Source organism: Lonepinella sp. BR2271 (genome assembly GCF_051851515.1).
In the GTDB taxonomy this organism is placed as follows: Bacteria; Pseudomonadota; Gammaproteobacteria; order Enterobacterales; family Pasteurellaceae; genus Lonepinella.
Window position 1 is genome coordinate 57,672 of the sequence record NZ_JBPDVF010000001.1, and the last position, 355,870, is coordinate 413,541.

The 355,870-nt window shown below is 41.0% G+C and carries 320 protein-coding genes, 5 tRNA genes, 1 rRNA gene, 1 other RNA gene and 3 pseudogenes (1 of these 330 running past the window's edge); 205 read left to right on the forward strand and 125 right to left on the reverse strand.

Going from position 1 to position 355,870, the window contains the following annotated elements; all coding sequences use genetic code 11:
* The 6 genes from purM to infA form a co-directional block, all read right to left on the reverse strand.
* Positions 1-926: the 5' portion of a phosphoribosylformylglycinamidine cyclo-ligase gene (gene purM / locus ACTG7X_RS00320; protein ID WP_439256580.1), read on the reverse strand. Its footprint begins 112 nt before the window's first position; 926 of the gene's 1,038 nt are visible here — the first part of the coding sequence; it begins with the start codon at positions 924-926; the stop codon falls past the left edge of the window.
* Between the two features lie 92 nt (positions 927-1,018).
* Entirely contained in the window at positions 1,019-2,554 is a 1,536-nt protein-coding gene (gene lnt, locus ACTG7X_RS00325) for an apolipoprotein N-acyltransferase (protein ID WP_439256581.1), read from the reverse strand.
* A 2-nt stretch (positions 2,555-2,556) separates the two neighbouring features.
* The gene (corC, locus tag ACTG7X_RS00330) at positions 2,557-3,459 is read right to left on the reverse strand and encodes a CNNM family magnesium/cobalt transport protein CorC (RefSeq protein ID WP_439256583.1); all 903 of its coding nucleotides are present in this window, start codon (positions 3,457-3,459) and stop codon (positions 2,557-2,559) included.
* Positions 3,460-3,471: 12 nt separating this feature from the next.
* Complete coding sequence (locus tag ACTG7X_RS00335) at positions 3,472-3,717, reverse strand: type II toxin-antitoxin system HicA family toxin (RefSeq protein WP_439256584.1); 246 nt, start codon at positions 3,715-3,717, stop codon at positions 3,472-3,474.
* Complete coding sequence (locus tag ACTG7X_RS00340; RefSeq protein WP_439256585.1) at positions 3,717-4,022, reverse strand: hypothetical protein; 306 nt, start codon at positions 4,020-4,022, stop codon at positions 3,717-3,719. The genes ACTG7X_RS00335 and ACTG7X_RS00340 overlap by 1 nt, the downstream gene beginning before the upstream one ends.
* Before the next feature lie 118 nt (positions 4,023-4,140).
* Positions 4,141-4,359: a translation initiation factor IF-1 gene (gene infA / locus ACTG7X_RS00345; RefSeq protein ID WP_132301427.1), complete on the reverse strand. Its 219-nt coding sequence runs from the start codon at positions 4,357-4,359 to the stop codon at positions 4,141-4,143.
* A gap of 154 nt (positions 4,360-4,513) precedes the next feature.
* Between infA and miaB the strand changes: the two genes are divergently transcribed.
* The 20 genes from miaB to ACTG7X_RS00445 all read left to right on the forward strand — a co-directional run bounded on the left by miaB (position 4,514) and on the right by ACTG7X_RS00445 (position 26,824).
* The gene (miaB, locus tag ACTG7X_RS00350) at positions 4,514-5,938 is read left to right on the forward strand and encodes a tRNA (N6-isopentenyl adenosine(37)-C2)-methylthiotransferase MiaB (protein ID WP_439256586.1); all 1,425 of its coding nucleotides are present in this window, start codon (positions 4,514-4,516) and stop codon (positions 5,936-5,938) included.
* Positions 5,939-6,157: 219 nt separating this feature from the next.
* A complete protein-coding gene (gene mraZ / locus ACTG7X_RS00355; RefSeq protein WP_439256587.1) occupies positions 6,158-6,616 on the forward strand; it encodes a division/cell wall cluster transcriptional repressor MraZ in 459 nt (152 codons plus the stop codon).
* A gap of 141 nt (positions 6,617-6,757) precedes the next feature.
* Entirely contained in the window at positions 6,758-7,720 is a 963-nt protein-coding gene (gene rsmH, locus ACTG7X_RS00360; protein WP_439256588.1) for a 16S rRNA (cytosine(1402)-N(4))-methyltransferase RsmH, read from the forward strand.
* The gene (gene ftsL / locus ACTG7X_RS00365) at positions 7,721-8,050 is read left to right on the forward strand and encodes a cell division protein FtsL (RefSeq protein ID WP_439256589.1); all 330 of its coding nucleotides are present in this window, start codon (positions 7,721-7,723) and stop codon (positions 8,048-8,050) included.
* Positions 8,047-9,882, forward strand: a complete 1,836-nt coding sequence (locus tag ACTG7X_RS00370; RefSeq protein ID WP_439256590.1) for a penicillin-binding transpeptidase domain-containing protein — start codon at positions 8,047-8,049, stop codon at positions 9,880-9,882. Before ftsL ends, ACTG7X_RS00370 begins: the two co-directional genes overlap by 4 nt.
* Positions 9,883-9,893: 11 nt before the next feature.
* On the forward strand, positions 9,894-11,381 hold the full coding sequence (gene murE, locus ACTG7X_RS00375) for a UDP-N-acetylmuramoyl-L-alanyl-D-glutamate--2,6-diaminopimelate ligase (protein WP_439256861.1): 1,488 nt from the start codon (positions 9,894-9,896) through the stop codon (positions 11,379-11,381).
* A gap of 280 nt (positions 11,382-11,661) precedes the next feature.
* Positions 11,662-13,056 (forward strand): UDP-N-acetylmuramoyl-tripeptide--D-alanyl-D-alanine ligase, encoded by a 1,395-nt coding sequence (gene murF, locus ACTG7X_RS00380; RefSeq protein WP_439256591.1) that lies wholly within the window; start codon positions 11,662-11,664, stop codon positions 13,054-13,056.
* A 5-nt stretch (positions 13,057-13,061) separates the two neighbouring features.
* Positions 13,062-14,144 (forward strand): phospho-N-acetylmuramoyl-pentapeptide-transferase, encoded by a 1,083-nt coding sequence (gene mraY, locus ACTG7X_RS00385; RefSeq protein ID WP_439241346.1) that lies wholly within the window; start codon positions 13,062-13,064, stop codon positions 14,142-14,144.
* A 142-nt stretch (positions 14,145-14,286) separates the two neighbouring features.
* Positions 14,287-15,603 carry a UDP-N-acetylmuramoyl-L-alanine--D-glutamate ligase gene (gene murD, locus ACTG7X_RS00390; protein ID WP_439256592.1) on the forward strand — a complete coding sequence of 439 codons (1,317 nt, stop codon included), beginning with the start codon at positions 14,287-14,289 and terminating at the stop codon, positions 15,601-15,603.
* An 8-nt stretch (positions 15,604-15,611) separates the two neighbouring features.
* Positions 15,612-16,802 carry a putative lipid II flippase FtsW gene (ftsW, locus tag ACTG7X_RS00395; RefSeq protein ID WP_439256593.1) on the forward strand — a complete coding sequence of 397 codons (1,191 nt, stop codon included), beginning with the start codon at positions 15,612-15,614 and terminating at the stop codon, positions 16,800-16,802.
* A gap of 33 nt (positions 16,803-16,835) precedes the next feature.
* A complete protein-coding gene (gene murG / locus ACTG7X_RS00400) occupies positions 16,836-17,918 on the forward strand; it encodes an undecaprenyldiphospho-muramoylpentapeptide beta-N-acetylglucosaminyltransferase (RefSeq protein WP_439256595.1) in 1,083 nt (360 codons plus the stop codon).
* 94 nt (positions 17,919-18,012) lie between these two features.
* Complete coding sequence (gene murC, locus ACTG7X_RS00405; RefSeq protein WP_439256596.1) at positions 18,013-19,440, forward strand: UDP-N-acetylmuramate--L-alanine ligase; 1,428 nt, start codon at positions 18,013-18,015, stop codon at positions 19,438-19,440.
* 29 nt (positions 19,441-19,469) lie between these two features.
* Entirely contained in the window at positions 19,470-20,432 is a 963-nt protein-coding gene (locus ACTG7X_RS00410; RefSeq protein ID WP_439256597.1) for a D-alanine--D-alanine ligase, read from the forward strand.
* An 18-nt stretch (positions 20,433-20,450) separates the two neighbouring features.
* Entirely contained in the window at positions 20,451-21,221 is a 771-nt protein-coding gene (locus ACTG7X_RS00415; protein ID WP_439256599.1) for a cell division protein FtsQ/DivIB, read from the forward strand.
* Positions 21,222-21,242: 21 nt separating this feature from the next.
* Positions 21,243-22,535, forward strand: a complete 1,293-nt coding sequence (gene ftsA, locus ACTG7X_RS00420; protein ID WP_439256600.1) for a cell division protein FtsA — start codon at positions 21,243-21,245, stop codon at positions 22,533-22,535.
* Positions 22,536-22,622: 87 nt separating this feature from the next.
* Complete coding sequence (gene ftsZ / locus ACTG7X_RS00425; RefSeq protein WP_439256862.1) at positions 22,623-23,819, forward strand: cell division protein FtsZ; 1,197 nt, start codon at positions 22,623-22,625, stop codon at positions 23,817-23,819.
* Between the two features lie 39 nt (positions 23,820-23,858).
* Complete coding sequence (gene lpxC / locus ACTG7X_RS00430) at positions 23,859-24,776, forward strand: UDP-3-O-acyl-N-acetylglucosamine deacetylase (protein ID WP_439256601.1); 918 nt, start codon at positions 23,859-23,861, stop codon at positions 24,774-24,776.
* Positions 24,777-24,924: 148 nt separating this feature from the next.
* A complete protein-coding gene (gene pheA / locus ACTG7X_RS00435; protein ID WP_439256602.1) occupies positions 24,925-26,082 on the forward strand; it encodes a prephenate dehydratase in 1,158 nt (385 codons plus the stop codon).
* Positions 26,083-26,257: 175 nt separating this feature from the next.
* Positions 26,258-26,536 carry a hypothetical protein gene (locus ACTG7X_RS00440; protein ID WP_439256603.1) on the forward strand — a complete coding sequence of 93 codons (279 nt, stop codon included), beginning with the start codon at positions 26,258-26,260 and terminating at the stop codon, positions 26,534-26,536.
* A 15-nt stretch (positions 26,537-26,551) separates the two neighbouring features.
* Positions 26,552-26,824, forward strand: a complete 273-nt coding sequence (locus tag ACTG7X_RS00445; RefSeq protein WP_439256604.1) for an NGK_0946 family protein — start codon at positions 26,552-26,554, stop codon at positions 26,822-26,824.
* A gap of 74 nt (positions 26,825-26,898) precedes the next feature.
* On the opposite strand, the gene rnb is transcribed toward ACTG7X_RS00445, so the two are convergent.
* On the reverse strand, positions 26,899-28,881 hold the full coding sequence (gene rnb / locus ACTG7X_RS00450) for an exoribonuclease II (RefSeq protein WP_439256605.1): 1,983 nt from the start codon (positions 28,879-28,881) through the stop codon (positions 26,899-26,901).
* A gap of 175 nt (positions 28,882-29,056) precedes the next feature.
* Positions 29,057-29,845, reverse strand: coding sequence for an enoyl-ACP reductase FabI (locus ACTG7X_RS00455; RefSeq protein ID WP_439241320.1), 789 nt, complete (start codon positions 29,843-29,845; stop codon positions 29,057-29,059).
* Between the two features lie 463 nt (positions 29,846-30,308).
* Between ACTG7X_RS00455 and ACTG7X_RS00460 the strand changes: the two genes are divergently transcribed.
* Positions 30,309-30,533, forward strand: coding sequence for a BrnT family toxin (locus ACTG7X_RS00460; RefSeq protein ID WP_439256863.1), 225 nt, complete (start codon positions 30,309-30,311; stop codon positions 30,531-30,533).
* Entirely contained in the window at positions 30,493-30,738 is a 246-nt protein-coding gene (locus ACTG7X_RS00465; RefSeq protein WP_439241312.1) for a BrnA antitoxin family protein, read from the forward strand. The genes ACTG7X_RS00460 and ACTG7X_RS00465 overlap by 41 nt, the downstream gene beginning before the upstream one ends.
* Before the next feature lie 15 nt (positions 30,739-30,753).
* Here the strand turns inward: ACTG7X_RS00465 and ACTG7X_RS00470 are convergent, their stop codons facing one another.
* The 10 genes from ACTG7X_RS00470 to ACTG7X_RS00515 form a co-directional block, all read right to left on the reverse strand.
* On the reverse strand, positions 30,754-31,368 hold the full coding sequence (locus ACTG7X_RS00470) for a histidine phosphatase family protein (RefSeq protein ID WP_439256606.1): 615 nt from the start codon (positions 31,366-31,368) through the stop codon (positions 30,754-30,756).
* Positions 31,365-32,135, reverse strand: coding sequence for a Nif3-like dinuclear metal center hexameric protein (locus tag ACTG7X_RS00475; RefSeq protein ID WP_439256607.1), 771 nt, complete (start codon positions 32,133-32,135; stop codon positions 31,365-31,367). Before ACTG7X_RS00475 ends, ACTG7X_RS00470 begins: the two co-directional genes overlap by 4 nt.
* 2 nt (positions 32,136-32,137) lie before the next feature.
* Complete coding sequence (locus ACTG7X_RS00480) at positions 32,138-32,989, reverse strand: metal ABC transporter permease (protein WP_439256608.1); 852 nt, start codon at positions 32,987-32,989, stop codon at positions 32,138-32,140.
* Positions 32,989-33,843 (reverse strand): metal ABC transporter permease, encoded by an 855-nt coding sequence (locus tag ACTG7X_RS00485; protein WP_439241304.1) that lies wholly within the window; start codon positions 33,841-33,843, stop codon positions 32,989-32,991. The genes ACTG7X_RS00480 and ACTG7X_RS00485 overlap by 1 nt, the downstream gene beginning before the upstream one ends.
* Complete coding sequence (locus tag ACTG7X_RS00490) at positions 33,843-34,730, reverse strand: ATP-binding cassette domain-containing protein (protein ID WP_439256609.1); 888 nt, start codon at positions 34,728-34,730, stop codon at positions 33,843-33,845. Before ACTG7X_RS00490 ends, ACTG7X_RS00485 begins: the two co-directional genes overlap by 1 nt.
* The gene (locus ACTG7X_RS00495; RefSeq protein ID WP_439256610.1) at positions 34,730-35,611 is read right to left on the reverse strand and encodes a metal ABC transporter substrate-binding protein; all 882 of its coding nucleotides are present in this window, start codon (positions 35,609-35,611) and stop codon (positions 34,730-34,732) included. Before ACTG7X_RS00495 ends, ACTG7X_RS00490 begins: the two co-directional genes overlap by 1 nt.
* Positions 35,612-35,771: 160 nt before the next feature.
* Positions 35,772-36,101 carry a TusE/DsrC/DsvC family sulfur relay protein gene (locus ACTG7X_RS00500; RefSeq protein ID WP_439256611.1) on the reverse strand — a complete coding sequence of 110 codons (330 nt, stop codon included), beginning with the start codon at positions 36,099-36,101 and terminating at the stop codon, positions 35,772-35,774.
* Between the two features lie 85 nt (positions 36,102-36,186).
* A complete protein-coding gene (locus ACTG7X_RS00505) occupies positions 36,187-36,861 on the reverse strand; it encodes a Bax inhibitor-1 family protein (RefSeq protein ID WP_439256612.1) in 675 nt (224 codons plus the stop codon).
* Between the two features lie 118 nt (positions 36,862-36,979).
* Positions 36,980-37,522, reverse strand: coding sequence for a KdsC family phosphatase (locus ACTG7X_RS00510; protein ID WP_439256613.1), 543 nt, complete (start codon positions 37,520-37,522; stop codon positions 36,980-36,982).
* An 11-nt stretch (positions 37,523-37,533) separates the two neighbouring features.
* The gene (locus tag ACTG7X_RS00515) at positions 37,534-38,469 is read right to left on the reverse strand and encodes a KpsF/GutQ family sugar isomerase (RefSeq protein WP_439256614.1); all 936 of its coding nucleotides are present in this window, start codon (positions 38,467-38,469) and stop codon (positions 37,534-37,536) included.
* A gap of 117 nt (positions 38,470-38,586) precedes the next feature.
* Here ACTG7X_RS00515 and rnpB point away from each other — a divergent pair.
* An RNA gene (gene rnpB / locus ACTG7X_RS00520) (RNase P RNA component class A) lies at positions 38,587-38,989 on the forward strand.
* A 45-nt stretch (positions 38,990-39,034) separates the two neighbouring features.
* On the opposite strand, the gene ACTG7X_RS00525 is transcribed toward rnpB, so the two are convergent.
* Positions 39,035-40,216 carry an MFS transporter gene (locus ACTG7X_RS00525; protein WP_439256615.1) on the reverse strand — a complete coding sequence of 394 codons (1,182 nt, stop codon included), beginning with the start codon at positions 40,214-40,216 and terminating at the stop codon, positions 39,035-39,037.
* Between the two features lie 91 nt (positions 40,217-40,307).
* On the opposite strand from ACTG7X_RS00525, the gene ACTG7X_RS00530 reads away from it, so the two are divergent.
* Together ACTG7X_RS00530 and ACTG7X_RS00535 are read left to right on the forward strand one after the other, a co-directional pair.
* The gene (locus ACTG7X_RS00530) at positions 40,308-40,715 is read left to right on the forward strand and encodes a type II toxin-antitoxin system HigB family toxin (protein WP_439256616.1); all 408 of its coding nucleotides are present in this window, start codon (positions 40,308-40,310) and stop codon (positions 40,713-40,715) included.
* Between the two features lie 2 nt (positions 40,716-40,717).
* A complete protein-coding gene (locus ACTG7X_RS00535) occupies positions 40,718-41,140 on the forward strand; it encodes a helix-turn-helix domain-containing protein (protein ID WP_439256617.1) in 423 nt (140 codons plus the stop codon).
* Between the two features lie 79 nt (positions 41,141-41,219).
* Here ACTG7X_RS00535 and ACTG7X_RS00540 read toward each other — a convergent pair whose 3' ends face one another.
* The 6 genes from ACTG7X_RS00540 to ACTG7X_RS00565 all read right to left on the reverse strand — a co-directional run bounded on the left by ACTG7X_RS00540 (position 41,220) and on the right by ACTG7X_RS00565 (position 47,126).
* The gene (locus ACTG7X_RS00540) at positions 41,220-41,990 is read right to left on the reverse strand and encodes a hypothetical protein (protein ID WP_439256618.1); all 771 of its coding nucleotides are present in this window, start codon (positions 41,988-41,990) and stop codon (positions 41,220-41,222) included.
* Between the two features lie 271 nt (positions 41,991-42,261).
* Complete coding sequence (locus ACTG7X_RS00545) at positions 42,262-42,603, reverse strand: helix-turn-helix domain-containing protein (protein ID WP_439256619.1); 342 nt, start codon at positions 42,601-42,603, stop codon at positions 42,262-42,264.
* A gap of 93 nt (positions 42,604-42,696) precedes the next feature.
* Positions 42,697-43,830, reverse strand: coding sequence for a molecular chaperone DnaJ (gene dnaJ / locus ACTG7X_RS00550; protein WP_439256620.1), 1,134 nt, complete (start codon positions 43,828-43,830; stop codon positions 42,697-42,699).
* 20 nt (positions 43,831-43,850) lie between these two features.
* A complete protein-coding gene (locus ACTG7X_RS00555) occupies positions 43,851-44,081 on the reverse strand; it encodes a DUF2798 domain-containing protein (RefSeq protein ID WP_439256621.1) in 231 nt (76 codons plus the stop codon).
* A gap of 190 nt (positions 44,082-44,271) precedes the next feature.
* Positions 44,272-46,170, reverse strand: a complete 1,899-nt coding sequence (dnaK, locus tag ACTG7X_RS00560; RefSeq protein WP_439256622.1) for a molecular chaperone DnaK — start codon at positions 46,168-46,170, stop codon at positions 44,272-44,274.
* Between the two features lie 320 nt (positions 46,171-46,490).
* Positions 46,491-47,126 (reverse strand): YczE/YyaS/YitT family protein, encoded by a 636-nt coding sequence (locus ACTG7X_RS00565; protein ID WP_439256623.1) that lies wholly within the window; start codon positions 47,124-47,126, stop codon positions 46,491-46,493.
* A gap of 137 nt (positions 47,127-47,263) precedes the next feature.
* Here ACTG7X_RS00565 and ACTG7X_RS00570 point away from each other — a divergent pair, with 137 nt between their 5' ends.
* The 3 genes from ACTG7X_RS00570 (at position 47,264) to deoD (ending at position 50,616) form a co-directional block, all read left to right on the forward strand.
* The gene (locus ACTG7X_RS00570; protein ID WP_439241273.1) at positions 47,264-48,529 is read left to right on the forward strand and encodes a NupC/NupG family nucleoside CNT transporter; all 1,266 of its coding nucleotides are present in this window, start codon (positions 47,264-47,266) and stop codon (positions 48,527-48,529) included.
* 112 nt (positions 48,530-48,641) lie between these two features.
* Entirely contained in the window at positions 48,642-49,871 is a 1,230-nt protein-coding gene (locus tag ACTG7X_RS00575; protein WP_439256624.1) for a phosphopentomutase, read from the forward strand.
* Between the two features lie 25 nt (positions 49,872-49,896).
* On the forward strand, positions 49,897-50,616 hold the full coding sequence (gene deoD, locus ACTG7X_RS00580; protein ID WP_439241268.1) for a purine-nucleoside phosphorylase: 720 nt from the start codon (positions 49,897-49,899) through the stop codon (positions 50,614-50,616).
* Between the two features lie 75 nt (positions 50,617-50,691).
* Here deoD and ACTG7X_RS00585 read toward each other — a convergent pair whose 3' ends face one another.
* Positions 50,692-51,027: a zinc ribbon domain-containing protein YjdM gene (locus tag ACTG7X_RS00585; RefSeq protein WP_439256625.1), complete on the reverse strand. Its 336-nt coding sequence runs from the start codon at positions 51,025-51,027 to the stop codon at positions 50,692-50,694.
* A 154-nt stretch (positions 51,028-51,181) separates the two neighbouring features.
* On the opposite strand from ACTG7X_RS00585, the gene ACTG7X_RS00590 reads away from it, so the two are divergent.
* Positions 51,182-51,742 carry a YtfJ family protein gene (locus ACTG7X_RS00590; protein ID WP_439256626.1) on the forward strand — a complete coding sequence of 187 codons (561 nt, stop codon included), beginning with the start codon at positions 51,182-51,184 and terminating at the stop codon, positions 51,740-51,742.
* A 56-nt stretch (positions 51,743-51,798) separates the two neighbouring features.
* On the opposite strand, the gene ACTG7X_RS00595 is transcribed toward ACTG7X_RS00590, so the two are convergent.
* From ACTG7X_RS00595 to ACTG7X_RS00615, 5 genes are all read right to left on the reverse strand, one after another.
* A complete protein-coding gene (locus tag ACTG7X_RS00595; RefSeq protein ID WP_439256627.1) occupies positions 51,799-53,118 on the reverse strand; it encodes a nucleobase:cation symporter-2 family protein in 1,320 nt (439 codons plus the stop codon).
* 203 nt (positions 53,119-53,321) lie between these two features.
* Positions 53,322-54,701, reverse strand: a complete 1,380-nt coding sequence (locus ACTG7X_RS00600; protein ID WP_439256628.1) for an efflux transporter outer membrane subunit — start codon at positions 54,699-54,701, stop codon at positions 53,322-53,324.
* A 15-nt stretch (positions 54,702-54,716) separates the two neighbouring features.
* On the reverse strand, positions 54,717-55,835 hold the full coding sequence (locus ACTG7X_RS00605) for an ABC transporter permease (RefSeq protein ID WP_439242911.1): 1,119 nt from the start codon (positions 55,833-55,835) through the stop codon (positions 54,717-54,719).
* Positions 55,835-58,552 (reverse strand): ribosome-associated ATPase/putative transporter RbbA, encoded by a 2,718-nt coding sequence (gene rbbA / locus ACTG7X_RS00610; protein ID WP_439256629.1) that lies wholly within the window; start codon positions 58,550-58,552, stop codon positions 55,835-55,837. The genes ACTG7X_RS00605 and rbbA overlap by 1 nt, the downstream gene beginning before the upstream one ends.
* A gap of 4 nt (positions 58,553-58,556) precedes the next feature.
* Complete coding sequence (locus ACTG7X_RS00615) at positions 58,557-59,528, reverse strand: HlyD family secretion protein (RefSeq protein ID WP_439256630.1); 972 nt, start codon at positions 59,526-59,528, stop codon at positions 58,557-58,559.
* 153 nt (positions 59,529-59,681) lie between these two features.
* On the opposite strand from ACTG7X_RS00615, the gene ACTG7X_RS00620 reads away from it, so the two are divergent.
* A complete protein-coding gene (locus ACTG7X_RS00620) occupies positions 59,682-60,233 on the forward strand; it encodes a TetR/AcrR family transcriptional regulator (RefSeq protein ID WP_439256631.1) in 552 nt (183 codons plus the stop codon).
* A gap of 69 nt (positions 60,234-60,302) precedes the next feature.
* Here ACTG7X_RS00620 and ACTG7X_RS00625 read toward each other — a convergent pair whose 3' ends face one another.
* Positions 60,303-61,667 carry a patatin-like phospholipase family protein gene (locus tag ACTG7X_RS00625; RefSeq protein ID WP_439256632.1) on the reverse strand — a complete coding sequence of 455 codons (1,365 nt, stop codon included), beginning with the start codon at positions 61,665-61,667 and terminating at the stop codon, positions 60,303-60,305.
* Positions 61,668-62,036: 369 nt separating this feature from the next.
* Between ACTG7X_RS00625 and ACTG7X_RS00630 the strand changes: the two are divergent.
* Positions 62,037-62,588: pseudogene (locus ACTG7X_RS00630) on the forward strand (sulfite reductase subunit alpha); the annotation flags it as partial.
* A gap of 78 nt (positions 62,589-62,666) precedes the next feature.
* On the opposite strand, the gene ACTG7X_RS00635 reads toward ACTG7X_RS00630, so the two are convergent.
* From ACTG7X_RS00635 to apbC, 7 genes are all read right to left on the reverse strand, one after another.
* Positions 62,667-63,590 carry a DMT family transporter gene (locus tag ACTG7X_RS00635; protein ID WP_439256633.1) on the reverse strand — a complete coding sequence of 308 codons (924 nt, stop codon included), beginning with the start codon at positions 63,588-63,590 and terminating at the stop codon, positions 62,667-62,669.
* A gap of 114 nt (positions 63,591-63,704) precedes the next feature.
* Positions 63,705-64,700 (reverse strand): amidohydrolase family protein, encoded by a 996-nt coding sequence (locus ACTG7X_RS00640; RefSeq protein WP_439242899.1) that lies wholly within the window; start codon positions 64,698-64,700, stop codon positions 63,705-63,707.
* Positions 64,701-64,981: 281 nt separating this feature from the next.
* The gene (leuD, locus tag ACTG7X_RS00645) at positions 64,982-65,584 is read right to left on the reverse strand and encodes a 3-isopropylmalate dehydratase small subunit (RefSeq protein WP_439242897.1); all 603 of its coding nucleotides are present in this window, start codon (positions 65,582-65,584) and stop codon (positions 64,982-64,984) included.
* An 18-nt stretch (positions 65,585-65,602) separates the two neighbouring features.
* Complete coding sequence (leuC, locus tag ACTG7X_RS00650; protein ID WP_439256634.1) at positions 65,603-67,012, reverse strand: 3-isopropylmalate dehydratase large subunit; 1,410 nt, start codon at positions 67,010-67,012, stop codon at positions 65,603-65,605.
* Between the two features lie 166 nt (positions 67,013-67,178).
* Positions 67,179-68,258 (reverse strand): 3-isopropylmalate dehydrogenase, encoded by a 1,080-nt coding sequence (gene leuB / locus ACTG7X_RS00655; RefSeq protein ID WP_439256635.1) that lies wholly within the window; start codon positions 68,256-68,258, stop codon positions 67,179-67,181.
* Positions 68,259-68,323: 65 nt separating this feature from the next.
* Positions 68,324-69,877 (reverse strand): 2-isopropylmalate synthase, encoded by a 1,554-nt coding sequence (gene leuA / locus ACTG7X_RS00660; protein ID WP_439256637.1) that lies wholly within the window; start codon positions 69,875-69,877, stop codon positions 68,324-68,326.
* A gap of 483 nt (positions 69,878-70,360) precedes the next feature.
* Positions 70,361-71,473 carry an iron-sulfur cluster carrier protein ApbC gene (gene apbC / locus ACTG7X_RS00665; protein WP_439256638.1) on the reverse strand — a complete coding sequence of 371 codons (1,113 nt, stop codon included), beginning with the start codon at positions 71,471-71,473 and terminating at the stop codon, positions 70,361-70,363.
* A 176-nt stretch (positions 71,474-71,649) separates the two neighbouring features.
* Here apbC and metG point away from each other — a divergent pair, with 176 nt between their 5' ends.
* The 5 genes from metG (at position 71,650) to pilW (ending at position 78,923) form a co-directional block, all read left to right on the forward strand.
* Positions 71,650-73,710, forward strand: a complete 2,061-nt coding sequence (metG, locus tag ACTG7X_RS00670; protein WP_439256639.1) for a methionine--tRNA ligase — start codon at positions 71,650-71,652, stop codon at positions 73,708-73,710.
* Between the two features lie 77 nt (positions 73,711-73,787).
* Positions 73,788-76,376 carry a DEAD/DEAH box helicase gene (locus ACTG7X_RS00675; RefSeq protein WP_439256640.1) on the forward strand — a complete coding sequence of 863 codons (2,589 nt, stop codon included), beginning with the start codon at positions 73,788-73,790 and terminating at the stop codon, positions 76,374-76,376.
* Between the two features lie 181 nt (positions 76,377-76,557).
* On the forward strand, positions 76,558-76,878 hold the full coding sequence (gene raiA, locus ACTG7X_RS00680) for a ribosome-associated translation inhibitor RaiA (RefSeq protein WP_439242885.1): 321 nt from the start codon (positions 76,558-76,560) through the stop codon (positions 76,876-76,878).
* A gap of 237 nt (positions 76,879-77,115) precedes the next feature.
* On the forward strand, positions 77,116-78,240 hold the full coding sequence (locus ACTG7X_RS00685; RefSeq protein WP_439256641.1) for a bifunctional tRNA (adenosine(37)-C2)-methyltransferase TrmG/ribosomal RNA large subunit methyltransferase RlmN: 1,125 nt from the start codon (positions 77,116-77,118) through the stop codon (positions 78,238-78,240).
* 149 nt (positions 78,241-78,389) lie between these two features.
* A complete protein-coding gene (gene pilW, locus ACTG7X_RS00690) occupies positions 78,390-78,923 on the forward strand; it encodes a type IV pilus biogenesis/stability protein PilW (RefSeq protein WP_439256642.1) in 534 nt (177 codons plus the stop codon).
* Positions 78,924-78,966: 43 nt separating this feature from the next.
* Here the strand turns inward: pilW and cysZ are convergent, their stop codons facing one another.
* Positions 78,967-79,824: a sulfate transporter CysZ gene (cysZ, locus tag ACTG7X_RS00695; protein WP_439256643.1), complete on the reverse strand. Its 858-nt coding sequence runs from the start codon at positions 79,822-79,824 to the stop codon at positions 78,967-78,969.
* 146 nt (positions 79,825-79,970) lie between these two features.
* On the opposite strand from cysZ, the gene zipA reads away from it, so the two are divergent.
* Complete coding sequence (gene zipA / locus ACTG7X_RS00700) at positions 79,971-80,990, forward strand: cell division protein ZipA (protein ID WP_439256644.1); 1,020 nt, start codon at positions 79,971-79,973, stop codon at positions 80,988-80,990.
* A gap of 83 nt (positions 80,991-81,073) precedes the next feature.
* Complete coding sequence (ligA, locus tag ACTG7X_RS00705) at positions 81,074-83,092, forward strand: NAD-dependent DNA ligase LigA (RefSeq protein WP_439256645.1); 2,019 nt, start codon at positions 81,074-81,076, stop codon at positions 83,090-83,092.
* Between the two features lie 31 nt (positions 83,093-83,123).
* On the opposite strand, the gene ACTG7X_RS00710 is transcribed toward ligA, so the two are convergent.
* Both ACTG7X_RS00710 and ACTG7X_RS00715 read right to left on the reverse strand, forming a co-directional pair.
* A complete protein-coding gene (locus ACTG7X_RS00710; RefSeq protein WP_439256646.1) occupies positions 83,124-83,474 on the reverse strand; it encodes a type II toxin-antitoxin system PemK/MazF family toxin in 351 nt (116 codons plus the stop codon).
* Complete coding sequence (locus ACTG7X_RS00715; protein ID WP_439256647.1) at positions 83,471-83,722, reverse strand: AbrB/MazE/SpoVT family DNA-binding domain-containing protein; 252 nt, start codon at positions 83,720-83,722, stop codon at positions 83,471-83,473. The genes ACTG7X_RS00710 and ACTG7X_RS00715 overlap by 4 nt, the downstream gene beginning before the upstream one ends.
* Positions 83,723-83,863: 141 nt before the next feature.
* Here ACTG7X_RS00715 and ACTG7X_RS00720 point away from each other — a divergent pair, with 141 nt between their 5' ends.
* Complete coding sequence (locus tag ACTG7X_RS00720; RefSeq protein ID WP_439256648.1) at positions 83,864-85,174, forward strand: hemolysin family protein; 1,311 nt, start codon at positions 83,864-83,866, stop codon at positions 85,172-85,174.
* Between the two features lie 34 nt (positions 85,175-85,208).
* On the opposite strand, the gene yjgA is transcribed toward ACTG7X_RS00720, so the two are convergent.
* Entirely contained in the window at positions 85,209-85,742 is a 534-nt protein-coding gene (gene yjgA / locus ACTG7X_RS00725) for a ribosome biogenesis factor YjgA (protein ID WP_439256649.1), read from the reverse strand.
* An 88-nt stretch (positions 85,743-85,830) separates the two neighbouring features.
* Here yjgA and pmbA point away from each other — a divergent pair, with 88 nt between their 5' ends.
* From pmbA to argG, 13 genes are all read left to right on the forward strand, one after another.
* On the forward strand, positions 85,831-87,192 hold the full coding sequence (pmbA, locus tag ACTG7X_RS00730; RefSeq protein ID WP_439256650.1) for a metalloprotease PmbA: 1,362 nt from the start codon (positions 85,831-85,833) through the stop codon (positions 87,190-87,192).
* A 218-nt stretch (positions 87,193-87,410) separates the two neighbouring features.
* Positions 87,411-87,950 (forward strand): hypoxanthine phosphoribosyltransferase, encoded by a 540-nt coding sequence (hpt, locus tag ACTG7X_RS00735; protein WP_386697127.1) that lies wholly within the window; start codon positions 87,411-87,413, stop codon positions 87,948-87,950.
* Positions 87,951-88,013: 63 nt separating this feature from the next.
* The gene (locus ACTG7X_RS00740; protein WP_439256651.1) at positions 88,014-89,162 is read left to right on the forward strand and encodes a 5-methyltetrahydropteroyltriglutamate--homocysteine S-methyltransferase; all 1,149 of its coding nucleotides are present in this window, start codon (positions 88,014-88,016) and stop codon (positions 89,160-89,162) included.
* Positions 89,163-89,179: 17 nt separating this feature from the next.
* Complete coding sequence (locus tag ACTG7X_RS00745) at positions 89,180-89,749, forward strand: GTP pyrophosphokinase (protein WP_439256652.1); 570 nt, start codon at positions 89,180-89,182, stop codon at positions 89,747-89,749.
* Between the two features lie 75 nt (positions 89,750-89,824).
* Complete coding sequence (pepB, locus tag ACTG7X_RS00750; protein WP_439256653.1) at positions 89,825-91,126, forward strand: aminopeptidase PepB; 1,302 nt, start codon at positions 89,825-89,827, stop codon at positions 91,124-91,126.
* A gap of 1 nt (position 91,127) precedes the next feature.
* Positions 91,128-91,553, forward strand: coding sequence for a nucleoside-diphosphate kinase (gene ndk / locus ACTG7X_RS00755; RefSeq protein ID WP_439256654.1), 426 nt, complete (start codon positions 91,128-91,130; stop codon positions 91,551-91,553).
* A 235-nt stretch (positions 91,554-91,788) separates the two neighbouring features.
* Positions 91,789-93,117 (forward strand): glutamyl-tRNA reductase, encoded by a 1,329-nt coding sequence (gene hemA / locus ACTG7X_RS00760; RefSeq protein WP_439256655.1) that lies wholly within the window; start codon positions 91,789-91,791, stop codon positions 93,115-93,117.
* A 387-nt stretch (positions 93,118-93,504) separates the two neighbouring features.
* Positions 93,505-94,368 (forward strand): hypothetical protein, encoded by an 864-nt coding sequence (locus ACTG7X_RS00765; protein ID WP_439256656.1) that lies wholly within the window; start codon positions 93,505-93,507, stop codon positions 94,366-94,368.
* A 9-nt stretch (positions 94,369-94,377) separates the two neighbouring features.
* On the forward strand, positions 94,378-94,983 hold the full coding sequence (locus ACTG7X_RS00770) for a hypothetical protein (RefSeq protein ID WP_439256657.1): 606 nt from the start codon (positions 94,378-94,380) through the stop codon (positions 94,981-94,983).
* Positions 94,984-95,053: 70 nt separating this feature from the next.
* Positions 95,054-96,139: a hypothetical protein gene (locus ACTG7X_RS00775; protein ID WP_439256658.1), complete on the forward strand. Its 1,086-nt coding sequence runs from the start codon at positions 95,054-95,056 to the stop codon at positions 96,137-96,139.
* A gap of 287 nt (positions 96,140-96,426) precedes the next feature.
* Complete coding sequence (locus ACTG7X_RS00780) at positions 96,427-97,287, forward strand: phosphoribosylaminoimidazolesuccinocarboxamide synthase (RefSeq protein WP_439256659.1); 861 nt, start codon at positions 96,427-96,429, stop codon at positions 97,285-97,287.
* Between the two features lie 64 nt (positions 97,288-97,351).
* Entirely contained in the window at positions 97,352-98,149 is a 798-nt protein-coding gene (locus tag ACTG7X_RS00785; protein ID WP_439256660.1) for an SDR family NAD(P)-dependent oxidoreductase, read from the forward strand.
* A gap of 86 nt (positions 98,150-98,235) precedes the next feature.
* Entirely contained in the window at positions 98,236-99,567 is a 1,332-nt protein-coding gene (argG, locus tag ACTG7X_RS00790; RefSeq protein WP_439256661.1) for an argininosuccinate synthase, read from the forward strand.
* Positions 99,568-99,653: 86 nt separating this feature from the next.
* On the opposite strand, the gene znuA is transcribed toward argG, so the two are convergent.
* From znuA to mltA, 3 genes are all read right to left on the reverse strand, one after another.
* Positions 99,654-100,622: a zinc ABC transporter substrate-binding protein ZnuA gene (gene znuA / locus ACTG7X_RS00795; RefSeq protein ID WP_439256662.1), complete on the reverse strand. Its 969-nt coding sequence runs from the start codon at positions 100,620-100,622 to the stop codon at positions 99,654-99,656.
* A gap of 89 nt (positions 100,623-100,711) precedes the next feature.
* Positions 100,712-101,485, reverse strand: coding sequence for a tRNA cyclic N6-threonylcarbamoyladenosine(37) synthase TcdA (gene tcdA, locus ACTG7X_RS00800; RefSeq protein WP_439256663.1), 774 nt, complete (start codon positions 101,483-101,485; stop codon positions 100,712-100,714).
* Positions 101,486-101,489: 4 nt separating this feature from the next.
* Entirely contained in the window at positions 101,490-102,599 is a 1,110-nt protein-coding gene (gene mltA / locus ACTG7X_RS00805; protein ID WP_439256664.1) for a murein transglycosylase A, read from the reverse strand.
* 174 nt (positions 102,600-102,773) lie between these two features.
* Here mltA and ACTG7X_RS00810 point away from each other — a divergent pair.
* Positions 102,774-102,850, forward strand: a tRNA-Met gene (locus tag ACTG7X_RS00810).
* Between the two features lie 50 nt (positions 102,851-102,900).
* On the opposite strand, the gene ACTG7X_RS00815 is transcribed toward ACTG7X_RS00810, so the two are convergent.
* The 3 genes from ACTG7X_RS00815 to rng form a co-directional block, all read right to left on the reverse strand.
* Positions 102,901-104,103: an aspartate aminotransferase family protein gene (locus ACTG7X_RS00815; protein WP_439256665.1), complete on the reverse strand. Its 1,203-nt coding sequence runs from the start codon at positions 104,101-104,103 to the stop codon at positions 102,901-102,903.
* 716 nt (positions 104,104-104,819) lie between these two features.
* Positions 104,820-106,268, reverse strand: a complete 1,449-nt coding sequence (gene tldD, locus ACTG7X_RS00820; RefSeq protein ID WP_439256666.1) for a metalloprotease TldD — start codon at positions 106,266-106,268, stop codon at positions 104,820-104,822.
* Between the two features lie 643 nt (positions 106,269-106,911).
* Positions 106,912-108,387: a ribonuclease G gene (rng, locus tag ACTG7X_RS00825; RefSeq protein WP_439256667.1), complete on the reverse strand. Its 1,476-nt coding sequence runs from the start codon at positions 108,385-108,387 to the stop codon at positions 106,912-106,914.
* A 114-nt stretch (positions 108,388-108,501) separates the two neighbouring features.
* On the opposite strand from rng, the gene cmoB reads away from it, so the two are divergent.
* Positions 108,502-109,467: a tRNA 5-methoxyuridine(34)/uridine 5-oxyacetic acid(34) synthase CmoB gene (gene cmoB, locus ACTG7X_RS00830; RefSeq protein ID WP_439256668.1), complete on the forward strand. Its 966-nt coding sequence runs from the start codon at positions 108,502-108,504 to the stop codon at positions 109,465-109,467.
* A gap of 34 nt (positions 109,468-109,501) precedes the next feature.
* Here the strand turns inward: cmoB and ACTG7X_RS00835 are convergent, their stop codons facing one another.
* Positions 109,502-110,959 carry a leucyl aminopeptidase gene (locus ACTG7X_RS00835; RefSeq protein ID WP_439256669.1) on the reverse strand — a complete coding sequence of 486 codons (1,458 nt, stop codon included), beginning with the start codon at positions 110,957-110,959 and terminating at the stop codon, positions 109,502-109,504.
* Between the two features lie 149 nt (positions 110,960-111,108).
* On the opposite strand from ACTG7X_RS00835, the gene lptF reads away from it, so the two are divergent.
* Positions 111,109-112,212: an LPS export ABC transporter permease LptF gene (gene lptF / locus ACTG7X_RS00840; protein ID WP_439256864.1), complete on the forward strand. Its 1,104-nt coding sequence runs from the start codon at positions 111,109-111,111 to the stop codon at positions 112,210-112,212.
* A 7-nt stretch (positions 112,213-112,219) separates the two neighbouring features.
* Positions 112,220-113,290 (forward strand): LPS export ABC transporter permease LptG, encoded by a 1,071-nt coding sequence (gene lptG, locus ACTG7X_RS00845; protein ID WP_439241122.1) that lies wholly within the window; start codon positions 112,220-112,222, stop codon positions 113,288-113,290.
* 64 nt (positions 113,291-113,354) lie between these two features.
* Here the strand turns inward: lptG and lysC are convergent, their stop codons facing one another.
* A complete protein-coding gene (gene lysC, locus ACTG7X_RS00850; protein ID WP_439241120.1) occupies positions 113,355-114,707 on the reverse strand; it encodes a lysine-sensitive aspartokinase 3 in 1,353 nt (450 codons plus the stop codon).
* A 190-nt stretch (positions 114,708-114,897) separates the two neighbouring features.
* On the opposite strand from lysC, the gene proQ reads away from it, so the two are divergent.
* The 5 genes from proQ to ACTG7X_RS00875 all read left to right on the forward strand — a co-directional run bounded on the left by proQ (position 114,898) and on the right by ACTG7X_RS00875 (position 120,727).
* Entirely contained in the window at positions 114,898-115,638 is a 741-nt protein-coding gene (proQ, locus tag ACTG7X_RS00855; protein WP_439256670.1) for an RNA chaperone ProQ, read from the forward strand.
* A gap of 99 nt (positions 115,639-115,737) precedes the next feature.
* The gene (gene prc, locus ACTG7X_RS00860; protein WP_439256671.1) at positions 115,738-117,810 is read left to right on the forward strand and encodes a carboxy terminal-processing peptidase; all 2,073 of its coding nucleotides are present in this window, start codon (positions 115,738-115,740) and stop codon (positions 117,808-117,810) included.
* 78 nt (positions 117,811-117,888) lie between these two features.
* Positions 117,889-119,361, forward strand: coding sequence for a L,D-transpeptidase family protein (locus tag ACTG7X_RS00865; protein ID WP_439256672.1), 1,473 nt, complete (start codon positions 117,889-117,891; stop codon positions 119,359-119,361).
* Positions 119,362-119,459: 98 nt separating this feature from the next.
* Positions 119,460-120,023 carry a DUF882 domain-containing protein gene (locus ACTG7X_RS00870; RefSeq protein ID WP_439256673.1) on the forward strand — a complete coding sequence of 188 codons (564 nt, stop codon included), beginning with the start codon at positions 119,460-119,462 and terminating at the stop codon, positions 120,021-120,023.
* A gap of 74 nt (positions 120,024-120,097) precedes the next feature.
* Positions 120,098-120,727 carry an MBL fold metallo-hydrolase gene (locus tag ACTG7X_RS00875; protein WP_439256674.1) on the forward strand — a complete coding sequence of 210 codons (630 nt, stop codon included), beginning with the start codon at positions 120,098-120,100 and terminating at the stop codon, positions 120,725-120,727.
* A 46-nt stretch (positions 120,728-120,773) separates the two neighbouring features.
* Here the strand turns inward: ACTG7X_RS00875 and ACTG7X_RS00880 are convergent, their stop codons facing one another.
* Positions 120,774-121,139, reverse strand: coding sequence for a YacL family protein (locus ACTG7X_RS00880; protein ID WP_439256675.1), 366 nt, complete (start codon positions 121,137-121,139; stop codon positions 120,774-120,776).
* Positions 121,140-121,154: 15 nt separating this feature from the next.
* On the reverse strand, positions 121,155-121,496 hold the full coding sequence (erpA, locus tag ACTG7X_RS00885) for an iron-sulfur cluster insertion protein ErpA (protein ID WP_439241107.1): 342 nt from the start codon (positions 121,494-121,496) through the stop codon (positions 121,155-121,157).
* Between the two features lie 127 nt (positions 121,497-121,623).
* On the opposite strand from erpA, the gene map reads away from it, so the two are divergent.
* Positions 121,624-122,427: a type I methionyl aminopeptidase gene (gene map / locus ACTG7X_RS00890; RefSeq protein ID WP_439256865.1), complete on the forward strand. Its 804-nt coding sequence runs from the start codon at positions 121,624-121,626 to the stop codon at positions 122,425-122,427.
* A 112-nt stretch (positions 122,428-122,539) separates the two neighbouring features.
* Positions 122,540-125,137: a bifunctional uridylyltransferase/uridylyl-removing protein GlnD gene (gene glnD, locus ACTG7X_RS00895; RefSeq protein WP_439256676.1), complete on the forward strand. Its 2,598-nt coding sequence runs from the start codon at positions 122,540-122,542 to the stop codon at positions 125,135-125,137.
* Between the two features lie 33 nt (positions 125,138-125,170).
* On the opposite strand, the gene ACTG7X_RS00900 is transcribed toward glnD, so the two are convergent.
* Positions 125,171-126,130, reverse strand: a complete 960-nt coding sequence (locus ACTG7X_RS00900; RefSeq protein ID WP_439256677.1) for a calcium/sodium antiporter — start codon at positions 126,128-126,130, stop codon at positions 125,171-125,173.
* A gap of 160 nt (positions 126,131-126,290) precedes the next feature.
* A tRNA-Asn gene (locus ACTG7X_RS00905) sits at positions 126,291-126,366 on the reverse strand.
* 462 nt (positions 126,367-126,828) lie between these two features.
* On the opposite strand from ACTG7X_RS00905, the gene uvrB reads away from it, so the two are divergent.
* Together uvrB and ACTG7X_RS00915 are read left to right on the forward strand one after the other, a co-directional pair.
* On the forward strand, positions 126,829-128,859 hold the full coding sequence (uvrB, locus tag ACTG7X_RS00910; RefSeq protein WP_439256678.1) for an excinuclease ABC subunit UvrB: 2,031 nt from the start codon (positions 126,829-126,831) through the stop codon (positions 128,857-128,859).
* 3 nt (positions 128,860-128,862) lie between these two features.
* Positions 128,863-130,548 carry a protein-disulfide reductase DsbD gene (locus ACTG7X_RS00915; RefSeq protein ID WP_439256679.1) on the forward strand — a complete coding sequence of 562 codons (1,686 nt, stop codon included), beginning with the start codon at positions 128,863-128,865 and terminating at the stop codon, positions 130,546-130,548.
* A 41-nt stretch (positions 130,549-130,589) separates the two neighbouring features.
* Here ACTG7X_RS00915 and ACTG7X_RS00920 read toward each other — a convergent pair whose 3' ends face one another.
* Positions 130,590-130,907: a helix-turn-helix domain-containing protein gene (locus ACTG7X_RS00920; RefSeq protein WP_439256680.1), complete on the reverse strand. Its 318-nt coding sequence runs from the start codon at positions 130,905-130,907 to the stop codon at positions 130,590-130,592.
* Positions 130,908-131,075: 168 nt separating this feature from the next.
* Between ACTG7X_RS00920 and ACTG7X_RS00925 the strand changes: the two genes are divergently transcribed.
* From ACTG7X_RS00925 to ACTG7X_RS00980, 12 genes are all read left to right on the forward strand, one after another.
* Positions 131,076-131,483 (forward strand): DoxX family protein, encoded by a 408-nt coding sequence (locus tag ACTG7X_RS00925; RefSeq protein WP_439256681.1) that lies wholly within the window; start codon positions 131,076-131,078, stop codon positions 131,481-131,483.
* 131 nt (positions 131,484-131,614) lie between these two features.
* A complete protein-coding gene (gene purH, locus ACTG7X_RS00930; protein ID WP_439256682.1) occupies positions 131,615-133,216 on the forward strand; it encodes a bifunctional phosphoribosylaminoimidazolecarboxamide formyltransferase/IMP cyclohydrolase in 1,602 nt (533 codons plus the stop codon).
* Positions 133,217-133,903: 687 nt separating this feature from the next.
* The gene (gene purD, locus ACTG7X_RS00935; protein ID WP_439256683.1) at positions 133,904-135,193 is read left to right on the forward strand and encodes a phosphoribosylamine--glycine ligase; all 1,290 of its coding nucleotides are present in this window, start codon (positions 133,904-133,906) and stop codon (positions 135,191-135,193) included.
* A gap of 11 nt (positions 135,194-135,204) precedes the next feature.
* Positions 135,205-135,612, forward strand: coding sequence for a hypothetical protein (locus ACTG7X_RS00940; RefSeq protein ID WP_439256684.1), 408 nt, complete (start codon positions 135,205-135,207; stop codon positions 135,610-135,612).
* Positions 135,613-135,719: 107 nt separating this feature from the next.
* A complete protein-coding gene (gene glyA, locus ACTG7X_RS00945; RefSeq protein WP_439256685.1) occupies positions 135,720-136,985 on the forward strand; it encodes a serine hydroxymethyltransferase in 1,266 nt (421 codons plus the stop codon).
* Positions 136,986-137,092: 107 nt separating this feature from the next.
* Positions 137,093-137,422: a type II toxin-antitoxin system RelE/ParE family toxin gene (locus ACTG7X_RS00950; RefSeq protein WP_439256686.1), complete on the forward strand. Its 330-nt coding sequence runs from the start codon at positions 137,093-137,095 to the stop codon at positions 137,420-137,422.
* Positions 137,415-137,711 carry a helix-turn-helix domain-containing protein gene (locus ACTG7X_RS00955; protein ID WP_439256687.1) on the forward strand — a complete coding sequence of 99 codons (297 nt, stop codon included), beginning with the start codon at positions 137,415-137,417 and terminating at the stop codon, positions 137,709-137,711. The genes ACTG7X_RS00950 and ACTG7X_RS00955 overlap by 8 nt, the downstream gene beginning before the upstream one ends.
* Positions 137,712-137,713: 2 nt before the next feature.
* Positions 137,714-137,992, forward strand: coding sequence for a DUF1294 domain-containing protein (locus ACTG7X_RS00960; protein ID WP_439256688.1), 279 nt, complete (start codon positions 137,714-137,716; stop codon positions 137,990-137,992).
* A 117-nt stretch (positions 137,993-138,109) separates the two neighbouring features.
* Complete coding sequence (locus tag ACTG7X_RS00965) at positions 138,110-138,658, forward strand: YgiW/YdeI family stress tolerance OB fold protein (protein WP_439256689.1); 549 nt, start codon at positions 138,110-138,112, stop codon at positions 138,656-138,658.
* A 211-nt stretch (positions 138,659-138,869) separates the two neighbouring features.
* Complete coding sequence (locus tag ACTG7X_RS00970) at positions 138,870-139,550, forward strand: response regulator (RefSeq protein WP_439241079.1); 681 nt, start codon at positions 138,870-138,872, stop codon at positions 139,548-139,550.
* Positions 139,528-140,895, forward strand: coding sequence for a quorum sensing histidine kinase QseC (gene qseC / locus ACTG7X_RS00975; RefSeq protein WP_439256690.1), 1,368 nt, complete (start codon positions 139,528-139,530; stop codon positions 140,893-140,895). Before ACTG7X_RS00970 ends, qseC begins: the two co-directional genes overlap by 23 nt.
* Positions 140,896-141,174: 279 nt before the next feature.
* Entirely contained in the window at positions 141,175-142,344 is a 1,170-nt protein-coding gene (locus tag ACTG7X_RS00980) for a porin (protein WP_439256691.1), read from the forward strand.
* A gap of 319 nt (positions 142,345-142,663) precedes the next feature.
* Here ACTG7X_RS00980 and ACTG7X_RS00985 read toward each other — a convergent pair whose 3' ends face one another.
* The 5 genes from ACTG7X_RS00985 to ACTG7X_RS01005 are packed head-to-tail and all read right to left on the reverse strand — an operon-like array spanning position 142,664 to position 148,102.
* The gene (locus ACTG7X_RS00985) at positions 142,664-143,470 is read right to left on the reverse strand and encodes a peptide ABC transporter ATP-binding protein (protein ID WP_439256692.1); all 807 of its coding nucleotides are present in this window, start codon (positions 143,468-143,470) and stop codon (positions 142,664-142,666) included.
* A gap of 13 nt (positions 143,471-143,483) precedes the next feature.
* A complete protein-coding gene (locus ACTG7X_RS00990; protein ID WP_439256693.1) occupies positions 143,484-144,542 on the reverse strand; it encodes a peptide ABC transporter ATP-binding protein in 1,059 nt (352 codons plus the stop codon).
* A gap of 8 nt (positions 144,543-144,550) precedes the next feature.
* On the reverse strand, positions 144,551-145,438 hold the full coding sequence (locus ACTG7X_RS00995; protein ID WP_439256694.1) for an ABC transporter permease subunit: 888 nt from the start codon (positions 145,436-145,438) through the stop codon (positions 144,551-144,553).
* A complete protein-coding gene (locus tag ACTG7X_RS01000; RefSeq protein WP_439256695.1) occupies positions 145,428-146,399 on the reverse strand; it encodes an ABC transporter permease in 972 nt (323 codons plus the stop codon). Before ACTG7X_RS01000 ends, ACTG7X_RS00995 begins: the two co-directional genes overlap by 11 nt.
* Entirely contained in the window at positions 146,396-148,102 is a 1,707-nt protein-coding gene (locus tag ACTG7X_RS01005; protein WP_439256696.1) for an ABC transporter substrate-binding protein, read from the reverse strand. Before ACTG7X_RS01005 ends, ACTG7X_RS01000 begins: the two co-directional genes overlap by 4 nt.
* Positions 148,103-148,166: 64 nt before the next feature.
* Here ACTG7X_RS01005 and ACTG7X_RS01010 point away from each other — a divergent pair, with 64 nt between their 5' ends.
* The 3 genes from ACTG7X_RS01010 (at position 148,167) to ACTG7X_RS01020 (ending at position 151,708) form a co-directional block, all read left to right on the forward strand.
* Positions 148,167-149,576, forward strand: coding sequence for a YcjX family protein (locus ACTG7X_RS01010; protein WP_439256697.1), 1,410 nt, complete (start codon positions 148,167-148,169; stop codon positions 149,574-149,576).
* A gap of 8 nt (positions 149,577-149,584) precedes the next feature.
* Entirely contained in the window at positions 149,585-150,664 is a 1,080-nt protein-coding gene (locus ACTG7X_RS01015) for a YcjF family protein (RefSeq protein ID WP_439256698.1), read from the forward strand.
* 69 nt (positions 150,665-150,733) lie between these two features.
* Complete coding sequence (locus tag ACTG7X_RS01020) at positions 150,734-151,708, forward strand: sigma 54-interacting transcriptional regulator (protein ID WP_439256699.1); 975 nt, start codon at positions 150,734-150,736, stop codon at positions 151,706-151,708.
* 310 nt (positions 151,709-152,018) lie between these two features.
* Here the strand turns inward: ACTG7X_RS01020 and hflX are convergent, their stop codons facing one another.
* The 7 genes from hflX to ACTG7X_RS01055 form a co-directional block, all read right to left on the reverse strand.
* Complete coding sequence (gene hflX / locus ACTG7X_RS01025; protein ID WP_439256866.1) at positions 152,019-153,335, reverse strand: ribosome rescue GTPase HflX; 1,317 nt, start codon at positions 153,333-153,335, stop codon at positions 152,019-152,021.
* 47 nt (positions 153,336-153,382) lie between these two features.
* A complete protein-coding gene (gene hfq / locus ACTG7X_RS01030) occupies positions 153,383-153,649 on the reverse strand; it encodes an RNA chaperone Hfq (RefSeq protein WP_439256700.1) in 267 nt (88 codons plus the stop codon).
* A 59-nt stretch (positions 153,650-153,708) separates the two neighbouring features.
* A complete protein-coding gene (gene miaA / locus ACTG7X_RS01035) occupies positions 153,709-154,650 on the reverse strand; it encodes a tRNA (adenosine(37)-N6)-dimethylallyltransferase MiaA (RefSeq protein WP_439256701.1) in 942 nt (313 codons plus the stop codon).
* A gap of 15 nt (positions 154,651-154,665) precedes the next feature.
* Entirely contained in the window at positions 154,666-156,486 is a 1,821-nt protein-coding gene (gene mutL / locus ACTG7X_RS01040; RefSeq protein ID WP_439256702.1) for a DNA mismatch repair endonuclease MutL, read from the reverse strand.
* Positions 156,487-156,503: 17 nt separating this feature from the next.
* Positions 156,504-158,117 carry an N-acetylmuramoyl-L-alanine amidase gene (locus ACTG7X_RS01045; RefSeq protein WP_439256703.1) on the reverse strand — a complete coding sequence of 538 codons (1,614 nt, stop codon included), beginning with the start codon at positions 158,115-158,117 and terminating at the stop codon, positions 156,504-156,506.
* A 4-nt stretch (positions 158,118-158,121) separates the two neighbouring features.
* The gene (gene tsaE, locus ACTG7X_RS01050; protein ID WP_439256704.1) at positions 158,122-158,607 is read right to left on the reverse strand and encodes a tRNA (adenosine(37)-N6)-threonylcarbamoyltransferase complex ATPase subunit type 1 TsaE; all 486 of its coding nucleotides are present in this window, start codon (positions 158,605-158,607) and stop codon (positions 158,122-158,124) included.
* Between the two features lie 149 nt (positions 158,608-158,756).
* A complete protein-coding gene (locus ACTG7X_RS01055) occupies positions 158,757-159,227 on the reverse strand; it encodes a LexA family protein (protein ID WP_439256705.1) in 471 nt (156 codons plus the stop codon).
* A gap of 251 nt (positions 159,228-159,478) precedes the next feature.
* Between ACTG7X_RS01055 and sstT the strand changes: the two genes are divergently transcribed.
* Complete coding sequence (gene sstT, locus ACTG7X_RS01060; RefSeq protein ID WP_439256706.1) at positions 159,479-160,705, forward strand: serine/threonine transporter SstT; 1,227 nt, start codon at positions 159,479-159,481, stop codon at positions 160,703-160,705.
* A 158-nt stretch (positions 160,706-160,863) separates the two neighbouring features.
* On the forward strand, positions 160,864-161,352 hold the full coding sequence (locus tag ACTG7X_RS01065) for a ComEA family DNA-binding protein (RefSeq protein WP_439256707.1): 489 nt from the start codon (positions 160,864-160,866) through the stop codon (positions 161,350-161,352).
* 139 nt (positions 161,353-161,491) lie between these two features.
* Here the strand turns inward: ACTG7X_RS01065 and lysS are convergent, their stop codons facing one another.
* Entirely contained in the window at positions 161,492-163,003 is a 1,512-nt protein-coding gene (lysS, locus tag ACTG7X_RS01070; RefSeq protein ID WP_439256708.1) for a lysine--tRNA ligase, read from the reverse strand.
* A 74-nt stretch (positions 163,004-163,077) separates the two neighbouring features.
* Positions 163,078-164,176 (reverse strand): peptide chain release factor 2 gene (gene prfB, locus ACTG7X_RS01075; protein WP_439256709.1). Its coding sequence is split into 2 segments (ribosomal slippage): positions 163,078-164,100 and positions 164,102-164,176, totalling 1,098 coding nucleotides; the frame shifts between segments, so codons are not numbered across the junction.
* A 159-nt stretch (positions 164,177-164,335) separates the two neighbouring features.
* On the opposite strand from prfB, the gene dsbC reads away from it, so the two are divergent.
* From dsbC to ACTG7X_RS01150, 15 genes are all read left to right on the forward strand, one after another.
* On the forward strand, positions 164,336-165,025 hold the full coding sequence (gene dsbC / locus ACTG7X_RS01080; RefSeq protein ID WP_439256710.1) for a bifunctional protein-disulfide isomerase/oxidoreductase DsbC: 690 nt from the start codon (positions 164,336-164,338) through the stop codon (positions 165,023-165,025).
* A 66-nt stretch (positions 165,026-165,091) separates the two neighbouring features.
* A complete protein-coding gene (gene recJ, locus ACTG7X_RS01085) occupies positions 165,092-166,816 on the forward strand; it encodes a single-stranded-DNA-specific exonuclease RecJ (protein ID WP_439256711.1) in 1,725 nt (574 codons plus the stop codon).
* 4 nt (positions 166,817-166,820) lie between these two features.
* Positions 166,821-167,534, forward strand: coding sequence for a thiol:disulfide interchange protein DsbA/DsbL (locus ACTG7X_RS01090; RefSeq protein WP_439256712.1), 714 nt, complete (start codon positions 166,821-166,823; stop codon positions 167,532-167,534).
* Positions 167,535-168,236 carry a 5'-methylthioadenosine/adenosylhomocysteine nucleosidase gene (locus tag ACTG7X_RS01095; protein ID WP_439256713.1) on the forward strand — a complete coding sequence of 234 codons (702 nt, stop codon included), beginning with the start codon at positions 167,535-167,537 and terminating at the stop codon, positions 168,234-168,236.
* A 135-nt stretch (positions 168,237-168,371) separates the two neighbouring features.
* Complete coding sequence (gene metC, locus ACTG7X_RS01100; RefSeq protein ID WP_439256714.1) at positions 168,372-169,568, forward strand: cystathionine beta-lyase; 1,197 nt, start codon at positions 168,372-168,374, stop codon at positions 169,566-169,568.
* Between the two features lie 183 nt (positions 169,569-169,751).
* Positions 169,752-170,009, forward strand: coding sequence for a phosphocarrier protein Hpr (gene ptsH / locus ACTG7X_RS01105; RefSeq protein WP_439256715.1), 258 nt, complete (start codon positions 169,752-169,754; stop codon positions 170,007-170,009).
* A gap of 112 nt (positions 170,010-170,121) precedes the next feature.
* Entirely contained in the window at positions 170,122-171,849 is a 1,728-nt protein-coding gene (gene ptsI / locus ACTG7X_RS01110) for a phosphoenolpyruvate-protein phosphotransferase PtsI (RefSeq protein ID WP_439242032.1), read from the forward strand.
* Positions 171,850-171,918: 69 nt separating this feature from the next.
* Complete coding sequence (gene crr, locus ACTG7X_RS01115) at positions 171,919-172,419, forward strand: PTS glucose transporter subunit IIA (protein WP_439242030.1); 501 nt, start codon at positions 171,919-171,921, stop codon at positions 172,417-172,419.
* Between the two features lie 212 nt (positions 172,420-172,631).
* Entirely contained in the window at positions 172,632-174,227 is a 1,596-nt protein-coding gene (locus tag ACTG7X_RS01120; RefSeq protein WP_439242028.1) for an L-lactate permease, read from the forward strand.
* A gap of 32 nt (positions 174,228-174,259) precedes the next feature.
* Positions 174,260-175,423 (forward strand): FMN-dependent L-lactate dehydrogenase LldD, encoded by a 1,164-nt coding sequence (gene lldD / locus ACTG7X_RS01125; RefSeq protein ID WP_439256716.1) that lies wholly within the window; start codon positions 174,260-174,262, stop codon positions 175,421-175,423.
* A gap of 298 nt (positions 175,424-175,721) precedes the next feature.
* Positions 175,722-178,379, forward strand: coding sequence for a pyruvate dehydrogenase (acetyl-transferring), homodimeric type (gene aceE, locus ACTG7X_RS01130; protein WP_439256717.1), 2,658 nt, complete (start codon positions 175,722-175,724; stop codon positions 178,377-178,379).
* 129 nt (positions 178,380-178,508) lie between these two features.
* Entirely contained in the window at positions 178,509-180,383 is a 1,875-nt protein-coding gene (gene aceF, locus ACTG7X_RS01135; RefSeq protein ID WP_439256718.1) for a pyruvate dehydrogenase complex dihydrolipoyllysine-residue acetyltransferase, read from the forward strand.
* A 57-nt stretch (positions 180,384-180,440) separates the two neighbouring features.
* Positions 180,441-181,865 (forward strand): dihydrolipoyl dehydrogenase, encoded by a 1,425-nt coding sequence (gene lpdA, locus ACTG7X_RS01140; protein ID WP_439242020.1) that lies wholly within the window; start codon positions 180,441-180,443, stop codon positions 181,863-181,865.
* Between the two features lie 209 nt (positions 181,866-182,074).
* A complete protein-coding gene (locus ACTG7X_RS01145) occupies positions 182,075-182,611 on the forward strand; it encodes an NlpC/P60 family protein (RefSeq protein ID WP_439256719.1) in 537 nt (178 codons plus the stop codon).
* 163 nt (positions 182,612-182,774) lie between these two features.
* Entirely contained in the window at positions 182,775-183,332 is a 558-nt protein-coding gene (locus ACTG7X_RS01150; RefSeq protein ID WP_439256720.1) for a hypothetical protein, read from the forward strand.
* A gap of 22 nt (positions 183,333-183,354) precedes the next feature.
* Here ACTG7X_RS01150 and ACTG7X_RS01155 read toward each other — a convergent pair whose 3' ends face one another.
* The 19 genes and pseudogenes from ACTG7X_RS01155 to ACTG7X_RS01245 form a co-directional block, all read right to left on the reverse strand.
* Positions 183,355-183,555: a hypothetical protein gene (locus ACTG7X_RS01155; RefSeq protein ID WP_439256721.1), complete on the reverse strand. Its 201-nt coding sequence runs from the start codon at positions 183,553-183,555 to the stop codon at positions 183,355-183,357.
* A gap of 43 nt (positions 183,556-183,598) precedes the next feature.
* Entirely contained in the window at positions 183,599-184,570 is a 972-nt protein-coding gene (gene hemH, locus ACTG7X_RS01160) for a ferrochelatase (RefSeq protein ID WP_439256722.1), read from the reverse strand.
* Complete coding sequence (locus tag ACTG7X_RS01165) at positions 184,563-184,988, reverse strand: hotdog fold thioesterase (protein WP_439242010.1); 426 nt, start codon at positions 184,986-184,988, stop codon at positions 184,563-184,565. The genes hemH and ACTG7X_RS01165 overlap by 8 nt, the downstream gene beginning before the upstream one ends.
* A 7-nt stretch (positions 184,989-184,995) precedes the next feature.
* Positions 184,996-188,094, reverse strand: a complete 3,099-nt coding sequence (gene ydiJ / locus ACTG7X_RS01170; protein ID WP_439256723.1) for a D-2-hydroxyglutarate dehydrogenase YdiJ — start codon at positions 188,092-188,094, stop codon at positions 184,996-184,998.
* A 119-nt stretch (positions 188,095-188,213) separates the two neighbouring features.
* The gene (locus ACTG7X_RS01175; protein WP_439242006.1) at positions 188,214-189,029 is read right to left on the reverse strand and encodes a pyridoxal phosphatase; all 816 of its coding nucleotides are present in this window, start codon (positions 189,027-189,029) and stop codon (positions 188,214-188,216) included.
* Between the two features lie 29 nt (positions 189,030-189,058).
* A complete protein-coding gene (gene fdhE / locus ACTG7X_RS01180) occupies positions 189,059-189,958 on the reverse strand; it encodes a formate dehydrogenase accessory protein FdhE (RefSeq protein ID WP_439256724.1) in 900 nt (299 codons plus the stop codon).
* Positions 189,959-190,155: 197 nt separating this feature from the next.
* Positions 190,156-190,857, reverse strand: coding sequence for a formate dehydrogenase subunit gamma (locus ACTG7X_RS01185; RefSeq protein WP_439256725.1), 702 nt, complete (start codon positions 190,855-190,857; stop codon positions 190,156-190,158).
* Between the two features lie 107 nt (positions 190,858-190,964).
* Positions 190,965-191,858: pseudogene (gene fdxH / locus ACTG7X_RS01190) on the reverse strand (formate dehydrogenase subunit beta); the annotation flags it as partial.
* Entirely contained in the window at positions 191,858-194,920 is a 3,063-nt protein-coding gene (fdnG, locus tag ACTG7X_RS01195) for a formate dehydrogenase-N subunit alpha (RefSeq protein ID WP_439256726.1), read from the reverse strand. The gene fdnG and the pseudogene fdxH, both read right to left, overlap by 1 nt.
* A gap of 366 nt (positions 194,921-195,286) precedes the next feature.
* Positions 195,287-195,604, reverse strand: a complete 318-nt coding sequence (locus ACTG7X_RS01200) for a CHY zinc finger protein (protein WP_439256867.1) — start codon at positions 195,602-195,604, stop codon at positions 195,287-195,289.
* Positions 195,601-196,461 carry an SAM-dependent methyltransferase TehB gene (gene tehB, locus ACTG7X_RS01205; protein ID WP_439256727.1) on the reverse strand — a complete coding sequence of 287 codons (861 nt, stop codon included), beginning with the start codon at positions 196,459-196,461 and terminating at the stop codon, positions 195,601-195,603. Before tehB ends, ACTG7X_RS01200 begins: the two co-directional genes overlap by 4 nt.
* A 114-nt stretch (positions 196,462-196,575) precedes the next feature.
* Positions 196,576-197,973 carry a class II fumarate hydratase gene (gene fumC / locus ACTG7X_RS01210; protein ID WP_439256728.1) on the reverse strand — a complete coding sequence of 466 codons (1,398 nt, stop codon included), beginning with the start codon at positions 197,971-197,973 and terminating at the stop codon, positions 196,576-196,578.
* 95 nt (positions 197,974-198,068) lie between these two features.
* The gene (locus ACTG7X_RS01215; RefSeq protein ID WP_439256729.1) at positions 198,069-198,917 is read right to left on the reverse strand and encodes a glycosyltransferase family 25 protein; all 849 of its coding nucleotides are present in this window, start codon (positions 198,915-198,917) and stop codon (positions 198,069-198,071) included.
* 139 nt (positions 198,918-199,056) lie between these two features.
* Entirely contained in the window at positions 199,057-201,708 is a 2,652-nt protein-coding gene (gene gyrA / locus ACTG7X_RS01220; RefSeq protein WP_439256730.1) for a DNA topoisomerase (ATP-hydrolyzing) subunit A, read from the reverse strand.
* Between the two features lie 148 nt (positions 201,709-201,856).
* A complete protein-coding gene (locus ACTG7X_RS01225) occupies positions 201,857-204,220 on the reverse strand; it encodes a hypothetical protein (protein WP_439256731.1) in 2,364 nt (787 codons plus the stop codon).
* Positions 204,221-204,596: 376 nt separating this feature from the next.
* On the reverse strand, positions 204,597-205,025 hold the full coding sequence (gene fur, locus ACTG7X_RS01230; RefSeq protein WP_439240797.1) for a ferric iron uptake transcriptional regulator: 429 nt from the start codon (positions 205,023-205,025) through the stop codon (positions 204,597-204,599).
* Between the two features lie 11 nt (positions 205,026-205,036).
* Complete coding sequence (gene fldA, locus ACTG7X_RS01235) at positions 205,037-205,561, reverse strand: flavodoxin FldA (protein WP_439256732.1); 525 nt, start codon at positions 205,559-205,561, stop codon at positions 205,037-205,039.
* A 7-nt stretch (positions 205,562-205,568) separates the two neighbouring features.
* Positions 205,569-205,853, reverse strand: a complete 285-nt coding sequence (ybfE, locus tag ACTG7X_RS01240) for a LexA regulated protein (RefSeq protein ID WP_439256733.1) — start codon at positions 205,851-205,853, stop codon at positions 205,569-205,571.
* A 125-nt stretch (positions 205,854-205,978) separates the two neighbouring features.
* Positions 205,979-206,764: an alpha/beta fold hydrolase gene (locus ACTG7X_RS01245; RefSeq protein WP_439256734.1), complete on the reverse strand. Its 786-nt coding sequence runs from the start codon at positions 206,762-206,764 to the stop codon at positions 205,979-205,981.
* Positions 206,765-206,858: 94 nt separating this feature from the next.
* On the opposite strand from ACTG7X_RS01245, the gene seqA reads away from it, so the two are divergent.
* The 11 genes from seqA (at position 206,859) to dnaX (ending at position 219,542) form a co-directional block, all read left to right on the forward strand.
* Positions 206,859-207,524: a replication initiation negative regulator SeqA gene (gene seqA / locus ACTG7X_RS01250; RefSeq protein WP_439256735.1), complete on the forward strand. Its 666-nt coding sequence runs from the start codon at positions 206,859-206,861 to the stop codon at positions 207,522-207,524.
* 22 nt (positions 207,525-207,546) lie between these two features.
* Positions 207,547-208,911 carry an o-succinylbenzoate--CoA ligase gene (gene menE, locus ACTG7X_RS01255; protein ID WP_439256736.1) on the forward strand — a complete coding sequence of 455 codons (1,365 nt, stop codon included), beginning with the start codon at positions 207,547-207,549 and terminating at the stop codon, positions 208,909-208,911.
* A gap of 9 nt (positions 208,912-208,920) precedes the next feature.
* Positions 208,921-212,253, forward strand: a complete 3,333-nt coding sequence (gene mscK, locus ACTG7X_RS01260) for a mechanosensitive channel MscK (RefSeq protein ID WP_439256868.1) — start codon at positions 208,921-208,923, stop codon at positions 212,251-212,253.
* 9 nt (positions 212,254-212,262) lie between these two features.
* Positions 212,263-213,345: a chorismate synthase gene (gene aroC / locus ACTG7X_RS01265; protein WP_439240785.1), complete on the forward strand. Its 1,083-nt coding sequence runs from the start codon at positions 212,263-212,265 to the stop codon at positions 213,343-213,345.
* Positions 213,346-213,371: 26 nt separating this feature from the next.
* Positions 213,372-213,824 carry a nucleotidyltransferase substrate binding protein gene (locus ACTG7X_RS01270; protein ID WP_439256737.1) on the forward strand — a complete coding sequence of 151 codons (453 nt, stop codon included), beginning with the start codon at positions 213,372-213,374 and terminating at the stop codon, positions 213,822-213,824.
* Entirely contained in the window at positions 213,821-214,123 is a 303-nt protein-coding gene (locus ACTG7X_RS01275; protein ID WP_439256738.1) for a nucleotidyltransferase family protein, read from the forward strand. Before ACTG7X_RS01270 ends, ACTG7X_RS01275 begins: the two co-directional genes overlap by 4 nt.
* A gap of 26 nt (positions 214,124-214,149) precedes the next feature.
* Positions 214,150-215,013: a penicillin-insensitive murein endopeptidase gene (gene mepA / locus ACTG7X_RS01280; protein ID WP_439256739.1), complete on the forward strand. Its 864-nt coding sequence runs from the start codon at positions 214,150-214,152 to the stop codon at positions 215,011-215,013.
* Between the two features lie 15 nt (positions 215,014-215,028).
* Complete coding sequence (locus ACTG7X_RS01285) at positions 215,029-215,793, forward strand: TSUP family transporter (RefSeq protein ID WP_439256740.1); 765 nt, start codon at positions 215,029-215,031, stop codon at positions 215,791-215,793.
* On the forward strand, positions 215,793-216,752 hold the full coding sequence (gene lpxM / locus ACTG7X_RS01290; RefSeq protein WP_439256741.1) for a lauroyl-Kdo(2)-lipid IV(A) myristoyltransferase: 960 nt from the start codon (positions 215,793-215,795) through the stop codon (positions 216,750-216,752). The genes ACTG7X_RS01285 and lpxM overlap by 1 nt, the downstream gene beginning before the upstream one ends.
* Positions 216,753-216,857: 105 nt before the next feature.
* Entirely contained in the window at positions 216,858-217,400 is a 543-nt protein-coding gene (apt, locus tag ACTG7X_RS01295) for an adenine phosphoribosyltransferase (protein ID WP_439256742.1), read from the forward strand.
* A gap of 72 nt (positions 217,401-217,472) precedes the next feature.
* A complete protein-coding gene (gene dnaX, locus ACTG7X_RS01300; protein ID WP_439256743.1) occupies positions 217,473-219,542 on the forward strand; it encodes a DNA polymerase III subunit gamma/tau in 2,070 nt (689 codons plus the stop codon).
* Here the strand turns inward: dnaX and tilS are convergent.
* The 10 genes from tilS to ACTG7X_RS01350 all read right to left on the reverse strand — a co-directional run bounded on the left by tilS (position 219,539) and on the right by ACTG7X_RS01350 (position 229,555).
* Entirely contained in the window at positions 219,539-220,822 is a 1,284-nt protein-coding gene (gene tilS, locus ACTG7X_RS01305) for a tRNA lysidine(34) synthetase TilS (protein WP_439256744.1), read from the reverse strand. The two genes, dnaX and tilS, sit on opposite strands and share 4 nt — an antisense overlap.
* A 55-nt stretch (positions 220,823-220,877) precedes the next feature.
* Positions 220,878-221,738: a pyridoxal kinase PdxY gene (gene pdxY, locus ACTG7X_RS01310; protein WP_439256745.1), complete on the reverse strand. Its 861-nt coding sequence runs from the start codon at positions 221,736-221,738 to the stop codon at positions 220,878-220,880.
* Between the two features lie 109 nt (positions 221,739-221,847).
* Entirely contained in the window at positions 221,848-222,801 is a 954-nt protein-coding gene (gene accA, locus ACTG7X_RS01315; RefSeq protein WP_439256746.1) for an acetyl-CoA carboxylase carboxyl transferase subunit alpha, read from the reverse strand.
* 184 nt (positions 222,802-222,985) lie between these two features.
* Positions 222,986-223,933 (reverse strand): ribose-phosphate pyrophosphokinase, encoded by a 948-nt coding sequence (locus ACTG7X_RS01320; RefSeq protein ID WP_439240765.1) that lies wholly within the window; start codon positions 223,931-223,933, stop codon positions 222,986-222,988.
* 38 nt (positions 223,934-223,971) lie between these two features.
* Entirely contained in the window at positions 223,972-224,880 is a 909-nt protein-coding gene (gene ispE, locus ACTG7X_RS01325; protein WP_439256747.1) for a 4-(cytidine 5'-diphospho)-2-C-methyl-D-erythritol kinase, read from the reverse strand.
* Positions 224,880-225,509, reverse strand: coding sequence for a lipoprotein insertase outer membrane protein LolB (gene lolB / locus ACTG7X_RS01330; protein WP_439256869.1), 630 nt, complete (start codon positions 225,507-225,509; stop codon positions 224,880-224,882). The genes ispE and lolB overlap by 1 nt, the downstream gene beginning before the upstream one ends.
* A gap of 114 nt (positions 225,510-225,623) precedes the next feature.
* On the reverse strand, positions 225,624-226,868 hold the full coding sequence (locus tag ACTG7X_RS01335) for a multifunctional CCA addition/repair protein (RefSeq protein WP_439256748.1): 1,245 nt from the start codon (positions 226,866-226,868) through the stop codon (positions 225,624-225,626).
* Positions 226,869-226,918: 50 nt separating this feature from the next.
* Positions 226,919-227,527, reverse strand: a complete 609-nt coding sequence (locus ACTG7X_RS01340; RefSeq protein ID WP_439256749.1) for a TIGR04211 family SH3 domain-containing protein — start codon at positions 227,525-227,527, stop codon at positions 226,919-226,921.
* A 63-nt stretch (positions 227,528-227,590) separates the two neighbouring features.
* Positions 227,591-228,853 (reverse strand): inorganic phosphate transporter, encoded by a 1,263-nt coding sequence (locus tag ACTG7X_RS01345; protein ID WP_439256750.1) that lies wholly within the window; start codon positions 228,851-228,853, stop codon positions 227,591-227,593.
* A 21-nt stretch (positions 228,854-228,874) separates the two neighbouring features.
* Positions 228,875-229,555 (reverse strand): TIGR00153 family protein, encoded by a 681-nt coding sequence (locus ACTG7X_RS01350; RefSeq protein WP_439240754.1) that lies wholly within the window; start codon positions 229,553-229,555, stop codon positions 228,875-228,877.
* Between the two features lie 122 nt (positions 229,556-229,677).
* Here ACTG7X_RS01350 and ACTG7X_RS01355 point away from each other — a divergent pair, with 122 nt between their 5' ends.
* Together ACTG7X_RS01355 and radA are read left to right on the forward strand one after the other, a co-directional pair.
* Positions 229,678-230,727 (forward strand): CYTH domain-containing protein, encoded by a 1,050-nt coding sequence (locus tag ACTG7X_RS01355; protein ID WP_439256751.1) that lies wholly within the window; start codon positions 229,678-229,680, stop codon positions 230,725-230,727.
* Between the two features lies 1 nt (position 230,728).
* On the forward strand, positions 230,729-232,108 hold the full coding sequence (radA, locus tag ACTG7X_RS01360; protein ID WP_439256752.1) for a DNA repair protein RadA: 1,380 nt from the start codon (positions 230,729-230,731) through the stop codon (positions 232,106-232,108).
* 68 nt (positions 232,109-232,176) lie between these two features.
* On the opposite strand, the gene secF is transcribed toward radA, so the two are convergent.
* The 8 genes from secF to queA all read right to left on the reverse strand — a co-directional run bounded on the left by secF (position 232,177) and on the right by queA (position 241,269).
* Positions 232,177-233,136: a protein translocase subunit SecF gene (gene secF, locus ACTG7X_RS01365; RefSeq protein WP_439256753.1), complete on the reverse strand. Its 960-nt coding sequence runs from the start codon at positions 233,134-233,136 to the stop codon at positions 232,177-232,179.
* Between the two features lie 15 nt (positions 233,137-233,151).
* The gene (secD, locus tag ACTG7X_RS01370) at positions 233,152-235,002 is read right to left on the reverse strand and encodes a protein translocase subunit SecD (RefSeq protein ID WP_439256754.1); all 1,851 of its coding nucleotides are present in this window, start codon (positions 235,000-235,002) and stop codon (positions 233,152-233,154) included.
* A gap of 23 nt (positions 235,003-235,025) precedes the next feature.
* Entirely contained in the window at positions 235,026-235,325 is a 300-nt protein-coding gene (gene yajC, locus ACTG7X_RS01375; RefSeq protein WP_439256755.1) for a preprotein translocase subunit YajC, read from the reverse strand.
* 228 nt (positions 235,326-235,553) lie between these two features.
* Positions 235,554-237,326 (reverse strand): hypothetical protein, encoded by a 1,773-nt coding sequence (locus tag ACTG7X_RS01380; RefSeq protein WP_439256756.1) that lies wholly within the window; start codon positions 237,324-237,326, stop codon positions 235,554-235,556.
* A gap of 325 nt (positions 237,327-237,651) precedes the next feature.
* Positions 237,652-237,891 (reverse strand): sulfurtransferase TusA family protein, encoded by a 240-nt coding sequence (locus ACTG7X_RS01385; protein WP_439256757.1) that lies wholly within the window; start codon positions 237,889-237,891, stop codon positions 237,652-237,654.
* Positions 237,892-238,404, reverse strand: a complete 513-nt coding sequence (locus ACTG7X_RS01390) for a hemerythrin domain-containing protein (RefSeq protein ID WP_439256758.1) — start codon at positions 238,402-238,404, stop codon at positions 237,892-237,894.
* The gene (gene tgt, locus ACTG7X_RS01395; RefSeq protein ID WP_439256759.1) at positions 238,397-239,548 is read right to left on the reverse strand and encodes a tRNA guanosine(34) transglycosylase Tgt; all 1,152 of its coding nucleotides are present in this window, start codon (positions 239,546-239,548) and stop codon (positions 238,397-238,399) included. Before tgt ends, ACTG7X_RS01390 begins: the two co-directional genes overlap by 8 nt.
* Positions 239,549-240,177: 629 nt before the next feature.
* Positions 240,178-241,269 carry a tRNA preQ1(34) S-adenosylmethionine ribosyltransferase-isomerase QueA gene (gene queA, locus ACTG7X_RS01400; protein WP_439256760.1) on the reverse strand — a complete coding sequence of 364 codons (1,092 nt, stop codon included), beginning with the start codon at positions 241,267-241,269 and terminating at the stop codon, positions 240,178-240,180.
* Between the two features lie 135 nt (positions 241,270-241,404).
* On the opposite strand from queA, the gene ACTG7X_RS01405 reads away from it, so the two are divergent.
* From ACTG7X_RS01405 to ACTG7X_RS01465, 13 genes are all read left to right on the forward strand, one after another.
* Positions 241,405-241,845, forward strand: a complete 441-nt coding sequence (locus ACTG7X_RS01405; protein WP_439256761.1) for a DNA polymerase III subunit chi — start codon at positions 241,405-241,407, stop codon at positions 241,843-241,845.
* A gap of 1 nt (position 241,846) precedes the next feature.
* The gene (locus ACTG7X_RS01410) at positions 241,847-242,320 is read left to right on the forward strand and encodes a DUF3990 domain-containing protein (protein ID WP_439256762.1); all 474 of its coding nucleotides are present in this window, start codon (positions 241,847-241,849) and stop codon (positions 242,318-242,320) included.
* Positions 242,321-242,563 (forward strand): hypothetical protein, encoded by a 243-nt coding sequence (locus ACTG7X_RS01415; protein WP_439256763.1) that lies wholly within the window; start codon positions 242,321-242,323, stop codon positions 242,561-242,563.
* 1 nt (position 242,564) lies between these two features.
* The gene (locus tag ACTG7X_RS01420) at positions 242,565-242,792 is read left to right on the forward strand and encodes a DUF3791 domain-containing protein (RefSeq protein WP_439256764.1); all 228 of its coding nucleotides are present in this window, start codon (positions 242,565-242,567) and stop codon (positions 242,790-242,792) included.
* A complete protein-coding gene (locus ACTG7X_RS01425) occupies positions 242,789-245,653 on the forward strand; it encodes a valine--tRNA ligase (RefSeq protein WP_439256765.1) in 2,865 nt (954 codons plus the stop codon). The genes ACTG7X_RS01420 and ACTG7X_RS01425 overlap by 4 nt, the downstream gene beginning before the upstream one ends.
* 53 nt (positions 245,654-245,706) lie before the next feature.
* Positions 245,707-246,585, forward strand: a complete 879-nt coding sequence (locus tag ACTG7X_RS01430; RefSeq protein WP_439256766.1) for a hypothetical protein — start codon at positions 245,707-245,709, stop codon at positions 246,583-246,585.
* Positions 246,586-246,746: 161 nt separating this feature from the next.
* Positions 246,747-248,408, forward strand: coding sequence for a bifunctional metallophosphatase/5'-nucleotidase (locus tag ACTG7X_RS01435; protein ID WP_439256767.1), 1,662 nt, complete (start codon positions 246,747-246,749; stop codon positions 248,406-248,408).
* A gap of 187 nt (positions 248,409-248,595) precedes the next feature.
* Positions 248,596-249,537, forward strand: a complete 942-nt coding sequence (locus tag ACTG7X_RS01440) for a 2-hydroxyacid dehydrogenase (protein WP_439256768.1) — start codon at positions 248,596-248,598, stop codon at positions 249,535-249,537.
* Positions 249,537-250,742 (forward strand): lipoprotein-releasing ABC transporter permease subunit, encoded by a 1,206-nt coding sequence (locus ACTG7X_RS01445; RefSeq protein ID WP_439256769.1) that lies wholly within the window; start codon positions 249,537-249,539, stop codon positions 250,740-250,742. The genes ACTG7X_RS01440 and ACTG7X_RS01445 overlap by 1 nt, the downstream gene beginning before the upstream one ends.
* A gap of 551 nt (positions 250,743-251,293) precedes the next feature.
* Positions 251,294-251,974 carry a lipoprotein-releasing ABC transporter ATP-binding protein LolD gene (lolD, locus tag ACTG7X_RS01450; RefSeq protein ID WP_439256770.1) on the forward strand — a complete coding sequence of 227 codons (681 nt, stop codon included), beginning with the start codon at positions 251,294-251,296 and terminating at the stop codon, positions 251,972-251,974.
* Between the two features lie 3 nt (positions 251,975-251,977).
* Complete coding sequence (gene lolE / locus ACTG7X_RS01455) at positions 251,978-253,216, forward strand: lipoprotein-releasing ABC transporter permease subunit LolE (protein WP_439256771.1); 1,239 nt, start codon at positions 251,978-251,980, stop codon at positions 253,214-253,216.
* A gap of 101 nt (positions 253,217-253,317) precedes the next feature.
* Positions 253,318-254,397 (forward strand): 3-deoxy-7-phosphoheptulonate synthase AroG, encoded by a 1,080-nt coding sequence (aroG, locus tag ACTG7X_RS01460; protein WP_439256772.1) that lies wholly within the window; start codon positions 253,318-253,320, stop codon positions 254,395-254,397.
* A 95-nt stretch (positions 254,398-254,492) separates the two neighbouring features.
* A complete protein-coding gene (locus ACTG7X_RS01465) occupies positions 254,493-255,737 on the forward strand; it encodes a restriction endonuclease subunit S (protein ID WP_439256773.1) in 1,245 nt (414 codons plus the stop codon).
* Between the two features lie 78 nt (positions 255,738-255,815).
* On the opposite strand, the gene ACTG7X_RS01470 is transcribed toward ACTG7X_RS01465, so the two are convergent.
* The gene (locus ACTG7X_RS01470; RefSeq protein WP_439256774.1) at positions 255,816-256,619 is read right to left on the reverse strand and encodes a tyrosine-type recombinase/integrase; all 804 of its coding nucleotides are present in this window, start codon (positions 256,617-256,619) and stop codon (positions 255,816-255,818) included.
* Between the two features lie 104 nt (positions 256,620-256,723).
* On the opposite strand from ACTG7X_RS01470, the gene ACTG7X_RS01475 reads away from it, so the two are divergent.
* Positions 256,724-257,281, forward strand: coding sequence for a hypothetical protein (locus tag ACTG7X_RS01475; RefSeq protein ID WP_439256775.1), 558 nt, complete (start codon positions 256,724-256,726; stop codon positions 257,279-257,281).
* A 209-nt stretch (positions 257,282-257,490) separates the two neighbouring features.
* Here ACTG7X_RS01475 and ACTG7X_RS01480 read toward each other — a convergent pair whose 3' ends face one another.
* The 3 genes from ACTG7X_RS01480 to hsdR form a co-directional block, all read right to left on the reverse strand.
* Positions 257,491-258,972, reverse strand: coding sequence for a restriction endonuclease subunit S (locus tag ACTG7X_RS01480; RefSeq protein ID WP_439256776.1), 1,482 nt, complete (start codon positions 258,970-258,972; stop codon positions 257,491-257,493).
* A gap of 132 nt (positions 258,973-259,104) precedes the next feature.
* Positions 259,105-260,574 carry an N-6 DNA methylase gene (locus ACTG7X_RS01485; RefSeq protein WP_439256777.1) on the reverse strand — a complete coding sequence of 490 codons (1,470 nt, stop codon included), beginning with the start codon at positions 260,572-260,574 and terminating at the stop codon, positions 259,105-259,107.
* A gap of 50 nt (positions 260,575-260,624) precedes the next feature.
* On the reverse strand, positions 260,625-262,988 hold the full coding sequence (hsdR, locus tag ACTG7X_RS01490) for an EcoAI/FtnUII family type I restriction enzme subunit R (protein ID WP_439256778.1): 2,364 nt from the start codon (positions 262,986-262,988) through the stop codon (positions 260,625-260,627).
* Between the two features lie 175 nt (positions 262,989-263,163).
* Between hsdR and ACTG7X_RS01495 the strand changes: the two genes are divergently transcribed.
* From ACTG7X_RS01495 to rlmKL, 45 genes and pseudogenes are all read left to right on the forward strand, one after another.
* Positions 263,164-264,558 (forward strand): replicative DNA helicase, encoded by a 1,395-nt coding sequence (locus ACTG7X_RS01495; protein WP_439256779.1) that lies wholly within the window; start codon positions 263,164-263,166, stop codon positions 264,556-264,558.
* 9 nt (positions 264,559-264,567) lie between these two features.
* Entirely contained in the window at positions 264,568-265,644 is a 1,077-nt protein-coding gene (gene alr / locus ACTG7X_RS01500) for an alanine racemase (protein ID WP_439256780.1), read from the forward strand.
* 138 nt (positions 265,645-265,782) lie between these two features.
* Entirely contained in the window at positions 265,783-267,432 is a 1,650-nt protein-coding gene (gene pgi / locus ACTG7X_RS01505; protein ID WP_439256781.1) for a glucose-6-phosphate isomerase, read from the forward strand.
* Positions 267,433-267,556: 124 nt separating this feature from the next.
* The gene (locus ACTG7X_RS01510; protein ID WP_439256782.1) at positions 267,557-268,102 is read left to right on the forward strand and encodes a hypothetical protein; all 546 of its coding nucleotides are present in this window, start codon (positions 267,557-267,559) and stop codon (positions 268,100-268,102) included.
* Complete coding sequence (locus tag ACTG7X_RS01515) at positions 268,095-269,327, forward strand: beta-ketoacyl-ACP synthase (protein WP_439256783.1); 1,233 nt, start codon at positions 268,095-268,097, stop codon at positions 269,325-269,327. Before ACTG7X_RS01510 ends, ACTG7X_RS01515 begins: the two co-directional genes overlap by 8 nt.
* Complete coding sequence (locus tag ACTG7X_RS01520; RefSeq protein WP_439256784.1) at positions 269,320-269,757, forward strand: ApeP family dehydratase; 438 nt, start codon at positions 269,320-269,322, stop codon at positions 269,755-269,757. Before ACTG7X_RS01515 ends, ACTG7X_RS01520 begins: the two co-directional genes overlap by 8 nt.
* Positions 269,758-269,769: 12 nt before the next feature.
* Complete coding sequence (gene fabG, locus ACTG7X_RS01525; protein ID WP_439256785.1) at positions 269,770-270,498, forward strand: 3-oxoacyl-ACP reductase FabG; 729 nt, start codon at positions 269,770-269,772, stop codon at positions 270,496-270,498.
* Positions 270,499-270,524: 26 nt separating this feature from the next.
* On the forward strand, positions 270,525-271,769 hold the full coding sequence (locus ACTG7X_RS01530; protein ID WP_439256786.1) for a beta-ketoacyl-ACP synthase: 1,245 nt from the start codon (positions 270,525-270,527) through the stop codon (positions 271,767-271,769).
* Between the two features lie 55 nt (positions 271,770-271,824).
* A complete protein-coding gene (locus ACTG7X_RS01535; protein ID WP_439256787.1) occupies positions 271,825-272,256 on the forward strand; it encodes a hypothetical protein in 432 nt (143 codons plus the stop codon).
* 31 nt (positions 272,257-272,287) lie between these two features.
* Positions 272,288-273,037, forward strand: coding sequence for a beta-ketoacyl synthase chain length factor (locus ACTG7X_RS01540; RefSeq protein WP_439256788.1), 750 nt, complete (start codon positions 272,288-272,290; stop codon positions 273,035-273,037).
* Positions 273,022-273,819 (forward strand): lysophospholipid acyltransferase family protein, encoded by a 798-nt coding sequence (locus tag ACTG7X_RS01545; protein WP_439256789.1) that lies wholly within the window; start codon positions 273,022-273,024, stop codon positions 273,817-273,819. Before ACTG7X_RS01540 ends, ACTG7X_RS01545 begins: the two co-directional genes overlap by 16 nt.
* Complete coding sequence (locus tag ACTG7X_RS01550; protein WP_439256790.1) at positions 273,797-274,057, forward strand: phosphopantetheine-binding protein; 261 nt, start codon at positions 273,797-273,799, stop codon at positions 274,055-274,057. Before ACTG7X_RS01545 ends, ACTG7X_RS01550 begins: the two co-directional genes overlap by 23 nt.
* A 4-nt stretch (positions 274,058-274,061) precedes the next feature.
* Positions 274,062-274,316 (forward strand): acyl carrier protein, encoded by a 255-nt coding sequence (locus ACTG7X_RS01555; protein WP_439256791.1) that lies wholly within the window; start codon positions 274,062-274,064, stop codon positions 274,314-274,316.
* A complete protein-coding gene (locus ACTG7X_RS01560; RefSeq protein ID WP_439256792.1) occupies positions 274,300-274,692 on the forward strand; it encodes an ApeI family dehydratase in 393 nt (130 codons plus the stop codon). Before ACTG7X_RS01555 ends, ACTG7X_RS01560 begins: the two co-directional genes overlap by 17 nt.
* On the forward strand, positions 274,664-275,233 hold the full coding sequence (locus ACTG7X_RS01565; RefSeq protein ID WP_439256793.1) for a hypothetical protein: 570 nt from the start codon (positions 274,664-274,666) through the stop codon (positions 275,231-275,233). Before ACTG7X_RS01560 ends, ACTG7X_RS01565 begins: the two co-directional genes overlap by 29 nt.
* Positions 275,214-276,497 (forward strand): AMP-binding protein, encoded by a 1,284-nt coding sequence (locus ACTG7X_RS01570; RefSeq protein ID WP_439256794.1) that lies wholly within the window; start codon positions 275,214-275,216, stop codon positions 276,495-276,497. The genes ACTG7X_RS01565 and ACTG7X_RS01570 overlap by 20 nt, the downstream gene beginning before the upstream one ends.
* A complete protein-coding gene (locus ACTG7X_RS01575) occupies positions 276,490-277,212 on the forward strand; it encodes a glycosyltransferase family 2 protein (protein WP_439256795.1) in 723 nt (240 codons plus the stop codon). Before ACTG7X_RS01570 ends, ACTG7X_RS01575 begins: the two co-directional genes overlap by 8 nt.
* The gene (locus tag ACTG7X_RS01580) at positions 277,209-278,159 is read left to right on the forward strand and encodes an LpxL/LpxP family acyltransferase (protein ID WP_439256796.1); all 951 of its coding nucleotides are present in this window, start codon (positions 277,209-277,211) and stop codon (positions 278,157-278,159) included. The genes ACTG7X_RS01575 and ACTG7X_RS01580 overlap by 4 nt, the downstream gene beginning before the upstream one ends.
* A 1-nt stretch (position 278,160) precedes the next feature.
* Positions 278,161-279,423: an AMP-binding protein gene (locus ACTG7X_RS01585; RefSeq protein WP_439256797.1), complete on the forward strand. Its 1,263-nt coding sequence runs from the start codon at positions 278,161-278,163 to the stop codon at positions 279,421-279,423.
* A 71-nt stretch (positions 279,424-279,494) separates the two neighbouring features.
* Complete coding sequence (locus ACTG7X_RS01590) at positions 279,495-279,917, forward strand: excinuclease ABC subunit A (protein WP_439256798.1); 423 nt, start codon at positions 279,495-279,497, stop codon at positions 279,915-279,917.
* Positions 279,918-279,938: 21 nt separating this feature from the next.
* A complete protein-coding gene (locus ACTG7X_RS01595; protein WP_439256799.1) occupies positions 279,939-280,385 on the forward strand; it encodes an acyl-CoA thioesterase in 447 nt (148 codons plus the stop codon).
* Between the two features lie 19 nt (positions 280,386-280,404).
* Complete coding sequence (locus tag ACTG7X_RS01600; protein WP_439256800.1) at positions 280,405-280,992, forward strand: outer membrane lipoprotein carrier protein LolA; 588 nt, start codon at positions 280,405-280,407, stop codon at positions 280,990-280,992.
* Positions 280,993-281,009: 17 nt separating this feature from the next.
* Complete coding sequence (locus tag ACTG7X_RS01605) at positions 281,010-283,343, forward strand: MMPL family transporter (protein ID WP_439256801.1); 2,334 nt, start codon at positions 281,010-281,012, stop codon at positions 283,341-283,343.
* Positions 283,344-283,355: 12 nt separating this feature from the next.
* Entirely contained in the window at positions 283,356-284,594 is a 1,239-nt protein-coding gene (locus tag ACTG7X_RS01610) for an NAD(P)/FAD-dependent oxidoreductase (protein WP_439256802.1), read from the forward strand.
* 174 nt (positions 284,595-284,768) lie between these two features.
* The gene (locus ACTG7X_RS01615) at positions 284,769-285,935 is read left to right on the forward strand and encodes an LPS O-antigen chain length determinant protein WzzB (RefSeq protein WP_439256803.1); all 1,167 of its coding nucleotides are present in this window, start codon (positions 284,769-284,771) and stop codon (positions 285,933-285,935) included.
* 15 nt (positions 285,936-285,950) lie between these two features.
* A complete protein-coding gene (tviB, locus tag ACTG7X_RS01620) occupies positions 285,951-287,234 on the forward strand; it encodes a Vi polysaccharide biosynthesis UDP-N-acetylglucosamine C-6 dehydrogenase TviB (protein WP_439256804.1) in 1,284 nt (427 codons plus the stop codon).
* A 30-nt stretch (positions 287,235-287,264) separates the two neighbouring features.
* Positions 287,265-288,212 (forward strand): Gfo/Idh/MocA family protein, encoded by a 948-nt coding sequence (locus ACTG7X_RS01625; RefSeq protein WP_439256805.1) that lies wholly within the window; start codon positions 287,265-287,267, stop codon positions 288,210-288,212.
* Positions 288,212-289,111: a UDP-3-O-(3-hydroxymyristoyl)glucosamine N-acyltransferase gene (locus ACTG7X_RS01630; protein WP_439256806.1), complete on the forward strand. Its 900-nt coding sequence runs from the start codon at positions 288,212-288,214 to the stop codon at positions 289,109-289,111. The genes ACTG7X_RS01625 and ACTG7X_RS01630 overlap by 1 nt, the downstream gene beginning before the upstream one ends.
* Positions 289,104-290,186, forward strand: coding sequence for a DegT/DnrJ/EryC1/StrS family aminotransferase (locus tag ACTG7X_RS01635; RefSeq protein WP_439256807.1), 1,083 nt, complete (start codon positions 289,104-289,106; stop codon positions 290,184-290,186). The genes ACTG7X_RS01630 and ACTG7X_RS01635 overlap by 8 nt, the downstream gene beginning before the upstream one ends.
* 12 nt (positions 290,187-290,198) lie before the next feature.
* Positions 290,199-291,608, forward strand: coding sequence for a lipopolysaccharide biosynthesis protein (locus ACTG7X_RS01640; protein ID WP_439256808.1), 1,410 nt, complete (start codon positions 290,199-290,201; stop codon positions 291,606-291,608).
* Positions 291,598-293,238: an asparagine synthase-related protein gene (locus ACTG7X_RS01645; protein WP_439256809.1), complete on the forward strand. Its 1,641-nt coding sequence runs from the start codon at positions 291,598-291,600 to the stop codon at positions 293,236-293,238. The genes ACTG7X_RS01640 and ACTG7X_RS01645 overlap by 11 nt, the downstream gene beginning before the upstream one ends.
* 44 nt (positions 293,239-293,282) lie before the next feature.
* A complete protein-coding gene (locus ACTG7X_RS01650) occupies positions 293,283-293,849 on the forward strand; it encodes an acyltransferase (RefSeq protein ID WP_439256810.1) in 567 nt (188 codons plus the stop codon).
* Positions 293,846-294,898 carry a non-hydrolyzing UDP-N-acetylglucosamine 2-epimerase gene (gene wecB, locus ACTG7X_RS01655; RefSeq protein ID WP_439256811.1) on the forward strand — a complete coding sequence of 351 codons (1,053 nt, stop codon included), beginning with the start codon at positions 293,846-293,848 and terminating at the stop codon, positions 294,896-294,898. The genes ACTG7X_RS01650 and wecB (ACTG7X_RS01655) overlap by 4 nt, the downstream gene beginning before the upstream one ends.
* A 9-nt stretch (positions 294,899-294,907) precedes the next feature.
* Positions 294,908-296,008, forward strand: coding sequence for a hypothetical protein (locus ACTG7X_RS01660; RefSeq protein WP_439256812.1), 1,101 nt, complete (start codon positions 294,908-294,910; stop codon positions 296,006-296,008).
* A 56-nt stretch (positions 296,009-296,064) separates the two neighbouring features.
* Positions 296,065-297,123 (forward strand): EpsG family protein, encoded by a 1,059-nt coding sequence (locus ACTG7X_RS01665; RefSeq protein ID WP_439256813.1) that lies wholly within the window; start codon positions 296,065-296,067, stop codon positions 297,121-297,123.
* 1 nt (position 297,124) lies between these two features.
* Positions 297,125-298,159 (forward strand): glycosyltransferase family 4 protein, encoded by a 1,035-nt coding sequence (locus ACTG7X_RS01670; protein WP_439256814.1) that lies wholly within the window; start codon positions 297,125-297,127, stop codon positions 298,157-298,159.
* Between the two features lies 1 nt (position 298,160).
* On the forward strand, positions 298,161-298,976 hold the full coding sequence (locus ACTG7X_RS01675) for a glycosyltransferase family 2 protein (protein ID WP_439256815.1): 816 nt from the start codon (positions 298,161-298,163) through the stop codon (positions 298,974-298,976).
* Positions 298,977-299,037: 61 nt separating this feature from the next.
* Positions 299,038-300,594 (forward strand): RNA-binding domain-containing protein, encoded by a 1,557-nt coding sequence (locus ACTG7X_RS01680; protein WP_439256816.1) that lies wholly within the window; start codon positions 299,038-299,040, stop codon positions 300,592-300,594.
* Positions 300,591-300,812 (forward strand): annotated as a pseudogene (locus ACTG7X_RS01685) (hydroxyacid dehydrogenase); the annotation flags it as partial. The gene ACTG7X_RS01680 and the pseudogene ACTG7X_RS01685, both read left to right, overlap by 4 nt.
* Positions 300,813-300,908: 96 nt before the next feature.
* Positions 300,909-302,189 (forward strand): sugar transferase, encoded by a 1,281-nt coding sequence (locus ACTG7X_RS01690; protein WP_439256817.1) that lies wholly within the window; start codon positions 300,909-300,911, stop codon positions 302,187-302,189.
* Between the two features lie 257 nt (positions 302,190-302,446).
* The gene (locus ACTG7X_RS01695) at positions 302,447-303,700 is read left to right on the forward strand and encodes an AAA family ATPase (RefSeq protein ID WP_439256818.1); all 1,254 of its coding nucleotides are present in this window, start codon (positions 302,447-302,449) and stop codon (positions 303,698-303,700) included.
* A gap of 4 nt (positions 303,701-303,704) precedes the next feature.
* On the forward strand, positions 303,705-304,157 hold the full coding sequence (locus tag ACTG7X_RS01700; RefSeq protein ID WP_439256819.1) for a hypothetical protein: 453 nt from the start codon (positions 303,705-303,707) through the stop codon (positions 304,155-304,157).
* A gap of 369 nt (positions 304,158-304,526) precedes the next feature.
* A complete protein-coding gene (locus ACTG7X_RS01705; protein WP_439256820.1) occupies positions 304,527-305,249 on the forward strand; it encodes a Fic family protein in 723 nt (240 codons plus the stop codon).
* Between the two features lie 20 nt (positions 305,250-305,269).
* Positions 305,270-306,349 carry a dTDP-glucose 4,6-dehydratase gene (gene rfbB / locus ACTG7X_RS01710; RefSeq protein WP_439256821.1) on the forward strand — a complete coding sequence of 360 codons (1,080 nt, stop codon included), beginning with the start codon at positions 305,270-305,272 and terminating at the stop codon, positions 306,347-306,349.
* A gap of 119 nt (positions 306,350-306,468) precedes the next feature.
* Positions 306,469-308,619: a bifunctional 23S rRNA (guanine(2069)-N(7))-methyltransferase RlmK/23S rRNA (guanine(2445)-N(2))-methyltransferase RlmL gene (rlmKL, locus tag ACTG7X_RS01715; protein WP_439256822.1), complete on the forward strand. Its 2,151-nt coding sequence runs from the start codon at positions 306,469-306,471 to the stop codon at positions 308,617-308,619.
* 61 nt (positions 308,620-308,680) lie between these two features.
* Here rlmKL and ACTG7X_RS01720 read toward each other — a convergent pair whose 3' ends face one another.
* From ACTG7X_RS01720 to ACTG7X_RS01740, 5 genes are all read right to left on the reverse strand, one after another.
* Positions 308,681-309,595 (reverse strand): DUF3298 domain-containing protein, encoded by a 915-nt coding sequence (locus ACTG7X_RS01720; protein WP_439256823.1) that lies wholly within the window; start codon positions 309,593-309,595, stop codon positions 308,681-308,683.
* 64 nt (positions 309,596-309,659) lie between these two features.
* The gene (gene argS, locus ACTG7X_RS01725) at positions 309,660-311,390 is read right to left on the reverse strand and encodes an arginine--tRNA ligase (RefSeq protein WP_439256824.1); all 1,731 of its coding nucleotides are present in this window, start codon (positions 311,388-311,390) and stop codon (positions 309,660-309,662) included.
* 75 nt (positions 311,391-311,465) lie between these two features.
* Positions 311,466-312,740, reverse strand: a complete 1,275-nt coding sequence (locus ACTG7X_RS01730; protein ID WP_439256825.1) for a type II toxin-antitoxin system HipA family toxin — start codon at positions 312,738-312,740, stop codon at positions 311,466-311,468.
* Positions 312,740-313,054, reverse strand: a complete 315-nt coding sequence (locus ACTG7X_RS01735; RefSeq protein ID WP_439256826.1) for a helix-turn-helix domain-containing protein — start codon at positions 313,052-313,054, stop codon at positions 312,740-312,742. The genes ACTG7X_RS01730 and ACTG7X_RS01735 overlap by 1 nt, the downstream gene beginning before the upstream one ends.
* Positions 313,055-313,174: 120 nt before the next feature.
* Positions 313,175-314,446, reverse strand: coding sequence for an AmpG family muropeptide MFS transporter (locus tag ACTG7X_RS01740; protein WP_439256827.1), 1,272 nt, complete (start codon positions 314,444-314,446; stop codon positions 313,175-313,177).
* 308 nt (positions 314,447-314,754) lie between these two features.
* On the opposite strand from ACTG7X_RS01740, the gene ACTG7X_RS01745 reads away from it, so the two are divergent.
* Positions 314,755-315,183, forward strand: coding sequence for a hypothetical protein (locus ACTG7X_RS01745; protein WP_439256828.1), 429 nt, complete (start codon positions 314,755-314,757; stop codon positions 315,181-315,183).
* Positions 315,184-315,251: 68 nt separating this feature from the next.
* A complete protein-coding gene (locus tag ACTG7X_RS01750) occupies positions 315,252-315,806 on the forward strand; it encodes a hypothetical protein (RefSeq protein WP_439241027.1) in 555 nt (184 codons plus the stop codon).
* Between the two features lie 77 nt (positions 315,807-315,883).
* Here the strand turns inward: ACTG7X_RS01750 and galE are convergent, their stop codons facing one another.
* From galE to trhP, 5 genes are all read right to left on the reverse strand, one after another.
* A complete protein-coding gene (gene galE / locus ACTG7X_RS01755) occupies positions 315,884-316,900 on the reverse strand; it encodes a UDP-glucose 4-epimerase GalE (protein ID WP_439256829.1) in 1,017 nt (338 codons plus the stop codon).
* Positions 316,901-316,969: 69 nt separating this feature from the next.
* The gene (locus ACTG7X_RS01760; protein ID WP_439256830.1) at positions 316,970-317,149 is read right to left on the reverse strand and encodes a zf-HC2 domain-containing protein; all 180 of its coding nucleotides are present in this window, start codon (positions 317,147-317,149) and stop codon (positions 316,970-316,972) included.
* Positions 317,150-317,165: 16 nt separating this feature from the next.
* Positions 317,166-317,699: a sigma-70 family RNA polymerase sigma factor gene (locus tag ACTG7X_RS01765; RefSeq protein WP_439256870.1), complete on the reverse strand. Its 534-nt coding sequence runs from the start codon at positions 317,697-317,699 to the stop codon at positions 317,166-317,168.
* A gap of 19 nt (positions 317,700-317,718) precedes the next feature.
* The gene (gene prfC / locus ACTG7X_RS01770) at positions 317,719-319,299 is read right to left on the reverse strand and encodes a peptide chain release factor 3 (RefSeq protein ID WP_439256831.1); all 1,581 of its coding nucleotides are present in this window, start codon (positions 319,297-319,299) and stop codon (positions 317,719-317,721) included.
* A gap of 213 nt (positions 319,300-319,512) precedes the next feature.
* Positions 319,513-320,892 (reverse strand): prephenate-dependent tRNA uridine(34) hydroxylase TrhP, encoded by a 1,380-nt coding sequence (gene trhP, locus ACTG7X_RS01775; protein WP_386694258.1) that lies wholly within the window; start codon positions 320,890-320,892, stop codon positions 319,513-319,515.
* A gap of 117 nt (positions 320,893-321,009) precedes the next feature.
* Between trhP and ACTG7X_RS01780 the strand changes: the two genes are divergently transcribed.
* The 4 genes from ACTG7X_RS01780 to ACTG7X_RS01795 all read left to right on the forward strand — a co-directional run bounded on the left by ACTG7X_RS01780 (position 321,010) and on the right by ACTG7X_RS01795 (position 323,981).
* Positions 321,010-321,555, forward strand: coding sequence for a TorD/DmsD family molecular chaperone (locus ACTG7X_RS01780; protein ID WP_439256832.1), 546 nt, complete (start codon positions 321,010-321,012; stop codon positions 321,553-321,555).
* A gap of 353 nt (positions 321,556-321,908) precedes the next feature.
* Positions 321,909-322,538, forward strand: a complete 630-nt coding sequence (gene thiQ, locus ACTG7X_RS01785; protein WP_439256833.1) for a thiamine ABC transporter ATP-binding protein — start codon at positions 321,909-321,911, stop codon at positions 322,536-322,538.
* Positions 322,535-323,536 carry a biotin synthase BioB gene (bioB, locus tag ACTG7X_RS01790; protein ID WP_439256834.1) on the forward strand — a complete coding sequence of 334 codons (1,002 nt, stop codon included), beginning with the start codon at positions 322,535-322,537 and terminating at the stop codon, positions 323,534-323,536. Before thiQ ends, bioB begins: the two co-directional genes overlap by 4 nt.
* Before the next feature lie 109 nt (positions 323,537-323,645).
* Complete coding sequence (locus ACTG7X_RS01795; RefSeq protein ID WP_439240716.1) at positions 323,646-323,981, forward strand: hypothetical protein; 336 nt, start codon at positions 323,646-323,648, stop codon at positions 323,979-323,981.
* Between the two features lie 56 nt (positions 323,982-324,037).
* Here the strand turns inward: ACTG7X_RS01795 and ACTG7X_RS01800 are convergent, their stop codons facing one another.
* Complete coding sequence (locus ACTG7X_RS01800; protein ID WP_439256835.1) at positions 324,038-325,042, reverse strand: ornithine carbamoyltransferase; 1,005 nt, start codon at positions 325,040-325,042, stop codon at positions 324,038-324,040.
* A gap of 238 nt (positions 325,043-325,280) precedes the next feature.
* Between ACTG7X_RS01800 and ACTG7X_RS01805 the strand changes: the two genes are divergently transcribed.
* The 10 genes from ACTG7X_RS01805 (at position 325,281) to yciH (ending at position 333,966) form a co-directional block, all read left to right on the forward strand.
* Complete coding sequence (locus tag ACTG7X_RS01805) at positions 325,281-326,552, forward strand: hypothetical protein (RefSeq protein ID WP_439256836.1); 1,272 nt, start codon at positions 325,281-325,283, stop codon at positions 326,550-326,552.
* A gap of 27 nt (positions 326,553-326,579) precedes the next feature.
* A complete protein-coding gene (locus ACTG7X_RS01810) occupies positions 326,580-327,752 on the forward strand; it encodes a hypothetical protein (protein ID WP_439256837.1) in 1,173 nt (390 codons plus the stop codon).
* 8 nt (positions 327,753-327,760) lie between these two features.
* The gene (locus ACTG7X_RS01815; protein WP_439256838.1) at positions 327,761-328,300 is read left to right on the forward strand and encodes a hypothetical protein; all 540 of its coding nucleotides are present in this window, start codon (positions 327,761-327,763) and stop codon (positions 328,298-328,300) included.
* A 114-nt stretch (positions 328,301-328,414) separates the two neighbouring features.
* Positions 328,415-329,092, forward strand: coding sequence for a (d)CMP kinase (gene cmk, locus ACTG7X_RS01820; protein ID WP_439256839.1), 678 nt, complete (start codon positions 328,415-328,417; stop codon positions 329,090-329,092).
* 108 nt (positions 329,093-329,200) lie between these two features.
* A complete protein-coding gene (rpsA, locus tag ACTG7X_RS01825; RefSeq protein ID WP_439256840.1) occupies positions 329,201-330,850 on the forward strand; it encodes a 30S ribosomal protein S1 in 1,650 nt (549 codons plus the stop codon).
* 174 nt (positions 330,851-331,024) lie between these two features.
* Complete coding sequence (locus ACTG7X_RS01830) at positions 331,025-331,306, forward strand: integration host factor subunit beta (protein ID WP_439240707.1); 282 nt, start codon at positions 331,025-331,027, stop codon at positions 331,304-331,306.
* Positions 331,307-331,429: 123 nt separating this feature from the next.
* Positions 331,430-331,723: a LapA family protein gene (locus ACTG7X_RS01835; RefSeq protein ID WP_439256841.1), complete on the forward strand. Its 294-nt coding sequence runs from the start codon at positions 331,430-331,432 to the stop codon at positions 331,721-331,723.
* Positions 331,724-331,725: 2 nt separating this feature from the next.
* Entirely contained in the window at positions 331,726-332,919 is a 1,194-nt protein-coding gene (lapB, locus tag ACTG7X_RS01840) for a lipopolysaccharide assembly protein LapB (RefSeq protein ID WP_439240701.1), read from the forward strand.
* Positions 332,920-332,953: 34 nt separating this feature from the next.
* Complete coding sequence (pyrF, locus tag ACTG7X_RS01845) at positions 332,954-333,652, forward strand: orotidine-5'-phosphate decarboxylase (protein ID WP_439240699.1); 699 nt, start codon at positions 332,954-332,956, stop codon at positions 333,650-333,652.
* Positions 333,652-333,966 carry a stress response translation initiation inhibitor YciH gene (gene yciH / locus ACTG7X_RS01850; RefSeq protein WP_439256842.1) on the forward strand — a complete coding sequence of 105 codons (315 nt, stop codon included), beginning with the start codon at positions 333,652-333,654 and terminating at the stop codon, positions 333,964-333,966. The genes pyrF and yciH overlap by 1 nt, the downstream gene beginning before the upstream one ends.
* Before the next feature lie 62 nt (positions 333,967-334,028).
* On the opposite strand, the gene ACTG7X_RS01855 is transcribed toward yciH, so the two are convergent.
* Positions 334,029-334,373, reverse strand: coding sequence for a SirB2 family protein (locus tag ACTG7X_RS01855; protein ID WP_439256843.1), 345 nt, complete (start codon positions 334,371-334,373; stop codon positions 334,029-334,031).
* A 203-nt stretch (positions 334,374-334,576) separates the two neighbouring features.
* Here ACTG7X_RS01855 and lrp point away from each other — a divergent pair, with 203 nt between their 5' ends.
* The 9 genes from lrp (at position 334,577) to ACTG7X_RS01900 (ending at position 345,454) form a co-directional block, all read left to right on the forward strand.
* Complete coding sequence (gene lrp / locus ACTG7X_RS01860; RefSeq protein WP_386686649.1) at positions 334,577-335,056, forward strand: leucine-responsive transcriptional regulator Lrp; 480 nt, start codon at positions 334,577-334,579, stop codon at positions 335,054-335,056.
* 1 nt (position 335,057) lies between these two features.
* Complete coding sequence (locus tag ACTG7X_RS01865) at positions 335,058-337,817, forward strand: DNA translocase FtsK (RefSeq protein ID WP_439256844.1); 2,760 nt, start codon at positions 335,058-335,060, stop codon at positions 337,815-337,817.
* Between the two features lie 13 nt (positions 337,818-337,830).
* A complete protein-coding gene (gene lolA / locus ACTG7X_RS01870) occupies positions 337,831-338,460 on the forward strand; it encodes an outer membrane lipoprotein chaperone LolA (RefSeq protein WP_439256845.1) in 630 nt (209 codons plus the stop codon).
* Positions 338,461-338,534: 74 nt separating this feature from the next.
* On the forward strand, positions 338,535-339,878 hold the full coding sequence (locus ACTG7X_RS01875) for a replication-associated recombination protein A (protein WP_439256846.1): 1,344 nt from the start codon (positions 338,535-338,537) through the stop codon (positions 339,876-339,878).
* Between the two features lie 67 nt (positions 339,879-339,945).
* The gene (serS, locus tag ACTG7X_RS01880; RefSeq protein WP_439240683.1) at positions 339,946-341,238 is read left to right on the forward strand and encodes a serine--tRNA ligase; all 1,293 of its coding nucleotides are present in this window, start codon (positions 339,946-339,948) and stop codon (positions 341,236-341,238) included.
* A 144-nt stretch (positions 341,239-341,382) separates the two neighbouring features.
* A complete protein-coding gene (ettA, locus tag ACTG7X_RS01885) occupies positions 341,383-343,053 on the forward strand; it encodes an energy-dependent translational throttle protein EttA (protein ID WP_439256847.1) in 1,671 nt (556 codons plus the stop codon).
* A gap of 156 nt (positions 343,054-343,209) precedes the next feature.
* Complete coding sequence (gene msrB / locus ACTG7X_RS01890; protein WP_439240679.1) at positions 343,210-344,283, forward strand: peptide-methionine (R)-S-oxide reductase MsrB; 1,074 nt, start codon at positions 343,210-343,212, stop codon at positions 344,281-344,283.
* A gap of 1 nt (position 344,284) precedes the next feature.
* A complete protein-coding gene (locus ACTG7X_RS01895; RefSeq protein ID WP_439240677.1) occupies positions 344,285-344,935 on the forward strand; it encodes a cytochrome c biogenesis protein CcdA in 651 nt (216 codons plus the stop codon).
* Positions 344,936-344,959: 24 nt separating this feature from the next.
* Positions 344,960-345,454 carry a redoxin family protein gene (locus ACTG7X_RS01900; protein WP_439256848.1) on the forward strand — a complete coding sequence of 165 codons (495 nt, stop codon included), beginning with the start codon at positions 344,960-344,962 and terminating at the stop codon, positions 345,452-345,454.
* Positions 345,455-345,500: 46 nt separating this feature from the next.
* On the opposite strand, the gene ACTG7X_RS01905 is transcribed toward ACTG7X_RS01900, so the two are convergent.
* On the reverse strand, positions 345,501-345,920 hold the full coding sequence (locus ACTG7X_RS01905; protein WP_439256849.1) for a DoxX family protein: 420 nt from the start codon (positions 345,918-345,920) through the stop codon (positions 345,501-345,503).
* 29 nt (positions 345,921-345,949) lie between these two features.
* Positions 345,950-347,236: a glutamate-1-semialdehyde 2,1-aminomutase gene (gene hemL, locus ACTG7X_RS01910; protein WP_439256850.1), complete on the reverse strand. Its 1,287-nt coding sequence runs from the start codon at positions 347,234-347,236 to the stop codon at positions 345,950-345,952.
* Between the two features lie 153 nt (positions 347,237-347,389).
* Between hemL and wecA the strand changes: the two genes are divergently transcribed.
* The 11 genes from wecA to ACTG7X_RS01965 all read left to right on the forward strand — a co-directional run.
* Entirely contained in the window at positions 347,390-348,463 is a 1,074-nt protein-coding gene (gene wecA / locus ACTG7X_RS01915) for a UDP-N-acetylglucosamine--undecaprenyl-phosphate N-acetylglucosaminephosphotransferase (RefSeq protein ID WP_439256851.1), read from the forward strand.
* 12 nt (positions 348,464-348,475) lie between these two features.
* The gene (wecB, locus tag ACTG7X_RS01920) at positions 348,476-349,585 is read left to right on the forward strand and encodes a non-hydrolyzing UDP-N-acetylglucosamine 2-epimerase (RefSeq protein ID WP_439256852.1); all 1,110 of its coding nucleotides are present in this window, start codon (positions 348,476-348,478) and stop codon (positions 349,583-349,585) included.
* Entirely contained in the window at positions 349,578-350,831 is a 1,254-nt protein-coding gene (gene wecC, locus ACTG7X_RS01925; RefSeq protein ID WP_439256853.1) for a UDP-N-acetyl-D-mannosamine dehydrogenase, read from the forward strand. The genes wecB (ACTG7X_RS01920) and wecC overlap by 8 nt, the downstream gene beginning before the upstream one ends.
* Before the next feature lie 29 nt (positions 350,832-350,860).
* Positions 350,861-352,129, forward strand: coding sequence for a lipid III flippase WzxE (gene wzxE, locus ACTG7X_RS01930; protein WP_439256854.1), 1,269 nt, complete (start codon positions 350,861-350,863; stop codon positions 352,127-352,129).
* The gene (locus ACTG7X_RS01935) at positions 352,126-353,208 is read left to right on the forward strand and encodes a TDP-N-acetylfucosamine:lipid II N-acetylfucosaminyltransferase (protein ID WP_439256855.1); all 1,083 of its coding nucleotides are present in this window, start codon (positions 352,126-352,128) and stop codon (positions 353,206-353,208) included. Before wzxE ends, ACTG7X_RS01935 begins: the two co-directional genes overlap by 4 nt.
* Positions 353,201-354,493 (forward strand): WzyE family oligosaccharide polymerase, encoded by a 1,293-nt coding sequence (locus ACTG7X_RS01940; protein ID WP_439256856.1) that lies wholly within the window; start codon positions 353,201-353,203, stop codon positions 354,491-354,493. Before ACTG7X_RS01935 ends, ACTG7X_RS01940 begins: the two co-directional genes overlap by 8 nt.
* A complete protein-coding gene (wecG, locus tag ACTG7X_RS01945) occupies positions 354,466-355,188 on the forward strand; it encodes a lipopolysaccharide N-acetylmannosaminouronosyltransferase (RefSeq protein WP_439256857.1) in 723 nt (240 codons plus the stop codon). The genes ACTG7X_RS01940 and wecG overlap by 28 nt, the downstream gene beginning before the upstream one ends.
* 142 nt (positions 355,189-355,330) lie before the next feature.
* Positions 355,331-355,407 (forward strand) — tRNA-Arg (locus ACTG7X_RS01950).
* Between the two features lie 30 nt (positions 355,408-355,437).
* A tRNA-His gene (locus ACTG7X_RS01955) sits at positions 355,438-355,513 on the forward strand.
* A gap of 20 nt (positions 355,514-355,533) precedes the next feature.
* Positions 355,534-355,610: transfer RNA gene (locus ACTG7X_RS01960), tRNA-Pro, on the forward strand.
* A 195-nt stretch (positions 355,611-355,805) separates the two neighbouring features.
* Positions 355,806-355,870 (forward strand): 16S ribosomal RNA (locus tag ACTG7X_RS01965); the annotation flags it as partial.

A 355,870-nucleotide genomic window follows, 5' to 3' on the forward strand; every position in this document is an offset into this window, starting at 1 on the left:
TGTGGCAAGGCAATCACCATGCCCACACCGCAGTTAAAGGTGCGGTACATTTCATAGGTTTCAATATTGCCTTTTTCTTGCAACCAGTTAAACACAGGCTGCCATTGCCAGCTTTTTTCATGAATAACCGCTTTCAAGTTCTCAGGCAATACCCGTGGAATATTTTCCCAGAAACCGCCACCGGTTAAATGCGCAATCGCATGCACATCCACATTTTCAATCAATGCTAACACCGATTTGACATAAATTTTGGTCGGTGCAAGCACTTGTTCGCTTAACGGACGACCTGCCAACTGCTCTGTGGCAGGGTTGACGCCGGAGACTTCAATCACCTTACGCACTAAAGAATAACCATTGGAATGTGGACCACTTGACGCTAATGCAATTAACGCATCGCCCGCTTGTACTTGCGAACCGTCAATAATTTTAGATTTTTCCACCACACCGACACAGAAGCCCGCTAAATCGTAATCACCAGCGTGATACATACCCGGCATTTCCGCGGTTTCACCGCCGACCAAAGCACAACCTGATTGTACACAACCTTCCGCAATGCCTTTCACCACATCAGAGGCCACCTCTACGTCCAATTTTCCGGTGGCATAATAATCCAAGAAGAACAAGGGTTCTGCACCTTGCACCACTAAATCATTGACGCACATTGCCACCAAGTCAATCCCAATCGTATCGTGTTTTTTCAAATCAATGGCTAAACGTAATTTGGTGCCAACACCGTCTGTACCTGAAACTAAAATCGGTTCTTTATATTTGCTTGGCAACGCACATAACGCACCGAAACCACCTAAACCGCCAATCACTTCAGGGCGAGTAGTGCGTTTTACGTGCGGTTTAATCCGTTCAACTAATTCATTGCCCGCGTTAATATCCACGCCAGCGTCTTTATAACTTAATGAGGGTTTGCTCACGATATTGTCCTTTTGTTCGAAATTTTGCCGTATTATACCGAATTCACAGATTTACGTAAACGTTTGCGTAATGGTATTTAAAAGAAAAAGGGTTACGAGGCGTTAGGTGACGACGGGGTCGCTAACCTTTTTTTCATTAACCGCGTTATACCACGGAATGATACCAAGACGAAGAGTAACAGATACAACGGTTTATTGCCTAACACCGCATAAGGCGTCTTGCCTTGGGTTGGGGCGATTTTTTGGGTTAACGCGCTTTCCACAAACTGCGGTGCTTTTTGGATGACATTGCCTTGTGCGTCAATAAAGGCGGTGACACCGGTGTTGGTGGCCCGAATGACCGGCTTGCCTAATTCTAAGGCTCGCATTCTGGCCATTTGGAAATGTTGCCAAGGACCGTAGCTGTCACCAAACCAAGCATCATTGGAAACGGTTAAAATAAAATCGGTATCGGATTTTAAATTGGCTTGTAATTGGCTGCCTTCAATAATTTCATAGCAAATTGCGCCCATAAAATGACGACCTTGGCTGACGAGATCAGGTTGGATAGCGTGACCACGTTGGAAAGCAGACATGGGGAGATTAAAGACCGATCCAAGAGGACGCAATAAACTTTCTAAGGGGACATATTCCCCGAATGGTACGAGATGATGTTTATTGTAACGTTGTGCCGTATCAGAACGGTACTGGCCGTCAACTAAGGCAATGGAATTAAATAATTTTCCGCTGTTGTTATCATGATGAACGGTGCCGATCATAATATCCGTATGGGTGGTTTGACTGGCTTGATTTAATTCCGCAAAAAATGGCTGGATACGTTCTTCTAAGGCGGGTAGGGCGCTTTCGGGTAGAATAATCAGATCGGATTTGCCAAGATGTTGGCTAATTAACTTGGCGTAAATTTGTAAGGTGGATTGTAAATAGTCGGGATCCCATTTTAGCGATTGGGCAATATTGCCTTGCGCTAACGTGATGGTAATGGCTTTTTCTTCCACGGGTTTGGTGTAATCTCTTTTGGCTAAGGTCGCAACGATACTAACCACAACAGCAAGAGCGATATTTGCGATTGCAAGGTTGAATTTTCGAGGGCGGGAAGTGAAAGCAAAAACAGCATTAAAAATCACCGCACTTAACCAAACCACAAAGAACGTTAAACCAGAGACCCCGAAAATAGGCGCAATGCCCGCAAAAGGGCTGTCAATTTGGGTATAGCCAAATTGGAGCCACGGAAAACCGGTAAATAACCAACCTCGTAAAAATTCGGTCAATGTCCAAATTGCGCCAAAGATAACAGGGCTTGATACTTTAAAGCGTTGGACTAAATAACTGAAGAATAAAGGGAAAAGCGCTAAATAACAGGCAAGAAGTAATACCAATCCATAGCTTAACCAGAGGGGAGAACCACCGAATTGGTGAATACTGACATGTAGCCAACTGGTGCCAATGCTAAAAAAACTCACGCCCCATAAAAAACTGGCCCGAAGTGCGGTGCTTTTTGGGGGAATTTTAGCCACATAAAGCAAACCAAACACAGAAAGGTAGGCAATGCCCCAATAATCAAAGGGAGAAAAGGCAAAGACGCCCACGCCACCTGAGATTAACGCAATAAGATAGGGTAAGCCTCGCATGATTATTCTTCCGTGTTGTTTTCAATATGGCTGATGGTTTCTAATTGCTCATCCGTCACGGTAATACGTAACTGAATAATCCGGCGGCTGTCGGCGGAAGTGACTTTAAAATGGATGCCGTCTAGCTCAATTTCTTCGCTTCGTTTGGGTAAATAACCAAAGGCTTGCATAATCACGCCACCGATAGTATCCACTTCTTCATCGGCAAAATGGGTGCCAAATTTCTCATTAAAATCATCAATATCCGTTAACGCAAGCACCGCATAAGTATGGCGAGAAAGTTGGCGGATATTGGCAATCACTTCTTCTTCATCAAATTCATCTTCAATATCGCCGACAATTTGCTCTAAAATATCTTCAATGGTCACCAAACCTGAAATGGCGCCAAATTCGTCCACCACGATTGCCATGTGAAAGCGTTCAGTACGGAAATCTTTCAGCATGCGATCCACCCGTTTACTTTCTGGCACAATTACCGCAGGGCGTAAGATCGCTTGGATAGTAAATTCGTCTGGCTGTTCTCGCAGAAATTGCAACAGATCTTTGGCGTGTAAAATCCCAAGTACGTTATCTCGTTCATCCGTAATCACGGGAAAACGGGAGTGTGCGGTGTCAATAATGGTATCAAGGCAACTTTCGAGATCAAGATCGTTTTCAATAAAGACGATTTGCGCACGTGGGATCATAATATCCCGAACGCGCAGTTCAGCGATTTCCATGACGCCCTCGATCATTTCTCGGGTGTCTTGGTCAATGAGATCATTTTGTTCAGAATCCCGAATGACTTCCACTAATTCTTCACGGTTTTTCAGTTCGCCCTGAAAAAAGCGACCAAATAAAGATTGAAAGAACGATTTTTTTTGATAAGTATCGGTTTGAGTTGGGTTATTCGAGTGTTCGTCCATAGTTTTTTTCGTTTATTTTCTTTTACATTCCAAGAAAAATGCTTTGCTAGATAAGCCGGCTTGCCTTGCCATTGATTTAATTAATGCTTTATCAAAGGGGGAAATGTGTTTATCTACGGTGACCAGAAATTTTCCTTGATTATCAAGCCTCACCCATTGTTCATGGGCAGTCCCTGTTTTGGGTTTCATGGTAAAACCAAGGCGTTTTAATGCCGTGGTGACTTCTTTATAGGTTAATGGCGTAATTCGCGTGAACATTATGCGTAGCAATCTTCTTCAAAAAATGCTACTTGTTTTTTATTGCCATTTTTCGCCGATAAAAATTTAAACCAATAATATTTGATCCACAAAGAAAGCGGTGCGGAACGATTAAGCAATTGTATGGCGTATTCAGGTTCGGCATTGATTTCTTCAATAAAATCTTGAATTTGCATATCCAATTTTTGAATGGCTTCATCCATACTATCGGCTTGAGCAGCAAGAGAAAGGTCAAGACATACCGCAATAAATAAATTATTTTCTCGGTATGCCATACAACGAATGAGTTTACGATATTTTTTCATAATCTTACCTTTTTATCCTTGTTGCTATCTTAGTGTTCGTTGTTTGTTCTGTCAACAGTTTGAACCGCGCCAAAAAACAAAAGCTCGATATATTCGAGCTTTGTTGGTCAATATTGAATTATCTCGCACGGAAAATAATGCGCCCTTTGCTTAAATCATAAGGGGTCATTTCCACGGTCACTTTGTCACCGGTTAAAATACGAATATAGTTTTTACGCATTTTACCTGAAATATGCGCCGTCACCACGTGACCATTTTCTAATTCCACACGGAACATTGTGTTTGGCAAGGTTTCCAAAATGGTGCCTTGCATTTCAATGCAATCTTCTTTAGACATTAATTGATTAATCCTTTTTTCTTTAACATAAATATAAAAAACGGGCGAATTATACTATTTTGTCGCCTGTTCTGAAAGCATTAATTTGATAAAATGTGATTAAAACTGTACAATAGCCAACCGATTTTATGACCCGATTAACAAATTAATTAACATGACGCAAAAATTACATATTAAAACCTGGGGCTGTCAAATGAATGAGTATGACAGCTCAAAAATGGCAGATTTATTATTAAGCACCCATGGCTTAGAACTTACTGAAGAAGCCGAAGAAGCGGACGTATTGTTGTTAAATACTTGTTCCATTCGTGAAAAAGCCCAAGAAAAAGTATTCCACCAGCTCGGGCGTTGGAAACAGCTAAAAAAACATAATCCAAATTTAGTGATTGGCGTGGGCGGTTGTGTGGCCTCACAAGAGGGGGCGCATATTCGTGATCGTGCACCATTCGTGGATATTATTTTTGGCCCACAAACCTTGCACCGTTTGCCCGAAATGATTAATCAAATTCGGGGCGGAAAACGTGCTGTGGTGGACGTGAGTTTCCCTGAAATTGAGAAATTTGACCGTTTGCCTGAACCAAGAGCCGAGGGGCCAACGGCGTTTGTGTCGATTATGGAAGGCTGTAATAAATACTGCTCATTCTGCGTAGTGCCTTATACTCGTGGTGAAGAAGTGAGTCGTCCTGTGGATGATATTTTATTTGAAATCGCCCAACTTGCCGAGCAAGGCGTGCGTGAAGTGAACCTGTTAGGGCAAAATGTGAATGCCTATCGTGGCGCAACCTTTGATGGCGAAATTTGTTCTTTTGCGGAATTGTTGCGTTTGGTGGCGGCCATTGACGGTATTGACCGCTTACGTTTCACCACTAGCCACCCAATTGAATTTACTGACGATATTATTGAAGTTTACAGCGATACGCCAGAACTCGTGAGTTTCTTGCATTTGCCGGTACAAAGTGGGTCAGATCGGGTATTAACCATGATGAAACGTAATCACACGGCGTTGGAATATAAAGCGATTATTCGTAAATTGCGTAAGGTTCGTCCGAATATTCAAATCAGTTCGGATTTCATTGTGGGTTTCCCGGGGGAAACGGATCAGGATTTTGAAGATACCATGAATCTGATTGCGCAAGTGAATTTTGATATGAGCTTTAGCTTTATTTACTCGGCTCGCCCAGGGACACCTGCGGCAGATTTGCCTGATGATGTGAGCGAAGAGGAGAAAAAACAACGTTTGTATCTGCTGCAACAACGTATTAATAACCAAGCGGCGCAATTTAGCCGTGCTATGTTGGGGACAGAACAGCGTGTTTTGGTAGAGGGGCCGTCTAAAAAAGACATTATGGAACTCACTGGTAGAACCGAAACCAACCGTATTGTGAATTTCAAAGGCACACCAGATATGATCGGCAAATTTGTGGACATTAAGATTACTGACGTGTACACCAATTCCTTGCGTGGTGATGTGGTGCGTACCGAAGATCAAATGGGCTTACGTGTGATTCAATCACCACAAGCCGTGATTAATCGAACGCGTAAAGAAGATGAATTAGGGGTTGGCAAATATGCCGCTTAATTAAAAAATTCTGGTTATTTTCACCGCAGTTTTTGTTCTCAAATAAAAACTGCGGTTTTTTTTCACCAAAAAATGCTTTTTACTGTATAAACTGCTTGTCAATTAAACGATCTAAGTATAGAATTGAACAAAATGTGGGAAAAAGTGGAGTTTTGTGTCGAATGACCTCGCTTAACACGCATTTTCAAGTAAATAACGGACTGAATAAGGCAAATAACAATGTTTCGTGGTGCAACAGCGGTGAATTTAGATACAAAGGGACGTCTTGCGATCCCGACCCGCTATCGCCCAGAAATTCTTGAACAAAATCAAGGGCAAATGGTCTGCACTGTGGATATTCGCCAATCTTGTTTATTGTTATACCCCTTGAGTGAATGGGAAACCATTGAGCAAAAATTGTTAGCCTTATCGAATTTTGACCCCGCGCAACGCAGTTTACAACGTGTCATGTTAGGGTATGCCACGGAATGTGAATTAGATAGCGCCGGTAGAATTTTAGTCAGCGCGCCATTACGTCAACATGCGAAATTAGAAAAAAATATCATGTTAGTCGGTCAGCTCAATAAATTTGAGATTTGGTCTGAAGCGGAATGGCACGCACAAATTGAACAAGACATGGCACTCGGTTCAAGTGGCCAATTTGCCTTGTCAGACGCATTAAAAACGCTCTCTTTATAAAGAGGGCAGCACTAGCAAACTCACTTAAGGGACAAAGATCCTCCGGTGAGATAATAAAAAAGGTGGCGAGCTAGAATTTTCTAGCTCCGCTCAACCTGATGAATACCTTTCTTGGATTAATTTTAGTTTTGGGATAATTTTATGAATGCGCCAAATACCTTATGTCAAACGCATATCACTGTGTTACTTCATGAAGCAGTGGATGGCTTGGCGTTGAAAGAAAAAGGTATTTATATTGACGGCACTTTTGGCCGTGGCGGGCATTCTCGTTTAATCCTTTCTCAACTGGCGGAAAATGGGCGCTTGATTGCCATTGACCGTGATCCGCAAGCTATTGCGGAAGCCAACACTATTCAAGATCCCCGTTTTCAGATTGAACATAACAGCTTTTCAGCCATGCCAGAGATTTGTGAAAAATTAGGTTTAGTCGGCAAAATTGATGGTATTTTGCTTGATCTTGGTGTTTCCTCTCCGCAACTGGATGATGCTGAACGTGGCTTTAGTTTTATGAAAGATGGCCCGTTGGATATGCGCATGGATACCAGCAAAGGGCAATCGGCGGCGGAATGGTTGGCGAAGGTATCGGAAAGTGATTTAGCTTGGGTGTTGAAAACCTTTGGCGAAGAACGTTTTGCTAAACGTATTGCGACGGCGATTGTGAATTATAATAAAAATGCCATGCAAAATAATCAGCCCATTTTACACCGCACGTTGCAATTAGCAGAATTGATTGCCAATGCGGTGCCGTTTAAAGATAAGCATAAACATCCGGCTACACGCAGTTTTCAGGCGATTCGTATTTTTATCAACTCAGAATTAGACGAATTAGAAACCGTGTTAAATTCAGCAGTGAAATTGTTAGCCCCACAAGGTCGTCTATCCATTATTAGTTTCCATTCGTTGGAAGATCGCATGGTCAAACAGTTTATGCGTAAGCAAAGCAAAGGCGAAGATATCCCGAAAGGATTACCTTTGCGTGAAGATCAAATTCAGCGTAATCAAACTTTAAAAACCGTCGGCAAAGCCATTCAGGCCAGTGAACAAGAAATTGCACTTAATCCTCGTTCACGCAGTGCGGTATTACGTATAGCGGAGAAATTGTAAATGAGCGAACCTCTTTTAGATAGCCAACGCTATCCTTTACAACAGATTTTAATTCAGGATATTTTTTCTGCCAACAAACTGGCCTTGTGTTTATTATTGGCTATTGTGGTGACCGCGGTGGGGACGATATGGATTACTTATCAAACCCGTGCGTTAATTTCGCAAAAAGGGATGTTGATTTATGAAGAAGAAAATCTTGAAAATAAATTTTTGAATTTAACCTTAGAAGAAGATTCTTTAAGCGATACCCATCGTATAGAATCTATGGCGATTGATGGGTTAGGCATGAACCGTGTTAAACCCGAACAAGAGGTGGTGATTGTAGAATGAAAGTGAAATTTAACTCAACACGTCATCAGACGAAAACAAAAGGCGCGGTGAAAAAATCCGTCAGTTCATCCAGTGTTAAGCCGAATAAACCGACCAAGATCTATGACAATAGTTTCTTAAAAGGTCGTTATCGTTGGGCCCTTGGTTTTGTGTGTTTTGGTTTATTTACCTTAGTGGCACGTGCCACCTTTGTGCAAGCCATTGATGTGGATAGCTTAAATAATGAGGCGGATAAACGTTCTTTACGTGAACAAAAAATCTTATCACCGCGTGGTTCGATTTTAGATCGTAACGGCCAATTATTATCGGTGAGTGTGCCGATGTATAATATTAAAGCGGATCCTAAATTTATTTTAGAGGGCAACTATTTAGCCGATAAAGAACGTTGGAAAGCCTTAGCCGATTCTCTTGAAATCAATTATAAGGATCTTGTGGCTAAAATTGAAAGTAAGCCAAAGGCGAGAGATATTATTTTAGGCCGTCAAGTCACCAAAACTGTGGTGGATTATGTACATCAATTAAAAATCCCAGGGATTGTATTCGAAAATGATTTCCGTCGTTTTTATCCAAAAGCAGAAGAAACCGCCCATTTAATTGGATTTACGGATATTGATAATAATGGGATTGAGGGCATTGAGAGAAGTTTAAACAATGAGTTAACCGGAAAAGCGGGATTACGTTCTTATCGTAAAGATAAAAAAGGCAATATCGTTGAAGAAATTGCGGATGTGAAAAAATATGCCGCCCACAATGTGGTGTTGAGTATTGATGCTAAATTGCAATCCATGGTGTATCGCGAAATTGCCAAAGCAGTGTCCGAAAATAAAGCCGATTCAGGGACTGCGGTGTTAGTGGACGTACGTACTGGCGAAGTGTTAGCCATGGCAAATGCCCCTTCTTATAATCCGAATAAACGTACTGGGGTGTCGGAAGAATTAATGCGTAACCGCGCCGTCACCGATACCTTTGAGCCGGGTTCTACGGTGAAACCTTTTGTGGTATTAACCGCACTTCAACGTGGCGCGGTTCGCCGTAATGAAATTATTAATACCGGACCCTTGGTCTTATCCGGTAAAGAAATCAAGGACGTTGCGCCACGTGATCAACAAACCTTAGATGAGATCCTCGAAAATTCCTCTAACCGTGGTGTGAGCCGTTTGGCCTTGCGCATGCCGCCTACGGCCTTAATGGAAACCTATCAAAATGCAGGGTTAGGGAAATTAACTAACTTGGGTTTAGGGGGCGAGCAAGTGGGGATGTTAGGCGCGAATCGTGCGTCTTGGTCAGATATTGAGCGGGCTAACGTGGCATTCGGTTACGGTATTAATGCCACACCATTGCAAATTGCACGGGCTTATATCACCCTCGGCAGTTTTGGTATTTATCGTCCATTGTCAGTGACCAAAGTCGATCCACCGGTGATTGGTAACCGTGTTTTTTCTGAAAAAATCACCAAAGATGTGGTGCATATGATGGAAAAAGTGGCGATAAAAAATAAACGAGCCATGGTAGAAGGTTATCGGGTCGCGATTAAAACGGGTACGGCCAAAAAATTAGAAAAAGGACGTTATGTAGATAAATATATGGCTTATACTGCTGGCCTTGCACCGGTGACCGATCCACGTTTTGCTTTAGTCATTTTAATTGATAATCCAAAAGCCGGTCAATATTATGGTGGCGCGATTTCTGCCCCTGTCTTTTCCAGCATTATGGGCTATACCTTACGGACTTATAACATTACCCCAGATGCAGAAGGCAGTGCGACTAATATCCGTAATATCAAACGTGTCGTCCGTTTAAATGACCAAAGCAACGGAAAACAAACAAATTAAGTGAGAAAATGATGATAAAACTGACCGCACTTTTCGGGGGAAACAGATTATTCGGGGAAAATCTCGCGCAACTTGAGCGCATTTTCCCCCATCACATGACCTTAGACAGTCGTGCCGTAAAGGCAGGCTGTCTTTTCGTTGCGATTAAAGGGCATGCGGTGGATGGTCGCCAATTTATTCCACAAGCTATTGCGAGTGGCGCGGTTGCCGTATTGGCGGAGGCCGACCAACCAAATGAACATTTAACCGTTCATGTTGAAAACAATGTCCCTGTGATTGCGTATTTTAATTTATCTGCGCACCTGTCTGAAATTGCTGATATTTTTTATGATCATCCCTCACAAAAATTAACCTTAGTCGGGGTGACTGGCACCAATGGTAAAACCACGATAGCGCAATTAATTGCGCAATGGACGCAGATTTTAGGTCATAAACCCGCCGTTATGGGGACTATTGGCAACGGCTTATTTGGTCAAGTAAAACCTGCCGAAAATACCACAGGTTCGCCGATTGAAGTACAATCGTCTTTGGCTGAATTCGTGGCACAAGGGGCAGATATTGCTGCCATTGAAGTGTCTTCACACGGTTTAGTGCAAAAACGTATTGAGGCTTTACATTTCGCCGTCGCCATTTTTACCAATTTAAGCCGTGATCATTTAGATTATCACGGCACCATGCAAGCCTATGCTGACGCTAAAAAACGGTTATTTACGGAATTAGTAACACAACAACAAATTATTAATGCAGATGATCCTATTGGTGCCACTTGGTTAACTGAATTACCTCATGGGATTGCGGTCAGTTGCCAACCGGATTTTCAACCGAATCAAAAAAATTGGTTAAAATGCACCGCAGTATCTTTTCATCACAAAGGCGCAAGCATTGCATTCCAATCAAGTTGGGGCAATGGCACATTAGACAGCCGTTTAATCGGTGCCTTTAATGTCAGCAATTTATTGCTTGTGGTGGCAACCTTATTGGCTTTAGGCTACCCATTGGCGGATTTAATCAAAACAGTATCGCAATTAACCGGCGTTTGCGGTCGAATGGAAATGTTGCACGCACCACATAAACCCACAGCGATTGTGGATTACGCACACACACCAGATGCCTTAGAAAAAGCCTTACAAGCCGCACGAATTCATTGCCAAGGAAAACTTTGGTGTATTTTTGGTTGTGGCGGTGATCGGGATAATGGTAAGCGTCCACTGATGGCAAAAGTCGCTGAACAGTTTGCAGATGTGGTGATTGCCACGGATGATAATCCACGTACGGAAGATCCAAGCAAAATTATGGCCGATATTGTGGCCGGATTTGAACATCTTCAAGCGGTGCAAATTATCCATGACCGCCAGCAAGCGATTAAAACGGCTATGCAAAGTGCGGTGGAAAATGATGTGGTTTTAATTGCGGGTAAAGGACATGAGGATTACCAGATTATTGGGAAAGTGAAACAGCATTTTTCGGATCAGGAAGTGGTAAGGAAATATATTAATTAATTTAAGTCGGGTTTCGCCCGATGGGCGACCATGCTTTCTTTTGCTTGCTAGGTTCAGACGGGGCCCCGTCTTTGCCGCCTGAAAATAGTTAAATTTGTAGAAAAAGTTGTACTGTTTGAGCGAAGCGAGTTTACAACTTTTTCGTTAAGCAAATTTAACTATTTTCAGGAAACAAGGCAAAATCGGGGTGTGTTTCTTTTGTTACTTTTCTTTGCACAAGCAAAGAAAAGTAAAGAACGTGGCAAAATACAATAATAACAATTTGAAATGAAAAACCAAAATGATAAAACTAACAACCAAAAAACTCACTGAAATCCTAAACGGCACCCTTATCGGAAACGCTGACACGCAAATTGAAAACATCAGCACCGATACCCGCCAACAAACCCAAAACGGTTTATTTTTTGCCCTAAAAGGTGAACGTTTTGATGCGCACCAATATCTTGAACAAGCCATGACACAGGGTAATGTGGCCGTGATTGTTGATCATCAATGTGATGTCAATGTGCCACAAATTATTGTCACCGATACCCGTTTAGCTCTAGGACAATTAGCCCAATGGCTAAAAGCCGAATTAAATCCGTTGACCGTAGCAATGACAGGATCTTCTGGCAAAACTACTGTCAAAGAAATGACCGCCGCCATTTTAGCTCAAACGGCAAGCAAAAGTGCGGTAGAAAAAAATCAAGTTTTATTTACCCATGGTAATTTTAATAATGATATTGGCGTGCCATTGACCTTGTTACGGTTGAACGAAAAACATCAATTTGCTGTCATAGAATTAGGGGCAAATCATCAAGGTGAAATTGATTACACCACGCATTTAACCCAGCCAGATGTGGCGTTAGTCAATAACGTAGCCTCCGCCCATTTAGAGGGATTTGGTTCCATTGAGGGCGTGGCACAAGCGAAAGGTGAGATTTTTCGTGGTTTGAGCGAAAAGGGTGTCGCTATTGTGAATTTAGATTGTCATTATTTAGATATGTGGAAAAAAGAAATTGGGACACATAAAATCCAGTCTTTTTCTGCCCATCATGAGCAAGCGGATTTTTATGCGAGCAATGTCAAGGCCACAGCAACGGGTTCAACCTTTATGTTGCATAGTCCACAAGGACAAATTGAGATTAGCTTGCCTTATTTAGGTGAACATAATGTCAGCAATGCCTTGGCTGCAACGGCGTTAGCCATGAACGTGGGCGCCAGTTTACAAGACGTGCAAGCTGGTTTAGAACAAAAATCCCAAGTGAAAGGACGTTTGTTCCCGATTCAGCCTTGTGAAAACTTGCTTTTATTAGACGACACCTATAATGCCAATGTGGGTTCATTAACCTCTGCTATTGACGTTTTGAAAAAATATCCCGCATTTCGCATTTTTGTTGTTGGAGATATGGCAGAATTAGGCGAAAATACGCCGTTCTGTCATCAACAAATTGCCGATTATGCGGCACAAGCAAAATTAGAATGTGTGGCGAGCTTTGGTGTGCATAGTGCCGTTATTTCGCAACAATCACAAGGTCAGCATTTTACTGATAAAACCGTGATGGCAGATTATTTAACGCAAATAATTAAACAAAAATTAGCCAATAATCAATCAGTTGTATTATTGGCAAAAGGATCGCGTAGTCAAAAAATGGAAAACGTGATCGACATTTTAAAAGAAAATTTTAAAGGGTAATTTTAATGTTAGTTTGGCTTGCATCTTATTTACAGCAATATTTTAGTGATTTTCACGTGGTGTCTTACCTCACCGTGCGTTCGGTTTTTGCACTCTTAACGGCATTGTTATTGTCTTTATGGATTGGACCGAAAATGATTCGTCGCTTGCAGATTTTCAAATTTGGTCAAGAAGTGCGCAATGATGGGCCAGAAAGCCACTTCCAAAAACGGGGTACGCCAACCATGGGCGGGATTATGATTTTATTTACCATTACGGTGAGTACGCTGTTATGGAGCGACCTGTCTAATCCCTATATCTGGTTCAGTTTATTTGTGTTATTGGGTTACGGCGCTGTTGGGTTTGTGGATGATTACCGCAAAATTAAATACAAGAATACGGATGGCTTAATTGCCCGTTGGAAATATTTTTGGTTGTCTGCGATTGCCTTGATTGCGGTGGTGGGGATGTATCTGATTGGAAAAGACACAGATGCCACCCGTTTGGTGGTGCCATTCTTTAAAAATATCATGCCTCAGCTCGGCTTTTTCTATATTATCCTGTCTTATTTTGTGATTGTCGGCACCAGTAATGCGGTGAATTTAACCGACGGTTTAGATGGTTTAGCCATTATGCCAACGGTGTTTGTCGCCGGTGCTTTTGCCTTAATTGCGTGGGCCACAGGTAACATTGAAATTTCCAAATATTTGTATATTCCTTATGTGAAATACAGCTCTGAATTAGTGATTTTCTGTACCGCTATTGTCGGTGCGGGATTAGGTTTCCTTTGGTTCAACACTTATCCAGCACAGGTCTTTATGGGGGATGTGGGTTCATTAGCCTTAGGTGGTGCCTTAGGCGTGATTGCGGTGTTAGTGCGTCAAGAATTTTTATTGGTGATTATGGGCGGTGTGTTTGTGATGGAGACCATTTCGGTGATTTTACAAGTGGGTTCTTACAAATTACGTAAAAAACGCATTTTCCGCATGGCACCGATTCATCACCATTATGAGCTCAAAGGTTGGCCCGAACCCCGAGTCATTATCCGCTTTTGGATTATTTCATTGATGTTGGTGTTGATGGGATTAGTGACCTTGAAATTGCGTTAGGACCCTCACCCTAGCCCTCTCCCAAAGGGAGAGGGGACGATTTAGGGAGAGATTAAAATAAATTATGCCTCATACTGTTCCCTCTCCCTTTGGGAGAGGGCTAGGGTGAGGGTAAAAACAGTGATGACAGAGAAAAGAAGAAATGAATAACCTATATAAAAACAAAAAAGTCGCCGTCATTGGCTTAGGCAAAACGGGTTTATCTTGTGTGAATTTTTTCGTCAAAAAACAAGCGAACGTGCGAGTTATTGACACAAGACCTTTACCGGCAGGCATCAATGAATTAGATGAAGATATTGATGTGCATACGGGATCGTTGAAATTGGATTGGTTATTAGACAGCGATTTAATTGTGATTAGCCCCGGATTAGCGGTAAAAACCCCTGAAATTCAGACCGCACTTTCAGCCGGTGTCGAAGTGGTTGGGGATATTGAATTATTCTGCCGTGAAGCCACCAAACCGATTATTGCCATTACCGGTTCAAACGGCAAAAGTACCGTGACGACGCTGGTCGCCGAAATGGCAAAAGCGGACGGGTTACGTGTGGGCATGGGTGGCAATATCGGTATTCCAGCCTTGTCCCTGTTAGAGGATGATTATGATCTTTATGTGTTGGAACTGTCCAGTTTCCAATTAGAAACCACGTACAGCCTAAAAGCGGCGGCAGCGACCGTGTTAAATGTCACCGAGGATCACATGAACCGTTATGTGGACTTAGAAGATTATCGCCAAGCAAAATTGAAGATTTATGTGAATGCGGAAACGGCGGTGATTAACGGCGAAGATCCGTTGACCAAACAAGACGGTCAGCAAAGTGCGAAACAGCAAGTCAGCTTTGCGGAACACCATGCGGATTATTGGCTAAAAACCGAAAACGGTAAACAATATTTAATGGCGGGTGATGACGTGATATTGCCTTGTGATGACGTGAAAATCAGCGGTCGTCATAATTATATGAATGCCTTGGCATCGATTGCTTTGGCTCGGGCGGTAGGCGTAAAAAATAAGGGAATTTGCACCGCACTTCGTACTTTCACTGGACTCGATCACCGTTTCCAATTAGCCCATTTTGCCAATGGTGTGCGTTGGATTAATGATAGCAAAGCGACCAATGTCGGTAGTACGGTGGCGGCGTTAACGGGATTACATTTAAATGGTAAATTGCATTTATTATTAGGTGGTGACGGCAAAGGGGCGGATTTTAGCGAGTTAGAAAAGCTGATTAATAAGCCTGAAATTTTATGTTATTGCTTTGGTCAAGACGGTGCCGAATTAGCCAAATTATCGGCTCAAAGCCAATTATTTGATACCATGGAACAAGCTATTCAAGCCTTGCGTCCATTGTTAAAATCAGGTGATATGGTGTTATTATCACCGGCTTGTGCGAGCTTGGATCAATTTAGTTGTTTTGAACAACGGGGTGAGGAATTTACCCGTTTAGCACAACTGGCAGAATAGGATGACAGATGGGATTTTGGAATAATGTGAAACAGGGCTGCCAACGTTGGACCACAATTACGCCAGCCAATGCGCTTTATGACCGCACATTGCTGTGGTTATTTGTGATCTTGCTATTTATTGGTTTTATTATGGTGACCTCGGCCTCCATTCCCGTTGGCTCAAAAAATGAGCTAGATCCTTTTTATTATGCGAAACGTGATGCCATTTATATTTGTTTTTCTATTATCACGTGCTATATTTTTCTTAAAATTCCAATGGAAAAATGGGAAAAACATTATGTATGGATATTTTTTATTGCCGTGTTGTTACTGCTTGCGGTGGCGATTCCCGGCGTAGGGAAATCAGTCAATGGGGCAAGACGTTGGTTGCCATTTCCATTATTTAATTTCCAACCCGCGGAATTTGCTAAATTAGCATTAATTTGTTTTTTATCTAGCTATTTTACGCGCCGTTATGATGAAGTACGTAGCCGTAAATTGAGTTCCGTAAAGCCATTTTTGGTAGTAGGTTTAATGGGGGGACTTTTATTGTTGCAACCCGATCTTGGAAGTAGCATTGTGCTATTTGTGATAACGGTCGGGGTATTGTTTATTGTCGGTGCGCATTTTTGGCAGTTTATCGGTTTGGTTTTGTTAGGTGTGGCATTATTTTTCTGGTTGGTACTGACATCTTCCTATCGTTTAAGACGTTTTTCGGGGTTTATTGATCCTTTTAAAGATCCGTATGGCTCAGGGTTTCAGCTGTCTAATTCTTTAATGGCATTTGGTCGTGGCGAATGGTTTGGTGAGGGATTAGGTAATTCTATTCAAAAATTAGAGTATCTTCCAGAAGCACACACTGACTTTGTGATGGCGATCATGGGGGAAGAATTTGGTTTTGTCGGTATTCTTTTGATGATTTTCTTGCTAGCCGCGTTGGTCTTTCGTGCCATGAAAATTGGTAAAGAATCGCTTTTATTAGAACAACGGTTTAAGGGTTTTTTTGCTTTTGGTATTAGTTTTTGGATGATGTTCCAAGGTTTTGTGAATTTAGGTATGGCATTGGGCTTAATTCCGACCAAAGGGTTGACATTTCCTTTGGTCAGTTATGGGGGATCAAGTTTAATTATTATGTCCATCAGTATTGCGATTTTATTACGCATAGACCACGAAAACAGACTGATGTATGGCGGTCATGCTCGATTACGAGATGATTAGACAATAAAAATAGTCAGGGGTAAATTAGGTTATATGGAACAACAAAACGAAAAAAAACGATTATTGGTGATGGCCGGTGGTACGGGCGGTCATGTGTTTCCTGCCATTGCCGTGGCACAATATTTACAGCAACAAGGTTGGGAAATTTGTTGGTTAGGTACCGCTGACCGCATGGAGGCCCAACTTGTCCCGAAACATGGTATTCCGATTAAATTTATTCAAATTTCTGGTTTACGTGGCAAAGGCATTGGGGCATTGTTAAAAGCACCTTTTGCGATCACCAAAGCGGTGTTACAAGCGAAAAAAATTATTCAGGATTATCAACCGCATGCTGTGTTAGGCATGGGTGGTTATGTGTCAGGCCCAGGTGGCATTGCGGCTAAACTTTGTGGTGTACCCGTGATTTTACATGAACAAAATGCCGTGGCAGGACTGACCAATAAATGGTTAGCGAAGATGGCGAAAGCCGTATTACAAGCCTTTCCAACCGCATTTCCTGATGCCGAAGTGGTCGGCAACCCTGTTCGTGCCGATCTATTTCAAATGCCCTCACCGGAACAGCATTTTGTAGACCGTTGGAATGAACATGACGGCAAATTGCGTGTGTTAGTGGTCGGCGGTAGCCAAGGGGCGAGAGTGTTAAATCAAACGCTACCACAAGTAGTCGCTCAGTTGGCGGATAAATTAGAGGTTCGTCATCAAGTGGGGGCGGGTTCGGTGGAAAATGTGACCGCACTTTATCCAGAAAATGTGCGAAGTGCGGTGAAAATTACAGAATTTATTGATAATATGGCAGAGGCCTATGCGTGGGCGGATTTGGTGATTTGTCGCTCGGGTGCCTTGACCGTGTGTGAATTAGCTGCGGTGGGTACGCCAGCGATTTTTGTGCCATTCCAACATAAGGATCGTCAACAATATTTAAATGCAAAATATTTAGCAGATGCAAATGCGGCTTATATTATTGAGCAAGTAGATTTGACGGCCGATAAATTAGTTGACTTAATCAATCAGTTAGATTTGCCTAAATTAAAAGAAATGGGTATTCAAGCCAAATCTAAAGCGACGCCGTTGTCTGCTCAGAGAGTAGCAGAAGTGATTATGCAAAATGCGAATTAGTTTACCCTCACCCTAGCCCTCTCCCAGAGGGAGAGGGGATGGCTCAGTGGGTAATAATGAACAGCGTAAAAGTAGAATAAAAGCGAGAAAATAAATGACATTACGACAAGAAAAAATTAGACAAACGGTGCCAAGTATGCGGCGAGTAAAACAAATTCATTTTGTTGGCATTGGTGGCGCCGGTATGGGCGGTATTGCGGAAGTATTGTTAAACGAGGGCTATGCTGTCACAGGATCGGATATTGCCGAAAGTGCGGTGACAAATCGTTTAATTTCTTTAGGGGCAAAAATTTATTTTTCTCATCAAGCAGAAAATGTGCAAGATGCCAGCGTAGTGGTGGTATCTAGTGCGATTAAAGCGGATAATGTGGAAGTCGTGGCCGCACGTGAAAAACGAATCCCCGTGATTCAACGCGCGCAAATGTTGGCGGAAATTATGCGTTTCCGTCATGGTATTGCCATTGCCGGAACACACGGAAAAACCACCACAACAGCCATGGTATCAATGATTTATACCCAAGCCGGATTAGACCCGACTTTCGTTAATGGCGGTTTGGTCAAATCTGCGGGAACCAATGCTTATTTGGGCGCCAGCCGTTATTTAATTGCCGAAGCCGATGAAAGTGATGCGTCGTTCTTGCATTTGCAACCTATGGTATCGGTGGTGACCAATATTGAACCAGACCACATGGAAACCTATAACGGTGACTTTGAAGAAATGAAACGCACTTATGTGAATTTTTTACATAATTTGCCGTTTTATGGTTTATCGGTGATGTGTGCAGATGATTCGGTACTGATGGAATTGGTGCCACAAGTGGGGCGTCAAGTGATTACCTACGGTTTTAGTGAGAGTGCCGATTACCGTATTGAAAATTATGAACAAACCGGTTTCCAAGGCCATTATGATGTGATTACCCCAACGGGTGAGCGGATTAATGTATTGCTCAATGTGCCGGGAAAACATAATGCCTTAAATGCCACGGCCGCCTTAGTGGTTGCCAAAGAAGAAGGCATTAGCAATGAGGCGATTTTAGCCGCATTGGCGGATTTCCAAGGGGCGGGACGTCGTTTTGACCAACTCGGTGAGTTTATTCGTCCGAATGGTAAAGTGATGTTAGTGGATGATTACGGTCATCACCCAACAGAAGTGGGCGTGACCATTCAAGCGGCTCGTTCGGGTTGGGAGAATAAACGGGTGGTGATGATTTTCCAACCGCACCGCTATTCTCGTACCCGTGATTTATTTGATGACTTTGTGCAAGTGTTGTCGCAAGTGGACGTGTTGGTATTGCTTGATGTGTATGCCGCCGGCGAACAACCGATTGCAGGGGCAGATAGTCGATCATTGGCGCGCTCCATTCGCAATTTAGGTAAAGTAGACCCGATTTTTGTGGCCGATCATAGCCAATTACCGGAAATCATGGATCAAATTATCCAAGACGGTGATTTAATTTTAGCTCAAGGGGCGGGCAATGTAAGCAAGCTCTCTCGTCAGCTTGTTGAATTATGGACAAAATAAGAAAAAGATAAAAGAAAAGGAAAAAGAAGATGATACCAGCACCACATGAAATCAGAATTGCCGTCTTAATGGGCGGTACCTCCGCCGAACGAGATGTGTCGTTAAACTCAGGGGCAGCGGTGTTGCAAGCCTTACGCAATCTAGGCTATGACGCTCACCCTGTTGATCCGAAAACCGATGACGTGGCTAATTTAAAAAAACAGGGCTTTGCTTGTGCGTTCAATATTTTGCATGGTCGAGGCGGGGAAGATGGCGTGATTCAAGGTGTATTGGAACAAATCGGCTTGCGTTATACCGGTTGTGGTGTGATGACTTCCGCTTTAACCATGGATAAAATGCGGACCAAAATGTTGTGGAAAGGCTTTGGCTTACCCATTGCGGATATGGAAATTGTCACAAAAAATACCGCGGTTTCGCTTAATCCGCAAGCCGTGGTAGATCGTCTTGGCTTGCCATTAATGGTAAAACCTTCACGTGAAGGATCCAGCGTCGGCTTGACTAAAGTTAAAGAGGTGGAAGAGTTAAAAGCTGCAGTAGAATTAGCACTACAACATGATGATACGGTATTAATTGAAGAATGGCTGTCTGGTGATGAATTGACCGTGCCGGTGTTAGACGGCGAAGTCTTACCAGCGGTGCAAATTATCCCAGACGGTGAATTTTACGATTATAATGCCAAATATATTTCCGATAACACCCAATATATTTGCCCAATGCCAATGTCAGATGAACGTTGGGAAGCATTGCGTAGCTTGGTGAAACGAGCTTATGACGCCGTGGGCTGTCAGGGTTGGAGCCGTATTGATGTGATGACTGATAGCCAAGGTAATTTCCGCTTGGTGGAAGTCAATACCACCCCCGGCATGACAAGCCATAGCTTGTTCCCGAAATCAGCAGCGAGTGTAGGCTATTCTTTTGAAGATTTAGTAGGTAAGATTTTGCATACAGCATTATGGGCGGATTTATCTCAAGATCCAATGGTGATGTATTAATTTGAATTGGAATGAAGTATGTCTGTCATTAGATACAAACAAAAGCAGAAAACAGCCAAATTGCCAGCGTTTGATCTGAAAAATTTAATTCAGATTAAGCCAATGCTTTTGCTATTGTGCTTAGGTTTGCTATATTATACGTATACGAACTGGCAGTCTTGGTTAGAAAAATTAGATGATAAGCCAATCAGTGCGTTTGCATTGCTGGGAACGCCACAATATACGACGAATTCGGATATTCGTGATCAAATTCTGCAAATGGGACAACTGAAAGGTTTTTTTGGCCAAGATGTCAATGCGGTACGTGAAAAAATTCAGTCTATGCCTTGGATTAAAGGGGCGTTGGTGCGGAAAATTTGGCCAGATCGTTTAAGTATTTTGGTCACGGAATATATTCCCGTCGCATACTGGAATGAAAATCAATTTTTGACCGCGGATGGTACCGTGTTTAGTTTACCGGTGGATAAACTGAAAAATACGGATATGCCCCAGTTATTTGGGCTGGATTATCAAGGCCCCGAAGTGCTAGCGGCTTGGCATAAAATCTATAAGGATTTAAAAGCAAAAAATTTAAACATAAAAACCTTAGCGGTCAATGAACGCGGGGCTTGGGAAGTGATGTTAGATAATGACATTATCTTAAAATTAGGGCGTGGAGAGTGGAAAAGTAAGATTGATCGTTTTGTGACAATTTACCCACAAATTGACGTGCCTGAACATAAAAAAATTAATTATGTCGATTTAAGATATAACGTAGGTGCAGCAGTGAACTTTACTGATGTCAATTAAACAAACAGCGAAGTGATGAAAATGGCAAAAATGGTAGAATCAAAAACGATTGTAGGATTAGAGGTTGGCACGTCTAAAGTGGTTGCTGTGGTCGGCGAAGTATTACCTGATGGCGTGGTGAATGTATTAGGTTATGGCAGTTGTCCGTCGAAAGGCATTGACAAAGGCAGTATCACGGATCTTTCTGCGGTAGTGAAGTCTATTCAACGCGCGATTGAAAATGCCGAAGCCGTGGCAGATTGTCGAATTATGTCGGTGACCTTAGCCATTACGGGTAAGCATATTCAAAGTCTGAATGATAGTGGGCTGGAGCCGATTGCGAATAATGAAGTCACGCAAGAAGAAATTGATTCTGCCATGCACACGGCCAGTTCGGTTAAGCTACCTGAGGGCCTGTCTTTATTACATGTCATTCCACAAGAATATGCCGTGGATCAACAACAAAATATAAAAAATCCACTTGGCTTGCAAGGCATGCGATTAAAAGCACAAGCGCATTTAATTGGCTGTCATCAGGCTTGGTTAAGTAATTTGCAAAAAGCCGTGGAACAATGTGGTTTAAAAGTGGATCAAGTGGTGTTTTCTGGTTTGGCCTCAAGTTATTCGGTGCTGACGGAAGATGAAAAAGACTTGGGCGTTTGCTTGATTGATTTCGGTGCGGGTTCCATGGATATCATGGTGTATACTAATGGGGCATTACGTTATAGCAAAGTGGTGCCGTATGGCGGTAATGATATTACTGATTTTGTCGCGCAAAGCCTTACGACTTCACGCCACGAGGCGGAAAATATTAAGATCAACTACGGAAGTGCGGTCAATCCGAGCGAAGATTTAGTGGAACATTTTGCCAAGAAAAAGGTCGAAGTAGCAGGATTAGGCGGAACGCCTGCGCGTACCTTTACTAAAGCGCAAATCGTTGATGTGACAGCAAAATGCTATCGTGATTTGTTGTTAGTGGTAAAAAATGAATTAGATAATTTGCGTCAAGACCTCATAAGAAAAGACGTCAAAGCAGATTTGATTGCTGGTATTGTATTAACTGGAGGCGGGGCCAATATGGAAGATGTGGCAAAATGTGCCACCGAGATTTTTGGTTTCCACGTGCGCGTGGGTCATCCATTAAATATTACCGGATTAACGGATTATGTGAATAAACCACAATATGCCACCGTGATCGGTTTATTACAATATAGTCACCATAATGATGATGAAACCATGCCATTAATGAGTGGTTTAGCCTCTGAAGGGAGCATTTTAGGCTCAATTTGGGGTGGAATGAAAAAAATTGTCAAGAAAGTGGGCTCGGAGTTTTGATAATTCAGCCATTTTCGGCTACAATAGAAGGAATTTTAGAATATTATGTGCTATACCTCTTTAGCACCCTCGGAGAATATAATGGAAATGTATGCACCTGTACAATATGATTTTGATGATGAAATCGGTCGCACACTGATTAAAGTAGTTGGTGTGGGTGGCGGTGGCGGTAATGCCGTGAATCACATGGTAGATTGTCTACTGAATAATGGTTCAGATGCCAGCCTTGTTGGACAAGAAACGCTCGCAAGCAATAGTAATGGTGATATTATTTTCTATTCTGTGAATACGGATGCACAGGCTTTGCGTAAAAGTAAAGTTCAGCAGACTATTCAGATTGGTGCTCAAACTACCCGTGGTTTAGGTGCAGGTGCGAACCCAAATGTGGGTCGTAAAGCCGCAGAAGATGACCAAGAAGCCATTCGTGCTATGTTAGAAGGGGCAGATATGGTCTTTATCGCTGCTGGTATGGGTGGTGGTACTGGGACAGGTGCAGCTCCAGTCGTGGCTCAGGTGGCAAAAGAATTAGGTATTTTGACGGTCGCTGTGGTGACAAAACCTTTCCCTTTTGAAGGCAAAAAACGAATGACATTTGCGGAATTAGGGATTAAAGAATTATCTAAATATGTAGATTCTTTGATTACGATTCCGAATGAAAAATTAATTAAAGTATTGGGTAAAAACATTTCTTTGTTAAATGCCTTTGCCGAAGTAAATGATATTTTACGCAATGCGGTAACAGGTATTTCAGATATGATTACCACCCCAGGTTTTATTAACGTGGACTTCGCCGATGTGCGTACAGTTATGTCGGAAATGGGACGTGCGATGATGGGATCTGCGACTGTTCGTGGTGCCCCAGATGAAGGCCGTGCGGAAGAGGCCGCTAAAAAAGCCATTGCGAGTCCATTATTAGAAGATGTTAATTTAGTGGGAGCTAAAGGTATTTTGGTTAACGTTGCAGCTGGTATGGATTTAGGCTTAACTGAATTTGATGCGGTAGGTAACGTGATTGATGAATTTGCTTCACCAGATGCAACAAGGGTAATTGGTACAAGTTTTATTCCAGAAATGGCAGATGAAATCAGAGTGACTATTGTGGCTACGGGAATTGGCAGTGATGACGATGTTGCTCCGTTGTCACCAGTGGTTCAACCTAAAGTGGCAGTAGAGCCTGCGATTGCAAGCGAAGTTGCTCCACAAGTTGCACCAGAACCAGCTCGTCCAACGCAATTGAATGGTAATGCTTTTGTTCCAGCATTTTTACGCGGTACAAATAACTAAAACAAATGCGAAGGCAATTTGTAACAGCTTGAGAAAAATATGATTAAACAAAGAACATTAAAACAAAGTATCAAGGTAACGGGTGTAGGATTACACAGCGGTAATAAAGTGACTTTGCATTTACGTCCAGCGACGGTAAATACAGGGGTGATTTATTGTCGTACCGATCTAAATCCACCTGTCAGTTTCCCTGCTGATGCAAAAGCGGTAAAAGATACCATGCTTTGTACGTGTTTAGTAAATGATCAAGGTGTGCGTATTTCCACCGTTGAACATCTTAATGCCGCATTGGCGGGATTAGGGCTTGATAATGTGATTATTGAAGTGGACGCGCCTGAAATTCCAATTATGGATGGCAGTGCCAGTCCGTTCATCTATTTATTATTAGACGCTGGCATTGAAGAACAAAATGCAGCGAAAAAATTTATTCGTGTGAAGAAAACCGTACGAGTAGAGGAGGGTGATAAATGGGCAGAAATCAAACCTTATCGTGGGTTCCATTTAGATTTCACCATTGATTTTAATCATCCAGCGATTCCGAAAAGATTAAGCCATTATCAGCTAGATTTTTCTGCACAAAATTTTGTGCATCAAATTAGCCGAGCCAGAACCTTTGCTTTTATGAAAGATATTGAGTATCTCCAATCTCAAGGGTTAGCCTTAGGTGGTAGTTTGGATAACGCCATTGTGCTAGATAATTACCGTGTATTAAACGAAGATGGGTTACGTTTTCAAGATGAATTAGTGCGTCATAAAATGTTGGACTCTATCGGTGATTTATATATGTGCGGTCACAACCTGATTGGGGCATTTAGTGCCTATAAATCTGGTCACGGTTTAAATAATAAATTATTACGTGCCTTATTAGATGATCAAGAGGCTTGGGAGTTTGTGACTTTTGAGGATAAACAAACGGTGCCGCAAGGTTATATGGCCACCCAGCAAGTGCTGATTTAATTCAGGTTATCAAAAAGCCATACTTTATAAGTATGGTTTTTTTGTCTCTATCATTTAGATTTTAGCAAAAATATCTTAGCCCTATGCTATAATCGGGTCTGTTGAAATTCATCAGACCCTTATTTTTCTTACAGGATATTGTTATTTTATGGCACAGGATTTAACCGAAATTCGTCAGCAAATTACCCAAATTGACCGTAGTTTACTAAAATTGTTATCGGAACGTCATCGTTTGGCGTTTGATGTGGTGCGGAGCAAAGAAATTACCCAAAAGCCCTTACGTGATGAAGAACGTGAGCAAATCTTATTACAAGAATTAGTCAAATTTGCCGAAAGCCAAAATTATCAGTTGGAATCACAGTACATTATGCAAATTTTTCAACGGATTATTGAAGATTCGGTAGTAACACAACAGGTTTATTTACAGAAAAAACTCAACCAACAACGTGAGCAGAGTATTCATATTGCGTTTTTAGGTAAGCGAGGATCTTATTCCCATTTGGCCGCTCGCAATTATGCCACACGTTATCAAGAGCAGCTAGTTGAATTAAGTTGTAGCACCTTTGAACAGGTGTTTGACAAAGTCAAAGCGGGCGAGGCAGATCTCGGCGTATTGCCGTTAGAAAACACCACATCAGGATCCATTAATGATGTGTATGATTTATTACAACACACTGATCTTTCTTTGGTGGGCGAACTTGCTTATCCGATTAAACATTGTGTGTTGGTGAATGAACAGCAAGATCTTAGCCAAATTGACACGCTATATAGTCACCCGCAAGTCATTCAACAATGTAGCCAATTCATTCGTAGTTTGGATCGTGTGCATATTGAATACTGTGAAAGTAGCTCGCATGCCATGGAATTAGTCGCTAGTTTGAATAAACCGAATATTGCCGCCTTGGGCAATGAAGATGGTGGTCATTTATATGGTTTGCGAGTATTAAAAACGGATATTGCCAATCAACCCAATAATATCACCCGTTTTATTGTACTAGCGAAAGAACCTTTATCGGTTTCACCACAAATTGCCAGTAAAACCCTGTTATTAATGACCACCGGCCAACAAGCGGGGGCGTTGGTGGACGCCTTGTATGTGTTTAAGAAACACCAAATTAATATGACCAAACTTGAATCTCGCCCGATTTATGGTACACCTTGGGAAGAAATGTTTTATTTGGAAATTGAGGCCAATATTCATCATCCGAATACTCAGCAAGTGTTGGAAGAATTAAAACAATACAGCACCTTTTTAAAAGTATTGGGCTGTTATCCAAGTGAGATTGTGAAACCTGTTTCAGCCTAGATCTTTTCTCCTTTTTACTTAATTGAAGAAACTGTGGTGATTTTCACCGCAGTTTTTTTATATCTTCATCCTATTTTGATTAAAATTTTTCAAAAAAATCTTTTTTTACTTGCTTGACATTATTTTTTTTTTTTTACAATAGGGAAGATTTAAGTTCAATCTAATAAGGAGTGTTATGAATAAGAAATGCGTTATAGTCAGCTTAGGATTATTGCTGTGTGGCTGTTCTTCCTTAAGCTCAATGTATTTACCTCAACAAAGCGCTGAAAGTGACGCGGCAATTGCACAGCGACGGGCAGAAATCCGCGCCATGGAGCAACAAGATTATAAAGATACACGTCAAAAACGTAAGGACAGTATTCAAGATCTTGGTGAAATGCAAATGAATGAGGCAAAAGCCATTAATAAGGCTTATGAAAATCGTAGTAAACAATCTATCCAAATTCTTTATTAACAAAAGGGACATTCTATGAAAAAAGTATTGGTATTAGTTAGTTCAATTACTTTATTAACGGCCTGTGCAGGGAGCGGTGAGATTAATGCCTCAAGAGGAGTGAATTCCTCTCGTGTAACACAAGCCGAAATAGATCAATATCACAAACAACGAGCGAATGAAGTAGAAGAAGCACAAGCTCAAGCCGCAAAAGCGCAGGGCTATTCGGAAACGATTCGCCAAGGTTCTTCTGCAGTACAATCTGCGGTGGGTGCGATTAATTCTATTCGTGGTGTATTTGGTTTTTAGTTATTATTTTTTGATAGCCTCCGCCCCCTAAAAAACGGAAGACTTTCCGATAGCTTAGGAGGCGGATTTTTTATTTAGAGAATCAGTTCCCCGATCAAACTTCGTGTTTCCTCTTTCACTTCGTTTAATTGCATATTGACGATATCGCCAATTTTATAACGACGTTCCCCGTTAATATATAAGGCAATTTCATCAGAATTGACTTCCATTTCCTCTTTATTCGGGTGAATGGTCGAGGCTGGAATAAACACGCTTGCCCCATTTTCTAACAGTTGCACACGTAAACCGCCACGCATGACATCTTGCACTTCTGCCTCAAATTGTGGTTTTTCTGCTACTTTTTCATTAAGATAACGGCAATATAACCAATCGGCAATATCTCGTTCGACTAAGCGATTTTGACGGCGTGCTTCTTGTAGGCGTGCCAAAATTTCATCAGACGGTTTTTGATAGTTGCCTTGTTTGGCTATCGCCGCTTTGATTAAACGGTGGTTGACCATGTCGGAATATTTACGAATCGGTGATGTCCATGTTGCGTAACCGCTTAATCCTAAGCCAAAGTGCGGTGCTAATTCGGCTTTAAATTCGGCAAAGGTTAAGAAACGGCGTAAGCGGAATTCGTAATAATCACCGTCAAAGGGTTCAATGTCGTGTCGCATTTGGCAATAGCCACTGAGCGTACTTAAATTTTCTGGTGAATAACGTTGTTCCAATTCCGCACGATTTTCATCATTGGCAAAATTTGCCATCAAGAAATGATGGGCATTGGCAAGGAATTTCGTATCAAAGCCTTTATGCACATTGAAAATCCCTGTTTGAGTTTGTTCATCAAGATAATGTGCCGCACAAATATTGGCAATAATCATGGATTCTTCCACGATTTGATTAGCAATACGGCGGTGTTCAGCTTTAATTTCCAGAACATGACCATTATCGGCTAATACAAAGCTGTAATCAGGTTTTTCTTTAAATAATAAACCGTGCGTTTTACGCCATTGCATACGAGCCAACGCAAATTGGTGTAAATTGTTGACTTGTTCGGCGATTTGGGTGGTTTCAGGTTGCCACGCATTAGGCTGTTGTTCCAAATAATCGGACACCTTATTATAAGCCAGTTTTGCTTTAGATTGGATATAAGCAGAAACAAAATAAGGTTGATTGGTGATTTCTCCCTTAAGATCGGTTTCAATATAACAAACTAAAGCTGGGCGAGTTTCATTGGGCATTAACGAACAAAGATCGTCGGACAATTCACGTGGCAACATAGGAATGTTAAAGCCTGGTAAATAGTTAGTGAAACAGCGTTGTTTGGCATCTTTTTCAATTTGTGAATTGACATCAATATAGGCCGTTGGATCGGCAATAGCGACCACTAAACGCCAACCTGTTTGTGCATTATTTTGTTCGATTTTTTCGATATATAAGGCATCATCCATATCCTGCGTGCTTTCGCTGTCAATGGTGACAAAATGAAGTACGGTCAAATCTTCACGAGTTTGTTGATCAAGCATTTCATACTGATCTTGCCCTTGCACCGGATGTCGTGATTGTTGATGACGTGCCAACGTCACCCACCATGGGGCAAATTCATCTTCTGCACGGCAAATAAATTCGCTGATCTGAGCAAATAAAAAACGATCATCACGTAAGGGGTGGGTTTTAAGGGTTGCTACCACCCAGTCGCCCTCTTTTAATTGTTCGGGTACAGTTTTTAATTGAACGGCACCGATCGGCTGATTAATATTCGGGTGATCTACTAATACTTGTAATTTATTGTCTTTATTAAACCGCACTTTAGCAATAAATCGGGTGAGCATGGTTTCCACTAATTCTTCGGGAACCGCTTGCTTTTTGTCGCCCACTTCTTCGATCACAGCTTTAATTTTGTCGCCGTGTACGACTTTTTTCATCTCGGGTGGTGCGATAAAAAAGGTTTCTTTATCGGTTTCGAGAAAGCCATAGGCTTTATCCGTACCTTTTACCGTGCCTTCCACACGTACTTTGCTATCGTGAAGTTGTTGTTTGAGTTGGGAGAGTAGGGGGTTGTTTTGGAACATTTTTTTCTTCTTATAGATAAAAATCCTCTCACTTAGGGAGAGGATAACCTTTACAGCCTCTCCCTGTGGGAGAGGACGGAGAAAATTTCGTAGAAATTTTCGGGAGGTGAGGGTTGAATGACGCTGATTTACCCTCACCCTAGCCCTCTCCCAGAGGGAGAGGGGATTTGGTGAATTATTCTTCGCCTAATTCGCCCATGGCGGTGATACTAAAGCCAGCGTCAACATGCAAAATTTCGCCTGTGACACCAGAGGCTAAGTCAGAACATAAGAATGCGGCTGAATTACCCACATCATCAATGGTTACGGTACGACGTAATGCGGCCGTATTTTCGAAAGCGGATAACATTTTTTTGAAGTTCTTAATGCCTGATGCCGCAAGGGTACGGATTGGACCGGCGGAAATGGCGTTAACACGAATCCCTTGTTTACCTAAATCGGCTGCCATCACACGAGTTGCCGCTTCTAATGAGGCTTTGGCTAAACACATCACATTGTAGTTTGGAATAGCACGTTCTGCCCCTAAATAAGATAGGGTTAATAAGGCAGCATTTTCAGTTAAGAACGGACGAGCCGCTTGTGCCATAGCGACAAAACTGTATGCACTAATATCATGTGCAATGCGATAACCATCACGAGTCGCTGCATTGACATAGTCACCGTCTAATTGATCACCTGGTGCGAATGCAATAGCATGCACAAAACCGTCAAATTTTTCCCATGTTTTGCTTAATTCAGCAAAGCAATGTTGAATACTTTCATCTGTGGCAACATCTAATGGCAGAACAATATTTGAACCAAATTCTTTGGCAAATTCTTCTACACGAGGTTGTAATTTATCGTTTAAATACGTGAATGCTAATTCAGCACCTTGTGCTTTCATGGCCTTAGCAATACCGTAAGCAATAGAACGATTGCTAGCAAGACCAGTGACTAAAATTCGTTTACCTGTTAAGAAACCCATTTTGAAATCCTATAATTGTTGATTAGTAAAAATTGTGCTTAGTATAAGGCAAAAAGGCCATAACGCAAAGCTGACCTGAGAATTATTTATTTTTATTATTTAACAGATAAATGGCACCTAATCCTAAGGCGGAATAAGTTAATCCTTTTACTGAAAGCAATTTTCGATTGAGCAAGGAAAGAAATAAAGCTCGCATTGCGGGTTGAGCAAGAAAACTAATCGTATGATTTATCAACTTTTTTGGTTTACATTATGTGTTAAATCTGCCCTAATTTTCTTTGTTTTTGTGATCTTGATTCCAAAAACTGCGGTGAAAAGTGGCGTTGTTTTTACTCTTTTGCTAGGATTAAAATATCTATTAATTATTGTATATACATAAATTGTGAGTTATAATCAATTGAAAATTGAATTTGATCCCAAAAAACGAGAGATAACGCTACTCGAAAGAGAGCTTGACTTTGCTATGGCAAATGAAATCTTTGCAGGACAGCACTTTACCTTGGAAGATACAAGGCAAGATTACGGTGAAACACGTTATATCTCTATTGGGAGATTAAAGTCAGCGAAAATGGTGGTGGTTGTATGGACATATCGTCCAAATTCAATTCGTCCTACCCATAGACGCATTATTTCAATGAGGAAAGCCAATGAGCGAGAAATTAGAAAATATGAACAGCATCTTAGATGAGGCACCAGAATTGGATGATGCGTATTTTGAGCAAGCGGATTTATACCAAGGTGACAAACTGATTCGCCGTGGTCGCCCAAAATCAGCCCAAACTAAAGTGGCTATATCAATTCGTTTAGATAAAGAAGTTGTCGATTATCTTAAAAACTCGGGGGCAGGTTGGCAGACCAGAGTCAATCATATTTTGCGGAGCAGTTTGTTGTAGCTTATCACAACATGATTACGTAAATGAGCTGATTTGCCAAGTTTGTTCCGTACTCAAATTCAATCGCCAAATAGCTGTATTCGGCATTGGTAAGTGCGGTTGGAATTGGCGGAATTTTTGCATATCTTCGCTCGTATTGGCTGAAAAACCTAGCAGTCGCCAGACCAATAAGGCGATCCAAATACCGTGTGTAAAACACAAACTTTGATCGGGTAATGTCTTGGCTTTATGCAGAAAATGCTCAATACGTTGATTAAATTCGGCAAAACTATCCGTATTTTCACCGCACTTTTCTAAGGGATTGGCTCGTTGCCAGTAGGCTTGGCTAATGGGGCGACGTTGTTCGCCATTGAGTCCGTCAATTAAGCTCAAAGGCAAGTAAGAAAATTCGTTCAGATCGGGCAGAATTTGTGCGGTTAATTGATAATGTTGTAAATAGGGCTGTGCCGTTTGTTGGGTGCGTACAAATTCAGAAGTAAACACATGTTGGCTCAGTGGTAAATGTGGAATGACTCTCTGAGCCTGTCTTTGTCCTTGTTCGCTTAATGGAATGTCCCGATCGGGTAAACTTTTGGCTCCTGAATTGGCAAGACTTTCCGCATGACGAATTAAATAAATGGTTTTCATCATGCTGGATTATCAATATCCACAAATTCTACATCCAAACTATATTCAGACGCTAACCATTCGCCTAAGGCTTGGATTCCGCAACGTTCCGTGGCGTGATGTCCGCAGGCGAAATAATGAATGCCTTGTTCTCTTGCAGAATGGGTGGTTTGTTCGGAAATTTCACCGCTGATAAAGGCATCACAGCCTTGTGCGTAAGCCAAATCAATGTAGCCTTGACCGCCACCCGTACAAATACCGATTTTTTGGATAAAGTGCGGTGCATTTGGGTTAAATTTTTCCACATCACAGGTGATCGGTTTTTTACCTAATACTTCAGCAATACGTTGTTGAAAATCTTGTACGGAAACCGGTTCATGCAACATGCCCCACATTGGAATACTGGTTGAACCTTGTTCCAACGGTTGTAAATTGTCAATGCCGAGCGATTTAGCTAATAAGGCGTTATTGCCCAATTCAGGGTGAATATCCAACGGTAAATGATAGCCATATAAATTGATGTCATTGACTAACAAGCGTTTAATCCGTTCGCCTTTCATGCCCCGAATACAAGGATTTTCGCTTTTCCAAAAATAGCCATGATGCACCAAAATGGCACCGGCTTGTTGTTGAATGGCATAATCAATTAAGGCAAGGCTAGCGGTGACGCCTGTGATGATTTTTTTGATTTCCGCTTTGCCTTCCACTTGTAATCCATTCGGGGCATAGTCATTAATGGCTTGTGCATTTAATTTTTGGTTAATCCATTGTTCTAATTGAATATTATTCATTTTTACACCGCACTTTTTACAGGATGAATAGAGGATATTTTAAATTTTGAATACAGCAATGCGAAGATAAACAGCATTGCTTGTAACAGAATGATACAAGGGCCAATATCCGCATTGAGATGAAAGCTAATGAGCGTCCCTAAGAAACTCGACAAGACGGAACTTACCATGGCAATGGCAATCATATAGTCAAATTTTTTGGTCAGCATAAAAGCGGTGATGCCCGGTGATATTAACATGGCAACCACCAAAATAACCCCCACCACTTGCATAGCTTCTACAATGGTCAGGGCTAACAGGGCAAGTAAGCCATAGTGTAAGATCCTTGGGGATAAGCCAGCCACTCTAGCGTGACTTGGGTCAAAACAGAACAGTAAAAAATCACGGCGTTTTAATAACATGGTGAAGAAAATCAACACTGAAATGATTAAAATTTGCAGAAAGTCGTTTAACCCCACGCCGAGTAAATTACCAAATAACACATGAGTTAAGTGCTGATCGCTTTCCACTTTGACAAACAATACCAAGCCAAAGGCAAACATACCTGAAAACACAATGCCCATCACGGTGTCCTCTTTGATTCGGCTATTTTCTTTTAAATAACCAATGGCTAAGGAGCAAAATAAGCCCGACAGAAAAGCACCCAACATCAAGGGGAGACCACATACATAAGCCAGCACGATACCGGGTAACACTGCATGGGAAATGGCGTCCCCCATTAATGACCAGCCTTTTAATACCAAATAGCAGGATAACACCGCACACACAATCGCCACCACCACGGCTGTGGCTAATGCCATTTGCATAAAAGGGTAAGAAAGCGGTTCAATAAACCAATTCATTAAGGTTTCCATTAGCGATTCTCCCCTGTGACGAGCGGTTTGTTTCGCATAAATAGGCCATATTTAGGCGAGAAAAAGAACGCCAACAAAAATAATAAGGTTTGTAAGCAGATGATTAATCCACCGGTGGCACCGTCTAGGAAATAGCTGACATACGCCCCAATAATGCTGGTGCTAATGCCTAAACATACCGCAATAATAATCAGTTTATGGAATTTATCGGTGAGCAAATAGGCGGTTGCCCCCGGTGTCACCACCATGGCAATGACTAAAATTGCTCCAACGGTTTGTAACGCAGCCACAATACAGGCACTTAACAAACTGAAAAATAACACTTTATAACGATAAGGGGATAACCCGACCGAAATGGCTTGAATTTCATCAAAGAACACTAGCAATAAGTTTTTCCAAAAGAGTAAAAGCAACAGGGTTGCCACACTGATAATGATCGCAATTTGTACCACATCTTCATCAGAAATGCCCAAAATATTGCCGAGTACAATGCTTTGTACATCCACAGCGGTTGGATTTAGCGACACAATTAACAATCCAATGGCAAAAAAAGTGGTAAAAATAAAGCCAATAATGGCATCTTCTTTGAGTTTGGTCATGGATTTGACCCAAAGAATAGAAAGTGCGGCTAAAATGCCAGAAAAAAATGCACCAACGGAATAAGGCAAAGCGAGTGAATAGGCAATGGCCACACCGGGGACGACGGAATGCGAAAGGGCATCACCAATCAGTGACCAGCCTTTTAGCATTAAATAAGCGGATAAAAACGCACAAATTCCCCCCACGCCAGCACTGACCCAAATGGCTTTGACCATATAATTGTAATGAAAGGGTTCAAGTAAAATGTCTAACATTATGGCTGTTCCTGTACATCTTTTTTGCGGATAGGGGCAGGTGGATCGATTTTGGTTTGCCCATAGAACACTGCTGGGCGTTCATCATCAGTTAATACCGTGACGGCACGTTCATCTTCATCATCATGCAAATCTCGATTGGCCAATTTAACATGGCGTAAAACTCCACCAAATAATTTCTCTAAATTATGTTGGTTAAAGGTGCTTTCAGTGGAACCGGCGGCAATCACGGTACGATTAATCATCACCACTTGATCACAAAAATCCGGTACGGAGCCTAAATTGTGGGTCGAAACCAAGATCAAATGTCCTTCTTGACGTAGTTGACCGAGTAAATCCACAATGGCATTTTCGGTTTTTACATCCACGCCGGTAAAGGGTTCATCAAGCAAAATCACTTTACTTTGTTGAGCTAACGCACGAGCCAAGAATACACGTTTTTTTTGACCGCCGGAAAGTTCACCAATTTGGCGATCCGCCAAATGTTGAATATCCACACGTTCCATGGCTTGCTGGACTTTTTGCTTATCAAGTGTGGTGGGAATGCGTAGAAAATTCATATAACCATAACGCCCTTGCATTACCACGTCATACACAGACACAGGAAATTGCCAGTCCACATCTTCACTTTGTGGCACATAGGAAATCAGATTTTGTTTCAGGGCCTTTTCCACCGGCAAATGGCAAAGCTGAATATTGCCTTGTTGATAGCGGATCAGGCCCATAATACTTTTAAATAAGGTTGATTTACCGCCACCATTGACACCAAGCAAGGCACAGATCGTTCCACCTTCTAGTTGGAACGAGACATTTTGAATGGCAATATGCCCATTATTATAACGAACAGTGACATTTTCAATATCAATAGCAGCAGTAATATTTTGCATTATTTTTCAAATCCTTGTGCAACGGTTGACACCGTGGTTTTTAATAAATCAATATAGGTTGGAACAGGGCCATCCGCCGTGGAAAGTGAATCCACATAAAGCACGCCGCCGTATTTTGCCCCCGTTTCTTTGGCCACTTGTTTCATGGCCTTATCCGAAATGGTACTTTCGCTAAACACCACTGGAATATTATGTTTGCGGACTTCATCAATCACTTTACGCACTTGTTTTGGCGTGCCTTGTTGTTCCGCATTCACTGCCCAAAGATAAAGCTCATGATAACCATAATCTTTCGCCAAGTAACTAAAGGCCCCTTCACTGGTGACTAACCAACGTTTTTGTTCGGGGACTTGCATTAATTTTTCACGTAACGGTGCATCTAATGCCTTAATTTTTTCCGCATAAACAGCGGCATTTTTATTATAAATTTCCGCATTCGCAGGGTCATATTTGCTCAACGCATTTTTAATGTTTTCAATATAAATTAACGCATTGGAAGTGGACATCCAAGAATGGGGATTCGGTTTACCTTGATATTCCCCTTCATAAATAGAAAGTGGAGTAATCCCTTCTGTCACCACCACCGCAGGCACATTTTTCATATTTTGGAAAAATTTCTCAAACCAGCGTTCTAGATTTAATCCATTCCATAGAATCAAATCTGCCGATTGAGCCTGAGCCAGATCTTTTGGCGTTGGCTGATATTCATGAATTTCTGCCCCTGGCTTAGTGATAGAATATACATCCGCAGCCTCTCCAGCCACATTTTGTGCAATATCTTGAATCACCGTAAAGGTAGTGGCCACTTTAAATTTCGCATAACTGCTGGTGGCAGCGGCGGCAAGTAGGGTGACTAACATCAGTTTAGCAAGTTTTTTCATAGCTTCTCCTTAATAAATGAATGTAAACTTTAACATGATTTCTCTACAATGCGGTTCCATAGAACCGAATTGCCCTACGAATTATAAGTATATATTTTACCAAGTCAAGCGATAATCATTCTCATTATCATATTGATTATCATTTAGCTATGCCGCTAGCTTATAAGCATTTTGCCGGTTTGGGTAATCCGGCCAATTTAGTGGCTTGTTTAGCCGGTCCATCAGGAAATAAACGTTGTAAATAGCGACTGTTGCCTTTGTCAGCCCCCAATTTTTCCGCCATAGCTTTCACCAACATGCGAATGGCTGGCGACGTTTTATATTCTTGATAAAATGACCGCACAAAGTAAATCACTTCCCAATGGGCATCCGTCAGTGACAGATTTTCCCGATTGGCAATCGCCATAGCCACATCTTCATTCCACTGATTTAAATCCAACAGATAACCTGCAGAATCGGTTTCAATTTGTATTTGGTTCACTTCAAGCATGCCATACCCTTACTTTTTGGGTGATTATAACAAAAAAACGCCCCACAATAGGGACGTTTCATTATTATTTTATCAATTGGTTAAACTAATCATCACCACGGAAAATACCGAGTAAATTTAATAGGCTGATGAATAAGTTATAAATTGAAACGAATAGACTCACTGTGGCACGAATATAGTTGGTTTCGCCACCGTGAATAATATTGCTGGTTTCAAATAAAATCCCACCGGCAGAGAACAAGACAAATAATGCACTCATGGCCACATGCAAGGCTGGCATGTTTAAGAAAATATTCGCTACCATGCCGATTAACAACACGATAAATAAGGCAAACATCATGCCAGATAAGAAAGACATATCTTTCTTGGTGGTTAATACATAAGCTGAACAAGCAAAGAATGTCGCTGCGGTACCGCCTAACGCAAGCACGATAGCGTCACTTAAACCTGCACCCACATAGGCGTTTAAAATCGGCCCAATGGTGTAACCTAAAAAGCCAGTAAAGGCAAAAACAGCGAAAATTCCCGCCGCACTATTGGCTAACGCATTGGTTAAGAACAATAAGCCATAGAAACCCACTAACATCACAATGATACCTGGACGAGGTAAATTCAGTGACATAGAAATATAAGCCACGATAGCTGAAAAGGCTAAGGTGAGGCTTAATAAAAAGTAAGTGTTGCGTAACACTTTATGCGTTTGAAGAAGTGATTCGCTTTGCTCACGACCACCTAAAACAATACGAGATTGTTGTTGCATAGATTTTCCTTTTAAGTAGTAAAAATAACTTCCGTTAAATTAATGTTAAATGAATGAAAAGTCAACGTATTTTGAACTTATCATGATTTATATGGGGGCTTTGTTTAAAATTTCAACGTTACTGCGCCATATTCTTAACGGATTTCAAAAAGCCAACGGCTGAATTGTAGACTTCAGCTTTATTTTGTGCGGCTAAAATCATATCCGACATTTCACGAAATGCCCCTTTGCCACCGCCTAAGGTGAGAACATAATCCGCTTGATCTTTCACGTAATCGGCTGAATCCGCCACCGCAAAAGCCAAACCACAGACCGCAAAAGCAGGCAGATCCACGCTGTCATCACCAATATAAGCCGTTTGTTCTGGCGTAACATTGGCTTGCCGCATTAATTCAAAGCAAGCGGTTTCTTTTTCTAGTTTACCTAATATGGATAACCTAATGCCCAGATCCGCCATACGTTTTTGTAAAATCGGGGAGGCGCGTCCAGACAATACTGCTACTTGAATACCTTGTTCCATCAGCATGCGAATGCCTAAACCATCACGTACGTGGAAACTTTTAATGGCCTCACCGTTGGCATTATAATGCAACAAGCCATCCGTTAACACACCGTCAATATCGGTGATCACGAATTTGATTTTTTGTAATTTTTCTAACATATTGGCCTTTTTTAGCTTGAGAATTCAATTAGTCCCACCACTTCACGCTGATCATTCACTACCACTAAAGAGTGAATTTTATTTTCTTTCATAAAGATTTCAGCGGAGGATAAAAATTCATCTTGGTGAATGGTTTTCGGGTTGCGGGTCATTAGATCTTGTGCGGTTTGTGTTAGCGTTGTCGCCCCATTGGTGGTTAACGCACGGCGCACATCACCGTCGGTAATAATGCCTTGTAATTGATTATTTTCCATCACTAAGGCCACGCCCATTCTGCCCTCGTTCATAATCATCAAGCAGTCGGTAAAACTGGTGCTTGGCAAGGTGAGAGGCAAGCGAGTTTGCATTTGATCTTTCACACGACAAAGTAAACGACGACCAAGAGAACCGCCTGGGTGGAATTTGGCAAAATCAATGGGTTTAAAATCTCGAGCATAGATTAATGCCACGGTTAAAGCATCACCCAACGCCAAGGTGACTAACGCAGAAGTGGTCGGTGCGAGATTATTCGGGCAGGCCTCCCGTTCGATACTAATATCCAACACATAATCCGCATGTTTGCCCAAGGTGGAATGCGGATTGCTGGTTAATGCCACAATTTTATTGCCAAAATTTTTCAAGCTCGGAATGAGTTTATTGACTTCGTCGCTTTCACCGCTATAAGAAATCAAAATCACCACATCAATGGGTTTTAACATACCTAAATCGCCGTGAAAGGCCTCGGTGGGGTGTAAAAAAAAGCTCGGCGTGCCAGTGGACGCAAGACTGGCCACAATTTTCTGCCCGATCAGGCCTGATTTCCCCACGCCACTGACGGCAATTCGCCCGTCACATTGTAGAATAAGGTCAATCACTTGATTAAAGGTATTGTCTAAATTCTGACTTAATTTTATTAAAGCCTGTTCCGCCATAGTAATGGTTTCACGGGCATTGTGTAGATGATCCATTTTATCCCCAGCAAAAGTGCGGTGAAAAAAACTGCTGTTTATTCACCTAAAATTGTTGTTGGTATTTTAGCGCAAGTTTTGATTTCACTCTAGCAAAAATTCCGTTATACTACCGCTCGAGTTGGTTAGACAATCGCTGGTTTATTGAAGCCCTAACGTGTTCGCAAGAACGATCTAGTGGGACAAATAGACGAGAGGAAAGTCCGAGCTACACAGGGCAGAGTGCTAGGTAACGCCTAGGGGGAGCGATCCCACGACCAGTGCAACAGAGAGCAGACCGCCCCTCACCTAGATTGTTTACAATGTAAGTGAGGGGTAAGGGTGAAAGGGTGCGGTAAGAGCGCACCGCATGGCGGGTAACCGTTCATGGCATGGTAAACTCCACTCGTAGCAAGACCAAATAGGAACTCAATGGATGGCCCGTCCAGAGTTCGGGTAGGTTGCTTGAGCGTGCGTGCGAACGTACGCCTAGAGGAATGATTGTCCACGACAGAACTCGGCTTATCGATCAACTCATGTTATTCCAATCCCCTCTCCCTCAGGGAGAGGGCTAGGGTGAGGGGAGCTAATTCACTGCTTTCACTTTCACCAAACACACCGCCCCAATCACAATCATCAAAAACGATACATAAAACACCGAGCTATAATGCCAATATTGTGCCAATAAACCTGCGATAGGGCCAGATACCACCCAACTTAATTTGGCGGCGTTACTAAACAACGTGGTGGCAGCACCTGCTTGGTTTGGCATTAAATCTTGAAAATATACCATGCCGAGGGTGGCGATAATGCCGATAAAAATCGCATTAAAAAATTGCAGTAACACCAACTGCCACGTTTCTTGAAAAAATAACAAGCCAAAATAAAACAAAAATCCGGCAAAAAGTGCGGTGAAAATTAAGGCTTTTTTGCTGAAATATTGGGTTAAATAACCGCCTAATAACATGATCGGGATTTCTAATCCTGCGGCGGTTCCCATTAATGTTCCCGCTAATTCAGCGGATAAATGTAATTCGTGGATCACATATAACGGCATATTAATCAAATACATGCCGTTACAATTAAAGATCATAAACACGGTGATAAACAAATACAGTACACTTTTTCGATTATTGGCGGGGGCTTGTCGTGGCGTATTGGTTTCCGTTTTTTTGCGTGGCACTTTGGGTAATAGCGTGATCGAAATCAACCCACAAAAAACAAATGCCAAGCCTGCAATGGAATACATCCAATCAAATCCCCAATTTAATGCAATGCTAAAAGACAAGGGAGGACCGACAATCCACGCTAGCGAAATTTGGGTTCGCATAATGGTGGAAAACATCACGGTTTCTTTGCCTGTGCTGTCGGCATATTCTCGTGCCAACGCAAAAGATTGTGGATTAGCAGAGGATCCCAAACCAAGCAAGGTGGTACCGAAAATTACCAACAGCCAGTAATCTCGGATAAACGCAAACACCAAACAACCGCCCACCGCTAATATACAGCAATACATCATTACTTTACGGCGGTCGTCCATTTTATCGGAATATTTGGCTAATACCTGACTTAATCCAATGCCAATAATGGCATTAATCGCATAGAAATAGCCCACCATGGCAGGGGAAACCTGAATTTCTTGCGATAAAAACAGGCTCAATGTGGGTAATTGAAAAGAGGAGGCAATGCCGGTTAAAAAGGCAATTAACAAAAACGCAAAGGCCACTAAATTGGCCGGTTTTTCAATGGATTGGGTTGGGGTGAGCATAATCGATCTCTGAAAAGCAAAAAGTGCGGTAGATTTTACCGCACTTTGGGGAATTTGATAAGATGATTGCTGTTTTTGATTGGTGAAGTTAATGTTTTGTCAAAATCAATGTATTTTGTTGGGGAAAACCAATATTCCCATTTTGGGAATTTGGTGTTATAATATGTTCCATATTCAAGCAAAGGATGAATTAATGGATATTATCGGTAAAGAACGATTAGAAGATTATGCTCAACTGCACCCTAATGCGCGTTCGTCTATTGAAGATTGGATTGTAGCCATGGAAACAAGCGATTTTAAAACACCACAAGATATTAAAAATCGGTTTAGTTCAGTTGATATTCTGCCGAAAAACCATTGTATTTTTAATATTAGTGGCAATCATCACCGTTTATTTGTGAAGGTGGTGTATGTGGCGAACAGTATGATCGTGAAATGGATTGGGACGCACGCAGAATATGATAAAAAAGATTTTAATAAGCTCTCAAAAGGGAAATAGTCATGTGGACAATCATTAAAAATAAAACACAATATAACGAGGCAATGGAACGTATTGTTGATCTTGCTGACATGGATTTACTCGAGGGGTCGCCTGAATTAGCAGAATTTGAGTTGCTTTCCTTGTTGATTAAACATTATGAAACAGAGAAATATCCCACAGTGAAAACCGATCCTGTGAGAGCAATTAAGTTTGTGATGGAACAAAATCATTTAACACCGAAAGATATGAGTTTGTATCTTGGTTCGACTTCTCGAGTGTCAGAGATTTTAAATTATAAACGAAAATTAACCTTGGATATGATTAGAAAACTCAATCAGGGCTTACATATTCCGCTTGATTTGTTGGTGGATGATTATCCTATTGCTACTGCGAAATTTAAGCAACCTGTTTTTGATGTATCATCCACACCCAATTTTGCTTAATGTTTGCGGATGTTCAGTTTTTATGTTGATAAAAGACAATCAACACAAAAACTGAACAAAACGGGATAATTACTACTTTTTAGTACCTATAATTTTTATCTTTGGGTGATGTTCTTGGTGAATTACAGGTAGGTTTACTATCATAAATATCTGTATCGTGACACTGACCTTTATAATGGGTACAAACTCCCGTCCAATAATCACAATAAGACTTACCTGGTTCGCAGATGGTAGCTGTTTTTATATATTTAACATGACACTGGTTTTCTTTAAATACAGATTGACACCCTCTGATATTCCAACCGGCAAGACAATCATTAAAAAAGCGTGAATACGATATGTACTCAGGGGCAAGTCCAAATCTATAAAGTAGCTTTCTAAAATCTTCGGAATCTTTGGCACTTGGATCTTTCTTCACATGCCCTTCAATAATATTTTTAGCAGCTTGTATATCATGCTTAAAAATTTCAATATAGTAAACGAGAGCCATAAGCTCACTCAAATTAAAAGTGGAGCCCTTTATAGCTAACTTATCGTAACTATCTAAACTGTTTATATAGCGATAGGCTTGTTCTTGTACTTCAGTACTCACCGCTTTTGTCTTGAAATCGTCCTTTCTTAGAACCGGTTTATCGAAAAGAAGCTCGCCAATAGCGGATCCGACTATGGTTCCTACACTGGGATGATTGTCTTTTCCAATATGGAAATACTTATCTTTCAGACGAAATACTTCTGGCCAATTATTTGAATTGATAGCATTAATCACCTCGTCGTCATGTTTTGGGGTCTCGATAGTACAACTACCTAATCCTAAACAGACAACAATGAGCATTTTCAACCAATTTCGCATACTAAATTCCTTTTAAAATCGATCCCAACAGTCATAGAAACACCTAAAATAAAGGGGTAAAATGTGTTGAGAAAGTTTGTTAATTAAAATATAAACTTCCCCATTCTAAAAAAAAAAAATTAAAGTCAATCCCTAAAAATAAAAAAATTTGAAAAAAATACCCCGCACTTTCGTACGGGGTTAAGTATGGTGACGATGCTTCGCATCTAAATAGAGCAGCCATGGCGTGGTGTTATTATGCGTAACCCCGTACGAGAGTGCGGGGGCGGGATTAAAAATCTAATTGAATGGGGGCGAGTTTTAACGCTTTTGCCACTTTTTCTTTAATTGCAGACTTTAATTGCTCCGCTTTTTCGTATTTTGCATAGGCAGGCTGAGAAATGCCCAAACGTCGTGCTACTTCGCTTTGTGTGATATTGAGATATTTTCGCCAAGCCTGTAAAGGAGAAAGTCCATCTACAACGACCAGTCCTACCACTTCGTGTGGAACCGTTGGTTCAGGCTTTTTGTTTTCTTGCAATAAGTCAACATAGTCTGTATAAGGCAAAATCGCTACAAGGGGATTGCCCATGGTATCATTGACAATTTGCACATTATGCGTATGTACGTTCATCTCTTTTCTCCACTTGGTTAATGGTGATAATAATCGGATTGCCTTGCAAGCGAGTGAATGAAAAAATCCCCAAGCTGTCGCATGGGGATGATTTTATTTCCCCAAATTATCAAAAAACTTCTTCACGCCATCAAAGAAACTGGAATGTTTTGGTCTTTGGGTGTCATGGCCCTCCAAACTTTCTTCCAATTGACGTAACAAGGTTTTTTGTTCTTCGTTGAGGGAAACCGGGGTTTCTACGACGATTTTGCAAATTAAATCGCCCGCATAACCACTTCGCATGGCGGTAATCCCTTTGCCACGCATACGGAACATTTTACCGGTTTGGGTGCCCTCTGGAATTTTTAATTTTGCACGTCCCTCTAAGGTCGGTACTTCAATTTCGCCCCCAAGAGCGGCTTGGGTAAAGCTAATCGGGACCTCGCAGTATAAATTATTGCCGTCACGTTCAAAAATATGATGATCCTGTACATGAATAACCACATATAAATCCCCTGCCGGCGCACCATTTTCACCGGCAGCACCTTTGCCCGTTAAGCGTAATTGGTTGCCCGTATCCACACCCGCTGGGATTTTAACCGACAGACTTTCGGTTTTATGTACACGTCCGTCGCCGTGGCATTGTTTACATGGTTTCTCAATTTTCTTACCTGTACCATGACAATGCGGACAAGCGGTTTCGGTGACAAAGAAACCTTGTTGACGGCGAACCCGACCCTGTCCGTGACAGGTTGAACAGGTTTCTACTTTGGAACCTTTTTCTGCCCCTGTGCCGTTACATTCATCACAATGCACCAAGGTGCGAATTTGAATGTCTTTGGTGACACCACGCACGGCCTCTTCCAAGGTAATTTCAATGTCGTAACGTAAATCGTCACCCCGTACCACACGTTGACGACCGCCGCCGCCCCCGCCGAACATTTCGCTGAAAATATCTTCAAAGCCACCGAATCCCCCAAAGCCACCGCCAAATCCGCCGGCACCGCCACCGAATCCGCCTTGTTCAAAGGCGGCGTGACCGTATTGATCGTAAGCCGCTCGTTTTTCTTTATCATTTAAGATTTCGTAGGCTTCGTTGATTTCTTTAAATTTTTCTTCACTGTCTTTATCACCCTTGGTTCTATCGGGGTGATATTTCATCGCTAGGCGTTTATAGGCACGTTTGATTTCTTTTTCATCCGCCCCTTTTTGAATGCCTAGTATGTCGTAATAATCTCGTTTTGCCATAATCTGTTACTCGAAATAAGTTAATCTGTAAATTTAATATTATGTACCCATTTAGCAATCAATGGCTGTAAAAACCAAATGGTTGGAAAGGCCACACAAAAGGCGACAAGCCAGTTTTTAGGCCAGTTCATAATAAAATCAAGGGTGAAACCATTATTAAATAAGGACATCCCAAATGAAATAAACATTGAATAAATAAATACCGATACGCTGACCATAATCGGACGAAACCATCTTCTTTTAATTGCCATTTTTGATTCTCTAAATTCGTTCCCTCTCCCTCTGGGAGAGGGCAAGGGTGAGGGTAATCAGTGTTAGGGTAAAACATCACCCTCACCTCCCGAAAATCCTACGGATTTTCTCCTTCCTCTCCCAAAGGGAGAGGCTGTAAATACACCAAAAGGGCGTAAACTTACGCCCTTAATTAATGGATAATAAAGATTATTTATTATCTTTCACTTCTTCAAACTCCGCATCTACCACATCATCTTGTGGTTTTCCGCTTTGAGCTTGTTGAGCGTCTGGTTGTGGTTGAGCGGCTTGCATTAATTTTTCAGATACTTGAATTAACGCTTGCAATTTCGCATCAATTTCCGCTTTATTTTCACCTTTGGCTGCGGTTTCAAGCTCGCCTAAGGCTTTTTCAATCGGAGCTTTGTCATCAGCAGAAAGTTTGTCGCCTACTTCGCTTAATTGTTTGCGAGTAGAGTGAACAATTGCATCTGCTTGATTGCGAGCTTGCACTAATTCTTCAAATTTACGGTCTGCTTCGGCGTTGGCCTCTGCGTCACGTACCATTTGTTGAATTTCTTCATCACTTAAACCAGATGAGGCTTTGATCGTGATTTGTTGCTCTTTACCTGTGCCTTTATCTTTCGCTGAAACGTGGATAATACCGTCTGCGTCAATGTCAAAGGTGACTTCAATTTGTGGCATACCACGTGGTGCTGGGTTAATGCCTTCAAGGTTGAATTGACCCAAAGATTTATTGGCTGACGCTTGTTTACGTTCACCTTGTAACACATGAATCGTTACCGCACTTTGGTTGTCTTCCGCCGTTGAGAACACTTGCGATTTTTTGGTTGGAATCGTGGTGTTTTTCTCAATCAGGCTTGTCATCACACCGCCCATGGTTTCGATACCCAATGATAACGGGGTCACGTCTAACAATAATACATCAGTCACGTTGCCAGACAACACGCCACCTTGTACCGCTGCACCCACTGCCACCGCTTCATCTGGGTTCACGTCTTTACGTGGTTCTTTACCAAAGAACTCGGCGACTTTTTGTTGTACTAATGGCATACGAGTTTGACCGCCGACCAAAATCACATCATCAATTTGTGAAATGCTCAAGCCAGCGTCGTTTAATGCCACTTTAACAGGCTCAATAGAGCGCGCCACTAAATCTTCCACTAAAGCCTCTAATTTGGCACGGGTCAATTTAATATTCAAGTGTTTAGGACCTGTTGCATCTGCGGTGATATATGGCAAGTTCACATCTGTTTGTTGTGCAGAAGAAAGTTCGATTTTCGCTTTCTCGCCTGCCTCTTTTAGTCGTTGCATAGCTAATGGATCGTTGCGTAAATCCACGCCTTGTTCTTTTTTGAACTCGTCAACCAAGTAGTTAATCACACGGTTATCAAAGTCCTCACCCCCTAAGTGGGTATCCCCGTTGGTGGCTAATACTTCAAAGGTTTTTTCGCCGCCCACTTCATCAATTTCGATGATGGACAAGTCGAATGTACCGCCACCTAAGTCGTAAACCGCAATGGTTTGGTTGCCTTTGCCTTTGTCTAAACCGTAGGCAAGAGCCGCCGCCGTTGGTTCATTGATAATACGTTTTACATCTAACCCTGCAATACGACCTGCGTCCTTAGTGGCTTGACGTTGGGCGTCGTTAAAGTAAGCCGGTACTGTGATGACGGCCTCGGTGACGGTTTCGCCCAAGAAATCTTCGGCGGTTTTTTTCATTTTTTTCAACACTTCGGCTGAAATTTGTGGTGGCGCTAATTTGTCGCCTTTCACATCTACCCATGCGTCGCCGTTGTCGGCTTTCACAATGCTGAATGGCATAATGTTCACATCACGTTGTACTTCTTGGTCTTCAAAACGGCGACCAATTAAACGTTTGATCGCAAATAACGTATTTTTCGGATTGGTCACCGCTTGACGTTTCGCCGGTTGACCCACTAAGGTTTCATTGTCATTGGTATAGGCAATGATTGACGGGGTGGTGCGATCGCCCTCGGCGTTTTCAATCACACGTGGTTTGTCGCCATCCATGACAGCCACACAAGAGTTGGTTGTCCCTAAGTCAATACCGATAATTTTTCCCATAATTTGTTTTCCTTCTAGTTAAATCTGTTTATTTCGCAATGCTTTTCTTGTTGATATTCAGAATAAGCTCGCTTGCTTGTTACTTAAAATGTGGTTGGCTTTTCCTTTTTCAAGGGCTGTTTTAAAATTTTTTTGATATTTTAAAATAGCAGGACAACATCACATTTTTTGATTGTGTTGATAAAGTAAGGTTGGTTTTGCGTATTTCAAGTGGGGAGAAAGAAAATAGGGGAAGAAAGAGAATAGGGGGAGATAGCTTAAAATCAAGGTGAAACTGCGGTGTAAAAAAGTGAAGATTTTCCACCGCACTTTGTTGCAAATTAATGATGTCGGATTAAGCTCAGTGTGCCTTGAATAATCCAACCTACCGCCAGCGCATAGACTAATGTGCCGATACCGACCGTGCCACCGAGCCAATATCCTAAGGCGCAAGCGGTCACTTCAATGATGGTTCGGACCACCGCAATGCGCCAATGAAATTTTTGGCATATCCCCACCATTAAACCATCACGTGGGCCAGCGCCAAGATGGCAAGTAAGATAAAAGGCGGTGCCAACGCCAAGTAGTAACATACCCATTAAAAAGTAGCCAATTTGTCCTGTTAAATCCGTTGGGAAAGGGAGATAGGCAACGGTGAGACCGAGTAATATGGCGATCACAATGACATTTAACAGGGTGCCAATACCCAGTCGCATTTTGAGGGGGATCCACAGCAGCATAACGATTCCGCTGATTAGAAAAGACGCCCAACCCACACTAAAATTACCCTGTAAAGCAATGCCTTGTGAAAGTACCGTCCATGGGGCTGAACCGAGATCAGACAGCAAAATCAAGCCCTCACCGATCCCCATAATCATGAGGGTTGGCAATAGCACAAACAAAGACTTGGTTTCCAGTGACCAAATATGTTTAGCGGTCCAAATCGTGTCGGGTAACGTGGCGGGTTTTAGTTTCATTCAATCGTTCCAAAGCAGTTGAGTCTATAATAATGAAAAAATGACGAGAAAAAAACAAAATTAAACGCATAACTTATAGCAGAAAAATATAAAAGCGGTTAGAATGGGGCAATTTTTACTTTCAGGAGAAATACATCATGGGGTCATTAATTAGTATCTTAGGGATTGTGGTATTATTGGGTATCGCATTCTTATGTTCAAACAATCGTAAAGCCATTAATTTCAGAACCGTGTTCGGGGCGTTACTTATCCAAATCATTTTTGGCGCACTGATTCTTTATGTGCCTGCGGGACGAGATGCCTTGCTCTGGTTATCCAATGGCGTGCAAAAAGTGATTGGTTATGGCTTTCAGGGGATTGAATTTGTTTTTGGTGGTTTAGCCAGTAATAAAATTTTTGAAGTAATGGGCGGTGATGGCTTTATTTTTGCCGTGCGTGTTCTCCCAAGTATTATTTTCTTCTCTGCGTTAATTTCCGTGCTGTATTATATCGGTGTCATGCAATGGGTGATTAAAATTATCGGCGGTGGCTTGCAAAAATTATTAGGCACCTCCAAAGCGGAGTCCATGTCTGCGGCGGGGAATATTTTCGTTGGACAAACCGAGGCACCATTACTGGTGAGACCTTACATCAGCAAAATGACCAACTCTGAACTTTTTGCCATTATGTGTGGTGGTTTGGCGTCAATTTCAGGCTCTATGTTAGCCGGTTATTCAAGCATGGGCGTGCCATTACCTTATCTGATTGCCGCCTCCTTTATGGCCGCACCGGCGGGGTTATTGTTCGCTAAAATGTTATATCCACAAACCGAAAAATTTGATGATAGTATTGAACATGTTGAATTGGAAAAACCCTCTAATATTTTAGACGCCGCAGCAGGTGGCGCCTCTTCTGGTTTACAACTGGCGTTAAATGTGGGCGCAATGTTAGTGGCCTTTATCGCTTTAATTGCCTTGATTAATGGTATTTTAGGCGGTGTCGGTGGCTGGTTTGGCTATGACGAATTATCTCTTGGCGTGATTTTCGCTTGGATTTTCAAACCATTAGCTTGGTTGATCGGGGTACCTTGGGAAGACGCAGGTGTTGCAGGCCAAATGATTGGTACAAAATTAGCGATTAACGAATTTGTCGGCTATTCAGATTTTGCCAAATATTTAAGCCCAGAAAGTGCGGTGCAATTAGCGGACAAAACGAAAGCGATCATCACCTTTGCCTTGTGTGGTTTTGCGAACTTTGGTTCGATTGCGATTCTGATCGGTGGTTTAGGTGCCATGGCACCAAATCGCCGTGGTGATATTGCTCGTTTAGGCTTGAAAGCGCTGGTTGCGGGGACATTATCAAACTTAATGAGTGCCACTATTGCGGGCTTATTTATTGGTTTAAGCGGTGTTGCTTTAGCCTAAACCACGGTATAATGAATGACCGATTTAAGGAGTACACCACAGCATTGTCTGTGGTGTTGTTATTTTTAACCCTGTTAAACGTTTGCGTGAACGGAAATAAGGAAAGAAAAGGATGAAACGTGTATTCATCATCATGCTTGATTCGCTCGGCATTGGTAGTGCAAGGGACGCGGATAAATTTGGCGATCAAGGGGCCAATACATTGGGGCATATTGCACAATATTGTGCGGCCAATCAAGCAAATAGTACGGATTTATCCATTCGTCAAGGGCGCTTGAAATTACCTCATTTGGAAACCCTCGGCTTGGGGCTTGCCGCCGAAAAATCTTGTGGCGTGTTACCTGACGGCTTTCAAGCCGCACCCGAATTAATCGGTGGTTATGCCTTTGCACAGCAAATTTCATCCAGTAAAGATACGATTTCAGGGCATTGGGAAATAGCGGGAGTCCCCGTCTTTTTGAAGTGGAATGTTTTTCCGCAAGCAGAACAGAGTTTTCCTGAGGATTTGCTTGAACGCATTGTACAAAAAGCGGGCTTGGCGGGGTATTTAGGAAATTGCCACGGCACCAGTGCGACAATTTTAGATACCTTTGGCGAGGAGCATATCAAAACCGGTTATCCGATTTTTTATACCTCGGAAGAATCCGTGTTTCAAATTGCTTGCCATGAACAACATTATGGCTTAGAGAAACTGTATGAACTTTGCCAAATTGTGCGAGAAGAATTAGCACTCGACAATATTGGGCGAGTGATTGCACGTCCTTTTGTGGGGGAAAAAACAGGAGAATTCCAACGCACCACGAATCGTCGAGATTTCACCGTAGAGCCACCAACCAAAACCCTGTTACAAAAATTGATTGACGAAAAACAAGGGATTGTGGTTGCTGTGGGCAATGTGGCGGATATTTATGCACATACGGGGATTAGCAAAAAAATCAAAGCGACGGGGCTAGAAGAATTATTTGATAAAACCTTGCAAGAAATGCGAAGTGCGGGGGAAAACACCCTCGTTTTTGCCAATTTTGTGAATTTTGATGCCACGGTGGGTTATCACCGAGATGTCACAGATTATGCCATAGGCTTAGAATATTTTGATCGCCGTTTGCCGGAATTATTGGAATTAGTCAACAACGAGGATCTATTAATTCTGACCACCGATCATGGTTGTGATCCAACATGGCAAGAGTCCATTCATACCCGTGAACATATCCCCGTGTTACTGTATGGTTCAAGCATACCCAAAGCCTTTCTTGGTCAACGAGAAACCTTTGCGGATATCGCACAAACCGTAGCACAATATTTTGATTTATCGCCGATGGATTACGGTAAATCGATCCTTTAATTGATTAAACAGAGAGGAAAACATTATGACTCCACATATTAACGCACCAGCAGGCGCATTTGCAGATGCCGTATTAATGCCGGGTGATCCACTTCGTGCTAAATACATTGCAGAAACATTTTTAGAAAACGTTCAAGAAGTAACCAATGTTCGTAATATGCTTGGTTATACGGGGACTTACAAAGGCCGCCGAATTTCCGTGATGGGACATGGCATGGGGATTCCCTCTTGCTCGATTTACAGTAAAGAACTGATTACCGAATATGGCGTGAAAAAAATTATTCGTGTTGGTTCTTGCGGTGCCGTCCGTCAGGATGTGAAAGTCCGTGATGTGGTGATTGGCCTCGGCGCTTGTACTGATAGCAAAGTCAATCGTATTCGTTTTAAAGATAACGATTTTGCCGCCATTGCAGATTTTGAGATGACACAAGCTGCCGTACAAGCAGCGAAAAACAAAGGCGTCAAGGTTCGAGTTGGGAATTTATTCTCTGCGGATCTTTTCTATACACCGGATGTGGAAATGTTTGATGTGATGGAAAAATATGGCATTCTTGGGGTTGAAATGGAGGCTGCAGGGATTTATGCTGTGGCGGCGGAATACGGGGCGAAAGCCTTATGTATCTGTACGGTTTCCGATCATATTCGGACAGGCGAACAAACCAGTTCAGAAGAACGCCAATTCACCTTTAATGAGATGATTGAGATTGCGTTAGACAGTATCTTAATCGGTGATTCTGCCGAATAAGGCGCATAAAAAGTGCGGTGATTTTATTCAATAATTTGATTGAATTTGCACCGCACTTTATGCTTGAGAAAAGGGTTAAGCCTTTTTCAGAAATGCCGATTTTAATGAAAAAGGTTGGCCCTCAATTTTACAATCCACATCATGATCGCTGTCGACTAAGCGAATATTCTTCGCTTTGGTGCCTTTTTTCAACACAATAGATGACCCTTTTACTTTGAGATCTTTAATTAAAATGACGTCATCGCCATCTTGTAATAGATTACCATTGCTGTCTTTCCACACTTTTTGTTGGTTTTCTTCGCTTATTTCTTCATCTGACCATTCATAAGCACAGTCAGGGCAAACAAAATTCACGCTATCGTGATAAACATAGTCACCCTGACATTTTGGGCAAGTCGGCATTTGATCCATTTTCTTTTCCTTACGTATAAAATTGGGCGCCAGTATAGCAGAGAATTGGCGATTTATCCAAAATTCGCCCTTGTGCGAATTTCTTTTATGCTCGGATTTCTTTTATACTCACTTTTCAGTAGAATAGAGCGCAACATTTAATTAAGAGGTGAGTATGAAAACAAAACAACTGATTATTGCATTATCCACAGCATTATTTTCGAATGTGTTATTGGCGCATAATATTCAAGTAAACCACCCATTACCGGCAGTCAGCGTACAAAAAGACGGTGAGATAAATCTCAACGGTGACAAGGTTCAATATCAAGGTTGGCATTCTGCCCAGTTAGTCGGCAAAGTTAGAGTGGTACAGCATTTTGCCGGCAGAACCGCGGCCAAAGAAAAAAATGAGGCATTAATTCAAGCCATTAAACAGGCCGGATTTGACCGTAACAAATATCAAACCACCAGCATTATTAATGCGGATGACGCCGTGATAGGTACAGGGATTTTTGTCAAAAACAGCGCAGAAAAAGGCAAAAAGGAAAATGCCCACAGTCAGGTGATTTTAGATCAACAAAGTGCGGTGAAAAATGCGTGGCAATTACGTGAAAAAGATAGCGCCGTGATTGTGTTAGATAAAACTGGTAAAGTCCAATTTGTGGCAGAGGGCAAATTATCGGCGGAACATGTAAAAGAGGTAATTGATTTAGTTGGAAAATTACTCAAACAATAAGCCTTAAACATTTGCCCCATACTTCACATTCAGGAAGATGGGGCATTTTTTATCGCTTATTGTGCATTAGCTTTCGTTTTAGTGGGTTTATCTTCTGGTAAGATTAAATTTAAGATCAAAGCAAGCAAAGAGCCGACGGTAATGCCTGAACCAAAAATTTCTTTGAAGAACGTTGGCAATTTATCCAATAATTCTGGACGTGTGGTGACCGCTAATCCGCAACCGATAGAAATCGCAATAATTAAACCGTTGCGTTTGCTACGTTCAATGTTGTCCAACATTTGAATACCGGCCGCAATAATCATAGCGAACATCATTAAGCCCGCCCCACCTAAAACAGGCAATGGAATAGAAACGATTAACGCCCCAAACACAGGGAATAAGCCCGCTAATACCAATAAACCGCCCGTCAGTGCAACAACATAACGACTTGCTACGCCCGTCAAGGTGATCACGCCGATATTTTGTGAGAAAGAAGAAAATGGCGTGGTCGACATCACGGCCGCTAAAGCAGAACCTAACCCATCACACAGAATACCACCACGTAAATGTTTGCCCGTGATTTCCGTTTGGGTCGCATTGCCTAAAGCAAGGAAGTTACCGCTACTTTCTACGATAGTGACTAAATAAGCAATCGCCATACCGATAATGCCGGTAATGGGGAAAGATAAGCCAAAATGGAGTGGTTGTGGCAACGCAAAGGCTTGTGCCTCTTTTACGCCAGTGAAATCAATCCATCCGAGGGCAAGACAAAGGATATAACCGGTCATCATACCGATCACAATCGCAGCCGCAGAGAAAATGCCGGTTCCCCATTGCACTAATGCCACTACAATAACGAGTACAAACGTCGCCATCATCAGATTTTCAGGGGCAGCATAATTGGCATCAGAACGCTGACCACCCGCAAACCAGTCCACCGCCACAGAAATCAAACTTAATCCGATCATCATGACGACCGTGCCAGTGACCACCGGTGGAAATAATTTACGAATACTCGGCATAAAGAAACTGCCGATAATCATCACTAAGGCACCGACTAAGGACGATCCGAGAATACCTGCCACCCCATGTTCACTAAAACCAACGGCAAGGGCGGCTGACACGAATGTAAAGCTGGTTCCCATTACGCTAGGTAATCGAATCCCAACTGGCCCCAACCCACGGCATTGAATGATCGTCACGATCCCCGATACTAACAAGGCAGCGTTGACTAAAATAATGGTGTCGGGAGTAGGTAATTTTAATACGTTACCAATCACTAATGGCACGGCAATAATACCGCCGAGCGCAGCGAGTAAATGTTGTGCCGCTAATAATAAACTTAACCCAAAAGGCGGTTTATCTTCTACGGTATAAAGTAGGTTGTTATTCATAATGGTTCCTCAATTAAAAAATAGGCACGCATTATACAGCAAACGTTTGCGTTTTGTTAGAAAAAAGTGCGGTGGGAAATTCCGAAGGAATTTCAACGTTGCTTTGAGCAACGGGGGCAATGCCCCGAACAATCCTGTAAGGGATTGTGAGTAAAAAACAAAAACATTTTTCACCGCACTGTTGTTTTGACAGGAATGGCGTATTACCAACCGCCCCCAAGTGCCTTATACAAACTCACCAAACTCAATGCTTGTTGGCGTTGTGATTGAATCAACTGATTTTGTACATTGATCGCATTAATACGTGCATTAATCGTACTATCTAAGGTTTTATTACCATTTTGGAACAATTTCACCGCATCATTAGCTTGTTTATTGGCTTGCGTTAAAGATTGAGCAAATAATTGGCTTTGGCGAGCTTGGGTATATTGTTGATGATAGGCATTATCCACTTCGGCTAAACCATTTAATAAGGTTCTGTCGTATTCTAATAGAGCAGATTGAAGTGCCGCATCTGCTTTATCAATATTAGCTTGAATACGTCCATTGGTGAAAAGTGGTACATTAATGCCCACACTGACCATGGACATCCAGCCTTTCAGTACCGTGTCACCATCCGCTTGCATTTTTCCGCCGTCCGCCATAAAGCTGAGAGAAAAACGTGGGTAGAGATCCGCTTTGGCACTGGCGACTTTCGCTGCTGCGGCCTGCACCGAATAACGTTGAGCTTGTAAATCAGGGCGACGTTCTAACCAACCTTCTGGCGTGCTGCCTACCGGTGCTTTGGGTAAATTGGCTAAAATATTACGGCTATCTGGTAGCGTAAAACCTTGTGGTACTTCGCCTAATAACACGGCAATAGCTCGCACTTCCGTGGTATATTGCGAGTTGAGCGTAGTTTGTTGTGCTTTAGCTTGTGTGATTTGGGTTTCAATTTCGCTCACTTCGTAAGCGGTTGCTTGCCCCGCATTAAAACGGCCTTTCACATAGCGAGCCAGCTTGTTTAATTCTGCAATTTGTTGATTGCTCGTCACTTGTTGCTGTTGAATCGCACGTGCATTGATATAATGTTGAGCAATATTGCTAGAAATTAACATTTTGGCGGAATAGGCTTGTTGTTGCACTGCGTCACGTTGAAAACGAGCCGCGTCGCTGTCACTGGATTTTTTACCGAAAAAATCCGCTTCCCAACTTGCACTTAAGCCACCGTAACCATTAAGGCCTTTACTTTCACGGTCTGTGCCATACATATTCATATCGCTATAAGAACCGCCACCGCTGACACTCCCAGATACATTAATGCCTTTATCAGCTTCTGAATAGTCAGCTCCTGCTTGGGCTTCATTTAAACGGCTTAAGGCTAATTTATAGTCTAGGTTTTGGGCTAATCCTTTATTAATTAAATTGCTTAATACCGGATCATTCCAACTGTTCCACCATTGGCTTAAGTCTATTTGAGCGGTGCCTTGTTGGCTGAAATTTACCGGTAAATTCACCGCACTTTCAGTGGATACTTGGGTTTGTTGGCAAGCGGTTAAACCTAATAACACGGCTGCAACGAGAGTAATTTTAAATTTATTCATTGTGTTTCCTTTTTGTTAGCCTTGTCTTTCTAACATTTTCTTAAAGCGTAATAGGGCGAAGATTAAACAAATTAATGCGACCACTGAAACAGTGAGTAACTTCGTCCATAAAATATCAATACCTGCCCCACGGAAGAGGACATCTTGTGAGAAGTCAGCGAATACGGTGGTTGGCCAGTATTTACTGATTTCTTGTGCGACCACTGGCATGTTGATTCTTGGTGCTGCCGAGCCAGAGAAGAGTAATAACACCATATACGTTGGCACCACGAGTAAGCTAAATTGTGCCATGGTGGGTGCAATCGTGGCTAACATTACCCCTAAGGAGGAAATCGCAAAGAGAAAGAGTGCTAACCCCACGCCATATAACCACAATTCACCGTTGATCGGCACGTCTAAATACCAGTTCACCACTAATCGCATGGAAATCATGGCCGCTACCCAGTTAACTAAACCGTTGGCGAGAATTTTAGCTAACAGAATTTCTGACGCATTCACTGGCATCACTAACAGATGTTCCATGGTACCACGCTCACGCTCACGAATCACCGCCGAGCCAACTAACACCATCACCATTAACGCCAACATATCCCCAATTTTCATGGTCGGTACAAATCGCACACTTTCTGCATTGGGGTTATACAATGAGTTAACCACTGCAACCGCTGGTGCATTACTTGATTTCGCTCCCAGAAATTCGCTGATTTCTTGCGTAATATAACCTGTTAACATGGTTGAACCAGCTCCGGCTTGCGTCATCATGGTGGCATCTACTTGCAGATAAAGCTCAGGATGACGTCCCATTAACAAATCTTTCTCAAAATTCTCTGGAATTTCTAGGGCAAAAATAATTTTATTTTTATCCATTAAGTGATGGGCTTCATCACGTGTCATTTCTACCGGTTTGGTGAAATAAGGTTCTTTAATGGCGTCTTGTAAACGATAGCTTAACGCTGATTTATCATGATCAATAATCGCAATGGGTGCGGATTTTACATCATAGGTAATCGCATTGGCTAACATCCCAATCATTACGGTAAACACCATTAAAATGGCAATTAATAACGCCGGTTCGCTAAATAAACTTTTCAGTTCTTTGACGGTGAGCGTAAAGAGAGATTTTAATGCACGCATTACGGCTCCTGTTTTTTCAATTTAATACTGGCAACCATCAGATAAACCAAAGGGAAAATAAGCAACACTAAAAAGTTATTATGCAAATCTTCAAATGGAATACCTTTGGTAAAGGTGCCTGCACTGATACTTTGGAACCATGACGCAGGGAAGAAATTACTCAGAATTTGAGCCCACCAAGCCATACTAGAAACGGGGTACATCATCCCCGAGAAGTTCATGGTTGGAATCATGGTCGCAATCGCCACAATAAACAATGCGGCCGCTTGTGATTTCATTAAACTGGAAATTAATAAACCAAAGCTAGTGGATGCCCAAATGAAGATCATGGCACCTAAACTTAATACCGCTAAGGAACCTTTTACAGGGACACCAAACCAGAAAATCGCCATGCCCACTAGGATAATATAGTTCACGCCCCCCATTAAAATATAGGGGAGCTGTTTACCTAGTAGGAATTGAATCACTTTGGCTGGTGATGAGTAAAGGTTCATAATGGAGCCGATTTCACGTTCACGCACTACGCCGAGTGCGGTCATCATGGCAGGGATCATCATCATGATCATCATCATCAAACTTGGCACCATGGCGTTAACACTTTTGGATTCAGGGTTATACATCATGCGTGGCACGATATTGATCCCGCCACTGTTGGTGGATGTAGCATATTGTGCATTAAATTGCGACATAATACTGGTGACATAGCCTTGCACCGTAGAAGTATTAGCAGGCAATGAGCCATCAATAAAGAATCCTACTTCTGGCGAACGACCATTTAATAAATCACGCCCAAAGCCAGATGGAATTTCAACCACGACTTCCACGCCAGCACGTTTTAACACTAAGTTTAAATCATCACGTGAATGAATGGTGGCTTGTAAATCAAAATAGCCAGATCCTGTAAAGGTTTGAATTAATGCTCGGCTTTCTGGGCTTTGATCTTGATCGTACACCCCAAAACGCATTTCACCCACGTCGAAAGAAATCGCCCAACCCGTAGCCATGAGTAAAACAATCGGGCCAAAAATGGCGAACATTAAACGGATTTTATCTCGGGCTAATTCTTTTGCCTCACGCACCGCAAAGGCCCAAGTCATCAGGAAGAAATACATTAACGCATTTTGTTTTTTCACTGGCTTGGTTTCCGTTACGACATTATTTGCCTTACCGTCCGCTTTTTCAATGGTATTTTCCGGTTCCGCAATGAGTAAATATTGAATAAAAGCCTCTTCTAAACTGTTAGAATGATGTTCATCAATCAGTTCTTGTGGCGTACCGAGAGCCAGTACGTTGCCTTTGTGCATCAGCGACAAACGGTCACAATACATGGCCTCATTCATAAAGTGCGTGGTCACGAAAATGGTGATTTTATCTTCACGAGACAATTTAATCAGCATTTCCCAGAACATATCCCGAGCTGCAGGATCCACCCCCGAGGTCGGTTCATCCAAAATTAACACTTCAGGACTATGCAAACAGGCACAGGCTAATTGTAAACGTTGGCGAATGCCCAAAGGTAACGCAGAGGGGAGCGTGTCCGCCATTTCTGTTAATTGGAAATATTCGAGTGTTTGTTTAATCGCACTTTCGCTTTTACGACCAAGTTCGTATAATTTTGCGTGTAATTCGAGATTATCTCTGACGGTTAATTCTTCGTACAATGAAAAAGCCTGCGACATGTAGCCGACTCGTTTTTTAATCGCATTTGAGCCAGCCTCAATGGATTCGCCTAATAATTGTGCGGTGCCACTAGTGGGTTCAATCAGACCAGTGAGCATTTTCATGGTGGTGGATTTGCCACAGCCATTGGAACCTAAGAAACCAAAGATTTCGCCTTTTTCGATTTCAAAAGACACCTTATTCACCGAGGTGAAATCCCCAAATTTTTTGGTTAAATCCGAGGCTTGCATGGCTAACGGTGAATTAGGATCGGATTCAAATGGTGGCAAGACCAAGCCATTTTCGCTACCTCGTTTATCTTCTGGCAACATTTTTACATAGGCCACTTCAAGGGAATCTGTCTTGTAGCGATCCAGTACGGCCTGGGTTTTATCGTTTTCCAGAATTTTGCCGTCGTCCATAGCAATCAGATACTCAAAACCTTGTGCCTCGTCAATATAAGCGGTGGCGACGATCACGGTCATTTCGCTCATTTCGGCACGTAGATTATCTACTAACGCCCAGAATTGACGGCGAGATAATGGGTCAACGCCGGTGGTGGGTTCATCTAAAATAAGTAAATCAGGGCTATGCACTAACGCACAGCAAAGACTGAGCTTTTGTTTCATACCGCCAGAAAGTTTACCCGCTGCACGGTCGCCAAAGGGAGCTAATCCCGTAGCCTGCAATAAACGTTGGGTGCGATCACCCAGTTCTTTTTTGCTTAAACCAAACAGATCCGCATGAAACTCAATATTTTCTTTAATGGTGAGCGTTGGATAGAGGTTTTTCCCCAACCCTTGTGGCATAAACGCAATGCGAGGTAACGCACTTTCTCGTGGCGCCGTTTTTGCCATATCGCAGTCCAGTACTTGCACCGAACCTTGTTGAATAATTTTCACCCCTGCAATAATCGAAAGCAAGGTAGATTTTCCCACCCCGTCAGGCCCGACAAGCCCAACGGTTGACCCCTTGGTGATTTCTAAGGAAACGTCTTTTAACGCTTCATTATCACCATAGCAGTGCGTGAGATGTTGAATAGAAACAGCGACGGTCATTGAATTACTCCTGTGGTAATTTAACCGCTAAATGACTTGCCCAATCACTGTTATCTAAACGTACATAACCATTACCGGCCATCCCACCTTTCAGTAAGCCTTGATATTTGGTGGCCACATCGGCAGGGACTTTAAGTTTAATTTTAAACATAAATTTGGTCCGTTCCGCTAAGGTTTCCACGGATTTCGGGGTAAATTGTGATTGTGTCGCAATTTGGCTCACCACCGCAGGGAATACCGCCTCCACGCCGTCTAACACAATACGAGCCTCATCACCGACTTTGACTTTCGCCATATCCGTCGCAGGGACAAAAATATACATTGAGACATCCGTCGGATCGAGCAAACTCGCCACTCGGCTACCCGCAGCAACCACGTTACCTTCATCCACAAAACGGTACTCAATGACACCCGCATAAGGCGTACGAATAATCATATCATCAGTCACCGAGGTCGCTTGGGCGATTTGGGTTTCCGCCACTTCAACGTTACGTTGAATTTCGGCCAAACTGGCAGTGGCAGATTTCACTTTTGCCACCGCTGCATCACGATCCGCTTGACGGCGAGCCACTTCTGAGGCAGACACTAAGCCATCTTTACGCAATTTCAACGCATTGTCTAATTCTAATTGTGCTACTTTTTGTTGTTGTTGCGCAGCTTGAATATCTGCTTGCGCACGGGCAATGGTTTCTTGTGCTTTTTGTTTGTTTGCTTTCGCTTGATCCACTTGGCTTGTTGAGGTTTCAGAGGCAAGTTCAGCGATTAAGTCATTGACATGCACATATTGCCCTTCTTCCACCGCCACGGTTTTCACCCGACCCGCATATAAACTTTGCAAGTCGATACGTTTCAATTCCAAACGCCCATTACTGGCCGCCAGATTTGACACTTCGACTTTGGATTGTTGAGATTGATAATAGTAATAACCACCGCCAGCAAGGGCAAGTAAGATAATTAATATAAGGATTTTTTTCATTCGTGTTACCTATCATTTATGGTCTAAAAAATTGCGGAAATTATAACCTATCCTCTTTTTTATACAATCAACAATATTTTAACAAAAGTTATGTTATGATAACAAAATTGATAATATGTGTGCATAACGCAGAAAAAGACAAAGGTAATTGGTATGACAGAACAAGCAGATTTACGTGTACAGCGTTCTCAATATTATATTCAACAAGCCCTTGTGACTTTATTAAAAGACAAATCCTTTACTGATATTTCCGTTCAAGATATTTTAGACAAAGCCATGGTTAACCGGAGTACGTTTTATCGTCATTATTCAGGCAAAACGGATTTAGCCGCTAAAATGATCGCCGAATTTAAACAACTCTTAGCCGAAAGAATGGAACAGCGTTTAGAGAGTAAAAATCTCAATTTATTTTACTTACAGCTGATCCCGCAAATTTGGGACAAACGAGAATTAATTTTAGCCCTTTGGAAAATCGACACGCCAAAATTACATCTTTATGCAGATATGCAACAAATGATGAAAGGCTTTTTGCTCGTCCTATTGGAACAAAAAAAAGTGGATCCAGACTTTATGGATTATCAAAGCACCATTTTTGCCAAAATGATGTTAGCCAGTGTTCGTTATCACTTTGAACGCAATATTAAACCCGATTTGAAAATGGCATTAATGAAAATACGAGAAGTGATTGATATTATGGATTTTTAGTATGAAAGAGTGCGGTGAAAAAACATGATTTTTTCACCGCACTTTAATTAGCGTGCGTTCATTGAACCATTATTGGCTTTCTCTACGCAAACGCTGATATTCCTTGGATTGATTAAGTAAAATCCGAGCGGCCTTTTTCAAATCATTAATATCCTCATTCGGTAAATAAAACGTGGTCGGCAAATTCAGCATACGTTGACGAAATTCTGCTTGATCATCAGGCAAATCTCGTAAATTCAAGCTAATAAAATAGATGCCCGCTTTATTACCTTTCACTTTAGCTAATTCCTCGTTTCGTGCATCCACCACAGCTCGAAAACGGTTTAAACTGGCTTGTGAAGTTTGTTCAATCGGCACATCAATGACCGCCGTGGCTTGGTCGGAAAAGCTCGGTATCTCCGCTTTTTTATCAATTTCTGTACTAATCTGGTTTTGGGCATTCACGCTAATCACAATAATTCGCTTGATATTGCTGCTTTTTAACCGTTCACGAATGGCACTTTCAGGCGACACTTCTTGGGTTTCTAGCAAACTTTTAATGCCTAAATTATCGGTTAATCCGCCGTCTAATAAATGAATATATGGTCGATCTTCGCTGTTACCGTATTGTTGTAATTGACGAATATATTGCTGACGGGATTCATTTTGCAAACTGTCAGGCTCGGCATTTAAGGTGGCCTGTAATTCTTTTGGTAATTGGTAATGACAGTTTCCGCCATTATTATTCAAGGTCAATGGCGAAAATACCAGTGGCACCGCACTAGAGGCCGCCACCGCTCGAGCAAGCGGTAATTTCGCTAAATCCAGACACATGGTATCAAATTGTTCTTGGGTAAAATCCAAGCGTCGACCAATCGACATATCCGTTGCACTGATCACGGCAAACGGGCCTTTGCGTGCGGTGGCTAAATCCCCAAAGGTTTTATTTCCAAAGAGGGTATTTTCAAATTGCTCTTGCAATAAATCGCCCCGTCCGAATTCGGGCGAAAATAAACGTGGCATATTGGCAAAAGACAGGGTTTGGTTCACCATTAATTTTTGGAAATTTTGCTTTAAGAATTTTTTCTCAAAATTCGGAATGGTTTCTTTGCCGTAAAGCGAATAATAAATCGCTAAGACGGAACCACCAGACACGCCGTATACCATATCCACATGCTCAATTAAGTTTGTGTTTTTACCGTCTAAGGTGATGGGGTGACTATTTAATTCTTCTAGCACGCCATAACCAAAGGCTGCCGCACGGGTTCCGCCGCCAGAAAACATAATCGCCACAATGGTTTGATCATTGAATTTATCTTGCATCACTTTTTGAATGCGATAGCCTTTGCTCATATCCACTTGGTCAATGGTGGCTAACGGTTGATATTGCACTGCATTACAGGCGGTGAGAAAAAGGAGTGAGCTGATAAAAGCCAGTTTATGGGGTAATGTCATTGAGTATGTTCCTAAAATATTTTGAGGGCAGTATAGCAGAAAGCAAACCCACTGATAATAGACTTTTCACATTCACCTTGAAAACCCTCACCCCCTCCACCGGCAGTTATGCGAGCATTTTTATAACTTTTTTATATAACTAACAGCAAAAGATTATTTCTGTTGTTATATGGCTTTCTTATATGATTTAACCTGATTTCTATTTTTCCAATATCATGGTGTGCTGAAAACGAATATCAAGTCTATGCACCGGTGGTTACATTAATTAGGCTTAGATTCTATTGCTACCGCAACGGACGTAAACCGTAATGTACTTTGTACTTCCAATCCTGTGGAAAGTAAATACGTTATCAAGATGAAGATCACGAGCGGCAAGGTTGTGCTTCCCATTATCTGGCGGAACGTGCCGAAGAAGATGGAGCAGTCGGGATTTTCGTGGAGCAGAATAATAATTTTAGATTGCCAGAAAATAGTGAAACCCCGATTATTATGATTGGTGCGGGTACGGGCATTGCACCGTTCCGAGCCTTTGTACAACAGCGTGCAGCCGATGAAGCCACGGGGAAAAACTGGTTAATCTTTGGTAATCCGCATTTTAGTGAAGATTTCTTATATCAAACCGAATGGCAAACCTTTGCTAAAGACGGTTATTTACATAAATACAGCTTTGCTTGGTCAAGAGATCAAGACGAGAAAATTTATGTACAAGATAAAATTCGTGAAAATGCTGCGGATATTTGGCAATGGTTGCAAAATGGCTCACATATTTATGTGTGCGGTGATGCCAATAAAATGGCGAAAGATGTCGAAAAAGCCTTGCTTGATGTGATTGCCGAACAAGGCAAATTAAGTGTTGAAGATGCAGATGAATATTTAGATGAATTGCGTCAGAATAAACGCTATCAGCGAGATGTTTATTAATCATCATAAAAAGCAATAAAAAAACACCGCACTTTTTTAGTTGGTTTACCCCCATTCAATAAAGTGCGGTGATTTTTTTTAATATAATCGAATAATGGCAATGCCAGTGAGTAACAGCACTAATCCAATAAATTGCATAAGCTGTAATGGCTTTTTCACTGCGCCTAATATACCGAAGTGGTCAATACATTGGCTACCAATAATCATACCGGCTAAGGCAAAGATCACCGTTTGACCGGTGCCCAACTCTGGCACTAACAACACGTTACCAAACACAAACAATGCCCCCAGCGAACCGCCAAACCACACCCAAGTTGGGAGTTTGGCTTTTGCCGCTTGATGTAAGGCAGGCAAAATGGGTTGACGTTGTGCGTTAATAAATAGGAATAAACAAAGCGTTCCCACAGCAAAAGAGATCAGGGCGGAGAGTAGGGGGGAATGCAATTCATGGCCTAAGGCACCATTGATAGCGGTTTGCATGGCGCCCATGCCACCTGCCACAATCCCGATAATTCGCCATAACCAAAGGGAAGATGTTGTTTGCGGTGTGTGAGACATTTTAGGGCGACGCACGACCAGAAAAATACCGCTTAACAATAAAATTGCCCCCAGTAAACGGCTTAAACTAAAGGCATATTGTGGGGTATGAAATAAACTAAAGTGATCGATAATCAGGCCCATGGACACTTGCCCGAGAATCACCATAATCACCGTTTGCACACCGCCTAAATGCGGAAATAACAGAATATTGGTGGTCAATGCGATGGTGCCTAGAAAACCACCAAGCCACATCCAAAAGGGCGTATTGGCGAGGCTTTGGGTATCAACGAGAAAAGATTGAGCACTCAGCAAGCCAAAACAAAACAAGCAAAGGGTACCCACTAAAAAGGAAATATTGGAGGCAATAAAAGGCGAACTCACCGCAAGGCGTAATTTGGCATTGATCGCCGTTTGTAATGCAATGCCTGCCCCAATGAATAAGGCAAAACTAATCCACAACATGATGTCATCCTGATCTTGGTTAAATGAAATGATAAGATTATTTTACTGCGAAAAAGAAAAAAATTCAGGGGATTTTATGAAAAAGATCCCCTGAATAAAAAGGATAAACGGCGATTATTTAATCGGATCTAAACCTAATACTTTACGCCCATTAATACTGGCAATATTGACCATTTCTTCTAAATTGGGGAAACGGCAACCGGCGGCTAACAAGCTAAGTTCCTGCCACATATCCCCCTCACATAACGGCACCATGTAGTCACAAATATTATCCGTACCAATGGCAACCGTGATCCCCTCTGGAATCATTTCATCAGCGGGCGTTAAGGCATTATGGAATGGCATCAATTCTTCTTTGCGGTTACTATCAATCCATGCCATCGGACAAGCGATCATCATCATTTGTGCCTCACGCATTTTTTGATACAAATTGTAGCGGTAAGTTTTGGAGTGGGCGCCAATCGAAATCCCATGAATGGCGACGACACGTCCTTGCATACCATGCTCAATGGTTTTATCACAAAGTTGCTCGGTTTCTTTTTCTTTTGGGGTATTAAATTGATCCACGTGAACATGACACATAATCCCCAAAGATTTGGCTTTATCGAGTAAAATATCCATGGCCTCTAAACCACGACCATAATCTAATTCATCACGATAGGGCAAGCCACCGATCATATCCACCATGTCTGAACCAATATCAAACCATTTTCTTGCGGTTGGCTCAATCACCCCTTTTAAGGTTTGGTTGGCAAATTTTAATACAATGTCGCTTTTATACACTTCTCGAGCTTTATGTGCCGCAATAATCGCCCGATCTTCACAGACAGGATCAATATCCACGAATGTGCCAAACGCCGTGACCCCTTGTGAAATCATCAGCTCAATGGCTTGACTAAAACGTGCATAATAATGTTCCACTGTGGAGGTGCGTTTAACTTCATCCACCAGATCCCATTTTTGTTGCAGATTACAGTTATGATAAATACTGATTTTTTCCGGTGTCATGGTAAAAGCACGGTCGGCATGTGCATGGGCGTTGACCCAACCGCCTTTTTTGATAATTTCATCTCTTATATAGGTTTTAAAGCTACGAACATGATTTTTCATAAGGATTCCATAATGATAGATGTGAAGTGAGCGGATAGGAAATGCGTATTAATAGAAAATAAACCGCTTATCAATGAGCATGTATTGATAAATAGGGTGGGAATGTTATAAAAAATTCGCTGATTTTTCATTAATAACATACTGTTCTAGTCCGAGTTGATACTAGAAAAGTAGTATAAAACTTTATGGGGAAAAAGGCTAGTATTAATCAGAAAATTACCTGAAAAAACACCGCAGTTTTTGGATTTTTCCATTAAACTGCGGTGTTTTTTTCGTTATTTTTAACGTAAAAATGCGGGAATTTTACTTTCGTATTCCGCAATTTTATCTTCGTGTTGCAAGGTTAACCCGATATTATCTAAGCCATTTAATAAGCAATGACGGCGAAATTCGTCCAGTTCAAAATGATAGACTTTATCGCCCGTGGTTACTGTCATGGCTTCCAAATCAATTTGAATTTCTTTGCCTGTATTCGCCCATACCCATTGAAAAATTTCTTCTACTTCTTGTTCGCTTAAACGCACGGGTAGCATGTGATTGTTTAAGCTGTTGTTATAGAAAATATCCGCAAAGCTCGGGGCGATCATCGCTTTAAAACCATAATCTGCTAATGCCCATGGGGCGTGTTCACGTGAAGATCCACAACCTAAATTTTTGCGAGCCAATAAAATGGTGGCTCCTTGATATTGTGGATAGTTCAACACAAATTCAGGGTTGGCTTGAGTGCCATCGGCGTCCAAATAACGCCATTCGTGAAATAAATGTTTGCCAAACCCAACACGAGTAATGGCTTGTAAAAATTGTTTTGGAATAATTGCATCCGTATCTACGTTCGCCGCATCAAGTGGCACAACCAGACCAGAAAGTTGTTTAAATCCTGCCATGTTTTGCTCCTTATTGGCTTAGTTTAATGCGATATTACGAATATCAACGAATTTACCAAACACCGCTGCCGCTGCCGCCATAGCAGGGCTAACTAAGTGGGTACGACCGTTTCGACCTTGACGACCCTCAAAGTTACGGTTAGATGTAGATGCACAACGTTCCCATTCACCTAAACGGTCATCATTCATACCTAAACACATGGAGCAACCAGGGTTACGCCATTCTGCACCAGCGGCAATAAAGATTTTGTCTAATCCCTCTTTTTCCGCTTGTTCTTTGACTAAACCCGAACCCGGAACGACTAATACACGTTTTACGTTGTCCGCTTTTTTGCGTCCTTTCATCACCGCCGCTGCCGCACGTAAATCTTCAATACGTGAGTTCGTGCAAGATCCAATAAAGACTTGATCCACTTCAACTTTAGTTAAATCGGTATTAGCGTCTAATCCGATGTAGTTTAAGGCTTTTTCTGCGGATGCTCGAGCCACTGGATCCGCCATTTCTTCAGGATTTGGCACCCGTTGATCAATACCAATCACTTGCCCTGGGTTGGTTCCCCAAGTCACTTGTGGTGCAATATCTTTCGCCTCTAAGGTGACTACTGCATCAAATTCGGCATCATCATCGGTTTTTAAGGTTTTCCAATAGGCAATTGCGTCGTCCCAATCTTTGCCTTTCGGTGCGTGTTGGCGATCTTTTAAATAGGCAAAGGTGGTTTCATCGGGTGCAACAAGTCCTGCTTTGGCACCTAATTCAATAGCCATGTTGCATACTGTCATACGCCCCTCCATGGAAAGATCACGAATGGCCTCACCACAGAATTCGACTACATAACCTGTTCCGCCTGCCATGGTGGTTTTGCCAATAATGGCTAACACAATATCTTTCGCCGTAATCCCTGGGTTGACTTTGCCACGGACTTCAATTTTCATACTTTTGGCACGTGCTTGTTTTAGGGTTTGGGTGGCGAGGACATGTTCGACTTCAGATGTCCCGATCCCAAATGCCAAAGCACCGAATGCACCGTGAGTAGCGGTATGCGAATCACCGCAAACAATGGTCATACCCGGTAAAGTTAAGCCTTGCTCAGGCCCCATAACATGCACGATCCCTTGTTGTTTGGTATTCATATCAAATAATTGAATACCGGTATTTTTGCAGTTTTTGTCTAGCTCAAGCACTTGAATTTTTGCTTGACCTTCAAGTTTATTCACATCACGTACTTGGGTAGAAATACTGTGATCCATGGTGCCAAAGGTTTTATTGACTTGGCGAACTTGACGATTGGCCACACGTAAGCCGTCAAAGGCTTGTGGACTGGTGACTTCATGGATCAAATGGCGGTTAATATACAGAATCGGCGTTTCGCCGTCTGCTTCATACACCACATGGCTGTCGAATAATTTTTGGTAGAGTGTTTTTCCCATTTTTATTTCTCGTTAGGTTTTAATTCGTTATTCGTTGGAGGTAATTTACAAAAATCCCCTCTCCCTCTGGGAGAGGGCTAGGGTGAGGGTAAAATGTAATTAACCCTCACCTCCCGAAAATCCTTGCGGATTTTCTCCGTCCTCTCCCAAAGGGAGAGGCTGTTATTTATTCAATCGCATTCGCAATCAACGTCCCCATTTCACTAGTAGAAACAGGTTGGCTGTCATCTGCTAAATCGGCAGTACGGTGTCCTAAAGCTAACACTTTTTTCACCGCACTTTCAATGGCTGTGGCGGCTTCGTTTTGGTTAAAACTATGACGTAACATCATCGCTGCCGATAAAATCTGAGCAATCGGGTTGGCAATGCCTTTGCCCGCAATATCAGGAGCAGAACCGCCAGCAGGTTCGTATAAGCCAAAGCCTTGTTCATTTAAGCTAGCAGACGGCAACATGCCCATTGAACCTGTGATCATGGCACATTCATCAGAAATAATATCACCAAAAATATTAGAGCAGAGTAGCACGTCAAAGAAAGACGGCTGTTTAATCAACTGCATGGTGGCGTTATCAATATAAATATGATCTAATTTGACCTCTGGATATTGTTTTGCCACTTCATTCACTGTTTCACGCCATAAAATTGAGCTGATTAATACATTGGCTTTATCCACTGATGTTACGTGTTTGCTACGCTTCATGGCGGTTTCAAAGGCAACTTTGGCAATACGTTCAATTTCATATTTATGATACACTTCGGTGTCAAAGGCTTTTTCATCTTTGCCCTCGCCCTCACGCCCTTTGGGTTGACCGAAATAAATACCGCCCGTTAATTCACGCACGGTGACCATATCAAAGCCTGTTTCGGCAATATCCGCACGCAATGGACAGAATTTTTCTAAGCCTTTGTACAGCGTAGCTGGGCGTAAATTACTGAATAATTTAAAATGTTTACGTAACGGCAATAATGCTCCACGTTCAGGTTGTTGATCTGGCGGTAAGTTTTCCCATTTTGGACCACCCACTGAACCAAATAAAATCGCGTCCGCTGATTCACAGCCTTGTAAGGTGTTTTCAGGCAATGGACAACCTTGTTTATCAATGGCAATACCGCCTACGTTGAAATGGTGGTAATTTAATGTAAAACCGTATTTTTGTTGTACCACATCTAACACTTTAATGGCCTCTGCCATAATTTCAGGACCGATACCGTCGCCGGATAAAACTGCTACATTGTATGTTGTCATTGTTTATTTCCTATTTTTTATCAATATGTTGAGTTTTTGGGCGTATGCAATACGCCCCTACAAGATTAATGTTTTAAATTTCTGGTCAAATTCGCCACTTTTTGCGAACGATAAATAGCATTAATCGCATGAATTAACGCCAGTGCGGAAGATTCCACAATATCTGTGGCAAGACCGACCCCATGGAAACGGCGACCCTCATATTCCACTACAATATCCACTTGACCAAGCGCTTCCGCTCCCTCACCTTTGGCGGTTAAATTATAATGGGACATTTTCAAATCCATACCCACAATTTGCATAATCGCATTATACACCGCATCCACAGGACCATTACCGCCATTAGAAACTTGATTAATACGATAACCGTCTAACGCCACTTGTACAAAGGCTGAAGCAGGTAAACCACTTAATGTTTGTGAAGTGATCACGTCTAAAGTTAAACGATCTTCATCGCCCTGTTGCATATCAATAAATGCCAACGCCTCTAAATCGTAATCAAACACCTGACCTTTCTTATCCGCCAATTTCAAGAACGCTTCATATAATTTATCCAAATCGTAATCTGCTTCAGTATAACCCATATCCGCCATGTGACCTTTCACCGCCGCACGACCAGAACGAGCAGTCAAATTCAATTTTTCTTTTTTCAAACCGATACTTTCAGGCGACATAATTTCGTAGGTGTTTTTATTTTTCAACATACCGTCTTGGTGAATACCCGATGAATGAGCAAAAGCATTATCGCCCACAATGGCTTTATTCGGTTGAATTGGCATATTACAAAGTTGGCTCACCATTTGGCTGACACGGTGAATTTCTTGGGTATTAATACGGGTATCTAAGCCGTTAAACATATCCTGACGAGTTTTAATCGCCATCACCACTTCTTCAAGTGCGGTATTGCCTGCCCGTTCACCAATACCATTAATGGTACATTCAATTTGTCTTGCCCCATTTAACACCGCCGTTAACGAGTTGGCGGTTGCCATACCCAAATCGTTATGGCAATGCACGGAGATAATCGCTTTATCAATGTTTGGCACACGATTTAACACATCTGCCATAATGCCACCATATTGGGTTGGTAAGCAGAAACCTACTGTATCAGGAATATTGACTGTTGTCGCTCCAGCGGAAATGGCAGCTTCCACAATGCGACAGATGTTGTCAATCCCTGTACGACCCGCATCTTCACAAGAAAATTCTACATCATCGGTATAATTTCTCGCACGTTTTACTGCTGCCACAGCCATACCCACCACATCATCAAAAGAACGTTTTAATTTGGCTTCTACGTGTAATGCTGAACTGGCAATAAAGGTATGAATCCGATAAGCATCAGCCACTTTCAAGGCTTCATAAGCCGCATCAATATCTTTATCTACGGCACGAGATAAGGCACAAACACGGCTGTTTTTAATATTTTCGGCAATCGTACGTACTGACAGAAAATCGCCCTCTGATGAAACAGGAAATCCGACTTCCATGACATCCACCCCTAATCGTTCTAAAGCAAGGGCAATTTGTAATTTTTCTTTTACGGTAAGACTTGCTTTTAATGCCTGTTCGCCATCACGTAGAGTGGTATCAAAAATAATAATGTTGTTTGCTGCCATAATGTCGTCCTTTTCTTCGTTAGATCGTTTCGTTAGGGTTTTACTTTGAAAGTGCGGTGTTTTTTTATGTTATTTTTAATAAAAAACCCCGAACTTTTTATCAAAGTGCGGGGTTGTAAATTCGTGTTTTATGCTATTTTTCTATCGTCCACAACTTAACCGCACAAAGAATGTGATAATCGTAAGTTGAGTAGCAGAGCATGAAAGATAAACATAAAATTCCTAAAATTTGTTAAATTAGCGTCTATATTACTGATTTAGCGCATTCTGTCAAAGGTTTTTTAGTAAAAAATATCAAAAAATGTAATGATATAAAAATATTGTTTATATAAAAATCTATGAATTGGAAAATATTTAGTGTTTTATCTTAATTTTATTTTCTTTTAAGGTAGGTTTGTGCTGAAAATATTTAACCTTTAGATAAGGATTTTTTCTAAACATCAGTCTGTTGAGCTTTTATTTGATCAACAGACTGATTAGCGTCTATTTTACTTCTTTAAACATAATTTCACCCGGAATAACCGAGCCTTGCCAATATAATTCACTGGCGACTTTTTCGGCAAGTTGCAAATAAGCCTGCTTAATGTCAGGGTTAGATTCAGCAATCACAGTTGGGGTGCCTTTATCTAAATCTTCCCGCAAGCAAATATGTAACGGTAATTGCCCTAGCACATTGACTTGATATTTTTCCGCAATTTTTTCTGCGCCGCCCGTACCAAAGATGGCCTCATGATGACCGCAGTTTGCGCAAATGTGCATAGACATATTTTCTACAATGCCTAACACGGGTACCGATACTTTATTAAACATGGCAATGCCTTTGATTGCGTCAAGTAATGCAATATCTTGCGGTGTCGTGACCACAACGGCGCCTGTGACGGGGATTTGTTGTGATAGGGTAAGTTGAATATCCCCCGTGCCTGGAGGCATATCAATTACCAAATAATCTAGCTCATTCCACAGGGTTTCATTTAGCAGTTGATTTAACGCACTGCTTGCCATGGGGCCGCGCCAAATGGTGGCATTGTCCTCCGCCATTAAATAACCGATAGAGTTAGTCTGCAAATCATAAGCCTGAATCGGTTGCATATGTTTGTTATCGGGTGAGGTCGGGCGTTGATGTGGCACGCCAAGCATGTGCGGAATGGAGGGACCGTAAATATCCGCATCTAAAATCCCCACCTTTGCGCCTTGCGCTTGTAACGCTAACGCTAAATTGACCGTCGTAGTGGATTTTCCCACCCCGCCTTTGCCAGAACTAATGGCAATAATGTTTTTAACCCCTTTGACTGCGGGGTGATTATTGGCACGTTTTAATGTGGCAATTTGATAATGTAATTGCCATTTCATTTGTTGGGCTTCTGCTATGCCTAACAAATTTTGGCTAAGCGTGGTTTTTAACTGCTCAAATGCCGTGTTCCAAGCAAAAGGCATTTGAATTTCGATCCGCAACACATCTTGCATTTTTTCGATTTTTTTCACCGCACTTAGGGCAATTAAATCTTTTTGCAAGGTTGGGTGAGTAAACTGTTTAAACAGTTGAATGAACTCTGTTTGTTGTTTTTCAGTAAAATGAGGGGAAAATTGGATATTCATTATCTTTCCTAAAATGAAGTCGCTTAAATACCCGACTATTTAACCACGATATTTAGGTGATGTTAAGCAAAGAATGGTTTTATTGCGGATGAACTGGATAAAATACCCCAAATCAGGTAAAATCACCGCAATTTTCACAGTGTTCTGTGCCAGTCAATTTTCTAAAAGGTATTTTTATGTCTACTCAACCAAAACGTCAAATTCTTGTTACCTGTGCGCTGCCTTACGCCAATGGCCCCATTCATTTAGGCCACATGTTAGAACATATCCAAGCGGATATTTGGGTGCGTTTCCAACGTATGCGGGGCAATGACATTCATTTTGTCTGTGCCGATGATGCCCACGGCACGCCGATTATGTTGAAAGCAGATCAAATGGGGATCACGCCTGAACAGCTGATCGATGAGGTGCATACTGCCCATTATGCGGATTTTTCGGGCTTTAATATCAGTTTCGATAATTATCATTCCACGCATAGCGAAGAAAACCGTGAATTATCGGAAATGATTTATACCAAATTGAAAGAAAACGGTTTTATTAAAAACCGCACCATTTCCCAATTATTCGATCCTGAAAAAGCCATGTTCTTGCCCGACCGTTTTGTGAAAGGCACTTGCCCGAAATGTAAAGCACCCGATCAATATGGTGATAACTGCGAAGTCTGTTCGGCGACTTATAGCCCAACAGAATTAATTAATGCCCGTTCCACCGTATCAGGTGCCACGCCAGTGTTGAAAGAAAGTGAGCATTATTTCTTCGATTTGCCAAGTTTTGAAAAAATGTTGCAAGAATGGAACCGCTCAGGAGCGTTGCAATCGGAAGTGGCGAATAAAATGCAAGAATGGTTTGATGCGGGCTTGCAACAATGGGATATTTCCCGTGATGCGCCGTATTTTGGTTTCAAAATTCCAAACACCGAAAACAAATATTTCTATGTGTGGTTGGATGCCCCGATTGGCTATATGGCATCGTTCAAAAATCTCTGTGATCGTGAACAGATTGATTTTGATACTTTTTGGAAGAAAGACAGTTCAGCAGAACTTTATCATTTTATCGGTAAAGATATTATGTATTTCCACAGCCTATTCTGGCCTGCAATGCTAGAAGGGGCAAACTTACGCAAGCCAAGCAATATTTTCGTCCACGGTTATGTGACGGTGAATGGCGAAAAAATGTCAAAATCTCGTGGTACTTTTATTCAAGCGGCTACCTATTTAAAACATCTCGATCCTGAATGTTTGCGTTATTACTATGCGGCAAAATTAAGCAGTCGGATTGATGATTTAGACTTAAATTTAGAGGATTTTGTACAACGGGTGAACGCCGATTTAGTCAATAAATTAGTGAATTTGGCCTCTCGTAATGCAGGCTTTATTCAAAAACGTTTTGATGGCAAATTAGCAGCAAAATTGGAAGATCAAAGCCTATTTGACGAATTTACCGTACAATCTGAGCAAATTGCTGAATTTTATGAAAGCCGTGAATATGGCAAGGCGATTCGATCGATTATGGCATTGGCGGATAAAGCCAATAAATATGTGGACGACAAAGCCCCGTGGGTGATTGCTAAACAAGAGGGTAAAGATCAGGAATTGCACGAAGTTTGTTCCATGGGGATTCAATTATTCCGCATGCTAATGGGCTATTTAAAACCCGTACTACCAAAATTAGCCGAACGGGCGGAGCAATTCTTGCAAGCGGAATTAACGTGGGACAATTTGAGTCAACCGTTATTGGCACATCAAATCGCCCCATTCAAAGCCTTATTTAACCGTTTGGATATGAAACAAATTGATGAAATGATTGAGGCCTCCAAAGCAGAAAATGCGGCGGTGAATAATTCTGCAAATAGTGCAAAAAGTGCGGAGAAAAACACCGCAGTTTCGAGCGAATTTGAACCCGTAGAACCTGAAATCAGTATTGATGATTTTGCTAAAATTGACCTACGTGTGGCCACCGTTTTACATTGTGAAGCCGTACCAGAAAGCAATAAATTATTGAAATTCCAATTGGATTTAGGCTTTGAACAACGCCAAGTGTTGTCGGGTATTAAAGGGGCGTATAGTCAACCTCAAGACTTAATCGGTCGCCAAGTGATTATGGTCGCTAACCTTGCCCCACGCAAAATGAAATTCGGTATCTCCCAAGGCATGATTTTATCGGCCGGTACAGGCGGAGCGGATTTATTCTTGTTGGATGTGGATAACGGGGCAAAAGCGGGCAGTCGGGTGAAATAATTTATGACAGATAGTCATGGGTAGACGTGAAAGTCTGCCTATGATAAGTGGGTAAGGTTAAAATAGAGGGAAATACGATGCAAAATATATTACATTTTTGGAAAGATATTGAGATTTTTAATCTGCCTGATTTTAATATCAGAAAGGAAAATGCCTATCCGATAAAGAGTGATGAAGATCTGCCTTGGTTGAAAGAAAAAAGACCAATAAGCAATAATAAAAAATGGTCTTATATTCTTGTTTTTGGCAAAATTTCTCAGCAAGCGGTGATAGAACATATTAATGGTTTATTACCATGTCAGGAAAAAAATGATTGGGATGAGCAAGTCAATGGTGACACATGTCTTGCGACCTTGACGTTAAATGAAAATGGGATTACAACGGAGAAAAGTTTTACTTTTGCTAGTTATTTGGCGGGGCTTAATTGTCTTGAAAAAGAGCTGGGTTTGTCGACGATTCCAAATTATTTAACGGCAATGAAAGAGCGTTTTCAAGAGCGTTTGAATAAAACGCTAGATAATAAAATGACATGGACTGAAATTCAACGGGAAGTGGATTTTTTGAAGCAAGAATTACCTTGGCTTCCTTGGGATATTGATGTCTATGTGATAGAAAAACAAATTTCTAAAACTAATGATGAAGACGAAGCTTATTTTATGAATAGCTTTTTCTTGCATGATTTAAATTACATCACCGACCATCCTGCACAATGTAGCCCTACTTTAGCCCAATACCTGTCATTATCCACGCAAGATGATAAAAGAAAAGACTTGCTTGCAAGGAAGTCTGAGCTTTTTGCAACGATTAATCCCGCTAAAATGACGGCTGGAAGATGGCCATCTAAACTCTGTTATGGATTGAGTACGGCGCAACAGGGAGCCGTCAATACTATTTTTTCAGAATTAAGAAATAACGTGGGCTTGCAAGGGGTGAATGGCCCACCAGGAACGGGGAAAACCACATTATTGCTTGATGTCATTGCTGAAATTGTTGTGGATCGAGCCAGAGTTATTGCTGAGCTAGGATATGATAAGTTATTTGGCAAATGGGAAAAACTGAAGAGAGAAAAATTTGGTGGTTTTTATCATTTAGATCCTCAATTACGTCAGAATTTTGGCATTGTGGTGGCCAGTAATAATAATTCTGCCGTGGAGAATATTAGTAAAGAGTTGCCATTAAAATCAAAAATAGACAGTGAAGCTTTCCCGCAAGCAGACTATTTTGCCGATTACTCAACAGGGTTAATTGATAAAGAAAGTTGGGGGATTTTAGCGGCTGCATTAGGTAATGCGATAAATCGAAATAAATTTCAAAATAATTTTTGGAGCCCATCTCGTTTTGAGGGGCTTCTAGAACAAGAAAAGACTAAGCAAGAAAGTGAGCAAGCAACAAACAAAATCATTTTTGATGAGAAACGTCGGCAATTCAATAAACTGTTAGCGGATTTTGAAGAATTTAAAAAATGGGCGACATTATTTCATGAACATGGTGATGAAAACGCTCGAAAAGTATTGCTTGAAAGAGAACAAATTAAGCCGGAATATCTATGTGATGAAACTTTTCGTCAAAAAAGTTTCGATGAAATTCATCTGTTAACCCCTTATCATTCTGAAAAAATTGCCCGATTACGCAGTGAAATTTTTCTCACTGCCTTAGAACTGCATAAATATGCTATTTTAAGCAATGCTAAACAATTCTATTGGAACTTAGAAACCTTTTTTGAAATGATGACGGGACAAGCGAAAGTGAGCGACACTATTGCGGGGCATTTATGGGACAGTCTGTTCTTTTGTGTACCCGTGGTTTCAACCTCTTTAGCCTCGGTGAGTAAATTATTGCCTAATTTAGACCGTAATCAGATTGGTTGGTTATTAATTGATGAAGCGGGACAGGCTACGCCACAATCTGCAGCGGGAATTATTCAACGAGCAAAACGCTGTGTTATTGTGGGGGATCCTTTACAAGTTGAACCCGTTGTGACAATCCCTAAAGGGTTGGTGACGAAATTACGGGCTAATCGACATGTTGATTTAGTGTGGTCGCCTTATGTGGCCTCCGTACAAAACCTAGCAGATCGTATTTCGGCATACGGTACCTATATGGGGGAAGATGATCAGAAAATCTGGACTGGTTTTCCATTAAGAACCCATAGACGTTGTGAAAATCCTATGTTTGATATTGCCAACGCGATTGCTTACGATAATCAAATGGTGAAAGCCGAAGAAGATAAACCTAGAGTGGGATTTATTGGTGAATCTTGTTGGTTTGATGTACAAGGTAGCAATGTCATCAATCGACACGTTGTATTAGAAGAAATAGCATTATTAAAGCAAAAAATAGATCAATTAAAAGAAAATTATCAGGATGAGATTTATATTATTTCACCGTTTAAATCTGTGGCGCAGCATTGTAGCGAGAAATTTAGACAGGATAAGCAAGTTTCAGCCGGTACTATCCATCGTTTTCAAGGGAAAGAAGCTGATGTGGTATTTATCGTGTTAGGTAGTGATCCTAAATCTTCAGGGGCGAGAAAGTGGGCATCAAGTAAGCCAAACATGTTGAATGTGGCATTAACAAGAGCTAAGAAAAGATGCTATGTTATCGGAAATCAATCCCTTTGGGGAGCTTGTCCTTATTACGACACCATGTTGGCAATGCTGAAATAGGGAATGTGAGTGAAAGTGTTGATATTTTAGTCAACTGATTTTCTTTTTTGTGGGCTATACCACAAAATTTGCATAAATCACTTGAAAAATGTTGCTAAACAACATACCTTGTAGTTATCGCAGTAGGTTATTGCAAGGCGAAATAATTCCATTCATCAAGAAGTAAAAAGAGGTGATTATTATGACACTTAATATTGCAAGTAAACAAATGGACATCACACCAGCCATTCGAGCTCATATTGAAGATCGATTAACCAAATTGGAAAAATGGCAAACCCAGTTGATTAATCCGCATTTTGTATTAAGCAAAGTGCCGCAAGGTTTTTCAGTGGAGGCAACCATTGGTACTGCACATGGTAATTTATTTGCCAGTGCAACTTCTGATGATATGTATAAAGCCATCAATGAAGTGGAAGAAAAATTGGAAAGACAATTAAATAAACTGCAACACAAAGGTGAGGCTCGTCGAGCTGATGAACGGTTGAAAGATTCTTTTCAATAAACGTTAAATTTTTAAGCCGACCGATGAAAAATGTACTTTTCATCGGTTTTTTGTTGCACTTAGTAGGGGGTAAAACACAATTTTTGTGATCTCGATTCCAAATTTAACAATGCAAAGTCGCATTATTTTGTAAAATCGCATAGATTAATAGGGCGGAAATCGGTAGAATAACGCCCTTTTATATTGTTTAAAATACAAACAATGTCGTAAGTGTAGCAACGTGACAATAGGGTAAATATGTCAGATAAAATTAATTTAATGAATTTAACTCGCCAACAAATGCGTGAGTTTTTTAAAGAAATCGGTGAAAAGCCGTTTCGTGCCGATCAGTTGGTCAAGTGGATTTATCATTTTGGTGAAGATGATTTTGATAAGATGACCAATATTAACAAGCAGTTGCGTGAGAAATTAAAAGCGGTGGCGGAAATTAAAGCCCCTGAGGTTGCGGTGGAGCAACGTTCTTCTGATGGCACGATTAAATGGGCAATGCAAGTAGGCGATCAACAGGTGGAAACCGTGTATATTCCCGAAAACGATCGGGCGACATTGTGTGTGTCCTCGCAAGTGGGTTGTGCTTTGGCTTGTACGTTCTGTTCTACTGCACAGCAAGGGTTTAACCGCAATTTGACGGTGGCGGAGATTATTGGACAAGTGTGGCGAGCATCTAAAATTATCGGTAATTTTGGTGTCACAGGGATCCGTCCGATTACTAACGTGGTAATGATGGGCATGGGTGAGCCATTGTTAAATGTCGCCAATGTAGTGCCGGCTATGGAAATTATGTTAGATGATTTTGCTTATGGGTTATCTAAACGCCGAGTCACCTTATCTACGTCAGGCGTGGTGCCTGCACTGGACAAACTCAGCGAGATGATTGACGTGGCATTGGCAATTTCTTTGCACGCCCCCAATGATGAATTGCGTGATGTGTTGGTGCCGATTAATAAAAAATACAACATCAAAATGTTGATGGACAGCGTGCATCGTTATCTTGAGGTATCCAACGCCAACCATGGCAAAGTCACCATTGAATATGTGCTGTTAAATCAAGTCAATGATGGGGTGGAACATGCTCATCAGTTGGCGGGTGTGTTGAAAAATACGCCGTGTAAAATTAATTTAATTCCGTGGAATCCGTTCCCTGAAGCGCCTTATGCGAAAAGCTCGAATACTCGCATTGACCGTTTCCAAAAAACGTTGATGGAATATGGGTTCACCGTGATTGTACGCAAAACCCGTGGTGATGATATTGATGCAGCGTGCGGGCAGTTGGCAGGGGATGTGATTGACCGCACTAAACGCACGGCAACCATTGCCATGAAAAAACAATTCGGGCAAGGGATTGAGGTGAAAACACATTAAGCCTGTTATTACAGCCTCTCCCTTTGGGAGAGGATGGAGAAAATTTTGAAAAAATTTTCGGGAGGTGAGGGTTAATGATGTTCACTGTGGTTTATGACCCTCACCCTAGCCCTCTCCCAGAGGGAGAGGGGATTATAAAGGAGATTTTTATGAAATTTATACCGCACTTTTTTATGTTCTGTTCGCTTATTTCACTGACGGCATGCGTGTCACAGCCCGCCGAAGAAGTGGATTTTGATCAACAATCTGCCGCCAAAGCCCGAGTGGAATTAGCGCTAGGTTATTTATCCCAACAAAATTTAGATGCGACCAAACAAAATCTGGATAAAGCCATGAGCTATGCCCCTGATTATTATTTGGTGCATTCCGCTTTTGCTTATTTCTATCAGCAACAGGGCAATGTCGCTCAGGCTCGAGAGGCCTATTTAAAGGCGATTAAATTAGATGATAAGCAAGGTGATGTACACAATAATTACGGCACCTTTCTTTGTTCGCAAGGGGAATTTCAAACGGCTTACGAACAGTTTGATCTTGCGATGACCAGTCCCAATTATTATCGTCAAGCGGATAGCTTAGAAAACAAAGCCTTGTGTGCCTTGTCGGAAAACAATCAAACGGTTTATCAACAAAGCAAACAAGCCTTAGAAAAAATGGATGCAGAACGGGCGAAGAAATTGAAATAATGTAGGGTAGCGGAGCCATAAAAATTCAGCTACCCAAGACGCATTATTTGGAAACAATATCTTGATTATTACGTAAGTCTATATTTTTGCTTTGAGCGGTACGCACACCTGTTGAAACTGCGGTGGAATTGCCTGAATTTTTTGTGGATGGCTGACCATATAAGGCTTTGCGGTAGGTTTCTACCCACATGGCAGTGGCACCGCAAACCGCCACAGGAATCACCACTAAATTTACCAGTGGTACAAACATACACAGGCTAATCAACCCACCGAAGATTAGACTTTGCGTGCGATTTTCTTTGAGTTTTACTCGCATAGTATGGAATGAAATTTTATGATTATCAAAGGGATAGTCGCAATATTGGATAGCCATCATCCAAGCCGCAAATATAAACGTTAAAACTGGCACCACAGATTGTCCAAGCATAGGGATAAAACCGAGTAAAAACAAGGCGATATAAATCGGTAAACTATACACCAATTTTTGCCATTCCCGCACTAACATGCGTGGAATATCTTTGATAAAATCAATCATCGTCATGTCAGCGAGGCTTTCACCGGTCAGCATGTTTTCTACTTTTTCCGCCAATAAGCCGTTAAATGGCGCAGCGATAAAACCTGATAACATGGTAAAGGAAAAATAAAATCCCATCAGGATCAGCACCAAGGACATAATAAACATCACCGAACTGAGCCAATCGAGCCAACTGGGTAAAAAGCCCATTACCCAGTCGATCATGCCACTAATTTGACTGATAAACAGCCAACTCAAGCCGATCATTAACACGATATTGAGTAAAATCGGCATCACCACAAAACGGCGCAAGCCTCGTTGGGTAATTAAATGCCAACCCATAACAAAGTAATGAAAACCCGATTTGACTTCTTTTTCTTCAATCATGCTTTTTCCTATCTTATCCATTTTTATGTAAAACCTTGTACAGGATACAAAGTGCGGTCAAAAAATGCAAATTTCAAGATCCATAATGGCAATAAATATGGTAAGCTAACAATTATTTCTGCTGGTTTGGAATAGGACATATTGCAATGGATCTCAATACAGTTTTAATTATCTTAGGTATTCTGGCCTTAATTGGTTTAGTGGCGCATGGTATTTGGTCAAATCGTCGTGAAAAATCGCAATATTTTGAGCATGCGAATAACTTTGGGCGAGCTCAACACCACCAATCGGTTAACCCCTCAGAACAAAACGAAACAGCGGTGCCAAATTTTGCCCAACCTACCACTGCCTCACCTTTGAATGTGTCGCCACAATCAGCGGTATCGCAACAGACTGTTCAGCCACAAGCCATACAGCCAGTTGTTCCGGCAAACGAGGTACCTGTGGCTGCGCCAAGCGTATCGGTTGGACAAGCGCATTCTGTGGATCAAATTAAAATCACGTTGCCGAATGCTGATTTTAATCAATCCGCCGACGAACCCGTGCATTATGAATATCACCCTGAACCAAAACAGCCGAAAGCTAATATGGCGGACTATACTTTAGCGGATGCCGTGGACTTTGCGGAAACCCAAGCGCAAGTGGATATGACATCACCAGAATTGCGTGTGCAGTTGCAACAGGCCAGTTCACCAATTTCTGAACCCACATTACAGCAACCGATTGATAATCCAAAAACCAGTGAGCCAGTGGCGCAAGCGCAACCTGCAGCGACTGATTTTATGCTATTGTATGTCGTTGCTCCCGAGAATCGTCAATTTTTAGGGCTTTCTATTGCTCAATCGTTGGATAATTTAGGGTTTATTTTAGGCAAAGATAATTTGTATCATCGCCATGTTGATACGGTGGCAAGTCCAGTGATGTTTAGTGTAGCCAATATTGAACAACCCGGTACATTTAACCCCTATGCCATGAATGAATTTTCTACACTGGGTCTTGCCCTATTTATGCAAGTACCGTCACAGGTTGGAAATAACAAAGCCAATTTAAAAATGATGATCCAAGCCGCAAAAAATTTAGCCGAAGAATTAAATGGTTTTGTGTTGACCGATCAACAAGCTATTTTTGATGACAAACAAGAACAAGATTATTTAGATCGCATGTAGCGAAAATTGTCGATTGAAAACCGCACTGTTGAGCGTTCAAAGTGCGGTTTATTTTGTTAATAATTTTAGAAAAGAAAAATAAAATGACGGATATAGCCAAACAAATGAATCAGTTGCGTGAAACATTGCGTTATCACGAATATCAATATCACGTGCTTGATGAACCAAAAATTCCAGACAGCGAATATGATCGTTTATTTCATCAATTAAAAACCTTAGAACAACAATATCCCGAATTCATCACCGCCAATTCGCCAACCCAGCGTGTCGGGGCAAAACCATTATCAGGCTTTAGCCAAATTACCCATGAAATTCCCATGTTATCCCTAGATAATGCGTTTTCCGATGAAGAATTTTATGCTTTTGTAAAACGTATTCAAGATCGTTTGGTGCTATTGCCAGAAACCCTTGAATTTTGTTGTGAACCAAAATTAGACGGTTTGGCTGTGAGTATTTTGTATGTCGATGGTGTCCTTACGCAAGCGGCAACAAGGGGCGATGGCAGCACGGGAGAAGATATTACTGCCAATATTCGTACCATTCGCAATATTCCCTTACAATTATTAACTGACCATCCGCCTGCTCGTTTAGAAGTGCGTGGTGAAGTGTTTATGCCACAAGCAGGCTTTGAAAAATTAAATGAATTAGCTTTAGCCAAAGGGGAGAAAACCTTTGCTAATCCACGTAATGCTGCCGCTGGCTCGTTGCGTCAACTCGATCCGAAAATTACTAGCCAACGTCCATTAATGCTGAATGCTTATAGTATTGGGATTGCCGAAGGGGTGGATTTACCCGAAACCCATTATGGACGTTTGCAATGGCTTAAATCTATTGGTATTCCAGTGAATGCAGAAATTCAGCTTTGTGATGGGGTAGAAAATGTGTTGAATTTCTACCGCACTATTCAACAAAAACGTCCAACTTTAGGCTATGACATTGATGGCACAGTGTTAAAAATTAACGATATTGCGTTACAGCAGGAACTTGGCTTTATTTCTAAAGCACCACGTTGGGCGATTGCGTATAAATTTCCTGCACAGGAAGAAATGACGATACTAAAAGATGTGGAATTTCAGGTAGGACGAACAGGTGCAATTACGCCTGTGGCAAAATTGCAACCTGTTTTCGTGGCTGGCGTAACGGTGAGTAATGCGACCTTGCATAATGGCGATGAAATTGCACGTCTTGATATTGCCATTGGTGATACCGTGATTATCCGCCGTGCAGGTGATGTGATTCCACAGATTATTGGTGTGGTACATGATCGCCGTCCAGCCAATGCAGAATCAATTATTTTTCCAACACAATGCCCCGTGTGTGGTTCGCAAGTGGTGCGAATTGAGGGCGAAGCAGTCGCTCGTTGTACTGGTGGCTTATTTTGTGATGCACAACGTAAGGAATCTTTGAAACATTTTGTTTCTCGCAAAGCCATGGATATTGACGGCGTGGGAGCAAAGCTGATTGAGCAGTTAGTGGATCGAGAGTTTATTCATACGCCAGCAGATTTATTTAAATTGGATCTTTTCACCTTAATGCGATTAGAACGTATGGGACAAAAATCCGCTCAAAATGCGTTGGATAGCCTAGAAAAAGCCAAGTCAACCACCTTGGCACGCTTTATTTTTGCCCTAGGTATTCGGGACGTGGGCGAAGCCACCGCATTGAATTTAGCCAAATATTTCAAAAATCTCACCGCACTTCAACAAGCAGATTTAGAACAATTACAAGCCGTACCAGATGTGGGCATCGTTGTGGCAAATCGGATTTATGTGTTCTGGCGTGAACAACATAATTTAGACGTAGTGAATGATTTAATTGCACAAGGTGTCCATTGGGACGATGTGGAAGAAAAAGACATTGGTGAAAATCCGTTAAACGGTAAAACCGTGGTATTAACGGGAACCTTAACTCAAATGGGACGCAATGATGCCAAAGCGTTATTGCAATCTTTCGGAGCGAAAGTGAGTGGCAGTGTGTCAGCAAAAACCGATATTGTGATTGCAGGCGATTCAGCAGGATCAAAACTGACCAAAGCCCAACAATTAGGTGTCCAAATTTGGGACGAACAGCGGTTTTTGGATTTTGTCGCAGAATATCAGTAAATGTGCGGTTGGATTAGGGGAATAATTCTCCCTAATCCACATCATCAAACATTGCATCCAGTCTAGCTTGTACATCATCCATAATAAAATCGGGTACACTTTCTTTACGTTTGGCTTGTCGTGCTTTCCAATCAAGGGATTTGATTTGATGACAATGGATAGCTCCTTGGGTATGCGTTCCTGTTCCCATTAGGCTTACCAATGTACCATGAGAACGGGCGAAATCGGCACTGCCTTGTGAAATAGGGCAAACCACGGCTAAACCTTGTTGGTTAAAATAATGGTTGCTAATCACTAACGCATAATGTTTACCTTGCATTTCTCGACCTGTGGCTGGGTCAAATTGCAAGTGAATAATATCGCCACGTTTTGGAATAGTCATTCTAATTCTTTACCTACAGCGGGCATTTCTTCCCAACCCTCAATCATTGGCAAATTGCCATTCATTTCTGCCATTAGAGTACGAATATCGTAACGTATTTTTTGGGGGGGAATAGGGCGAAGTACAAGACGATTATTTTGCATTTCTACATCAAAACAATCATTCTCATTCAGATGAAATTGGGCTAATATCGCCTGTGGTAAACGCACAGCAGCACTGTTTCCCCATTTACGAATTTGTAGTTGCATTTCTTTCTCCATGATGAAGTTAAGTATCTACATTATAGATACTTACGCAATTATTGCAATATGCAAAAGTAAAAGAGCTTGCTGAACAAGGGTAATCGCAATAGAATACTCGGTTTAACGTTAAATACAGAATAGAATTTTATGGAATTATTTGAAGCAATTTTAATCATTTTATTGTTGATTATAATCAGTGCGGTGATTTCTTCGGCAGAAATTTCTCTTGCTGGGGCGAGAAAAGTGAAGTTACAAGTGCTTGCCAATGAGGGTGATTTAAGAGCCATGCAAGTATTACAACTGCAAGAAAAACCGGGGCGTTTTATTACTGTCGTGCAAATTGGCTTAAATATGGTGGCAATTTTAGGCGGTATGGTCGGGGAGAGTTCTCTTAATCCTTATTTTGTGAAAGTCCTTAGCCTATATACACAGGCTGAATGGGTCGAAAGCGTTTCTTCTTGGATTGCATTTATTGTAGTGACCATCGCTTTTATTTTAGTCGCAGATCTGATACCCAAACGGCTTGCCATGAGTTATCCAGAACAAATTGCCATGAAAACCGTTGGGGTGATGCGAGTTTGTATTTTTATTTTTAAACCTCTCGTCTTGATTTTTGATGCCTTAGCGAATGCCATTTTTCGTTTGTTACGAATTTCTACCGTGCGTGAAGATAATATGACTTCTGAAGATATTGTGGCTTTGGTGGAAGCGGGAGCTGAATCAGGGGTGTTAAAAGCACAAGAGCAATATTTAATTGAAAATATTTTCGATATGCAAGCTCGCACGGTAACATCAACCATGACAACCCGTGAAAATATTGTTTTTTTAGACCGCAGTTTTAATCAAAAAGAGGTATTAAATACCCTTAGCCAAAATGCCCATTCCAAATTACTGATTTGTGATGGTGGATTAGATAAAATTTTAGGCTATGTGGAATCGCATACTTTGCTGACGTTGTATTTAACTGATCATCAGGTTTCTTTAACGGATCCTAAATTATTACGTAAAGCCTTATTTGTACCTGATACATTGTCCCTGTATGAAGTGTTAGAATTGTTTAAATCAATGGGCGAAGATTTTGCAATTATTGTTAATGAATATGCTTTAGTGGTTGGAATTGTTACCTTAAATGATGTGATGAGCATTGTTATGGGGGAATTGGTCTCTAACGAAGAAGAACAGATCGTACAACGTGATGAACATTCATGGCTTATTGATGGTATTACCCCATTAGAAGATGTCATGCGATATTTAGATATTCCAGCGTTTCCCGCAGATGAAAATTATGAAACCATTGGCGGATTTATGATGTATATGTTGCGGAAAATTCCGAAGAAAACGGATTCTGTATTATATGACAAATATAAATTTGAAATTATTGATACGGAAAACTTTAAAATCGATCAGTTGTTAGTGTCGTTGCGTAAGGATTTGCAAGAGAGTTCTGCTACGAATTAGCGATGAAAGGCACTGGATTAAGTGCCTTGTTTTTTTAATTTTCCAACATCAATTCTTTCAAATACTGATAAATTTCCCGATACGCTTTCGGTGGTTTATTTTGTTCTTTTTCTTTTTGAGCGGAACGGATAAGATTGCGTAAATGTTGACGATCAGCATCGGGGTGTCGGTCAAAGAATTGTGCCAGTTCATCATCACCTTTTTCTACTAAATCATCACGTAAATGTTCTATTTTATGTAGCATGGCTTGCTGTTGATTATGTTTATTCTCGATTTTATCTAAGGCTTCCTGAATAGGATCTATGTCCATTGAGCGTAATAATTTGCCGATAAATTGTAATTGACGGCGTTTAGCTTCCTTGACTGAACGGCGAGCCAAATAAATAGCGTCTAACAAGGTTTCATCAAGTGGCACTTTGGCTAAATTAGCAGGGGTTAATTCCACTAATTTTGAGCCTAATTTTTTTAAATCTTCCGCATCACGTTTAATTTCACTTTTGCTGACCCAGATAATTTCTTCTTGCTCGTCTGTCCAATCTAATTCTGGCTTTTTGCCCCGTTTTTTCATTTTCTATCCTTTCTCATTGATATTTTGCTACATTGTAGCAAATAAGCTAAAATGCGACAAATTTATAAATAATAAGGAAAAGCGCAGCATGCCAGAAAAAAATACGGAAAATTCCACCGCACTTTTAAAACAGCAAGAACAAGAATTACGTGCGGCGGTGAGTTATGCGGTCGAGTTGGCTCAAAAAGCAGGGGCAACGGCAGAAGTGGCTGTGACCAAAGTCAGTGGGCTTTCGGTTTCTACTCGGTTGCAAGAAGTCGAAAACGTAGAATTTAATAATGACGGAGCTTTAGGCATTTCGGTGTACTTGGGGCAACAAAAAGGCAACGCATCCACATCGGATTTAAGCCAGCCAGCAATTAAATCCGCCGTTGATGCGGCATTAGCGATTGCTAAATATACGTCTCCCGATGATTGTGCGGGTTTAGCCGATAAAGCCTTAATGGCATTTCATGCACCTGATTTAGATTTATATCACCCCACTGATATTGATGTAGATCGGGCAGTGGAATTAGCCTTACAAGCGGAAACCGCCGCTTTGCAATATGATCGGCGGATTGTCAACAGTAATGGTGCGGCTTTTAATTCCCATACGGGAGTTCGGGTGTATGGGAATAGCCATGGTATGTTGCAAAGTCATTTATCAAGCCGTTATTCGTTGTCTTGCTCAGTATTGGGTGGTGTTGATGATTTATTAGAAAGTGATTACGAATACACAATTTCCCGTAAAGCTCATGCGTTAGCTGCACCTGAATGGGTAGGGCAAAATTCAGCGAAGAAAGCCATTGCTCGTTTACGACCGCAAAAAATTGCCACCCAAACGGCACCAGTGATTTTTCTTAATGATGTCGCAACAGGGTTAATTGGGCATTTAGCGACGGCGATTAGTGGTGGCAGTCTATATCGCAAAAACAGCTTTTTGTTAGATAAACTTGGACAAAAAGTGTTGCCTGATTGGTTTCAAATTAGCGAACGTCCGCATTTGTTAAGTGGTTTAGCTTCTACACCGTTTGATAGCGAGGGCGTGAGAACGCAAGATTTGGAGATTATTCAAGACGGTATTTTGCAAACTTATTTATTAACCAGTTACAGCGGTAAAAAATTAGCTATGCAAAGCACGGGACATGCAGGCGGTATTCATAATTGGTTGGTTAAACCAAATTCTCAAGGAAATTTAACCGCACTTTTAAACCAAATGGGAACAGGCTTGTTAGTGACTGATTTAATGGGGCAGAGTGTGAATATGGTCACCGGTGATTATTCTCGTGGTGCATCGGGCTTTTGGGTGGAAAAGGGTGAAATTCAATATCCCGTTTCAGAAATCACCATTGCGGGCAATTTAAAACAGATGTTTGAGCATTTGGTGGCGGTGGGTGATGACATTGAAACCCGTTCCAATATTCAAACTGGCTCAATTTTATTGGAAGAAATGAAAATTTCTGGAAATTAATTAAAAATGATAATAATTCTTATTGACAGAGGTTATTTTATATATTAATATACACACATCTGTTAAGACATAGGTAGCTAAACAGGTAGAGTAGAAAGTAAATTCGTTAGGGTTTAAGACCGAGGTGTTATCACTTCGGTCTTTTTTTTGATTTTTTTATTTTCTCTTTATACCGTTGTGATATAGTAGTTCGTAGATTTTTATATAGAGAGACCCTTATGAAAAAACATCATGTTGAAGTCCTGATTTCAGAGCAAGATGTGCTTGCTAAAATTGATCAGCTCGGTGCGGAAATTACCGCTTTTTATCAACAAAAGAAAGTGGATAAATTGATTGTCGTCGGTTTATTACGTGGCTCATTTATGTTTATGGCAGATTTAGTGCGTAAAATTGACTTACCGCTCGAAGTAGAATTTATGACCACATCAAGTTATGGTATCGGCATGAGTACCAATCATGATGTAAAAATTACCCAAGATTTAAATGGTGATATTAAGGGTGAACATGTGTTAATTGTGGAAGATATTATTGATTCAGGTTACACGCTCGAAAAAGTCCGCAAAATCCTAGAACTCCGCGATCCAGCCAGTCTTGCCATTTGCACCTTATTAGATAAACCATCACGCCGTGAAGTCGACGTGCCAGTAGAATGGGTGGGATTTGCCATTCCGAATGAGTTTGTTATCGGTTATGGTATTGACTATGCTCAACGTTATCGTAATTTAAGTTTTATCGGTAAAGTGATATTAGAAGAATAAGCCAGCAAAAGTGCGGTGTATTTTTTGTTAGATTTAATAATCATAAAAAAGAAAGGAAACAAGATGAGTAAATTATTCCCAACAGCCACCTTACGTAGCAAAGCCCCTTATCGTTTTGACATTGTCGGCAGTTTTTTACGTTCTGATGAAATTAAGCAAGCTCGCCAACAATGTAGTTGTGGTGATATTTCTTGTGCGGAGTTAACTAAGGTTGAAGATAAAGAAATTGCTAAATTGGTGGAACATCAAAAAAGCGTGGGATTACATGCAGTAACAGACGGAGAATTTCGCCGTACTTTCTGGCATTTAGATTTTTTAGCAGGTTTAGACGGTGTGGAAGAAGTGGAGGCTGAAAAATTTTCGGTACAATTTAAACATGATAATGTTCGCCCGAAAACCTTAAAAATTGTGGATAAAGTCGATTTTTCTGAAAGCCACCCTTTTGTCGAACATTTCCGTTCTGTTAATCAAATTGCTAACGGTCAAGAAGTGAAATTTACCATTCCATCACCGTCAATGCTGCATTTAATCACCAATGTACGAGCGACCGATTATGTGGCAATTCCACGTTATGAGAATAACAACCAACTTTTACTAGACGATATTGCTAATGCTTATATTAAAGCTATGCAGATTTTCTACAAATTAGGTTGCCGCAATTTACAATTAGATGACACGAGCTGGGGCGAATTTTGTGCGGAAGATAAACGAGCCGCCTATAAACAGCGTGGTTTTGATTTAGACCAAATTGCCAAAGATTATGTCTATATGATAAATAAAATTGTGGATGCGAAACCTGCTGATGATATTGCAATTACCATGCACATTTGTCGTGGCAATTTCCGTTCCACTTGGTTCTCGGCTGGTGGTTATGAACCTGTCGCAGAAACCTTGTTTGGTACTTGCCGTGTAGATGGTTTCTTCCTTGAGTATGATAGCGATCGTGCGGGAGATTTCAAACCATTACGCTTTATCAAAGATCAACAAGTGGTGTTAGGGTTAATTACGTCTAAAGACGGTACACTTGAAAATCGTGATGATATTATTGCTCGCATCAAAGAAGCCACTCAATATGTGGACATCAATCAACTATGTTTAAGTCCGCAATGTGGTTTTGCATCAACGGAAGAAGGCAATATTCTGACCGAACAGCAACAATGGGCGAAGTTAGCATTTATTCGTGATATTGTGCAAGAAGTTTGGGGCGAGTAGTTAGGTAGGGAAAATATATGCTCGAAAAAATAGAACGCTTAATTGATGAAATTAATAAGGTACATTTAGCCTTTTCACAAGACTATTTTGAAACAGGGAAAATTCAAAAGGTGAATTTAAAACATACACTTGCGAAAATGTCTGTGGAGCATATATTAGCCTATCGTTTAAATCTGCACGAAGCCATTAATGATTATTTGTATCGTGCTGATTTAACGGATATTTCCTATTTTTATCGTGTCAAAACATCGGAATCTATTTTACATAAAATTGAACGGTTTCAACAACGTAGCGAAGGCTTTCCAGTCAATAGTATTATGAATGATATTTTTGGGGCAAGAATGATTGTCAGTACGGAAGATATTACCCAAGTCATGAATAAATTAGATGAATGGAAAGAAAAATATGGATTAAAAAACTGGTACTTACGAGATAAAGATGAGTATGTGGGGATTCATATTTATTTCAAAAATTCGAGTAATTTTTATTATCCATGGGAACTGCAGATTTGGGATCGTAAAGATGCGGAACGTAATATTCAAAGCCATCGTAAATATAAACGAAATTTTGTGAATTTGTTTCACTAATTTATCACATTTTCCAAAAAAACTGGTATATTGTTTATATCAGTTTTTTATTTTATATAACAAGGATAATAAGCGATGCAAATTTTACTTTCTTCTCAAGCCCCCGATAATGTATGGGGCAAAAATACCTTTTTAACCTTTCAACAAAATCAAGCCATTATTCATTTCTCTGAAAATTTTGACCGCACTTTAATCCAAAAAGCTGCACGTAAATTACGTGGTCAAGGCATAAATCAAGCGGAATTAATCGGCGAAAATTGGAATGCGGATAGTTGTTGGGCGTTTTATCAAGGGTTCTATACCGCTAAACAAGATTTTGAGGTAGATTTTCCTGAGTTAGATGAAACGGAAAATGAAAAATTACTTGAGCTAATTGAAAGTGGTGATTTTGTTCGTGAAATCATTAATTTACCATCAGATGTATTAACTCCAGAAGTGTTGGCCAATCGAGCGGTACAATTTATTCAACAGCAAGCGGAAGATTGGCAAGCGGGCGAGTTAAGTTATAAAATTATTAAAGGCAAAGATTTACATGAACAAGGCTATCATGGTATTTGGACGGTCGGTAAAGGATCCGCCAATGCACCTGTGATGTTGCAATTAGATTTCAACCCAACGGGTGATGTTAACGCCCCTGTGTTGGCCTGTTTAGTGGGCAAAGGCATTACCTTTGATACCGGTGGTTATAGTTTAAAACCAAGCAATAGCATGGAAAGTATGAAAGCCGATATGGGCGGTGCGGCCTTATTAACGGGCGCATTGGGCTTGGCCATTGCACAAGGATTAAATGCTCGGGTGAAATTGTATTTATGTTGCGCAGAAAACATGATTAGCAGCAACGCCTTTAAATTAAACGATATTATTCATTATCGTAATGGCGTGACAGTGGAAGTGACTAACACCGACGCCGAGGGGCGTTTAGTGTTGGCGGATGGCTTAATTGAGGCCGATTCACAGCAACCACAATTTATCATTGACGCCGCAACGTTAACCGGTGCGGCGAAAGTGGCGGTGGGCAATGACTACCATTCTGTGCTTTCCATGGATGACCAATTAGTCGCCGATTTATTACAATCCGCCGATCAAGCGCAAGAACCATTCTGGCGTTTACCTTTTGCAGAATTACACCGTGGACAAATCTCCACAGCCTTTGCGGATATTGCTAACTCTGGCTCCTTGGCCGTGAGTGCGGGAGCCAGTACGGCGACGGCATTTTTATCTTACTTCGTAAAAAATTATCAACAACATTGGTTACACCTTGATTGTTCCGCCACCTATCGCAAATCACCGAGTGATCTATGGGCAGTGGGCGCAACCGGCATTGGTGTACAAACCTTGGCAAATTTACTTTTAACTAAAGCAAAACAGGGAGTGTAAAATGACAATAGAACGTACATTATCGATTATTAAACCTGACGCCGTGGAGCGTAATTTGGTTGGCAAAATTTTAATGCGTTTTGAAGAGGCGGGTTTTCAAATTTTGGCCGCCAAAATGTTGCATTTAACCCAAGCGCAAGCCGAGGGATTTTATGCCGAACACCAAGGCAAAGATTTTTTTGCTGGCCTTGTGGACTATATGATGTCTGGTCCCGTGGTGGTGTCGGTGTTAGAAAAGGAAAATGCTATTCAGGATTATCGCACCCTGATTGGCGCCACGGATCCCGCTAAACAAGCCGAGGGCACTATTCGACGTGACTTTGCTCAAAGTAAAACACGCAATTCTGTCCACGGCTCCGACAGTTCCGACAGCGCTGCTCGTGAAATTGCCTATTTCTTTGTGGAAAGTGAAATCTGCCCACGATAAAAAGGACGAAAAAAACACCGCATTTTGCCTAAAGTGCGGTGTCAATTCTGTTAATTTCTCTTTTCTGCACTATTCACTAGGTTCGTAATTTTTGCCCTAAATTTATAGAAATACAAACGATTCTGATTAAAAACAATTATTGTATATTTTATGATTTTTTTCCGTTAAAATACGCATTATATTCGGTTTTCGCTATGAAAATCAGATAGTTCTACCGCTTTTTAGGTATTTTTCAATGACAATTTTGGTTCTCGGCATTAATCACAAAACCGCAAGCGTGGGATTGCGGGAAAAAGTGGCGTTTTCGCAGGAAAAACGTCAGCTTGCCTTGCAACAAATTCAGCAATTGGGTTTGGCACAAAGTGCAGTGATTTTATCCACTTGTAATCGAACTGAAATTTATCTTCATAATAAACATCTTTCTCCCGTCGAAACCCAACAGATGCAAGATTTTCTTGAACAGGTGGTGGCGTGGTTTGCCCAAATTCATCAAATTGATTTAGCCGAACTCAAAACCTGTTTATATTTGCATCAAGATAAAAACGCCGTAAAACACCTGATGTCGGTGGCTTGTGGGTTGGATTCCTTGATTTTAGGTGAACCACAAATTCTCGGGCAAGTGAAACAAGCCTATCAATTAGCGGAAGAATATTATCAAGCACAATCTGATAATACGTTAACCAGTGAATTTTCTCGTTTATTCCAAAAAACCTTTGCTGTCGCAAAACGTGTTCGCAGTGAAACCAATATCGGTGAAAGTGCAGTTTCCGTGGCCTATGCGGCTTGTAGCTTGGCTCGCCAAATTTTTGAACAACTAAAAACTTTAACCGTATTGCTTGTGGGAGCAGGGGAAACCATTGAATTGGTTAGTCGTCACCTGTTACGTCATGGCGTCAAAAAAATCATTATTGCCAACCGCACGTTATCTCGAGCTGAAGCATTGGTGAGCCGTTTAGATCAGGGTGAACAAATTCAAATCATGAGTTTGGCACAACTGCAAGATGGCTTGAATCAAGCGGATATTGTGATTTCATCCACGGCCTCTGAGCAAATTTTGATTACCAAACAGATGGTCAAAATGGCTCAAAAACAACGCCGAAATACCCCTATGTTGGTGGTGGATATTGCGGTGCCAAGGGATGTGGAAGAAAGCGTAAGCGATCTGGATAGTGTTTACCATTACAGCGTAGATGATCTGCAAAATATCATTCAACACAATATGGGCCAACGTGAAAAAGCCGCCGCACAAGCCAATCAGATTATCGAACAAGAATGTGCGGATTTCTTTGAGTGGTTGAAAGTACATCAGTTTTCTAATCTTATTCGTCATTATCGTGACACAGCGGAACAAACCAGACAAGGCTTGTTAGAAAAAGCCTTAAACGCCTTACAGCAAGGGGAAAACGCCGAATTAGTGTTGCAAGAATTAAGTTATAAATTAATGAATAAACTCATTCACTCCCCAACCCAAGCCATGTCTAGCATGGTAAAAGCAGGTGACTCCACTGGATTGCGGAGTTTTTCGCAAGCGTTGGGTGTGGCAAGCGAAGATTCCTCAGAATAAAGTGATTAAACATTTATGATGAAATATACTTGTAAAAAGAAAAATAAAAGTATATATTCAAAAAAGTATTTCTCTATGTAGATTAATCGGGGTTAAATATGCAAAATCAAGAAATCAAGAAATCAAGAAATCAAGAAATCAAGAAATCAAGAAATCAAGAAATCAAGAAATCAAGAAATCAAGAAATCCATTTTAACTAAAATAGTTACATTTCTCTTATTTTTCCTACCTATAATAGCTAATGCTAAAATTTTTGAAGCCTCAGGTGTTGGTGAAACTGCAGAACTTGCTAAAAAAGACGCAGTAACTAATGCTATCAAATTTAGTGTAGGGGAGTTTGTTGTCAACAAAGAAGAACTCACCAATGATGACTTTAATCAAAAAGTCGTGGGCTATTCCAACGCCTATGTCAAACGAATCGAAGTCAAATCTCAAAACCAATTAGCCAATGGCGATTATGAAGTTGCTGTAGCTGTTGATATTGAAAGTCAAAAATTAATTGAGCAATTAAAAGAACTGCAAATCGTGGTTATCGAAAATGCAGTAGATCAAGATATTCTGTCGGAAGTTGAAAACCATTTTGATAAAGAAGCTCAAAATCAACAAACAAAGCAGAATTTTAAAGATCTTGTGGAAGAATTGCTCATTTCCCCAATCAAAGAACACAAAACCGTTGTTCACATTGATATAACAGGCAAATTACAGCCTATTAAAGATGAAAAAAATGAATTAGTTATCAATACAGATACTGATGAAATTCAATTTACATTACCAGTTTCATTCTATATGGATAATGAATATATCAAAGCTTACCGCCGAGTGTTACAAGAAGCCAAACCAACAAAAGATGAATACCGTGACAGAATAATAGAAGGTACTCTTAAGCAAAAAATAGATGGATGTAAAAATTGTAATATCTTTGAAATAAGAAGTGAGTCAACGGAACATCTAAGGAAAGTCATTAATCTTATTCAACAAAATTTTGTTACCATCGAAATAAAATTTAAAGATAAGGATGGAATAAGTTTCAAACAATATACAACAGAAGAAATAAATATTGAGGATGAATCTTACTCTCCCTATAGAATATCAAGTACAGATCAAGTGTTACCCGATTTAAATCCTCACACCGAATACGATGGAGCATTTACTGCTGATAAGGCAGTAGGTGTTTTAGAATTAGGTTTAACAAGGGATGAGTTAAAAAAATTAAAAGATATTGAATTAGGTTTTAAACAACGTGATTATTAGGAGAAAACAATGAAAAAAACATTATTAACACTCGCCCTTGCTTCCTTATTAGCCACTCCGTTCGCCTTAGCAGAAGCAGTGGAAGATAGTGTCACGGGCGTGACATATGAATTAAATGAAGATGGCTCATTCGCTCGTTTACGTTCCATTGGCGAAGCTGAACTTGAAATTGGTGATGCGAAAGATATTCGTACCGCAAAAATTAAAGCTCAAATGCGAGGAAAAGCCAAAATTGCTCAATTCTTAAAAGAAGGGATTAGCAGTGAAGAATCCATGGATAATATTGAGAAAATGTTAACCGAAGCCAATGGACAAACGAAAACCGTGAATCGTGAAACCGTTGAAGATTTTGTAGAAAAAATCAAAGTGAATGCTGAAGCCACGTTAAAAGGCGTGGTAACCTTAAAAACCGATGTCAACAAAGACAATAAAACCGTTCTTGTTGAAGTGGGTTATAGTCCAAGAACACAAAAAGTTGCCGATGAAATCAATAATAATCTAAACACGGATTTAACGGGCGGAAAAACCAGTAACGGCACAGCCGCTGGCGGATTATCTGGTGAACAACAAGGTGGCAGAGAAATTCGCAAAGCGAAAAACTACGATAATTTCTAAAAACTAAATATATTAAAGACTAACTATTCCTTTCGTTAGTCTTTTTTATAGGGAAATAAGGATAAAAATCATGTTAAATCAATCATTAAAAACACACAAAATTGCCTTTCTTCTTTCATTATTCTTGCCTGCTTTATCCCATGCTCAAGTTTTTGAAGCCACAGGAACTGGTGCAACAGCAGAGCAAGCGAAACAAGATGCCGTGACTAACGCCATAAAATTCAGTGTGGGCGAATATATTGTCAATAAAGAAGAATTAACCAATGATGATTTTAGTCAGAAAGTGGTTGGCTATTCCAATGCTTATGTGAAAAAAATCGCCGTAAAATCACAAAATCAACTCACCAATGGCGACTATGAAGCCACCGTTGCTGTCGATATTGAAAGCCAGAAGCTGATTGAACAATTAAAAGAAATGCAAGTTGCTGTTGCAGCTGATGTGGTCAATGATGATTTGCTTTCTGATATTCAAAATCAAGTGGACAAAATAGAAAAAAATAAACAAACCGCCCAAAATTTCGAAGATTTGGTTGAAGAACTATTAGTAACACCTATCAAAGAAAACAAAGCCATTTTGCATATTGATATTGCAGGAAAACTACGATTAGTCGAAAACAATCAAAAAAATGCCAAAAGTGACCAAGTTGAACTTGAACTACCTGTTAATATTTATCCCGATGAAAATTATGTGAAAGCGGTTAAACGAATATTAAAAGAAGCTAAAGATCCTAATGATTCAAGATATAGAATTTGGAACGAAAACTTTTTAAATAAAGAAAATGGATTTATCAAAGAAAAATATAAAATCTCTTTTGATAAACATAATGTGATATTTAAAAAAGTAGTCAATATCTGGCGAGAAACATATAACTATATAAAATTGGAACTTATTGATAAAGATTTAGAATCCATGGCAACATTCTATGGAGGAGATGAATATAACAACCACGGCCTCATACCGATAGTTAAGGTTCTTGATTCAAAAAGTAAAAATAGCTATTACATATTATGGATGTACAATATTAAGTTTAAACCAGAATATTTTCCTACAAATTCAGAGCAAAAACTCAAAGCCTATTTAAGATTTAAATTAAAAACGGAACAAATAAAAGCATTAAAAGATATTAAGGTGAGTTTTGCGGATTCACGAGATTAATCAGTAATGGTTTGTTAGTTCTTTTTGTAGGGATAGATAGGGAAAATATAATAACTCGTATTAATATCTGGGCATAGTAGACGACAATAGTAGGTAAAATAGTGTGTTACTTGCATTTAAATCGTTACAAGGCTGGTTACAAACTTTAATTAAATCAACATAATAAACGTGATTCACAAAAATTTCCCACCAAAATGCAAACGTTTGCTTTTTTTGCTTGAAAACTGCGGTATAATTTACCGCAGTTTTTTATTTCACCTTTTATTTTCTCAAACAAGGGTAATCCAATGGCAGAATTAAGTCTTAAAAAAATCTATTCGGGCAAAGTGCGTGATCTTTATGAAATTGATGATAAACGGATGTTAATGGTGGCGACGGATCGGCTGTCGGCATTTGATGTGATTTTGGATGATCCGATTCCACGTAAGGGCGAGATTCTGACCCAAATTTCTAATTTTTGGTTTAACAAATTAGCTCATATTATGCCGAATCATTTTACTGGCGATACGGTGTATGATGTGTTACCAAAAGCCGAGGCGGATTTAGTGAAAGATCGGGCGGTGGTGTGTAAACGTTTAACGCCGATTAAAATTGAAAGCATTGTGCGTGGTTATTTAACGGGTTCTGGCTTAAAAGATTATAAACAAACTGGCACGATTTGTGGCTTGGAACTGCCGAAAGGGTTAGTGGAGGCAAGCAAATTGCCCGAACCGATTTTTACGCCGTCTAGCAAAGAAGAGGTGGGCGATCACGATATTAATATTAGTTATGCAGAATGTGAACGTCAAATTGGGGCGGAGTTAGCGGCGCAAGTGCGTGATTCTGCGATTGCCTTATATAAAGCGGCGGCAAATTATGCCTTGACGAAAGGGATTATTATTTGCGACACTAAATTTGAATTTGGTTTAGATGAAAACGGGACATTGACCTTGATGGACGAGGTGTTAACGCCAGATTCTAGCCGTTTTTGGTCGGTGGACACTTATCAAGAAGGCACCAATCCGCCGTCCTTTGATAAGCAATTTGTGCGTGACTGGTTGGAGCAAAGTGGTTGGAATAAGCAACCGCCTGCGCCAAAAGTGCCAGCGGATGTGATTGAGAAAACCGTGGCAAAATATCAAGAGGCCTTGGATTTATTGACGCAATAGTTGGCTGACTTTTGGTCATTTTCTTCACCCGTAGGGGAATGAAAGGGGGACATAAAGGAATATTATGCGAACGGTAGCCATTGTTGGGCTAGGTTGGTTTGGTTTGCCACTGGCTTGCGATTTACGCAATTTGGGCTGGAAAGTGAAAGGCAGTAAGCGTACTCACGAGGGTGTGGAGGAAATGCGTCTATGGCGGTTGGAAACTTACCAACTGCGATTGGAACCAGAAATTAATGCCGATCCTGACGAGTTAACAGCCTTGTTGTCGGTGGATAGTTTGGTGATTAATATTCCGCCTAGCGACTATTTTTTTGATGCGGAAAGTTATACGCAAGGCATTGAAAATCTGGTGAATGAGGCCCTGTTATGTGGAGTAAATCATATTATTTTTATCAGTTCTACTTCGGTTTTACCCATGCAAAGTGGGCGGTTTGATGAACAATGTCAAGCGCCATTTTCGCCTTTGCATGAGATTGAACAAGTCTTGTTTACTTTGCAGGATATTGATGTAGACGTGGTGCGTTTCGGTGGATTGATTGGCAAAGATCGCCATCCAGTGCATGCGATGGCGGGCAAGCATTATTCACAAGGCAACAGCCCAGTCAATTTGGTGCATTTAGAGGATTGTTCAAGGGCGGTGCAGAGTTTGCTAGAAACCCATGGTGGCCATCGTTTATATCATTTGGTTGCACCGCAACACCCTAAAAAAGGGGAATATTACCCCGTGATGGCAAAGAAATTTGCCGAGAATCCACCTCACTTTGAATGTTCAGAGCAGGATCCACAACGGATTATTGTGGCGGATAAAATTTGTCAGGAATTAGATTTTGTGTACCAGTATCCAGATCCGTATTTGATGTAGCATGGTGAAAGTGCGGTTGATAAATCCAATTTTTTGGCACATAATGAATTGAATAAAACCTTAATTAACTATATATAGGACGAGTTATGTCAAACACAATTTTACAAAATCTTCCCTTAGGTCAGAAAGTCGGTATCGCCTTTTCAGGCGGTTTAGATACCAGTGCAGCGTTATTATGGATGCGTCAGAAAGGCGCCGTGCCTTACGCCTATACGGCGAATTTAGGCCAGCCAGATGAAGAGGATTACAACGCTATTCCGAAAAAGGCCATGGAATATGGGGCGGAAAATGCTCGCTTAATCGACTGCCGCAGCCAACTCGCACATGAGGGGATTGCGGCGATTCAAGCCGGGGCGTTCCATGTATCTACGGGCGGAATTGCTTATTTTAACACCACGCCATTGGGCCGTGCGGTGACAGGTACCATGTTAGTTTCAGCCATGAAAGAAGATGACGTGAATATCTGGGGCGACGGTTCTACGTTCAAAGGTAACGATATTGAGCGTTTTTATCGTTATGGCTTGTTAACTAATCCGAATTTAAAAATCTATAAACCTTGGTTAGACGATCTATTTATCCACGAATTGGGCGGTCGTCATGAGATGTCTGAATTCTTGATTGCCAACGGTTTTGATTACAAAATGTCGGTGGAAAAAGCCTATTCAACGGATTCCAATATGTTGGGGGCCACTCACGAGGCGAAAGATTTGGAATTTTTAAGCCGTGGCATTCGTATTGTGAATCCAATTATGGGTGTCCCTTTCTGGCGTGAAGATGTGGAAATCAAAGCAGAAGAAGTCACCGTACGTTTTGAAGAAGGGGTGCCAGTGGCATTAAATGGCAAAACCTTTAGCAATATCGTCGAGCTTTTCTTAGAGGCTAATCGTATCGGTGGTCGCCATGGTTTGGGTATGTCGGATCAAATTGAAAACCGAATTATTGAAGCTAAATCCCGTGGTATTTACGAGGCACCGGGGATGGCCTTATTCCACATTGCTTATGAACGTTTAGTCACAGCGATTCATAACGAGGACACCATTGAGCAATATCGTATTAACGGTTTGCGTTTAGGTCGCTTATTGTATCAAGGTCGCTGGTTCGATCCGCAAGCCTTAATGTTGCGTGAAACCGCCCAACGTTGGGTGGCGAAAGCGGTAACGGGTGAAGTGGTGTTAGAATTACGTCGTGGTAATGACTATTCGATTTTGAATACTTCATCACCAAATATGACCTATCACCCTGAACGTTTAAGTATGGAAAAAGTCGAAAATGCGCCGTTTGATCCGGTGGATCGTATCGGTCAATTAACCATGCGTAATCTTGATATTTTAGATACTCGTGATAAGTTAGGCATCTATTCAAACACTGGCTTGTTAGCGGTGTCAAAAGAAATTGCGTTACCGCAGTTGAAGAAATAAATCTTGTCGACATAATTTGCCCCCTGATGGTAACCATAAGGGGGCATTTTTATCGGCGACGTTCCTTGTCGCTTTGGGTTTTCCTGTTATTTTAAGCAGCTCGCATAGCTGTCAGCGGTAAATTGTAAGAATTGGCTATACGCATTTTTGCCTAATTTCACGCTGTCGCCCATTGGGTCTAAACGACCGACTTTCACGCCCGTGCTTTTCGCCAAGCTATTAATCACTTTCGGGGTAAATTGCGGTTCCGCAAATAAGCAGTTGACTTTGTGTTCTTCAATTTCTTCTTTGATATGCGCAATGGTTTTGGCGCCCGGAGCCACTAAAGGATTGATAGTAAATGCACCGGTTTGGTTTAATCCATAGGCACTGTTGAAGTAACCGTAAGCGTCATGGAATACAAAGAACCCTTTGTCTTTAAATGCACTTAATTGTTGGGTAATTTCGCTATTTTTCTCTTGCAAAGTGCGGTTGAAATTCGCCAAGTTTTCTGCAATTAAGGCTTTTTTCGCCGGGAATTGAGCGGTTAATTTTTCCGCTAATTGATTGGCCACTAATTGGCTGATTTTTGGTGAATACCAAATATGCCAGTTTACGGTTAAGCCATTTTCATCCACTTCATGGTGATGACCGTCGTGATCGGCGTGGTCATGATCGTGATCATCATGGTCGTGATCATGATCATCATCTCCGTCATCATGATGATGGTGATGGGCGGATTTTTCTAATAAGGCCGTGACGCCCTCGATATCAGCAATGGTGACGACTTTTTTACTGTCCGCTTGGGCAATAGGTTTGGTTAAAAAACTATCGACGTCTTTACCGATCCACAACACTAAATCTGCCGATTTGATTTTTTGAATATCGGTAGGCTTTAAATTATAGTCATGAGGAGAGGCGCCTGCAGGCACGATAATTTGGGTATCCAACACACCGTCAGCAATGGAAGAGGCAATAAAACCGAGCGGTTTGACTGAGGTGACAATATCGGCTTGAACACTGAATGCAGCGGCTAAAATGGCGCTAGCAATGGCTGTTTTTGTTAATTTTGACATAATAATTTCCTTACTTAATAACCAAAAGTGCGGATAGATTACGCTAAATTTGACAAAAAAGCCATCTTTTTTTTTGTTAAAAAATAAGATTATTGCGTGGTATGAAGTAATTTATCAATGACCCGAGAAACCGCAAAAAAACCAAAGGTTGCCGTAATCATGGTTGCCGCACCGAAACCATTGGCACAATTCATGCTCGCAGAGATCTCACAATTTTCACGCATTTGGGGAAAAATTAATGGCTGTGTGGAGAAAACTGCCTCAACGCCAAATTTTCGTTTAGGATTTTGGCTAAAATGGTAGTCTTTACGTAAGGTGGAGCGTACTTTTGCCAACAGCGGATCTTGAATGGTTTTGCTTAAATCAGCAATTTGAATTTGGGTTGGATCGGTTTGTCCACCTGCGCCACCAATGGTAATCACCTTGATTTTGTTCCGTTTACAATAAGCGATTAACGCAGATTTGGTTTTCACGCTATCAATGGCGTCAATCACATAATCATAGTTTGGGGTCAAATAGTCGGCTAAATTTTCACTAGAAAGAAAGTCATCAATAATATTAACTTGGCATTCAGGGTTGATTAAGTTAATCCGTTCCGCCATCACCTCAGTTTTCAACTTACCAATAGTTCCCGTTAAGGCGGGTAGTTGGCGATTAATATTGGTTACACAAATGTCGTCCATATCAATCATGGTAATTTTACCGATACCTGAACGAGCCAATGCCTCGACCACCCAAGACCCCACGCCACCAATGCCGATCACACAAATATGGCTTTGGCGTAGTTGCGCTAAGCCATTGGGCGTATACAACCGCCCAATGCCTCCGAAACGCTGTTCAAAATTATCGATTTTTTCTGTCATGGAATTAACGTAATACCCAAACTCGGCCGTAATGTTTGGTCAAGCCAGCAAAATGGCCCGCTTGATCGCCAATGCCATAATATAAATCAAAGTGTTGGCCATTGACTGCACCACCGACATCAAGGGCAACCATGAGATGTAATTTGTGTGCGCCAGTCCAATTACCATTGCGGTCAATTTCTGGTACTTCGACTAATAAAACGGTACCTGATGGCACGATGTTGCGATCGGAGGCGACGGAGGCCATGGAAACTAAAGGCACGCCTGCGGAGCCTTTTACTTGTCCCGTTGGATCATTTTTGAAGAACACATAAGACGGATTGCGTTCTAGCAAGCCTCGCACACGAGATGGGTTGCGTTGTCCCCATTCACGAATGGCTTTAATTGACATTTGTTCTTTCGGCACTTCGCCATCTTCTACCAGCAAACGGCCAACAGAGGTATATTTAAAGCCATTTTGGCCCGCATAAGCGAGGTAATTTAAGCGACCATCCCCGAAATCCACGTAACCACTGCCTTGCACGCCCAGCAAGAAATTGTCTAACATAGAATCGCTGTAAGCCAATTCTAAGCCTTTCCCCGCCAAGGCGCCCGCATAAATTTGGGCTCGTGAGAAACGCTTATTGGCTGGCATGGCGTAAATCGGCTGATTATATTTGCCTTGTGGCGTGCGGCGTGCGTGAATTACAGGCGAATAGTAACCTGTCATCAACACATTCTGATAGTTATCCATGCCTGACATCACTTGGGAATGAATACCATATTTGGCAAGATCGCTCACTTTGGCGCCGGCATTTACCCATTGTTGGATTTTGCTATAATTATTGGCGAAACGATTGGTGATACTGCTTGAATAATTACGCACATTATTTAATTGATTAATAAAGTTTTTTGAGTTCACAATGGCGCTGTTATTATCAATTTTTGATACGGGGGTAAATACGGCGGTGGAATAGGTTCGGCCACTGTATTTTGCCCCCAGTTTTTGCATGTCCGTATTGCCTACATTGGCTTTTACGGCTTGTTGAGGTTGTGTTTTTTGGGAAGAACAAGCGACCAATAAGGCAGAAAGTGTTAGAATTGCCAGTTTGTATGAGGTGCGTTTTGATATCATGGGGTGAAATCCTAAATTAAACAAATCCGAAAATAAGACCCAATATGCTATCAAAATTTAACCACTAACCCTAGTTTTTTTTATCCTTTTTGTTGGTTTTTACGGCAAACAAACGGATTTCAGGGATTTTTGCTTGCATTGCGGATTTTTCAGTGTATATTACACCGCATCAGACGCGGGGTGGAGCAGCTTGGTAGCTCGTCGGGCTCATAACCCGAAGGTCGTTGGTTCAAATCCGGCCCCCGCAACCAAATTCAAAAAAAGCGTTAATCACAAGGTTAACGCTTTTTTACATTTTATTTTAGGCGAAACATTTTAAGGTTTTGGTTAATCGCTCAATCCCTTGTAAGAGATCTTGTTCATTGATATTTAATGCGGGTGCAAAACGTAACACATTCGGTCCAGCCACTAAAATCATTAAGCCGTTTTCTGCCGCCACGTTGACGAAATCACTTGCTTTGCCTTGGTATTTTTCAACTAATTCTGCACCAATTAATAACCCCTCGCCTCTAATTTCCTTAAATAAATGAAATTGCTGGTTTAATTTGGCTAATTCGGCTTTAAATAGGGCAGAAGTGCGGTTAACTTGAGCCAAGAATTTATCATTAGCAATGGTATCAATCACTTTTTCGGCTATGGCACAAGCCAATGGATTTCCCCCAAAGGTGGTGCCATGTACCCCTGGTGCAAAACTTTTAGCAATTTCTGTGGTGGTCAGCATAGCACTAATTGGAAAGCCATTACCTAAGGCTTTGGCCGTGGTGAGAATATCAGGGATGACACCATATTTTTGATACGCATACAGATAGCCAGTACGCCCCACGCCTGTTTGTACTTCGTCAAAAATCAACAAGGCGTTATTTTCATCACAAAGTTGACGTAAGCCTTGTAAAAATTCTGTGGTAGCAGGAATAATCCCACTTTCACCTTGGATAGGTTCGACAATCACCGCACAGCAACGATCATCAATCACCGCTTTTACGCTGGCTAAATCATTAAATTTAACATGAATAATATCTGCTGGTTTTGGACCAAAGCCATCAGAATATTTCGGTTGTCCTGCAACGCTGACGGTAAATAGCGTACGACCGTGGAAACTTTGTTTAAAGGAGATAATGGTCGATTTTTGATAACCGTAGTTATCTACTGCATAACGGCGAGCTAATTTTAATGCCGCCTCATTGGCTTCTGCACCTGAATTGGCGAACATGACACGCTCTGCAAAAGTATGTTGCACCATTTTACTGGCAAGAGCAAGCGTAGGTTCGCTGGTAAACCAGTTGCTTGAATGCCATAATTTTTCGCTTTGGGCTTTGAGTACCTCCACAATTTCATCAGGGCAGTGACCGAGTGAATTAACGGCAATGCCACTGGTGAAGTCAATATATTCTTTGCCGTTTTGATCCCAGACGTAGCTGCCTTTTCCTTTGATTGGGATGAAGTTGGCGGGGGTGTAGTTTTGGATCATGACTTGATCGAATGTTTGTCTGTTGTATTGGGGCATTTTGATCTTCCTTTATTTTTTTAGATAGGATAAAAGGATTTGATTTTTTATGCAATAGTTTTGAATAAAAATTCAGTTTTTTTAATTGGAATCGGTTTCGCCGATGGCGACCGTACTTTTCTTTGCTTGTGCAAAGAAAAGTAGGCAAAAGAAAGCACACCCCAACTTTGCCTTGTTTCCTGAAAATGATTAAATTTGCTTAACGGAAAAGTTGTCAACTCGCTTCGCTCAAACAGCACAACTTTTCCTACAAATTTAATCATTTTCAGGCGGCAAACATGGGGACCCCATGGGTGGTGGAATAAAAAGTAGTGGTATATTTGAGATACCTAGCACTGGCGTACTAGGTTAAGCATGGTGACGCTACTCCGTAGCTTAAAAAATATTTATTTTTTTAACCGCACTTTTGTTACGCTCGATCGAAACTTGGGGCCCCGTCTGAACCGCCTGAGCGTTTTGGTATTTTTAGCTAAATTTTGCCTGTCTGAGCGTAGCGAGTTCAAAATTTAGCGTGAAGAAAATACCAAATAAGCTCAGAAAAGCGGTGAAGTCGGGGTGTGCTTTTCTTTGCCTACTTTCTTTTGCACAAGCAAAAGAAAGTATGGTCGCCCATCGGGCGAAACCCGAACTTGCCACAAGCAAAAAAAAGTAAGTCACCATCAGCGAAACCCGATCTAGCCATAAACAAAAAGGTTAAGGACAAATTAAATAAAAATCTAATTTGTTCCCCCAACCGTTATCTTCTCAATCTTACAAGCTGGTTGCCCCACTCCCACTGGTACACTTTGCCCGTCCTTACCACACACCCCAATGCCGTGATCGATTTCTAAATTATCCGCCACCATAGACACCTGTTGCATGACTTCAATCCCATTGCCGATCATCGTTGCCCCTTTAATTGGCTTAGTGATTTTGCCTTTTTCAATTAAATAGGCTTCTGACATGGAGAAAGTAAATTTACCCGACGTAATATCCACCTGACCGCCACCAAAGTGCGGTGCAAAAATACCCTGATCTACACTGGTAATTAAATCATCAAATTTACTCGAACCTGCCAACATGTAAGTATTCGTCATGCGTGGCATCGGCAAATGTGCATAGCTTTCACGGCGACCGTTGCCAGTCGGGGCAACACCCATTAAACGGGCATTCATTTTGTCTTGCATATAGCCTTGTAAAATACCGTCTTTAATCAATACATTACATTGACTTGGAACACCCTCATCGTCCACGGTGATGGAGCCACGGCGATGTTGTAACGTACCGTCATCGACAATCGTACATAAAGGGGAAGTGACTAACTCACCAATTTTGCCGGTAAATAATGAACTTTCTTTACGGTTGAAGTCCCCCTCTAAACCATGACCAACTGCTTCATGTAATAGCACCCCAGGCCAACCCGCACCCAAAATGACAGGCATTAAACCAGACGGAGCAGATACTGCATTCACATTGACTAAGGCTTGGCGAACGGCTTCTTTAGCAAAATAAACGGCTCTCTGTTCCCCTAAATAGGATTCAAAAAACCAGTCTAAGCCCACTCTTGCCCCCACACCAGCACTACCACGTTCACGTTTACCGTCTTTTTCTACCATAACGGAAATGGACAAGCGAATTAATGGACGAATATCAGTTGCCAAGGTGCCATCAGTGGCAGCTACTAACATTTCTTCATAAAGTGCGGTGAGATTTGCCGTGACTTTCGTCACATAGGGGCTTTCTGCACGGGCAGTGCGATCCACCAAATGCAATAGTTCAATTTTCTGTTCTTTGCTTAAGGTATTTAAAGGGTTAATCGCCGCATAACGAGCAATAGCGTTCACTTCATTAAAACGTAATGGTTTGATAATATTGCCATGATTAGGTAGTGCAATACCTTTTACCGCATTCGCACACTGCTGTAAATTGGCTAAATTAATCTGGTCAGAATAGGCAAACCCCGTTTTTTCACCACTGACTGCACGTACGCCCACACCACGATCAATATGAAAACCGCCCTCTTTGATAATGCTGTCTTCTAACACCCAACTTTCATCTTGACTAAGTTGGAAATAGAGATCAGCGTAGTCGATTTGGCGGTGCGACATGATGTCGAAGATGTTTTGGAGATCGGGTAGGGATAGGTTGCTTGGGGTGAGTAGGGATTGTTGGACGTTATTTAGCATTTTGTTTTTTGTTTTTGTTAATGAATGTTGTGGTGGATTTTAACATAGAATTTGTTTTTTGTATAAATCGGTTTCGCCGATGGCGACTTACTTTTTCTTTGCTTGTGCAAAGAAAAAGTAAGCAAAAAGAAAGCACCCCCCAACTTTGCCTTGTTTCCTGAAAAGGATTAAATTTGCTTAACGGAAAAGTTGTCAACTCGCTTCGCTCAAACAGCACAACTTTTCCTACAAATTTAATCCTTTTCAGGCGGCAAACATGGGGACCCCATTGGTGGTAGAATAAAATAAGGTGGAAAAACACCTAGCACTAGCGTACTAGGTTAAGCATAGTAACGCTACTCCGTAGCTTAGTAGATTTTTCAACCGCACTTTTATTTACGCTCGAGCAAAACTTGGGGCCCCGTCTGAACCGCCTGAGCGTTTTGGTATTTTTAGCTAAATTTTGCCTGTCTGAGCGTAGCGAGTTCAAAATTTAGCGTGAAGAAAATACCAAATAAGCGAAGAAAAGCGGTGAAGTCGGGGTGTGCTTTTCTTTGCCTACTTTCTTTTGCACAAGCAAAAGAAAGTATGGTCGCCCATCGGGCGAAATCCGAACTTACCACAAGCAAAGAAAAAGTAAGTCGCCCTGTGGGCGAAATCCCACTTACATCACCACTACATCAAACTGTTCCTGATGATAAAACACCTCAGGACGCACTTGAACCTGTTTCCCAATAAACATCTCCACCTCCGCCAACAAGCCATGACTTTCTTCTTTAATCAAATAGTCAGCCACCGCAGGTGAGGCATAAATGGTAAATTGTTCACTGGAAAATAAATGATGTACCCGAATCACTTCACGCATAATTTCATAACACACGGTTTCCACTGTTTTACTGTGTCCCCGTCCTTGGCAAGCAGGGCAATCGTCACACAAAATATGTTCTAAACTTTCACGTGTACGCTTACGGGTCATTTCCACTAAACCCAGTTGAGTAAAGCCATTGACGTTAGTTTTCACCGGATCTTTACTTAACGCCTCCTGTAAGGATTGTAAGACACGTTGACGATGATCTTCGGTTTGCATATCGATAAAATCAATAATAATGATACCGCCTAAATTACGTAATTGTAATTGTTGTGCAATGGCTTGAGTAGCTTCAATATTGGTGTTAAAAATGGTTTCTTCCAAATTGCGATGACCGACAAATGCCCCCGTATTAATATCAATGGTGGTCATGGCTTCGGTTTGCTCAATAATTAAATAACCGCCAGATTTTAAATTAACTCGTTTATTTAATGCGATATTAATAGCACTTTCCACCCCATACACATCAAATAGCGGCTGATCACCAGAATATAACACTAATTTATCGGTCAGTTCAGGCATAAATTCTTCGGTAAATTCTTTCACTTCCGCAAAGCAGAGCTTGGAATCAATACGGATTTTTTCAATGCCTTGCCCAATGAAATCACGTAATACTCGTTGCGTCAGGGCTAATTCACCATAGATTTTTGTTTTCGTTTTATATTTAGCTCGGCGTTCCATGACTTTTCGCCAAACACGTTTTAAGAAATCCGCATCTTGTTTTAATTCTTCTTCACTCACGCCCTCTGCTGCGGTACGCACAATATAACCGCCAAGTTCATCACAATAGGGTTCGGCAAGGGCTTTTAATCTCGCTCTTTCTTCTTCGCTTTCAATACGTTGTGATACGCCTACATGGCTATTTTCTGGCATAAAGACTAAATAGCGAGAGGGGAGCGTAATATCGGTTGTCAATCTTGCCCCTTTGGTGCTGATCGGGTCTTTGACGACTTGTACCACAATGTCTTGTCCCTCGTGAACTAATTGAGCAATGTCTTTCACCACAAATTGCTTTTGTTCATCTTCATCCACACATTCGGTATGTGAAACAATATCGGAGGCGTGTAGGAAAGCGGCTTTTTCTAAACCAATATCCACAAAAGCGGATTGCATACCAGGTAAAACACGTGTTACACGACCTTTATAAATATTCCCGACAATACCACGTTTGGCTTGGCGTTCAATATGGACTTCTTTTAAAATCCCCGAGTCCATCAAGGCAATTCTGGTTTCGTTCGGGGTAATATTGACTAATAATTCAACGGAATTCATTTGAGTTCCAACTTCCTAAATTTAAAAATGATGAACTAGGATAGCGAAAAGTAAAATAGAAATACAAGCACAAATCAGGTAAAATGTGACCTTTCTCAAATTTATGTGAATTTTATGATTGATTTTCGTCCTTTTTATCAACAAATTGCGACCACTAATTTATCGGCGTGGTTGGAAACATTGCCCTTGCAACTCAAACAATGGGAAAAACAAACCCATGGTGATTATGCTAAATGGGCAAAAGTAGTAGATTTTTTACCGCACTTAACGGCTGATCAGATTGATTTAAAAACCGCGGTGAAATCGGTGCGAGATTTGCCGTTATCAGACGGTGAACAACAGCGTTTGGTTTATCATCTCAAACAGCTTATGCCGTGGCGAAAAGGTCCTTATCATCTGTATGGCGTACATATTGATTGTGAATGGCGGTCAGATTTTAAATGGGATCGGGTATTACCGCATTTAGCCCCATTGCAAGATCGTACCATTTTAGATGTGGGCTGTGGCAGTGGTTATCACATGTGGCGAATGGTCGGCGAGGGGGCTAAAATGGTGGTCGGTATTGATCCGACAGAATTATTTTTATGCCAATTTGAGGCTGTTCGTAAACTGCTCAATCATGACCGCCGAGCGAATTTAATTCCTTTAGGCATTGAACAAATGCAACCGTTGGGTGTGTTTGATACGGTGTTTTCGATGGGCGTGTTATATCATCGCAAATCACCTTTAGATCACCTAAGCCAGCTGAAAGATCAACTCCGCAAAGGGGGCGAGTTAGTGCTAGAAACCTTGGTGATTGATGGTGATGTGAATACAGTACTGGTGCCAACAGATCGTTATGCCAAAATGAAAAATGTGTATTTTATTCCCTCTGTTGCCTGTTTGATTAACTGGTTACAAAAAGTCGGTTTTCGTCATGTGCGTTGTGTGGATCAAGCCATGACGACATTGGAAGAACAGCGTAAAACAGATTGGTTAGACAATGAAAGCCTGATTGATTTTTTAGATCCAGAAGATCACAGTAAAACTATTGAGGGCTACCCCGCACCGAAAAGGGCGGTGATTATTGCCAATAAATAAAATTAAGGTGCGAATAAACGCACCTTGTGCTTTATTATTTCACTTGATTAATCAAAAACTGGGTGAGCAGCCCAACAGGTCGTCCTGTCGCACCTTTATTCGCCCCTTGTAACCAAGCTGTACCCGCAATATCTAAATGCGCCCAAGGGTATTTGGTCGCAAAATTGGCTAAAAACGCCCCCGCCGTAATCGCACCACCAAAACGTCCGCCAATATTGGCTAAATCGGCAAAATTCGATTTAAGCTGCTCTTGATATTCTTCGCTTAACGGTAAACGCCATGCCTTATCTTGGCTTTGTTGTGAGGCTTGCAATAATTGGGCAGAAAGATCATCATTAGTCGAAACTAAACCACTGTTATGCAGACCTAATGCGATCATACAAGCGCCCGTTAAGGTGGCAATATCAATCACACATTCCGGATCAAAACGTTCAACGTAAGTCAAGGTATCACACAATACTAAACGTCCCTCTGCGTCCGTATTGAGTACTTCTACAGTTAATCCATTCATGGTGGTCAGAATATCACCAGGGCGATACGCATTGCCGTCAGGTAAGTTTTCACAACCTGCTAACACGCCAATCACATTGAGGGGTAATTGCAATTCAACTAAAGCGTTCATCACACCCAAGACACTCGCTGCACCGCACATATCGTATTTCATTTCGTCCATCTCCGCAGCGGGTTTCAGGGAAATACCGCCGGCGTCAAAGGTGAGTCCTTTTCCTACTAACACGATAGGTTTGGCATTGGGATTCGGGTGATTTTTATAGTCTAAAATACTCAGTTTAGCTTCATTGTGTGAACCCCGTGAAACGGCTAAATAAGCGTTCATGCCTAATTTCGCCATGTCTTTTTCGTCTAACACGGTGCTGGTTAAAAGTGCGGTGCGTTTTTCAAGATTTTTTGCTTGTTCACTTAAATAGCTTGGTGTACACACATTCGGTGGGCAATTAGCCACATCTTTGGCTATTTTTACTCCTAAAGCAATGGCTTTCGCATGCTGAATCGCTTGTTCTGCTTGTGGCACATCCGTATGGAAAATAATTTCGCTTAATTTGTGTTGAACGTCGCTTTTCTTGCTTTTAAATTGATCGAAAATATACTCTTCAGAGACAAAGGTTTCGAGAGCAAAACGAACATTCCAATATAAATCACGATCTTTAATGTTGACATCCGTTAAGCCATTCACCAAGGTTTTGCTGGCGGTTTGTTTGACGAATTGAATGGCTTTTTGAGCAATCTGTTTAAATTCACGTTCACTGATTTCACCTTGTTTGCCTGCGCCGACTAAAATTAAACGTTGCCCATGTTGGCGTAATAAGCTGATTTGCCCGATTTTTCCTGAAATTTCACCGCACTTGATAAGCGCACTTATTTCCCCTGTGTTATCAAATTGTTTGGCCGTATTTGACAGTTCGCCTTGTTCAAAAATAGCGAGTAAAATGGCATCTGCACTGGAAAGTGCGGTGGTGTTTGCTGAATATTTCATCTGTTTTCCTACTGTTTTTATCGTTAAAAATAGGGTATCATAGCCGACTAGCTTTATACCGACAAAGTGCGGTTTAAATTACCCCAATTTTTATAAATTGCAAGTAAAATCTTGTGATGAAAGACTTGCAATACAAGAACAGGCATAACGTGATTTTAAATAGATATTTATTCAAGGAAGTATTCAAAAGCCAAGTGGCTATTTTGTTTATTTTACTTCTGATTTTCTTTTGTCAACAATTAGTTAGGGTGTTAGGTTCAGCGGCAAATGGTAAAGTGCCTGCGGATTTAGTGGTGTCTTTGCTTGGGCTAGGTATGCCAACCATGGCGCAATTAATGTTGCCATTGTCCTTATTTATTGCGATCTTACTCACGTTAGGGCGATTATACGCAGAAAGTGAAATTACCGTCATGCGAGCTTGTGGCGTGGGTTCTCGCCTATTGGTGAAAGTGGTGTTGATTTTATCGGTGTTTACCGCAGGATTAGCCGCTTACAATGCGCTCTGGCTTTCACCTTGGGCGATCAAAAAACAAACCGAAATTGTGGAAGATGCCAAAGCCAATCCACGTATGGCTGCCTTAAGTTCGGGTCAGTTTATGTCCTCCGATAATGGCGATTTTGTTTTATTTATCAATGAGATTAGCCAGAATAAAATTCATGATGTGTATATTTTCCAAATGAAACCGAAGAAAAACTTTAAACCGGCGGTGGTGACGGCGGAAACGGGCGAGTTAACCTCCTTGCCCAATGGTGACCAGTTGTTAAGTTTGGAAAATAGCCAACGCATTGAGGGAACAGCGGTATTACCGGATTTTCGAGTGACCAATTTTGCACAATATCATGCTTATTTAGGCCATCAAATCGCGGATGCCAAAGAGTCTGACGAGGCCGCCGTGCTAAATTTTGCCGAGTTAACGCAAGCCAAATCCAATGCCGCAAAAGCCGAACTCCATTGGCGACTTACCTTAGTGTTGGCGGTGCCATTAATGGCCTTATTGGCGGTGCCGTTAAGCCGTGTGAATCCACGTCAAGGCAGATTTGCGAAAATTTTACCCGCACTTTTATTATATTTAATCTATTTCTTAGCACAAAGTTCCTTGAAATCCTCGGGTGGCGCAGGGAAACTTGACGCAAGTTTATGGATGCCGTTGGTGAATGTGATTTTCTTTGTGTTGGGGATCGTGTTAAATAGTTGGGAAACGGCATTTATGTATAAAATGCGTAATTTGCTCAATAAACCAAAGGCGGCATAGAAAAATGATGATGAATACCTTAGAACGTTATATTGGCAAAAGTATTTTAGGCACCATTTTTGCGACCTTGCTCACCTTAGTAGGGTTATCGGCGATTATTAAATTTGTGGAACAATTTCGTAGCGTCGGAAAAGGCTCTTACGACAGTCTGCAAGCGATTGTATATACGCTGTTGACCATGCCAAAAGATGTGGAAACTTTTTTCCCGATGGCCGCCTTATTGGGCGCTTTAATTGCCTTGGGCAATTTGGCCAGCCGTAGTGAACTGATCGTCATGCAATCTGCCGGTTTTTCACGTTTAAAAATTGGTTTGGCCGTGATGAAAACCGCTTTACCCTTGGTGATCTTAACCATGATCATTGGTGAATGGGGCATTCCACAAACAGAACAATATGCACGTGATATGCGAGCCAAGGCTATTTCAGGTGGTTCTATTATGTCCGTAAAAAATGGCGTGTGGGCGAAAGATGGCAATGATTTTATTTTTGTGCGAACCATTAATGAAGGGGCGCAATTAAATGATATTTATATTTATCATTTTAATGAGCAACGTAAACTTGAGCAAATGACCCATGCCAATCAGGGGATGTATGAAGAGGGTGAATGGGTTCTCAAGAATATTAATACGTCGCAAATTAGTGAAGAACAGGTGACGACCAAAAATAAATTAATGGATAAATGGAAAACCAATCTGACACCAGATAAATTAGGCATTGTATCGTTAAGACCCACATCATTGTCTATTTCCGGCTTATCCGATTACATCAGCTTTTTAAAGCAAACTGGCCAAGATAGCAAAAAATTTGAGTTAACCTATTGGCGGAAATTATTCCAACCGATTTCCGTTGGCGTGATGATGTTGCTCGCTTTATCCTTTATTTTCGGCCCTCTACGTAGCGTGACCGCCGGCGCCAGAATTGTGGCGGGGATTTGTTTTGGTTTCTTGTTCTATGTGGTGAATGAGATTTTTGGTCCATTAAGTTTAGTCTATAACGTTCCACCTTTAGCGGGCGCCTTAATGCCTAGTTTACTGTTTTTGATCATTACTTGGTGGCTGTTGAGTCGAAAACGGGATTAATTCACAACAAAAAAGAGTTGATGGGAATCAACTCTTTTTGTTTATGTTCAATCTGTTTTTTCTATTATTCAAACAGTTCTTTATGCAATGCACGCACCACATCATCAGCCTGATGGCTTGGGACTAAGGTGCAAATATTATTGGTACTTGCACCGTAGCTGATCATACGGATATGGTATTGTTCAAGTGCGCCGAATACACGTTTGGCGACGCCTGAGGCAATATGTAAATCATTGCCAATTAAGGCCACTAAGGATAATCCCGTATCCACTTTTACTGTACAAACTTCGCTTAATTCCGCTAACAATTCACTGGAAAGCAGATCCGCACCAGAGGAGGCGGAACCCGTTTTATCAAGGGTTAATGCCACGCTAACTTCGGAAGTGGTGATGGTATCTACGGAAATTTTATGTTTAGCTAAGATACCGAAAACGTTGGCTAAAAAACCTTGTGCATGCAGCATGTTTAGGCTTGATAAGGTGAGTAGGGTTTGATCACGACGTAAAGCAATAGCACGGAAAGTCGGACGTGGTTGCGGATCACGAGTCACCCAAGTGCCGCCGTCTTGCGGAGCTTTGCTTGACCCTACATAAACAGGGATATTACTGCGCACGGCAGGAAGTAATGTGGCAGGGTGCAAGACTTTGGCGCCAAAGGTCGCCATTTCAGCGGCTTCCGCAAAGCTCATGGTATCAATACGTTGTGCATTTGGCACAATGCGAGGGTCAGTGGTGTAAATGCCAGCAACATCCGTCCAAATTAACACATCTTTGGCATTTAACACTTCCGCAATTAAGGCGGCAGAGTAGTCAGAACCGCCACGGCCTAAGGTGGTGGTTTTGCCCTCTGCATCACGTCCGATAAAGCCTTGTGTAATTACCAATTCTCCCCGATTAATCAGCGGTTTTAAAATCAGATCACTGTTTTTCTGGGTTAATTCATCATCGGGTGCCGCTTTGCCGAAATGGCTATTGGTGGCCACAATGGTACGGACATCCACCCAAGTGGCTTGTGCATTTAATTCACGCAACACTTCAATGAAAATATGGGTTGACATCATTTCACCGTGACTGATTAATTCATCAGTTAGAGCGGGAGAGGTGGCTAAGCTAGCGGCCTCAGAAAGTGATTCAATATTATTTAATAAACGCTCAATTTCTGGACGGACGAGCGTATCATTTTTTAATTCAAGCAAAATATTTTCTTGAATTTGACGGATTTCACCAATTAATTTTTTCCGTTGTGCGCCGTCTACGCCGTTGGCTAAGGCCACTAACAGGTTGGTGACGCCCGCCGAGGCCGATAAAACGACCACTCGGGTATTGGGATCTGCGATCACGATATTGGCACAGGCGACCATGGCGGCATGGTTGGCCACACTGGTGCCACCGAATTTAGCGATAGATAAATGCGACATAAAATGTTCTCCAAAAAATAAAACAAATAACGAAAAGTATAGAAATATCGGTTTAATGAAATCTTGTCAATATTTTTATGTGAATTTCAGGGGAAAAAATAAAAGCGCCTGAAATTTTATCCATAAATGATTGCGTCTGGCGGATAAAGTGCGGTAAAATGTGGCATATTTTTTATTCTAAGATTTTAATATGACAACAGAACAAGCAACAGCACAAACAGAAGTACAAGCGGACACACAAACAGCACAAGTGGCGCCACAAGCTCAGCAGGAAAACGCCAACACAGAGAACGTAAGACATTCCAATAAAGAAGTAATTGCGTATTTGGCGGAAAAATTCCCCCTTTGTTTTAGTGTCGAGGGTGAGGCGAAACCGTTAAAAATTGGCTTATTCCAAGATTTAGCCGAGGCGTTAGCAGGTGATGAATTTGTTAGCAAAACCCAGTTACGTTATGCGTTACGTCAGTACACGTCTAATTGGCGTTATTTACATGGTTGTCGTTTAGGTGCAGAGCGCGTGGATTTACAAGGTAATCCTGTTGGTGTGCTTGAGCAAGAGCATGTTGAACATGCACAACAACAATTGGCCGAGGCGAAAGCAAAATTGGCGGAAAAACGTGCGGCAGAAAAAGCAGCCGCAAAAGAAAAAATGAAAAAACGCCCTGCTCGTAAGCCACAGCACAATAAACCGTATAATAAAGCTAACAGCAAGCCAGTAAATGCGCATGCGGCCAGTGCGAATTCCGCAGAAAAACCACAAAAATTGACCGCAGTTTCTTTGGCGAGCTTAAAGCAAAATGCACGGATTAAAGTCAAAGTAGGCGAAAGTGTGAAAAGTGCGGTGATTTTAGAAATAGTTAAAGATACGGCACGTGTGCAATTAGATAATGGTTTGGTGATGAATGTCACCGCAGATCGTTTATTTGCATAATACGCTTTTCATGCCGTCACCTCAATCCAGAGGCATGACGGCATTTGAACATCTTATAGGCGACCTAGCGGATGTTTTTCTTTTATTAGGAAAGTCAAAATGAAGTTGATGAAAACACAATATATTTCAGTTTTATTGGCAACCCTCTTTTTCTCGGGCGCCATCAATGCGGTAGCGCCGACATTGAAAGCGAGTGATATTAAACTACCACAAGCGAGCGAAGAAAATACCTTGGCGACGAAACGTGTGACAACCCGTTTAACCCAATCACATTATCGCAAGTTTCAATTAGATGATGCGTTTTCTAGCAAGATTTTCGATCGTTATGTGGACTTATTAGATTATAGCCATAACTTGTTTATTCAATCGGATATTGATGATTTACGTACAAAATATGCAACACAATTAGATGATGAGCTAAACGAGGGTAAGTTGGATATTGCCTTTGCAATGTATGAGTTGATGACACAACGTCGTTATGAACGTTATGTTTATGCACTTTCTTTATTGGATAATGAACCGAATTTAACCAGCAATGATCAAATTGAAATTGATCGTAAGAAAGCGCCTTTTGCCAAAAATGCAGAAGAGGCGAATAAATTGTGGGAACAGCGGGTTAAAAATGACGTTATTGAGCTGAAATTAAAAGACAAAAAATGGCCAGAGATTAAAAAGACCCTGACCAAACGTTATAATTTAGCGATTCGTCGTTTAACCCAAACCAAAGCCGATGATATTACGCAGCTTTATTTAAATGCGTTTGCTCGTGAAATCGATCCGCACACCAGTTATTTGTCACCTCGTGCAGCGAAAAACTTTAATGAAAGTATGAACTTATCTTTAGAGGGGATCGGTGCGACATTACGTCAAGAAGATGATATGACGATTATTCAATCTTTGGTGCCAGGTGCCCCTGCTGCTCGTAGCAAAAAACTGAAAGCGGGTGATAAAATTGTCGGTGTCGGTCAAGCCAAAGGCGAAATTGAAGATGTGGTTGGTTGGCGTTTAGAAGATGTTGTCGACAAAATCAAAGGTAAAAAAGGCAGTCAAGTTCGCTTAGAAATTGAACCAGAAAAAGGCGGTAAAAATACAATTATCACCTTAATCCGAGATAAAGTGCGTATTGAGGACAGTGCGGCCAAATTAACTGTTGAAAAAGTGAACGGTGAAAATGTTGCAGTGATTAAAATTCCGACCTTTTACATTGGGTTAACTGCGGATGTGCGTAAATTATTAGCGGACATGAAAAAGAAAAAAGCCACCTCACTGATTATTGATTTACGTGAAAATGGTGGTGGCGCCTTAACCGAAGCGGTTGAATTGAGCGGTTTGTTTATTTCTGATGGCCCAGTGGTGCAAGTTCGAGATGCCTATAACCGTATTCGTGTGCATGAAGATCCAGACAACGCCCAAGTGTATTCAGGGCCATTATTGGTGATGATTAACCGTTATAGTGCCTCGGCCTCTGAGATTTTCTCGGCTGCTATGCAAGATTATAACCGTGGCATTATTGTGGGCCAAAATACCTTTGGTAAAGGTACGGTACAACAAAGTCGTTCGTTAAATTTTGTGTATGATTTGAGTCAAGAACCGTTAGGTTTTATTCAATATACGATTCAGAAATTTTATCGTATTGATGGTGGCAGTACGCAGTTAAAGGGCGTGTCGGCAGATATTAACTATCCTGAAATTATTGATGCCAAAGAAAGTGGCGAAGAAAAAGAAGATAATGCGTTGCCTTGGGATAAAATTCCTGCGGCAACCTATTCTGAAGTAGATAAAGCTCGTCAGGCAGTGGATGTGTTAAATGAAAAACATGTACAACGTATTGCTAAAGATCCGGAATTTGTGGCGTTAAAAGAAGAGCTCAAAATTCGTGATGAACGTCGTGAGCGTCAATTCTTGTCGTTGAATTATCAAATCCGTAAGGCGGAGCATGATAAAGACGACGCTCGACGCTTGAAAGATTTGAATGCACGCTTTGCCAGAGAAGGTAAAAAAGCCTTAAAAAATCTGGACGATTTAGCCAAAGACTATGAAGCGCCAGATTTCTTCTTAAAAGAGACGGAAAAAATGGCGGCTGATTTTGTTAAATTTAAGGCTGAACAGGCTAAGGCTAACATGACAAAATCCACCGAAGGCCATTCCTTAACGACGGAAACAAAACAGTAATAATTTTGACCGCGCTTTATTCCATTTGGGGTGTCGAGGAAGAATAAGTGCGGTGTAATTTAAATTAAAGGATATTTAATGAAAGCGAAAACGCGACCATTTAAATTTGCATCATTGGTGATCTTGATTTCAGGGCTATGTACGAGTTGTACGGTGTCGGATTACTTTAATGCAAGCACCAGTGTCGATCCGAAAGAAAGTATTAATGTCGAGCAAGCGAATCAGCAAATAGCCGAAGCGAAAGCGGCGGAACAAGCGCGTATTGCGTTGGAGAAACAGCAACAAGCTGAAGCAAAATTGCTTGAATTAATGGTCAATCAGCCGGTGCAGTTTAATTCAGCTGTTGCGAAGATCTATGCGGCCAGAGATTTTGCGCCAATCTGGCAAGACGACGTGGCTAAAAAGCAATTTTTACACGAATATGCCGCATTCGTGGCAAGTGGTATTTCTCGATCTGCTGCTACTGAATTGGAAGCAATCAGTTCCACACCAGTAGAAGAAATTCAGCACGATATTTTATTAACGGATGCTTTTCTTGGCTATATTCATTACACTCAAAAAGTACCCGACGCAGCACAAAGTTGGTTGTATTCTCAAAACAGTTATAAAGCCGAGAAACCGTCAGATGAAATTATTGATAGCTGGTTAAGTGCGGTGGAAAATAATCAACAATCTGAGTTTGTGAATAGCTTATCGTCGCAGAATCATTTATATCGTGAAACGTTACAACGTATTTCGAGTAATCTGGCTACGGGGAACACAAAGTCCAATACGGAATTGTATAAATTAGCGTTGAATGCCCAACGTTTGCGGATTATTCCAAGTTTTGATAATGGAATTTTTGTGAATATCCCAAGCTATCAGCTTAACTATTATCGTGATGGCAATTTAGTGCTTAATTCCCGTGTGATTGTGGGTAAACCAGCACGTAAAACGCCCGTCATGTACAGTAAACTCAGCAACGTGGTGGTCAATCCGCCTTGGAGTGTGCCGTCCACCATTTTAAGTAAAGATCTTGTGCCAAAATTAGCCGCAGATCCAAGTTATGCCGATAGAGCGAGTTTAGATATTTTTGATGGCAGCGGGAATAAAGTCAGTGCGTATAGCGTGAATTGGTCACAATATGTGAACAAAAAATCTGTGCCTTACCGTATTCGCCAACAAGCGGGTGACAACAGTGCTTTGGGCCGTTTTAAATTTAATATGCCAAGTTCTGACGCAATTTATTTGCACGATACACCAAACCATAGCCTGTTTAATAAAACAGACCGTGCATTAAGTTCCGGTTGTGTTCGGGTGTCCAAGTCAGATGAATTGGCGAGTATCTTGTTAAAAGAAGCCGGTTGGACAATGGAGAAAAAACAACGTGTTTTAGCCAGCAAGAAAACCACGTCGGTACCGATTCAATCCAGTAACCCTGTGTATTTATATTATGTCACGAGTTGGGTTGAAAACGGCAAAGTGCAAAGCGCACCAGATATTTATGGTTACGACAGTAAACTTACCGCACCAAGTTATATTAATTGGACGACGGTACAAAAATATCTTTAATAGTGAAGATAATATAAAATTATCGGATAATAATTTGAACTAAATCGAATATCGTTGTTCTAAGTAAGAATGATATTCATCAATATAGAGAAGAAAAAATGACAGAAATTAACCATAGTCGCCGCAAGTGGTTATCTTTAGGGGGAATAGTGTTGGGTGTCGCCACATTGTCACCTAACTCCGTGTTAGCGGCTGTTTCCACACCAAAACCACGAATTTTGCGTTTAAGAAGTATTAACACCGGAGAAACATTTAGCTCTGAATTTCCTGCAGGAAAAGGTTTTTCTAGCGCCACCATGCAGAAATTAAATTGGTTTATGCGTGATTGGCATGTGAATCGTTCACGGGCCATGGATCCAAATTTATTTACCAAATTGTATAATATTCAATCTGGTTTAGGCTTACGCAATACAGAAATCTTAGTGATTTCAGGGTATCGCACCCAAGCGACCAATAACCGTATGCACCGTCGTTCACGTGGTGTGGCCTCAAATAGTTATCACATAAAAGGCCAAGCCGTGGATTTCCGTATTGAGGGCGTGCCATTGGCGAAAATCAAAGCTACTGCTGAACGTCTGCATAATGGTGGTGTGGGTTATTATCCAAGAAGTAACTTTGTACACGTAGACACTGGGCCAGTACGCACTTGGCGTGGTTCATGAGATAAAAATACCGAGAAACAAGACCGCACTTTTGCGGTTTTGTTGTTTTATACTGGTTTATGTGAGGGAAAAACATGAATATTGACATCATTCCCGTTACGCCATTTCAGCAAAACTGTTCGCTGATTTGGAATGACGAAAAAAAAGCAGCGATTATCGATCCCGGTGGCGACGCCCCGAAATTAATTAAACGGATTGAACAACATGGCCTTGATTTACAAGCTATTTTGTTGACCCATGGTCATTTAGATCATGTGGGGGCGGCGGAAAAATTAAAACAGCATTTTCAAGTCGACATTTTAGGTTCTCATTCTTTGGATAAGATCTTATTTGACAGCTTACCACAACAATCTCGTCAATTTGGTCTGTTTGAAATTTCGGCTTTTGTACCTGATCGTTGGTTAGATACCGAGGGCGAAATCTTAAATATTGCGGGTTTTAGCTTTGAAATTCTGCATTTACCCGGTCACGCCCCCGGTCATATTGGTTTTATTGAACATCAAGAGGGCATTGCGTTTACGGGAGATGTGTTGTTTAAACAAGGCATTGGGCGAACCGATTTATTGGGTGGCAACCATGCTCAATTAATTGATACTATTAAACAAAAAATGTTTAAATTACCTGATGATATGGTGGTGCTACCCGGTCATGGCCCACACACCACGATTGGTCAAGAGAAATTAAATAATCCTTTTGTGAAATAGCTTTTTGAAATATGGGCGTAGGCTATACGCCCTGATCTCGGTGAAATTAGCCGACAAATTCCAAATAAGATCGCAAAAACCGCTCAAAATCTTCCAAGCCGAGAAAGGCGATACTTTCTTCATCGTAATAATGAAAATCCGGTTCTAATTCCGTGGTATCTTGATGAATAGCCAAATTATTGGCACGAATCATTACTTCATCCGCATTAATAAATAGGCTATATTCTTTACCAAACAGTTGGCTTTCTTGCTCTGGCGTGAAAGATTTGGCTATCTGTAATTGTGCAAGTGCGGTGGAAATTAATTGAGAATTTGAGGGGACTTCCGTATTAAACCAGTTGGCAACAGCAAAATGCTCCATGGAACATTTTGCTATGACCTGACCTTGTAACAGGGTAAATTGGAAATCCATGAATTGAAAAGAAAATTAGATACTAAACGACGATCCACAACCACAAGTGCTGGAGGCATTTGGATTTTGCACCACAAAACGGGAACCCTCTAAGCCCTCAACATAATCAATGGTCCCGCCGATTAAATATTGCAAACTCATGGGATCCACCACCAGTTGGACGCCTGAATTTTCCACAGTTAAATCGCCATCATTGACTTTTTCATCAAAGGTGAAACCATATTGGAACCCACTACAACCGCCACCGGTAATATAAACACGTAATTTAAGGGCTAAATTTTCTTCATCGGTAATCAATGCTTTCACCTTGTTAGCGGCCGCATCGGTAAAATTAATTGGTACTGAAATCTCTGACATCACATTTTCCCACAATAAAAATTTCTGCCATTATCTAATAACCGACTAATTCATTCAAGGATATTTTTATTTCAATCGGGTTTAGTGCTATTATATAGGCAATATTTTTAGATCAAGAGATAAGATGATGTCCATTCCATTAAGAACAGAACAAGAAATTGAGAAATTGCGAGTCGCATGCAAATTAGCGGCGGATGTGTTAGTGATGATTGAACCGCATATTAAAGCGGGCGTGAGTACGGGCGAATTGGATCGTATCTGCCATGATTATATGGTGAACGAACAAAAAGTGATTCCCGCCTGTTTGAATTATCACGGGTTTCCGAAAGCCACCTGTATTTCCCTTAACGAAGTCGTCTGTCATGGTATTCCAAGTGATGATAAGATTTTGAAAAATGGGGATATTTTAAATATTGATGTGACCGTGATTAAAGACGGCTATTATGGCGATAATTCCAAAATGTATATTGTGGGCGACACCAATATTCGTAGCCAAAAACTGGTTGAGGCCGCACAAGAGGCGTTATATGTGGGGTTGCGAGCCGTGAAACCGGGGATTCGTTTAAAAGAAATTGGCCGAGCGGTGCAAAAATATACGGAATCACAAACCTTTAGCGTGGTGCGTGAATACTGTGGCCATGGTATTGGCGATCAGTTCCACAGCGAACCGCAAGTGTTGCATTATTATGCCGATGACGGTGGCGTTGTGTTACAAAAAGGCATGGTGTTTACCATTGAACCTATGATTAACGCCGGCAAAAAAGAAGTCCGCTTAATGGGCGACGGTTGGACCGTCAAAACCAAAGATCGTAGCCATTCCGCCCAATATGAACACCAAATTGTGGTGACGGAAAACGGCTGTGAAGTGATGACTATTCGTGAAGAAGAAGAAAAAACAGGGCGCATTACACGCTTTATGGTGAACGAGTAAAAAGATCCCCTCTCCCTTTGGGAGAGGGTTAGGGTGAGGGAAAAACACAACTCTCACCTCCCGAAAATCCTACGGATTTTCGCCGTCCTCTCCCAATGGGAGAGGCTGTAAAATGTCCAATAGAAACAACCTTATGCAAACACTCACCCCAACCCACATCAAACAACAGCGAGAATTGCTGAAACAGCAAGAGTTAAATAATTTTGCGCAAACGGACGTAAATGCCCTGATTTTACACCGCACTTTATTTTGCGATCAGCTCCTTTGTCAGCTTTGGCAACAGTTCCAATTAGATCATGCGCCCTTAACTTTGATTGCGGTCGGGGGGTATGGGCGACAAGAAATGTTTCCTTTGTCCGATTTGGATTTTTTGATTTTATCTGAACAACCAAATTCCCCAGAGGTCGAGCAAAAGCTCAGGGATTTTATTCAATGCTTATGGGATTGCGGTTTTGATGTGGGGGCCAGTGTACGTACTTTAAGTGAATGCGACGAACAGGGCCGTGCGGATATTAGCATTGCCACCAACTTATTGGAAAGCCGCTATCTTTGCGGCAACGCAGAAAATTTTGAAAAATTAACCGCACTCTTAAGCCAACCCGATTTTTGGCCAAGAGAAACGTTTTTTAAGGCGAAAGTCGAGGAAAAACAACAACGTTATCAACGCTATAACAATACGAGCTATAACCTAGAACCCGATATCAAATACAGCCCCGGTGGCTTGCGTGATTTGCACCTGATTTACTGGATTGCCTTACGCCATTCCCACGCCATCACCTTACAAGAAATTTTACAAGCGGGCTTGCTGTACCCCGAAGAATATGAGTTATTGCAAAATCATCAGCAATTTTTATTCAAAGTGCGCTTTGCTTTACACTTAATTTTAAAACGCTATGACAACCGCTTATTGTTTGATCGCCAAGTGAAAATAGCCGAATTATTAGGCTATCAAGGCAACGGCAATCAAGGCGTTGAGCAGATGATGAAACGCTTTTTTCAAGCCTTACAAACCATTTCGGGGCTAAGTGATGTGTTAACCAAACATTATCGAGAGCATTTTCTGGTCGGGCGTTTTGTGTTAAATAAAAGTGCGGTGCAGAATTCACGTATTTTTTTAGACCGCCATTTTCTGTTGCAAAATAATTTGATTTGTTTAATTCAAGAAAATGGCTTTATTACTGAACCCGACACCATACTGGATTTATTCTATCATCTCACCGTCCAACCACAGGCTGAGATTCATTCCTCTGTGCTACGCCAGTTGCATATTGCCTTAAAGCAACAACGCAAACCGCTTAGTGAATTGCCGCTTGCTCGAGAAAAATTTTTACGTGTCTTAGCACAGCCCAACGCCATTGCACGGGCGATTATCCCCATGCACCAATATGGCGTTTTCAGCGCCTATCTTCCCCAATGGCAAGGCATTGAGGGCTTAATGCAATTTGATTTATTTCATGTGTACACCGTAGACGAGCATACCATGCGAGTGTTGCTCACTTTAGAGCGTTTTTTACAGCCAGAAAGTGAATCAGATTACCCCATTTGTCATCAAGTGTTTCCCACTATTGCTGACCGCACGTTGCTTTATATCAGTGCCTTATTTCATGATATTGCCAAAGGGCGAGGTGGTGATCATGCGGAACTTGGGGCGGAGGACGTGCGGAAATTTGCTCAACAGCATGGCTTTGACGCCCGAGAAACGGCTTGCATGGAATGGTTAGTCAAACAGCATTTATTGATGTCAACGGTGGCACAACGGCGTGATATTTACGATCCTGAAGTGGTGATGGCCTTTGCGGAAGAGGTGCAAAATAAAGTTCGCTTAGATTTATTGCTTTGTTTAACCGTCGCTGATATTTGCGCCACCAATCAGACGCTGTGGAACAGTTGGAAATTGGCCTTATTCACCACTTTGTATCAATCCACCTTGAAACAATTTGCCCAAGGTATGGATCAGCTTTTGGATAATCAGAAAACCATTGATGAAAATCGTCATCAGGCGCTGAGTATGCTCAACCCATCTCAGCAACAACCTATTCAAACCTTATGGCAACGTTGCCCTGATGATTATTTCTTACGCAATACGCCAAAAGAATTGGTCTGGCATTTTGAATTGCTTGAAAAGATGACCCAACAACCCCTGGTCAAAATCAGTAACCGTTTTTCCGACGGTGGTACGGAAGTCTTTGTGTATTGCCAAGATCAACCTAATTTATTTTACAAAGTCGTGGCCACCATTGGGGCGAAAAAAATCAGTATTCATAATGCTAAAATCAGCACGAGCCTAGATGGTTATGTGTTAGATACCTTTATTGTCACGGAATTGAACGGCGACTTATTGCCCTTTGATCGCCGCCGTGATTTAGAAAAAAGCCTCACCACCGCCTTAACCCAAGAAAAGCTGCCCATTTTGTCCAGTTCAAGCAATCCTAAATTGGCGCATTTTCAGGTTAAAACGGACGTGCGTTTTCTCGACACCAAAAAAGCCGAACACACCGAAATGGAACTGTTTGCTTTAGACAAAGCGGGCTTATTGGCAGCTGTCAGCCAAGTTTTCAGCGAGCTACATCTGAATATTATTAACGCCAAAATCACCACCGTCGGTGCCAGAGCGGAAGACTTTTTTATGCTGACGAATGCACAGAATAAGGCATTAAATGAAACCGAGCGACATCAGTTGGAGGTGTTTTTGTTGGAGCGGTTGGGATAAAAAATTCCCCTGTTGAACAGGGGAATGAAAACATTAAACTGCGGTATAAAACAGATAACTATTATACCCAACATAACAAAGTAACAATAACAATCCTTTAAACCGCCCAATTTGTCCATTGGCTTGTTTAAAGGCATAGCCGAATACGAATAAGAGGATAGTTAAAGCGGACATAATTAAAACATCACGAGAAAGCACCGCACTTTCCACGTCCATTGGGTGAATTACGCCCGCAATTCCCACCACAGCGAGGGTGTTAAATAAGTTAGAACCAATAATATTGCCCACTGCTAAATCTGCCTCGCCTTTCCGAGCGGCGGCAATGGAGGAGGCTAATTCGGGTAATGAGGTGCCGATTGCCACAATAGTCAAGCCAATCACTAAATCACTGACGCCAAAATAATGGGCAATTTCCACCGCACCCCATACCAATAGTTGCGAGCTAGCCATCAGCAACACCAAGCCAATAACCAGCCAAAATAGCGCTTTGCTTAACGGCATGTATTTTTGATGTTGCAATTCTTCTGGCAATTCAACATTTTTCTGGCGAAACCCTTGCCAGATTGTCCACGCCATATACCCTGCGAGAATGGCGATTAAAATCACGGCATCAAGGCGAGAAATTTGCATATCATAGAGTAAATAGGCAGACAGTGCGGTGACGATAAGCAAGATCGGGAGATCCTGTTTTATCACTTGTGAATGCACTAAAATCGGTTTCACTAACGCAGTGAACCCTAAAATCAGGGCGATATTGGTAATATTTGAGCCATAAGCATTGCCCAAGGCAATACCGGGGTTGCCACGAAAAGCCGAGATGGCTGACACCACCATTTCAGGGGCAGAGGTGCCAAAGCCAATAATCACGATACCAATTAACAACGGAGGCATGCCAAAATGGCGAGCGGTGGCGGCGGCACCATCTACAAAACGGTCGGCCGACCAGACCAATAACAATAATCCGACAATAAGCGCTAAACTAGGTAAAAGCATAAATAATCATTCAATCTAAAATAAAGGTGGGCATTATAGCGGATTCAGGAAAAGAGAGATAGTGCAGAAAAAATAAAAGCCCAAAAAAATTTGGGCTAAAACTTCTGGCTTAATAGGAACTTTTATCAAAGGAGATAAATAAAAGTTCACCAAAAGGAAATGGCTCCTCCTGCGGGACTCGAACCTGCGACATATGGATTAACAGTCCACCGTTCTACCGACTGAACTAAGGAGGAATAATTCTGAATCAATCAAGATAGGTGGCGAATGATAATGATCTCTGCATGAATTGTCAAGTCTAAAAATCAATAAAATGTGTTGTTTTTTCTATCCACACAAGCTGTGGATAACTCTGTGAGTTAAATTTAAAAAAATTCGGTCATGCTAGGCCATATCTAGCTTGATGGCGGTTCTGTGAGGGATTGTTCGTAAAATAACATTGATATGTAAATCAATAAGTTAACTAAAATCTAGTGAAATTTTACAAAATTTTTAATGAAAATGTTTTTTATTCAGCTTGACAACGATAAGTCTGTGTAAAACTTGAATTTTTTCAACCTGATTTTAAGCTAAAAATATGATAAAATACTCACAATCCTTTTTAGGATTGTTCGGGGCTTTTGCCCCCGTTGCAAGCAACGTTCAAAATTCCTGTCGGAATTTTGTACACCGCACTTTACAAATGATCAGTAGCAAACATGGCCACCAAAATTAACAGTAAACCTTTTATTTTACATTCCGAATTCCAACCCTCTGGCGATCAACCCACCGCTATTGCCAAATTAGCGGAAAATTTAAACGACGGTTTAGCCCATCAAACATTATTGGGGGTAACGGGATCGGGCAAAACCTTTACCATTGCCAATGTGATTGCACAACTTAACCGCCCCGCTATGGTGCTTGCCCCGAATAAAACGCTCGCCGCCCAACTTTATGCGGAAATGAAAGCCTTTTTCCCTGAAAATGCGGTGGAATATTTTGTGTCTTACTATGATTATTATCAGCCTGAGGCCTATGTACCGAGCAGCGACACCTTTATTGAAAAAGATGCGTCGATTAATGATCAAATTGAACAAATGCGATTGTCTGCCACCAAATCTTTTCTGGAACGGCGAGATACCATTGTGGTGGCCTCGGTGTCTGCGATTTATGGTTTGGGCGATCCCGACAGCTATTTGAAAATGATGTTACATTTACAAAGCGGTGCCATTATCGATCAACGGCAAATATTGGCGAAGTTGGCTGAATTGCAATACACTCGCAATGATCAGGCGTTTCAGCGTGGTACCTTTAGAGTGCGGGGGGAAATCATTGATATTTTCCCTGCCGAATCGGACGATAAAGCGGTTCGTATTGAATTATTTGATGATGAAATTGAACGCTTGAGCTTGTTTGATCCGCTCACTGGCACGAGCTTTGGCGCCGTGCCACGTTTTACCATTTACCCGAAAACTCACTATGTGACGCCAAGAGAACGGATTTTAGAGGCGATTGAGAAAATCAAAGTAGAATTAGTGCAACGCCGTGAACAGTTTATTCAAGAAAACAAATTACTGGAAGAACAACGAATTACGCAACGCACCCAATTTGATATTGAAATGATGAATGAACTGGGTTATTGCTCGGGCATTGAAAACTACTCTCGCTATTTGTCTGGTCGAAAAGAGGGCGAACCGCCACCGACCTTGTTTGATTATATGCCCTCTGACGCTTTGTTGGTGATTGATGAAAGCCATGTCACGGTGCCACAAATTGGGGGCATGTATCGGGGCGACCGTTCACGTAAAGAAACCTTGGTGGAATACGGTTTCCGTTTGCCATCGGCGTTGGATAATCGTCCGTTGCGTTTTGAAGAATTTGAGCGATTGGCGCCGCAGACCATTTATGTGTCGGCAACCCCAGGCCCTTATGAATTAGACAAATCAGGAGATGAAATTATCGATCAGGTCGTGCGCCCAACCGGCTTGTTGGATCCTGAAATTGAAATTCGTCCCGTGGCGATTCAGGTGGATGATTTGCTTTCCGAGGCCCGTATTCGAGCGGATCTCAATGAACGTGTATTAGTCACTACCTTAACCAAACGCATGGCGGAAGATTTGACCGATTATTTGGAAGAACATGGCGTCCGTGTGCGTTATTTACACTCCGATATTGATACGGTGGAACGGGTGGAAATTCTGCGAGATTTACGCTTGGGTGAATTTGATGTGTTGGTGGGAATTAACTTATTGCGAGAGGGATTGGATATTCCGGAAGTGTCTTTGGTCGCGATTTTAGACGCAGATAAAGAGGGCTTTTTGCGTTCCGAACGCTCCTTAATTCAAACCATTGGCCGTGCGGCTCGAAACCTGAAAGGCAAAGCGATTTTATATGCGGATCGCATTACCAACTCCATGGAAAAAGCCATCAGCGAAACCAACCGCCGTCGTGAAAAACAAATGAAATATAACGAAGAACGAGGCATTGTCCCGCAAGCGTTAAACAAAAAAGTGGGCGAATTGTTAGATATTGGGCAAGGCGCAATGAACAAAGCTAAAGGCAGGGGCAAAGGTGGTCGCATTGAAGAACCGCAAGCCACTTATCGGGTGACCGATCCAAAAGCCTTGCAAAAAGAAATCAAGAAATTGGAACAGCAAATGTATCAATTTGCCCAGAATTTGGAGTTTGAACAAGCGGCTGCGGTGCGAGATCAGTTACATCAGCTTAGAGAACGATTTATTACGGAATAGAGCATGAAAAAATTTTTTGTATTTTGCACCGCACTTTGGCTAGCATTTTCTGCACAAGCGGGATTATTTGACGGTAAAAAGACATTTTTACCCGCAGATCAGGCGTTTCAGTTCTCCGTTCAGCCAAATCAACAACAAGTTGCATTACATTGGCAGATTGCCGAGGGCTATTATTTATATAAAAATGAATTGAGCGTCACGGCAGAAAATGGTCATGTGGGGACGTTACAATTTCCAACGGGGGAAATTCATCAAGATGAATTTTTTGGTGAAACAGAGATCTTTCGCCATGAATTAAGCGTTTTAATGCCAGAATTGCAAGCCAATGCGCAAACTAAATTAAAGGTGAATTATCAAGGTTGTACTCAAGGATTATGTTACCCGCCCGAGGAAAAAATCATAGATTTAGCTCATTTTTCAGGTTTGCTTAAACCAAGTGCGGTGGAAAAGACGAGGGTTTTTGCCACGGAGAGTGAACAAGATCAACTGGCTAATCGATTATTCCAATCGCACTATGCCGTATTTTGGTTTTTCTTACTCGGCTTAGGCTTGGCGTTTACACCTTGCGTATTGCCCATGCTCCCTTTACTGTCTGCGATTGTGATTGGTCAAGGTGAGCGCCCAAGTACAGGGCGAGCCTTGGCGTTAAGTGTGATTTATGTGCAAGGCATGGCGTTAACTTATACCTTACTCGGGTTAATCGTGGCTGCTATTGGCTTGCCCTTTCAACAAGCCTTACAAAGCCCGCCCGTTTTAATCGGCTTGTCGTTGTTATTTGTGTTATTAGCCTTATCCATGTTTGGTCTGTTTACCTTACAATTACCGACAGGGTTACAAACCAAAATCACCCAATTAAGCCAAAAACAACAATCAGGCGCTTATATTGGCGTATTTATTATGGGGGCATTGGCGGGGTTAGTGGCGTCCCCTTGTACATCCGCACCGCTTTCAGGTGCGTTGTTGTATGTGGCACAAAGTGGAGATCTCTTTATTGGGGCAATTACCCTATATTTATTGGCCTTAGGTATGGGGATACCCTTAATTTTAGTGACCGTATTTGGCAATCAAATTTTACCTAAATCGGGAAATTGGCTGAATATCGTGAAACAGTTGTTTGGTTTTATCCTTTTGTTATTGCCAGTTATTTTATTGGAACGAGTATTCGTGCAATGGTCGTTAGAACTTTGGGCGGTATGGTTAATCTTATTTTGTGCTTGGATTGCCAGTCAGCGTTATTGGTTGGGTGTTGTTGTCGCTTTATCGGCATTTTTCACATTGCAATATTCAGGTATGTTTGCTCAGACCGCACAAAGTGCGGTGCAAAAACAGGGCGATTTTGCACCGCACTTTCAACGTATTCATAGCCTTACGGAATTAGAACAAGCCTTGGTCAATAGCCCAAAATCGGTTGCTATGGTGGATTTGTATGCGGATTGGTGCGTAGCTTGTAAAGAATTTGAGAAATATACTTTTGTAGATCAACAAGTACAACAGGACTTTGAACAGATTTTATTATTGCAAGTGGATGTAACCAAAAATACGCCAGAAAATCAAGAGATTATGGAGAAATTCAAGGTGTTGGGTTTACCGACGATTTTGTTTTTTGATCAGCAGGGAAAGGAAATCAGCGGTTTAAGAGTCACAGGTTTTTTGAATGCTACCGATTTTCATCAGCATATTACCAAATAATCAGGATGTTATGGCGTTAAGAAATCTCACGCCATAAGCTCCTAGGCAATGGCATTAAGCCCTTTCTGTTGCACAATATTTAATAATTTCAAGGCTGCCCCAGAGGGTTTTTTTACACCACGCTCCCATGCAGACACAAGGCTTTTACTGACGTTTAAATGATGTGCAAAAGTGCCTTGTGAAATGCCTTCTTTTTCACGGATTTCGCAAATTTCGTTGCTAGTGAGAATTTTCGGTTGTGGTGGTTCTAGGCAAAGTCCGTCGTATTCTCGATAAGTTTTTTCATCAAAAATACCGAGTTCATATAATTCTGTCACGTGTTCGTGGATTTGTTGATCAATGATGTTTCTGTATTTCATTGTGATCTCCAGTATGTTTTGTCATTTCAATTAAAAATTTTTTCTTGATATGTAATTCTATAAAATTATTCACTAAAAATAAAAAGTTCTTTCACTCATTTAGGCTTTATTAACCAAAAGAAATTCGTATAATGAAAACTCATTTTTTATTTTATTAAGGAAAGTAGTATGAATTCATTAAATAAATATTCCCCTTATGCGTTAGCCTTGTTGCGTATTATGGCGGCTTATATGTTCTTGTTACATGGCACGGCGAAGTATTTTGAATTTCCTATGTCCATGACTGGCGGAAATGGTGCAGTGCCTGTATTTTCTATGTATGGTATTGGCGGTATTTTAGAAATTACAGGCGGTATCTTATTGATCTTGGGTTTATTCACTCGCCCTGTGGCATTTTTGCTTTCAGGCATGATGGCGGTGGCGTATTTCCAAGTGCATGCGATTCCTGCGGATAATTTATTCTTACCTTTGACCAACAAAGGGGAATTGGCGGCGTTATATTGCTTTGCCTTTTTCTATATTTTCTTCCAAGGTGGCGGTGCCTTTGCGTTAGACAATAAACGCAATCAAAAATAACCGCACTTTATGTCATACCAGAAGCCTGTATTTTAAGAGATATAGGCTTTTTTTATTTATCCAGTACATAAACGCAACCGTTTGCGTTATAATGCAAACCGATTTTTATTTATTCTCAAAGGAACATGTCAATGCAATCAAATCGTCCTATTCGTCAGGCGTTATTAAGCGTTTCAGACAAAAGTGGTATCGTGGAATTTGCACAGGGTCTAGTGCAACGTGGGGTGAAATTATTATCAACAGGCGGTACGGCTAAATTGTTGGCCGATAGCGGTTTAGCCGTAACGGAAGTATCAGATTATACTGGCTTTCCCGAAATGATGGACGGGCGAGTGAAAACCCTACATCCGAAAGTCCATGGTGGCATTTTAGGTCGTCGTGGCATAGATGATGGTATCATGCAACAGCATGGCATTGATCCTATTGATATGGTGGTGGTGAATCTTTATCCTTTTGCGGCAACGGTGGCGAAACCTGATTGTAGTCTTGCCGATGCGGTGGAAAATATTGATATTGGCGGACCAACTATGGTGCGATCTGCAGCGAAAAACCATAAAGATGTGGCGATTGTGGTAAATAATCAAGATTTTAATGCCATTCTTGCCGAAATGGATAAAAATCAAAATAGTTTAACCTTAGAAACCCGTTTTGATTTGGCGATTAAAGCCTTTGAACATACCGCCCAATATGACAGCATGATTGCCAATTATTTTGGTAAATTGGTAAAACCTTATTTTAAAGCAGACGAAGAAGATGAAAATGCGGTTTGTGGTCAATTTCCACGCACTTTAAATCTAAATTTCATTCGCAAACAAACCATGCGTTATGGTGAAAACAGCCATCAAAATGCCGCATTTTATGTGGAACAAGATGTCAAAGAAGCCAGCGTTTCCACCGCCAGACAATTACAAGGCAAAGCCCTTTCTTATAACAATATTGCAGATACAGACGCAGCGTTGGAATGTGTTAAATCTTTTGCCGAACCTGCTTGTGTGATCGTAAAACACGCTAACCCTTGTGGTGTGGCATTGGGTGAGAATATTTTGACAGCCTACGATCGTGCTTATCAAACAGATCCGACTTCTGCCTTTGGGGGAATTATTGCCTTTAACCGTGAGTTAGATGAACAAACTGCGAAAGCGATTGTAGAGCGTCAATTTGTGGAAGTGATTATTGCACCGAAAGTGTCGCAAGGTGCGGTTGATGTGGTTAAGACGAAGAAAAACGTGCGTTTATTGGCATGTGGCGAATTTAGCCAAACACAGCAACGTTTAGATTTTAAACGGGTGAACGGCGGTTTGTTGGTGCAAGACGCAGATTTAGGTATGGTGGGCATTGATGATTTGAGAGTTGTCAGCAAACGTAAACCGACAGAAAAAGAATTACAGGATTTATTGTTCTGCTGGAAAGTAGCGAAATTCGTCAAATCTAACGCCATTGTGTATGCCAAAGATAACCAAACTATCGGTATCGGTGCAGGGCAAATGAGCCGAGTTTATTCTGCCAAAATTGCAGGCATTAAAGCACAAGATGAAGGGTTGGATGTAAAAGGTTGCGTAATGGCATCTGATGCGTTCTTTCCATTCCGTGATGGAATTGATGCGGCAGCAAAAGTGGGGATTGAATGTGTGATTCACCCTGGTGGTTCAATGCGGGATCAGGAGGTGATTGATGCGGCGGATGAACATGGGATGGTGATGGTGTTAACGAGAATGCGGCATTTCCGCCATTAATTGCGGGTGTCGCCCGCAGGGCGACCTACTTTTCTTTGCTCGTGCAAAGAAAAGTAGGCAAAAGAAAGCACGCCCCGACTTCACCGCTTTTCTGAGCTTATTTGGTATTTTCTTCACGCTAAATTTTGAACTCGCTACGCTCAAACATGCAAAATTTAGCTAAAAATACCAAAACGCTCAGGCGGTTCAGACGGGGCCCCAATTTTTGATCGAGCGTTAAAAAAAGTGCGGTGAAAAAATTCCGTAGAAATTATCAACGTTGCGTAGCAACGGGAGCAAAGCTCCGAATAATCCTATCAAGGATTGTGAGTAAAAAATTGAGATTTTATCCTAAGCTACGAAGTAGCGTTACCATGCTTAACCTAGTACGCCAGTGCTAGGTATTGGAAACCCATGGGGCCCCATGTTTGCCGCCTGAAAATGTTTTAATTTGTAGGAAAATGGCGTCTGTCTGAGCGTAGCGAGTTCAGCCATTTTCCGTTAAGCAAATTAAAACATTTTCAGGAAACAAGGCAAAGTTGGGGTGTGCTTTCTTTTTGCTTACTTTTGCTTTGCACAAGCAAAGAAAAAGTAAGTCGCCATCGGCGAAATTCGATCTTGCCACAAGCAAAAGAAAGTATGGTCGCCCATTGGGCGAAACCCATTATTAAAAAACAAACATATTGTAATTAAAATAAAGGAAACAAAATGAATATATTAATTATTGGAAATGGCGGTCGTGAACACGCCCTCGCTTGGAAAGCTGCCCAATCTCCCCTCGCCACCAAAGTCTTTGTTGCCCCTGGAAACGCAGGAACAGCCAGAGAAAGTGCGGTGCAAAACGTACCCATTTCTGCGACCGACGTACCTGCTTTAGTCAAATTTGCGCAAGATAACCAAATCGGATTAACTATCGTGGGTCCTGAAGCCCCGTTAGTCGTTGGTGTGGTCGATGCCTTTGAACAAGCAGGGTTAACTATTTTCGGACCTCGTCAATCTGCCGCTCAACTGGAAGGCTCAAAAGCCTTTACCAAAGATTTTTTAGCCCGTCACAAGATCCCAACGGCGGAATATCAAAACTTCACGGAAATTGAGCCAGCCCTTGCCTATATTCGTGCAAAAGGTGCACCGATTGTGATTAAAGCTGATGGTTTAGCGGCAGGCAAAGGTGTAATTGTGGCAATGACGTTGGCAGAAGCGGAAGATGCAGTACGTGATATGTTAGCAGGCAATGCCTTTGGTGAAGCGGGTAGCCGAGTAGTGGTGGAAGAATTTCTGGACGGTGAAGAAGCCAGTTTTATTGTCATGGTGGACGGTGAACACGTTGAACCCATGGCGACCAGTCAAGACCATAAACGTGTCGGTGAAAATGATCAAGGGCTGAACACGGGCGGAATGGGAGCATATTCACCAGCACCGGTGGTTACACCAGAAATTCATCAGCGTGTGATGGAACAAATTATTTATCCAACCGTACGTGGTATGGCAGCGGAAAATAATGTGTATAAAGGCTTTTTATATGCGGGTTTAATGATTGATAAAAACGGTCAGCCGAAAGTGATCGAATTTAACTGCCGTTTTGGCGACCCTGAAACTCAACCGATTATGATGCGTTTGAAATCAGATTTAGTTGAGCTTTGTTTGAAAGCCTGTCAAGGCGAGTTAGATCAGGTGAAATCCCAATGGGCAGAACAGCCTGCATTAGGTATCGTGTTGGCAGCAGAAGGCTACCCCGCAGATTACCGTAAACATGATGAAATTCACGGTTTGCCAACAGAAAACAAAACAGATGAAAAAGTCTTTTTAGCAGGTGTGGCAGAACAAGACGGAAAATTAGTCACCAATGGCGGACGAGTGCTTTGTGTAACAGCCTTAGGTAATTCTGTATTTGACGCTCAACAAAAAGCCTTGAAATTAGCCGAACAAGTGAATTGGACAGGCCGTTTTTATCGCCGTGATATTGGCTATCGGGCAGTGGCGAGAGAGCAAAATAAATAAGGAAGAGAGTTATGAATAAAGTCGTTTATGTTAAAGCCCATTTTAAACCCATGGGAAAATATGTAGAAGTTAAAGTCCCAACAGGTGAAACGAAAAAAGGTTTGTTTGGTGGGGAAAAAGAGATTATGACCACAGAAAAACGTTGGGAGCAAACAGGTTGGTCTGATTGTGAAATTGATGGTGAGCGTCTTTCTAAAGATATTGAAGAAACCGTGGTTAGTTTGAATAATGATGGTTATGAAATCGTATCTATTTTACCTATTGTTTCAGGAAATTATAATTATCATTACCAAGCTCAAGGTATAAAAAGTGAAAGAAGATTATTGAGCGAAACAGAAAAAGTGACGGGAGGGGCTAGTTTTGGTTATGGCTATGGTTATAGCTTTACCGAAGGGGTAACTATTATCGCTAAAAAATAAAGATGAAAATTATTCATTTAGAATTGGAATAATTAACAATTAAATTTTAGTCAAAAACAGGGTAAACTATCAAAAAATTTACCCACCAACTTTAAAAGGACAAATCTATGTTTAAAAAATCTGTCACCATTGAAAATTACGATCCTATTTTATGGCAAGCCATTCAAGATGAAAACCGTCGTCAAGAAGAACATATTGAATTAATTGCCTCTGAGAACTACGCCAGCCCATTGGTCATGGCAGCGCAAGGCTCACAATTTACCAATAAATATGCGGAAGGTTATCCAAGCAAACGTTATTACGGTGGTTGTGAATATGCGGATATTGTTGAACAATTAGCCATTGATCGTGCCAAACAATTATTTGGGGCAGATTATGTCAATGTGCAACCGCATTCAGGTTCACAAGCCAATGCAGCCGTCTATATGGCGTTAATTAAACCAGGTGATACGATTTTAGGCATGGACTTAGCCCATGGTGGTCACTTAACCCATGGTGCGAAAGTGAGCTTTTCGGGCAAGATCTACAATTCCGTGTTATACGGTATCACCGCAGACGGTTTAATCGATTATGCAGATGTGCGTCAAAAAGCCTTAGAATGTAAACCAAAAATGATCGTCGCCGGTTTCTCTGCCTATAGCCAAGTAGTGGACTGGGCGAAAATGCGTGAAATTGCCGACGAAGTGGGGGCGTATTTATTTGTCGATATGGCACACGTAGCAGGCTTAATTGCCGCCGGCGTTTATCCAAATCCATTACCACACGCACATGTTGTGACTACAACCACCCACAAAACCTTAGGCGGTCCACGTGGTGGTTTAATCCTTTCTTCTTCTGGTGATGAAGAAATGTACAAAAAATTCCAATCTGCCGTGTTCCCAGCAGGTCAAGGTGGTCCATTAGTGCATATCATTGCAGCAAAAGCCGTCTGTTTTAAAGAGGCTCTTGAACCAGAATACAAAGTCTATCAACAAAATGTGGTAAAAAACGCTAAGGCCATGGTGGAAGTGTTTAAATCTCGTGGTTATGATGTCGTGTCTAACGGAACCGAAAACCATTTATTCTTGGTGAGCTTTGTAAAACAAGGGTTAACCGGTAAAGCAGCGGATGCGGCATTAGGTCGTGCCAATATTACGGTCAACAAAAATGCCGTGCCAAATGATCCACAAAAACCGTTTGTGACTTCTGGTATTCGTGTAGGTACACCATCTGTGACTCGTCGTGGTTTCAATGAGCAAGATGTCACCGCATTAGCCGGTTGGATGTGTGATGTATTAGATGCGTTAGGCAAAGACAATGAAGAAGCCGTCATTGCAGCGACCAAAGCGAAAGTGTTGGAAATTTGTAAACGTTTACCGGTTTATGAAAAATAATTGGTGAATTTGTGAGTAAAAAGCGGTGGTGGTAAATCACCGCTTTTTTGCTTGAATAATTTTTTGAAAAGAGTAAACTCATCAAAGTTGATGATAATGAGGATGCTATGTTTGATTTAGTAATCACAAAATTGGCATTAAAGGAATTAAAAAAACTGCCACCTAATTTACAAGCAGCAACGTTTAAAGCAATAGAAGAATTATCATTGAAAGGATTTGAACTCAAAGAACCCAAAGTTCGCCATATAAAAGACGGCTTGAAAGAATTAAGGGTGACAAGTTTAGAAGGCATTTCTCGTAGTTTTTTCTTTTTTGAAAAACGTCAACAAATTTACGTAGTTCACGTTTTACATAAGAAAACACAAAAAACACCACAACAGAGTATTGAACTCTCACTTTCTCGTATGAATGAAATTAAGGAGAAATTAAATGGATAAGAATGAAAATTTAGAATTTGTCACTTTAGAAGAATTACGTCATAAATTAATGCAAGATCCTGAATTTGTAGCTGAATACAAACGGCTAGAAGAACAAGAGCAGCTTATGGCGAGCTTAAAAGCACAACGAGAGGCTCAAAATCTCACGCAAAAAGATATTGCTGAAAAAACGGGGATGAAAATGCAAAACGTGAGCCGTTTAGAGCGTGGCTTAGTTCACCCAACGTTGGACACACTTTCTCGTTATGCTAATGCGTTGGGTGGTCGGATTGAGTTTGTGTTGAATTAAGTATGCTTTATTTCTTTATAACCTATCTAGCGGTGGTGAATATCACCGCTTATTTTTTAATGCGAGAAGATAAAAAACGTGCTGAAAATAAACAATGGCGAATTGAAGAATTGGTGTTCTTTACCCTTTGTTTTATTGGTGGGTTTATTGGTGTGCATTTGGGTATGCAACATTTTCGGCATAAGACCCAACATTGGCAATTTAAATGGGCGGTCGGTTTAAGTGCGGTGCTTTTTTTAGTGATTTTGCCTTTATTATTCTGGTGGCGAATGGGATTTTAATTTTTTAATCCTTTCTTCATTTTTTCTTAATACTTATCTGTTTTAATCTCTCTCAACAAAGTGATGTCATGGCGCAACGCTTTGGATGATTAACGTTATTTTACAAAGGAAATGATGATGAAAAAAAATGTAATGAAAAAAACGAGTTTAGCTGCCTTATTGGGTTTATCTATTTTAGCGGGAGCAACGCTTGTACAAGCAGAAACCGCACCTGAATCACAAGCCACCTTAGATCCCGTGGTGGTGCAAGCAAAAGCAAGATCGCCAGAGAATCGTGGGCAAGGGGCTGAACGTGGCAATAGAATGGCGGAAAATCGTCCTCATGATGAACGTCCTGAACCTTTTATGTTCGGTGGATTTATGCCGACCAAAACTACACAAGTGGCGGACGCAGAAAAGTGGCAAGATGATCAACCGATTATTTTAATCGGTCATATTGTGAAACAAGTGGGTAAAAACGACTTCGTATTTAAAGATAGCTCCGGTGAATTAACCTTAGAGATTAATCGTAAAGCCATGCGTGGATTGATTACGCCAGAAGATAATGTCAAGATCGTGGCCGAAGTGGAAAAATCTTGGGGTAAAACTGAAGTGGAGGCGGTTGTGGTGGAGAAAGTTCGTGCTGTACGTCCACAACAAGGTGAAAGAGTAGGAAAAGGGGAGTAGAATTACAGGAACCCTCACCCTAGCCCTCTCCCATAGGGAGAGGGGACAAGATAGCAAAGGAAGTATTTTTTATCCCCAAAAAACATTCCCTCTCCCTATGGGAGAGGGGACGAGATAGCAAAGGAAGTATTTTTTTATCCCCAAAAAACATTCCCTCTCCCTATGGGAGAGGGCTAGGGAGAGGGTAAAACAACAAACTGCGGTGTAATTTATGCGAATTTTAGTGATTGAAGATGATCCCTTAATTGGTAATGGGTTAAATATTGGCTTAACCAAATCGGGCTTTTTGGTGGATTGGTTTACTGACGGCAAAACGGGTTTTGAGGCGATTAAATCTGCAGATTATGATGCCGTCGTGTTAGATTTAACTTTGCCCAAAATGGATGGATTGGCTATTTTGCAACAATGGCGAGCGGATAATCAAGATGTGCCGATTTTGATTTTAACCGCTCGTGATACCTTAGATGAACGTATCCATGGCTTGCAACGTGGGGCGGATGATTATTTGTGTAAGCCTTTTGCTTTAGCCGAAGTGGTGGCACGTTTGCAGGCGTTAATTCGTCGCCGTCATGGGCAAACGAACCCGATTATTGAATACGGCGCCGTGAAATTTGATCCAAATAATCATAAAGTGTGGCTTGAAGATCAAGATATTTCGCTCACCACAAGAGAATATAAGTTACTTGAATTGTTTATGCTCAATCAAAAACGGGTGCTAAGTCGCACGTTTATTGAAGAAAAATTATACAGTTGGGAGGATGATGTGAGCAGTAATGCCCTTGAAGTTCACATGTATAATTTACGTAAAAAATTAGGCAAACAATTTATTCGTACCGTGCATGGCGTCGGTTACGCCTTAGGAAAACAGGATGAAATTACGGCAAAAGAATAGCTTACGCTTACGTTTAATTTCCATTTTGTCGTTAACTGCCTTAATTATATGGGGCATTTCGACGGCGATTGCGTGGTTTGAGGTGCGTAAGGAAGTGGATGAACTGTTTGATGCGCAACAGGTGTTATTAGCCAAACGATTAGCCACCTCGAACTTACATCAAATTCTGTTGGAACGCCAAAAACGTGGCGGATTTCGTCCGTTTCATAAACGGAAATCTCATTATGATGATGACGCCTTAGCCTTTGCTGTATTTACACGTGACGGTCAATTATTATTGGGCGATGACGCAAAAGGGGAAAACTTTATTTTTGCCCCAACACGAGGATTTTCGGTGACGACCTTGGCGGGCGAAGATAAGGATAAATGGCGCATTTTTTGGTTACCCTCCGAAGATCGTAGCTTAATTGTGGCAGTGGGTCAGCAGCTTAAATATCGGGGTAGCCTGATTAATGATATGGTGTTTAAGCAAATGTGGGTGTGGATTGCGGGCTTACCCTTACTCATTGGCTTGATGATTTTACTGATTGGGCGAGAATTAAAAGCCATTAATCAAGTGGGGCGGGAAATGCGGCGCCGTTCGCCAGATAATCATCAACATATTACCACAGAAAATTTACCGGATGAAATTTTGCCGTTAGTGCAAGGATTAAACGGCTTTTTTGACCGCACTTCCAGCATGTTAGCCCGAGAGCGTCGCTTTACGTCCGACGCTGCGCATGAGTTACGTAGTCCGTTAGCGGGCTTACGGATTCAAGCGGAAATTGCGCAAATGGTCGGTGATGATGTGGCATTAAGAGAAGAAGCCTTAACAAATCTCACGCAAGGCATTGATCGTGCGACACAGGTGATCGAACAATTATTAACCCTCTCTCGCTTAGATAATCTGCAACAATTAGAGGAATTGGAAAATATTGATTGGCAAACGCTGATTAGCTCGGTGATTGGCGAGCTGTATTTTTCCGCCCAACGCAAACAGATTGAACTGCATTTTGACGTTATCAGCGTTCCCGAACCACGTCAAGGGCAAACCGTCTTGTTGTCTTTAATGTTGCGCAACGTCATGGATAACGCCATTAAATATTGCCCAACCCATAGCCAAGTCAAGGTGCGGTTAGAAAAAACGGCGATTTATATTGAGGATAATGGTGGCGGGGTGAATCAAGCCGATTTAGATAAATTGGGTCAGCGTTTTTATCGTCCCGCCGGGCAAAATGAAAAGGGCAGTGGGTTAGGTTTATCCATTGTGAAACGCATTGCCGAATTACATCATATTCAAGTGCGGTTAGAAAATAGGCAGAATAATCCGCAAAATATCGGCTTGCGGGTGATTTTTCAGCTGTAATTTTTACTTACTCACTCCACTTTATGCGATTTTTTGCCTTGTTTTCCCTCATAATGGAGTGAGAGATAGCGTGAGTTGTCTATAAAATAGACTAAAATGCAAGAAAAATGTGATCTTCATCACATTTTTTTGGAAAATTTGTTTTTTATGGTTGACCTTGATTTTATTCTTTGGCAATATGACTAGGCTTTAAAAAAGCGAGGTTTGACCGCATTCTTTTTGAAAAGTTCAAATCTTAATTGTATATAACAATAATCCTGATACAAGAAGGAATCTATTATGAAAAAAACATTAGTAGCATTAGCAGTGGCTGCAACAGCCGCAACAGCAGTAAGCACAGCCAACGCCGCAACAGTTTATGAACAAGACGGTACTAAACTTGAATTAAGCGGTTCATTACGTTTATTCTTAGGTCGTTTAGGTGATCATGAGCGTGGCGATTTAAGAAATGATGGTTCTCGTTTATTCGTTAAAGGAAGCCATGACTTAGGCAACGGTTTATCTGCTTTCGCCACTTTACAATTACGTTTTGATGACAGAAACGGTGCTGAAAAAACATCAAATACTTTCGGCAACCCAACAACCAAACACTTATTCGCTGGTTTAAAACATAAAGATATCGGTGCAGTAAGTTTCGGTCGTCAAGCAACTAACGCGGATGACGTAGTAGCTGATAACGGTTATATCAACTCAGGTGCATTAAACCCATTAATGACTGACGCAGATAAAAGCGTGAAATTCCGTTCAGAAGAATTTGCAGGATTTAGCTTTGGTGCGGATTACTTCTTTGGCGGAAGTAGCAAAGGACGTGTTGCAGCTTTAGCAGCAGTCCCAGAGCCTGACCAAGATGATACCACAGCTTATCCGCAAGGTGCTAATGATCCTGCATACAAATTAGCTAAAGATGCTTATGATAAATATGCAGCAAATATTGCTCCTTCACTTAAAAATGGTTATTCTGCTAGCTTATTCTACAATGTAAAAGTGGCTGAACAACAAAAACTTGATTTTGCTGTGGTTTACTCACAAGAAAACTATGATGCAGCTTACACGACAAATAGCGTTTACAAAGATAAAACTTGGGTTGCTCACTTAGGTTATACCTTAGGTGATGAAGACCAACAAGGCGAATTCAATGTTAACGGTTCTTACGGTCAATACAAAAAAGAAAGCGAAGGTGTGAAAGGTCGTTACTCTATCCTTCAAGCTAGCTACCAAGTACTTGAACCATCAAAAGTTTATGTTCAATGGGAACGTACTGGCGAAAAAGATATCACTTCTGGTGACCGCACTAAAACTCACAATCGTTACTTAGGTGGTGTGGATTATAAATTACACACAAACGTGTTGACTTATTTTGAATATGCTCACGACCGTGTTAAAGACCACGCTAAAAACGAAACCAAAAAAGACAACGTATTCGGTGTAGGTTTACGTGTATTCTTCTAATTGAAAAATTAGTGTGAGAGATTTGAAAACCCGAGCTTGGCTCGGGTTTTTTTGTTGCTTTCTCCCTCTCCCTTTGGGAGAGGGCAGGGGTGAGGGTAAATTTACGCTCAACAGATATTAAACCCTCACCCTAACCCTCTCCCAGAGGGAGAGGGGACGGTTAGTGGGGCGTGCCGACTTCTTTACTCGTTTTTTGTTGTGTTTGATATTTTTAGTGTAGAATGAATTTGTCGTAAAAATAAGAAGCGGATAAAATTATTGATCAATTAGGAAAACCGAACAATGAAAAAGTTTACGGTAGTTTGGCTTTCAATATCAATCACCCCCAATCCCGCTCCCACGCCCGATCATCCAATTCCTGTTCAAAATAGCTTTCTACCAATCGTTTGGTAATATCGCTTTTCGGGTGGCTGAACAGGTTTCTTGTATTGCCATATTCCACCACCATGCCTTTATCCAGCACAAGCACTTTGTCGGCAATGTGTTTCACAAAGCCTAAATGTTGGCTCACATAAATATAAGACACACTGCGGCGTTCTTGCACATTTAACATTAAATTGGTTAATTGGGTTTTCACCGAGGCGTCGAGAGTGCCGATAGTGTCATCTGCAATAATGATTTGCGGTTCTAAAATCAGCGCTTGTGCGAAGGCGATACGTTGTTTTTGGCTGGCAGAAAGCGTCTTGATTTTGACGTTGGTATGGTCTGGATAAAGACCCACTAAACGCAAGGTCTCAAAGATTTTCTCATTGCGTTGGGCTTCATCTAGTTCGGTCGCAAGGCGTAATGGGGTATCCAGAATTTGCCCAATATTTAAACGAGGATTAAAGGCAAAATTAGGATCTTGCATAAGCATGCGAATACGTTTGGAACGGTATTGATAATCCCCAAATGTCAGCGGTTGACCCTCTAGCAAGATACTGCCAGAGGTGGGGCGAGTAATGCCCACAATCATTTTGGCGAGGGTGGATTTTCCCGAACCATTATTGCCAATAATGGCTAAGGTTTCTTTGCGTTCAAGGCTAAAACTCACATCTTGCACGGCGTGAAAAGTATCGGGGCCAAATAAACCTTGGTGTTCTTTAAAGGTTTTGGATAAATCATTAACGTCTAAAAGTGCGGTCATTTTTTCTTCCATTTTATTCAGTCATCGGCGGCGTTGGCTCAACATTTAATAATAATGGGCTTGCGGTTTCTTTCATGCCGTTATTTTCACGTAAATTAAGGGGGTGATGGCAGGCAAATTCACGCTGTCTGATACGCCGTAATGGCGGTTTGTTGACACAATCTTTTTGGGCAAATGGACAACGAGGCCCCAAGCGACAGCCCATTGGCATGTGTTCTAATAATGGCACACTGCCACGTAAGGTGCTTAAGCGACTTTTGAGTGGCAAGGGTTGGCTAAAATCCGGTGTGGCATGGAGCAATGAGGCCGTATAGGGGTGGAGTGGGCTTTCTAGCACACTTTCTTTTGGCCCCATTTCGGTGTTTTGGCCACAATACAGTACGCTGAAACTGTCGCACCATTCGCTAATTTCGGCGATATCGTTACTGGCCAATAAAATGGTCATGCCGTTATTTTTGTTCATGCTAGATAACAGCCGAAAAATTTGTAATTGCGTGGTTGGTTCAAGGGAATTGGTCGGTTCGTCCGCAATTAATAAACGCGGCTGATTGGCGACGGCAATGGCAATCATCACTTTTTGCCCTTCTCCCTCGGTAATTTCTTTCGGATAGCTGTTCATGATATCTTGATGTTCTTTGATCCCGACACGATGTAACAATTCAATGGCACGGCGTTTTTTCCAGCCAAACCATTTCCACCAACGACCTTTAAAGGTCCATGAAGGAATGTTTTGAATAATTTGTTTGCCGATTTTTCGGCTTGGATCCAAATAAGTGAGCGGCTCTTGATAAATCATGGAAATGGCTTTCCCCACTAATTTACGGCGTTTATAAGGACTGAGTTTGAGCAATTCCACATCATCAAAGCGGAAACGATCCGCGGTAATAATCCAATTTTCTTTAAAGGCATTGCAAATGACTTTGGCAATTAAACTTTTTCCGGACCCCGTTTCTCCCACTAAACCGCAAATTTCGCCCTCATCAAGGGTTAAATTGACGTTGTCGACTAATCTAATTCGCCCTTGTGGGGTTTGGGTGTCGATACAAAGATTACGAATATCTAATAAAGCCATGTGTTCTCCTATTCATAATATTTGTCGATTGTTTTACATAAGCCATTGCCAAAGATGACCACCACAAGTAAGGAAAGAATAATGGCAATACCGGGTAAAATCACGGTCCATGGTGCCAGATAAAGTAGTTCCAGACTATCTCGAATCATGGCCCCCCATTCTGGCGTCGGGCGTTGCGCGCCTAATGAAATAAAACTTAAGGCACTGATTTCCATTAAGGTGACGGAAAAAGAACGAATAATTTCACGAATATAGCGAACACTGATATTGGGTAAAATGGTTTCTTTTAACAGCATACTATTGGAGACGCCCTCTAATTTTAGCACGAGGACATATTCTTTGCGTAGCTCTTGATGGACAGCTTGATAAATTTCGTGAATAAAGTGCGGTAATAAAGCGAGTAAAATGGCTAACATGGCATTGGGCAAGCTCGGTTCCATCAAGGTCGCAATCACAATACTGATTAACAAAATCGGAATGGATAAAAACGCGTCTAAAAAATGACCGAGCATACGAGATTTAAGGCCTTTTGACATGCCAGCCACAATGCCTAAAAAACCACCAATAATGGCAACGAGAATGACCACGATAACACTGCTACCAAAGGTGTAGGTGATTCCGTTGAGTAATCGGCTGAACATATCTCGTCCCAAATCATCCGTGCCGAAGAAATAAATGACCTTACCTGCACTGTTCCAAGAAGGCGGGGTCAATTCTTCGCCCACAAATTGCATATCGCTGCTGTAAGGTGCCAATACTGGCGCCAAAATGGCGATCAACAACAGGGCAAGGGTCGCATAAAAGCTAAATAAGGCGATACGATTTTTGCGGAATAATAACCAAATTTGGCTAAAGGTATCGCTTTCACGAAATTCGTTAGGTTCTTTATCTAGCATTATTTAACCATCCTTTTTTGCCAAATGGATCGAGTAAAAATAAACCGAATTCGGCCATAATATTGACCGTAATAATAAATAGACCAATGATAATCACGCCCACGGCAATGCTGTTATAGTCTTGTTGGGACATGGCTAAAATTAACCAACGGCCAATGCCCGGCCACGCGAATGTGGTTTCTATTAACATGGATAAGGCCAATGTGAAGGTGATCAATCTTGGTATTTCGGGAATTAACACGGGGAATGTATTGCGAAACACATAACGGCGTAAAATGGAGAAATTTGACCAGCCTCTGGTGATGGAAAATTTGACATAATTTTGCGCCAAAATCCATTCGGTACGTTGTTGCACTAATTTGGTAATTTCCATGGTGGGGGAAATGGCTAATACCAATGTGGGCAAGGCTAAATGTTGATAGACATTTTGAATGACTTTCAAGCGGTAGGGAACATCAATAAACCACACATCAATGGCCGCGAAACCGGTGATAGAGGGAATGTTATATAACACGTTGTATTGCCCCACCGAGGAAATTTCCCAATGATAGACCGCGGAAATATAAAGCAAAATCGGGGCGATCCAAAAGACCGGCACGGAGACGCCAAAAGAGGACAGGGCGCTGATGGTTTTGCCACATAATCGATTTTTATTCATGGCACCAAGAATGCCTAAGGGAACGCCAAACAGAAATGCCAGAAAAATGGCGAAAAAACACAGTTCTAAGGTGGCGGGGAAAACCGTGAAAATCACCGAATTAAGGGAATCTCCGCCATTGTAGGTAATGCCTAAATCGCCCTCCAGTAAACTGCTGACATAGCTAACATAGCCCGAAAAGAAATAGGGTTCAGAAAAAGAACGATTAGAGGGATCGCGCATAAAAATATTGTAGCAGACCACGGACAATAAAAATAAATTGATAAAGGTCAGAAAAATTCGGCGACAGAAAGCGTAAATCATTGTTTATTACCCTTAATAGATAATTTTTCAAAATGGATATTCCCAAAAGGCGTCACTTGAATGCCTTGTACTTTGGTATTGGAAATTAATAACCGTTTAATGTTGGCAATGGGAAATATCGGCAACTCCGCTAACACTTCTTGTTGCGCAGAATAATAATCGGCAGTGCGTAATGCAATGTCATTATTCATCAAGGCTAAATCCAATAAATTATCAAATTTTGGTGAACACCAGTTCGATAAATTGGTGATTTCATTGGTGGTATTACAGCTTAAAATCGGGCGTAAAAAACTATCGGGATCTAAACTGCTGGTGAGCCAACCGCTTAAAATTAAGTCATAGTCCTCGGTTTTATTATTCAGGTTGCGCATTAAAAAGTTACGCGAAACGGACCGCACTTTGACTTTCACGCCGACTTTGGCTAAATCTGATTTAATCATTTCCGCCATTTTTATCGGGGACGGATTATACACTTGCTCTTGATCCACCACCCACATCTCTAGCACCAGATTTTTATCTTGCAACACCGATTTGGCGAGCAGCGGTTTATAGCCGTCATCAAAACCACGTCGATTATCTCGCGACGCCCAAGACACCGGCGGGATAATCCGATTGGCAATGGTGGCCGTATCATAATAAATATGGTCAATGATACGTTGGCGATTAATGGCCTGTGCAATGGCGTGGCGAATCTGGCTGTTTTGCATGGCAGGACGCAGGAAATTAAAGGCCAGATAAGATAAATTCATACCCTCGGTCATGGTCATTTGAAAACGTTCCCCGTTGTTTTTGAGCAAGCCTAATTGGCTTGGTTCAGGGAAACTGGCGATTTGACATTCGTTATTGAAGAATTTTGCTAAACGCCCGATTCTGTCCGTGGACAGGTCGATCACAATATGCGGGATTGTTGGTTTTTTTCCCCAATAATGGGCGTTGCGTTGCAGACGGATATATTGACTACGGAAATAGTCTTGCACTTGATAAGGCCCTGTGCCAACGGGTAATTCATCCAGTTGGCTGAGATTGTCGTCAGCATTGAGTTGCAACGCATATTCTTGCGATAAAATCACCGCGTATTGACTGGCTAAATGGGATAAAATTGAGGCGTCAGGGGCAAATAATTCAATTTTCACCGTATAAGGATCGACGCTTTCCACTTGTTTAATTTTTTGGTTCAATTTCACACTTTCAAAATAAGGAAAGCGCGATTTTTTGGCTAATTCATGGAAAATTTGATATTGGCGATTGACCTTGTCTTTGTTATCGGTGGCAAATTCAGGTAATGAGGTATTATGCCCTAGCACGCGGTTGAGGGAAAAAACCACATCATCTGCATTCAAGGGGCGGGTTGGCGTGAACCACGCGGTATGCTGAAATTGTACACCTTTACGTAAGGTAATGGTGATGGTCTTGCCATCTGGCGAGATACGATAAGATTGCGCCAAGGAGGGCTCCACTTTTGCACTGTGATGATGGGGTTCGAATAATTTATTATAGATTTGCTCCGTCACCACGTTCATGCTGGTGCCGGCGTCGGCGGTTTGTGGATTAAAGGAAAATCCACTGGCATTGGTACAGTAAATTAAGCCATTATCTGATATAATTTGTGGCACTTTAGGAGCAGCCAATGCCCATTCTGCCGTGCTAAGAAGCAAGCACCAGAGTAGAAAATGGCATGGACGGAAAGCAAAAATATTAAGCATAATGTCAGTTATTCATGATAAATTAGCTTAATTTTATAGGATTTACGCCGAGATTAAAAATAAAATGTTCAATACCTTACAAAAAGAAATTAATCAGTTTATGGACCGCGGTTTAGATCGCAGCTTGCGGATTGCGGTGACAGGATTAAGCCGTAGCGGAAAAACCGCGTTTATTACCAGTTTAATCAATCAGTTATTACATATTAACCGTGTGGATAATAGCCATTTACCGCTGTTTAATGCAGCACGCAATCATGGTATTTTAGGCGTAAAACGTATTGCGCAACAGGATTTGAGCGTGCCACGTTTTGACTATGAGCGAAATTTGGCGGAACTCATGCAAAATCCACCGCACTTTCCGCAATCCACCCGTGGCGTGAGCGAAACTCGTTTGGCCATTCGTTATCAACGTCAGAGCGGGCTAATGCGTTATTTAAAAGAAACGGGTACGCTGTATCTGGATATTTTTGATTACCCCGGTGAATGGTTGCTCGATTTGCCGTTGTTAGAACGCAATTATCAACAATGGTCACAGGAATTATCCGGATTATTTCATGCGGGACGTCAGCAGTTAGCCGAAAACTGGTTAAAAAAAGTGGCGAAGTTAGAATTAACTGCGGTGGCAAATGAAGATGTTTTAGCGGATATTGCACAAGAGTACACCGCGTATTTACAGGCCTGCAAAGCACAGGGCTTGCAGTTTATTCAACCGGGGCGATTTGTGTTACCGGCGGAATTAGAAGGGGCGCCGGCGTTGCAGTTTTTCCCATTATTACAGCTCACAGAGGAACAATGGAAACAGTTAAAAAATACCGCCAGTTCAAACAGTTATTTTTCCGTGCTAGAAAAACGTTATGAATATTATCGTAATAAAATTGTGAAAAAGTTCTATCAGGATTATTTTGCGCATTTTGATCGCCAAGTGATTTTAGCCGATTGCTTGACACCGCTCAATCATAGCCGTCAAGCCTTTGAGGATATGCAAGAGGGCTTAACCCAACTGTTCAAAAATTTTCATTATGGTAAACGCCATTTGTTAAGCCGATTATTTTCCCCTCGCATTGATAAATTAATGTTTATTGCGACCAAAGCCGATCACATCACCACGGATCAGTTGCCAAATTTAATGAGTTTAATGCGTCACTTGGTGCAAAAAGGCGGGAGCTATGTGGAATTTGAGGGCATTGAAACGGAATACAGTGCGATTGCCGCCATTCGGGCCACCCAACAGGTGAACGTCACGCAAAATGGACAGAAATTCAAAGCCATTCAAGGCGTGCGTTCCAATGATTTACAACGGGTAACGCTGTTCCCCGGTTCAGTGCCAATGAATATTCCCAACGAGGCTTTTTGGCAACAGAATAAATTTGAGTTTGATCAGTTTGAGCCACAACGGCTAGAACAAGGCGAAATCATACCGCACTTGCGTATGGATACCGTATTACAATTTTTACTCGGTGATAAGTTAGATTAGGACAAGATATGAACGATAAAATGATTTTTGATGAAACCCAAGCAACGGAAAATGACAATGTTTTTCAATCGAAACAAGAGTTTAGCGAAACCGAGGCGGAGATTGAACTGGACAATTCACCTTTAGAGGGGGAATTATTAGAGGAACAATTTGAACAGGCCATTGGGGCAACATCCAACTGGTGGGTGAGAGGATTGATGATCGCCTTTGGATTATTGTTAGTGGCTACGGTGGCGCAATCTGTTCAATGGTTAGTGGATACGTGGCAGCAACATCAATGGATTTATTTTGTCTTTGCCTTGGTGAGTTTTTTTGTGGTGGTGTTGGGGATAAGCGCCGTCGGAAAAGAATTCTTACGTTTACGCCATTTACGTCAACATCTTCTCATGCAGCAACAAAGCACCCATTGGCAAACCAATGTGGCACAAACCGCGGTGCAATTTGAGGTAGATTTTTCCAATGAACAAGCTCAATCCTTTTGCTTAAAGGTGGCCGATGCAATGCAGATCGATCCACAACAACCGAGCATTGTGCAATGGCAAAAACAAATTTCCGAAAGTCATAACGCACAAGAAGTGGGCTTTTTATTTAGTCAAACCGTGATGCACCCCTTTGATAAAAAAGCCAAACAACTGATTACGAAAAACGCCTTAGAAAGCGCGGTAGTGATTGCTATTAGTCCCTTGGCCGTGGTGGATACCTTTTTTATGGCGTGGCGCAATATTCGCTTAATCAATCAAATTGCCCGCTTATATGGTATTGAACTGGGCTATTTCAGCCGTTTGCGTTTGATGAAATTAGTGTTGATGAACATGGCGTTAACCGGTGCTTCGGAGTTAATTCAAGAGGTGGGGATGGATTGGCTGTCGCAAGATATGCTGGCCAAATTATCCGCGCGTGTCGGGCAAGGTATTGGGGCGGGCTTATTGACGGCACGTTTAGGCATTAAAACCATGGAATTTTGTCGTCCATTAGCCTTCCAAAAAGGGGAAAAACCGCGTTTGAGCCAGATTCATCAGGAAGTGTTAAGCCATTTAAAAGCCACGGTGTTGAATGCCAGTAAATTGAAACAATCAGAAAAATTGTAAAGATTAATTGACGGATTTGTTATTTTGGTTTACATTTTAGTCATCTGACGTGGTAAAGAGAACCCAAAAATGACAGAAAATGCACCGCACTTTATGCCAACCTTTGCGGATATTGTGGCTTATAGCGATAAAATGCACGCGTTGTTAGACACCGCACAAAAATTTGCGTTGTTGAATGCGCCGTTGTTAATTCAAGGAGAAACGGGGACGGGCAAAGATTTATTAGCCAAAGCCTGTCATCAACACAGCGAACGTCGCGCTCATAAATTTATTGCGGTGAATTGTGCCGGCTTGCCAAGCGAAGATGCGGAAAGTGAGATGTTCGGTCAAGCCAAAGGGGATAAAACCAGTATTGGCTTTTTTGAATATGCCGAGGGTGGCACCGTGTTATTAGACGGTGTGGCGGAGTTATCTTTGCCACTACAAGCCAAATTATTACGCTTTTTAACCGATGGCACCTTTCGACGCGTGGGTGAAGAACAGGAACATTACGCAGATGTGCGCGTGATTTGTACGACGCAGCAATCTTTGCAATACGCGGTGCAACAAGGCAAATTCCGTGATGACTTATTTCATCGTTTGAATGTGTTAACCTTGGATATGCCCCCTTTACGAGAACGTCAACCAGACATTCAGCCGTTAACCGAACTTTTTATTCGACAAATTAGCCAAAAACTGGCGATTTTGCCACCGCAGTTTACCCCAGAATTGATGGCTTATTTGCAGCATTACCCTTGGCCGGGCAATGTGCGAGAATTATATAATGCCCTGTATCGGGCTTGCTCATTGGCAGAACATCAGCAATTGACTATTCAAGGTTTAAACCTTGTGGAAAATAGCGCACCGCTTTCTATGGAACGCCAGTCTTTTTCTCTTGATCTCTTTGCTCAGAAAACCCTTGAGCAAATTATGGCAGATTACGAACAGCAAGTCTTAAGTGCATTTTATAAAAAATACCCAAGTACGCGAAAACTCGCACAGCGTTTAGGTGTGTCGCACACGGCCATTGCGAATAAGTTGAAAGCCTATGGGATAGGGAAGTAATTAATACTTGATAATTTTGTTTGAGCTTTTATAATATAAGAAAGCGGTAAGGAGATCCCTACCGCCTTTGGCTAGTTACAAGTGTTACCAAGCTGGGGAGCTAAATAGTAACACGAGTAACGCAATAATAATCAAAAGTATGATTTTCATCGGTCTGATCTCCTATCAGTTAATGTGAAAACAAACTGATCGAGATGTGCCACTACCTGACCCGCCAGTCAGGTAATGATAACACCTGACCAGCCGACAAAGATTATAACATAGGCCGCTCAATATTGAGCGGCTTTTTTTGTATATTAATACAGTTTTATTACGGATGAAACACCGCTAATTCTTCAAACCTTTTCACTAGTTTTAACCATGCTATTTGATCGATTTCCAATTGTAATTGATATTCGCCGAGGTCGCTGATGTGTTCTTGACGTACGCAATCGAGCTGATAAAAAGCATGGCGAATGTTGCCCTGTTGTGGCTTTAACTGGATAGTGAGGGAGAGAATGGTCTTGCTTAGACGTTGACGAATGGCCTCAAGCAGCAATTCCATGCCAAGGCCAGATTGTGCGCAGAGATAGACCGCAACAGGTTGATTTTCATCATTATATTCAATATGTGGCGGTATATTCTCGAGTTGATCGATTTTGTTATACACCAATAATGTGGGGACTTGATCGGCTTTAATTTCTTGTAACACCGTATTGACCGCCGCAATATTTTCCGCTTGACGGGGATCGGCGACATCTACCACGTGCAATAATAAACTGGCCTCGGTGGTTTCTTGCAAGGTGGATTTAAAGGCAGACACTAAATCATGAGGCAGTTCACGAATAAAGCCCACGGTATCCGCCACAATGGTGGTGCCGACATCTTGAATGGCTAAACGGCGTAGCGTGGGATCTAAGGTAGCAAACAGCTGATCCGCTGCATACACATTGGCTTGGGTGAGCTGGTTAAATAAAGTGGATTTTCCCGCATTGGTATAACCCACTAAGGAGAGAGTGGGAATATCGGCCTTTTGTCGCGTTTGGCGATTTTGTTGGCGTTGTTTCGCCACTTTTTCGAGGCGATGTTGTAATTGGGTAATGCGAACTTTAATTAAACGGCGATCGGTTTCCAGTTGGGTTTCACCTGGACCGCGCAAACCCACGGCGCCTTTTTGTTGATCTAAGCCTGTTTTTCTGCGTACTAATCGGGTAGCCAGATGTTTCAGTTGGGCCAGTTCAACTTGCAATTTCCCCTCATGGGAGCGAGCGCGTTGCGCAAAAATATCTAAAATTAATCCGGTGCGATCCACTACGCGACATTGGCACAAACTTTCTAAATTACGTGCTTGGGCGGGTGTGAGCGAGTGGTTAACTAAAATCACGTCCGCTTGATGCTTTTCCACGGCTTGTGCAATTTCTTCCGCTTTGCCTTGACCAACAAAATATTTGGCTTGTGGTGTTGAGCGAGTGGTGGTGAGTACTTGGGCAATGTCCACTTGGGCAGATTTGGCTAATAATTGAAATTCATTCAAATCGTCCACATTTTTATCTTGTGAGAAAAAAACGTGAACAACAATAGCACGGTCTAATTGGCGCAAGTCAGAGACTGCGGTAGAAATTGATGAATTTTCTACCGCACTTTTCAGGTTATCAGTACAACATTGTGTCTGAACGGGATCGAAATCAGTCAATCTTATTCTGTGGCAGTTTCGATTTCAGCGGGTGCGTGTTGCTGTCCGTTATTATTATGATGTGATACCGAACGAGCAGGGACAACCGTTGAAATTGCGTGTTTGTACACCATTTGATTGACGGTATTTTTCAATAAAATTACAAATTGATCGAAAGATTCGATTTGACCTTGTAATTTGATACCATTGACTAAATAAATGGATACTGGAATACGCTCACGACGGAGTGCATTTAAGTAAGGATCTTGTAATGATTGTCCTTTTGCCATATTGTTTTCCTTCTTATTGTTATTATGCGTTAGTCGTTTTAACTAACTGTTTCACTATATCAATTTTGCATAGCAAGATCAAAGGCTTGTTGAACCTTTTTGAGATTTTTTTCATTTTGTAAGCTATCTAGCCACTGAATTGGCGTTTTCCAGCCTCGTAACCAAGTAATTTGTCGCTTGGCGAGCTGTCGGGTGGCGCAAATGCCACGATAAATGGCTTCATCCAGATCGTAATCGCCGCGTAAATGTTCCCACATTTGGCGATAGCCGACACAACGCATGGCGGGCAAATTAATATGTAAATCAGGGCGTGCGTAAAGTTTTTCCACTTCCGCTTGAAAGCCTTGTGCGATCATTTTCTCAAAACGCAATGCAATGCGTTGGTGTAATACCGCACGATCTTCTGGCGCAATGGCAAATTGCAGGAGATTATAGGGCAGCGTTTCGCCTTTTTGCGCGGTTAATTCTGTCAGGGATTTTCCGGTTAAATAAAATACTTCTAATGCCCGATTAATGCGTTGGCTGTCGTTGGGATTAATTCGTTGTGCGGAAATCGGATCGACTTGCGCTAATTCTTGGTGCAAGGCCGCCCAACCCAGTTTTTCCGCCTTATTTTCAATCTCTGAACGTACACCTTCATCTGCATTGGGGAGCGGGGAAAGTCCTTCTAATAAGGCTTTGTAGTACAGCATTGTGCCACCCACCAATAAGGGAATTTTGCCCTTGGCGGTAATGTCTGCCATTTCTCGCAAGGCATCTGCCCGAAAATTCATAGCAGAGTAGCTTTCCGCCGGATCCAAAATATCAATTAGACGGTGTGGGGCTTGTGCTAATTCTTCGGCGCTAGGTTTGGCGGTGCCAATATCCATCCCTCGGTAAATCAAGGCACTGTCAACGCTAATAATTTCCACCGGTAAAGATTGATATAAACGGATGGCTAAATCCGTTTTACCCGAGGCGGTGGGGCCCATGAGAAAAATAGCAAGGGGTTTGTTTGGCATGGTGGTGATTTTCCCTTAATTAAGATAATTGGAGAAATCGACCTGAATCAATAACGACGTTAATAAGCTCGTATTCGGGGTCAATTGCTCCACTTCTTGTAATAAATTCACGGCACTGGCGAAGGTGTGGGTGTCTTGATACTCCACCATGGCGAAAAGTGCGGTGCGAAAATCGTCGATTTTTTCATTGGTGGTGTGGAGTAATGACAGCACGATTTTTTGCAAATTTTGCTGACGTAAGCAGGTTGGCACGCTGTTTAAGGTGATTCGTTGTTGCGCCAAATTCTCAATAAATTCAAAACCACAGTCTGCAAAATAGCCTTTTTGCTGTTGCCAGCAGGTCAATTGTTCTGGAGTTAAACGAAATACCACAGGGATTAATAAAGGTTGCTTGTTTCCTTGTGGGCTGAGCGCTAAAACCATGCGTTGCTTTTGCAAGCGTGCCAGCGGTAATAAATAAAAATGTTGCTGTTGTTGTAATAACAGCGCTTTGTTTTCCACTAAGGCTAACGCACGTAACACCGACGTGGCTACGGGGTTATCCAGTGCCATAATCGGTGTGCTAGGGGGATTTTCCGGCGTTTGCAGTAAATCCGTATATACCCGTTGTTCCGTTTTCGTTGGGGTTTGATGTTCAACTCGTGGCGAAAATACCGGTGTTACGCCCTGAGATTTTGTTTGGGTTGTCGTTTCTGAACTGACCGTAGCATGGAATATATTGGTCCCCGCCGCTTGGCGGTTTGGTTTAATACTTGGGCGATATTCTGCACTCGGTTCTCGCACCTGATGGGTAGGGAATGTGTTGTGTTCAGCGGGTTCTGCTTGGAAATCTAACGGGTTTTCAGCCAACAGCGCATGGCTGACGCCTTGATAAATAAAATCATGAATTAAGCGAGCTTGTTGAAAACGGACTTCGTGTTTAGTCGGGTGGACGTTGACATCCACGTCATTGGGGTTGAGATCCAAAAATAGAACAAAAGCAGGATATTGATCGGCGCCTAAATATTCCGCATAGGCTTGACGAATCGCGTGTGTCACCACCTTATCTTTTACCATGCGACCATTGATATAACAATAACTCAGGTCATTTTGCGTGCGTGTAAATTGAGGTGTCGCGACCCAACCGGATAAATGCAAATCCTCGTGTTTCCAGTCAATATGGAGAGCTTGTTTGACAAAATCCTCACCACAAATGGCGGCCACACGTTTCAAAATTTGTGTTTTTTCCACCGCACTTTTATATTGACGCACGATTTTGCCATTGTGCGTGAGCGTAAAGGCGATCTGTGATTTGGCTAGGGCAATACGCCGAATTACCTCATCAATATGGGCAAATTCGGTTTTATCTGTGCGTAAAAATTTGCGTCTGGCCGGTGTGTTAAAAAATAAATTGGCCACTTCAACGGTGGTTCCCACAGGGTGAGAGGCGGGGGTAATCGTACTTTGTTGATCTCGGCCTTGCACATACACTTGCCATGCCTCATTTTGTTCGGCGGTGCGAGAAGTGAGGGTCAAACGTGAAACCGAGCTAATACTCGCCAACGCCTCGCCGCGAAAGCCAAGACTTAAAATAGCTTCTAAATCTTCTAAGCAGGTGATTTTACTGGTGGCATGACGAGCCAATGCTAACGCCAGTTCATCTTTGGCAATGCCAATACCATTATCTCGGATACGAATCAGGCTCGCGCCACCGTTTTCAATATCAATTTGAATTTGACTGGCGCCGGCATCTAAGCTGTTTTCGACTAATTCTTTCACCACCGAGGCAGGGCGCTCCACCACCTCGCCGGCAGCGATTTGGTTAGCCAATTGGGGAGGAAGAATATGAATTGCCATGGTGTTTATGTTTTCCTTTATTCTCGAATTTGGATTTTTTGTCCAACAGTGACTTTCCCGTTTTTAAGTTTCGGGTTTAATTTTAAAATTTTATCCGGTGAAATACCATACAAACGTCCCACCGCATAGATCGTTTGATCTTTCTCAATGGTATGATATTTAGGTATTTCCTGACTTTTTTCTTTTTTATCCGATTTATCCGATTTCTCTTGTGTTGTTTTTGGTTCGACTTTTTTAGTCGTTTCTTTGCTGTTGATGGTATTTTTTTCGCTATTCTTTTGTGTGCTCGCAGGGATTTTTAATTTGTCACCGATACGCAATGTTTGGCTTTTGAGTGAATTTAAAGCCACGATATCTTCTATGCTCACTGCATATTGTTTGGCAATTTTGTCTAAACGTTCACCAGATTTTACCTGATGTACGACACCACTGTCTTTTATTTTATGCGGTGGGCTATCGGCTTTGTTTTTTTCGCTCGCATGCTCTGTTTTTTTCGTGTCAGTTTTGTCAGTCGATGGCGCGCCTTTTTTATTATTATCGGGAATTTTGATGGTTTCGCCGATCCATAATTCTTGACGTTTGAGGTGATTTAACGCCAAAATATCTGCGGATTTCACCGCATATTTTTGCGCTAATCCACTGAGGGTTTCGCCCGATTTGACTTTATGTCGAACACCACTGTCCGTCACTTGATTGGTGGCCGCTTTATTGTCAGTCACTTGGTTTGTATTGACTTCATTGGCTGTGTTTTTCTTGTTGTCTTTTTCTGCGGATTTGCTGTCTTGTTTCGCACTGTCTTGTTTTGCGCTTTCTTTACTCTTTTCTTTCACGCTATCTTTCGTGGTATCTTTGTAAGCCACCGTTGTATTCACATCCAATCCACCATTTTTCCGGCGATAATCGACCAAACCTTGATAAATAATATAGGCAATGCGACGACGATAAAAGAGTGTACTGAGTTTAGCTTCTTCTTCTCTATTGGAGAGAAAACCGGTTTCCACTAATACGGAAGGAATATCCGGTGAACGTAATACGCCTAAACTGGCGTGTTGTGGTCGGCTACGGCTAAGTTGGGTAATGCGAGAAAAATTTTGTAAAATCGTGTTGCCTAACTCATAACCCACCCGTTGACTATGCCCAAATTGTAAGTCAAGCACTGTTTGATTCAAATAGACTTCATTGCTGTGGGATAAGACTTTTCCGGCACCACCGAGTAATTCGGATTGCTTTTCGTGATCTTCTAACCATTGCCCCATTTCATCATTGGCACGACGATTGGATAACACCCAGACGGAAGCCCCGCGCATGGTGGGTTTTTGTGAAGAATCGGCATGAATGGAAATCAAGTAATTGGCTTTATTACGGCGTGCGATTTCAGAACGTGATGGCACGGTAATATAATAATCACCATTGCGGGTCAGCACACCGCGAAAATTAGGATCTTTGTCAAGCAAGGCCTTGAGTTCACGTGCAATAGAAAGGGTTACGTTTTTCTCATAAATATGTAAGTTACGGCCAATGGCACCGGGATCTTTCCCGCCATGACCGGGGTCAATAGCAATCGTCCAAACTTCTGCCAAACTCGCAGAAGAAAAAAGCGCGGTCAAAATGAACAATAAAATACGTTTCATAAAGTTATTCGGTTATGTGTTGTAATTGGGCAATAATGTCTGCACCACGTGAGCTGTTTGCGATTAATTCAATCCGGCGTGCATTTTCATCATAGGCAAGATTAATCAATAAATCCGCTGAATGTAATGTTCCATTGCCTTTTTCTGCCCATTCAATGAGGCAAATCGTGTTGGCGGTGAAATAGTCACGAATGCCCATAAATTCTAATTCTTCAGGATCGTTTAAACGGTATAAATCAAAATGATAAATATGTCGATCCGCTAAATGATATTCTTCCACTAAGGTATAGGTTGGACTTTTAACATTGCCTGAATGCCCTAGACCTTGGATCATGCCACGACTTAAGGTAGTTTTGCCAGCGCCTAACTCACCATTCAAATAAATAATAAAGCCGTTGTCACCGGTGATATTGTAAATTAATTTCACTAATGTTGCACCGAATTGGCAAGTGGCTTGTTCATCAGCAAGGTGTTGGTAGTAAGTTATCATGAATATGGTTTGATTATTTGTTACAAAATTACCAAAATTATACCGCACTTTCCGTATTTTAACAGTAAAAAAACCTTGCTACTGCGTTAAAATAGTCAAGGTTTTTCAAAATCAGGTAAATGACTTTATTAGATTTCTATTATGTTTCACTAAGCCGCGAATTTCATTGTGTTTTTGCGCGGTTTAATTTGATGTATGGTATTGGTGACCGTTCCCACAATGGGTAATTCGCCCCAGTTCTGGGTTTTTATATGCTGTGCTTTTGAACTCAATGGGAAGAAAATAAACTCACCGTTATTGTGGCTGACAAATTCATAGATTTCCATTTGTTGATCCTTGTCGATCACAATAAGATCACCTAAGGATAAGCTATCACTTTTTTCCACCACTAACATATCATCTTGCTCAATTCCCCAAGCTAACATATCAGGATTGGTGACCCGAATAATACAAGTTTGTTGCGGGCGTTTAATACAATATAAATTGAGATCCAGTTTACGCGTATAATTTTTCGTCATAAATTGGCGATCCTCAAAATAAGGAATAGGGTGGTAAGAAAAATCATTGGCGATCATCGCATTGGTATCAGCATAGTGAGCGTGGTTGATTGCATTATTCATAATAATTACCCTGTAAAAAATTTAACTTGTTTGTTTGAACAGTTGTATCTTACTGTATCTTGGAACAGTTGGTCAAGTAAAATTTAGATTTTTTTTAATTCTTTTTATAAATTTTTGCAAAAAAACAGAAAATTATAGGTTGGGTATTTCTTTTGTTTTAAATTTCCGCTATCTTTGATTTCGCTTATTGGATCATAAGATCTGTGTGATTAACCGCAGGCAAACGCTTGCATTATTGAGTGGATTGACTTATGAATAGTTCACGTTTATTTTCATTTTTATTCCAAGGAAGTTTGGTAAAACGCATTTCCATTGGCTTAGTTCTCGGTATTTTGCTTGCTATTATTTCACCAGAGTTAGCGGCTAAATTCGAGGTGTTGGGTAGCATTTTCGTTAAAGCATTACGTGCGGTTGCCCCTATTCTTGTGTTTGTATTAGTGGTTTCCGCCATTGCAACACGTGAAGTGGGTGCCAAAAGCAATATGAAATCAATCGTATGGCTTTATATTTGTGGTACTTTCTTAGCGGCGTTAACCTCGGTAATTGCGAGTTTTATGTTTCCTGTCACGATTCCGTTACAAGCAGCAGAAAATTCATTAACACCGCCAGGATCGATTAGCGAAGTGTTAACCACAGTTGTCTTTAATATTTTTGATAACCCAATCAAAGCCATTGCAGAGGCGAATTTTATTGGTATTCTTGCGTGGGCGATTGCTTTAGGGTTAGTCTTGCGTCATGCTGCTGATAGCACGAAAAATGTGTTTAACGACATTTCTGAAGCCGTGTCTAAAATTGTGCATTTAGTAATTAGTTTGGCACCATTCGGGGTGTTTGGCTTGGTTTCCGCCACTTTAGCCGATAAAGGGCTAGGTGCATTGGTCGATTATGCTTATTTATTGAGCGTATTACTTGGCTCCATGTTCTTCGTGGCCTTTGTGATGAACCCTGCCATTGTGTATTGGAAAATCCGTCGTAATCCGTACCCATTAGTTTGGGAATGTATTCGTGTGAGTGGCTTAACCGCATTCTTTACACGCAGTTCCGCGGCGAATATTCCAGTGAATATGGAATTAGCGAAACGCTTGAATTTAAGTGAAGAAACTTATTCCGTTTCGATTCCGTTGGGTGCCACCATCAATATGGCCGGCGCAGCGATTACCATTACCGTATTAACTTTAGCCGCCGTCAATACCTTAGGCATTGAAGTTTCATTTCCTACGGCGATTTTATTAAGTGTCGTGGCCAGTGTTTGTGCTTGCGGTGCTTCTGGCGTGGCAGGTGGCTCCTTGTTGTTAATTCCATTAGCTTGTAGCTTATTTGGTATTTCAGCGGATGTGGCCGTGCAAGTGATTGCCGTCGGTTTTGTGATCGGTGTATTGCAAGATTCCACCGAAACCGCGTTAAATTCCTCCACAGACGTTCTGTTTACTGCGGCCGTGTGCTTAGCAGAGGAGAAAACAGCGGAGAAAAATGCTTAATTGCATTTGATTTATGTGATAAAAGAGCGACCTGCGTGGTCGCTTTTTTGTTTTTTTCAAACAGAATAAAATAAATTCGACATGATAATGAACTTATTGTCTCTTTTGCACTCTTATAAGGCGAGTATAATCACTCGGTTATTTATTAAGGAATTTAAATGAAAGCATTAACATCTATTTTAGCATTAGGTCTCGGTTTAGCGATTTCTTCCACATCATTTGCCAGTAGCGTGACGGATACGGTGGTATCGGCAGCAAAAGACAAGGCAAAATCTGCGTTGACTGAGAAAGTCACCTCAACCGCCAGTTCGTCCAGTAATACCGTTAGCTCGGCAAAAAGTGCGGTGAGTGATAAAGTCACTTCAGTCAAAAGCGCGGTCACTGATAAAGCAACATCCGCCAAAACTTCTGTTACAGACAAAGTCACATCAGCGAAAAACGCGGTGTCATCTAGCACAAAAGTGAATATTAATACGGCAGATGCCACTACCTTACAATCTTTAAGTGGTATCGGTGAAACCAAAGCGAAAGCCATTATTGAATATCGTAATAAAGTGGGTAAATTTACTTCCGCCTCTGATTTATCTAATGTATCGGGTTTAGGTAGCACCACTATTGAGAAAATCACCCCGTATTTGAGTTTTTAATTTGAAATAGGTTTATCATCCTAGCATAACGACAAAACCGAGCTTAAACGCTCGGCTTTTTATGTATCAGATAAATGAAAAAACGCACTTTGAATACAACGGTATCAAAGTGCGGTGAATTTTCTAGGTTTTTTGGTTTTTATGCTTTGTTCTTCATCGCTGGGAACAAAATCACATCACGAATTGACGCAGCGTTAGCAAATAACATCGCCAAACGGTCAATGCCTAATCCCTCACCTGCTGTTGGTGGTAAACCGTGTTCAAGGGCAACCACGAAGTCATCATCTTTAAACATCGCTTCATCATCACCTGCATCTTTCGCTGCAACTTGCGCATCAAAGCGTTCCGCTTGATCTTCCGCATCGTTAAGTTCGGAGAAGCCATTACCAATTTCACGACCACCAATAAAGAGTTCAAAACGATCGGTCACTTCAGGATTGTCATCATTACGGCGTGCCAATGGTGAGATTTCCGCTGGGTGAGCCATTAAGAATGTTGGCTGAATTAAGTGATGTTCTGCCACTTCTTCAAAAATCGCATTAACGATAGAACCTAAGCCCCAAGATTTTTGTACTTCAATACCTAGTTTTTTGGCAACAGCTTTAGCACGATCGAAATCATAAAGATCGTCTTTTACAATGCCTTTATCTGCACCGTATTTAAGCACTGCATCGTGCATGGTAATACGCTCAAATGGCTTGCCGAAATCAAATTCGTATTCGCCGTAAGGCACAATCGTGGTACCCAGAATATCAAGGGCTAATTTGCGTAGCAATTCTTCGGTGTTATCCATTAAATCGTGATAGTCTGCGTATGCTTGATAATATTCTATCATGGTAAATTCAGGATTATGGCGTACGGAAACGCCCTCATTACGGAAGTTACGGTTTAATTCGAATACTCGTTCAAAACCGCCCACGACTAAGCGTTTTAAATAAAGCTCAGGGGCAATACGTAAGTACATATCAATGTCTAAGGCATTGTGATGGGTGACAAATGGACGTGCTGCCGCACCACCAGGAATCACCTGCAACATGGGGGTTTCCACTTCAATAAAGCCTTTACTCAGGAAAAATTCACGCATGCCTGAAATGACTTTAGAACGAATAATAAACGTGCGGCGAGAATCTTCGTTCGCAATTAAATCTAAATAACGTTGACGATAGCGGATTTCTTGATCGTTTAAACCGTGGAATTTATCCGGTAATGGGCGTAATGCCTTGGTTAATAAATGTACTTCTTTAGCTTTAACCGTGAGTTCATTGGTTTTGGTTTTAAACAATGTGCCTTTGACACCAACGATATCGCCTAAATCCCACTGTCCTACGTCCTCTTTGTAAACGCCCTCAGGTAAATTATCACGTGAGATATAAAGCTGAATTTTGCCACTCATATCTTGGAGCGTAATGAATGTCGCTTTGCCCATGGCTCGGCGAGTCATGATACGGCCTGCCACAGCTACTTCAATATCCTGAATTTTTAAAATTTCGCCATCTTTGTAGTCGTGCCAATTGTGTAGCTCTTCTGCTAACGCATTACGGCGGAATGTGTTAGGGAACGCATTGCCTTTTGCTCGTAATGCTTTTAATTTTTCACGGCGGACGGCCATTTCACCATGAAAATCCAGTTCTGTTGTTTGTTGTTCTGACATATTGGTTACCTTTTAAATATTGATTATGTTTTTTGGGCGTATGCAATACGCCCCTACAATTTTTATAAAATAGATTACAATCCCGCCTTTAGGCTTGCTTCAATAAAACGATCTAAATCGCCGTCAAGCACCGCTTGGGTATTGCGATTTTCCACGCCAGTGCGTAAATCTTTAATCCGACTATCATCTAATACATAGGAACGAATCTGACTGCCCCAGCCAATGTCGGATTTGCTTTCTTCCAAGGCTTGTTTATCAGCATTTTTCTTCATCATTTCCATTTCATACAGCTTGGCTTTGAGCTGTTTCATACATTGATCTTTGTTTTTGTGTTGCGAACGGTCGTTTTGACATTGCACCACAATACCGCTTGGAATATGGGTAATTCGCACCGCACTTTCGGTTTTATTCACGTGCTGACCACCTGCTCCCGAGGCACGATACACATCAATGCGTAAATCCGCTAGATTGATGTCAATATCAATATCATCATCAATTTCAGGGTAGATAAACGCCGCCGCAAAAGAGGTATGACGGCGATTATTACTATCAAACGGGCTTTTGCGCACTAAACGGTGAATGCCAGTTTCTGTACGTAACCAGCCGAAAGCATATTCGCCAGACACCTTAATCGTGGCTGATTTTAGCCCTGCCACATCACCATCAGACACTTCCATTAATTCGGTCTTAAAGCCTTTCGATTCGGCCCAACGTAAATACATACGTAATAACATTTCTGTCCAGTCTTGTGCTTCTGTCCCGCCTGAACCTGCTTGTAAATCTACATAACAATCGCAACTGTCGTGTTGACCGCTGAACATACGTTGAAATTCTAATTTGGCTAACTGCTGTTCTAATTCATCAAGTTCTGCAACGGCCTCGTTAAAGGTTTGTTCATCTTCGCCCTCAATAGCTAATTCTAACAATCCGTCAACATCTTCCAAACCTTGATCAAGTTTTTTTATCGTGTTTACGACTAATTCAAGGGCAGAACGTTCTTTGCCTAAGGCTTGGGCTTTTTCAGGTTCATTCCAGACTTCAGGCTGTTCCAATTCGGCATTGACTTCTTCTAGCCGTTCGACTTTAACATCAAAGTCAAAGATACCCCCTCAGCACCTGAGTGCGTTCGGCGAGATCGGCGATTTTGTTTTTTACTGGGTTAATTTCAAACATAATAGGATTTCTTTCATATCGTAAACCCTGAATTATAGCCTATTTAGGGGCGATTGTGTAGTAGTTGAAACAGTCTGTTATCGGTTAAATAGTTAAATTCAATAGAAAGTTGTGATAAACTAGGCGACGAATTTTAATGATAACCATGGAAAGTCAAAAATGTACAAAATTTTCACCGCCGTTTTGCTCTCATCTGTCGCAGTATATGCAGCAGCCGATAATAACGCAATTATTGCCAAGTTGAACAAAATGGGCGTGCAACAAGTTGAAGTTAAAGATTCGCCGATTTCAGGTCTAAAAATCGTGAATACGGAAGAAGGTATTTTATACGTGAGTGAAGATGCCAATTATGTGTTACATGGTAAATTGTATGAACTCACCGATAAAGGCCCCGTAGACGTGTCAGCCAAAGCCTTAATGGGTACTTTAGAAAGTTATAAACAAGATATGATCATTTACCCCGCCAAAAATGAAAAACACGTGGTGACGGTATTTATGGATATTAGTTGTTATTATTGCCATAAACTCCATGAACAAATTAAGGCTTACAATGAGTTAGGCATTACCATTCGTTATTTGGCGTTCCCCCGTCGTGGTGTGGCGTCAAACGATCAAGTGGCACAACAAATGGAGGCGATTTTCACCGCCAAAGATCGGGTTCAAGCATTAAATGATGCGGAACAAGGCAAGTTGCCAACGCAGTTGAAAACACCGAATATGGTGGCTAAACATTATAAATTGGGCGTGGCATTGGGCGTACAAGGTACACCGGCGATTGTCACTGAAAATGGTGAAGTGATCGGTGGTTATTTAGAACCGAAAGCATTGTTAGCTGAATTAACTAAATAAGCCATAACCTAGGGTGCAGCGCATGAATGCACCCTACAATGATTAATTAATAATAACAATATTCCCGTGAATAAAATCATTCAAAGAAGAACTGTACCAACAGGTTCGCCTGTTTGTGATAATCCCTTATTAGATCGTTTATATCGCTCCCGTCATATTCAAAACGCACAACAATTAGATCGCACGTTGCAATCAATGTTGTCGCCACATTTACTATCAGGCATGCAAACTGCGGTGCAATTATTGGCAGATTCTCGTGATAAAAAAATCGTGATTGTGGGGGATTTTGATGCGGACGGGGCGACCAGTACGGCCTTAGCGGTATTGGCGTTGCGTCAACTGGGTTTTACGGATGTCAACTATTTAATCCCCGATCGTTTTGAACAAGGCTACGGCTTAAGCGTGGCGGTGGCGGACATGGCATGCCAACAAGGTGTGGAGGTGTTGATCACGGTGGATAATGGCGTGGCCTCTTTAGAGGGCGTGGCCTATTTAAAACAACGTGGCGTGAGCGTGGTGATTACCGATCACCATTTGCCGGCGGAACAACTGCCTTGTGCTGATGCCATTGTTAACCCAAATTTAGTGGGCTGTGATTTTCCCTCTAAGTCATTAGCGGGTGTGGGCGTGACCTTTTATGTGATGTTGGCGTTGCGTGCCAAATTACGTGAAATGGGCGTATTTGACAGTAAAACCCAACCGAATTTCACTGAATTATTGGATTTAGTCGCTTTAGGCACCATTGCGGACGTGGTGCCGTTAGATCAAAATAACCGCATTTTGGCTTATCAAGGCTTGTTGCGAATTCGGGCTGAACATTGCTGTTATGGCATTCGTGCTTTAGCGGAAGTGGCGAATAAAAATATTCATCAACTCACCGCCAGTGATTTAGGTTTTTCCATTGCGCCTCGTTTAAATGCGGCAGGGCGATTGGATAATATGTCCATTGGGGTGGAATTGCTGTTAAGTGACAACATGGAACAGGCGAGATCCTTGGCGTTGGAATTGGATGAATTAAACCAAACCCGCAAAGAAATCGAGCAAGGCATGAAATTAGAGGCGTTAGAAATTTGCCGAAAATTAACCGCACTTAACCGTGAAAAACAACTGCCTTTGGGCGTGGCACTGTATCAATCGGATTGGCACCAAGGCGTGTTAGGCATTGTGGCCTCACGTATTAAAGATCAATTTCATCGCCCCATTATTGCCTTTGCACAAGATGGTGATGACGTGTTAAAAGGTTCCGCCCGTTCGGTGGAGGGCTTGCATATGCGTGATTTATTAGAACGGGTTCATCAACGCCACCCAGAGATGATTTTAAAATTTGGCGGTCATGCCATGGCGGCGGGGTTAAGTATTCGAGCAGAATTATTTGAGCAATTTCAACGCAGTTTTAATGAGGTGGTCACCGAATGGTTAGGTGATGAAGAATTACAAGGTACCTTGTGGACGGATGGCGAATTGCCCTCCTCTTTGTTCAATCTGCAAACGGCCGAAACCCTCAAACAAGCCGGCCCTTGGGGACAAGCCTTTCCGGAGCCGGTGTTTGATGGCGAATTTAAGATTTTACAACAGCGCTTAGTGGGTGAACGTCATTTAAAAATGTTATTAGAACCGAAACAGGGCGGACAACTGATTGATGCCATTGCTTTTAATGTGGATACTCGTTATTATCCTGATCAGTCGATTAAATGCGCAAAATTAGTCTATAAATTGGATATTAATGAATTCCGAGGCAATCGGGATATTCAATTATTAGTGGATTATATTGAACCGGTCATGTTAGTGTAACATTATGAAATATATTGCTTTGTTATTTTTATTATGTTGGAATGCGACGGCGTGGGCGGAAGAAAACCCCGTGCCATTGGCGTCCCATAGTGAAGATCAGGCGACGGAGATGGCCGTTGAGCAAGCCGATAACAATGCGGAACCTTTTCAAGACGGCAAGGATTATTTTTCTTATAGTACGCCAGTGAATGTTCAGTTAGAAAAAGATCGTGTGAGAATTCAATCTTTTTTTGCTTATGATTGTCGAACTTGTGTGAATGTGCAAGATATTCTTACCCTCTATAAAGAGCTGAATGCGGATAAGGTGAATTATGAAGAATATCCGATTGCGACAGATGATGTCCTTTATAGCGCCCAAGTTTTTTATAGTTTACATCAATTAAAACGTGATGATGTGTCCGATCTCTTATTATTTGAAACCACGGACGCAACACGTTATACCGAATTGGCGAAATGGGATAATTTGTTAGCTTGGTTACAACAAAATAATATTGATCCTCAGCAATTTGACGAGATTTTTTATGCGAATCCAACCATTAAGTTAGTCAATTCAGCGATTGCTCGTACGGAAAAATATGGCGTATTCACCTATCCTTTTGTGGTGTTGGATGGCAAATATGTTTTAACCATTAGCACACTTTATAATGATGATTACACCTTTGCGGTGCTTGATTATTTGGTGAATAAATTAATGAACAACAAACAAAACGAGAAATAAATGAAGATAGGTATTGTTGGTGCCATGGCACAAGAAGTGGAAATCCTGTTAGGGTTAATGACCGAAAAAACAGAAACCAAGGTCGCAAGTGCGGTGATTTTTGAGGGCAAAATTGCGGGCAAATCCGTGGCGTTAGTCCAATCGGGCATTGGTAAAGTGGCGGCAGCGATTGGCACAACAGCTTTATTGCAAATGGCTAAACCTGATGTGGTGATTAACACAGGATCGGCCGGTGGCGTGGCCACAGGGCTAAACGTCGGGGATATTATTCTTTCCAGCGAAACCGCTTATCATGATGTAGATGTGACGGCCTTTGGCTACGTAAAAGGGCAGTTGCCCGCTTGTCCACCTCGTTTTATTTCTGATGAAAAATTGACCGCACTTGCAGAACGTATTGCACAACGTATTTCACAACAACAAGGCCATTCAGTACAACGTGGCTTGATTTGTTCGGGCGATAGCTTTATTGCAGGTGGCACAGTGTTAGCGCAAATAAAAGCGGATTTTCCAGCGGTTTGTGCGGTGGAAATGGAGGCGGCGGCTATTGCGCAAGTCTGTCATAGTTTTGCCGTGCCATTTGTGGTGGTGCGTGCCATTTCTGATGCGGGGGACGGTGAGGCCAGTATGTCTTTTGACGAATTTTTACCTTTGGCCGCAAAAATGTCCTCACAAATCGTATTAGGCATGTTGGCAGAGTTATAAATCAAGTAAATCGTCCCCTCTCCCTTTGGGAGAGGGCTAGGGTAAGGGTAAAATTGTGGTTAAATAACGCTTATCCAAACCCTCATCCCAACCCTCTCCCTGAGGGAGAGGGGGTAAGTAAAAGGAAACAATAACATGAGCAAAAAACATTCATTAGCAACCGCCTTAGTGCATACAGGGCGAACTAAACGATTTACACAAGGCGCAGTTAATCCAGTGATTCAACGGGCGTCTTCTTTGGTTTTCGACAGTTTGGCCGACAAAAAACAAGCCACGATTAACCGAGCCAAACAAGCCTTATTTTACGGACGTCGTGGCACCCTTACCCATTTTGCATTGCAAGATTTGATGTGTGAAATGGAGGGCGGGGCGGGCTGTTATTTGTATCCTTGTGGCGCCGCAGCCATTACTAACAGTATTTTAGCTTTCGTAAAAAGCGGTGATCATATTTTAATGTCTGGCGCGGCCTATGAGCCTACGCAAGATTTTTGTCATCAAATGTTGAAAAAAATAGGGGTGGAAACCACCTTTTATGATCCCATGTGCGGTGCAAAAATTGCCGATTTTATGCGTCCGAATACGACGGTTGTATTCCTTGAAACCCCAAGCTCATTAACCATGGAAGTGCCGGATGTACCTGCGATTGTGCAAGCGGTGAGAGCGGTGAATCCGGATGTGGTGATGATGGCGGATAATACGTGGGGCGGTGGTATTTTGTTTAAAGCCCTTGAACATGGCATTGATATTTCCATTCAAGCAGGCACCAAATATTTGGTTGGCCATTCGGATGCCATGATTGGTACAGCGGTATCGAATGCGCGTTGTTGGGATCAGTTGCGTGAACATTCCTATTTAATGGGGCAAATGGTGGATGCTGATACGGCTTATATGACAGCTCGAGGCATTCGTTCGTTAGTCGTCCGTTTTAAACAGCATGAAGAAAGCAGTGTGAAAGTCGCCATGTGGTTGGCGGAGCAACCTGAAGTAAAAGCGGTTTATCACCCCGCCTTGCCAAGTTGCCTAGGTCATGAATTTTTTGCTCGTGATTTTGTGGGTTCATCTGGCTTGTTTTCTTTTGAGTTAAAACAAAAATTAACGCCACAGCAACTTTCTGATTTTATGGATCATTTTGAATTATTTAGCATGGCCTATTCTTGGGGCGGCTTTGAAAGTTTAATTTTATATAACCAACCCGAAGACATTGCCAAAATTCGCCCAAATATTGACCGCACTTTAAGCGGGACGTTGATTCGTGTGCATATTGGTTTTGAGTCCGTGGATGAGTTGATCTCAGACTTAAAAGCAGGGCTGAAACGATTAAACTTGGGCTAAATATTAATAATTCGTTAACATTTGGCGGTTATTTATACTATCTCACTGTTATTTTTCGATTTTCATCAATTTTAGCGTGATTCCATCGCATTAATCGCTTAGAATAAGACAATTTACTATGAAACCTAATATATCGGGTTAAATAGTGTTCTTTTTTATTATCATCAAAAAGAGGGAAACATCATGTACTCAAAAGACGTTGAAATTACCGCAGCAAGCGGTTTACACACTCGCCCAGCCGCTCAGTTCGTAAAAGAAGCGAAAGGATTTAGTTCAGATATTACGGTGACTTCTGCGGGTAAAAGTGCAAGCGCAAAAAGTTTGTTTAAATTACAAACTTTAGGTTTAACCCAAGGTACAGTGATTACCATTTCTGCGGAAGGTGAAGATGCACAAGCCGCTGTGGATCATTTAGTGGCATTAGTCCCTACTTTAGAATAATTTTAGTTTAGCCATATACATTTTCTTCTCTTCATGGATTTATTGCATTAAGAGAAGTGGGATGTTGTGGCTTTTATTTTATTACCCTTTCATTTTAGTCAGAAGGTAAATTATGATTTCAGGAATTCCAGCCTCTCCAGGTATTGTTTTCGGTAACGCACTCGTCCTTAAAGAAGAAAAAATTGTGCTTGATATGCACAAAATTACAGATGATAAAATTGATGAAGAAATTGCTCGTTTTTATCAAGGACGCACGGACGCCGTTGAACAACTTAGTTCTATTCGTGATCGTGCATTTAAATCCTTAGGGGAAGATAAAGCCGCCATCTTTGAAGGTCATTTGATGATCTTAGAAGACGAGGAATTGGAAGAAGAAATCATTGATTATTTACGTTCAAATAAAGTCAATGCCGCCGTGGCAGCGAGCAAGATTATCGATCAGCAAGTGACCATGTTGTCTGAAATTGATGATGAATATTTGAAAGAACGTGCGGGCGATATCCGTGATATTGGTAATCGTTTGATTAAAAATATTCTCGGCATGAAAATTGTGGATTTAGGCGATATTAATGAAGAAGTGATCTTGGTCGCTTATGATTTAACGCCATCTGAAACAGCACAATTAAATTTAGATAAAGTGTTAGGTTTTATTACGGATATTGGTGGTCGTACTTCGCACACGTCCATTATGGCACGTTCTTTGGAATTACCGGCGATTGTCGGGACAAATAATGTCACTGAATTAGTTAATACAGGTGATTTTTTAGTATTAGATGCGGTGAATAACCAAGTATTAGTTAATCCAACGCAAGCTGAAATTGACTCGTTAAAAGCGGCACAAGAAAAATTAGCCGCCGAAAAAGCCGAACTGGCTAAATTAAAAGATTTACCGGCCATGACATTAGACGGTCATCGTGTGGATGTGGTGGCCAATATTGGAACCATTCGTGATTGTGATGGTGCGGATCGTAATGGCGCAGAGGGTGTTGGTTTATACCGTACCGAGTTCCTATTTATGGATCGTGATCAGTTACCAAGCGAAGAAGAACAATTTATCGCTTATAAAGAAGTGGTTGAAGCCATGAATGGTCGTCTTGTGGTATTGCGTACCATGGACATTGGTGGTGATAAAGAATTACCGTATTTAAATTTACCTAAAGAAATGAATCCATTCTTAGGTTGGCGTGCGATTCGTATTGCGTTAGATCGTCGTGAAATTTTAACCGCACAATTACGTGCCGTGTTACGAGCCTCCGCCTTTGGTAAATTAGCGGTGATGTTCCCAATGATTATTTCGGTGGAAGAAATTCGTGAGCTGAAATCTGTTATTGAAACCTTGAAACAAGCATTACGCAACGAGGGCAAAGCCTTTGATGAAAATATTCAAATTGGTGTGATGGTGGAAACCCCATCAGCAGCGGTGAATGCCAAATTCTTAGCCAAAGAAGTGGATTTCTTTAGTATTGGTACCAATGACTTAACCCAATATACCTTAGCGGTTGACCGTGGTAATGAAATGATTTCTCACTTATACAATCCATTAGCACCGTCGGTGTTAGGCCTCATCAAACAAGTGATTGACGCCTCTCATGCGGAAGGCAAATGGACGGGCATGTGTGGTGAATTAGCCGGTGATGAGCGAGCGACTGTCTTATTGTTAGGTATGGGCTTAGACGAATTCAGTATGAGTGCCATTTCTGTGCCAGCCATTAAGAAAATTATTCGTAACGTCAATTATCAAGATGCCAAAGCATTAGCAGAGCAAGCGTTACAACAACCAACTGCGGTGGAAATTGAGAAATTAGTAGACGATTTCTTAAAAGAAAACGCATTTAACTAGATACAAAGCAAAGATTTTGGGTTAAAATACGCAAAATCTTTGTTCATATAGCAAGCAGGAGAGTAAAAAATGGGATTTTTTGATAAATTATTTGGTGCAAAAGAAAGTCACGCTGTTGAAGTGGAAATCTATGCGCCACTTTCAGGTGAAATTGTGAATATTGAAGATGTACCAGATGTCGTTTTCTCTGAGAAAATTGTTGGTGACGGTATTGCAATTCGCCCAAACAGTAACAAAATTGTAGCACCCGTTGATGGTGTGATTGGTAAAATCTTTGAAACCAACCATGCGTTTTCAATGGAATCTAAAGAGGGCGTTGAATTATTCGTTCACTTTGGTATTGATACCGTGGAATTAAAAGGTGAGGGCTTTACCCGTGTGGCTAAAGAGGGTCAAACCGTTAAACGTGGTGATACGGTGATTGAATTTGATCTTGCTTCATTAGAACAAAGAGCAAAATCTGTGTTAACCCCAGTGGTGATTTCTAATATGGATGAAATCAGCCATATTAGTAAAAAAGTGGGTGATGTGGTTGCCGGTGAATCGGTGGTTTTAGTATTGAAAAAATAATACGATATTATTTATTTAAAGGCTCGTCATTGGCGAGCTTTTCTATTTTTAACGCCGTAAAAATCAATGTATAGCGATAGATTGAATGTAAAATAAGCGATTGTGTTGTAAAAATGTAACGTAGATCACAAATTTGTAACTTTCTTCTGTTTTTATTTTGAGATTCTTATAGAATACCTGACCTATTTGCCGTGTTTTTTAGAGAGGTTTCTATGGCGTTATTTTTAAGTATTTTTCCTATTGCATTGCTCATTTATTTAATGGTTAAACGCAATCCTGTTCCGTCCTATATTGCGTTGCCAATGATTGCAATATTGGTTTATTTAATTAAGGTTTTTTATTTTGATGCTGATTTAGTGTTGGTTAACGCCAATGTAGTATCGGGCTATCTTTCCACCTTAGTGCCGATTACGGTGATTTTCGGTGCGATCTTATTCCACAGAACCTTGGAAGATTCTGGTGCTATTAATACCTTGCGTAAATGGTTAGCCACCATCAATCCAAATCCAGTGGCACAATTAATGATTATTGCATGGGCCTTTGCTTTTATGCTTGAGGGCGCCAGTGGTTGGGGTACACCGCCTGCTATTGCAGCGCCGATCTTAATTGGTTTAGGGTTTAAACCGTTCCGTGTGGCTTGTTTAGCGTTAGCCATGAACTCCATTCCTGTGTCTTTTGGTGCGGTAGGTACGCCAACGTGGTTTGGCCTTTCGCCACTCAATTTGCCTGCTGAACAAATTCTTGAAATCGGTGGCATGACAGCGTTAATCCATGCCGTAGCCGCTTTAGTGATTCCTGTGATTGCGTTATTATTTGTGGTAGAGTGGAAAGACGTTAAACGTAACATTATTTTCGTTTACATCAGTATTCTTTCTTGTGTGGTTCCCTATGTATTACTGGCACAATTTAACTATGAATTCCCCTCATTGGTGGGTGGGGCAATCGGTTTATTAATTTCCATTGCCGTGGCTAATTTTGGCATTGGCTTAGTGAAAACGGAGGCTTCTGAGTATGCAGCAGCCGTGACGAAAGGTGAAGTATTTAAAGCATTATCGCCAACCTTATTGCTTATTACGTTGTTAATTTTAACTCGTTTACCGCAATTACCTTTTAACGCCATGATTCAAGATAAAACACCATGGATCAATGCGTCATGGGGCTATTTAGGTGATTTTGCGATTACCAAAGGTTTAGTGTTTTCATTAAGTAATATTTTTGAAACCGGTGTATCGGATAACTACCGTTTACTTTATGTACCGGCGTTAATTCCGTTTGGTGTGGTATCATTACTGACTTTCTTCATTTATCGTTTAAGTGTAAAATCCGTACACCAAATTGCCATGCGCAGTATTAAACAAGGTATTCGACCATTCTGGGCCATGTTTGGTGCTTTGGTGATGGTGAAATTAATGACCATGGGTGGTGACAGTTCAATGGTGAAAATTATCGGTACAGGTTTTGCCAATGTTGCCGGTGAATCTTGGACCTATTTCTCTGCTTACTTAGGGGCTATTGGCGCATTCTTCTCTGGTTCAAATACCGTATCTAACTTGACCTTTGGTGGTGTACAAATTTCAACCGCAGAATTAGCCGGCTTAAATGTTTCGCTTATTTTGGCTTTGCAATCTGTGGGCGGTGCCATGGGGAATATGATCTGCGTAAATAACATTATTGCGGTAAGCACCATTGTGAATTTACCGAACCAAGAGGGTGAGATCTTGAAGAAAACAGCGATCCCAATGTTTATTTATGGCATCATTGCGGCACTGGCAGCGACCTTTATTGTGCCAATGTTCTATTCGATTTAACAAAATAATAATTTATAAGAGAGGTATAAAATATGATTATTTCATCAGCCAATGACTACCGTGAAGCAGCCAGACGCAAAGTTCCGCCATTTATGTTCCATTATGCGGATGGCGGTTCTTATGCAGAACGTACCTTAGAACGCAATGTGACGGATTTAGCCGATATTGCGTTAAGACAACGTGTATTAAAAGATATGTCACAATTAGACACGGAAATTGAGCTATTTGGCGAAAAATTATCGATGCCTGTGGCATTAGCGCCTGTCGGTGCATTAGGTATGAATGCTCGTCGTGGAGAAGTGCAAGCGGCACAAGCGGCGGATAATAAAGGCATTCCATTTACGCTATCTACCGTGTCGATTTGCCCGATTGAAGAAGTGGCGCCGGCCATTAAACGCCCAATGTGGTTCCAACTTTATGTGTTGAAAGATCGTGGCTTTATGAAAAATGCCTTGGAACGTGCGAAAGCCGCCGGTTGTTCTACCTTGGTGTTTACCGTGGATATGCCAACCCCTGGCGCTCGTTATCGTGATATGCACTCAGGCATGAGTGGCCCATATAAAGAAATTCGCCGTGTATTACAAGGCATGACTCACCCATTCTGGGCGTGGGATGTGGGCATTAAAGGCAAACCGCACACCTTAGGCAATGTGTCTACCTATATGGGGAAACCAATTAATCTTGATGACTATATCGGTTGGTTAACCCAAAACTTCGATCCGTCTATTTCTTGGAAAGATTTGGAGTGGATCCGTGAGTTCTGGGACGGCCCAATGGTGATCAAAGGCATTTTGGATCCCGAAGATGCGAAAGATGCGGTGCGTTTTGGTGCTGATGGTATTGTGGTATCAAACCACGGTGGACGCCAACTTGATGGTGTGCTTTCTTCAGCCCGTGCCTTGCCACCGATTGCGGATGCGGTGAAAGGGGATATTAAAATCCTTGCCGATTCGGGCATTCGTAACGGATTAGATGTCGTACGTATGATCGCATTAGGGGCAGATGCCACCATGCTTGGTCGTTCATTTGTTTATGCCCTTGGTGCGGCGGGCCGTGCTGGGGTGGAAAATATGTTGGATATTTTCAAAAAAGAAATGCGTGTCGCCATGACCTTAACCAGTAATCAACGAATTAGCGACATTACGTCTAGTGCGCTTGTGGATTACGAAAAGTTATTGACTGACGCAACAAAATAACCCTGAAAAAATCACCGCACTTTCTGCGGTGATTTTTCTTTTAGGGGCGATTCAACGGGAGGAACGGTTAAAGTGCGGTCAAAATTTTACTTATTTCGTGATATTTCAAAAAAATAATGTTAAAATTTAGTGAAATATCGCTATGCTTGATTAAAAAAATCTAATAAAATTTAAAAAATTTTTTAAATGGATGAGAAAAGCGCATTCACTAATCAAGAGAGTAGCAATTTAGTTATCCACCCGTCGTTTGGCAACAGGCTAAACATAATTTTATTAACATCAAAATAAGGAAAAGACTATGTCAGAAATCGTGAAGAATGACGTAGATCCAATCGAAACTCAAGATTGGCTATTGGCGATTGATTCAATTATTCGTGAAGAAGGCACAGAACGAGCTCAGTTTATTGTTGAGCAAATCATGAAACATGCTCGTAGCCAAGCCGTTCCTCTCCCAGCCGGTGCAACCACCGCTTATGTAAATACTATTCCTGCCTCAGAACAACCTCCTTACCCAGGTAACAAAGATATTGAACGTCGAGTTCGTTCTGCGGTGCGTTGGAATGCGATTGCCATGGTATTACGTAGTCAGAAAAAAGATTTGGATTTAGGTGGCCATATTTCTACCTATCAATCTGCGGCCTCTATGTATGAAGTGTGTTATAACCATTTCTTTAAAGCCGCAACGGAAAAAGACGGCGGCGATTTAATTTTCTCTCAAGGCCATGCAGCACCTGGTATTTATGCCCGTGCCTTTGTAGAGGGACGTTTAACCGAAGAACAATTAGATAATTTCCGTCAAGAGGCCTTTGTGGATGGATTATCTTCTTACCCACACCCGAAATTAATGCCTGAATTCTGGCAATTTTCTACCGTATCCATGGGGTTAGGCCCAGTGAATGCGATTTATAGCGCCCGTTTCTTAAAATATTTACATAACCGTAAGCTAAAAGATACCTCTAACCAAAAAGTCTATGCGTTCTTAGGCGACGGTGAAATGGACGAAATCGAATCTAAAGGGGCGATTACGGTTGCTGCACGTGAAAAATTAGATAACTTAATTTTTGTGATTAGCTGTAACTTACAACGTTTAGATGGCCCAGTACATGGTAACGGTAAAATCGTTCAAGAATTAGAGGGCTTATTCAGCGGTGCAGGTTGGGAAGTCATTAAAGTATTATGGGGCAGCAGTTGGGATAAATTATTTGCCAAAGATACCTCTGGTAAATTAGCGCAATTAATGATGGAAGTGGTTGATGGTGACTACTTAACATTCAAGTCCAAAAACGGTGCTTATGTGCGTGAACACTTCTTCGGTCGTTATCCAGAAACTGCAGCGTTAGTGGCTGACTGGACAGATGATGAAATTTGGGCATTACGCCGTGGTGGTCATGACAGTGAAAAAATGTATGCAGCCTTTGCTAAAGCGCAAAAAGCCGACAAACCGGTGGTGATTTTATCACACATGGTAAAAGGTTATAAAATCCCTGAGGCGGAAAGTAAAAACACCGCTCACCAATCGAAAAAAATGTCATTGGATAGCTTAAAAGGTTTCCGTGATCATTTCCATTTGCCATTAACTGATGAGCAAGTTGAAAAATTAGAATACATCAAATTTGCAGAGGGTTCAGAAGAATATGAATATCTGCACAACCACCGTAAAGCCTTAAATGGTTATGTGCCGGCACGTCGTAAAGCCTTTGATGTGGAATATAAAGTACCTGCCTTGTCAGAATTCCAAGCCTTGTTAGAAGAACAGCCACGTGGTATTTCTACTACGATGGCATTCAGCCGTGTATTAAACACCTTATTAAAAGACAAAAATATCGGTAAAACTATCGTCCCAATTATTGCGGACGAAGCTCGTACTTTTGGTATGGAAGGTTTATTCCGTCAAATCGGTATTTACAGCCCAGCAGGTCAAAACTATGTTCCATCTGACCGTGAATTAGTGGCTTACTATCGTGAGGCAACAGATGGCCAAGTATTGCAAGAGGGTATCAACGAATTAGGGGCCACCGCCTCTTGGGTCGCCGCAGCAACCTCTTACTCTGTCAATAACTTACCGATGATTCCATTCTTCGTGTATTACTCTATGTTTGGTTTCCAACGTGTAGGCGATATGATGTGGTTAGCCGGTGACCAATTAGCTCGTGGTTTCATGATCGGCGGTACATCAGGCCGTACAACCTTAAACGGTGAGGGTTTACAACATGAAGATGGTCACAGCCATATTCAAGCGGGCGTGATTCCAAACTGTATCACTTACGATCCAGCCTTTGCCTTTGAAGTGGCCGTCATTATCCAAGACGGTATCAACCGTATGTACGGTGAAAAACAAGAAAACGTGTTCTATTACATCACCACCTTAAACGAAGTGACTGAACAACCTGCTATGCCAGCCGGTGCAGAGGAAGGTATTCGTAAAGGCTTGTATAAATTTGAAACTGTACAAGGTAAAGGCAAAGGCCACGTTCAATTATTAAGTTCTGGTGCCATTATGCGTCATGTGCGTACGGCGGCTCAAATCTTAGCTAATGACTACGGTGTGACAGCCGATGTATTCAGTGCGCCATCATTCAATGAATTAGGCCGTGAGGGAGCAGACGCAGTACGTTGGAACTTATTACACCCAACCGAAACACAACGTGTACCTTATGTGGCACAAGTTTTAGCGGATTTACCAACAGTCGCATCAACCGACTATATGAAACTTTATGCGGAACAAATCCGTGCTTATGTACCAAGCAAACATTATCATGTGTTAGGGACAGACGGTTTCGGTCGTTCAGATGGTCGTGAAAACTTACGTGAACACTTTGAAGTGAATGAGTATTATGTGGTTGTGGCTGCATTATCTCAATTAGCGAAAGAAGGCACCATTGAGGCGAAAGTGGTTGAACAAGCCATTGAAAAATACGGTTTAAAAACGGAACGTGTTAATCCGTTATACGCTTAATAAAATCATTGCATAACGTGGGAGAGATTTTCTCTCCACGTTATAATAATTCATGAGAATGGTTTTAAAGTGCGGTGAAAAAACAGCTATTTTGTCTGTTAGCCGCAAGCACAGAGAAGGAAGATAAAAATGTCAAAACAAATTCAAGTGCCAGATATTGGTAGTGATGAAGTCACCGTAACGGAAGTGATGGTGAATGTGGGCGATACCATTGCAGTGGATCAATCCATTATTAATGTTGAGGGGGATAAAGCCTCAATGGAAGTCCCTGCCCCTGAGGCCGGTGTCGTAAAAGCGGTTTTAGTGAAAGTGGGCGACAAAGTGTCAACAGGCACCCCAATGCTCGAATTAGAGGCGGCCGGTGCAGCACCTGCTGCTGAAGCACCAAAAGCCGAAACCGCACCTGCGGCAGCGCCAACTGCCTCCGCAGTGGTTGAAGTGAATGTGCCAGATATTGGATCTGACGAAGTTAACGTGACCGAAATCATGGTTAAAGTGGGTGATAAAGTCGAGGTGGATCAATCTATCATTAACGTTGAGGGTGACAAGGCCTCTATGGAAGTGCCAGCCCCAATCGCAGGCGTGGTGAAAGAAATCTTAATCAATGTTGGTGATAAAGTGGCCACCGGTAAATTGATTATGAAATTTGAAACTGGCTCTGCCCCTGCAGCGGCTGCACCTGTTGCACAAGCGCCTGCGGCGGCTCCTACACAATCTGCCGTGAAAGAGGTTAATGTCCCAGATATCGGTTCTGATGAAGTTAACGTGACTGAAATTATGGTCAACGTCGGCGACAGTATCAGCGAAGAACAATCTTTAATTACCGTTGAGGGCGATAAAGCCTCAATGGAAGTGCCTGCGCCATTTGCCGGTGTGGTGAAAGAAATTTTAGTGAAATCAGGCGATAAAGTCTCGACGGGTTCATTAATTATGAAATTTGAAGTGGCGGGTGCCGCACCTGCACCGGTTGCACAAGCTGCAGCGCCAGCACCAAGTGCGCCACAATCTGCGCCAGCCGCCCCTGCACAATCTCTTGCACCGGTCAATCAAGATAGCGTGACAGCAAGTAGCACCTTTGCGCATGCAACACCAGTGGTTCGTCGTTTAGCCCGTGAATTTGGCGTGAACCTTGATAAAGTGAAAGGTACAGGGCGTAAAGGTCGTATCTTAAAAGAGGATGTACAAGCCTACGTGAAAGCAGCGATTGCTGCCCTTGAAAGTGGTGCGTCAGCAAATTCAGGTGCCGCTAATGGTGCCGGTTTAGGCTTGTTACCATGGCCGAAAGTAGATTTCAGCAAATTTGGTGAAGTGGAAGAAGTTGAGTTAACACGTATCAACAAGATTTCTGGTGCGAACTTACACCGTAACTGGGTGATGATTCCACATGTGACGCACTTCGACCGTGCGGATATTACGGATTTAGAAGATTTCCGTAAAGAACAAAACAAATTAGCGGAAAAACAAAAACTTGACGTGAAGATCACCCCTGTGGTGTTCATCATGAAAGCCGCTGCCAAAGCCTTGGAGGCATTCCCTCGCTTTAACAGCTCCATTTCTGAAGATGGCCAACGCTTAACCTTGAAAAAATATGTCAATATCGGTGTGGCCGTGGATACACCAAACGGCTTAGTGGTGCCTGTGTTCAAAGATGTGAACAAAAAAGGCATTATCGAGCTTTCCCGTGAATTGATGGAAGTGTCCAAAAAAGCCCGTGCAGGTAAATTAACCGCCTCTGATATGCAAGGTGGCTGTTTCACCATTTCCAGTATCGGTGGCTTGGGTACCACTCACTTTGCACCGATTGTCAATGCGCCTGAAGTGGCGATTTTAGGGGTATCTAAATCTGAAATGGCACCAGTGTGGAATGGTAAAGAATTTGCCCCACGCTTGATGTTACCTTTATCCTTATCTTTCGATCACCGTGTGATTGATGGTGCCGATGGAGCAAGATTTATTAGCTTTATTGGTGGTGTATTAGCAGACTTACGCCGTTTGGCAATGTAATTAACGGTATACAAAAGTGCGGTATTTTTTCACCGCACTTTTATACAAGGAGAACACATGAGTAAAGAAATTAAAACACAAGTCGTCGTATTAGGTGCGGGTCCTGCGGGTTATTCAGCGGCTTTCCGTTGTGCGGACTTAGGTTTAGAAACCGTGCTTGTTGAACGTTATTCCACTTTAGGTGGGGTTTGTTTGAACGTGGGTTGTATTCCATCTAAAGCCTTATTACACGTAGCCAAAGTGATCGAAGATGCCAAACATGTTGAACATCATGGGGTTTCTTTTGGCGAACCGACCATTGATTTAGACCAAGTCCGTGCCGGTAAAGACGGTGTGGTTAGCCGCTTAACGGGCGGTTTAGCGGGCATGGCCAAAATGCGTAAAGTGAACGTGGTTGAGGGTTGGGCGAGATTTGTCGATAGCCACACTTTAGAGGCGAAAGACCGTGAGGGTAACCCAACCACAATCAAATTTGATAATGCGATTATTGCCGTGGGTTCACGCCCAATTCAATTACCCTTTATTCCACATGAAGATCCACGTGTTTGGGATTCCACCGATGCCCTTGCATTACGTGAAGTGCCAAAACGTTTGCTTGTCATGGGTGGTGGTATTATCGGTTTAGAAATGGGGACCGTGTACAGTTCGTTAGGTTCACAAATTGATGTGGTGGAAATGTTTGATCAAGTGATCCCTGCTGCGGATAAAGACATTGTGAAAATCTACACCAAACGCATTGAGAAAAAATTCAACCTGTTGCTTGAAACCAAAGTGACGGCCGTGGAAGCCAAAGCAGATGGTATTCACGTTTCCATGGAGGGCAAAGGCGCCAATGAAACTCGTGTGTATGATGCGGTGTTAGTGGCGATTGGTCGTACGCCAAACGGTAAATTAATCGAGGCCGAAAAAGCAGGTATTGAAGTAGATGAACGTGGTTTCATTCGCACCGATAAACAAATGCGTACTAACGTGCCACATATTTATGCGATTGGTGACGTCGTGGGTCAACCAATGTTAGCGCATAAAGGTGTTCACGAAGGTCATGTGGCCGCCGAAGTGATTGCAGGCAAAAAACATTACTTCGATCCGAAAGTGATCCCATCTATTGCTTATACTGAGCCAGAAGTGGCTTGGGTCGGTAAAACAGAAAAAGAATGTAAAGCGGAAAATCTGAACTACGAAGTGGCCAACTTCCCATGGGCGGCGTCTGGTCGTGCGATTGCCTCTGACTGTGCAGATGGTATGACCAAGTTGATTTTCGATAAAGACAGCCACCGTATTTTAGGGGGCGCCATTGTCGGCACCAACGCCGGTGAATTGTTAGGTGAAATCGGTTTAGCCATTGAAATGGGTTGTGATGCGGAAGACATTGCGTTAACCATTCATGCTCACCCAACTTTACATGAATCTGTTGGTTTAGCGGCGGAAGTCTTTGAGGGATCTATTACTGACTTACCAAATGCAAAAGCCAAGAAAAAATAATGTTTTGCGCTAAAAAATAATAAAATAGGCACCGCACTTTTTTAAAGTGCGGTGATTTTTTTTAGATTTTTCTTTTTTGTTTAGGCCATAAATTGAATAAAAATGAGAAATTTACCGTAAAATTTGCATAAATCATGAATAAAGTCTGGCTATTATGAATATAATCGGGTAGTATTCAAGCTGTTTTTGATTTTAAATAGATAATAATCATGTTAAAGAAGATATTAATGTTAGTCAGCTTGCTGATGTTGACGGCTTGCTCAACGAGTTCGAGGCCACAGGCCAAGGCGGTCAGTCAATCAGACGACGCAGAATTGACCCATTTAATTGCGGGCTTGAAAACCAATAAACCCAATTTGAATGTGTCGGCGAGTTCATCTCATTCGCCCGCACAATATAAAAATCTAGAATCCGTTTACAACCAATGGGCGGGTACTCGCTATCGTTTAGGTGGTACGGGATCACGTGGTATCGATTGTTCTGCGTTTATGCAAAAAACCTTTGCCATAGCCTTTGGTATGACGTTGCCACGCTCAACTTCTGAACAGCAATATTTAGGCAAGCGAATTCAAAAGAACGAATTAAAGAAAGGGGATTTAGTGTTCTTCCGTAAAAATCGTCATGTGGGGGTTTATATGGGAAATGGGCGCTTTATGCACGCCAGTACCAGTCAGGGGGTCATCATAAGTTCATTAAGTGAAAATTATTGGGCCAGAACCTACACCCAATCTCGCCGTATTCTGTAAAAGAACGGTTATCGCTATTTTACCAATGTGTTGATAACCTTGATGATTATTTAAATATAAACCTATTTAAAAATCATCAACTATTTTCTAAAAAACTATTGTATTTATTTTTATCTACGGTAACATCAGAATAAAAAATAAATATAATAAAAAGGAGTTTAATATGCTCAAAAATAAAATTAAATTAGGTTTAATTTGTGGTTCTTTATTTTTAATTTCACAAAATGTTTTTTCTGCTGGTTGTCAAGATTTTGCAATAGGTAAAAATATGTATTGCACTCCAGATGGTTCAGGATTATATAAATATACTGAAATCACCCAAGAAATGAAAAAAATTAAAAGCACTTTTAGGGGAAAAACTTATACCTACAAAGATTTAATTAAACCTTTAAACCCTACTGAATTAGTGGGTTTTAAAAAATTTGAAAAAGATTTTGATAGCTTTTATAGAGAGTTAAAATCAAAATTAAATAATTTAACAGAGTCTCAATTTATGCAAGTGCTTAAAATTCGTGGAGACTACTTAGAAAAAATACTAAACCATAAATTTTATGATGATAATATCATTACAACCTTAATAGGAATAGATAAGATGATAATGTCATTATTTAATAAATTTAATGTAAATCAGGAAAATCAGAATTTATTTAAAACAGGTTCATCTGAAAAACATAAAACATTAAGAACTATGGACAAATATATCACATACCAATCTTTCTAACATTAAAAAGCAATAATAGAGCCTATAACAAAATTTGTGTTTCTACATCAACTTTCTTCCATTCACTAGGCTCTGTTAAATGCTGAATTACATATTGAACTAATTCAAACCCTTTCAACATATTCAACTGTTGCAAATTAAACTGCTGACCAGTTTTAATTTCTTGCTGTTGCTTTTTAGCCTGTTCCTTTTTTTCTTCCAAATTCTGCATCAAATTTGCCATTACATTCATCACATTAAATAAATTTTCAATATCTTTCTCATCATTAATCATGCGCTAAACGACGGATAACCAAATTTGCCATCATTTCAATATGTGCCTTGCTCGCATTTAAGGCGGGAATATATTGATAGCGTTTGCCCCCGTTTTCCAAGAAATAGCCTCGGTTTTCTTGGTCAATTTCTTCTAAGGTTTCTAAACAATCTGCTGAAAAACCGGGGCAAATAACAGCCAGTTTTTCAATGCCCTTTTTAGCTGCGGTTTGCATAAATTCGTCCGTGTAGGGCTGCAACCATTCTTCTTTACCAAAACGAGATTGGAACGTCATGTTCCATTGGGTTTCCACCAGTCCCAATTTATCCACCACGGCCAAGGTGGTTTGGCGACAATGTTCAGGGTAATAATCACCTAGCTGTTCATAGCGAACGGGAATGCCATGATAAGAGAACAGCAAAAAGTCATCTTCTTGCATTTGTGCTCGAATACTGTTGGCGAGCGCATTGATATAATGTTCATCTAAATGATAAGAGTGAATAAATTCAAACGGCACAATATGGCGTTGGCTTTTTAGGGCTTGCGCAAAGGCGTCCAATACAGAGGCCGTGGTGGTGCTGCTGTATTGCGGATAGAGTGGAAGTACAATGATCTTTTCCACTTTTAAATCAGTTAATTTTTGCACCGCACTTTGCATGCTTGGATTGCCGTAAGTCATGCCAAGTTCAACGATAATATTTTGATTTTTGTCCGTAAAATAATCTTGCAACGCCTGTTTTTGTTGTAAGCTAGTAGCCAGTAGGGGAGAACCTTGCGCTGTCCATACGGCTTGATAGTTTTTGGCAACACGCTTAGATCGTTTCGGGAGAATGAGGCCATTTAAAATAGGCCACCAACGCCATTTGGGTAAATCCACTACACGAGGATCACTTAAGAACTGGCGTAAATAGGGCTTGATCGCTTGCGCTGTGGGGGCGTCAGGCGTGCCGAGATTGGCGATTAATACACCGACTTTTTTATTCATTATGGATCACCGAAAGGGTTAAACGAGAAACACAACAGAGTTTATGTTCTTCATTGCGAATATCAATTTGCCAAATCTGTAAGGTGCGGCCAATTTTTACTGCGGTAGCCCGTGCCGTAACAGTTTCGCCTTTATACACAGGGCGTAAATGGCTCGCATTGATTTCTGCCCCCACCACCGCTTGTTGGTTTTCCGTGCAACAATGTCCTGCCGCCGATCCCACGGTTTCCGCCAGTGCAGCGGAAATCCCGCCATGTAAAATTCCGACGGGTTGCATGGTTTTCTCATTGACGGGCATACGGGCTTCAAGCCAATCTTCGCCTTTAGCACTAAATTCAATGCCTAAATGTTGAACAGCACAGTTGATACAGGCTTGATTGAGATCATCAAGGGTAAATTCACGTTTCCAAATACTCATAATTTTCCTAATTAAATAACGTTAATAATGCTTGAACGGGGTGTTTTGGCTTAAAATGGTCAAAACGATTCACTTGGCTACGGCAAGAATAACCCGTGGCTAAACAGCGTTCTGGATTTTTGCCTTGTAATTTCGTTTGCCAAGATTGCTGATAAATAGCTTTTGACATGGTTTGATTATTTACATCATGGCCGAATACGCCAGCCATGCCACAACAACCGACATTTTGCACTTGCAAGTTTTCACCAAAGGCGGCAAATATTTGTTGCCATTGTTGCGGACTGGTTGGCATTAACGTGGATTCGGTACAATGCGCAAATAATTGCCAGCTTTCTTTTGCGGTTTCTGGCTTTAAACTGCGGTGGAAATCTTGCAATTTTTTCACCGCACTTTCAATCTGGGTGGAATGTAATTGTGACATCAGCCACTCGTGAGCCGTGATAACTTGAAATTCACCTCGATCTTTGCCTAAGGTTTCCTTATATTCGTCCCGATAGGACAATACAATGGCGGGATCCACGCCCACCAACGGCACGCCTAATTTTGCCACACGATTTAAAAAGTCGGCTTGATGTTTGGCAGTGCGAGCAAATTGCCCTAAAAAGCCTTTGATGTGTTGCGCTTTGCCGTTCGGTTTAAAAGGTAACAAAATTGCCTGATAGCCAAGTTTTTGGCATAACGCCACAAAATCACGTACCACTTTGGCATCATAATAAGAGGTATAAGGATCCTGTACGATCAACAACATATTGGATTTGGCAAGGTCGGATAGGTTTTCCAACTGTTCCAAGGTTTGCCCTTGATAGCCAATTTCCACTAATTGTTGTTGTAAATTCGGTTGTGATAACAGTGGTAAATCCACCATGCCTAAGGTTTTTTCCACCATTTTTTGCACCGGTTTTAATTGGGTGAAAAAATTAAAAAATTGCGGCGCTTTCGCCATATAAGGGGCGGCAATTTCTAAATTCGCCACCACATAATCTTTAGCGGGGCGCAAATAGCGTTGATGATAAAAATAGAAGAATTTGGCACGGAAACTTGGCACGTCAATTTTAATTGGGCATTGGCTAGCGCAGGCTTTGCACGCCAAACAGGTATCCATGGCAAATTTGACTTCGTGGGAAAAATCATATTCCTGTTTTTGCTTGAAAGAATGGCGGATTTTTTGCACAAATTCGGCCAGTTTAATGGACGATTTTTTGAATTCTAATTGCTCTGGTTGCACTTGTTCATTTGCCATTAAGCGCAACCATTCACGCACCATTGCCGCCCGCCCTTTCGGCGAAAAGACCCGATTTTTGCTCACTTTCATGGACGGACACATGACGCTATGCACATCAAAATTAAAGCACAATCCGTTACCGTTACAATTCATGGCGCCTTTAAATTCTTCCCGCATTTTAATTGGAATTTGTCGATCTTGATCGGCACGCATTGGCGAAAGCAAACCATACAGCTCGTCCGTACAGTCTAACGGCATGCAAATTTTACCGGGATTTAACCGATTTTGGGGGTCAAATAAGGTTTTCACATAACGCAATTCTTGCCATAATTCAGGGGTAAAAAATTTCTCGCCATAATAAGAACGAATGCCCTTGCCGTGTTCGCCCCAAATTAACCCGCCGTATTTTCGGGTCATGTCGGCCACTTGATCGGAAATTTGTTTGAACAATTTCACTTGCTCAATATCCGTTAAATCCAAGGCGGGACGCACATGTAAAACGCCCGCATCCACATGACCAAACATGCCATATTGTAAATTGTGGCTATCAAGCAACGCACGAAATTCTAAAATATAATCGGCTAAATTTTCCGGTGGCACACAGGTATCTTCCACAAAAGGAATGGGTTTAGCCCAACCTTTGGCATTGCCAAGCAAGCCCACCGCTTTTTTGCGCATAGCATAAATGCGCCCAATGGAGGTCAAATCATGGGTGACTTGATAGCCGATAATATCGTCTTGTTGATGGGCGATTTTGTGGTCTAATTGTTCACAAAGTGCGGTGACAAATTGCTGAATTTTTGCCTGATTATTGCCCGCATATTCCACGATATTCAAACCTAAAATTGGATTATCTTCCTCTTCCTTGAGCAAATCTTTAACCGAATGCCACACAATATCTTCTTTTGCCAAGCCTAATACTTTGCTGTCCACGGTTTCCACCGACAACGCATTGGCTTGCACCATAAACGGGGCGTTACGTAAGGCGGAATTAAAGGAACGGTATTTCACATTAATCAGGGTGCGATATTGGGGAATTGGCGTGAGATCTAACACCGCCTCACAAATAAACGCCAAGGATCCCTCGGAGCCGGTTAAAATTCGGGTTAAATTAAATTCGCTTTCGTCATCATTAAAGACATTTTTCAGATCGTAACCGGTTAAAAAACGGTTTAATTGCGGCAAATCATGCAAAATAGCTTGCCGTTTGGCTTGGCAACGGGTAAAAATTTCTTGATGTAAATGACGACCTTGGGCCGACAAGGTGTCAGGCAAATGATCAGAAAATCCCTCAGTTTTCACCGCAGTTGTGTCTAAAATTTCACCATTCATCAACACCGCACGTAAGCCCAACACATGATCGGAGGTTTTGCCATATTGCAAGGATCCTTGCCCAGAGGCGTCGGTGTTAATCATACCGCCGAGCGTGGCTCGGTTACTGGTGGAGAGTTCAGGGGCGAAAAATAAGCCATGCGGTTTAAGATATTGGTTAAGCTGATCTTTCACCACACCCGCTTGCACTCGCACCCAACGTTGCTCCACGTTGAGTTCTAAAATCCCCGTCATGTGGCGAGAAAGATCTACAATGATATTGTTATTCAGTGATTGCCCGTTGGTTCCCGTCCCGCCACCACGAGGCGTGAATGTCAGCGTTTGGTATTTTTCTTGTTGTGCTAACTTGGTTAAACGCACCACATCTGCCACGGATTTCGGAAATAAAATGGCTTGCGGTAACAGTTGATAAACACTGTTATCGGTGGCAAGGCTTAAACGATCCGCATAATGAGAGGCCACATCTCCCTCAAAGGCTTGTCGCCGTAAATCATTCAAATAGTCGACGACAAGGGGATTGATCTGAGGAATATCTTTCAAACGGGGTAGCATAAAATCACTCGAGTAAAATAAAAAGTAAACAATGCGGATTTTAGCATATTAGACGGAATAGAAAAGGACAAGTTTTATTTGTATGGCACAAGTTTTGGTTTGTGCCATACGCAGTGAGATTACAGTAATTTTGCCAACAGGTCGGCAATACCATTTTCATCGTTCGCCGTCGTCACAAATTTGGCTTGATCTTTGACTTCTTGCTCGGCATTACCCATGGCCACGCCATAACCCACAGCGGTGAGCATACTGGTGTCATTGTGGTTATCACCAAAGGCAATCACTTCTTGCGGATCCACTTGCCATTGTTTGAGTAAATCTAACAATTTACCGCCTTTGCTATTGCCATTGTTAGCAATATCCACACGGTCAATCCAAGACCATTCGCAACTAAATTCAGAAACCGGCAAATTTTGCACCGCACTTTCCATATCCGCACGATTTGGCGAGCTGATCACAAATTTCCAGATTTGTTCTTTTGGATGATGGAAAATTTCCGCAAAATCGCTCACTTGACGCACATTTGGACGCACATGCTCAGGACAGCTTGCCGCCCATTGGGTGAATTTGGTCATGTGGTCATTCAATTTTTCGTAATTCATGGCATCACGGCTGTACATCAATAAATCCAAATGATGTTGCTCCGCAATTTTTAACACAGTTTCACATTGGCGAGCAGAAAGCGGATTAGCCAGTTCCACTTCGTCTGTGGCGGGGTGATAAATGTAAGTCCCGTTACAACACACAATCGGGGTATCTAATTGCAATTCATGGTAATAAGGTTTGACGGCGGTATGATGGCGACCCGTCACAATCACCACTTTTACGCCCTTGGCTCGAGCCGCCGCAATGGCTTGTTTGCTACTGTCTAAAATTTGCCCTTTGGTATTGAGCAAGGTGCCGTCTAAATCAAAGGCGATTACTTTGTATGTCATATTATTATCCTTAAAGTGTAAAATTAAATCTATTCTGCGGGGAACATAAACGCATTTACCCCACTGCGGGCAAAGCCTTTTTCTTCCATTTCAATATCCAAGAAAATGCTAGCGAGATCGTCGGCGACGGCTTCCACATAAGGGTCTTTTTCTTGATACAGAATTTTCAAATAGCTATGGCAATCACCGCAACTTTCAGTGCGTATCGCAGATTGATCTTTGTCGATCATCCAATATTCCAATTCTTTGGATTGGTCGCAGTTGGTGCATTTGGCTCGCACCACATTCCATTCACTTTCACAGAGTGAACAGTGTAAATAGCGTAAGGCTTGTTCGGTGCCGAAGTGAATAATGCTAGACACGGGGGCAGATTGACAAACTGGGCAGTAGTGCAAGCCCTCGCCACTTTCTTGTTGTGTATTGTGTGACAGATATTGGGTGAGCTGTAACCAATACAGCGACAAGGCAGCCCAAATAAACACGGCTTTATCGCTACTGACTTGGGCATAATCTTGAGCCAGTAATTTATCGGCCAACTGTTCAATTTCCTCGGTAGAGGCTTTTTCTAGGCTGTCGATAGTGCCAAGCATTTGTTCGTTGGCCTCTGGTTTGATTTCGCTTAATAGTGCGGTTAAATAATCACGCCATTGTGGACTACGTTGCCAAGTTTTCACATTTAATGGCTGAATATCAGTAGTGATTTCAGTGGGTTTGGTGAGAGGATTTTCTTGTAAAATTAATAGTTGTGCGTCCACAATTTTGGCCGCAAATTCAAGATAATCAGCGAACGGATGATCTTGAGCTAAATCACGTAAGCGTTTAGCTCGGCGTTCGTAGAGGTTTTTAGTGTTAGCAAAAAGCAAAGGTGGCTGTTGAAAGGAACTTGCTATTTGTTTAATTTCATTTTCAGGGAGTATTCGGATTGCCATAATGTTCTCGTTAATCGGGTTTCTTTTTATGTAAAAAAGTGCGGTTAATTCTACCGCACTTTTGAAGTAATTTATACCCCCTCTCCCTCTGGGAGAGGGCTGGGGTGAGGGTTATCTTAATCTTCGGTTTTGTTTTACCCTCACCCTAACCCTCTCCCAGAGGGAGAGGGGACTTTTTGGGGGGAGAAGTAATCGGCTTACTCAGCCACTTGAGCAGCTTTTTTATTCTCCGCCACTTCTTTTTCAAGCTCTGGTAACACTTCTTCTTTAAACCATTTCGGGTGGTGTTTTTTGGCCCAGCGTACGGTGACCCAACCCTCGACCATGCCTCGAATAGATCCTTTCACCCAAAACGCCATATACATGTGTACCATAATCCCTGTAAACAAGGCAAAGGCACTGGCAGAGTGGAGCAGAATCGCAATACGAATTACCGGAATCGAGAAGTTATGACTGAAGTATTGACGCCACATAATAATCCCTGTTGCAAGCAAGGTAAACATGGCTAAAATCAAGGTCCAGAATAACATTTTTTGGCCGAGATTGTATTTGCCGTTGTAAGCCACATCGTGTTCGTTGCCGAGTAACACCTGTTTGGTGCCTTTTAACCAGCGAATATCATTTTTCTCTGGAATATTATGATGCCAATAAGTCAGCACCATAATAATAAAGGCGACAAACATTAAAATTCCCGTAAATGGGTGTACCGCACGAGCAATGGCAGGCGTACCGAGAATGTAAGTTAGCCACGCAAAATCAGGGAAGAAAAAGGCCAAACCTGATAAGCCGGTGGTGAAAAAGCAAATCACCAACAGCCAATGTGCTACACGAGCAGGGGCTTTGTGACGAATAATACGGGTATCTTGCGTAATTTCCGTCAGTTTTTCATGTTCACTCATTATTTATCCCCCTTGTTGGCTTTTTTCGCCAGTTTTTCTTGCTGTTTCTTGGCTTTCTGTTCTTCTTTTTCTCGTTTTTTCTGGGCCTTACGTTCGGCGATTTCACGATCTTCTTGTTCAAATTTTTCAAAATGATCATGAACATCTTCTTCCACGTTTGGTCCAACGCTTACATAGTGAGCCACTTCGGCCAACAACAAGCCACCCATGGCCACAGCAGCAGCAGGTTTGAGCAAGTCTTTCCAGATTTCCACAGAAAGATCCACGCTTGGATTTTTTGGCAAGCCAGAATAAAGCTCAGGTTTATCCGCATGATGTAAAACATAAATAACATGCGTGCCACCCACGCCCTCAGGATCGTAAATGCCGGCATTTTCGTAGCCACGTGTTTTGAGTTCTTTCACACGTTCTTCGCCATAATGCAACATGTCTTCTTTCGAACCAAAACGAATTGCACCGGTTGGGCAGGTTTTTACGCAAGCGGGTTCTTGTCCCACATTGACTCGATCCACACAAAGGGTGCATTTATAAACACGATTGTCTTTTGGATTCATCCGTGGAATGTTGAACGGACAGCCTGCAATACAATAACCACAACCAATACATTTATCTGATTGGAAATCCACAATACCGTTAGCGTATTTAATAATCGCCCCCGGTGATGGACAGGCTTTTAAACAACCCGGTTCGGTACAGTGCATACAACCGTCTTTGCGGATCAACCATTCTAGACGATCATTTTCCTCCACTTCTTGGAATCGCATTACCGTCCATTGTTCCGCATCCAGATCGATTGGGTTGTCGTAAATCCCGACACATTCTTGTGGTGCAGTACGAATATCGTTCCATTCTGAACAACCCACCTGACAGGCCTTACAGCCAATACAGGTGGTGACATCAATCAGTTTTGCTACTTCTACCACATGCGAACGTGCATGCGGTGGGGGAGTCACAAAAGAAGTCGCTGAGCTTTTAACAATGCTTTGTTCTTGTACTGTCATTATGCGGCCTCCGATACTTTTTCAATGTTAACCAAGAATGTTTTATATTCTGGTGTTTGGGTGTTGGCATCACCGACACGGCTCGTTAATGTGTTCACCAAGAACGATTTTTTACCCACGGTGGAGAATCCGCCATGAATTGGAATCCCCACGGTATGGATTTTTTTGCCATCTACATCAAGGGATTTCACCCGTTTAGTGACTACCACTTTGGTTTTGATAAAACCACGTTTCGAGCTTACTTTCACGGTGTCGCCTTGTTTCAAGCCTTTTTCAGCCGCCAAGTCTTCACTGATTTCCACAAACGGCTCTGGTTGAGCAATCATATTTAACATGGATTGTTTGGTCCAGAAGTGGAAATGTTCGGTTAAGCGATAAGTGGTGCCCACATAAGGGAATTCATCAGAATGACCGAAACTGGCTTTATCATTTTCCAAAATCCGTGCCACAGGGTTTGACACCACATTTGGATGCAGTGGATTGGTGCCGATCGGCGTTTCAATCGGTTCATAATGCTCAGGGAATGGTCCTTCTACAATTTTATCCAAGGAGAATAAACGGCTCACACCCTCTGGTTGCATAATAAATGGCGTCACATTGCTATTTGGCGGTGCGGTACCGAAGTCGGCAATATCCACATAGTTCCAGTTTTTGCCGTTCCATTTCACTAATTGACGTTTTGGATTCCATGGATTACCTGCTAAGTCAGCCGACGCACGGTTATACACAATACGACGGTTCAACGGCCAAGCAAACGCCCAACCTAGGGTATTACCTAAACCAGATGGATCGCTATTATCCCGATTCGCCATCATATTGCCTTTTGGTGTCCATTGACCGGTATAAATCCAAATTACGGACGACGTTGAACCGTCATCACGTAATTGGGCAAAACTGGATAATAGATCGCCTTTTTTCGCAATCAAATTACCTTGTGCGTCATACAGATCTTCCAACGCATAACCATTGTTTTCTTTGGCCAGTTCGTCGGCTTTTGGTTCAAGCGGATTAGCGTAGTCCCATGTCATGGCCTCAATGGTTTCCACGGATGGGCCACCCTCTTTATGATACATTTCCAACATCACTTCACGGATTTCAGATAAAATATCCACATCCGGTTTAGCCTCTTTTGGTGGCTCGGCGGCTTTCCAGTGCCATTGTAACCAACGGCCAGAGTTAGCAATGGAGCCATCTTCTTCGGCGAAACAAATGGTTGGTAAACGAATCACTTCCGTTTGAATATCCGCTGGATTCACATCATTAAATTCACCATGGAAATTCCAGAATTCAGAGGTGTCTGTCGCCAATGGGTCACAAATAATCAAAAATTTCAATTTTCGCAACGCACTTGAAATCTTATTCTTATCTGGATAAGAGGCCAATGGGTTATAACCTTGACAGATATAGCCGTTGATCTTGCCTTGATCCATTAAATCAATAAATTGCAAGTGATCCAGTTTCTTTTTGTACTGTTTCGGCAAATTGTGATAACCAAATTCATTGTCTTTGGTGGCGTTATCCCCATAGAACGCTTTCAGCATACTCACCATAAATTTCGGTGTGTTTTGCCAGTAGTTCATCTGCCCCTCTACGGTGGCTTTTGGGGTAATCCGTTTCAAGAACGCATCAAGGCTCACATCATTCTCTGTTGGCAACGGAATATAACCCGGCAACATGGTTGGGAACAAGCCCATATCCGTAGAGCCTTGTACGTTAGAGTGTCCACGTAACGCATTGACACCACCTCCAGACACGCCAATATTTCCTAGCAATAATTGGATCATTGCCATCGAACGAATATTTTGTGTGCCGACGGTGTGTTGTGTCCAACCTAAAGCATACAAGAATGACGCAGCACGATCAGGGGCAGCGGTGGAGGCAATGGTTTCAGCAAATTCATAGAACGCTTTTTGTTTGGTACCACAAATACGTTCTACCATTTCAGGGGTGTAACGTTGCACGTGTTGTTTCAATAGATTGATGACACAACGTGGATGTTGTAAGGTCATATCCCGTTTTGGCTGACCGTTTTCATCCAGTTGGTATGACCACGTAGATTTATCATAGCTACGTTTTTCTGCGTCATAGCCAGTGAATAGACCATCTTCAAAGCCAAAACCGTCGTTAATCAAGAAACTGGCGTTGGTATAATGTTTTACGTATTCGTGTTGAATTTTATCGTTGTCTAACAAATACTTAATGACACCTAATAAGAGTGTAATATCCGTACCTGAACGAATAGGGGAGTAGAAATCCGCTACCGCTGCTGTACGGTTAAAGCGGGGATCCACCACCATTAATTTGGCTTTATTATGTTTTTTGGCTTCAATGACCCAGCGGAAACCCACAGGGTGAGCCTCAGCGGCATTACCGCCCATCACGATAACGACATCTGCATTTTTAATGTCAACCCAGTGATTTGTCATGGCACCGCGACCAAATGTTGGAGCAAGACTTGCTACCGTTGGTCCGTGTCAGGTACTCGCTTGGTTGTCTAAAACTAACATTCCCAATGCACGCCCGAATTTGTGGGTTAGCATACAGGTTTCGTTACTGGCCGCTGAGGCGGCTAATAGTCCCGTGGTCGTCCAACGATTGACTGGCGTCCCTTCTTCGTTGACAGATTGCCAGTTGGCATCACGGTCATCTTTGAGTAAACGAGCGACTTTATGAATGGCCTCGTGCCAAGAAATGCGTTCCCATTTATCAGAACCCGGTGCACGATATTCAGGGTATTGCAAGCGGTTTGGACTGTTGACATAGTCGAGTACGCCCGCCCCTTTCGGACATAACGCCCCACGGCTCACTGGATGATCAGGGTCGCCCTCGACGTGAGTGAGCTTACCACGGGCATTCATTGCACCGTCACCAAGACTGTACATCAGCATCCCACAGCCGACCGCACAGTAAGTACAGGATTGGCGTGTTTCTTTTGCTCGTAAAAGTTTATATTCACGAGGTGCTGCTAACGCTGTTGCTGGCATTAAACCTAACGCTGCTACAGACGTTCCCGCCATACCACCTGCACAGACTTTAAAGAACTTACGTCTTGATATCTGCATAGATAATCCTTATCCAACAAAGTTGGAAATAGAGGTAGAAAATTTTAAGTTAAAGTAGTCTCAAATAACTCAGGTTATTTTGAGCTTTTGTTGTTAATAAAAGGTTAAAAATCACTTTATAGCATACAATAAATGTGGGTCAAAATCTATATTTAGCACAGGGATAATTTTGATTCAGATCATAAATAAAGAAATTAAATTATGACTGAAATCAACGTAATAGGAATAATTATCAGTTATTAATAAAGGTGATAAAAAGGATATAGGACGTTTGAATTAGCCTCGTGAAAGCCGTGATATTCTCGTACGAAAATGACGGCTTAATGTGATAAAAGTTGGCGAAATCAGGGGCGCTTAATTCGCGGTTTATGCTATCTCAAAATAAATCCCATAATGCTTTTTACACCCTGCATTAAATTGTGCTTGGCAATAAGGGCAATGGGTGACCTGCATATATTGTTGAATTGACAGTGTGCATTGGCAATGACCACATAAAATCGCTTGTTGCTCAAATTCGTTAGGTTGCCAACGTTCAATGGGGTGATTTTCGCACGCATTGTGGCATTGATAACAAGGGTAAAATTTTCCACAACATTTGAATTGAATGGCAATAATATCTACCTCGCTGTGATAATGCTCACAGCGAGTTTGATCATCCACTAATAAACCATAAATTTGCATTATTTTTTCTTCGCCAACATGGTAACAAATTTCATTTTAATTCGATTGCCATTGGCATCGGTTTTATGCAATTCACCTAATTCTTCGTTATATTTTAACAATTCCCAGTCCGCATAATAATGGCGCAATTCATTTTCTTTAAAGGTGAAAGAAAATGGCACAGGGCAAGGATAATCGGCAGTGTCCATGGCCGCAACGATTAAATTATAACCGCCAACATTGGTGTGGCTTTGCATATTTTCAATAATCGCTGGCACAGCTTCACGATTAAGGAACATAAATACCACGGTCGAAAGGATAAAATCATAATTTTCTTGAATATTGGCTGAATTAATATCATAAACTGCGGTGGAAATCGGTAGATTTTCTTTAGTTTTGGTTTCATTTAAAAAAGCCAAACTGGTTTCATTGTGATCCCAAGACGTCACATCATAGCCAAGTAAACTTAAGAACAGTGAATTTCGTCCCTGTCCACAACCTAAATCTAACACTTTGCATGGCTTAATTTGTTCAACCGCCGCTTTGACTTCGGAGTGAGTGGGGGTCATATTATATTTTTTGCTGAAGTAATCTTCTTTTTTGCAATGAAATTCAAGGAAACATTCCAAATCATCAGACAGGGGTTCGACTTTATGCCAAACTTGCGGTTCCACTAACGGAATCTCGCTTTCCGGTGTGAAAATATGTTGGCTTAATTCCGTGCCGTTTTCATCTAACACATAAAATTTCAGTTGGCCTTTCAGCACGGTTAATTTTCCCCATGTGCCGACTTTGGTGTTGTGCTTTTCTTGGAACATTTTCGGTAAACTGTCTTTTGTCCAAACTGGCATACGTTTATAGCAAATTAATTCATTTTTCATGTAGGATGATCCTTTGATGTTATAAAGTTGAGTGTAATAGTAGGGTATTTGACAGGCTTGTGCAATAAAAAACGGCTCAAAAAATTGAGCCGTATCAAGTTTTGGTGGATTAAATTATTTTAATGAGCCAACCATATCTTCTGGACGCACCCATTTATCAAAATCGTCCGCTGCCACTAAGCCAAGGTTAATGGCCTCTTCACGTAATGTGGTACCATTTTTGTGAGCCGTTTTGGCGATTTTTGCTGCATTTTCATAGCCAATATGGGTGTTTAAGGCCGTCACCAACATTAAAGATTGTTCTAACAATTGTTTAATGCGTGGGTGATTTGGTTGAATACCGCTCGCACAGTGTTCATCAAAAGAAATACAAGCGTCAGCTAATAATTGTGCAGATTGTAAGAAGTTATACGCCATTACGGGTTTGAACACGTTTAATTCAAAATGGCCTTGGCTACCTGCAAAGGAGATCGTGGTGTCGTTACCTAACACTTGGGCACACACCATGGTTAAGGCCTCGCATTGGGTTGGATTGACTTTACCTGGCATAATAGATGAACCGGGTTCATTTTCAGGAATTAAGATTTCACCGATACCGGAACGTGGGCCAGAGGCTAATAAACGTACATCTTGTGCAATTTTGAACAATGACATGGCTAATTGTTTTAATGCACCATGAGTTTCCACTACTGCATCATGCGTCGCTAAGGCTTCAAATTTATTTTCAGCGGTAATAAATGGAAGTGCGGTGAATTTTGCAATATATTCTGCTACTTTCACATCATAGCCTTTTGGTGTATTCAAGCCAGTACCCACTGCGGTACCCCCTAACGCCAATTGACCTAAATGCGGTAAGGTATTTTTAAGGGCTTTTAATCCAAAAGAAAGTTGAGCAGCATAGCCACTAAATTCTTGACCTAATGTGAGTGGAGTTGCGTCCATTAAGTGAGTACGGCCGATTTTCACTACATCTTTAAATTCTTCCGCTTTTTTAGCTAAGGTTTTTTGTAAACGTTCTACCGCTGGAATAGTATGTTCCACGACTTTTTTGTACGCCGCAATGTGCATGGCAGTTGGGTAAGTATCGTTGGAAGATTGGGATTTATTTACATCGTCATTTGGGTGAATATAAGATTTTTCGCCTAATTTACCGCCATGTAACACATGAGCACGGTTCGCAATCACTTCGTTTAAGTTCATATTAGATTGCGTACCAGAACCGGTTTGCCAGATGACAAGTGGAAATTGGTCATCTAATTTACGTGCTAAAATTTCATCGCAAGCCTGTGCAATTAAGTCACGTTTATCAACAGGTAACACGCCTAAATCATGGTTAGCAAAGGCTGCTGCTTTTTTCAAATAACCAAAGGCTTCAATAATTTCATGTGGCATAGAGGCTTCAGGCCCGATTTTAAAATTATTGCGAGAGCGTTCAGTTTGTGCCGCCCAGTATTTATCCGCCGGTACTTGCACTTCGCCCATTGTGTCTTTTTCAATACGATAAGTTGTCATAAAAATCACCTTTTAAAGTTAAAATCAAATTCTGATAGAGTGTAGCACTTTATGCTGTCTTTGTTAAAAGGGAAATGTTGGTTTTGTGACGTAGATCATATTTTTTGATGACGCAAATCATATAACCATTTGTGTAAATTACTTTGTATTTTATAGTATTCTCGTCTAATTTTAGTCCACAAACTTCTACGTTGAATGATAGCGTGTGGGGCAATATTGGAATCCTGACTGAAATCAGGTTTAACACAAGGTGGCGTTAATCCTAGAAATTGAACTTGATTTTCCCAATAACGATCCATGGTAATATCTACGTTATACACCCATTCTTGGCATTGACTGAGAAATTTTTGTGCGGCTTTGGGCGTAATATAATAGCCTGTCGTATTGCCCCAACCCTTAAAATATTGGCGAAGTTCCCCCACCTCTGGCGAAATGCGGAGGTAATTTTTAGATTTGTGTGGTTTATTTTTGCCAGTCCAATATGCTGACCAACCCGCAGGACAAAGCCAGAAAAATTCGGCTATATTTTGTGGTGTAGCGGTAAAATCGTATGTGGCTAAGAAATTTTCTTGTAGTATGGCATCATCTTCCAACACAATAATCGGCTGATTTAATTCCACGCATTTTTCCCATAATAAATAATGACTGGCAAAACAGCCGAGTTGCCCTATGTTCATGGCGTAACCTTTACGAGCAATGCGTTTTTGTTCATTGTATTTTTTGAAAAGATAAAAATCGGGGTTTTCTTTGCCGTAAACTGCGGTGAAAAATTGGTAATTTATTTGGCGTTGGGATTGGGTTTGTAGTTGTTCAAATTGGTCAGAAATAAATTTTTTGCGTTCGGTTGACTTGGCTAAATTAATCACGAAAATCGCTGTTGGTTGGTTGGTTGGTTGGTTGGTTGGTTGGTTGGTTGGTTGGTTGGTTGGTTGGTTGGTTGTCATAATGTTATCCTCAAATTCCCCGCACTGGCGTACGGGGTTAGACAAGTAACGATGCTCCGCATCTTTTTTATGAAATAGCCACAGCGTGGCGTTATATAATTAGCCCCGTACGTGAGTGCGGGGCTTTTGTGGTATTTTTCTATTCTTCTGAATTTTCGATTTCACCCTCAAATTCATCATCTTCCGTTTCGGCTAAACGTTCTAAGCTGACGACTTGCTCGGTTTCAGTGGTACGAATCAAACGTACACCTTGAGTGTTACGGCCCACAATGCTGACTTCGCTGACGCGGGTACGCACCAGTGTGCCTGCGTCAGTGATTAACATAATTTGGTCAGTATCAATTACTTGCGTAGCCGCCACAACTTTACCATTACGCTCACTCACTTTAATGGAGATCACGCCTTTGGTGTTACGTGATTTGGTTGGATATTCTTCCAATTTCGTCCGTTTACCGTAACCGTTTTGCGTAGCGGTTAAGATTTCGCCATCATTTTTTGGCACCACCAAAGACACCACTTTATCAATGTTAAGATCTAAGGTGTCTTCGCTGTTATCATCAGAAACGTCTTCTATTTCTACCGCACTTTCATCATCAGAAAGATCGTTGGTTAAAGCAAGTTTAATGCCTCGAACGCCCGTCGCAGTTCGTCCCATGGCTCGCACGGCCGTTTCGGCAAAGCGGACCACACGACCTTGTGAGGAGAACAACATAATTTCACTGGAACCGTCGGTAATATCTACGCCGATTAATTCATCTTCATCACGTAAGTTGATCGCAATAATGCCGTTGGCACGTGGGCGACTAAATTCGGTGAGAGCAGTTTTCTTCACGATACCGCCTGCGGTGGCCATGAGGACAAATTTATTTTCATCATAGCTCGCCACTGGGAGAATCGCTGTAATACGTTCGTTTTCTTCCAACGGTAAAATATTCACGATTGGACGTCCACGTGCGCCACGACTAGCTTGTGGTAATTGATAGACTTTCAACCAATATAAACGGCCACGACTTGAGAAACAGAGAATCGTATCATGGGTATTGGCGACCAATAATTTTTCAATGAAATCTTCTTCTTTCATTTTGGTGGCCGATTTACCTTTGCCACCCCGTTTTTGCGCCTCATAATCGGTGACGGGTTGATATTTCACATAGCCCTCGTGAGAAAGGGTCACCACCACATCTTCTTGGGCAATTAAATCTTCTAAATTAATGTCACCAGAGGCAGCGGTAATTTCGGTGCGACGGGCATCATTAAAGTTGGTTTTAACTAATTCTAATTCTTCACGAATTACTTCACGCAAGCGTTCGGCACTGGTGAGAATATGCAATAATTCGCCAATTTCGACTAAAATATCGTGATATTCTTCCACGATCTTTTCGTGTTCTAAACCGGTTAAACGGTGTAAACGTAATTCTAAAATGGCACGAGCTTGTGCATCTGAAAGGAAATATTGACCATCATGCACGCCAAATTCAGCCGCTAAATCATCAGGGCGAGAGGCATCTACGCCCGCCGCCTCTAACATAGGCGCCACATTGCCTAAAGCCCAAGGTTGCGCAAGTAATCCCTCACGGGCTTCTTCGGCCGTTTTTGAGGCACGGATTAAATTAATCACGGGATCAATATTGGCTAAGGCAATGGCTAACCCCTCTAAAATATGCGCTCTTTCTCGGGCTTTGCGAAGTTCGTACACGGTACGGCGAGTGACCACTTCACGGCGGTGTTTGACAAAGGCGGCAATGATTTGTTTTAAATTGAATAATTTCGGTTGACCGTGATCCAAGGCGACCATGTTAATCCCAAAGGTCACTTGCATTTGGGTTAAGGCGTAGAGGTGGTTTAATACCACTTCACCTACGGCATCACGTTTAATGTCAATTTCGAGGCAGATCCCCTCTTTGTTGGAAAGATCGAGAATGCCCGCAATGCCTTCAATTTTCTTTTCACGAATCAGTTCAGCGATTTTATCGACCAATTTGGCTTTATTTACTTGATAAGGAATTTCCGTGATAATGATTTTTTCACGGCCCTTGTCATTGGTTTCTACGCTCGCTTTGGCTCGTACGTAAACTTTGCCACGCCCTGTTTTATAGGCTTCTTCAATGCCTCGGCGACCGTTAATTAAGGCGGCAGTCGGGAAGTCTGGGCCAGGGATAAACTGCATTAATTCATCAATGCTGATGTCCTCATTATCGATATAGGCTAAACAGCCATCCATCACTTCGCCAAGATTATGGGGCGGAATATTGGTGGCCATACCGACCGCAATACCCGAAGAACCATTGACTAACAAGGACGGGATTTTGGTTGGCAAGACGTCAGGAATCATTTCTTTACCGTCATAGTTCGGCGAGAAATCCACGGTTTCTTTATCTAAATCCGTTAATAATTCCTGTGTAATTTTCTGCATGCGAACTTCGGTATAACGCATAGCCGCAGGTGCGTCACCATCAATGGAACCAAAGTTTCCCTGACCATCTACCAACATATAACGCAACGAGAACGGTTGTGCCATACGCACAATGGTGTCGTACACGGCACTGTCACCATGCGGGTGATATTTACCGATCACATCACCGACCACACGAGCGGATTTCACATAAGATTTATTGTAGGTGTTACCACTTTGATCCATGGAGAATAACACACGGCGGTGAACGGGTTTCAAGCCGTCACGCACATCTGGCAAAGCACGGCCAACAATGACCGACATGGCATAATCGAGATAAGAAGATTTCAGTTCTTCTTCAATACTAATCGGGGTGATATCTTGGGTTAATTCAGACATTGCGTTTTCCTAAGTCTTAGAGAAAAATTGGCGTTATTATAGCATAAACCGCGGTGTTTTTGCTAAAGGAAATTTTTAGGCTTGTTGGGAGGGAATACGCTCCCCATATAAAGAAACAAAGGGCGGATTTTTATGTCCGCCCAATGGGTTAGAGGGTTTCTACACTGATATCCGTCTCAATTTTCAGCGTATAGGTGCCGTTAGAATAAGTGTAATAGCCGTTATCTTTGCTGCCTTGGGTAAAGCTGCTGTCTAGTTTGACTTTATTGCCCGTGCCATTGTCATTGATAATGAGGTTTGAACCGTTGTCGGTGAGATCGCTTAAGCTTAGGGTTAAGGTGTTGCCAGAACCCATAATTTTAATATTTTCAGCAGATTGAATGTTATTTAAACTGAAATTACCGTTGTCCGCCGCGAAAATCACGGTGTCATTACCATTGCCAAGATTGATCGTTTGGCTGGCTGTGGTGCTGAGAGCAACAATATCGTCAGCATCTGTACCATTGTAGCTTTGGGTACTTAAATCTTCAGCGACAGGAATGGTCACAATGTTTTTTGAACCGTCACGATAACTCACTTCCACTTTTGCTACTGTGCCATTTTCCCCTGTTTCCACGTTAATAAAGGAATATTGGAACCCATAACCGTCAGATTCTTGTCCTAGGTAATAAGTGATGGGCTCTGCTTTGGGATTATTAATTGCTTTGGCTAAGTTCAGAATTTCTGTTTGTTCTGTGATGTCAATATTGTTAATATCTTGCACAAAAACAAGGGTGTCATCTACTTGGCTATCACCGACACGATAACCTGTAGATTGTAATTTCAAACTAGTAGCTTCCTGCTTTTCTTGATAGGCTACATCAGCATTAGATCTACTAACATTGTTGTAAGTAGCTGATATGGTGTCATTATTCTTATTGTAATCATCATTTTCAAGTATGAATACCCCTGTTTCTGGATCATAGGTATAGCCATTATTTAGTGTTTTGGATGTTAGCTCCCATTTTGAATTGTTATATGTAAATGTAAAGTAAAATCCGCGACTATATTCTGTTTGTCCATTAAGCGTAATTATGTCACCGTTTTCTATTTTGTAAGTATCAGTACTTTCCATTGGTAATATCATTCTCACCCGACCATCAGATATTTCGTGGTTATTTGGATCAACAGCCGTACCATCAGATTTTAATTCTTCTAAAATAACATTAGGCATGGCAAAGGCGGTGGCATGAGTTTTATCTGAAACTAATTGAGTTTTATCTGCTACGTTAATACTTATTTCCGAACCGTCTTGCACTTCCTTTTCCGTAAGTGTCAATGTCCCTTTTGTATTGATTTCTTCCAGTTGTTCTGGGGTTAATTTACTGCTGGTATCTTCCCATTTTTCAGTATTTGCATTGTAAGTTAAAATGACGGTGGTTTCTGCTTCATTCGGTTTAGTAAACACCAAAGTCGCCACATCCCCATCTCCATGTGGATTGCTCTCCTTATCACCCAAATAAAAAGTGACCGTACCATTATCATCTTTCACACTCGGTTGCGCAGGCGGTAAATCTTGCACAAATTGCTTCGCTTCCACGGTTTCTTTTGAGTTATCACCATAAACAATGGTGATATCGCCAGTTTTGTTGTTGACGCTGACTTCCGTAATTTTTCGGTTACTGTCATTGGTTTCGGCATTGACTTTTTCTTTATAAGCATTGGCGGCCGTTTCAAGGTTGTTAATATCGTAGTCACGCAAATGTGCTGGATTGGTCACCGCCACGGTTTCAATTTCAGGCTCAGTGCGGGCAGCGGAATTGAGTTCTACGGTATTTTGTGGGGAAATGGTGCGGGTTTGCCCATTTGGATAAGATAAAATCACAAAACCTTGCTCGTCCACAATCACCGTTGTCGCGGTTGGATTGAGTTTTTTCACCTCGGCTTGTAGTGCTGCTTGTTCTTCTTGATTAAGTTTGTTGATGTCATATACCCGTAACACAGGATTTGGCGTAGTGACAGTGATCGTTTCTTCGCTAGACGTCGTGTAATGATTGTGCGTATCGCCTTTATCGCTTAAGGCAAACAGCAATGCTGTTGCAGACAAGACGCCAACGCCAATCCAGCCCCAAGGTAATTCACTGCCCAAGGCAATGGCCTCACCGCCTAATACGTGGGTAGCAAGAACGCTTTGATTAAGGGCTGCAATGGCATGGGTTGGCTCACCGTTGGCTGGCACATAAGTGTAATATTGTCCATTTTCAGCTAACCCCGTGATCACCGCAGGGTCACGATAATATTGTTCAATCACCAGATCCGTATCAGCAGAGCCATTAAAACGAATATGTAAATCATCACCAACCCGTTCGGATTGAATGCTTTTCGGGGCAAGATAGGTATCTTGTTCAAGCAGCTCATAGACCACTTTATTGCCCGCATGTTTGATTTTAACAGCGTGATTGGCAGCGTTAGTCGGAACATAAATAGTTTGTGCTGCGACTGAAGGGGATTTTATGATTAATTGGATTGTCATGGTTTGTGTCCTAATTTAAAAAAGTTAGAGAATAAAAATGAACAATAACGCCACATTAACAAGATTTAATGCAGTGTTATGCGTATACGATTGGTTAACGAAAACGTGATAAGATGATGTTGTCGGAGAAAAAAATGTTGTCGGCGTAGGAAATGAAAAAAGCCTTGACAAGCAAGTGCAAAAATTTTGAAAATTATTTGCTTGCTTGCTTGCTTGCTTGCTTGCTTGCTTGCTTGATTATGTGATTTTGCCCGCTTTTTCTCATAAATTCATTCGTGTTTGGATGATGTGACGAAATTTTGGGCGAATATTAGCGGATATTGGGTAAATAGTCAAATATTTACCCGCATGACAGGCTTTATTTTATGAGATGGCATTATTTCTCACATTTCTCAATATCCGTACATTTTCCATACAGATATAAGCTGTGATTTTCTAATTGAATACCATGTTCTTTACTGATTTGTTTTTGGCGTTCTTCAATCACGGTGTCGTTAAATTCAAACACTTTGCCACAATCTACACAAATAATGTGGTCGTGATGAACGGTTGGGGCAAGTTCAAACACCGATTTATTGCCCTCAAAATTGTGACGGGTTAAAATTTTGGCCTCATGGAACTGATTTAATACACGATAGACCGTGGCTAAACCGATTTCTTCGCCTTGTTCAAGTAACAGTTTGTACACATCTTCCGCAGAAAAGTGTTCCATTTTGTGGGCTTGCATAAGTGCCAAAATGGTTAAACGTGGTTCAGTGATTTTGAGGCCCACTTTTTTGAGTAATTTGATATTTTCTTCTGACATAGTGATTTTCCTTATGCGAGTTCTGCTAAACACATTTCATCATAAACTTGTTTCACCCAAGTTTCGACACGTTCAGCGGTTAATTCTGGTTGGCGATCTTCATCAATACAAAGCCCAACAAACGTATTGTCGTCAATTAAGGCTTGTGAAGATTCAAAATTGTATCCTTCCGTTGACCAGTTTCCGACAATGATCGCCCCATTTGGTTCAATAATATTGCGTACGGTACCCATGGCATCACAAAAATAATCGGCATAATCTTCTTGATCGCCACAGCCAAAAATGGCCACTAATTTGTCCGTAAAATCAATTTTTTCTAAGGTTGGGAAGAAATCGTCCCAGTCACATTGTGCCTCGCCGTAATACCAAGTGGGAATGCCGATCATGAGAAAATCGTAGCTTTCAATATCTTCTTTGGTGCTTTTGGCAATGTCACGAATATCCACTAATTCGTTGCCAAGTTGTTTTTGAATCATTTTGGCAATGTTTTCTGTGTTGCCTGTGTCACTACCGTAAAATAAACCAACAATAGCCATTTTTTATTTACCTATTTCCTTGAATATTAAAATAATTTTGTAATATGTTTTCGATTACATCGGCTCGACTGAGTTTGCTCAGTTGGGCCAGTTCTTCTAATTGTTGCACCAACTGGTGATGTAATTTTAATTCTATTCGTTTTAATCCGCTAGATTTGTCACGCCGTAGTTGGTTGCGTTTATTTATGCGGATTTGTTGTTCTCTGCTTAACGGATTGGTTTTCGGACGTCCGACACGTCTTTCATCAGCAAAAAGATCCAACGTAATGCAATCTGCGTCTTGTTTTGCCATTTTTTATTACCGTTCATTATCGCCTTTATTAACAATCATTCGTATGATGATAATGATTAGCTGAAGTGAGAATAATGGCGGAACTATATCATAAATTCCCTATAATTTAAATGCCTAAATTAAGATTAATGTGATTGAAGAAACCGTTCAATGGCTCTGACCACAAAATCTGGCTTTTCCGCATGGATCCAGTGGCCTGCACCGTTGACGGTAAAGGAGGTGGCTTGCGGAAATTGGGCCAAAATTCGTTGGCTATCGTCGGGATGAATATAATCCGATAAACCGCCTTTGATGAACAGTGTCGGTATCTGGCATGGCGATTGCGCTTGCCAATCCATAATATCCGTATAATGTTGATAAAGTGCGGTGGTATTAAAACGAAATTTTTCAGGGGCCTGAGGATCGAAAGATTTCAACATAAATTGTTGAATGCTTTCCTCTTTGATATGTTCAGCTAACAGCGGTTTGGCCTGTTGTCGACTGTCAACCTTGGCTTGTTTCACTGCCAACAGCCCCATAAACACATCATTATGCCAGTTGTGCTGATAACGCACGGGGGCAATATCAATCACAATTAATTTGTCGAGTAAGTCAGGGCGTAAATGTGCCACTCGCATGGCGGTTTTGCCGCCCATGGAATGACCCACTAAAATTACGTGGTTGAGTTGGAGATGATTTAACACCGCAATCACATCTTGTGCCATCAGATCGTAGTTCATTTCATCAGAATGGAAACTCTGGCCGTGATTGCGTAAATCAAGGCGTAAAATGTGGTATTTTTCACTGAATGCACGGGCGATAATCCCGAGGTTATTCATGTCACCAAAAAGGCCGTGAATAAAGACAATAGTTTTCGCCTGATCCTGTTGACAGGCGCTAAATTGATAATTGAGTAATTGTTGAGCTGACATGGCTTTTTTAATCGTTTTTTACATAGAGAATTTGATCAGAAGTAGGTATAATGCGAAAAAATGGATTGTTAATCAAGTTTTGAGAGCAGAATAAATGAAAATAATTGAAGTAGATGAAGAACTCTATCAATATATTGCCAGCCATACGCAGTCTATTGGCGAAAGTGCGTCGGATATTTTACGCCGTTTATTAGCTTTGCCTTGTTTAAGTATTAGCTCGGTGGCGTTGGATTTATCGGAAAAAGCGGAAACGGAAACCGAACAGACCGCCTTACCGCAAGCGTCGTCACCCGAGGAAGATATTCCGTCGACCCAGTCTGAAGTCGAGGTGAGTGTTGGCGAATCAGAGAATACACCAGAACCGCCCGTTCAAACAGCGCCAACAGAGGTAAAACAAGGTGATAGTCGTGCGTTAGTCGCCTTATTGGACGCACCTGAATTTAAACAAGAAACCAAAGCGGTGGTACGTTTTTTAACGATTTTAAGTGGGTTGTATCAATCGAATCCAGCGGATTTTTCCGCTGCCATTCGGAGCGAAAATGTACAAGGTCGAACCCGAGTCTATTTTGCACAAGATGAACAAACCTTATTGGGGGCGGGTAATCACACCAAACCAAAACAAATTCCAAACAGTCCACATTGGGTAATTACCAATAATAACAGTGGCCGTAAAATGATTATGTTTGAGGGCGTGATGCGTGAAATGGGCTTTGATGAGAAAACCATTGATTATGTGAAAAACGCTTTTGTGGCCGATTAAGCATTCAGGCAAGATTATCGTTATGCAACTATTGCCTTGGCAAATTTATGCGAATCAGCCGCAGAAACAAGCGCAAATCGCCTTGCGAGATCACTCGCAGGGCGTTGCTTTTAGTTGGTTTGAACTGGCGCAGCAGATTTCAGCCAAATTGGCTTGGTTAACGGCATTAGGATTAAGCACAGGCAGTGGCGTGGCCTTGTCGGGGAAAAATAGCCTTGAATTATTGCTCTGTTATTTGGCGGGATTGCAAGGTAATATGCGGGTTTTGGGCATTAATCCCGCTTTCCCTCGTGAAAAAATACATCAACTTTGTGTGACCCATCAAATTCAATATTGGATTGATTGTACCCATACAGAAAAACCAATGGCCATATCGCCTATGGCAGATCGGGTTGAACACCATGAGGGATTGACGTTAACCTTAACCTCGGGTTCAACAGGGCAACCAAAAGCGATAGTGCATAATGTACAAGCTCATTTAGCCAATGCGGCGGGCGTTTGTGCTTTAATGGCCTTTACGCCAGACAAATCTTGGTTACTGTCATTACCCTTGTATCATGTGTCAGGTCAAGGCATTGTGTGGCGTTGGTTAGCGCAAGGGGCGGAATTGCATGTGCCGAGTGCGGATTTTTATGCAGATGTTTTGCAAGCTAGTCATGTATCGTTGGTGCCAACACAGGCATTACGGTTACTTGATGATGTGGCCACAAAGCCGAAAAGTGCGGTGCAAACGCAAGCGATTTTATTAGGGGGCGCGAATATTCCCCTCGAAATAACCCAAAAATTAACCGCACTTGGTATCCAAACCTACGCGGGTTATGGCATGACAGAAATGGCCTCAACGGTTTTTGCCAAACGTTGTGATGGCCAATCGGGCGTGGGGCAACCTTTGTTGGGGCGTGAATTTCAGATCGTCAAAGATGAAATTTGGCTCAAAGGCGCAGGATTGGCTTTAGGCTATTGGCAACAAGGTCATCTTCAGCCGGTGACCAATTCACAAGGTTGGTTAGCCACCAAAGACAAAGCCGTTTGGGACGGTGAACAGTTGCATATTTTAGGACGCTTGGATAATCAATTTATTTCGGGCGGTGAAAATATTCAGCCAGAAGAAATTGAGCAAATTATTCAACAACATCCCAGTGTAGAACAGGTTTTTGTCCTCCCTGTGGCAGATCAAGAATTTGGTCAACGTCCTGTGGCAATGGTGACATTTCAACAGGATTTTTGTCAAACTGCGGTGCAAAATCTGCAAGATTGGTTACAAGATAAAATTGAACGATTTAAACAGCCAGTGCGTTATTTTCCGTTAACGGTGAAATCGCAAGGTAATATTAAAATTTCACGGGCTAGCCTTAAACAGGCATTGGCCGACTTAATCAGAGCGTAATTTATGAGTATGTTTTACAAGGCGTTGAGCCACCTTTTTTTCGCCATATTATTCACCCTGAGCTTGCCTGCGTCGGCGAATTTACCCACGGCGAAAGAGATTCAAACCCAATTAGCCAGTCTGCAAAAAGACAATCAAGCGGAAGATAACCAAGCGGATATTAAGAATTTAGAAGAAACCTTGGCATTACTGACGCAATTAGATAAGCAGAAACAGGATAATGAGAATTTAACCAAGCAAATTCAAGATTCCGCAGAGGCGTTACAACATAGCCAGCAAAATATTCGTCATCTGAAATCGAAAGCGCGGAGTGCGGAACAGATCCAAAAATCCTTGGCGAATTTATCTGTGGATCAGATGAAAACCCATGTAGATGAAATTAATCAGAATTTGCAACAAATTCAAGCGGATTTAACCACACTGAATGCAAATTTGTCTAGCCAAAAAAGTGTGCCAGAACGGACACAAGCGACCTTGACGGAAAACTCCGCACGTATTCAAGCCATTAATGACGCCCTTGCATCAGCCAGTACCTCAAGCACCAGACGAGCAAGATTGACGGTAGAATTAGATTATTTACTGGCCAGTAACAATTACAAACAAATTCAGCTCGGTGGCAATGAATCCTTAACCAGTTTGTACACCAGTCAGTTAGAAGAAAAAACCTTAATGCAACAGCAATTACAAGCCGAATTGGTGGAATTGCAAACGGCAATTAATACAAAAAATCTGCAAGAGAGCCAAAATCAATTAGAACAAGCGACGGCACAAAAAAATAGTAATACCACCGATAATCCTGTGATTGTCCGTGAACTCGAATTTAATGCTCGAGTCAGTGAGGAATTATTGGCGCAGACCACGCAGCTTAATGCTTTGTCGCAAGATCACTTACGTATAAAAAGCATTTTAGATAATTTACAACAAACCCAACGGAATATTGATGAACAAATTAGTTCGTTGCAAGGCACCTTGATTCTTTCTCGTGTGATTAATAAACAACGTCAATCGTTGCCTAAAGATGAGATGATTTCTGGCTTATCCAAAAAGATTGCCGATTTACGGGTGAGAATTTTTGATATTAGCGAATTTCGTGATCGTATGAATAACGTTGACAGCTATATTGATAACTTGGCGAAAGAAGAAAAAATTACCTTTACCGATAAAGAACGGGCACGTCTGAAAACCATTATTGAAGAACGTAGTAAGGTGATTTCGGACGTATTGAAACAGTTAAATAACCAATTAAATTTATCTATCAATATTGAATTAAATCAGCAACAAGTGCAAACCATCAGTGATACATTGCAAGATAAACTCAAACAACAAAGTTTCTGGGTGAAAAGTAATGCGTCGATTGATCTGGATTTTTTCAAGAATTTACCGACTTATCTTAAATTCCAATCTCGTGATATTGCTAAACGTTTTGACTTTTCCAACTGGCGAGATAATGTGTGGTCAGCGAGTTTTTTAGTGGCGATATTATTGTTGTGTACGTTAGCGATTTTGCGTCAAAAAAACAAGATTAAGCAGAAAATTACCGAAATTAATAATAAATTAAAAACCTTAGGTAGCGATAATCAATGGAATACGCCAAGTGCGGTGTTTTGGACCTTAATTTTATGTTTGCCAAGCACTTTTGTGTTTTTAATTCTGTTTATTCTGGTGACCTATTTCTGTTTGCAAGATCCCACTGAGGCTTGGACATGGGGCTTAAAAATGGCGGGCTATTGGTTGTATTTTGCCTTTATGTTGGCATTATTACGCCCAAATGGCATTGCGCATACCCATTTTAAAATGCCAAAACAAAGTTCTGAAAATTTCCGACGTATTCTAAAACGTTCCATGTGGGTGGTGGCATTATTATTAAATACCTCCATTTTCACGAATTTAGAGGGCGGTGTTGCCTACGATATCCTCGGTGAAATCATGACGATTTCCGTGTTGATTATCCTGTTGTTGATGATCGGCCCTGAAATGCGTTTGGCGATCAGTTCTTACCAACATACCTTAACGCACCAGCAAAGCATGAAAATCTATTTGCTGCGGTTTTTGCGGTTTTTCTCCTTGCTTGCGCCAATCTCTCTAATTATTTTGATTGGGTTGGGGTATTATTACACCTCATTAGTGTTGATTGAGCATTTAATTTCCTCTTACATGGCATTAACTACTTGGTTGATTGTGCGGAGCTTGATTTACCGTGCCTTAGAAGTATCCGCTCGTCGTTTGGCGGCTCGCCGTTTAAAAGAAAAACGTGAGCAGATTATGGCAAAACAACAGGCAGACAACAATAGCGATAGTAATGAAGAAGAATTAATGCTTGATATGCCACAGCAAGATGACGCATTAGCCGTGAGTCAAGTGAAAGATCAGGTGTTACGTTTAATTGATTTTTCCTTGTGGGTAGGATTATTTGGCTTGATGTATATTGTGTGGTCTGATTTAGTCACCGTGGCCTACTATCTCAACGGCGTCACCTTGTGGCAACAAAGTGTCACCACAGAGGCAGGCACGGTGATGGAATCTATCACGTTGCTGAATTTATTGATTGCCGTCATTGTGTTATTTGTGACCTATATTATCATTCGTAACCTGAGTGGATTATTAGAAGTCTTAATCTTCTCGAATATAAAACTATCGCAAGGCACGCCTTACACTATCACGACCTTATTAACCTATATTATTATTGCGTTGGGGGCGGCACTTTCCTTTGGTATGTTGGGGATGTCGTGGTCGAAATTACAATGGCTATTTGCTGCATTATCCGTTGGTTTAGGTTTTGGTATGCAAGAAATCTTTGCGAATTTCGTGTCGGGTATCATTATCTTATTTGAACGTCCCGTTCGTATTGGGGATGTGGTGACCATTGATGGTTTTAGTGGCACGGTTTCCAAAATTCGTATCCGCGCCACGACAATTGTAGATTTTGATGGCAAAGAAGTGATTATGCCAAATAAAGCCTTTATCACCAGTCGTTTGACTAACTGGGCATTAAGCAATACCAGTACAAGGGTGGTGATTCAAGTTGGGGTCGCTTACGGTTCAGATTTGGAATTGGTGAAACGTTTATTATTACAAGCGGCCTCTGAAAGTGATCGTATCTTGAAAGAACCCGCACCAAAAGCCTATTTCTTGAATTTTGGCGACAGCACTTTAGATCATGAATTGCGTGTGTATGTAGATAAAATCGGTGATCGTACGCCGACCCAAGATTTCTTAAATAGTCGAATTAATCAATTATTTACTGAACATAATATTGAGATTGCCTTTAATCAGTTAGACGTGTACATTAAAAACACGCAAACAGATCAAGAAATTAAAGTGCATTCAGAAAAATTAGCATAAGGATTTATCATGGCAGGAAATTCAATCGGACAATTATTTAAAGTCACCACCTTTGGCGAATCCCATGGCATTGCGCTAGGTTGTATTGTAGACGGTGTTCCGCCCAATATGGCGTTAACCGAAGCCGATATTCAACCGGACTTGGATCGTCGCAAACCGGGTACATCACGTTATACCACGCCACGTCGTGAAGATGATGAAGTGCAGATTTTATCGGGCGTCTTTGAGGGCAAAACCACAGGCACGAGCATTGGTTTAATCATTAAAAATGCCGATCAACGTTCGCAAGATTACGGCGAGATTAAACATCAATTCCGCCCCGGTCATGCCGATTTTACCTATCAACAAAAATACGGCATTCGTGATTACCGTGGCGGTGGTCGTTCTTCTGCGCGTGAAACCGCTATGCGAGTGGCCGCAGGCGCCATTGCTAAAAAATATTTGCGGGAGCAGTTTGGCATTGAAGTCAGAGGCTATTTATCTCAAATTGGGGATGTACAAATTGATCCGCAAACGGTGGTTGACATTAGCCAAATTGACTGGCAACAGGTGAATTCCAATCCATTTTTTAGCCCCGACCCAAGTGCGGTGGAAAAATTCGATGAATTGATCCGCCGTTTAAAAAAAGAGGGCAATTCTATCGGGGCTAAATTAACCGTAGTAGCGGAACATGTGCCTGTTGGCCTTGGTGAACCGGTCTTTGATCGTTTAGATGCCGATCTCGCCCATGCCTTAATGAGCATTAATGCAGTGAAAGCCGTGGAAATCGGTGACGGTTTTGCCGTCGTAAATCAAAAAGGCACCGAACACCGTGATGAAATGACACCCGAGGGCTTTTTATCCAACCATGCGGGGGGGATTTTAGGCGGAATTAGCAATGGTCAACCGATTATTGCCACCATTGCGTTAAAACCGACCTCAAGTATTACGATTTCAGGTCGTACGGTGGATATTCATAATCAGGCGGTTGACTTGATCACCAAAGGGCGTCATGATCCTTGTGTGGGTATTCGAGCAGTGCCGATTGCGGAAGCCATGATGGCCATTGTGTTGTTGGATCATTTATTGCGGTTTAAGGCACAGTGTCGATAAAACGGCGGTGAAAAATAGGACAGAACATGGACAATTTGCAAAAACAAAAACTGGATATCTCTGCGTTAGAAAATGCCTTTGATTCTTTAGATCAAACCCTATTGACGTTGTCCAATGAAGATTGGTTTAACGCTCAAACAGAAATCGTGCAAGACACATTAATTGCAGGGGCGATTCAGAAATTTGAGTTTGTTTATGAACTTGCTATTAAAATGCTCAAACGCCAGTTAAACTTGATTGTGTCCAATGACATTGATGTGGACAGTAGCGATTTTCGTGATGTATTACGCATGGCTGCTCAGTTTGGCTTAATTGACAATCCAAATCAATGGGTGGAATTTCGCAAAATGCGGAATATTACTTCGCACACTTACGATCAAACGAAAGCCGAAAAGGTGTACAGCGAGATGGCGGATTTTTTACAAAGTAGCCGTTTTTTAGTGGAACAGTTGCGTTTGCGTCAAGGACCGTCTTTATGATTGACTTAAGCGAAGAAAATCTCAATATTGTCAAAGGTATTTTGGCGAAGTTCGTACCTGATTTGCCTGTGTGGGTGTTTGGTTCCCGAATCAAAGGGACGGCAAAAAAATATTCCGATTTGGATTTAGCCGTGATTACCCAACAGCCGATGTCCATTCGTCAGCAAGCAGATATTGAAGAGGCCTTTAGTGAATCCGATTTACCGATTTTTGTGGATGTGATCGACTGGGCCAGTTGCAGTGAGAATTTTAAACAGATTATTTTACAACAGTATGAAATCCTACAAACGGGGATTTAATTTTTATTTATCGGAAATTTTTTAACATGACATTGAAAAAAACAGCATTCATTTTAACCGCACTTTTAGGCATATCAACCACCGTTTTGGCCTCGCCAGCGGAATGGCAACGAGTGAAACGCCCGATTCCCAGTGAAAATGGGCAAGCTCAACCGATTGGTTCTTATGCCAACGGCTGTATTATCGGCGCAAAAGCCTTACCCGCAAGAGGGGAGGGGTATCAGGTGATTCGTATCAATAAAAACCGTTATTATGGTCACCCTGATATGATTAGTTACTTACAACGCTTAGGTCAACGAGTAAAAAAAGCGGGGTTGCCGACCATGTTAGTGGGCGATATTGCCATGCCCGGTGGCGGGCGTTTCTTAACGGGTCACGCTAGCCATCAAATGGGCTTGGATGCGGATATTTGGTTGCGCATGGGCGCTATGTCGGATCAAGAGGCCTTAAATTCGGATGGTAAAGGCTTGTTAGTGGTAAATCGTGCCGCTCAAGTGGTGGATGAACGTGTTTGGAATCAGAACCACTTTAATTTAATTAAATTAGCGGCACAGGATAATCAAGTGACCCGTATTTTTGTGAACCCCGCCATTAAAGTAAAACTTTGCCAAACGGAAAAAGCCGATCGCAGTTGGTTACATAAAATTCGTCCTTGGTATGGTCATGATAGCCATTTTCACGTACGTTTAGCTTGTCCGCAAGGCGCAACTTATTGTGAAAATCAAGCGCCGGTGCCGGCAGGAGATGGTTGTGGGGGAGAATTGTATTCTTGGTTTGAACCGAAAAAACCTTCTGCTAGCACAAGTAGCACAGTGAAAGCGAAACCCGCAGAGCCATTTTTATGTCAGCAGGTGTTAAATTCACCTAAACGCAGTGAATGGTTAGAATAATCAGGAGAAAGTGCGGTGGAAATTAGCCTAGAAATCCTCAGTTTATTATTTGCCGTGGCCTTGGTCGCTGGCTTTATTGATGCCATTGCGGGTGGTGGTGGTTTGATCACCATTCCCGCTTTGTTAATGGCGGGCATTCCACCAGTATTGGCCTTAGGCACCAATAAATTACAAGCCTGTGGCGGTTCTTTTTCGGCCAGTTTGTATTTTATTCGCCGTAAAGCGGTGAATTTACGCCAGATTGGGTTGTTGATTCTGATGACCTTTATCGGTGCGGTGATTGGCACGGTGTTAATTCAGCATATTGACAGTTCGTTTATTAAAAAGGTGATTCCTTTTTTAGTATTAGCCATGGGGCTGTATTTTTTATTCACGCCCACATTGGGCGAAGAAGATCGCCATCAACGTTTTTCTTTTGCGGGCTTTGCGTTCACGGCTGGCTTGGGCATTGGTTTTTATGATGGTTTTTTTGGCCCTGGCACCGGATCATTATTGAGTTTAGCTTTCGTGACTTTACTGGGGTTTAATTTACCGAAAGCCACGGCGCATGCGAAAGTGTTGAACTGCACGTCAAATATTGCCTCGCTGATTTTCTTTTTGATTGGTGGACACATTTTGTGGACCGTGGGCTTGGCGATGATGTGTGGTCAATTTATTGGGGCCAATTTAGGTGCGAGAATGGTACTCACCAAAGGCAAAAAATTAATTCGCCCAATGGTGGTGATCATGTCTTTTATGATGACCGCTAAAATGGCCTATGATCAAGGTTGGTTTAATTAATGCAACATCCAGAAAATAAGATACGTGAAACGGCCAGAGTGGGCTATGAGCCACATTTTTCATGGCAATATTTAAAACCGCAATATTGGGGCATTTGGCTTGGTATTGTATTGTTAATTATATTGGCCTTTATTCCTTATCGTTGGCGGGATAAACTCGCGGGCAAAATCGGCTTAATTGCGGGACAAAAAGCCAAAAAACAACGCCATCGTGCCAGATTAAATTTGACCCTCTGTTTCCCCGATTGGACCGAACAACAACGTGAAAAAGTGATTGATGAGATGTTTATCACACTGGGGCAAGTGATGTTAGGGATTGGAGAAATTGCGATACGTTCTAAAAAACATTTGCAACAACGCAGTGAATTTTTAGGCATTGAACATATTCAACAAGCTAAAGCGGACGGGCAGAATATTATTTTATTGGTGCCGCATAGCTGGTCCATTGATGCCTCGGGGATTATTTTACACACCCATGGCATGCCAATGACATCGATGTTTAATCCACATCGTAATTTGTTGATTGATTGGCTTTGGACGAGAACAAGAGTACGCTTTGGTGGCAAAATGCACACCCGTCAAAATGGCATTAAACCTTTTTTATCTATGGTGAAGAACGGGCATATGGGCTATTACTTACCGGATGAAGATTTTGGTGCAGAGGCCAGTGAATTTGTTGATTTTTTCGCCACCTATAAGGCCACCTTACCGGGTTTAAATAAAATGGCGAAATTAGCCAAGGCGGTGGTGATTCCAATGTTCCCTCGCTATAACGCCGAGGCAGGTAAATACCAAATGGAAATTTTAGCGCCGATGACATTAACTGATGATCCTGTACAATCGGCTCGAGCCATGAATGAAATCATTGAATATTTTGTGGGGCAAACGCCCGAGCAATATGCGTGGATTTTGCAATTATTCCGCACCCGTAAAAACGGCGAAGATATTTATTCAAATTAACAAATATTTTTACTATAACGCTTGCAATTTAAGGCAAATTTCTTTACATTCACAGCGTTAATTTTTATAAAAGGTCAACATTCTGACCGCACTTTGGGCGACAAAATGAACGAACAATTACAGCTTATTAAATCTTCGATTAAATCCATTCCTAATTATCCGAAAGCGGGAATTATTTTCCGTGACATCACCAGTTTAACGGAAGTGCCAGAGGCCTTTAGCGCAACTGTTAATCTCATGGCTGCACAATTTAAAGATGTGGGTATTACCAAAATTATTGGTACTGAGTCACGTGGTTTTATTTTTGGTGCACCGGTTGCCATTGCGTTAGGTTTACCTTTTATTTTAGTGCGTAAACCAGGCAAATTACCTCGTGCCGTGATTTCACAAAATTACCAATTAGAATATGGTGAAGATACCTTAGAAATCCATTCGGATTCGATTCAAGCGGGTGATAAGGTGTTAATCATTGATGATTTATTAGCCACAGGTGGCACGCTCGAGGCTTGCGTGAAATTGGTTCAGCGTTTAGGCGGTGAAGTTAAACATGCGGCCTTTGTGATCAGTTTACCAGAATTAGGCGGCGAAGAACGTTTACGTAAATTGGGCGTTGAGCCGTTTACCTTGGTAGATTTTGCAGGACATTAATGGTTACCCTCACCCTAGCCCCCTCCCAGAGGGAGAGGGGATAGCGAAAGTAAAATAAAAAAAGGATAAGACGTGAGTTATCAAGTTCTCGCCCGTAAATGGCGACCAAAAACCTTTCGTGAAGTTGTCGGCCAAACGCATATTTTGACCGCACTTTCTAATGGCTTGAAAGAAAATCGCCTACACCATGCTTATCTTTTTTCGGGTACTCGAGGTGTCGGCAAGACCTCTATTGCTCGCTTATTTGCCAAAGGCTTAAATTGTATTCATGGCGTGACGGCCGAACCCTGCGGTGAATGTGAACATTGTAAAGCCATTGAACAGGGCAATTTCATTGATCTGATTGAGATTGACGCCGCCTCACGTACCAAAGTTGAAGATACCCGAGAATTATTGGATAACGTTCAGTATAAACCGGTGCAAGGCCGTTACAAGGTGTATTTGATTGATGAAGTGCATATGCTGTCACGTCATTCTTTCAATGCCTTACTCAAAACCTTGGAAGAACCGCCTGAATATGTCAAATTCCTGTTGGCCACCACCGATCCGCAAAAATTGCCGATCACGATTTTATCCCGTTGCATGCAGTTTCATTTAAAAGCATTAGATCAGCAACAAATTAGCCAACATTTAGCCCATATTTTAGACGCAGAAAAAATTCCCTATGAATTGACCGCACTTGATCGCCTTGCAAAATCGGCTCAGGGCAGTATTCGTGATAGTTTGAGCCTGACCGATCAGGCTATTGCCATGTCGAATGGAGATATTCGCACCGACATTGTCAACAAAATGTTGGGCTTATTGGATGATAACCAACCGATTGAGATTTTGTATGCCTTGCAACAAGGTAATGGCGAGAAATTGATGGCGGTCGTGCAGTCGGTGGCTGAAAAGGGTGTGGATTGGGATCAGCTTTTGCTTGAAGTGGGCGAGAAATTACATCAAATTGCCATGCAGCAGTTGCTGCCCGTCAATGTGCAAGAAAACAGCCCTATCACATTTCTTGCCCAACATATGTCGCCTGAAGATGTGCAGTTATTTTATCAAATGATTGTCATGGGCAGAAAAGAGCTAGCCTTTGCCCCGAATCGTCGCATTGGCGCAGAAATGACCTTACTGCGTGCCTTGGCGTTTCACCCTAAATTCAGCCAAGCCGCTGCGGTACAAACCGTGCCGACATCAAATGCGACAGAAAATTTGGTGGATATGCCTGTGGTCTCACAAAATATTAAAGCCAATTATCCTGCACAACATGCCGTTCAACATTCACCGAAAGAACCGTCGCAGAAGTCCATTCATGCCGAGGGCAATCAGGCATTAAGCGCAGTGGATCAGTTACAAAAACTACGTGCGACCTTGAACCAACAAACGGATAACGAAAAAAAAAAGTCGCCGTTAAGTAAAGCGAGTAACACTCGTCCTGATTCGGTTCAACCCCTTGAATTACCGGTGATTTCATCTCGTCCAAGCAAAAAAACACAACCTGATCTGATGGATCGATTAGCAAAACTTGCTGACGTAGCACCGTCTGAAACTGTGAAACCTGAGGTTAGTAGCGAGTTGGATATGGCCAGCGAAAATCCTACTGAACATGATGACAATCCCACCGAACTGAATGCGGAGGATTATCGTTGGGAATGGATGAATCCCGAATTGGCGAATCAAGCGGAGTCCATGCGCCCTTCTGATATTAAAAAGCTGATTTTAGAGCAGAAAAGCCCTGAATTAAGACAGAAAATGGTGAAAATTGGGATTGAACGGGATCCATGGTTTCACATTATTGAACAATTAGGCTTAGATGATATAAAAATGGCCAAGCAATTAGCCATTAATTCCGTCTTGTTGGCGCAAAATGAACAGGAAGTTCACCTTGGACTACGTTCAAATCAATCCCATTTACAACGTGAGAATTCCATTGCGGCGCTGACCCAACGCTTATCGGACTTCTTTCATCACCCCTTACAATTACGGATTACCCTCCATGATGATCCCGCCACGTTGACGCCATTGGAGCATTATCAACAGATTCATCAAGAACTCATCGCGCAAACAACACAGAATTTACTGGCAGATAACGGTATTCAATTGTTACAAAAACACTTTGAGGCAAAACTGGACATGGACACCATTCGTCCCGTTTAATCGGCACGAAATAGCCCTACGGCGCCTTGTAATTTATCTCCATAAAAAATCAACGGAATCCGTTGGCGTTGCCACACAGGAACGTTGAATTGTTGCCAAATCTTTTTGATGTCACGGCGCATTTTCTGACCGACTAATTGTACCGAGCCAGAATAGGCAAATTTTACCCAAATCGGCAGCGCTGTGAAAGGCAGATCCAGATGATGTAATTGGTTTGCCTGTTGCCAAACTGCGGTGAAAAAGTCGGGATTTTTTTCTAACCACAGTGCGCCAAGATTATCGGGTAATTTCAACCGCAGTTCGGGCGAAAGTGGCTGTTGAAAATGGCTGATATCCGCCAAGTGATCCGTGAGGTAAAGCCGTTGTTGATAACGACGAATAACCTTGTTACCTAGCACATAATGTGGCATGGCATCAGCTCGGGCTGCAATCACCTCTTTTTTAATATGTGCCAGTTGAACCACTGACGGCATGGGGTGGTGTAATGCGGCAAGCCACATTCTTAACAAGGCATTTTGTTTGAGAGCAGGATATTCCGACCATTGCACGATTGACAATGTCCCTTGATGGGGATCGAAATGGTGTTGAAAATCTTCAGCCAATAATTGATGAATAAGCTGTTGTTGTTCTGCGCAATGTTGTGCTGAACGGGCGACCATTTGATCGAAATGTGGCCAACGTTGCCGCAGTGTCGGCAACACCTGATGACGTAAAAAATTACGGTCGTAGCGCAGATCCGCATTGCTATCGTCCTCCACCCAAGTTAATTTTTCCGCCTGCACATAATGTTCCAACTGCTGACGTGAAGAGGTCAGCAACGGTCGAAAAATCGGCATGCCATTTAGCGCCGCATAGGGTGGCATGGCGCCCAATCCTTGCACGCCACTCCCTCGCTTTAAGGCAAGAAAAAAAGTTTCGGCTTGATCTTGTAAATGATGGGCGGTAACCACGATTTCATTGGGCAATCGACTGTCCGCAATGGCTTGATAGCGTGCCTCTCTTGCGCCTTGTTCAAGGCCATTAGTGTGATCCACTTGCACTTTTTTCACCAGTAAGGGAATGGCGAATTGCTGGCAAAGTTGCTCACAATGGCTGACCCAGTGATCGGCATGAGGATGTAATCCATGATGAATATGCACCGCTCGTAATTGCAAGTGCGGTTGTTTTTCTCGGGCTTTTGCCATGAGAGAAACTAGCGCCGTGGAATCCAATCCACCACTCAAGGCGATCAGATAGTGAGTGTGTTGCAGTTGAGATTGAAATTCGGTAACTAAACGCATTTTATCATCATCTTACCATCCCCTCTCCCTCTGGGAGAGGGCTAGGGTGAGGGGGTTAAGCAATTTTTTCTGCTTGATAGCTTGAAACAGGCTGCATAATCACATGACGTGCCTCAATGAGTTGCAATTCATAGGAATTGACATCATGGGTGATTTTCATCACATCATGCACCGCATTGCCCATGCGTTCAAAGGCCGCCAATTCATTATGGCCATTGAGTAAATTCGCTAAGAATAAACTTGCGGTTAAATCGCCCACGCCAACGGGGTGCTTGGCGAACGGATAGAGCGGACGAATGAGGCTCCATACCCCATGTTGTGTCCCCATTAACATTTCAAATTGGTTTGTATCTCGTCCTGCCTCGCCTAAATGTTTGACAATCACGATTTTCGGGCCTTTGCTTAAGAGGTGTTTAACTGCGGTGATGGCTTGTTCAATATTGTTGACAGGCAAACCGCTTAATTCACGTAATTCAAGCAAATTCGGGGTAATAATATCCGCTTGTGGAATCGCAATGTTGATTAATCCCTCTTTCACACCGCCTGCCACCACGCAGCCTTTTTCAGGGTTGCCCATGACGGGATCGCATAAATATAAGGCGTTTGGATTGATGGCTTTGACTTTATGATAAGCCTTAATGATTTCATCAACCTGTTCTGCGGAGCCAATATAACCCGAATACACCGCATCACATTTGGCCAGTTCGCCAATGTCATCAATGCCCTGGACAATTTCACCAATTTGTTCTTTCGGAATCACCATGCCCGTCCATTTGCCATATTGGGTATGATTGGAAAATTGCACCGTATTTAATGCCCACACATCAATCCCGTTTAATTGCATTGGAAAGGTGGCAGATTTATTGCCCGCATACCCAAACACCACATGAGATTGAATGGAAAGTACATTTTTCATTGAATTTATTCCCTTAATTATGTTGAATTTATCATAGAAAAGTGCGGTATTTTTCACCGCACTTTTTAATTTTCTTCCTGTCTTCAGTTCTCTGTCTTCAGTCTTCTGATCAGCAATAACCGTATGACATCAAGCGTTGATAACGGCGATCCAATAAGTCTTGTTTATCTAGCACGTCTAAATCAGCCAAATCATCTAAAAGGCGTGTTTTGAGATTTTTGGCCATTTCCACATGATTACGATGTGCGCCACCTAGCGGTTCGTTGACGATATTATCAATTAAGTCTAATTGTTTTAAACGTTTCGCTGTTAAGCCCATGGCCTCTGCTGCTGTGGAGGCTTTTTCGGCACTTTTCCATAAAATCGAGGCACAGCCCTCAGGTGAAATCACTGAATAAGTGCTGTATTGCAACATATTGACTTTGTCACCCACGCCAATGGCTAAGGCGCCACCTGAACCGCCCTCACCAATCACGGTACAAATCACCGGCACGGTGAGCAAGGCCATTTCACGCAGATTGCGGGCAATGGCCTCAGCTTGACCACGTTCTTCCGCACCGACACCCGGATAAGCCCCAGGGGTATCAATAAAGGTGATAATCGGTAAGTTAAACCGTTCGGCCATTTGCATTAAACGCAAGGCTTTACGATAGCCCTCTGGTGCTGGCATGCCGAAATTACGTAAGACTTTTTCTTTGGTGGAACGGCCTTTTTGATGACCAATCACCATCACGGGACGACCATCTAAACGGGCTAATCCGCCCACAATGGCTTTATCGTTAGCAAAGGCACGATCGCCCGCTAATTCTTCAAAATCGGTGAAAATATGTTCAATATAATCCAAGGTATAAGGACGATTTGGGTGACGTGACATGCGTGAAATTTGCCAAGCATCTAAATCGGCAAAGGTTTTCTTGGTGAGTTCTTTGCTTTTTTTCTGTAAGCGTTTGATTTCATCATCCAGATTAATGCTGCTGTCATCACTGGATACAGAACGCAGTGATTCAATTTTTGCTTCAAGTTCGGCAATCGGTAATTCAAAATCTAAATATTCTTGGCTCATTTTTTTTCCTAACTATTGAAATTAGCACAAAACATACCGCACTTTAGCAATATTCTGATGGGTATGCAAATTTGCTTTCTATTGTATGCTTTTTTGCGGTAAATTGCAGTAATTTTTCAGTGGTAAGAGGGGATAAGATAAACAAAAAGCTACCCGAAAGTAGCTTTTTGCTAACAAGATTGGACTAGTTAAACATCGCTGAAATGGATTCTTCGTTACTAATACGACGAATGGCCTCAGATAACATACCAGACAGGGTTAACACACGGACTTTGCCCAAGGCTTGAATCGCAGGGCTAAGTGGAATGGTGTCAGTGACCACAATTTCATCGACAATACTGTTGGCAAAGTTATTGACCGCATTACCCGAGAAAATCGCATGGGTCGCATAAGCAAATACACGTTTTGCCCCCCGTTCTTTTAAGGCCTCAGCCGCTTTACATAAGGTACCGCCCGTGTCGATCATGTCATCCACTAAAATACAATCACGACCCGCCACATCCCCGATAATGTGCATGACTTGGGAAACGTTGGCTTTTGGACGACGTTTATCAATGATCGCCATATCCGCATCATTTAATAATTTCGCCACCGCTCTGGCACGTACCACGCCACCAATATCAGGCGACACGACCATTGGTCTTTCTAAGTCGGTTTTTTTCAAAATATCATGAATTAACACCGGCGAACCAAAGACGTTATCCACAGGCACATCAAAGAAACCTTGAATTTGTTCGGCGTGCAAATCACAAGTCAGCACACGGTCAACCCCTACGCTAGACAAGAAATCCGCCACCACTTTGGCCGTAATCGGCACACGGGCAGAACGCACACGACGATCTTGACGGGCATAGCCAAAATAAGGAATCACGGCAGTGATACGGCCCGCAGAGGCACGGCGTAGGGCGTCCACCATTACGATTAATTCCATTAAATTATCATTGGTTGGCGCACAAGTGGATTGGATAATAAACACATCGCTACCACGGACGTTTTCATTGATTTGCACTTGAATTTCGCCATCGCTAAAACGTCCAACGGTGGCATCACCTAAAGACGTATAAAGACGTTCGGAAATGCGTTGTGCAAGTTCTGGTGTTGCATTACCAGCAAAGAGTTTAATATCAGGCATTTTAATTTGACCTCAGGGTTATGATAATGGAAGAAAATTTAATTCTGTCGTTCAAGTTGATCAAGTAATAGCGCTAAAGGCGACCTATTACAACCTTTTGCTACAAAACCAGTAAATTGGGCTGGTTTGAGCTGATAAATTGCTTGGGCGGCCTGTTCGCTGTCAAATTCAGCAAACACACATGCCCCCGTTCCAGTTAATCTTGCTGGTGCATATTGTAGCAACCAAGCGATAAGTTCATCAATAATCGGATAGTGATTTCGCACAATTTTTTCACAATCATTATGATATGGATCATGTAATAGTTGGGAAATGGCCTTTTTCGGTGTATTGCGAGTGAGATCGGGATCGCCAAAAACCTTGGCGGTGGAAATGGCTAAGTCAGGTTTTAACACCAAATACCATTTTTCGGCAGGTTCACAATAGGTCATTTTTTCCCCGACACCCTCCGCCACGGCTGATTTTCCCGCAATAAAAATCGGCACGTCCGCCCCCAATTTCACCCCAATATCCATTAATTGCTGTTGCGTCAACCCTGTTTGCCATAAATAATTTAACGCCACTAAGGTGGTGGCCGCATTAGACGAACCACCGCCAACACCGCCGCCCATTGGCAGGATTTTATCTACATGAATTGTCGCACCGAAAGGCGTTTGCGTTTGTTGTTGTAAGGCAATCGCTGCTCGGTAAATTAAATTATCTTCGGGTTTTAAGTCGGCAAACGCAGGCGTTAAGCAAATTTGCCCATCTTCTCGAACGGCAATTTCTAACTCGTCGCCGTAATCTAAAAATTGAAACAGGGTTTGTAATTCATGGTAGCCGTCGGCCCGTTTATGATTAATATATAAAAACAGATTGAGTTTGGCTGGGCTAGGGAAACGGATAGGGGTTCCCTGAGGTATCGTTGATAAGTCGGAAAGTGCGGTTGAAAAAGGGAAATTTTTCATTATAAAGCCCAATGATCTACTCGAATTTTTAAGGTTTGCGTGGCATTTTTCAGCAAAATATCTTTCGGTAATGCTGGCGTGCGATCCTGATGATACACTAAATAATCCGCTGTCCAGATAATGCCATCCACAGGGTAGCTAAAGCTCGATAAATAGTGATTTTCGCCCACTTGATATTCGGCTTTTTCATCTGGCTGACCTTTTAACCACGTGGCCAACTGTGCTAATGGCACGTCCATCCCCACAATGTCTTTGACTAAAGATTTCGCATCTTGTTCAGATCGTTGATTGCCTTTGTTATCAGAAATCGTCATACCCGCATTGTGCATTTGTAAGGTTAAACTGCTGGCACTGATAGTCGAGTAAAGTTTTAAGGTGTAGTTTTTGGGATTCACATATTGCCATTCAAAACGGCTAGAAAAACGTTCTTTTGCGCTGATATAACCTAATTGACCTTGTGCTTGGTAGCGTTGAATTTGTTTGAGTTGGCTTAAATGTTGTTGCCAGATTTGATCGGTTTTGCTGATGGTTTTGATGTCTGTGGGGCGTTGTTCGTTAATGTCTAGGCTCGAACAGCCGGTAAATAACAGGGCAGACAACACAATGAGCGATAATTGTTTGAGTTTCATATTAAAATGTACGCTGAAAAAATCAAGGGCTATTTTACCTTGTTCTAAGATTGAAGTCAAAATTCATTTTTTGTTTAGTGATTGGGGTTTTATGTCAGAAAATGTGATCTTTAGTCATTTTTTTGCTTTCTCCATTTCTTGCTTGACCGCCATGATTCTGCGTCGGGTTAATTCCTCTCGAATACCTTGCTTTTCAAAACCGTCTTGAATCACTTGCTGCACATCCACTTGCAAGGCGGTTTGATAAAGTTGCCAGACATAGTCTTTTTGTGGGTAGTCACGCTGTTCAAATCCTGTACGGCCACGGCTGTCGGCCATGCAGACGGTGAGAAACGCCACAAAACGTTGCGGTTTGCGCCACGCATCAAATTGATTAAACAATTTAACAATGGTATTTGCTCGCAACTCAAAGGCCTTATGAATATGGGTATGGTATTCGCAAGTTAATTCGGCTAATTCTTGATAAGCTCGAGGCACTTTTAGGCGTTTACAAAGTTGGCGAGTGGGTGATATGCCTAGCCGTTCGTGGCCATGATGATGTGGCCAGTTTTCGGAGGGCGTGCGTGCTTTGCCGAAATCATGACAAAGTGCGGCAAAACGTACCGCCGTTTTATTTTGTTCGGTTTGCTCGGTGAGTAGGGTAGCTTGTTGCAACACCAACATGGTATGAATAAAACTGTCTATTTCAGGATGATGTTGTGGTGGATTCGGCACGCCATCAAGGGCAGCCAGTTCGGGAAATAACAGGGGCAACGCCCCAACTTGTCGCAAGGTATCAAAATAGATCTCAGGATTTTTTTCATTCAAGGCTTTTTCGGTTTCTAACCAAATGCGTTCAACAGTTAAATGGGCAAGCTCGCCTTGTACAGTAAGTTGTTGCATTAATTGCAAGGTTTCAGGCGCAATGGTAAAACCCAAGGCATGAAAACGAGCGGCAAAGCGAGCGACACGCAATACACGCAAGGGATCTTCCGCAAAGGCCGGCGAAATATGGCGTAAAATGCGTTGCTTGATATCTTGAATGCCTCCAAAAGGATCGTGCAACTGGCCTTGTTCGTCTTGCGCAATGGCATTGAGGGTTAAATCACGGCGGATTAAATCTTGTTCAAGGGTAATTTCCGGTGAAAAATCGCAGATAAAGCCGGTATAACCCGAACCTGATTTGCGTTCGGTGCGAGCAAGTGCGTATTCTTCTTTGCTTTTAGGGTGCAGGAAAACAGGGAAATCATGGCCGACTTGTTGATAGCCTTGTTGAATTAACTGTTCGGGCGTGGCGCCGACAACCAACCAATCTCGATCTTTAACGGGTAAATTGAGCAGTTGATCCCGAACCGCCCCACCAACTAAATAAACTTGCATATTTCCATTCCTCTAAACATCCCCTCTCCCTCTGGGAGAGGGCGAGGGTTTTACCACCCATCACGACGGCGACGTTTTGGTAAAATCAGTGGAATGATTAAGCCGAGTAATAATCCCACGCCCAATACCGAGCCACCATAAATAAACCATTGAATCGCAATTTCACGTTTACCCGCATCCAATAAGGCTTCTAAATCACGGTTTTTATTTTTGGTGATTTCTAATTCACGTTTAAGTTGGGAATTTTCCTCTAATAATTGGCTGCTGCGTTGGTCGCTGTCGCTTGCACGACGTTGCATTTCTACGGTACGCTGTTGCCAGTCTTTATCCAGATTATTTAGCTTTAAGGTTAAATCCTGTACTTTTGCTTTAAGCTGTGGATTTTCATTTTTTGCGCTTGGTGTTGAACTTAATTCACTGCTTAAAATCCAGCCCTCACGGTTTTTACTGTCACGGATCAGGGTATAGCGTTCTTTGCGATCCAAAATATTTACCGCTTCACCGGCTTGAATTGAACCGGAAATTTTAAAATTATCGCCAGCGCCTTTGCGTAAAAACGTGTGCAAATTTTCGGTGACATATTGGGTTTCTGCCTGCGCAACTTGAATGGTGGCCACGCATAAAAGCGAGGCAAAAAGTCCTTTTAATCGTTTTTGCATGTCATCAATCTCCTGAATAAATACTGGAAAAGTGCGGTGATTTTAACCGCACTCTTTCTCCTTTTAGCGGAAAATAAGATCCAAAATAAAATAAATAATAATGGCGAAAAAGGCACCTGCTGGGAGCGTCACAATCCAAGAGGCGATAATATTACGAATCACATTTAAATTTAATGCCGCAATCCCTCGAGCTAATCCGATACCCAGTACCGCCCCCACTAAGGTTTGGGTGGTGGAAATCGGTAAACCTGTGCCAGAGGCAACCACCACGGTGGCGGCGGTGGCAAACTGCGCTGCAAAACCACGGCTTGGGGTTAAATCCGTAATCCCTGTGCCAATGGTTGCCATGACTTTGTAACCCATGACCACTAAACCTGCTGCAATGCCCGCTGCACCTAGCGGTAACACCCACCACGCCATCGGGGCGCTAGCCATAATATTGCCACCGTTTTCTACAATGGTCACGACGGCCGCCAACGGGCCAATGGCGTTGGCTACATCATTTGAACCATGGGCAAAAGCCATGGCACAGGCGGTCATTAACATCAGAATACTAAATACCCGTTCAACCCCGCCAAACACACCACTGCGGGCTTTTTTGATAAAGCGTTTACTGCGGAAATAGAAATAACTGATGACCACAGAGACAAAACTAATGCCTAATGAAATCAGGATGGTTTCTCGGGTGGTTAAGTCTAAGCCAATATGTTTTAGCCCTTTGGCTACGGTCACAATCACCAAAATAAACACGGTTAATCCCATAAAATACGGGCCGAATTTTTGTGCGTTATGTAACGGCTTTTCGGTGTCAAAAATCAGTTTTTGGATAACAAAGAAAATCCCATAGGCTAATACGCCAGCAATCACGGGGGTGATAAACCAACTGCCCACAATGCCACCAATGGCACTCCATCTCACGGAATGGGTGCCTGCGGTAATACAAGCGAAACCAATGAGCGCACCAATAATGGAGTGTGTGGTAGACACGGGCCAGCCCCAGCGTGAGGCAATTAATAACCAAGAACCGGAGGCGAACAGCGCAGCCATCATACCGAGTACTAAGGTATCGGGCGCATTAATAAAATTCGTTGGGTAGATAATGCCACTTTTAATGGTTTCCGTCACTTCACCGCCGGCTAAATAAGCCCCGGCACATTCAAAGATTAATGCAATAATAATCGCTTGTTTTGCATTAATGGTGCCAGATCCCACGGAAGTCCCCATGGCATTTGAGACGTCGTTTGCCCCCACCCCAAAAGCCATAAAAAAGGCAAAAGCGGCGGTAATGATAATCAGGATGGTGCCGTAATGTTGTAATACGTCCATAGTCAATCTCCTATGTGATTATTACGAGCGTGCTAACATCAGTTCAATACGAGAACCGACACGTTGCGCTTGATCGGCTAATACGCCAACCCATTCAAAAATTTTGTATAAGAACATCACATCAATGGGATTATAGTTGGATTCAATTTGACGTAACATGCGGCGCAACTTGATTTGCATTTGATCAGTATCATCTTCAATAATATCAAGTTCATTGATCATATCGTTGACAAATTTGAGCTCACGTCCTTTAAAACCCGTTTCTAATAATTGATCCATTTCTCGAATCACATTGTGTGCTTGCACCGTGGCGTCTAAACTACGACAAAGAAAATCCATAAAATCTTGTTGTAGGCTTTCAGGAATGCCAAATTGACGCCCCACCATACGGCCGGCAATATCTTTGGCATAATTGGCTAATTTATCTTGTTGGGTGACGAGTTCTAATAAATCGGTACGGTCGATAGGTAAAAATAAACCACGTGGCAATTTTAAGCGGATTTCACGTTTTAGCGTATCCGCTTGGCGTTCCGTTTCGGAAATTTGTAAGCGAATTTGCTCAGATTGTTCCCATTCGTTGTTAAAGGTGGCTTCAAAAAAAGGAATCAATAAACTACAAGCCTCGGTCACTTTATCCGAATGCTGTTGTAACGGTTTTAACGGGGAATGCGCAAATAAACCGAGAATATTGTTAATTGCCATAGAAAACTCCAAATAGATAACATAAAATTGGGTGCATATTACCTTATATGGGCGAAAAATTCACGCTATAAATGAAAAAAGCTCTATAATACCCCTGATTTTTACTTATTAAGGACGTTAGCATGTCGAATGAAATCGAATTGAAATTAGCCGTCACCGCTGAGATAGCCGAGCAGTTTTCACAGTTGTTGAGTGATTTCCGCTTATTGCAACAAGCGCAGATCTTTTTAGCCAATACCTATTATGATACCGCCGATCATTATTTTGCACGGCATAAAATGGGGCTAAGAGTGCGGTCGGAAAATCAGCAGTTTACCCAAACCCTCAAAACCAATGGAAAAGTGACAGGGGGGCTACATGTTCGTCCAGAGTATAATTTCCCACTAGATTCTGCTGAACCGAATGTCACCTTGTTGCAAGATATAGCGAACTTATCCTTGCCCGAGCCACTTGAACTCCACCCGATTTTTAGCACGGATTTCACGCGTCAGTGGTGGTTAATCGAATGTGGTCAACATACCGAAATTGAAGTGGCGTTGGATCGAGGTGAAATCAAGGCAAATGGACAAATTGAGCCGATTTGTGAAATTGAATTTGAATTAAAAAATGGCGCATTAGCGGATTTATTCACTTTTGTGGCCAATTTAAGTTTTGTGAACGGTGTCCGATTGAGTTCGCTCAGTAAAGCCAAACGTGGTTATCAACTGGCACAGGGGAAATGCCCGCCACCGAGAGATTGGATTGACGCATGGCGTGATTTTTTACATACTGAGCAAACGGCGGAAAATCCTGCGCAAATTTTGACCGCACTGTTAGCTTATGAACAACAATTAATTGAAGAAACTTTACAATTAGGCTCGTCTTTTTTTGCGCAAACCTTTATTCAGACCGTAGAACGTATCGGTGCCTTTTTTAATCTGTATCATTATTATACGGATCACGGCTATTTGCTCCAACAGGTGTTAGCACAGCAAGAAACGGATTATGTGGACGAAAGCATTGTGTTAGAGGTGATCGACGCACATCAGTATTTATTTGCACAAATTCGTCAGATTATTCAGTTGCATAGTGAAAGCAAAGATAATGCGTTAGCAATGAAAAAATTAAATGAATTATTCTTTCAAGGGCAATACCTGAAACGTATGCTCGCCTTAATTAGCATGGTGAATTAGTATGGCAAAAGCACCCAAAACCGCTTATGTATGTAATGATTGTGGGGCAGAATTTGCCCGTTGGCAAGGGCAATGTTCGGCCTGTAAATCTTGGAATACCATCAGTGAAGTCCGTTTAGTTTCGGCAAAATCCACCCCAAAAGGGGATCGTTTTAGTGGCTATGCCGGTGAAACCCAAGCGAAAATTCAAACTTTGGCGGAAATCAGTTTACAAGAAACCCCAAGGTTTTCCAGTGGCTTTCATGAATTAGATCGGGTATTAGGCGGTGGCATTGTCCCTGGCTCGGCGATTTTAATTGGTGGTCATCCGGGGGCGGGAAAATCCACCTTATTATTGCAAGTGATGTGTGGTTTAGCGCAAAATATGACCGCACTTTATGTGACCGGTGAAGAAAGTTTGCAGCAGGTCGCCATGCGGGCGAACCGTTTAGGCTTGCCAGCGGATCAGTTAAAAATGTTGTCGGAAACTTCGGTGGAGCAAATTTGTAGTTTGGCTGATCAACTGAAACCGCAAATTATCGTGGTGGATTCCATTCAAGTCATGCACTTGGCGGATATTCAATCTAGCCCCGGTTCCGTGGCACAAGTGCGTGAATGCGCCTCCTTTTTAACCCGTTATGCGAAAACCCGTCAAGTCGCCATTATTATGGTGGGACATGTGACCAAAGACGGCACATTGGCGGGGCCGAAAGTGTTGGAACATTGTATTGACTGCTCAATTTTATTAGAGGGCGAGTCGGATAATCGTTATCGTACTTTGCGTAGCCATAAAAACCGCTTTGGGGCGGTGAATGAGTTAGGTGTTTTCGCTATGACGGAACAGGGCTTAAAAGAAGTGAAAAATCCCTCGGCGATTTTTTTAAGTCGTGGTGATGAATTAACTTCGGGTAGTTCGGTGATGGTGTTATGGGAGGGAACTCGCCCGTTGTTGGTGGAAATTCAGGCCCTAGTGGATCATTCTATGTTAGCGAATCCCCGCCGTGTGGCGGTGGGCTTAGAACAAAACCGTTTGGCGTTATTACTCGCCGTTTTACATCGCCATGGCGGCTTGCAAATGTCCGATCAGGATGTGTTTGTCAATGTGGTAGGCGGTGTCAAAGTGACGGAAACCAGTGCGGATTTAGCCTTATTGTTAGCCTTGATTTCCAGTTTCCGAAACCGTCCATTGCCACAGGATTTAGTGGTGTTTGGTGAAGTGGGACTGGCGGGCGAAATTCGCCCTGTGCCAAGTGGTCAGGAGCGTATTAGTGAGGCGGCAAAACATGGTTTTAAACGGGCGATTGTTCCCTTTGCCAATAAGCCGAAAAGTGCGGTGAAAAATATGCAAGTTTTCACGGTGAAGAAATTGGCGGACGCCTTGGCGGTGTTGGAGAATTTATGATGTGTAGGGGCGTATTGCATACGCCTTTGCTCAATATCAGGGCGTATGCAATACGCCCTTACATTTTATTAAAACCCTTCCTCAAATTCTTCTCTTGTCGCCACTTTAATTTGCATATGTTCACGGTCTAAACCGAGATCAAAGGCAATGGCAATGGCCACGAAAATCGAAGAATAGGTACCAAACCCGATACCGATTAATAAGGCTAACGAGAAACTATAAATACTTGCACCACCAAAGAATAATAAGGCGAATACCACAAACAACGTGGTTAATGACGTCATAATTGTTCTTGATAGCGTTTGGGTCAAGGAAATATCAATCACTTCTTGACTACTCATGCGACGAATTTTGCGGAAGTTCTCCCGTACACGGTCGAACACCACGATACTGTCGTTCAAGGAATACCCCACCACGGTGAGAATTGCTGCCACGAAAGTTAGATCAATTTCAATTTGTAAGAATGAAAACACCCCAAGGGTAACAATCACGTCATGAGCAAGGGCAAGAATACCACCTAGCCCTAAACGCCATTCAAAGCGCATTCCCACATAACCTAATAATAGGATTAATGTGGCTAAGGTGGCATAAATCGCACCTTGGGTTAATTCTTCACCGACATTTGGGCCAACAAACTCGACAGATTTCACTTCAATGTTGTGATCAAGCGCCGTCATCATTTCTTTGATTTGTGTCCCAATTTGAGCGTCACTGGCGGTTGCGGGTAAACGAATAATCACATCACTGGTAGACCCTGTTGTTTGCACCAATGCACTGGCAATACCATTATTGCTTAGGGTAGCACGCACTTGATCCAAATTAGCGGGCTGTGAAAAGTGGGTATCAATTACCACACCGCCAGTAAAATCTAAGCCCCAGTTAAGGCCTTTGGTAAACAGACAGAAAATGCAGAATCCAGTTAGCAATAAGGAGAACAGATAACCGAATTTGCGGAAATTCATAAAACGGATAAGGCTAAATGGTAAGCCTATGCCTTGATATTCGTGCTTTTGTTTAGATAAACTCACAATATTTTCTCCGCACTAAATAGATAATTTTTCAACACGTCGGCCACCGTAAATCCAGTTAACCAGCATACGTGTACCGGTAATGGCGGTAAACATAGAAATCGCCACCCCTAATGCAAGGGTAATCGCAAAGCCTTTTACTGGACCCGTTCCCACCGCATACAAGACGATAGAGGTTAAAATGGTGGTTAAGTTGGCGTCAAAAATAGATGACCAAGCACCGTTGTAACCCTCGTGAATTGCTTGCTGAATTGGACGACCATTACGTATTTCTTCCTTAATCCGTTCAAAGATCAGCACGTTTGCGTCCACCGACATCCCGACCGACAGAATAATCCCCGCAATTCCGGGCATGGTTAAGGTTACACCGGGGATTAACGACATTAAACCGACCACTAAAATCATATTGGCACAAAGGGCAAGGCTTGCAATGAAACCGAAAAGTTTGTAGAACACTAAACAGAAGATAATCACAATTACCAAGCCCCAAAGTCCGGCGGTTAAGCCTTGTTCGACGTTTTGTGCGCCTAATGATGGCCCGACGGTACGTTCTTCTACAATTTGAATCGGCGCAATTAATGCACCAGAACGGAGTAGTACCGAAAGATTTTTGGCCTCTGCAGGGCTATCAATACCGGTAATTTGGAATTGGCTACCAAAACGGCCTTGAATGGTGGCTACGTTAATCACTTCGGCATTTTTTTCTAAAATGGTTTTGCCATTTTCGTCTTTTTTGCCGTTGTCTTTATATTCCACATACAAGGTCGCCATGGGTTTTTTGAGGTTGAGTTTGGTGGTGTTGGCCATGATTTCACCGCCCTCACTGTCTAAACTCACGCTCACTTGAGGGGTCGAGGTATTATGATCTAAACCCGAGGTAGCATTGGTAATATGCTCACCACCTAACACCGCTTTACGATATAACGCCACCGGTTGACCGTGACGGTTTAACTGAATTTCCGTATCTGACGGCACAATGCCACGCGCCAGAGCCTCAGGGCTAACATTACCATTTACCATACGGAATTCTAAGGTCGCCGTGGCGCCCAATAATTCTTTCGCACGTGCGGTGTCTTGAATGCCGGGTAATTCCACCACAATACGTTCCGCACCTTGGCGTTGAATCACCGCCTCGGCCACGCCTAATTCTTCCACACGTTTACGCAAAATGCTTAAGTTCTGCTCAATGGCATGATCACGTGCCTCAATAAGGGCTTTGTCTGATAAAGCTAACGCAAGGGTGCTATCGCTCACTTCATTGACGGTTAAATTGGTATGCTGCTTACGAATCAGCTGTTTGGCAGCAAAAAGTTGTTCAGGTTTGGTAATGGTGAGCAATGTACTAAAATTCTCGCCATTTTTCACCGCACTATATTGAATTTTTTCTTTACGTAATTCACTGCGTAAACTGTCTTGCAACTGTTCTTGGCGTTTGCTTAACGCAGTATTCATATCCACTTCCATCAAAAAGCGAACCCCACCTCGTAAGTCTAAACCCCATTTCATTGGGTTGCCCCCAATACTGCTTAACCAAGCGGGGGTGGAGGGCGCCAAGTTTAAGGCGGTTGAATATTGATTACCTAATTTTTCAGCAATTTTATCTTTGGCTAATAGCTGATCATTCGTATTATTAAAACGGGCCAAAATAGATCCGTTTTCTAACAAAATGGATTTGGGTTGAAGATGATTACTGCTCAGTAGGCTTTGAACTTCACTTAATGTGGTTTCACTGGCTTGCTGACCACGTGTACCCGAGATTTGCACGGCAGGATCTTCGCCGTAAATATTTGGAAGTGCGTATAAAGCACCAATGGCGATCATAAAGATCACCATTAGATTCTTCCATAAAGGGAAACGGTTTAACATCGGTTAATACCTTTTTTATGAAATTAAAGAGATTTGATTGAACCTTTTGGTAACACAGCCACAATAAAGCTACGTTTAATGGTCACTTCATTGGTTGGGTTTAAGGCAATGACCACTTCATCAGAATTTTCAGATAATTTGGTAATTTTACCGATCAAGCCACCAGAAGTTAAGATTTCAGACCCTTTCGCTAAGGATTCCATTAAGGCTTTATGTTCTTTATTGCGTTTTGCTTGTGGGCGGTAAATCATAAAATAGAAGATTAAACCGAAAATCGCAAAGATAATAATCATTGACATTGGACTGCCTTGTTGTGCTTCCATGTTGTTTTCCTTTTTTGTTGATAAATAGAATAAAATTAAGGTGCATAAAATAGCATAAAATAATGAAAAATGCTATTGTTCTTTTGTTTGCTGTTTTGTTTGCAGTGTAGTCAGGGGCTTTTTTGCCCGTGCCGTGGGCATGGCGAACCGAGCAAAAAGATACCGCACCGAACAAGCGGTGCGGTATGGCCATTTTTATGTAGACATTGCTTGGCGTAAAACGCTTTTTTATACAACTTCGACGTGGATATCTGTTTCAATTTTTACGCTATGACCGCCCGCGGTGTAGGTATAATAACCATCCGCTTCAGCCCCTTTCACAAAGTTGCTGTCGAGTTTAACGGTATTGTTCGATCCCGTATCTTTAATCACTAAATCAGAACCGTTGCTCGTCACGTCGGCTAAGGTCAAATTCAAGGTGGTACCCGAACCGACCAATTTCACATTTTCAGCCGACACAATATTGGCTAAGCTAATGTCGCCATTATCTGTGGTAAACACCACGAGGTCATTGCCGCCTTTGAGATCATAGGTGAAAGTTGCAGTGCCACTAAGTGCAATGATGTCGTCGTCCTCGGTGTGTTGGTAGTATGACTTTTCGTACGTTATCTCCGTCTTTGAACCACCTCGTCCTGTAGAAAGACTTACTAAAACAGTCTTATCACGCCACTCATAGTTAGGAATAGTAGCAATTTCACTGGCATCTACAGTCAATGTTCCTTTCGTGTTAACTTCATCCAGTTGTGCGCTTGAAAGATCACCAATACTACTATTATAAAAAGCTCCTTCGTGATCATTTTCATCGTTAACAACATAATAGGCAGAACCGCCCTTGCCATAAGATACACGAAAGTTGTAATCATTTCCAAAAGTATTAACATCACCAATATAAAAAATGATTGAACCATTTTCATCTATTGTGACACTTGGTGTTTCTGCTGGGAGATATTCCAGAAGATTTTTCTCTGTGGTTTTTACAACATCCACCGAGTTATCTTGATACGTAATAATAATATCGCCACGTTGGTAATTATTCTCCGTGGTTTTTACAACATCCACCGAGTTATCTTGATACGTAATAATAGTATCGCCACGTGGGTAATCATGCTCCGTGGTTTTAACAACCCTGACGGTTTTCACATCTGGGTTGCTTGCTTTATAAGCCTCCGCTTCGGCTAGAATATGGTAGTCAATGTCTACGTTTCTCAAGTGGTTAATACGAATATCGGTTACGCCAATCGGACCAATTTCCGTATCCGGATTCGTGGTGGCCGCCATATTGAGGCCGACAACTTGCTCTGGGCTAAGGTTTTTGACTTGACCATCAGAATAGAATAAAAAGACATTGCCTTGCGCGTCAACGGAGACATTGGCAGTTGGATTCAGGGTTTCAATGGTTTCTTTTAATACTTTTAGTTCTTCTGTTGTTAAATGGTTGGTGTCATAGACTGGCACAGGCTTATTTGGTGCAACGGGCTGATGGGTCGCTTGTTCTTGCGACGAGGAATAATAATTGTTGGTATCGCCATCATTTTCTCTGGCTTCCAAGGCAAAGAACAGTGCCACCGCGGAAACCAATCCGACACCCAGCCATGCCCAAGGCAATTCCGTTGCCCAAGAAATGGCTTCATCACCTAATACATTGGTGGCTAAAACGCTTTCATTGAGGGTCGCAATGGCATAGGCGGGTTCGCCATTGGCCGGCATATAGGCATAATAATGTCCATTTTCCGCTAAACCAGCAACCAACGCAGGGGATTGATAATAGCCTTCAATAATAATATCCGTATCATTTGATCCTTGAAAACGAATATGCAAATCTTCTCCAAAGCGTTCCGTTTGAATGCTTTGTGGCGCAAGGTGAGTGCTTGGATCCTGTAATTCGTATACTGCTTTGTTGCCAGCATGCTTGATTTTTACCGCTTGCTGGGCTTGATTGGTAGGTACATAAATCGTTTGTGGGTTGCCACTCGGGCTTTTGATGATTAATTGCATTGTCATAATTGTATTCCTATCAGGTTAATAACATTAAAGGGGTGTAACAAAAAAGCCCAAAGCAAAACGCTTTAGGCAGTGAAAAGGAGATGTAAACATAAAAACGAATGTGCCAAGAAAAAAATGCCTTGACAAAAAAAGACGGATGGCTTTAGCCTTGCTTGCTTGCTTGCTTGCTTGCTTGCTTGCTTAAAGAATAAAGATAAATTGCGTTCATTTTGGGGGTCAATAGGGTTTAAAAAATTGCTTTAATTAACGCATAATTGCCTTTCCTTTTCAAGCTAAACTTTGTCCCCCTTTTACTGATCCGATAAGTTGAAATGGGAAGGATTTATCCTCGGCTCAGTTGACCTTTCCGAATGACAATTTGTGTCTCAAGTGCGGTGGATTTTTGCCAAGAAATCAACTGATAGCCTTGTTGTTGGCATAAAAGTTCAAAATCTTGCACCGCACTTTGTTCATTTAGCATTATGGTTAATATGGTGTTGTTCGGTAAATTATCCAGTGCCTTTTTCGCCATTAACAACGGCAACGGACAACCATATTGACGTAAATCTAATTGATAATCCATTTACAGCTGACGGCGAGCTGCCATCACTTTTCCCATATTTTCCAATTCAGCCTCAGAAATACAGTCTTTGCCTAAGGCAAATAACGGTTCTTCCAAGGCAATATGCACATCATAACCGGCAATAAAATTGGCAATCAATTCGGCATCAATATGATCTCGCTTATCTTGAATCAGTTCGGTTAATTGAAGAGACAACTTATGCCAGTTATCATGCAAAATAAAATGCTGACGTTCTAATTCATCAATGGTTTGTTGTGAGTGAGCGTGATATTTTGCCACCACTGGAAAAAAATCGTTTTCTTCATCATCATGATGTAACGGTGCGGCGATATTAAAATAATTTAAAATCTGCTGCACATCATTTTTGACCGCTTGATTTACCCCATTTTTTGCTAAATAATCGGGCAAAATTTTCAGTTGTGAACAGAAATTTTTCACTCGTCCATGACAAGCATATAACATCTCAATAGGCTGTTCCCAACTGACAAATTGTTGTGGTTCTAAATTAATCATGTTGTTTTTCTCTTTGTAACGGTGGCACTTCTTTGCCGATTTTAGCATAAAATTCCACCACAAAATCCTCAAAACGATCTTGTTCAATGGCGGTGCGGATTTGCTCCATTAAACGTTGATAATAACGTAAATTATGAATGGTATTCAGTCTTGCCCCCAAAATTTCACCGCACTTATCCAAATGATATAAATAGGATTTGGTGTAATGCTTGCACGTATAGCAATCACATTCAGGATCGAGCGTGGTGGTATCATCACGATATTTGGCATTACGAATTTTCACAATGCCGTTTGATACAAACAAATGCCCATTCCGTGCGTTACGCGTCGGCATGACGCAATCAAACATATCAATCCCACGACGAACACCCTCGACTAAATCTTCAGGTTTACCCACGCCCATTAAATAACGGGGTTTATCTTGTGGCAACAATGGATTGACAAATTCCAAAATACGGTGCATTTCTTCTTTTGGTTCACCGACCGCTAAACCGCCTACCGCATAACCGTCAAAGCCAATATTAACCAAACCGTCCACGGAAATTTTGCGTAATTCTTCAAAGGTTCCCCCTTGCACAATGCCAAATAACGCATTTTTGTTTTCCAATTCATCAAACCGCTGACGGCTGCGTTTCGCCCAACGTAACGACATTTCCATGGAGTTTTTGGCATAATCAAAGGTGGCGGGATAAGGTGTACATTCATCAAAAATCATCACAATATCGGATCCGAGATCGTATTGAATTTCCATGGATTTCTCAGGGGATAAAAAAATCTTTTCACCGCTGATCGGATTTTGGAAATGCACGCCTTCTTCTTTGATTTTGCGAAGTTTGCCTAAGCTGAATACTTGGAAACCACCGCTATCGGTTAAAATTGGTCTATGCCATTGCATAAAATCATGCAAATCGCCGTGTTTCCGCATGACTTCTTGCCCAGGGCGTAACCAGAGATGAAAGGTGTTACCGAGTAAAATTTCTGCACCAGTGGCACGCACTTCTTCAGGGGTCATACCCTTTACTGTGCCGTAGGTGCCGACGGGCATAAAAGCGGGGGTTTGGACGGTGAATTCACCGCTTGGGCGGTTAAACGTCATTTCGCCACGGCGGGCAGTGCCGTTTGTTTTTTTTAAGTTAAATTTCATAGTGTTCCTTTTCGAATAAACAGTTCGATGGTTTTTTTGTTTAAAATTGTTTTTTATAAAGTTGTGTTTTGTTAATATCGGGTTTCGCCACGTTCTTTACTTTTCTTTGCTTGTGCAAAGAAAAGTAACAAAAGAAACACACCCCAACTTCACCGCTTTTTTGAGCTTATTTGGTATTTTCTTTACGCTAAATTTTGAACTCGCTTCGCTCAGACATGCAAAATTTAGCTAAAAATACCAAAACGCTCAGGCGGTTCAGACGGGGCCCCAATTTTTGACCGAGCGTAACAAAAGTGCGGTTAAAAAATAGATGTTTTTTAAGCTACGGAGTAGCGTCACCATGCTTAACCTAGTACGCAAGTACTAGGTATTCCTCAATTTTTCCACCACACTTTATAATTTCTCCCATGGGGTCCCCATGTTTGCCGCCTGAAAATACTTTAATTTGTAGGAAAATGGCGTCTGTCTGAGCGTAGCGAGTTTAGCCATTTTCCGTTAAGCAAATTAAAGTATTTTCAGGAAACAAGGCAAAGTTGGGGTGTGCTTTTCTTTGCCTACTTTCTTTTGCACAAGCAAAAGAAAGTACGGTCGCCCATCGGGCGAAACCCGATTTGAACATTAAAAAAATTCTATTTTAACGTCCCAATATCATTATTCTTCGTGATAAACATCGCATCCCCATAACTAAAAAACCGATACCGATTTTCCACCGCCATCTTATACGCATTCATCACATTCTCATACCCCGCAAACGCCGACACCAACATAATCAACGTACTTTCCGGCAAATGGAAATTCGTAATCAAACTATCCACCACCCGGAATTTCTTCCCAGGGTAAATAAAAATCGACGTATCAGAAAAATACGGCACAATAATCTGCGAACAACCTTTTTCTTCTGCAAATAACGCCGCACTTTCTAATGATCGCACCGAAGTTGTCCCCACCGCAATCACACGCTTACCATTGGCTTTCGTGGCTAACACGGCATCTACCACCTCTTGTGGCACTTCCACATATTCAGCGTGCATATGATGATCTTCAATATTTTCCACCCGAACAGGCTGAAACGTCCCCGCCCCGACGTGCAACGTCACAAAGGCAAAATTGCCCCCTTTGGCCTTTAATTTTGCCAATAATTCATCATCAAAATGCAAGCCAGCAGTCGGTGCTGCCACCGCACCGGGGACTTTATTATATACCGTCTGATAACGCTCTTTGTCCGCATTTTCATCAGGACGATCAATATAAGGCGGCAACGGCATATGCCCGATTTGGTTGAGAACATCCAAAACTGCGGTGTTTTTTTCCGCAATTTCCAGTTCAAACAACGCCCCTTGACGACCGAGCATGTTCACTTGAACGCCCTGATTTTCACCCAATTTATCTTCACCCAAAATCAACACCGTGCCGTCTTTTGGTGCTTTGCTAGCTCGAACATGGGCTAAAAACGTGGTTTCACTTAACACACGTTCCACTAACACTTCCAATTTCCCCCCACTGGCTTTACGTCCAAACATGCGAGCAGGGATAACCCGAGTATTGTTAAAAACTAACAGATCGCCAGCGTTGACTAAATCCAATACATCCGCAAAAGTGCGGTGCGAAATTTCCCCATTTTCACCGTTTAATTGCAATAAACGGCTAGCCGTACGGTTTGGGGTGGGGTAACGAGCAATTAGCTCATCAGGTAAATCAAAATAAAAATCGGATACCAGCATAACTCAAATAAGATATTGTTGAAATGTGCGATAGTCTATTGCGATTTTCCACGAAGTACAAGTAAAAACCTTTATTTATTAGCATTTTTTCGTTAGAATTAGACGTTTAATTCCAATGTAAAAACAAGATTGCCAATGCCGAAAATCGCTAAATTTTATCTCATCAAACCGACGTTATCGCCAAATACCCTGTCAGGCGAGATGGCGTTAGCTTGTGATTTATCCGCTCAATTATGGCGACAAGGACAACGTGTATTGATTGCTTGTGAAACCGAACAACAAGCCTTAGATTTAGACGAAGCCTTATGGGCAAGAGATCCCGAGCAATTTGTACCGCACAATTTATCGGGCGAAGTAACCAATTTCGCCACCCCGATCGAAATTAGCTGGATCGGCAAACGCAATGCCCAACGGCGAGATGTGTTGATTAATTTACAACAAACGGTTCCCGATTATGTGTCTGCTTTTAATCAAGTGATTGATTTTGTGCCAGTGGACGAAGAACACAAAGCCTTAGCCCGAGAACGGTATAAACAATATCGGCAGATGGGGTGGCAGATGGAGATGGTGGAGTAAAATGAAACTTTATCACGGCAGCAACCTAGCAATCCAAAACCCCGAAATCATTACAAGCTCTCGAACTTTAGATTTTGGCGCTGGATTTTATGTAACGTCTAGTTTTAGTCAAGCTAAACGTTGGTCGGAAATTGTGGTAAAACGCAGAAGAGAAGGCATTGCAACTGTTAGTATTTATGAGTTTGATGAAAAAGCCTTTGCAGAATTAGCCGTGTTAAAATTTGAACAAGCAGATGAGTATTGGTTAGATTTTGTAGTCGCAAATCGTAAACAGCAGCCTATTGCAGAAAAATACGATTTAGTGATTGGTGCAGTGGCGAATGATGCCACTTTGCCTGTGATTGATGATTATATGGACGGCAGATATACCAAAGCCGAAGCAGTGGCTCGTTTATTACCACAAAATTTGACGGATCAATATGCGTTTTTAACCGCAAAAGCCTTAAGCTATTTGCAATTTGAACGGAGCGAATAAATGAAAGTCGAAGCACGAACCCTAGATTTTTTCGATCGCCACGTTACTAAACTGATGATCGACAAATACGGCTTTGCCGAAATGGAAGCAATCCGTGCCTTTTTGCAATCGGAAACCTATCAAATGTTGATTGATAGTGAATTAGAATTATATAAATTAGGCCCTTATGCGTTATTTGATTTATGGGAAAGCGAAAAAATAACGGGCGATCCACGCAATTCGGTTTATATTCGGGCGAATTAAAATGAGTAAAGAAAGCGAATTTTTTATCTATTTGTTAGAACGTTATGCGGAATATAAAAATCAGTCCGCTGATGTTGTTTTAAAACAATGGGATAATTTAGGTTTAACGCAGTTTATTTATGATATGTACGAAATGTATCATTGCGAACGGTTGCAAAATGCGTTTGATGATATTGATGAATTAATGATTGAAAAACAAAATTTAAACAAAGAGAAAACAACCAAATGAAACAAAACCTTCAAATGGCAGACCGCTTTGAGCCGTCTGCGGTAGAACAAGCCTTATATCGCCACTGGGAAGAACAAGGGTATTTTAAACCGAGCGAAGATGAGAGCAAACCCGGCTACTGTATCGCTATTCCGCCGCCGAATGTAACGGGCTCACTCCATATGGGACACGCTTTCCAGCAAACGTTAATGGATACGCTAATCCGTTTTAACCGTATGGAAGGCAATAATACGCTGTGGCAAACGGGTACTGACCACGCAGGGATTGCGACTCAAATGGTGGTGGAACGCAAGATTGCAGCGGAAGAAGGCAAAACTCGCCACGATTATGGGCGTGAAGCCTTTATCAACAAAATTTGGGATTGGAAAGCCTATTCGGGCGGCACGATTAGCCAACAAATGCGTCGTTTGGGTAACTCGATCGACTGGGATCGTGAGCGTTTTACGATGGACGATGGCTTGTCTAATGCGGTGAAAGAAGTATTCGTTCGCTTGCACGAAGAAGGGCTGATTTATCGTGGCAAACGCCTTGTGAACTGGGATCCGAAATTGCACACCGCCATTTCTGATTTGGAAGTGGAAAACAAAGAGAGCAAAGGCTCGCTTTGGCATTTCCGCTATCCGTTAGCGAACGGTGCGAAAACCGCTGAAGGCAAGGATTATTTGGTGGTGGCGACCACTCGCCCTGAAACCGTACTCGGCGATACGGCGGTGGCGGTTCACCCTGAAGACGAACGTTATCAATCGCTTATCGGTAAATCGGTAATTCTGCCGTTAGCGAATCGTGAAATCCCTATTGTGGCGGACGATTATGTGGATCGTGAGTTCGGTACAGGTTGCGTGAAGATTACGCCCGCCCACGATTTCAACGACTACGAAGTGGGCAAACGCCATAATTTGCCGATGGTCAATGTGATGACTTTGAATGCCGATATTCGTGAGATCGCGGAAATTGTCGGCTCAGACGGTAAAATTTTAGAAAATTACACCGCGGTTATTCCTGCCGATTATCAAGGTTTAGAGCGTTTTGCGGCTCGCAAAAAAATAGTGGCGGATTTTGAAGCTCTCGGACTTTTAGAAGAGATCAAACCGCACGATCTCAAAGTGCCTTATGGCGACCGTGGTGGCGTGCCGATTGAGCCAATGCTGACCGATCAGTGGTATGTGAGCGTAAAACCGCTTGCGGAAGTGGCGACTAAAGCCGTTGAAGATGGCGAAATTCAATTCGTGCCGAAACAGTATGAAAACCTGTATTTCTCATGGATGCGTGATATTCAGGACTGGTGTATTTCTCGCCAACTTTGGTGGGGACACCGCATTCCTGCGTGGTATGACGAAGCGGGCAACGTGTATGTAGCACGCAATGAAGAAGAAGTGCGGGCGAAACATAATCTGCCTGCGGATCTTGCTTTAAAACAAGATGAAGACGTGCTAGATACGTGGTTCTCATCGGGCTTGTGGACGTTCTCAACCCTTGGCTGGCCTGAGCAAACCAAAGAATTGCGTATGTATCACCCAACAGACGTGCTGATTACGGGCTTTGACATCATTTTCTTCTGGGTTGCACGAATGATTATGTTCACAATGCACTTTATCAAAGACGAAAATGGCAAGCCACAAGTGCCGTTCAAAACCGTGTACGTTACGGGCTTGATTCGTGATGAAAATGGGCAAAAAATGTCCAAATCGAAAGGCAACGTGCTTGACCCGATCGATATGATTGATGGCATTTCGCTCGAAGATTTGCTTGAAAAACGCACGGGCAATATGATGCAGCCGCAACTGGCGGAAAAAATTGCCAAAGCGACCAAAAAAGAGTTTGCAGACGGCATTGCCCCACACGGCACAGACGCATTGCGTTTCACTTTGGCAGCTCTCGCAAGCAACGGTCGCGACATTAACTGGGATATGAAACGCCTTGAAGGCTACCGCAATTTCTGCAACAAATTGTGGAACGGTAGCCGTTTTGTTCTAACCAACGATAAACTCGATTTATCCGCTGGCGAAACCGAATTAAGCGTAGCGGATCGCTGGATTATTTCCACGTTTAACCGCACCGTGAACGAGTTCCGCACCGCTTTAAGTCAATACCGCTTTGACTTGGCAGCGAACGCCATTTACGACTTCACTTGGAATCAGTTCTGCGACTGGTATTTGGAACTCACCAAACCTGTGTTTGCCAACGGCACGGACGCTCAAAAACGTGGAGCAAGCCAAACCTTAGTGAACGTGCTTGAGCAACTACTTCGCCTAGCTCACCCGATTATGCCATTTATCACCGAAGAAATTTGGCAGAAAGTAAAAGGCTTTGCAGGGGTAACAGGCGAAACCATTATGTTGCAACCGTTTCCGAAAGCAGACGATGCCAAACTTGACGCACAAGCAGAAAAAGAGATTGAGTTCTTAAAAGAAATCATCGTTGCCGTGCGTAATATCCGTGCCGAAAGTAACATCGCCCCGAGTAAAGGGTTGGATTTATTGCTCAGAAATGTGGACACAGAAAATGGCAAAACCTTGCAAAAAAATGACCGCACTTTGAAAGCCTTAGCTAAATTAGATGATGTGAAAGTGCTTACGGACGGCGAAAAAGCCCCATTATCGGTTACAAAACTAGTCGGCAAAACCGAATTGCTCGTACCGATGGCAGGCTTTATCAACAAAGAAGTCGAACTCGCCCGTCTTGCCAAAGAGATTGAAAAACTCAACGGCGAAGTCTTACGCATTGAAGCCAAACTTTCTAACGAAGCCTTTGTGGCAAAAGCGCCTGAGCAAGTGATTGCGAAAGAAAGGGAGAAAATGCAAGGGTATCAAGAGGGTATTGCGAAGTTGGTGAGCCAGCAAGCAGAAATTGAATCCCTTTAATTGATCAATATCCTCTTGAATAAGGGGATATTTTTATATTAGGAAATGATGTTATGAAAGATATTTATTTTTTAACTATTAGTCGAGAAAATACAGTTCTGTCGCCCCAACCGCATTTAATGTTGTGTGGCGAGAATATTTCATTCTTAAATCCCATTTTGAAAAATTCTACATTCATAGAACAATCAGAAGACTTTTTTAATATGAAAGTGACTTTTTTTAAAGGAAGTCGATTTTCTCAAACATTAGAAAGTAAAGTGCTTTGTTCAGAAACTCAGTTATTTGGCAATAAAAATCAGTTACCTGAATGTAAATATCCTTGCTTGGGTAGAGTGGTGATTGCAACTGAAATTAAACAGCTCGATGGAGAATTGATTAAGAATATTTCTTGGTTTATTCGAGGATCTGAAACATTAAAACCTGAAAGTTTAAAAGAATTACCTAATGAATGGCGGATTATTGATGGTCGTGGCATGGCTTTATTAGAAAAATATCCACAAAGTTTGAAACAATCTTGTCGTCAGCTCTTTTTGGTTATGTTGGGGTTAGCTTATTATTATGCTTTGCAACAAATTAATGAAGAGCTTTCTTATGTTTTGTCAAAATCAGACAATACGAGCGAATTAGATCAACTTTATTCTGATGCGTCAATATTTAATGCCAGTTATTATTTTTATAATCCCATTGAATTTTCTCGTTATGCAACTTTTCGAACTTGGCAAGATGTGCGAGAAGCCTATCATCTTGAACAAAAAAACAAAGAAATTACCTCTCAATTAGCTCAAGTGCATCAAATTTTAAGCTATACCGAGCAGAAAAATGAACAAATATTAGACAAATCAAGAAATAAAAAAATCGCATGGTTTGGGGGGATTATATCTGCACTAGGCTTAGTTGAGGTGATTGATGTGATAAAAAATTGGTTAAGCTAGCGCTTTAAATATTTAAGCGAAAGAATGTTATTGTCCAAAACCCGTAATTATTATTTGATGAAAGTTGTTGGAAAGAGACTATAACAAAATTTGTATAACAGCTTGTTTTTTATATAGTAACTAAAAAATGAGCTATTTAATCTCTATTTATAAGGATAACCATGAGAAAACTACTTTCAACATTATTTATACTGTCAGCAACCAGTGTGGCAGTGGCAAAAGAAGTGAATATTAAATTTTTAGGTACATCAGATGTACATGGGCGTATTGTGCCGTGGTCTTATGGGGCAGATGTTGCGGATAAATCTGGCTCCTATGCACAAATTTCAACCTATGTAAACGAGGTGCGTAAACATAACAAAAATGTTGTATTGGTTGATATTGGTGATGCCATTCAAGATAACCAAGTGGAAACCTTTGCTAAAACGGAGCAATATTACAAAGATAATCCCGTACCCAAAGTATTGAATGCAATGAAGTATGATTTTTTTGTTTTAGGAAATCATGAATTTAATTTTGGGATGACGGCGTTAGATGAAACTCTGAAAGATATTGAGGCCAAAATTCTCACCGCAAATTTCTATTATCAAGATGGAAAGCGCTATGTTGAACCCTATGCAATTATTGAGAAAGAGGGCGTAAAATTAGGGATTCTTGGCTTAACAACACCGATGTCAGCAACCTTTGAAAAAGATTCGGGGCATTTGGATAAGATGAAATTTAGTTCCCCGACGGAAGAGGCTAAAACGCAAATTGCAGAATTAAAAAAACAGGGCGTTGATGTGATTATCGTTCTTGCTCATATGGGGATTGAAAATGAAAATAATATTCCTGATACAGGTGTTGCTGATCTTGTGAATAATGTCGAGGGGATTGATGTAATTATTGCAGGGCATATGCACAAAAATGTGCCAGCAGAAACCATTAAAAATACGCTAATTACTGAACCGCATCGTTATGGTACGGTCGTGTCAGAAGTGGATTTAGCATTTGATGTGGCGGATGATGGCAAAGTGAAATTACTGAGCAAAGCAGCCAAAACCGTTCCTGTTAAAGCACTTGAGGCGGATCCGAAGATTGAGCAAATTTATCAACCTTACCACGATGAATTACGCCGTTTAAATAATGTTAAGATTGGCGAAGTGGCGAACGATATGATCCCACAAGGAAAAGATCACGGTGTATCGATTGCATTTGCTCGAGATACTGGCATGTCATCTTTTATTACCGATGTAGAAAAACATTACAGCCAAGCCGATGTCGTTTCGTTCGCTTATGATTATGAAACGGTACGTTTAGATAAGGGCGATATTAAGAAAAAAGATATCATCTATAATTACCGTTATGCGGGGGGCGATGTGACCGTATATGAAGTCACAGGTAAACAGTTAAAACAATATATGAATTGGTCTGCGGATTACTTTGATACGATTCAAGCTGGCGATAAAGATTACCGTTATAATGACGTGCGCGGTAAATCAAAATACGTGACCTTTGATATTTTTGGTGGTGTGAAATACCATGTTGATTTACGTCAACCAAGTGGTGAAAAAATCACGAACTTAACCTTTGCTGATGGTAAAGCGATTACGGATGACGCCAAAATTAAGTTAGGGATGAATTCCTATCGCTATGGTCAGTTGATTAAACAGGGCGGTATCTGGGCAGGGCAACAAATCCCTGTACTTTGGGAATCTAAAGTCGCTATGGGGGCAGAGGCTGGTACCATTCAAAATATGATGATTGATTATATTCAGAACGTGAAACAGGGCAAAATTGACGGTGTATCACATAATTATTGGAAATTAGTCGGATTGGATTAGACTATCATGCAGAAAATGTCGCTTTATCTGGTGAGGAAAAGCGACATTTTATTTGTTATGCCCAAATTATACTATTTGTTCAAAGAAAGGCGCTATAAAATAACGATTAACAACTACAATTCCCCCCTAAAAACTGATAGAATCCATTCCATCTACGGCTTTTTGTTAAATGTATATGGAGTATTCTATGAAAATCGTTTTTCTTGACAGCACTGCATTACCAAAACACATTCCCATTCCACGTCCTAATTTTGAACATCAATGGGTCGAATTTGAACACACTTCTGCTGAACAAGTGTTAGAGCGTGCGGCAGATGCGGACATTGTGATTACCAGTAAAGTGGTGTTTAGCCGTGAAATCATGGCTCAATTACCTCAATTAAAACTCATTGCATTAACCGCTACTGGTACAGATAATATTGACAAAGTCGCAGCGAAAGAATTCGGTATTGCTGTAAAAAATGTTGCGGGTTATTCAGCGGTGACCGTGCCAGAACATGTACTAGGCTTTATTTTTAGCCTAAAACATAGTTTACATTTGTGGTATAAAGATCAGTTGCAAGGTAAATGGACGGAGAGCAAACAATTCTGCTATTTTGATCATCCTGTGCAAGATGTACGTGGTTCAACTTTAGGCGTATTTGGTAAAGGTTCGCTGGGTTCAGAAGTGGGGCGATTAGCCACGGCTTTGGGCATGAACGTGCTTTATGCGGAACATAAAAACGCCACTCAATGCCGTGAGGGTTACACGCCTTTTTATGATGTGTTAGCACAAGCCGATGTGTTAACCTTGCATTGCCCATTGACTCCCGAAACGAAAAATCTTATTAATGCGGAAACCCTTTCTCATTGTAAAAAAGGGGCGTTGTTAATTAATACTGGACGTGGTCCATTAATTGATGAACAAGCAGTGGTGGATGCGTTAAAAAGCGGGCAACTTGGTGGCGTGGCCATTGATGTGTTAGGTAAAGAACCAGCCGCCAAAGACAACCCACTAATTATAGCGAGTCAGACTTTGCCGAATATTATTATCACCCCACATATCGCTTGGGCATCGGATCAAGCGGTTGAGATTTTGGTGGATAAAGTGCGGTTAAATTTAGAAGAATTTGTGAGAACAGGCAAATAATGAACTTGGGTATTTCAGCGTTTATTGCCTTACGTTACTGGCGAGCCAAAAGTGCGGATCGTTTTGGACGATTAGTGACTAACCTTGCCAGTAGTGGTATTGTGCTTGGCGTGATGGCGTTGATTATTGTTTTATCGGTGATGAACGGATTAGAACAACATCAAAAACGCCAAGTTTTATCCAGCTTACCCCATGCTATTGTGATGAAAAAAAATGGGCATTTTTCCACTGCACAATTTCAATCGGAATTGCCTGATTTAAGCCAACAGAATGTAATCAATGGTGTGACGCTGATTAATAGCACGAAAGCCATTTATCAAACGGCAAACGGTGTCAGTGCTGGTCAAGTGATTGGGGTGAAACAGCCGAGTGATGATCATTTATTAGATTATTTAGATCAAGGCAAATTAGATCATTTATTACCAACCGGTGAATTTAAATTAATTATTGGTTCACAATTAGCCCAAAAATTAGATGTGCAAGTGGGTGATAAAATTCGCCTAATGTTAACAGAAAATAGCCAATATACGCCTTTAGGTCGAATCCCTATGCAACGCTTGTTCACCGTGAGTGAGATTTATTTTGCCACGAATGAGGCATCGGGTTATGAAACCTTTGCAAACTTAGCGGATATTGGGCGTTTAATGCGAATTAAACCTGAAAACGCACAAGGCGTACGATTATTTCTGCAAGATCCTTTTCAAATCACTGAACTTACCCAAATTTTCCCCGAAGATCAATGGCAAATTGACGATTGGCGAAGTCAAAAAGGCGAATTTTTTCAAGCGGTACGCATGGAAAAAAACATGATGGGCTTATTAATTAGCTTAATCATCGTGGTGGCGGTGAGCAATATTATTACCTCATTGAGTTTAATGGTGGTGGATAAACAGGGTGAAATTGCAATTTTACAAACCCAAGGCTTAACTAAAAAACAAGTGCGGTGGATTTTTATTCTACAAGGTTTTTTTGTGGGATTAGTGGGAACCTTGATCGGTGCCGTGTTAGGCGTGTTGATCACGCTGTATTTAGGCGATATTGTGAATGCCATTAATCCTGTGGGTATTTATTTACCGACCGAGATTAATCTATGGCAGATTGCGGTGATTGTGGTGTTTTCGTTGGGATTGTCGTTGGTATCGACGGTTTATCCGGCGTATCGGGCGAGTAGAGTCGAGCCTGCCGAGGCTCTGCGGCATGAATAATCGGTTTCGCCGATGGCGACCGTACTTTCTTTTGCTTGTGCAAAAGAAAGTAGGCAAAGAAAAGCACACCCCAACTTCACCGCTTTTCTTTGCTCGTTTGGCATTTTCTTCACGCTAAATTTTGAACTCGCTTCGCTCAGACATGCAAAATTTAGCTAAAAATGCCAAGTCGCAAAGGCGGTTCAGATGGGGCCCCGATTTTTTAACCGAGCATGATTAAAAGTGTGGTGTATTTATGAAAAGTTTTAATTTTTTCACCGCACTTGGTTTTGTTAATTATGGGGGCCCCGTCTTTGCCGCCTGAAAATCATTAAATTTGTAGGAAAAGTTGTACTGTTTGAGCGAAGCGAGTTTACAACTTTTCCGTTAAGCAAATTTAATGATTTTCAGGAAACAAGGCAAAATCGGGGTGTGCTTTCTTTTTGCTTACTTTTGCTTTGCACAAGCAAAGAAAAAGTAAGTCGCCCATCGGGCGAAACCCGATTTAAATAAAATAATCAATTTAAACTAAAAAATAATTTAAACTAAAAAACTTAACAAAGAACATAAAAATGACAACAGAATTATTAACCTGCAAAAACATCACCAAACATTACCACGATGGCGAAACCAAAACCCAAGTCCTCAATGACATCAATTTCGTCCTCAACGAAAAAGAATTGGTCGCCATTGTCGGCTCGTCAGGTTCGGGCAAAAGTACCCTGCTTCATACCCTCGGCGGACTGGATCAACCGACCACAGGCGAAGTGTTTATCAAAGGGCAATCGCTACAAAAAGCAAGTAGCGATGAATTAGCCAAATTACGTAATCAATATCTCGGTTTTGTGTATCAATTTCATCATTTAATGGCGGATTTCACCGCACTTGAAAATGTGATGATGCCAATGTTAATCGGCAATCAAAACAAAACCGAAGCCAAAGATCGGGCGGAAAAGATCTTAAAATCTGTTGGACTTTCGCACCGCATTTCTCACAAACCGTCAGCCTTATCAGGTGGTGAACGTCAGCGTGTGGCGATTGCAAGGGCGTTAGTCAATAATCCAGCGTTGGTATTGGCGGACGAACCAACAGGGAATTTAGACCGAGCTACCACCGAAAGTATTTTTGAGTTAATTCAACGACTTAATCAAGAACAGGGCATCGCCTTTTTATTGGTCACGCACGATTTGCATTTGGCAGAAAAATTACAACGTCGCATGATTATGCAAGACGGCGTATTGCGAGCGGAGTAGGCGATGAATACCGCATTCTTAATTAGTTGGCGTTACCAACGAGCCAAGCAAAAAAATCATTTGGTTTCCCTGATTGCATTTTTCTCTACACTCGGCATTGCATTGGGCGTGGCGGTATTGATCGTGGGATTGAGTGCCATGAATGGGTTTGAGCGAGAACTGAATAACCGTATTTTAGCCGTTGTTCCTCATGCTGAAATTATATCGGCGGAAAATCAGCCCATAACTGACAAACAACAATTAGTCAGCACCTTGCAACAAGTACCCAATATTCAAGGTGTATCGCCTTTTGTCAGTTTTACTGCTTTAGTAGAAAATGGGGCAAAAATGAAAGTGGTGCAAGTGAAAGGGGTGGACAAAACAGCACAAGATACGGTCAGCCGATTAGGGGATTTTGTTCTTGATCAGGCATGGCAATCGTTCTCTAATCATTCAGGCTTAGTATTAGGCTACGGCATTGCCAAAGAGTTAGAGGTACAAACAGGCGATTGGGTAACGTTGCTGATTTCGCAAAATAACGGTGAAGACATGGCACAACCAAGTCGTGAGCGGATTCAGGTGTCGGGAATTTTACGTTTAGACGGTCAACTTGATCATAGTTATGCCCTCATGCCGTTAGCCCAAGCACAACAATATTTAGACTACAATGCCAATCAAATTTCAGGTGTCGATCTGAAAGTGGCGGATCCGTTTAACATGAATAGCTTGGATTTTTCTGCGTTAAACAGCTATCCACAATTACTCAATTTACAAACTTGGGTGAGCAAATTCGGCTATATGTACCGTGATATTCAACTGATCCGTACCATAATGTATATTGCCATGGTGCTAGTGATTGGGGTAGCTTGCTTTAATATTATTTCCACGCTGATCATGGCAGTGAAAGACAAAGCGGGCGATATTGCGATTATGCGAACATTAGGGGCAAACAACGCCTTTATTAAACGCATTTTTGTCTGGTATGGCTTACAAGCAGGCATGAAAGGCTGTTTAATCGGCATTGTGTTAGGGGTATTTTTAGCCTTAAATTTAACCGCACTTATTCAAGGTTTAGAAAGTCTGATTGGACGAAAATTATTATCTGACGGCATTTACTTTGTGGATTTCTTACCAACAGAATTACATTGGCAAGATGTGCTATTCGTGTTGGTTTCTGCATTATTATTGAGTTTATTGGCAAGTCTTTACCCAGCCAATCGAGCTGCAAAATTACAACCTGCTCAAGTATTAAGCAGTTATTAAAATAATTGCATTGTACTAGTTTACTAGTGCAGAAATTGATGCTACATTAACAGCATGTTTACACGGAAAGTGTTTTATTGATTTTATGAGAGTGATGAACTATGGTAAAAAGTAAAAATGAAATTCGTATTGCGAATGACGATACCCGTATTGGTAAAATTGAACAATTATTGCCCCCAGTCGCATTATTAGAAAAATATCCAGCCAGCGATGTAGCGATTAAAACGGTAAAAGCGGCACGCCTTGAAGCACATAATATTATTCATGGTACAGATGATCGTTTATTAGTCGTGATTGGTCCTTGTTCGATTCATGATCCAAAAGCGGCAATGGAATATGCGAACCGATTAAAACCATTACGTGATAAATACAAAGACACATTACAAATTATTATGCGTGTGTATTTTGAAAAACCTCGTACTACCGTGGGTTGGAAAGGGTTGATTAACGATCCGTATTTAAACGACAGTTATGCGTTAAATGACGGTTTACGTATAGCACGTAAATTATTAGCCGATATTAATGATTTAGGTTTGCCGACCGCTGGCGAATTTTTAGATATGATCACGCCGCAGTATGTGGCGGATTTAATGAGTTGGGGAGCGATTGGTGCAAGAACCACCGAATCACAAGTTCACCGTGAATTAGCCTCAGGACTTTCTTGCCCTGTGGGCTTTAAAAATGCTACCAACGGCGGTGTAAAAATTGCCCTTGATGCTATTGGTGCGGCGGAAGCCCAGCACTATTTCTTATCTGTAACAAAATTTGGACATTCCGCCATCGTTTCTACCAAAGGTAATCAGGATTGCCACATTATCTTACGTGGTGGCGATAAAGCCACCAATTATGACGCAGAAAGCATTGCCAAAGTCTGTGCCGATATTGAAAAAACAGGACATATTGGTCACGTTATGGTCGATTTCAGCCATGCCAACAGCAGCAAGCAATTTAAACGTCAAATGGACGTATGCCAATCTATCAGCAACCAATTAGCCCAAGGTTCAAAACAAATTTTTGGCGTGATGGTAGAAAGCCACTTAGTAGAAGGTCGTCAAGATTTAGTCCCGAATAAACCACTCACTTACGGACAAAGTATCACTGATGCTTGTATCGGTTGGGAAGACACTGAAATCTTGTTGCAACAGCTTGCAGAGGCGGTTGAGGAAAGAAGAAAAGGGTAATTTATTCAGTGATATAGAAGTGCGGTGGAAAAAATAGTTGTTTTTTTCACCGCACTTTTTTTGTTTGTGTATCTTCCTGAAAAGCCCCTTATCAGTTGGACGAACTGCCGTTTGAGATTCCTGAGAGTTGGGTGTGGGTGAGATTGGGGGATATTTTTAATTTACAAGCGGGTAAATTTATTTCAGCATCAGAGATTTATTCAGAAAATGATGATGACTTATACCCCTGTTATGGTGGAAATGGATTGCGGGGATTTGTTCGACAATATAATAGAAATGGAGCTTTTCCATTAATTGGTCGTCAAGGAGCATTATGTGGCAATATTAATTTTGCACAAGGAAAATTTTATGCAACAGAACACGCTGTCGTAGTTGAGACATTTGCAAATGTAAGTGTTAAATGGGCTATTTATTTTTTAATACAGATAAATTTAAATCAATACGCTACGGCAACAGCTCAACCAGGTTTGTCTGTTAATAAAATTAATCTTGTATATATTCCTTTACCCCCATTAAACGAACAGCACCGCATTGTCACCAAAATAGAAGAACTACTTCCATTTATTGATCAATACGATCAAAAAGAACAAGCCTTAACCGCATTAAATAAAAATTTCCCTGAGCAGTTAAAAAAATCCATTTTACAAGCGGCGATTCAAGGCAAACTCACCGAACAGCTAGACACCGATGAACCAGCTATTGAACTGGTGAAACGGATTCAAGCGGAAAAACTGCGGTTGATTTCTGAAAAAAAATTGAAAAAGCCGAAAGGGCAATCGACGGTTTTCGATCCAGATAATTTACAGAATGAGAATGTGCCGTTTGAGATTCCTGAGAATTGGGTTTGGGTGAGATTGGGGGATATCGTATTTAATACAGGACAAAAAACACCCAATAAAAAATTTTTTTATATTGATGTTGGTTTAATTGATAATAAAAATCACAAATTAAGCCAAATAGAAAATATTATAGATCCTGAAAATGCACCATCTCGGGCAAGAAAATTAGTAAAAAATGGCTCTATTTTATATTCAACCGTTAGACCTTATTTGCAAAATGTTTGTATTATTGATGAAGAGTTTAAATATGAGCCTATTGCAAGTACGGCATTTGCTGTAATGAATGTTTTTTCTGGTGTTTATAATAAATTCTTGTTTTATTATTTACTGAGTCCAGCATTTACTGATTTTGTTAATCAAGAAATGATTGGTGTTGCTTATCCTGCAATTAATGATGAGAAATTATTTAATTTTATTGTTCCACTCCCCCCACTAACTGAACAATATCGCATAGTAGAAAAAATAGAATTATTATTAAAACAAATCGATCATTTATCGTAGGGTCGGATCTATGTATCCGACCGAAATCACGCTCCGTTAATCAATGGGCGGATACGTAGATCCGCCCCTACAAAATTATCACCAATCAATAATCTTATTCACAATTGCTTGTTGCTCCGTGCTAGTTCTTCGCAAATAAATTCGGGTGGTTTCGATACTTTCGTGTCCCATTAAATCGGCTAAAAAGGCAATATCATTAAATCGTTCCAAAAAACTTTTAGCAAAGCGATGACGAAAGGAATGTGGATAAACGACTTTCGGATCTAATTGATAACGTTTTGCCAAGATCTTTAATTGCCCAGAAATTCCCCTTGTGGTAATGCGTTCGCCGTATCGATTTAAGAAAATAAAGCCATATTGTTTATGTTGAGCTGTTAGCCAAGCTAAACATTCTTGTTGTAATTTTTCGGGGATATAAATTCGGCGTAATTTCCCGCCTTTGGAATAAAGATCAAGGAAACCCACTTGAATATGTTCGCATTTAAGTTGAATCAGCTCACTCACCCTTGCCCCAGTCGCTGCCATAAAACGAATGACAAAATACCAATAAAGCTCATTATCTTCTTTTAGTCGCTGTTTAAAATAATGATAATCGGCTTCACTAATCACGTTTTCTAAAAAAGGCTTTTGTTGCACTTTCACAAAAGACATTTTCCATTTTGCTTTTTTAATAAATTCCAAATAACAATTAATGGATCGCAATCGTAAATTAACGGTTTGTGGTTTAAAATGTTCAATTAAATAAACCTTATATTCTTTCAAATTAGATTTATTAATTTCAGGAAAAAGATGAAAATATTGTTTCACGGCAAATAAATAAGCGGAAACGGTATTTTTAGCGAGATTAGATTGCATTAAATGCTGTTGATATGATTTTATCATATTGATTTCCTTTTGTTGTTTGAAAATCAATATGATAAATCAAGCATTGTTTATTTATACAGGCAATGTTAAAATAGATAAAAATTTAATTGGAAGGTCTAGAAATGACAAAAAAGATAGAGATTAATGAAAAAGAGTACGACTTATCTCATTTGGATGTCTTTTATCATACATTTATACAAAATGAAACTAAAACATCTAATCAAAAGACATACCGTTGTCTTATTGAATTTAGTCATCACTGTTTTACTAAGAGTCCTAATATTCATAAGGGTGAAACATTAAATGATTATGACACTATGTTACATTATAAAACAGAAAAAGAAACAAGAATATTTAATTATGATAGATATGAATTATCAAAAAAGTTACCAGAAATTCTAAAAAATATGGATAAGCAAAAATGCTTTTTCACTTCTGCTGACGATAAATTCTTGACTATTTCAATACAACGATTAGACGGAACATTCATTGATTACGAAATTTATTTTTCACTCAAGCGATCTAAAAAATGTGATGTACATATCTTCATAAACAGTGCGTATGCTAAAGACGTAAATTACAAGCACAAGGAAAGAAAAAAAATCAGACGTAAACCAATTTCATTTTTTGTATTACTGAAAAATACATTAGAAAACAAGAAAATAAAACGCCCTAAATAGTAAAGCCCCATAAAATTATGGGGCTGTACAGAAACCGCTTTATAACCGCTCTTGGGCTAGTAACCTAAAAAGGCTGGACAAACGCTAGGGAAATTCCCCATTTCTGCTTACACGTCTTGTTAGTAATCTTAGTATATAATATCTATTCTTTAATAGCAAAATATTTTGAAGCTTACTAGAGCTAGATAGGATCAAATTCATTGATCCTGCTATAGGCTCAGGCGGTTTTCTTGATTTAATAACAATTCAATTTTTTCCACTATGCGATGTTGTTCAGCGATTGGGGGAAGTGGAATTAATTGTTTTTTTAATACATCAGCAGTAATAGCAAGAAAGGTAGATCCTGTTGCTTTTTGAATAAATGTTGTTTTAAACGGCAATAACCAATAATATAAAAAAAGGTGGCTAATTAATAATGGTTCTATACTTGCCAATCCACGTCCAATACAAATATCCCTGTCTGTGATATTCACTTCTCCAACAGGAGCTCTTACACAAATTAAAATTGAATTTTTATAAGCAAAAGTTATTGGTTCACTGGTGAATTTATCATTCTTATTGATAAAAACCTGACCAAATGAACTTTTTCCCTGATGAAACTCATAGCCATTATTTATTTCATTTATACTTTCTCCTTTTGGAGATGATCCCATTGTTATGTTAGCTATATGTTCCAACCGTGCCCATACCCAATTCTTTGGTATTTCAAAAGGAAACTTAACGCACTGTAAATTATCAGGATCGAAAACCACCGCCTGCCCTTTCGGCTTTTTCAATTTCTTTTCAGAAATTAACCGCAGTTTTTCCTCTTGAATACGTTTCACCAGCTCAATAGCAGGCTCATCGGTATCCTGCTGTTCAGTCAACTTGCCTTGAATCGCCGCTTGTAAAATGGATTTTTTTAACTGTTCAGGGAAATTTTTATTTAATGCGGTTAGGAGTTGTTCTTTTTGATCGTATTGATCGATAAATGGAAGTAGTTCTTCTATTTTAGCGACAATGCGGTGTTGTTCGGAAAGTGGAGGAAGTGGAAATACAAAATTTTCTACATTTTTAGATGATAGATTTGGTTGAGCTGTACCATTGTTATATTTATTTATCTCATCTTTTATTAAAGGAGAATTTAAATATGTGAAAACATAGTCTAAATTTAACAATTCAAAATTATATAATCTTAAAATAACTAAAGATGAAGCTATAGCCCCTTTAGAATATAAAAATATTCCATTTTTTCCTAAAGAACCTCTAATACACAAAACAATATCATTAAATTGTAATTTTCCACTATTTAATAAATTATATTGTCTTTCATTTAAAAATTTAAGATGTTTATCAGATACTATTCCATTATCTAAATTAATAGCACTAATAAATGGAATACCTTTATCGTGTAATTTGTCTTTAGATGGATAATTCTTTCCTCTATCTCCATTTAATACACTCATAATATCCCCCAATCTTACCCACTCCCAACTATTCGGAATCTCAAAGGGCAGGTCGTCAAAGGTATAAGGGGCTTTATCGGCAGATTTTTTGCTTTTTTTAATTTTACCTTCGGCAATCAAGCGGTCCTTTTCCGCTTGAATTTTACCTAGCAAAACACTTGCAGGTTCATCATTCGGATCTTGTGGCACAAGTTTGCCTTGAATGGCAAGTTGCAAAATCGCATTTTTTAATTGTTGAGCTTTCATTTTTTGTTTTACTCTGTTTAAAATTCAGTTATCAAGTAATACTTAATAACTGAATTTATCATAATATATTGTTATATAATGATTAATCTCATTATTGATTGATTTTTAATCGCAGGTGTCAAAAATTTTAATCTACAACTTAATCCCCAAAATCCCCGTAATTTCACCTAAAATACGATCAATGTCGGCATTAAGTGCGGTGCGTTTTTGTTGATATTGTTGGATCAACTCATCAGGCGGTAAAATTTCTTCTTCTTCGTGGGGGAAACCGCATAAATCAAGGTTAAATTGACGATCGGCAATCTCTTGATAGCTAAAACTTTTCGCCTTAAAAAAACCGTCAATTTCAATGTCTTTGCGGTCATTCCACCATTCCACTACGTCATTAAAATGTTCCAATTTCATCGGTTTGGTTTTGGAGAAATTTTTATAGCCTTGTGGCATATCTAAACGATAAAACCACGTTTTTTCCGTGGCTTGGGTGTTGTCAAAAAATAAAATATTGGTGGTAATGGACGTATAAGGGGCGAATACGCTATGGGGCAGGCGAATAATCGTATGCAAATTCATTTCGCTTATTAGTTTTTGTTTAATCGCCACTTTGGCATTGTCCGTGCCGAATAAAAAACCATCTGGCAACACAATCGCTGCTCGTCCGTTTTTCTTTAAACGATACATAATCACCGACATAAACAAATCGGCGGTTTCGCTACTGCGTAAATTGGTGGGGAAATTGGTTTTTATTTGCTCAATTTCACTGCCACCATAAGGCGGATTCATTAAAATGATGTCAAATTTATCGGCTTCCGTATAATCTTTCACCGATTTTTCAAGGGCATTGTCGTGGTGAACATCGGGGTTATCAATATCGTGTAATAACAAATTGGTGATACAAAGTAAATGTGGCAGGGCTTTTTTCTCAATGCCGTAAACCGATTGATTAAACAAACTGCGGTCAGAAACCGACTGAATTTGTAGCTCCAACACCTTTAAGGCGGACGTTAAAAATCCGCCCGTACCACAGGCAAAATCGGCAATGCGTTCGCCTAATTTGGGCTTGATCATCTGCACCATAAAATCCGTCACGGCACGTGGTGTATAAAATTCGCCTGCATTGCCCGCACTTTGTAGGCTTTTTAAAATATTCTCGTAAATATCGCCAAAAGCGTGGCGTTCTTGGTATTGCTCAAAATTAATTTCATCAATAATATTAATCACTTGGCGTAATAACACGCCATTTTTCATATAGTTATTATTATCTTCAAACGCCGCCCGAATAATCCGTTGATTCATTGGGGTTTGAGCGGAAACAGGCAGATTTTTCAACGCAGGAAAGAGATCGTTATTGACAAAATTAAGCAGTTCATCACCTGTCATTGCCTTGCCGTCTTTACGATCTTTCGCCCAATTTCCCCAACGTAGGAAATCGGGGATAAGGGAGCGGTAATTATCGTTAATCAACTCCCATTCTTGTTCTTTGGCATCATAAATTTTTAAAAACAAAATCCACACGATCTGCTCAATACGCTGTGCATCACCGTTAATTCCTGCATCATTTCGCATTACATCTTGCAGGCGTTTGACTAAATTATTTAGGCTCATAGGGTTCCTTGTGTTGTTTGTTTAAAAGTGCGGTCAAAATGGGGGATTTTTTATTCTGCATAAATCATCTTCTCCAATCCTTTCACCGCTTTTTGATACAATTCTTTGCCACCAAATTTTTTGATAATGGACACTAAACCGCCAAAAGGACTAAATTGTGGCGTTTGCAAGAGTTCGGTTTTGGCTAAATCTTTTACGCCGGATTTCACATATTCATCTAGCAATAGCCCTAAAACCTGTTGATTTTCTTCGGGATATTGTTCCACATAGCCACTTTGTTTGACTCTCTCAGCTCGTTCGGTTTTGGTGAGTGGGGTTTTGTTGAATGCCACGCTACTGAGCAAGTCAAAATCATCAATATTGTCGTCCAAATGGGCTTTTTTGCGTAAGCTGACGAGCCATTTATTGTTGGCGTAGAATTTTTCGGATAGGGTTTCAGAACCTTGCTGCCATTGCTGTTTAAATTGCTCAAAATCGGCAAAATCTTGCTGAATATGACGTTTGGAGAATTGATCGATATCTTCATACACCAATTCGCCTTGTTCGTTGAGATATTGTACTTTTTCATCAATAATGCGTAATTCGAGCTTGCCTGCTTCAATAATAATAGCTGGTTTGTAGATCTTAGGATCTTCTTCTATCTTGTCAGGTTTATTTCCGTTATCTGGATCGGGATATTTTGTTGGTTTGGGATTAGGCTCAGGATCTAAAATGACAACCGGCTCCCCATCAAAATCAGGATCCGCAAACAATTTGCTTACACCACGAAAATCCATAATGGTGAAGAAATTTTTGTCCGCTTCGGGGCGAAGTCGGGTGCCACGTCCGATAATTTGTTTGAATTCGGTCATTGATTGAATATTGGCATCCAACACCACGAGTTTACAGGTTTGGCTGTTGACCCCTGTGGTCATTAATTTTGATGTTACCGCAATCACAGGATAGGCTTTTTCTTCATTTTTTACATCACAAAAGGCTTCTAAATCGCCTGTTTTGCTGGGCTGATCACCAGTGATTTGGCGGATATATTTGGGATTTTGTTGCACCATATCCGCATTTAAGCGTGAAAGCTCGGCGACCATCCGTTGAGCGTGGTCAATATTGGCACAAAACACGATAGTTTTATCATTGCGGTTATTTTGCTTTAAATGCTCGGTAATGCGTTCTGCCACAAGGCGAGTACGGTCGTCTAGCACAATGTTGTAATCAAAATCTTTCACGGTGTAAAAACGATCTTCTACAGGGTTGCCATTTTTGTCTAATAGCCCTTTAGGTGGTCGCCAGCCTTTTAAATCGCAATCTAAATTGACATCAATCACCCGATAGGGGGCAAGAAAGCCGTCCTCAATGCCTTGTTTTAAGCTGTAGGTGTAAATCGGATCGCCGAAATAATGGATATTGCTGGCGTCCGCCGTTTCTTTGGGCGTGGCGGTCATCCCAATATGGGTAGCTTGATCGAAATAGTCCAAAATCGCTCGCCAGTTAGAATCTTCTTTGGCACTGCCACGATGACATTCATCAATAATAATCAAGTCAAAAAAGGACGGTTGGAATTGCTTAAACAGCTCATTTTCAGCGGTAGGGCTGCCGTCTAATTGTTGATATAAAGCCATATAAATTTCAAAGGCACTGTCCATTTTGCCTTGCACTTTGGTGATGACTTTTTTGAACGGTTTAAAATCTTCTCGAATGGGTTGATCCACCAAAATATTGCGATCCGCTAAAAACAGGATTTTTTTCTTTGCTCCACTGGCTTTTAAACGGTGAATAATTTGAAAAGCGGTGTAGGTTTTGCCAGTGCCGGTTGCCATCACAATTAAAATGCGTTGTTGCCCATGGGCGACCGCTTCAATGGTGCGGTTAATGGCGATTTCTTGATAATAACGGGGTTCTCGAAAAGTGTTTGCGTCGGTGTAATAAGGTTGCTGAATGAGTTTCAACTGTTCGGGGGTATATTGGCTGAAAAAACGCTCGCTTAATTCATCAGGCGTTGGAAATTGGTTCATCGGCAGGGTGCGTTGCACGCCTGTTAAAAAATCGTGTTCCACAAATTCATCGCCGTTACTACTATAGGCAAAGGGAATATCAAGTAGTTGAGCGTAATCTATGGCTTGTTGTAGCCCATCTCTTGAACTGTGCTTATTATCCTTGGCCTCCACAACGGCAATTTTTTGATTGGGGGAGTGATAGAGTAAATAATCCGCCCGTTTGGCTTCTTTGCGAGAGGCTTGTTTGGTTTTCGGATCGATTAACATTCTCCCATCAGTAAAAGGTTTTAGCACCGAAAAGCTGTATTCTTCGCTGATTTGACGCTCGTTCCAACCTGCTTGAACAATGGCTGGCGTGATAAATTTGGTGCGAATATCCGCTTCGGACATTTGGCGTTTTTCTTCTGGTGTGAATTCCGTGGACATAAGGTTAACTTCCGATAATGATTTATTATGTTGAGATTATGCCAAAATTCTTGAGATTTTTCTATCTTTCCAACAAGATAAAAATTTCAGAAATTTATACCGCACTTTTCCCTTAAAAAGCCCATGAATTTGGTATATGATATACGGCATATTTTGTTATGCAGAGATAGATTTTATGGCCAAAAAACCGACGTCCACACGAGAGCAAACGCTAGAGCAAGCCAATATTCCGCCACATTCTATTGAGGCGGAGCAGGGGGTGTTAGGGGCGGTGATGTTGAATAATCAGCATTGGGAAAATGTGATTGAACGTGTGGTAGCGGATGATTTTTATACGGCAGCACATCGTTTTATTTTCCGTGAAATGGACATGTTGGCTCGTCAGAATTCACCGATTGATTTGATTACCTTAGATAAATCCTTGAAAGATCGAGGGGTCATTGATGAAGTCGGTGGGTTTGCTTATTTGGCTGAATTATCTAAAAATACGCCAAGTGCAGCGAATGTGAATGCTTATGCGGAGATCGTGCGAGAAAAAGCAGTGTTGCGTGAGTTGATTGGGGTGGGGAATAATATTGCTCAGATGGCCTATCAACCAAAAGGTAAAGATGTCAAAGATATTCTCGATCAAGCTGAGCGAGAAGTGTTTCAAATTGCGGAAAAACGTACCTCTGAAAACGAAGGGCCAGAAAATGTGTTGTCGATTTTGGGACGTACCATTGATCGCATTGAAATGTTGAGAAATATGAAAAACAATGGGTTAACCGGCGTGTCGACAGGGTTTATTGATTTAGATCACATCACATCAGGTTTACAGAAATCCGATTTGATCATTGTGGCGGCGCGTCCCTCCATGGGAAAAACGACTTTTGCCATGAATATTTGTGAGAAAGTAGCATTAGAAAATGAAAAACCCGTGTTAGTGTTCAGCTTGGAAATGCCTGCAGAAAGTATTATGATGCGTTCTTTAGCCTCTTTATCAAGGGTGAGTTTGAAGTCGATTATGACAGGTAAAGTTGAGGCTGATAGGGATTGGGCGAGTCTGTCGTCCGCAATGGGACTTTTCACCAGAACCCCCAATATGTTTATTGATGATTCCTCTGGGTTGACGCCGACAGAATTGCGTTCCCGTGCTAGACGAATATATCGTGAGAATGGCGGATTGAGCCTGATTATGGTGGATTATTTACAATTAATGCGAGCCCCCGGTTTTGACAATAACCGTACTTTGGAGATTGCTGAAATTTCTCGTTCTTTGAAAGCGCTTGCTAAAGAATTAGAAGTGCCAGTAATGGCCTTGGCGCAGCTTAACCGAACCTTGGAAAATCGTCCGAATAAACGGCCTGTGAATTCAGATTTACGTGAATCAGGATCTATTGAGCAAGATGCGGATTTAATTATGTTTATTTATCGTGATGAAGTTTATAATCCAACGGAAGAAAACAAAAATAAAGCCGAGATTGTGATTGGTAAGCACCGTAATGGCCCAATCGGGCGTGTTCCGTTGATATTCCAAGGGGATTTTTCACGCTTTGATAATGCCGCACATAAACTTGATGATGAAGATTAAGAAGAAAAAATGAAACCAGCCACCGTAAAAATTAGTTCAGTTGCACTGAAACATAACATTCAAAAAATTAAACAAAAAGCACCGCACAGTAAGTTAATTGCCGTGGTGAAAGCCAATGCCTATGGGCATGGGGTTGAATTTGTCGCTCGAGCCGTAGAAGAAAGTGTTGATGGTTTTGGCGTCGCTCGTTTAGAAGAAGCCTTAACCTTACGTTCTAATGGGATTATTAAACCGATTTTATTGTTAGAAGGCTTTTTTTCCGCTACCGATTTGCCGATTATTGCGGTGAATAATATTCAAACCGTCGTGCATAATCAGCAACAATTAAGTGCATTACAACAAGCGGATTTGCCTAATCCGATTAAAGTGTGGTTAAAAATTGATACCGGTATGCACCGTTTGGGTGTGCATTTAGACGAAGTGGATTATTTCTACCATGAATTGCAACAATGTCAAAATGTGCAACCGCAAATCGGTTTTGTCAGCCATTTTAGCCGTGCGGACGAATTAGAAAGCGGTTATACCGAGTTACAATTACAACGTTTTTTACAAGCCACCGAACATAAACAAGGTGAACGTACCATTGCTGCATCAGGCGGTATTTTATTTTGGCCACAATCTCATTTAGATTGGATTCGCCCTGGAATTATTATGTATGGCGTGTCGCCAACCAATACACCGGCCGATATTTACGGCTTAAAACCGGTGATGACCTTAACCTCCTCCTTGATTGCTGTGCGAACGCATCAAGCCGGTGAACCAGTGGGTTATGGGGGCATTTGGGTCAGTGAAAAAGACACCAAAATTGGCGTGGTGGCGATTGGTTATGGTGATGGTTATCCACGCAATATTCCCGTAGGCACACCGGTATTTATTAACGGTCGCCGTGTGCCAATTGTGGGACGAGTTTCCATGGATATGGTGACGGTAGATCTGGGGGCTGATTGTCAAGATCAAGTGGGTGATGAAGTCATTTTATGGGGCAACGAATTACCTATTGAAGAAATTGCCAGCATGTCGGGGATATTGAGTTATGAATTAATGACTAAATTGACACCACGAGTATTAACAGAATATGTCGATTAATCAGAATATTACCCCCTCTCCTTTTGGGAGAGGGCTGGGGTGAGGGTAATATAATATTAAAATGGTTTAAACCCTCACCCTAACCCTCTCCCAGAGGGAGAGGGAACGAATTATTAATCATTAAAAAAGGAAATTACAATGAAAAACATCAATCCAACCTCTACTGCAGCGTGGAAAGCCTTAGAGCAACATAAAGCGACTTTTGCTAAAACCACGATTCAACAACTTTTCGCACAAGAACCAAACCGCTTTGCAGATTATTCATTAACCTTTAATGATGAAATCTTAGTGGATTATTCTAAAAACAATATTAATCAAGATACCCTGAAATTATTACGTCAATTAGCGGAAGAATGTTCCCTTTCTACTGCGATTGAAGCGATGTTTACAGGCGAGAAAATTAACCGTACCGAAGATCGTGCCGTATTGCACACTGCTTTGCGTAACCGTTCAAACACCCCTGTTTTGGTCGATGGCAAAGATGTTATGCCTGAAGTTAACGAAGTTCTCGCTAAAATGAAAGGTTTCTGCCAACGTGTGATTTCAGGCGAATGGAAAGGTTACACTGGCAAAGCTATTACAGATGTCGTGAATATCGGGATTGGTGGTTCAGATCTAGGGCCTTATATGGTTACGGAAGCGTTACGTCCCTATAAAAATCATTTAACCATGCACTTCGTGTCTAACGTGGACGGTACGCATATTGCGGAAACCTTGAAAAAAGTGAACCCCGAAACCACACTTTTCTTAATCGCCTCTAAAACATTCACGACCCAAGAAACTATGACTAATGCAGGATCGGCTCGTGACTGGTTCTTGGCGCAAGCGAAAGATGAAAGCCAAGTGGCAAAACATTTTGCCGCACTTTCTACCAATGCAACCGAAGTGGCAAAATTCGGCATTGACACTGACAATATGTTTGGTTTCTGGGACTGGGTGGGTGGCCGCTATTCCTTGTGGTCAGCCATTGGTTTATCCATTGCGTTGTCCATCGGTTTTGAAAACTTTGAAGCCTTATTATCGGGTGCCCATGAAATGGATAAACATTTCCGCACCGCACCGATTGAGCAAAATATTCCTGCCACATTGGCCTTAGTTGGCTTGTGGAACACCAGTTTCTTAGGGGCTCAAACGGAAGCGATTTTACCTTACGACCAATATTTACACCGTTTTGCGGCCTATTTCCAACAAGGCAATATGGAATCCAATGGTAAATATGTGGGACGTGATGGCAAAGTGATCACCAATTACCAAACAGGCCCGATTATTTGGGGTGAACCCGGTACCAATGGTCAACATGCGTTCTATCAATTAATTCATCAAGGCACCAGTTTAATTCCTTGTGATTTTATTGCTCCGGCTAAAACCCATAATCCATTAGCGGATCATCACGAGAAATTACTCTCTAACTTCTTTGCTCAAACTGAAGCCCTTGCGTTTGGTAAAACCCAACAAGAAGTCGAAGCAGAATTTGTCAAAGCCGGTAAAAATCTTGCTGATGTTGCGGATATTGTGCCATTTAAAGTATTTACAGGTAACAAACCAACCAACTCAATTTTAGTGCAAAAAATTACCCCATTCACATTGGGTGCATTGATTGCTATGTATGAACACAAAATCTTCGTACAAGGCGTGATTTTCAATATCTTTAGTTTCGACCAATGGGGCGTGGAATTGGGTAAACAGCTTGCTAACCGTATTTTACCTGAATTAAAAGATGGCGAAAAAGTGGCGAGCCATGATAGCTCAACCAATGGATTGATTAATCAGTTTAAGGCGTGGCGTTAGTTTCATGTCGTTTTCTAAAGCCAGTTTTAATAACTGGCTTTATTTTTGCTAAAAATCACCGCACTTTTTGTAAGATTGTATGCTAAAATGGCAGAAAATGAATGATAATCAATAGATTGACTAAATGAAAAATGCCCTTTTAGTTTTTTTTGCTTTTCTTATGATGAGCTGTACTTCGTTGCAAGTACAGCAGTTGCCAACCCCTGAAGAAAATGTGCGTTTGTTTAAAATTGAAGAACTGAAACCGACGGCAGAGGTGTCCAATTCCCTTGAAAATCCCGTATTTATTGAAAACCAGATGACTTTAAAACAGCAAAGTTTATTAACGGTGCAATTTAGCGCACAACAATGGCGTTGGATTCAAACGGATATTTTTGGCGCCCCTTTAGCGAGAGTGGTATTAACGGAAAAAGGCTGGCAGAATGATGGTTTTATTATGCCGAATAAGCAAGCAGAAACTGTGTTTTCTGCTTTGGCAACAGCTTTATATCCGACCACACCGATCTTTCATTTTAGTCAAATTCAAACCAAGTCCAATGGGGCCGTGTATTGGGGAGCAAACAAGCCAATTTGGTTTATTCAACAAAAGCAAAAAACGTTTTATATCCTATTAAATGATCATTCTTATTGGCGGATCACTGCGATCTCACAAGGGGATAACCATGAATAAACTTTATTTAATGCCACCCGCGATCACCACCTGTTTAGGGGACGGAATTCAACAAAATTTCACCGCACTTTTTGCCGGAAACTCTCCTTTACAAGCCACGGATCATGTATTTAGTCAGCATCAAATCCAAGCTAAACCGCATTATCTAGGTGAAGTCACGAGTCCTTTGCGAGCCTTGCCTGCGGATCTTGATCCTATTCATTGTAGTCGTAATAATCAGTTGTTATGGCATAGTTTGCAACAAATTGAGCCACAAATTCAACAGGCAATAACGCAATTTGGTAAACAACGCATTGCCGTAGTGATGGGTTCTTCTACCACCGGCGCAGATGAAAATATTCCCGTATTTCAGTCTTTTGTTCGTCATCAAAACTGGCAAGAAAAAGCGTTTAATCAACAACAATATTTATTTTCAGCGCCGGCCGATTTTGTTGCAGCAGTTTATGATTTGCAAGGGCTGACTTATGGCATTTCAACCGCTTGTACTTCGGGAGCTAGAGCCTTAATCAGTGCGGCACGTTTATTGCAAGCCGATTTGTGTGATGCCGTGATTTGTGGGGGCGTAGATACGCTTTCGCCATTAACAGTGAGCGGTTTCCACTCCCTTTCTGTTTTATCTGAACAACAAACTAACCCATTTTCTGCGAATCGACAGGGCATTAATATTGGCGAGGGGGCTGCTGTATTTTTGATGACCAAAACGCCACTTCTGCTGGATGATCAAGAGGATTGCGTGGAACTTTTGGGTTATGGCTCAAGCAGTGATGCACATCACATGTCCTCTCCCGATCCGACTGGAAATGGCGCCATGTCTGCCTTTCAGCATGCCTTAAGAAAAGCGGAATTAAATGCTGATCAAGTAGGTTGGATTAATTTACATGGAACAGGCACAAATCATAATGATCACATGGAAGCCTTGGCGGTCGTGAAGGTATTTGGCGAGCAAGTACCTTGTACTAGCACTAAACCTTATACAGGCCATACTTTAGGGGCAGCAGGGGCCGTGGAGGCCGCTATTTTATGGGCGACGATTAGCCGAAAAATCAATCCGAATGGTGTATTACCGGCTCAATTATGGGATAATCAGCCCGATCCGACCATGGCTAACATTTGTCTAGCCGATAAAAATAGCCGTTGGCAAGGGGAACAGCGTATCGGTGCAAGCAGTTCTTTTGCCTTTGGTGGCAATAATGCGGTGTTAATTTTAGGAGAATGTCATGATTGATTTAACTTGTCCAATTAATGATGTCGCTCCCTTGATTCCACAAAGTGGTGAAATGGCGTTGTTAGATCGTGTGCTGGCCTTTGGCGATGATTTTTTGCACGCACAAGCCACAATTTACCCTGAACATATTTTGATTCAAAATGGCGTGTTTGAAACCTTGAGCGCCCTTGAAATTTTAGCACAAGGTGTCGCCGCTTGGGCAGGTTGTATGGCACATCAGGTCGGCGAACCAGTACGCTTAGGTTATTTGCTCGGTACACGCAAATTGCATATTTATCAAGCGCAGATCCCGCTTGGTACCTGTTTGGATATTAAAGTAAAACTGTCATTGCAAGATAGCACAGGAATGGGCGTATTTGATACGCAGTTGTTTGATGGTGGGAAATTGCTATTAAGCGGTGCCTTGAATGTGTTTAGTCCGAAAGAATAAAGAGAGAATAACATGAACAAAACCGTTTTAATCACAGGCTCAAGCCGAGGCATTGGCAAAGCGATTGCGTTGAATTTAGCCGAGCAAGGCTATGATATTGTGGTACATTGCCGTAGCCGAATGGAGGAGGCGGAAAAGGTCGCCGACAGTATTCGTGAGCTTGGACAAAATGCCCGAATATTGCAGTTTGATGTGGCGAACCGGAGCGAAACTCGCCAAAAATTAACCGCAGATGTGGAGCAATTTGGTGCTTATTATGGCGTCGTCTTAAATGCAGGCTTAACCCGAGATAATGCGTTTCCGGCTTTTACAGATGAAGATTGGGATCAGGTGTTACGAACTAATTTAGACGGCTTTTATAATGTACTGCACCCGATTATGATGCCGATGATCCGCCGTCGCACAGACGGTCGCATTGTGTGTATTACCTCTGTATCTGGTTTAATTGGTAATCGTGGGCAAGTGAATTATAGTGCCTCCAAAGCGGGCATTATCGGCGCAGCCAAAGCCTTGGCGTTAGAGCTCGCCAAACGCAAAATCACGGTAAACTGCGTGGCACCGGGTTTGATTGATACGGATATTGTTGATGAAAACGTGCCTGTTGCCGAGATTTTAAAAATGATTCCCGCAGGTCGAATGGGTAATCCTGATGAAATCGCCCATGCGGTGGCATTTTTGTTAGATGAAAAAGCAGCATATATTACCAGACAAGTGATTGCAGTGAATGGAGGGTTGTGTTAGATGATAAGTAGCGAAAGGAATAAAAAATGAAACGAGTAGTCGTAACAGGAATCGGTGGTTTAACTGCGTTGGGTAACGATTGGCAAAGTATTAAATCGGCTTTTCAGCGTAAGCAAAATGCGGTGGAAACCAAGCAAGATTGGCTTGAACGTTATCCTGAGTTAGAAGCACGACTTGGGGCGGAAATTCCGGATTATCAGCCACCGAAACATTGGAATCGTAAGCAATTACGCAGTCTTGGGCGTGTCTCGCAGTTTGTGGTGGATGCTAGCGAACGTGCGTTAAAAAGTGCGAATTTGTTAGATGAAAATGGCGTAATTTTAGACTGGCTAAAAGACGGGCGAATGGGCGTAGCTTGTGGATCATCCACAGGTTCCACTAACGATATTAAAGATGCCGCTGAGCTTTTGATGACAGGCAAGTCAGACGGTTTTAATGCCAATACTTATGTGCGGATGATGCCGCATACGACAGCGGCGAATATCGGGATCTTTTTTGGTTTAACAGGGCGGATTATTCCGACGTCAAGTGCTTGTTCATCCGGTAGTCAGGCCATTGGTTATGCCTATGAATCCATTAAATACGGCTTAATTCCAATGATGTTAGCAGGTGGTGGCGAAGAATTTTGTCCATCTGAAGTCTATGTTTTTGATAGCCTTTACGCTGCGAGTCGGAATTGTAATAATCCTAAATTAACGCCACGACCTTATGATAAAGATCGAGATGGTCTTGTGATCGGTGAAGGTTCAGGAATATTTGTGTTAGAAGAATTAGAACATGCTATCGCTCGTGGAGCGAATATTATTGCTGAAGTGGTGGGGTATGGCGCCAATAGTGATGGTAGCCATGTGACACGTCCGCAAAAGGAAACCATGCAACGCTGTATGGAACTGGCTTTAAAAGATGCGCAATTATCCCCGCAGCAAATTGGTTATGTCAGCGGACATGGCACGGCCACCGAGCAAGGTGATATTGCAGAAACCTTGGCCACGGAGGCGGTATTTGGGCGTATTCCATTAAGTTCACAGAAAAGCTATTTGGGGCATACCCTTGGCGCTTGTGGGGCATTAGAATCTTGGTTTGCCATTGAAATGATGCGTGATGGCTGGTTTGCACCTACAATTAATTTAGAAAATATTGACGAACGTTGCGGAAAGTTAGATTATATTCAGGGCGATGGAAAACAGATCCAAACCGATTATGTGATGAATAATAATTTTGCTTTTGGGGGTGTGAATACGTCGTTGATTTTTAAACGTTGGCAAGCATAGCAAAGAAAGAAAATCTATGCTAAATTATCTGTAAAACAAGTTAAGGAGAATTGCAATGAAAAAAACATTATTTGTTATTATGGCAAGTACATTGGCCTTGGCCGGTTGTTCATCTTCTGTCACCAATAGTGAACCAGTAGCTAAACAAGCGGATATTAAACATATTTGCGTCAAAGATGTGAACAAGCCTGCGATTGCCAATATTGGACAATATTTAGCCAACAGTCTGCAAAAAAAAGGATTTACGGCGGAAGTCAGCGTTAATCCACCTGCAAATTGTAAATATGTGCTGGCTTATAGCCTAAGAGAAGAAAATAATCTTATTTTAAGAGCAAAACTTCGTTTATCTGAAGTGAATAATGGCAGTCGTACTGCTTTAGGTGAAGTCTCCTATAAACAGCGTGGTGATGAGAAAGAGTTAGTGAAAGTCAGCGGTGTTCAAGGTCAGACCGATCGAATCATCAATGAATTATTCAAAAATTATTAATTAATCGTTATCTTTGGGGTGAGAGAAAGGTATGTCAGAAAGGATTTGTCATTTTTCTTTCAATGTGGTGGATTGGCACTTTGTTGCTGATCGGGAAATTCCATCTCATGCTTGGCAATTGGACGAAATGGCTTTTTTACAAGATGCTAAGCAGTGGCCTGTCTCTCCTCCTAAGTTAGATTTTTTGCCACCGTTAAAACGTCGTCGCCTGAGTGAATCGGCACGGCTATTTTTTTCTGCCTGTTGGGAATTGACCCCAAATGCACCGCACTTTCCTGTGGTTTATGCTTCCCTGAATAGTGAAATGAACCGCAGTTTTGCCTTGTGGCAATCCCTGTTAACGGAGGGAGACATTTCTCCTACGTCCTTTAGTCTTTCTGTACATAATGCGTTAATCGGGCAATGGTCAGAAATGCGTCAAGTCAAACAAGAATGTACTGCCATTGCCGCACAAGACAATCTAGAAATGGCGTTGCTTGAAGCCTATTTAATGCTCAATGACGGGGCAGAAAAAGTGCTTGTGGTCGTGGTAGAAACGCCTTTAAAGCAAGAATATGATGTAGCGCCAATTCGTCGTCCGCCTTTCGCCTATGCGTTAGCATTGGTCGTTGAGCGTGGTGAACAATTTGGTTTAACTTTACATACTCAAAGTGCGGTCGAAAATTCAGAACATTTTGCGATGGATAGTGCATTAATTTGGATGAAGCAGCAAGCCTTGAATCGTCAGCATTGGCAAACGCCATCCAGTCGTTACGGACAATGGTTATGGCAAAAAAACTAGTGCAAAAACTCGACTGGCTACGCCGTTTTCTCGGCACATTGCTTGGCTTTGTGTTGTTTGGCGTGGTCGGCGTGCTGTTTAAAATTGTGCTCTATCCTTATGCGAAACGTTACCCTAATCATACGCCTGAAAGTTTGGTAAAAGGGCGTGCGATTGTGAGCGGTACTTGGGCATTTTTTGTGAAATGTCTGCATTGGTTTGGTATTTTAAGCGTGGAATACCAAGGCTTTGAACGACTTGGGCGAAAAGGACAGTTGATTTTAGCCAATCATCCCTCTTTGTTGGATGTGGTGCTGATTTTTGCCAAACAGCCCAATATGAATTGTATTGTTAAGCCCGATTTAATGGATAATCCGTCTATGTCTAGCCCGATTAAAGCGTGCGGTTTTATTCCAAATTGCCAGTCGGAAGCCTTATTAGAAAAATGTGCCAATACCCTAAGCCGTGAAGCCTTGCTGATTTTCCCCGAAGGTACACGCACAGGCTGGGACGGTGTGGTAAAATTCAATCGTGGTGCGGTGTCAGTCGGCTTGCGTAGTGCGGATGTGATTACGCCTGTGGTGATAAAGATGTCGCCACTGAATTTTAAAAAAGGTCAGCCGTGGTATAAATTACCATCCTGTCGCATTCGGTATCAATTCATGGTGGGTGAGGATATTTTACCCGCCACGTGGCTGGCAGAAAAACCGTTACCCATTGCAGCACGGCGTTTAAACGCTTATTTAGAAGATTATTTTAATACTCAAACAAGGATTGAAAATGGAATTAGAACAACAAATTAAACAACTGATTATTGATAGCCTGAATTTAGAAGATATGACGGTGGAAGATATTGACAGTCATATTTCTTTGTTTGGCGAAGATGGCTTAGGGCTGGATTCTGTGGATGCACTTGAGCTCGGTTTGGTGGTACAAAAAACCTTTGGTTTACAACTTGATGGTGATCCACAAAATTTACGTCAACATTTTCAAAGTGTCGCTACGCTAGCGGATTTTGTGCGTACTCAAAAAGGAATGTAATTCAATGACAGAACAAGAAATTCAACAAATTCTGACTAATGCACTGGTTTCGCTGTTTGAAGTGGACGAAAGCCAAATTACACTGGATACGCATCTTTATCAAGATTTAGAAATTGATAGCATTGATGCCATTGATTTGATCGACTACATCAAACGTCAAACCGGCTATAAATTACAAGCAGAAGATTTCCGCAACGTGCGTACCGTGCGTGATGTGATTGATGCCGTGAAAAAGTTAAGCGATGCCAAAACCGACTAATCCCATTTGGTTAAGCCAAACGCAAACGGACAACGGTTACAGTTTAACAGGCAAAATTCCACCTGATTTACGTTATTTTGCGGGGCATTTTGCTGATTTTCCGTTAGTGCCAGGTGTGGTGGAATTGCAATGGGTTATGGGCAAAGGGCGTGAATTGTTTGCGCAGGAAATCTGCCAAAAAACCATGGTACGTGTGGATAATTTAAAATTCCAAAAATTTCTGCGTCCTGATGATGTGTTTTGCTTACAACTTGCTTGGCAAGCTGACAAAAATCGTCTTGCATTTAAATTACTGAGCGAAAACAGCGAGCCTTATGCCAGTGGGTTTGTGTTGTTTGAAGAGAAACATGAAAACATTACGCCTACTGCTCAATAGCCTACTCACGGCCGTGAGCTTGGCTTTCCCATTGCTTTATTTATGGCAAGGCAATACGCAAAGTTGGCATTGGGTAGCGCTGGTAATGGCGTTGCTTTGGGGCGTAAAAGGCCTTGTCAATGTGGGCAAACAGCGTGCATTGGCACTGATAGTTTGCCTGTTACTTGGCGTGTTTGCTTTGCTACGCAGTGAATTATTGTATTTTTACCCGATTGGAGTGAACCTGTTAATGCTGGCGTTATTCGGTGGCAGTTTATGGCAAAAACAAACCTTAGTGGAACGTTTAGCCCGCTTGCGAGAACCGACTCTCCCCGAATTTGCAGTGCGTTACACCCGAGTGGTGACGCAACTTTGGTGCGGGTTATTTATACTGAATATTGTGTTATTGAGCCTCTTTTTAGCCATGCAACAATATCAACTTTGGGCGTGGTATTCAGGGGTGATCGCCTATGTGTTAATGGGGGGACTTATGGTTGGCGAGTATGGGGTTCGTCAGATTTTAATGAAAAAGGAACGACAACATGACATTGATTGCCCGTAATCCAGATTGGACACGAGCAGATTTTTATCAGCGTGTGGCACAAATAAAGGCACAATTACAAGCGGATAAGGTCAGTATTGTCGCACTTTACTTTGAGGATGGTGCGCTGTTTACTTGTACCTTGCTTGCCTGTATTCGTGCCAAGGTGCCAGTGTTATTGCCACAAAGTCTGTGGGGAGACAATCAAACCTGGATTGACGAGCATAAAGCGCTGTTGCTGAATGATGAAAATATTGTCACCTACGGTGTCACGCAAAACGTTGTGGCCGAAACGGATCTCACCCTGTTTAATAATGACAGCCTAATTTGGCTGAAAACCTCCGGCAGCAGTGGCAAGGCAAAAATTATTCGAAAAACCACCGCACAAATGTGGCAAGAAGCCCAAATTTTAGCGGACACCTTGCCTTTTTCTTCAAGTCAGCAACTGGATATCGTAGCGAGCGTCAGTACGCAACATCTTTACGGCTTAACATTTTGTGTGTTTTATCCTTTATTGCAAGGCTTTATTCTGAATCGTCAACCGAAACTGTTTCCCGAATTTTTAATGGCAGAAACACGTCAACTTGAACGTTGTTTATGGGTGACTAGCCCGATTTTGCTGAATCATACTCAACCGGAGAAATTAGCCGATATTAAGCAACATATTGTCGGCTTAACCTGCGCTGGCGGTGTGTTGTATTCCCATATTGCACAAGGCATACGGGCAGTCATTGATACGCCTTTAGTGGAAATTTATGGCAGTAGCGAAACCGGTGTGATCGCCCATCGTCAACAGAATCATCCCATCTGGCACCCTTTTGAGAAAACCACCTTAGGGGTGAATGAGCAAGGGGCGTTATGGGTTGAATCGGCATGGAGTGATGAACGCCAACAAACGGCAGACGCCGTGGAATTTCATGCCAATGGATTTGAACTGCTTGGGCGTCTGGATCGTATTCTGAAATTTGGCGATAAACGAGTTTCTTTGGTGCAACTGGAGCAAGATTTAAGTCAACATCCATGGGTCAAAGATTGCTATGTTGCCCCTCACCCTGAATTTAAACGGCCAGTCGCTTGGATAGCCTTACATGATAGCCAACAATGCAATGAACGCAAAATGTTAGTGAAAACATTTAAACAATATCTTGCGCCTCACCATGAGCGTTTTGGGCTACCTCGTTTTTGGCGTTTTAGTGAACATCTACCACGTAATTTGCAAGGAAAAATTAGCCATGCGGATTTTGTGGCAATTTGTCAGCAAAAAATAGGAAACGACAATGGCTAACTTTCGTCCCGTGGCAGTTATTCCCCATTATAATCATGCTAACAGCGTGGGGGCGGTGGTTCAGGCTTTGCGTGATTTAGGTTTGGCGGTCATTATCATTGATGATGGTTCAACGGAAACACAACGCTCGAAATTGGCCGCCTATGCGGATCAAGCCGATATTTATTATTGTGACCAAAATGGCGGAAAAGGCGCCGCACTTAAAGTCGGCCTGCGTTATGCGCAACAGCAAGGGTTTAGTCATGCGTTACAAGTGGATGCAGATGGACAGCATAATTTAACCGATGTGCAAGCCATGCTTGAACGGGCGGAGCAGTCACCAAACGCCATTATTTGTGGATTGCCTATTTATGGCGAAGATGCCCCAAAAGCGCGGTTATATGGACGCAAGATTACCAATTTTTGGTTAGCCGTCAATACGTTATCGACGGACATCAAAGACGGAATGTGTGGTTTTCGTTGTTATCCGCTTGATGCCGTGGTGCCGTTGTTGGATCGTTTTAAAGTGGGCGATCGTATGGACTTTGATATTGAATTATTGGTCTATGCCCACTGGCAACAGATTGCATTACAATGGTTATCAACAGCGGTGCAATATCCTACGGACGGGGTGTCACATTTTCATGCTTGGCAAGATAATTTACGTATCAGCCGAATGCACGCTCGCTTGTTTTTCGGTATGTTACGCCGTTTACTTACAGGACAACCGTTATGAGTCAACATTGGGCGAGTTTAAATGAACGAGGTCATCCTGTCTTTTTGCAATTAACGCGATGGATGGTGCGTTATTTCCCGTTGTGGTTGATGAAATTTGTGACCTTTTGGGTGGTGCTGTATTTTTTTGTAACCAGCAAAACCGCTCGTGGCCATATTCGAGCCTACCAAACACATTTAACGCATACGTTCCCAAATGTGCAATTAGGACGTTTCGCCTTGTTGCGCCAATTTTTAGCCTTTGGTGAATCTATTTGTGATCGCTTTGCGGTGTGGCAACATAAAATAGGCTATGCGGATTTGGTGATTGATGATCCTGAACAGCTTTATCAGGAAATGAACGATCCGAATGCTCGAGGGCAAATTTTAATTTGTAGCCATTTTGGTAATACGGAAGTCAGTCGAGCCTTAGTCGCCAATGGTCATCATGCACACTTTAAATTGCATATTCTGGTACACAGTAAACACGCCCAAGCCTTTAACCAAGCCTTAGTAGATGCGGGGGCGGATGAATTGTCCCTGATACAAGTGAGTGAACTTGATGCGGCGAAAATGTGGGAATTGTCGCAATATATTGAACGGGGGGAATGGATTGCGTTGGCGGTGGATCGCATTCCTTTGCAAGGCGATAAAACGGCTGCTGTGAATTTTTTAGGCCAGCCAGCGCTTTTCCCGCAAGGTGCATGGTTATTGGCCAGTTTACTCAAAACCTCTGTCAACACCTTATTTTGCGTTAAACAACAGGGGAAATATCATTTATCCTTGCATAAATTAGATATTCAGCTCAATGGTCGTAGCACAAAACGTCAGCAGCAAATTCAGCACGCTATGCAACACTACGCCGATTTACTGGCGCAACAATGTGCTAAAAATCCATTACAATGGTTTAATTTTTATGATTTTTGGGCGGATGAACCGCATAATCAGTCTATAATGGATAGCAACTAACATGTTTTTTATTCCTCAATCCATGGCACAACAATGCCAATATATTGAACAACAATTACAAAGCCGACAGCTTCAATCCATTGCATTATGGCTTGAGGATGCCTATCAATTCAGTTGTATGTTATTGGCCTGTTTAAAACAGGATATTAAGGTATTATTGCCACCCAATTTATTGCCAGAAAATCAACAATGGGTAGCAAATAATGCGGATTTATGGGTAACGCAAGACAATGTTCAGTCATTTTTATGTCAGACGATTATCCCCAAGATGGACGAAGCTGTCCCTTATTTAGCGGCAGATAACTGTACACCAATCTTGCTGAAGACATCAGGTAGTACTGGCGCAGCACAAATTATTCCACGCACAGCAAGCCAGTTATATAAGGAAACCCAAGCCTTAGCGCAAATGTTGCCGTTTGAAAAAGGGGCGAATATTACTGTTTTAAGCTCCGTCAGCGTACAGCATTTATATGGGTTAACCTTTCGTGTTTTTGTGCCTTTGACCATGGGCTGGAAAATTGGGGTGACACAACAACGTTATCCAGAAACCCTTGTGTCTGAAACACAAAAATGCGACAAAGTGGTGTGGGTCACCAGTCCGGCATTATTAAACAATATGAATCTGGCGATTCTCCCGCCTATTCAGCATCAATTGGTGGGATTATTCTCTTCAGGCGGGGCCTTGCCTGAAAAGACCGCTGCATGTCTGCAACAGGCATTAGGTTTTCCTGTGACGGAAATTTATGGCAGTAGCGAAACAGGGGGCGTCGCAATTCGAGCTGGCAGCCCCTATTGGCAACCGTTTATTGGGGTGGAAATTGGGCAAAATCAACAAGGCGAGCTTTGGGTACAATCCCCATGGGTGGAGGCACGAGAACAAACCAAAGATGTGGTTGACATTGAACAAGGTCAATTTATGTTGCTTGGGCGTGCAGATCGCATTGTCAAATTAGGGGATAAGCGCATTTCTTTAGTGAAAATTGAGCAAGATTTATTAACCCATACTTGGGTGGAAGATTGTTACCTCGGGTTGCACCCCACATACCAACGCCCCGTGGCGTGGATAGCCTTAACTGCGGTGGGAAAACAGCAACTTTTGCAAGATCGTAAAGCCTTGATTCACACCTTAAAACAGTATTTGAGCCAAACGCAAGAAACCTTAGCGTTGCCACGGTTTTGGCGCTTTAGTGAGCAGTTGCCACGCAATAGTCAATCTAAAATTAGGCGTGCAGATTTTGAGAAAATTTGTATGCAACAAAGTTAACGGAATCATTGCTTATTGGCTTGTATTCCAGTAAAGTAAACCATCACTTATCATCATAACAAGGAGTCTTTATGAAACTTAAATTAATCTCAATTAGCATCGCAGCCTTGGTACTTGCAGCTTGCGCCCCTCGTGATACCACACATCACCTTTCTATTAATGAGGCATTAAATAGCGCACAAGCCAAGACTGTTCTCAATCCAAATGTTAAACTTTATTTTGCTAAATCCGCCTCAGGTAAGGTATTAGCCAAAGATTTAGTTACTAACAAAAAAACTAATGCAGCCAATAAAACGGACGTAGAGGCTTGTCAATGGGCATTCTTATCAGCAGTGAAACAATTCCAAGACAGAGCAGTTTCTATGGGCGCAACTAAAGTGACGAATTTAGTCAGCTACTATAAGAAAAACGTTTATTCCAGTGCGACAGAATTTGAATGCCATGCAGGCAATTTAATTTCAGGTGTGGCACTTAAAGGCGACATTGTTAAGTAATTAAAAACGTAAGCAGGCTAAATGAAACGCAAATCTCATTATTACGCTAAACATAGCTCTGAATACGACATCGCTTTTTTTGATGTGGATTCGATGGATATTATGTGGCATGGTCATTATGTGAAATATTTAGAATTAGCACGTTGTGCCTTTTTAGAAGATATTCACTACCATTATCATATTATGCGAGAGCAAGGCTATGCTTGGCCAGTGGTTCAGCTTAATGTGAAATACATTAAGCCAACCTTATTCCGTCAAAAAATTCGGGTGGAGTTGGGCGTGGTGGAATATGAAACCTGCTTACGCATTGATTATACCTTTTTTGACGCTCAAACAGGGCAAAAACTCACTACTGCCAGTACAACCCAAGTGGCGGTTGAGATTGCAAGCAAAGAAATGCAATTTCAAACGCCATCATCGTGGCGTGCTGCCATTGAGCAATATAGCGGATTTTGTCCCAAGGAATAAGAAATAAAAAGGAATAAAAATGAAAAAGACGCTTTTACTTTTCTTGTTTAGCCTATTTTCACCTTTGGCTTTAGCGTTTTCACAAGCTGACTTAGTGGCGTTATTGCAAAAGCCTGATAATATACAAGGTCAATTTGAGCAACAACGTTTTTTAAATGCGTTACCTAAACCCATTATTGCCACAGGTGAATTTTGCTTGGTTAAAAACCGTGGCTTGTTATGGCAAATGCAACAGCCGTTCAGCAGTCAATTACGTATTACACCACAAGGCATTAGCCAATATTTAAATGGTGAATGGGTTACTCAAAATAAATTAGGGCAATCGGAACAGATCGGTTTATTTCTAGGTTTGCTTTCAGGCAATTTATCTGCGTTGCAATCACAATTTGATATGGCTTTAACGGGGCAAGCCGAGCATTGGACGTTAACACTCAAACCGAGTAGCTTGTTAATGCAGCAGATTTTTACGCAAATCGTGATTACGGGGAATGACAATGTGCAACATATCCGTTTAGATGAAAAACAAGGTGATCGTACGGAAATTCAGTTTAACCAACTATTACAAAATCAACCTTTATCAGGGTTTGCACAACAATCATTGCAGTAAGCCATAGAGAGATAAAAATGCTTAAAAAAAGCACCGCACTTTATGTTCTTTATCAAACCAAATTAATAAAGTGGTTTCGCTGGTTTTTTTTAGCTATTTTAGTCGGTATGGTTTGGTTATTTATGCAACAATGGCAATCTGAAAAATGGTTAGACACAGATTTACATAGCCTATTACCACAAGAAAGCCAATGGCAACCTATTCAGCAATGGGCCGATAGCCAGCAAGAAAGTCAATTCAATCAGCAAATTATTGCGGTAATCGGTCATCATTCCAGAGAAAATGCCTTTAGGTTAGCTGAACAGATTAGCCAAACTTGGCAAACTAGCACTATTTTCCAAAAGGTTATTCATAAAATTCAACCTGATTTAAATCAACTTAAACAGGAAATACAGCAATTAAAATTAGCGGTATTGCCACTGAATATCAGGGATCAGTTACTCAATACGCCCGAACAATATTTTCAGCAATATACGGAACAGATCGTTAATCCTTTTCATCAAACTAACTTACTTCCTTTATCGCAAGATTGGCTAGGATTGGGGCGATTTGTATTAGCTCAGTCACAACAGTTAAGTCAATTACAATGGGATATGCAAACTGGAATGTTATATCGTACTCAAGGAGATTTCACTTGGGTCGTGATTAGAGCTGAATTATCACCACAAAACTTTATTTCGCCAGATCAGAATTTGTTACCCTTGTTGCAACAAAGTCAACAACAGGTTTTGCAACAAAAGGGACAATTTTATATGACAGGAGCTGCCATTTTTTCTGCTCACGCTAAACAGCAAGCTAGCACGGAAAGTACTTTAATGGCAAGTTTAGGCATGGGTTTAACCTTGCTATTGTTATTCAGTGTATTTAGAACGTGGCGAATATTCAGTTTATTTTTGCCGATTATTGTCGGTATGCTCTGTGGTATTGTGGCGACCGTGCAATTTTTCGGGCAAATTCATATTTTAACTTTAGTCATTGGCACAAGTTTAGTTGGGGTGTTGATTGATTTTCCCTTGCATTGGTTTGCTTCATCACTTTTTGTTTCTCCTTGGCAAGCACAAAAACAGATGCAAGGATTAACCTTAACATTCGGGCTAACCTTATTGATTACTTTGCTTGGCTATGGATTGTTGGGATTTACTCATTTACCTATCTTAAAACAAACGTCACTATTTTCTAGCGTAGCATTAATCTGTGCGATGCTTTGTACACAGTGTTATTTACCCTTATTCTTTAAAGATTACCAACCCACTCCGCTTATTTCGTCATTTTCTTTCTCTTTTTCTTCCTACATAGTGCGGTTAAAAAAATACTATTTTTCCATGGAAAAAGGGTTAGCGATAGTATTAATTATTTTGACGTTTATCGGTTTATACCGCAGTCAATGGCGAGATGATATTCGTCAATGGGTGGCATTACCCATGGATTTGATTCAACAAGCACAAAAAATCAGTGAAATTACAGGCATTGAATTGAATAGCCAATACTTTTTATTGCAAGTAGAAAATACCGAGCAATTATTGGCATTAGATAAGCAATTATCAGAACAGTTAGCACAACAAAAAATACAAGGGAATATTGAAAAATTTCAATCTATAAGCCAATGGATAATGCCATTTTCCGAGCAACAAGATTTTATTTCTCGACTCACTGAAAAAATTTCAGCAAAAAATACCGCACTTTTAGATCAATTTGGTGTGCCTTTTGATTTAATTCAGCAAGAAATTCATGCTTTTAAACCGATTTCTCTTGAACAAGCACTTTCTATGCAATTAGGCGAAGGTTGGCGAAGTCTTTATTTGGGGCATTTTACTGAAAAGCATGTCGCTTCAATTATTAAACTTTCAGGATTAAAAAACGCTGATCAAATTGCTCTGTTAGCCGATAACCAACATATTTTTTGGCAAGATAAACGTACTCATTTAAATCAATCTTTTCAACAAACTCGCAATCAAGCCGCATGGCTTAAATTACTTTCATTTGTTTTAGCAAGTTTGCTATTAATACGCTTTTTTGGCGTTAAGCGTAGTGCTAAAATGTTAGTTATTCCGATTACATCGGTGATTTTCACGATTGCTATTTTTGCTTGGCTAAATTTGCCTATTACGCTATTTACAATGTTTGGTTTGTTGTTGGTGTCAACTATTAGTATTGATTACACAGCGTATATGCAAACGGTGCAAGAAAGTATTTTACATAAACGTATTGCGGTGACGTTAGCAGCAACCACAACGCTGATTTCATTTATATTACTTTGTTTAAGCAGTACACCAGCGGTAGCCTCATTTGGGCTGAGTGTCAGTATTGGTTTATTATGCAGTTTATTATTAACGTTTAGATTTTTAAGATAGGGAATAAATATTATGGAAAAATTTGATGTCGTGATTATTGGTGCAGGTCCATCAGGTACAGTATCTGCTGCATTGTTAAGACAACAAGGATTAAGCGTGTTGCTATTGGAAAAACAGCATTTTCCACGTTTTGTGATCGGTGAGAGTTTATTATCCTACGCCATGGATATTCTCGAACAGGCAGGACTGGCGGATGCGGTGCGAGCAGAACCAACGTTTCAATTTAAAAATGGTGCAGCCTTTAGCTGGGGCGAGCGTTATGCTTATTTTGACTTTAACCAAAAATTCACCTCAGGACCTGGCACAACCTTACAAGTAAGACGGGCGATTTTTGATAAAATTTTAGCGGATGAAGTGATGAAAAAAGGTGCTGTAGTGCGTTATGGGCATTCGGTTGAAGCAGTGGATAATCACAATGATAGCGTGATTTTAACGGTGAATACCGATCAATCTGAACATTATCAAGTAGAAGCTCGTTTCGTGTTAGATGCAAGTGGTTATGGGCGTGTGTTACCACGTTTATTTAATTTAGATATTCCCTCTAACTTGCCAATGCGAATTGCACATTTTACCCATATTGAAGACAATATCTCCGAGCCGACTTATGATCGTAATAAAATTTTAATCACCACTCACCCTGAACATCGGGATATCTGGCTTTGGTTAATTCCTTTTGCGGATAATCACTGTTCCATTGGTGTGGTAGGATTGCCCGAAAAATTAACAGGAGAAAGTGAATCGGTATTGAAGAAATTTGCGTTGGATTCGCCGGTGTTAAAACGTTTATTAGCTAATGCTAAATGGGAAACCGATTTTCCTTATCTCAATATCAAAGGTTATTCGGCAAATGTGAAAAGCCTGCACGGTAAAAATTTTGCTTTATTAGGTAATGCAGCAGAATTTCTTGATCCCGTCTTTTCATCAGGAGTAACCATTGCGCTGCATTCTGCACGTTTGGCAGCACCATTAATTGTTCGCCAGTTGCAAGGTGAAACCGTGGATTGGCAGCAGGAATTTTCTGATCCACTGATGGTAGGTGTCAATGCGTTCCGTACTTACGTTAATGGCTGGTATGAGGGTTCTTTCCAAGATGTGGTGTACGCTAAAAATGCCAACCCAGAAATTCGAGCCATGATTTCGTCTATTTTGGCAGGTTATGCTTGGGATATTAGTAACCCTTATGTAGCAAAATCTGATAGTCGGTTGAAAGCATTAGCAGAGATATGTGGCACCGCTAAAATTGATGACTAACGAATATTAATAGGTAATAACACCGTATTGATCAGCTCAACGAGATGAAAAGTGCGGTGTTTTTTATTAGATAAAGTATTTGTAGTGAGAAAATTTTTAATTTGCTATAATAGGTCGGATGAGCTTTAATATACTGTACTGTTTTGCTAAATTATACTGTTTTTAGGAGGGGGAATGAGCAACGAGTTAAGTTTAAATAGAAAAGAGGATGAGATTGACTTGGTTGATCTTTTTAAAACCTTGTGGGATAAGAAAGTTTGGATTGTTTTATCTACTTTTGTTTTTGCGTTAATCGCAGGAATTTATGCGTTTATAGCAAAAGAACAATGGACATCAAAAGCGGTTGTTAATGCTCCGTTGGCTTCTGAACTAGGGAATTTATTGCCCGTGCAGGCGGAATATGTTATAATCAAAGACAAAGACAAAGACAAAGACAAAGACAAAGACAAAGACAAAGACATCATCTCTTCACTTCTGATTAAAGATTTGAACCGTAGTTTCCGATCTTTTCTCCTTTCTAATGATCTCAAACAAAAATTTGCTGAGCAGTCCGAATGGGTTTACGCACAGTTATCTGGGAAAAACGAACAACAATCACGTCAGTTTTTAGCTAAATTTATGACTGAAGATTTACTGGTAAAAAGACCAGAACAGAAACGAAATGAGTCAGCACCTGATGAAAATGAATTAAATTTAAGTTTTTCAACGGAAAATCCCCAAGAAGCACAGCATATATTGCGTCAATATGTGGATTTTGTGAATGAATATACTGTAAAACAGTTTGTAGAAGATTTTCAAATTATTATTGATTTGCAACTAGAAAGTCTCAAAATAAACAAAGAACGCATTATTTCCAACCTTGAAAATAGCAAAGCCATTCAAATTTCCAATTTAGAAAACGCATTAGCGATTGCCAAACAAGCTGACATAAAAAACTATACCGCCACTATTCCTAGTGGTGGTAGTTTGCCTGTTTATTTATCGGGTGAAGGTCAAGTGATTATCTCTGATTCAAAACTATCAGATAGCAATAATCTCTATATGCTCGGCGAAAACTACCTACAAGCTCAACTTGATATCGCCAAACAACGTGCGGTGGTTTACACGCCTGAATATTACGAAATTGAACGCCAAATCAGCTTGTTAGAGCCGTTAAAAGCCAAGTTAGCTGATGTGAAAAATGTGCAAGCCTACCGCTATCAAGCATCACCCGATTATCCAGTTAAAAAAGATGCCCCGAAACGTGCGTTGATTTTATTGATTGGTGCGTTGTTTGGGGGCGTTTTAGGGTGTTTATATGTATTGCTAGCTAATGCAATTAGAAAAACTAAAAGATTTTAGAAATTTGGAGCAAAAATGAAAAACATCGCCATCATCGGCTTAGGCTACGTTGGTTTACCCCTAGCCGTAGAATTTGGGAAAAAACAACCAACAATCGGCTTTGATATTAACCAAAAACGTATTGATGAACTGAAGTCAGGTCAGGATCATACCTTGGAAGTGTCAAGTGAAGAGCTTAAATTAGCGACTCACTTGACCTATACGGCACAACTTGAACAGTTAAAAGAAAGCAATTTCTTTATTGTTACCGTGCCAACGCCGATTGATCAGGCAAATCGCCCTGATTTAACGCCGTTACGCAAAGCAAGCGAAACCATCGCTAAAGTGCTAAAAAAAGGCGACATTGTGGTTTATGAATCAACAGTTTACCCAGGTGCAACGGAAGAAGTTTGTGTGCCGATTTTGGAAAAATTATCAGGTTTGAAATTTAATCAAGATTTCTTTGCTGGTTATAGCCCTGAGCGTATCAATCCAGGGGATAAGGTTAATACATTAACCAAAATCAAAAAAATCACTAGCGGGAGTACGCCTGAAGTAGCAAAAATTGTGAATGATGTTTATGCAAGTATTATTACCGCAGGAACATATCAAGCGACTTCTATCAAAGTTGCCGAAGCAGCAAAAGTGATTGAAAATACCCAGCGTGATTTAAATATTGCTTTGGTCAATGAATTATCGGTGATTTTTGACCGTTTAGGTATTGACACCTTAGAAGTGTTAGACGCGGCTGGTAGTAAATGGAACTTTTTACCGTTTCGTCCCGGGTTAGTAGGTGGACACTGTATCGGTGTTGATCCGTACTATTTAACCCATAAAGCAGAAGAAGTTGGCTATCACCCACAAGTGATTTTAGCAGGTCGCCGTATTAACGATAATATGGCAGCGTATTCTGCTCAAAGTATTATTAAGCGAATGGCTCAAAATGGCATCAATATCGTGAATGCGAAAGTGGGCATTTTAGGTATCACGTTCAAAGAAAATTGCCCTGATATTCGCAATAGTAAAATTATTGATATGATTCACGAGTTCCAAAACTGGGGCGTTGAAGTCGTGGTTGCAGATGCGTGGGCAGATGCCGATGAAGTTAAAGCGGAATATGGTGTTGATTTAGCTCCGATTGATGAACAACATCAAGTAGATACATTGGTTGTTGCTGTTGGGCATAATGAGTATCGTGAATTGTCTGCTGAGCAGTTAAGAGCTTATGTTAAAGGCGAAAAACCTGTGTTGGCTGACGTGAAGAGTTTATTTAATAAAGCAGAATTAGAGCAACAAGGTTTTGTTGTGTTCCGTCTGTAATAAAAGTCATTGAAATATTGGAGAATTAAAATGAAGAATTTTGCGTTAATCGGTGCTGGCGGTTATATTGCACCACGTCATTTAAGAGCGATTAAAGACACAGGCAATGAGCTTGTAGTCGCAATGGATATTAACGATTCTGTGGGGATTATGGATAGCCATTTTCCTGAAGCAGAATTTTTCACCGAATTTGAAGAATTTGAAGCCTTTGTAGAAGATCAAAAATTACAAGGCAAGAAATTGGACTATGTTTCCATTTGCTCGCCAAACTATTTGCATGCACCACATATGAAATTTGCCCTGAAAAATGGCATTGATGTGATTTGTGAAAAGCCATTAGTATTAAGTTCTGAAGACTTAAATATTTTGGCAGAATATGAAAAACAATATGGTGCAAAAGTTAATTCTATTTTGCAACTGCGTTTACACCCATCAATTATTCAATTAAGAGATAAAGTGCAAAATGCCCCTGCTGGCAAAGTGTTTGATGTAGATTTAACTTATTTAACTTCTCGTGGTAAATGGTATTTAAAATCGTGGAAAGGCGTAAATCATAAATCAGGCGGCGTGGCGACAAATATCGGTGTGCATTTTTACGATATGTTGCATTTTATCTTCGGAAAATTAACGCACAATGAAGTACATTATCGTGATGAAAAAACGGCATCAGGTTATTTAGAATATGAACGTGCAAGAGTGCGTTGGTTCTTGTCTATTGATGCGGAAAATTTACCAGATAATGCGATTCAAGGTGAAAAATTAACGTACAGAAGTATCTTAATTGAAAATGAAGAATTAGAGTTTTCAGGCGGTTTCACTGATTTACATACACAAAGCTACCAAAATGTATTAAATGGCAATGGTTACGGCTTAGAAGAAAACCGTGCAGCGATTGAAACCGTTGAATATATTCGTGATGCGGAAATTGTGGAAGCTGGCGATCACGCTCACCCATTACTTGCTAAAGTGAAAAAATAATGAAGATCACGAATCACGTTGTCCAACAGGCGACAGGACAGGCATTTGAGCAGTATATTGAATTTGATGGTTTGGGCTTATTAGTTACCACATCAAATGGTTCGCTTTTATCTTTTATTGAAAGCGTAAAATATATTGCTCAAGTCAATCAAAATGAAAGTATCAAAGGGATTTTCTGTACGCAACAAATTGCCGATAGCGGACAAGTGCGTGCAGATATTCAGCTTTTTGTGGTTGATGAACCAAAATGGTATTTTTTCTCTATCGTAGATTATCTGTCGCAAACGAAACAATATGCTCCAACGGTGATTGCTGAAACAAGCAAAATTGGCGTAGGGGCTTATATTAGCCCTGTGGGTGTCGTGATTGGTGAAAATTGCATTATTGGTGAAAATAGCACCATTCTAGCTGATGTAACTATTGGGGATAATGTTCGCATTCACCCTGGTGCGGTAATCGGTTGCGATGGTTTTGAACATAAAAAAACATCTCGGGGCATTTTATCTGTACGCCACGATGGTAAAGTCTTTATTCAAAATAATGCACAAATTGGTGTGAATGCGAGTATTAGCAAGGGATTTTCATATCGCCCAACGATTATTGGTGAAAGTAGTAAATTAGATGCGTTGGTACATATTGCTCACGGCGTTCAGTGCGGTAAAGGTTGCTTGTTAGTGTCTAGTGCTGTTGTTAGCGGAAACGTAGATATTGGCGATAATGTTTGGATTGGACCATCAGCGGTAATTACTAATCGCATTACTATTGGCGATAATGCTTTTATTACACTTGGCTCTGTGGTAACCCAAAATGTTGCAGCAGGCGAAAAAGTAACAGGTAATTTTGCTATACCACATCAAAAATTCTTACAAAATTTAAAAGGATCATTAAGTGATGATTGATTTCATTGATTTAAAAGCACAACAATTACGCATCAAAGATAAAATTGATCGTGCTATTCAAAAAGTATTACAACACGGTCGGTATATTCTAGGTCCTGAAGTGGCAGAACTTGAAGCAAAATTAGCTGAATACACAGGGGCAAAATATTGCATTACTTGTGCAAATGGCACAGATGCCTTACAAATTGCTCAAATGGCGTTAGGCATTGGCGTAGGTGATGAAGTGATTACCCCCGGATTTACCTATATTGCTACGGCGGAAACAGTGGCTTTATTAGGTGCAACCCCTGTTTATGTTGATGTTGATCCAAAAACTTATAATATTGACATTCAACAATTAGAAAAAGCCATTACCTCAAAAACCAAAGCAATTATTCCTGTGAGTTTATATGGTCAATGTGCAGATTTTGATGCGATTAACGAAATTGCTCAAAAATATAATATTCCAGTGATTGAAGATGCTGCTCAAAGTTTTGGGGCAACCTATAAAGGCAGAAAAAGTTGTAATTTATCAACCATTGCTTGCACGAGCTTTTTTCCTAGTAAACCATTGGGTTGCTATGGTGATGGTGGTGCAATTTTTACGAATGATGAACAACTGGCAACCGTTATTCGTCAAATCGCAAGACACGGACAAGATAGACGTTATCATCATATCCGAGTAGGGGTGAATAGCCGTTTGGATACTTTACAAGCTGCGATTTTATTGCCTAAATTAGAAATTTTAGATGATGAGTTGCAAGCCAAACAAAAAGTGGCAGAAACCTATAATCGTTTATTTGCTGAAGCAGGCATTGATACCACGCCATTTATTGAAGCTCATAATCAAAGTGCTTATGCTCAATATACGATTCGTGTAAAAAATCGTGATCAGGTGATTGCAAAACTGAAAGAACAAGGTATCCCAACTGCGGTGCATTATCCTATTCCGTTAAATAAGCAACCTGCAGTTGCCACAAATGCGGTATTGCCTGTCGGGGATTTAATTGCGGAAGAAGTGATTAGCTTGCCGATGCATGCTTATTTAATATTATCTCAGCTGAATGAGATTGTAAAAGCTGTTTTATCTTGTTAGTGGATAATTATAATGGAATTTAAGAATATATTTAAATTGTTAAGTAGTAATATTGCTGCACAGTTAATTGGTATTTTATTTATTCCTATAATTACGAGAATATTTTCACCTCAAGATTTTGGAGAATATACTCTTTTCATATCGGTATTAAGTTTTTTTGGTGTAATTGCTTGTCTTAGGTATGATATTGCCATATCTATTTTGAGAAGAAATTCAGAGAAATTGCATTTGTTGGTAGGTTCTTTTTTTATATTGGTATCTATGGTTGCAATTTCATATATTGTAGTTTTACTATTTAGGACTTTCTTTTTATCTGAGATTGCAAAATTAGGATTAGAACGTAGTATCAATTATATTCCATTAGGATTATTCTTTTTGGGATTTTACAATTTACTAAATTATTACTCTCTATGTAGAAAGGAATATTCTTCCGTTGCGATAACAAGAGTTACTCAAGTGAGTGTAACATCAGCTACACAGATTTTATTAAGTAGCTTTGGTATGATATCTTTAGTTTTGGGGTATGTTTTAGGGCAGTTTGCTAGTACCATTACTCTACTAAGAAGAGTAAAGCAGGATCTTATTGGTAGTAATATTAGCAGAAGAAAGATTATATATTTATTGATTAAGTATAAACGCTTTCCCAAATATTCCATTTGGAGCGCAATGCTTAATAATTTGGGACAATCATCTTCCCTAATTTTGTTCTCGTATTTTTTTGGATCATATGTGGCAGGATTGTATGCTCTATCATATCGTTTGTTAATTGTACCATTATCTTCAGTAAGTTCAGCTGTTGCGAATTACTTCTTTTCTATTGCAAGTGAAAAAATAAAAGAAAAGAAAATTGATCAAGTGATATATCAAATACTTTATGTACTAAGTAAACTTTCCTTCCCATTTTTTTTATTGCTATTATTATTAGATAATGATATATACGTACTCGTGTTTGGTGATAATTGGAATGATATTGGTACTTTTGTAAGAGTATTAACACCTTGGTTATTATGCGTTTTTCTCATATCGCCAATTAGTATATTTTTAGAGGTGTTAGGGCGACAGAAAGAGTTTTTGTTTTTTCAAATAATATTATTTTTGAGTAGAACATTGTCTGTAGCTTATGGTTTATTTGATCAAGATATTATTTTTACGTTATATCTGTTTAGTTTTTCAAGTGTTTTATGTTGGATTTTACTCTTAATAAGAATGCTGAAATATACTGAGCTTGGTGTTATTTTTACGTTTATGGCAATAGTTAAGAACCTCCTTAAATCTTTTGCACCAGTTATACCATTATTGATACTTAAATTGTTCGAGGTTCAGGAATATTGGATTCTTCTTTATTGTCTGACTTGTATTTTGTTGTGTTATTATTATTTTACTTTTTTCAAACAGATAAGGATATATTTCAATGCTCGTTAAACTTAGTTCATATCTTAAAACCCAAAAAAAAGTATATGATTGCGATTATATTATCTTGGAAGGAGCTGCCTATGTAAATGGGGTTAGAGTTCGGGAAGAATATATATTAAAGAAGATCAGAGGGTGTCACACTAATTCTGAAATGTTAAATAGTTTCCTTAATTCGCTTATAGGGTTTTATGGGATAATTGCTTATGTTGATAAAAAATTATATGTTTTTAGTGATACTGTGAGAAGTTTCCCTTATTTCTATAAAAAGGAAAATAATGTTATTTTAATAAGTAATTTTGCAATAGATTTAGTTTCAAGTGAAGAAGTGTCGTATGATAATAAGTTATCTAGTTCCCAGTTCCTATTATCTGGATATGTTTCAGGGAAAGATACTTTAATTAAAGGTCTTTATCAAACAGAAGCTGGAAAATATTTATCATTTTGTATAGAAGAAGGTAAGTTATTAGAAAAAGAAGATTCTTATTTTAAATTCTGGAATTATACTACTGAGATAGATGAGAAAAAATTTGATTATGATGATTTGAATAAAGTAACGGATAACTCTATTCATAGATTAATTGATTTTGCAGCAGGTCGCCAAATTGTTATTCCTTTAAGTGGTGGGTTTGACTCGAGATTAATTGCGTCTAAATTAAAGGAGTTTAATTACAGTAATGTCATCTGTTTTACTTACGGAAGAGTAGAAAATAATAAAGAAAAAGAATTTAGTGAGAGAATTGCCAAATCTTTAGGGTTAAAGTGGATTTTTATTGAATATTCAGATGATCTTTTAAAGAAAATGTGGAGTGGTACAGAAGCACAAGAATTTAAATCTAAATATTCAAACTTTTGTAGTTTATCTCATATACAAGATTGGTTCGCAATATCTATTATGAAAGAGAAAGCATTAATTGATAATAATGCTATTTTTGTTCCTGGACATTCAGGAGACTTTGTTGGGGGAAGCCATATACCTAGTTTTGTATTTAATAATTTAACTAAGAAATATTGCATTACAGATGTTCTAAATGAAATTATATATCAGCATTTTTCTTTAACAAATGAGAATAAGAAATTAATAACTGAAATTAAAGAAAAAGTGAAAAGTGAATTGATATCTCAGGTAACAGAATTGATGAGCTTAAACACGCTTGATTTTGTTAATCTCATTGAATATTGGGACTGGAAAGAAAGACAGACTAAATATATTGTAAATTCAATACAAGGGTATAAACAATTTGGTTATGATTTTTGGCTTCCTCTATGGGATAAAGATTTTGTTTTGTATTGGCAAAATATACCATTGTTAGAAAGAAAAAACAGGACGAATTTAAAGAATTACGTTAATCAGATATATATAAAAAACATAGACGATTATTCTTTATATTCTTCAGGGGTTCTAGAGAATGCTAATGAGATAAAGGGTATGAAAGGAACTATTTCTCACTTAATTAGTGGGGTATTACCTTTGAGATTAAAGCGTTATTTGTTAAAAACTCTTTTTAAACGTAAGGTAAGTAATGTACATTTCTTGGCATTTGATGCTCTTGTGGATAAGCAAACATTAGAGTTATATAATGGAAAGGTGGCTAATATTGTAGGTGTTTATACCTCTCTTTATTTGTGTGGTAAATGGTAAACACAATGAATTATTATATATTCTAGTTTAATATGGTTCTCATTATGAAGAAGTTTATAAAGAATATGATTTTATTTTTTTCTCCTGTATTGTTAGTTATTCTAAGTATTTTCTTTGATAGGACATATCTGCAGGAAAAATATTTTAATAATACCTTAACAGGTTATATTTGGGCATTTAAATCTATTTGGACGAAAAATATATTACGTTTGGGTTACCCCATGCCTTTCCCTACTGGATTGACCTGCTTGGTTTCTAAGGCAGAGAATATTCATTTTCATCCCGATGATTTAAATAATTTTCAGGCTTCAGGCACATATTTTCAGAATTTTTTAGGGCATATTTATTTGGGTAAAGGTTCATATATTGCTCCTAATGTTGGTATTATTACGGCTAATCATGATTTAAAATATTTAGACACGCATACTGATGTACGAGATGTAATTATTGGAGAGGAATGTTGGATTGGGATGAATAGCGTGATTTTACCGGGGGTTGAATTGGGAAATAATACTATTGTCGCAGCTGGTGCTGTTGTAACGAAGAGTTTTCCTCAGGGTAATATTGTAATTGCGGGTGTTCCTGCGAAAGTGATTAAGGAAATTAAATGATGAAAATTATAACAGTTTTAGGTGCAAGACCACAATTTATTAAAGCCGCCGCTTTTTCTCGGGAATTAATAAATTACCCTGAAATAGAAGAGATTATTGTGCATACTGGGCAGCATTATGATCAAAATATGTCGGATGTATTTTTTGAGGAGATGAATATTCCTTATCCTAAATATAAGTTACAAACTGGTGGGAAAACACATGGAGCAATGACTGGACAGCAGCTAGAACAGATTGAAAAGATATTATTAGATGAATCTCCCGATCTAGTTTTAGTGTATGGTGACACTAATTCTACTTTGGCAGGTGCTTTAGCAGCTGTAAAATTGCATATTCCGATTGCTCATGTAGAATCGGGATTACGTTCTTTTAATCGTAAAATGCCAGAAGAAATCAATCGTATATTAACTGATCAAATTAGTGATTATTTGTTTGTTCCAAGTGAAAGTGCAAAACAAAATCTATTAAAAGAAGGAATATCAGAACACAAAATCCATGTAGTCGGCGATATTATGTATGATGTTTCTCTATTTTATCAAGATAAGGCGGTAAAACCTAAATGGTTTGACAGTATAAATTTAGATAATTTTGTTTTATGTACAATTCACCGAGCAGAAAATACAGATAACATAAGCAAGCTGTCTAGTATTTTAAATGGTTTAGAATTATCCAAAAAAAATATTGTTTTACCGCTTCATCCAAGAACAGTAGGTAAAATAAAACAGTATGGTTTGAATATTCCACAAAATATTAAAATAGTAGAGCCTGTGGGATATTTGGAAATGGTGTGGTTGGAAATGAATAGTGATTTTATTATTACTGATTCTGGTGGTGTACAGAAAGAAGCTTATTTTCATCAAAAATATTGTATTACATTAAGGGAAGAAACCGAATGGGTTGAGTTGGTTGAGCTAGGTTTTAATTCCCTTGTTGGTACTAATTCTCAAAAGATTTTTTCCATTTGTAACAATTTAGTGAATAAAACGTTTACACTGGGCATATATGGTAATGGCCATACTTCGAATAGTATTATCAATATTTTATCTTAGGAATTTTATATGAAAGTATTACATGCGGCATTAATGAAACACGCATATTCTGGTATTCTGAATCAAATGACTTGGGAAAAACAGGTGGCAATTAAACAGAATTTAGATTGGGATGTGGTTTTATATGTTAATCAATGTGAAAGTAAGTTCTTACCTTCTGATATTATACATGTATGGGATGGTTCTCATAGAACAGTGGATTCTATTTGTTCTTGGATATCTATTCGTAGAGATTATTATAAGTGGTTACTCGAACAAAGTTATAAATATGATTTACTATTAGTACGTCATAGTTTTGTAGATCCATTTCAATCGTTGTTTTTAAAACAAGTTAAAGTTCCAGTTTATTTGGTTCATCATACATTAGAAGTTCCTGAAATAAAATTAATGTCAAAAGGACTGAAATCAATATTAAAAACTAATATGGAATCATTTTTTGGAAAAATTTCAATTAATAATGCTCAAGGTGTTATTGCAGTTACTAATGAAATATTTGAATATGAGAATAACAGAGTTGGTCAAAAATTTAAGAATAAAATAATTTATCCTAATGGTATAAGTTATAATGATGTTAATTTAGTAGATAATAGAGCGGATAGTGTTCCTGAATTATTATTTGTAGCCAGTTACTTTAATCCTTGGCATGGGTTAGATCTTTTGCTTAATGATTTGAAAAATACATCAGAAAAGTTTATTCTGCATATCGTTGGAAATTTGAGTCAAGCTGATAAGTTAATCGCACAACAAGATAGTAGAATTGTATTACATGGTCATTTACCATCAAGTGAAATACAGCGGTTGGTTAGTCAATGTTGGATTGGGTTATCATCATTTGCATTATTCAGACAGGATATGCAAGAAGCTTGTACATTAAAAGTTAGAGAATATTTAAAAAATGGTTTACCTGTATATTCTGGGCATAAGGATATTTTCCCACAAGATTTCAATTATTATAAAGTAGGCAAGCCAGATTTTGAAAGTATTTTAGAATATGCGAGAAATGTACGTGATGTAGAACGAAATAGAATTAGCGAATCTGCTATGCCGTATATTGAAAAGGAATTATTGCTTAAATGTTTATATTCTACACTTGAACATATTGTAGTTTAAGTAATATATTATAATGTTATTATGATAATATAGATTGTAATCTTAAGGGTTGTTCCGTGAAAATTCTAATTAAGTTAAATCATCTCATTTTATATTTCTTGTTATTGTTACTTATTATAGTTGTAGGAGCTAGGGGAGCAACAAGAGATACTGAAATTTATTATAATATTTATAGAAATATAAATAGCTATGATTTATGCTCTTTTTCTAACTTCTATCATACTGCTCAAGTGGAAATTGGTTATGGTTGGTATAGCTATTTAATTAGTCTAATATCTCAAAACAGCTCTTTTTTATTGTTTTTTCCACTTTCTCTTATTACTTTTGTCGCTGTATTAAGTATTTCAAGAAAATTACAAGCTCAAGAATTCTTAGTTTTATTACTGTATGTTTCTTCAGCTTATTTTCTAATATTACAATTTATGCAAATGCGTCAAGGTTTAGCTGTTCCTTTAGCGTTGTTATCAATTACAATGCTATTTTCTAAAAAATATAACTATGTGAAATTTCTAGTGTTTGCTGTTTTGGCTTTTAGTTTTCATCAAGTTTCATTTGTTGTAGCTTTGAGTGGTTTATTATGTTTCTTCTTGGTAAGTTTTCTATTAAATAAAAACATATCTCTAAATAACTTTAGAGCATGGTCAATTTTTATATTTTTGATTAGTGTTGTTATATCGAAATATGTACTACTAGATATTATGATAAATTTTTCTGAGCGTTTATCTGCATATGCTAACAATTCATATGGTGAAGAAATTGGTTTTTTTAGATTGCCGAATATAAAAGCTTTTTTAGTTTTTATTTTCATATTGATATTTATGAATAAAAAAATATATGAAAATAGATTGTTTTTAGTCTTTTTTATTATGTATATCATTGGTGTAAGTATGCGATTCGGATTTTCTGAGTTTGCAATTCTTGGCGGGAGATTTGCTAGTGCTTTAACATTTACAGAGATTTTTATTCTTCCTTTTATATTTAGTCGGTTTGTTAATGGTGGGTTAATAATATTTTTAATTTATGTTGCAATACAATTTTTTTTGACATATTTTATCCAAGCACCGTATGTTATAGAGGACTACTTTAAACCCATCTATGATTATGTGGTATATTAATATGAATGTTTTATTTGTAATAAATTCGTTACGCCATAAATCTGGTATAGAAAGAGTAGCTAGCTTATTGGCCAATTTGTTTCATGGTAAACTTAATTATAGTATTACGATTGTAAATCGTGATACTGAAATAGACAATATTGCTTATCCACTTAACCAAGAAATTAGCGTTGTTTCATTAAATGGAAACTACTTACAATTCCATAGGAAATTACAAAGGCATATTGATGAATTTCATTATGATGTGATTGTTGTACATAATATGGGTAGGTTGTCATTGTTATGTTCATTTTTAAAGAAAAAACAAAGCAAACTAATATCTTTGGAACATGTGGCATTTGAAATAAGACCTTGGTGGGTAAAGTATTTTTCTAAATTATGCTATAAGAATATTAATCAGGTAATTACGCTAACACAGCATGATCAAGCAAGCTATCAATCTTGGGTGAAACAAGTTCAAACAATTTATAATATTTCGCCATTTTCTATTATTAGTGAACAGAAAGAAAAACCGAAGAAATTTGTTGCTGTGGGGAGATTGACCTATCAGAAAAATTTCCAAGCCTTATTATTAGCTTGGCATCAGATACAAAAAGAAATCCCTGATTGGAGCTTGGAAATTTATGGTGTAGGTGAAGAAGAGCAATCTTTACGAAATCTAATAAAAGAAAAAAAGATAGATAACGTGGCTCTTATGGGGCAAGCACAGGATATTGAGTCTGTTTATCAAAATAGTTCAATTTTTGTGATGTCTTCTCGCTTTGAAGGCTTGCCTATGGTATTAATAGAAGCTCAATCTTTTGGTTTACCTATTATTTCCTTTGATTGCCCACATGGACCAAAAGAAATTATTGAACATAATGTAAATGGTTTATTGGTAGATAATCAAGATATAGAGAAATTGGCTTATTCAATGAAAAAATTAGCAATAAACCCTACCCAGATAGACGAATTTTCTATGCGTGCTTTGAAAAGTGCTGAGCGTTTTCAGAAAGATGAAATTTTAAAATCTTGGCATAATTTATTAGAGGTATAATATGAATTTCTCAGTTCTATTATCCCTATACATCAAAGAACAACCTGAATTTTTACAGGCTTGTTTAGATAGTTTATTCCTGCAAACTTTACCTGCAACAGAAATTTTTTTGGTTTATGACGGTGTGGTTACGTCTGAATTAGAAAATGTAGTAAATCAATATTCCAGCAAGCTGCCATTAAAAGTTGTGCCTTTGGAACGAAATGTTGGTTTAGGTAAAGCACTCAATGCAGGTTTAAAACATTGTAGTTATGATTGGATTTTGCGTATGGATACTGATGATATTTGTACGCCCGATCGTTTTGAAAAACAGATTGCTTTTATCCAAGAAAATCCTGATGTAGCGTTGTTTGGTGGACAAATTCAAGAATTTAATCAGAGTATTAGTGAAAACCCTGTGATTAAAGCTGTTCCAACCCAAGAAAATGAGATTAAAAAACTTGCTCAAAAAAGAAATCCTTTTAATCATATGACCGTGGCATTTAAAAAAGACGTTATTTTAGAATTAGGTGCGTATCAACATCATTTGCTTATGGAAGATTATAACTTATGGCTGAGAGTGATTGGTGCAGGTTATCCAGTGGCAAATCTTGCTGACATTTTGGTATATGCAAGAGTCGGAAACGGTATGCACGCTCGCCGCCGTGGTTGGCAGTATGTGAAAAGTGAAAAGCAGTTGTTTGATTTAAAACGAAAATTAAACATACAGCCTTTACTTCCTGCATTGGCGATTTTTCTGATGCGTTCGTGTTTTAGACTGTTGCCAAGTGGATTGTTGGGGCAGTTCTATAATCGGGTGTTGCGGAAGAATAGGTAAGTTGAAAAGTGAATAGCTAGATTGTAAACTCAATCCACAAAATTATTACCGAGAAAGAACAATGAACAAAACCGAACTGTTACAAAAACTCACCGATATCGAATGGGACGATTTTGAAGTGAAATCAGCCCACAATGGCTTGCCTGAAAATATTTGGGAAACGGTGAGTGCGTTTAGTAATGGTTCGGGCGGTTGGATTGTGTTAGGCATTGAGCAAAAAGGCAAAATTTATGAGATTGTCGGCGTGTCGAATGCAGAAAAACTTGAACAGAATTTCACCACTGTTTTGCGTAACCGAGATAAATTTAGCGTACTAATCAATCCGCTTTGTAAAAAATATCATTTTGATAATAAAACAGTGTTGGCGTTTTTTATTCCTGCTGCTGAGCAAAAGCCTGTTTATTTTAATAAATTAGCAAATACCTTTATTCGCACTGGTAGTGGCGATCAGCGAGCGAGTAAAGAAGAAATCAATGCCTTATTGCGTGATCAATTATTTGGGGTGATGTCAGCCAAGCCTGCATTAAGAACTACGCTTGATGATATAAATCGCACCACATTGGGGCGTTATCGTGATTATATGTCGCGGTTTAACCCAGCTTTACCATACAACACGATGCCTGAAGATGAATTTTTGCAACGTTTGCAAATTGTGGACGGTGAGCATTTAACCTATGGAGGCTTGCTGTTTTTGGGTAAAAATATCGCAATTAACCGTAATATCTCTGATTTTCGGGTGGATTTATTGGAAATCCCAGGGCGTTCTTATGCGGAAGCACAGCCACGCTATACTTTCCGTTTAGAAGAGCAAGAAAATCTGTGGGAATATTATTTTGCGATTATTGAACGGCTAAAACGCTATGTGGATATGCCATTTAAAATGAATGATTTAGGCATTGCGGTAGAAAATAGTCCGCAACTTGAAGCCTTGCGAGAAGCCTTGGTCAATATGTTGATGCACACCGATTATTTCAGTGTGGCAAAACCCAGAGTGCGGATTTTTTCTGATCGCATTGAATTTGAAAATCCCGGTAGTTTTCCCTTGCCGATAGAAGAATTGTTAAAAACAGATGTGTCTGTTCCCCGAAATCCAGTGATTGCAAAATTATTTCGCCACGTCAAACTGGCTGAAAATGCAGGTTTTGGCTTTGATAAGATTCTAGCGTGGGAAGGAGAAACGCACACGAAAGTCAATTTTGATAAAAGTATTGCCTTTTCAAAGGTGACTTTTCCTTTGGCGAAAAAGTTTGGGGATATGGAGCAGACAGGGGACAAGTCGGGGGCAAGTCGGGGACAAGACACCGACCATGTTACCGTGCAAGTCGGGACCAAGTCGGGACCAAGTCAGGACCAAGTCGGGATCAAGTCAGATATTTGCTTAATAGATGAACAGAAATGTTTATTAGAACAGTGGCAAGATGAGCATTCATTACTTGATTTGATGAGTTGGGTGGGGCGAAGTAATCGGACGAAGTTTAGACAGCAAATTCTTACACCATTACTTGAACAAGGCATTGCAGAAATGACCATCCCCGATAAACCTAACAGTCGTTTACAACGCTATCGTTTAACTGACAAAGGGCGGGCATTGGCAGTAAAGATAGCAGGTGAAAAATGAACGATTTAATCATCTACAATACCGATGACGGCAAAAGCAATGTGGCTTTGTTGGTGCGTGAAAATCAAGTGTGGCTCACGCAAAATCAGTTAGCGGAACTTTTTGACACCACCGTGCAAAATATCGGCTTACACATCAAGAATATCTTGCAAGACAATGAGTTAGAAGAGATTTCAGTTATAAAGGATTTCTTTATAACTGCCGAAGATGGCAAAAATCAGATGAAAATATTAAAAATCTTATCCGAAGCCGAAAACCAAATTAAACAAAGAACTTAAATACAAATCATATCAAATGTAGAACAAGGTTACACAATGAACAAAAAAATTGAACTCACCAAACGCCATTCAAAATGGTATGAAAGGCTGTTTTTTAGCACCACAATGCAAAGCGTGCTAATTTCCTTATTTACTGTTATCTTGCCTGCTTGGCTAATGTGGGGAAAATCTGCCTACTTAAATGATAATAGAAGCACGACTGTGGTTGCATTGGTGCTCGTCTGTTTTGCTCACTGTATCACCTTAAAAATATTAAAAAAATACCCTGGGGATAAATCCTTTAGTTTTATTTTCGCCAGTTTGCTTATTTGGTTTATTGTTTTATTTATCGCCTTGGTTTTATTTAGATTAGATTATTCTAATTTATTATTGTCAGTCAGTGCCGTGTTAATGTTTGTTTATTCAACACTTGCCTATTTTCTCGCTAAACGTTGGATTGTGCCTAAATTTGCTTATATTCCTTTAGGCAGAGCCACTGAATTAACCAGCATTTCAAATGTATCTTGGGTTTGTTTAGATGAAGAAAACTTAACCGCAGAAAGACGTTATGATGCCATTATTGCCGATCTTCACTCGCCTGAACTTACTGCCAAATGGCAAAAAATCATTGCCCAAGCAGTGTTAAGTGGTGTGCCTGTGTACAATTCCCGTCAGATTCAGCAATCACTCACAGGACGAGTCAAAATCACCCATATGTATGAAAATGATCTTGGTTCACTATTGCCATCGCCTGTGTATTCGTTAATTAAACGGTTAATGGATATTGCGTTGGTGCTAATCACTTTTCCGATTACCTTGCCGATTATGTTGATTACGGCGATTGCTATTCGTCTGGAAAGCGAAGGTGGGGCGATGTTTATTCAAAATCGTGTGGGACGTGGCGGAAAAGAGTTTCGTATTTATAAATTCCGCAGTATGTGTAAAGATTCAGAAAAAGACGGGGCGAAATTTGCCAGCCAAGGTGATATGCGTGTTACTCGTATTGGTAAATTTATTCGCAAAACGCGTATTGATGAATTACCGCAGTTTTTCAATGTATTAAAAGGCGATATGAGTTTAATTGGTCCACGCCCTGAACAAAAAACCTTTGTAGATAAATTTGAAGAAAGTATTCCGTTTTATAATTACCGCCATATCGTCCGCCCTGGTATTTCAGGTTGGGCGCAAGTAGTACAAGGTTATACCGCAGGTGAAGATGAAACTCGGGTAAAAGTTGAACACGATTTTTACTATATTAAGAATTTCTCGCTATGGTTGGATATTTTAATTGTGTTTAAGACATTGAAAACGATGCTCACGGGGTTTGGGGCGAGATAAGCGTGGTGAATTAGATGAAAATTCAGTATGTCGGGATTTCCGACATACCACTTAACAGGTGCAATTAAAGCCTTGCGACAAAAGTTTAAAAAATGCAATATTTTGCAAAAAGTCCTGAAAAAATCACCGCAGTTTTGGTGAGAGAATATGATGAATAACTTGGTTTACCTTCCTAGTAAATCCTAGCAAATATTGATCTTAATAACAAAAAGAGCTAAAATTGGATGTTTTTTCATTTAACCAGCGGAGTTTTTCTGATGTTAGTTAATTTTACCCTTGATAATTTTAGTTCTTTTCGAGATACGCACAATCTGTCTTTGGAGATATCCACACTCCAAAAAGATGACATTCTCCAAGAAAATATCATAAAAATAAATGAAAAAAAATCACTCTTGAAATCGGTGCTGATTTATGGCGCAAATGCAAGCGGGAAAAGTAATTTACTTAACGGAATAATCCGATTAAAAATAATTGTATTACTATCATACCGTGAACTTGAGCGTAATTTATTAGAGCAACTTGTCATGCCTTTTGCGTTAGATGAAAAGACTCAAAATGAACCTACTGTATTTGAAATTACCTTTATTGAAAAAAATATAAAATATCGTTATGGCATTGCTATTTCAAATGGTGAAATTATAGAAGAATGGCTTTATCTAGCTAAACATAGGGAAGTTATGTTGTTTTCAAGAGATAAACAAAATATTGAATACAACAAAACAAGTTTTACTGAAGCTTCATTATTTGTTAAAGAAAACAAATTGGACAAAACAGCATCACATATTCCTTTTATTTCAGTACTAGCAGCTTTTCAAGGCAAACACAGTCTTAATGCCATTCGTTTTTTTAATAAATTAAATATTATCTCAGGTGTTTATGATATAAGTTTAGGTGATTTCACCTTTAATATGATGAATGAAAGTCCTGAATTTAAACAATGGTCATTAAATATATTAAAGAATTTTAATATAGCTGATGTTATGGTTCGTGAAGAGAACTCTGATGCAATAGAATTATCTCGAACACAAGATACATCTACGTTACACATTCCACAAAATAAAATCAGTGTTATTAAACAATTAACTCATTCGGAACATGAAATTGAATGGCCGCTTTCCCAAGAGTCGGATGGTACAAAAAAAATTATTCATTTGCTAGGCCCGATTTATGATACTTTGGTGAATGATAAGATATTATTGATTGATGAGTTTGATTCCAAATTTCATACTTTATTATCAAAACATCTGTTTTCTATTTTTCATAAGCATAGTAAACAAAGTCAGTTAATTGTTAGTGTGCAAGATACTAATTTAATGGATACGAACCATTTCCGCCGAGATCAAATTTGGTTTGTGCATAAAGATAGCATTGAGCAAGATAGCCGTTTGTATTCTTTGTCGGATTATAAAATTCAAATTAAAAAGTCTTATAGTCAAGATTATTTAAATGGGGCATTTGATGCCATTCCATTATTTGACAGCTTTGAAACTGTTCAGCATTTAATGGAGTAAGAAAATGGGTAGAAACCATAAAAAACCATTGAAAGATTCTAAACGTAATCTTGAATATTTAGAACCGAAAACGTTAAAATCAGATGAACAAGACGGTTATATTAGTTTAAGTTTTCGTTATTTTCAAAATATCAGTAATCAACTTGTGCAAAGTTTAGCTGATTGGCATGGTGATGATATACTATTAGATTTATTAAATTCACTGGTCTATGTTACGCAGAAAAATGTAACCCAATTACAAGCAGGTGATAAAAAGTTAAGTCTATATAAAGGTTTTCCAAATAAAACAGTCAATGATTTTCCACTGCCTAGTTCTTTGAGCGAAAAGGAAAATTGGGGGACGTTGCGTAATATTGGTGGACAAAAAGCAAGAGTGGCTGGTTTTTTGCGTGATAATATTTTCTATATTGTTTATTTAGATAAAGAACATAAGTTTTTCAAGTCAGGGAAAAAGTAATAATTGTCCACATTACAGGTAATTCAGGTTTTGTTAGTCAAAATTTAACACGCCATATTTGCAAAAAGTCCTGAAAAATCACCGAATTTTTTGGTGGAGATAATTAAAATCTGCATATTAAGTCCATAGTTTTATTATATTTTTATCACAAAAATGATAACTTAAAAGTAATAGAAAAGATTGTGTCGACACTGTCGACACAATTCAAAAATATTGAGAAAGAACAATGAACAAAACCGAACTGTTACAAAAACTCACCGATATAGAATGGGACGATTTTGAAGTGAAATCAGCCCCAAAAAGAGTGATTTAGGCATTGCAGTAGAAAATAGTCCGCAACTTGAAGCCTTGCGAGAAGCCTTGGTCAATATGTTAATGCACACCGATTATTTCAGTGTGGCAAAACCCAGAGTGCGGATTTTTTCTGATCGCATTGAATTTGAAAATCCAGGTAGTTTCCCCTTGCCGATAGAAGAATTGTTAAAAACCGATGTGTCTGTTCCCCGAAATCCAGTGATTGCAAAATTATTTCGCCACGTCAAACTGGCTGAAAATGCAGGTTTTGGCTTTGATAAGATTCTAGCGTGGGAAGCAGAAACGCACACGAAAGTCAATTTTGATAAAAGTATCGCCTTTTCAAAGGTGACTTTTCCTTTGGCGAAAAAGTTGGGGGATATGGAGCAGACAGGGGACAAGTCGGGGGCAAGTCGGGGACAAGTTACCGTGCATGATACCATGCAAGATACCATGCAAGTCACCATGCAAGTCACCGACCAAGTCACCGACCATGATACCGTGCATGATACCGTGCATGATACCGAGCATGTTACCGAGCATGTTACCGAGCATGTTACCGAGCATGTTGCTCTGCTAATTAAAGTATTAAATAAGGAAATGGATCGCAACGAAATTCAGCAAAAATTGGGCTTAATTCACAGGGAAAATGTTAGGGCTAATTATATTAAACCTGCCTTAGAACAAGGCTTAATTGAAATGACCATTCCTGATAAGCCCAAAAGCATTAAGCAACGCTATCGCTTAACCGAGAAAGGGCGGGCGTTGGCGGTAAAATTAGCAAGTAAGAAAAAATAAATATCACACAAGGAAAACAAATGAAAATCCTACTCACAGGCGGTGCGGGCTTTATCGGCTCAGCTGTGGTTCGCCATATAATTAACCACACAAATGACAGCGTAATTAACGTGGATAAACTCACCTATGCTGGTAATCTTAACTCAATCAGAAGTGTCGCAAACGATCCACGCTACGCCTTTGAGCAAGTCGATATTTGCGATAAAACCGCTCTTGAGCAAGTGTTTGCGAAATATCAACCTGATGCGGTAATGCACTTAGCCGCCGAAAGCCACGTTGATCGATCCATTGACGGGCCTGCTGCCTTTATTGAAACGAATATTATCGGCACTTACACTTTGCTTGAAGTGGCTCGCCATTATTACCACGGTTTGAGTGGCGAGAAAAAAGCGGCGTTTCGTTTTCATCATATCTCAACCGATGAAGTGTTTGGTGATTTGCACGGCACGGACGATTTGTTCACTGAAACCACGCCTTATGCCCCGAGCAGTCCTTATTCTGCGTCCAAAGCGTCTAGCGATCACTTAGTGCGTGCGTGGCACCGCACTTACGGCTTGCCAGTGGTGCTAACGAACTGTTCTAACAACTACGGGCCGTTTCATTTCCCTGAAAAACTCATTCCACTCGTGATTTTAAACGCCATTCACGGCAAGCCGTTGCCGATTTATGGCAAGGGCGATCAAATCCGTGATTGGCTGTTTGTGGAAGATCACGCCCGTGCCTTGCATTTGGTGTTGAGCAAAGGCGAAATTGGCGAAAGCTATAATATCGGTGGACACAATGAGAAAACGAATTTAAGTGTGGTGGAAACCATTTGTGATATTTTGGATAGCCTAAAAGGCAGTGAGAAACTCGCTAAATTTGCACCGCACTTTTCACAAATTAACTCATTCCGTGAGCTGATTACCTTTGTGCAAGACCGCCCAGGGCACGATAAACGTTATGCCATTGATGCCACTAAAATGCAGCAAAAACTGGGCTGGAAACCTGTTGAGGCCTTTGAAACGGGCTTGCGTAAAACCGTGGAATGGTATTTAGATAATCAAGAATGGTGGCAAAATATTCAAAATGGGATGTACTATGAAAATCTGTTAACGTAGGATTTTTGAGGGCAAATGTTAAGCGTTGGTTTGCCTGTTCAGTTAATCACTTATCACTTCGTCATGTGCCTATTTAATGCTATAATCCCCCAAATTTCCAATCTATTTAGAGAATATCCATGAAACAACTTTTCGCCACCACTGCACGTGGCTTTGAAGAATTACTGAAAGTCGAACTCACCACATTAGGGGCGACGGAATGTCAGGTGGCACAAGGTGGTGTGCATTTTATGGCTGATGATGAAACACAATACAAGGCGCTATTGTGGTCACGTTTAGCCTCTCGCATTTTATTGCCGATCACACAAAGCAAAATTTACAGTGATTTAGATCTCTATTCTACCGTTGTATCGCAGGATTGGTTGTCGCATTTTGATGAAAGATCTCGTTTTTTAGTGGATTTTAACGGCACAAACCAAGACATTCGCCACACTCAATTTGGTGCTATGCGTGTGAAAGATGGGATCGTGGATTATTTTGAGCGACAAGGCAAAGTTCGTCCTGATGTGGATAAAGACAATCCAGATATTCGCATTCATGCTTATTTACATCGTGAAAATTTTATCCTTTCTCTGGATTTAAGTGGTGATGCCTTGCATTTACGTGGCTATCGTGAAGAAACGGGCATGGCACCTTTGCGTGAGACGTTGGCGGCGGCTATTGTGTTACGTTCTGGTTGGAAAGCGGGAACGCCCTTACTTGATCCAATGTGTGGTTCTGGCACCTTGTTAATTGAGGCTGCTCAAATGGAGGCGAAAATTGCACCGCAGTTACATCGTATGCACTGGGGATTTGATTTCTGGAAAGGGCATAATGTCGCTGCATGGGAAAAAGTAAAAGCAGAGGCCGTTGCATTGGCTGAAACTGAATGTAATAAAAATCCGCCACCGCATTTTTACGGCTTTGATTTGGATCATCGTGTTTTACAAAAAGCCCTACACAATGCACAACAGGCGGGGGTGGCACACCTCATTCAATTCAAGCAATCAGATGTGGCAGCGTTAAAAAATCCCGTATCACAAGATGAAAAAGGTACGGTGATTTGTAATCCGCCTTATGGTGAACGTTTAGGTACGACGCCGGCGTTGATCGCTTTATATTCTGTATTAGGTCAGCGTTTGAAACAACAATTTGGTGGCTGGAATGCGTCTATTTTTAGTTCAGAACAAGGCCTGTTAGATTGTTTGCGATTGCGTTCACATCGCCAATTTAAGGCGAAAAATGGTCCATTAGATTGTGTGCAAAAAAACTATCAAATTTCTGACCGCAGTTTGAGCGAACAAGAGCCACAAAGTGCGGTACAAAATCTTGAAGTTTCGGCAAATCAGCACGTTGCAGAGGATTTTGCCAATCGTCTACAAAAAAATATCAAGAAAATTGAAAAATGGGCAACACAGCAAGGTCTACAAGCCTATCGATTATATGATGCGGATTTGCCCGATTATAATTTAGCTGTGGATCGTTATGCGGATCATATTGTGGTGCAAGAATATGCGCCGCCGAAAAATATTGATGAAAATAAAGCCCGCCAACGCTTATTGGACGCAGTAACGGCCACCCTCGCCGTGACAGGGATTGAAACCAATAAGCTGATTTTAAAAGTGCGTCAAAAACAAAAAGGTAAAAATCAATATGAGAAATTAGCCAACAAGGGTGAGTATTTTTATGTGGAAGAATACGGCGCAAAATTATGGGTCAATTTGACCGATTATTTGGATACGGGATTATTTTTGGATCACCGTTTAACCCGTAAAATGCTCAGCGAAATGGCGAAAGGCAACGATTTCTTGAATTTATTTGCTTATACCGGATCCGCAACTATTCATGCTGCCTTAGGCGGGGCGAAATCGACCACGACTGTTGATATGTCAAATACCTATTTAAACTGGGCAGAGCAGAACTTAATTTTAAATGGTTTAGAGGGTAAACAGCACCGTTTAATTCAAGCAGATTGTTTGCAATGGTTAGAAAAATGTGATCGTGAATTTGATTTGATTTTTGTGGATCCGCCGACGTTTTCAAATTCTAAACGGATGGAAGATAGCTGGGACGTGCAACGGGATCATATTAAATTAATGAAAAATCTGAAACGGATTTTACGCCCAAATGGCACCATTGTTTTTTCGAATAATAAACGGGGCTTTAAAATGGATTTTGAGCGTTTAGCTGAACTTGGATTAAGTGCGGTGGAAATTTCGCAAAAAACCTTGCCATTGGATTTTGAGCGCAATAAGCAGATTCATAATTGTTGGCTAGTGAGTTTTGCTTAGAAAATCAAAATAAATAGACCGCACCTTGGTATCTCAAAGTGCGATTTTTTGTGGCAATTTTTTACCATAAATATGCTTTATTAATCAGATCTTCTACTTGGTTCCAATACAAGGTCAAGGTAATGTCCCCCTCGACATAATAACCAATCGCATAAGGTGGGTAGACAAAATTTATGCCCTCAGCAGAGAAATAAAAAGCAGGAGAAACATAAAAATCCTTTTGATTAGCATAAAGCTCTCCATCAGAGTTTTCTTGACGATAGGTTTTATAGCTTTCCCATAACAAGTCTTGGAATTTGCTTTGGTTGGCTTTTGGAATGAGATCATCTAGTCCGATTTTTGCTTTTTTATTGATATCTACATTAATATAATCGGTCCAACCATTGCCATGAGCGCCGCCAGTAAATGCGTACATACTATGAGAAAATGTGACCACATTTTGACGTTGACCCAAATAGAAAACGGAGTCGGAAAGCTCGTTGCCAAAAGTATTAAATTCCTTGGCCTCTGCCAATCCCTCTTGATAATACACTTCATACAGTTTGAGTAAACGATCTTTTGGTGTTGGGAGTGCTTTAAGTTCAGCCAATAAATTTTTATCTTCAGTGGCGGAGATATCGCCAATCAGTTCGTTGTAAAGCAAATCATCTAGCCACGTTATTCCTGTTTCAACGCTCGATAAATGATAATCCACGTAACTTTGACTTACACCAAAATCATCTTCTTTGATGCTATCAGGATCACGGTTAAATTCTTGTCTTTTCTCAAACAAGGTGACAGGTTTTACTTGTAACGCAGGGACTTCCGTGCGCTTTTCTTGTGCGACTTTTAATTCTGCTTGCGATTTTTCCAACTGTGCATTTAGCTGACTAATCGTTTGCTCGGCGGTTTGTAATTTGGCTTGCGTATCTTTGTCATCACAAGCAGAAAGTACCAAAGTGGAGGCTATCAATAAAGCAAGGAGCGATTTTTTCATACCATTTTCCTTTTGTTATCTGAACATCCCCTCTCCCTATGGGAGAGGGCTAGGGTGAGGGTCGTTACATTTTCTCAACCGTTTTAATCCCAAGTAAATCTAAACCTTGTTTTAAAATACGTTCGGTTAATTGGGCTAATTTTAAACGGCTTAATTTAACTGCTTGCTCGGCATTTAGAATCGGGCAATGTTCATAGAAACTCGAGAACACACCGGCCAATTCATATAAATAAGCACAAAGTATATGCGGTGTGCCGTCTTTCACCACGGTTTGCACGGCTTCCTCAAATTGCAATAATTTTATCGCCAATGCCCGTTCTTTCTCTTCATTTAACACAATAGAGGCTTGTGAAAGTGCGGTGGAATCCACATCTGTTTTATTGAAAATTGAACGAATACGTGTATAAGCATATTGCATATAAGGTGCCGTGTTGCCCTCAAAGCTCAACATATTATCCCAATCAAACACATAGTCCGTGGTGCGGTTTTTAGACAAATCCGCATATTTCACCGAACCAATAGCCACCGCCTCAATCACTTCGGCTTTTTCTTGCTCAGAAAGTGCGGTGGATTTTTCATTAATTAATTTGCCGGCACGTTCCACGGCCTCGTCTAACAAATCCGCTAATTTCACCGTGCCACCGGAACGCGTTTTAAATGGCTTGCCGTCTTTGCCTAACATCATGCCAAAATTCTGGTGTTCAAGACTAAAACTCTCCGGCACATAACCTGCTTTACGAGTGATTAACCAAGCCTGTTGCATATGTTGGCTTTGGCGAGTGTCGGAGAACACTAAGGCACGGTCGGCGTGCAAGGTTTCATAGCGGTATTTGGCTGCGGCAATATCCGTGGTGGTGTATAAAAATCCGCCGTCTTTTTTCTGCACAATTACGCCCATTGGGTCGCCGTCTTTGTTTTTAAATTCGTCCAAATACACCACTAAGGCACCGTCATCTTCCACGGCCAATCCTTTTGCTTTCAAGTCAGCCACAATTTCAGGTAACATTGGATTATATAAACTTTCGCCCATCACATCTTTTTCAGTGAGACTCACATTTAACCGATTATAATTAAGTTGATTCTGTGACATGGTCATATCAACTAATTTTTTCCACATGGTTAAGCAATATTGATCGCCCCCTTGCAATTTCACCACATATTGACGGGCTTTTTCAGCAAAGACGTCATCGGCGTCATAATGTTCTTTGGCGGCACGATAAAAGGCCTCTAAGTCGCTTAAGTCCATTTCGCTAGCATGTTCATTTTCCATTTTTTCAAGGTAAGCAATCAACATGCCAAATTGTGTTCCCCAGTCGCCCACATGGTTAGCACGGATCACCTTATGTCCCATAAATTCTAATGCACGGACAACGGCATCACCGATAATCGTAGAACGTAAATGCCCCACGTGCATTTCTTTGGCAACATTGGGAGAGGAATAATCCGCCACCACGGTCTGCGGTTTATCCGTTTTTATGCCAAAATTCACCGCACTTAACGCCTGTTCGGCGTTGTCGGCTAACCAGTTTTTATCTAAGAAAATATTAATAAAACCGGGCCCGGCAATTTCTAATTTTTCCACTATCCCATTTAATTCAACCGCATCCACTACTTTTTGTGCAAATTCACGAGGATTTAAGCCTAATTTTTTTGCTGCGCCCATAATACCGTTGGCTTGATAATCACCAAATTGGGGTTTACCCGATTGGCGTACTGCCGGTTCTGCATTTTGCTCGGCGCCTGCCAATATCATGGCTTGTTGAATTTTTTCCGATAAAAGGGTTTGAATATTCACGTTGTTATACCTACAAATAAATTATTTTCGTTAACTGGTTATGATACCGTTGTTTCGCCTTTTAGCAAAGTACAATTATAGACTTTTCGCCTTGCTTTCTAAGCCTGATAAAATCGGTTCAAGAATAAAATCAGGGATTTGGCGAGGTGCAATATTATAAATCTGGGGCAATGCTTGGGAAATTTCATGTAAAATTTCTTCCACGGTATCTTTGGCTAGACCGGCTAATTTTGCGGTGGTAAAAATATGGCGTAATTGGATTTTATCCCAAAGATAATGTTTATTTTCCCCTTGCCAAGCCATTGCCATTTTTATTTTTTGCCGTTGTAATCCTTTAGGCGAGATTAACGGATAAGCCGACATTACATCATAAAAAGGCGTGAGACGATAGCGATCATGTTGTTCCAGAAAAAGGCTAAAATTTTTCGCGTGTCCATCAATCGCACAAAGTAACCAAAACACAATCTGCGCCTTGAAGAAATGTTTGCGATCTTTTAATGGCTCTGTTGAGCCTTTTAATAATTCCATAATTGTTAATATGCCACAACCACCATCCGATTCATATTTTCTCGCCGGTGCAATGTTCATGGCTTGACACATATCTTCCTGCGGTAGTCTCACTAGCCAACTCTTGTTTTTCGACCAACGTCGATCAAAGCGCTCGACAATCAATACTTTCGTTTCTCCAAATTGCATTATTCTGGCAGCGGGGACAGCCAAGCCAAATAGACGCATAATTTTCAGACAAAGCCATTCATTCTCACAACTCATGGATAAATCTAATTGCCCTTGTGCGACTTGGCCAATCGGCAACTTAAATATATGACTGGTGGCGGTGGAATAAAGAGGGCGTTTCCACTGTCCTTGATGATACAACAACGCCGTTTTTTCTTGCGCACCCGCTAGTGATATACGGAAATCTTCCCCTTGTTCCATGCCGAGCGGAAAGGATTGGTAATTTTTCAATAGGCTTTCAATTTCATGCACGGTTAATGGTATGGCATCAATTTGTTGAATGGGGCGTGGTCCATCTTGATAAAGTTGAATTGCGCCCACACAATCCTGTCCAATGGCGGAAAGTAAATCAAAAGGTGTTTTGGTTTGGGTTTGAAATCGTTGCTGAATGCGAGAACGAATTTGTTCATTATCCGGCAATAAATTGTCAAAAAAATTAAAAACCACATCACCTTTATAGATTTTATGAGAAAGAGGCAATGATAATGACATGGCTCTCGCGCGATCAGATTCAAGCCAGTTTGCATTATATTGAAATTCATTTGCCCCATTATTGAGTTTACGCCATTGGCCTACGGGATAGCCATTCATGGCAATGTTAAGTCTATTTTCCATTACCAAACCTCATCATCAGGGTTGTAATGTGTTACATAGTCAGCCACTTGTTCTTGCACGCCCAAGGGCATATCATGTTGTTCTTGCTGAATGACTTGTTGCGTTGGGCGTGGTTGCACGATCAATTCTAATTCAAGACCGGATAAAATCTTGAATAATGTTTCCAGTTTCGTGGCGTCTGGATTGGTTTCAAATACTGAAACTGTGGCTTGTTTGGTGCCAGCTCGTTTAGCCACATCAATTTGAGATAAATCTGCTTTGTAGCGAAATTCTCTGATTACTTGCGCAAGCATTTTGGATGTTGTTACTGCCATTTAGCCTCCTTTATATCCTTTTAATAGGATAGATGATAAATTAACCCCTAAGCAGGATAGTTATTATTTTATCCCATTTAGAGGTTAAATGCAAGTTTATCCTTTGAGAGGGTTATAAGACTAACGATATTTTTCTTTCCACGGCGCAATCCAAATTAAACAAATCATTCCCGGTATGGCTAAAAAGAAGCATAGCCAAAAATAATCATAATAACCTAACCAATTAATCAAACTGCCGGCTTGCGTGTTGATCGTTGCTCGTGGCAAGGCGGATAAACTGGTAAATAAGGCCAGTTGCGTTGCGGTATAAAGCGGATTGGTTTCTCTTGCCATAAAGGCCACAAAGGCAGCGGTGCCTAAGCCGACGCCGATATATTCGGCGGCAATCACTAGGCTTAAAGCAAATAATTCATAGCTGCCGATTTGATCAAACGGCCCTTGTTTAGCCAACCATGCAAAGCCTAAAATGGTGAGAATTTGCACCACACCAAATAACCATAAGGCTTTATTAATGCCAATTTTCAGCATGATCACACCGCCCACAATACTGGCAATCACCATAGGCCAAAGGGAGGCATTTTTGGCGACAATGCCGATTTGGCTGTTGCTAAAGCCCATATCTAAATAGAATGGAGAAATCAACGCCGTTGCCATGCTGTCGCCGAGTTTATACAGGAAAATAAAGGCAAGAATGGCTAAGGCTGACCAAAGTCCTTTGCGACCAAAAAATTCTTTAAATGGCTCAATGACATTATCCCGTAAAGTGCGGTGCGAATTAAGCAAGATTTTAGGTTCACGGCTGATAAATAAGGTCATCAAAATCCCCGGCAACATAAAAAGTGCGGTGATAATAAACACGGTTTGCCAATCAAAATAATCCGATAAAATTAATGAGAGAGAACCCGGCACAAGCCCCGCAATGCGATACGCATTGACATGAATAGAATTGCCCAAGCCCAATTCTTCGTCCGATAAAATTTCTCGCCGATACGCATCCAACACCACATCTTGATTTGCCGAAAAAAACGCACAAAGGGTGGCCAGTCCTGCGATTAGGGTTAAGCCTTGATTGCTTTGAGGGGAGATAAATCCAAATAACGCCATGGAGAGTAATAACAGAAGTTGCGAAACCAAAATCCAACCACGGCGGCGACCGAGAAAAGGGAGCGTATAGCGATCAAGCAACGGCGACCACAAGAATTTCCATGTAAAAGGGAGCGTAACGGCGGTGAAATACCCGAGCGTTTTTAAATCCACCTGTTCAGAACGTAGCCAAATCGGCAACAGGGAAATCAAAATATAAAAGGGCAACCCAGAGCTGAATCCAGTAAAAATACAGATCAGCATATTACGGCTGAAAATTTGGGAGAGAACGGTCGGTTTATTTGGCATAGTCAATTTATTATCTTAATGAAAACCCCCTTTCCCTCTGGGAGAAGGCAGGGGTGAGAGTAGATGTATTGTCCTTGATTTTCGGGGAGGGTGCAAGTGTTAAAACGTCAATTTGGCGTGATCTTGTTGAAGAATAAATCGATCTCGGTGTTTTATTTTTCCTTGGTTGTGAGATGTGTTGGGTTATGTTTTGGTTAAAAAATAGACGAGTAAGTAAAAGGCAATTGTGCAAAAAAAAAACAATGTTAGTATAGGAAGTAATCGCATTGAATTGCATAATTCTTAATCAACTTACTAAGGAAATTCTTATGAATGTTAAAATGAACAGAGGACTATTTTTATTAATAGCCATTATCCCCTTATTGATTATTCCTCTTATTATTGCTTTTCCAAATTGTTTTCGTATTCCTAGCCCTATATTAGCCTTAATCGTAGTGGCACAAGGATTGCTATTTTCGAGTTTAATTGTATACGCTGAAAATTTTAAATATTGGGAGATGACCAAATGTATAAGCTCAAAAAAAGTTTTTTTTACAATAATTGCTATTCTTACCGCTGTCGAATTTGGGAGCTATGTTTATTCTAGTCCAAAGCCAGTAGAGCAGCTTCTCTATAATGAGATACTTCCTTTTGTATTGGGTTTACTTTATATCTACTTTTTAGACCCGAAAATTCAGAAAATACTTAAACAGAATGATACAGACCAATTAAAAGAAAATTCATCTGAACAAAAATAAGTTTAAGCTATGTTTAATCAATGTATTGATTATCTTATAAAATGAGGTTTTATAAAAAAGGAACGAATATGTTAAAAAGTAAAATTAAATTAGGTTTCCTGTTGAGTTGTTTATTTATTTCACCAAATGTTTGGTCTTATGGTTGCAATGATTTTTCAAGAAGTAGCAATGAATATTGCACTCCAGATGGTTCAAGACTATATTATTATGATGAAGTAACCAAAGAAATGAAGAAAATTAAAAGTACATTTAGGGGAAAAACTTATACTTATAAAGATTTAATTCAACCTTTAAATCCTGATGAATTAGTTGGTTATAAAGAGTTTTCAAGAGATTTAGATAGCTTTAATCTTGAATTAGAGAGAAAATTAAATAATTTAACTGAGGCTCAATTTATGCAAGTCTTGCAAATTCGTGGTGATTACTTAGAAAAAATATTAGATAATAAATATTATGATTTAGGAATAGTTTATTCATTAATGGGAATTGATAAAATGATTATTTCTCTTTTTGATAAATTCAAAGTCAGCCCAGAAAATCAGAAACTATTTAAAACAGGTTCTGCTGAAAAACATAAGACTTTAGAGATTATGTCAAACTACATCAAACTTGTCACATATTAAATAAAAACACCGCAGTTTTAAACTACGGTGTTACCCTCACCCTAACTCTCTCCCAGAGGGAGAGGGGATTTAGGCGGTTAGTCTTTATAGCCCTTTGGATTATTTTTCTGCCAATTCCACGTATCACGCATCATGGCATTTAAATCACGCTCCGCTTTCCAACCTAATTCGTTTAATGCACGGCTGGCATCCGCATAATTTTCCGCAATATCGCCGGCACGACGTGGTGCGAATTTATAAGGCACTTTGATATTGTTGGCATGTTCAAAGGCGTTCACCATATCTAACACGGAATAACCCACGCCTGTACCGAGATTATAAATATGCAAACCGCCGTCATTTTCGTGACGATCTAAGGCTTTGACATGTCCGATAGCCAAATCCACCACGTGAATATAGTCACGTACGCCTGTACCATCAGGGGTAGGGTAATCGTTACCAAAAATAGATAATTCTTTTAGTTTACCCACCGCCACTTGAGCAATATAAGGCATTAAATTATTCGGAATACCGTTTGGATCTTCGCCGATCAAACCGCTTTCGTGGGCGCCAACAGGGTTAAAATAACGTAATAGGGTAATGCTAAATTTCGGCTCGGCTTTGGCAATATCGGTGAAGATTTGTTCTACCATTAATTTAGAGGTGCCGTATGGATTGGTTGTTCCACCCACTTTGCAATCTTCGGTGACAGGAATTACTTCAGGATCGCCATATACCGTGGAAGAGGAGCTAAACACAATATTCCACACGCCAGCTTGTCGCATTTGTTCAATTAAATTGAGTGAACCGACCACGTTGTTGTGATAATACTCAATCGGTTTTTGCACGCTTTCGCCCACCGCTTTTAAGCCGGCAAAATGGATCACTGATTCAATGTTGTTTTCGGCGAAAATACGTTGTAAAAGTGGACTGTCTAAAATATCCCCTTGATAAAATTTGGCTTGTTTGCCAGTAATTTGTGCCACTCGTTCAAGGGATTTGGCGGAGGAATTACATAAATTATCCAATACCACTACGTCTTTACCGACGTTTAATAATTCAACCACGGTATGTGAACCGATATAGCCGGCACCGCCTGTCACTAAAATTGCCATAATATTTTCCTTTTATTAAACTGAGTTTAACTAGTATAAATCCGATTCGCCTTTTAACAAAGGGATAAATTATTCGGGTTTATTGCCTGCAAATTGTTTCATTAAATCGTGCATTTTGGCACATTGTGCTTGAAATTTTCGGCAATGTGGACAAAGCATGACATGGGTTTTAACCCCAATTTTTTCGTTAAAATTGAGTTCACGTTCCTGTGCATCAGAAATTAATTTGGTGGCTTGTAAGCAGTTCATGGGTCATCTCTTATTTCTAATGTAATTTATGGGTTAAGCAATGTTGTAGTTGTAATCTGGCACGGTATAGCAAAATATGCAAGTTGCTACTGGTAATATCGACTTCTTGGCAAATATCCTGAGCAGAGTAGTCCAAATATTCTCGCATCATAAACACTCGACTTTGTTTGGCAGGCAAATGGGTTAAACAGGTTTCAAACACCAACCAAAATTCATCAGAATACACCGCACTTTCGGGCAAATTTTCGGGGGAATATTCGGCTTTCCAATGACCATGTTGATCAAAAAAGGAATTATCATTGTCATCATCCACCAAATCGCTTTCCACCACAAAACGATCTTTCTGACGCAAATAGTCAATAATCTTATTTTTCAGAATAGCGAACACCCAAGTTTTCAACGCCGATTGACGTTGAAAATTCTCAATATTTTTCACCGCACTTAACAAGGCCTCTTGCACGATATCTTCCGCTACGGTTTCATCTCGCAGTTGAAGTCGGGCAAATTTCAGCATTTGCTCCCGAATTTCAACTAGCTGTGCAGATTGCATTAAAGAGAGAGTTTGCACATTAATGTTCTCTGGTTTTGAAGAATGTCACATCAGGATAACGTTCCTGAGCCAAATTTAAATTTACCATGGTTGGAGCAATATAGGTTAAATTATCGCCGCCATCTAATGCCAAATTCTGCTCATTTTTGCGTTTAAATTCTTCAAATTTTTTCACATCGCCACATTCCACCCAACGAGCGGTTGCCACGTTGACATTTTCATAAATCGCCTCGACGTTGTATTCAGATTTTAGGCGAGAAACCACCACATCAAACTGCAACACACCCACTGCACCCACGATTAAATCGTTGTTTATTAATGGACGAAACACTTGCACTGCTCCCTCTTCAGAAAGCTGTACTAAGCCTTTGAGTAATTGCTTTTGTTTAAGCGGATCTTTCAAACGAATACGGCGGAACAGTTCAGGGGCGAAGTTTGGAATCCCTGTGAATTTCAGATCTTCTCCTTGGGTAAAGGTATCCCCAATTTGAATGGTACCGTGATTATGCAAACCGATAATATCCCCTGCGTAGGCTTCTTCTGCATGGGTGCGGTCGCCTGCCATAAAAGTCAACGCATCGGAAATCACCACATCTTTACCAAGGCGAACATGACGAAGTTTCATGCCTTTTTCATATTTGCCTGATACCACACGCATAAACGCCACACGGTCACGGTGTTTTGGATCCATATTGGCTTGAATTTTAAACACAAAACCGCTGAATTTTTGTTCCGCACTTTCTACTAAACGAGTGTCGGCTTGTCTTGGCTGCGGAGCCGGCGACCATTGGGTTAGTCCATCTAAGAAATGATCTACACCAAAGTTACCTAACGCTGTACCAAAATAAACTGGGGTTAATTCGCCGTTAATAAACAAGTCGTGATCAAACTCATTGGAGGCACCTTGCACCAGTTCCAATTCATCACGCAACTGTTGAGCCAAATCTTCGCCCACGGTTTGATCTAACTCAGGATTATTTAACCCTTTGATAATACGGACGTCTTGAATGGTATGCCCTTGCCCTGTTTGGTATAAATAGGTTTCATCTTTATATAAATGATACACCCCTTTAAACAGCTTGCCACAACCGATAGGCCAAGTAATCGGTGCACAATGGATTTTCAACACGTTTTCCACTTCGTCCAATAATTCCATTGGGTCACGAATATCACGGTCGAGCTTGTTCATAAAGGTAACAATTGGCGTATCTCGCAATCTTGTGACTTCCATTAATTTAATGGTACGTTCTTCCACCCCTTTGGCACTGTCAATCACCATCAAACAGCTATCCACGGCGGTTAACGTGCGGTAAGTATCTTCCGAGAAATCTTCATGTCCGGGGGTGTCGAGTAAATTCACCAAACAATCGTTGTACGGAAATTGCATAACAGACGTGGTAATCGAAATTCCCCGTTGTTTTTCCATTTCCATCCAGTCGGATTTAGCGTGAGCCTGCGAGCCTTTGCCTTTCACTGAACCTGCGGTTTGAATCGCATTTCCATAGAGTAACACTTTTTCCGTAATGGTGGTTTTCCCCGCATCGGGGTGAGAAATAATCGCAAAAGTGCGACGTTTGTTTACTTGTTGTGGGTAGGTCATTTTTTGTCTGTTTTTGAATAGAGAAAATTAATGGGGTATTGTCGTTGATTTTGGGTAAGGGTGCAAGTGTTAAAACGATTAGAGGGAGCTTGACTAACGAGACAGTTGTTTTTTCTCCGTTTTAATCATTGGAGAGTGGTCGAATTGGATTAATGCTAGAATACTTAAAATGTCGCTTTATCTGGGGAGAAAAAGCGACATTTTTGATAAATATTAATGCGGATTTCTCGTGTTCGTCCCATTTAAATTCCGCATCAACAACCCATAATCTAATTCAATATCTGCCGGTACGTCTAAAAACACAAAATGCCCATCGCCAAGACCGGCTTCAACATTTTCATTTTTGCGGTTTAACATACGTTCGATTTTGAAAACGATATTGCCTTTCGGGGTCATCATTTCCACGGAATCGCCCACTAAGAATTTATTTTTCACCGCCACTTCCGCCATACCTTGATCATTACGTTTACCCGTAAATTCGCCGACAAATTGTTGACGTTCGGAAATGGAGTAGCCGTATTCATAATTTTGATATTCATCGTGGGTGTGTCGGCGTAAGAAACCCTCGGTGTAGCCACGGTGAGCAAGGCTTTCTAAGGTATCCATCAGGCTCTCATCAAACGGTTTGCCTGCCGCCGCATCGTCAATGGCTTTGCGATACACTTGAGCGGTTCTGGCACAGTAATAGAACGATTTTGTTCGTCCTTCGATTTTCAGGGAATGAACGCCTAATTTTGTTAATTGTTCAACATGTTGCACGGCACGCAAATCTTTGGAATTCATAAAATAGGTGCCGTGTTCATCTTCAAAAGCGGTCATTTGCTCATCAGGGCGGTGCGGTTCGGTGTATAAAAATACCTTGTCGGTATGGCTGCCCTCGCCTAAGGTAGGGGCAACATTTTTTACCTCAATTTCAGGTTCAAACTTTTGTACTGCCTCTTTTTCTACGATATTGCCGACCTCGTCAATGGTGCCTTCTTCCATTTTATATTCCCAACGGCAGGCGTTAGTGCAAGTTCCTTGGTTTGGGTCGCGTTTGTTAATGTAACCCGATAGCAAACAACGCCCCGAATACGCCATACATAACGCTCCATGCACGAAAATTTCCAGTTCCATATCAGGCACTTGCTGGCGAATTTCGGCAATTTCATCAAGGGATAATTCACGAGATAAGATCACTCGGGTTAACCCCATTTGTTTCCAGAATTTCACCGTTGCCCAGTTCACCGCATTGGCTTGCACGGAAAGATGAATATCCATGTCAGGGAAATTCTCACGCACCATCATAATTAAACCAGGATCGGACATGATTAACGCATCAGGTTGCATATCCACGACCACTTTTAAATCTTTAATAAAGGTTTTTAATTTGGAATTATGTGGGGCAATATTCACCACCACATAGAATTTTTTGCCAAGAGAATGAGCTTCATCAATGGCAATTTTTAGGTTAGCGTGGTTAAATTCGTTGTTACGCACACGCAAGCTATAACGGGGTTGTCCCGCATAAACGGCATCGGCACCGTAAGCAAAGGCATAACGCATATTTTTTAGCGTGCCAGCAGGGGAAAGTAATTCGGGTTTGAAAGTCATAATAAAATTTTCTCTGAGTACAAGTCAGTAGCTCACGCAAGGTGAACCGTTAAAAGGTGCGGTATTTTAGCAAAAAATATGCTAAAGTGCGGTATAAATTTACAAAGTTTGGAAAAAATGATGGAAAATCTGAATAACTTTTCACTGATCAGCCGTTTATTCGGTAATTTATTTTATCGCTGTCCAACAGATCCGATTTTAACTGGCGTATTTGGTTGGTTGCAACAGGGCGGATTAAGCCAAGTTTGGGCATTGGAAACCGATAAATCCACTCAATCCGCCATTGAAAGCCTGCAAATTCCTTTGGATTTAACTTTGTTAGAGCAAGAATATCAAAAACTATTTGCCAAAGTTGAACTTGCCATTTCGGCGTATGGCGTGGATGTGGCAGAATTTGTGGCATTTCGGCAAGCCCGAGCTATGCCAGAAGTGGAAAGTGCGGATCATTTTGGGTTACTTTTTTTAACCGCTTCTTGGATTGAAGATAACCTAGATTCAGTCGATGCTCAACAGGAATTATTTGAACGCTTTTTATTACCTTGTGCCAGTCAGTTTTTAAACAAAGTGGAAACCCAAGCCAGTTTGCCATTTTATAAGGCATTGGCGTTGTTGTCCCGAGAGATTTTATCAGCAATGGCGGATGAATTGGAAGAAACGGCTTGAAATGTCAAATGAAAGCATTATAATAGAAAAAGGTCGTAGGCAAGTGACTAGCTTGCCTACTTCCTAGCCGTTAGGCTAATTTTTTGATCAAGTCAAGTAGTACATCTAGTACGGTCAATACTTCAATACTACTTGCAATTACTAGTAAAACTAGTAATAAAATCAGAGTAATAATTTCTGATACTTTCACATAAATCACCTCCTTAGTGCTATATTACTAAGGCGACTAGGCGAAGTGCTATTGCGAGTGGCACTTCGCTCGCCCCATAGCACGGCAGAGATTATACATAAACCCCTGTCTATTTGTCTAGGGGTTTATTGTTTTTTATCCATGCAAAAATAATGAGATCATGATGATTACGCTCAACCAACTCAAATTCCAATACAAAACCATGGCAATGCAATTTGATTTACATATTGCTAAAGGCGAAAAAGTGGCGATTGTCGGTGCAAGTGGTGCAGGCAAAAGTACGCTGTTGAATTTAATTGCTGGGTTTGAAATGGCAAATTCAGGTGATATTTATTTAAACGAAGAAAAACATAATACCACTGAACCCTATCAACGTCCTGTTTCCATGCTATTTCAAGAAAATAATGTGTTTCCCCATTTAACGGTTTTTCAAAATATTGCATTTGGGCTAAAAGCTAATTTAAAGTTGGATAATCAACAAGTCCAACTTGTCGAACAGGCAGCAAGTGCGGTAGGATTAAGTGAATTTTTGCAACGAAAACCCACCGCACTTTCGGGTGGACAAAAGCAAAGAGTGGCGTTAGCCCGTTGTTTATTGCGAGATAAACCGATATTATTACTGGACGAACCGTTTTCCGCACTTGATCCGCAATTACGTCAAGAAATGTTGGATCTGTTGCTGAAATTAAGTGATGAAAAAAATATTACCTTATTGATGGTGACACACCAACCTAATGAATTGGTTGGCAAAATTGACCGTGTTATTCAAATTGAAAATGGACTTATAGTATGATTAAGCAACCTTTACAAATTTACTCTATTACTCCCCATAAAACCGCTGAATATTGGTCAGTGTGTAAAGTGGAAGCCTTGTTTGAAACGCCTTTTTTAGAGCTGGTTTTTAAAGCGGCTCAAATTCACCGTGAAAACTTTAATCCGCAAGCCATTCAACTTTCTACCCTCATGTCTATTAAGACAGGTGGTTGTCCAGAAGATTGTCATTATTGTCCACAATCCGCTCGCTATCAAACGGGTGTGCAAAAACAAGATTTATTAGATATTGCCGATATTTTAGAAAAAGCAAAAATCGCTAAATCACGTGGGGCGAGCCGTTTTTGCATGGGGGCAGCGTGGCGTGGACCAAAGCCAAAAGATGTGGCAAAAATTACTGAAATTGTTAAAGCCGTGAAATCCTTAGGGCTGGAAACCTGTGGTACTTTTGGTATGTTAGAAGACGGCATGGCGGAAGACTTAAAACAAGCTGGCTTGGATTACTACAATCATAATCTTGACACTGCCCCTGAGCATTATTCCGAGATTATTGGCACACGCCGTTTTGATGACCGCATGAGTACGCTTGGCAAAGTACGTAAAGCAGGCTTGAAAGTGTGTTGCGGCGGTATTGTGGGGATGAACGAAACTCGCAAAGAGCGTGCAGGATTGATCGCAAGTTTGGCTAATTTAGATCCGCAACCTGAATCTGTGCCAATTAATCAGTTGGTAAAAGTGGAAGGTACGCCGTTGGAAGATGCGGAAGAGCTGGATTGGACTGAATTTGTCCGCACGATTGCGGTAGCTCGTATCACCATGCCACAAAGCTATGTGCGATTGTCCGCTGGTCGTCAGGGAATGAGCGAAGAAATGCAAGCCATGTGCTTTATGGCAGGGGCAAATTCTATTTTCTACGGCGATAAATTACTAGTAACGGAAAATCCTGAAGAAGATGGCGACCAAGTATTGATGGCGAAACTTGATTTAGAACCAGAAACAGCGGAAAATCGGTTGAGATAGGTGAAACTTCTGTTACAATACGCCAGAACAATAGGGCTAATGTTAAACGAATTTCTCATTATGCAATTATTCTTCTTTACTTTTATTTTTTTACTCACAGGAGCAAATAATGAGTTGCAAAATTCATCAAAACCACGAACACGTCCACGGTGAAAACTGCGGTCATACCGCAATTAAACACGGTGATCACGTTGATTATTTACATGACGGTCATTTACACCACGCTCATGGCGAACATTATGACGAGCATTCATTGGATGTAAATGCACAAAATCCAGATGAATGTAATCATCAACACCAATGTGGCGAGCATGTTCATGGTGAAGGTTGTGGACATGAAGCCGTGCCACATGGCGATCACGTGGATTACATTGTGGATGGACGTTTACATCATCAACATGGCGATCACTGTGACGATCACGGTCCTGTTGAGATTGTGAAATAAGCACCATATTTGAAAAAAGCTCAAGGCATTAACCTTGAGCTTTTTTGTCTTCTTTATTAACCCAAACTGGCGACCATCACGGCTTTAATCGTGTGCATACGGTTTTCCGCTTGATCAAACACAATACTGGCAGGGGATTCAAACACATCTTCGGTGACTTCAATGCCATTGGCAAAATCAGGATATTGAGTAGTAATTTCTTTGCCGATTTTAGTTTCGCAATTATGGAATGCTGGCAGGCAGTGCATAAATTTCACTTTTGGATTGCCAGTACGTTGCATTAATTGGCGATTGACTTGATAATCTTTCAATAAATTAATCCGTTCGCCCCAACTTTCCACAGATTCGCCCATAGACACCCAAATATCGGTGTGAATAAAATCCACGCCTTTCACGGCTAAATCAATATCTTCCGTTACGGTAATTCTCGCTCCAGATTGTTGTGCAAATTGTTGACACATTTCAACCAAGCTGTCTTCAGGCAACAAGGCTTTTGGTGCACAAATTCGTACATCCATGCCCAATTTTGCCCCGATTAGCAACAGGGAATTGCCCATATTATTGCGAGCATCGCCAATATACACATAACTAATCTCATTCAGCGGTTTTGAACTATGTTCAATCATGGTTAGGGCATCCGCCAACATTTGGGTAGGATGAAATTCATCGGTTAAACCGTTAAAAACTGGCACGCCTGCATATTCTGCTAATTCATTCACAATGGCTTGGCTAAAACCACGGTATTCAATGGCATCATACATCCGACCTAATACCCGAGCTGTGTCTTTCATGCTTTCTTTATGCCCGATTTGCGAAGATACAGGGTCAATATAAGTCACATTTGCCCCTTGATCATGAGCTGCCACTTCAAAAGCACAGCGAGTGCGAGTAGACGTTTTTTCGAAAATCAAGGCAATATTTTTGCCTTTAAGGCGAGGTTGCTCCGTACCTGTGTATTTGGCAGTTTTGAGCTCCTGAGCAAGTTTAAGTAAAAATTTGATTTCGTCAGTCGTGTGATTCACGAGGCTTAATAGGTGACGGTTTTTGAGATTGAAAGCCATGGGAATTTCCTCTTATTGTGATTTGGATTCATTCTACCTTAAAAACGAAAATTAACAACGCCAGAATTAGGCTTTTGTGATCCAAACAAACTAAGATCCTTTTTGTCCGAAAAAATGCGAAGTTCGGTGTAAAATAGTGTTTTTTTTTACAGTATATAAATTATAATCTCGGACGTGATTTGGGGAGTTTGATCCTTTTTCACATCCTTTCTTTTTATTTTTACAACAGGATCATGATATGAAAATGAAAAAACAGTTTTTTCTCAGCTTAGGGGCTGCACTGGTGTTGGTTGGGTGTGGTGATGATAAATCGGCACTGCAGGATGTGGATTTCCCAACGGAACTGCAAAGCCAAGATTTTTATAGTCAACATTTAGATCAAGCCAAAGCCACTAATCAACAATGTAAGCAAGTTTTAAAAACGAATAAGGAGCGAATAGGTCAACTTTTTGAACAACAACAGCACGAAATAGAGGTGATGGAGAATCCTGAATTAGTATTTGATGTGATTGGATTATATAAAAAACATCATCTTTTTATGGAAAATTGTGCCAATGCCATGGTGGCATTGCTACTTGCCGAGCCTAATTTGCCGAAAACTACCGAGGAATACAATAAGATAAGTTTTTACCATTGGTGGGAGAACAACTATGAGGAAAGTTGGAGGAATAAGAATGACAATGGAGAAAATGGTATTCCAGATTTTAAATACGGCAGTTTGAGCTCTTCTGTTAATGATGGTGATTATCAAGCTATGCGAGTGTATGACTATAAGGAATATAGGGAAAAAGAACTTGAATCCAAATTTGAGGCGGAGAGCAAACGATTGGAACAGGAATATCTCAATCAACAGTTGGAGCATTATCTTCAACTCCTAGAACAAGAATGGGCGAATATTAATTGGCAACAGGGGATTAATAAACTGATAAGTATTAAACCGAATTTGGGGTATGACCTAGATAAGTTTGAAAATCTGCCAACCTTAAAGGAAATCATGTCTGCTTATTTAGCAAAAGAGTACGGTTGGAGATATTTTGATGAAAGGAAATCAACAAGTGATTCTGACAAAAAATATAATAAAGAAAGACGAGATGGGCTATTTCTTAGCGCTCTTTACGTTAAATATTATTACGCTGGCTTAAAAGAACTGTTAGCTAAATCCTACTCGGATTTACTCAAAGACAAAAGCTATTGCCAGTTGGAACAACGAAGTGGTTCTGCTTGTGATGTCTATAAAACAGCGTTACAGCAAAAATGGCAACAGCAAGAGCGTGATTATATGATGAATTTTGATCGCTTAAAAACCGATTTCAATCAATGTGTGGCGAAAATGGAAAATTATATCACGGAGAATAATCTTTCTAAACGTGCCGAAGATCTTTCTGGTCAGCAAATTCGACAGTTGCAAGAAAAGAAAGAGCAAATTTTTCAAGCCTATCCTTGTGATATTACCGAAAGTGCCTTAAAGAAATTAGCACTAGAAGTGGATTACATTAACAAATTAAATTAATCGCTATTGAGAAAACAGGATTCAACTATGTTAAAAATAACATCAACTTTTAAACATCACCGCGTTCAAACATCGCTTATGCTTTCCCTGATGATCAGTGCAGGCTTAACCGCTTGCGGTGAGGAACAAACGGTCAATTTTGGGTTACCGCAAACCGTGGAATCCACAGATTATTATTTACAACATTCCATGGAACGCAGTCTTACTCTTGGTTTATGTATCACAGCAATATCAGAATTAGAAAAGCCATTAAAAAATCCTTATCTTTTACTTGCATTACAAGCCCAAGGGGAAACGAAAGAGGGAGCAAAAGAAAAGTTGGTCCAGCAGTTTAAACAAGAATTTGTCAAATTTGATGAAAATTGTGTGAATGCGGCGAATGCTCAACTCACTTTTTTGAAAGAACCGACTAAATATGAGGGTAATTGTAATTCGAGATTGGATAGTCTTGCGTATGTGTATAAGAACCAAAGTGAGGGGCAGAAATGGTTTTTGGATGGCTCGCAAATACAACGTTTTTTTACTGAGCATCCAAGAAAGGATTTGCCTGATTATGATCAATGTGAAGAAATAAAAAATCCAAAGAAAATTTCTCAATCAGATCAAGAACAGCAAACGATTATCAACGATCTTAAAAAACGTGCAGAGGAATACGATAAATTGCCGTGGCAACAAGCAGTGAGAGAATTAGTGCCTAATGAGAAAGTCCATCGTTTTTTTAGTCTTGATGGGAAAACGACATTTGATGATTATTTGAGTGGCAAAGAGCATATTTCTAAAAAAAATGAAATGGATAAGGCACTTTATCTTAAATATGCCCAAACAGGCATTGCCGAATTGCGAAAACTCTCTTTTGAGGAGTTAGCCAACACGGAAAAAGATTGTGCCACGGATAAACGGGTATATTCCGTTTGTTGGTTGCGTAATGAAGTGTTGAAAGAAAAAGAACAGCAAATGGTGCAAGAGTTTGTAAATCAACCCGATAAGCTGAAACAAACCTACAATGAACAATGTGCAGGCAAATTGTTGGCGTTTGTGGCAGAACAGGGCGTGACCGATTTTAATCAGGTCGAACAGGAAAAAGTCAACCTGATTAAAGCCAAAGAAAGCGAAATTTTTGAGGCACATCCTTGTTCCGTTGTGGAACAAGCCTTTGATAAATTGGGTGTCCGTGTGAATCATTACCAAAAATTAGATTAGGAGAAAAAATGGAAAAATTCACGCAATTTAAACAATGGCTAGAGAAGTTTATGCAATCGGAAACCTTCCAAAAGCTGTTGGAAAAACTGAAAGGCATTTTCACGCCAGTGGTTACTCAAGTGAAACAATCGGCGGAAACCAATAATTTGTTACGCAAATTGGTCAACCTTGTCAGTCAGCATAAAATCATTACTGCCGTGGTTGCTACTGCGGTGGTGATCGCCCCGAGTTTTGTCGGCACATCTAGCTCTAAAATAGAGTATCCAGTGGAATGTCAAGGTCTTAAATTGTATTACACAGATATGAATAATTTCACTGCTTTGCGAAGATTGATATATGATGAGGATCCAAGTCTTCTTTTATCGAAATATGGTCGTATTATAGAGCCCACCAAACATTATAGCGTAGAGTATACTAGTGAAAATTTGGTTAAACTTTATCAAGCACATTATGAAAAACTTGCACAAAGCTCACCAGCTTCTCTCAACATATTTGTCGAAAATATTAAACAGGATTGTAAAGATCGGCGGGAAAATAGAGTTTGGTAATTGAACAAAGGGCGTATCAGTAAAAAATACGCCCTTGTTTTTTGGTTCTCGCCTTGAGATTAGTCATAAAATGGCAGATAATGAATGCAATTATTTCAGACAGGAAAGAGAATCATGGAAAATATGATTATCACCGTCGATGGCCCAAGCGGTGCAGGCAAAGGCACGCTTTGTTATGCCTTGGCGGAAAAATTGGGCTTTGCCTTATTGGACAGTGGAGCGATTTATCGAGTCACGGCATTGGCTGCCCTTAAAAGTGCGGTGGATTTAGCGGATGAATTGGCATTAGCAGATTTGGCTCGTCATTTAGATATTCAATTTTTACCCGAGAATGGCGAAGTGAGTATTTTGTTAAATGGCGAAAATGTCAGTGGTCAGATTAGAACCCAAGAAGTGGCGGATGCGGCTTCTAAAGTCGCTGTTTTTCCGCAAGTTCGCACCGCACTTTTGCAGTTGCAACAAGACTTTGCTCAACAAGGGAAAGGTTTGATCGCTGATGGGCGTGATATGGGGACAGTGGTGTTCCCCAATGCTCAAGTGAAGCTGTTTTTAGATGCAAGTAGCGAAGAAAGAGCAAAAAGACGATTTAAACAGTTGCAAAATAAAGGAATTAATGGTAACTTTGCACAGATTTTAGCCGAGATTCAAGATCGTGACTTTCGGGATAGAAATCGAGCAGTTGCACCACTGAAACCAGCAGACGATGCGTTGTTATTAGACAGTACGACATTGTCCATTGATGAAGTGATTTTGCAAGCGTTGGATTATATTCATCAGAAAGTGAAAAGCTAATTTCAAATATATTTTTCGGTTTATTCAAGGATGGATAGACTTTTATTATCAACCCCACTTGTTACGGATTTTAAGTGGATGTTATTAACTTATTAAAGAAGATTAATTATGTCAGAATCTTTCGCTCAACTCTTTGAAGAATCATTAAATAACCTTGAAACTCGTTTAGGCTCAATCGTTAAAGGTCACGTTGTGGCTATCGAAAAAGGCTTTGTTTACGTGGATGCAGGTTTAAAATCTGAAGCACGTATTCCAGCTGAAGAGTTCACTAACGCTCAAGGTGAAGTTGAGGTTAAAATTGGCGACGTAGTAAACGTTGCATTAGATGCAGTTGAAGACGGTTACGGTGAAACTAAACTTTCTCGTGAGAAAGCGGTACGTCACGAATCTTGGATCGAATTAGAAAAAGCATTCGAAGCACAAGCCAGCGTGATCGGTTTAGTGAATGGTAAAGTGAAAGGCGGTTTCACGGTTGAATTAAACGGTGTGCGTGCGTTCTTACCAGGTTCATTAGTAGATACTCGTCCAACTCGTGATGCAGATCATTTACTCGGTAAAGAAGTAGAATTCAAAGTTATCAAATTAGATCAAAAACGTAACAACGTGGTGGTTTCACGTCGTGCGGTGATCGAATCTGAAAGCAATCAAGATCGTGATGAAGTATTAGCGAATCTTGCCGAAGGTGCAGAAGTTAAAGGTGTAGTTAAAAACTTAACTGAGTACGGTGCATTCGTTGACTTAGGCGGTGTGGATGGTTTATTACACATCACAGATATGGCGTGGAAACGTGTTAAACACCCAGGCGAAATCGTGAATGTAGGTGATGAAATCACGGTTAAAGTCTTGAAATTTGACAAAGATCGTACTCGTGTATCTTTAGGCTTAAAACAATTAGGTCAAGATCCTTGGGCGGCAATCGCTGAAAATCACCCAGTGAACAGCAAATTAACCGGTAAAGTGACTAACTTAACCGACTACGGCTGTTTCGTGGAAATTTTAGATGGTGTTGAAGGTTTAGTTCACGTTTCAGAAATGGATTGGACGAACAAAAACATTCACCCATCTAAAGTTGTCAGCCTTGGTGATGTTGTTGAAGTGATGGTGTTAGAAATTGACGAAGAACGTCGTCGTATTTCTTTAGGCTTAAAACAATGCAAACCAAACCCATGGTTACAATTCGCTGATACGCACAACAAAGGCGACAAAGTTGAAGGTAAAATCAAATCAATCACTGATTTCGGTATCTTCATCGGTCTTGAAGGTGGTATCGATGGTTTAGTTCACTTGTCTGACATTTCTTGGAATGTACAAGGTGAAGAAGCCGTTCGTCAATACAAAAAAGGTGACGAAGTGGCCGCGGTTGTGTTACAAGTAGATTCAGCGAAAGAACGTATCTCTTTAGGTATCAAACAACTTGAATCTGATCCATTCAACAACTTCTTAGCGGATACCAAAAAAGGTGCAGTAGTTTCTGCAACAGTGCTTGAAGCTGACAGCAAAGGTGCTAAAGTTGAGTTAGCTGGTGGCGTGGAAGGTTATATCCGTGCATCTGACTTAACCAACGAAGTAGCAGCTGGTGATGTAGTTGAAGCTAAATACACAGGTGTAGATCGTAAATCTCGTATCGTTCACTTATCTGTGAAAGCGAAAGATCAAGCTGAAGAAGCCGCAGCCGTAGCAAGCGTAAATAGCAAACAAGAAGAAGTGGCTATTCCTAATGCGATGGCAGCCGCATTTGCACAAGCGAAAGGCGAATAATTTATTCGCATAAATAAAACTGGCGTGTTTAGGCACGCCAGTGATTAAAAAATTAAGTATTTTGCACCGCACTTTTTCGTTTCTAAAAGCGAAGCTACGTAAAGTAAAACCACGTATGTATTTTAATTTAGAATAATTACGTTGTTTTATTGGCTCAAAAACAAGGAATAAATTATGACAACCAAATCAGAACTTATCGACACATTAATTGAAAAACACCCATCTCTTGCAGTGAAAACCGTTGAAAATTCAGTAAAAGAGATTTTAGAACAGCTTTCGCAAACCTTAGAAAATGGTAATCGTATTGAAGTGCGTGGTTTTGGTAGCTTTTCATTGCATTGCCGTCAACCAAGAGTAGGACGCAATCCAAAAACGGGCGAAAGCGTGAAATTACAAGCAAAATGTGTACCGCACTTTAAAGTGGGTAAAGAATTAAAAGAGCGTGTTGATCAATAATTTGATTGCTCGGCGTAAATATATTAAAACGACACAATTTATGTGTCGTTTTTTGTAGTGATTTTTGGCATAATACAGGTAAATGCGTTTTTAACTCGAGTATTTACATCAGGGAGAAGTATCATGTTTAAATACCTTTTAGGATTGGTGGTCGTGATTGCGGTGATTTTGGTTGCGATTACGGTGGGGGCGAATAACGATCAAGTGATTACCTTTAACTATATTGTGGCTGAAAGTGAGTTTAAACTTTCTACTTTAGTGGCGATATTATTTGGTTTAGGTTTGATTCTTGGTTGGTTAATTACAGGGATTTTTTATCTTCGCATTAAAATCAAAAATATGGCTTTATCTCGTCAAATTAAACGCCAAACTCAGCAAATTAACGAGTTGACATCAAGTCTGAAAAAGGCTGAATAAGCATGATTGAATTACTTTTCCTGCTCTTGCCGATTGCCGCCGCTTATGGTTGGTATATGGGGCATCGTAGTGCCAAAAAAGATCAGGAAGAAGTGAGTAATAAATTCTCCCGAGACTATGTGACAGGGATGAATTTTTTATTATCCAATCAAACCGAAAAAGCGGTGGACTTGTTTTTAGAAATGCTGCAAAAGCAAGAAACCGAAAACGATATTGAACACCGCTCCCAATTTGAAGCTGAACTCACCTTAGGCAACTTATTTCGCTCTCGTGGTGAAGTGGATCGGGCCTTACGTATTCATCAGGCCTTAGATCGTAGCCCTAATTATTCTTTTGAGCAGAAATTATTAGCGAAACAGCAATTAGCCAAAGATTTTATGTCTGTGGGTTTTTTTGATCGGGCAGAAAATTTGTATATTGTGTTGGTGGATGAACCTGAATTTGCCAGTGGGGCATTGCAACAATTAGCCATTATTTATCAAAAAACCAAAGAATGGAAAAAAGCCATTAACGTGGCGGAAAAATTAGCGAAAATTGAGCCTAAAACGGATAATATTGAATTGGCACAATTTTATTGTGAGTATGCGAATTTATTACCGGCAGACAGCAAAGAAAATCCGAAAGGTTTACTCGAGCAAGCCTTAGCCGTATCGCCTAATTGTGTGCGTGCGTCCATGATGTTGGGGAAATGGTATATTCAGCAAAACGATTTCAAAAGTGCGGTGAAAATTTTAGAAAATGTGCTGAATCAAAATGCGGATTATGTGGGGGAAGTGTTACCCCAGCTCAAAGATTGCTATCAGCAATTAGGTTTACTGGACAATTTTGAACTCTTTTTAGTGCGAGCGAGCCAACTTAGTGCAAATGCCAGCGTGGATTTAGCTTTAGCGGATGTGATCGAACAAAAAGATAGCCGTGCTACCGCACAAAGCAAAGTCTATCAAAAAATTGGCACCAATCCGAATATGTTTTTATTTCATCGTTTTATTCAGTATCAAATTGATGATGCAGAAACAGGGCGTGCTAAAGATAGTCTAGTGTTATTGCATAAAATGGTCGGTGAGCATATTAAACAAGGTTTTGATTATCGTTGCACCAACTGTGGCTATCAAAGCCATAAGTTAATGTGGTGTTGCCCATCTTGTCGCCAGTGGGAAAAGGTTAAGCCAATTCGTGGCATTGAATTTCCAAATTAATCAAGCATTCAACTCATCAAGTAAGGAAGTGAATATGGACAGCAAAATTATTGTGGCATTAGATTATGAAAATGAATCCGATGCGTTAAACTTGGTGGATCAAATTGATCCAAGTCTTTGTCGTCTAAAATTAGGTAAAGAAATGTTTACCAGTTTAGGCACCAATTTTCTGAAACAATTACATCAACGTAAATTTGAGGTGTTTTTAGATTTAAAATATCACGATATTCCAAATACCGTGGCTCGAGCGGTGCGTTCAGCGGCTGACTTAGGTGTGTGGATGGTGGATTTACATGCCAGTGGTGGCTTGCGTATGATGGAAGAGGCCAAAAATATTCTTGAACCTTACGGTAAAGATGCTCCTTTATTAATCGGTGTGACCGTATTAACCAGTATGGAAGATTTGGATCTGTTACAAATTGGCATTAACGCCTCGCCGTTAGAACAAGTGATTCGTTTAGCCCATTTAACTCAACGTGCAGGCTTAGACGGTGTCGTTTGTTCACCGCAAGAAGTGGAAATTTTACGCAAAAACTGCGGTGAGCATTTTAAATTAGTGACACCGGGGATTCGTCCTGTGGGCAGTGAATTTGGCGATCAACGCCGAGTCATGACACCTGCGGCGGCCGTGGGTGCGGGGGCGGATTATTTAGTGATTGGTCGTCCGATTACCCAAGCAGATAAGCCGGCAGATGTATTGCGTGCTATTAATGCGTCATTGGCAAATTTATAATGAGCGAGCTAGTTTATTCCACCGAAGTTGGGCGGATTAAAGCGGATAAACCTAAAGCTGAACGTCCAAAAGGGGATGGCGTTGTACGTATTCAACGCCAAACCAGTGGCCGTAAAGGGGCTGGCGTTTGTGTGATTACTGGCTTGGATTTATCAGATGATGATCTAAAAAAGATGACGGCCGAACTGAAGAAACGTTGTGGTTGTGGTGGATCTGTCAAAGATGGACACATTGAAATCCAAGGCGATAAGCGAGATTTACTGAAACAGTTATTAGAACTGAAAGGCTTTATGGTGAAACTGTCTGGTGGCTAGGCTTTTAAAAGATTGAAAATTTAACCGCACTTTCCTTTATGGAACAGTGCGGTTTTGTCATATTAATGAGAATATCCTAAGAACATTGCTCCCAATAAACACAATACACCGAATACGAAGAACAGTGGATTTGGGTTGTTGACTTTTTTGCCAAAGAATTTCACTGCACTAAATACGTAGCCAGCAAAACAGGCGAGTTTGGCAATTTTCCAAGCTGAAATACCAAAGCTAAAGAAGAAAAATAATGCGGTTGCCAGTAAAACTGTGTCTGAAATGTGCGGTAAAATTTTTAATGGTTTTACAGCTCGCCAGTCTTTGCCTGACAGTTGCATTGCTCCACGGATCACAAATAATAATAAACTTAAATAAGCACAAATAACGTGCATGGTTACAATTGTTGATAACATTTTTCACTCCAAATAAAGATGGACATTATAGAGAAAGCATAAAAAACGGTCAAATATTAATTAGATCTGTAGCAACTTAATGATTAAACCAAATAAAAACCATAAAGTGCGTTATTTTTTACTGAATTTTATCTAATTTACTGTTATATTAAGATATTGACTGTTAATTGACAGAATTTTATTCTTTTTATGGGGTGCTTTATATGGATAAAAAATTAGTTAAGCCTTTTGATGCCATTGATATTAAAATTCTAGATGAATTACAGCGTAATGGCAAAATCTCCAATATTGATTTATCTAAGAAAGTAGGACTTTCGCCAACACCTTGTTTAGAACGTGTAAAACGTTTGGAAAAACAAGGCGTTATTATGGGCTATCGTGCTTTGCTCAATCCCGAATTATTAGAGGCCCCTTTGTTAGTGATTGTGGAAATTACGCTTGTGCGTGGTAAGCCAGATGTATTTGAAGAATTTAATGATGCGGTGCAATTATTGGATGATATTCAAGAATGTTATCTGGTCTCGGGCGATTTTGACTATCTGCTTAAAACCAGAGTAGCGGATATGTCCGCCTATCGTAAATTACTTGGCACCACCTTATTACGCCTACCCGGTGTGAATGATACACGTACCTTTGTGGTGATGGAAGAAGTCAAACAAACCAATTTTTTACAATTAAAATAATATGATTAGAAAAATAACAGACGGCTTTTCACCAACCCATTATTTGGTGGAAGTTTTATTTGGATTGACCGCACTTTTCGGCTTTTATTTGATTATTGCATGGTCGAGTTATAGCCCCTTTGATAACGCTTGGTCCGTGGTGAGCTATCAAGATGAGGTGATCAACAAAGCAGGGCGTTTAGGCGCTTGGGTGATTGACCTCTTTTTTGTGCTATTTGGCTATGTGGGGCATTTATTACCTTTCTTACTCTGTATTGCCCCGATTTATTTTATTCGTACTAAACGAGTAGATAGCCTGACTTGGACACGTTTTTCCTTACGTATGTTTGGTTTTGTTCTTTTAATGCTTGGCTTGACGGCATTGTCTGCCATGTTACTCCCGCATACGAGCGATCATTTAGCCGGCGGTGTACTCGGTGGCGTGTTGGCGAAATATATGCTCCCATTATTGGGTAAGTTTGGTTTACTCCTGTTTGGCGTTCTGTTCAGTATTTTAGGGTTTATTTTTTGTTCTGGCGCCTCCTTGATTCGTTTAGTGGTACGTTTTTATAACTGGTTAACGGTGAAAAATGAGGAACCTGTTGAGGAAATAACCGCAGAAAATGAAGAAGAACTGAACGACATTTCTGTTCAAGCCTCGGCACCTCAAGAGGAAGATAATACTGAAATAGAAACAGTGCAGCCGATCCATATTTCGGGTTTAGGTGAAAGCGTGACGGATCCACAACATACGCAAACAGCGTACGAGGACACCACGGCGGGTTTTGTGGGAGATGATGTATTTAAGCCGATTGAATTTGAAAACCCAACTTTACCTGAAGTGAAAATTGCCCAACCGAATGGTGTAGAAACAACGGAGAGCAATGTTGTATTACCCTCCCAAGTGACAAAAGATGACAACATCAATCGACCCGATTTCTTAACGGAAAATGGGTTAAATGTGACATTGCCGCAAGAAACGCCGACACCGGTGATACCAGAAGTTAAGCTGACACCAGCGAAACCGTTAATGCCAATTGAAAATGAGGGATTAGACGATCTTTCTGCCGAATTAGCCGAACAGTTTGCTCAACAAGAGGCGGAAAAAGAACAGCAACGTTTAGCTCAAGAACGGCAGTTAAATGTGCATTTAGCGAATCAGCCAGATGATATTTCTATTGAAGTAGAAGAGGCAGAAGAAGCTGAAGAAGAAAAAATGCAAAATGGTTTGCGTACGATTCCGATTGATAAATTGGTGGAATTATATGGCGATCATACGCCTAAAGAAAAACCCACTACCGATTTACCTTTGTTAGATTTGTTAGATAAACGGGTGATACAAGCCCAAGATATTTCGGAACAACAAATTTTCGATACCTCAAAACGGATTGAGCAACAATTACAGAATTTTAAAATCAAAGCCACGGTCAAAGATGTGTTAGTCGGGCCAGTGGTCACGCGTTATGAACTGGAATTATTACCGGGTGTCAAAGCCTCCGCCGTCAGTCGAATTGATACGGATTTGGCTCGTGCATTGATGTTTAAAGCCATTCGGGTCACGGAAAGTATTCCGGGTAAACCTTATATTGGTATTGAAACCCCTAACGAAAAACGCCAGATCGTACCATTACGAGATGTGTTAGACAGTGACGAGTTCCGCAATAGTAAAGCCTTATTGCCAATGGCATTAGGCAAAGATATTAGCGGTACGCCGATTGTGATTGATTTAGCCAAAACGCCGCATTTATTGGTGGCGGGTTCCACGGGATCAGGAAAATCGGTTGGGATTAACACCATGATTTTAAGTTTGCTGTTCAGAGTAAAACCTGAAGAGGTCAAATTTATTATGATCGACCCGAAAGTGGTGGAATTGTCCATCTATAACGATATTCCGCATTTATTAACCGAAGTCGTGACGGACATGAAGAAAGCTGCCAATGCGTTGCGTTGGTGTGTGGATGAAATGGAACGTCGTTATCAACTGTTGTCACAACTACGAGTGCGAAATATTGAGGGCTTTAATGAACGCCTTGATAGCTACCGTGAACAAGGTATCGGCATTCCCGATCCGCTTTGGAAACCCGGTGATACGTTAGACAGCACAGCCCCATTATTAGAACGAATGAACTATATCGTTGTCATAGTGGATGAATTTGCCGATTTAATGATGCAAGTGGGTAAACAGATCGAAGAATTAATTGCTCGTTTAACCCAAAAAGCTCGTGCCGTGGGGATTCATGTGATTTTGGCCACCCAACGTCCGTCGGTAGATGTCATTACGGGGTTGATTAAATCCAATATCCCAAGCCGTATTGCCTTTACCGTGGTACAACGTAATGACTCTCGTACCATTCTCGATCAAAATGGTGCAGAGGCGTTGTTGGGTATGGGAGATATGCTTTATTTGGGGAATGGCACCACGGATTTAGTGCGAGTGCATGGCGCCTATATGTCGGATGATGAAGTGTCCCGAGTGGCGGATGACTGGCGAGCCAGAGGTAAACCGAATTATATTTCGTCGATTTTAGAAAGTGCTGAGGATAATGAGGGCGGAGAGGATGACGGATTTTCCACCAGTAGCGAAGAATTGGATCCGCTGTTTGACAAAGCCGTTGAGATCGTGGTGAACACAGGCATGACTTCTACATCCTTTATTCAACGTCGTTTAAAAATTGGTTTTAACCGTGCGGCAAATTTAATGGATCAACTGGAAGAACAAGGTATTGTATCCGAAATGCGTAACGGTAAACGTGAATTATTGGCACGCACGCCGGATTATTAAAAAGGAAAGTAAAATGAAAAAAATATCACAAAAAATCACCGCACTGTTGGCTTTTGCCTTGGCGACGCCTTTTGCGTTGGCGGACGCGGCGAGTGAATTACAATCACGTTTGCAAAAAGTGCAAATGTTCAGTGCCGAATTTAATCAAAATGTGAGTTCTGCCAATGGTAAACAAGTGCAACAGGGTTCGGGTAAATTGCAAATTAAACGCCCTAATTTATTCCGTATGGATACCCAAGCACCGCAAGAAAGCCAAATTATTTCTGACGGTAAAACCCTATGGTTCTACGATCCTTTTGTGGAACAAGTGACCGCTAATTGGGTTACTGAAGCCGTGAATAATACGCCGTTTGTGTTATTAACCAGCAATGATAACAGCCATTGGCAACAATATACGGTGGTGCAAAATGCCGATACTTTTGTGTTAAAACCGAAAGCGAAAAATAGCAATATTAAACAATTTGATGTGCGAATTGACGGAAATGGCATATTGAAAGGATTTAGTACCATTGAAAAAGATGGTCAATCCAATCTTTATATTTTACGCAATATTCGTAATGATAATATTGCTGATATGGTGTTCCAATTTAGCGTACCGAAAGGGGCTGAATTTGATGATCAGCGCAATAAAAAGAAAAAATAATATTTTGATAACAACATCGACATCATGTAGGGGCGTATTGCATACGCCCTTTATTGCCATATAAAGGATGGGTTATGTCTAATTTATCTCTTGATTTCTCCAATACCGATTTCCGCCCCCTTGCTGCACGTATGCGACCACGCACGTTAGATGAATATTGCGGTCAGCAACATTTAATTGGTCAAGGCAAACCCTTACGTAAAGCCATTGAGGCGGGACATGCCCATTCCATGATTTTATGGGGGCCACCAGGCACAGGTAAAACGACTTTAGCAGAAATTATCGCTCACCGTATTCATGCCGAAGTAGAACGCCTTTCCGCCGTGACCAGTGGCGTCAAAGAAATTCGAGAGGCCATTGAACGAGCGAAACAGAATCAACTTAATGATCGCCGTACCATTTTATTTGTGGATGAAGTACATCGTTTTAACAAAAGTCAGCAAGATGCGTTTCTCCCCCATATTGAAAATGGCACCATTATTTTTGTCGGTGCCACGACTGAAAATCCGTCTTTTGAATTGAATAGTGCCTTGCTATCTCGTGCCAGAGTGTATATTTTAAAATCCCTAGATAAGCAAGATATTCAACAAGTATTACAACAAGCCATTGATGATCCTGAGCGTGGACTCGGTAAACTGCGGTTAAAAATCGAAGAGAATTTGCTAGCCTTGTTGGCGGAATATGTCAATGGTGATGCTCGTTTAGCCTTGAATTGTCTCGAATTAATGGTGGATATGGCAGATGAAGATCAGAAAAATGGCAAGATTTTACACCGCACTTTATTAACCGAAGTGCTAGGGGAGCGGCAAGCTCGCTTTGATAAACAGGGGGATCGCTTTTATGATCTGATTTCAGCGTTGCATAAATCCGTGCGAGGTTCTGCTCCTGATGCGGCATTATATTGGTATGCACGGATTATTACGGCTGGTGGCGATCCTTTATATGTGGCACGCCGTTTGTTGGCTATTGCATCAGAAGATGTGGGCAATGCGGATCCAAGAGCCATGCAAGTGGCGTTGGCCGCATGGGATTGTTTTACTCGAGTCGGTGCTGCTGAGGGAGAGCGAGCCATTGCCCAAGCCATTGTCTATTTAGCGGTGGCTCCGAAAAGCAATGCGGTGTATCAGGCATTTAATCAAGCTAAAGCATTGGCAAAACAAGCTCCAGATTATGATGTGCCCGAGCATTTACGCAATGCCCCAACAAATTTAATGAAAGAAATGGGGTTAGGGGCAGAATACCGTTATGCCCATGATGAACCTAATGCCTATGCTGCTGGGGAGAATTATTTCCCTGAGCCATTAAAAGATACCCAATTCTATTTTCCAACCAACCGCGGTATGGAAGTTAAAATAAAAGAAAAATTAGATTGGTTACAACAACAGGATAATAAAAGCAATAAAGTGCGGTGGAAATAATGGAAATTCTCACTAATTCGTTATAGAATGAAAGTCATGTTTACCGTATTAATTTAAGGAAGAAAAAATGATCGATCCGAATTTATTACGCAATAATATTGCGGAAACAGCACAATTATTAAAATTAAAACGTAATTTTGATTTGGATGTGGCAAAAGTCACCGAATTAGAAGAACAACGCAAAGCATTACAGGTTAAAACCGAAACTTTACAAGCAGAACGTAATACCAGATCAAAAGCCATTGGTGCGGCCAAAGCACGTGGTGAAAATATTGAATCCTTAATGCAAGATGTCGATAGCATGGGGATTGAACTGGCACAAGCGAAAGGTTTATTGGATGATGTGTTAGCGGAATTAAATACCTTGGCATTGACCATTCCAAATTTGCCGGCAGACGAAGTGCCATTAGGCAAAGACGATAGCGAAAATAAAGAAATTTCACGCTGGGGAACGCCACGTCAATTTGATTTTGAGGTGAAAGATCATGTGACTTTAGGTGAACAACTAAATGGCAGTTTAGATTTTGCCGCTGGGGTGAAATTAAGCGGAGCAAGATTTGCGGTGATGAAAGGTCAAATTGCCAAAATGCACCGTGCGTTAGCTCAATTTATGCTGGATTTACACACCGAGCAACACGGCTATACGGAGGCTTATGTGCCTTATTTAGTCAATCACGATACTTTGTATGGCACAGGGCAATTACCAAAATTTGGTGAAGATTTATTCCATACTAAACCATTAGAGGGGGAAGTCCCTTACGCCTTAATTCCAACCGCCGAAGTGCCAGTGACCAATTTAGTGCGTGGTGAAATTCTTGACACCGAACAATTACCGTTAAAAATGACCGCACATACGCCTTGTTTCCGTTCCGAGGCTGGCTCTTATGGCCGTGATACTCGTGGTTTAATTCGTATGCACCAATTTGACAAAGTCGAATTAGTCCAAATTGTTGAACCTGAAACCTCCATGCAAGCCTTAGAAGAATTAACCGGTCATGCGGAAAAAGTATTGCAATTGTTAAATTTACCCTATCGTAAAGTGTTGCTTTGTACGGGTGATATGGGATTCGGTTCGTGCAAAACCTATGATTTGGAAGTTTGGGTACCTGCTCAAAATACCTATCGTGAGATTTCATCTTGTTCTAATATGTGGGATTTCCAAGCTCGCCGTATGCAAGCCCGTTGCCGTGCGAAAAGCGATAAGAAAACTCGCTTAGTACATACTTTAAATGGCTCTGGTTTAGCGGTGGGGCGTACCTTAGTTGCCGTATTAGAAAATTATCAAAATGCTGATGGTTCCATTACCGTGCCAGAAGTATTACGTTCTTATATGGGCGGATTGGAAGTCATTGGAAAATAATCCTTGTTCATTTGTCCCCTCTCCCTCTGGGAGAGGGCTAGGGTGAGGGTAAAATGTGAAACCCTCACCTCCCGAAAATCCTATCGGATTTTCTCCGTCCTCTCCCAAAGGGAGAGGCTGTATTTTTAAAGAAGAGAATAAAAAATGTCATCACAATTTGTTTTCACTATGCACCGAGTAGGCAAGGTTGTGCCGCCGAAACGTCATATTTTGAAAGATATTTCCTTGAGCTTTTTCCCTGGGGCGAAAATCGGGGTTCTTGGTTTAAACGGTGCGGGTAAATCCACCTTATTACGCATTATGGCTGGCGTAGATAAAGAATTTGAGGGGGAGGCTCGTCCACAACCAGGGATTAAAATCGGTTATCTTCCGCAAGAACCAAAATTAGATCCGCAACAAACTGTGCGTGAGGCCATTGAAGAGGCGGTTGCCGAAGTGAAAAATGCGTTAACTCGTTTAGATGAAGTGTATGCTCTATATGCCGATCCTGATGCGGATTTCGACAAACTTGCCGCCGAGCAAGCTAATTTAGAGGCCATTATTCAAGCACATGATGGACATAATTTAGATAACCAGTTAGAGCGTGCCGCCGATGCTTTACGTTTACCAGAATGGGAATCAAAAATTGAACATCTTTCAGGGGGTGAACGCCGTCGTGTGGCATTGTGTCGTTTATTGCTCGAAAAACCCGATATGTTGTTATTAGACGAACCAACCAACCACTTAGACGCAGAATCTGTGGCGTGGTTAGAGCGTTTCCTACATGATTACGAGGGAACGGTGGTCGCCATTACCCATGACCGTTATTTCTTAGATAACGTAGCGGGTTGGATCTTAGAGCTTGACCGTGGTGAGGGTATTCCATGGGAGGGTAATTATTCTTCTTGGTTAGAACAAAAAGAAAAACGTTTAGCCCAAGAACAAGCCACCGAGTCCGCACGTCAAAAATCTATTGAAAAAGAATTAGAATGGGTTCGCCAAAATCCAAAAGGTCGTCAAGCGAAAAGTAAAGCACGTATGGCACGTTTTGAAGAATTAAATTCAGGCGAATATCAAAAACGTAATGAAACCAACGAACTCTTTATTCCACCTGGTCCACGTTTAGGGGATAAAGTGATCGAAGTGGAACATTTAACCAAATCTTACGGTGACCGCACTTTGATTGATGATTTATCGTTCAGCATTCCAAAAGGGGCGATTGTGGGGATTATCGGAGCAAATGGGGCAGGGAAATCTACTTTATTCCGTATGTTGTCAGGCAAAGAACAGCCAGATAGCGGTTCCATTACCTTAGGGGAAACTGTGACCCTTGCGTCTGTGGATCAATTCCGTGATGCGATGGACGACAAAAAAACCGTGTGGGAAGAAGTGTCTAACGGACAGGATATTTTAACTATCGGTAACTTCGAAATTCCAAGTCGTGCTTATGTGGGGCGTTTTAACTTTAAAGGTGTCGATCAGCAAAAACGAGTCGGCGAATTATCAGGCGGTGAACGTGGTCGTTTGCATTTAGCTAAACTGCTACAACGTGGCGGCAACGTCTTATTATTGGACGAACCGACCAATGACTTAGACGTAGAAACCTTACGTGCGTTGGAAAATGCCATTCTTGAATTCCCCGGTTGTGCCATGGTGATTTCCCATGACCGTTGGTTCTTAGACCGTATCGCCACCCATATTTTGGACTACGGCGATGAGGGCAAAGTGACGTTCTACGAAGGTAACTTTACCGACTACGAAGAATGGAAAAAGAAAACCTTAGGCGAAGCGGCGACTCAACCGCATCGGATTAAGTATAAACGAATGACCAAGTAGTTAAAATTTTATTAGAAAAATACCGCACTTTAATTTAAAGTTAATCAAGTGCGGTATTTTTTTATAAAAAAATGAAATTTTTTGTAAGGATTTTGTTTTTATCACGACTAATGTAATGCAAGGCAAATTTTTTAGCCGATTTACAAGGAGAAAAACATGAAATACGGAAAATTATCTTTACTTTTTATGTCAGCGATGGCAATGAGCCAAATCAGTGTCGCAGATAGCATGAGTAAACCTATGACGGAGATGAAAAAGATGGACAACACAATGCAACAAACTCAACAACAAGATATTCGTGAAATTTATTTAGCCGGTGGTTGTTTCTGGGGTATCGAAGCCTATATGGAAAGAATTTACGGCGTGAAAGATGCCACCTCAGGTTATGCCAATGGGAAAACGGAACAAACCAGTTACCGTTTAATTGGCGGTACCGATCATGCGGAAACCGTACATGTGACCTATGATGCCAATTTGGTGTCATTAGATAAACTGTTGAAATATTATTTCCAAGTGATTGATCCCACTAGCGTGAATAAACAAGGCAATGACCGTGGTCGTCAATATCGTACAGGGATTTATTATCAAAATGAACAAGATAAAGCGATTATTTTAGCGGCCATTCAAGCGGAGCAAGCCAAACATAAAGATAAAATTCAGGTGGAAGTCGAGCCGTTGAAACATTATATTTTGGCGGAGGACTATCATCAGGATTATTTAAAGAAAAATCCAAATGGCTACTGCCATATTGATTTGGAACAGGCGAACAATATTATTATTGATCCCAAAGATTATCCAAAACCGAGCGATGAAGAATTAAAAGCCAAATTAACGCCGTTACAATACAGCGTGACGCAAAAGAAAAATACTGAGCGTTCCTTTAGCAATGAATATTGGAATAATTTTGAACCGGGTATTTATGTGGATGTCACCACCGGTGAGCCGTTATTTTCTTCTACGGATAAGTTTGAATCGGGCTGTGGTTGGCCTAGCTTTACCCAACCGATTGACAAGGATGTCGTCACTTATGCCGATGATAACAGCTTTAATATGCACCGAACCGAAGTGTTGAGTCGCAGTGGAAAAGCCCATTTAGGTCATGTGTTTGATGATGGTCCGAAAGACAAAGGCGGTTTACGTTATTGCATTAACAGTGCCTCCATTAAGTTTATTCCCTTTAATCAAATGGAAAAACAACATTATGGCTATTTAATGGGGTTGGTGAAATAAGATGTTTGATCAACAATTAGTGATTAGTAGCGTTTTTCTGGCAGGCTTGTTATCTTTTCTCTCGCCTTGTATTTTCCCCATTGTGCCGATTTATTTTGGTATTTTGAGTAAAGGTGGGAAAAAGATTCTCAATACATTTTTATTTGTGTTGGGTTTATCCTTGACATTCGTTGGATTGGGCTTTGGCTTTGGTTTTTTAGGTGATGTGTTGTTTAACGATACCACCCGAATTATTGCCGGTATTATCGTGGTGATTTTGGGCGTACACCAATTAGGTATTTTCAAAATTCATGCCTTAGAGCGAACCAAATTGGTGGAAATCAAAACCAGCGGTAAAAGTGCCTCCCTTGAAGCCTTTGTGTTAGGATTGACTTTTAGCCTTGGTTGGACACCTTGTATTGGCCCAGTATTAGCCTCGATTTTGGCCTTATCCAGCAACGATGGATCTGCGTTATACGGTGCCGCCATGATGTTTGTTTATGTGTTAGGGTTAGCCACCCCCTTTATTGTGTTTTCTTTCTTCTCGGAGAGTTTATTGAAAAAAGCAAAATCTATGAATAAGCATTTAAACAAATTTAAAATGGTCGGTGGTATATTAATCATATTAATGGGTATTCTATTAATTACCAATAACTTACATATTTTTATGTAATATCAGATAAGGAAAATTTAAACTATGAAAAAATTATTCGCGTTAGTGTTTATGTTATTGAGTGTGAATTCATTTGCAGCAGGAGAAACCACATTGAAAGATATTCAATTTAAAGATTTAAATAATCAGTCCGTGACCTTAGCACAATATCAAGGTAAACCACTCTATGTCAAAATGTGGGCCTCTTGGTGTCCGATTTGTTTGGCTGGGCTGGCAGAAATTGACGAGTTAAGTGCGGATCAAAATAACGGTTTTAACGTCGTCACCATTGTTTCCCCTGATCAAAAAGGTGAAAAATCCACGGAGAAATTTATTGAGTGGTATAAAGGACTGGAATATAAAAATATTGTGGTCTTGCTTGATGAAAGTGGGGAAGTGCTTAAACGTACGAAAGTGCGGGGCTATCCGTCAAGTGTGGTGATTGATCAGGATTTAAATGTCCAAAAAGTGATTCCAGGACATTTAGGCACAGCACAAATTAAACAAGCGTTTAATGAGCTATATTACCAAGGAGGGTAATGACAGGCTAACCATTTCGGTTAGCCTTTTTTATACAATATTAGTATTAGTCTGCTTTCAACGCATATTTCCCAGAGCCACAGAACATAAGAGCTAAAAATGCAAAGAAATAAGTGGCTACACTTTCAATTGCCCAAGCTCCAGTGGGTGCCAATGAGAAAAATATTGGTGTGTACATCAGTAGAACAATCACCACACAACAGCAGACAATAATAAAAGCGTTAAGGCGAGTTAATATGCCTAGAATGATTAAAATTGGGGAGATGACTTCCCCCAAGTAAACGGCGTAGGCAAAGAAACCGGGCAGGCCGAGTTCAACAAATTTTCCAGCGATAAAATCGATGCCACCGGTGATCTTATGAATTCCGTGTAATAAAAACATAAAGCTAAAACTCACACGCAAAATAAATTTTGCGAGAGCAGGTTTAGATAATAATTGATTGATTTTTTCTACTGATGTACTCATGGTTATTTCCTTATAGATTGTTTATAAAATTATTGGGCTAATTGTGCAAAAGCCTTATCTGCAGCCACTAAAGTGCGGTCAATATCTTCGTCCGAATGAGCCAAGGACATAAAACCTGCTTCATAAGCAGAGGGGGCAAGATAAATCCCTTGTTCTAACATAAAATGGAAGAATCGGTTAAATGTTGTGGCATCACATTGCATCACTTGTTGGAAGTTGCAAATTTCTTGCTGTTCAGTGAAGAATAAACCGAACATACCGCCCACATATTGCACTTGGAATGGTACGCCGTGCTTGTCGGCTAGGGCCTTTAAGCCTTTGGCTAATTTTTCAGTTTTCTGGGCCAATTTTTCTTCATTGCCCATTTTACTTAATTCCGTTAAGCAAGCTAATCCTGCGGCCATGGCAATCGGGTTGCCAGAAAGCGTACCGGCTTGATAAACAGGGCCTGTTGGGGCAATGTATTGCATAATTTCTCGCTTACCACCAAAGGCCCCCACAGGCATACCGCCACCAATAATTTTGCCTAAACAGGTTAAATCGGGGGTGACGCCATAGTAAGATTGGGCACCGGATAACGCCACACGGAAACCTGTCATCACTTCGTCAATAATAAATACCGTGCCATAGTGATCACAAAGTTGACGTAAACCTTGTAAAAAACCGTCTTTCGGTGGAATACAGTTCATATTACCGGCTACCGGTTCAATGATTAAACAGGCAATCTCATTAGGATATTGCTCAAAGGCTTGCTTGACCGAATCAAGATCATTGTAAGTGCAAGTTAAGGTATGTTTAGCAAAATCTTCTGGCACACCAGGGGAACTGGGTTGTCCGAGCGTTAACGCACCTGAACCAGCTTTGACTAATAAAGAATCGGAATGACCATGATAGCAACCTTCAAATTTGATGATTTTATCTCGTCCAGTATAGCCACGAGCTAAACGAATCGCCGACATGGTCGCTTCAGTGCCTGAACTGACCATTCGCACTAATTCAATCGACGGCATAAGTTTACAGACTAATTCCGCAAGGGTGATTTCGCCCTCTGTGGGTGCCCCAAAACTGAGTCCGTTTGGCACCGCTTTTAACACGGCATCAATAATCGCCGGGTGATTATGGCCGAGTACCATTGGCCCCCACGATCCCACATAATCAATATATTGCTTGCCGTCGGTGTCGGTAATATAAGCACCTGCGGCTTTTTGAATAAATACGGGCGTGCCACCTACGCCTTTAAAGGCTCGAACCGGTGAATTGACGCCCCCCGGAATCACCCGTTCTGCACGAGAAAAAAGTGCGGTTGAATTTGACATAATTTTTCCTTTATCATTGCTCATATGGAACTATTGTACTGTATTTTCTGTCTAAATTTCGCTTTTTTATAAAAATATTCTGCAATCAACGCTGATTAATGCTATGCTTTGCAATATTTTTTAGGTGTAGCTTGAATAAGGCAAATAAAGGACATGTGGTTAGATTTACTGTTAACATTTTTCGCATCTTTTCTCACAATTGTTGTGATGCGTCCGATTGCTATTGCGGTAGGATTAGTGGATAAACCCAATTATCGCAAACGTCATCAGGGAGCCATTCCTTTAATTGGCGGGATTTCGCTGTTTATGGGCAACCTGTGTTTTTACCTATTACAATGGGATCAAACCAAGTTACCGCAACTGTATTTATTTAGCGTTTTTGTGCTGTTAGCGATAGGGATCTTAGATGATCGCTATGATATTAGCCCTTTCTTGCGAGCTGGGATCCAAGCCATATTGGCGGTATTTATGATCTATTATGGGCGTTTATCCCTTGATCATTTAGGTCAAATTATTGGGCCGTTTACCGTGACGCTCGGTTGGATTGGCGTGGTGATTACGGTATTTGCGACCATTGCGATTATTAATGCTTTTAATATGATTGATGGTATTGACGGCTTACTCGGTGGCTTGTCTAGCGTGGCTTTTGCTGGCGTGGGGATTCTCATGTATATGGATAATCAACATGATCTGGCTCGTTGGTGCTTTGCTTTAATTGTAGCGATTATGCCCTATGCCATGTTTAATCTGTGTATTCCTTTTGGCAAAAAATTCAAAATTTTTATGGGCGACAGTGGCAGTACGTTAATTGGGTTTACGATTATTTGGATTTTGTTACTCAGTACCCAAGGCAAAGGCCATCCCATGAATCCAGTGACCGCCTTATGGTTAGTGGCGATTCCGTTAATTGATATGGTGGCGATTATTTATCGACGCTTGCGTAAAGGTAAAAGCCCATTTCGTCCCGACCGTTTACACGTTCATCACTTAATGGTGCGAGCAGGCTTAACCCATCGTCAGGCCTTTATGCTAATCACGTTTATTGCGGCATTATGTGCAGGATTTGGTATTTTAGGCGAAATTTATTATATTAATGAATGGCTGATGTTTATTTTATTCATTGGGTTATTCTTTTTGTATTCTTATTCGATAACAAGAGCATGGCGAATTACCCGATTTATTCGCCGTCATCGTCGCCGTTTGCGTAAAGCTAAAGGTAGTGCATAGTGCATAATGTGAATGGCAAAATTTAAACTATTAACTGTATTTGGCACACGTCCCGAAGCCATTAAACTGGCTCCGTTAGTCAAATTATTAGCGGAGCAAGTAGAATTTGACAGCCGAATTTGTGTCACTGGACAACACCGAGATATGCTCGATCAGGTGTTGTGTTTATTTGATTTACAGCCTGATTTTGATCTTGATGTGATGCAAGCAGAACAGGATTTAACCGATTTAACCGCAAGAATTTTGCCAAAAGTGCGGTGCGTTTTAACCGAGTTTCGTCCCGATTTAGTCTTAGTACAAGGCGATACCACCACCGCTTTTGCCACCAGTTTAGCCTGTTATTATCAACAAATTCCCGTTGCTCATATTGAAGCAGGTTTACGCACTTATCAACCTTATTCCCCTTTCCCCGAAGAAACTAACCGCCGTTTAACGTCTGTGTTAGCACGTTGGCATTTTGCTCCAACACCACAAGCCAAACAACATTTATTAGCGGAGCATTATCCTGAACAACATATTGTAGTGACAGGCAATACGGTGATTGATACGTTGCACTGGATACAAAAAAATCCACCCAAAAACACCGCACTTTTTTCTTTTGGACCCAATCAAAAAAGCCTATTAGTGACTATGCACCGCCGAGAAAATTGGGGCAAGGGCATTGAGCAACTTTGCTTTAGCTTAATTGAATTAGCTCAACAAGGTTGGCAGATCATTTTTCCTGTTCATCCCAATCCACAGGTGCGAGAACCTGTTTATCAATTATTATCACATCAAGCCAATATTCGCTTAACCGATCCCTTGCCCTATGTCGATTTTGTGCAATTAATGCAACAAGCCTTTTTAATTTTAACGGATTCGGGCGGCATTCAAGAAGAGGCCACTGCATTGGGTAAACCTGTTTTATTATTGCGAGATCAGACGGAACGAACTGAAGCGGAAAACTCAGGGATTGTGCAACGAGTCAGTGTGGAATGTTTAGCTATTGTTAATGCCGTGAATGCGTTGGCGAAAAATCCAATAAAATATCAACAAATGGCACAAGCCAGCACCTTGTACGGTGACGGCAAGGCTTGTGAGCGGATTATTCAATTTATCAAACAGATAGCAAAAAATGACTAAGCAAATTTCGGTAATTGGATTGGGATATATTGGCTTGCCAACGGCGGTGATCTTGGCAAATCAAGGGTATATTGTGTATGGAATGGATACGGATGTGAGCAAAATTCGTGCTATTCAACGAGCAGAAATCACGACCACCGAACCTGAATTAGCCAATGCGTTGAAAAGTGCGGTGCAATCGGGGCGATTTTTCGCCAGTGTAGACGTGAAAAAAGCGGATATTTTTTTGATTGCCGTGCCGACACCGTTGAAAGCGGATTTGACGGCGGATCTGAGCTATTTGCAACAAGCCATCCAACAAATTGCTCCCCAGTTACAAAAAGGCAATTTGGTGGTTATTGAATCCACCGTGCCAGTCGGCACAACGGAACAAGTGGCTCAATGGTTACAGCATTTACGCCCTGATTTGAGCTTTCCATTGTTCTCGCAAAATACAGCAGATGTACAAATTGCCTATTGCCCTGAACGGGTGCTACCGAGCAAAATGATGCAAGAGTTAGTACAAAATGATCGGGTAATTGGCGGATTAACGCCAGCTTGTACGCAAAGTGCGGTGGATTTTTACCAAGATGTTGTACAAGGCAAATGTCTTGCGACCAATGCCAAAACTGCTGAAATGTGCAAGCTGACGGAAAACAGTTTTCGAGATGTGAATATTGCCTTTGCCAATGAATTGTCGCTGATTTGTGATCAACAAGGTATTGATGTGTGGGAATTGATTAATCTGGCGAATCATCATCCAAGAGTGGATATTTTACAGCCGAGTGTTGGCGTAGGGGGGCATTGTATTGCGGTGGATCCCTATTTTATTTGCTCACAATCCCCTGAACAGGCAAAATTGATCCGTACAGCTCGAGAAGTGAATAATCATAAGCCTGTTTGGGTCGTAGAAAAAATAAAAGTTGCGGTGGCGGATTTGATGATGGCAAAAAATTATCGCCCTGATGAAATTAAGATCGCCTGTTTAGGGTTAAGTTTTAAAGCCGATGTGGACGATTTGCGAGAAAGCCCAGCATTAGCAATTACACAAAATCTTGCTCAATGGCATCAGGGAGAAATTTGGGCGGTAGAGCCCCATATTCAGACATTGCCTGTGATCTTAGCGGATCAGGTAAAATTAACCGATTTTTCCACCGCACTTCAGCGAGCAGACATCATTGTACATTTGGTGAAACATTCTTGTTTTGCTACAATCAAGCCAGATTCAACGCAAGTTTATTTAGATTTTTGCGGTGCGACGGTGTAAAAACAGCAAAAATAAAGGCGGTCACTGATATGTCAACAATCACAAAACCAACCTTAACCAGTACAACCCTTTGGACATCCACCGCTGTTGCCATTAAACTCATTATTGGGCTTGTTGTCATTAAAATCTTTGCTTTAAATTTTGGCTCGGCAGGGTTAGGACAAGCAGCAAATTATATGACCTTGCTTACGGTGCTGGGCGTGCTGTCAGGGGCAGGCATTTTAAATGCGGTGACTAAATTTGTAGCCGAATATGAGCAAGATCCGCAACGGTTACAAGCCATTTTAGGCGTAAGCAGTCTATGGATTATGTCGGTTTCAGCGATGTTGGCTCTGATTGGCTTGCTGTTTGCTCAACCTATTTCCTTGTTTTTATTTCAAACCGCCGATTACAGTCTAATCATTCAACTGCTTGCCTTGCTACAATGCTTAATGGCATTCGGTAATTATTTTATCGCCATTTTAAAAGGACAACGTCAAGCCAAAGCCTGTGCAGTGAGTTCCATTTTTTCTAATCTGGTCGGGTCAATATGCTTATTGTTGTGTTTATGGTTCGCAGGTTATCAAGGGGCGTTGATCGGTTTTGCTTGTATTCCTGCCTTGATTGTTGTCCCTAGTCTGGTTGCTTTATTCAAACAACATTGGCATTGGCAATGGTTAAAACCTAAATTTGATTTATCGATCAGTGCATTATTGAGCCGTTATATGTTAATGACCTTGGTGACGGCTTGCACAATGCCTGTGGTGTCTATTTTATTGCGTAATCAATTAATCGAAAGTCAAGGCTTAAGTGCGGTGGGTTTATGGCAAGGATTAAGCCGTATTTCCGATGCTTATTTACAGCTTTTAACCACCGCATTTTCCGTGTATTTATTGCCAACATTTGCGAAATTAAGCGATAAATCGGCGATTCAGAATGAAGTCAAAAAAGCCTTGGGTTTTATTTTTCCGTTGGCGTTAGCTCTGGCATTATTGGTGTTTTTTTCACGAGATTACTTGATCATTCTGTTATTTAGCCCTGATTTTACCCCAATGTCTGAGCTGTTTGGTTGGCAATTAGTAGGCGATCTGTTTAAAGTGGCGAGTTACGTTTTTGGCTATTTATGGCTCGCCAAAGCCGCAACTGGTCGCTATATTTGTGCTGAAATTGTTCAGGGAGTATTATTATTTGGCTTATCCAGTTATGGTATCGCACAACAGGGTGTCGCAGGGGCAACCTTGGGTTATGGACTTTGCTATATGATTTATTTTGGTTTTTGTTGGGCTTTATTTAAGTTGGATTATGGGAGTAAAAAATGAAACAGATTATTCACGTTTTAGGTTCGCCCATTCCACATCATAATCATACCATGTTGCGTTTTTTAACGGAGCAGTTGCAACCCCAATTACCTAAACAAGCCATTCAGCAAGTGTTGGTGGTGGGGAACGGTTATCGAGAGCAATATCCGAGCCTTTGCATACAAGAGTTTGAAAGCAAAAAAAGCATTGCTCAAGCCGTCTGTCAGTTAGCAAAACAAGATCCACAACACTATTTTTATTTACACGGTCAATTTAATTTTCCCCTTTGGCTCGCTATCCTTTTGGGTAAATTACCGCCCGAACGGCTCACTTGGCAGATGTGGGGGGCGGATTTACACGAAGACAGTCAAAAATGGAAATTTAAACTCGCTTATCCGTTACGCCGTTTTATTCAAAAGAAATTAATTTCTGTGGCAGGCTATCAGGGGGATTTAGCTTATTTTAAACAGTATATTAATCCGAATGTGCAAGGGCATTTAGTTTATTTTCCGAGTAAAATGCACCGCGGTTTTCAGCCAACAGAAAAGCAAAAATCGGATAAACTCACCATTTTATTAGGCAATTCAGGCGATCCGTCTAATCGTCATTTAGTGGGGTTGGAGCAAATAAAACAACAGCTTGGCGATAATGTGCGGATTATTATTCCGATGGGCTATCCCGAACATAACGGTGATTATATTGCCCAAGTGTCCGCTCACGCCGCACGGTTATTTGCTCAAAGTGCGGTGCAAATTTTAACCGAAAAAATGCCATTTCAAGATTATTTAGCTTTGCTTAATCAATGTGATGTGGCGTATTTTATTTTTCAACGTCAGCAAGGGGTGGGATCCTTGTGTTTATTAACTCAATTTAATGTGCCAGTGGTGTTACACCCGAAAAATACCTTTATTGACGATATGCGATTATATCAAGTGCCGTTTCTGTTGCAGAATCAGGTGACGGAACAAGGGATTTTCGAAACACAACAAAAATTAACCGCACTTGATAAAGAAACTATCGGCTTTTTTGATCCTCATTTTATTGCAGGTTGGTTGGCTATATTAATGCAGATTTTGCAACAAGGGGAAGAGAATGCTTGAATTTGCAGAACTTATCCTGTTGACGCTCTTGTATATTTTGTCATTAAGTGTGGTGCTTTATTTATTACAACAAGATGTAAAACAGCAAGGTTTTTCCTTTCATTTATTGTTTAGCTTGGTTTATTTGTCAGTTTTTTATTTAGGCTTTCCGTTGTCGATGGGCTTGATGTATGGCTTTCATATTTCATTGCCACCTTTTGTGGTCTTATGCCAAACTTTGTTGACCGCAATGGGATTTTATTTACTTTATTATTGGGTTTATCAAGGCAAATTTTATCCCCATTTATTGCCAGAAAAACGTGAGAAAAATACACCGCAGTTGACAGCTAAGATTACGATGTGGATTTTATTGGCGATAAGTTTGGGGACAATGGGGATTTTTTATGGGTTGAATGGCTTGTTATTATTTAAATTAACCGCCTATAATCAGATTTTCTCGGCTCAGGTGAGTGCAGTCGCATTAAAACGTTTTTTTTATTTTTGCTTACCAGCGTTGTTGATTTTTTATTTTCTTCAACCGAGTAAACGCCGTTGGTGGCAGTTTCTGTGTTTAGGCGTGGCTTTCGGCGTGTTGAGTTATTTGGTGATCGGTGGCACGCGTGCAAACTTAGCTTTAGCGGTTGCTTTGTTTGTGTTGATTGGCATTGCTCAGGGCTATCTTTCTTGGCGAGCATTAGGCGGATTTGCCCTGTTGGGTGTTTTCGCGATGTTTTTATTGGCAATGTGGCGATATGGGTTAGCTTTTAACGATGAACAAACGTTGTTTCATTTTTTACACTTAACTCGGGATACCTTTTCGCCGTGGGAAAATTTGGCAACCATTCTCAATACAAAAAATATTGAATATCAAGGATTAATGCCCATCATTCGGGATTTTTATGTGTATATTCCCAAAGCCTTATGGGAGGATCGTCCTGATTTAGTGTTAAATACGGCAAATTATTTTACTTGGGACATTAAGCATTATTATGCGGGCTTGGCGATTTCCCCAACATTAATTGGATCGTTTTATATTATGGGGGGCTATCCGATGATCTTAATGGGGGCGGTTGGCTCGGCATTGGTTGTCAAAGGATTTGATGGTTTGTACCATTGGGCTAAAGATGATGAAAGTGCGGTGTTAAAAGCCTATTGTTTTTCGCATATTTTTACCTTGACGGTGTTAGTACGAGAAGGGTTTGATGCGTTTGTTTCTCGCTTTGTCTTTTTGACGATAGGTTGGGGCGTGGCGTATGGGTTAGCAAAAGGAATCGTAAAATGGAAAAAGTTGTCATTCGAGAAATAGCTATTTTAGCGCCTGAAAATAAGCAAGCGTTGGTGGATCATTTGATCTCAGCAAAGCAAATAAAAACGGGGTTATTGATTGCGATAAATGCAGAAAAAATGATTGCTTGTGCTAAAAATCCCCAAGTGAACGCCTTAATTCAGCAAGCAGAATTTAACTATGCAGACGGCATTAGTGTGGTTTTTTCCATTAAAAAGAAATATCCCCAATGGCAAAAATTAACACGGATTGCAGGGATTGATTTATGGCAAGCCTTGTTGCAACGTTCGGCAGAATTGAGTCTGCCTGTTTTTTTGATTGGGGGACAAGCGGATGTGGTGAATCAGGTGGCAGAAAAATTATCGCATCATCAAGTGAATATTGTGGGATGTCAGCACGGTTATTTTTCTGAATTAGAAGAAACGGCAGTGATTGAGCGAATTAGGCAAAGTAAAGCGAAGTTGGTGACGGTGGCTATGGGATCGCCAAAACAAGAGATTTTTATGCAAAAAGCACAACAGATTTATCCTGATTGCCTTTATATGGGGGTAGGGGGGAGCTTTGATGTGTTGGTCGGTAAGACCAAACGGGCTCCGTTATTATGGCGAAAACTGAATTTGGAATGGTTATATCGTTTATTAAGTCAACCCACACGTTGGCAACGCCAGTTAAATTTATTGCGATATGCTTATTATTATGTGACGAATAAGTTATAAAATAATCGGAACGCAAGTAAATTCCAGACAAATTGCACAAATTAACAGCTAACGTGAGAAAAACTAAAAATTTTTGAAAAAAGTGCTAGACAACAATGAGCAAAATCATTAATATACGCCTCCGTTGCAACGCAATATGTGTGCGTTCGTAGCTCAGTTGGATAGAGCGTTGGCCTCCGGAGCCAAAGGTCGCAAGTTCGAATCTTGTCGAGCGCGCCAGAGTCAATGCAAAACAACAAAAAAACAATGGTGGCTATAGCTCAGTTGGTAGAGCCCTGGATTGTGATTCCAGTTGTCGTGGGTTCGAATCCCATTAGCCACCCCATTTACTTTATGTAAATCAGGCGGCGAGTAGCGCAGCTTGGTAGCGCAACTGGTTTGGGACCAGTGGGTCGTAGGTTCAAATCCTATCTCGCCGACCAATTTAAAAATTTGCGAAAGCAAAATCGTTCTTTAACAATTTATCAGACAATCTGTGTGGGCACTTGTTGATTGACTTGTTTTAAAAAAATTAAATAAAACTTGAAGTCTTAATAGGTGCTTAACTTAGAAATTCATTAACTTTCTTTTTAGAAAGTACGATTTAAAAGCAAGCAGTTTATTGAGCGATCGAACTTAAATTGAAGAGTTTGATCATGGCTCAGATTGAACGCTGGCGGCAGGCTTAACACATGCAAGTCGA

Coding starts and splice junctions, on each gene's coding strand:
- ftsZ (WP_439256862.1), top strand. CDS start 22,623: ATGTATGCACCTGTACAATATGATTTTGATGATGAAATCGGTCGCACA.
- lysC (WP_439241120.1), bottom strand. CDS start 114,707: ATGTCGCATTTATCTATCGCTAAATTCGGTGGCACCAGTGTGGCCAAC.
- ACTG7X_RS00575 (WP_439256624.1), top strand. CDS start 48,642: ATGAAACGTGTATTCATCATCATGCTTGATTCGCTCGGCATTGGTAGT.
- ACTG7X_RS01645 (WP_439256809.1), top strand. CDS start 291,598: ATGCTCGTTAAACTTAGTTCATATCTTAAAACCCAAAAAAAAGTATAT.
- rfbB (WP_439256821.1), top strand. CDS start 305,270: ATGAAAATCCTACTCACAGGCGGTGCGGGCTTTATCGGCTCAGCTGTG.
- lldD (WP_439256716.1), top strand. CDS start 174,260: ATGATTATTTCATCAGCCAATGACTACCGTGAAGCAGCCAGACGCAAA.
- ACTG7X_RS01415 (WP_439256763.1), top strand. CDS start 242,321: ATGAAAGTCGAAGCACGAACCCTAGATTTTTTCGATCGCCACGTTACT.
- ACTG7X_RS01625 (WP_439256805.1), top strand. CDS start 287,265: ATGAAGAATTTTGCGTTAATCGGTGCTGGCGGTTATATTGCACCACGT.
- leuA (WP_439256637.1), bottom strand. CDS start 69,877: ATGGCAGCAAACAACATTATTATTTTTGATACCACTCTACGTGATGGC.
- metG (WP_439256639.1), top strand. CDS start 71,650: ATGTCTACTCAACCAAAACGTCAAATTCTTGTTACCTGTGCGCTGCCT.
- ACTG7X_RS01700 (WP_439256819.1), top strand. CDS start 303,705: ATGGGTAGAAACCATAAAAAACCATTGAAAGATTCTAAACGTAATCTT.
- ACTG7X_RS01690 (WP_439256817.1), top strand. CDS start 300,909: ATGAACAAAAAAATTGAACTCACCAAACGCCATTCAAAATGGTATGAA.
- lpxM (WP_439256741.1), top strand. CDS start 215,793: ATGCAACATCCAGAAAATAAGATACGTGAAACGGCCAGAGTGGGCTAT.
- murE (WP_439256861.1), top strand. CDS start 9,894: ATGATAAAACTGACCGCACTTTTCGGGGGAAACAGATTATTCGGGGAA.
- ACTG7X_RS01015 (WP_439256698.1), top strand. CDS start 149,585: ATGAACGATAAAATGATTTTTGATGAAACCCAAGCAACGGAAAATGAC.
- miaA (WP_439256701.1), bottom strand. CDS start 154,650: ATGCCAAACAAACCCCTTGCTATTTTTCTCATGGGCCCCACCGCCTCG.
- ACTG7X_RS01830 (WP_439240707.1), top strand. CDS start 331,025: ATGACAACCAAATCAGAACTTATCGACACATTAATTGAAAAACACCCA.
- ACTG7X_RS00510 (WP_439256613.1), bottom strand. CDS start 37,522: ATGTTAGAAAAATTACAAAAAATCAAATTCGTGATCACCGATATTGAC.
- ACTG7X_RS00770 (WP_439256657.1), top strand. CDS start 94,378: ATGAAAAAAACATTATTAACACTCGCCCTTGCTTCCTTATTAGCCACT.
- miaB (WP_439256586.1), top strand. CDS start 4,514: ATGACGCAAAAATTACATATTAAAACCTGGGGCTGTCAAATGAATGAG.
- ACTG7X_RS01855 (WP_439256843.1), bottom strand. CDS start 334,373: ATGTTATCAACAATTGTAACCATGCACGTTATTTGTGCTTATTTAAGT.
- wecC (WP_439256853.1), top strand. CDS start 349,578: ATGACTAAGCAAATTTCGGTAATTGGATTGGGATATATTGGCTTGCCA.
- menE (WP_439256736.1), top strand. CDS start 207,547: ATGCAACTATTGCCTTGGCAAATTTATGCGAATCAGCCGCAGAAACAA.
- ACTG7X_RS01405 (WP_439256761.1), top strand. CDS start 241,405: ATGCCGAAAATCGCTAAATTTTATCTCATCAAACCGACGTTATCGCCA.
- ACTG7X_RS00815 (WP_439256665.1), bottom strand. CDS start 104,103: ATGCCCCAATACAACAGACAAACATTCGATCAAGTCATGATCCAAAAC.
- lpdA (WP_439242020.1), top strand. CDS start 180,441: ATGAGTAAAGAAATTAAAACACAAGTCGTCGTATTAGGTGCGGGTCCT.
- ACTG7X_RS01585 (WP_439256797.1), top strand. CDS start 278,161: ATGTTTTTTATTCCTCAATCCATGGCACAACAATGCCAATATATTGAA.
- ACTG7X_RS01815 (WP_439256838.1), top strand. CDS start 327,761: ATGGAAAAATTCACGCAATTTAAACAATGGCTAGAGAAGTTTATGCAA.
- ACTG7X_RS01385 (WP_439256757.1), bottom strand. CDS start 237,891: ATGGATTATCAATTAGATTTACGTCAATATGGTTGTCCGTTGCCGTTG.
- leuC (WP_439256634.1), bottom strand. CDS start 67,012: ATGGGAAAAACACTCTACCAAAAATTATTCGACAGCCATGTGGTGTAT.
- ACTG7X_RS00745 (WP_439256652.1), top strand. CDS start 89,180: ATGCTCGAAAAAATAGAACGCTTAATTGATGAAATTAATAAGGTACAT.
- ACTG7X_RS01745 (WP_439256828.1), top strand. CDS start 314,755: ATGAATGTTAAAATGAACAGAGGACTATTTTTATTAATAGCCATTATC.
- ACTG7X_RS01430 (WP_439256766.1), top strand. CDS start 245,707: ATGAAAGATATTTATTTTTTAACTATTAGTCGAGAAAATACAGTTCTG.
- ACTG7X_RS01750 (WP_439241027.1), top strand. CDS start 315,252: ATGTTAAAAAGTAAAATTAAATTAGGTTTCCTGTTGAGTTGTTTATTT.
- lolE (WP_439256771.1), top strand. CDS start 251,978: ATGAATACCGCATTCTTAATTAGTTGGCGTTACCAACGAGCCAAGCAA.
- thiQ (WP_439256833.1), top strand. CDS start 321,909: ATGATTACGCTCAACCAACTCAAATTCCAATACAAAACCATGGCAATG.
- radA (WP_439256752.1), top strand. CDS start 230,729: ATGGCAAAAGCACCCAAAACCGCTTATGTATGTAATGATTGTGGGGCA.
- ACTG7X_RS01680 (WP_439256816.1), top strand. CDS start 299,038: ATGAACAAAACCGAACTGTTACAAAAACTCACCGATATCGAATGGGAC.
- mraZ (WP_439256587.1), top strand. CDS start 6,158: ATGTTTCGTGGTGCAACAGCGGTGAATTTAGATACAAAGGGACGTCTT.
- ACTG7X_RS01595 (WP_439256799.1), top strand. CDS start 279,939: ATGAAACGCAAATCTCATTATTACGCTAAACATAGCTCTGAATACGAC.
- ACTG7X_RS00480 (WP_439256608.1), bottom strand. CDS start 32,989: ATGGAAACCTTAATGAATTGGTTTATTGAACCGCTTTCTTACCCTTTT.
- purD (WP_439256683.1), top strand. CDS start 133,904: ATGAATATATTAATTATTGGAAATGGCGGTCGTGAACACGCCCTCGCT.
- ACTG7X_RS00505 (WP_439256612.1), bottom strand. CDS start 36,861: ATGCAACAACAATCTCGTATTGTTTTAGGTGGTCGTGAGCAAAGCGAA.
- mltA (WP_439256664.1), bottom strand. CDS start 102,599: ATGATATCAAAACGCACCTCATACAAACTGGCAATTCTAACACTTTCT.
- ACTG7X_RS01390 (WP_439256758.1), bottom strand. CDS start 238,404: ATGATTAATTTAGAACCACAACAATTTGTCAGTTGGGAACAGCCTATT.
- ACTG7X_RS00865 (WP_439256672.1), top strand. CDS start 117,889: ATGAAAGCGAAAACGCGACCATTTAAATTTGCATCATTGGTGATCTTG.
- ACTG7X_RS01340 (WP_439256749.1), bottom strand. CDS start 227,527: ATGCAAAAACGATTAAAAGGACTTTTTGCCTCGCTTTTATGCGTGGCC.
- ACTG7X_RS00495 (WP_439256610.1), bottom strand. CDS start 35,611: ATGAAAAAACTTGCTAAACTGATGTTAGTCACCCTACTTGCCGCCGCT.
- ACTG7X_RS01055 (WP_439256705.1), bottom strand. CDS start 159,227: ATGAATAATGCAATCAACCACGCTCACTATGCTGATACCAATGCGATG.
- ACTG7X_RS01550 (WP_439256790.1), top strand. CDS start 273,797: ATGGAATTAGAACAACAAATTAAACAACTGATTATTGATAGCCTGAAT.
- ACTG7X_RS00340 (WP_439256585.1), bottom strand. CDS start 4,022: ATGAAAAAATATCGTAAACTCATTCGTTGTATGGCATACCGAGAAAAT.
- ACTG7X_RS00995 (WP_439256694.1), bottom strand. CDS start 145,438: ATGCTAGATAAAGAACCTAACGAATTTCGTGAAAGCGATACCTTTAGC.
- ACTG7X_RS00675 (WP_439256640.1), top strand. CDS start 73,788: ATGCAAAATATATTACATTTTTGGAAAGATATTGAGATTTTTAATCTG.
- mscK (WP_439256868.1), top strand. CDS start 208,921: ATGTTTTACAAGGCGTTGAGCCACCTTTTTTTCGCCATATTATTCACC.
- ACTG7X_RS01530 (WP_439256786.1), top strand. CDS start 270,525: ATGAAACGAGTAGTCGTAACAGGAATCGGTGGTTTAACTGCGTTGGGT.
- ACTG7X_RS01510 (WP_439256782.1), top strand. CDS start 267,557: ATGAAAAATGCCCTTTTAGTTTTTTTTGCTTTTCTTATGATGAGCTGT.
- ACTG7X_RS00965 (WP_439256689.1), top strand. CDS start 138,110: ATGAAAAAAAATGTAATGAAAAAAACGAGTTTAGCTGCCTTATTGGGT.
- ACTG7X_RS01480 (WP_439256776.1), bottom strand. CDS start 258,972: ATGAAAGCTCAACAATTAAAAAATGCGATTTTGCAACTTGCCATTCAA.
- ACTG7X_RS01795 (WP_439240716.1), top strand. CDS start 323,646: ATGAGTTGCAAAATTCATCAAAACCACGAACACGTCCACGGTGAAAAC.
- ACTG7X_RS01575 (WP_439256795.1), top strand. CDS start 276,490: ATGGCTAACTTTCGTCCCGTGGCAGTTATTCCCCATTATAATCATGCT.
- ACTG7X_RS00605 (WP_439242911.1), bottom strand. CDS start 55,835: ATGCGTGCATTAAAATCTCTCTTTACGCTCACCGTCAAAGAACTGAAA.
- ACTG7X_RS01895 (WP_439240677.1), top strand. CDS start 344,285: ATGTTTGATCAACAATTAGTGATTAGTAGCGTTTTTCTGGCAGGCTTG.
- ACTG7X_RS00780 (WP_439256659.1), top strand. CDS start 96,427: ATGGCAGAATTAAGTCTTAAAAAAATCTATTCGGGCAAAGTGCGTGAT.
- hemA (WP_439256655.1), top strand. CDS start 91,789: ATGACAATTTTGGTTCTCGGCATTAATCACAAAACCGCAAGCGTGGGA.
- ACTG7X_RS01445 (WP_439256769.1), top strand. CDS start 249,537: ATGAACTTGGGTATTTCAGCGTTTATTGCCTTACGTTACTGGCGAGCC.
- apbC (WP_439256638.1), bottom strand. CDS start 71,473: ATGAATATCCAATTTTCCCCTCATTTTACTGAAAAACAACAAACAGAG.
- purH (WP_439256682.1), top strand. CDS start 131,615: ATGCAATCAAATCGTCCTATTCGTCAGGCGTTATTAAGCGTTTCAGAC.
- ACTG7X_RS00635 (WP_439256633.1), bottom strand. CDS start 63,590: ATGTTGTGGATTAGTTTTGCCTTATTCATTGGGGCAGGCATTGCATTA.
- msrB (WP_439240679.1), top strand. CDS start 343,210: ATGAAATACGGAAAATTATCTTTACTTTTTATGTCAGCGATGGCAATG.
- ACTG7X_RS01660 (WP_439256812.1), top strand. CDS start 294,908: ATGAAAGTATTACATGCGGCATTAATGAAACACGCATATTCTGGTATT.
- rpsA (WP_439256840.1), top strand. CDS start 329,201: ATGTCAGAATCTTTCGCTCAACTCTTTGAAGAATCATTAAATAACCTT.
- galE (WP_439256829.1), bottom strand. CDS start 316,900: ATGGCAATTTTAGTGACAGGCGGTGCCGGCTATATCGGTTCACATACC.
- prc (WP_439256671.1), top strand. CDS start 115,738: ATGAAGTTGATGAAAACACAATATATTTCAGTTTTATTGGCAACCCTC.
- hsdR (WP_439256778.1), bottom strand. CDS start 262,988: ATGTCCACGGAATTCACACCAGAAGAAAAACGCCAAATGTCCGAAGCG.
- lolA (WP_439256845.1), top strand. CDS start 337,831: ATGAAAAAAATATCACAAAAAATCACCGCACTGTTGGCTTTTGCCTTG.
- tcdA (WP_439256663.1), bottom strand. CDS start 101,485: ATGACAGAAAAAATCGATAATTTTGAACAGCGTTTCGGAGGCATTGGG.
- ftsW (WP_439256593.1), top strand. CDS start 15,612: ATGGGATTTTGGAATAATGTGAAACAGGGCTGCCAACGTTGGACCACA.
- ACTG7X_RS00980 (WP_439256691.1), top strand. CDS start 141,175: ATGAAAAAAACATTAGTAGCATTAGCAGTGGCTGCAACAGCCGCAACA.
- ACTG7X_RS01905 (WP_439256849.1), bottom strand. CDS start 345,920: ATGAGTACATCAGTAGAAAAAATCAATCAATTATTATCTAAACCTGCT.
- ACTG7X_RS01580 (WP_439256796.1), top strand. CDS start 277,209: ATGAGTCAACATTGGGCGAGTTTAAATGAACGAGGTCATCCTGTCTTT.
- ACTG7X_RS00565 (WP_439256623.1), bottom strand. CDS start 47,126: ATGAAACTAAAACCCGCCACGTTACCCGACACGATTTGGACCGCTAAA.
- ACTG7X_RS01730 (WP_439256825.1), bottom strand. CDS start 312,740: ATGGAAAATAGACTTAACATTGCCATGAATGGCTATCCCGTAGGCCAA.
- ACTG7X_RS01410 (WP_439256762.1), top strand. CDS start 241,847: ATGAAACTTTATCACGGCAGCAACCTAGCAATCCAAAACCCCGAAATC.
- ACTG7X_RS01835 (WP_439256841.1), top strand. CDS start 331,430: ATGTTTAAATACCTTTTAGGATTGGTGGTCGTGATTGCGGTGATTTTG.
- cmk (WP_439256839.1), top strand. CDS start 328,415: ATGGAAAATATGATTATCACCGTCGATGGCCCAAGCGGTGCAGGCAAA.
- leuD (WP_439242897.1), bottom strand. CDS start 65,584: ATGGCAGGATTTAAACAACTTTCTGGTCTGGTTGTGCCACTTGATGCG.
- dnaJ (WP_439256620.1), bottom strand. CDS start 43,830: ATGGCAAAACGAGATTATTACGACATACTAGGCATTCAAAAAGGGGCG.
- pgi (WP_439256781.1), top strand. CDS start 265,783: ATGAAAAACATCAATCCAACCTCTACTGCAGCGTGGAAAGCCTTAGAG.
- ACTG7X_RS00715 (WP_439256647.1), bottom strand. CDS start 83,722: ATGCAACTACAAATTCGTAAATGGGGAAACAGTGCTGCTGTGCGTTTA.
- ACTG7X_RS01275 (WP_439256738.1), top strand. CDS start 213,821: ATGATTGACTTAAGCGAAGAAAATCTCAATATTGTCAAAGGTATTTTG.
- ACTG7X_RS01760 (WP_439256830.1), bottom strand. CDS start 317,149: ATGAACTGCTTACAAGCCACCAAATTAATTTCTGATGCACAGGAACGT.
- crr (WP_439242030.1), top strand. CDS start 171,919: ATGGGATTTTTTGATAAATTATTTGGTGCAAAAGAAAGTCACGCTGTT.
- ACTG7X_RS01675 (WP_439256815.1), top strand. CDS start 298,161: ATGAATTTCTCAGTTCTATTATCCCTATACATCAAAGAACAACCTGAA.
- corC (WP_439256583.1), bottom strand. CDS start 3,459: ATGGACGAACACTCGAATAACCCAACTCAAACCGATACTTATCAAAAA.
- ACTG7X_RS00615 (WP_439256630.1), bottom strand. CDS start 59,528: ATGAAAAAAATCCTTATATTAATTATCTTACTTGCCCTTGCTGGCGGT.
- murC (WP_439256596.1), top strand. CDS start 18,013: ATGACATTACGACAAGAAAAAATTAGACAAACGGTGCCAAGTATGCGG.
- hfq (WP_439256700.1), bottom strand. CDS start 153,649: ATGGCAAAAGGACAATCATTACAAGATCCTTACTTAAATGCACTCCGT.
- serS (WP_439240683.1), top strand. CDS start 339,946: ATGATCGATCCGAATTTATTACGCAATAATATTGCGGAAACAGCACAA.
- ydiJ (WP_439256723.1), bottom strand. CDS start 188,094: ATGCTACCCCGTTTGAAAGATATTCCTCAGATCAATCCCCTTGTCGTC.
- pdxY (WP_439256745.1), bottom strand. CDS start 221,738: ATGAAAAATGTACTTTCCATTCAATCTCATGTGGTGTTTGGGTATGCG.
- murG (WP_439256595.1), top strand. CDS start 16,836: ATGGAACAACAAAACGAAAAAAAACGATTATTGGTGATGGCCGGTGGT.
- ACTG7X_RS00960 (WP_439256688.1), top strand. CDS start 137,714: ATGCTTTATTTCTTTATAACCTATCTAGCGGTGGTGAATATCACCGCT.
- ACTG7X_RS00990 (WP_439256693.1), bottom strand. CDS start 144,542: ATGGCTTTATTAGATATTCGTAATCTTTGTATCGACACCCAAACCCCA.
- ACTG7X_RS01605 (WP_439256801.1), top strand. CDS start 281,010: ATGCTTAAAAAAAGCACCGCACTTTATGTTCTTTATCAAACCAAATTA.
- ACTG7X_RS00335 (WP_439256584.1), bottom strand. CDS start 3,717: ATGTTCACGCGAATTACGCCATTAACCTATAAAGAAGTCACCACGGCA.
- ACTG7X_RS00445 (WP_439256604.1), top strand. CDS start 26,552: ATGAAAAAAGTATTGGTATTAGTTAGTTCAATTACTTTATTAACGGCC.
- ACTG7X_RS00955 (WP_439256687.1), top strand. CDS start 137,415: ATGGATAAGAATGAAAATTTAGAATTTGTCACTTTAGAAGAATTACGT.
- ACTG7X_RS00370 (WP_439256590.1), top strand. CDS start 8,047: ATGAAAGTGAAATTTAACTCAACACGTCATCAGACGAAAACAAAAGGC.
- pepB (WP_439256653.1), top strand. CDS start 89,825: ATGCAAATTTTACTTTCTTCTCAAGCCCCCGATAATGTATGGGGCAAA.
- ACTG7X_RS01935 (WP_439256855.1), top strand. CDS start 352,126: ATGAAACAGATTATTCACGTTTTAGGTTCGCCCATTCCACATCATAAT.
- dnaK (WP_439256622.1), bottom strand. CDS start 46,170: ATGGGAAAAATTATCGGTATTGACTTAGGGACAACCAACTCTTGTGTG.
- ACTG7X_RS01225 (WP_439256731.1), bottom strand. CDS start 204,220: ATGACAATCCAATTAATCATAAAATCCCCTTCAGTCGCAGCACAAACT.
- uvrB (WP_439256678.1), top strand. CDS start 126,829: ATGGCCACCAAAATTAACAGTAAACCTTTTATTTTACATTCCGAATTC.
- ACTG7X_RS00460 (WP_439256863.1), top strand. CDS start 30,309: ATGGCAAATGAAATCTTTGCAGGACAGCACTTTACCTTGGAAGATACA.
- secD (WP_439256754.1), bottom strand. CDS start 235,002: ATGTTAAACCGTTTCCCTTTATGGAAGAATCTAATGGTGATCTTTATG.
- zipA (WP_439256644.1), top strand. CDS start 79,971: ATGGATCTCAATACAGTTTTAATTATCTTAGGTATTCTGGCCTTAATT.
- ACTG7X_RS01420 (WP_439256764.1), top strand. CDS start 242,565: ATGAGTAAAGAAAGCGAATTTTTTATCTATTTGTTAGAACGTTATGCG.
- apt (WP_439256742.1), top strand. CDS start 216,858: ATGAACGAACAATTACAGCTTATTAAATCTTCGATTAAATCCATTCCT.
- leuB (WP_439256635.1), bottom strand. CDS start 68,258: ATGACAACATACAATGTAGCAGTTTTATCCGGCGACGGTATCGGTCCT.
- ftsA (WP_439256600.1), top strand. CDS start 21,243: ATGGCAAAAATGGTAGAATCAAAAACGATTGTAGGATTAGAGGTTGGC.
- ACTG7X_RS00545 (WP_439256619.1), bottom strand. CDS start 42,603: ATGAACGTACATACGCATAATGTGCAAATTGTCAATGATACCATGGGC.
- ACTG7X_RS01735 (WP_439256826.1), bottom strand. CDS start 313,054: ATGGCAGTAACAACATCCAAAATGCTTGCGCAAGTAATCAGAGAATTT.
- accA (WP_439256746.1), bottom strand. CDS start 222,801: ATGAGCCAAGAATATTTAGATTTTGAATTACCGATTGCCGAACTTGAA.
- ACTG7X_RS00590 (WP_439256626.1), top strand. CDS start 51,182: ATGAAAACAAAACAACTGATTATTGCATTATCCACAGCATTATTTTCG.
- lnt (WP_439256581.1), bottom strand. CDS start 2,554: ATGCGAGGCTTACCCTATCTTATTGCGTTAATCTCAGGTGGCGTGGGC.
- rsmH (WP_439256588.1), top strand. CDS start 6,758: ATGAATGCGCCAAATACCTTATGTCAAACGCATATCACTGTGTTACTT.
- ACTG7X_RS01435 (WP_439256767.1), top strand. CDS start 246,747: ATGAGAAAACTACTTTCAACATTATTTATACTGTCAGCAACCAGTGTG.
- ACTG7X_RS01805 (WP_439256836.1), top strand. CDS start 325,281: ATGAAAATGAAAAAACAGTTTTTTCTCAGCTTAGGGGCTGCACTGGTG.
- ACTG7X_RS01800 (WP_439256835.1), bottom strand. CDS start 325,042: ATGGCTTTCAATCTCAAAAACCGTCACCTATTAAGCCTCGTGAATCAC.
- ACTG7X_RS01940 (WP_439256856.1), top strand. CDS start 353,201: ATGCTTGAATTTGCAGAACTTATCCTGTTGACGCTCTTGTATATTTTG.
- gyrA (WP_439256730.1), bottom strand. CDS start 201,708: ATGTCTGAATTAACCCAAGATATCACCCCGATTAGTATTGAAGAAGAA.
- ACTG7X_RS01095 (WP_439256713.1), top strand. CDS start 167,535: ATGAAGATAGGTATTGTTGGTGCCATGGCACAAGAAGTGGAAATCCTG.
- ACTG7X_RS01650 (WP_439256810.1), top strand. CDS start 293,283: ATGAAGAAGTTTATAAAGAATATGATTTTATTTTTTTCTCCTGTATTG.
- lolD (WP_439256770.1), top strand. CDS start 251,294: ATGACAACAGAATTATTAACCTGCAAAAACATCACCAAACATTACCAC.
- ACTG7X_RS01695 (WP_439256818.1), top strand. CDS start 302,447: ATGTTAGTTAATTTTACCCTTGATAATTTTAGTTCTTTTCGAGATACG.
- lptG (WP_439241122.1), top strand. CDS start 112,220: ATGATGAATACCTTAGAACGTTATATTGGCAAAAGTATTTTAGGCACC.
- ACTG7X_RS01440 (WP_439256768.1), top strand. CDS start 248,596: ATGAAAATCGTTTTTCTTGACAGCACTGCATTACCAAAACACATTCCC.
- ACTG7X_RS00775 (WP_439256658.1), top strand. CDS start 95,054: ATGTTAAATCAATCATTAAAAACACACAAAATTGCCTTTCTTCTTTCA.
- ACTG7X_RS00485 (WP_439241304.1), bottom strand. CDS start 33,843: ATGTTAGACATTTTACTTGAACCCTTTCATTACAATTATATGGTCAAA.
- yjgA (WP_439256649.1), bottom strand. CDS start 85,742: ATGAAAAAACGGGGCAAAAAGCCAGAATTAGATTGGACAGACGAGCAA.
- tldD (WP_439256666.1), bottom strand. CDS start 106,268: ATGCTAAATAACGTCCAACAATCCCTACTCACCCCAAGCAACCTATCC.
- ACTG7X_RS01005 (WP_439256696.1), bottom strand. CDS start 148,102: ATGCTTAATATTTTTGCTTTCCGTCCATGCCATTTTCTACTCTGGTGC.
- ACTG7X_RS00875 (WP_439256674.1), top strand. CDS start 120,098: ATGAATATTGACATCATTCCCGTTACGCCATTTCAGCAAAACTGTTCG.
- ACTG7X_RS01175 (WP_439242006.1), bottom strand. CDS start 189,029: ATGACATACAAAGTAATCGCCTTTGATTTAGACGGCACCTTGCTCAAT.
- ACTG7X_RS00600 (WP_439256628.1), bottom strand. CDS start 54,701: ATGAATAAATTTAAAATTACTCTCGTTGCAGCCGTGTTATTAGGTTTA.
- ACTG7X_RS01120 (WP_439242028.1), top strand. CDS start 172,632: ATGGCGTTATTTTTAAGTATTTTTCCTATTGCATTGCTCATTTATTTA.
- raiA (WP_439242885.1), top strand. CDS start 76,558: ATGACACTTAATATTGCAAGTAAACAAATGGACATCACACCAGCCATT.
- ACTG7X_RS01540 (WP_439256788.1), top strand. CDS start 272,288: ATGTCAGAAAGGATTTGTCATTTTTCTTTCAATGTGGTGGATTGGCAC.
- ACTG7X_RS00415 (WP_439256599.1), top strand. CDS start 20,451: ATGTCTGTCATTAGATACAAACAAAAGCAGAAAACAGCCAAATTGCCA.
- lrp (WP_386686649.1), top strand. CDS start 334,577: ATGGATAAAAAATTAGTTAAGCCTTTTGATGCCATTGATATTAAAATT.
- ettA (WP_439256847.1), top strand. CDS start 341,383: ATGTCATCACAATTTGTTTTCACTATGCACCGAGTAGGCAAGGTTGTG.
- ACTG7X_RS01350 (WP_439240754.1), bottom strand. CDS start 229,555: ATGGCAATTAACAATATTCTCGGTTTATTTGCGCATTCCCCGTTAAAA.
- ACTG7X_RS00970 (WP_439241079.1), top strand. CDS start 138,870: ATGCGAATTTTAGTGATTGAAGATGATCCCTTAATTGGTAATGGGTTA.
- ligA (WP_439256645.1), top strand. CDS start 81,074: ATGACGGATATAGCCAAACAAATGAATCAGTTGCGTGAAACATTGCGT.
- ACTG7X_RS00530 (WP_439256616.1), top strand. CDS start 40,308: ATGTTTTGTCAAAATCAATGTATTTTGTTGGGGAAAACCAATATTCCC.
- ybfE (WP_439256733.1), bottom strand. CDS start 205,853: ATGGCAAAACAAGACGCAGATTGCATTACGTTGGATCTTTTTGCTGAT.
- ACTG7X_RS01245 (WP_439256734.1), bottom strand. CDS start 206,764: ATGTCAGCTCAACAATTACTCAATTATCAATTTAGCGCCTGTCAACAG.
- tehB (WP_439256727.1), bottom strand. CDS start 196,461: ATGAAAAATGAATTAATTTGCTATAAACGTATGCCAGTTTGGACAAAA.
- ptsH (WP_439256715.1), top strand. CDS start 169,752: ATGTACTCAAAAGACGTTGAAATTACCGCAGCAAGCGGTTTACACACT.
- ACTG7X_RS00500 (WP_439256611.1), bottom strand. CDS start 36,101: ATGCTTGAAGTGAACCAAATACAAATTGAAACCGATTCTGCAGGTTAT.
- ispE (WP_439256747.1), bottom strand. CDS start 224,880: ATGAAAAATTTCCCTTTTTCAACCGCACTTTCCGACTTATCAACGATA.
- ACTG7X_RS01615 (WP_439256803.1), top strand. CDS start 284,769: ATGAGCAACGAGTTAAGTTTAAATAGAAAAGAGGATGAGATTGACTTG.
- ACTG7X_RS01765 (WP_439256870.1), bottom strand. CDS start 317,699: ATGCAATCTGCACAGCTAGTTGAAATTCGGGAGCAAATGCTGAAATTT.
- ACTG7X_RS01515 (WP_439256783.1), top strand. CDS start 268,095: ATGAATAAACTTTATTTAATGCCACCCGCGATCACCACCTGTTTAGGG.
- map (WP_439256865.1), top strand. CDS start 121,624: ATGTCCATTCCATTAAGAACAGAACAAGAAATTGAGAAATTGCGAGTC.
- rng (WP_439256667.1), bottom strand. CDS start 108,387: ATGAATTCCGTTGAATTATTAGTCAATATTACCCCGAACGAAACCAGA.
- ACTG7X_RS01570 (WP_439256794.1), top strand. CDS start 275,214: ATGACATTGATTGCCCGTAATCCAGATTGGACACGAGCAGATTTTTAT.
- ACTG7X_RS01520 (WP_439256784.1), top strand. CDS start 269,320: ATGATTGATTTAACTTGTCCAATTAATGATGTCGCTCCCTTGATTCCA.
- ACTG7X_RS00835 (WP_439256669.1), bottom strand. CDS start 110,959: ATGAAATATTCAGCAAACACCACCGCACTTTCCAGTGCAGATGCCATT.
- ACTG7X_RS00515 (WP_439256614.1), bottom strand. CDS start 38,469: ATGGATCATCTACACAATGCCCGTGAAACCATTACTATGGCGGAACAG.
- ACTG7X_RS01090 (WP_439256712.1), top strand. CDS start 166,821: ATGAAATATATTGCTTTGTTATTTTTATTATGTTGGAATGCGACGGCG.
- ACTG7X_RS00740 (WP_439256651.1), top strand. CDS start 88,014: ATGAGTAAATTATTCCCAACAGCCACCTTACGTAGCAAAGCCCCTTAT.
- ACTG7X_RS00540 (WP_439256618.1), bottom strand. CDS start 41,990: ATGCGAAATTGGTTGAAAATGCTCATTGTTGTCTGTTTAGGATTAGGT.
- ACTG7X_RS01875 (WP_439256846.1), top strand. CDS start 338,535: ATGTCTAATTTATCTCTTGATTTCTCCAATACCGATTTCCGCCCCCTT.
- fumC (WP_439256728.1), bottom strand. CDS start 197,973: ATGACAACTTATCGTATTGAAAAAGACACAATGGGCGAAGTGCAAGTA.
- ACTG7X_RS00470 (WP_439256606.1), bottom strand. CDS start 31,368: ATGATGAAAACCATTTATTTAATTCGTCATGCGGAAAGTCTTGCCAAT.
- ACTG7X_RS01495 (WP_439256779.1), top strand. CDS start 263,164: ATGGCCAAAAAACCGACGTCCACACGAGAGCAAACGCTAGAGCAAGCC.
- rbbA (WP_439256629.1), bottom strand. CDS start 58,552: ATGACCGTCGCTGTTTCTATTCAACATCTCACGCACTGCTATGGTGAT.
- ACTG7X_RS00720 (WP_439256648.1), top strand. CDS start 83,864: ATGGAATTATTTGAAGCAATTTTAATCATTTTATTGTTGATTATAATC.
- ACTG7X_RS01345 (WP_439256750.1), bottom strand. CDS start 228,853: ATGGACGTATTACAACATTACGGCACCATCCTGATTATCATTACCGCC.
- mepA (WP_439256739.1), top strand. CDS start 214,150: ATGACATTGAAAAAAACAGCATTCATTTTAACCGCACTTTTAGGCATA.
- ACTG7X_RS01185 (WP_439256725.1), bottom strand. CDS start 190,857: ATGAGTGAACATGAAAAACTGACGGAAATTACGCAAGATACCCGTATT.
- ACTG7X_RS01150 (WP_439256720.1), top strand. CDS start 182,775: ATGCTCAAAAATAAAATTAAATTAGGTTTAATTTGTGGTTCTTTATTT.
- ACTG7X_RS00475 (WP_439256607.1), bottom strand. CDS start 32,135: ATGAATAATATTCAATTAGAACAATGGATTAACCAAAAATTAAATGCA.
- tilS (WP_439256744.1), bottom strand. CDS start 220,822: ATGCGTTTAGTTACCGAATTTCAATCTCAACTGCAACACACTCACTAT.
- ACTG7X_RS00490 (WP_439256609.1), bottom strand. CDS start 34,730: ATGCAAAATATTACTGCTGCTATTGATATTGAAAATGTCACTGTTCGT.
- ACTG7X_RS01555 (WP_439256791.1), top strand. CDS start 274,062: ATGACAGAACAAGAAATTCAACAAATTCTGACTAATGCACTGGTTTCG.
- pilW (WP_439256642.1), top strand. CDS start 78,390: ATGAAATTTATACCGCACTTTTTTATGTTCTGTTCGCTTATTTCACTG.
- cmoB (WP_439256668.1), top strand. CDS start 108,502: ATGATTGATTTTCGTCCTTTTTATCAACAAATTGCGACCACTAATTTA.
- murF (WP_439256591.1), top strand. CDS start 11,662: ATGATAAAACTAACAACCAAAAAACTCACTGAAATCCTAAACGGCACC.
- tviB (WP_439256804.1), top strand. CDS start 285,951: ATGAAAAACATCGCCATCATCGGCTTAGGCTACGTTGGTTTACCCCTA.
- ACTG7X_RS01630 (WP_439256806.1), top strand. CDS start 288,212: ATGAAGATCACGAATCACGTTGTCCAACAGGCGACAGGACAGGCATTT.
- ACTG7X_RS01215 (WP_439256729.1), bottom strand. CDS start 198,917: ATGACAACCAACCAACCAACCAACCAACCAACCAACCAACCAACCAAC.
- ACTG7X_RS00940 (WP_439256684.1), top strand. CDS start 135,205: ATGAATAAAGTCGTTTATGTTAAAGCCCATTTTAAACCCATGGGAAAA.
- pheA (WP_439256602.1), top strand. CDS start 24,925: ATGGCACAGGATTTAACCGAAATTCGTCAGCAAATTACCCAAATTGAC.
- ACTG7X_RS00950 (WP_439256686.1), top strand. CDS start 137,093: ATGTTTGATTTAGTAATCACAAAATTGGCATTAAAGGAATTAAAAAAA.
- ACTG7X_RS00880 (WP_439256675.1), bottom strand. CDS start 121,139: ATGGATTTCCAATTTACCCTGTTACAAGGTCAGGTCATAGCAAAATGT.
- ACTG7X_RS01380 (WP_439256756.1), bottom strand. CDS start 237,326: ATGACAATGCAATTAATCATCAAAAGCCCGAGTGGCAACCCACAAACG.
- cysZ (WP_439256643.1), bottom strand. CDS start 79,824: ATGATTGAAGAAAAAGAAGTCAAATCGGGTTTTCATTACTTTGTTATG.
- ACTG7X_RS01740 (WP_439256827.1), bottom strand. CDS start 314,446: ATGCCAAATAAACCGACCGTTCTCTCCCAAATTTTCAGCCGTAATATG.
- ACTG7X_RS01535 (WP_439256787.1), top strand. CDS start 271,825: ATGAAAAAAACATTATTTGTTATTATGGCAAGTACATTGGCCTTGGCC.
- hemL (WP_439256850.1), bottom strand. CDS start 347,236: ATGTCAAATTCAACCGCACTTTTTTCTCGTGCAGAACGGGTGATTCCG.
- deoD (WP_439241268.1), top strand. CDS start 49,897: ATGACTCCACATATTAACGCACCAGCAGGCGCATTTGCAGATGCCGTA.
- yajC (WP_439256755.1), bottom strand. CDS start 235,325: ATGGAAGCACAACAAGGCAGTCCAATGTCAATGATTATTATCTTTGCG.
- lpxC (WP_439256601.1), top strand. CDS start 23,859: ATGATTAAACAAAGAACATTAAAACAAAGTATCAAGGTAACGGGTGTA.
- ACTG7X_RS01720 (WP_439256823.1), bottom strand. CDS start 309,595: ATGAAAAAATCGCTCCTTGCTTTATTGATAGCCTCCACTTTGGTACTT.
- mutL (WP_439256702.1), bottom strand. CDS start 156,486: ATGGCAATTCATATTCTTCCTCCCCAATTGGCTAACCAAATCGCTGCC.
- ACTG7X_RS00525 (WP_439256615.1), bottom strand. CDS start 40,216: ATGCTCACCCCAACCCAATCCATTGAAAAACCGGCCAATTTAGTGGCC.
- znuA (WP_439256662.1), bottom strand. CDS start 100,622: ATGTCAAAATTAACAAAAACAGCCATTGCTAGCGCCATTTTAGCCGCT.
- ACTG7X_RS00625 (WP_439256632.1), bottom strand. CDS start 61,667: ATGACATTACCCCATAAACTGGCTTTTATCAGCTCACTCCTTTTTCTC.
- tsaE (WP_439256704.1), bottom strand. CDS start 158,607: ATGATAACTTACTACCAACACCTTGCTGATGAACAAGCCACTTGCCAA.
- fdhE (WP_439256724.1), bottom strand. CDS start 189,958: ATGGCAATCCGAATACTCCCTGAAAATGAAATTAAACAAATAGCAAGT.
- aceE (WP_439256717.1), top strand. CDS start 175,722: ATGTCAGAAATCGTGAAGAATGACGTAGATCCAATCGAAACTCAAGAT.
- wecB (WP_439256811.1), top strand. CDS start 293,846: ATGATGAAAATTATAACAGTTTTAGGTGCAAGACCACAATTTATTAAA.
- dsbC (WP_439256710.1), top strand. CDS start 164,336: ATGTACAAAATTTTCACCGCCGTTTTGCTCTCATCTGTCGCAGTATAT.
- ACTG7X_RS01270 (WP_439256737.1), top strand. CDS start 213,372: ATGGACAATTTGCAAAAACAAAAACTGGATATCTCTGCGTTAGAAAAT.
- ACTG7X_RS00640 (WP_439242899.1), bottom strand. CDS start 64,700: ATGAAAAATCATGTTCGTAGCTTTAAAACCTATATAAGAGATGAAATT.
- ptsI (WP_439242032.1), top strand. CDS start 170,122: ATGATTTCAGGAATTCCAGCCTCTCCAGGTATTGTTTTCGGTAACGCA.
- fur (WP_439240797.1), bottom strand. CDS start 205,025: ATGTCAGAAGAAAATATCAAATTACTCAAAAAAGTGGGCCTCAAAATC.
- ACTG7X_RS01560 (WP_439256792.1), top strand. CDS start 274,300: ATGCCAAAACCGACTAATCCCATTTGGTTAAGCCAAACGCAAACGGAC.
- lysS (WP_439256708.1), bottom strand. CDS start 163,003: ATGTCAGAACAACAAACAACAGAACTGGATTTTCATGGTGAAATGGCC.
- pmbA (WP_439256650.1), top strand. CDS start 85,831: ATGCCAGAAAAAAATACGGAAAATTCCACCGCACTTTTAAAACAGCAA.
- mraY (WP_439241346.1), top strand. CDS start 13,062: ATGTTAGTTTGGCTTGCATCTTATTTACAGCAATATTTTAGTGATTTT.
- ACTG7X_RS00620 (WP_439256631.1), top strand. CDS start 59,682: ATGACAGAACAAGCAGATTTACGTGTACAGCGTTCTCAATATTATATT.
- ACTG7X_RS01470 (WP_439256774.1), bottom strand. CDS start 256,619: ATGATAAAATCATATCAACAGCATTTAATGCAATCTAATCTCGCTAAA.
- ACTG7X_RS00685 (WP_439256641.1), top strand. CDS start 77,116: ATGTCAGATAAAATTAATTTAATGAATTTAACTCGCCAACAAATGCGT.
- ACTG7X_RS00710 (WP_439256646.1), bottom strand. CDS start 83,474: ATGACTATTCCAAAACGTGGCGATATTATTCACTTGCAATTTGACCCA.
- ACTG7X_RS01065 (WP_439256707.1), top strand. CDS start 160,864: ATGAAAGCATTAACATCTATTTTAGCATTAGGTCTCGGTTTAGCGATT.
- ACTG7X_RS01810 (WP_439256837.1), top strand. CDS start 326,580: ATGTTAAAAATAACATCAACTTTTAAACATCACCGCGTTCAAACATCG.
- ACTG7X_RS01155 (WP_439256721.1), bottom strand. CDS start 183,555: ATGGCAAATTTGATGCAGAATTTGGAAGAAAAAAAGGAACAGGCTAAA.
- aceF (WP_439256718.1), top strand. CDS start 178,509: ATGTCAAAACAAATTCAAGTGCCAGATATTGGTAGTGATGAAGTCACC.
- wecB (WP_439256852.1), top strand. CDS start 348,476: ATGGCAAAATTTAAACTATTAACTGTATTTGGCACACGTCCCGAAGCC.
- ACTG7X_RS01335 (WP_439256748.1), bottom strand. CDS start 226,868: ATGCAAGTTTATTTAGTTGGTGGGGCGGTTCGGGATCAACTGCTCAAT.
- hpt (WP_386697127.1), top strand. CDS start 87,411: ATGAAAAAACATCATGTTGAAGTCCTGATTTCAGAGCAAGATGTGCTT.
- ACTG7X_RS01635 (WP_439256807.1), top strand. CDS start 289,104: ATGATTGATTTCATTGATTTAAAAGCACAACAATTACGCATCAAAGAT.
- ACTG7X_RS00440 (WP_439256603.1), top strand. CDS start 26,258: ATGAATAAGAAATGCGTTATAGTCAGCTTAGGATTATTGCTGTGTGGC.
- ACTG7X_RS00925 (WP_439256681.1), top strand. CDS start 131,076: ATGAATTCATTAAATAAATATTCCCCTTATGCGTTAGCCTTGTTGCGT.
- wecG (WP_439256857.1), top strand. CDS start 354,466: ATGGAAAAAGTTGTCATTCGAGAAATAGCTATTTTAGCGCCTGAAAAT.
- trhP (WP_386694258.1), bottom strand. CDS start 320,892: ATGACTTTCAAACCCGAATTACTTTCCCCTGCTGGCACGCTAAAAAAT.
- ACTG7X_RS01485 (WP_439256777.1), bottom strand. CDS start 260,574: ATGAGCCTAAATAATTTAGTCAAACGCCTGCAAGATGTAATGCGAAAT.
- ACTG7X_RS00455 (WP_439241320.1), bottom strand. CDS start 29,845: ATGGGTTTCTTAACAGGTAAACGAATTTTAGTCACTGGTCTTGCTAGC.
- bioB (WP_439256834.1), top strand. CDS start 322,535: ATGATTAAGCAACCTTTACAAATTTACTCTATTACTCCCCATAAAACC.
- ACTG7X_RS01045 (WP_439256703.1), bottom strand. CDS start 158,117: ATGAAACGTATTTTATTGTTCATTTTGACCGCGCTTTTTTCTTCTGCG.
- glnD (WP_439256676.1), top strand. CDS start 122,540: ATGTCCAATAGAAACAACCTTATGCAAACACTCACCCCAACCCACATC.
- ACTG7X_RS01610 (WP_439256802.1), top strand. CDS start 283,356: ATGGAAAAATTTGATGTCGTGATTATTGGTGCAGGTCCATCAGGTACA.
- metC (WP_439256714.1), top strand. CDS start 168,372: ATGAGCAAAAAACATTCATTAGCAACCGCCTTAGTGCATACAGGGCGA.
- ACTG7X_RS01145 (WP_439256719.1), top strand. CDS start 182,075: ATGTTAAAGAAGATATTAATGTTAGTCAGCTTGCTGATGTTGACGGCT.
- wzxE (WP_439256854.1), top strand. CDS start 350,861: ATGTCAACAATCACAAAACCAACCTTAACCAGTACAACCCTTTGGACA.
- lapB (WP_439240701.1), top strand. CDS start 331,726: ATGATTGAATTACTTTTCCTGCTCTTGCCGATTGCCGCCGCTTATGGT.
- ndk (WP_439256654.1), top strand. CDS start 91,128: ATGACAATAGAACGTACATTATCGATTATTAAACCTGACGCCGTGGAG.
- murD (WP_439256592.1), top strand. CDS start 14,287: ATGAATAACCTATATAAAAACAAAAAAGTCGCCGTCATTGGCTTAGGC.
- ACTG7X_RS00595 (WP_439256627.1), bottom strand. CDS start 53,118: ATGAATAACAACCTACTTTATACCGTAGAAGATAAACCGCCTTTTGGG.
- tgt (WP_439256759.1), bottom strand. CDS start 239,548: ATGAAATTTAACTTAAAAAAAACAAACGGCACTGCCCGCCGTGGCGAA.
- prfC (WP_439256831.1), bottom strand. CDS start 319,299: ATGACCTACCCACAACAAGTAAACAAACGTCGCACTTTTGCGATTATT.
- aroC (WP_439240785.1), top strand. CDS start 212,263: ATGGCAGGAAATTCAATCGGACAATTATTTAAAGTCACCACCTTTGGC.
- ACTG7X_RS01010 (WP_439256697.1), top strand. CDS start 148,167: ATGTTCAATACCTTACAAAAAGAAATTAATCAGTTTATGGACCGCGGT.
- qseC (WP_439256690.1), top strand. CDS start 139,528: ATGAAATTACGGCAAAAGAATAGCTTACGCTTACGTTTAATTTCCATT.
- hemH (WP_439256722.1), bottom strand. CDS start 184,570: ATGAATAAAAAAGTCGGTGTATTAATCGCCAATCTCGGCACGCCTGAC.
- seqA (WP_439256735.1), top strand. CDS start 206,859: ATGAAAATAATTGAAGTAGATGAAGAACTCTATCAATATATTGCCAGC.
- ACTG7X_RS01020 (WP_439256699.1), top strand. CDS start 150,734: ATGACAGAAAATGCACCGCACTTTATGCCAACCTTTGCGGATATTGTG.
- ACTG7X_RS01165 (WP_439242010.1), bottom strand. CDS start 184,988: ATGAGTATTTGGAAACGTGAATTTACCCTTGATGATCTCAATCAAGCC.
- ACTG7X_RS01425 (WP_439256765.1), top strand. CDS start 242,789: ATGAAACAAAACCTTCAAATGGCAGACCGCTTTGAGCCGTCTGCGGTA.
- infA (WP_132301427.1), bottom strand. CDS start 4,359: ATGTCTAAAGAAGATTGCATTGAAATGCAAGGCACCATTTTGGAAACC.
- ACTG7X_RS01475 (WP_439256775.1), top strand. CDS start 256,724: ATGACAAAAAAGATAGAGATTAATGAAAAAGAGTACGACTTATCTCAT.
- wecA (WP_439256851.1), top strand. CDS start 347,390: ATGTGGTTAGATTTACTGTTAACATTTTTCGCATCTTTTCTCACAATT.
- ACTG7X_RS01900 (WP_439256848.1), top strand. CDS start 344,960: ATGAAAAAATTATTCGCGTTAGTGTTTATGTTATTGAGTGTGAATTCA.
- ACTG7X_RS00570 (WP_439241273.1), top strand. CDS start 47,264: ATGGGGTCATTAATTAGTATCTTAGGGATTGTGGTATTATTGGGTATC.
- sstT (WP_439256706.1), top strand. CDS start 159,479: ATGAATAGTTCACGTTTATTTTCATTTTTATTCCAAGGAAGTTTGGTA.
- ACTG7X_RS00920 (WP_439256680.1), bottom strand. CDS start 130,907: ATGAAATACAGAAACATCATTGATCAACAAATCCACGAACACGTGACA.
- ACTG7X_RS00785 (WP_439256660.1), top strand. CDS start 97,352: ATGCGAACGGTAGCCATTGTTGGGCTAGGTTGGTTTGGTTTGCCACTG.
- ACTG7X_RS01640 (WP_439256808.1), top strand. CDS start 290,199: ATGGAATTTAAGAATATATTTAAATTGTTAAGTAGTAATATTGCTGCA.
- aroG (WP_439256772.1), top strand. CDS start 253,318: ATGGTAAAAAGTAAAAATGAAATTCGTATTGCGAATGACGATACCCGT.
- yciH (WP_439256842.1), top strand. CDS start 333,652: ATGAGCGAGCTAGTTTATTCCACCGAAGTTGGGCGGATTAAAGCGGAT.
- ACTG7X_RS01320 (WP_439240765.1), bottom strand. CDS start 223,933: ATGCCTGATATTAAACTCTTTGCTGGTAATGCAACACCAGAACTTGCA.
- argG (WP_439256661.1), top strand. CDS start 98,236: ATGTCAAACACAATTTTACAAAATCTTCCCTTAGGTCAGAAAGTCGGT.
- proQ (WP_439256670.1), top strand. CDS start 114,898: ATGACAACAGAACAAGCAACAGCACAAACAGAAGTACAAGCGGACACA.
- ACTG7X_RS01600 (WP_439256800.1), top strand. CDS start 280,405: ATGAAAAAGACGCTTTTACTTTTCTTGTTTAGCCTATTTTCACCTTTG.
- ACTG7X_RS00915 (WP_439256679.1), top strand. CDS start 128,863: ATGAAAAAATTTTTTGTATTTTGCACCGCACTTTGGCTAGCATTTTCT.
- ACTG7X_RS01670 (WP_439256814.1), top strand. CDS start 297,125: ATGAATGTTTTATTTGTAATAAATTCGTTACGCCATAAATCTGGTATA.
- rlmKL (WP_439256822.1), top strand. CDS start 306,469: ATGAAACAACTTTTCGCCACCACTGCACGTGGCTTTGAAGAATTACTG.
- ACTG7X_RS01590 (WP_439256798.1), top strand. CDS start 279,495: ATGAAACTTAAATTAATCTCAATTAGCATCGCAGCCTTGGTACTTGCA.
- ACTG7X_RS01705 (WP_439256820.1), top strand. CDS start 304,527: ATGTTAATGCACACCGATTATTTCAGTGTGGCAAAACCCAGAGTGCGG.
- ACTG7X_RS01865 (WP_439256844.1), top strand. CDS start 335,058: ATGATTAGAAAAATAACAGACGGCTTTTCACCAACCCATTATTTGGTG.
- rnb (WP_439256605.1), bottom strand. CDS start 28,881: ATGTTCCAAAACAACCCCCTACTCTCCCAACTCAAACAACAACTTCAC.
- ACTG7X_RS00465 (WP_439241312.1), top strand. CDS start 30,493: ATGAGCGAGAAATTAGAAAATATGAACAGCATCTTAGATGAGGCACCA.
- ACTG7X_RS00870 (WP_439256673.1), top strand. CDS start 119,460: ATGACAGAAATTAACCATAGTCGCCGCAAGTGGTTATCTTTAGGGGGA.
- lolB (WP_439256869.1), bottom strand. CDS start 225,509: ATGAAACTCAAACAATTATCGCTCATTGTGTTGTCTGCCCTGTTATTT.
- ACTG7X_RS00585 (WP_439256625.1), bottom strand. CDS start 51,027: ATGGATCAAATGCCGACTTGCCCAAAATGTCAGGGTGACTATGTTTAT.
- queA (WP_439256760.1), bottom strand. CDS start 241,269: ATGCTGGTATCCGATTTTTATTTTGATTTACCTGATGAGCTAATTGCT.
- alr (WP_439256780.1), top strand. CDS start 264,568: ATGAAACCAGCCACCGTAAAAATTAGTTCAGTTGCACTGAAACATAAC.
- ACTG7X_RS01565 (WP_439256793.1), top strand. CDS start 274,664: ATGAAAACATTACGCCTACTGCTCAATAGCCTACTCACGGCCGTGAGC.
- pyrF (WP_439240699.1), top strand. CDS start 332,954: ATGGACAGCAAAATTATTGTGGCATTAGATTATGAAAATGAATCCGAT.
- ACTG7X_RS00900 (WP_439256677.1), bottom strand. CDS start 126,130: ATGCTTTTACCTAGTTTAGCGCTTATTGTCGGATTATTGTTATTGGTC.
- ftsL (WP_439256589.1), top strand. CDS start 7,721: ATGAGCGAACCTCTTTTAGATAGCCAACGCTATCCTTTACAACAGATT.
- ACTG7X_RS00985 (WP_439256692.1), bottom strand. CDS start 143,470: ATGACCGCACTTTTAGACGTTAATGATTTATCCAAAACCTTTAAAGAA.
- fabG (WP_439256785.1), top strand. CDS start 269,770: ATGAACAAAACCGTTTTAATCACAGGCTCAAGCCGAGGCATTGGCAAA.
- ACTG7X_RS00410 (WP_439256597.1), top strand. CDS start 19,470: ATGATACCAGCACCACATGAAATCAGAATTGCCGTCTTAATGGGCGGT.
- ACTG7X_RS01780 (WP_439256832.1), top strand. CDS start 321,010: ATGATGGAAAATCTGAATAACTTTTCACTGATCAGCCGTTTATTCGGT.
- ACTG7X_RS00535 (WP_439256617.1), top strand. CDS start 40,718: ATGTGGACAATCATTAAAAATAAAACACAATATAACGAGGCAATGGAA.
- ACTG7X_RS01355 (WP_439256751.1), top strand. CDS start 229,678: ATGTCGAATGAAATCGAATTGAAATTAGCCGTCACCGCTGAGATAGCC.
- ACTG7X_RS00555 (WP_439256621.1), bottom strand. CDS start 44,081: ATGGCAATTAAAAGAAGATGGTTTCGTCCGATTATGGTCAGCGTATCG.
- erpA (WP_439241107.1), bottom strand. CDS start 121,496: ATGTCAGAGATTTCAGTACCAATTAATTTTACCGATGCGGCCGCTAAC.
- glyA (WP_439256685.1), top strand. CDS start 135,720: ATGTTTAAAAAATCTGTCACCATTGAAAATTACGATCCTATTTTATGG.
- ACTG7X_RS01545 (WP_439256789.1), top strand. CDS start 273,022: ATGGCAAAAAAACTAGTGCAAAAACTCGACTGGCTACGCCGTTTTCTC.
- ACTG7X_RS01000 (WP_439256695.1), bottom strand. CDS start 146,399: ATGATTTACGCTTTCTGTCGCCGAATTTTTCTGACCTTTATCAATTTA.
- fldA (WP_439256732.1), bottom strand. CDS start 205,561: ATGGCTATTGTTGGTTTATTTTACGGTAGTGACACAGGCAACACAGAA.